Genomic DNA, 454,409 nt, shown 5'->3' with positions numbered 1-454,409 from the left:
GTGGCGTTCGCCATCCTCGTCATCGGCATGATCACAGGACTGGAGGGCTCGGGCTTCGCCGGCCTGCCGCTGACCGGCTCGCTCTCCGGCTCCCTCGGCCCGGCCGCGGACGTCGACCCGGCGACGCTGGCCGCCGTGGGGCAGATGGGCTCGGTGTGGACCGGCGGCGGCGTGCTCATCGCGTGGTCGTCGCTGCTGGCGGTCGCGGGGGTGGCGCGGGTGCCGGTGCAGGAGGTCGTCCGGCACTGCTTCGTGCCGGTCGTCGCCGGCCTCGTGACGGCCACGGCGCTGGCGACCGTCCTCTTCTGACGCCCACCCGCGCCCGTACCCGGCACTGTGCACAGAGATTCCGCACACGCCTGTGCACAAACACCATCCTCGACTCCCCCGCATGCTCCCTACTTTGGTGACACACGGACCGCGGAAAGGACGCAGCAGATGACGGAACTGCTCTCTAGAGACGAATTCCGCAGCGCGCTCGAAGAGGCCATCAAGGGCCGCGAGGCGAAGAACGCCTCCTTCAGCACCGCGTGGGCGGAAGGGCAGCTCAAGCGCGAGCACTTCGCCCGCTGGGCGGAGAACCACTACCACTACGTCGGCCCGTTCGCCGACTACCTGGGGTACATCTACGGAAACACCCCGGACGAATTCACGGGCGCCAAGGACTTCACGCTCCAGAACATGTACGAGGAGGAGCTGGCGGACATCCGCCACACCGACCTCCTCATCCGCTTCGCGGAGGCGTGCGGCACCACCAAGGAGCGCATCGAGGACCCCTCGAACATGAACCCCGTCACCCGCGGCCTGCAGTCCTGGTGCTACGCGGTCGCCATGCGCGAGCACTTCGTGGTCGCCACCGCCGCGCTCGTCGTGGGCCTGGAGTCGCAGGTGCCGAGCATCTACAAGAAGCAGATCGTGCCGCTGCGGGAATCGTACGGATTCACCGAGGACGAGATCGAGTTCTTCGATCTGCACATCACCTCGGACGTGGTGCACGGCGAGCGCGGATACCAGATCGTGCTCGACCACGCCGACACCCCGCGGCTCCAGCAGCGGTGCCTGCAATTCGTCCGCTGGGGCGCGGAGATGCGCTACTCGTACACCCAGGCGCTCTACGACCACTACGTGAGGCCGGACCTGGAGCCGGCCGCGGCCGCCGCCTGAAAGGACCGCGGGCCGGCAGACGGCGGCGGCCGGACGCGACATTCCGGCCGCCGCCGTCTCTTCATATCCGGAGGAGCACAGCACATGTCCGAATGGACGCGGGTCGCCGACCTCACCGACGTGAGCCGGCGCAGAAAGAAGCTGGTGGCGCTCGGCGAGGAGCGGGTCGCGCTCTTCTACGCCGACGGCGAGGTGTTCGCGTTCCGCGACGCCTGCGTGCACAAGGGCAAGTCGCTGGCGCGCGGCACCGTGCTGCACGGCCGGGTCGTCTGCCCGGGGCACCAGTGGGCGTTCGACCTGCGCACCGGGCAGGCGGACGACCGCGAGGAGTGCCAGCCGCGGTACGAGGTACGGGTCGCGGACGGCGGCGTGTGGTTGCGCCCGGCGGCCTTCGCGGGCGCCGCCGCGACCCCCGCCTCCGTACCCGCCGCCGCACCCGCCACGCCGGCGAACTCCGCACCCTCGTCCGCCACTCCGCCGTCCGTCCCGTTCCCGGCCTCACCCACCGCCGCCACCCAGGAGTGACCCATGCCCGACACCCCCAGGAGCGTCGTCGTGATCGGCGCCAGCCAGACCGCGGCCGTCGCCGCGCGCACCCTGCGCCGCCGCGGCTTCGACGGCGGCATCGTCCTCGTCGGAGACGAGCCGCACGCCCCGTACCAGCGCCCCCCGCTCAGCAAGGAACTGCTGGAGGGCGCCGCCGACGACGCCGACGCGGTGCTGCTCTCCGAAGAGTGGTGCCGCGACAACGCCGTCGAACTGCGCCTCGGCACCGCCGCCCGGCGCATCGACACCGCCGCCGGCGCCGTGGAGCTGGCCGACGGCACGGCCGTCCCCGGCGACCGGTTCCTCCTCGCCACCGGCGCGAGCGCCCGGCGGCTGCCGGGCGTGGCGGAGGACGACGAGCGGATCATCCACCTCCGCGGGCTGTGCGACGCGCTGCGGCTGCGCTCGCTGCTGCGCCCCGGCGGCCGGCTGGTGATCGTCGGCGCGGGCTTCGTCGGCTCGGAGGTGGCCTCGACGGCGCTGGCGCGCGGGGTGCGGCCGGTCGTCATCGAGCAGGCCGCGGCGCCGCAGGCGCGGGTCCTGGGCGAGGAGATGGGCCGTTTCTGCGCGGACGTCCAGCGCGCCGCGGGAGTGGAGCTGCACACCGGCGAGACCGTCGCGTCGGTACGGACCGGGCCGCAGGGCGTCGTCGTCACCACGGAGTCCGGGCTGCGCGTGGAGGGGGACGCGGTGGTCGTCGCGGTCGGCGCGGTCCCCAACACGGCGGTCGCGCGGGCCTCGGGGGTCGCGGTGGAGAACGGCGTCCTCGTCGACGAGCACTGCCGCACCAGCGTCCCGGGCATCTTCGCCGCGGGCGACGTGGCCAACCACCGGCACCCGCTGTACGGGCGGTGGGTGCGGGTCGAGCACTTCGACAACGCGAACAAGCAGGGGATGGTGGCCGCGAAGAACATCCTGGGCCGCACGGCGGTGCACGGGGAGCCGCACTGGTTCTGGTCGGACCAGTTCGGCCTCAACCTCCAGCACGCCGGGCACGCGCGGGCGTGGGACCGGCTGGTGGTCCGCGGCTCGGTGGCCGAGCGCGACTTCACGGCGTTCTACCTCGAAGAGGGCGTGCTGCGGGCGGTGTTCGCGGCGGAGCGCGGCGGGGACGTGATGGCGGCGAAGGAGCTGATCGCCCGCGCGGCCGCGCCGGACCCGGCGAAGCTGGCGGACGAGGACGTGGACCTGGCGGAGCTGGCGGAAGAGGCGGCGGCGGAGCCGGCGCTGGCGGGAGGGAACTGACGATGCCCGACACCGGGAACGCGACGTACGTCCGGGTCGCCCGCTCCGGCCAGGTCCCGGAGGGAGTGGTGCGCCGCTTCTTCGTCGGCGACACCGAACTGGCGGTCTCCCGCTTCGAGGGCGAGGTCTACGCGAGCGCCAACTACTGCACGCACCTGGCCTGCCACCTCTCCTCGGGCAAGGTCACGGAGGACGGGCTGCTCTGCTCCTGCCACGGCAGCGTCTTCGACTTCGCCACGGGGGAACCGCTGTCGCCCCCGGCGGTGAAGCCGATCAAGGTGTACGAAGTACGCGAGGAGAACGGGGAGATCCTGGTGGCGGGGCTGGAGTAGGAGGAGCGGCGCCGGTCCGGTCCGGGCGGAGCCGCGGACGCGGGCGGGCCGGAGGCGACCGTGCGCCGCTGTCCGGCCGGCGTGCCGCGGCGCTAGGCCCTGTCTGGCAAATAGCGCCGTCCGCCCTCTGGGCGGGCGTTGCGGCGTCTGGTGCGTGCGATCGCAAGGCGGAGGGTCGACCGCATAGTGGGCCTATTCGGTCGATCCCGACAACGCAGCGAGCGTGCGTGCCAGGCGTCGCGACGCAGGCGGGATTTGTCAGACAGGGCCTAGCGGGCCGACGCGCCGCGGCCCTCCGGGAAGCGGCTGACGTAGCGGCGCTGCCACGGCGTCTCCACGGCACGGCGGTCGTAGTGCTCCCGTACGTACGCCACCGCGCGGCCGGCCGGGACGCCGTCCAGCACCGCGAGGCAGGCCAGCGCCGTTCCCGTACGGCCCACCCCGCCGCCGCAGGCGACCTCCACCCGCTCCCGCTCCGCCCGCTCCCACGCCTCCCGCAGCGCCGCCTCCGCCGCGCCGCGGTCGGCCGGCAGCCGGAAGTCGGGCCACCGGACCCAGCGGCTCTCCCAGGCCGTCTCCGGGGCGGGGCGGCCCAGCAGGTACACCCCCAGGTCCGGATCCGGGCCCGCGGGCGCCGGCTTGCGCAGCCCGCGCCCGCGCACGTACCGGCCGGAGGGCAGCCGCATGACTCCGGCCCCGGTGGGCTCCCACGTCTCGCTCATACCGCCGAGCGTAGCCGCGGGAGCCCGTCCGCCAGGGGCGTACGCCCTACCGGCCGGCCGTTGCCGTCCGGCTCCTTACTGCTGCACGGCGATGCGCGCCGGCGACGGCGGCGCCAGCGGGGCCTCGGGCGCGCTGGCGTTCTGCAGGTGCGTGACGAGGGCGGCGGTGTCCGTCATGTCGCCGCCCTGCCGGTCCGTACCGTCCCTGAACGCCGTGAACCCGTCGCCGCCCTCGCCGAGGAACTCGCTGACGGTGACCCGGTACTCCCGGTCGGCCACGATCGGTTCGCCCGCGACCCGTACGCTCGCCGCGTCGAGCCGTGCCCCGCCCTCGCGGCGCAGGTCCACCGCGTACGACAGCTCCGCCGACGGCTGGAGGAACCGGGGGCTCGACTCGTTGGCGCCGGAGAAGCCGTTCCGCAGCGCCTCGACCACCTGCTCGCCGGTGAGCGTCATCGTCACGATCGCGGACTCGAACGGCGAGACGCGGAACGCCTCCGCGTACGTCACCACCCCGTCGCCCTCGTCGCCGGACGACCCGTACGTGAGGTCCCCGCGGATCCCGCCCGGCTGGATGAAGCCGATCTCCGCGCCGTTGCCGCGGGTGGCTTCCGCCAGCCCGTCGGCGATCACGCCGCCGAGCGGCCGTTCCGGCGCGGACGAGCCGCGGCCCGGCAGGTCGGCGGTGATGTAGCCGACGGGCTTGTTCTCCAGCTCGGCGGAGCGCTCGCGCCAGGTGCCGATGAGCTTCGCCATCGCCGGGTCCTGCGGGGCGGAGGTGAGGACGGGGTGGTTGGCGGCCTCCACGGTGCCGCGGAGCACGTCGCCGGTCCCCGGGTCGAGGGCGAAGCGCAGGTCGGTGTACGTACGGCCGAAGGACGCGGCCTGCGTGACGACGCGCGGATCGCCGGCGGGGTCGGCGACGGTGCACACGTACGGCTCGTGCGAGTGCCCGCTGAGGACCACGTCGACGTCCGGCGTGAACGACTCGGCGAGCTTGCGGATCGGCTGCCCCAGCTTCGCTGCGGGGCCGCCCTCGTCGCAGTCCTCGTTGTACGGGATGCTCCCGCCGTGGTTGCCGCCCTCGTGCAGGACGACGGTCTGGGCGGTGACGCCCATCTCGGTCAGCTCGCGCGAGTAGCGGTCGACGGTCTCGACCTCGTCGTGGAACTCCACGTCGCGGATGCGCGCGGCGGAGATCGCGTCGGGCGCGTTCTCGGTGATCAGCCCGATGAAGCCGATGCGCTGGCCGCCGGGCAGGGTCTTGACCGAGTACGGCGGCAGCAGCGGCTCGGTGCTGCCCTTGCGGGTGACGTTGGCGGCGAGGTACGGGAAGTCCGCGCCGTCGTACGGCTCGTCCGGCACGGCGCAGCCGTCGGCGGGGTGGCAGCCGCCGTGCGCGATGCGGAGGAGTTCCTGGGGGCCCTCGTCGAACTCGTGGTTGCCGACGGACGCGACGTCGAGGCCGAGTTCCTCCAGGGCGTCGATGGTCGGCTCGTCGTGGAAGTTGGCGGAGAGCAGCGGGCTGCCGCCGATGAGGTCGCCTGCGCCCACGGTGAGGGAGTTGGGCTGCCCCTCGCGGGCGTCCTTGAGGAGGGAGGCGAGCCCGGCGACGCCGCCGGCCTGGGTGCGTACCATGTCGCCTGAGTCGGTGACCCGGGAGACGGTGCCGGCGGGGCCGTCGACGGGGTCGAGATTGCCGTGCAGGTCGTTGAGGGCGAGGAGTTGGACGGGCACGGGGGGCTGCTGGGCGGCCGGCTCGGTGGCCGCGGAAGGCCCGGTCCAGGAGAGCAGGGAGAGCCCCAGGACCGCGGCGGCGCCGGCGGCCAGCGTGCGGCGGCGCGGGACCGCCGGGCGGGCTTTCATGATCAACATGGCGCACACCGTAGGGCGGTGCGACGTGCCGGCGGGACCGGTGGGCGGGCTGCCACCCGGGGGAGGGGCGAGCTTCACCCGTTGGGGGGGCGGGTGTTGGGGGGCGGGCCGCGGGCGTGCGCCGGGGGCGCCGGGGGTGATGCGGCTCCGCCCGGCGCCGGGGGTCGTGCGGCCCCGCGCCCGGCGCCGGTGGCGCCCCCGGAGGCAGTCCCCGGCCCGCGCTCACCCCTCCGGCACGCCCAGCTCCACGCCCCGCAGCCGGTCCGCGTCCGCGATGACGTCGATCTCCGTGATCAGCCCGTCCGCCACCGTGAAGCGCAGCAGCAGCCGCATCCGCCCCAGGGGCGCCATGACGAGGCCCACGCCGCCGTCGATCAGCGCGGGACCGGTGAACTGAGCCCGGCCCGCGGCGGCCATCGCACCCTGCGCCACCGGCGTCGCGCCGCGCACCTCGACCGGCTCCGGCGTGGGGATCGCCGCGCGGTCGGCCCGTAGCACCACGTCGGGGTGGAGAAGGGACACGAGCGCCTCGAAGTCCCCGCCGCGCGTCGCGGCCAGGAACGCGTCCACGACCCGCCGCCTGCGCCGCAGGTCCTCCCCCGGCGCGGCGGCGGGCGCCGCCCCGCCCCGTACGCGCCGGCGGGCGCGGCTCGCGAGCTGGCGGGCGGCGGCGGGGGTGCGCTCCAGCATCGGCCCGATCTCGTCGAAGGGGACGGCGAACATGTCGTGCAGCACGAACGCGAGCCGCTCCGCGGGCGCCAGCGTGTCCAGGACGACGAGCAGCGCGACGCCCACGGAGTCGGCGAGCAGCGCCTCCTCCTCGGGGTCGCGGAGCCCGGGGGCGCGGTCGGAGGCGCGGTCCCGGGTTTCCGGGGCGGCGGCGCCGCCCTCGTACCCGTGCTCCAGCGGCTCCTCCCGCCGGAACCTGCGCGACCGCAGCATGTTCAGGCAGATGCGCGACACGACGGTGACGAGCCAGGCGGCCAGGTCCTCGATCGCGTCGGCGTCGGACCGGCTCAGCCGCAGCCAGGTCTCCTGCACGGCGTCGTCGGCCTCCGCGGCCGACCCCAGCATCCGGTACGCCACGGCGCGCAGCCGGCTCCGCTCCGCCTCGAAGCGCTCGGCCAGACGATCGGCCGCACGCCCCTCGGGAAACTTCTGCTCGTCCATCCGTCACATCCCTCACTCGCGGGGGGTCCCTGCAGTAGACCCCATCCGACCTGCGGGTTGTGATCGGGGGGCACGCGTACGACAGCGAACCACCTGGAGTGATCATGACGTCAGCCATTCTGCTCACCGGCGGCACCGGCACCCTCGGCCGGCTCGTCGCACCGCGGCTGCTCGCCTCGGGCGCCGCGCTGCGGATCCTGAGCCGGCAGCCGCAGCCGGCGGGTGCCGCGGCCGGTGGCGTGGCCGGTGAGGGCGTCGAGTACGTCACGGGCGACCTCACCACCGGGGAGGGCGCGGCGGCGGCGGTCGCGGGCGCGGACGTGATCGTCCACTGCGCGGGCACCTCCAAGGGCGACGACGTGAAGACCCGGCACCTGGTCGACGCCGCCGCGGCCGCGGGGAAGGCGCACTTCGTCTACATCTCCGTCGTCGGCGCCGACCGCACCCCGGTCGTCAGCGGCCTCGACCGCGCGATGTTCGGCTACGTGGCCGCGAAGCGGGCCTCCGAGGAGATCGTCGCCGGTTCCGGCCTGCCGTGGACGACGCTGCGCGCCACCCAGTTCCACGAGCTGACGCTGACGACGGCGCGCGCGATGGCCCGTATGCCGGTGCTCCCGGCCCCCTCCGGCTTCCGCATCCAGCCGATCGCCGCGGTGGAGGTCGCCGACCGCCTGGCGGAACTGGCGCTCGCGGAGCCCGCGGGGCTGGTGGCGGAGATGGGCGGCCCGCGCACGTACGACATGAAGGACCTCCTCCGCGGCTACCTGAAGGCCACGGGCAGGCGCCGCCCGGTCATGCCGATGCGCCTGCCGGGGAAGGCGGCGGCGGCGTTCCGCGCGGGCGCCAACCTGACCCCCGATCACGCGGTGGGGCAGCAGACGTGGGAGGAGTTCCTGGCGGCGGGCCGCCGGCCGCCCGGCGCGCCGCAGACGCGCCCTTGAGTAAGCAGAGACAGGTTTCGACACGTCGCCCCCTCCCCGCCCGCCTGCGAGTGTCGGTCGGCGAGGGGCCGGTCCGGGGCCGGACCGACGAATTCTGTTTCGCTTCCGGAGCGTGGGAACCGGCCCCGTCGGCACGGGAGTTGAAGCGGCTGCATACGGCCGCAGGGGTGCGTATGCTGGGAGTGCAGGCGCTCACAAGCGTGATCTTCACTACGCGGTGTGACCGGAAGGTGTTGTATGCCCGTCCGGAGTTTCAGGTGCTCGGCCCGCAGTTCCCCGCGTCCGCCGACCAGCACTGAGCGGATCTCATCGTGACCGGTGGGGGAGACCGAGGCGGCGGCCGGCGGGCCCTGACGAGCCGGGATCAGGCCCTCGTGCTGCTCGTCTTCCTCGCCAAGGGCGACCCGTTCGCCCAGCGCCCGGTCCACGACCTGACCGGTGCCCGCGCCGGCGGCATCGCCGCCGCGGTCACCGACGCCGGCATCGAGACCACCGCCGACTCCGGCTGCCAGGGCGCCGGCGGCACCATCCGCACTCCGGTCAAGCGACCAGCCGGAAAGGGTCACAACGGCTGGGAGAAAGAAGCGAGTACCGCCCGGGCCACGTTGCGCGCCCCCGTGGAACGGGGCTTCGTCGCGCGCAAACGCCGGCGCGTGCTCGACCGAGTCCGCATCAGCCCCAACGGGATCACCCCGCTGCTGCACGCGCTATTCGTCATCCAACGGAAGAAGGCGTCTGTCGCAGAGGCGTAGATGAGATCCGCTCAGTGCACGGTGCTCGGGAAAGGGAGCAGTCATGCCGGATAATTCCGCAGAAACCACCTTCGCCTGGGACGACGTCGACTACGAGTCGATCTACCAGGGCAAGCCACCCGTCGAGGGTTCCGACGTCTCCTTAAAGGCCACGCCGTGGGACATCGGGGAGGCGCAGCCGGCCGTCGTCGAGCTGGAACGGTCGGGGAAGTTCAGCGGCGAGGTCCTCGATGCGGGGTGCGGCCTCGGCGAGAACGCGATGTTCCTCGCCGGCAAGGGATACCGGGTCACCGGGATCGACGCGTCGACGACCGCGCTGGACCAGGCCCGGCAGCGGGCCACCGAGCGCGGCCTCGAGGTGGAGTTCGTCCAGTCCGACGCGACCAGGCTCGAGGAGCTGGCCGACGAGCGCTTCACCACGGTGCTGGACAGCGCGCTCTACCACTGCCTCACCCCGGAACAGCAGCGCACCTACGCCGCGACGCTGCGCCGGGTCGCCAAGCCCGGCGCCCACCTGCACCTGTTCTGCGACTGCGGCCGGGGCGGTTTCCGGCTGCCGCAGTCGATCAGTGAGGAGGACCTGCGCGCGAGGGTGGGACCGCACTGGGACATCCTGGACATCGAGCCCGCGCGTTACGTCACCGCGTTCACCAAGGAGAGCATCGCCGCGATGGACCTGAAGCGGCTCGCCTCCATCGGCCTCACCGTCAAGCCGGACGAGATCGAGGTCGACGAGCGGGGCCGGGCCATCGGGCAGGTGTGGTACCTGCACGCGGTGCGCCGCTGAGCCGGGAGTTCGCCACCTCGGCGAGGTAGCCGAGCGCGTCGGTCGCCGGTTTCGGGCAGGATGCCGCGGGGCGGATCCCGCCGATGCCGCGCCGCGGCCGCACGGCATCAGAGCCGGACACCCCTGATGCCGGCGCCGGCCCCCGGCGGCACCCTCACACCCGCCCCAGGGTATGCGCCCGGTGTGACATGTGGCGGGCAGCAGGCTGCTGAGCTGGTACGTCGTGTCTGTGCGGGCCCGGTGCGGTGAGTTCGTCTCACCGGTCTCATCGCCGCCGGAGCCCGCGCCCGCCTCCGTACGCCGCGATCGGGGACCCGGCGCTCAACCACCCACCCCCGCCAGCGCCATGTCCACCTGCCTCGGTGACAGCGCATGCTCGATCGCCAGAATCCCCGCCCCGATCGCCGCCGCGTTCTCCCCCGTCCTGCTCGGCTCGATCTGCAGCACATGCGTCGCCAGCGGGTGCGACCTCCGGTACACCGCCTCCCTCACCCCGGCCAGCAACTGGTCGTGCACCGCCGCCAGGGCGCCGCCGACCACCACCGTCTCCGGGTTGAAGAAGTTCACGAGACCCGCGAGGACCTCGCCCACCGCGCGGCCCGCCTCGCGGACCATGCGGACCGCCTCGCGGTTGCCCTCCTTCACCAGGCGGACCACGTCCAGGCCCGCCGACGCCTCCAGGCCCAGCTCCCGGAGGCGGACCGCCAGGGCCGCGCCGCCCGCGATGGCCTCCAGGCAGCCCGAGTTGCCGCAGCGGCACAGCTCCTCGCGTTCGCCTACGCGGATGTGGCCGATGTCGCCCGCCGAGCCCTGCGCGCCCCGGTGCAGCCGGCCGTCGGCGATGATGCCGCAGCCGATGCCCGTGCCCACCTTCAGGTAGAGCAGGTACGACGTGTCCGGGAAGGCGCGGCGCTGTTCCGCCAGGGCCATGACGTTCACGTCGTTGTCCACCAGCGCGCGGACGCCGAAGCGCTCGTCGAAGAACTCCGGGATCGGGAACTGGTGCCACCCCGGCATGATCGGCGGGTCCACCGGGCGGCCGGTGGAGAACTCCACCGGGCCCGGCACGCCCGCGCCGATGGAGCGGAGCGTCTTGGGGTCCCGGCCGGCCTCCTCCAGGAGCCGCTGCATCGTCCGTTCGACGTGGCCGAGAACGGCCTCCGGGCCGTCCGCGATCGTCAGCGGGTCCTCGCGGACCGCGAGCAGCGTGCCGCCGATGTCCAGCAGCGCGACCCGGCAGTGCGAGGCGCCCAGGTCGACGCCGGCGACGGCGTGTTCTCGCGTGCGCAGGGAGAGGCGGCGCGGGGGGCGGCCGCCGGTGGAGCCGGCTTCCGCGTCCTCGTCGACGAAGCCGTGCGCGATCAGCGCGTCGACCCGCTGGGAGACGGTGGAGCGGGCGAGGCCCGTGAGCCGGGCTATCTCGGCACGGGTGGCGGCGGCGCCGGAGCTGATCAGCGCCAGCACCTCGCCGGGGGACTGGCCCGCGGGCGGGCTGTACGGCGGGGTGCCGGGCGGGCCCCCGGGCGGCGCTCCAGGCGGCGTCCCGGGCGTGCCGGGGGGCGGCGTGCCGGAGGCCGACGGCCGCGGCGGTGGCGGCATCGGCGAGGAAGACGAAGAAGCGGCTGTCACATCGACCACCTTAGAGACCGCCAAGAGCACCAACAAGACCTTCTTTGTTCGACATTCGGCCAAAGTCTTTGCCAACTCATCAGCGAAAGCCCTTGCTTAGGCTCTTGACAGTCCAAAGAAGCCTGGGGACTCTGCCTTTCATGCTGACGATGCAGGACGTGTCCAAGAGCTTTCTCGGGGTGCGGGTGCTGCACGGGGTGTCGCTCGACCTCGAACCGGGTGAAGTCCACGCCCTGGTGGGGGAGAACGGCGCGGGCAAGTCGACGCTGATGAAGGTGCTCGCCGGGGAGTACGCCCCCGACGAGGGCACCATCACGCTCGACGGCACGGTGCACGCGTTCTCGCACCCCGTACAGGCCCAGGCCGCCGGGATCGGTCTCATCCATCAGGAGTTCGCGCTGCTCCCGCACCGCACCGTCGCGGAGAACGTCTTCCTCGGCCGCGAGCCGGTACACCGCGGGCTCGTCGACCGGCGCGCCATGGAGCGCCGCACCGCCGAGCTCCTCGCCGAGCTGGACGAGACCGGAATCGCCCCCCACACCCAGGTCAAGGACCTCTCGGTGGCCCGCCAGCAGACGGTGGAGATCGTCAAGGCGCTGGCGGCGTCCGATGTCCGTGTGCTTGTCATGGACGAGCCGACCGCACCGCTGGCCGACCACGAGGTCGAACTCCTCTACGCGCTCATCCGCCGCCTCGCCGCCCGCGGCATCGGCATCCTCTACATCAGCCACCGCCTCCGCGAGGTCTTCGACCTCTCCCGCCGCATCACCGTCCTCAAGGACGGCCGCAAGGTCGCCACCCTCACCACCGCGGAGACCACCCCCGACGACGTCGTCCGGGCCATGGTCGGCCGCGAGCTGGGGTCCTACTATCCGCCCCGCGCCCGCGCCGAGGAGATCGGCGAGCCGCTGCTGACCACGGCGGGCGCCGGCAACGAGCGCCTCTCCGGCATCGACCTCACCCTCAGGGCCGGCGAAGTCACCGGTGTCGCCGGGCTCCAGGGTTCGGGCCGGACCTCCCTCGTACGGGCCCTCTTCGGCGCCGCGCCCTTCACCCGCGGCAGCATGACCGTCGCCGGCCGCCCGCTGCGCCCCGGCAGCCCCCGGCAGGCCATCCGCGGCGGCGTCGCGCTGGTCACCGAGGACCGCAAGGGCGAGGGCCTGGTCCTCCACCAGTCCGTACGGGACAACGCCCTCCTCGTCACCCGCGCCGTGCACGGCGGCGGTGTGCAGGCCGGGGAGGTCTCCGGGCTGCTCGACCGCGTCAACCTCCGCTCCCGCGGCCACGACCAGGAGGTCCAGTACCTCTCCGGCGGCAACCAGCAGAAGGTCGTCATCGCCAAGTGGCTCGCCGCCCGGCCCCGGGTGCTGCTCTTCGACGAGCCGACCCGCGGCGTCGACGTCGGCGCCAAGGCCGCCATCCACACCCTCGTCCGCGAACTCGCCCGCGACGGCATGGCCGTCCTCATCGTCTCCTCCGAACTGCCCGAGCTGATCGGCATGAGCGACCGCATCCTCGTCATGGCCGACGGCACCTTCGCCGGCGAACTGCCCGCCGGGGCGGGCGAAGAGGACATCATGCGGCTCGCCACCCGGGACGCGTCGGGCACGGCCCCCGAGGGGAGTGCCGCATGACCGCCGTACGGACCGACGCCCCGGCCCCGGCCGCAGCGCGCCGGCTGCCCGGAGCCGGCCGGCTGAAGGTCACCGACCCCGTCGTCGGCGTCTGGCTGGCCGCCGCCGCGGTCACGCTCATCGGCTGGATCGTCGTCACCATCGACGGCGGCCAGTTCATGACCCAGTCCAACTTCACCGGCATCCTGCAGAACTCGGTCGCCCTCGGCCTGGTCGCCGTCGGCCAGTCCGCGGTGATCCTCACCGGCTCGCTCGACCTCTCCGTCGCGTACCTCATCAGCCTGGGCACGCTGGTGGCCGCCGAGACGATGGAGGGCGGCAGCGTCGTCACGGCGGTGCTCGCCGTGCTCGCGCTCTCCGCCGCGGTCGGGCTCGCCAACGGCCTCATCGTCACGGGCCTGAAGGTCAACGCCTTCATCGCCACCCTCGGCATGGCGTTCATCCTGCGCGGCTACATCGAGGACAACTACACCGGACCCGCGGGCGACGTGCCCGCGTCCTTCCAGCGCCTGGGCTACGACCGGATCGGCTTCATCCCGGTCTCCGTCTTCCTCCTGATCGCCGTGGCCGCCGTGCTCTGGCTGATCACCAAACGCACGCGCCTGGGCCACCACATGTACGCCACCGGCGGCGACGAGCACGCCGCCCGCCTCTCCGGCGTACGCACCAAGCGCACCGTCATCTACGCGCACGTGCTCTGCGCCCTGTGCGTCGGCGCCGCCGCCCTCTTCCTCGCCTCCCGGCTCGGCGCCGGCGCCCCCTGGGCGGGCACCGAGGCGCGCTACGACCTCGACTCCATCGCCGCCGTCGTGCTCGGCGGCACCGCGCTGGCCGGCGGCCGCGGCGGCGTGGCGGGGACCCTCGGCGGAGTGCTGCTGCTCTCCGTGCTGGACAGCATCTTCAACCAGCTCTCCGTCGACCCCTTCTTCAAGAACGTCGTCCGCGGCGTCGTCATCATCGCCGCCGTCGCCCTCTACGCCCGCCCGTTCCGGCGCCGGGCCAAGGAGCGGGACGCGGCGCGGGCCGACGAGAAGGGAGCGCTCGCATGACGACGACCACCCCGTCCGCGACGACGAGCGTGTTCGCCAGCGCCGGCCGCCGCCTCGGCACCGGTGCCCCGGTCTACGTCCTCCTCGCCGTGCTGCTCGCCGCGCTGGCGATCACCGACCCCGGGTTCTACGAGCCCGACTCCTTCCTCGCGTTCGTCAAGCGCGCCGCCCCGCTGGTGATCCTCGCCGCGGGCCAGTACATGGTCATCGTCTCCGGCGGCTTCGACCTCTCCGTCGGCGCGGTGGTCACGGCGGGCGTCGTCGCCGGGGCCGAGTTCTACGGCTCGTACCCGGACGCGCCCTGGCTGCTGGTCACCGCCGGACTGCTGCTCGCCGGAGCGATCGTCGGCCTGGTCAACGGGCTCATCACCACCGTGCTGCTGGTGCCGTCGTTCATCACCACGCTCGGCATGATGCTCATCCTCGAAGGCGCCGTCTTCTACTGGACCGGCGGCTCCCCCCAGGGCGTACTGCCGGAGAGCTTCCGCACCTTCGGCCGCGGCGAGGCCGGGGGCTGGCTGCCGTGGGCGGTGCTCGCGTGCCTCGCGGTCGGTGCGATCGCCGTGTGGCTGATGCGCTCCGACTTCGGCCGTACGCTCCTGGCCACCGGCGACAACGAGCGCGCCGCCGCGCTCGCGGGCGTGCGCGTACCCCGCGCGCGCACCCTCGCGTTCGTGCTCTCCGGCACCGCCGCGGCGCTCGCCGCGGTCCTCGTCGCCGGCTTCTCCGGGGTCTCGGCGCAGGCCGGCCGGGGGCTTGAGTTCGAGGCGATCACCGCCGTCGTGCTCGGCGGGGTCATCCTCGGCGGCGGCCGCGGCTCGGTCGTCGCCGCCATGGCCGGGGCGTTCTCGCTCCAGGCGCTCTTCACGCTCCTCAACCTCCAGGGCGTCTCCGGCGCGCTGGAGTCCACGGTCCAGGGATTCATCGTCATCGCGGCCGTCGGCCTCGGCGCCACCGGTACCTCGGGCTTCTCCCGGCTGCGCCCGCGCCGTACCGCACCACCACCCTCCGCTCCTACCACGCCCTCGGAAGGGAAGTCCTCCTCATGAGCCGTACGCGCCGCACGACCCGCCCCGGCGCTCGCCACCGCTTGGCCGCACCGGCCGCCGCGCTGCTGGCCGCAGCGCTGCTCGCCTCCTGCTCGTCGGACGCGCCGAAGGACGACCTGGCCGACGACCCCGCCGCCTCCGAGCAGGCGGAGGACGGCGGCAAGCAGTCGGAGTTCTTCGACCAGGCGGACTACGACCGGCAGTTGGAGCTCACCAAGGCGACCCCCGAGGGCCCCGAGGGCAAGCCCTGGGAGCAGATGCTCGATCCGCAGTCGGGCGGGATGGTCGACACCTCCGAGTACGCCATGAAGGGCGGCGTCGAGGGGGCGAAGCTGTGCTTCTCCAACGCCGGTGTCTTCAACCCCTGGCGGCAGGTGGGCCTGAAGACGATGAAGGCGGAGGTCGCGCAGCACGACGAGATCGCCGACTTCACCGTCCTGGACGCGCAGGGCAAGGACGACAAGCAGATCTCCGACATCCAGGAGCTGTCGGGGCAGAACTGCGACGCGCTGATCGTCTCGCCGAACACCACCGCCACCCTCACCCCCGCCGTCGAGGAGGCGTGCGGCAAGATCCCGGTGATCGTCTTCGACCGCGGCGTGGAGACCGACTGCGCCGTCACGTTCATCAGCCCCATCGGCGGCTACGCCTACGGCGCCGCCGCCGCGGACTTCCTGGTGGACGAGGTGGACAAGGGCGGCAAGATCGTGGCGCTGCGCATCTCGCCCGGCGTGGACGTGCTGGAGACCCGCTGGTCGGCCGCGGAGATCGCGTTCGAGAAGGCCGGACTCGACGTGGTCGAGGTGAAGTTCACCGACGGCGACCCGTCGAAGGCCAAGTCGATCGTCTCCGACGCCATCGCGCGCCACGGCCAGATCGACGGCGTGTGGATGGACTCCGGCGCCACCTCGGTCGCGGCCGTCGAGGCGTTCGAGGACGCGGGCGAGGACATTCCGCCGATCACCGGCGAGGACCAGCAGGACTTCCTCCAGGCGTGGAAGGACAAGGACCTCACCGCCATCGCGCCCGCGTACCCGACGTTCCAGTGGCGTACGCCCGTGATCGCCGCGCTCAAGATCCTGGCCGGCGAGGAGGTCCCGAAGGAGTGGACCCTGCCGCAGCCGGTGGTCACCGAGGAGAACTTCGACGAGTACTACAAGGAGGGCATGCCCCCGCTGCACTACGGCGCCTGCGGCTGCGAGGACCTGCCCGGCTACCCCGGCGACTGGGGCGGTGAGTGATGCCGGCCGGAAGACGGCTGATCGGCGCCAACCCGTGGATCTGGCACTCCCCGGTGACCGAGCGCGCGCTGGCCGGGGTGCTGCCGCGGCTGGCGGACTGGGGGTTCGACTGCGCGGAGCTGCCGCTGGAGCAGCCGGGTGACTGGCAGCCGGCCGCCGCGGCGAAGCTGCTCGACGGCAACGGCCTGGCCGCGGCCGCGGTGCTCGCCGTGATGCCGCCGGAGCGCGGGCTCGTCCGCGCCGAGCCGCTGGCGGTCCGTAGCACGCAGGACTACCTGCGCCGCTGCGTGGACGCCGCGCGGGAGATCGGCGCCCCGGTGGTCGCCGGGCCGATGTACGCCGCGGTGGGCAGGACCTGGCGGATGGACGCGGACGAGCGGACGGCGGCGTACGCGGAGTGGCGGGACAACATCGCGCCGGTCGTCGCGCACGCCGCGGCCGCCGGGGTGCTGCTGGCCGTCGAGCCGCTCAACCGGTACGAGACGAGCCTGCTCAACACCGTCGCGCAGACCGTGACGGCGCTGGACGGGCTCCCCGGCGAGACGATCGGGGTCGCCCTCGACACGTACCACCAGAACATCGAGGAGCGCTCCCTGCCCGGCGCCGTGCGCGCGGCGGCGGGGCGGATCGCGCACGTCCAGGTGTGCGCCAACGACCGGGGCGCGCCCGGCGCGGACCACCTGGACTGGCCCGGTTTCCTCGGCGCGCTGGACGAGGCGGGCTACCGCGGGCCGCTGTGCATCGAGTCGTTCACGGCGCACAACGCGACCATCGCGGTGGCCGCGTCGGTGTGGCGGGCGCTGGCGCCGAGCCAGGACGCCATCGCCGTCGAAGGACTCGCCTTCCTGCGCCGCGCCTTACGCACCTGACGCACCCGCACCGTCCTTCCTCCCGTACGCGCCCTGACCGCGTACGCACGCACCCCCCGCGCCACAACGCCGCCGGGCCCGGAGCTCCGGGACCCCGATCCGGGCCCGGCGGACCACGCCTGCGCACGCCTGCGCGCCCGGCGCCCCACGAACCCCTCTCACCGACCGGTACGCCCATTCCATTTCCGCACACCGAAGGAGAGGACCGACTCATGAGCTGTCATGCTCGTGACATAGGCAGGTCGTTGGTCACCTTGCTGGCCGCCGTCCTGCTCGCACTCACCGCACTGCCGTCAGCAGCGGCGGAGAAGGCGCCCGCCTTCAAGGCGCTGCTCTTCACCAAGGCCGTGGGCTACGTCCACGGCTCCATCCCCGCGGGCATCCAGATGGTCAAGGAGGAGGCGGAGGAGAACGGGTTCGAGGTCGACCAGACCGACGACTCGACCGTCTTCAACGACGCCGCGCTCGCCGAGTACGACGTGATCATCATGCTGCAGAACTCCGGCATGGTCTGGGACACGGACGAGCAGCGCGCCGCCATGCAGAAGTACGTGCAGTCCGGCGGCGGCGTCGCGGCCATCCACAACACGCTCGACATGGGGATCGAGAACGAGTTCCCGTGGTGGGACGAGCTGATCAACGGCGGCGCCCACATGCCGAGCCACTCGCCCGGCGTGCTCCAGGGCACCGCGAAGGTCGCCGACAAGGTGCACCCCTCGACGAAGGGTCTGCCCGAGCGCTGGGAGCGCCCCGAGGAGTGGTACAACTTCGACGTCAACCCGCGCGGCGACGTGCACGTCCTGGTCACCGCCGACGAGACGACGTACAACCCGGGCGGCGACGCCATGGGCGCCGACCACCCGATCTCCTGGTGCCGTAACGCCGAGGGCGGCAAGGTCTGGGCCACCGCCATGGGCCACGACACCCCCGCGTACAGCGAGGAGGAGTTCCGCGACCACGTCATCGGCGGCGTGAAGTGGGCCGCGGGCGCCGAGCCGGGCGACTGCGGCGGCACGGTCTGGAACGGCTACGAGAAGGTCACCCTCGACGACGACACCGCCGACCCGATGGAGCTGGACGTGGCCAAGGACGGCCGCGTCTACTACGTCCAGCGCGCCGGCGAGGTCCAGGTCTTCGACCCGGCCACCCACCAGACCACCACCGCGGGCAAGCTCGACGTCTACACCGGCGGCGAGGACGGCCTGGTCGGCATGGAGCTGGATCCGGACTTCGCCAAGAACGGCTGGATCTACCTCTACTACGCCCCGGCCGGCAGCGCCGAGGACGTGAACAGGCTGTCGCGCTTCACGCTCAAGAACGGCAAGCTCGACACCGCCAGCGAGAAGAAGCTCCTCGACGTGCCCGCGTACCGGGACCGCACCTTCCCCGAGCCCGGCCACACCGGCGGCGCCGTCGAGTTCGGCCCCGACGGCACGCTGTACCTGGGCACCGGCGACGACGTGCCGCCGAACCTCAGCCCCGACTGGCAGGGGTACGCGCCGATCGACTGGCGCGAGGGCGAGGAGATGCTGGACGCCGCCAGGACCGCGGGCAACACCAACGACCTGCGGGGCAAGATCCTGCGGATCAAGCCCACCAAGGGCGGCACCTACACCATCCCCAAGGGCAACCTCTTCGCGCCGGGTACGTCGAAGACCCGTGCCGAGATCTACGCGATGGGCTTCCGCAACCCGTTCCGCTTCACCGTCGACCAGGAGACGGGCTACGTCCACGCCGCCGACTACGGTCCCGACCGCGGACTGCCGACGACGGACCGCGGGCCGGAGGGCATGGTCGAGTACAACGTCATCAAGAAGCCCGGCAACTTCGGCTGGCCCTTCTGCCACGGTGACAACCAGCCCTACGCCCCGTACAACCCGGACACCGGCGAGGTCGGCGCGAAGTTCGACTGCGACAACCTGACGAACCCCTCGCCGAACAACACCGGCCTGACCGAGCTGCCGAAGGTCCAGAAGCCCGACATCTGGTACGGCTACGGCCCCTCCGAGAACTTCCCCGAGCTGGGCCAGGGCGGCTCCGGTCCCATGGGCGGCCCGGTCTACAACTACGACCCGGACAACCCCTCCGAGACGAAGTTCCCCGAGTACTTCGACGGCGCCGGCTTCCTCTACGAGTGGACCCGCAACTACGTCAAGGAGGTCCGCTGGGACGAGAACGAGGAGCTGCTGAAGATCAACGACTTCCTCTCCTCGGCGAAGTTCAACAAGCCGATGGACATGACCTTCGGCCCCGACGGCTCGCTCTACGTCCTGGAGTGGGGCAGCGCGTTCGGCGGCGGCAACAGCGACTCGGGGCTGTACCGCATCGACTACAGCCAGGGCAAGCGCTCCCCGGTCGCCAAGGCCACCGCCTCGGCGACCAACGGGCCCGTGCCGCTGGCGGTCGACTTCTCCAGCGAGGGTTCCCGGGACCCCGACGGCGACTCGCTCTCCTTCGAGTGGGACTTCGACGGCGACGGCACCTTCGACTCCACCGAGGCCAACCCCAGCCACACCTACGAGAACAAGGGCGACTTCACCGCCCAGCTCAAGGTCACCGACTCCTCCGGCAAGACCGGCTACGCGAACATCCCCATCACCGCGGGCAACACCGCGCCCGAGGTGAAGATCGACACCCCGGTCAACGGCAAGCTGATCGAGTTCGGGGACAAGATCCCGTACAAGGTCACCGTCACCGACCCGGAGGACGGCCAGATCGACTGCTCCAAGGTCTTCGTCAACCCGGCGCTCGGCCACGACGACCACGAGCACTCGACGACCGACCTGCCGGGCTGCGAGGGCACCGTCGACACCGGTGACCTCGGCGGCCACCCGGAGGGCGCGGACCTGACCTATGTGCTGAACGCCCGCTACCAGGACGGCGGCGGCGACGGCGCCTCCTCGCTCACCGGGTACGACAAGGCGGTCCTGCAGCCCAAGCACAAGCAGGCCGAGTACTACGACGACCAGTCCGGCACCCGGATCGTCAGCCAGGCCGGGGCCGAGAACGGCAAGCGCATCGGCGACATCTCCAACGGCGACTGGGTCGCCTTCGAGCCGATGTCCGTCGAGGGCATGAGCCAGGTCTCGTACAAGCTGTCGTCGCCGTACGGCGTGGGCGCGATCGAACTGCGCGCCGACGGCCCGGACGGGCAACTGCTCGCGACGACGCCGGTGCAGAACACCGGGGGCTGGGACAACTACCAGGCCACGGCTGCCGTGCCGGTCGAGGCGCTGGAAGGGTCGCACAAGCTCTATCTGAAGTTCACGTCGCCGCAGAACAACTCGTTCGACGTCGACTCGGTGACCTTCAGCTAGTGATCGGGAGGTGAAAGGGCGGCGGCGCCCCGGGCGATGAGCCCGGGGCGCCGCTGTGTGCGTGCGGGTGTCTCAGATGTCGATGCCGTACTTGGCGAGGTAGGCGACGGGGTCGATGTCCGTGCCGTAGTCGGTGCCCGTGCGCACCTCGAAGTGCAGGTGCGGTCCGGTGGTGTTGCCGGTGTTGCCGGAGTCGCCGATGCGGGTGCCGCCCTCGACGCGGTCGCCCGGGGCGACGGACATCCGGTCGAGGTGGGCGTAGAGGACGTAGTGGTCGTCGGCCATGCGGATCAGGATGTGATTGCCGTACGCGCCCTCGGCGGAGGTGCTGTGGACCTCGCCGGGGCCGACGGAGTACACCGGGGTGCCCGTGGGGACGGCGAGGTCGACGCCGGTGTGGTGGCCGGCGATCCAGGCGTCGCCGGGGAGGCCGTAGGGCGCGGAGATCCGGTATTCGACATCGACCGGGGCGGTCCAGCCGGGCGCGGGCGCGCGCAGGATCTGGCCGGGCCGCAGCAGGTCCGGGTCCGGGCCGATCACGGACCTGTTGACCTCGTACAGCCGGTCCAGCGGCACCCCCAGCCGGCGGGCGATCGCCGTGAGGGTGTCGCCTTCGCGTACGCGGTACGAGGGCGGCGCCGGCTCGGCGGGCGCGGCGCGGGCGGCGGGGGCGTGCCGGGCGTGCGCGGCGGGCGGTCCCGCGGCAGAGGGTCCCGCGGCGGTGGCGAACGCGGCGGACGCGTCGGGCGCGGCGGACACGGAGGGCGCGGCGGACACGGCGCTGGCCGCGCCCGCCGTGCTCGCTCCGGCGAGGGCCGCGAGCAGGGCGGCGAGGACAACGGCGACGGCGGTGCGCCGCTTTCGGGGCGGGAGATAACGTTTAGTTGACACGGCGTCACGCTAGGTGCGTGCCCGCCCCGATTTGGCGACGGCGCGCCGGGATCACTCCACGACGAGCCGTACCGGAATGTTGCCCCGGGTCGCGTTCGAGTACGGGCACACCTGGTGCGTCGCCTCCAGCAGCTCCTTGCCGCGCTCGGCGGGGATGTCGTCCGGCATCTCCACCCGCAGCGTCACCTCCAGCGCGAAGCCGCCCGAGTCGTTCGGGCCGAGTCCGACCTCGGCGGTGGTCGAGACGTCGGAGACGTCGAGGTCCATGCGCTTGGCGACGACGCCCATGGCGCTGGTGAAGCAGGCCGCGTAGCCGACGGCGAAGAGCTGCTCGGGGTTGGTGCCCTCGCCGGTCCCGCCCAGCTCCCGCGGCGGCGCGAGCGTGACGTCGAGCTTGCCGTCGGAGCTGACGCCGCGGCCGTCGCGGCCGTTGGCGGTGCCGACCGCGGTGTAGAGAACGCTCATGGGAGGTGCCTCTCCGGGAGTCCAAATCGAACAGACAGGTCTGTCTGATGGCCCGCTCAGACTAGACAGACCTGTCTGCTACCGTCAACACGTGACCGCACCACCGAAGCCTCCCGCCCGCAGCCGCGTCCTCGACGCCGCGACGCGGCTCTTCTACGCCGAGGGCGTGCACGCGGTGGGCGTGGACCGGATCATCGCCGAGGCCGGGGTGGCGAAGGCGACCTTCTACCACCACTTCCGTACGAAGGACGACCTGGTCGCGGCGTACGTGACCGACCAGTGCCGGCGCCAGCAGGAGGCCGCCGCGGCCCTCGTGGGCACCGCCCCGCGGGCCACGGTGCTGGCCGTCTACGACGTCATCGGCGAGGCCGGCGCGGGCCCCGGGTACCGCGGCTGCCCCTTCATCAACGCCGCCGCGGAATACCCCGACCCGGACCACCCGGTGCGCCGCGCGGTGACGGACTACCGGCGCTGGTTCCGCGGCCTGATGCGGGACCTGCTGGCCGCGGACGGCCACCCGGACGCCGAGCGCACGGCGGACCTCCTGCTGGTGCTGCGCGACGGCCTCGTCGTGGGCAACGACCTGGACGACGCGGCGGCGCTGCGGAAGCTGACGCGGGACGCGGTGGAGCGCGTGCTGACCCCGCGGGCGGCCTGATCGGGGCGCGCAGGCGTACGGGCCGATCCGGGCGCGTCCGCGTACGGACCGGCCGCCCGCCCGCGTACGCGACTCATCGCGACGGGGTCTGCGGCGCCGCCCGCCGCCGGCGGCCGAGCAGCGCCCCCGCGGCCAGCGCTCCGGCGAGGACGAGCGCGGCGTTGACGCCGACCGCGGTCCTGACCCCGTCGAGCACGGCCTCGGGGCCGGTGCCGTCGGCGGCGGTGATGCGGGTGGTGGCGATGGCGCTCATCACCGGGATGCCCATGGTGATGCCGACCTGCTGGGTCATCGTGGCGAGGCCCGTGGCCAGGCCCTGTTCGGAATCGGGCAGCCCCGAGGTGGCGGTGACCATGAAGCCGACGATCATCAGCATGTTGCCGACCCCGCCGGCGAACGTCGCGGCCAGCAGCAGCCAGATCCAGCCGCCCGAGGTGCCGAGCGCGAGCAGCGCCGCGGTGGCGGCGGCCTGGGCCGCGCCGCCGTAGACGATCGCCGCGCGGCTGCCGACGCGGCCGACGACCCGGCCGCCGAGGGTGCCGCCGAGGACGGTGCCCAGGCCCAGGACGCCGAAGGCGAGGCCGGTGGCGAGCGGGGTGTAGCCGAGGACTTCCTGGAGGTAGAGGGTGAGGAGGAAGACCAGGGAGGTCTCGGTGAGGAAGGCGACGAGCCCGGCGGCGTTGCCCCACACGACGGTGGGCCGGCGCAGGATGCGTACCGGCACCAGCGGCTTCTCCGCCCGCTTCTCCACGAACCGGAACGCGGTGAGGAGCGCGGCGCCCGCGCCGAGCGCGGCGAGGGTGACCGGCTCGGTCCAGCCGGCCTCGCCGGCGTGGGTGAGCCCGTAGACGACGGCGAGCAGCCCGCCGGTGACGGTGACCGCGCCGGGGAGGTCGAGCCGGGGCCGGCCCGCGGGCCGGGAGTCGGCGATGACGGCGGGGGCGACGGCGAGGATCGCGGCGGTCACGGGCACGTTGACGAGGAACGCCCAGCGCCAGGAGAGCAGGTCGGTGAGGAGCCCGCCGAGCACGGCGCCCGCGGTGAACCCGGCGGACATCAGGGCCCCGTTGAGCCCGAGCGCGCGCTGCCGCAGCGGGCCCTCGGGGAACGCAGTGGTGAGCAGGGAGAGCCCGGCCGGGGTGACGGCGGCGGTGGCCAGGCCCTGGAGTACCCGGGCGACGAGCAGCATCCCGGGGGAGGTGGCGAGGCCGCCGAGCACGGAGGAGAGGCCGAGGAGGGCCATGCCGCCGAGGAAGAGCCGCTTGCGGCCGAAGAGGTCGGCGATCCGGCCGAAGAGGAGGGTGAAGCCGGCGGCGGCGAGGGCGAAGGCGGTGGCGATCCACTGGAGGTGCGCGAGCGGGAAGCCGAGCCCCGCGCCGATGACGGGGAGGGCGACGTTGAGGATGGAGAAGTCCACCGCGACCATGAACTGGGCGCCGAGGAGAAGGGTGAGCACGAGCTTCTGCCGCCCGGTCATGCGGAGGGCGGGGGCCGGGGGTGCGGCGGCCTTGTCGAGCACGGACATGGAGGTTCCCTTCGGGCGGGCTAACAGGACTCGTGTCCCGTTAAGCTGAAGCCGAAGGTAGCAGAGAATGCGGCACTAATGAAACTGGAGACCCGTTAATGAGTTCCGAGCCCGAGCCGGATCCCGGCACCCTCAGGCCCGGGGGCCGCACCGCCCGGGTCCGCGCGGCGGTCCTCCGGGCCACCGGGGACGCCCTGGCGGAAGAAGGCTTCGCCCACCTCGACCTCGCCGACGTCGCCCGCCGCGCCGAGGTCGGCAAGACCACCGTCTACCGCCGCTGGGGCTCCGCCACCGGGCTCGTCGCCGACCTGCTCGCGGAGATGGCGGAGCAGTCCGTACCGCGTACCGAGACCGGCACCCTCCTCGGCGACCTGCGCGCCAACGCCCGCCTCGTGCTCGGCACCCTCACCGACCCGCGGCAGGGCGCGCTGTTCCGCGCCGTGATCGCGGCGGCCACCTGCGACGGCCGTACGGCGGCGGCCCTGCACCGGTTCTACGCGATCCGCATCGCCGAGTGGGCCCCCTGCGTCGAGCAGGCGGTGGCCCGCGGCGAACTCCCCGCGGGCACCGACCCGCACGAGGTGATCCGCGCCGTCTCCGCCCCCCTGTACTACCGCCTCCTCGCCAGCGGCGACCCCCTCGACCCCGCCGCCGCCGACCGCGCCGCCGAGGCGGCGGCGGTGGCGGCGCGGGAGGGGGCGTACGTCGTGTGAGAGCCGCGGCCCGGCGGGCGGGGCGTCAGGCGTCGTGCTTGCGGAGGAAGGTCTGCAGGCCCGCGAGGTCGTCGGTGTTGATCCAGTCCACGTTCGCGTCGAGCAGCGTGCGCCATATGTTGTCGCGCGCCTCGCCCGCGGCGTCGGGCGTGGCCCAGAAGCGGATGGTCTGGCCCTGCCGGTGGGCGGTGTGGACGATCAGGTTCAGCCAGTCGCGCTCGGCGGCCGGCATCGTGCCGGTGCCCTGCCAGGTGAAGCTGGAGTTCCAGTTGCCGCTGATGAGCGGGATGAACGACGCGGGGACACCGGAGTTGATGTCGTCGTGGCGGCCGTCGTAGAAGGCGTAGCGGAGCCTCTCGGCCTCCATCGGCGCGCGGGCGCCGCGGTCGCCGGAGATGACGGCGGTCACCGCGCGGCGGCGGACCTTGCCGCCGCTGGCGGAGCTGAAGATCGAGCCGTAGCCGCGCAGCACCTCGGAGAGCGCGCGGTACGTGGGGTCGCCTGCGGTCTTGAGGTCGATGAGCAGTTGCAGGGTGAGCTGGTGGCCCTTGTAGACGCGGCCGCCGTTGGCCCGTATGCGGCGGGCCAGCGGGTCGAGGTAGAGCGCCTGGAGCGTACGGGCCGGATCGAGCTGCGCCTCGTCGTGGGCGACGAGGAGCTGCCCGTCGACCAGCCAGATGTCCGACTCGACGCTGGCGAAGCCGTGGTCGAGCGCGTCGAGAAGCGGACGCTCGTGGAGGTAGTCGTTGTGGGCGTGCGCCCGCTTGAGCGGCGCGGGCCCGCGCCCCCGGCCGCCGGCACCGTGCTCGGCGGCCTGGGCGTACGCGGGAAGCCCCCCGGCGAGCGCGCCGCCGGCGACGGCGGCGGACAACGTGGCGACGGCGCGGCGTCTGGAGTAGGCGGACAAGGGTCCCTCCCCTGGTGCGGCGTGCAGGATGGACCGAAGTATCGACCGGCCGCGACGACTTGCACAGGGTGCCCGCGGTGAACGGGAGTTGACCCGCACGGGGCAGGGGGCGGGGGGGGTGCCGTACTCGCCGGGCGGCGGAGTCAGCAGCCGGGACCGATCGGCGGAGACGACGTCAGGGCAAGGGCAGCCTCCCGCAACTGGGCCGCCCACGTCTGCTGGTCAAGCCCCAGGGTGTACTCGATGCAGCAGTCGCATTGCGGGATCAGCGCCACGAACGATCGCTCCGCCTCGGTCTCGGCCTCCGTCTCCCACCAGTCGTCCCTCGCCAGATCAGCGGGAGTCGTCTCTCCATCGACGAGCCTTGCCGCCATCCGGCGCAGAGCGTGGCGTCGTGCCAGGCCCCGATCCGGCAGCCTGATCCCGGACTCGGCAAGTGCGTGCTCGAACGTGTCGCGAATATCGTGGGTATTGGCGTTCCGGGGCCAACCGGCGAGCTCGCACAAGGCCGGGGTGTCCAGTCCGGCTGCGAGCGCCTCGGCAGCGATCATCGGCAGATCCTCCGCGCGTATGTCATCCGCCTGATAACGGCACGCCACCTCACCCAGGGACGTGAACCCGCTCTGCACGGAGGCTTCCGGTTCCGGTGACGTTCCTTCTGCTCTCATGACTCCCACGGTGTCAGCACCGTTTCCCGGGTGCACCCACGATTTCCGTGAACTCGCCGGCCGCACGGGGCTCGGGACATCGGAACGAGAACCGGCGCCAGTCCTCAGGAGGGCTGCGGATAGCCGAGCCGGCGATGGCGGGAAGCAAACGGGCCGCATCGTAGACGGTCACGGACACATTCAATCCGGCCTCTGACATCGTCTGCCCGTTCCCGGGCGTCACGTCGGCGGGGACTCCGGCTCCGTACGGTACGAGCCACGCGGGCGGTGCCCCGTACCGTACGGACCCTCCGCCCCTCAGCTCCTGCCGTATTCGCCGCCCGTCGGGCGGGCCCGCTTGAGGATCGTGTCCGTGTCCGCACCCGGTGGCAGCGTGCCGAACGCCAGGCCGCCGTCGCCGGCGAGGCGGCTCGCGCAGAAGGCGTCCGCCACCGCCGCGTCGCCGTGCCGGTGCAGCAGCGCGCCCTGGAGCACCAGCGCCATCGACTCGACCACCCGCCGTGCCCGGTACTCCACCGCCGTCACGTCCGCCAGGTCCTTCCGCAGCCGCCCGATCGCCGCGTCCAGCCGCGCGTCGGCGCCCGCCGCGGCGCCGACCTCGGCGAAGAACGCCGTCACCGTCTCCGGCCTGCGGGCCATCGCGCGCAGCGCGTCGAGCGCGGCGACGTTGCCCGAGCCCTCCCAGATCGACGGCAGCGGCGCCTCCCGGTACAGCCGCGGCATGCCGGACTCCTCGACGTACCCGTTGCCGCCCAGGCACTCCAGCGCCTCCGCGGCGTGCGCCGGACCGCGCTTGCACACCCAGTACTTGGTGACGGCGAGCCCGATCCGCCGGAACAGGGCCTCCTGCTCGTCGGCCCCGCCCGTCTCGCCGCGGTCGACGGCGCCCGCGAGACGCATCCCCGCCACCGTCGCCGCCTCGGCCTCCACGGCGAGGTCGGCGAGCACGTTCGCCATCAGCGGCTGGTCCGCGAGCCGCGCGCCGAACGCCCGCCTGTGCTCGGCGTGGTGCAGCGCCTGGACGACGCCGAGGCGCATCCCGCCCGCGGTGGCGAGGGCGCAGTCGAGCCGCGTCATGTTGACCATCTTGATGATGGTCTTCACACCCTCCCCTTCCTCGCCGACGAGATGGCCGACCGCCCCTTCGTACTCGATCTCCGCGGAGGCGTTGGAGCGGTTGCCGAGCTTGTCCTTCAGGCGCATGAGTTGGATGGCGTTGCGGGTGCCGTCCGCCAGCACGCGCGGGACGAGGAAGCAGGACAGCCCGCCGGGCGCCTGGGCCAGGGTGAGGAAGACGTCGGACATGGGCGCGGAGGTGAACCACTTGTGCCCGGTGAGCGCGTAGAGCCCGTCGCCGTCGCCGGCCGGCACCGCGCGGGTGGTGTTGGCCCGGACGTCGGAGCCGCCCTGCTTCTCCGTCATCGACATGCCCGCGATGAGGCCGGACTTGGCGGTGGGCGGGCGCAGCCCGAAGTCGTACGCGGCGGAGGTGAGCAGCGGCTCGTACGCGGCGGCGAGGTCCGGCGCGGTGCGCAGCGCGGGCACGGCGGCGTACGTCATGGAGACCGGGCACAGGTGCCCGGCGTCGGTCTGGCCCCAGACGAAGAGCTTCGCGGCGCGCGCGACGTGCGCGCCGGGGGTGCGCTCCCGCCAGGGCGCGGCGTGCAGGCCGTGGCCGACGGCGGTACGCATCAGGTCGTGCCAGTGCGGATGGAACTCGACCTCGTCGATCCGGTGCCCGTAGCGGTCGTGGGTACGCAGCACGGGCGGCTGCTCCTCCACGCTGCGGGCCCATTCCTGGGCCTGCGGCCCGCCCGCGAGGAGCCCGAGTTCGCGCACCTCGTCCTCGGCCCAGGAGGCGCCGTGGGCGCGGAGGGACTCCAGGAGGGCGGGGTAGGCGGAGACGTCGTAGGAGGTGAGGGGCGGGGGCTGGTTGGTGACCTCATGGGTGGTCGGCATGGGGGACTCCCAGGGCTCGCAGGGTGAAGGCGACGAGGTGCGCGGGGGTGTGGGGCCCGGGGGCCTCCGGGCTTTCCGCCTGGCTCCCGGTCGCGCCGGACAGCGGCCCGATGAGGGCTTCCGCACACGCCCCGACGAGACCGGCGGCGGTCAGCAGCGGATCCTGCCGCGGCAGCCGCCCGCTGTCGGTGCCCTCGGCGATACGGGCCGCGAACACGTCGCGGAACGCCCGCCGGAAGACGAGCCGTTCGGCCTCGACGGCGGTGTCGACGGGCTCGGCGAGCAGCGCGTACGCCAGCCGCGGACTGGCCAGCGCCCGGCGCGCGAACGTCTCCACGGCGGCGGCGACCCCCTCGGCGGGGTCCTCGGGCCTGCGGGCCGCGGCGGACACGGCGTCGACCTCGGCGGTGACGACGCTGCGGAACAGCTCGACGGCGAGCACGGACTTGCTGGGGAAGTGCCGGTAGACGCTGCCGGTGGCGATACGGGCCCGCGCGGCGACGGCGGCGACGGTGCACCCGGCGTACCCCTCGTCGGCCAGCAGCGCACGGGCGGCGCCGAGGACGGCGTCCCGCCGGCCGTCCATCCGCGCCTGGACGGCGGGGGTGCGGCGGTAGGGCATAGGAAGGATTGAAGCAGTGATTCATGGCTTCAGCAAGGGCGGGGCGGTGATGTCAGTGGGGGGTGCGAGACTCGGCGGCATGACGGAGAACATCCTGCTGAGAGATGTGGCGGAGGAGGACCTGGAGGTCTTCTTCGCGCACGAGCACGACCCGGAGAACGTGCGCCGGTCCCACTTCCCGCCGCGCGAGCGGGAGCGCTTCATGCCGCACTGGCGGGAGCGGGTGCTGGGGGACCCGACGGGCCTGGTGCAGACGGTGGAGGTCGACGGGAAGGTCGCGGGGAACGTGGTGGCGTGGTGGGACGGCGACCGCCGGTTCCTGGGCTATGTCTTCGGCCGGGAGTTCTGGGGCCGCGGCATAGGCACCCGCGCGGTGGCGGCGTTCCTGGCCCTGGAACCCAACCGCCCCCTGTACGCGGACCCGTACGTGGGCAACGAGGGCTCGGTCCGCTTGCTGAAGCGGCTGGGCTTCCAGCAAACGGGCTCGGAGTGGAACGGGGAGGACGAGCACGTGATGCTGGTCCTGGAGGGCCCGGGCGCGGTGGCGTAACCGTCCGCGGGCGGGGGCCGTTTGCGGGGTAATCGCGGGGTGTCCCGCGGGTACGGTTCTGGTGTCGTCTCAGAACGGGAGTCAGCATGCCCGACCATCCCGAAGAGCACATCGGCGACCGCCTGCGATCGGTACGGAAGCGCCGTGGGCTGACGCAGAAGGAACTCGCCCGAGGAGCAGGTGTCTCGCTGTCGCTCGTCTCGAAACTGGAGCAGGGCGAACTCACCGACACGCGCATGGAGACCGCGCACGCGCTCGCCCGCGCGTTGCGGGTGCCGACGACGTCCCTCCTGGCAGCGCACGAGGAAGCCGAGAAGGCGCCCGCCGCCGCCGAGGACCGGTGGGCGCCGGTGCGGAACGCGCTGTTCGCCCCGGTCGACACGCTGGACGAGCCGCCCACGATCGAGGGCCTGCGGGACGCTCTCACCGCCGCTCAGCCCCTCGTCGTCGGCGGCAAGTTCGCCGAGCTGGGCGCTCTGCTGCCGTCGATGCTGCGCGACGCCGATGCCGTCGCCCAACTCGGCGTCGAGGGCCGCGCGGTGCGGATCCGTGTCCTGCAACTGGCCGGGTGGCTGATGACGCAGACCCGCCAGTTCGACGCCGCGGACATCGCGCTGGAGCGGTCGCTGGACGACGCGAGCGATCGCCTGCAAGCGGTGGCCACGGCCAACGCCCAGTGCTGGCTGCTGCTCCGCCGCGGCCGGCTCGCCGAGGCGCGCGAACTGGCCACGCGGTGGGCCGACGAGATGGAGCCGCGCCTCTCGCGCGCGACCATGACGGAGCTGGCGGCGTGGGGGTGGATGCTCGTCCGCGTCTCGGCGGCCGCCATCCGGGACAACCGCGCAGGCGAAGCCGAGGACGCGCTGCGGCTCGCGCACGCCGCGGCGGTGGCGATGGGCCGGGAGTACGCGCCGAGGATCGACGTCATCCGGACCTTCGGCCCCGTGACGGTGCAGTTGAAGCTGGCGGAGAACGAGTCGATCAGCGACCGGCCGGACCTGGTGCTGAAGCGGGCCGAACGGCTCCCCACGACGGCGTTGCAGGCGGTGACCAAGAGCAACGGCAACCGCCATCTCCTCACCGTCGCGCATGCCCACACCCGGCAGCGTCAGTACGCCGAGGCCGTGGGCGTCCTCTCCGACGTCCGCAAGCAGTCGCCGGAGTGGCTGCCGAACCAGCGCTTCGCCCGCGACATCCTCGGCCAGGTGGTCAAACGGCGCCGCACGCTCACACCGGAGATGCGCGAGCTGGCGGACACCGTTCGACTACCACTCTGATCTGCGGACTTACGAGTTCCGGGCCTCCTCCTGCCGGACTGCCATGGTGACCACACCAGCGGCGCTTCTACGGTCGGTGACGATCTGATCACCGACGACAGGTGAGCGTCATGGACACCCCTGCCCCGGGCACAGCCGCCCGGCCCACACTCGCGTTTCTCTACGACCGGCACGCCACCCTGGCCACCGCCGCTCTGGACGAGCGCATAGCGCGATGCCGCCGGTACGCCGGCGAGCGGGGGTGGGTGGTTGCCGGGGAGTGGGTCGATCGGGGGGATCATGCGCTGACGAACTGGCCGCGGCCGCAGTGGGACGCGATGACCTACGCCATGCGGCAGGCCGCCGCCCGCTCCGTGTGCCTGGTCGACTCGTGGGACCGGATCAGCCGGGACCGGGAGGGCAGCGCCATTCTGCGGCTCGGAGTCCACCAGGCCGGTGGGTACTGCATGACCACCGGTGGCGAGGACGACCGCGAACCCGGCCGCGGGCGGATCACCGTGACCGCGCCGCTGCCGCGGAGGGCGCGGCCGTGAGCGACGGGCCGTGGGCGCGGATGGCGGAGCCGGTGCAACTGCCCGACGCGTGGCCGCTCGTGGAGCCCGAGCCCGTCGCCGGATGCGGGCGGTGTGCCGAGTTGGCCGCGGGGCGGACGGCGGCCCGCGCGTCGGGGGACCTGTCCGCCGTCAGTGACGCCAACGTCCTCCTCCGCCGACACCCCGGGCACTGAACTCCCGCCCCTTGGTCCCCGGTACTCGCGCCAGGGGGCGGGCCCCCGGCCCGTACCGCCCGGGACCGGCCCCGGACATGCGGCGGTACGCTGCGCGCCATGGTCAGCGTCAGCCGGCCCGACATCTGCCCGGCCGCCGCCACGGCGCCGGGCGTGGGGGCGTAGAGGTGGTCCGCGAGCACAAGGACGGCGGGCCGACGCTGACGTTCGACGAGCCTCTTCCGAGTCCGGGGGCAGAGCCGGCCGTGTCCACCCTCGGCCGGCTCGTGCACGGCATCCGGCGCCTCTGGCCGCTGATCCGGCCTCTCAGTGCGGAGGCCATCATCGGCTGCCTCGACCGCGAGGTCGGCTATCCGGACATCGAGGTCAGACCGCAGCGCCCGCACTGGTTCATCCACGAGCGCGCGGCGGCCCGGCCCACCGACCGGCAGGGACTCGACGTCCTCGACCCCTGGCACGTCGACCCGGTCGTCGAGCCGGTCCCGGAGCTCTCCGCCGAGGTGATCGAGTCCTGGCTGGAACGTGCGCAGGCGCAGGCTTCTCCCGCGCCCGGCACCCACGACGTCGGCTGGACGGACCTGTGGTTCAACGCCACGCGCGCCTTGGTCCCCGGCCCGTACGCACCGGATGCGACCGCACATGTCGCCCTGCATGCCGCCGAGGTCCGCGCGGTCGCGAACGTGCCCCTCCGGTGGCGGGAGGGAACCGCCTGGGTCGCCGGGCCGACCCGCGAGATGCGGCAGTTCGGAGCGCGCGCGCCGATCACGCTGCACGCCTCGAACTACGGCCTGGTGGAACTGGCGGTCTCCGCGAACTGGTCACTGTGGAGCGAGGACGGATCGCCGGGACGCACGGCGCTGATCGACGTCGCCCGCGACCTCGTCGCCGACGGGTGGTGCGTCACCTACGGCACGGAGTTCTTTCACGAACTCGCGTAGCCGGGACGTCACCGCGTGGTGAAGGCTCCGCCGTTGACGTGAATGGTCTGGCCGGTGAGGTGCCGTGCGCCCGGGGAGGCAAGGAAGTACGCCGTCTCGGCGATGTCCTCGACTGTGCCGGGGCGTTTGTCGTGTGTCTCCTGCACGAGCGCGTCGTGGCGTTCGTCGGTCATCCGGCCCTGGAAGAAGTTGGTGCCGGCGATATAGCCCGCGGAGATGACATTGCTTGTCACGCCGTGCGGGCCGAGTTCCCTGGAGAGGGCGGCGTTCCAGGCGGCCAGTGCCGCTTTCGCCGCACCGTACGAGCCGCCCCGGCGCTCTGCGCCGATCGAGCCGATGCTGATCACGGAGCTGCCCGAGGTGAGCTTGTCCCGCACCGCGGTGGTGGTCAGGACCGCGCCGAGCAGGTTCTGGGCCAGGCTGGAGTGCCACTGGGCCAGGACCGCCTCCAGGGCGGGTACGCCCTCGGGCGCCGCCTGGGGCAGGCCGCCGGCCGCGTTGACCAGGACGTCCAGTTCGCCGAACCCGGCGGCGAGTGCCGCGACCTGCCCGGGATCGGTCGCATCGCACGTCACGCCGTGCACGCCCAGCTCTTCGGCGGCCCGTGCGACGGTGTCGGGATGGCGTCCGGTGAGGAAGACCCGGTCCTGGTCGGCGGCGAACCGTGCGGCGATGGCGCGGCCGATGCCGCTGGTGCCTCCGGTGACAAGCACGGTGCGCGGGCTACGGGCGGTGCGGGCCAAGGATCCTCCTCACTGGTACGTGATGATCGACGCCCGGCGGGCGGACGTCGGGCGGTCGGGCGGCGGTGCGGCAGGCGCAGGCAGGGCAGGAGCACGCAACCGGGCCTTCCGCGGCCGGCTGACGGCTACGCCGCCCCCTTGCCGCCCCGGACGACGAGCGAGTCCAGGAGCTCCTGCGTCGACGCGGCGATCTCCTCCACCGCCTTGTCGAACGCCTCGGCGTTGTGCGGCGCGGGGTGGCGGAATCCGGAGATCTTCCGTACGTACTGCAGCGCCGCGGCCCGCATGTCGTCGTCCGTGACGGTGTCGGCGTACGGGGGGCGCAGGGTCTTGATGCTTCGGCACATATGTACGACGGTACGCCGTACCACTGACATCCGGACGGGGGTGGGAAGGGCGGAGGGCTACCAGCTCGTGACCAGCAGATGGTTCACCACCAGCGCCACCGCCGCCTGCGCCGTCAGCCACGCCCGGTGGTCGCGGGCCGGGAGCAGGGCGGCGGCCGGCAGCAGCCAGAGCGTGAACGGCAGCCAGATCCGCTCCGTCTCCGCCTTGCTGAGACCGGAGAGATCGGCCGCCACGAGGCAGGCGAGCCCGGCGACCGCCATGACCGCCAGGGCGTACGCCGAGGAGCGCCCGGCGCCGCGCCGCCAGGCGGTGCGTACCGCGCGGCGCGTGCCCGCCACCGCCGCCAGGCCCGCGCTGAGCGCCGCGACCGCCAGGTTCGCCCACACCCAGTAGCCGTACGGGCGCTCTCCGCCGAAGCCCTGGTAGTAGCGCTCGTGCAGCAGGTCGTACCCCTCCCACCACCAGAAGCCCGCCGCCGTGAACGCCACCGCGACCGGCAGCGCGCCCGCCGCCGCCCATCCCGCCGTCCGCAGCACCGCGCCCCGCCGCCCGCCGCGGGCGGCGTACGCCAGCACCGCCGCCACCGGCAGCACCAGCAGGGTCAGCCCGTACGAGAGGTACAGCGCCCACCCCAGCAGCAGCCCCGCGCCCGCCGCCGCCACCGCCGGGCGCCGGGCCGTCCCCGTCGCCGCGAGCGCCAGCAGCGCCAGGCCCCACGCGGCCACGGCCGCGAAGTAGCCGTCCGCCGACACCCCGGCCCAGACCGCCCACGGCCCCAGCACCAGGAACGGCGCCGCGCGCCGCGTACGCTCCTCGCCGCCCAGCGTCCGCAGCGCCACCAGCACCGCGACCGCCGCGGACCCGCCCGCCGTGATGCAGAAGACCGCCGCCCACGCCCCGCCGCCCAGCCCCGCCCGGTCCAGGCCGACGAAGGTGAGGATCGCGGCGGGCGGGTGCCCGGCGATGTGCGCGGGCCAGTTGCCGGGGGTCTGGATGAGGATGTGGTCGGTGAAGGTCCGTACGGCGTGCCCCAGGTCGGCGAAGCGGGCGACGGTCTCCGGCCGGGCGTACTCGTTCGGCGCCGTGAGCTGGTCCGCGACCCCCTCCTGCCAGCCGTCGACCAGCGCCAGCGACCAGATCCACGCCATGCCCGCCGCCCAGGTGGCCAGCAGCAGCCGCCGCCACGGGAGCCGGTCGGCGAGCGGCGGCCCGTACGCGACGACGGCGGCGGCCACGGCGAGCGCCGCGGGGGTGCCGGGCCCGTAGTGCGGCAGCCAGACGGCGGACAGGGGCGGGAAGCGTACGTGGAGGATGTCGTAGCCGTTGAGGGCCCGCCCGATGACCACGGCCGCGGCGATCGCCGCGGCGGCGAGGACGGCGGCGAGGAGGTCCCAGCGGCGCCCTGCGGCGGGGACGGCGGCGGCGGTCCCGGCCCCCGTCCCGGCGCCGGGGGCGGGCACGGCTCCTGCGGCGGGCGGCCGGATGGGCGAGGAGGTCACGCCGTCACGCTAGGCAGCCGCGGGGCACCCGCGCCGGGAACGCGCGGCGACGTCACGCTTTCGTCAGGAGTCGGTGCGGTGATACGGGCGTATCCGCGGCCTACGGTCGGTCCATGCCCGCCGTACGCCCGCCGGCCCCCCGCCCCGGCACCGCCCCGGGGGCCGCCGTGCCCCCGCCAGGACCGTTCCGCCCCGCCTTCTGGCGCAGCCCGCTGCGCGGCCCGTGGTTCACCGCGCTCCTCGGCACGGTCCTCCTCGCCGGGCTGCCCCTCATGCTGCTCACCGGCTTCCTGTCGTACGCCGCCTACAACCCCGGCCTCCCCGGCAACGACACCACCCCCGGCAAGGGCCTCCTCGGCTTCTACCTCTTCTCCTGGCCCACGGACCCGCACTGGCTCTACCGCCTCAACCAGGGCGTCCACGTCACCCTCGGCGTCGCCCTCGTCCCCGTCCTGCTGGCGAAGCTCTGGTCCGTCCTGCCGCGGCTCTTCGCCTGGCCGCCAGTGCGCTCCGCCCGGCACGCGCTGGAGCGCGGCTCGACGCTGCTGCTCGTGGGCAGCGGGCTCTTCGAGTTCGCGACCGGCATCCTCAACATGCAGCTCTTCTACGTCTTCCCCGGCTCCTTCTACACCCTCCACTTCTACGGCGCCTGGGTGTTCCTCGGCGCCCTCGCCGTCCACCTCGCCACCCGCGTCGGCAAGCTCCGCCGCGGGCTGCACGACCGCGGCATGGACGAGCTGCGGGCCACGGAACCCGCGCCGCCGACGATCTCGCGGCGCGGGGCCGCGGCGCTGGTGGGCGCCGGGTCGCTGGGCCTGGTCGCGGTCACCGCGGGGCAGAGCATCGGCGGCCCGCTGCGCCGCACCGCGCTGCTCGCCCCGCACGGCGGCGCGGACCCGGGTGAGGGGCCGAACGGCTTCCAGATCAACAAGACCGCCGCGGACCTCGGCATCGACCCCGCCGACATCGGCGGGCGCTGGCGCCTGGTCGTACGCGCCGGGGACGGCCGCCCCACGGTGCTCACCCGGGCGGACCTGCTGGCGCTGCCGCAGCACACGGCGGCGCTGCCGATCGCGTGCGTGGAGGGCTGGTCGACGGACGACCAACTGTGGCGCGGGGTCCGGCTCGCGGACCTGGCCGCGCTGGCGGGCGCGGGGGAGGGGGACGGGGTGTTCGCGGAGTCGGCGCAGCAGAAGGGGGCGTTCCGCGCGGCGTCGCTCCGGGCCAACCAGGTACGCGATCCGCGGTCGTTGCTGGCGCTCCACGTCAACGGCGCGCCGCTGTCCCGCGATCACGGGTACCCGGCGCGGATCATCGTCCCGGCGAACCCGGGGGTGCACAACACGAAGTGGGTCACGAGGCTGACGTTCGGGGAGCTGCCGTGAGCGCGGGCGGCCGGCCGGAAAACGGAACGGGCGGGCCGGGCGGCACGGGCGGACCGGGCGGGTCGCGTACGGCACGGGCCGCCCCCGGGCCCGTACGCCGTCTGCTCGCGCCCGGGCCGCTCCCCACCCTCGCCCTCCTCCTCGCCTCCTTCGCGCTCACCGGCTACGCCGGCGTCCGCCTCTTCGGCAAGGACCCCTTCGGCGTCGCCCTGTGGCTGGCGGGTGCGGCGGTGCTGCACGACCTGGCGCTGCTGCCCCTGTACTCCCTCGCCGACCGCGGCGCCCAGCGTGTCCTGGGCCCGCGGCTGGTGAACTACGTGCGCTTCCCCGCCGCCGTCTCCGGGCTGCTGCTCCTCGTCTACTTCCCGCTCATCACCCGCCAGGTGGGCCGCTACGAGACCGTCACCGCGCTGCCCGCCGACGCCTTCCTGTACCGCTGGCTGCTCATCACCGCCGCGCTGTTCGCGGCGTCGGCCCTGGTGCTCGCAGCGCGGCGAACCGCCGCCCGCCCGCCGTCCAGCGGTCCTCCTCCCGCCAGCGGCCCGCCGCCGCGTACCTGAGCAGGGCGGGCAGCCCGACCCGGGCCCAGGGGAAGGGGGCGCGCTCGGGGCGGCGGCCCGCGGCGGCGTGAGGGGTGCCGCCGGTGCCGGGGGTGCCGGGGGTTCCGTCCGTGACATGGACGTGCACGCGCTCGTCCACGTCGTCGTCCGCGGCGACCTCAACGACCAGCCGCCCGCGCGGGCGCAGCAGCGCGGCGGCGCGGGCGAGGAGCGCGGCGGGGTCGCCGCCGATGCCGACGTTGCCGTCGACGAGCAGCGCGGTGCCCCAGCGGCCCTCGCCGGGCAGCGGCTCGAACACCGACCGGCGCAGCGCGGCGGCGCCCCGCGACCGGGCGTGCGCGACGGCCTCGGAGCTGACGTCGACGCCGAGCGCGGGCCGCCCCAGCGCGGCCAGCGCGGCGACGAGGCGGCCGGGCCCGCAGCCGATGTCCAGCACGGGCCCGGTGCACCGCCGCAGCACGGTCACGTCACCCCCGTCGGGCACCCCGCACCACCGCTCCACGTCGAGCGGCAGCAGCCACCCGTCGCGCCGCCGGAGGAAGAGCGGCCCGGCGCCGCTGCGCAGGGCACGGGCGTAGGGATCGGCGCGGTCCCAGGCGTCGTCGGTGACGTCGAGGCGGGGCGGGGGAGCCGCGGGGTGGGGCAGGGGCCGGCGGGCGCCGGGGCGGGAGGCCGCGGGGCCCGGCGGGGCGGGGTCGGGTGAGTGGCGGGGTGGGGGCGAGGTCATCCGGCGGCTCGGTCGAGTGCCGCACGGTCCGCCGCCGCGGGGTGCAACGCGGCGCCGTCCGGTGCCGCGGCGCCCGGTGCGGTGGCCGCACGGGCCGCGCGGGTCCAGGCGTCCAGGCGGTGGGCCGTGGCGGCGAAGCGGCTGCCCGGGGCGGAGGCTTCGGCGACCGGCGGGACGTCCGCCGGGGTGTCCACGTCGCGGAGCGGCGGCAACTCCCGTACGCGCAGCCCCGCCTCGCGCAGCCGCCGATGCTGCGCCGCACCCGTGTGCGGCGTCGACATCGGTACGCCCCGCAGCAGTTCCGGGTCCGGCCGGGCCAGCCCCAGCGCCCAGAAGCCGCCGTCCTGCGCCGGGCCGAGGCAGGCGTCGCAGGCCGACCAGGCGTCCCCGGCGAGGGCGGGCGCCAGCAGGGCGGCGGTGAGTTGGGGGGTGTCCATGCCGACGAGCAGCGCGGGGCCCGTACAGCCGCCGAACGCGGCGGCCAGCCGCTCGTCGAGCCCGCCGGTGACCTGCGGTACGACGGTGAAGCCGGGCGGCAGCCAGTCCCCGGGAGCGCCGTCGAGGACGAGCACGCGGCGCCGGACGGGCAGGTCCCGTACGACGGCGAGGGTGTCGGCGAGCGCGGCTTCCGCGAGCCGGGCGGCTTCGGCGGGCGTGTACGCGGGGGTGAGCCGGGTCTTGACCCGGCCGGGGCGCGGCTCCTTCGCGATGACGAGTACGGTGACGCCCCCGCTGCTCACCGCGCGCCCCCCGCACCCCGGTCACCCGCGGCGACACCGCCGCCGGAACGACGTACCGTCCCGCCCGCCCCGGACGCCCGGGTACCGGCGCCGTCGCTCTCCGGACGGCCGGAACCCGACCGGGATCCCGCCCCGGCACCGGAGCCCGCACCCGACCCCGCGGCTACGCCCGCACGCGCGCTTGCGCCGCCGCCACCCGCGCTCTCACCCGGCCCCGTCCCGGCAGCAGTCGTTCCCCCGGTTCCCCCACCCGCCTCCGGACGCACGCCCGCACCGGCTCCGGCCACCGCCTCCGGCCCGGCCGTGCCCCCGTGACCTCCCGGCGCCGTCCGCAGGACATCCGGTGCGGACCGCAGGTCGCGCCGCAGGTCGCCCCGGAGGACGCCGCTCATGTCGTGGACCGCCTGCCAGGTCCCCCGCCACGTCCCCGTCACCTTCGACTTCCCCGTCCGCGGCGCGTACGGCACCGGCAGCTCCGCGATCCGCCACCCCGCGTCCGCGGCCCGTACCACCGTCTCCAGCGGGTACCCGCTGCGCCGGTCGGCCACCCCGAGATCCAGCAGCGCCGCCCGCCGGGCGGCCCGCATCGGGCCCAGGTCGTGCAGCCGTACCCCCGTGCGGCGGTACAGCATGAGGCCCAGCGCCGCGTTGCCCGCCCGCGCGTGCAGGGGCCACGCACCGCGCGCGGTCGGGCGGCGGCGGCCGAGGACGAGGTCCGCCGTGCCGGCCGTGATGCGGTCGGTGAGCAGGGGCAGCAGGCCGGGGTCCAGCGAGCCGTCGCAGTCGCAGAAGCAGACCAGTTCGGCCGTGGCCGCCGCGAGGCCCGCCGCGCAGGCGGCGCCGAAGCCGCGCCGCGGCTCGTGCACGACGGTGGCGCCGAGCGCGCGGGCGAGGTCGCCCGAGCCGTCCGTGGAGCCGTTGTCGACCACGATCGCGCGCCAGCCGGCGGGGATCCGGGCCAGCACCCGGGGCAGCGCCCCGGCTTCGTCCAGACAGGGGAGTACGACGTCGGTCATGGCCACCACCCTACGAGCGCAAAAGCCGCATAGCGGACGAGCGGTTCTTACGAATCACGGACGTCGCCCGCCGCCATCCGTTCGGCCCCCGCCCACCGTCGCCCGGCCGTGCCACGCTGGCGCCATGGACCTCGTCCCGCCCGCCAGGACCCGGCCGCCGGACGGCCCGGCCCGCGTACTCGTCGTCGACGACGACCCCACCGTCGCCGAGGTCGTCGCCGGCTACCTCGACCGCGCCGGCTACGCCGTCGAGCGCGTCGAGGACGGCCCGCAGGCGCTGGCCGCCGCCGCCTCCGCGCGCCCCGACCTCGTCGTGCTCGACCTGATGCTGCCCGGCATGGACGGCCTGGAGGTCTGCGCGAAGCTGCGCGCCGCCGGCCCCGTACCGGTGATCATGCTCACCGCCCGCGGCGACGAGGACGACCGCATCCTCGGCCTCGAACTCGGCGCCGACGACTACGTCACCAAGCCCTTCAGCCCGCGCGAACTGGTGCTGCGCGTGGAGTCCGTGCTCCGCCGCAGCCGCGCCGCGGCACCCCGCGGCGGCGAACTGAGCGGCGCCGGGCTCACCGTGGACCCCGCGGCGCGCCGGGCCGCCAAGCACGGGGCCGAGCTGGCGCTGACCCTGAGGGAGTTCGACCTGCTCGCGCACTTCCTCCGGCACCCGGGGCGGGTGTTCGGGCGGGAGGAGCTGATGCGGGAGGTGTGGGGCTGGGAGTTCGGCGACCTGTCGACGGTCACCGTGCACGTACGGCGGCTGCGCGGCAAGGTCGAGGACGACCCGGCCAGACCCCGGCTGATCACCACGGTCTGGGGCGTCGGGTACCGCTTCGACGCCGCGGTACGGGACGGGGCGTACGACGGCGAGAAGCCCCCGGAGCCCGGCTCCGGCCCCGCCGCCCGCACCGCCACCGCCCCCGAGAACGGCACCGAGGGGGGCGGCCGTCCGTGAACGACATCCTCCTCATGGCCGCCTTCGCGTTCCTCGGCGCAGCCGTCGCCGGCCTCCTCGGCGCCGTCGCCCTGCGCCTGCTGCGCAACCGCTCCCTCGTCGTCTCCGTCTCCGTCGTCGCCGCGACCGCCGTCACAGCGATGCTGCTGGGCACCCTCGCCGTCGCCCGCGAGATGTTCCTCTCCGGGCACGACCTCACCGTCGTCAGCATCGTCTGCCTCATGGCCGCCGTCGTCTCCCTCGCCACCGCCGTCCTCCTCGGCCGCTGGGTCGTCGCCCGCAGCAACGCGCTGGCCGCCGCGACCCGTTCGTTCGGCCACGCCTTCGACGCGGGCGGCTCCTTCGCGCCCCCCGCGGGCGGCGCGACCGCCGAACTGGCCGCGCTCAGCCGGGAACTGGCGGCGACCGCCGAGCGGCTGGCGCAGTCCCGGCAGCGGGAGCGGGCGCTGGACGCCTCCCGGCGCGAACTGGTCGCGTGGATCTCGCACGATCTGCGGACGCCCCTGGCCGGGCTGCGCGCCATGGCGGAGGCGCTGGAGGACGGCATGGCCGCCGACCCGGGCCGCTACCACCGGCAGATCCGCGCCGAGACCGAGCGCCTCGACGCCATGGTCGGCGACCTCTTCGAACTCTCCCGCATCCACGCGGGCGCCCTCGCGCTCACGCCCACCCGGATGTCGGTCCACGACCTCGTCGGCGACGCGCTCGCGGGCGCGGATCCGCTGGCGCGCGAGCGCGGCGTACGGCTCGTCGGCGAGCCGCCGGAGCCGGCGGCGGCGGTGCCGGTGGAGGTCGACGGCAAGGAGATGACCCGGGTGCTGGGCAACCTCCTCGTCAACGCCATCCGCCGCACCCCCGCGGACGGCACGGTCGCGGTCACCGTCGCGGTACGGGAGCGGGAGGGCGCGGCGGTCGTCGTCTCGGTCACCGACCAGTGCGGCGGGATCCCGGAGGAGGACCTGGCGCGGGTCTTCGACACGGGGTGGCGGGGCAACCACGCCCGCACTCCGGTGCCGCCCGCGGGCGCCGGGCTGGGCCTTGCGATCGTGCGCGGGATCGTCGAGGCGCACCGCGGGCGGGCGGAGGTGCGCAACGTGCCGGGCGGCTGCCGCTTCGAGGTCACCCTGCCCGCGGCCACCGGCTGACGATCCGCGGTCGCCCGCCCCGCGGCCGGCGGCGGATGCCTCAGGTCGCCGCTCCCAGCGGGGACTTCGCGAACTCCGTCACGCCCTCCGCGAACCCCACCGCCGGCCGCCACCCCAGCTCCGCCCGCAGCCGCGCCGAGTCCGCCGTGATGTGCCGTACGTCCCCCAGCCGGTATTCGCCCGTGACCCGCGGCGCGGGACCGCCGTACGCCGCGGCCAGCGCCGTCGCCAGCTCGCCGACGGTGTGCACGTCCCCGCTGCCCGCGTTGTACGCCGTGAGCATCCCCGCCGCCGCGCCGTCCCCGTACACCGCCTCCAGCGCCCGGACGTTGGCCTCCGCGACGTCCCGTACGTGGACGAAGTCCCGCCGCTGCGCCCCGTCCTCGTAGACCCGCGGCGCCTCGCCGCGCGCCAGCGCGGAGCGGAAGAAGGAGGCGACGCCCGCGTACGGGGTGTCGCGGGGCATCCCGGGGCCGTAGACGTTGTGGTAGCGCAGCGACACCGCACGCGCGCCCGTGACGCGCGCCCACACGCCCGCGACGTGTTCCTGCGCCAGCTTCGTCGCCGCGTACACGCTCCGCGGGTCCACGGGCGCGTCCTCCGCCACCAGGCCCGGCGCCAACTCCGCGCCGCAGCGCGGGCACCGCGGCTCGAAGCGCCCGCCCGCGAGGTCCGCCGCCGCCCGCGGCCGCGGCCGTACGGGGCCGTGCGCGGCGCAGTCGTAGCGCCCCTCCCCGTACACGACCATCGACCCCGCCAGCACCAGGCGCCGCACTCCCGCGTCGGCCATGGCGGCGAGGAGCACGGCGGTGCCGAGGTCGTTGACGCCGACGTACGCGGGCGCGTCGGCGAAGTCCTCGGTGAGGCCGACCATCGCCGCCTGGTGGCAGACGGCGTCCACGCCGGCGAGGGCCGCCGCGACGGCGTCGCGGTCCCGCACGTCGCCCCGGTGGTACGCGTCGCACGTACGACCGGGCGGCCCTTCGTCCCGTACGTCCAGCACCACCGTCTCGTGCCCCCGCTCGGCGAGGGCGGAGACCACGTGCGATCCGATGAACCCGGCGCCGCCGGTGACGAGTACGCGCATGCCGCGAGCCTAGGGTCGCCGGTGGCGGCGGGCGGCTCCTGCCACGCCCACCGTCATACTCCGGTAAGAGCCAGCCCTATCCAGGAATCAAGACAGATATTCCTACTCTTTCGAGCGATTGCTGCCGCTTTGCGCCGAAGCCTAGCTTCGGTGGCATGACGACCTCGCCAGAAGAAACGTCCGCGTCCGTCGAACTCCCCGCCCGGCTCAGCCTCGACACCGCCGCCGCGCGGAACCTCACGACCACCACCAAGACGCCCCCGCAGATGCAGGGGATCTCCTCCCGATGGCTGCTCAAGGCGCTGCCGTGGACGGAGGTCAAGGGTGGTGCGTACCGGGTGAACCGGCGCCTCACCCACACGCTCGGCGACGGACAGGTCGAGTTCACCTCGGTCGGCGACGAGGTGCGCGTCATCCCGCAGGAGCTGCGCGAGCTGCCGCAGTTGCGCGCGTACGAGGACGAGGAGGTGCTGTCGGCGCTGGCCGACCGGTTCGAGCAGCGGGAGGTCGCGCCGGGGGACGCGGTCGTGTCCGCGGGGTCGGCGGCGGACCAGGTGGTGCTGGTCGCGCACGGGCGGCTGGAGCGGATCGGCACCGGGAAGTACGGGGACGAGACCGTCCTCGGCGTCCTCGCCGACGGCGACTACGTCGGCGGGGAGGTGCTCCTGGAGGCCGACGGGACCTGGCCGTTCACCGTGCGGGCCCAGACCCGCGGCACGGTGCTGGTCCTCGCCCGCTCCGCGCTCGACGATCTGCTGACGCAGGCGGCGGGGCTGCGCGAGCATCTGGCGGCGTTCGGCGCGATCCCGCAGCAGCGGCAGAACAGCAAGGGCGAGGCCGAGATCGAGCTGGCCTCCGGCCACCACGGCGAGGCGGAGCTGCCGGGCACGTTCGTGGACTACGAGCTGACGCCCAGGGAGTACGAGCTGGAGGTCGCGCAGACCGTGCTGCGCGTCCACAGCCGCGTCGCCGATCTCTACAACGACCCGATGAACCAGGTCGAGCAGCAACTGAGGCTGACCGTCGAGGCGCTGCGCGAGCGCCAGGAGCACGAGCTGATCAACAACCGCTCGTTCGGCCTGCTGCACAACGCCGACCTCAAGCAGCGCATCCACCCCCGCTCGGGCCCGCCCACGCCCGACGACCTGGACGAGCTGATCTCCCGCCGCCGGCAGACGCACGTACTGCTGGCGCACCCGCGGGCGATCGCGGCCATCGGCCGGGAGTGGAACAAGCGGGGCATCTACCCGCCGCGCACGGAGTACCTGGGCAGTGAGGTCAACAACTGGCGCGGCATCCCGCTGCTGCCCTGCAACAAGATCCCGGTCACCCAGGAGGGGACCAGCTCGGTGATCGCGATGCGGCTCGGCGAGGCGGACCAGGGCGTGGTGGGGCTGCACCAGACGGGGCTGCCGGACGAGATCCGCCCGGGGATGAACGTCCGGTTCATGGGGATCAGCGACAAGGCGATCATCTCGTACCTGGTGAGCGCCTACTTCTCCGCGGCGGTGCTCGTCCCCGACGCGCTCGGCATCCTGGAGGACGTGCAGATCGGCGCCGGCTGACCGGGGCGCGACGGCTCCCGGCCGGTCCGGCGGAAAGCGCCGCCCCGGCCGGGAGCCGCCTCAGGGACCGCTACGGCCCGGCTCAGCCCGGCCAGGTCCAGTCCGCCACCTCCGGCAGGTCCGTGCCGTGCTCGCGGATCCAGGTGTGGTGCCTGCCGCGTACGTCCGCCATCCGCTGCCGCACCGCCGCCGCCCGCACCGCCAGGCCGGGGACGCGGTCGACGACGTCCATCACCAGCCGGTAGCGGTCGAGGTCGTTGCGTACGACCATGTCGAAGGGCGTGGTCGTGGTGCCCATCTCCTTGTAGCCGCGGACGTGGAACTGGTCGTGTCCCGCGTGCCGGTAGGCCAGCCGGTGGATCAGCCACGGATAGCCGTGGTACGCGAAGATGACCGGGGTGTCGCGGGTGAACACCGAGTCGAACTCCCGGTCCGTCATCCCGTGCGGATGGTCCTCGTGCGGCATCAGCCGGGCGATGTCGACGACGTTGACGACCCGTACCGCCACCTCCGGCAGATGCTCGCGCAGCAGCGCCGCCGCGGCCAGCACCTCCTGCGTCGGCACGTCCCCGGCGCACGCCAGCACCACGTCCGGCGCCTCGCCGGGGCGTTCGGTGCCGGCCCACTCCCAGATGCCGACGCCGCGCAGGCAGTGCGCGCGGGCCTGCTCCAGCGTCAGCCAGTCGAACGACGGCTGCTTGCCGGCGACGACGACGTTGACGACGTCGCGGGTGCGCAGCACGTGGTCGGCCACGCACAGCAGGGTGTTGGCGTCCGGCGGCAGGTAGACCCGTACGACGCCGGGGCTCTTGTTGAGGATGTGGTCGACGAAGCCGGGGTCCTGGTGGCTGAAGCCGTTGTGGTCCTGCCGCCAGACGTGCGAGGTGAGCAGGTAGTTGAGCCCGGCGACCGGCGCCCGCCAGGGCTCCTCGTGCGCGGTCTGGATCCACTTGATGTGCTGCGCGGCCATGCTCGCGACGATGTGCGCGAACGCCTCGTACGACGAGAACAGCCCGTGCCTGCCGGTGAGGACGTACCCCTCCAGCCAGCCCTGGCACAGGTGCTCGGAGAGCACCTCCATGACCCGGCCGTGCGGCCCGTGGTGCTCGTCGGTCCGCTCCGTCTCCGCCTGCCACGCCCGGTCCGTGACCTCGAACAGCTCCTGGAGCCTGTTGGACGCGGTCTCGTCCGGGCCGAAGACGCGGAAGTCGCGGCGCTCCGCGGTGTCCGCCATCACCTGCCGCAGCATGGCGCCGAGCACCCGGGTCGGCTCGTGCATCCGGCCGCCGGGCCGGTCGACGGCGACGGCGTACGTCTCGGGCCCCGGCAGCGGCAGCGCGCGCAGCAGCCGGCCGCCGTTGGCGTGCGGGTTGGCGCCGAGGCGGCGGTCGCCGTGCGGCACGCAGGCGAGCACTTGCGGGCGCGGCCGGCCGTCGGCGCCGAAGAGCTTCTCCGGTTCGTAACTGCGCAGCCACCGCTCCAGCTCCGCCAGGTGCTCGGGGTTCTCGCGCACCTCGGGCAGCGGCACCTGGTGGGAGCGCCAGGTGCCCTCGACGGGGGTGCCGTCGACGTCCTCGGGTCCGGTCCAGCCCTTGGGGGTGCGCAGCACGATCGCCGGCCAGCGGGGGCGCCCGCGCAGCCCGCCGCGGGCGCGGGCGGCCTGCTGGAACTCGGCGATCCGGTCGAGGGCCGTGTCCATCGCGTCGGCCATGTCGCGATGGACGCGCGTGGGGTCATCCCCGCTCACGTGCAGGGGCTCGTGGCCGTAGCCGCGCAGCAGCTCGTCCAGCTCGCGTTCCGGGATGCGGGAGAGCACGGTAGGGCCGGCGATCTTGTAGCCGTTGAGGTGCAGGATGGGCAGCACGGCGCCGTCGTACGCGGGGTCGAGGAACTTGTTCGCGTGCCACGACCCGGCGAGCGGCCCGGTCTCCGCCTCGCCGTCGCCGATGACGCAGGCGGCGACGAGCCCGGGGTTGTCGAAGGCGGCGCCGTAGGCGTGCGCGAGGGAGTAGCCCAGTTCGCCGCCCTCGTGGAAGGAACCGGGGATCACGGGCGCGACGTGGCTCGGCGTCCCGCCGGGGAAGGAGAACTGCCGGAAGAGCCGCGCCATCCCGGCGGCGTCGCGCGAGACGTCGGGGTGCACCTCGCCGTACGAGCCGTCGAGCCACGCGCCGGCGTAGACCGCGGGGCCGCCGTGTCCCGGGCCCCAGACGCAGACGGCGTCGAGGTCGCGGGCGCCGATGACGCGGTTGAGGTGGGTGTAGACGAGGTTGAGGCCCGGGCAGGTGCCCCAGTGGCCGAGCAGCCGCGGCTTGATGTCGGCGGGCGTCAGCGGCTCGGTGAGCAGCGGGTTGCGGGTGAGGTAGATCTGACCCGCGGCCATGTAGTTGAGGGCGCGCCAGTGGGCGTCGAGGTCGGCCAGCTCCTGCTTCTTCATCGTCGTCCCATCGACGAAGGGGGCGGTGGGCGGTACGGCCAAGTCTTACGGCCCGGGGGCGCGCCCACCACCCGGCGGCGCGCGACGCGCGCCCGCCCGCCCCGGACGGGCCCGCTATCACCCGGATGGCGGGCACGGCTCGCACGGAACGGGGGGTACAGGTGGGACAGACTGCCACGTATGTGGACGGCGAACCCGGGGACCGGTGATCAGATGGCCGTGTCGGTGTCGGTCGTGCTGCTGCTCTTGGTGCTGGCCGTGGTGTTTCTGCGCAGCGGTTCCCTGAAGACCTCGCACGCGGTGGTCTGCGTGCTCCTCGGCTTCTATCTCTCCGGCACCACCGTGGCCCCCACGATCCAGTCCGGTCTGGAGGCCACGGCGAACGTGGTGAGCAGCATCCGGCCGTGAATGTGGCCGCGCCGGGAACTATTCGGTACCGCCTTGTGCGTTGAACCCCCCGGGGGATGACCTTGGTGGGTGCCTGATCGGAATCAAGCGCGCACGCTGTGTGCACGTGCATTTGCGCGTGCACCTAGCCGCCAACACAGCTATGATCCCCGACAGTTGACACTGGCAACCACCTTGGAGAAGCGCTGTGGCCCACGCATACAACGGCATTGCGGCCAGAGATCTTCACGGCGCCGCCTGGCAGAAGAGCCGGCACAGCAACTCGCAGGGTTCCTGTGTGGAGTTCGCCAGGCTTCCCGGCGGCGAGATAGCCGTTCGCAATTCCCGATTTCCCGAAGGACCCGCCCTCGTCTACACCCGTGCCGAGGTAGAGGCGATGCTGCTGGGCGTCAAGGACGGAGAGTTCGACCATCTCATAGTTGACTGACACCCCCCTATTCCCGGCTGCACCGCCCGCTTCCGCCATCGGCGGCTAGCGCCGCGGCCGGCTGTCATCCGGATCCCGGCTGAGATATCGCCCACGTAGGCGTTGATCGCGGCACGTCCGTCGATCCGCACGGAATGCGATCGCTTCCTTTCCGTCCGCGAACGGTCCAGGAGCGAGAATCACACCCGGTATCCAGGGCACGGCGAACACCCGCCGCCGCACGGCGGTTCCGTCTCCGGCACGCCCGTAGGTCCACCCGATCCCCGGCGGGGCCCCGCCGCGCCGCAGCGCGCCGCTTCCGTCCGTACCCGGGGCCCGGGAGCGGGCAGGGGCGGCAGCGGGTACGGGGGCGGGTGGCGTACGGGGAGTCCGGCTGCGGGCAGGGCTGTGGGCCGGGCTACGGGCCGTCAGCCCGCCGCCGGCGACGGCAGGTGGAACACGGCCCACACGACCTTGCCGCGCAGCGAGCCGTCCAGCGGGTGCCAGCCCCAGCCGTCGCTGAAGGAGTCGACCAGATAGAGCCCGCGCCCCGACTCGGCGCCCACGTCGGCCACCCCGGCCACCGGACTCGCGGTGCTCGGGTCGCGTACGGCGCACACCAGCCGGGACGCCCAGCGCATCAGGTGCAGCCGCACCGCCGGGTCCTGCCCTTCGCAGCCGGTGAGGGCGTGCCGGAGCGCGTTGGTGACCAGCTCGGAGACGACCAGGGCGACGTCGTCGCTGAGGTCGCTCAGCTCCCAGTGCCGCAACGTGGTGTGCGTAAAGGCGCGCGCGCCGCTCACTGACTCGTGGCTGCCGGATATCGCACAGGAGGCCGCACCGTCGACGGCGCCGGAGTCCAGCGGGGGCAGCCCTCGCCATAAGGGCGCGAGCACGGCTGCTGCTTCGGTCCCCATGCGCGGCACTCCCCAGTCGCGTGCGTGTCTGTCGTCACCGTGCGGATGCCCATGGTTCCGAATGACTTTGGCAGATGCAAGGGCAGATGCACGTGCACGCGCGAGGAATGTCTGGCAACTTACCGGTTCATGGGGATTGCCCGGCAAGATTTTCTCGGTTGGGTAACCGTTCGGGCACGCAATGATACGGAGTGGTGGCAGTATGGGCCGGTGGCGCCGGGGGCGCGCTTGTAGTGCCATGTCCTTTGTAAGTGCCATGTCGCCGAGGTGGGTGGAGGGCTCCGATGGCCGTGGACGGATCAAGCGGATCGGTCGTGCGCCGTATCCTGCTGGGCTCCCAGCTCAGACGGTTGCGGGAAGAACAGGGGATCTCGCGCGACGCCGCCGGATACGCGATCAGGGCCTCGGAATCCAAGATCAGCCGGATGGAGCTGGGCCGGGTGAGTTTCAAGAGCCGAGACGTGGAGGACCTGCTCACGCTGTACGGCGTGACCGATCAGACCGAGCGCGACGCCCTCGTCGGCCTCGTCAGCGAGGCGAACACCGCCGGGTGGTGGCACAGCTACAGCGACGTCCTGCCGGGCTGGTTCCCCACCTATGTGGGACTGGAGTCGGCCGCCGCCGGTATCGACGTGTACGAGGTCCAGTTCGTACACGGCCTGCTGCAGACCGAGGACTACGCGCACGCAGTCGTGACCGCCGGGCTGCCCATCTCGCCCGCCGAGGCGGACAAGCGCGTGGGCGCCCGGCTGGAGCGGCAGAAGCGGCTCTACGCCGAGCACCCCGCCCAGCTCAGGGCGGTGCTCGACGAGGCCGCGCTCAGCCGCCCGTACGGCGGCCGGCAGGTGATGCGCAAGCAGTTGCAGCACCTGCTCGACGCCTCCGAGATGCCGAACGTGTCGCTGCGGATCATCCCGCTGGCGCAGCACGGCCACACCCCCGACTCCGGCGCCTTCACGATCCTGAGCTTCCCGGAGGAGGACCTCTCCGACGTCGTGTACGTGGAGCATCTGACGAGCGCCCTCTACCTGGACAAGCCGGAGGACGTCGCGACGTACACGAAGGCCATGGACCTGCTGCGCGTCGCCGCCCAAGACGAGTCGGAATCAAGGGAGTTGCTGCACAGGCTCATCCGGGAGGTGTAGCGGGGGCGCTTTCGCGCACCAGTACGATGGCGGGTCAGCGGTCACAGCCGTGCCCGCCGTCCGCTGTGCGCAGGGGGGTGCAGCCTCGCTCATGTCTCTCTTCTCCGACCTGGCCCTGCAGTACATCGACGGCAAGTGGTGCCCAGGCGCGGGCTCGTGGGACGTCATCGATCTCGACCCGTACACCGGCGAGCAGCTCGCGGCGGTCACCGTCGCGACCGCCGCCGAGGTGGACGCCGCGTACCGCGCGGCGGAGCGGGCGCAGCGGCCCTGGGCGGAGCGCTCGCCGTACGAGCGGCGGCCGGTCTTCGAACGCGCGCTGCGGCTGGTGGAGGAGCGCGAGGAGGAGATCACCCGCGCGATCGTGGCGGAGCTGGGCGGCACCCGGCTGAAGGCCGCGTTCGAGATCGCCCTCACCAAGGACGTGCTGCGCGAGTCCGTGTCGTACGCGCTGCGCGCCGAGGGCCGGGTGCTGCCGTCGCCGACGCCCGGCAAGGAGAACCGCGTCTACCGGCTGCCCGTGGGCGTCGTCGGCGTCATCGGCTCGTACGACTTCCCGCTCTTCCTGGCCGCGAAGTCCGTGGCGCCCGCGCTCGCGCTCGGCAACGCCGTGGTGCTCAAGCCGCACGACTACTCGCCCGTCGTCGGCGGCACGTTGCTCGCCTGGCTGCTCCAGGACGCCGGGCTGCCGCCCGGGCTGCTGAACGTCGTCATCACCGACACCTCCGAGATCGGCGACGCCTTCCTCGAGCACCCGGTGCCGCGCGTGCTCTCCTTCACCGGCTCCACCGAGTCCGGCCGGCACGTCGCGGGCGTCGCCGCCCGGCACTTCAAGCGCACGGTGCTGGAGATGAGCGGCAACTCGGCCCTCGTCGTGCTCGACGACGCCGACGTCGACTACGCGGTGGACGCCGCCGTCTTCAGCCGCTTCGCCCACCAGGGGCAGGTCTGCATGGCGGCCAACCGGGTGCTGGTGGACCGGGCGCTGCTGCCGGAGTTCGCGGAGAAGTTCGTCGCCAAGGCCGCCGCGCTGAAGACCGGCGACCCGTCGGACCCCGCGACCCAGCTCGGCCCGCTCATCGGTGCCCGCGAGGCGGCCGACCTCGCCGCCCGGGTCGACGCGGCGCTCGCCGCCGGCGCCACCGCGCTGCTGCGCGGGCGCACGGAGGGCACGCTCGTGGAGCCCACGGTGCTCACCGGGCTGCCGGCGGACAGCGAGCTGCTGCGGCGGGAGTTCTACGGTCCCGTCGCGTTCCTGCTGCCGTTCACGGGCGAGGACGAGGCGGTACGGATCGTCAACGACACCCCGTTCGGGCTGAGCGGCGCGGTGCACACCCGGGACCTGGAGCGGGGCGTACGGCTGGCGGGGCGGATCGACTCGGGGATGGTGCACGTCAACGACGGCACGATCCACGACGAGCCGCTGGTGCCGTTCGGCGGCGAGAAGTGCTCGGGGCTGGGGCGGCTGAACGGCGAGTCGACGGTCGACGCCTTCACCACGCTGAAGTGGATCTCCGTACAGCACGGCCGGACGCACTTCCCCTTCTGAGCGCCCGTACGGCCTCCTGCGCGCGACCGTCACCCGTTCGGCGGAGCCCATGTCGCTCACCCGGACGGGGGCCCGGAACATGGCGGTGACGGTACCCCTTCCGTACCCCCTCCGGATCTCAGGACTCACGAACAGGAGCCCACCGCCATGACCGCTCCCACCACCGCACGGACCGCCCGCGACCTCATGCACGAAGGCGCCGAGTGCATCGACTCGACCGAGTCCGTCGCCACCGCCGCCGCGAAGATGCGCTCCATGGACGTCGGCTGCCTGCCCGTGTGCGGCCAGGACGGCAAGCTCGCAGGCATGATCACCGACCGCGACATCGTCGTGGAGTGCGTCGCCAGAGGCCGCGACCTGACCACCTGTATGACCGGTGAGCTGGCGGAGGGCCGCCCGGTCTACATCGAGGCCGGCGCCCCGGTCGACGAGGTGCTGCGCACGATGGAGCAGCACCAGGTCCGCCGCCTCCCGGTCATCGAGGAGCACCGGCTCGTCGGCATGATCAGCGAGGCGGACCTGAGCAGGGCCCTGTCGGACGAGCAGATGGCGGCCTTCTGCCGCAGCGTGTACGCGGGCGGCCACCACTGACCCGTACCGCCACCGGACCGGCGCAGGGCCGGGCTCCCGCGCGGGGAGCCCGGCCCTTCGTCGTGCGCCCCTGCGCACCGCGGCGCGTCCGGCACTCGTGCCGTTCTTCGCGCGGGCCGCTCTCACCGTGCTAGTCAAGGTTGACTACGCTGGGAGGTCACACTTCTCCGCGGAAGGCAAGGGGTCCATTTGTCCGCGACTCGCCTCCTGGTCCTGGGGGCCGTCCGCCGGCACGGCCGGGCGCACGGCTATCAGGTCCGGGCCGACCTGGAGTACTGGGGCGCCCATGAGTGGTCCAACGTCAAGCCGGGGTCGATCTACCACGCGCTCAAGCAGATGGCCAAGCAGGGTCTGCTGATCGCCCACGAGGTGGCGCCCAGCACGGCCGGCGGCCCGCCGCGCACCGAGTACGAGATGACGGCCGAGGGCGACTCCGAGTACTTCCGGCTGCTGCGCGAGGCGCTGCGCCGGCACGACGAGAAGATCGACTTCCTCACGGCGGGCGTCGGCTTCCTCGTCGACCTGCCGCGCGCCGAGGCCATTTCGCTGCTCAAGGAGCGCGTCGCGGCGATGGAGGAGTGGCGCGGCGCGGTGCTCCAGCACTACTCGCCCCAGGACGGCGAGGACTACGGCCACATCGGCGAGATCATGCGGCTCTGGCTGCACACCGCCGAGGCGGGCGCCGAGTGGACCCGCGCCCTGATCGCGCGGCTGGAGGGCGGCGCGTACGTGATGGCCGGCGAGGGCGATCCGTGGGCCGGGGTGGCGACGAGCCCGGAGGGGCCGGCCGCCCGGGACCCCCATTAATCAAGTTTGACTAATGGTCGGGCCGTGGGTACCTTCGCCCCGGTGGTCAAACTTGACTACCCGAGGAGCGGAGGAGGCGTATGACGGCGATCCTCGCCGAAGGACTGCGCAAGACCTACGGGAAGAAGGGCGCCGCCAAAGCGGCGCTCGCGGGCCTGGACCTCGCGGTCCCCGCGGGCACGGTGCACGCCGTGCTCGGCCCGAACGGCGCGGGCAAGACCACGGCCGTACGGATCCTGGCCACCCTGCTGCGCCCCGACGGCGGCACCGTGCGCGTCGCGGGACACGACCCCGTACGGGAGCCGGACGAGGTCCGCTACCGCATCGGGCTGCTCGGGCAGCACGCCGCCGTCGACGAGGTGCTCAGCGGCCGGCAGAACCTGGAGCTGTTCGGCCGGCTCTACCACCTCGGCCGGGCCGGCGCCCGGCGGCGGGCGGCGGAGCTGCTGGCGCGCTTCGGCCTCGACGGCACCGGGGAGAAGCCGGTCGGGCAGTACAGCGGCGGCATGCGGCGCCGGCTCGACCTGGCCGCGAGCCTCCTCATGCGGCCGCAGGTGCTCTTCCTGGACGAGCCGACGACGGGCCTCGACCCCCGCGGCCGTACGGAGGTGTGGCAGGCGGTCCGCTCGCTCGTCGGCGACGGCACCACCGTGCTGCTCACCACCCAGTACCTGGAGGAGGCCGACCAGCTCGCCGACCGGGTCTCGGTCGTGGACCACGGCCGGGCCGTCGCCGAGGGCACGGCCGACGAGCTGAAGGCCCGGCTCGGCGGGGACCGCATCGACGTCGTCGTACGGGACGCGGACCGGCTCACCGCCGCCGCGGCCGTCATCGGCATGGCCGCCCGCGCCGAGGAGGACGACATCGAGGTCGACGCGGACGCCCGGCGGATCAGCGCACCGGTCGCCGACCGGATGGCGGCGCTGGCCGAGACCGTGGCGGGGCTGGGCGCGGCGGGGGTGGCGGCGGAGGACGTGTCGCTGCGCCGGCCGACGCTGGACGAGGTCTTCCTCCACCTCACCGGCCGCAGGCCGGAGCAGGACCGGGAGCCGGACGAGGACCGGGAGCCGGGCCGGGACCGGGCGGACGGCGCCGCCGCCGGCCCGGCGGGCACCGTAGCGGAAGGGAGCACCGTATGACCGCCACCACCCCCCTCGCCGTCCCGCCGCCCGCCCGCACCGCGGGCGCGCGGCTGAAGTGGGCGGTCGCGGACGGGCTGACGATGACCGGCCGCGGCCTCGCGCACTGGGCCCGCCGGCCGGCCCTGGTCGCCGTGAACCTGGCCTTCCCGGTGATGATGCTGGTGGTCTTCACCTACCTGCTCGGCGGCGGCATGGCCGTCGGCGGCGGCGGCAGCTACCGCGAGTACCTGGTGCCCGGCATGTTCGCCCTCTCCATGTCCTTCGGGCTGGAGGCCACGATGGTCTCCCTCACCTCCGACCTCGGCAAGGGCGTCGTCGACCGCTTCCGGACCATGCCGATGGCCCCGTCCGCGGTCCTCGTCGGCCGCGCGCTCACCGACATGGCCGAGTCCGCCGCCGGCCTTGCCGTGATGGCCGGCGCGGGGCTCGCGGTCGGCTGGCGCTGGCACGGTACGTGGGCGGAGGCGCTGGCCGCGTTCGGGCTGCTGCTGCTCCTGCGGTTCGCGATGCTGTGGGCCGGGATCTTCCTCGGTCTGGTGGCGGGCAGGCCGGAGATGGTGCAGGCCGTGCAGATCCTGGTGTGGCCGGTGGCGTTCCTGTCCAGCGCGTTCACCTCGCCGGAGACGATGCCGGGCTGGCTGGGCGCCGTCGCGGAGTGGAACCCGATGTCGGCGACGGCGGGCGCGATCCGCGAGCTCTTCGGCAACCCCGGCTGGACCGGCGGCTCGTGGGCGGCGCAGCACCCGGTGCTGCTGGCGGTGGTGTGGCCGCTGGTGCTGCTCGCGGTCTTCTTCCCGCTGGCGGTGCGGAGGTACCGGGGCCTGGGGCGCTGAGGGCGCGTACGAGCGGGTGGCGGGTGGCGCCCGCGGGCGTGGGCGACGGCGCTCTCGCCGCGGGTGGCGCCCCCGCTGCACACCAGTGGCGCCCCGTTCGTACGACTTGATCCGATGTGCCGCCGTGCCTCCGTACCCTTCCGACCCCCGGGGGCGTTCTTCATGCGGCCGACTTATGCTCGCGGGCGTAAACCTTTCGGCACGTCCGCGGGGGGTGATGGTCCAGTGGGTCAGGAGCCCGAACCGGATAACGGTGAAGAGAAGCCGCAGTCCGACGAGGCGCACAGCGCGTTCACGCCGCCCTTCGGCGTGCCCCTCCCCCCGCCGCCCGAAGACGGGCAGACGACCTCGGAGTTCGCCCTGCCGGCGGGCGTCGGCGAGCACGCGGCCGAGGACCACGGCAACGGCCACTCCGGCTTCCGGCCCCCGAGCGGCGGCCCCGCGGCCGCCGCCGGGGTCGCCCCGCCACCCCCACCCGCTACGGGTCCTCTGTCGCGATCCACGCCGTGGCAGGACCGGATGCGTGTCATGCTCCGTACGCCCATGACGGAACGCCCCACGCCCGAACGGACGCTGTCGCCCACCGAGGAGACCGCGCTGCCGGTCCCTCGCGTCCTCGACCTCACCCTGCGCATCGGCGAACTGCTGCTCGCCGGCGGCGAGGGCGCGGAGGACGTCGAGGCCGCGATGTTCGCCATCGCCCACGCCTTCGGCCTGGACCGCTGCGAGCCGACGGTCACGTTCACCCTCCTGACGGTCACGTACCAGCCGTCCCTGGTCGACGATCCGGTGACGCTCAGCCGCACGGTGCGCCGCCGCGGCACGGACTACAACCGGCTCTCTGCCGTCTACCGCCTCGTCGACGCCATCGTGGACGAGGCGGCTGCTGTGAGCCTGGAGGAGGCGTACCGCGGCCTGGCCGAGATCCGGCGCAACCGGCACCCGTATTCCAAGTGGGCCCTCACCGTCGCCAGCGGCGGCCTGTCGGGCGCGGCGGCGACGCTGGTGGGCGGCGGGCCGCTGGTGTTCTGCGCGGCGGCGATCGGCGCCATGCTCGGCGACCGGCTCGCGTGGCTGGCGGCGGGGCGCGGGCTGCCGGAGTTCTACCAGTTCGTGGCCGCCGCGATGGCCCCCGCGGCGGTCGGCGTCACGCTCAACATCGCCGCCGTCGAGGCCCAGTCCTCCGCCGTCATCACCGGCGGTCTCTTCGCGCTGATCCCCGGACGGGCCCTGGTCGCGGCCGTCCAGGACGGGCTGACCGGCTACTACATCACCGCCTCCGCCCGCCTGCTCGAAGTCCTCTACCTCGTCGTCGGCATCGTCGTCGGGGTCCTGATCGTGCTCTACGTGGGCGTCCAGCTCGGCGCCGAGCTGAGCCCGGACGCCGCGCTGCACCGCCAGGAGCGGCCGATCGTCTCGCTGCTCGCGGCGATGCTGCTGACGCTGGCCTTCGCGGTCCTGCTCCAGCAGGAGCGTTCCACCGTGATCGTCGTGACCCTCAACGGGGGCGTCGCCTGGCTGATCTACGCGGTCATCGCCCACCAGGCGAACAAATCGGCGGTGCTGGCCACCGCGCTGGCCGCGGGCCTCGTCGGGCTCTTCGGCCAGCTCTTCTCGCGCTACCGGTTCATCTCCGCGCTCCCGTACGTCACGGCCGCCATCGGCCCGCTGCTGCCGGGCAGCGCCACGTACTTCGGCCTGCTGGGCTTCGCCCAGGACAACCTGAACGCGGGCGCGCGCTCGCTGCTGACCGCCGCCGCGCTGGCGCTGGCGATCGCGATCGGGGTGAACCTGGGCAGCGAGATGGCCCGCCTCTTCATGAAACGCCCGGGCGAGAAAACGGCCCCCGCCCGCCGAGGCGTCAAACGCACCAGAGGCTTTTAGGAGCCCGCCCCCGGCAAGGCTTTCGCGCCGGCACCTCCCGCGCCGTACCTCCCCGCACAGCCCCCCCGTGCCGGACCACGCCGCCGGCCTCCTCGCGGAGGCCGGCGGCGTGGGACGTACGTCAGTGGCCCGTCAGTGGTGGCCGCCCGAGGCTTCCAGGCGCTTCTTGGACGCCTCGATCTCCGCCTCCGCGTCCTGCCGGCCCACCCAACTGGCGCCCTCCACGGACTTGCCGGGCTCCAGGTCCTTGTACACCTCGAAGAAGTGCTGGATCTCCAGCCGGTCGAACTCCGACACGTGGTGGATGTCCCGCAGGTGCTCCACCCGCGGATCGTGCGCCGGCACGCACAGCACCTTGTCGTCGCCGCCGGCCTCGTCGGTCATGCGGAACATGCCGATCGTGCGGCACGCGATGAGGCATCCGGGGAACGTCGGCTCGTCCAGAAGGACCAGCGCGTCCAGCGGGTCGCCGTCCTCTCCGAGCGTGCCTTCGATGAAGCCGTAGTCTGCCGGGTAGCTGGTCGAGGTGAAGAGCCGCCTGTCCAGGCGGATCCGGCCCGTCTCGTGATCGACTTCGTACTTGTTCCGCGAACCCTTCGGGATCTCGATGGTGACGTCGAACTCCACGGGTGGCTCTCCTTCAAGATCAGCATGGTTCAGATGATTAAGTGTCCCCCACGCAGCGGGGTGGTGGCGAAAGGGGCTGGTCCCTGGTGAGGGTCAGGGTCGCGGTGGCACGGCGGAAGGCCGCCCGCTGGGTACGGCACTGGACCCGGCGGTGGGAAGCGCAGCCCCTGCACACCCGGCGTACGGTGCGGCTGGTGGCCGCGTCCGGCGCGCTGGGCGGCGTCCTCGCCGCCGGCATGATCGCCGCGGCGGGGCCCTGGGACTCGGGTCAGCGTACGGCGGAGAAGGAGACGGCCGCGCGCGCGGATGCCGCCGGAGGCCGTACAGGTGACGCGGATCACGGCTCTTCCGACGGCGTACCTGGCAAAGGCGCCCCCGGAGACGGCCTGCAGGGCGCCGGCGCGGGCGCTCCGCGGGTGCTGACCCCGCTCGGCCCGCAGGACGGCACGAGGCCCGTCGCCGCCCCCCGGCCGACCGGCGCCGGGCTCGCCAAGGAGCTGGCGCCGCTGCTGAAGGACCCCGCGCTCGGCTCGCCGACCACCGCGGCCGTGTGGGACGTGACCACGGGCTGCGAACTGTACGGCGCACACGAGACCACCGGCGTCGTCCCCGCCTCCACGGTCAAGCTGGCCACCGGCGCCGCCGCCCTCGCCGCCCTCGGCCCGGACCACCGCATCCCGACCGCCTCGCTCGCCGAGGGCGGCGAGGTCTTCCTCGTCGGCGGCGGCGACCCCACGCTCTCCGCGAAGCGGCTGAAGGGGCTGGCGCGGGACACGGCGCGGAAGCTGAAGAAGGACGGCGTGCGGAAGGCGGCCGTACGGTACGACGCCACCGCGTACGCCGGAGACGTCCTGCACGAGATCGGGCCGAACGAGAACATCGCCCCCGTCACCCCGCTCATGGTGAACGAGGCCCGCCTCGACGACTCCTGGCACGGCCCGGCGCCCCGCGGCACGGACCCGGCACGGGACGCGGCGGACGCCTTCGCCGGGGAACTGCGCGAGGCGGGCGTACGGGTCGCGGGCGAGCCGCGGGCCGAGCGGGTGCCGGAGAAGGCGGACGAGCTGGCGGCGACGTACTCGGCGCCGCTGGCGGAGCTGACCGAGCGGATGCTGACGTACAGCGACAACGACCTCGGGGAGGCGCTGGCCCGGCAGACGGCGATCGCGGCGGGGCGGGACGCGAGCTTCGCGGGGTCGGGGAAGGCGGTCGCGGGGCAGTTGAAGAAGCTGGGGCTGCCGGTGCGCGGGGCGCGGTTCGCCGACGGCAGCGGCATCAGCCGCGACAACCGGGTCTCGGCGGACCTGCTGGCCCGGCTGCTGGTCACGGCGGCGGACCCGGACCGCCCGGAGCTGCGCCCGCTGCTGACGGGGCTGCCGGTGGCGGGGTTCAACGGCACGCTGCGGGACCGGTACGGGGACGCCGGCGCGGACGGCTCGGACGCGGGGGACACGGCGGCGGCGCGGGGCGTGGTGCGGGCGAAGACGGGGACGCTGACGGGGGTCAACTCGCTGGCGGGGACGGTGGTGGACGCGGACGGGCGGCTGCTGGCGTTCGCGTTCTTCACGATGGGCGCGACGGACCGCACGGGGGCGGGGGACGCGCTGGACCGGATGGCGGCGGCGGTGGCGAGCTGCGGCTGCCGCTGAGGGCGGGCGGCTTCGCGTGCGCACCTCCGGGGACTTCCGAACCTTCCGGAACCTCCGGGGGCCCTCCGAACCCTCCGGAGCCCCCTGAACTCTCTCAACCCCCGGGAGCCCCTGAACCCTCCGATCCCTCCGCGGCCCCGAACGCCCCCCGGAGCCCCCGAAATCCCCCGAACCTCCAGAACCACTCGAACCCCCCCGGCACCTCCCCGAACCACCCCGTGTCCCAGCCGTGTTGCAAGTCCTCATCCGGTTATCCACAGGTCTGTGGATGAGGGCTGCGGGAGTTGCGGCGGATATGGCAGCATCCGAGGCATGTGATCGCGCGGGGCTGGCCAGAGCCCCGGGACGGGCCCGCCGGAAGGAGGGGCCCGCGGACCACGATCGGGGGAGTGGGGGAGACGCATGCGCGGAATCGGGGAGGCGCGGGCGGCCGGAGCGCGCCGGCGCAGGGGCATCGTCCTGGCTTTGACCGGCCTGCTGGCGCTGTTCGTGCCGCTGACCGGGCCGGCCGCCGAGGCGGAGCCGAAGCCGACGGTCGAGGAGGTGCACGCCCGCGTGGAGCGGCTGTACCGCGAGGCGGAGGCCGCCACCGACGCGTACAACGACGCGGAGGAGAAGGCGAAGAAGCAGCGCAAGGAGGTCGAGCGGCTCGACGAGGCCGTGGCCGACGCGAGCGAGCGGCTGGCCGGGCTGAAGGACGAGGCGGGCGCGCTCGCCCGGGCGCAGTATCGCGGCGGCGGGGTGCCGATGGAGGCGCAGTTGCTGCTCAGCGACGATCCGGAGGAGTTCGTCGACGACCTGCGGCTGGCCCGCAAGGGGCAGCACGCGCAGCGGCGGCTGATCACCGAGGTGACCGGCACGCAGCAGCGGCTGGACCGCTATGCGAAGAAGGCCGCCGGGACGTACGAGCGGCTGGAGCGCAGCCGCGAGGCCAAGGCCGGGGCGAAGGAGCGGATAGAGGAGCGCCTCGCCGAGGCGAAGGAGCTGGAGAAGAAGCTCAAGGCCGAGGAGCGGGAGCGGCTGCGCCGGCTGGAGCGGCAGCGTGCCCGCGAGGCGCAGGCGCGCTGGCTGGACTCCGGGATCCTCGACGAGATCGACGCCGAGGCGACGCCCGCCGGCCGGAAGGCCATCGCGTACGCGACGGACCAGCTCGGCAAGGACTACGTGTGGGGCGCGGAGGGGCCGGACACGTTCGACTGCTCGGGGCTGACGATGCGCGCCTGGGAGGCGGCGGGTGTGGGGATCCCGCGGACCTCGCAGACCCAGCTGGCGGGGCTGGCGCGGATCGACGTGAGCGAGATGCGCCCGGGCGACCTCATCATTTATCACTCCGACGCCAGCCACGTCGGCATATATGTCGGTGACGGCGCCATCGTGCACGCGCCGCGGCCCGGCCGGCAGGTGACCGTCGCGGGCGCGGGCAGCATGCCGATCAAGGCCGTGGTGCGTCCCGACGCGTGATCTGCGTCATGTGACCGACCTGACGGATTCGGGGCGGGAGGGCCCGGCGCGGGTGCTCCGAGCAGGGCAAAGGACCGGGGGAGCGGCCGTCTTCCGGGCCGCGTCGCCCGTTCCTGCCGGCGGGTGATCACGCTAGGGTCCCTCCTTGGCGGTTTTGCCGGAGGAACGGCACGAGCCGCCGCTCACGGCCGCGAGCGCACTCGCGCCCGGCCGTCACCCTCGGGGGGAGGGAAGGAAGAGCGATGCCCGTACCCGGGCGTTCCCCGGCCTCCGGATCGTCCGGCGGACCTGACCAGTCCGCCGCAGGTGCCGGGGTGGCCGAGACGCAGGCCGCGACGCGGCGGCGGCACCTGCTGCCGCCGGCCGCGCACGCGCCGTCGCCGCAGCCGCACGCGCCGTTGCCGGCGCAGCGCTCGGGCCACGGCCCGGTGCCCGGGCAGCCGCACGGGCGCCAGCGGGCGGTGCCGGAGGCGCTGACGCTGCTGCTGATAGAGGCGGAGCCGGGCAGCGGTCCCGGCATCGCGCGGATGCTGGAGCAGGCGGGCGCCGGCCGCCACGGCGAGCGGATCCGGGTGCGTACGGCGCGCAACCTCACCGAGGCGGAGCGGCTGCTCGGCCCCGACGTGCACTGCATCCTCCTGGACCTCAGCGTGACCGGTGAGGCGGCTGCCGCGGACGAGGGCGAACCGGCCGAGGAGGGCGACGAGCTGGAGGCGCTGCGCGAGGTGCTGGCCATGGCGCCGCTGCACGCGGTGCTCACGCTCACCGACGAGGACGACGTCGAGCTGGCCGCCGAGGCCGTACGCGTCGGCGCGCAGGACTACCTCTTCCGCGGCGAGCTGGACGGCCGGGTGCTCGGCCGCGCCATCCGGTACGCGGTCGAGCGCAAGCGCGCCGACCTGGCGCAGAGCCGGCTGACGGCCTCGCGGCTGCGGGCGCAGGAGAACGCCCGGCTGGAGCGCGGGCTGCTGCCGACGCCGCTGCTCGCCGGCTCCGGCCTCGGCTTCGCCGCCTGCTACCGCCCCGGCCTGCCGCCGCCCGCCGCCGGCGCCACCCCCACCCGCGCGCTGCTCGGCGGCGACTTCTACGACGCGGTGCGCACCCCCGACGGCGCGGTGCACGCCATGATCGGCGACGTCTGCGGCCACGGCCCGGACGAGGCCGCGCTCGGCGTGGAGCTGCGCATCGCCTGGCGGGCGCTGACGTTCGCCGGCCTGGTCGGCGACGAACTGCTGGCCACGCTCCAGCAGGTGCTGGAGAACGAGCGGGCGGACGACGAGATATTCGCCACGATGTGCACCGTCGACGTCTCCCCGGATGCCCGGCGCGCCGGTCTCTACCTGGCGGGCCACCCGGCGCCGCTGGTCGCCGTCCCGGGCGGCCGGCCGCGGCTGATGCCGCAGGAGCTGGGCGGCCCGGCGCTCGGCCTGCTGCCGCGCGCCCGCTGGCCGCGTCAGCAGGTGGAGCTGGGCGGGGCCTGGAGCCTGATGCTCTACACCGACGGCCTCATCGAGGGCCGTACGGGTCCTGGCCGCGGCCGGCTGGGCCAGGACGGCATGCTCGCGCTGGTCGGCAGGCTGCTCGACCAGGGCCTGGCCGGCGACGATCTGCTCCACGGCGCGGTCACCGAGGCGCGGGCGCTCAACGGCGGCGACCTCACCGACGACGTGGCGGTGCTGCTACTGGATCGGCCCCCGGGCCCTTGCGGACCCGGGGACCGGATGTCGTGAGCGCGGACGCGCGGGTCAGCGCCCGTTGAACGGGCCGTAGGGCCCGTCGGAGCTGCTGCCCCCGCGCCGCCGCCCGCCGCCGACCTGCTTCAGCGCGGGCCGCACGTCCACCATGAAGACGATGGCCGCGATCAGCGCGATGATCGGCAGGAACGACATGATCGGGAAGATGACCATCACGGCGAAGCCGACGCCGAGGATGATCAGCCAGAACTGCTTGGTGTTCTTGTCGGCGGCGCGGTACGCGTCCTCGCGGGCCAGGGCCGCCAGGATCAGGGCCGCCCCGGCGAACACCGTCAAGGCCAGGCTGAGCAGCCCGAGCAACGAGTAGAAGCCAGAGATGAGCACGCGGTCCACCGCCTATTAGTCCGACTCAGTGTTCAGGGATCCGGCGCAGACACCGTACCCGGATAACGCCCCGGGCACGCGAGGGGTGCCCGGGGCGCGAAGCTCAGGAGTCCGCCTTGGGGGTGTTCTTCTTGGCGGCGGACTTCTTCGCCGTGCCGTTGGCGCCGGCCCGGGGGGCGCGCTTGCGGGGGGCGGCCTTCTTGGCGGCGGCCTTCTTCGCGGCGGGCTTGCCGGCGGCGGGAGCGCCGTCAGCGGCGGCGTCCTCGTCGGCACCCTTGTCGGCGACGCCCTCCCCGGCGGTGGTCTTCTCGCCACCGGGCCGGATGATCTCGGTGGTCACCTGCACCGCGTCGGCGGTCTCGCCCCGCCACTCCGCGACGGCACCGCGGCCGCGCTCGGCCAGCTCGTCGTAGGTCTCGCGGGCCTTCACCGCGTACTCGGCGGCGCGGCCGACGCCCTGAAGGGCGAGGTCCTGCGCCGTCTCGCGCAGCTTCTTGATGTCGGTGTCCAGCTCGCCGAGCCGCTCGGCGACCTTCGCCTGCGCCTCCTTGGCCTGCTTCGACACCCGCTCCTGCACCTCACGCGGGTCGGTCTCGCGCACCGCGGAGAGCCGCTCGGGCGCCTCGGCCCGCAGCCGCTCCACCAGCGCGGGCACCTCCCGCAGCTTCTCCAGCGCCAGATCGGCGGTACCCGCGACGGCGTAGAGGGGCGTGGGGTCGCTGAGCGTCTTGCGTACGTCGTCGGTCACGGTCATGGTTTTCTCCTCCGGTCACTGGCGGGCCTCGCGTCGCCCTCACCCCGCCCGCCACCCGGCCGCGGGGCATCCCCTTCCATCTGTCCCTCCTCCACGCCGCCGCCCGCGTCCTCGCGCGCGTTCTCCTTGCGGAAGGAGTCGTAGATCTGCAGCAGCACCTGCTTCTGCCGCTCGCTGATCGCGGGATCGGTGAGTATCGCGGTGTGCACCGCCATCCCGTCGGCCCCGTCACCCCGGCGCTCGTCCAGAATCCCCGCCTGCACATACAGCGTCTCGGCGGAGATCCGCAGCGCCTTCGCGAGCTGCTGCAGAATCTCGGCGCTGGGCTTGCGCAGCCCGCGCTCGATCTGACTGAGGTACGGATTCGACACCCCGGCGGCATCGGCAAGCTGCCGCAGACTGAGCCGCGCACTGCGCCGCTGCTCCCGCAGGAACTCCCCGAGATTGCCGACGTGTATCGAACCCATACTTCGATGCTGCCGCACCCGTGCTAACTATTGCAAGCGCTTTGCTTGCAAGTGTGTCGCACACCACATATCGCGACACTATCGCGAGTCCCGCTGACGTGTCTCGCTGAAGGTGACCCAGTCTCGGTCTATCTGAACCATCTGATCGCGTGTCGCAGTCAACCTTGACTATCTGCCGATCTGTCTCGCTCTTTCTGACCCACCGCTGCATCCGGCTGTCTACGGTCGTTCCACCTGGTCAGCGCCGAGTCGGGGGTGCCTGGTGGAGCCGGAGGACTTCTGGTTGGAGTACGTCGATGCGCGAGGCGAGTCGCTCGGCGGGGCGCTTGAAGTGATGTGGCCTGTCCGGTTCGAGGTGGCCGGACAGGTGCGCGCGTTCCCGTCGTATAGGGGGCAGCGCAATTTCTCGGGCTGGTACTGGGCAGCGACCTGCGCCGAGCTGGTGGGCTACGAGTCGTGGGTAGAGCTCGGGCACCTGATGCGACTCGACGCCGAACCGGACGTGGTGGCAGTGGCCTCACAGCCGTTCCGGCTGTCCTGGCGGTACGGCGGACGGGGCCGGCGGATCAAGCACACGCCGGACTACTTCATACGCCGCCGGGAGGGCACTGCCGTCGTGCTGGACGTGCGTCCTGACGAGCGGATCGAGCCCGGGGACGCGGCGAAGTTCACAGCGACGGCAGAGGCCTGCGCCCGGGTCGGCTGGGGCTACGAACGGGTCGGGGTTCTCGATCCGGTGTTGGCGGCGAATCTGCGGTGGCTGTCGGGCTACCGGCATCCCAGGGTTCGGCAGGAGCCGGTGGCAAGCGCTCTGCTGGCAGCGTTCAGCGAGCCACTGGGGCTGCTGGCCGGGGCTCGCGCGGTCGGGGATCCGCTCGCGGTGCTGCCAGTGCTCTACCACCTGCTCTGGCGCAGCGAGCTGACAGCGGAGACGCGGGCGGAGCGCTTGTCAGCAGCGTCGCTGGTGCGGCCGGCGCCCGCAGCCGTGGGGGAGGTGGGCTGGGATGCCGACGCGTCCACGGCTGCTGTCGCTGGGTGACAGGGTCCGCTTCGACGGGCGGGAGCACACCGTGGCCGCCCTGCACGGCACATCGGTCCGCCTGGTCGACGACGCCCAGGCGGCGAGCGTCGTGCTGCTGGGGCACCTGCTGGCCTCGGAGGGCTTCGCCGTGCTCAGCACCGGTCCTGCGCGCCCGCCGTTGCCGGAGGAGGGCGTGCTGGATGGGCTGCCGGAAGAAGTGGTGGAGCGGGCCCGGTGGTGGCAGCGGCATCTGACCGAGCTGATGACGGGCCGCGTGGATGGTGATCCGCACACCCCCGTGAGGGCCGAGTACGACCCGGAGGTGCGCTCCGTGCGTCAGCGGGAGCTGGCCAAGCTCGCCGAACTGCGGCAGGGCGGCGAGGAGGTGGCGTTGAGCACGCTGCGCCGGATGCGGTCTCGCTTCGAGCGTGAGGGGGTAGCGGGCTTGGTGGACGGGCGGCAGCGCAAGTCGGCCACCGGCACGGGCCGGGCCGATCCGCGAGTGGTGGCCGCGATCGAGAAGGTCGTGAGCAGCCGGACCAACGAGGCGACGGTGTCCGCGCTGGTGCTGCGGCACCAGGTCGAGCGTCTCTTGGCGGATGAGCACGGCGCCGGAGAGGTCCCGATGCCCTCCAGGGCGACGTTCTACCGGCTGCTGGAGGCGGTTTCGACGGGGCGGCACCTGTTGGGCTCGGCTCGCACACGCCGGTCGGTGGGCAAGCAGCCGAAGCGGATGTTCGGGCAGCTGACCGCAGTCCGGCCGGGTGAGGTGGTGGAGATCGACTCCACGCCGCTGGACGTGATGGTCGTCCACGATGACGGGACGGTGGACCGCTGCGAGCTGACCGGGCTGGTGGATCTGGCGACCAGGACGCTGGCGGCGGTGGTGCTGCGGCCGTCGACGAAGGCGGTGGACGCCGCGCTGCTGCTGGCCCGGGCGATGACACCGGAGCCGATGCGGCCTGGCTGGTCGGATGCGTTGCGCATGTCGCGGTCGGTTCTGCCCTATGCCTCGCTGTTGCCGCTGGACGAGCGGCTGGCCAAGGCCGCCGCGAAGCCGGTGCTCGTTCCGGAGACGGTGGTCAGCGACCGCGGCAAGGCGTTCATCTCGGACAACTTCCGCAATGCCTGCCGGCACCTGGGGATCTCGTTCCAGCCCGCACACCCGGACACCCCGACCGACAAGCCGCACATCGAGCGGACGCTGGGGTCGGTGGCGACGATGTTCGCCCAGTACGTGACCGGCTACACCGGCCGCAGTGCGGAGATGCGGGGCAAGGACCCGGCCGCGCAGGCGGCCTGGTCCATCCACGAGCTCCAGGAACTCCTTCAGGAATGGGTCGTCGCCGTCTGGCAGGTCAGGCCGCACGACGGGCTTCGGGACCCGCTGATGCCGGACCGTCCGCTGAGCCCGAACGAGAAGTACGCCGCGTTGGTCTCGGCGGCCGGATACGTGCCGGTCGCGCTCAGCCCGGAGGAGTACATCCAGCTCATGCCGCGCGAGTGGCGTGTCATCGGTCCTGGCGGGGTGCGGATCAACAACCGCACTTATGACGCCCGTGAGCTGGGCCCCTGCCGGCGCCAGCCCTCCGGGGCCGGTCCGGACGGCCGGCTCTGGGAGGTCCACTACGACCCCTACGACATCTCCTGCGTCTGGGTGCGCAACCACCGCGGCGAAGGATGGATCACCGCGACCTGGCGCCACCTGCGGACTTGCCCGGTCCCGATGGGTGAACTGGTCTTCGACCGGGCCCACCAGGTGCTGGCCGAACGCGCTGGCCGTCGGCCGCACGAGGAGGAAGTCGCGCTCGTTGCTGCTGAGTTGCTGGACCGCGCGGCCGACGGTCCCGAGGGCGGGGCCGGGAGGCCCGCCCGCCGCAGCAAGGGCGGGCGCCGAGCGGCCGAGCGGCGCGACCGCAAGGTCGCCGCCCGCACCAGGGCGACCAGCACCCCGGCCTGGCCCCGCCCCGAGCCACCAACGGCCAGCCCGACGCCCCGGCTCGAACCGGACCCGGATCCCAAAGCCGCCGAGGAGATTGAGGAGGTGGCGAAGGTGGTGCCGCTGGGCATCTTCGACGCCCGTGAGGAGGCGAAACGGTGGTGGTGAACACACCTGACGAGCCCAAACAGTCGGCGGACGACGAACGGATCGAACCGCCCACCTCCCTGAGTGGCTGGCGCCGCTTCGTCGAAAAGGACCCCGCGACCTTCGACCTCGCTCCTCTCAAACTCTGGGAGTCCATGGACGACGAAGCGCGCGCCAACTACGACGAGGCTCGCATCGACTACCACTCCGAACTCCAGGTCGTGCGCACTTCTACCGTCAAAGAAGTTGCCCACCAAGGGCGCCTTTTGACCTTGCTGAACCGGCGCGAGCGCGGCGCCCGCCGTGGCCTGATCATCTCCGGGGAGCGCACCACCGGGAAGACCACAGCGCTGCGGCAACTCGGCCGCCTGCACGAGCTTCGCATCCGGCGGCGTTACGGAGACAGCCGGCGCATCCCGGTGGTCTATGTGACGGCCCCACCCAAGGGTTCGGCCCGCAAGCTCGCGCTGGAGTTCGCCCGATTCCTTAAACTTCCGACCATTTCACCCAGGCACAACACCGCCGACATCACCAGTTCCGTCTGCCAAGTACTGACGGAAGCCCGCACCGATCTCGTCTTGGTCGACGAGATCCACCTGATGAACCTCGCCACCATCGCGGGTGAGGAGTTGTCCGACCACCTGAAGTACTTCACCGAGCACCTGCCCGCCACGTTTGTCTACGCAGGCATCGACGTCGAGCATTCCGGGCTATTCACCGGAATCCGGGGTGGCCAGATCGCCGGCCGCTGCACACTCCTGCACACCGCCCCCTTCCCACCAGGACCGGAGTGGGAAGGGCTTGTAGCGACCATGGAGGACACCCTCCGGCTGCATCACCACACTCCCGGCACCCTGGCCAAGCTGCACGTCTACCTCCACCAACGCACCGGCGGCATGATCGGCAGCCTCTCTCACCTGATCCGGGCCGCCGCCATCTCGGCAATCCTCGACGGCAGTGAGCGGATCACCCGTCGCCAGCTGCACACCATTCATGTCGACCACGCCAGCGAGACCGCCTACCGGACATCGGCATGACCCACTCCGCGGACCTCTACGGCCCAGTCTGGCCGCTCCCCTTGGCCACCACCTCCTTCCCGAACGAGACCCTGCGGTCCTACATTGCACGGCTCGCCCTGCTCAATAGGCTTCCGCCCGAACGCGTACTCCGCCGCTTCTACGCAGCAGAATCGCCCATGGACGACGTGAGACTCCTGGCCATACGGAGCGGGCAGACTCCTCATCTGCTGATGCGGCAATTGCCCGAGGTAGCTACTCCAGGCTCGTGGCCCCACGAGCAGCACGAAGGTCTAGCCCGCAGCTGGGCCTGCCATGCCTGCGTCGCGGCCCGCACCGGACGAGACGACTGGAAAGTCGAAATCTGGGTCATCAGTGGGCACCATCACCTCTGCGTAAAACACCGCCGTTGGACGCGCACTCATCACGGGCACTACATGGCCAACTTCGCGGGCGCTGTCGATGGGCAGTTCAACCTCAACCGGGCCCCTGAGATCATCCACGCGCAGCGGAGACTCCATCGACTCTTTCGACAGCGGACACCCCGACGGGTTCTCGCTGCCTACCTGGAATGCGTCGAATTCTGGCGCGAGCTAGCCAAACACGGATATGCCGTCAACAGGACAGAACGCCTTCTCGACCTCATCGCTCCCGACGAGCCCATCGCTCATCGAAGTTACGCAAAGCGCGAAGCCGCTCTCCTGCCAGATCTCGTCGAAGTCCTGGGGCTCTACACATCACCGGTCTGGCGTCACCGAGCTCTCGGCAATTCCCGCGATGTTCAGCTCTTCCACCAAGAGTTCGAGCGTCGGTTGCCCCCAGAACGACAGCTGAGAACGACCGCCATCCCGTGGTTCAGGAGCGAAGCCACGCTTGTCGCGGAGAGAATCAACGAACGGACGGACGAACAGGAACGTCAACTGTTACGGGTCGCATCGGCGGCACCAAGCACCCCAGAGTGGTGGCCTCCGCTCATCATGCGCAGACTCCTGCGCCGCACCCCGTCTTGCGGACGCTGAACAGTTGGAAGCCCTTACAGCCCCAGTCATCCGGGCTCTGGAACTTGATGCGGCGGTCTGCGCCTCGCTCGCGCCACCGGGTCACTATGGCAGGGGAAACATCGCGCGCAGTCTCGGCAGCTTGCGTGCTGCCTCATCCTCGCACCGAACGTCCCACTGCTCACCGCGCGGTCCGGAGTTGTCACCTCCATCACCCTGCTCGGCGTCAACGGCTTCGTAGAAGGCTTCGCCGCACTCGTCGTCCACACCAGCCAGGATCCCGTACGCCTCCATGGCGACGTAGTCGAGCGACTCCCACCCGGGCCAGTCGTCGTTCCATACCTCCCGCGGACGACCCACCAGGGCCTGGACCTCCGGAGTGGCCGCCAGGACATCGGGATCAGCCACCGCCTGAGTGAAGGCTTCCCGGCCGAGTCCCACCATCCAGAGGCCGAAGTAACAGAATCCGTCATCTGAACACCAGCCGCCGAAGATCTGGTCCGCAGCTGCCCACAGATCCCACGTGAACGCTTCGTGTGTCACCTCGTCCAAGCGCACCTGGAACTGCACGACCTCTGCCAGCGACCTCTGCGACAGTGCGCCACGCAGCCACGCGAGCCGTTCGTCCGGCCCCTGTGCCTGCCGTCGGCACTCCTCGATGAGCTCCCAGAAGGAATCGATATCCACGGCGGCACTGTGCCAGGCACCTCTGACAACGCACAGTCCACGGACTATGTTCGAGCGGTGGAAAACCCGGAGATCATCATCAAACTCACCCCGGACGAGGCGCTGGTCCTGTCGGACTGGCTGGAGCGAGTGCAGATGACGGACCTCGGCCGTCTCGTCGACGATGCCGCGGTCTGGGCACCCCTTCACCGCATCGCCGGAACGCTCGATAAGTCGCTACCAGGAATCTTTTCGGCGGACTACGCCGAACGCCTGGAAGCGGCCCGCCGCAGGCTTGGTCCAGCCCTGGACGATGGCTCCGGAGACCACGAGGGGGCGGGCTCATGAAATCCCTCTCGGAAATGACCGAGCGCGAGTACTTCGCCAGCGTCGGCCGACGTCCCGGCATGTTCGTCGGCAAAACCTCCTTCCACATGCTGACCGCGTTCCTGACCGGCTACGACCAGCACGCTCTCCGGCACGATGGGCACGGGCTCACCCGCTGGCACGACTGGCTCATCGCCCGGCGCGGACGCGACTGCAACCACGCCTGGCCCGGCCAGGTCCTTCACATCGCCCTCCCGAACGGCTGGGACGACATCTGGAACCTTCCGCCTGAGGACGAGCAGCACGCGATCAAGGTCCTATTCGAGCTCCTCGACGAGTTCGCCGCCGAGTGCGAAGCAGCCCAGGGCACACGATTCCCTGAGAGGCATAGCCCTGAAAGGGGAGAATCCCGATGACGTCGAACGCGACGCTGGCCTAGCGTTCCGCCCATGACCTCCCCGGACGACGACACCGACGACAAGCCCAGTGTGACCATCCGCTGCCAGAACAACGCGTCCGTCAGCGTGACGTTCTGCGACCGGTTCAGCTTCGACGCAGACTCCGTGCACTATGCCGTCGAACTGCGCGCTCCCGGGTTGACCGCTCGCGTCGACGAGGTCGTCGCCTGGATCTGGGACAGCGACCTCACCGCGTTTCTGGAAGAGCTCGCCACCGACTACCAGGGATGGGACGGCGAACGGAGCTGGCATACCAACGACCGCGACCTGACGGCGTCGGCGGCCTTCCGGTCCGGCGGCTACGTCGGGCTGACCTGGGCCTTGCGGCCGTGGACGCAGGCCGCAGGCGGCTGGGGTGCCTCGGTGACCACCTGGCTGGAGGCCGGCGAGCAGATGGCTTCCCTCGCCGCCGATGTCCGGGCCTTCCTCGCCGAGGAGCACCAGTGACATCCGACATGCGCATCACCTGGACGCTTGCGGGATCCGGCTGGGCCGACTGCACCCTTGAAGATCGCCAGGCGAAAGTCGAGCTCACCGCGTCCTACATCACGAGTGCGCCCGAGGAGCTCCTGACCGCGGTGGCCCGGCTCGTCGCCGGCGAGACAGAGACCCGTGCCCAGTTCGAGGCCGAGCCGACTGCCTATCGGTGGATCTTCTACCGCGAAGGCGAGGACATCTGGATCCGCGTGCTGGAACTGCGCGACGGCAGCGATCACGACAACAGGGGAACCGAGACCTGGTCCAGTCAGCTCGGCATCGACCAGCTCGCCCGCACCGTGATCCGCTGCTTCGACGAGGTCGCGCAGACTTATGGCGAGAGCGGCTATCGAGGCAAGTGGGGCGAACACTTCCCACGAACCGAGCTCGAAGCCCTCAGACGCCTCTGGCACGCCCACCACCGCAGCGAAAACACATAGCCGTGCCAGCCCGTAGCGAAGCAACGGCGGCCCTACTCCAGACTCCAACGGTGCACTCCAGCCGGGCCGCTGAGTTCGCGACGTCCGCCCCCGCACACCCGTGCGCGCCGCCGCCTAAGATCGCACATCAGGACGGAGCACAGTAAGCGGGGAAGGGCCAGGAAAACCGTGCGATTCGGCGTGATTTATGACAACCATCGCTTGGCCGAAGGTGGCGCCATGGCGGAGGATCTTTTCGATGCGCTCCTCGTCCACGACACCTGGGACGACGACGGGTACCGCACCATGTTCACGTTGCGTGTTCATACGAGGGAGGGCTGGGTCGAAGTCGGCACCGTGAAGATCGGCCATGTGGCGACGGACGGCGAGGATTTCGGCAACTACCTGCTCCCGGAGCGCTTCAGCCGCTTGGACAGCTCGCGCTATTTCTCGGTGGGCCAGGATGAAAGCTATTACTACACGCTGAGCGAGATACCCGGCGCCGTCCGGGAGGAAGTACTCACCGCGCTCCGGGACATCGCCTACGACGAGGACTCATTCCGCCTCGCGCGGAACCAGAATGTGACCCGTACTTCGCTACTGCGCTTCGTCAAAATGTCGACTGTGCGCGGCCAGCTGCGACGCATCGCACGCGGTGGAGCGCGCCGGGTAAGTTTCGATATCGCCTACGAGCCGCCGCTGCCACCGGCAATGGCTTCCGTGAGGTTCGAATTCAAGGTCGAACCAGGCTCTCGGCCGGCCAGCAACGTGCACGCCCTGACCGGACGGAACGGCGTGGGGAAGTCATATGTACTTTCCCACTTGGCCCGCGCCGTCGCTGCTGTCGAGCCACAGATAGTGGAGCTCGGGCGGATCACCGAGTATGGCCGCGAGGGCCGCTCCTTCAACAACTTGGTGGCCGTCTCGTTCAGCGCCTTTGACGACTTCCCGCTCGTCGAGGGCGACGAGATGTTCATCGCTTCCTATGTGGGCCTGCGTGTTCAGGGTTCACGATCCCCCAGGTTCAAGACCCCTGGCGGGCTCAGGAAAGACTTTGCGCAGGCAATGAAGGCATGTCTGACGCGCGAGCGCAGCCCACAATGGATCAGGGCATTGCGCACCCTCGACTATCCCGGGAGCGGACTCCTGGAGGAGGGATGGCTGGAGAACTTCGAGAACACCGCCAGCCTGAACAGCCGCGAGAATAAAGCCCGGCAGCTCTTCCGCCGCCTCAGCGCCGGCCACCGACTCGTTCTGCTCACCATGTCCCGGCTCATCGAGCACGTGAGTGAGCGGACCCTCGTCATCATCGATGAGCCGGAAACCCACCTCCATCCGCCCCTGCTGTCCGCGTTCATGCGTGCGCTGTCCGATCTCCTCGCCGAGCGCAACGGGCTGGCCATCGTCGCCACACACTCTCCGGTTGTACTCCAAGAGATTCCTGCCCACTGCGTCTGGAAGCTCTGGCGCTACGGCGGGCAGCTCGGAGCCGCGCAGCCCCGCATCGAGACGTACGGCGAGAACGTCGGCGTGCTGACTCACGAGGTCTTCGGTCTGGAACTCACCGAGGCCGGCTTTCTGCACGAACTACGGCGTCTGGTCGACGTCGGCTACTCCTACGACGCTGTCCTGGAACACTTCAGCGGACGGCTGGGCAGCGAGGCGCAATTGGTGCTCAGCGCCTTGCTCGGCCAGCGCGACGACGTGGAGGGACACGGCTGATGCGGCACATAGACCCTCCGACCTTCAACGCACGCGACGTCTACACCACCTGCATCGCCAACGCCCGCCCAAATAACCGAAAACGGCTGGAATCGTTCACCGACGCGGTGGCCGATGCAGCAAGCGCGTACGAGGCAGCTGCTCAGGGCCAGGCTCTTCACACCCTCACCGGCCTCGCCGCCACTCCTGGCACCCGTCGCGACCGCAAGGCACTGGAGGGGGTCTACACCGACCGGTTGGCCAAGGACCGCGCTCCGGGCCGCCGCATCTACGAGGCGCTCAAAGGTACGACCGACCAAGAAGGCCGTCGACGGGATAACCGGTGTCCACTGTGCGGGGAGGGCCTGGTAACCACACTCGATCACCACCTACCCAAGAACACGTACCCGCTGCTCAGCGTGGTACCGGTTAACCTCATCCCGGCTTGCCGCGACTGCAACACCGGCAAGCGCGCGACAGTCCCCATCAATGCGGGTGACCAGACCCTGCACCCCTACTTCGACGACTTCTCCCACCACCCCTGGCTTCGAGCTCGTCTCAGGAGGCCACGCGGCAATGAGCAGCCGTCGATGAAGTTCTTCGTTTCCCCCCACCCTGATTGGAGCGACACACTCACAGAACGCCTCCAGAAACACCTGAAGGTGTTCGACCTGGACTACCGGTACAGCCTTCTGGTGAGTAGCCACATCGCATCCACCAACCACGACCTCACGATGATGCCCACTAACTCCGTCGCCCCCTGGCTTGAGCACAAGGCCGAGGGCTGGCGCTACCGGGGTAACCCCAACACGATGGGCTATGCCCTGTTCAAGGCCCTGGCGGCCGACAAGTGGTATGTCAACGGCGGCTGGCGCGGCTCAAGCCCGGAGACAAACCTCGACTAATCGGCCCGACAGCCATTCTCCGAGAAGGCCGATTTGAGGACACGCCACGACTTCGGAGAAGAGAGTGCAACAGCTCACTGGGGCTGGACGTGACGCCGCAGTCAGTCCGCCGCGGGACCGACTGATGGCGTGGTCATCGGGTTCGCCGACCGGGCCCCCTTCTGCGGACCCCGGCCAAGTGCAGAGGCCGACGGGCTTGCCGTCGGTTCTCTTTCGTGTCGTGGTTTGGGCGCACCAGACGCGGCACGACTCCGCTCGACGGCAGAGCGGCTGGGTTCGATGTCAACGGACAACTGCTCAGGTTGAGTGAGACAGGCCAGCCATTGCCGTCTCACTCAACCTGAGCCACCCCAGGTCGCCGCCTCACGATGGCCCACTTCCATTGAGACGGGACACCCGCGATCGCGGCGACCCCGGCCGCGCGGTCTCACATCCGGGATCTCAGCACGTCGACCTCGCAGCCGGGTGCGAACGGGTCGAAGCCGTGCTCGACCAGCCAGCGAACCCCCAGCAGGCTGCGCAGCGACCACCACGCGCGGATCGCGTCGACGTCGACGTCGGTGCCGTAGCCGGCGAGGAGGTCGTCGAGGTTCTCTTCGTGCCCGAGCGTCAGGGTGGCGAGGTCGAACAGGGCACTGCCCCGGCCCGCCTCGGACCAGTCGATGATGCCCGTGACCTCGTCTCCGTCGACGAAGACGTGCTCGATCTGCAGGTCGCCGTGCGCGAACACCGGAGTCCACGGCCGGAGCGCGGTCTCGGCGACCTGGCGGTTGCGGGTGACCAGGCCGGCGGGCAGGATGCCGTTCTTCACGAGCAGGTCGCACTCCCGGTCGAGTTCCGCCGCCCACTCGCCGGGGCCCCGGCGGCGCCGGCCGGGCCAGGGCGGCAGCGGCGCGTCGTGCAACCGCCGCACGGCGGCACCCGCCGCGGCCCACGCCGCCGGCGACGCGGCCGAGGGCTCACCGAGCCGGCCGAGCGCCGTCCCCGGGACCGCGGCGATCGCGAGTACGGACGGCTTGCGCCAGAGGATCTCCGGGGTGGGGACCGGCACCAGGGCCATCGCCTCGACCTCGACGTCGATGCGCGCCTGATCGGTGTCCACCTTCAGGAACACCTCACCGACGCGCAGGGTCGCGCGCTCGGAATGGGCGACGACGACGTTGACCTCATCCACGGGCGACGAGTATCCCGGGGACGATCCCCGGCGTCGCCGGGTTTTCGTCCGCGGCCGTCGACGGCCTCGTGCCCGACGCCTCTGACAGCACACGGCCCGCGGACTACCGTCGACCCGTGGAGAACCCCGAGATCGTCGTCAGGCTCACCCCGGACGAGGCGCTGGTCCTGTCGGACTGGCTGGAGCGGGTGCAGATGACGGATCTCGGTCGCCTCGTCGACGATGCCGCGGTCTGGGCGCCCCTTCACCGCATCGCCGGAACCCTCGACAAGTCGCTGCCGCAGATCTACGCGGCGGACTACGCCGAGCGGCTGGAAGCCGCCCGCCGCAGGCTCCGTCCGGCCGAGGACGACGACTCCGGTGATCACCAGGTGACGGACGCGTGACGGCCGCGCCCCCGCGCTTCACTCCGGCGCGGCGGCCCTGACGATGCAGAAGGGGTGCCCCGCCGGGTCGGTGAGGACCCGCCACCTGTCCTCCTGGGGCTGGCCCTGCGGTTTGGCCGCGCCCAGGGAGAGGAGCCGGGCTTCGGCCTCGGCCAGGTCCTCCTCGATCGTGAAGCAGAGGTGGAGCTGCTGCGGTACGGCCTGGGTGGGCCAGGTCGGCGCCCGGTAGCCGTCGACCCGCTGGAAGCCGATGACGAGTTCGCCGGCCCCGGTGAGACCCGCGAAGTCGGCGTCCGACTTCGGGTGGAGCGTGAGGCCGGTGGCCTGCTGGTAGAACGCCGCCAGCAGCGGGGGATCGGGGCAGTCGAGGGTGATCGCGCTCAACTTCATCTGCATGACGGCTCCCGGGGACCGGCCGGCGGACTCACTGTGGACGAGCCTAGAGGTCGCGGTTGACCTTCACCCTGGGGGAAGCCACAGCATCGGCCGTGCCGGGCGGCCGCCCGGCACGAGGAGGGACGGCATGGGGTTGCTCACCATCGGGGCCTTCGCGCGCGCGGCGCGGCTGTCGCCCAAGGCGTTGCGGCTCTACGACGAGCTGGGGCTGTTGACCCCCGCCCGCGTGGACCCGGTGACCGGCTACCGCCTCTACGCCCCCGGGCAACTGGAGCAGGCGCGGCTCGTCGCCTGGCTGCGGCGGCTCGGGATGCCCCTGGCCCGTATCCGGCACGTCTGCTCCCTGGACGCCGGTGCCGCCGCGGCGGAGGTACGGGCGTACTGGGCGCGCGTCGAGGCCGACACCGCCGCGCGGCGCGAGCTGGCCGCCTTCCTCGTCAACCATCTGTCGTGGAAGGAACCCGCCATGCCCCTGGAGATCCGTTACGCCGCCCTGTCCGACACCGGTCTCGTACGGGAGAGCAACCAGGACACCGCCTACGCCGGGGAGCGGCTGCTCGCCGTCGCCGACGGGTACGGGGTGCGGGGCGCGCCCGCGAGTGCCGCCGCCGTCGACGCGCTCAGGCGGCTGGAGACCGACGGCATTCCGGCCGGCGGTCTCCTCAACGTGCTGGAGGACGCGATCGGAGAGGCCGAGCACGCCGTGCGCGCCGTCGCCGCCCCGTCGCCCGCGGACGCCGGGACCACGCTCACCGCGATGCTCTGGACCGGCTCCCAGCTCGCCCTCGTCCACATCGGCGACTCACGCGCGTACCTCCTGCGCGACGGCGAACTGTTCCTCATCACCCACGACCACACCGTCGTGCAGTCGATGGTCGACGAGGGCCGCCTCACCCCCGAGGAGGCGTCCTCCCACCCCGAGCGCTCCCTGCTGCTCCGCGCCCTGGGCCACGACCCGGACGTCACCCCGGACATGCGCCTGCACGACGCCCGTCCTGCCGACCGGTACCTGTTGTGCTCGGACGGGCTGTCGGCCGTCGTACCGCAGGAGGAGATCCGCCGGGTGCTCGCGGAGGGCGGCGACCCCGAGGAGACGGTCCGCGCGCTCGTCGCGCTCGCCAACGGCTCCGGCGGCCCCGACAACGTGAGTTGCGTGGTGGCGGACGTCGTGGAGCGCCGGCAGCAGTAGACGGGTGGACGCCGAGTGGTACCTGACGCGCGCGTACGAACTCCGCCGCCGGGCCGACGCGTACCGGCTCGTCCGGCGCGCCCGGGCGCCCGTCCGCCTCGATGACGAGACCCGCCCCCGCCGCCCGGGGGAGGCGGACACCCCCGGCGGGGGACGTACGGGGCGGGGTGAGGGCCGAGTCTGGTGTTCCTGCCGAGGGAGGGACATCCGGTGGAAGGCTGGGACCGAGTCGGCCGGTGGTCGGGATACGGGGCGGCGCTGGCCCTGGCGCCGTACGCGTTGATCAAGGTGTCGTGGGTGGCCGGCGCGCTGCTGGGCGTGGCGCCGGTCGGCGGCGGCTTCAGCCTGACCGGCTGGCTGCTCCTCAACACGGTGACCATCGGGATGGCGGCGATCGGCATCGCCCTGGGGCTCGCGCTGGTACGGCCCTGGGGCATGCGGATACCGGGGTGGATGGTGGCGTTCTGCGCCTGGGCCGGGTCCGGGTTCCTGGTGTCGATCCTTCCCTACGCGGTGTTCAGCACGCTGTGGGACGGCGGTGGCGGCGGTGGCGGCGGTGGCGGCGGGGACGGCGGCTCGGCGTCCCGCGACGATCCCGCCATGCCCGGCTGGGAAGCCGCCCTGATCCAGTTCAGCTTCGTGTCGATGGGGCTGGGCCTCGCCCTCGCCCTCCCCGCCTATCTGCGGCGGCGCTGGCCGGAGGCGTTCACGGGGCGGGCCGGGGACGGGCCCCGTACCGTGGCGTGCCGGTCCGCCGGCGTCGCCGCCGCCGTCGGCCTGGTGTGGCTCTACTGGGCCGCGGGCGGCACCGCGGGCGTGGCGCACCCGGGCGAACGGAGCACGGACGGGTACCTGCTGACCGGCCTGAGCGCGTTCTGGGCGCTCGCCGGGGCCGCCGCCGTCCGGTCGCTCGCCCAAACACGTCCCGCTCCCGTGCCCCGCCCGCTCCTGCTCGGACTCGGCTGGCTCGGCTCCGGTTCGCTCTTCGCGTGGAGCGGCTGGAAGCTGCCCCTCACGGTGTATGTGGCACTCGCCCGCCCCGCGGACGTCACCCTCCCCGAGAGCCCCGCCGTCGCCGCCGCGCTGCATCTCGCCGCGGTCATGGCGGGGCTCGGCATGCTGGGGATGCTCGTCAGTCCTGCGCGAAGGTGTACGTCGTCCAGTCGGCGAACACGTCGTAGCCGAGGCGCTGGTACAGGGCGTTGCTGGTCGGGTTGGTCGCGTCGGTGAAGAGCACGACCTCCGTGGCGCCCGCGGTGAGCGCCGCGCGGGTCACCGCCGCCGTCACCGCGGCCGCGTAGCCGTGGCCGCGGTGGGCGGACGGGGTGTAGACCGGGTCGACCTGGGCGAGCCCGGCGACGGCCGGGTTGACGCCGGCCATGGAGACGGGAGTGCCGTCCGGGGTCTCCCAGAAGGTGTAGTGCTTGTCGGCGTAGCGGGTCGTGGGCCAGGTGGCGGCGTCGATGGTGACGTCCTCGCGGACGTCGGCCGCGAAGCCGCGGCAGAAGTCCATGAGTTGCTCGTGGTCCGCCTCGCCCGCGGCCCGCGCCCGCCCCGCCGGCGCGGGATCCGGCGGCGTGAGCGTACCGAGGCGGCGCAGCCGGAGGCGGACGGCGGGGGCCGGGGCGGCGCCCGTGTGCCGCTGCCAGGCCGCCGCGAAGGCGGTGGTGGTGTCGTGGTCGCCGCCGACGCCGGGCGGGGTGTGGCCGAGGGCCGCGAGGTGCGCGGCGAGGGAGTCGGTCTCTGCCGCGGTGAGCGGGGTGAGGCCGAGGCTGCGGCCCGGCAGTTGGTGGCAGACGCCGGCCACCGACCCCGCCCGGGACAGCCGGCCGAGCAGCGGGCGCCCGCCGCCGTACGGGCCCGTGCCGCGCGCTTTCAGCCGGGCCGCCCAGGTCAGCGCCATGATGTGCGGTACGGGCCGGTCGCGCAGGAACTCCCCCGCTTCGGCCAGGAATTCGTCGAGGTCTTCGGTGAGGTGCCAGCCGTCCGCGCGCATGCCACATGATCCCCCGCCGGACCAGGCGTGCGGAAGTCCGTGATCAGCGTGCGGACGCCCGTGGTCAGTCCCGGCGGCGTCCGTTGATCAGCGCCTCGATGCCGTCGAGCACGCGCTCCAGGCCGAACGCGAACTCGTCGTAGTCCGAGGGGTTCTGCGGCGCCTCCGCGTCCCCCTCGTCGAAGGCGCCGCCCTCCACCGCCGTACGCAGATGGGGCAGGTGGCCGGCGTCGGAGACGCGGAGCAGGAACCGGCTGTACTCGTTCATCAGCCGCTCCACGTCGGGGCTGCCGCCCATCGCCAGGGCGATCGTCACCTCCGCGCGCACCTGGTTGCTCACCAGCAGCGCCGTGGCCACCTTCTCGAACTCCGTGAGCGGGGTGTCGCGCAGGATGTAGAGGGCCTGGTCGAGCGCCGCGAGCTGGTTCGGCGTGACCGGCGGGCCGCCGCTCGGTACGTGCGCCACGGCCCACGGGTGCGCGAACATCGCCTTGCCGACGGCCTGGTACCAGTGCCGCAGCCCCGCCCGCCAGTCGCGCTCGGCCTCCGCCGGCAGCGGCGGCGGCGGGCCGAAGGCCCCGTCGACCATGAGCGTGACCAGCTCGTCCTTCGTGGCCACGTACCGGTAGAGCGCCATCGTCGAGACGCCCAGCTCCTTGGCCACCCGCCCCATCGACGCGGCCTCCAGCCCCTCCGCGTCCGCGACCGCGACCGCCGCCGCGACGATCCCGTCGAGCGTCAGCCCCCGCTTCGGCCCCTTCTGCGGCCGCGGCCGCAGGCCCCACGCGGCCTCGACACTGGCGGGAACGGCTCCGGCGTCGCGCTTGTCCTCGCCGCGCCGGCCTTCGCCCGCGGCGTCCATGGCGTCCATCTGCTCAGTTTACGCCCTACACAGTGCCGTGTATGCTCTACGCAGTAGTGTGTAAGGCATACGCAGAAGCGGCTCTGCGGAGCTTCTACGGAGAAAGGGGGGAGCTGTGCCCCAGCCCACCCGCCCCGCCGTCGAGGCCGCCGGCCTCACCAAGGCGTACGGCGGCACGAAGGTGCTCGACGGCGTCGGCCTGACCGTCGGGCCCGGCACGGTCTTCGCCCTCCTCGGGCCCAACGGCGCCGGGAAGACCACCACGGTCCGCATCCTCGCGACGCTGCTGCGCGCCGACGCGGGCACGGCGAGCGTCGCCGGGTTCGACGTGGTCGCGGAGCGCGCGCAGGTCCGCCGGGCCATCAGCCTCACCGGGCAGTACGCCGCGCTGGACGAGGAGCTGACCGGCGCCGAGAACCTCCGCATGGTCGCCCGCCTCACCGGCCTCTCCCGCCCCGCCGCCGCCCGCCGCGCGGCCGGGCTGCTGGAGCGGTTCGGCCTCGCGGGCGAGGCCGCCGGGCGCCGCGTCCGCACGTACTCGGGAGGCATGCGCCGCCGTCTCGACCTCGCGGCGGGCCTGGTCGGCGACCCCTCGGTGATCTTCCTCGACGAGCCGACCACGGGCCTCGACCCCCGCAGCCGCCAGGCCGTCTGGGACGAGGTGCGCCGCCTCGCCGACGCCGGCGTCACGGTCTTCCTCACCACGCAGTATCTGGAGGAGGCCGACCGCCTCGCCGACCGCATCGCGCTCCTCGACGGGGGCCGGCTCGTCGCCGAGGGCACGGCGGCGGAGCTGAAGCAGCAGGTCTCCGCCGAGCGGCTGGACCTCACGCTGGCCTCCCCGGAGGCGTACGAGAAGGCGGCCCACGCCCTGGACCACCTCGCCGTGCGCCGCGACCCCGGCACCCGCACCCTGGGCGTCACCACCGACGGCCGCGCCGCCCACATACGCGACCTGCTCGACGCCATCGACCCCGACCGCACCCAGGTCGAGCGCTTCGCCGTGCACTCCGCGACGCTCGACGACGTCTTTCTGAAGGTGACCCGCGATGGCTGACGCCCTCACCCACTCGGCGACGATGGTCGGCCGCTCCGTGCGGCTCAGCTCCCGCAACCCCGACGCCGTGATCACGGCGCTCGCGCTGCCCGTCCTGCTGATGCTCGTCTTCGTCTACCTCTTCGGCGGCGCGATCGACACCGGCGGAGGCTGGCGCTATGTGGACTATGTCGCCCCCGGCGTCCTCGTCCTGTGTGCCGGCTTCGGCGCGGGCACGACGGCGATGAGCGTCGCGGACGACATGAAGGGCGCGGTCATCGACCGCTTCCGCTCCCTCGACGTCGGCGGCACCGCCGTCCTCACCGGCCACGTCGCCGCCAGCGTCGTGCGGAACCTGGCCGCCACGGTGCTGGTCTTCGCGGTCGCCTTCGCGATCGGCTTCCGCCCGGACGCGGGCGTCGGCGGCTGGCTCGCGTCGGCGGGCATCCTGCTGGCGGTGATCACGGCCATATCGTGGGTCGCGGCGGCGGTCGGCCTGCTGGCCAACTCCCCGGAGGCGGCGGGTGGCTTCACGTTCTTCCTGGCCTTCCTGCCGTACCCGTCCAGCGCCTTCGTCCCGGTCGACTCGATGCCGGGCTGGCTCCACGGCTTCGCCGAGCACCAGCCGCTGACACCGGTGATCGAGTCACTGCGGAAACTGCTGCTGGGCCAGCCGGCGGGCAGCAGCCCGTGGGAGGCCCTGGCGTGGTGCGCGGCGCTGACGGTGGGGTCGATGGCGGCAGCGGCGGTGCTGTTCAGGAGGCGGGTGAGGTAAGGGACCCGGGCCTCACACGCCGCCGAAGAGCTCCAGCAGCTCCGTCCTGCCGGCGACCCGCGCGGTCGCGACCGCCGAGGGGGACCCGGCCTGTGGATCCGCCCCGTGCCGCAGCAGCACCCGCACGACGTCGTCGGCCCCGGCCCGCACCGCCGCGGCCAGCGGCGTCGCACCGGCGGCCCCGACCTGATCCGCGTCGGCCCCCCGCTGCAACAGCGCGGCGACGGTCCCGGGATGCCCGTTGACCGCGGCGAGCATCACGAGGGTGTCCCCGTCGTCGTCCCGCAGCCCGGCCGGCACCCCGGCGTCCACATAGGCGGCCAGCGTGTCGGTCTGCCCCTGCCGGGCAAGCTCGAAAGCCTTGGTGGCCAGCTCGAACACGGCGGGGTCGTGCGCGGGCTCGTCGACTCCACTCATGCCGTCACCCTACGATGCGGAAGGCGATCCCCCGGTATTGGCCGCGCCCCGCGGGCGGGGTGTGGCCAGCCACCGCAGCAGCTCGTGCTCGATCTCGCCGGCACCGGCCACCGTGGGCAACGGCAGTGAGTCCGCCGCCCGGTCGAGCGCGGCGTTGATCACCTTGGCCGCCTCGGCGGTCGACGTCTCACCCCGCTCCGTCGAGTACGCCTGCCGGATCACATCCGTGTACACCGACTGGATCCGCTTGAACGCGAGATACCGGGGCAGGTCGGCCTCGATACCTGCGGCGGCCCCGGGCCGGGACTCCTCCGCCACGTCGGCCCAGCGGGCGATGACCTCGCCCTCCTGGCGGGCCGGATAGCGCATCAGATGCAGGTGGGTGGCCAGGTCGTACAGCGGGTCGCCGATCAGGGCCAGCTCCCAGTCGATGGCCCAGAGGGCGCCGTGCTCGTCCACGATGAGGTTCGCGCGGTGCACGTCCCCGTGGAGCAGCCCGAACGGGCGCGGGGTCATGCCCCGGAGCCGGGCCTCCAGGGAGGAGGGGGTGGCGGGGGCGGACCCCGGGTGGATGCCCAGGCTGTGGAAGAGCGCGTCGAAGTGGGGCAGGGACTGCTCGACCACGTCAATGAAGGTGAACTGGACGAGATCCCGGGCGAACTCCGCGCTCCCGCGCTCCGCCGGCAGGGGGGTGTGCAGCGCGAGCAGCGCGGGATCGTAGGGCTCGACGGCCAGCAGCTCCCGGAAGAGCCGGATGATCTGGCCGACGAACGGGGCGGGCACGTCCTCCCCGGGCGGCGCGACCTCGGCCAGCGTGCACCCTTCGATGAAGCCCTGGACGGTGAGGGAGTCGATGTGGCCGACCGCGGGAATGTGGGAGACGCGCCCGGCCAGCGTGGCGAGCAGCTCGTCCTCGGACCCGAAACACCGACGGTCGAACCACAACAACCCGGGCCGCGGATCCCGCAACTTCACCCACCCGGCCGACTGCCCGAACAACCCGGAAGCAGCGCCCAGTCGAACCGCGTACGTCTCGTGGTGGTACCCGGGCAGCGGCCCCACGACCTGCTCCGCCACGGCGAAGATGGTCTGAAAAGGGGATGCTTGGGAGGCCGGCATCGGTCGGAAGTCCTCGACAGTGGCGTGGTGGGTGGTGTGGCAGTGATCAGGGAAGGTTACTCGTCCGCGACCTGCACGGCCCCCTCGACGCTACTGAGAGCCAGTTAATTGTCTGGGGGGCGGACCGCGGCCGGGGCAGCACCGGATATCGCGTCGAGAATCTCCTTCATCGAGTGGACGATGAGCCGTACTCCCGCCTGCTCCAGCGCCTCGGCCTTGTGCGGCGCACGGGCGTAGCCGACGAAGCTCACGCCTGCGTTCTCGGCGGCCTTCCAGTCCGAGGGCGAGTCGCCGATCATGAGGCACTCACCGGGCATGGTGCCCGTCGACTCCAGCGCGCGCCACAGGCAGTCCGGGTCGGGCTTGAGCCGGATCGGGTCCGCCCGGCGGCCGTGGACATGGGGCGAGAAGTAGGGGGCGAGCCCGTGCCGGTCCAGATAGACGCGGATGGCGGCGGCCGAGTTGTTCGACGTGATGGCCAGCACCCGGCCCTGCCCGTACAACTCCTCGATCAGCGCGTGGGCATCCGGGGTGCTGGTGGCGTGACGCGCCGCTCGCTGTTCCTCCTGCGTGAGCTGTTGCTCCGCCGTAGGTATCAACTCGTGGTCAGGCGCCGCGCGGAGGGCGGCCGACAGGATGCCCAGCGGGTCGTGCGGCAGGTACGTCTCCTCCGCCAGCAGGAGGGGCTCCTCGTCGTCCAGCAGATTCAGGAGCCGCCGGGCGATGAGGTCGGCCGGGCGAGCGGAGAACAGCCGGCAGATCGGCCCGTCGAAGTCGAAGAACACGCACTTCGCCGAGTCGAGAGCCGCTGCGAGGGGAGTCATGTTCCTCCCCTTCCCCGTGCGGGGGCCGGCCGGTGGGAATACCGCAAGGGGTCTCCATCCCGTACGCGTCATGGGTGCCGTGACGTTTCTCCGAGTCGGCACCGACCCGGCCCCCACGCCCAGGGGCCAGTGTTCGGACAGCACCGTACAACGGCCGGTCATTTTCAGGCAGTCGACGCTTGGGAGGTGAAGGGGTACGGCTTCGCGATCGTCTTCCACATCGACTCGAACCATGTTCGGGAGTGCTCGACGAAGTCCACGTCGCTCTTGCCGCGGCTGTCGGAGCCCGCGGAGTAGCGGAACAGGTGGGAGTTGAGGCCGAGGACGTCGTAGATGTCCATGTGGTCCTCGCTGAACGGGGCGGGGACGCTGTTGCGGACGACCTCGTAGAAGCCGGTGAGGGCTTCGTTGCCGTTGAGGACATAGAGCTTCGTGGTCGGGGTGAGGGGCACGCCACGGACTTCGACGGAGAGTTCCTCCACGAGGCCGCGTTCGCCGAGGTACTGCATGCCGTGCGCGAAGGCGCGCGTGTGCAGTTCGATGAGGCGGTTGAGGCGCTGAAGGGGGCGGGGGTCCGCCGGGTCGTCGATGAGGAAGGGGAGGGCCAGGTGGGCCTCGGGGCTGGGGACCATGATGCGGCAGGTGACCGAGCGGGGCGCGATGCGGCCGGCCCTGATGGCCATCAGGGTGGGTGCGATGGCGCTGTTGAGTGTCTCGGTGGTCAGACCGAAGACGTCGAGGGTGACGTCGGTGGCCTGAAATGCCACGTCGAGCCGCTCCGCCAACTCCACGTCCGCGGTGAGCGACGAGGCCCCTGCGCGGCGGGCGGTGGGCTCCGCCACCGTCGGGGGTGAGCCTCTGCCGACGTCGGCGAGGCGGTGTTCGCTCTTGAGGAGGGCGAGGGCCTTGCGGACCACGCCGCGTTCGACGGCGAACTCGTCCATCAGGGCTTTCTGCGTCGGCAGGCTGTCGCCCGGGCGGAGTTCGCCGGAGTCGATGCGTGCGCGCAGTGCGTCGGCGACGCGGTCGCGTTCGGCTCGGGCGCTGGTTGCCGAAGGTTGGTCCCTGCTCACCCCGCCAACCTTACAACTTCCGGCCAACCGGCGGGGGTTGTCTCCAGAATGTTTTGAGTTGGTTACCAACTGGGCACAAGTTAAGCAGAGTTGGTCACCAACTCTGCGACCCTGGCGGCAACTGAGAGAAGTTGGCGGTGATGGTCGTCGCCCGGGGCTCGCGCTCTCCCGCTGTCCGAAGGCGCATGGGGGGAGGGGGGACCGCTGCGTAGGCAGAAGGGAGGGACCCACCATGCCGGTCGGAATCACTCTGGCCATGTCCGCGCTGCTCGTCGGCTTCGAGCGCTTCGTCGAATGGCGCTTCGGCGCGGTGGGAGCGATCGGGCTCACCACCCTGCTCGTGGGGCTCAAGGCGCAGAACGTCACGTGCATGACCATCGGCGGCCTCGCGCTCGCCGTGCTGCTGCTCCAGTCCGCCGAGCCCGGCCGCGCCGCGGCCGGGCAGTGAGGCAGAGGAAATCTAGAACATGTCGGGACACCACGGTCGGCGCGAGGTGCGCAGCAGGGTGTCCGCCCGTGCGGCGGCGCCCGGGCGCTCCTCGTCGACCACGCCCAGGGCGGCGAGCCGTACCGCGGACTCGTCGCCCAGGCTGAGCCGCGCGAGCTCCGCCACGCTCAGGGCGAGGTCGGCGGGCCGGTCCGTGGGTACGCAGCCGGTGCCGCCCGGGCCACCGGCGTCCAGCAGGAAGCGGCCGCCGGCCAGGCCGGCCGGGTCGTGTACGTCGAGCACCAGGGAGCCGGAGGCCGCGTACGTGCGGGCCTCCAGAAGTCGCGGGACGTCCAGTGGCCGGAGCCACAGGTAGTCCGCGTGCGTGGTCACCCGGGCCGCCCGAGGGTCACCTAGGTAGAGGGGGAGGAGATCGTCGGGCGCCCGGTGGCCCGTATGGATCGTCGTGATCCAGTCGAAGGAGACCAGATAGCGCCAGAGCGCCCGCTCCGCGGCGGGCGTGACGGCGATCAGGTCGGTCACGGTCAGCTCGTCGTCGGAGAGCTTGCCGGGCCACTCGCCCCACTTGGTGCGGTACGTGACGACGCCCTCCGGCTCGCCCGCCGCCGAGCGGTAGGCCGCGTAGAAGGGCTCGTGCCACGGCTCGTCGACGCTGAAGCGGGCCGCGCCCGTGTGCACCTTCCACTTGTACGCGCTCCGGTTCACCGCGCCGGGGACCAGCGAGCGGAAGCGGTCGTGCAGCGCGGGGGCGATCGCCATCAGCTCGGCACCGTCGAGGAGTTCGACGGTGCCGCCGTCGTCCGGGCCCGCGTAGCGCGGGTCGAGCTGGGCGCGCGGTGTGGTCACGTCGTAGGCGGTCGCCCAGGTGGCGGGGCCGAAGCCGTAGCGGCCGTAGATCGGGTACTCCGCGGCGATCAGGCTGGCGACCACGTCGCCGCGCTCCTTCGCCGCCGCCAGGTCGTCCCGCAGCATCCGGCTGAGCAGCCCGCGCCTGCGGTGCGTCGGCGAGACCGTGACGCTGGACACCGCGCACGAGGGCACCGCCGCCCCGCCCGGCACCGTCAGCTCCTGAGCGAAGCTGCGGTACGTGCCGACCCACCGCCTGCCGTCGTACGCGCCCCGCACCCGGGCCAGGTCCCGCTCCGCGATGAAGAGCGCCACGTCCTCCTCGGTGACGGAGGGGGTGCGGATGAAGCCGGTGTGCAGGGCGCGCATCCAGTCGCCCACGTCGCCTTCGGTGAGCGTACGGATCTCGATGCCGTCGCTCATGACGGCACCCCGTCCGCGGGGTGCAGTGCTGTCCCGGAGTTATCGATCATGCGTCCACGCTAGGCGGCGGGCGTCAGAACGTCGCGCGAATTTCCCCGACGTGCTCCGCGCCGCCCAGCAGCGGCGCCGCCCCGATCCTGGCCAGCACCGGGGACCGTACGCCCAGCAGCGCAAGGCCCCGCGCCAGCACGGGACCGACGGCCCGCAGCGCCCCGTCGTCGACCTTGAACGCCAGCGCCCGCCCGTCCGGCAGCGCCACCGCCTGCACGCCCTCCGCGCCGACCTTCGCCAGCGCCCCCGGCACCCCGCGCATCAGCCAGGTGTCCCACCGCCGGGTGCCCGCGACGTACTCCGGATGCGCCCGCATCGCGTCCGCCACCCGCCGCTCCGGCGTGCCCTCCGCGGCCAGCACCAGCCGCCGGAAGCCGCGCGCCAGCGCCGTCAGCGACAGCGACATCAGCGGCGCGCCGCAGCCGTCGACGCCGACGTGCCGCACCTCCTCGCCCGCCGTCTCCTCCACCACCTGCCGCACCAGCCGCTGCAGCGGGTGCTCGGCGGCGAGGTATGGTGCCCGCGGCCAGCCGTTCGCGACGCACGCCGCGAGCATCGCGGCGTGCTTGCCCGAGCAGTTCATGGCCACCCGGTCCCGCCGCCCGCCGGCGGCCAGGTACGCCTCCCGCTCCTCCGGGTCCAGCGGCAGGTCGGGCGGGGTCCGCAGGTCGTCCTCCGACAGCCCGGTCCCGGCGAGCATCTTGCGTACGAGATACAGGTGGAACCGTTCGCCCGAGTGGCTGGCCGCGGCCAGCGCCAGCCGCTCGCCCGCCAGCGGCCCCGCGTCCGTCCGCGCCCCCGCCCGCAGCACCGCCACCGCCTGGAACGGCTTGTTCGACGACCGCGGGAAGACCTGGCCCGTCACGTTCCCCCAGGCCCGCTCCACCTCGCCGTCCGGGCCCAGCAGCACCAGCGACCCCCGGTGCCGGCCCTCGGCGAAGCCGGAGCGCACCACCTCCGCCAGCACGGGCGCGGCGCCGGCGTACGCGCCCTCCTCGGTGGCCGCGGGACCGGGGACCGGCGGCGGGTGTATCCAGGTGTCGTCGTGCATGCGCGGGCGCCCTCCGTGCCGGGGACGGCCTCGGGGTCTCCGCTCCGTCGCTCGGTCAGAACTCAGGACAGCAGGTCGTCGACCTGCGCCTCCCCTTCACGATAGCGGCGGGCGATCTCGGCGCTGCACTCGTCCGCGGTCCGCTGCAGCCGCTGCCGGCGGCGGGAGATCCGGGCCTCGTAGCCGGCCAGCCGGGCGAGGCCCCGGTGCAGTTCCTCGTCCGTACGGGCCGAGAGGTCGGAGAGCGCGACCTCGGCGAGCATCTCCTCCGCCAGCTCCCGGTACTCCTCGCGCAGCGGCGTGCCCAGGGTGACGTGCCGGGCCGAGGCGGGGCGCGGCGAGGGGCCGTCGGTGAGGATCTCGGGGAGCCGGTCGAGCACCGGCGAGTGCGGGCTCGCGCGGCGGCCCAGCTCGGCGCGGAGGATGTCGATCCGGCCGTGCAGCAGGCGGCGTACGTAGCTGAGGTCGGCCTCCTCCTGCTGGGCGGAGCGGCGCAGCCGGCGCAGCTCGGGCAGGCCCAGCGCGTCGAGCGGCGCGGGCGGGGTGGCGGGCCCCGCGGCGGCGAGCACGGCGGTGGCGCCGCCTGCCGCGGGCGCGGTCGCCGCGGCCCGCGCCGCCTGGGACGCGGGCGCGGGACCGCCGTCCGGGGCGCGCGGCCCCGGCGGGCGGGGCGGGCGGTCGGCGGGCGGGCTGCTGCGCGCGGTCGGTACGGGCGGCGTGGGCCGCCCGGCTCCGGGAGAGCTCATGCGAGTGTCAGTCCCCTTCGTCCGAAGATGCCGCGTCGGCGTGGCGACCTTCCGGACACCGTAGGCAATCGTGCCATTGCGCACGGTCGAATCGCAGGGAGACTGCGCCCGTTCGGCCCCGCGCACGTTGCGGCGCCCGGGGGCACGGCGGCGCACGTGGCGCCCTGGGGATAATGCGATGTATGCGAGCGGTGGTGCAGCGGGCGGACGGCGCGCGGGTCGAGGCCGGCGGCGAGACGGTCGGCGAGGTGATCGGCGAAGGGCTGTGCGTACTCGTGGGCGTCACCCACGACGACACTCCCGCGAAGGCGGCGCAACTGGCCCGCAAGCTGTGGACGCTGCGGGTGCTTGAGGACGAGAAGTCCTGCTCGGACGTGTCGGCGCCACTGCTCGTGATCAGCCAGTTCACCCTCTACGGCGACCCCCGGAAGGGCCGCCGGCCGACGTGGCAGGCGGCGGCGCCGGGGGAGGTCGCGGAGCCGCTGGTCGAGGAGGTCGTGGCGCAACTGCGGGCGCTGGGCGCGCAGGTGGAGACGGGGGCGTTCGGCGCGAAGATGCGGGTGACGCTGACGAACGACGGCCCGTTCACGGTGCTGGTCGAGGTCTGAGCCGTACGGGCCGGAGGCGGGCGGGCGCAGCCGTACGGAGCAAGGCGTACGAACGCGCGGCGCACGCGTGTACGGATCGCGCGGGGCGCGGAGGGGCGTACGCGACATCCGAGGCGCACGGGAGCACGCCCCCGCGCGCGGGGCGCCGCCGCCCCACGGGCTCAGGGCTCGACGACCGTCTCCTGCGCCGCCGCCGTCTCGTCCGCCAGCAGCGCCGCGTCCGCCGGAACGTTCCGTTTCACCAGCGCGAGCGCGATCGGCCCCAGCTCGTGGTGGCGCACCGAGGTCGTGACGAAGCCCAGCTTGCGCCCCTCCTCCTCGGCCGCCAGCCGGATCGCCGCCCCGTGCGGCGGCAGCGTCACCTCACTGCCGTCCAGGTGCAGGAAGACCAGGCGGCGCGGCGGCCGGCCCAGGTTCTGCACCCGCGCGACCGTCTCCTGCCCCCGGTAGCACCCCTTCTCCAGGTGCACGGCGGTGCCTATCCAGCCCACCTCGTGCGGGATCGTGCGGTGGTCGGTCTCCAGGCCGAGCCGCGGCCGGTGCGCCGCCACCCGCAGCGCCTCGTACGCCAGCACCCCGGCGGGCGGGCCCGCGGCGGCGGCGAAGTCCGCCAGCGACGCGCGCGGCAGGAAGAGGTCGCGCCCGTACGCCGTCTCGCGGACGGTCACACCCTCGGGCGCCTCCGTGATGGAGCCGGCCGGCAGATGGACCACGGCGAGGTCGTCCGTACGGTCCGCGATGTCCACCCGGTAGAAGAACTTCATGCTCTCCAGGTACGCGATGAGGTCCTTCTGCGTGCCCGGCTCGACGTGCGCCCACGTCGTCTCGCCGTCGTCGACGAGGTACAGCGCGTGCTCGATGTGCCCGTGGGCGGAGAGCACCAGCGCCTCGGTGGCGTGCCCCGGCGCGAGCGCCTCCACGTGCTGCGTGAGCAGCAGGTGCAGCCAGCTCAGCCGGTCCTGGCCGGAGACCGAGACGATGCCGCGGTGGGAGAGGTCGACGAAGCCCTCGCCGGCGTCCAGCGCGCGCTGCTCCCGGAAGAGATCGCCGTAGTGCGCGGCGACGCCCTCGTCGGGAGCCTCGGCGGCGACCGCCCCGGGCAGGGAGAGGAGGGGGGAAGGCGCGTTCATGCTTCAAGAGTACGTCCGGGTGGCCACCCGCGGTCACGGGCCGGATTCGGCCGCGTTCGGGGCGTCCCGGCGCCGCGGAGCCTCACGCGCCCGGGGGTTCCGGGTGTCTCAGGGGCGGGACGGGGCGGCGGCGTCGGTCGCGCCCGCCTCGGTGCAGGTCGCGCAGCGGCCGAGGATCGCGAAGTGCTGCACGTCGCTCTCGAAGCCGAACCGCTGCCGCAGCGTCTCCGCGAACGGCTCCGCCACCGCGTTCTCCGCCTCGATCACCCGGTCGCAGACGCGGCAGACGAGGTGCAGGTGGTGGTGGCGGTCGGCGATGTGGTACGTCGGCGGGCCGTGGTTGAGGTGCGCGTGGCTGACGAGGCCCAGCTCCTCCAGCAGCTCCAGGGTGCGGTAGACCGTGGAGATGTTCACGCCGGCGGCGGTCTTGCGGACCTCGCTGAGGATGCCGTCGGGCGTCGCGTGCTCCAGGGAGTCGACGGCCTCCAGCACGAGCTGCCGCTGCGGCGTCAGGCGGTAGCCGCGCTCGCGCAGGTCGCGCTTCCAGTCGGTGGTCTCCACGGCTCAAGTGTATGAGCGTCGCGGCGGAACCCCGGCCGGTTGCCGGAAAGCGCCCCCGCCGGGCCCCGGGCGGGGCCGGGCGTCAGCGGAAGAAGGCGATCCCGTCGTCCGGGAGGTCCTTCAGGTCCTTCGCCCACTCCCGCGGGTTCACGACCTTCTTGAGCTGGGCCGACATGTACGGGCGCAGCTCCACCTCCGGGGTGGCCTTCTCGCCGACCCACATCAGGTCGCCGTTCACGTACCCGTACAGCCGCTTGCCGCCCGCGTACGGCGGGGAGGCCGCGCTGCGCGCGACCGCGTCCGTGGCCAGGTCGAGCTGGGGCTTGCCCTCGGCCAGCTCGCCGTACCAGACCTCGGCGACGCCCTGGTCGCGCACCATGACGACGTCGAGCTGCCGGTCCGGCCGGATCCGCCAGTAGCCGGACTCGCTCTCCAGCGGGCGCACCTTCTCGCCGTCCTCGTCGAGCACCCAGGTGTACGAGGTGTACGCCAGGAAGTCCCGGCCGTCGTGGCCGAAGCGCACCTCCTGGCCGAAGTTGCACTTCTCGCTGCCGGGGAAGTCGAAGACGCCCGCACCCTGCCAGTCGCCCAGGAGGAACGCCAGCGGGACCAGGTCCTTGTGCAGGTCGGAGGGGATTTCGATCGGCATCGTCAGCGCTGGCCCTGGTACAGCTTCTTCACGACCAGGCCGGCGAAGGCGAGTGTGCCCACGCAGACCAGCGCGAGCAGGATGTCGAAGGTGACGACAAGCACGGGGGCGCTCCGTAACGGTGAGGGACGTACCGCCAGCGAGTCTAACCGCCGGTCCCGGCACCGGCCCGGCGGGCGCCGGGCGCGGGTGCCGGACGGGGTGCCGGGCGGAGGTCAGCCGAGGAGCTGGTGCTGGAGGACGAGGGTCTGCTGGAACGGGACCAGCTCCGCCTCCCCGGGCGCCTCGACGGTGACGAGGCCCACGGTGTCGCCGGCGACGACGTACGCCTGCCGGACGTGCTCCTTGCCGCGCGGCTTCGCCTCGTCGTACACGTACAGCTCCATCTCCGGCAACTGGTCCTCGTCCGACCAGCGCTCGTCGACCGCCACCTCGGGGGCGCCGGTGAGGTCCCGGGCGGTGGAGATGCCGCCGGCGAGCTGCTCGTCGTAGAAGTGCGCGGCGAGGGAGGCGGTGTTGAACTGCAGCAGGTAGATCCGGGCGCGGGTGCCGTCGGGCATGGTCCAGCCGGTGGCGGCGATATGGCGCACGGCGTCGTCGGTGAGCGCCTGCCGCAGCTCCTCGCGCTCCTCCTTGACGTAGATGGAGGTGAAGCCGGCGGGCGCCAGCCAGCCGTCCTCGGTCTTCAGCTCGTCGTCGTCCTCGGCGCCCGCCGGGGCGGGCAGCAGCAGGTCGCGGAGGTCGGCGTGGTGGATCTCGCCGGCGTTGGCGGGGGCGAAGGGCGGCGGCTTGCCCTCGGGCAGCGCGGGCAGCTCCAGCTCGGGGTAGTCCCAGCGGCCGTCGCTCTCGGTGGCCAGTCCCGGCAGGTCGCCGCGCTCGGCGCCGGTGACGGCGTACGCGGAGCCGAACGCGGCGCCGGCCAGCAGCAGGACGGCGGCGCCCCAGCGCAGGGCGGGGCGCAGCCACCGGCGGGGCGGCCTGGGAGGCGCGGGCGGCGGGGGATGCGGCAGGCCCTGGCCCTGGGCCTGGCCCTGGTACGGGGGCGGGGGCTGCTGGGCGTAGCCGCTCATATGGACTTCCCCGGGGCGTCGATGTGGTCGAGCTGCTTCTCCAGGAGCTGCACCGCCCGCTTGCCGTGCCCGGCGGGCCCGTACGCCGTGACCGTGACCAGCATCTCGCCCTTGGCCGCCGAGCAGGTCATCATCTTCACCGCGTCGCCCTCCGCGCTGAGGGCGGTCTCGGGCACCAGGAAGCACGCGGCGCTCTTGTGCCCGTCGACCTTCGGCCCCTCCTCGAAGAGGTCCATCGTGCGCGTCAGCTCCTCCTGTACGGCCGCGAGCCCCGCCGCCTTTCCCTCGCCCGACAGCTCCGCGAGCTGCACCTCGACGACGAGGTCGGACTCGTCGGCCGCGTAGGACCGCATGGCCATCCCCTTCAGTTCGAGGTCGTCCAGCGCGTCGAGCTGCAACCGCCGCTGGTCGGGCGGCAGTCCGCGCGCGCTCTGCTCGTAGACGGCCTCCGCCTGCTTGGCGGTGAGGACGGTGTCGTTGCCGAACTCGTCGATGTCCGGGCCCGGGTGGTAGCCCGTCGGCATCGGCAGCAGCGCGTCGCCGATCGGGCCACCGGGGGGCGCGGCCACGCCCGGGTCCTTGGCCGCGTCGCCCTCCAGGCCGCGCTCCTCGGGCTTCTGCCACACGTCGGTGCTGCCGGCGCCGCGGTCGGCGTCCTGGACCTTCAGCGCGGTGACGACGACCCCGGTGGCCGCGGCCCCGGCGACGAGCACCGCGGCCAGCACGGCGGGCACGAGCCGCCGCCGCCCGGACCGCGGGGCGGCCGGCGGGGGCGCAGGGGGCGCGGCGGCCGGTGGCGGGACGGGTGCGGGGTAGTGGCCGGTCACAGGCGCTCCAACTGGCGTTCGGCGAGCTTCTTCAGGTCCTTCTGCTCCAGCGGGGAGCTTTCGATCTGGTAGATCTCCATCACGATGTCGCCGCGGCGCGCGAGGGCCATGCCCTGGTAGAGCGGCGGCACTCCGGCCTCCTGGAACGGCTCCTCGGGGAAGTAGGCCATCCCGTCCGCGGAGCCCTTCAGCGACACGGCCGGCACCCGGCCGCCGGGACCGAGGGAGGAGTACAACTGCTGGTTCTCCAGGTAGTCCACGGAGCCCGCGGTGGCGTCGTTGCGGAACTGGTAGAGGTTGATCATGACGACGGACTCGGTGTCCCCCTCGTTGCGCCACGCGGTGAACGCGGTCCGCCGCAGCCCGTTCTCCAGCATGAACGTGAGCACTTCTTCGGGCGCGCCCGTACCGGCCGCCACCTCGTACGGCGCGAGCCAGCCCGCGCCCTCGCCACCGATGTCGATCTCGGCGTCGACCGTCCCGTCCGGCCGGGAGACGAGCAGCTCGCGCAGGTCGCCGTCCGTCTTCACCCGGCGGTCCTGCGCGGCGGACAGCGGCTCCGCCTCGTCGGCGGGCAGCGGCTTGTCGGGGTGGGCGAGGCCGGGCTGGTTGAGCGGGGGGAGCGGGGTCGGGGGGTTGCCGGCCTGCTCGAAGTAGCCGTAGGTGACGCCGCCGAGAGCGCCCGCGAGTACAGCGGCGGCCAGCAGCAGCGCGGTGCGCTTTCCGCGGCGGCGCGTCCTGCCGCCCGCCTCCGGTGCCGGTCCGGCGTCCGCGGCCGTGCCGTACGTCCCCTGTGCCGTGCTCCCGAACGCTCCCTGCGCCGGGCTCCCGAACGTCCCGTACGGCGAGGCCCCCGGGGGCCGGGTGTCGGGTCTGATCGGCGTGAGCCTGGTCGTCGGCGGGTCGTCGGCCGCCTGCGGGCCGCTCGTTCCGTCGGGAAAGGTCACAAGCGCCCCCTGCTCTGGTCCATACCTGTACAGCGCGCGGTGCCGCGAGAATGTCACCCTCGCGGCAGTCCCTACAGTTGGCGCATGGCCAAGAAGCTTGTGATCAAGGTGACCGCGGGTACGGATGCGCCGGAGCGCTGCTCCCAGGCGTTCACGGTGGCGGCCGTCGCCGCCGCCAGCGGGGTGGAGGTGTCGCTCTGGCTGACCGGCGAGTCCGCCTGGTTCGCGCTGCCCGGGCGGGCCGCGGAGTTCGAGCTGCCGCACGCCGCGCCGCTGCCGGAGCTCATCGACGGGGTCCTGGCGAGCGGGCGGATCACGCTGTGCACGCAGTGCGCCGCGCGCCGCGGGATCGAGGAGAAGGACGTGCTGGACGGCGTGCGGATCGCGGGGGCGCAGGTCTTCGTCAGCGAGGCGATGGCGGACGGCAGCCAGGCCCTCGTCTACTGAGTCACCTCTCGTCCCACCACTTGTCGCCCTTCTCCCGCCGGTTGCCGATGATCACCGCCACCGGCACGAGGGCCGCCGCGGCCACGCACATGGCGATCGCGGCGGGTGCGGAGAAGGGGGCGACGACGGCGCCGCCGAGGACGAAGAGCAGCACCGCGATGCCCATCAGCAGGAAGTACCGCCTCCGGCGCCGCGGCTGACTCCGCGGCGCGCGGGGGTCCATCTGGACGCCGGTACGGCGAAAGCCCCGCATACCTCCACGGTACGCCGGGGAGGCGGTGCGGGGCTTCGCGCGGACCGCGCGGTCTCAGACCGCGATCGCGACCTCCGAGAGGCCGCCCTGCCGGGCGACCACGGTGCGGTCGGCGGTGGCGCCGGGCACCAGGGCGCGTACGGTCCAGGTGCCCTCCGCGGCGTAGAACCGGAACTGGCCCGTGGCCGAGGTCGGCACCTCGGCGGTGAACTCGCCGGAGGCGTCCAGCAGCCGCACGTAACCGGTGACGGGCTCGCCGTCGCGGGTCACGGAGCCCTGGATGGTGGTCTCGCCGGCCTTGACGCTGGCGGCGTCGGGGCCGCCTGCCTTGGCTCCGCACATGAAGGGTGGTGTCCTTTCTCGGGGTGTGACCGGGCGGTCAGCGTCAGTCGTTGGCGCCCAGCTCGATCGGCACGCCGACGAGCGAGCCGTACTCGGTCCAGGAGCCGTCGTAGTTCTTGACGTTCTCCTGGCCCAGCAGCTCGTGCAGCACGAACCAGGTGTGCGCCGAGCGCTCGCCGATGCGGCAGTAGGCGATGGTGTCCTTGGACAGGTCCACGCCCTCGCCCTCGTACAGCTCCTTCAGCTCCTCGTCCGACCTGAAGGTGCCGTCGTCGTTGGCCGACTTCGACCACGGGATGTTCCGCGCGGAGGGCACGTGCCCGGGCCGCTGCGACTGCTCCTGCGGCAGGTGCGCCGGGGCGAGCAGCTTGCCGGAGAACTCGTCGGGGGAGCGGACGTCGACGAGGTTGAGGGTGCCGATCGCGGCCACGACGTCGTCGCGGAAGGCGCGGATGGCGGTGTCCTGCGGCTTGGCCTTGTACGCGGTCGCCGCGCGCTGCGGCACCTCGGCGACCAGGTCGCGGGAGTCCAGCTCCCACTTCTTGCGGCCGCCGTCGAGGAGCTTGACGTCCTCGTGGCCGTAGAGCTTGAAGTACCAGTAGGCGTACGCGGCGAACCAGTTGTTGTTGCCGCCGTAGAGGACGACCGTGTCGTCGTTGGCGATGCCGCGCTCGGACAGCAGCTTCTCGAAGCCGGCCTGGTCGACGAAGTCGCGGCGCACCGGGTCCTGGAGGTCGGTCTTCCAGTCGATGCGGACGGCGTTCTTGATGTGGTTCTTGTCGTACGCGGCGGTGTCCTCATCGACCTCGACGAGGACGACCTTCGGGTTGTCGAGGTTGGCCTCGACCCAGTCGGCGTCCACCAGGACGTCACTGCGGCGACTCATCTGCTTCTCTCCTCCGGAGCGCTGAGACAGGGGTACGGGCGGGTGTGCCGCCGGCGCGCGCAGCAGGCAGGGCGGAGCGCCGGGGGCGGAGTGTGCGGACAGCCGGGCGGCCGGTGCGGGGAGGCACGGACCCGGCTGGGGGCGGGAGCTGCGGACCCGGACCCCGGTCAGGCGGTGCGACAGAGCATGGCGGCGACGCGGCAGAGGTCGACGGCGCGCCGCTGGGTCAGGTGATCTGCCTGTCCCCGGGGGCGGGGACCGCTCATCGAGCACAGCATGCGGTCGATCGTACGGAGGGACGTGCGCATGTGTCACCGTTGTGTCGGATGATGAGACGGCTTCGTCCGGGATGCGGGACGAGGCGCGGGGCGGCGGGGTCGCGCGGCCGGGCGGCCGGGGGTGGCGGGGGCGGGGTTTCTGCGGTATGGACGCGGTGGTCTCAGCTTACGGACGGGGGGTGGCTCTCCGCGGCGTACGGCGGCCGTGTCGGCGCCGTGGACCGGCGGGCGGGGGCGGTGCGCCCGCTCACTTCCCGGCCGAGCGCTCGTCGCCCAGTTCCACGTCCGTGCCGCTGCCCGTGACGACGATGCCGTCCTTCCGCACCTCGACGTCCGTCAGGCGTATCCCGGGCGGCAGGTCGTTGATCGTCCAGTTGTAGTTCATGTGGTCGCGGACGTAGTCCTCCAGGCCCGGTACGCCCCCGAGGTTGTCGACTCCGGTCGCGCGCAGCCGGATCGTGTCGCCGTCGACCACGCTCACCTTGCCGAGCAGCGACTCCTCCAGCCGCTGCCCGAGGAAGGACGTGCCGACGGTCGCCTTCACCTTGTTCTCGCCGGCCGCGCCCTTCCCGCCGTACGAGACCTTCACCACCGGCAGCGCCGCGGAGATGTCCTCGTACCTGATCGTCACCTTGCCGTCGGCCTTGTCCGCCGTCGCCCGGTCCCAGTCGTCGCCCGAGATCCGCACCCCTTCCAGCTCGCCGCGCACGCCGTCCAGGCGCAGCGCGCGGCCGCCGCTGCCGGTGGCGTCGATGCCGTCGATCCGTACGTCCACGGCGTCGAACTTGCGCGACATCAACTGGGTGAGGAAGGGGAACCCCTTGATGTCGATCTCGGGCCGCTCGGAGAACCCGTATTCCTTCTCGATGCGCTCGGCCGCGTCCGACTCGGCCATCTTCAGCGCCACGCGGTCGGCGGCGAGCGTGAGCAGGCCGAGCACGACCAGCACCACCGCTGTGATCTTCAACGCGCGCATCGGTTCTCCGCCCCCCGGTCGGTCGTGCCTGAGAGCTTAGACAGGTGTACGGCTCCGTACCCGCAGGTTGGCGGGAGCGGCAGCCTGCGGCCGGGAGTCAGAGCAGCGCCAGGCCGAGCAGGTGGACCGCGGGCACCGAGAGCGTGAGCGGCAGGGAGACCCCGGCCGTCATGTGCACGAACCGCGAGGGGTAGTCGTAGCTGGCCACCCGGACGGCGATGAGCACGCACACCCCGGCCGCCAGCCCCAGCAGCCCGCCGGCCGCGCCCATGTCGGTGCCGAGCCCCGCCGCGAGCCCGCCCGCCCCGGCCGCGGCGACCGCGGCGACGGGCGAGGCGTTCGGCGGCAGCGGCACCGCGCGGCCCATCGTCCCGGCGGCCACCGCGACGGCGCCGACGACGACGGCGTGCCGCTCGGCGGCGAGGTAGCCGGAGGCGAGGACGGCGAGGGTGGCGGCGGCGAGGGCGACGTTGAGCGCGGTGAGGCGCTCCTTGGGCGCGGTGGTGCTGCGCAGTTGGACAAGGCAGATGAGGAGGAACCAGCCGCCGAGGGAGCCGAGCGCGGCGATCGTGGCGTCGTCCTCGTCGACGGCGAGGACGGCGCCGGTCGCGGTGAGCCCGGCGGCCGCGGCCAGCGCGATGCCCTCGCGGGCGGGCCACATGCCGTTGAGCCGGAACCAGCCGGCGGCGGTGACGCCCTGGAGCAGCGCCACGGCGACGGCGAGGCCGGGCCGCACGTCGAGCGCGGCGGCGACGGCGAGGAGCGCGGCGAGCACGGCGGTGAGCGCGGCGGGCTGCGGCCCGGGCGCTATGAGGACGGAGGTGCCCTCCTCGCGGAGCACCTCGGCGGGGGGCTTGGGGCGGCGGAGGGTGGGAGCGCCGTAGAGGGTGCCGGTCTCGGGGCCGCCGGGGCCGGGAAAGCCGGGGTCGGGGGCGCCCGGGCGGCCGTGGGCGCCGGCGGCGGGGACGTCGGGGTGGACGTCGCCGGGGTGGCCGCCTGCGCTGCCGTGGGCCCCTTGCGGGACGCCGGGGCGGCCCGCGGAGCCGGGGTGGCCCGTGCCCGTAGCGGAGGCGCCCGCGCCGCCGCGGTCCCAGCCGTCGGGCCACTGGGCGCCGCCACCGCCCGGGGGCTCGTGTCCGGTGACCGGCGGGAGGTAGGCGGTCTGCTCGGCGGCCGCTCCGGCACCGGTCCCGCCGTAGCCGGGAGGGCCGTCGTCCGTCACCGGGGGCAGATACGCCGTCTCCTCGACCGCCCCCGGCCCCTGCGGCGCCGCCGCCCCGCGGCCGTCGCTCCCGGCCGGGGACGGATAGCCGGTACCCGCGGCGCCGCCGGGGGCGTACGCCTGCGGGTGCCCGCCCGGCCCCGTACCCCCGCCGAGCGAACCGCCGCCGTACGGCGCCGCGGACCCACCGGGCCGCCCCTGGCCGCCCCCTCCGAACGGCGCCGCGTGCCTGCCGGACCGCGCCGCGTCCGCGTGGCCCGTACCACCGCCGTACCCCGGCCCGCCGGTCTGCGCCGCGGCCTGCCCCCCTGCCGGGGAGCCGTGCCCGCCGCCGTACGAGCCGTCGCCGTACCCCGCGCCGCCGGACCGTCCCGCGCCCGCGGCGTCCTGGCCGCCGCCGTACGGCACTCCGTGGCCGCCGTCGCTCCCGCCGGGCCGGCCGCCGCCCCCGTACGAACCCGCGTAGCCGCCCTCGTAGGGGCCCGCGTCCGTCACCGGGGGCAGGTACGACGTCTGCTGGGCCGCCGCCGACTCCTCGTGCAGGGCCATCCCCAACTGCGTCTCCGGGCCCGCGTAGCCGTCGTCGCCCTGGCCCGCTGCCGGCGGGAACTGCGTGTGCCCGCCCGGGGCGCCTGCCTCGGCGCCCTCGCGCGGTTCCTCGTACGGGGCCCAGCCCGCGGGCGCCGGCGGGGCCGCCGGCCACGGCGTGGGGTCGTGTCTCTGGTCGCTCATCGTGCGCCTAGCCTCCCGCGAACGGGGGCAGGACCTCAACCGTCCCCCCGTCCGCCAGCGCCACCCCCGCGTGGTCGCGCTTGCCGACCGCCCGTCCGTCCACCAGGAACGAGCAGCGCGCCAGCACCCGGGTGAACTCCGCCCCGTGCCGCGCACCGGCCGCGGCCAGCGCTTCGGCCAGCGTGTCCGCCGCGTAGGGCTCCTCCGCGGTGCCCGCCGCGGCCTTGGCCGCGGCCCAGTACCGGATGGTGCCGTTCGCCGCCATGGCGTCCCGCCCTTCCCCGTCCGCCGACTTCCGACCCCCATCATGCCCCTGGCGAAATTCTCGTCGCCCCGGGCAACCTTCGACGTACGCTGCGGACGTGCTCGTCCGAATCCTCCGCGCTCACCTGCGCCCCTACCGCCGGGACCTCGGCTGGATCGTCGCGCTGCAGCTCGTCGCGACCGTGACGACGCTCTATCTCCCCACGCTCAACGCCGACATCATCGACCACGGCGTCATCCCCGGCGACAACGGCTACATCCTGCGCACCGGCGGCTGGATGCTCGTCTTCAGCGTGGTGCAGTTCTGCGCGGCCGGCGGCGCCGTGTTCCTCGGCGCCCGTACGGCCACCGCCCTCGGCCGGGACATGCGCGCCTCGGTCTTCGACCGGGTGCAGTCCTTCTCCGCCCGCGAGATGGCCCGCTTCGGCGCCCCGTCGCTCATCACGCGCACCACGAACGACGTGCAGCAGATCCAGATGCTCGCCCTGATGACCTTCACGATGATGGTCGCGGCGCCGATCATGTGCGTCGGCGGCATCGTCATGGCGCTCAACCAGGACGTGCCGCTGACGTCCCTGCTGCTCGTCGTCGTGCCCGCGGTCGGCGTCGTCGTGGCCCTGATCGTGCGCCGCATGCGCCCGCTCTTCCGCAGCATGCAGAAGCGCATCGACGAGGTGAACCGGATCATGCGCGAGCAGATCACCGGCATCCGCGTCATCCGCGCCTTCGTCCGCGACGGGCACGAGCAGCGCCGCTTCGGCAAGGCGAACGCCGACCTGAGGGACGTGGGCGTACGGGCCGGGCGGCTGCTGGCGCTGCTGTTCCCGACCCCGATGCTCGCGGTGAACCTGTCGAGCGTCGCCGTCGTCTGGTTCGCGGCCGGGCGCATCGACAGCGGTGCCATGGACGTCGGGGCGCTCACGGCGTTCCTTTCCTACCTCATGTACATCCTCAGCAGCGTGATGATGGCCACCTTCATGTTCATGATGATCCCGCGCGCGGAGGTCTGCGCCGAGCGGATCCAGGAGGTGCTGGACACCGAGTCGTCGGTCGTCCCGCCCGCCGCCCCGGTGCCCGCGTCGGCCGAGCCGCGCGAGCGCGGCCGGCTCGACCTCCGCGGCGTCGAGTTCCGCTACCCGGGCGCCGAGGAGCCGGTGCTGAAGGACGTCGACCTTCAGGCCCGGCCGGGGCGTACGACGGCGGTCATCGGCAGCACCGGCAGCGGCAAGTCGACGCTGCTGGCGCTCGTGCCGCGGCTCTTCGACGCCACCGGGGGCAGCGTCGCGGTGGGCGGCGTGGACGTACGGGACCTGGATCCGGCGGCGCTGGCGCTGGCCATCGGCTACGTACCGCAGAAGCCGTACCTCTTCAGCGGCACCGTCGCCTCGAACCTCCGCTACGGCAAGCCCGACGCCACCGACGACGAGCTGTGGGACGCGCTGCGCACCGCGCAGGCCGCGGACTTCGTCCGGGAGATGGACGGCGGCCTCGACGCGGCCGTCGCGCAGGGCGGCTCGAACGTCTCGGGCGGCCAGCGGCAGCGCCTCGCGATCGCCCGCGCGCTGGTGCACCGCCCCGACATCTACCTCTTCGACGACTCCTTCTCCGCCCTCGACTACGCCACGGACGCCGCCCTGCGCGCGGCCCTCGTGCGCCGGCTCGGGGACGCGACGGTCGTGATCGTCGCCCAGCGGGTCGCGACGATCCGGGACGCGGACCGGATAGTGGTCCTGGACGCGGGCCGGGTGGCGGGCGCGGGGACGCACACGGAGCTGATGGCGGCGAACGAGACGTACCGCGAGATCGTGCTCTCCCAGCTCACCGAGGAAGAGGCGGCGGCATGAGCGCGCCGCCGAAGGAGGCCGCGGCATGAGCGCGCCGGCGAAGGAACCCGGGAAACGGCAGCCGTCGCCGCCCGGCCCGCGCCCCGGAGGGGGCGGGCCCATGCGCATGTTCAGCGGCCCGCCCGTCGAGCGCTCCCTCGACTTCCGCGGCTCCGCCGTCCGCCTCCTGCGCACCCTGCGCCCCGACCGCACGCTGATCCGCGTCATCCTCGTCCTCGGCGCCGCCGCGGTCGCGCTCACCGTCGCGGGACCGAAGCTCCTCGGCCACGCCACCGACCTCGTCGTCGCCGGCGTCTACGGCAACCGCGTCGACACCGGCTCCGCCCGCGCCAGCGACGGCATCGACTTCGACGCGGTCGGCCGGACGCTGCTGTGGGCGGCCCTGGTGTACGCCGCCGCGTGGGGCCTCGGGCTCGCGCAGGCGCGGCTGACGGCCGTGGTCGTGCAGCGGGCGGTCTTCCGGCTGCGCGAGGAGGTGGAGGCGAAGCTGTCGCGGCTTCCGCTGTCGTACTTCGACCGCCACCAGCGGGGCGAGATCCTCTCCCGTACGACCAACGACATCGACAACGTCGGGCAGTCGCTGCAGCAGACCATGAGCCAGATCGTGACGTCGCTGCTGACGATCGCCGGGGTGCTGGCGGTGATGTTCTGGATCTCGCCGCTGCTGGCGCTGGTCGCGCTGGTGACCGTGCCGCTGTCGATCACGGTGGCGACGCGGGTCGGCAAGCGGGCGCAGCCGCAGTTCGTGGCGCAGTGGGCGTCCACGGGCAAGCTGAACGCGCACATCGAGGAGATGTACACCGGGCACTCGCTGGTGCAGGTCTTCGGTCGCCGGGAGGAGGCGGCGGAGACGTTCCGGAAGGAGAACGACGAGCTCTTCCGGGCGGGCTACCGGGCGCAGTTCATCTCCGGGCTCATCCAGCCGGCGATGATGTGCATAGGCAACCTCAACTACGTCCTCGTCGCCGTCGTCGGCGGCCTGCGGGTCGCCTCGGGGGCGCTGTCGATCGGCGACGTGCAGGCGTTCGTGCAGTACTCGCGGCAGTTCAGCCAGCCGCTGGGGCAGATCGCGTCGATGGCGAACCTGGTGCAGTCGGGCGTCGCGTCGGCGGAGCGGGTCTTCGAGCTGCTGGACGCGGACGAGCAGGAGCCGGACGCCGCCACCCCGGCCCGCCCGGCGGAGCCGGTGCGGGGGGAGGTGGCGTTCGAGGGCGTCTCCTTCTCGTACGACCCGGAGAAACCGCTGATCGAGGAGCTGTCGCTGACGGTCCGCCCGGGCCAGACGGTGGCGATCGTCGGTCCGACGGGGGCGGGGAAGACGACGCTGGTGAACCTGCTGATGCGGTTCTACGAGGTGGCCGGGGGCCGGATCCTGCTCGACGGCGTGGACGTGGCGGAGATGAGCCGCGAGGAGCTGCGGGCGCAGATCGGGATGGTGCTCCAGGACACGTGGCTGTTCGGCGGCACGATCGCGGAGAACATCGCCTACGGGGCACCGGCGGGCACACCGCACGAGAAGATCGTCGCCGCCGCGAAGGCCACCCACGTGGACCGCTTCGTCCGCACCCTCCCGGACGGCTACGACACGGTGATCGACGAGGAGGGCACGGGCGTCTCGGCGGGCGAGAAGCAGCTCGTCACCATCGCCCGCGCGTTCCTCGCGGAACCGGCGATCCTGGTCCTGGACGAGGCGACGAGCTCGGTGGACACCCGCACGGAGGTCCTGATCCAGCACGCGATGGCGGAACTCCGCACGGGCCGCACGAGCTTCGTGATCGCACACCGCCTCTCCACGATCCGCGACGCGGACGTGATCCTGGTGATGGAGTCGGGCACGATCGTGGAACAGGGCACACACGAGGACCTCCTGGCAGCGGAAGGCGCCTACGCCCGCCTGTACCAGGCCCAGTTCGCGGAACCGGCAACAGAAACGATCTAGGTGCCCCGCGAGGGCCGCCGGCCGGCCGCCTCCGTCGCCCACGCGGCGATCCGCTCCAGCAGGTCCTCGCTCGCCGCGTTCTCCGCGTGGGCGAAGTCCTCCTCCAGCCACAGTTCCGCCGTGGCCGGGTCGGCCGCCGTGGCCAGGGACTCGGGGTGGTCCAGGGGGAAGTACGTGTCCTGGGTGCCGTGGACGATCAGGAGCGGGGTCGGGGCGATCAGGGGGGCCGCGGCGGTGGGGGAGAGGGGTTCCGGGTCCCAGCGGCGGTGGTGGATGCGGGTCCTCAGCGCGAGGCGGGAGACCGCGCGGCCCGTACGGCGCTCCACTATCCAGTGCAGCCGCCGCATCGGCGCCGTGCCGCGGTAGTACCAGCGGGCCGGCGAGCTGACGGACACGACGGCGTCCGCGTACGGGACCGTGCCCGCGGGGATCGCACCGGGGCCGAGGGCGTCGGCGCCGAGCGCCACCGAGCCCTCCGTACCCGAGCCGAGCGCCACCGGGCCGTCCGCTCCCGCGCCGTGCGCCGCCGGGCCCCGGGCGCCCCCGCCGGCTCCCGCGGCGGCGTTTCCGTACGCCCCCGTGCGCCCCTCGCGCCCCCCGCGCTCCCATTCGTCACCCCGCGCCTCCGGGCGATACAGCGCGCCGTGGCGCAGCACCACCGAGCCGCCCATCGAGAACCCCACCGTCGCCACCCGGGCGTGCCCCAGCGACCGGGCCCACGCCACCGCCGCCGCCAGGTCCAGCACCTCCCGGTCCCCGACCGTCGACCGCCCGCCGGACCCGCCGTGGCCCCGGAACGAGAACGTCACCACCCCCGCACGCTGCGCGAACACCGCCGCCGCCCGGCGGATCGCCGGCCGCTCCAGCGCGCCCGTGAAACCGTGCGCCACCACGATCGCCGGGGCGCCGGTGCCGGGGCCCGGGGCATACGCCGCCTCGATCGGCACCCTGTCCGCCGCCCGCAGCAGCGCCGTACGGGAAACGGGGGGTACGGGTGCGGCCAAACCGGGCGCGGCGTCTCTTCGGCCGGACGAGGCAGCGGAGGTGGAGCTCATGTGGGCTATTCTGACGTGTGAAGGATCCGGGCAAGGTTGCCCCCGGGTCCTTTCGTGCTTTCATGCCACCTTCTGAGGAGGCCGACCACATGGGCAAACGCAGAGGCAGAGCCGAGACCGAGACGACAGCGACCGGCGTCCCCCACCGGGAGGTGCGCCCGTGAGCTCCCTGCTGCTTCTGACCAACGCCCTGCAGCCCTCCGCCGAGGTGCTCCCCGCGCTCGGGCTGCTGCTCCACAACGTACGCGTGGCCCCCGCCGAGGGCCCCGCCCTGATCGACACCCCCGGCGCCGACGTCATCCTCGTCGACGGCCGCCGCGACCTGCCGCAGGTGCGCAGCCTGTGCCAGTTGCTGCGGTCCACGGGCCCCGGCTGCCCGCTGATCCTCGTCGTGACGGAGGGCGGGCTCGCCGCCGTCACCGCCGAGTGGGGCGTGGACGACGTACTGCTGGACACCGCGGGTCCCGCCGAGGTGGAGGCGCGGCTGCGGCTCGCGCTGGGCCGGCAGCAACTGCCCGCCGACGAGAGCCCCACCGAGATCCGCAACGGCGATCTGACGGTGGACGAGGCCACGTACAGCGCGAAGCTGAAGGGGCGGGTGCTGGACCTGACCTTCAAGGAGTTCGAGCTGCTGAAGTACCTGGCGCAGCATCCGGGTCGGGTGTTCACCCGGGCCCAGTTGCTCCAGGAGGTCTGGGGCTACGACTACTTCGGCGGCACCCGCACCGTCGACGTCCACGTGCGGCGGCTGCGGGCGAAGCTCGGTCCCGAGCACGAGTCGCTGATCGGCACCGTGCGGAACGTGGGATACCGCTTCGTGGTGCCGGAGAAGGGCGAGAAGAAGCCGGAGAACAGGGCCGAGAAGCAGGAGCAGAAGGGCGCCGTGCAGGAGGCGCGGCACCGCGCGTAGGTAAGCCCCCATGCGCCGGCCGGGGCATCACAGAGGCGGGGTAGTGCGGGGAGTCATCACGCGTAGACTTGCGCCGTGGCCAAGGTGACGCGGGACGACGTGGCACGGCTGGCGGGGACCTCGACCGCGGTCGTGAGCTATGTCATCAACAACGGACCCCGGCCGGTCGCCCCGGCCACCCGGGAGCGGGTGCTCGCCGCGATAAAGGAGCTGGGCTACCGCCCGGACCGCGTGGCGCAGGCCATGGCCTCGCGACGCACGGACCTCATCGGCATGATCGTGCCGGACGCGCGCCAGCCGTTCTTCGGCGAGATGGCGCACGCGGTGGAGCAGGCGGCGTCCGAGCGCGGCAAGATGGTGCTCGTCGGCAACTCCGACTATCTCGACGACCGCGAGGTCCACTATCTGCGCGCCTTCCTCGGGATGCGCGTCTCCGGCCTGATCCTCGTCAGCCAGGGCCCGAGCGCGGCCGCGGCGGCGGAGATCGACGCGTGGGACGCGCGGGTGGTGCTCATGCACGAGCGCCGGGACCAGCCGGACGACCTCGTCGTCGTCACCGACGACGTCGGCGGCGCGCGGCTGGCGACGAGCCATCTGCTGGAGCACGGCCACGCGTACGTGGCCTGCCTCGGCGGCGTCGAGACGACCCCGACGACGGGCGACCCGGTCACCGACCACGTGGAGGGCTGGCGCATCGCGATGCGCGCGGCGGGCCGCTCGACGGAGGGCCGGCTCTTCCAGTCCCCGTACAACCGCTACGACTCCTACCAGGTCGGCCTCAAGCTCCTCTCCGGACCCGACCGGCCCCCGGCCATCTTCTGCGCCACCGACGACCAGGCCATCGGCCTTCTCCGCGCGGCCCGCGAACTCCGCATCGACGTCCCCGGCGAGCTCGCCGTGGCGGCCTTCGACAACGTCAAGGAGGCGGGTCTCACGGACCCGCCCCTGACGACGGTCGCCTCGGACCGCCCGGCGATGGCCCGCGCGGCGGTGGACCTGGTCCTGGACGAGACCCCCCTGGCCACGCGCCGCGAGCGCCTGAAGCAGTTCCCGTCCCAGCTCGTCACCCGCCGCTCCTGCGGATGCCCGTAGCAGGTACGGGCCGGCGCCGGGCCGCCCCGGCTTTATATCGGGCAAACGCGGTTTTATTCCGCTTCTTACATCCGTCTCAGACGCCTCTCAGAATCCGCGGGGATCGTCGAGGGCATGACGGAGCAGACATACCGCACCAGCACCCAGCCCGCCTTCGCAGCCGGCCGTGACGGGGTCCTGCCCGCCGACCGGGCCGGCGCGGGCCACCCCCAGACCCTCGCCGGCACGCACGGCGGCGGGTACGCCGGGTTCGGCGCCCCGCCGCCGCCCCCCGCCGGGCCGCCGCGGCGCGGGCGGGCCAGGGGCCCCCTCGGGCTGCTCGCCGCCGCCGCGCTGGTCGCCGCCATCGTCGGGGGCGGCAGCGCCGCCCTCGTCGGGGAGCTGACCGAATCGTCCGGTACGAGCACCAGCGCCTCCAGCCCTGCGAGCGGCACCCAGGTCTCCTCCGGGAACAGCGGCTCCATCGCCGGCGTCGCCGCCGCCGTCAGCCCCAGCGTCGTGGAGATCAAGTCCTCCTCGACCGCCGGGCAGTCGACGGGCTCCGGGGTGATCGTCACCGAGAGCGGCGAGATCCTCACCAACAACCACGTCGTCTCCGGTGCCGAGCAGGTCCAGGTCACCTTCAGCGACGGCTCCACCGCCGCCGCCGACGTCGTCGGCACCGACCCCGACCTCGACATGGCCCTCATCAAGGTGCAGGGCAAGAGCGGCCTCAAGCCCGCCACCCTCGGCGACTCGGACTCCCTGAAGGTCGGCGACGAGGTCGTCGCCATCGGCTCCCCCGAGGGCCTGAGCGGCAGCGTCACCAGCGGCATCGTCTCCGCGCTCGACCGCGACGTGACCGTCGAGAAGGAGCAGCAGCAGCCGCAGAGCGGCGAGCAGTGGCCGTTCGGCTTCGGCGGCGGCCAGTACAACGGGCGGCTCGGGTCGCAGACGACCACGTACCAGGCCATCCAGACCGACGCCTCGCTCAACCCCGGCAACTCCGGCGGCGCGCTCGTCGACATGAACGGCCGGATCGTCGGCATCAACTCGGCGATGTACGCGCCGCAGGACGGCTCCTCCGCGGGCAGCGTCGGCCTCGGCTTCGCCATCCCCATCAACGATGTGAAGCACATCCTCGGCGACCTCAGGAACAATTGAGGCCGTGACCGAGCAGCAGCAGCGCATCCTCATCGTCGACGACGAGCCGGCCGTACGCGAGGCGCTGGAGCGCAGCCTCGCCTTCGAGGGCTACGGAACCGAACTGGCCGTCGACGGTCTCGACGCCCTCGACAAGGCCGCTTCGTACCGGCCGGACCTCGTCGTCCTCGACGTCCTCATGCCCCGCATGGACGGCCTGACCGCCGCCCGCAGGCTCCGGGCCGGCGGCGACCGGGTGCCCATCCTCATGCTCACCGCCCGCGACACCGTCGGCGACCGCGTGACGGGCCTCGACGCGGGCGCCGACGACTACCTCGTCAAGCCGTTCGAGCTGGACGAGCTGTTCGCCCGCATCCGCGCGCTGCTGCGCCGCCGCGCGTACGCGGAGGGCGGCGAGCCGGCCGACACCGCCGAGACGCTGGAGTTCGGCGACCTGCGGATGGACCTCGCCGCCCGCGAGGTCACCCGCGGCGGCCGGCCGGTGGAGCTGACCCGCACCGAGTTCACGCTGCTGGAGCTCTTCCTCAACCACCCGCGGCAGGTGCTCACGCGCGAGCAGATCCTCAAGGCCGTCTGGGGCTTCGACTTCGAGCCGTCGTCCAACTCCCTCGACGTGTACGTCATGTACCTGCGCCGCAAGACCGAGGCCGGCGGCGCCCCCCGGCTGGTGCACACGGTCCGCGGCGTCGGCTACGTCCTGCGCGCCCCGGAGGGCGACGCGAGGAGCGGCGGCAGGGGCGCCGCCAGGTGACGTCCCGCTTCGGCCGCCTGCCCCTGCGCTCGCGGCTGGCCCTGCTCACCGCGGCGGCGGTCGCGGTCGCGGTGACGGCGTGTGCGGTGACCGCCTGGTTCCTCGTGCGCTCGCAGCTCCTGTCGTCGCTCGACGACGAGCTGAACAAGACGCAGCCTGCGGCACGGATCCAGATCGACAACGGCAGGCTCCAGTGCCTCCAGTCGGTGCCGGACGACACCGGCCCGTTCACGACCAGCGGCCCGACGGTGCAGCTCGTGCTGGAAGACGGCCAGCGCTGCTACCAGAACGGCGAGCAGCTCGTCAAAGTCCAGGGGCAGGACACCCGGGTCGCCGGCGGAGAGCTGGACTGGGCGGCGCACAACACCACCGCCGACGACGGCACCGAGTACCGCGTCCTCACCCGCCCGGCCCCCCAGATCCCGGGCGTCGCGTACACCGTCGGCCGTCCCCTCAGCGAGGTCACCGACCCTCTCGACACCCTCGCCCTCGTCCTCACCCTGCTCGCCGCCGGCGGCGTCGTCGCCTCCGGCGTCGCCGGGGTGGCGCTCGCCCGCGCGGGTCTGCGCCCCGTGGAGCGGCTGACGCATACCGTCGAGCACATCGCCCGTACCGAGGACCTCGCCGTCGAGATCCCCGTCGAGGGCGACGACGAGATCGCCCGGCTGTCCCGGTCGTTCAACGCCATGACCGCCGCCCTCGCCACCTCCCAGGAGCGGCAGCAGCAGCTCATCGCCGACGCCGGGCACGAGCTGCGGACGCCGCTCACCTCGCTGCGTACGAACATCGAGTTGCTCGCCCGCAGCGAGGAGTCAGGACGCGAGCTGCCGCCGCGGCAGCGCAGGGAACTGCTGGAGTCCGTCACCGCGCAGATGACCGAGCTGGCCGCGCTCATCGGCGACCTCCAGGAGCTGTCCCGGCCCGACGCGGCACCGGACAAGGCCCAACTGGCGGTCGTCGCGCTGGACGAGATCGCCGAGCGGGCGGTGCGGCGGGTGCGGCTGCGCGCGCCCGAGGTGCGGATCGACGCGGAGCTGGCGCCCTGGTTCGTACGGGCCGAGCCCGCGGCGCTGGAGCGGGCCGTGGTCAATCTGCTGGACAACGCGGTGAAGTTCTCGCCGCCCGGCAGCCGGGTCGAGGTCGGGCTCGGCGGCGACGGGCTGCTGCGGGTGCGCGACCACGGGCCCGGCATCCCGGAGGCGGAGCTGCCGCACGTCTTCGAGCGGTTCTGGCGCTCGCCGTCGGCGCGCAGCCGTCCCGGCAGCGGGCTGGGGCTGTCGATCGTGGCCCGTACGGTGCAGCAGGCCGGCGGCACCGTGGCGCTGCGCCGGGCGGCCGGCGGCGGGACGGAGGCGCTGCTGCGGCTGCCGGGGGCGCCGGAGCCGCCGCCGGGGTCCTTATCCGCGATCCGGGGGCGCGGGCCGCACCGGCCGGCGTAGCGCGGGGCCGGCGGGCGCTGGGCCGTTCGGCCCAGCGCGCCCGGGGCTGCGTCGGCGGCCGCGGGCCCCGTACGGGCGGGGGTAAACGGAATCGAAGGACATGCCTCCTTCGGGTGACGGTACCGCGCGCCGCTGACCGACTGGGGTATCTCTGACGTTCCAGACGCCCGTACGCCCCACGCCCCGCCGAGGAGAGACCCCCATGACCGTCCGGCCCCTCGCCGCCGTCCTGGCCGCCACCGCCACCGCCGTGCTGCTGCCGCTGACCGCCGCCGCCACCGCCTCCGCCGAGCGCCCGCTGCCCGAGCCGTTCGACGCCACGCACCTGCGGCTGACGACGAAGTACGTCAGCGACCGCGCCAAGGGCGGCTTCACGTATCTGGACTGCGACCCCGCCGGGGGCTCGCACCCCGCGGCGGAGTCGGCCTGCACGGACCTCGCGAAGGTCGACGGGCGGTTCGAGGATCTGTCCGACAAGGAGGGCGCGTGCACGATGCAGTACGAGCCCGTGGAGCTGCACGCCACCGGCACCTGGCGCGGCAAGCCCGTCGAGTACGTCTCCGAGGTCTTCCCCAACCCGTGCATGGCGGACCTCGCGACCGGCGGCAACGTCTTCAACTTCTAGCCGTCCCGGCCACCACCGCGGTGGGGCGCGAGCGTCCTACGGCTTGCGTCCCACCGCGCCGTACGCGTCGATCGGCTTCGCCGCGCCCACCTTCGCCGCGGCCGGCCGCCAGCGGGTGATCGGCACCATGCCGGGCTCGATCAGCTCCAGGCCCTCGAAGCAGCGCGCCAGCTCGTCCGGGCTGCGCAGGTGGTACGGGACGCCGCCGGCCTCGATGAGCTTCTCGCCGCCCTCCACGACGGCCTCGCCGGTGTCGGTGCCGTCCCACAGCACCAGGTGGCTGCCCGGCGGCACGGCGTCCATCACCCGGCCCACGATGCGGCGCAGCTCCGCTTCCTCCGGCTCGTACCCCAGCACCCCCATGAACATCACCGCCACCGGCTCGGTGAGGTCCAGGGTGTCCGCCGCGCCGGCGAGGATCCGGTCCGGGTCGTGGTAGTCGGCGTGGACGTAGGCGGTCACGCCCTCGGGGCGGGTTTTGACCAGCAGGGCGCGGGCGTGCGCCAGCACCAGCGGGTCGTTGTCGACGTACACGACGCGGGCCGCGGGGGCGGACCGCTGCGCCACCTCGTGGGTGTTCTCCATCGTGGGCAGGCCGGTGCCGATGTCCAGGAACTGCCGGATCCCCGCCTCCCCCGCCAGGTGGGAGACGACGCGGATGAGGAACTGGCGGGACTGCCGGGCCATCGTGACGATGTCCGGATAGACCTCCGCGACGGCGTCGCCCGCGGCGCGGTCGGACTCGTAGTTGTCCTTGCCGCCCATCCAGTAGTTCCAGATCCGTGCCGCCTGCGGCACGGTGGGGTCGACCGCCGGTGGTGCCGCGTCCTCGTTGCTCATCGTGACCGTCCTGCCGGGAGAGGGCTGCGCCGGAAGGGCCCGTACCGCCGGGAGCCGGGGCGGGACGCGCCGGGTGGACCATCACAGCAGAAGGGGGTGAGCGGCGCAGGCGATTCCGGCCGCCTCGCCGCTCACCCCCCGGGGGTCTCCCCGGCCGGCTACTGCTGCCCGATCACCGTGATCCGGTCGGCGGCCGGCGGTGCCAGCGGGTTGTCCGCGCTGGAGTTCGCCGTCAGGTAGCTCTCCAGGGCGGCCAGGTCGTCCCCGCCGACCAGCGGGTCCGTGCCGTCGGCCAGGGTGGGGAAGCCGTCGCCGCCGCCGGCGAGGAAGGAGTTGACGGCGACCCGGTACGTGGCCGCCGGGTCGAGCGGCTGCCCGTCGAGCCGGACCGAGTCGGCGACGACGCGGTCGGCGCCGGACTTCGTGAGGTCCAGCGTGTACGTCAGCCCCGCGGACGGCTGCAGGATCTTCGGCGCCGCCTCGTTGGCGCCGCTCACCTGCTCGCGGAGCACCTGGAGAAGCTGCTCGCCGGTGAGGCTGGTGAGGTTCACGGTGTTCGAGAACGGCTGGACGGTGAAGCCCTCCCCGTACGTGACGACCCCGTCGCCCTCGTCGCCGGCCGACGCGTACGTGATGCCCGCGCGGATGCCGCCCGGGTTCATCAGTGCCACCCGGGCGCTCTCGTCGAGCGTCCTGGCGTGGGCGAGCTGCGCGTCGGCGATGAGGTCGCCGAGCGGGGACTCGGTGCCCTCGCGCGGGATGTCGCCGGAGACGTAGCCGACGGGCTTGGCGGCGATCGGCGCGGCGAGCGCGTTCCACTCCTCGACCAGCGAGGTCATGTCCGGCGCCCGGCGCTGCTCGCGGTCGACCACGTGGTTCTCGGCGTCCGGCAGCTTGGTCGCGGTGCGCACGATGTCGCCGGTGCGGCGGTCGTACGTGAGCGTGGTGTCGGTGTAGAGCCGGCCGAAGGACGACGCGGAGGTGACGCTGCGCGGGTTGCCCTTCGGGTCGGGGATGGTGCAGGCGTACGGCTGGTGGGTGTGCCCGGTGACGAAGGCGTCGACGCTCGCGGTGGTGCCCTTGGCGATCTCGGCGACGGGACCGGAGATCCCGGCGCCGGGGCCCGGGGTGTCGCAGTCGTAGTTGTACGCGCCGCCCGCCGACGCCGCGGGGTACCCGCCTTCGTGGACGAGGGCGACGATGGACTCCACGCCCTGGCGCCGCAGTTGCTTCGCGTACTTGTCGATCGTCTCGATCTCGTCGTGGAACTTCAGCCCTTTGACGCCCTCCGCGGAGACGATGTCCGGGGTGGCCTCCAGCGTCACGCCGATGAAGCCGATCTTCACGCCCTCCTTTTCCCAGACGTACACCGGGTCGAGGGCCGGCTTGCCGGTCTTCTCGTCGGTGACGTTGGCGGCGAGGTAGGGGAAGTCCGCGCCCCCGTAGGTGCGGCCCTCCCGGTAGCCGCCGTCCTCGGGGTGGTTGCCGCCGTCCTGGAGGCGCCGCAGCTCGGCGATGCCCTCGTCGAACTCGTGGTTGCCGACGCCCGCGACGTCGAGGCCGAGGCCGTTCATGGCCTCCACGGTGGGCTCGTCGTGGAAGAGGCCGGAGACCAGCGGGCTGGCGCCGACGAGGTCGCCCGCGGCGGCGGTGACGGAGTAGCGGTTGCCCTCGCGGGCGTCGCGCAGGGAGGTGGCGAGGTATTCGACGCCGCCTGCCTTGACGGTCTTCTTCGAGCCGTCCGGCTGGAGTTCCGCGACCTCTCCCGACGAGCCCTGCGGGGGTTCGAGGTTGCCGTGGAAGTCGTTGAAGGACAGCAGTTGGACGTCGACGGTACGGCCGCGGTCCTGCTTCTCCGCGCTGTCCGCGCCCGCGGGCTGCGCGGCGGCGAAGAGGCTGCCGGCCACCGCCAGCGCGGCGGCACCGGCCGCGGCCCGGCGCCCCCTTCGTGTCGTACGGAACCTGCCTGACGGCTCTGTTCTCTCAGACCTCACTGCGAACGCCCCCTCGGCGCGACGTGGAAACACCGCTCGGCAGCTTAAGGTCGACGCGCGTAGCGCGTCTCCAACAAGGACTGAACTATTCCCGAAGCTTGTCCCGCGTTCCGCCGGCCTTAGGCTTTCTCCATGACGGAGTCCGGTAAGACCGACACGGGGAAGCCGCGCGGCAGGCGCATCGAGGTGCTCGACGAGCTCACGCCGTCCCAGTCCCACGCCGTGCTCGGCATCATCGACGCCGCCGCCGCGACCGACGGCCGGGAGGCCGTCTCCGAGCAGGGCCGGCTCACCCTCCGCAGAGGCCACCGCGAGGGCGTCAAGCACCTCCTCCTCTACGACGGCACGGAGCCGGCGGGCTACGCGCAGCTCGAGGAGACCGACCCCGTCGAGCCGCCCGCCGCCGAACTCGTCGTCCACCCCGGCCACCGCCGCCGCGGCCACGGCCGGGCGCTGGGCCGCGCGCTGCTCACCGAGTCGGGGCAGCGGATGCGGCTGTGGGCGCACGGCGGCCACCCCGCCGCCCGGCACCTGGCGCAACTGCTCGGCCTCACGCTCTTCCGCGAGCTGCGCCAGATGCGGATGCCGCTCGACGCGTACGCGGGCGAGGACGCGCCCGAGCCGCGGCTGCCCGCGGGGGTGACGGTGCGTACGTTCCGGCCCGGCGAGGACGACGCGGAGTGGCTGGCCCTCAACGCCGCCGCCTTCGCCCACCACCCCGAGCAGGGCTCGCTCACGGAAGCCGACCTGCACGACCGGATGGCGGAGCCGTGGTTCGACCCGCGCGGCTTCTTCCTCGCCGAGCGCGGCGGGAAGCTCGTCGGCTTCCACTGGACGAAGGTGCACAGCGCGGAGCACCTGGGCGAGGTGTACGTGCTGGGGGTGCACCCCGACGCACAGGGCGGCGGGCTCGGCAAGGCGCTGACGACGATCGGGCTGCGCCATCTGGCGTACGACCGCAGCATGCCCACGGGCATGCTCTACGTCGACGCCGACAACACCCCCGCGGTCGTGGTCTACGAGGGCATGGGCTTCAGCACCCACGAGACGGATCTGATGTACCGCACGGAGGGCTGACCAGGGCGGGCGGTCCGTACCGCGCACCGAGGGTTAGCCCCGTCGTTACCCTCGGTTCAACCTCAATTGCGAGCATCGACGGATGCAGCGCTCCGCCGCGAACCTGTCCGCCGTGCCGGGTCAGGCCCGGACACGGGAGAATAGGGGCATGGACGACAGCTCGCCCCTCGTCACGCAGCCCGCGCAGCCGGCCCAGCCGTCGGTGGGCTCGATCGCCGCCCGCCGCCCGCACGCGGTGGCCCCCGCCATGCAGCGCGCGGCCCAGCAGATCGACCCGGACATCGACGCCGACGCCGACGACTACGACGGGCAGGAGGCGGACGAGGAACTGCCCCAGGGCCGCTTCCTGGACCGCGAGCGAAGCTGGCTGGCGTTCAACGAACGGGTGCTGGAGCTGGCCGAGGACCCGGCGACCCCGCTGCTGGAGCGGGCGAACTTCCTGGCGATCTTCGCCAGCAACCTGGACGAGTTCTTCATGGTGCGCGTCGCCGGCCTCAAGCGCCGCATCGCCACCGGCGTCGCCACCCGCTCCGCCTCCGGGCTCCAGCCGCGCGAGGTGCTGGACCTGATCTGGAACCGCTCGCGCGAGCTGATGGCGCGGCACGCGGCCTGCTTCCAGCAGGACGTGCAGCCGGCGCTGGCCGACGAGGGCATCGCCCTGATCCGCTGGGCCGACCTGGGCGAGAAGGAGCAGGCCCGGCTCTTCACCCTCTTCCGGCAGCAGATCTACCCGGTGCTGACGCCGCTGGCGGTCGACCCGGCGCACCCGTTCCCGTACATATCGGGACTGTCCCTGAACCTCGCGGTCGTCGTCCGCAACCCCGTCAGCGGCCACCGGCACTTCGCCCGCGTCAAGGTGCCGCCGCTGCTGCCCCGGTTCCTGGAGACCGCCTCGGTCGGCGGCGCGCAGCGGTTCGTACCGCTGGAGGACGTCATCGCGGCCCACCTCGAAGACCTCTTCCCGGGCATGGAGGTCCTCGCCCACCACACCTTCCGGGTCACGCGCAACGAGGACCTGGAGGTCGAGGAGGACGACGCGGAGAACCTGCTGAAGGCGCTGGAGAAGGAGCTGATGCGGCGCCGCTTCGGGCCGCCGGTGCGGCTGGAGGTGGAGGAGTCCATCGACCCGTACGTGCTGGACCTGCTCGTCCGGGAGCTGAAGATCTCCGAGGCCGAGGTCTATCCGCTGCCGGGACCGCTCGACCTCACCGGGCTCTTCGGCATCGCCGCGCAGGACCGGCCGGAGCTGAAGTACCCGAAGTTCGTCGCGGGCACGCACCGCGACCTCGCCGAGGTCGAGTCGGCGTCCGCGCCGGACATCTTCGCGGCGCTGCGCGAGCGCGACGTGCTGCTGCACCACCCGTACGACTCCTTCTCCACCTCCGTCCAGGCGTTCCTGGAGCAGGCGGCGGCGGACCCGGACGTGCTGGCCATCAAGCAGACGCTGTACCGCACGTCGGGCGACTCGCCGATCGTCGACGCCCTCATCGACGCGGCGGAGAGCGGCAAGCAGGTGCTGGTGCTGGTGGAGCTGAAGGCGCGCTTCGACGAGCAGGCGAACATCAAGTGGGCGCGGAAGCTGGAGGAGGCGGGCTGCCATGTCGTGTACGGGCTCGTCGGGCTGAAGACGCACTGCAAGCTGTCGCTGGTCGTACGGCAGGAGGGCGAGACCCTGCGCCGCTACAGCCACGTCGGCACCGGCAACTACCACCCGAAGACCGCGCGGCTCTACGAGGACCTGGGCCTGCTCACCGCCGACCCGCAGGTGGGCGCGGACCTCTCCGACCTCTTCAACCGGCTCTCGGGCTACTCGCGGCGGGAGAACTACCGCCGGCTGCTGGTCGCGCCGACATCGGTGCGCGAGGGCCTGGTCCACCGGATCCACCGCGAGATCACGCACCACCGGGCCGGGCAGCCCGCGTACGTCCGCATCAAGGTCAACTCGATCGTCGACGAGGCGGTCATCGACGCCTGCTACCGGGCGTCGGCGGCGGGCGTGCCGGTCGACATCTGGGTGCGCGGCATCTGCGCTGTGCGGCCGGGGGTGCCGGGGCTCTCGGAGAACATCCGGGTCCGCAGCGTCCTGGGCCGGTTCCTGGAGCACTCCCGGGTCTTCGCCTTCGGCAACGGGGGCGAGCCGGAGGTGTGGTTCGGCAGCGCGGACATGATGCACCGCAACCTCGACCGGCGCATCGAGGCGCTGGTCCGGGTCGCGGACCCGGCGCACCGCGAGGCGCTGAACCGCCTCCTGGAGACGGGCATGTCGGACACGGTCGACTCCTGGCACCTGGACTCCAACGGCGACTGGACGCGCAACGCGGTGGACGACGCGGGGAACCGGCTGGCGAACGTCCAGGAAATGCTCATCGACGCCCGGAGGCGCCGGCGTGTCATCGCGGCGTGAGACATCCGTGACGGCCACGGCGGCGCCCGGCGGCGGCACGCTCGCCGCGGGCGAGGTGCTGGCCCGGTACCTGAGCACGCAGGCCACCGAGCTGCTCCGCGGCCTGCGGGACCTCCCGGCCCAGGAGGCGGGCGCCGTGCCGGCCGCGGCGGCGGTCGCGGGCGCGGTCCACGGCGCGGCCTTCCGCATCGCGGACACGCTGGGCACCTTCGGCCCCTTACTGGACCCGGAGTGGGCGGAGCGCCTGGAGGGCGAGCTGTACTGGCTGGGCACGACGGTGCTGCGCGAGCACGTGTACGCGGCGCGCCGGGACCGGCTGGTGACGGCGCTGCGGCGGCTGTCGGGCGAGGAGGACACGGCCGACCTCGCGGCCGGCGCGGTGGACCGGGGCCGGGCCGTGGACGCCGCGGCCCGCGGTGCGGCGGGTGGCGGCGCGGATACCGGCAAGGCCGCCGAGGGCAGCGCGCCCGCGAGTCCGGGCGCGGGTGACCCGGCCGGTACGGCCCGCGCCGCCGTAGCGGTGCCGGGGGCGCGGCCCGGGAGCGGCGGCGGAGCCGCGCCCGCGGGCGGCGGCGTGCCCCGGGGTGGACCCGGCGATCTCGACCGGGAGACCGTCACCGGCGACGCAGGCACCGCGGCCACCGCCGCGGCGCGGCGGCCGGGCGGCGCGCTCGCGAGTGCGGCCCGCGGCGGGCCGTCCCGGGACGGGGCCGGGCGACATGCCTCCGAGACCTCCCCTTCCGCCGGTTCCGCCTCCGGCGTCTCCGCGTCCGCGGCCGGTGATCCTTCCTCCGCCGGTTCCGCATCGCGCGCTTCGGGCTCCTCCGGCTCCGGTTCCGGGTGGACGGCTGCCGACGGCGGGCGCCGTACCGGGGTGGCCACCACGGCCGTGCCCGCGGCAGGCGCCCCGCGGAGCGTGGGGGCGGCGCGGGCCGGTGCGCTGCTGGAGCGGCGGCTGGGTCTCGCGCGGAGCCGGGCGCACTCCGAGGCGCTGGACGCGCTGACGTCCGCCCGGTACCACGCGCTCGCCGACGCCGTCGCCCTGCTCGTCTCCGACGCCCCGTTCACCGGCGCCGCCCGGCGGCCCGCCGCCGCACTGCCGGAGCACCACGACGACCTGCGCCGCGTCCTGGCCGTCGCCGTCGCCGCCCTGCCGCTGGCCCGCGCCGGCCGCCCGTACAACGCCGCCGCCCTCGCCCGCGGTCTCGCCGCCCCCCGCGCGCCCGCGGCCGACGACCGCGACGACGCCCCCTGGCGGCACGTGCACGCCCTCGTCCGCCGCGCCCGGCATGCCGCGGAGATCCTCGCGGCGTGCCCGCCCGGCACCGTCCCCGTACGGACCGGGGGCCCGCCGCTGCCCGCGGCCGGCGCCGCGCTCGACCGCGACCGCGAGGCCGTGGAGGCCGCCGCCGCGGCCGCGGCCGCCGCCGCGACGCCGCGGATCGCCCCCGCCACCGCCTACGCCCTCGGCGTACTCCACGCCGACCAGCGCCACGAGGTGGAAGCCGCGCGCTTCACCTTCGGCCGGCTCTGGCAGACGAGAGGGGAGCAGGAGTGAAGGAGCACCCGACCCACCCGACCCCACCGATCCGGGCCGCGGGCTGCGTCCTGTGGCGTACCGCACCCGACGTCCCCGGCGGGGTGGAGATCGCTCTCGTCCACCGCCCCAAGTACGACGACTGGTCCCACCCCAAGGGCAAGCTCAAGAACGGCGAGGAGCCCCTGGCCGCCGCGGTCCGCGAGGTGGCCGAGGAGACCGGCATGGCCTGCGAGCCCGGCGCCCCGCTGCCCACGACCCGCTACCGGGTGGCGGACGGCCGCCCCAAGGAGGTCCGCTACTGGGCCGCGCGGGCGGCCGCGGGCACGTTCGTCCCCAGCCACGAGGTGGACCGCGTCGTCTGGCTCCCACCGGCCGCGGCCCGCCACCGGCTGACCCAGGGCCACGACCGCGCCCTCGTCGACGCCCTCCTGGCGACCCTGCCCTCCGAGGCGGCCTGAGGGATCCCGCCCCCCCCGCGACGCTACCCCGCCGCGTACTGCCCGGCGAACTCGCCCGTCGGCGCGATCGGCGTGATCACGTCGATGAGGATCCCGTTCGGGTCCGCGACGACGAAGTGCCGCTGCCCGAAGTCCTCGCTGCGCAGCTCCAGTTCCGGCCGCAGCCCCTCGCGGACGACGAGCCGCTCCCACTCCGCGTCCACGTCCGCGACCTCGAAGTTGAGCAGCAGTCCCCGCGCGGACGCCCGGTGGCCCTCGGGGACCGTGGGGTGCTCCGGGTCGAGGAGGGCCAGCTCGTACGCCGGGTCGCCGGGGCGGCGCAGGCTCACGTACCAGTCCGCCTCGAAGGTGACCTCGAAGCCCATCAGCCGGACGTAGAAGTCCCGGGATTCGGTCAGCCGGCTCGTGCCGATCACCGGATAGAAACTGGTCAGCTCCATGGCCGACTCCTTTCGCGTACCATCGGTATGTCAAAACCGTAGTTCGCATACCATCGGTACGTCAAACGGGAGGTGCGCATGACCGCGCGCGGCGGAGTGAGGGCGGAGCAGCGGGCGCAGACCAGGCGGGCGCTGCTGCGCGAGAGCCGGCGGCTCTTCGCGGGCCGCGGCTACGGGGCCGTGGGGCTGGCCGAGATCGTGCGCGCGTCGGGCGTGACGAAGGGCGCGCTGTACCACCACTTCGAGGGCAAGGCGGACCTCTTCCGCGCCGTCCTGGAGGAGGTGCAGCAGGAGGTCGGCCGTCGGGTCGCGGCGGCCGCCGGGCGGCACCCGGACCCCTGGGACCAACTGACCGCCGGCTGCCGCGAGTTCCTCACCGCCAGCACCGACCCCGAGCTGCAGCGGATCATGCTCGTGGACGGGCCCGCGGTGCTGGGGTGGAGCGAGTGGCGGGCGATGGACGAGGCGGCGTCGGCGCGGCATCTGACGGAGGCGCTGACGGAGCTGGTCGCGGCGGGGGTGGTGGCACGGCAGCCGGTGGCACCGCTGGCGCACCTGCTGTCGGGCGCGATGAACGAGGCGGCGCTCTGGCTGGCCGCCGACGCCGGTCCCGACGATCTCGCCGCCACCTGGGCGGCGCTGGCGCGGATGCTGGACGCGCTCCGTACTACTCCGGGCGCTCCGGCTGCTCCGGCCGCTCCGGGCGCGTCAGGTGCGTGAACGCCTCCAGGTTGCGCGTCGACTCCCCGCGGCTTGTACGCCACGCGTACTCCTTGCGGATCGCCGTCGCGAACCCCAGCTCCAGCAGCCTGTTGAAGCTGCCGTCCGCCGTCTCCAGCACCGTGCCCAGCACCCGGTCCAGCTCCTCCGGCGTCACCGCGGCCAGCGGCAGCCGCCCGACGAGGTAGATGTCGCCGAGCCGGTCGACCGCGAAACCCACCCCGTACAGCCGGGTGTTCCGCTCCAGCAGCCAGCGGTGGACGCCGGCCTCGTTCTCGTCGGGGTGGCGGATCACGAAGGCGTTCACCGACAGGGAGTGCCTGCCGACGATGAGCTGGCAGGTGGTCGAGAGCTTCCGGGTGCCGGGCAGGGAGACGACGTACGTGCCCGGGGCGGGCGACTCGTACGCGATCCCGGCCTCGCGGAGGGTGTCCTCGACGACCTTGCCCGCGGCGGCCGTGTCCGTGCTCGCCGCCCCGCCGTCCGTGCTCGCTGCCTCAGCCATGCGGCGATGGTAGGCGAGGTGTTACGGCGTGGGGGTACCCGGCGATCGCCGCCGCGTACACGTCGGCCGTCGCGCGGGCGGCGGCGTCCCAGCCGAAGCCCGCCGCGTGCCCGGCCGCCGCGGCGCCCATCCGGCGGGCCAGCGCCGCATCGGCGGCGAGCCGCCCCAGCGCGCCGGCGAAGTCCGCCGGGTCGTGGCCGTCGACCAGCAGCCCCGTGACGCCGTCGCGCACCGCGACCGGCAGCCCGCCGACCGCCGCCGCCACCACCGGCGTCCCGCACGCCTGCGCCTCCAGCGCGACCAGCCCGAACGACTCGCTGTACGACGGCATCACCAGCACAGACGCCGCCCGGAACCAGCGGGCCAGCGCCTGCTGCGCCACCGGCGGCGTGAACCGTACGACGTCGGAGATCCCCAGCTTCGCCGCCAGCTTCTGCAGCGCCGCCGGCCTGGCGAGACCGCTCCCGCTCGGCCCGCCCACCACCGGCACCACCAGCCGCTCGCGCAGCGCGGGATCCCGCTCCAGGAGCAGCGCCACGGCGCGCAGCAGCACGTCGGGTGCCTTGAGCGGCTGTATGCGGCCGGCGAACAGCGGCACGAAGGCGTCCTGCGGCAGCCCGAGCGCGGCGCGGGCCCGGGCGCGGGAGTCGGCGCGTCCTTCCGGACCCCCGGGGCGGAAGACGTCGAGGTTCACGCCGGGGCGCACGATGGCGACGCGGGCGGGGTCGGCGTCGTAGTGGTGGATCAGGTCGTGCGCCTCGTCGTCGGTGTTGGCGATGAGCCGGTCCGCGGCCCGTACGACCTGGCTCTCGCCGATCACGCGGGCGGGCGGCTCGGCGCTGTCGCCGGTGGCGAGGGCGGCGTTCTTCACCTTGGCCATGGTGTGCATCGCGTGCACGAGCGGCACGCCCCAGCGCTCGGCGGCGAGCCAGCCGACCTGGCCGGAGAGCCAGTAGTGGGAGTGCACGAGGTCGTAGTAGCCGGGGCGGTGACCGGCCTCGGCCCGCATCACGCCGTGCGTGAACGCGCAGAGCTGCGCGGGCAGGTCCTCCTTGGCGAGCCCCTCGTACGGGCCGGCGGCCACGTGCCGTACGAGCACCCCGGGCGCAAGCTCGACGGCCGGCGGGAGGGCGGCGGAGGTGGCGCGGGTGAAGACCTCGACCTCGACGCCTATCTCGGCGAGGCGGCGGGCGAGTTCGACGATGTAGACGTTCATGCCCCCGGCGTCGCCGGTACCCGGCTGATGGAGGGGGGAGGTGTGCACGGAGAGCATGGCGACGCGACGCGGCCGCCGGTGCCGCGCGAGCGCGCGGAGCCGGGACAGGTGGTGGCTCACGGCTGCTGTTTCCTCCTCGGAATCGCCGTCCTCCCCGCCGTCCTGAGAGGAACACCGGCGGCGGGCGGCTTCATTCCCGGAGGCTTCGGCGGTGGGCCCGGGCACGCAGAGGTGCGGGTCGGGCTAGGCCGCCCAGCCCCGGGGGCCACCGCCGCCCAGGGGACCGTCAGCTCGCCCTGGCGCCAGCGGCCGGGCCCGTCGGTCAGGGGCCAGTCCGCCGACAGGGCGCTCGCCGTACGGATCCAGCGCTGCCGGGCGCCCAGGGGGGCGTACGGGGCCGCCGCCGACCAGGCGCGGTCGAAGTCCCGGAGGAACGCGTGCACCGGCTCGCCCGGGACGTTGCGGTGGATCAGCGCCTTCGGCAGCCGCTCCGCCAGGTCCGACGGCGCGGCGAGGGTCGCCAGGTGGGCGGCGAAGGTGACGGTACGGGGGCCCTCCGGGCCCAGCGCCACCCACACGTGCCGCCGGCCCGCTTCGTCGCAGGTCCCCTCCACCAGCAGCCCGTCCGCGCCGAGCCGCGCCGTGAGCCGCGCCCACGCCGCCGGGACCTCCTCCTCGCCGTACTGCCGCAGCACGTTGGCCGCCCGGATCAGCGCCGGGCGGGCACCGCCGGGCAGCGGGACCTCGAAGCCGCCGCGCAGGAACGTCAGCCCCTCGCGGGTGTACGGCCGGGCGGCGGCCACCCGCTCCGGGTCGATCTCCACACCCGCGACCTCGGCCCGCGGGCAGGCGGTGCGGAGCCGCGCCAGCAGTTCGACGGCGGTCCAGGGGGCGGCCCCGTACCCGAGGTCGACGGCGACGGCCCGGCCCTCGGCGCGCGCGGTACGCCGCAGGGCGGCGCCGTGGGCGGCGGCGATCCAGCGGTCCATGCGGCGCAGCCGGTTGGGATGGGTCGTCCCCCGCGTCACGGACCCGACGGGCCGCGCGCCACGCCCGAGGGGCACGGCCCGCCAGGACCGCTCCGGGGACACCATGCCTCCAGCCTACGAGCCCCCGCCCGCGCCGCGGCGCGTCAGCGTGGGACCCGGATCCCGGCCGCGCGTAGCTGCGTGATCAGTTCTCTGCGGTGCGGGGTGCGGAGTTGTACCGCCTCGCCCGACCGCAGGTGGACGTCCACGCAGCCCTGCACCGGCCACGTTCCCGGCTGGTCCACCGCGCCCAGCAGCGCCGTCAGCGGGACGTCCAGGGCCGCGCCGTCCGCGCCGCGGAGCAGCAGCGCGGACGGTGTCACCTCCACCGCGCCCGCGCGCTGCGGGCCGCGGTCCCAGGCCGCGGGTTCCGTGGCATACGGCGAGGCGGTGTTCAGCCCGTAGCGGACGGGCAGCGCCCGCCCCGCACCGGCCAGTGCCGCGCACGCCGGTGCCGCGGCCGCCGCGAGGGCGCGGTCCGCCCGGCGGCGTACGAGCAGCGCGCACGGCAGCAGCAGCGCCACCACCCCGGCCCCGATCCCCGCCGCGACCGCGACGTTCGCGACGGCCCCCGGCGCCAGCACCGCCGCCGCGCCGAACGCCGCCACCACCGGCGCGGCCATCGCCACCAGCGCCAGCGCCCTGCGCCCCCGCGGCGCCGCCTCCCCGGGACGCGCAAGCAGCTCCCGCATGAGCAGCCGGTTGCGCGCGACGATCTCCGCCGGGCTCGCCGGGCCGCTACCCCGCGGTCGCGGGCCCATCCTGCGCCTCGTCCACGAAGACCGACCGGCCCGCGATCACCGCCACCAGACCCGCCAGCTCCCCGGCCTGCAGCGGGTTCAGGCTCGTGCCGACGACCAGCAGCCCGAGGCCGCCCCCGGACGGCGTGGCCAGCGCACCCGCGAGGCCCACCTGCACGGGGTCCTCGCCGGCGCCCTCGACGCCCGCCACCGCCGCCCGCGGCAGCGCCGGCTGCGCGACGAAGCCGAACCCCATCCCCATGTCCGTCGCGTACGCCTCCGTGTACGCCGGCGCCGCGCGGTAGTGCTCCGCGAAGACCGACGTCATCAGCTCGCCCAGGTCCAGGTCCGACGGGTTCTCGGGCACCTCCACCACACCCGCGAACACCAGCCACGCCGCCTGCTCCCCGCTGCTCGGCAGCGGCGCCGTGACGATGCCGTTCATCAGCACCCCGTCCGCGTACAGCACGTCGTGCCACGCCAGCAGCGCGTCGGTGAACTGCTCCCGCCGCTCCGCCGCCGTCCGCGGGTACGTCAGCCGCACCAGCTCCGCGCAGCGGGCGCGGGTCGCCGCGCGGTCGCCGCCGTCGGCCATCAGGTCGAACCAGTCGGCCGGGGCGTACAACTGGATCCTGCCGGGGGTCAGCGTGCCCATGGCGCCACCGTCTCCCTGTTGGTCAGCGGGCCGAAGTCCCAGGTGAGGAGGTTCCCGGCGGTCTCGATGGTGTCCTTCGAGCCCTCGGCGGTGAAGGCGTTGCCGGTCCAGGTGGTGAAGTACTGCCCGGTGCGCATGCCGAACTCGCGCACGCTCATGCTGTACGAGGCCCCGCGCGCGAGCTGGAAGTAGCCCTGCGGCAGCTCCATCGCCGGCAGTCGGCCGCCGAGCTGGGCGACCATCCGGGTCGGCTGGTTGCTCGCCCGCGCGGCGGACAGGATCTCGTCGCCGAAGCGGGCGCCGAGCTTGCCGAGGCCGAAGCCGACGGCGTCCATGATGACGTCCTTGGTGGTGAGCGCCTTGAGGAAGCTGCCGGTGGTGCCGACCGCGGAGAGGTAGTGCGCGACGAGCGCGACGCCCGCGAGCGCGAGCGAGGCGGCGCCGAGGAACTGCAGCCCGGGGACGAGCGCGAGGAGCCCGGTGACGGTGCTGAGCAGGCCGGCGATGTCGCCGAGCGTCTTGAAGAGCGGCGCCAGTTCCGCGAGCGTGCCCATCGGGTCCATCACGGCCTGGCCGATGGCCTCCAGCGCCCCGGCGACCGCGTCGCCCAGCTTGTCCCAGAAGCCGGGCTCGTTGGGGGCGATGTCGAGGGCCCGCTGCAGCCGGTCGGCGGCGTCGCGGCCCTCCTGCTCGTAGTCGTCCTGGAGGCTGCGCGCCCGGCGGCGTACGTCGGCGAGGGGATCCTCCTCCGGCTCGGACCCCCCGGACCCCGGCCCCGATCTCGGCCGCGAGCCCGAAGCCCCCTCGCCCCCTCGCCCTCCTCGTCCTTCTCCTCTTCCCTCGCCGCCTCCGCGTCCGCCGCCCGCTTCAGCTCCGCGGCCTCGTCCTCCAGCCGCGCCGCCGCCCGCTGCCGGCGGTCGATGTTCTCGGCCCAGTCGGTGAGGACCGTACGGGCCGTGGAGAAGGCGCTGTACGCGTCCTGCACCTTGGGGCGGAAGTCGTCGGCCAGCAGCGCCCGGAAGGCGTCCGCGGCCTTGCCGCGCCAGTCGCCCTCGCCGGCCCCTTCCAGGACCCGGCATATCTCGCCCAGGGCGTCGGAGGTACGGCGGACGGTGGCCGCCGTGTCCTTGGCCGTCTCGTAGTCGCCGGGGCAGGGCACGAAGCCCAGCGTGGGGTAGTCCGCGGCGGTGGGTGCGCTCACTGCTGCGCCGCCTCGGAGAGCGCGGCGGCCAGGTCCTTGTCGAGGTCGGCGAAGCCCTTCTCGATCTGGTCGAGCGCCTCCACCGCGCCCTTGGCGAATTTACGCAACTGGCCGAACCCGTACGACCATTCGTCGCCGAACTCGTCCATGCGCCGCTCCAGCGCGCTCGCCCCCATGGCCTTGGCGTCCACGTCCGCCATCGCGCGGGCCGGCTTGTCCAGGACTTCCCCGATGTGGGCCAGGTTGTGGCGGACGCGTTTGAGCATCTCGTTGTCGATGTACAGGTCGGACACGGGCGTTCCCCTCGGACCGGAAAGGTGGGCTTTTCCGAGGGGCTGACGCTACCCGTGTGACGCGTGGGGCTGCTACAGCGGTCTGGCGGACGATTCCCCGACGACGTTTCCGGCCGGGCCTCCGACCGCTCCGGTGGCCGGATCCGCCGCCGGTGTACCGCCGTTGGCGGGCTCCGCCCCCGGCTTCCCCGCGGGATCGCCCCCCGGCTTCCCCGCGGGATCGCCCCCCGGCTTCCCCGCCTGCTTCCCCACCGGCTCCACCGCCGGGTCCTCCGTCGGCAGCCCGCGCATCAGCAGCCCGTACCCCGCCGCCGCCACCGTGCCCACCACCGCGCACCCCGCCCACAGCCACTCCGCCCCGGCCGCGTCGATGACCCACCCGCCCAGCAGCGGCGCGGCCAGCGACGCGACGGCCCAGGACGTGGTGTACATGCCCTGGTACCGCCCGCGGCCGTGGACGGGGGAGAGGCGGACGACGATGCTCGTCTGCGTCGGGGCGTTGACGATCTCGCCGAGCGTCCAGACGCAGACGACGAGCGCGTAGACCGCGACGGACCCGGCGAAGACGTTGAGCCCGAACCCGTACCCCGCCAGCAGCGAGGAGACGATCAGCAGCATCCGCGGGTCGCGGTGCTCGATGAACCGGGTCACGGGTATCTGCATGACGACGATCAGCACGCCGTTCACGGCGATGGCGAGCCCGAAGTCCGAGCTGGAGAAGCCCTGGTCGCCCATCGCCACCGGCAGCGACACGTACGCCTGCATGAAGATGAGCGCGATCAGGAACGACAGCCCCACGACCCCATGAACCGCCCGTCGCGCACCACCGTGCCGAGGCTCACGGGGTCCGCCGCCTCGCCCTCGGCGCCGGCGGGGCGCTCCGGCCGGGACTCCGGGAGCTTGACGAAGACGAGGATCGCGCAGACGAGCGTCAGGGCGCCCTCGATGAGGAAGCCGGCCCGGTAGCTGTACTCGGCGATGAAGCCGGCGCCGGCGGAGGAGATCGCGAAGCCCAGGTTGATCGCCCAGTAGTTGAGCGAGAAGGCCCGCACGCGGTCCGCGGGCGGGACGATGTCCGCCATCATCGCCTGCACCGCGGGCCGGGAGGCGTTGGACGCCATGCCCACGGCGAAGGCGACGGCGGGGATGGCCACGGGGTGGCTGGTGAAGCCGAGGACGGCGACGGTCACGGCGGTCGAGGACTGCGCCAGCATCAGCGTGGGGCGGCGCCCGAGGCGGTCGGCGAGCACGCCGCCGCCGAGCGAGGAGATCACGCCGCCGAGCCCGTACAGCGCGGCGACCAGACCGGCGTACGAGGCGGAGTGGCCGCGCTCCTGCGTGAGGTAGAGGGCCATGAAGGTGGCGACGAAGCCGCCGAGCCTGTTGACGAGCGTGGACGTCCACAGCCACCAGAACTCGCGCGGCAGTCCCGAGACGGTCTCGCGGGCGGCACGTCCGATGCGGGTGACGGACACGGCGGGACCCCCCGATGTAAGTGGCGTGATGGACGAGGGGATGTTACGAAGCGGGGTCGCCGTTGCGCCACCGAATTGACGGCTGCCGTCAATCCGGGGCCGCGGGGGAGGGGGCGGGGCACTCGATTAGGCTCGGAGCCATGGCCGACGCACCGTACAAGCTGATCCTCCTCCGCCACGGAGAGAGCGACTGGAACGCCAAGAACCTGTTCACCGGCTGGGTGGACGTGAACCTCACCGACAAGGGCGAGAAGGAGGCGGTGCGCGGCGGGGAACTGCTGCGCGAGGCCGGCTGGCTGCCGGACGTCGTCCACACGTCGCTGCTCAAGCGCGCCATCAGGACCGCGAACATGTCGCTGGCCGCCTGCGACCGGCACTGGATCCCGGTCGCCCGCTCCTGGCGGCTCAACGAGCGGCACTACGGCGCGCTCCAGGGCAAGGACAAGGCGCAGACGCTCGCCGAGTTCGGCGAGGAGCAGTTCATGACCTGGCGCCGCTCGTACGACACGCCCCCGCCGCCGATCTCCGACGACAGCGAGTTCTCGCAGGCGCACGACGCGCGCTACGCACACATCCCCAGCGAGCTGCGGCCGAGGACCGAGTGCCTGAAGGACGTGCTGGAGCGGGCCCTGCCGTACTGGTACGACAGCATCGTGCCGGACCTCCAGGCCGGCCGGACGGTGCTCGTCGCGGCGCACGGCAACAGCCTGCGGGCGCTGGTCAAGCACCTCGACGGCATCTCCGACGAGGAGATCCCGGGCCTGAACATCCCCACCGGCATCCCGCTGGCGTACGAGCTGGACGCCGACCTCCGCCCGGTCGGCAGCGGCGGCAGGTACCTCGACCCGGAGGCGGCGGTCTCGGCCATCAAGGCGGTCGCGAACCAGGGCAAGAAGTAGCGGCCCGCCCCGGGGCGTACGTACACCGCAGCCCCTGCCCGGCGTCGTCAGGGCAGAGGCTGCGGGCGTCTCGTCGCAGGCGTCGTCCGGCGGCTCAGCCGCAGCTCCCGCCGCAGTTGCACGACCCGCCCGACTGGCACCCGCAGGAGCAGCCGGGGCCGCAGGAGCAGGAGCTGAGCTTCGGCAGCGGGGTCATCTTCGGGCGCATCCGCGGCGGCCGTGCCGTGGCGCGCGGGTCGGCACGGGTGCGGGAGGTGAACTCTTCCGGCATGCGGACCTCCTAGCAGGGTGTTCCCTTCCACCAGGAGGCTGCCCCGGCGGCCGGGGCGCACATGCGGGCGCGCGGATGCATCTGCGACCGTCGTACGGCCGTACGCCCCGGAGGCCGCGCCCGGCGCGCGATCCGCCTCCGAGCGCGCCCGGCGCGCGCGGGGGCCGTGCCCCCCGCGCGCTGGTGGCTACGCCCCTACGCTCCTTCGACCGGTGCCGCGCTCAGTTCGTCGGCGTGCTCGCCGGTCACCAGGTAGACCACCCGTCCGGAGCAGGCCACGGCGTGATCGGCGAAGCGCTCGTAGTAGCGGCCGATCAGCGTCACGTCCACCGCGGTCTCGATGCCGTGCTTCCAGCGGTCGTCCATCAGGTGCTGGAAGATCTTGCGGTGCAGGTAGTCCATCCGGTCGTCGTCCTGCTCCAGCTCCAGCGCCAGGTCGACGTTCTTGGTGGTGACGACCTCCGCGGTCTTCGCCATCAGCCGCTGCGCGAGCTGCCCCATCTCCAGGACGGTGGCGTGCAGGTCGTCGGGGATGCAGCGGCCGGGGTAGCGCAGCCGGGCGAGCTTGGCGACGTGCTTGGCCAGGTCGCCGGCGCGCTCCAGGTCGGCGCTCATCCGCAGCGACGTCACCACGATGCGCAGGTCCGTGGCCACCGGCTGCTGCCGGGCGAGGAGCTGGATGGCCCGCGTCTCCAGCTCGCGCTGCAGGTCGTCCACCTTCTCGTCGCCGGCGATCACGCTCTCGGCGAGCTGCAGGTCGGCGTCGAGCAGGGCTGCCGTGGCACGGCCCATGGCGGAGCCGACCAGCCGGGCCATGTCGACCAGTCCCTCGCCGATCGAGTCGAGCTCCTCGTGGTAAGAGTCGCGCATCCCAGTGTCCCGTCCATCCTCTTTGCCGATTTATGCAGCATCCACCATGCAGGGGACGATGCGCCACTTAGTGAATCGAGACCGACCTGAGAGTGAACTCTTGGCGACCAGTGTTCGAGCCGGTACCCGGATGGCTGTGGAAGGGGTGCACGACGTGCCTAACCTGGAGTCATGGACGTGAACGCGGCGGTCGCCGCGGCGGCAGCGATCGCCGGGCTGTGCACCGGCGTGATCGCCGTGCTCGCGTTCCGCTGGAGCGAGCGTGAGCAGGCCAGGCCCACGCGCACCTCGCTGCACACGGACGCGGTGCTGCCGCCCGGCGTGGACACCGTCCTGTCCGTCCTGCGCTCCTCCGCCGTCGTGCTCGACGAGGACGACGCCGTCGTCAAGGCCAGCTCCGCGGCGTACGCCCTGGGACTGGTCCGCGGTGGCCGGCTGGCCGTGGAGCCGATGCTGGCCATGGCCCGCGACACGCGGCGCGACGGCGAGATACGGCAGGTGGAGCTGGACCTGCCCCGGCGCAGCGGCCGCGGCGAGGCGCTGGCGGTCTCCGCCCGCGTCGCCCCGCTCGGCTCCCGGCTCGTCCTGCTGCTCGTCGAGGACATGACCGAGGCGCGGCGCATCGAGGCCGTCCGCCGCGACTTCGTCGCGAACGTGAGCCACGAGCTGAAGACCCCGGTCGGCGCGCTGTCCCTGCTCTCCGAGGCGGTCATGGACGCCGCTGACGACCCCGAGGCCGTGGAGCGGTTCGCCGGCCGGATGCAGGGCGAGGCGACCCGGCTGACCAGCCTCGTGCAGGAGCTGATCGACCTCTCCCGGGTGCAGAACGACGACCCGCTGGAGGACGCCGAGCCGGTACGGGTCGACGAGCTGGTCGGCGAGGCCATCGAGCGGTGCCGGCAGCAGGCCGGCGCCAAGCAGATAACCATCGCCACCGGCGGCACGGCCGGGCTCCACGTCTGGGGCAACCGCGGCCAGCTCGCCGCGGCCCTGGGCAACCTGGTGGAGAACGCCGTGAACTACAGCCCGGCCCGTACCAGGGTCGGCATCGCGGCCCGCCGGCTGCCCGCCCAGGGCGGCGACCTGATCGAGATCGCGGTCACCGACCAGGGCATCGGCATCTCGGAGAAGGACCGCGAGCGGGTCTTCGAGCGCTTCTACCGGGTCGACCCGGCGCGCTCGCGGGCCACCGGCGGGACCGGACTGGGTCTCGCCATCGTCAAGCACGTGGCAGCCTCGCACGGCGGGGAGGTCACGGTATGGAGCGCTGAGGGCCAGGGCTCCACGTTCACCCTGCGGCTACCCGAAGCCGCACGTCCGAAGAGCGGCCGGCCCGACACCGGCCGCAGCGGCGCTCTCATCGGCCCGGAGGACCTCGACGGCGAGGCACGGCTCCGGTTCGACGGGACCGACGCGTCAGACACAGCTCCGGAGGTCATTCCGTGACCCGCGTGCCCACCCCCCGGCGCGGCCCCACCCCCCGCCGCCCCGCCCCTCCCACTTCGTGCTGTCCGTCCCCCTCGGAGGTCAGAGCGTGACCCGGGTTCTCGTCGTCGAGGACGAAGAATCGTTCAGCGACGCACTGTCGTACATGCTCCGCAAGGAGGGCTTCGAGGTGGCCGTGGCCACCACGGGCCCCGAGGCGCTCGACGACTTCGACCGCAACGGCGCCGACCTGGTGCTGCTGGACCTCATGCTGCCGGGCCTGCCCGGCACCGAGGTGTGCCGCCAGTTGCGCGGCAGGTCCAACGTCCCGGTCATCATGGTGACCGCCAAGGACAGCGAGATCGACAAGGTCGTCGGCCTGGAGATAGGAGCCGACGACTACGTGACCAAGCCCTTCTCCTCCCGGGAGCTGGTCGCCCGGATCCGCGCGGTCCTGCGCCGCCGCGGCGAACCGGAGGAGGCGGAACCGGCGGCCCTGGAGGTCGGCCCGGTCCGGATGGACGTCGACCGGCACGTGGTGACGGTCGCCGGTGACAAGGTCGACCTGCCGCTGAAGGAGTTCGACCTGCTGGAGATGCTGCTGCGCAACGCCGGCCGGGTGCTGACCCGGATGCAGCTCATCGACCGGGTCTGGGGGCCGACTACGTCGGCGACACCAAGACCCTCGACGTCCACGTCAAGCGGCTGCGCGCGAAGATCGAGCCCGATCCGGGCGCGCCGCGGTATCTGGTGACGGTCCGCGGCCTGGGCTACAAGTTCGAGCCGTAGGCGGGCCGGTGCGGCGGGTGCGCGTGTGCGTCCGCCGTACGGAACGGAAGGGCACCCGGCCCCGGCGCGCGGCAGCGCCGGGGCGCCGGGGCGTGACCGCGCCGCCGCGCGCCCGGGGCGTACCGCCTACTGCTCGGTGACCGGGCTCTCCGAGGACGTCGCGCCTTCGGCGGCGTCCGTGCCCTGACCGGCGTTCTCCGTGGCATCCGCGTCCGGCGAGGCGCCGTCGGTGGCGTCCGCGCCCTCGGCGCCGCCCTCCGCGCCGTCGGTGGCGTCCGTGCCGGTGCCCGTACCCGCGTCCTCGCCGGGCTCGGCGTCCGGGGAGGACGTCCCGGTCTCCACCGGGGTCGGCGTCGGGGTCGGCGTCGGGGTCGCGGCCCAGGGCGCGTACTCGCCGTCGTCCGCGACGATGAACGCGGCGAGGCGTACCTCGCCCTCCCGGCTGAACTCGAAGGCGAGCTTCTTCGTCGCGCCGTGCCCGGCGTCGTGCCCGTCGGGCAGCACCGCCGAGGCGTGGCCCTCGCCGCCCAGCATCACCGAGCCGCCCGCCGGCACCACCACGTCGCCCCGGCCGTTCGCGCCGGACAGCTCCAGCTCCTGGCCCCCGTCCGCGAGCGTCAGCCGCTCCAGCGTCTGGTCCCGGTCGCCGTTGTTGAAGATCCGCGCGGAGACCGCGGCGGGACCGTCGGCCTCGTCCGCCGGGGTGATGACCACCGCGTTCTGGATCTTGATGCTGCCGGCGGTGACCCGCGCGTTGTCGGGGTTGATCTTCAGGGTCTCGGCGTTGTTGCCCGCCCCGCACGCGGTGAGGGCGGCGAGCGAGAGAGCGAGGGCGGTCGCGGCGAGCGTGCCGCGTCGAATGCTGCTGCTGCTCACGGCGGCGGCATCTCCTTGGACGTGAGGGCCGGTTCGGCTCGGGTGCGGTGACGGTGGTGCTGGGGGGAACAGTACCGACCCCCTTCTGGGGGCACGGACCCGACCCGCCCTCTCGCGTCCCGGCGCCCCTTCGCTCACGTCCTGCGTACGGCCGTGCTAATGCCCGGCAATATCCGCGGGGGAAGGGTGGTGGGAAGAAGGAGCGGAACACCGGCGGAGGGAGAGCGGGGATATCGATCACAGCCCGCGTGATCAATTCATGGAATCCGGCCGGATTCGATCGTGATCGGCCGAACGGAGCAGTACGACTTCACCGGCCGACTCCGACAAATCGGGACGATCGTCGCCCTGTCGAGCCTTCCGGCGGTAGGTAACCTTCGTGTTTCGGGTTTCCGGCAGGAGCGGTCCGACCTGCGGAAACCATGATTCCGGCGGCGGGCGAAGCACGTTCCAGGGTCGATTGTCAAGCCCCGAGACGGGCCCTGACCTGCGAAAACGCCATTCAGAAGCGGCCTGTGCCGTGTTACCCTGGATAGCCACGGAAGGGGTACCTGTCACATGACGTTCAAGGTTGGCGACACCGTGGTCTATCCCCATCACGGGGCCGCGCTGATCGAGGCCATCGAAACTCGCCAGATCAAAGGTGTGGACAAGACCTACTTGGTGCTGAAAGTCGCGCAGGGCGACTTGACGGTGCGCGTGCCGGCGGACAATGCCGAGTTCGTCGGGGTACGCGATGTGGTTGGCCAGGAAGGGTTGGAGCGGGTCTTCGAGGTGCTGCGTGCACCGTATGCGGAAGAGCCCACCAACTGGTCCCGGCGGTACAAGGCGAACCTGGAGAAGCTCGCTTCGGGTGACGTGATCAAGGTCGCGGAGGTCGTCCGGGATCTCTGGCGGCGGGAGCGCGAGCGCGGTCTCTCCGCCGGAGAGAAGCGGATGCTCGCCAAGGCCCGTCAGATCCTGGTGAGCGAGCTGGCGCTGTGTGAGAGCACGAACGAGGACAAGGCGGAAGCGCTGCTCGACGAGGTGCTGGCGTCCTGAACGGCGCCTGACCGCGCCTCACGTCACGTCGGCGGTGCCCGATGGGCGCCGTGGCCGTGACGGCTGCGGCATCGCCCGGTTTCCGGGTGCCGCCGCGGCTGCCCGGTCAGGTGGTCACGGCTCTGTTCGGTGCCTGCTGCGCCGGTGCCGCCGTCTCGGCATCGGTACGGTTGCGGGCTGTCCGGTTCCGGCCGTCGGCGTTCGTCGGTCGCGTGTGTCGTCACACACGCGCATTCCGTCGATCCGCCGGACCCCGGTGCCGATCCGGGTGCCGGGTGCCGGAGTCGCTGCCGTCGCCGGTGTGCAGGCGCTGCCAGGCCACGTCCTACGTGGTCCGTCCGTTTGTCCCCGCTCGTCCTTTCACGTCCGTCCGACGGCTGAAAGCGTGCCGGGTTTCGGGGGGCAGCCGTAGGCTCCCGCGCCGCGCGTGCGTATGCTCGCGTGCGGCGCGCCGGGCCGACGGCTGTCCCGCTTTCTGTGGACAACCGTGCCGGGCCCGGGTAGCTGCTGCGACCATGTGCGTCACGGAAGGGGGTCGTCAGCGAGCTCCGCGGTGGGGGCACGAAGCACGTGCCCGGCACGCTTTTGGCCATACCCATGTCGTCCAAGGACACAAACCTGAACACCGCAATGTCTCCGTCAGGCACGTCCGACTCGCCCGCCGCGTCCGTACGGACCCGGCCCGGCCACTCGGACCCGTCAGCTCCGTACAGATGCGCCGCGGTGATCCCCGCCGCGGGCCGCGGAGTACGGCTCGGCCCGGGCGCGCCCAAGGCCCTGCGCGCCCTCGGCGGTACGCCGATGCTCGTGCACGCCGTCCGCGCCCTGTCGCGCGCCCGTGCGGTGTCCCTCGTGGTCGTCGTCGGCCCGCCCGGTGAGGCGGCACAGGTGCGCACCCTGCTCGACGACCACCTGGAGCACCTCGACTCGACCGAGATCGTCGTCGTCCCCGGCGGTGACACCCGCCAGGACTCCGTACGCCTCGGGCTGGCCGCGCTCCCCGACGACGTCGACGTCGTGCTCGTGCACGACGCCGCCCGCCCGCTGGTGCCGGTGGACACCGTGGAGGCCGTCGCCGCCGCGGTACGGGCCGGGGCACCCGCCGTCGTACCGGCGCTGCCCGTCACCGACACCGTCAAGCAGGTCGTGCCCGGCGGCGAGCCGGGCCGCCCGGAGCCGGTCGTCGCCACCCCCGAGCGGGCCGCGCTGCGCGCGGTGCAGACCCCGCAGGGCTTCGACCGCCGGGTGCTCACCGAGGCCCACGAGAAGGTGCCCGCCGCCGGCGAGGGCGCCACGGACGACGCGGGCATGGTCGAGCGGCTGGGCGTCGAGGTCGTGCTCGTACCCGGGCACGAGGAGGCGTTCAAGGTGACGCGGCCGCTGGACATGGTGCTGGCCGAGGCCGTACTGGCGCGCAGGAGGGCGACGGATGCCTTCTGACGCGAGCGTTCCCGCTGCTGAGGCCGGTGCGGCCGGTCCGTACGGTGTGCTGCCGCGCATCGGCGTCGGCACCGACGTGCACGCCTTCGCGGAGGGGCGCGAGCTCTGGTGCGCCGGCCTGCTCTGGGAGGGCGAGAGCCACGGCCTCGACGGCCACTCCGACGGCGACGTCGCCGCGCACGCCGCCTGCGACGCGCTCTTCTCCGCCGCCGGCCTCGGCGACCTCGGCGCGCACTTCGGCACCGACCGCCCGGAGTGGTCCGGCGCCGCGGGCGTCGCGCTGCTGGGCGAGGCGGCCCGTATCGTGCGCGCCTCCGGCTTCCACGTCGGCAACGTCGCGATCCAGGTGATCGGCGTCCGGCCGAAGATCGGCAAGCGGCGGGCCGAGGCCCAGGAGGCGCTGTCGGCCGCGGCCGGGGCGCCGGTGTCCGTCTCCGGCACGACGACCGACGGCCTCGGGCTCACCGGCCGGGGCGAGGGCCTGGCGGCGATCGCCACCGCGCTCCTCCTGCCGCCGGCCGGGTGACGGACGTTCCGCGCTGCCGCGCGGAAGGTCCGTGGCGGGTTGGTTGTTGGGTACTCAGGTAGTGCCATACGTGCGTGAAACCCGAGGAGTCCCCACCGTGTCAGTCGCCCTCCCCGCCAGCCTCAAGCAGGTCCTCGACGGCCAGGTCTTCATCACCGTCGCCACCGTGCAGCCCGACGGCGCCCCGCAGGCGTCGCCCGTCTGGGTGAAGCGGGACGGCGACGACCTGCTCTTCTCCACCACCGCCGAGCGCGTCAAGGCCCGTAACCTGAGCCGCGATCCGCGGGTCAGCGTCGTCGTGATCGACCCGGCGGCCCCGTACAACTACGCCCAGGTGCGCGGCACGGCCAGCGTCACCACGGAGGGCGGCCGTGAGCTGATCGACGAACTGTCGGTGAAGTACACGGGCAAGGACTACGACACCTTCAGCGGCGGCCGCGCCGGGGAGGGGACGCGGGTGGTCGTGCGCGTCACCCCGGAGAAGATCTCGGGCCAGGGAAACCTGCACTGAGCGACGCCGCCCGCGGCGTGGGGCGGCGGCCCGCCCCACGCCCGGCTGTCGGTGCCGCGGCCTACCCTGGGGCGGGCGTGCGGGGAGGCAGGGGAGGCAGGGGAGGCAGGGTGTGGCCGGGGAGGGGTGTTCGGGGGGAGTCGTGCGGGAGGCCGCCCCGGGGCGGGACTCCGGGGCGTCTATACACGGGCTGCGGCCCTCGGGGCGTCCCGGCCCTACTACCCTTGAGGCGTGACCATTCGCCTGTACGACACCAGCGCCCGGCAGATCCGTGACTTCACCCCGATCGTCCCGGGTTGCGTCTCGATCTACCTGTGCGGTGCCACCGTGCAGGCCGCCCCGCACATCGGCCACATCCGGTCGGGGCTCGACTTCGACATCCTGCGCCGGTGGCTGCTCCACCGCGGCTACGACGTGACGTTCATCCGCAACGTCACCGACATCGACGACAAGATCATCTCCAAGTCCGCGGACCAGGGCCGCCCCTGGTGGGCCATCGGGTACGAGAACGAGCGCGCCTTCAACGACGGCTACGAGGCGCTCGGCTGCCTCCCGCCCACGTACGAGCCGCGGGCCACCGGGCACGTGCCCGAGATGATCGAGATGATGCGCGCGCTCATCGACTCCGGGCACGCCTACGCCGCCGACGGCAACGTGTACTTCGACGTGCGCTCGTACCCCGGCTACCTCGCCCTGTCCAACCAGGAGCTGGACAACCTCCGCCAGCCCGAGGGCGAGGGGGAGACCGGCAAGCGCGACCAGCGGGACTTCGCCATGTGGAAGGCCGCCAAGCCCGGCGAGCCGTCCTGGGAGACCCCCTGGGGCCGCGGCCGGCCCGGCTGGCACCTGGAGTGCTCGGCGATGGCCCACAAGTACCTGGGCTCCCGCTTCGACATCCACGGCGGCGGCATCGACCTCGTCTTCCCGCACCACGAGAACGAGATCGCGCAGTCCAAGACCTTCGGCGACGAGTTCGCCGACTACTGGCTGCACAACGCCTGGGTGACCATCGCCGGCGAAAAGATGGCCAAGTCGCTCGGCAACTCGGTGCTCATCTCCGAGATGGTCAAGCGCTGGCGCCCCATCGTCCTCCGCTACTACCTGGGCACCCCGCACTACCGCTCCACCATCGAGTACAGCGAGGAGGCCCTGCGCGAGGCCGAGTCGGCGTTCGCGCGCATCGAGGGCTTCGTGCAGCGGGTGGTGGAGAAGGCGGGCGGGCCCGTCGCGCCCGCCGCCGACGTGCCGCCCGCGTTCGCCGAGGCGATGGACGACGACCTCGGAGTGCCGCAGGCCCTCGCCGTCGTGCACACCACCGTCCGGCAGGGCAACGCCGCCCTCTCCGCGGACGACAAGGAAGCCGCCGTCGCCCGCCTCGCCGAGGTGCGCGCCATGCTGGGCGTGCTCGGCCTCGACCCGCTCGACCCGCAGTGGACGGGGGCCGGTGACGCCGGCCGCGGCGCGGATCTGCACGGGGCCGTCGACACGCTCGTCCGGCTGGTGCTGGAGCAGCGCGAGGCGGCGCGGGCGCGCAAGGACTACGCCGCCGCGGACGCCATCCGCGACCAGCTCCAGCAGTCGGGCCTCGCCATCGAGGACACCCCGGACGGGCCGCGCTGGACGCTCTGCTGACCGGCGGAGCAGGGCGTACGAGCCCGGCTGTGCCGCCCGGCGGGCCGGGCGGCACACTCATGACGTAGAGAACGACGATCGCAGAAGCAGGTGGAAGCCCCATGGCCGGGAACAGTCAGCGCCGAGGCCGCAGAACGGCGAGCAAGAAGGGCGCGACCAAGGGCAGCGGCGGCAAGGGCCGCCGCTCCCTCCAGGGCAAGGGCCCCACGCCGCCCGCCGAGCAGCGCCCCGGGCACGCCAGGCAGCGCGCCGCCAACGCGCGCTCGAAGAGGGCCGCCGCCGCCCGCCCGGCCGCGAGGCGCCGGGGCGGGAAGGGCAGCAGCGAGCTGGTCGTCGGGCGCAATTCGGTGTACGAGGCGCTGCGCGACGGCGTGCCCGCCACCACGCTCTACGTCCAGCAGTACGTCGACAGCGACGACCGGGTGCGCGCCGCCCTCCAGCTCGCCGGCGACCGCGGCGACGTCCACCTCATGGAGGCGCCGCGCCCCGAGCTGGACCGGATGACGGACGGCCTGAACCACCAGGGCCTGGTGCTCCAGGTCCCGCCCTACGAGTACGCCCACCCCGAGGACCTCCTCGACGCCGCCGCCGAGGACGCCGAGGACCTGCTGGCCGTCGCCCTCGACGGGGTCACCGACCCGCGCAACCTCGGCGCCGTGGTCCGCTCCGTCTCCGCCTTCGGCGGCCACGGCGTCGTCATCCCGGAGCGCCGGGCGGCGGGCATGACCGCGGGCGCGTGGAAGTCCTCCGCGGGCACGGCGGCGCGCACCCCGGTGGCGCGGGCGACGAACCTGACGCGCGCGCTGGAGGCGTACCAGAAGGCCGGCGTGATGGTCGTCGGGCTCGCCGCCGACGGCGAGGTCGAGCTGCCGGACCTGGACCTGCTGGACGGCCCGGTGTGCATCGTGGTCGGCAGCGAGGGCAAGGGCCTGTCGCGGCTGGTGGGGCAGACGTGCGACGTACGGGTGCGGATCCCGATGCCCGGCGGCGCGGAGTCGCTGAACGCGGGCGTCGCGGCCGGTGTGGTGCTGTACGAGGCGGCGCGCCGGAGGGCGTGACCGCCGTACGGGACGGCGTGCGGCGAATCGGAACGAGCCCCTGCGAACGGTGTGTTTGACCGGCCTCCGACACAAAAGGGTTCTGTCAGGCAGTGTCTTCACGGCGCGTCACTCGGTTAGTGGAGCGTGGACACCAGAACACCGCCCACCCCCACGGGTGGTAGCGCCCAGGAGCCCGAGGACACCGGCCGGCTGACGATGGTGCGGGTGCCGAGCGAGCCCACCCGGATCAACGTCGACAACCCCAGTTTCCGGGTCCGGCTCGGACCCTCGTCCCGCCGCACGCTCGCCGCGGCGGGCGCGCCGCTGTACGGGGGCGGCGGGTACGAGCCCGCCCTCGTCGGCGCGGGCGTGGGCGCCGGGGCGGTGGGCGCCGGGACCGTCGGCGCCGCCGGGGCCGGGCGGCGGCGGGTGCCCGTGGTGTGGACGGGGCGCGTGGACGACACCGCTGCCGGGCGGCTGCTCCAGGCCATCCCCCGGGGCGACGCGGGACCGCACCCCGCGGGCGGCGCCGACGCGGCGCCGACGCAGTTCCTGCCCCGCTACGACGGCGCCACGCAGGTGCTCCCGCCCATGGACGACGCCACCCACCGGCTGCCCCGCATCGACGCCTCCGGCATGCCGCCGGGGGCGGCCGCCGACGCGACGCAGGTGCTCCCGCGCATCCCGGAGCCCGCCGGCCCGTACGCGGCCGGCCACCCCGGGGCGTACGGCCCCGGGGACGGCCCGTACGACGACGGGCAGGGCGGCTACGACGCGCCGTACGAGCTCGACGCCGAGCCGGGCGGAGCCGGAGCCGGACCCGGGGACGGCCGCCGCACCCAGCGCCACGGCGCCGACCCCGTGCGGCACGCCTACTACCCCGGGCGCCGGATGAACCTCGGCGTCGTCCTGCTGCCTCTGCGCATCGTCCTCGGCCTCGTCTCCCTCTACGCCGGCATGGGCAAGCTCAGCGACCCGCTCTTCTTCGACGGCGGCGAGCACGGCTCGATGCGGAGCTGGCTGGAGCGGATGGACCCGTGGTTCATCGCCAGGCCGCTCTACGACTTCGGGCTCGCGCACCCCGTCGGCACCGGGCTGACGGTGGCGTTCCTGCAGATCATCGTCGGGGTGCTGACGATCTGCGGGCTGTGGCAGCGGCTCGCCGCTGCCATCGGCGGGCTGCTCGCGCTCGGGCTGCTGGTGACGGTGGCGTGGCAGACGTCCTCCGCGTACGACGCGACGGACGCCCTCTTCCTCGCCGCCTGGTCCCCGCTCGTGATCGCGGGCGCACCCGTGTACTCCCTCGACGCCCGGCTCGCGGGCGAGGCGTGGCGGACGCTGGGGCCGCGCTCGGAACTGTGGGAGCTGCGCCGCCGGGTGCTGCGCCGCGGGACGGTGCTGGCCACGGTGATCGTCGGGCTCGCGCTCCTGGTCGGGTCGATGCTGGGGGCGGCGGTGCGGTCGTCGAGCACGGTACGGGTACCGGGCCCCGACGAGCCGCCGGTCAACCACCTGCCGGGCACCCCGCTGCCCGCCACGCCGGGCGGCAAGGCCCGGGGCGGCGACGCGGGTTCCGCGACCCCGTCGCGGGACGGCTCCGCGGAGCCGGGCGGCGAGGCGTCCTCCCCCGGTGCGGCGGGCGAGCCGGGTACGGAGGAGGCGGGCCCGGCGACGGAGTCGGGCAGCGTTCCCCCGGAGCAGCGGCAGCCGGCGGTGCCCCCGGCGTCGCAGCAGGCGCCGCCCCCGTCCGCCGAGAACCCGGCGCCGCCGCCCTCCCGCACGGGTTCCGGCGCGGACTCCGGCACCGCCCCGGCACCGGGCGCGGGCGCGCCGGAGTCGGGCGCCGACGGCGCGGGGAGCACGGGCGGCGGCGGCTCGACGGGCGGCGGGTCGACGGGCGGCGGCGGTGAGGAGAAGCCGAAGGGCCTGGTCGGCGGACTGCTCGGCTAGCCGCAGACGGTACGGGCCCGGGGCTCCCTCCGCGATACGGAGGGGGCCCCGGCCCGTACGGCCGCCGGCCCCCGCACCTATCCCCGGCGCAGTTCCTTCGCCGCCTCCGTCAGGTCCTTCGCCGTGTCGATGGCCCGCCAGTACGCCCCCTGCGGCAGCGGGAAGCCCGCCAGCCGGCGCTCCCGCGCCAGCCGCGGGAACGTCGTGCGCTCGTGGTCGCCGCGCTCCGGCAGCAGGTCGCGGAAGGCGGCGGAGAAGACGTACACCCCCGCGTTGATGAGATACGGCGACGGCGGCGCCTCGATGAAGTCGATGACGTGCCCGAACTGGTCCGTCTCCACCGCGCCCCACGGCATGTGCGGCCGCGCCAGCGCCAGCGTGGCGTCCGCGCCCCGCTCCTGGTGGAACGCGGCCATCGCGGCCAGCGAGAACCGGGTCCAGATGTCGCCGTTCGTCGCGTACCACGGCTCGTCGGGCCGCGGCAGCGACTCCGCCGCGAACTTCAGCCCGCCGCCGCGCCCCAGCGGCTCCTTCTCGACCACGCAGGTCACCTTCAGCGGCAGCTCCGTGGCGTCCAGCCAGTCCATCAGCACCTCGGCGAGATGCCCGCAGGACACCACCGCATCGGTGACGCCCTCGGCCGCCAGCCACGCCAGTTGGTGCCCGATGATGGGCACGCCGGTGCCGGGGATCTCGACCATCGGCTTGGGGCGGTCGTCGGTGTACGGACGAAGCCGTGACCCCTGCCCCCCGGCAAGGACCACGGCTTGAGTGGGTAGTGCTGCGGCTGCGGTCATACCCCGCACCCTAACCGGCCGGTAGCAAGGCCCCGCGGGTGCGGGGCCCTCTGCTCCCGGCCGGTGGCGGACGCCCTACTGGGCCGCGACGACCCCCGACGCGAACGCGGTGTCGCAGACGGGGCGCGAGAACGACTGCGCGCGGGCGACGCCGTACTTGGCGACCGCCGCCTCGCCCAGCGCGCGGGCGAGGCCGGCGCAGTGCCGCGCGAGCGACGGCCGGGCGTGCACCTCGCGCTGCAACTGCGTGAGCGCGGCACCCGGGTCCTTCTCCTGCAACTCGGCGATCAGCCGCTCCCGTAGCACCTCCTGCGGTGCGCGGGCGCCGGACCTGGCCGTGGCGCTCTCCGCGGAGGCGCTGAGCATCCGGGCGTCGGTCGAGGGCGACGCCCAGGGGACGGTGGCGACCGCGAGCGTACCCGACAGCACGAGTACGACGGGGAGGACGAATGCGATGGTTCTGCCGATACGGCGGGCTGCCTGTTTCACGAGGGCGATCGTAGCGACCGGTAGTGATTTGGCGACATTGAGTCACCCTGACGAGTGCGGTTGGACGGGAAATTCGAATTCCGTGTTGACGTGGACGTCGAACGAAGTGGCGGACTTTCCGACGTACTTGCCGTTACGCGCGGTACCCGGCGGCCGGAAACGCGCAACGGCGCCGCAGCCTTGAGGGGCTGCGGCGCCGTTCCGTGGGAACCGCCCGGCGGTGGCGCTCAGTCAGTCGCTGAGGCGCGCGCCGGTGGAGGTGGAGAACACGTGCGTCTCGCCGGAGCGCGGGACGATGTGGAGCGTGGCGCCCTTGTCCGGCACGGCGCGGCCGGAGACGCGGACGACCAGGTCCTTGTCCTCGCCGCCGACGTTCGCGGAACCGTAGACGTAGGCGTCGGCGCCCAGCTCCTCGACGACGTTCACCGTGACCGGCAGACCGGCGGGGGCGCCGTCCTTCTCCTTCGACAGGGTCTTGTCCGCGGGCGTGTCGCCGTTGGCGATGTCGAAGTGCTCGGGACGGACGCCGACGGTGACGGTGCGGTCGCCCTTGTCGGAGGCGGCGGCCAGGGCCTCGCGGCTGACGGGCACGACGCTGTTGCCGAACTTGACGCCGCCGTCGGTGATCGGCACCTCGACGAGGTTCATCGCGGGGGAGCCGATGAAGCCGGCGACGAACAGGTTCTCCGGCTTGTCGTACATCTCGCGCGGCGTGGCGACCTGCTGGAGCAGGCCGTCCTTGAGCACCGCGACCCGGTCGCCCATGGTCATGGCCTCGACCTGGTCGTGGGTGACGTACACGGTGGTGACGCCGAGGCGGCGCTGGAGGCCGGCGATCTGCGTACGGGTCTGGACGCGGAGCTTGGCGTCGAGGTTCGACAGCGGCTCGTCCATGAGGAACACCTGCGGCTCGCGGACGATCGCGCGGCCCATCGCGACACGCTGCCGCTGACCACCGGAGAGCGCCTTCGGCTTGCGGCCGAGGTACTCGGTGAGGTCGAGGATCTTGGCGGCGTCCTCGACCTTCTGCCGGATCTCGGTCTTCGGCACGCCGGCGATCTTGAGCGCGAAGCCCATGTTGTCGGCGACGGTCATGTGCGGGTAGAGCGCGTAGTTCTGGAACACCATGGCGATGTCCCGGTCCTTCGGGGGCAGGTGGGTGACGTCGCGGTCGCCGATGTGGATGGTGCCGGAGTTCACGTCCTCCAGGCCCGCGAGCATCCGCAGGGAGGTGGACTTGCCGCAGCCGGACGGGCCGACCAGGACGAGGAACTCGCCGTCCTCGATGGAGATCTCCAGCTCGCTGACCGCGGGCTTCTCCGAGCCCGGGTAGACCCGGGTGGCCTTGTCGAACGAAACCGTTGCCATGGTGTTTCCCTTCACCGGCAGGAACGTGCCGGACGATCCGAGTAAAGGATGTGGTCCAGTCCACTGAGTGAACCTTGGCGCTGACCGTACCTGCCGGTCAGGCCCCTTGTCACCACCTGGAAGGTCCCGAAAACGCATCACCGCGCCGCGCGGCGCCCCGGTTACACTTCACGGGCGCGCCTCCTTAGCTCAGCCGGTCAGAGCAACGCTCTTGTAAAGCGTAGGTCGTCGGTTCGAATCCGACAGGGGGCTCCAGAGGGGACCTGACCTGCACGTGTCCGCTCGTCTGCCCGCGGCGAAATGCGGAGGCGGCGGCACCGTCCCGCGTGCGATTCTTGTACGCCGATGAGTTCCGGCGTGCCCGCCGGTCTGTCTTGGTGGAACGACCGAGCCATCCAGTCCGCGGCCCCCGGCTGCGAGGTGACTGTGATCAGGAACCCCAGCGAGGAGCTGTCATGCGAGTGGCGATAACGAAACGTTTCTCCGCAGATGAAGCGGCGGAAGGCCGGACGCCGACCGTGGTGCGGCTGCTGGTGCTGGCGACGTTCGTGGTGATCCTCAACGAGACCATCATGATCAACGCGATCCCGCGGCTGATGGAGTCCATGGACGTCACCGAGCAGGCGGCGCAGTGGGTGTCCACCGCGTTCATGCTCACCATGGCCACCGTGATCCCCGTCACGGGCTGGTTCCTCCAGCGGGTCACCACGCGGCGCGCGTACGCCGTCGCCATGAGCACGTTCCTCGCCGGCACCGTCGTGTCGGCCGTCGCGCCGACCTTCGCCGTGCTGCTGGCCGGCCGGATCGTGCAGGCCGCCGGGACCGCCGTGATGATGCCGCTGCTCATGACCACCCTGATGGCGGTGGTGCCCTCGGAGCACCTCGGCAAGGTGATGGGCCACGTCACCCTGGCGATGTCCACCGCCCCCGCGCTGGGCCCGACCGTGTCCGGGTTGATCCTCCAGGCCGGCTCGTGGCGGCTGCTGTTCGTCGTGGTGCTGCCGATCGCCGCGCTGGTGACCGTCTTCGGGCTGCGCAAGCTGGAGAACATCGGCGAGCCGCAGGTCAGCTCCATCGACTGGGTCAGCGTCGGCGTGGCGACCTTCGGCTTCGGCGGCCTGGTCTACGGGCTGAGCCTCATCGGCGAGCACGACCGCAGGAGCACCGGCATCGGCATCGCCGTGGCCGGCCTCGTGGCCGTCGGCCTCTTCGCCTTCCGCCAGCTCCGGCTCCAGCGCAAGGGCACCCCGCTGATGGACCTGCGCACCCTGCGGTACGGGGCCTTCACCCGGTCGCTGGCCGTCATGTCCGTCGGCTTCCTGGCGATGATGGGCTCGATGATCCTGCTCCCCCTGTACCTGCAGAACGTCCGCGGCCTCAGCCCGCTGGAGACCGGCCTGCTGGTCATGCCGGGCGGTCTGGCGATGGGTCTGCTGGGCCCGACGGTCGGCAAGGTGTTCGACCGCTTCGGCAGCCGGGGTCTGGTGGTGCCGGGCTCGGCCGGTATCGCGGCGGCCCTCTTCGGCTACACGCAGATCTCCATGACGACGCCGTACGGGCTCATCCTCGCGCTGCACGTCATCCTCATGATCAGCCTGGCGGCGACCTTCACCCCGGTCTTCACCCTCGGCATGGGCGCGCTGCCTTCGCACCTCTACTCCTACGGCAGCTCCATCCTCGGCACCCTCCAGCAGGTCGCGGCGGCCTTCGGGACGGCGCTGGTGGTGACGGTGATGTCGTCCCGCGCCACGAGCCTGGTGGACGACGGCATGGCCCCGCTCCCCGCCCAGGTGAGCGGCATGAAGCTGGCCTTCGGCGTGGCGGCGGCCCTGGCCGTGGCGATGATCGCCCTGGCCGCCACCCTCCCGCGCCGGGTGGAGACCCCGCCCGCCGACGACACCGCGGACCCCGCCCCCGAGGCGGACCCGGAGCCCACCCCCGGCGAGCGCGTCACCGCGTAGGTGCGCCGCAGCACCATCGAGCGGTGCATCGCCAAGGCCGGACAATCGCGCGGCCTGGCCGGCCGCTACGACGAAACCGCCACCAGCTACCTCGCCGGAACCCCACCCCGCCGCCATCTTCGTCCGGCCGGAGCACGTCCGGGGCCCCGGCGACGCTCGTGCCCGGTCGCCTAGTCGGTGCCGGGCGGGGCCAGGCAGGCGGCGAGGTCTTCGCGTACGCGGCGCTGTCGCTCCTGCGGCAAGGGCGAGAAGAGCTGCTTCTCGACGGCCCGGACCGCGACGCTGGCCTGGTGCAGTGCCGTCTGCCCGGCCGGGGTGAGTTCCGCCAGCAGCGCGCGGCCGTGGGTCGCGTGGTCGGGTCTGGTGAGCAGATCGCGCTCCTGTAGCCGACGCAGGACGAGGTTCATCGACTGCCGGGTGACGAACGCGCGGCGGGCGAGCTCGGAGTTGGACAGGCCGGGATGCCTGCCGAGCAGTTCGAGGCACGCGTACTGCGGGACGGTCAGGTCCAGGGGCCGCAGGGCCTCGTCCATCGCGGTGCGCAGGGCGGCGTGCACCTGCTTGACGACGTACCCGACCGAGAGTTCCAGCTCCCCGACCGTCTCTGGTTGCTCCATGTCAGCAGTCTGACATACGTTGGATGTCAGTAAGCTGACATAGGAGTACGCATGAGCGGACAGGTCACCTACTTCGAGCTGCCCAGCAGCGACATCGCGGCCACCCGGCAGTTCTGGGGCACGCTGTTCGGCTGGACGTTCCACGAGGGCAACTTTCCGGGTTACTCGATGATCCAGGGGCCAGAGCCGATGGGCGGGGCGCCGCACGACGACGCGTCACGGCACCCGCGGATCTACTTCGCGGTCGACGACATCGAGGCCGCCGTGGCCCGGGTGCGCGAGCTGGGCGGCACGGCGGAGGACCCGGTCACCATCCCGTCCGGCGCGTACGCCCACTGCACCGACGACCAGGGCGTGGAGTTCAGCCTGTCGCAAGAGGCGGGAGGCCGCGCTTGAGCCGGAACGACGCCGGCGAACCGGGGGAGGGGCGGTCCGGCCGGCACGTACGACCGCTGCTCCCTCTGGCGTTGGCCACCTTCGCGGTCGGCACCGACGCGTTCGTGCTGGCGGGACTCCTGCCCGCCATCGCCGGCGACCTGGGCGTGAGCATCCCGGCCGCGGGCCAGTTGGTGACGGTGTTCGCGCTCACGCTCGCCGTCGCGGCGCCGGTGCTGAGCTGGCTGCTGAGTCCGCTGGACCGCCGGAAGGCACTGCAACTGGCCCTGATCGCCTTCGTCGTCGGCAATGTCCTGACCGCGGTCAGCCCGACCTACCTGCTGGCACTCCTCGCCCGGATCGTCACCGCGCTGGGGGCGGCCACCATCACGGCCACCGCGTCGAGCGCGGCCGTCGCGATCACGCCGCCCGAACGCCGGGGACGCGCGATGGCGTTGGTCATCGGCGGTCTGACCCTGTCCACCGCCCTGGGCATGCCCCTGGGCAACCTGCTCGGCAGTGTGGACTGGCGCCTCACGCTGTGGGCGGTGGCCGCCCTGGGCGTCGTGGCGGCGATCGGCGTCTCCGTCGCGCTGCCCTCGCTCATGCTCCCGGCCACGGGTCTCTCCGCCCGCCTGGCTCCGCTGCGCCGGCCCGAGGTGCTCACCATCCTGGCGGCGACGCTGCTGGTGATGGCCGGGCACTACACCGTCTACACCTATATCGGGGCGATGACCGCCGACATCACGGCCGGAGCGTTCTCCCGGGCGCTCACCATGATTCTCTTCGCCTGGGGCGTCGGCGTTCTCGCCGGCAACTTCTTCGCCGGCCACCTCGTGGACAAGCGTCCGATGCTCGGCGTCGCGACCGCCGCGCTCGCCGCCGGCACCGTGCTCCTCGCGATCAGTCCCCTCGCGGTCGAGCACCTGGTCGTCGCGGCCGTCTGGGCGGTCGTCTGGGGCGCGAGCGACGGAATGGCCTCGGTCGTGCAGCAACACCGCCTGGTGACCCTCGCACCCGCCTCGGCGCCGGTCCTCCTCGGACTGAACTCCTCCGCGATCTACATCGGCGTCGCGGTGAGCGGTGGCTTCGGCGGCCTCGCCCAGGACTGGCTGTCGGTCACCCTGCTCGGCCTTCCCGCCGCCGCCCTGGCTCTGGTCGCGACGGCGGTCACCGTCGCCGAGGGGAGAGCGGGCCGAGCGGCGACGGCGCCGCAGGTACCCGAGCGCGAGTACGCCCGGTGACAGAGGCGACGGGCTTTCCCGCCCGGTCCCGCGCCGTTCCGTCGAGGCCGGTTCCTTGGGAGCACGTTGCCGGCCGGATGAAGATGGTGGCGCTTTCGTCGTAGCGGGTGGCCGGGCCGGGCCATGGTGTGAGCCCGGGGAAACGCCCTGGACCCGGTCCGGCGTGCGGCGGCATCCGGGCCTGGGGGCACCCCCGGGCGGCGCCGGCGCTCACCTGGCGTCGTCCGAGAGTGCCCCGTACAGGAAGACCTCCACCAGCTCCCGCGGGGTCAGGTCGGTCTCGTCCGCCGTGCGCGGCTGGGTGAAGAGCAGCCCGAAGAAGAGGGCCGCGATCTGCTCCGGCGGCCGGCGCAGGGCGGCCCTGTCGGGCTCCAGCAACTCCGTGAGGGCCGCGCGGATACGGATCGTCGACTCGTGCCGGCCCGCGCCGCGCACCGTGCCGGGGTGTTTGCCGCCGCGGTGCCCCAGCGAGCCGGCGATCGCGCCCATCCTGGACATGTGCGCCTCCAGCGCCTCGGCGGCCTCCGCGAGCCGGTCGGGCAGCGGTTGGGAGAGGTCGATCGCGTCGAGTTCGCGGACCGCGTGCTCGGGGGAGAGCGCCTCGGCCATGCATGCCTGGAGTAGCTCCTCCTTGTCGGCGAAGACCCGGAAGATCGTGCCCTCGCCGATCCCCGCGGCGCGGGCGATCTTCGCGGTCGTCACCGCGGCGCCGTACTCGGTGATCAGTGGGATGGCGGTCTGGGTGATCATTTCGCGGCGCTGCTCCGGCGACATTGCGGGGGCACGGCGGCGAGCGGTCTGGTTCTCCTTCGGTGAGGTCATGACGCCGAGCGTACGGAGTGAGGACTCACTCCGTCAATGAGTGAGTCCTCACTCCGAAGACTTCCGTACGGCTGGAGTGCCGGGGCGGCCCCGGGAACCCGGCGGGGGCGGTCGGGCGTCAGTCTTCTTGCGGGGCATGGCGTAGCCGGAGATGGGGTGGTCCGGGTGGATCCGGTTTCTGTGGGGCTGCTGGTGGCGCTGGCCGGTGGGGCCGGGGGTGAGATCGGGCGGGATGCCTGGGCCGGTCTGGTGCGGCTGGTGCGGATGCCGTTCCGGCGCGACGGCGGGGGCGACGCCGGCGGCGGCTCCGCCGAGGCGGAGCTGACGCGGCTCGCCGAGGAGCCGGCGGACGAGGCGCGCGCGCAGGCGCTGAGTACGGCGCTGGCCGTACGGGCCGCGCTGGACGGGGAGTTCCGGGCCGCGCTGCGGGCCTGGCACGAGGAACTGCCGCCGCTGCCGGGCGACGGCGCCGACTCGGTGAGCAACAGCGTCAGCGGTCAGGTCTGGAACGGCCCCGTCGTCCAGGGGCGCGACTTCCACGCCGCCCAGGGCATCCACATCGAGTCGGGCCCGCCGCCGGAGCGACCTCAGCGGTAGCAGTACGAGTCCGACGAGGCGTCCCCGCCCTGCAGATGCGTCTGGTGGACGCGGCGGCCCCGGAAGTCCGCCCCGTGCGGGAAGAACCGGTGGTCCACCGTGAGCCCGCCCGCCGCCGGGTCGGTGTCCAGCTTGACGAGCCACGGCTCCACGCCGTCCGGGTAGAACTGGTCGTCCCAGGAGCCGTAGAGGGAGTTCGTCAGGTACACGCGCCGTCCGTCGCGGCTCAGTTCGACCATCTGCGGCCCGCCCGTCAGCGGTGTCTCCGGCGCCGCGGGGTGCGGCGTCCGGGCGGTGATGCCGCCGAGGCGGGCGGAGGCCGTGCGGCGGGGGTGGAACGGGTCGCTCACGTCGTACTGCAGCAACTCGCCCGTGCCCCACGCCGAGACGTACAGCCAGCGGTCGTCGACCGACAGGTTGATGTCCGTCACCAGCGGCGGCACCGCGCCGAACGGCCGCAGCGCGGGCGGCAGTTCCGCCGGGTCCGCGGACTCGGCGGGGATCGTGATGACCTTGCGTACGGTGAACTCCCCGCCGCCCGGCTCGCGGTGCCACAGCCACACCGACGCCGACAGGTCCGCCACGCTCACCACCACCCCGGCGAAGCCCCAGGTTGCCTCCGGGTCGTGCGCCGGGCGCAGCTCCAGCACCATCTGGTGCTCGTCGCCGAGGTCGGCGCGCTGGAGGTGCCGGCCCGTGCCCAGCTCCCAGAAGTGCAGCGCGTGGCCGTACTTCCGGCCCAGCAGCAGCTCCGGGTCGACGCCCTCCTCCACCATCGACGGCGTCCCCCACTCGCTGGTCACCGCCACGTCGTGGTTCAGGTGCCACCACACGTCGTACGCGAGCCGCTGCGGCCCCCGGTCCGTCTCCCAGGCGCGCAGCACGTCGAACGTCTCGTGGTCCAGCAGCGCCACCCCGCCGGGTCCGTCCTCGCCGTTCGCGCCGCCGAGGCAGGAGAGGAACACGCCGTCGGGGCCGCAGTGCAGGGTGTGCGGGCGGGAGTAGCCGGCCTTGGCGGCGAGTTCGTCCGCCTCCACGGTCCTGACCAGCCGGGGGTGCGCCGGGTCGGGGTGGGTGTCGAAGACGTGCAGCCGGGAGGAGCGCAGGCCGGGGGCGAGGAGGTAGCGGCGCTCGGGGCTGTGGTGGCCGGCGTGGGCCAGGGCGCTGGAGCAGGCGTTCCAGCCGAAGTGGTGCAGTTCGTCGCCGAGGGTGGGCAGTTCGGTGACGCCCACGACCGTGCCGTACGCGGCGGAGGCCGGATCGGTGTCGAGGGTGAACAGCGCGTCGGGGCGGCGGGCGCCGCGGTCGAAGCCGACGACGTACGCCAGGCGTTCCGGCGGCGCGGCGGCGGCGTCGGCGGGGGTGCGGTAGAGCGTGGGGTCGCCGGGGTGGTGGCCCCGGTCCCCCTCCCCGTCCTCCTCGTGGTGTGCGTGGGCCTGTGCGGGTGCGTGACCGCCGTGGTCCGTCGTCATGTGCCACTCCGCGTACTCGGGGGTACGCGCACCGTAGCCGCGGCTCCGCGCGGCCCGTAAGGGGCCGGACGGCCCGGCCACACACCCGCAACACGCCCGCAACAGGCGGGCGGCCCCTACGCCTCGCAGATCTCCGGCGCCCGCTCCTTCATCCCCAGCAGGTCGAAGTAGTTCTGCCCGAGCGCGATCCGCCGGAACGCCTCGTCCCCCATCGCCTTGTTGATCCGGCTGGTCACCTCCAGCTCCTCCTTGTAGACCCCGAAGCTCTTGTCCCGCGACGCGACGAAGTCCGTCCCCGGGATCGCCTGCTCCGGATACGCGTCGAAGAGCGCCGCGTACTTCGCCCGCACCCCCGGCTTGCCGAAGTACATGTCCTCCAGCACCCGCCAGCTCAGGTCGAGCGTGAGGTTCGGGTGGCGCTCCAGGAGCCGCGCCATGAGGGCGATGTGCTCGTCCGGGTCCATGGCCGACAGCTCCTTGGAGAGCCCCATGTGCGCCCAGACGATCTTGTTGTGCGGATAGAGCCGCAGCACGCGCTCCATCAGGTGCAGATACCGCGTCGGGTCCTGGTCGTTGCCGAGGTCGGAGTGGATGGTGATCGGCATGTCGCGGCGGCGCAGCTCGGCCATGAACGGCGCCCAGCCGCTGATGTCCGCCTCGTCCGCGGGCTCGTGCTTGTTGGGCAGCAGGGCCTGCTTGATGAGGTTGACCTCGCCCATCCACTGGAACATCCCCGGGAACTCCCTGTCGAGCTGCCGCATCCCGCCCATGACGGTCTCCGGGTGGGCGAGGTCCGGATACGTCATGGACAGGGCCAGGTCGACGTCCTCCTGCTTGTGCTCGACGACGTTCTCGGCGTTGACGAAGTCGTTCTTGATGCTGGGGAGTACGGGCGTGCCGGGGCAGTCCAGGTAGTACGTGCAGGGGGAGTCCACCGGCAGCTTCTGCCCGATGCCGAAGACGCCGGCGTGCCGTACCCCGGTGCGCTTGAGGTAGCCGACCACCTCGCGGAACGGGACGGCCTCGCCGCCGAAGGGCCGGAAGTGCAGGTGCCCGTCGACGACCGAGGTGTACGGCTGGGTGCGGCGGTCGAAGCAGTCCTCCTCGGCCGCGGAGGCGGCGGACCCGGCGGTGGGCCCGAGGACGACGACGGCGGCGAGCCAGGTCGTGGCGGTGACGGCGGTCCTGCGACTCACGTACGGCACGCGGATCCCCTTCGGCGGTGGAGCGGGTGGAGCGACGACGAAGGGATTGTGTGATCACCGGGAGGCGAGCGGGAGCCCGCCCCGCCGCGTGGCGCGGGGGATGACCGAAACGGGCTACGACCGCGGTGCGCGCGGTGCGGGTGGGGCGTACGTACGGGGCCGTGCCGTACGTACGCGCGGGGCCGCGGGCGGCGGGGGCGCGGGGTGCGCGCGGGCCGTACGGAGCGCGGTCCCGCGCGTCACGTACGGCACCCGCAACCGGCCCGCCCGCGCCCCGCCGCCCTCCTCACACCCGCGCCGCCGCGTCCGCCAGGACCCGCCCCGCGCCCCGCGCGGCCTGAAGCGCCTCCTCGTGCTCCCGCGCGGCCTCCTCGCGCAGCGCCTCCATGCCGGGGGTGCTGGCCGCCAGGGTCAACTCGCGCTCGATCACGGTGAGGTCGGCCTGCCACAGGTCGACCAGGACCCGCCGCAGATACGGGGTCGAGTGGTCCCAGCCCGCCCGGGGCGCGCCCGGCTGGTAGCCGCCGCCCTTGCTGGTGACCAGCACGGTGGGCTTCTCCTTGAGTACGGGGGTGGTGGGCCCGGCGGCGTTGATGACCAGGTCGGCCCAGACCTTGAAGTGCTGGGAGACGCCGTAGTTGTAGAGCGGGACGGCGAGCAGGACGGCGTCGGCGCGGTCCAGCTCCGCGGCGAGCGCGGCGGCCAGCTCCATGGCCTGGAGCTGCGCGGGGGTGCGCTCGGGGGCGGGGGTGAAGCCGGCGGTGGTCGCCAGTGCCCAGGCGTCGGCGGGGAGCGGAGCGGTGCCGAGGTGGCGGCGCTCCACGGGGGTGCCGGGGTGGGTGCGGGCCCATTCGGCCTGGACGGTGTCGGCTATCTCGGCCGAGGCGGAGGAGCCGGGGAGGATGCTGGCGTCGATGCGGAAGAGCTTCATAGGGGTTCGTCTCCGTATGCAGGGTTGCGCGTGTTGCGCCGGACTCGCGATCCAGCATAAGCGGACTTTACCCCGGTTATATTCCTGACGATACGGTGGCGACCGTGGACGGTGACCTGATCCCCCTGGGGCGACCCCGCGCGGAGCGCGCGGACGCGGCACGAAACCGCAGGCTGCTGCTGGATACGGCCCGCCGGATGATCGCCGAGGAGGGCGCCGAGAACGTGACGATGGACGGCCTCGCGGAGCGGGCCGGGGTGGGGAAGGGGACGGTCTACCGCCGCTTCCGTACGCGGGCGGGGATCTTCGTCGCGCTCCTGGACGAGGAGGAGCGCGGCTTCCAGCAGCGCGTGCTCTCCGGCCCGCCGCCGCTGGGCCCGGGGGGCGATCCGGTGGACCGGCTGATCGCGTACGGGCAGGGGCGCATCACGTTCCTCCTCGACCACCACGCGGTGGCGCGCGCGGCGCTGGGCAGGAACCGGCCCGTACCGGTGGCGGTGCCGGGGCTGACGCAGATGCACATCCGCCTGCTGCTGGAACAGTCAGGCGTGGCCGCGGACCACCTCGACGCCCTGACCCTGCAACTCACCGGGGCCCTGGAGGGCCCGGTGCTGCTCTACGTCGCGACGCCCGCCCAGGAGGAAGGGGAGGCCACGCGCCACCTCGGGGCGCTGGCGGAGGGCTGGAAAGTCCTGGTCACGCGGGTCTGCCGCCCCTGGGCGGAACCGACCCGCAGCGGCGCGGCCGGTCAGTAGCTGAGGGTGAGGTCGATGTCGATCTCGTACGGGAGCGAGAGCTTCAGCCGGTCCGTGTGGATTCCCGTGAGCATGTAGTTCCGGGTGGCATCGTCCAACTGGTAAACGTGCACGACTGCTTGCTCGCGCTTTCTCTCGACCCGCCAGAAGTGCTGAATGCCCGCCTTCGCGTACTTCAGCGGCTTGGTCTCCCGGTCGCGATCGACGGATTCGGGCGAGACGACCTCGACGGCGAGGAGCACGTCCTGGGCCTGGAAACTGGTCTGCGCAAGTGTCGTCGCCGCGTCCCTCCGGACCACGACGAGGTCGGGCTCGGGCCGCTGCTGCTCGCTGATCACGACCGTCATCTCGCGCAGCACCGCCAGGTCGTCCGGGACTGTACGCCGTAGGCCGTTCTGCAAGAGCCCGACGGTCTCCGAATGGAAAATGCTCTGCGGTGTCCTGAAAACGAGGCTCCCGTCGATCAGCTCCGTGTGCGGAGGCAGGTCGGGGAGCGTGTCCAGGTCGTCGGCCGTATAGCCGCCGGAAGGCGGCATCGGCCATGCCGGGGTCGTGTGCTCCGGCTTCTTCGGCGGCATGCTCATAGCGGGTGCTCCCATGTGCCGGATCCTCGCCCGTACGACCAGCGCACCCCATCGGGAACGCCGATCTTGCCCCTCGAACGAGTGGCCTACCTTCGCCGCCTTGACGCCGACGGGGGCGCCGGTCCCGCCGACCGGCGCCCCCGTGCCGGGCCGCCCCCCTCGGGCCCCCGTGCCCGGCTACCCCCTCCGGCCGCCCCCTCAGGCCGGCGGGGCTGTCAGATGCCGCGGGACGTCAGGATGCGGTCGGCCGCGTTCACCGAGTCGACCAGGGGGTGCAGGGCCACCGCCCGGAGGGCCTTCGCGCGGCTGCTCGTGTCCGCCGCCGCGATCGTGGCGCGCTCCACGTCCTTCAGCGTCAGCATGAGGCCCAACTGGTCCGCCGCCGCCGGGCGCGTCGGGATCGGGTGGGCGCCCTGGGCGTCCACGCGGCAGGGGACCTCGATGACCGCCTCCGCGTCCAGACCCGGGATCGTGGTGCGGTTGGGGACGTTGAGGATCAGGGTGGCGTGCTCGTCGCGGGAGATGGCGCGCATCAGGGCCAGCGCGACCCGGTCGTAGCCGCCGCCGTCGAGGTCGCACGTGTCGCGCTGCCAGCCGCCGGTGCTCTCCCGGCTCTCCGCCATGTACGTCGCCTCGCGCTCCTTGCGCGTGCGCTCCCACACCGCCGCCGCCTCGCCCGGGTCGGCGGCCGCCGCGGCGTAGAACGCCGCCTGCTGCTCGCGCAGGAACTCGCCGCGGGTCGCGGGCGCGTCGCGCAGGGCGGCGATGGCCTCGCGGTTGAAGTAGTAGTAGTGCAGGTACTCGTTGGGCAGCGAGCCCAGCGCCTGCAGCCACTCGGCGCCGAAGAGCTTGCCCTCCTCGAAGGACTCCAGCGTGGCCGGGTCGGCGAGCAGCGCCGGGAGGCGGTCCTCGCCGTCGACGAGGATGCGGCGCAGCCAGCCGAGGTGGTTGAGGCCCACGTAGTCGAGTTCGGTGCGCTCCGGGTCGACGCCGAGGGCGCGGGCGGCGCGGCGGGCCATGCCGACGGGGGAGTCGCAGATGCCGATGACGCGGTCGCCGAGGAGGCGCTGCATGGCCTCGGTGACCATGCCCGCGGGGTTGGTGAAGTTGATGACCCAGGCGTTCGGGGCGACGGCCGCGACCCGCTCGGCGATGTGCATGGCGGCGGGCACGGAGCGCAGCCCGTACAGGACGCCGCCGGCGCCGACGGTCTCCTGGCCGAGCAACCCCTCGGTGAGCGCGGCGCGTTCGTCGCGGCTGCGGCCCTCGAGGCCGCCGGCGCGGATGGCGGAGAAGACGAAGTCGGTGTCGCGCAGGGCGTCGTCGAGATCGGTGGTGGTACGGACCGCCGGCGGCCGGGCGCCTCTGGCCTCCCCGTCCGCCGCGTGCTGCGCGAGGACGGCGGCGATGGCTTCCAGGCGCCGCGGCTCCGTGTCGTACAGGACGAACTCGGTGCACCGCCCCGACTCGTCACCGCTGTCTTCGAGCAGGGCCCGGAACACCAGCGGCACGCGGAACCCGCCGCCGCCCAGCACTGTCAGCCTCATACCGTGATTACCTCCACACCGGCCTCGCCGAAGGCGGCGAGGGTCACCGGGTCCGATGACGTGTTCGTGATGAGCATGTGCACGTCCTCGGGGCCGCAGATGCGGACGAGCCCCGAGTCGCCGGGGAACTTGCCCGCGCTGGCGAGCAGCACCACCTGCCGGGACGCCTTGATCATGGCGCGCTTGACCGGGACCTCGACGTGGGTGCTGTCCAGCACGCTGCCGTCGGGGAGGATCCCGCTGGCGCCGAGGAAGAGGCGGCCGACGTAGAGCTCACGGAGGTTGGACTCGGTGAGTACGCCGACGACCGAGCGGTAGTTCCGCCGGACCTCGCCGCCGAGCAGGATCAGGGTGACCGCGTGGTCGTCGCGGAGTTCCTCGTAGACCGCGAGATTGCTGGTGACGATCGTCACAGGGCGGCCGCGCAGCCGCTGGGCCAGGGCCAGCGTGGTGGTGCCGATGTCGAGCAGCACCACGTCGCCGTCCTCGATCAGCTCGGCGGCGCGGGCGGCGACCGCCTCCCGGCCGCCGGGGTCGTCGTCCGCGACCTCGGCGAAGGGTCTCTCGTCGTCCGCGCGGGCCGCTACGGCGCCGCCGTAGACCCGGGTGAGGCGGCCGGCGCGACCCAGTTCGGTGAGGTCGCGGCGGGCCGTGGCCTCGCTGACGCCGAGCCGCTTGGCGATGTCCCGTACGGGCAGCACGCCCTCGTCGCCGAGGATGCTGAGCAGCTTCTCGTGGCGCGTCTCTCGCAGCATGGACCGCAATGTACTCCACGTGAGCGAGTTTGCGCGAGTGTGAGTGACCTCTTGCAAATTCCGTCGCGGCGGTGCAAGGTGTCGCTCAATGTGAACCACGAGCAGGAAGGACACGCCGTTGAGCACACCCTCGGCGGTCCGCACAGCGATCGACCCGCTGGCGGGCACACGCGCTCCCGGCGATCCTGAGCACGACGTTCTCCTCACCGGCACCGTGTTCATGGACATCGTCTTCACCGGACTCGAAGGCGCGCCCGTGCGCGGCAGCGAGAACTGGGCCCGCGGCATGGGCTCGAGCCCGGGCGGCATCGCGAACATGGCCACCGCGCTCGCCCGCCTCGGGCTGCGCACCACGCTCAGCGCGAGCTTCGGCACCGACCTCTACGGCGACTACTGCTGGGAGAGCCTCTCCGAGAGCGAAGGCGTCGACCTCAGCCCGTCGCGGCGGCTGGCCGGCTGGCACTCGCCGGTCACGGTCTCCATGGCGTACGAGGGCGAGCGCACCATGGTGACGCACGAGCACCCCGCGCCGCCCCCCGTCTGCGCCACGCTCCCGCGCGCCCGCTCCGTCGTGGCGTCGCTGGAGGCGGGCCGGGACGAGGAGTGGGTGCGGCAGGCGCACGAGCAGGGCTCCCGCGTCTTCTCCGACGTCGGCTGGGACGAGACCGGCCGCTGGGACCTGGGCGCGCTGACCGGGCTCCGCTACAGCCACGCCTTCCTGCCCAACGCCGCCGAGGCGATGCAGTACACCCGCACCGAATCCCCGGAGCAGGCGGTACGCGCGCTCGCCGAGCTGGTGCCGATCGCCGTGGTGACCAAGGGCCCCGACGGCGCCGTCGCCGTCGACGGCGTCACCGGCGAGACCGCCGACGTCCCCGGCCTCCTCGTGGACGCCCTCGACCCCACCGGCGCCGGCGACGTGTTCGTCGCCGGCTTCATGACCGGAACACTGGCGGGCTGGCCGCTCGCCGACCGGCTCGCCTTCGCCAACCTCACCGCCGCGCTGTCCGTGCAGCACTTCGGCGGCTCGCTCTCCGCGCCCGACTGGACGGAGGTGGCCGCGTGGTGGATCGAGGCCGCCGCCCGTGCGAAGGCGGGCGACGCGGACGCCGCCGAGGTGGCCCGGCGGTACGACTTCCTGGACGGCCTGGTCCCGGCCCTGGTGCGGCAGCGGCCGCGCCGGCGGGCCATCCCGACCATCGGCTTCCGGGACGAGTAGAACGAAGGAGTTCTGATGGGATTGCGCAACAAGGGCGGCGGTAGAAGGCGGACCAAGGCACTCGTGCCCGCCGCGCTCGCCGCGGGACTTGCCGTGATAGCCGCCGGCTGCGTGCCCGGCACCGACGGCTCCGGCGCCGTCGATGGCGGGGGCGCCGGCGGCGCGGGCGGCGTACCGGACCCGTCCAAGGCGGGGAACGTGACGCTGACCGTATGGGACCAGGAGGTCCGCGGCGGCACCAACGCCGAGCTCGAGCAGCTCAACAAGGAGTTCCAGGAGAAGTACCCGAACGTCAAGATCAAGCGGGTCTCCCGGAGCTTCGACGACCTCAAGACGACGCTGAAGCTCGCCCTGTCGGGCAACAAGCCGCCCGACATCGTCCAGGCCAACCAGGGCTACCCCGACATGGTCGCCTTCGTGCAGGCCGGGCTCCTCATGCCGCTCGACAACTACGCGGGCGTCTACGACTGGAACACGCGCTATCCCAACACCCTGCTGAACCTCAACCGGGTCTCCGCCGACGGCAAGCAGTTCGGCACCGGCAGGCTCTACGGCATCTCCCAGACCGGCGAGTTCATCGGCGTCTACTACAACAAGGAGAAGCTGGCCGACGCGGGCATCGAGCCGCCGAAGACCTGGAAGGAGTTCACGGACAGCCTCGCCACCCTCAAGGACGAGGGCGAACTGCCCATCCAGTTCGGCAACCTCGACCAGTGGCCGGCCATCCACAACTTCGGCGTGCTCCAGGACCAGCACGGCGCCGCCGAGGCGCGCGACACCGTCCTCGGCCGCGGCGACGGCTTCGACAACGCGTACACGAAGGACGCCGCCGCCGAACTCGCCGACTGGATCGACAAGGGCTACCTGCCCAAGGACGCCAACGGCCGCGGCTACGACGACTCCTACAAGCAGTTCGCCGACGGCGAGGGCGGCTACCTGATCGCCGGCACCTGGCTGCAGGCCGACCTGAAGAAGCCCATGGGCGACAACCTCGGCGTCATGGCGCCGCCGCCCGCCAGCGAGGGCGGCAACCCGACCACCACCGGCGGCCAGGGCCTGTCGTGGTCCGTCACGTCCAAGTCCGCGCACCCCGACGTCGCCGCCGCGTACCTCGACTTCATCACCGACGAGCACGCCGCGGACGTGATGACGGAGAACGGCGTCCTGCCGGCCGTACCCGGCAAGGCGGCCGACGAAGTCGACCCCGACAGCCCCGACGGCCAGATGATCGCCGCCTGGAAGCGGCTCAACGCCGACGACGCTCTCGTCCCGTACCTGGACTACTCGACGCCGACGTTCTACGACACCGTCTCCGCGGGACTGCAGGACCTCATCGCCGGCAAGACGTCGCCCGACGGCTTCGCGAAGAAGCTCCAGGACGACTACGGGCCGTTCATGGAGAAGCAGCGCGGCGACGGCGCCGGCTCCGAGCCTGCGGGGTCGTGATGAAGTCCCTCACCGCCGGCTACGGCCGCCGCGCGCCGGGCGAACCACGCGCGGTCGGATACCTGTACGTCCTGCCCGCGCTCGTCATCTACGCGCTCTTCCTGCTCGTCCCCTTCGGGCAGTCCGTCTGGCTGTCGTTCCTGCACTGGGACGGCCTCACCCGGGCCACCTCCGCCGGGTTCTCCAATTACTCCGACATATTCACCGACCCGTCCCTGCGCGCCCCCTTCGGGCACGCGCTCGTGCTGCTGATCTTCTACTCCGCGCTCCCCGTCTGCATCGGCCTGCTGCTCGCGGCCGCCATGTCGCGCATACGCATACGCGGCATGACGTTCTTCCGCACCGTGCTGTTCCTGCCGCAGGTGCTGGCGATGGTCGTCGTCGGCGTCGCGTGGCAGTCCATCCTCGCGCCCGACGGGCTCCTCAACGACGTCCTGCGCGCCGTGGGCCTGGACTCCCTGGCCCGGCCCTGGCTCGGCGACTACGACTGGGCGCTGCCCGCCGTCGGCATCGTCGGCACCTGGGTCATGACCGGTCTCTGTCTCGTCCTCTTCCTCGCGGGTGCCCAGCGCATCCCCAAGGAGCTGTACGAGGCCGCGCGGCTGGACGGCGCGGGCGCGTTCCGCGAGTTCTTCGCCGTCACGCTGCCGGCGCTGCGCGCCGAGATAGCCGTCGCGCTGACCCTGACGATCGTCGCCGGACTGCGCAACTTCGACCTCATCTACGTCATGACGAGCGGCGGGCCCGGCGAGGCCACCTCCGTACCGGCGTACGAGGTCTACCACCGCGCCTTCGAGCTGAACCAGGTCGGTTCCGCCGCCGCCGTGGGCGTCGCGCTCACCGTGCTGATCTTCACCCTGACCGTCACGGTCTCCCGGCTCGTCGAAGGGCGGCGCTCATGAGCACCAAGATCGAACGCACCTTCACGTACGGCATCCTGTCGATCTTCGCCGTCATCTCCCTGACGCCCGTCATCGGCATCCTGTCGACCGCGTTCGGCGAGAAGGGCTCGCTCAACACCGGCTTCTCGCTGCCCGAAGGCGGCCTGAGCTGGAGCAACTTCTCCGACGCCTGGAGCCAGGGCAACTTCGGCAAGTACCTCGGGAACTCGATCCTGGTGGCGGTGGTCGTGGTCACCGTCGCGACCGTCCTGTCGATCCTGGCCGCGTACGCCTTCGGGGTGATGCGCTTCCCCGGCTCCAACGTCCTCTTCTACGTGTTCGTCATCGGCCTCACGCTGCCGCAGGAAGCGCTGGTCGTACCGCTCTACTTCGACCTGCGGCACTACGAGATCACCGACACGTACTGGGCGCTGATCCTGCCGCAGACCGCGCAGTCGCTCGCGTTCGGCGTGTTCTGGATGCGGACCTACTTCCGCAACAGCGCACAATCCGTCATGGAAGCGGCCCGCGTCGACGGCGCGAACAGCTTCACGACGCTGTGGCGGATCCTCGTCCCCATGGGGCGGCCGGCGATCACCACCATGATCGTCATCACCTTCATGTGGACCTGGAACGAGTTCCTCATGGCGCTGGTCATGATCAGTGAAGAAGGACTGCGCACCGTACCGCTGGGACTGGCCTTCTTCCAGGGACAGCAGACCTCCGACACCTCGCTGCTCGCCGCCGCGGCCGTGCTCATCGCACTGCCCGTCGTGGTCGTCTACATAGCGCTGCAGCGGCGGTTCATCGAGGGAATGCTCACCGGAGCAGTGAAGGAGTAAGAGAGTTGGGAGTGGCAGTGCCGAAGCCGAAGCCGTACGACGTGGTGACCATGGGGCGCGTCGGAGTGGACATCTATCCACTCCAGACCGGCGTCGGCCTCGCGGAGGTCAGCACCTTCGGCAAATACCTCGGCGGGAGCGCCACCAACGTCGCCGTCGCCGCCGCCCGCTACGGGCACGGCGCGGCGGTGATCACGAAGACGGGCGCCGACCCCTTCGGCACCTTCATCCGCGACGCGCTGCGCGGATACGGGGTCGGCACCGACTTCGTCGGCACCTCACCGGCACTGCCCACACCCGTCACGTTCTGCGAGATCTTCCCGCCGGACGACTTCCCGCTCTACTTCTACCGCTACCCCAAGGCACCGGACCTGGACCTCGCGGTGGACGAGCTGGACATGGACGCCGTACGGGCCGCCCGTGTCTTCTGGATGACCGGCACCGGACTGAGCGAAGAACCCTCCAGGACCGCGACGCTCGCGGCGCTCGAAGCCCGGGGCCGGACGGCACACACCGTCTTCGACCTCGACTGGCGCCCCATGTTCTGGCCCGAGGGCGCGGGCGCGTCCGCCGACGGACCCGCCCGCGGGCTGTACCGGCAGGCGCTGGCCCACGCCACGGTCGCCGTCGGCAACCTGGAGGAGTGCGCGGTCGCGACGGGGGAGCGGGAACCGCGCGCCGCCGCGCGGGCCCTGCTGGCGACAGGCGTCGAACTCGCCGTCGTCAAACAGGGCCCCCGCGGCGTCCTCGCCGTCCACCGCGACGGCGCGGAAGCGGAAGTACCCCCCGTGCCCGTCGAGGTCGTCAACGGCCTGGGCGCAGGCGACGCCTTCGGCGGCGCCCTCATCCACGGCATGCTGGAAGGCTGGCAACTGGACCGCACCATCGCCTTCGCCAACGCCGCCGGAGCCCACGTGGCGGGCGAGCTCGCGTGCTCCGACGCGATGCCCACGGCGGCACAGGTGGAGGCCAGGCTGCGCGCGGCGGAGATGCGGGCGTGACCCCACCCCCACGCCCCCCACGCCCCGCGCCTCCCTTACGCACCCGCCCCAGGGCAGGCCGCCCCAGTGACAGCACGCGCACGCAGCGCACGCGGCGTACGCGGTCGAGCAGTGCGACGATCGAAGTCCGCACCGCAGCCACGACCGCACCCACCCGCGTACGCGCCCACTCCCCGGAGACCCAGGCATGACCGTTGACAAGACCGGCGACCTCACCGCCACCCGCGTCCACCACCCCGAGGCCATCGCCGCCGCGGCGGCGGCCCGCCGCCCCGCGGCCTCGCCCCTCGGCGACGGCGACCCGGGCCGGGCCATGATCATCGCCGCCGACCACCCGGCCCGCGGCGCCAACGCCGTCGGCGGCGACGCCCACGCCATGGCCGACCGCGGGCTCCTCCTCGAACGGCTCTGCCTCGCCCTCGAACGCCCCGGCGTCACCGGCGTCCTCGCCACCGCCGACATCCTCGAAGACCTCCTCCTCCTCGGCGTCCTCGACGGCAAGTCCGTCTTCGGCTCCATGAACCGCGGCGGTCTCGCCGGCTCCTCCTTCGAGATAGACGACCGCTTCACCGGCTACGACGCGGAGACCATCGCCGCCATGGGCTTCGACGGCGGCAAGATGCTCACCCGCATCGCCCTCGACGACCCCGCCACCGCGGCCACCCTCGAATCCAGCGCCCGCGCCGTCGACGCCCTCGCCGACCGGCGGCTCATCGCCATGGTCGAGCCCTTCCTCTCCCGCTGGCAGGACGGCCGCGTACGCAACGATCTCTCCCCCGACGCCGTCGTCACCTCCGTCTCCATCGCCTCGGGACTCGGCCGGCGCAGCGCCTACACCTGGCTCAAGCTGCCCGTCGTCCCCGACATGGAGCGCGTCGTCGCCGCCACCACCCTGCCCGTGCTCCTCCTCGGCGGCGACACCGGCGGCGCCGAAGGCCAGCGCGCCGTCTTCGACGCCTGGCGCGGCGCGCTGCGGCTGCCCGGCGTGCAGGGGCTCGTCGTGGGCCGCTCGCTGCTCTACCCCGCCGACGGCGACGTCAGCGGGGCCGTCGACCGGGCGGTGAGCCTGCTGTGACCCACACCGACGAGACCGACGACAGGCTGTACGTCCCCGGCGGCGCCGCCGCCTCCGGCCCGTACCGCACCGACATCACCCCCGCGACCGCCGGCTGGGGCTACTCCGGCCTGCGCATCCTCGAACTCGCCCCCGGCCAGAGCCACACCCTCGCCACCGGCGACGCCGAGCACCTCGTCCTCCCCCTGGCCGGCGGCTGCACCGTCGAGGCCGACGGCACGCGCCTCGACCTCACCGGCCGCCCCGGCGTCTTCGGCGACCCCACCGACTTCGCCTACGTCCCCCGCGACACCGAGGTCCGCATCAGCAGCCCCGGCGGCGGCCGCTTCGCGCTGCCTTCCGCCCGCTGCGAACGGCGCCTGCCCGTACGCTACGGGCCGGCCGCCGGCGTACCCGTCGAACTCCGCGGCGCCGGCACCTGCAGCCGCCAGGTCCACAACTACTGCCTCCCCCAGACCTTCGACGCCGACCGGCTCCTCGTCTGCGAGGTCCTCACCCCCGGCGGCAACTGGTCCTCCTACCCGCCGCACAAGCACGACGAGGCGCGCCCCGGCGAGGAGAGCGAGCTGGAGGAGATCTACTACTTCGAGGTCGCCGAAGGCCCCGACGGCGGCCCCGGCATGGCCTACCAGCGCGTCTACGGCACCGCGGACCGCCCGCTGGACGTGCTCGCCGAGGTACGCAGCGGCGACACCGTGCTCATCCCGCACGGCTGGCACGGGCCCTCCATGGCCGTCCCCGGCTACGACCTCTACTACCTGAACGTCATGGCCGGCCCCGGCGCCGAACGGGCCTGGCTCATCTGCGACGACCCGGCACACGGCTGGATCCGCAGCACCTGGGACGACCAGGACACCGACCCGAGGCTGCCGTTCGGAGGAGGGACGCGATGAGCGACGCGACGACCACGGAACACATGGAGACCGTCAGGCTCACCACCGCCCAGGCGCTGGTGCGCTTCCTGGCCGGCCAGTACAGCGAACGCGACGGCGTCGAACGCCGGCTCATCCCCGGCATGTGGGGCATCTTCGGCCACGGCAACGTCGCCGGCGTCGGCCAGGCGCTGCTCCAGGCCGCCCGTACCGGAGAAGCGGACCTCCCGTACCACCTGGCGCGCAACGAGCAGGCCATGGTCCACTCGGCCACCGCCTACGCCAAGATGGCGGGCCGCCTCCAGACCTACGCCTGCACCTCCTCCATCGGCCCCGGCGCCACCAACATGGTCACCGGCGCCGCCCTCGCCACCACCAACCGCCTGCCGGTCCTCCTCCTCCCCGGCGACGTCTTCGCCACCCGCGCCGCCGACCCGGTGCTCCAGCAACTCGAGGACCCCCGCAACGGCGACGTGACCGTCAACGACGCGCTCCGCCCCGTCTCCGCCTACTTCGACCGCGTCGACCGGCCCGAGCAGCTCATCCCCGCCGCGCTCGCCGCGATGCGGGTGCTCACCGACCCCGCCGAGACCGGCGCCGTCACCCTCGCGCTGCCGCAGGACGTGCAGGCCGAGGCGTACGACTGGCCCGTGGCGTTCCTGCGCCGCCGCGTCTGGCACGTGCCCCGCCCCGCACCCGAACCCGCCGCGCTGGCCCGCGCCGTCGCGCTGCTCCGCGGCGCCCGCCGGCCGCTGCTCGTCGCCGGCGGCGGCGCGGTGTACTCCGAGGCGTGGGAGGAACTGCGGGCCTTCGCGCTCCGCACCGGCATCCCCGTCGCCGACACCCACGCCGGCAAGGGCGCCGTGCCCTGGGACCACCCCTGCGCCGTCGGCGCGCTCGGCTCCACCGGCACCGCCGCCGCCAACGCGCTGGCCGCCGAGGCCGACGTGGTCCTCAGCGTCGGCACCCGCTACAGCGACTTCACCACCGCGAGCCGCACCGTCTTCGCCCGCCCCGACGTGGCGTTCGTCAACCTCAACGTCGCCCGCCTCGACGCCGTCAAGCACGCCGCCGAGCCGCTGGTCGCGGACGCCCGCGCGGGCCTCGAAGCGCTCGACGCCGCACTCGCCGACTGGCAGGTGGACGACGCCCACCGGGCGCGCGTACGCGAACTCGCCGACGCCTGGCGGCGCACCACCGACGCCGTCTACCACCCCGAGCGCGGCCACGGCCCGCCGCCCGCGCAGACGGAGATCCTCGGCGCCGTCAACGACCTGGCCGGCGACGGCGACGTCGTCATCAACGCCGCCGGCTCCATGCCCGGCGACCTCCAGGCCCTCTGGCGGGCCCGGGACCCGAAGGCGTACCACGTCGAATACGCCTACTCCACCATGGGCTACGAAATCGCCGCGGGACTCGGCGTGAAGCTCGCCGCCCCCGAGCGCGAGGTCGTCGTCCTCGTCGGCGACGGCTCGTACCTGATGCTCTCCCAGGAGATCGTCACGGCGGTCGCCGAGGGGCTGAAGCTGATCGTCGTCCTCGTCGACAACGGCGGCTTCGCGTCCATCGGCGCGCTGTCGGAGTCGCTCGGCTCGCAGCGCTTCGGCACCCGGTACGCGGGACGCAACCCCGACACCGGCGAGCTGGACGGCGGGCCGCTGCCGGTGGACCTGGCGGCGAACGCGGCGAGCCTCGGCGCGGACGTGCTGCGGGCGACGACGGTGGCGGAGTTCCGGGACGCCTTCGTCCGGGCCAAGGAGGCGGAGCGCACCACGGTGGTGCACGTCGTCACCGACCTGACCGGGCCCAACCCGCCGAGTTCGGCGTGGTGGGACGTGCCGGTCAGCGAGGTCTCCGAGCTGGAGTCCACGCGCAAGGCGTACGAGGAGTACCGCGACGGCAAGCGCGCCCAACGCCCGTACCTCTGACAGCTCAGCAACCCCCGTACTTCCCCGGCAAGTTAAGCGAGACCCTCATGCACACGATCGAGCACTGGATCGCCGGCGGCGCCACCGCGTCCGTTTCGGCCGGCTCCGCCCGCACCGCCCCCGTCTACGACCCCGCCACCGGCCGCGAGCAGGCCCGCGTCCTGCTCGCCGAGGCCGCCGACGTCGACGCCGCGGTGAACGCCGCCGCCAAGGCGTACGACACCTGGCGCGACAGCTCGCTCTCCCAGCGGATGCGCGTCATGTTCGCCTTCCGCGAGCTGCTGGTCCGGCACGAGGACGAGCTGGCCCGCGTCATCTCCGCCCAGCACGGCAAGATCATCTCCGATGCCCGCGGCGAGATCGTCCGCGGCCGGGAGGTAGTCGAGTACGCCTGCGGGATAGCCGACGCCCTCAAGGGCGGCTACTCCGACCAGTACTCGCGCGGCGTCGACGTCCTCTCCTTCCGTGAGCCGCTGGGCGTCTGCGCGGGCATCACCCCGTTCAACTTCCCCGCGATGGTGCCCCTGTGGATGCACCCCATCGCCATCGCCACCGGCAACACCTTCGTGCTCAAGCCCAGCGAGCGCGACCCGTCCGCCTCCAACCTGATCGCCCGGCTCTACGCGGACGCCGGGCTGCCCGACGGCGTCTTCAACGTCGTCCACGGCGACAAGACCGCCGTCGACGCCCTCCTCGACCACCCCGGCATCGCCGCCGTCTCCTTCGTCGGCTCCACGCCCATCGCCACGTACGTGCACGAGCGCGGCACCGCCGCGGGCAAGCGCGTCCAGGCCCTCGGCGGCGCGAAGAACCACGCCGTCGTGCTGCCGGACGCGGACCTGGAGTACGCCTCCGACCAGCTCGTCGCCGCCGCCTACGGCTCCGCGGGCGAGCGCTGCATGGCGATCTCCGTCGCCGTCGCGGTCGGGGACGCGGCCGATCCGCTGGTGGAGGTGCTGGAGCGGAAGGCGCGCGCGGTGCGCGTCGGCCCCGGCGACGACCCGGCCAGCGAGATGGGCCCGCTCGTCACCCGCGCCGCGCAGGAGCGCGTCAGCGGGGCCGTCGCCTCGGCGGCGGCGCAGGGCGCGACGGTCGTGGTCGACGGCCGGGACCTGAAGGTCGCCGGGCACGAGGAGGGGTTCTTCACCGGACCGACGCTGCTGGACCACGTCAGCGCGGCGATGGACGCGTACCGCACAGAGATCTTCGGCCCTGTGCTCGCGGTGATCCGCGTCGCCACCCTGGACGAGGCGATCGCGCTCATCAACGCCAACCCGTACGGCAACGGCACCGCGCTCTTCACCGGCGACGGCGGCGCGGCCCGGCGCTTCCAGCGCGGGGTGCACGTCGGGATGGTCGGCATCAACGTGCCGGTGCCGGTGCCGATGGCCGCGTACTCCTTCGGCGGCTGGAAGGACTCGCTCATCGGCGACAGCCCCGTGCACGGCCCGGAGGGCGTGCGCTTCTACACCCGCCCGAAGGTCGTCACGACCCGCTGGCCGGAAGGCGGCAACCCGGCGGCCAGGGCCGCGGCGTTCGCGTTCCCGACCGCCACCTGACCCGCCCCGCCCGCACCCCCCACCCCCGCAACCCCGTCACGAGCCCCGACCACCGAGAGGCCGCACCCTCATGACCGACGCACCCGGCGCCCCGCGCCCCGCCGCGCGAACCGCCGCCGGCAACCTGTGCCTGGGCTCCGCCCCCTGCTCCTGGGGGGTGTGGTTCCCCGAGGAGGAGCACCAGGTCCCGTACACCCGCTTCCTCGACGAGCTGGCCGGGACCGGCTACAAGTGGCTGGAGCTGGGCCCGTACGGCTATCTGCCCACCGACCCGCAGCGCCTCGCCGGCGAACTCGCCGAGCGCGGCCTCCAGGTCTCCGGTGGCACGATCTTCGGCGCCCTGCACCGCCCCGCCGAGTGGGACGAGACCCTGGCGAACGTCCGCCGCGTCGCCGAGCTGACCGCCGCCACCGGCGCCCACCACCTCGTGCTCATCCCGCCGCTCTACCGCGACGAGAAGACCGGCGACTTCACCGAGCCGCCGGAGCTGACGGCCGCGCAGTGGACGGCGCTCGGCAAGGCCGCCGACGACCTGGGCAGGATCCTCCTGGACGACTACGACGTCCGCCTCGTCGTCCACCCGCACGCCGACAGCCACATCCAGACGCAGCCGGAGATCGAGCGCTTCCTGAACGCCACCGACTCCCGCTACGCCAACCTCTGCCTGGACACCGGCCACGTCGCGTACGGCGGCGGCGACAACCTCGACCTCATCCGCCGCTACGCCGAGCGCATCGGCTACGTCCACATCAAGCAGATGGACCCGGTGATCATCGAGCAGGTCCGGGCCGAGAACCTGTCGTTCAGCGAGGCCGTCAGCCGCGGCGTGGCCGTGGAGCCGCCCGCGGGCGTGCCGAACCCGGGGGACATCGTCGAGGCGCTGTCGGGGCTGGACGCGGAGCTGTTCGTGGTCGTCGAGCAGGACCTGTGGCCGTGCGAGCCCGACGTGCCGCTGCCGATCGCGGTCCGTACCCGCGACTACCTGGCGGGCGTCGGCCTGAGCGGCACGCGCCGCCCCCGCTGAAGCGGCCCGCTGAGAACCAGTACCGAGGAGCAAGAAGTCATGACCGTACGCATCGGAGTCGTCGGCACCGGCGCCATCGGCCGCGAGCACATCGAGCGCATCAGTCGCGTCATCAGCGGTGCCCGCGTGAGCGCCGTCGCCGACATCGACGCGGCGCTGGCCGAGAAGGCCGCGGCGGAGGCGGGCGGTGCGCGGGTCGCCGACGCCGCCGACATCGCGGGGTCGCTGATCGCCGCGGACGACGTGGACGCGGTGCTGGTGTCGTCCTGGCACGCCGCGCACGCCGAGCACGTGCTGGCCGCGATCGCCGCGGGCAAGCCGGTGCTCTGCGAGAAGCCGCTGGCGACCACGGCGGAGGACGCGCTGCGCGTGCTGGCCGCGGAGGAGGCGTTCGGGCGGCGGCTGGTGCAGGTCGGGTTCATGCGCCGCTACGACCCGGGCTACCGGGAGCTGAAGCGCGTCATCGCCGACGGCGGCATCGGCCGGCCGCTGATGATGCACTGCGCGCACCGCAACCGGTCGGCGCCCGAGCGGTACACCACCGAGATGGCGGCGCAGGACACGGGCGTGCACGAGATCGACGCGGCCCGCTGGCTGCTGGACGACGAGATCGTGTCGGCGCAGGTCATCCTCCCACGCGCCACGGAACGCCGGTTCCCGCACCTGCGGGACCCGCAGTTCATGCTCTTCGAGACGGCCGGCGGGGTCCGTATCGACCTGGAGGTCTTCGTCAACTGCCAGTACGGGTACGACATCCAGTGCGAGACGGTCGGCGAGACGGGCCTGATCCGGCTGCCGGACCCGGCGCGCGCCCAGGTGCGCGCGGCGGCGCGGGTGGGCACGGAGATCGACCAGGAGTGGGGCGGGCGCTTCGCGGAGGCGTTCGACGTGGAGGTGCAGGCGTGGGTCGACTCGGTGGCCGCGGGCGCGGCCACCGGCCCGAGCGCCTGGGACGGTTACGCCGCCACGGCGGTCGCGGCGGCGACGGTCGAGGCGCAGCGGACGGGCGCGGTGGTGGACGTGGACCTCGTGGAGCGCCCGGCGTTCTACGCCTGACGGGTACGCCCGCCCGGTTTTCCGGGCCGGGGCACCGCCCCCGGCCCGCCGCGCTTCCCGCGGCCCCGGCCCCCACCGCGGGGGGAGGGGCCGGGCCGCGGGAACCCCGTCTCCGTTCGGCACGTCTCCTTGGGGCAGCAGGTGTGTCCAAAGGGGGATACGGATGTCACTGGGGGAGCCGCCGCTGCTGAGCCGCCCGCCGTGGGTGGGCGTGACGACGACGCTGGGGCGGATGGCGTACGCGCTGGGGGCGTTGCCCGCGGCGTTGATGGCGCTGATGATCCCGCTCTTCCGCGGCGAGCGGGAGTACTGCGGGCCGCCGGACCACACGGGCCCGTGCGACCGCATCCAGGAGATGAGCGCCGCCTCGGCGGCGGGGCTGGGCCTGGGGGTGCTGACGCTCCTGGCGGCGGGCGCCATCGCGCAGTCGGTGGGGCGGCGGCTGGCGGAGACGGGGCGGGAGCGGCGGGGGGTGGCGCTGGTGCTGGGGATGCTGGCGGTGCCGGCGGTGACGTACGCGATGCTGGCCTACGGGTACACGACGGCCTGACGCGGCGGCCCGCGGGGGCGCTTCCCGGCCGCGTACGCCCGCCGCGCAGGGCGGGAAGGCGGTCGATGCCCGCCGTCAGGCGTCGTCGCCGGCGAGGACGTCGTCCGCGTCCACGATCCGGTACGCGTACCCCTGCTCGGCGAGGAACCGCTGCCGGTGGGCGGCGAAGTCCTGGTCGATGGTGTCGCGGGCGACGAGCGAGTAGAACCGCGCCTCGTGACCGTCCTCCTTGGGCCGCAGCACGCGGCCGAGCCGCTGCGCCTCCTCCTGCCGGGAGCCGAAGGTGCCCGAGACCTGGATGGCGACCGTCGCCTCCGGCAGGTCGACGGAGAAGTTCGCGACCTTCGACACCACGAGGACGCTTATCTCGCCGCTGCGGAAGGCGTCGAAGAGCTTCTCCCGCCGGGCGTTGGTGGTCTCGCCCTTGATGACGGGCGCGTCCAGGTGCTCGCCCAGCTCGTCGAGCTGGTCGATGTACTGGCCGATGACGAGCGTCTGTTCGCCCGTGTGCCGGGCGACGAGCGCTTCGGCGATCTTGCGCTTGGTGTCGGTCGTGGCGCAGAAGCGGTACTTCTCCTCGGCCTCCGCGGTGGCGTAGGCGAGCCGTTCGGCGTCGGTGAGGTTCACCCGCACCTCGACGCAGTCGGCGGGCGCGATGTAACCCTGCGCCTCGATCTCCTTCCACGGGGCGTCGAAGCGCTTGGGGCCGATGAGCGAGAAGACGTCGGACTCGCGGCCGTCCTCGCGTACGAGCGTGGCCGTGAGCCCGAGCCGGCGGCGGGCCTGGAGGTCGGCGGTGAACTTGAAGACGGGCGCGGGCAGCAGGTGCACCTCGTCGTAGACGATGAGGCCCCAGTCGCGGGAGTCGAAGAGCTCCAGATGCGGGTAGACGCCTTTGCGGCGGGTGGTCAGCACCTGGTACGTGGCGATCGTGACGGGCCGGATCTCCTTGCGGGCGCCGCTGTACTCGCCGATCTCGTGGTCGGTGAGCGACGTGCGGCGCAGCAGTTCGCTCTTCCACTGCCGGGCGGCGACGGTGTTCGTGACGAGGATCAGCGTGGTGGCCTTCGCCTCGGCCATGGCCCCGGCGCCGACGAGGGTCTTGCCGGCCCCGCAGGGCAGCACGACGACGCCGGAGCCGCCGTGCCAGAAGCCCTCGACGGCCTGTTTCTGGTACGGGCGCAGCCCCCAGCCCTCCTCGACCAGCGCGATGGGGTGGGCTTCCCCGTCCACGTACCCCGCGAGGTCCTCGGCGGGCCAGCCGAGCTTCAGCAGCGCCTGCTTGATCTGCCCGCGCTCGGAGGGGTGGACGGCGACGGTGTCGTCGTCGAGCCGGGCGCCGACCAGGGGCTGGATCCGCTTGGACCGCAGGATCTCCTCCAGCACCGGCCGGTCGGTGGTGGAGAGCACGAGGCCGTGGGCGGGGTCCTTGGTGAGGGTGAGCCGCCCGTAGCGCGCCATGGTCTCGGCGACGTCGACGAGGAGCGCGTGCGGCACGGGGTAGCGGGAGTAGGTGACGAGGGCGTCGACGACCTGCTCAGCGTCGTGTCCCGCGGCGCGCGCGTTCCACAGGCCGAGGGGCGTGACGCGGTAGGTGTGGATGTGCTCGGGGGCGCGCTCCAGCTCGGCGAAGGGCGCGATGGCGCGCCGGCACTCCTCCGCCAGCTCGTGGTCCACTTCCAGCAGGAGCGTCTTGTCCGACTGCACGATCAGGCAGGACATGCGGACCTCCTCCCACTGCTGCCGCTGCTGCCGCGCCCGGTCCGGGGACCCCCGGGGCCCGGGGGATACGCGGGAAACAGGGAAGTCTACCTCGCGGCGGCGACAGCGTGCGGCGCGCCGGCGGCCTGTGCCGCGGGCCGCGGGCGGCCGGACGGGGCGGGCGGCCCGGGCCTCAGCTCATCGCCTTCTTCACCAGTTCGGTGACCGTCTTCTCGTGGGCGGGCGTCAGCTCGGTGAGGGCGAAGGAGGTGGGCCACATGGTGCCGTCGTCGAGGTGGGCGGCGTCGTTGAAGCCGAGGGTGAGGTAGCGCGAGCCGAACTTCTCCGCGGCCTGCACGAAGCAGACGATCTTTCCGCCCTTGCCGTTCCTGGCGCCGGCGGCGTACGCGGGCATCCCGTACCAGAGCCGCGGCGACAGCTCGGGCGCCGCTTCGGTGATGAGGGTGTGCAGCCTCCCGGCGAGGACCCGGTCGGACTCGGGCATCTCGGCGATCTTCTCCAGCAGCTCCGCCACCGGATCGGCCTTGGGGCCGCCGCGCCTGGTCTTCCTGATCTCCTTGGCGCGCTCCTTCATGGCCGCGAGCTCCGCCTCGGTGAAGCCTTCGCCGGACTCGCCGCCGTCGGCCGTGGCTGCCTTCTTCGCGTCCGCCATAGCAGTACCTTTCTCGGGTCCGACCTGGTCCTGATCTCAGCCTACGGAGAATCGGCGGCGACGCCTCCGCCGTGACCGGCCACGCGGACGACCGCCGGGACGACGCCGAAGGAGGCCGGCCGTGGCACGCAGCCGCCGTCTGATTCTGACCCCGCCCGAGCGGGTCTGGGACCTGCTGAGCGACGGCTACCGCTACGGGGAGTGGGTCACCGGCACCCGGCAGGTCCTCTCCGCCGACCCGCACTGGCCCGCGGTGGGCGCCCGGCTGCGGGTGCGCGTCGGCGCCGGCCCGCTGGCGCTCGACGACACCTGCGTCGTCCGCGTCTGCGAACCGCTTGCGCGGCTGGAGCTGGAGGCGAAGGCCGACCCGTTCGGGGCGGCCCGGATCGCGATGCGGCTGGAGCCGTGGGGCGGGAACACGCTCTTCTTCCTGGACTGGCACCCGCTGCGCGGACCGGGGACGAGGCTGCACGGGCTGCCGGTGGACTACCTGGTCGCGGTCCGCAACGGGATGATGCTGACGAAGCTGGCGCGGATCGCGGTACGGGAGTACGGGGCGGCGCGCGGCCCGGACGGGGTGGGGCCCCGTCCGGGCGGGGCGGGTGCCGGGCCGGCGGGCGTCAGGCGGGGGTGACCGGTTCCTGGAGTTCGGTGACCCAGTCGGCGCGGGAGTCGGGGACTTCGAGGTACAGCTCGCGGGCGTAGCCGGTGGAGCGGTAGCCGTTCTCGTCGATCCAGGCGGCGAGGGCCTGGACGGTCGGCAGCACGGCGTCCATGTCGCCGTGGTGGACGACGGTGGCCGCGGTGGAGAGCGGCGGGAGGTCGGTGACCGTGAAGTCGTACGCCGGTGACGGCTCGACGCCGACCTGGAGCCCCGCGTGGACGGTGAGGGTGCCGTCGGGCGCGTCCTCGTACCAGGCGACGCCGGGGCCCGTGACCGCGACGCCCGCGGCGTCGAGGCGGCGGCACAGCTCGTCGTAGAGCGGCTGGATCACCGGGCCGATGTCGGCGGGCTCGAAGCTCGCGGCGCTGCCGCTCAGCTCGGCGACCCGGACGGCGGGGACGGACTTCAGGACGACGTCGGTGGCGGACATGCGGCCCTCGCTCTCGATCGTACGGAGCCGCGCCTCCACCCCGGCGAGCCGTCGCACCGCGTCCGCGGCGGCGGTCTCCAGCTCCGCGCGGCGCAGCCGCAGCATGCCGCGCAGCTCCTCGGCGGTCGGCTTCTCGTCCAGTATCGAACCGATCTGGCCGAGGCTGAAGCCGAGGTCCCTGAGGGCGACGATGCGGTTGAGGCGGCTGAGCTGGGCGGCCTCGTAGCTGCGGTAGCCGCTGTGCGGGTCGACGCGGGCGGGGCGCAGCAGGCCGAGGGCGTCGTAGTGGCGGAGCATGCGGACCGAGACGCGGCCGTGGCGGGCGAACTCTCCGATGGTGAACATGACGTACTCCAGTGCAGGGGCTGACACGGTGTGAGGGTCAAGGCACGCCCGGGTGCTGCCGCGCGGCGCTTCAGGTGGTGTCGTCGGCGAGCTCCGCGGCGCCGGTGATGCGGTGGAGGGGGTAGGTGCGTACCTCGTCGGCGGTGTGGTCGTACGCGGTGACGTAGCCGCCTTCGACGCGGACGGGGGCGATGACGCGCTGGCTGGCGGCGCCGTCGGCGTTGACGTAGCCGATCCAGACGGCGGCGTTGCCGAGGACGGCGGCCTGGAGGACGGCGAGGGTCTCGGCGGCGGGGGTGCGGGGGAGGCCGCCGGGGGCCTGCGTCTGGGGTGCGTCCGGGGCCCGCGGGGTTTCCGCGGCCCGGGGGTCCTGCGGGGTCTGGGGGGCGCGGAGGGGGCGGTGGCGGCGCGGTCTCCGGCCCGTACGGCGCGGACGGCCGCCGCGAGGAGGGCGGTGTCCGGGGCGGGCGGGCCGTCGGGGACGGGCGCGGGCGGCGTACGGGGCGGGGTGCGGTGGGCGGCGGACCGGGCGACGAGGACGGCGCCGTCGGGCGACTCGGCGGCGGGGGCGTAACCCATCTCGCGGAGCCGGGCCAGCAGCACGTCGGGCGGGGTGGGGGAGACGAGGACGGTGGGCGCGAGGTGGCGCAGCCGCAGTTCCGCGGCGCGCCGGTCGGCGACGATCTCGGCGAGGAGCGCGTCGTCGTCGCAGCGCAGATACGCGCCGGCGGCGCCGATCCGCAGCCGGCCGTGCTTGCGGGCGACGTCGTCGATGAGGTAGCTGAGCGGCTGCGGCACGGGGGTGCGGGAGTGGGCGGTGAGGAAGTCGTGCAGCTCGGCGGCAGACCGGCCGGCGTCGAGGGCGCGGCGTACGGAGCTCTGCGTGAAGCGGTAGACGGTGGCGCCGCCCTTGGACTCGACCTCGGCGAGCACGCCGAGCACGGCGGCGAGTTCGCGCTTGAGGGGGCCGGGGGCGATGGCGGTGAGGTCGGCCTGGAGCAGCACGTGGTCGACGGGCGGGGGAGGAGCGGCGCGAGCGCGTGGGCGGCCCGGAGGGCGGCGGCGCGGGCTTCCGCGGGGGTGGCGGGGGCGGGGTGCCGCGGGGCTCCGGTGGGGAGTCCGGCGGCGGGCGTGGCGCCGGTGGCGGGTGTGGCGGGGGCGTCGGTGCTGGTGGCGAGGGGTGGAGCGGGGTGATTGTCGGAGGGGCGGCCTACCCTTGGGCGGGTGCGTGGGGGAGGCGGGGGTGCGGCGTCGGCGGTGTCCGCTTCGGGCGCGGCCGGCGGTGGGCTCTCCTCCTCCGGGGGGCTCAGCAGGGCGCGGCCGTGGGTGGCCAGGGCGCCGCGGCCCGTGACGCCCAGGAGTTCGGCCTCCTCCAGCGTCCAGCGGGCCAGCCGCGTGCGCAGGTCCTCCTCCTCGCCCTCCGCCGCGGGTCCGCCGCGCGGGGGGCGTTCCCAGCGGAGGCGGGCCACCACCGAGTCGGGCGTCGCCGCCGTGCCCTCCGGGAGGACCGCGAGCAGCCCCAGCACCGCGCGGCGCACCTCCGGTGCCGCGCCGCGGTCCAGGCCCTCGCCGAGCGCCGACAGCGCCCGGCCCTTGCCGTCCCGGCCGCCGACCAGCCCCGGCGTCCGCGTCGCCGCCAGCCACGCCGCCGTCAGCTCCGCCCACCGCTCGGCCGCCGGCAGCGCCAGCCACTCGTCGTACGCGGGCGTCGGCGCGTACCGCTCGTCGGTCTCCCCGTCCGAGGCCAGCAGCCCGGCCCCGTAGGCCAGTTCCACCCAGAACGCCGCCTGCGGCTCCGCGACGTCCAGCGCGGTCGCCGTCCGCTTCAGGTCCCGTACGGCCAGGCCGCCGGCCCGCAGCACCGGCGGGCTCGCCGTCGCCCACTGGCCGAGCAGCTCCTCCACCGTCTCGACGGCCACCGCCGCCTGGCCGGCTGCCGTCGCGTCGACGACCCGCATCCCGTACGTCCCGGCCGCCACCGGCTCCGGCGGCACCGCCGCCACGCTGCGGTGCGCCCGCCCGTCGCGCAGGTGCAGCGCCACCTCGCGCGGCAGCAGCACGCTGCCCGGCGCGGTCGGCAGCAGCAGCCCCCGGTCCAGCAGCCACCGCACGTGCGCCGGCGGCTGCGCCGACACCGTGCCGTACGGCGGGCCCCATGTCAGCCGCCCCAGCACCGTCACGGCCTCCGGCGGCGCCTGGTCCAGCAGGTCCGCCATCCGCCGGGGGTCGGAGAAGAGCGCGGTCAGCGACTCCGCGGCCGAGACGGGGTCGTGTGTCGCCGGCAGCCCCGCGTTCGCCAGTACCTGCTGCAGTCGCCCCGGCGACATCCCCGTCGCCACCTCCGCGGCGGCGGGCCCCAGTCCCGTGGCCGACCCGGACGCCTGCGGCGTCAGCAGCTCCCGCGCCGTACGCACCAGCCGCAGCCGCTGTTCGTCCCCCCACACCAGCGCCTGCGCCCGCAGTTCGGCGACGGCGCGCGGCAGCGCGGCCACGGTGTCGGGTTCGTCGCCCATCAGCCCGGCCAGCACGTCGTACGGGCACGGGTCGGGCGCGACCGCGAGCGCCTGGGCGGTCTGCTGCGTGAACCGGTCGAGCCGTTCCAGCGCGCGGACGACGGAGGCGCGGGTGCCGGCGCGGGTGGCGAGCTGGGTCAGGTCGCCCGGTACGGGGGTGAGCAGATCGGGCCGGGCGCGGAGCAGCCCGGCCAGCGCGGTGTCCGGTCGGCCGCGGAGCTCCTCGGCGAGGGTCCGGGCGGGGTTGCCGGTCGTCATCCGCTCCACAGTAGTCCTCGCCGGGCGTACGGCACCGGACGGAGGCGGGGTTGGCGGTGCGCGGCACCGCCTCCGGCGGGAGGCGGCGACCGTACGGCGGGGGTCGGGCAGCCCCTAGGTCGGGTCCGCGCCCATCGTGTCCAGCACCGGCGGTGCCGGTTCGATCGGCTTCGGCATCACCGCCGCCTCCGAGTGGGCGCCGCAGCCGTACGCGAGCGACACGACGTGGCCGTCCGCCGGGGAGAACTCGTTCGCGCACACGCCGAAGGCGCGGCGCAGCGAGCCCGCGATCGGCATGAGGAAGCCGCAGCTCACGCAGGACGCGGGCGCGGCCTGCGCCATCGGCGTCTTGGGGCCGTACTCGTCCTCCCAGCGGTCCGCGGCGGTGTGCAGCCCGTAGCGGGAGAGCACCCGGTGGCGGGTCATGCCGAGTTCGTCGGCGAGGGCGCCGATCTCCGCGCGCCGCGGTACGCCGCCGGGCGGCGCCGCCGCGGCGACCGGGCGTGCCTCCATCCCGGCGCCTTCCGCGCCCTCCGCGGCGGCCTCGCCTTCGGGCTCCGCGGCTCCGGCCCGCTCCTCGGCCTCGGCCGGCTCCAGTTCCTCGTCGCCCACCGCGAGGCCCGGCTCCAGCCGCAGGTCCTGGTCCTCCGTCGGCAGCAGGTCGCCGGGGCCCAGGTCGCCGGGGCGCAGCCGCTCGTGCCACGGCACCCACTCCGGCGCCAGCAGCGCGTCAGGGCCCGGCAGCAGCACCGTTTCGTCGAGCGTGACCGTCCGCGCGCGGGACGCCCGCGCGACGGTCACCGCCCAGCGCCAGCCGCGGTAGCCGGGCAGCCGGCACTCGAAGAGGTGGGTCACCACACGCGTATCGTCGGCGGTGACGCCGATGTGCTCGCCGACCTGCTCCGCGCCCGCGGCCTCCTCGGCCGCCGCACGGGCGAGGTCGACGGCGTCGGCGCACTGCTGGTCGGGGGTGACGCGGCTGCGCACCGCGGCACCGCGCACGGCGGTCGTCTTGGCGGGGCTGTTCGCAGGGCTCATCTGGCTCACAGTCTTTCGGTACGGACGGCCGGGCGGGCGCGGGAGCCGAGGGAGCGGACAGGGGGCCGCGTCAACGCTCGTATCCTCACGACACACAGAGGCGCGTCGTTCACCCTACCTGGCGCCGCGCCGGGTCCGTACGCCCACCGGCGCCATGGGCCCCCGCCGCGCCCCTGCGCCCCCCGCCGGCCTGCCCCGTGCCCCGTACGGACCACCCGCGGCACCCCGGATGACCGCATGCGCCCCCGCGGGGTTCTCGCCCTACGGTCCCGCATGCGGGCACTATGGCGAGGTGGTCGAAGACCGGACGGCTCCCGTGGCCGGCCCGCTGCAGCAGGCGGGCCGGGCGGTCGGCCGTGCCGTGCGGCGGCCGGTGGTCGGCGCGGGGCGGCGGATCCGGCGGGCCACGGACGCGCAGGGGGCGGGGGAGTCGGGCCTCGGGCGGCTGATGGAACTGCACATGGTGAACGCCGCCGGGGACATGATGATCACCATCGCGCTGGCGTCGACGGTGTTCTTCTCCGTGCCCACGGACGAGGCCCGCGGCCGGGTCGCGCTCTACCTGGCCATAACGATGGCGCCCTTCGCCGTGCTCGCCCCCGTCGTCGGCCCGCTGCTGGACCGCATCCCGCACGGCCGCCGCGCCGCGATGGCCGGCACGATGCTGGCGCGGCTGCTGCTGGCGCTGGTGCTGTCGGGAGCGGTCAAGACCGGCGACCTGAGCCTCTATCCGGCGGCCCTCGGGGTGCTGGTGTGCTCCAAGTCGTACGGGGTGGTGCGCTCGGCCGTCGTGCCGCGGCTGCTGCCGCGGCGCATCTCGCTGGTGAAGGCCAACAGCCGGGTGACGCTCGCCGGGCTGCTCGCCACCGGCATCGCCGCACCGCTCGGCGGGCTGCTGCACTTCATCGGCCCCGGCTTCCCGCTCTACGGGGCGATGGTCATCTTCGGCTTCGGCGTCTTCCTGGCGTTCCGGATGCCGCACGCGGTGGACTCGGCGCGCGGCGAGGGCAAGGCGCAGTTGGCGTCGGGCGAGGAGGGCCGGCTGCGGACGCCGCAGAAGCCGGGGCTGCGCTCCGTGGGGCCCTCGGTGCTGCACGCGCTCCAGGCCAACTCCGCGCTGCGGGTGCTGTCGGGGCTGATGACGCTCTTCCTGGCGTTCCTCCTGCGCGACAACCCGCCCGGCGGGCTGCGCCCGGAGCTGACGCTCGGCATGGCGGCGGTCGCCGCCGGCACGGGCAACGCGCTGGGCTCGGTCATCGGCTCCTGGCTGCGCTCGCGCGGACCGGAGAAGCTGATCGCCCTGCTGCTCACCCTCGCCCTGACGACGACGGTGCTGGCGGCGGTCTTCTACTCGCTGCCGCTGCTGATCTGCGTCGCGGCGATGGCGGGGTTCGCGCAGTCGCTGGCGAAGCTGTCGCTGGACGCGCTCATCCAGCGGGACGTACCGGAGTACGTGCGCACGTCGGCGTTCGCGCGCTCCGAGACGGTGATCCAGTTGTCGTGGGTCGTGGGCGGCGCGATCGGCATCCTGCTGCCGCTGAACGGGGTCGGCGGCATGGCCGCGGGCGCGGCCGTCGTCGCGGTCGGGCTTGCCGCGACCGTGCGAGGGCTGCTCACCGCGGCCCGGCACGGCACGCCGCACCCGCGCGTGGCCTGACCGGGGCCGGCAGGTAGCCTGCCCGCATGACCAAAGCGCCCGCCACCACCGTGTTCTCCCGTGCCCGCGGCCTTCGCAGCCGCCGCGGCGCGGCGGCTCTCGGTGCCGTCGTCGTCTCCGCCTTCGCCCTGTCCGCGTGCGAGAAGCCGACGCCGGTGGCGCAGATCACGGTGGACGACCGGACGGCGAGCGCGGAGGCGCAGTGCTACGACGACGGCAAGGACATCTCCAACGAGGAGCTGGAGTCCTGCATCTCGGAGCGCGCGGAGAAGTCGATCACGGTGGACAGCGGCGACCGGGTGAGGATCGGCGTGGAGCCGGAGATCGCGGACAACGGGTGGGTGCTCTTCGTGGACGGCCGGCCGGTCACGTCGCAGCCGAGCAAGCACACGTATGTGACGTACAGCGGGGACCAGTTCTTCGACGCGCAGTCGCAGCCGGGGCAGCCGCCGGTGCAGAGCGACAAGGCGAAGGTCGGGATCGTGGAGATCGACGACGAGGGCAACTACAAGGGCGCGTGGAGCTTCGACCTGAAGCGGAAGCAGTACTGACGGCCGGGCGGCGGTGATGCCCGGCGGCGGCGCGGGGGAGCCCGGCGGCGGACGTGCTCTGTCGGCGGGGCGGCCTACCCTTGGGCGGGTGCGTGGGAGTGGTGCGGTGCCGGGCGGAGACGCGGTGTCCGGTGCGCGGGTGCTGGTGGTGGTCGCCGTTGCCGCCGAGGCCGAGGCCGTCGAGCGGGCCGGGCGGGGGTACGACGTCGTGATCGGCGGCGTGGGGCCCGCTGCCGCCGCCGCGGGGGCCGCCGGCGCGCTGGCCGCGGCGCCCGTTCCGTACGACCTCGTCATCGCCGCCGGGATCGGCGGCGGCTTCGCGGGCGTCGCGCCCGTGGGCGGGGTGGTCGTGGCGGACGAGATCGTGGCCGCCGACCTCGGCGCGGAGACGCCGGACGGGTTCGTGCCCGTCACCGAGCTGGGCTTCGGCGCCGTCGCCCACCGGCCGCCGCCGGCCGCGGCGCGGGCCGCGGCGGAGGCGGCCGGCGCGGTGCTGGGTACGGTGCTGACCGTGTCCACCGTCACCGGCTCCGCCGGGCGCGCCGCCGAGCTGCGCCGCCGCCATCCGCGCGCCGCGGCCGAGGCGATGGAGGGCTTCGGCGTCGCCGAGGCCGCCGCCCGGCACGGCGTCCCGGTCCTGGAGATCCGCGCGGTGTCCAACGCCGTGGGCCCCCGCGACCGCGCCGCCTGGCGCATCCCGGACGCGCTGAACGCCCTCACGGCCGCCGTCGCGGCCCTCCCCGCCTTCGGCGAACTCCCGGACGTCGCCGCCGTGCCCGACCTCGCGGCCCGGCCCGACCTCGCCGAGGGCGACGCACCGGCCGCCGACGTGGCCCCCGCCGATCCCGCCGCCGACCCGGCCGCCCACCCCGCCCCGCCCGACGGAGAGGAGCCCCGATGACCTCGCCGGGCACCCCGAGCGACCAGCCGCTCCGGATCGCCTACTCCCCTTGCCCCAACGACACCTTCGTCTTCCACGCCTGGGCCCACGGACTCGTCCCCGGCGCCCCGCCCCTCGACGTCACCTTCGCCGACATCCACCTCACCAACGGCATGGCCGAGCGCGGCGAGTCCGACATCCTCAAGGTCTCCTACGCCGTCCTCCCGTACGTCCTCGACCGCTACGCCCTCCTGCCCTGCGGCGGCGCCCTCGGCCGGGCCTGCGGGCCCCTGGTGCTCACCGCCGGCGCGCAGCGCCCCGCCGACCTCGCCGGCCGCACCGTCGCCGTGCCCAGCGAGCGGTCGACGGCCTACCTGCTCTTCCGGCTCTGGGCCGCGGCGGAAGTGCCGGGCGGGGTCGGCGAGGTCGTCGTCATGCCGTTCCACGAGATCATGCCCGCCGTCCGCGACGGCAAGGTCGACGCCGGGCTCGTGATTCACGAGGCCCGCTTCACCTATCAGGGTTACGGCCTCCACTGCCTCGCCGACATGGGCGAGCACTGGGAGGCCACCACCGGCCTGCCCATCCCCCTCGGCGCCATCGTCGCCCGCCGCGCCCTCGGCGCGGAGACGCTGCACGCGCTCGCCGCCGCCGCCCGCACCTCGGTGCGGATGGCGTGGGACGACCCGGAGGCGTCGCGGGCGTACGTGCGGGAGCACGCGCAGGAGCTGGACCCCGCGGTGGCGGACCAGCACATCGGCCTGTACGTCAACGAGTTCACCGCCGACCTCGGCGAGGACGGCTACGCGGCCGTGCGCGGACTGCTCACCCGGGCGGCCGCGGAGGGCCTGGTGCCGCCCGTCGCCCCGGACGCGCTGGCGTTCCCGTAGCAGCCGCTACGGGCCGAAGGCGCCGGCGCGTCCGTCCCCGCCGCCCCCTCAGACGTCCAGTTGATCGGCGACGGCCCGGAGCATCCCGGCGATCTTGCGGCCGTGTGCCTTGTCCGGGTACCGGCCGCGTTCGAGCTGCTGCGTCACGCTCTCCAGCAGCGTCGTCAGATCCTGCACGATCGACGCCAGCTCGTCCGGCTTGCGCCGCTGCGCGGCCGCGACCGACGGGGTGGGGTCCAGCAGCGTCACGGACAGCGCCTGGTCGCCGCGCTGCCCGGCCACCACGCCGAACTCGACGCGCTGACCCGGCCGGAGCGTCTCCACCCCGTCCGGCAGCACCGACGAGTGCACGAAGACGTCACCGCCGTCGTCGCGGGAGAGGAAGCCGAAGCCCTTCTCGCTGTTGAACCACTTGACTTTGCCGGTAGGCACGTGTCGTCGCCCTGTCTTCGTTTTCGTACTCGCTGCCGTGAAAGAGCAGGAGAGCGGGTCCAGTGACCCGCCACCTCAAGGCTAATGGTCCCCCGCCCGGTGACAAGATGTCGCCGGGTGCTTCCTCAGCGCACAATCCGGCCTCCGGGCGCGCCGCCTACCCTGGTTGCGTGAACACCGGAACCTCCCGCCCCGGGGATCTCCTCGTCCGCGCCGGGGCGATCGTCTTCCTCGTCGGCGCCCTCGGCACCTTCGTCACTTTCGTCCCGTTCTTCATCGGGGCGGATCCGCTGCCGACAGCCGCGTATCTCGTGTCGATGCTGATGGGCGTCGGCTTCGGGCTCGCGCTTGCCGGGCTCTTCCGCTCCGCGTCGGCGTCCCGGCGCGAGGCCCGGCAGGCGGCGCCGTAGCGCGGACCCTGCCGCGGCGCCGCGGCGGCGCAGACATCCGGCGGACGGCGCAGAGGCGCGCGGCCCGTCGCGTACGGGCGCCTCAGCCGCCCGCCGCCCCCGCCCGGTGCTCCGCCAGCCACCCCGGGAACGCCGTCAGGTCCGGCAGCACGACATCCGCCCCCGCCGCCCGCAGCTCCGCCGCCGGGCACGGACCCGTGGCCACCGCCACCGACAGCACCCGCGCCGCCCGCGCCCCCGCGACGTCGCCGACGTGGTCGCCGACGTACGCCGACGCCCCGTACTCGGTGAGCGCCTCCGCCTTCGCGTCCGCCCACAGCCCGCCGACCACCGCGTCCGGGGCCAGTCCCAGGTGGTCGATGTGCAGCTTCGCCAGCGGCCGGCTCTTGGCGGTGACCACGAGCGCCCGGCCGCCCGCCGCCTGCACCGCCGCGATCGCCGCGGCGGCGCCGGGCAGCGCGGCGGTGGGGGCGATGCCGTGGTCGGGGTAGAGGGCGCGGTAGCGGTCGCCGAGGGCGGCCACGCGGTCGGCGGGGAACCAGTTCGCCAGCTCGCTCTCCACCGGCGGGCCGAGGCGGGAGGTCACGAGGTCGGTGTCGACGTACACGCCGGTCTCGGCGACGATCGCCTCGTACACCGCCTTGATCCCGGGCCGGGAGTCGATGAGGGTCATGTCCAGGTCGAAGCCGACCGTGAAAGACGGCGGCGGGGAGTGAGTACGCACCCCTCGATTCTGCCTGCCGCCGATTCCGTCAGGACAGGCGGATGGCCCGCCGTTCGCCGGGGAACGCGCCCACGGCAGCGGCGCTCTCCCCGGGGCCCCACGCCCGCAGGCGTCCCCTCCGTTCCGTACGCGCGGCTCTACTTCCGCAGCCGCCGGCGCGCCCGCCACAGGAGGAAGAGCGTCGAGGCGACCGCCGCGAACCGGACCAGCGTGGGCAGCATGTCCGAGAACTCCTGCCCCAGCGTCCCCTCCTTCAGCGGCTCGCCCCACCGCTCCTGAGTCCGCCCCCACAGCCACACCAGCCCGGCGGCCCCCACGGTGCCCGGCACCCCGAGCGCGGCCCACTTCTTCTCCGTCATCGACAGCCGCCGCGAGGTGTAGATCAGGGCCCAGCCGACGACCGACGCCATCCACTGGTCGAGCGCGGCGCCGCCCAGCAGCGCGCCCATCGCCAGCACCTCCATCAGCCCGGCGCTGCGCAGGAGTTCGCGGGTGGCGGTGGAGCGGCGGCTCGGGGGCGAGGGTTCCTCGTCCTCGTACGCCTCCTCTTCCCCGGCCTCCGCGGCCTCCCGCCGGGCCTGCTTGGCCTTGGCGGCGCGGGCCGCGCGCGCGGCGTTCGCCTCCCTGGCGGCCTTCGCGGCGCGGGCGGCCCGGCCCATGGCGCCGGTGCCGCCGCCCTTCTGCGCGCCCTTCTCCTCCTCGTCGCCGTCCTGCTGGTCCGGCCGCTGGAAGAGCTCCGGGAGTTCGATGCCGCCGGTGAACCCCGGCACGTTGTCGGCGCCGCTGCCGGCGCCGGGCATCGGTCCTGCGAACGGCGCGGGCTCCACGCGCCACCAGTCGGGGTCGGCGTGCGTGGGGTCGAGTTCGTCCTCGCCCGCGAGGTGCGGCGGGGCGGCGGCGGTGGGCGGCGGCTCGGCGGGCGGGGTGAAGTCCCCGGGCGCCGTCCCGGGCACCTCGGGCGCGGCCCGCTTCGGCTCCCGGCCGCCCGGCCTGCCGCCCGCCTCGCCGCCGCCGGCACGCGGCCGGGGCAGCCGCCCCAGCCACCGCTCGGACCCGCCGACCCGCGGCCGCGGCAGCCGCGACGTCAGCCCGCCGCCACCGCCCGGCGGCTCCCCGGGCTCCACCGCGACCTCCGGCACCGCGGAGGCGGGGTCCCGCTTGGCGGCCTCGACGATGTCGCCCGGACTGCCGAACCGGGCGAGCACCTGCTTCACCGCGGACACGCTGTGCGCGCCCTCGGCGGCGCGCACCTTGTCGATGCTGGCCCGCAGTTCGTTGACCAGCCGCATGCGCTGCCCGGAGGGCAGGGCACGCTGCTGGGCGATGTCGCCGACGCGGCTCAGGTAGTCGTATACGAGCTGGTCGCTCTCGATGCCCACCGAATCCCCTACGGCCGTGCGCTGTTGACCAGTCGACCGTACCGCGCGCACGGCCGCCCCTCGCCCCGCGCACACCGCCCGGAGCACCGCCGTGGGGCGCGGCGGCCGGTGCGGCGCGCGGACGCGGCGGGGGACCGAATACGCTGCGGCGGACCGGCACCTCCCGCGACAAGGAGCCTCAGTGGACCCCGTGGACCCCCTGGACCCCGTGGCCGACCCGACCGCCCGGCTGCGTACCGCGGCGCTCGACGCCTGGGCGGCCTCGGCCGCGCGCTTCCGGGAGGACGCCAACGCGGAGGAGGACCTGGCGCTCGGCGGCTACCGCGACCGCCTGGTGGTCGAGCTGGCCCAGAACGCGGCGGACGCCGCCGCCCGCAAAGGCGCGGCGGGCCGCCTGAGGCTGACGCTGACGGAGGCCGCCTCCGGCGGCGGTCCCGGAGGCGTTCCCGGCGGGCCGGCCGAAGACGCCGGAGGAGCGCGGCCCGTTGACGGGGGCGCCGGCCCGGAATGGGTGCTGACCGTCGTCAACACCGGGGCGCCCCTCGACGCCGCCGGGATCGAGTCGTTGTCGACGCTGCGGGCCTCCGCCAAGCGCGGCGAGGACACCGAGGAGGCCGTCGGGCGGTTCGGCGTGGGCTTCTCCGCCGTGCTGGCCGTCAGCGACGCGCCCGCCGTCGTCTCCCGCGGCGGCGCCCGCGTGCGGTGGTCGCTGACGGAGGCGCGGGAACTGGTCCGTACGACCGCCGAGCGCAACCCCGCGCTCGCCGAAGAAGCCGCCCGCCGCGACGGCCACGTCCCCCTGCTCCGCCTCCCCCTGCCCCTCGCGGAGGCCGACGCCCCGGCCGTACCCGAGGGGTACGACACCGCCGTCCGCCTGCCGCTGCGCGACGCGGCCGCCGCCGCCCTGGCCCGCCGGCTGCTCGGCGGCATCGACGACGCCCTGCTGCTGGCCCTGCCGGGCCTCGCCGAGGTCGTCGTGGAGACGCCCGAGGGCGTACGCACGCTGCGCCGCCGCGAGGACGGCCCGTACACGGTCGTCGAGGACACCGGCCGTACGGACGGGGACACCGCGGCCGGACCCGCGACCGCCCCCCGCCCCGCCGCCACCCGCTACCGCACCCGCACCGCCGCGGGCCGCCTCGACCCCCACCTCCTCGCGGACCGCCCCGTGGAGGAACGCCTCCGCCCCACCTGGACCGTCACCTGGGCCGTCCCCGTGGACGGCGACGGCGCGCCCGCCGCGCCCGTCACCGCCCCCGTGCTCCACGCCCCCACCCCCACCGACGAACCCCTCGGCGTCCCCGCCCTGCTCATCGCCTCCTTCCCGCTCGAACCCACCCGGCGCCACCTCGCCCCGGGGCCGCTCACCGACTTCCTCGTCGACCGCGCCGCCGACGCCTACGCCGGACTCCTCGCCGACTGGGCCCCGCTGAGCCCCGGCACCATCGACCTCGTCCCCGGCCCCCTCGGCCGCGGCGAACTGGACGGCGCCCTGCGCGCCGGCATCCTGCGGCTCCTGCCCGGCGTCGCGTTCCTGCCCCCCGCCGCACCCGAGGAGGGCGCCACACCGCAGCCGCTCCGCCCCCGCGACGCGCTCCTCGCCGAGGGCGCGGGCGCCGAGACGGTGCGCCGGCTCGGCGACGTCTTCCCGCACCTGCTGCCCGCCGGTCTGGAGCGCCGCGGCGAACTGCGCACCCTCGGCGTCTCCCGCGTCCCGCTGGGCGAACTGGTCGAGCGGCTGGCGCGCGTGGAGCGCCCCGCCGCCTGGTGGCACGGCCTCTACGGCTCCCTCGCCGGCACCGATCCGGAGGAGCTGGGCGGCCTGCCGGTGCCCCTCGCCGACGGCCGCGTCGTCGTCGGCCCGCGGCAGGTGCTGCTGCCCGCCGGCGACACCGGCGGCATGGGGGAGAGCGGCTCCGGCGGGCGGTCCGCCCGGCTCGCCCGGCTCGGGCTGCGCGTCGCCGACCCGGTCGCCGCCCACCCCGTGCTGGAACAGCTCGGCGCCGTCCCCGCCACGCCGCGTGCCGTGCTGACGACGCCGCAGGTGCGGGCGGCGGTGGCGGGGTCGCTGGACGCGGGGGAGGTGTGGTTCGACGAGGGGCCCGAGCAGGGCGCGCCGGGTCCGGAGGAGCTGGCGGACATCGTCCTCGGGCTGGTCCGCGACGCGCACCTGGCGCCGGGCGACGAACCGTGGCTGGCCGCCCTCGCGCTGCCCGACGAGGACGGCGACCCCGCCCCCGCCGGGGAACTCGTCTACCCCGGCAGCCCGTTCGCCGCCGTCATCCGACCGGGTGAACTGGCGTACTGCGCCGCGGACCTGGTCGAGCGGTGGGGGGAGGAGCCGTTGACGGCGGTGGGGGTGCAGGCGGACTTCGTGCTCGTACGCGCCGAGGACGTCGTCCTCGACCCCGACGAGCTGGAGCCCCGGGACACCCCCTACCCCGAAGCGGACGACGCCGGGCTGCTCGACGCGGTCGACGTGTGGTGCGAGGACGTCCTCGACCAACTCCCGGAGACGCCCGTGCCGCCGGTGCTCACCGAACTGGTGGGCGTACGGGACCTGGACCTGGTGGACGACGCGCACTGGCCGCAGGCCCTCGCGCTGCTCTCCCGCCCGCCGCTGCGCGAGGCGCTGACGCGTTCGGCGCGCGTCCTGCTGCCGAACGGCGAGGCGTATCCCGTACGCCCGTACACCGCCTGGTGGCTGCGCGGCAACCCCGTCCTCGACGGCCGCCCGCCCGCGGGACTCCGCGCAGCGGGCGGCGACCCGCTGCTCACCGGGCTGTACGAGGCGGCCGACGCCTCCGCCGTCGGCGACGAACAGGTCCTGCGCGCCCTGGGCGTACGCACCTCCGTCGCCGCGCTCCTCGACGAACCGGGCGGCGCCGCGGAACTCCTCGCCCGCCTCGCCGACCCCGCCCACGACGTCGCCCCGGGGCAACTCCACGCCCTGTACACACTCCTCGCCGATCTCGACCCCGCGGACGTCACCCTCCCGGACGACCTCCGCGCGGTCCGCGACGGCACCACGGAGGTGGTACCGGCCGGCGAAGCCCTCGTCGCGGACGCTCCCGACCTGGTGCCGCTGGCTACCGCCCGCCCGCTGCTCCCGGTCGCCCCGGGGCAGGCGGCGGCGCTGGGTGAACTGCTCCAGGTGCGGCGGCTGACGGAGGCGTACGAGGCCCCGGTGGAGACGGCGGGCGAGACCCGCGAGGTCCCGCGGCCCGTCCGGGACCTGCTCGGTCCGGACACCCCGGCGACGTACGAGGAACACGGGCACCTGACCGCCGGCGGCACCGAACTCGACTGGCGCCGCACCCCGGACGGCACCGTCCACGCGGCGACGATGGAGGGCCTGGCGGCCGGTCTGGCGTGGGCGACGGGCCAGTGGCAGCGGCGGTTCGAGGCGGCGGCGCTGCTGGAGGACCCGACGCGGACGCGGGAGCTGGCGGAGGCCCGCTGGTTCGACTGAGGAGGGGCGGCACGCGGCGAAAGGGGCCGCGTGCACGGAACAGGGGCCGGGCGAACGAACGAGCAGTCACCCGGCCCCGGAGAACCCCTGCCGTGCCTACGCCGCCGGAGCCAGCTCCTCCGCCCGCTGCGACGGCACGAACGCGACGTGCTTGCGCCCCCGCCGCAGGTCTATCCGCAGCCGCAGCCCGCCGACGCGGGCCAGCACCAGACCCACCGTGACGGCCGCGAGCACGGATATCACCCCGCAGGTCAGGAAGCCGATCCGGGCGCCGAACGTGTCCGTCGCCCAGCCGACGAGCGGCCCGCCGATCGGCGTGCCGCCGACGAACACCATGACGAACAGGCTCATCACCCGGCCGCGCATGGCCTCGTCCGTGGCGAGCTGGACGTTGGCGTTCGCGGTCGTGTTGAAGAACAGCCCGGCCGCGCCCACCGGCACCAGCAGCGCCGCGAAGAGCCAGAACGCCGGCGACACCGCCGCGACGATCTCCAGCACGCCGAACGCCAGCGCCGCGAGCACCGTCAGCCGCATCCTGCTGACCCCGCGCCGCGCCGCGAAGAGCGCGCCGCCGAGGGAGCCGGCGGCCATCAGCGAGTTCAGCAGCCCGTACGTGCCGGCGTCGCCGTGGAAGACCTCGTCCACGTACGCCGTGAGCCAGATCGGGAAGTTGTAGCCGAACGTGCCGATGAAGCCGACCAGGACGATCGGCCACAGCAGCTCGGGCCGCCCGGCGACGTACTTCAGGCCCTCGCGCAACTGCCCCTTGCCGCGCGGCGCGCGCTCGACGCGGTGCAGCTCCGCGGTGCGCATGAGCAGCAGCCCGGTGATGGGGGCGAGGAAGGAGAGCCCGTTCAGCAGGAACGCCCAGCCGCTGCCCACGGCGGTGATGAGGATGCCGGCGACGGCGGGCCCGAGGAGGCGGGCCGTCTGGAAGTTGGCGGCGTTGAGGCTGACGGCGTTCTGCATCTGCTCCTTGCCGACGAGTTCGGCGACGAACACCTGCCGCGCCGGGTTGTCGACGACGGTGGCGAGGCCGAGCAGGAACGCCATGAGGTAGACGTGCCAGACCGTCACGGCTCCGCTCAGCGTGAGCGCCGCGAGCGCGAGGCCGATGAGGCCCATGGCCGCCTGGGTGGCGAGGAGCAGCTTGCGCTTCGGCAGCCGGTCGGCGAGGACGCCGCCGTAGAGGCCGAAGAGCAGCATGGGCAGGAACTGCAGCGCGGTCGTGATGCCGACGGCGGTGGCGGACCCGGTGAGGCTGAGCACCAGCCAGTCCTGGGCGATGCGCTGCATCCAGGTACCGGTGTTGGAGACCACCTGGCCGCCGGCGAAGAGCCGGTAGTTGCGGATCCTCAGCGAGCTGAAGGTGCCGCGTCTGCTGCTCTCCTCTTCTTCTTCGTAGTCATCGGGCGTGGGTGCGGGTGCGGAGTCTGCTCCGGGTCCCGTACTCAAGGCGTTCTCCTCCGGTCATCGTCCTTCGTCAGCGTGGTGCGGCCTCCGGCATCGGCAGGTGGGCGAGCTTTTCGAGCACCGGTGCGGCGTCGCGCAGGGTGGCCCACTCCTCCTCGGAGAGACCGCCGGCCAGCTCGGCCAGCCAGGCGTTGCGCTTGCGGCGGCTCTCCTCGAGCATCGCCTCGGCCTGCTCGGTCTGGCTGACGACCTTCTGCCGCCGGTCCTCCGGGTGCGGCTCCAGCCGGACCAGCCCCTTGGTCTCCAGCATGGCCACGATGCGCGTCATCGACGGCGGCTGGACGTGCTCCTTGCGCGCCAGCTCACCGGGGCCGAGCGGACCGCAGCGGAAGAGCGTGCCGAGCACCGACATCTCGGTCGGGCTCAGCGACTCGTCCACGCGCTGGTGCCGCAGGCGGCGGGTGAGCCGCATGATCGCGGAGCGGAGTGAGTTCACCGCGGCGGCGTTCTCCTCCTGGGACAGGTCAGGCATGGTCATTAGCGTACCTCATTACTTTAGCTAAGTAAAGTTCGGAAGCCGAGACAGAGGAGGTTACGGCCTGGTCGTGCGGCCCACCCGAAAGGATGACCGCGTACGGGAAAGCCCGCCCCCGGTATACGCGAAGGGCGACCCTGAGCGGCATGGGGACACACGTGCTGAGTCTGCGAATAGACGGCAACCTCCTCGACCGCCTCCGCACCCACGCGGCGAAGCGGGACATGCCGGTGCAGGACTACGTGCTGCAACTGCTGCAGCGCAACGACTTCGACGAACGCGTCCAGACCGCGGAAGCCGAATCCGCCCGCCTCACCCACTGGCCGGCCACCGCGACCCCCGCCGCCACGACCACGACGGCGCCGCACGGTCAGTTGAGGCCCAGCCAGCGTTCGATGGGTTCCAGGGCGAAGTAGACGACGAACACCGCCGACGTCACCCACAGCGCCGGGCGGACGCTCGCCGGGCGGCCCACCGCCGCGCGGAGAAGGGTGTGGGCCAGGAAGCCCATGCCGATGCCGACCGTGATGCTGTAGCTGAAGGGCATCAGGACGATGGTGAGGAAGGCGGGGGCCGCGATCGTCGTGTCGGACCAGTCGATGCTGCGGATGTTGGCCGACAGGATGAGGAAGCCGACCACCACCAGCGCCGGGGTCGCCGCCTGCGAGGGGACGATCGTCACCAGCGGGGTGAAGACCAGCGCCAGCAGGAACAGGCCGCCCGTGACGAGGTTCGCGAGGCCCGTACGCGCGCCCTCGCCGACGCCCGCGGTGGACTCGGCGAAGGCCGTGCTCGCCGAGGCGGAGGCGGCGCCGCCCAGGGCGACGGCGGCGCCGTCGGCCATGAGGACCCGGTTCATCTCCGGGAGGCGGCCGTGTTCGTCGAGGAGGCGGGCCTCCTCCGTGACGCCGAGGATCGTGCCCATCGCGTCGAAGAAGCCGGAGAGCAGCACGGTGAAGACGAAGAGGCAGCCCGTCAGGATCCCCGCCTCGCGGAAGCCGCCGAAGAGGCTCGCCTCGCCGAGCAGGCCGAAGTGGGGGGCCTCGACGACGTGGTCGGGGAGCACCGGGGCGGTGAGGCCCCACTCCTTCTCCGGGAGGTCGGCGACCGCGTGGATGATCACGGCGAGGACCGTCATCGTGACGATGCTGACCAGGATCGCGCCGCGGAAGCGGCGGGCCAGCAGCACGAAGGTCAGCCCGAGGCCCAGGAGGAAGACCAGGACGGGCCACCCTTTCAGGTGACCCGCCGTGCCCAGGGTGAGGGGGACGGTGGTCTGCGCGGAGTCCGGGTTGCGGGTGACGAAGCCCGCGTCGACCAGGCCGACGAGGGCGATGAACAGGCCGATGCCGATCGCGATGGCCTTGCGCAGGCCGTCCGGGATCGCGGACATCACCCGTTCCCGTAGCCCGGTGGCCACCAGCAGCATGATGATCAGCCCCGCGAGCACCACCATGCCCATCGCGTCCGCCCACGACATTTCCGGCGCGAGCTGGAGCGACACCACGGCGTTGATGCCGAGGCCCGCGGCACAGGCGACGGGGACGTTGCCGAGGACGCCCATGAGGAGCGTGGTCACCGCCGCGACCAGCACGGTGGCCGTGACCAGTTCGCCGTGGTCCAGCTTGTGGCCGAACTTGTCCTTCGCCGAGCCCAGGATGATCGGGTTCAGCACGATGATGTACGCCATGGCGAAGAACGTCGCCAGCCCGCCCCGCAGCTCCTGCGTGACGGACGAGCCGCGCCGCGAGATGTGGAAGTAGGCGTCGAGCGGGGAGGAGGGCCGGGGCGGCGGTCCGTCCCCGGGGGCCGTGCCGGTGGTCTTCGCGTCGGGGGGCATGCGTGACCTTCGTGCGGAACAGCGGCCGGACTTCGGCGCCCACTCAGTATGCCGCCGCGATCGGCCCCGTACCCTGGTCGACATGGGCAAGAAGGCGTACAGGCACCCGGCGCCGGAGCCGTTCGAGGGCGACATCACGGCGGTGACGGTCGGCGGCACCGTGCTGTGGCTGGTGCTCTTCGTGGTCCAGTTGCCGTTCCTCGGCTGGCTGGACGACCACGACCGCATGTGGTGGCTGTGGACCTGCCTGGCGGGCGCCGGTCTCGGTGTCCTGGGCCTCTGGTACGTACGCCGCCGCGAGGCCGCGCTCGCGCGGGGCGGCGACGCGGGCGCCCGGTCGAACACGTAACGTCGTACGCATGACGCAGCGGGTCGAGACGGCCGCCGACGGCGGCGAGGGGCCGGAGCCCGGCGGCGGGCCGGGCGGGGCGGGCGGGAAACCTGACGGAGCCGGCGGGACGGCGGGCGGAGACCCTGGCGGTCGGCCCGGTGGGACCGGCGGTCAGCCGGACCGGGCCGGGGCGAACGGGGCGGGCGGGACCGCCGTCGCGCTGCGGCACGGCGGACTCACCGCCGCCGAGGTCGCCGAGCGCGTCGCCCGCGGCGAGGTCAACGACGTTCCCGTACGCTCCTCCCGCTCCACCGCCGACATCGTCCGCGCCAACGTCTTCACCCGCTTCAACGCCATCATCGGCGTCCTGTGGGTCATCATGCTCGTCGTCGCGCCCATCCAGGACAGCCTCTTCGGCTTCGTGATCCTCGCGAACACCGGCATCGGCATCATCCAGGAGCTGCGCGCCAAGAAGACCCTCGACAACCTCGCCGTCATCGGCGAGGCCAGGCCGCAGGTGCGCCGCGACGGCCGCACCGCCGAGATCCCCACCGCCGAGATCGTCCTCGGCGACCTCGTCGAGCTGGGCCCGGGCGACAAGGTCGTCGTCGACGGCGAGGTGCTGGAGTCCGACAGCCTGGAGGTCGACGAGTCGCTGCTCACCGGCGAGGCCGACCCCGTCATCAAGCAGCCCGGCGACAAGGTGCTCTCCGGCAGCTTCGTCGTCGCCGGCGGCGGCGCGTTCACGGCGACGAAGGTGGGGCGCGAGGCGTACGCCGTGCAGCTGGCGGAGGAGGCGTCGCGCTTCACGCTCGTCCACTCCGAGCTGCGCAGCGGCATCAGCACGATCCTCAAGTACGTGACGTACATGATGATCCCGGCCGCCATCGGCCTGGTCATCAGCCAGCTCGTGGTCGAGAACAACAGCCCGCAGGACGCCATCCGCCGCATGGTCGGCGGCATCGTGCCGATGGTGCCCGAGGGCCTTGTGCTGCTGACCTCGGTCGCGTTCGCCATAGGGGTCATCCGGCTCGGCCGCAAGCAGTGCCTCGTACAGGAGCTGCCCGCGATCGAGGGGCTCGCGCGCGTCGACGTCGTCTGTCTCGACAAGACCGGCACCCTCACCGAGGGCGGCATGGACGTCACCGAGCTGCGGCCGCTGGGCGGCGCGGCGGAGGCGGACGTGCGGCGGGTGCTGGGCGCGCTCGGCTCGTCCGACCCGCGGCCGAACGCCAGCCTCCAGGCCCTCATCGAGGCGTACCCGGACACCGAGGAGCTGCGCTGCACGGGGGCGCTGCCGTTCTCCTCGGCGCGCAAGTACAGCGGGGCGGCGTTCAGCGGGGACGGCGCCGGTGCGGGTACGTGGCTGCTGGGCGCCCCCGACGTGCTGCTGCCCGCCGGCGACCCCTCCCTCGCCGAGATCGACGACCTCAACGCCCAGGGCCTGCGCGTGCTGCTGCTCGCCCGCGCCCAACGGGAGCTGGACGACCCGGAGGTGGCGCGCGGTGTCGAGCCGGCGGCGCTGGTCGTCCTGGAGCAGCGGCTGCGCCCGGACGCCGCCGACACCCTCGGCTACTTCGCGGAGGAGCGCGTCGAGACGAAGATCATCTCGGGTGACAACGCGGTCTCCGTGGGTGCGGTGGCCGCGAAGCTCGGCATGGCGCGCGCGGACCGTACGGTCGACGCGCGCACCCTGCCGGCCGACCGCGACGAGATGGCCGAGGTCCTCGACGACAACGCGGTCTTCGGCCGCGTCAACCCGCAGCAGAAGCGCGACATGGTCGCCGCGCTCAAGTCCCGCGGCCACGACGTGGCGATGACGGGCGACGGCGTCAACGACGTGCTGGCGCTGAAGGACGCGGACATCGGCGTGTCCATGGGCTCGGGCTCGGAGGCGTCGAAGGCCGTCGCGCAGATCGTCCTGCTCAACAACAGCTTCTCCACCCTCCCCTCGGTGGTCGCCGAGGGCCGCCGGGTCATCGGCAACATCGAGCGGGTCGCGAACCTCTTCCTGGTCAAGACCGTCTACTCGGTGCTGCTGGCGCTGCTCGTCGTCGCCACGCAGGTGCCGTACCCCTTCCTGCCGCGGCATCTGACGCTGCTGTCGACGCTGACAATCGGCGTGCCGGCGTTCTTCCTGGCGCTGGCGCCGAACAAGGAGCGGGCGCGGCCGCACTTCGTGCGCCGGGTGATGCGGTACGCGATCCCGGCGGGGCTGATCGCCGGCACGGCGACGTTCGTGACGTACATGCTGGCGCGGGCCCACTACTCGGGGCATGGGGCGCTGGACGCGGAGACGTCGGCGGCGACGCTGACGCTGTTCCTGATCGCGATGTGGGTGCTGGTGATCATCGCGCGGCCGTACACCTGGTGGCGGGTGGGGCTGGTCGGGACGATGGCGCTGGGGTTCGTGATCGTGCTGGTCACGCCGTGGCTGCAGAAGTTCTTCGCGCTGAAGCTGGTGGGCACGGAGATGCCGTGGACGGCGGTGGGGATCGCGGTCGCGTCGGCGGTGCTGCTGGAGTTCGCGTGGCGGTGGGTGACGCGCCGGTTCCCGGACTGAGGCGGGCGTGACGGCCGGCGGTACGGGCGCGGGGGTGCCCGGTGCGGACGGGCCACCTCCGGGTGAGCCGGGTGCCGGGGGCCGGATGCCGGCGGGCCGGGCGCCGGCGGGCCGGGCGCCGGCGGGCCGGGTGCGATGAGGCTGTTCGCCGCGGTGGTCCCGCCCGCGGAGGTGCTGGGGGAGCTGGCGGAGGCGGTGCGCCGGCTGCGGCGGCTCCCCGGCGCGGAGCGGCTGCGCTGGGTGCCGCGGGAGGGGTGGCACCTCACGGTGGCGTTCTACGGGGAGGTGCCGGCCGGTTCCGTCGCGGAGCTGGAGGAGCGGCTGGCCCGCGCGGCGCGGCGCCGGGGGCCGGTCGGGCTGCGGCTGGCGGGGGGCGGGCGGTTCTCCGACACGGTGCTGTGGGCGGGGGCGGCGGGCGACGTCGAGGAGCTGGGCCGGCTCGCGGCGGGCGCCGCGGCGGCGGGACACCGTACGGCGGGGGTGCCGCTGGCGGCGAAGCGGGGCGGGGGCGCGGCCCGGGGGCGGGAGCGCCGCTACCGCCCGCACCTGACGCTGGCCCGCCAGCGCCACCGAGCGGGCACGGACCTGACCCCGTTCACGGAGTCGCTACGGGACTTCACCACCCCCCACCGCAACCTGACCACCCTCACCCTGATCCAGAGCCACCCCCGCCCCCGGGCCACCCCGGCGCCCAGCCCCACTACGAACCCGTAGCGACCTGGCCGCTGGGGGCGTAGCCCTTCAGTCCCGGGGGAAGTCGCCGGTCGTCAGCTTGAGCCCGACGGGGGTCTCGGTGAGATCGATGTCCATCCCGAAGTCGAGGGTCGTCTCTACGCGGTACTCCCCGTCCTTGGGCATCAGGTGCAGGTGGCACTTGCCGGTGTACGGGTCGACGATCAGGTAGACCGGCACCTCTGCGGTGGCGTATACGGCCTTCTTCGGCCCGTAGTCGTTGGCAGCGGTGCTCTTGGAGATCACCTCGCCCACGAACTCCACGTCCTGCGGGCGCCAGCGTCCCTTGTCGTCGGGTTGGGCGCCCTTCTCCATTGCGGCGATATCGCAGGCGAAGCCGTTGAGATGACCGGGGAAATCGATGCGCACGTCGGATGCGGTCCGCGTGACAGGGTACTGTGCCCGAAGCTGATCGTAGATGAGCGCAATGATCACCCAGTGCTTCTGCCGCTGCGGCGACATGTAGATGTTCCCCTCGACGATCTCAACCTTGTATCCCTCGGGGACAGGCATCCGCTCCAGCCACTCGAACAACTTGTCGAGGGTGAGCTCGTCGCTCTCGTCGGCCATCTCGATCCTGTCGGTTTCGACGACGGTCATCGTGGCGCTCCTCCCCGCTGCTGCTTGATCGCATGCAGCCGCGCAGTACAACGATACTCACGGTGAGTCGTCACGGCCCGCTACCACCGGCCCGGGCCCGCCGCCCCGCCGGGGGCGGCGGGCCCGTAAGCTCGTACGCGTGAACGCCAAGACCCGCATCCGCGTCGTCAGCGCCACGCTCGTGCTGATCTTCGCCGTCGTCGCCATCGCCGCTGCCTTCGGCGGCTGACGCGCCCGCCTACGGAACGCTCACCACGCGAACGCCTCCGGGGACGGACCCGGGCCCGGGAAGATCTCGTCGAGCGATGCCAGCAGCCCGTCCGGCAGCGTCAGGTCCAGCGCCGGCAGCGCCGACGTGAGCTGCTCGACGGTGCGCGGGCCCACGATCGGGCCCGTCACGCCCGGCCGCGTCAGCAGCCACGCCAGGGCCACCTCCGCCGGGTCCAGGCCGTGCTCGGCGACCAGGTCCTCGTACGCCTGCACCTGCTCGCGCACCGCGCCGCGCGACAGCGCCGCCGACGACCGCGCGCCGCCGCCCTCGCGCTCCTTGCGCAGCGCGCCGCCCAGCAGACCGCCGCCCAGCGGGGACCACGGGATGACGCCGAGGCCGTAGCTCTCGGCGGCCGGGATGACCTCCATCTCGGCGCGCCGCTCGTAGAGGTTGTAGAGGCACTGCTCGCTCACCAGACCCAGCGAGTGCCGTCGCCGCGCGGCCTCGTTGGCCTGCGCGATGTGCCAGCCCGCGTGGTTGGACGAGCCGACGTAGAGGATCTTGCCCTGCTGTACGAGGACGTCGACGGCCTGCCAGATCTCGTCCCAGGGCGTGTGCCGGTCGACGTGGTGGAACTGGTAGAGGTCGATGTGGTCCGTCTGCAGCCGCTTGAGGCTGGCGTCGACCGCGCGGCGGATGTTGAGCGCCGAGAGCCGGTCGTGGTTGGGCCAGGTGGTGCCATTGCCGGCGTCCATCGAGCCGTAGACCTTGGTGGCGAGCACGACCTTGTCGCGGCGGCCGCCGCCCTGCGCGAGCCAGGTGCCGACGATCTCCTCGGTACGGCCCTTGTTCTCGCCCCAGCCGTAGACGTTGGCGGTGTCGAAGAAGTTGACGCCCGCGTCGAGGGCGGCGTCCATCATGGCGTGGCTCGCGGCCTCGTCGGCGTGCGGCCCGAAGTTCATGGTGCCGAGCACGAGCCGGCTGACCTTGAGTCCCGTACGTCCCAACTGCGTATACCTCATGAGGATCAAGCCAACTCCTTCGAGCGCGCTCGAAGCAAGCACCACGCGCGCGCATCCGGCCCCCGTACCGCCGCGGGCGCATGGCAGGCTTGGCGCCATGCGCGCCCACCGCCTGCCGACCGCCGCCGCCCTCCTCACCGCGGCGGCGGTGGTGACCTCCGCCGCGTACGCCCCGCCCGCCGCGGCGCAGGACGACGTGATCCTCACCGACCCGCGGATCACCGAGTCCAGCGGCCTGGCCGCCAGCCGGCAGCACGAGAACGTGTACTGGACGCACAACGACTCCGACGACGGCCCGTACGTCTACGCCGTCGACGGCGAGACCGGCGAGACGCTGGCGACGATCACGCTGCGGGGCATAGGGGAGCCGCGCGACGTGGAGGCCGTCTCGCTCGGGCCCGGCAACCAGCTCTACGTCGGCGACATCGGCGACAACATGGACGGCTCCTGGTCGTACGTGTGGATCTACCGCTTCCCCGAGCCGAAGCGACTCCAGGACGCGACCGTGGACGCGGTGCAGTACGAGGCACAGTACGAGGACGGGCCGCGGGACGCGGAGGCGCTGATGGTGCACCCGAAGACGGGGCGGGTGTACGTCGTGAGCAAGAAGCAGAACGGGGGCGCGGCGCTGTACGCGGGACCCGAGGAGCTGTCGACGGGCTCGATGAACATCTTCGAGCGGGTCGCGCCGGTCAACCTGTGGGTGACGGACGGGGCGTTCTCGCCCGACGGCACGCGGCTGGCGCTGCGCAGCTACGTCGGCGGGCGGATGTACCGCTTCGAGAACGGCAAGCCGGAGGAGGACGGGCGTCTCGACGTGCCGCTGCAGCGGCAGGGGGAGTCGATGACGTACACGGCGGACGGGTCGGCGATCGTCTTCGGGAGCGAGGGCGAGCAGAGCGACCTGATCCGGCGGGAGGTCGAGGGGGGCGGCTCGTCGTCGGAGCCGGGCGGGCCGGGTGACGGCTCCGGTGACGACTCCGGGGACGGCGCGAGTGGTGCGGGGGACGACGAGGACCGCGACCCGGTGAAGACGGTGCTGCTGGTGGGCGGGGGCATCGGCGCGGTGCTGCTGCTGCGCCGCGTGCTGTCGAAGCGCCCGCGGCCGGACTGAGGGCGACCTGAGCGGGACCGGAGCACAAGCGGAGCGGGACCGGAGCGCGACCTAAGCGGGACCGGAGCGCGACCGGAGCGGGGGCGCGGGCCGGGCGGGCCCGCCCGGCTCAGACCGTCTCCTCCTCGCGGCACTCCTCGCCGAAGGCCGCCCCCCGGGGCGGCGGTGTCCAGCCCGTCTTGCGGCGGTGCTCGATCAGCACCTCCAGGCCGTCGAGCATCCGGTCCATCGCGAACGTGAACGTCTCCTCGTCCAGCGCGGAGAAGGAGTCGTCCGCGAGCGAGGCGATCCGCGGATAGCGCCCGGACTCCATGGCCGATTCCAGCGCGGGGGACTGCGCCTCCCAGAACTCCTGGTCGCTGATCCCCGTCCGCGCCTCCGCCTGCTTGGCGTTGACGTGCACCCGGGCGAGGCCGGCGGCGGTGGAGTCGAGCGAGGTGATGAATCCGACCTTCTCCTGGTCGGTGAGGAGCAGCCCGTCGAAGACGCTGAGAGCCAGCTCGAAGGAGTCCAGACCGTTGGGGCCGAGGACGGGCCGGCCCTGGTCGACGTGGAGCAGCCAGGGGTGTGCGAGGTAGTGCTCCCAGAACGAGTGGGCCAGCTCCCGCATCCGGTCCCGCCAGGTCGGCTGGCTGCGGAGGTGCTCGACGTCCTCCGGCTCGATCGAGCCGACCCCGTCGAGCATCAGGTCCAGCAGCTCGGCCTTCCCCGGCACGTGCCGGTAGAGCGACATGGTGCCCACGCCCAGATGCCCGGCGATCTTGCGCATCGAGACCGCCTCCAGCCCTTCGGCGTCCGCGATGCCGATCGCGGTGAAGACGATCCGGTCCACTGAGATGCCGGGCTTCGGACCGCGCTTGGCGCGCTCGTCGATGCCCCAGAGCAGGGCCATGCTGCGGCTGAGGTCGCCGCTGCCGCTGTGTTCCGTTGCCGCCATGCGGCCGAGTCTAGCTGCGGACTTGCCTTCTGCGTACACCGTATGCGTAAATGAGTACGGCGTACTCAGATAGGGGAGGAAGAGCGTGAAGGCAAGCTCGGCCGACGCCGTCGTGGCGGACGGCGTGCAGAAGCGCTACGGAGAGAAGCGGGCCCTCGACGGCTTCGACCTGACCGTGCCGTACGGCACCGTCTACGGCCTGCTCGGCCCCAACGGCGCCGGCAAGACGACGGCGGTGCGGATCCTGTCCACCCTCATCCGCCTCGACGGCGGACAGGCACTCGTCGGCGGGCACGATGTGATGAAGGAGCCGGTCAAGGTGCGCCGGCGGATCGGCCTCGCCGGGCAGTACGCGGCGGTGGACGAGGTGCTGACCGGCCGGCAGAACCTGGAGATGTTCGCCCGGCTGTTCCACCTCGGCTCCCGCCGCGCCCGCGAGCGCGCGGCGGAACTGCTGGAGCAGTTCGGGCTCACCGAGGCCGCGGACAAGGGCGCGAAGGAATACAGCGGCGGCATGCGCCGCCGGCTCGACCTGGCGTCGAGCATGATCCTCGCGCCGGACGTGCTCTTCATGGACGAGCCGACGACCGGCCTCGACCCGCGCAGCCGGGGCGAGGTCTGGGAGGCGGTGCGGGACCTGGTCGCCGGCGGCACGACGGTGCTGCTGACGACGCAGTATCTGGACGAGGCCGACAAGCTCGCCGACCGTATCGCCGTCATCGACGACGGCCGGACGATCGCGGACGACACCCCGGCCGCGCTGAAGAACACGGTCGGCGGGGACCGTATCGAGGTCGTCGTCGGCTCGGCGGAGGAGATCCCGGACGCGGTGCGGGCCGTCGCCCGGGTCTCGGGCGCCGACCCGGCCATCGACCTGGAGGAGCTGCGGGTGCACGGGGCGGTGACCGACCGGGTCGCGGCGCTGACGGAGGTGGCGCGCACGCTGCAGGACGAGGGGGTGGCGGTGGACGACATAGCGCTGCGGCGGCCCACGCTCGACGACGTGTTCCTCAGCCTGACGGGGCACACCGCGGCGGAGAAGGAGCCGGCGGAGGCGGACAAGAAGGACTCGGACAAGAAGGACTCGGAGAAGAAGAAGGCCGACAAGAAGAAGGCCGGCAGGAAAGAGGAGGCCACGGTCGCATGAGCACCGTCACCGACACCGCGGCGGCGGAGAAGCGCCCCCGGCCCTCCGCCCGCGAGCAGGCCCCCGGCGGGGCGGTGAAGTGGGCGATCGCCGACTGCTGGACGGTCGTGCGCCGCGGCCTGCTGCACTACCGCCGGCAGCCGTCGAACATCGCCTGGCAGCTCGGCTTCCCGGTCGTCTCCGTGCTGCTCTTCGTCTACGTCTTCGGCAGCGCGATGGAGGGCGGCGCGGACGCCTACAAGTCGTACGCGATGCCCGGCATGTTCGCGATGACCATGGCCTTCGGGTTCATGAACACGGCCATGCTGATCGCCATCGACAAGGAGCACGGGATCACCGACCGCTTCCGCTCCATGCCGATGTCCCCGTCGGCCGTGGTGAGCGGCCGGGGCGTCTCCGACCTCATCGGCGCCGCGCTGGACCTGGCGGTGATGGCGTCGATCGCCCTGGTCATCGGCTGGCGCTCGGACGGCTCGGTACTGGAGACCGCGGCGGCGTTCGCGCTGCTGCTGTGGCTGCGCTTCGCCCTGATCTGGGTCGGGGTGGTGCTCGGTCTGCTGACGCCCAACCAGGAGGCGGCGGGCAACCTCTTCGCGGTCGCGTTCCCGTTCGGCATGGTCTCCAGCGTCTTCGCCTCACCGGCGGACATGCCGGGCTGGCTGGGCGCGATAGCGATGTGGAACCCGGTGTCCTCCACGGCCAACGCGGTGCGCGAGCTGTTCGGCAACCCGGGGCGGCTGGGCGACTCGTGGATCGAGCAGCACGCGATGCTGATGGCGCTGGTGTGGCCGGTCGTGATCACGGCGGTGTTCCTGCCGCTGGCGGTGCGGAAGTACCAGCGGCTGTCGCACTGAGCGGGCGGCGGCTGTCGCCCTGAGGCGCGCACGCGCACGGGCCCGGCACGCGGAAGCGCGCCGGGCCCGCAGCGGTGCGAGCGAAGCTCAGATCCGCTCGATCACGTAGTCGATGCAGCGGGTCAGGGCCTCGACGTCGACGGGGTCGACCGCGGGGTACATCGCGATCCGGAGCTGGTTGCGCCCCAGCTTGCGGTACGGCTCGGTGTCCACGATGCCGTTGGCGCGCAGCGTCTTGGCGACGGCGGCGGCGTCCACGTCGTCGGAGAAGTCGATCGTGCCCACGACCGCGGACCGCTGCGCCGGGTCGGCGACGAACGGAGTGGCGGCCTTCGCCTCCTCGGCCCAGGTGTAGAGCGTGCGGGCGGAGGCGGCGGTGCGGCGTACGGCCCAGTCCAGACCGCCCTGGCCGTTGATCCAGTCGAGCTGCTCGGCGAGGAGGAAGAGGGTGGTGAGGGCGGGGGTGTTGTACGTCTGGTTCTTGCGGGAGTTGTCGATCGCCGTGGGCAGCGAGAAGAACTCCGGCACGTGCCGCCCGGAGGCGTGGACGCGCGCGGCCCGCTCGAGGGCGGCGGGGGAGAACGCGGCGATCCACAGCCCGCCGTCGGAGGCGAAGGACTTCTGCGGCGCGAAGTAGTACACGTCGGTCTCCGCCACGTCCACCGGCAGCCCGCCGGCCCCGGACGTCGCGTCGACGAGCACGAGCGCCCCGTCGTCGGCCCCCTCGACGCGGCGCAGCGGCATGGCGACACCGGTGGAGGTCTCGTTGTGCGTCAGCGCGTACACGTCGACCCCGGCCTCGGCCCGCGCCTCCGGGTGCGTACCGGGCTCGGACGAGACGACGGTCGGCTCGTCCAGCCACGGGGCGAGCCTGGCGGCCTTGGCGAACTTCGAGGAGAACTCGCCGAAGGACAGGTGCTGCGACTTGCGCTCGATCAGCCCGTGGGTGGCGACGTCCCAGAACGCGGTGGCCCCGCCGTTCCCGAGGACCACCTCGTACCCCTCGGGCAACGAGAACAGCGCACGCACCCCGTCACGCACCCGCCCGACGAGGTCCCGCACGGGAGCCTGCCGGTGAGACGTACCGAGAAGAGAGGAACCGGTGGCGGCCAGCGCCTCGAGCGCCTCGGTGCGCACCTTGGACGGGCCCGACCCGAAGCGTCCGTCGGCGGGCTTGATGTCATCAGGAATCACGATCTCAGCCACCCCCGAAGCCTACGACCCGATCACCCCGCCACGACGCTCCCGTCCACCCTCTGAGACAAGAACACCCACGTACTGGGCCACCCGCCGGGCGCCGGCCCCGGTGCATCTTCACACCGGTGAGTGACGGTCGCTAACTTTGTGCAGGCAGGAGGTGGGAGCGATGGGGAGTCGCCCGACGGACTGGCACGTACTCGACCTCGACGAGGATCCGGTACCTGGCGACCCGGCTCGCGTCCGGCAACTGGCACGGGAGTTACATGACTTCGCCGACGACGTCGGCGGGGCTCTCCGCGACATCAAGGCGATGGCGGGCGAGGACGCGATCCTGCGGTGGGCGGGAAAGACGGCGCAGGCGTTCCAGGGCGAATTCGAGGACGTTCCGAAGAACCTGAAGAAGCTCCAGCGCTCGTACGATCTGGCGGGCGACGCACTTGCGGCGTACTGGCCGAAACTGGAGCGGGCGCAGTCCCTGGCGGACAAGGCGCTGGCCCGGGGGCGCGAGGCCCGCAGCGAGTTGTCGTCGGCGACCGGCCGCCTGGATTCGGCGAATTCGTGGGTGGAGCGGGCGACGAAGAAGACCGAGGAGTACGACGGGAAGCAGGGCAAGGAAAAGCCCGACGAGTCCGAGGTACGCGCCGCGACCCGCAACGCCACCGACGCCAAGTCCGCCCGCGCCTCCGCGCAGACCGCCGTCGACAACGCCGAATCCGGTCTCGAAGCCGCGAAGAAGATGGCCGCGGACGCCAAGAAGATGCGTGAGGACGCCGCCTCCGAGGCGAAGGACAAGCTCGAAGAGGCGTCGGATGCCGGTATTCAGAACCGGAAGTGGTGGGAGAAGGCGGTCGACTGGGTCAAGGACAACTGGGACACGATCGTCAACGTCTGCAAGGTCATCGTCGCCGTCCTCGGCATCGTCGTCCTCATCATCGGCGGCCCCCTCGCCTGGGTGGTTCTCGCCGCTGCCCTCGTGGTGCTGGCCGACACCCTCTACAAGTACATGAACGGCCAGGCCAGTCTCTGGGACGTCGCCTTCGCCGCGCTGGACTGCATCCCCGGCATGAAGGGCCTCACCACTCTCGGTGGCCTGGCCAGGGGCCTCAAGGGCGGGCTGGCCGCGGTCAAGGGCGGCATGAAGGCCATGGCGGGCCGCCTCCGCGGCTCCCTCGACAACCTGGCAACCGCGCTGAAGCGGCGCCCCGAGCGCCGTCCCCGTATCGGTCCTCCGATGCGGATGACCATGGACAGCGTGCGTCACATCTCCGCGCGCTACCAGGTGGATCTGACGGGAATCCGCATCAATATCAATCGAAACGTGTCCGGGGTGTGCGGAACGACTCCCACCGCGAATCGGATCAATCTCTATCGTGACGCCTTCTACGACGAACAGACCCTGGCTCGTACGCTGGCCCACGAGAGGTTCCACGTCGACCAGATCAGGAACGGCCGCAGGGTGCCCGAGGACCCGGCCGAGCTGGCCCGGTGGGAGGACGAAGCGTACGCCTTCGAGGAGGAGTGGTGGCAGAATCACCCGCTGAACCAGCCCTCGGGAGGCGGTGACTGATCATGGCGAACACCTGGGACGACTGGCTGCGTGCCTACGAGGCCGCCTACCGCTCCCCGACGCCTCCGCTGCAACTCCCGTGCCCCAACTGCGGCGCGCGTGCGCTGTCGCTCCTGTTCCGGGAGAAGACCTCCGACGGTGTCGGCCACGTGTTCTTCTGGTGCGGGTCGTGCAGGTTCGGAATTCATCTTTCCCGTGTCGACGTTCCGGATGGCGCCGCGTTCATCCCGTACGACGCACCCGCGGACGAGCAGCCACTTCCGCCCAGTTACACCCTCGTTCATCCGGAGGACTCGGAGGATGAGGGCGAAGACGTCGAATCCGAGGTCTTCTGACCTCCGCGGGGGCGGTTCGGCGGACGCGCAGTCCGCCGGGGGCCACCTGCGTGCGGTGTCCCCCGGCGGACCGGGGCGGGGTCAGCCCAGGGTGAGGGTGGGTGGGGTGGGGTTGGTGGTGGTCCAGGTGCCGTTGAAGCCGAAGGTGACCGAGCCGCCGTCCGGGACGGTGCCGTTGTAGGGGGCGTTCGTGCAGGTGACCCTCGTGCCGGACTGCTGGCAGGTGGCGTTCCAGGCGTTGGTCACCCGCTGGCCCGCCGTGTAGTCCCAGGAGACCGACCAGCCGGAGAGCGAGTCGCCGTCGCAGCTCACCGTCACCGCCGCGGTGAAGCCGCCGTTCCACTGCTGGGGTACGGCGTAGCTCGCGCTGCAGCCGTCACCGGGGCCCGGTCCCGGGCCCGGGTCGCCGCCGAGGGCTTCCGCCACCGCGTTGTACGCCTGTTTCGGCTGGTAGCTGTCGTTCCAGAGGGTCGCCGAGCCCTCGCCGTCGAAGACGCCGGGGACCCAGGAGTACTTGTCGGGGAAGCCCCACACCGTCACGCCCTTGCAGCGGGTGACCGCCAGGCAGGCGTCGACGACGTTCGTGTAGTACTGCGACTGGGTGGCTTCCTTCTGCGCGCTGACCGGGAGCTGCATCCGTACGTCCAGCTCCGTGATCGCCACGTCGACGCCCAGGTCGGCGAAGCGCTGCATGTTCTGCCGCAGGTCGCTCGGGAAGCCGTACTGGATCGCCAGGTGGCCCTGGATGCCGACGCAGTCGATCGGGACGCCCTGGGCCTTCAGGTCGCGTACGAGGTTGTACATCGCGGTGCTCTTCGCGTTGATGCCCTCGATGTTGTAGTCGTTGATGCACAGCTTCGCGCCCGGGTCCGCCGCCTTCGCGGCGCGCAGCGCGTGGGCGACGAAGTCGCGGCCCATGGCGTTGTAGAAGGGGCTGGAGCGGAAGGTGCCGTCCTCGTTGAACGGTTCGTTGACGACGTCCCAGGCGTCGATGTCGCCCGCGTAGTGCCCGGCGACCTGCGTGACGTGGTTCTCCATCACCGTACGGACCTCGCCGCTCGGCAGGCCCGAGACCCAGCCGGGGAGCTGGCTGTGCCAGACGAGGGTGTGGCCGCGTACGGACTGGCCGTTCTGCTGCGCGAAGTCGACGACCCGGTCGCCCGGGGCGTAGTTGAACTGGCCGCGGGACGGCTGCACGGTGTCCCACTTCATCTCGTTCTCCGCCGTGACCTGGCCGAACTCGCTGCGCAGGATCCCGGTGTACTGGGTGTCGGAGAAGTGCGCCGTCGCGGCGGCGGAGCCGATGAACTTGCCGTGCGCCTGCGCGAGCTGGTTCAGCGAGGCGGCGGCGGTCGCGGGCGGGCCGGCGGCGCCGGCGGTAGCGGCGGCTTCGGCGGGGGCGGCCGCCTGCGCGGGGGCGGCGGTGCCGAGGCCGTACAGGCAGAGGGCGCCGGCGAGGGCGGCCAGCAGGGCCCTGGGCCTGCTGCGGAGTCTTCGCATGTTCCCCTTCTTCCCCCGCGGGCGGGCGCGGGCGGTGGTGGAGTGGGTGGCGCCGGATCCGTGCGTGCGGGTGGTGGGACGACGGGATCGAAACATTCGGGACTGGTTTCGAATCTTTCTGGGGTCGGACGTTAGAGGCGGGAGTGGGGCACGTCAATACGCGCGACGGGGCGGGGGCGTCCGGCACGCTGGAGCCATGGATACGGAGACGGGCGCGGACGCGGGTACGGACGCCGGGGTGGATGTCGTGGCGCTGGAGCGCCGGCTGCGGGACGCCGTCGGCGGCGAGGTCGGGTTCGGGACCCGGGACCGGGCCCTCGTCACGATGGACGCCTCCAACTACCGGAGCGTCCCCCTCGGCGTCGTCGCCCCCCGCGACGCCGACGACGTCGCCGCCGCGCTCGCCGTCTGCCGGGAGTACGGTGCGCCCGTCGTCGCCCGCGGCGGCGGTACGTCCATCGCGGGCAACGCCGTCGGCGCCGGCGTCGTCCTCGACTTCACCCGGCACCTGAACCGGCTCGTCGACCTCGACCCCGGGGCGCGTACCGCCGTCGTCCAGCCCGGGCTCGTGCTCGACCGGCTGCGCGGCGCGGCGGCGCCGCACGGGCTGACGTTCGGGCCCGATCCGTCGACGCACAGCCGGTGCACGCTCGGCGGGATGGTCGGCAACAACTCCTGCGGCCCGCACAGCGTCGCGTGGGGGACCATGGCGGACAACGTACGGGCGCTCGACGTGGTGACGTACCGGGGGCGGGCGCTGCGGCTGGAGCGGGACCTGGGGGTGCTGCCGGGGCTGCGGGAGTTCGTCGAAGGGCATCTGGCGACGCTGCGGACGGGCGGGCGCGCGGTGGGGCGCGCGGTGGGGCGCGCGGGTGGTCAGGCGCCCGGGCATGCGGGTGGTCTCCGCGACGAAGGCGGCGCCCCCGCCGCGGACGCCGGCGCCCCCGCCCCGTACCCCCGCGACCTCCCCGGCTGGCCCGACCTCCCCCGCCGCATCTCCGGCTACGCCCTCGACGCCCTCCTCCCCGAGCGCGGCGGCGACCTCGCCCGCGCCTTCACCGGCAGCGAAGGCACCCTCGCCGTCCTCACCCAGGCCACCGTCCGCCTCGTCGAGGCGCCCCCCGCCCGCGCCCTCGCCGTCCTCGGGTACGCCGACGAGTCCGCCGCCGCGGAAGCCGCCCCCGGGCTGCTGCCGCTGCGCCCGCTGACCGTCGAGGGCATGGCCGCCGACCTCGTGCCCGACGCGCACGCGCTGCCCCGGGGCGGTGCCTGGCTCTTCGTCGAGACCGGCGGCGACACCCCCGCCGCCGCGCGGGCCGCCGCCGAGGAGGTCTGCCGCGCCGCCGACGCCGTCGACCACACCGTCGTCGCGGAGCCCGCCGAGCAGCGCACCCTGTGGCGTATCCGCGAGGACGCCTCCGGCACCGCCACCCGCATGCCCGACGGCAGCGAGGCGTGGCCCGGCTGGGAGGACTGCGCGGTGCCGCCCGCGCGGCTCGGGGCGTACCTGCGCGAGTTCCGGGCGCTGCTCGCCGCGCACGGGCTGCGCGGGCTGCCGTACGGGCACTTCGGCGACGGCTGCATCCACGTCCGGATCGACTTCGATCTGCTGACCCCGCCCGGCATCGGCCGCTTCCGGGAGTTCTCGGCGGAGATGGCGGACCTCGTCGTCGCGCACGGCGGCTCGCTCTCCGGGGAGCACGGCGACGGGCGGGCGCGCTCGGAGCTGCTGCCCGCGATGTACGGGGACGAACTCGTCGGCCTCTTCGGCGGCTTCAAGGACCTCTGGGACCCCGACGGCGCCCTCAACCCCGGCGTGATCGCCCGCCCCGCCCCCCTCGACGCCGACCTGCGCTTCGCGCCGCTGCCGCGGGTGCCGGTGCCGGTGGCCTTCGGCTATCCGCACGACGGTCCCGCGGGCGGCGACTTCGCGGCGGCGGTGCGGCGGTGCGTCGGGGTCGCCAAGTGCCGCAACCCGGCGGGGAGTCCGGGGGTCATGTGCCCGTCGTACCGGGCCACGGGCGAGGAACGGCACTCCACGCGCGGGCGCGCGCGTCTGCTGCACGAGATGCTGGCGGGGGAGGTCATCACCGACGGCTGGCGCTCGGAGGAGGTGCGCGAGGCGCTCGACCTGTGCCTGTCGTGCAAGGGGTGCCGCAGCGACTGCCCGGTGGACGTCGACATGGCCACGTACAAGGCCGAGTTCCTGCACCACCACTACGCCGGGCGGCGGCGGCCGATGGCGCACTACGCGATGGGGCGGCTGCCGCAGTGGCTGAAGCTGACGGCGGCGCTGCGGGCGGCGGGCGTGGCGAACGCGCTGGCCGCGGTGGGGCCGCTGGCGGCGGTGGCGAAGCGGGCGGCGGGGCTCGCGGGGGAGCGGGCGATCCCGCCGATCGCGCGGGTGCCGCTGACGCGGTCGCTGCGGCGGGACGCCGACGCGGATCCGGACGTGCTGCTGTGGCCGGACACGTTCACGAACTACCTGTCGCCTGAGGCGGGTACGGCGGCGGTCCGGGTGCTGCGCGCGGCGGGGCTGCGGGTGGGCCTGCCGCGGGAGGCGGGGAAGGTGTGCTGCGGGCTGACGTACGTCTCCACGGGCCAACTCGACCAGGCCCGCGAGGCGATGCGGCGCACGCTGGACGCGCTGGAGCCGGCGGCCGGCGGGGGCGACGACGCGGACGAGGCGGCCGGCCCGCCCCTCGTCGTCCTCGAACCGCCCTGCGCCGCCGCGCTCAAGACCGACCTCGTCGAGCTGCTGCCCGACGACGAGCGCGCCCCGCGCCTCGCCGCCCGCGTCCGCACCCTCGCGGAAGCCCTCGAAACCGCCGCCCCCGACTGGATCCCGCCCCGCCTCGACCGCCCGGTCACCGGCCAGACGCACTGCCACCAGCACGCCGTCCTCGGCGACGGCGCCGAGCGCCGCCTGATGGCGAAGGCGGGTCTGGAGGGCCGACTCGCCTCGGGATGCTGCGGCCTGGCGGGCAACTTCGGCTTCGAGCGCGGCCATTACGAGGTCTCCGCGGCCTGCGCGGAAGACCAGCTCCTCCCGGCCGTACGCAACGCCCCCAAGGACGCGGCGGTCGTGGCGGACGGCTACTCGTGCCGCACCCAACTCGCCCAGCTCGCCGGCGTCCGCGCCCGCCACCTGGCGGAATTCCTCGCGGAGGGCCTGCCGGAGGAGGGCGAGCGCGGCGGGCGGAGCTGACGTACCCCGGGGCCGAATCCGGCAAGCACGCTTGCTTGTTTTCCGGTCCGCTGCCACCCTACTGCGCAGTAGTCACGAGGGGAGCGCGGCATGGCGGGCCCGGAGATCATCACCCTGCTCGACGACCTCCGCGACGAGAGCGCCGCGCTGGACGCCCTCGTCGCCGGGCTGCCGCCCGAGCGGTGGGCGCTCGGGACGCCCGCCGCCGGGTGGACCGTCGCGCACCAGATCGCCCACCTCGCGTGGACCGATCGCGCCGCGCTCGCCGCCGCCCGTGATCCCGGCGAGTTCCGGGGGATGCTGACGCACGCCCGGGAGGCGCCGTTCGGCTTCGTCGACGAGGCTGCCGAGCGCGGGGCCGCGCAGCCGCCCGGGGAGCTGCTGGAGCGATGGCGGCAGGGGCGCGAGGAGTTGCGGCGGGTGCTGCTGGCGCAGCCGGCGGGGGTGCGGATGCCGTGGTTCGGGCCGCCGATGAGCGTCGGGGGCGTCGCCTCGGGGCGGTTGATGGAGACCTGGGCGCACGGGCAGGACGTCGCCGACGCGCTGGGCGTACGGCGTGCGCCCACCGCCCGGCTGCGGCACGTGGCCCGTATCGGGGTACGGACACGGGACTTCGCGTACGCTGTGCACCGGCTCGCGCCGCCCGCCGAGGAGTTCCGCGTCGAGCTGACCGCGCCCGGCGGTGGCGGCGAGGTGTGGGCGTACGGCCCCGAGGACGCCGCCGAGCGCGTCACCGGGCCCGCGCTCGACTTCTGCCTGCTGGTCACCCAGCGCGTGCACCGCGCCGACACCGCGCTCGTCGCCGAGGGCGCGGAGGCGGAGCGCTGGCTGGGCATCGCCCAGGCGTTCGCGGGCCCGCCGGGCGCGGGGCGGGACCCGGCACCGGACGGCACGGCCCGTACCGGCGGCCGGGCCGCCCGGGGGGAGCGCCCGTGACCCTCCGCATCGGCAACGCCTCCGGCTTCTACGGCGACCGGTTCGCCGCCGTCCGCGAGATGCTCACCGGCGGCGAACTCGACGTCCTCACCGGCGACTACCTCGCCGAGCTGACCATGCTCATCCTCGCCCGCGACCGCCTCAAGGACCCCGGCGCCGGCTACGCCAGGACCTTCCTCCGCCAGCTCGAAGACGGCCTCGGCCTCGCCCGCGACCGCGGCGTCACGCTCGTCGTCAACGCCGGCGGCCTCAACCCCGCGGGCCTCGCCGCCGCCGTCCGCGAGCTGGCCGAACGCGTCGGCGTGCCCGCCCGCGTCGCGCACGTCGAGGGCGACGACCTCACCGCCCGCGGCACATGGCCCGGCGCCCTCGCCGCCCACGCCTACCTCGGCGGCGCCGGCATCGCCGCCTGCCTGCGCGCGGGCGCCGACGTCGTCGTCACCGGCCGCGTCACCGACGCCGCCCTCGTCACGGGCGCCGCCCAGGCCCACTACGGCTGGACCCCGGCCACCGCCGACGACCCGGACGACTCCGGCCCAGACGACCCCGCCCTGCACGCCCTCGCCGGCGCCGTCGTCGCCGGCCACGTGCTGGAGTGCGGCACCCAGGCCACCGGCGGCAACTACGCCTTCTTCACCGAGCACGACGTCCGCCACCCCGGCTTCCCCCTCGCCGAGATCGAGCCCGACGGCAGCTCCGTCATCACCAAGCACCCCGGCACCGGCGGCGCCGTGACCGTCGGGACCGTCACCGCCCAGCTCCTCTACGAGACCGCGGGACCCCGCTACGCGGGACCCGACGTCACCGCCCGCCTCGACTCCGTACGCCTCGCCCAGGACGGACCCGACCGCGTCCGCATCACCGGCGTACGCGGCGAGCCACCGCCCCCCGACGTCAAGGTCGGCCTCTCCCGCCTCGGCGGCCACCGCAACGAGGTCGTCTTCGTCCTCACCGGCCTCGACATCGACGCCAAGGCCACCCTCGTACGCGACCAGATGGCCCCCGTCCTCAAGGGCGTCGCCGACGTCCGCTGGACCCTCGCCCGCACCGACCGCCCCGACGCCGGCGTGCAGGAGGAGGCATCCGCCCTGCTCCGCCTCGCCGTCAGGGACCCCGACGAGGCCGCCGTCGGCCGCGCCGTCAGCGGCGCCGCCGTCGAACTGGCCCTCGCCAGCATCCCCGGCTTCCACGTCACCGCCCCGCCCGGCAGGGCGCAGCCGTACGGCGTCTTCGAGGCCGCGTACGTCCCCGCCGCCGACGTCCCCCACACCGCCGTGCTCCCCGACGGCACCCGCGTCCCCGTCGCCCCGCCGCCGCGCACCCGGGCGCTGGAGCCCGTACCGGAACCGCCCCTGCCGCCGCCCCCGCCGCCGGGACCGACCCGCCGCGCCCCCCTCGGCACCGTGGCCGGCGCGCGCAGCGGCGACAAGGGCGGCATGGCCAACCTCGGCGTCTGGGCCAGATCCGGCGCCGCCTGGCCGTGGCTGGCCCACACCCTCACCGTCGACCGCCTCCGCGAACTCCTCCCGGAGACCGCCCCCTTCCCCGTCGTACGCCACGTCCTGCCGCACCTCCGCGCGCTCAACTTCACCGTCGAAGGACTCCTCGGCGAAGGCGTCGCCTCCCAGGCCCGCTTCGACCCACAGGCCAAGGCGCTCGGCGAGTGGCTGCGCGCCCGGCACGCCGACATCCCCGAGGAGCTGCTGTGACCGTGCTCGCCTCGTCGCTGGACACCGCGGGCCCCGACTACGCCGCCCACCGGGCCGCGATGCTCGACAAGCTCGCCGCGCTCGACGAGGAGCACGCCAAGGCGGTGGCGGGCGGCGGCGAGGAGTACGTGGCCCGGCACCGCGCCCGCGGCAAGCTGCTCGTCCGCGAGCGGGTCGAGCTGCTGCTCGACCCCGACACCCCGTTCCTGGAGCTGAGCCCGCTGGCCGGCTGGGGTTCCGATTACGCGGTGGGCGCCTCGCTCGTCACCGGCATCGGCGTCGTCTCCGGCGTGGAGTGCCTGATCACGGCCAACGACCCGACCGTACGCGGCGGCGCGTCCAACCCCTGGACGCTGAAGAAGGCGTTCCGCGCCCACGAGATCAGCCTCGCCAACCGGCTGCCGTCGATCCACCTCGTGGAGTCCGGCGGCGCCGACCTGCCGTCGCAGAAGGAGATCTTCATCCCGGGCGGCGCGCTCTTCAAGTTCCTCACCCGCTCGTCGGCGGCCGGCATCCCGACGGTCGCCGTCGTCTTCGGCAACTCGACGGCGGGCGGGGCGTACGTGCCGGGCATGAGCGACCACGTGATCATGGTCAAGGAGCGCGCGAAGGTCTTCCTCGGCGGCCCGCCGCTGGTGAAGATGGCCACCGGCGAGGAGAGCGACGACGAGTCGCTGGGCGGCGCCGACATGCACGCCCGTACCTCGGGACTCGCCGACTACTTCGCCGTCGACGAGCCGGACGCCCTGCACACCGCCCGCCGCGTCGTCGCCCGCCTCGCCTGGCGCAAGGCGCACCCCGACCCGCCGCCGGCCGCCCCGCCCGCGTACTCGGAGGACGAGCTGCTGGGCATCGTGCCGGGCGACCTGAAGATCCCGTTCGACCCGCGGGAGGTGATCGCGCGGGTGGTGGACGGCTCGGACTTCGACGAGTTCAAGCCGCTGTACGGGACGAGCCTGGCCACCGGCTGGGCGCGGCTGCACGGCTATCCCGTCGGGATCCTCGCCAACGCGCGCGGGGTGCTGTTCAGCGAGGAGTCGCAGAAGGCCGCGCAGTTCATCCAGCTCGCCAACCAGCGCGACATCCCGCTGGTCTTCCTCCACAACACCACCGGCTACATGGTCGGCAAGGACTATGAGCAGGGCGGCATCATCAAGCATGGCGCCCAGATGATCAACGCGGTCTCCAACTCCCGCGTCCCGCACCTGTCGGTGCTCATGGGGGCCAGCTACGGCGCCGGCCACTACGGCATGTGCGGCCGCGCGTACGACCCCCGGTTCCTCTTCGCCTGGCCGAGCGCCAAGTCGGCGGTCATGGGGCCGCAGCAGCTCGCGGGCGTGCTGTCGATCGTCGCGCGGGCGTCGGCGGAGGCGAAGGGGATGCCGTACGACGAGGAGGGCGACGCGGCGCTGCGCGCGATGGTGGAGCAGCAGATCGAGGCGGAGTCGCTGCCGGTCTTCCTGTCCGGGCGGCTGTACGACGACGGGGTCATCGACCCGCGGGACACGCGGACGGTGCTGGGGATCTGCCTGTCGGCGATCCACACGGCGCCGTACGCGGGCGTGCACGACGGGTACGGGGTGTTCCGGCTGTGACCGCACGACCGGCATCCGCAGGGCGACCGGCAGCCACACCGCGACCGGCATCCACAGGGGAGCACCGATGATCCGTACCCTCCTCGTCGCCAACCGCGGCGAGATCGCCTGCCGCGTCTTCCGCACCTGCGCGGAGCTGGGCATCACGCCCGTCGCCGTGCACTCCGACGCGGACGCGGGCGCGCTGCACGTACGCGCCGCGCTGGACGCCGGCGGGCCGGCGGTCCGGCTGCCGGGGCGGGCGGCTTCGGACACGTACCTGCGGGCGGATCTGCTGGTCGCGGCGGCGCTCGCGGCCGGCGCGGACGCGGTGCACCCGGGCTACGGGTTCCTCTCCGAGAGCGCGGAGTTCGCGCGGGCGGTGTCCGCGGCGGGGCTGACGTGGGTCGGGCCCCCGCCGGAGGCGATCGAGGCGATGGCGTCCAAGACGCGCGCGAAGGAACTGATGGGCCTCGCGCCCTTCGACCCGTCGAAGGCGGTGGAGTCCGACCTGCCGCTGCTGGTCAAGGCGGCGGCGGGCGGTGGCGGCCGCGGCATGCGGGTCGTCCGCGAACTGGCCGCGCTGGACGCCGGACTGGCGTCGGCGTCGGCGGAGGCCGCGGCGGCGTTCGGGGACGGCGAGGTGTTCGTCGAGCCGTACGTCGAGGGCGGACGGCACGTGGAGGTGCAGGTGCTCGCGGACGCGCACGGGGCCGTGTGGGCGCTGGGCACGCGCGACTGCTCGCTGCAGCGGCGGCACCAGAAGGTGGTGGAGGAGGCCCCGGCACCGGGCCTCGCGGCGGGTGTGGCGGCGGAGCTGGCGGAGACGGCGGTACGGGCGGCGCGGGCGATCGGGTACGTGGGCGCCGGCACGGTGGAGTTCCTGCTGGCGCCGGACGGGCGGGCGCAGTTCCTGGAGATGAACACGCGGCTGCAGGTGGAGCACCCGGTGACGGAGGCGGTGTACGGGGTCGACCTGGTGGCCGCGCAGGTGAGGATCGCGGAGGGCGCGCACTTGCCGCCGTCGGCACCGCAGCCGAGGGGCCACGCGGTGGAGGCCCGTCTGTACGCGGAGAATCCGGCGTCGGACTTCGCCCCCCAGACGGGCCGGGTCCACCGCCTGGAGGTCGGGGGCACCGCGGGGGGCGAGCCGTTCCGGACCGCCGGGGACGACGGGATGCCGTATGCCGCAGGGGAGTTGGGGCGCAGCCCCAATGGGGCCCCGGGCGAAGCCCCGGGTGCGCCCGCCGGGGACGACCGTGCGCTGTACACGGCGGGGGGTCCGGGGCGCAGCCCCGAGGGGGTCCGGGGCGGAGCCCCGGTTCCGGGAAGGGGCGGGATCGGGGAACCCCCCACCCTCCGCCTCGACACCGGCTACACCGCCGGCGACACCGTCACCCCGTACTACGACGCCCTGCTCGCCAAGGTGATCGTCCACGCCCCCACCCGCGCCGAGGCAATCCGCCACCTGACGGCCGCGCTGCGGCGGGCACGGATCCACGGCCCGGTGACGAACCGGGACCTGCTGGTCCGGTCGCTGGAACACGAGGAGTTCACCGGCGCGCGGATGACCACCTCGTTCTACGACGCCCACCTGCCGGCGCTGACCCGCCCCGCGGACGAGGCCGCCGAGCCCGGCGCCCACCTCCGGCTCGCCGCCCTCGCCGCCGCGCTCGCCGACGCCGCCGCGCGGCAGCAGGCAGGCGACGCCGCGTTGCCCGCGCGCTTCGGGGGGTGGCGCAACGTGCCGTCGCAGCCGCAGGCGAAGGGGTACCGGGCCGAGCCCGGCGGCGCCGAGGTCGAGGTTCGCTACCGCCTCACCCGCGACGGCATACGGGCCGACGGCCTGCCCGGCGTGCGCGTGCTCGCCGCCGCCCCCGGGCGCGTGGTGCTCGAAGTCGCCGGTGTCGCCCGTGCCTTCGACGTCGCCGTCTACGACGGCCCGGCGGGAGGCCGCCCCGCGCCGGCCACCTACGTCGACACCCCCCACGGCTCGTACGCCCTCCGCCCCCTCTCCCGCTTTCCCGCCCCCCGCGCCGACACCCCGCCCGGATCCCTCCTCGCCCCCATGCCCGGCACGGTCGTCCGCCTCGCCGACGGGATCGCCCCCGGGCAGGCCGTCCGGCAGGGACAGCCGCTCCTCTGGCTGGAGGCGATGAAGATGGAGCACAAGGTCGCCGCCCCCGCCTCCGGCGTGCTCACCGCCCTGCACGCCGTTCCCGGCGGCCAGGTCGAGGTCGGCGCCCTCCTGGCCGTAGTAGAAGCGGCGGAAGACGCCGCCGCACATGCCGCCCCACCCCGCGATCAGGAAGGCCGACAGCCATGACGAGCGCCATCCTCGAACCCCAGGAGCACCGCGACCTCCGCGCCGCCGTCGCCGCGCTCGGTACCCGCTACGGCCGCGACTACTTCACCGCCGCCGTCCGCGACGGCCGGCACACCGACGAGCTGTGGGCCGAGGCCGGCAAGGCCGGTTACCTCGGCGTCAACCTCCCCGAGGCGTACGGCGGCGGAGGCGGCGGCATCGCGGAGCTGGCGATCGTGCTGGAGGAACTCGGCGCGGCTGGCTGCCCGCTGCTCATGCTCGTCGTGTCGCCCGCGATATGCGGCACGGTCATCGCCCGCTTCGGCACCGAGGAGCAGAAGCGGCAGTGGCTCCCCGGACTCGCCGACGGCACCCGCAAGATGGCCTTCGGCATCACCGAGCCCGACGCCGGCTCCAACTCGCACCGCATCACCACCACCGCCCGCCGCGACGGCGACGACTGGGTGCTGTCCGGCCGCAAGGTGTTCATCTCGGGCGTCGACATCGCCGACGCCACGCTCATCGTCGGCCGCACCGAGGACGCGCGTACCGGCAAGCTCAAGCCCTGCCTGTTCATCGTCCCGCGCGACGCCGAGGGCTTCCGGCGCTCCCCCATACCCATGGAACTGCACGCTCCGGAGAAGCAGTTCGAGCTGGTCCTCGACGACGTGCGGCTGCCCGCGGACGCCCTCGTCGGCGACGAGGACGCCGGTCTCCTCCAGCTCTTCGCGGGGCTCAACCCCGAGCGCATCATGACCGCCGCGTTCGCGCTGGGCCTGGGGCGGCAGGCGGTGGCGCGGGCCGTCGAGTACGCCCGTACGCGCCAGGTGTGGAAGGGCGGCGCCATCGGCGTGCACCAGGCGATCGCGCATCCGCTGGCGCAGGCGCACATCGAGTTGGAGCTGGCCCGGCTGATGACGCAGAAGGCGGCGGCGCTGTACGACGCCGGTGATGACGCCGGTGCGGGCGAGGCGGCGAACATGGCGAAGTACGCGGCCGCCGAGGCGGCGGCGAAGGCCGTCGACCAGGCCGTGCACACCCTCGGCGGCAACGGGCTCAGCACCGAGTACGGTCTTGCGCAGATGCTCACCGCGTCCCGCGTGGCCAGGATCGCCCCGGTCAGCCGGGAGATGATCCTCAACTACGTGTCGCACCAGACGCTGGGCCTGCCCAAGTCGTACTGACGCCGCCTACGTACCGAAGGAGCACCTCCCCGCCATGACCGACGCACCCGCAGAACCGGCCGCCGCCGACGCGCCCCTCGTCCGGACCGCGCGCGACGACCGCGGCGTCACGACCCTCACGCTCGACTCGCCCCACAACCGCAACGCGCTCTCCACCCGCCTCATGGCCGAACTCGACCTGGGTCTGGCCGCCGCCGCGGAGGACGACGACGTACGGGCCGTCCTGCTCACCCACACCGGCAACACCTTCTGCGCCGGCGCCGACCTCGGCGAGGCCACGGCCGCCGCCGCGGTCACGGACGGGCCGCTGGCGCTGTCGCGGCTGCTGCGGGCGGTCGTGGAGTGCCCGAAGCCCGTCGTCGCGCGGGTGACCGGGCACGTACGGGCCGGGGGCCTCGGGCTGCTCGGCGCGTGCGACATCGCGGCGGCGGGGACGGGGGCGACGTTCGCGTTCACCGAGGCGCGGCTCGGGCTCGCGCCCGCGGTGATCTCGATGCCGCTGCTGCCGCGGCTCGACGCCCGCGCGGCGGCGCGCTACTACCTCACGGGCGAGCGCTTCGGCCCGGAGGAGGCGGCGAGGATCGGCCTGGTGACGCTGGCGGGGGACGACGTGGACGCGCTGCTGACGCCGGTGCTCGACGGGCTGCGGGCGGCGTCGCCGCAGGGCCTTGCGGCGTCGAAGCGGCTGGTCACCGGGGAGGTGCTGCGGGCGTTCGACCGGGACACGGAGCCGTTCGCGGAGCTGTCGGCGTCGCTGTTCGCGTCCCCGGAGGCCAGGGAGGGCATGACGGCGTTCCTGGAGCGCCGGGAGCCGAAGTGGTTCCGCTGACGGACGCCCCGCGCCAGCCACGGGGCCGGGGCCCGCAGCAGGACCGCAGCCGGGCGACCCGGCAGCGGCTGCTGGAGGCGGCGGTCGCGTGCCTGGCGGAACTGGGCTGGGGCGGGAGCACGGTCAGCGTGGTCGCGGAGCGGGCGGGCGTCTCGCGGGGCGCGGCGCAGCACCACTTCCCGACCAGGGAGGACCTGTTCACGGCGGCGGTGGAACACGTGGCGGCGGAGCGCTCGGCGGCCCTGCGCGCGCTGCTGCCGGCGGCGGGGGCGGCGGATGCGGGACGAGCCGAGGGAGCCGGCCCGGTACGAGCCGCCGCAACGGGCGGTGCGGGAGCCGACGCAGAAAAGGCCGCCGGGGGGAGGGCCCCCGCAGGGACGGAAGCCACCGCCGGAGGCGCCGCCGCGGCCACGCCCCTTGCCGACGCGGCCACTGCCGCCGTCGTGCGCGGGGTCGTCGACCTCTACACCGGGCCCCTCTTCCGCGCCGCGCTCCAGCTCTGGGTCGCCGCCGCGAACGAGGAACAGCTACGTCCCCGCGTCGCCGCCCTGGAGGCCCGCGTCGGCCGCGAGGCGCACCGGATGACGGTGGCGCTGCTCGGCGCCGACGAGTCGGTGCCGGGCGTACGGGAGACGGTGCAGGGCTTCCTCGACATGGCCCGCGGCCTGGGCCTGGCGACCCTGCTCACGGACGACAGCGCCCGCCGCGACCGCGTCGTGACGCAGTGGTCGCACCTGCTGACGACCGCCCTCTCGAACCCCCACCCCCGCTGAGCCCACCCCACATCCCCCGCACACCCGCCCAAGGGTAGGCCGCTCCACCGACAACGAAGGGGCGGTCGCCCTGCGGGGCCCACCCCCAGCCGCCGCGGACCCAACCGCCCCGGCAGACCCGGCTCGGGCCGATCCGTGGCTGACTCATCGCGGCCCAGCCGGCGCAAGCCGATTCACTTCAGGCCGCCCACGCGTCGGCGCGACCCGCGCCTCACGCCGACCCGCGCCTCACGCCGACCCGCGCGCGTCACGCGGCACCCCGCCTCACGCCGAGCCGCCCGCCTCCGCGTAGCCCTCGATCTCCTGCGGCGACCGCGTCCCCGGCCCCACGTACCGCGCCGACGGCCGCACCAGCCGCCCCGTCCGCTTCTGCTCCAGGATGTGCGCCGACCACCCCGCCGTCCGCGCGCACGTGAACATCGACGTGAACATGTGCGCCGGCACCTCCGCGAAGTCCAGCACGATCGCCGCCCAGAACTCGACGTTCGTCTCCAGCACCCGGTCGGGACGCCGCGCCCGCAGCTCCGCCAGCGCCGCCTTCTCCAGCGCCTCCGCGACCTCGTACCGCGGCGCGCCGAGCTGCTTCGCCGTGCGCCGCAGCACCCGCGCCCGCGGGTCCTCCGCGCGGTAGACGCGGTGGCCGAAGCCCATCAGCCGCTCGCCGTTGTCCAGCGCCCGCTTCACGTAGCCCTCGGCGTCGCCCGTGCGCTCGATCTCCTCGATCATCCCGAGCACCCGCGACGGCGCGCCCCCGTGCAGCGGCCCGGACATCGCACCGACCGCGCCGGAGAGCGCCGCCGCGACGTCGGCGCCGGTGGAGGCGATGACGCGGGCGGTGAAGGTGGAGGCGTTCATGCCGTGTTCTGCGGCGGAGGTCCAGTAGGCGTCGACGGCGGCGACGTGCTTGGGGTCGGGCTCGCCGCGCCAGCGGATCATGAACCGCTCGACGACCGTACGGGCCTTGTCGATCTCCCGCTGCGGCACCATCGGCCGCCCCTGACCGCGGGCGGACTGGGCGACGTACGACAGCGCCATGACGGCGGCCCGCGCCAGGTCCTCGCGGGCGCGCGCCTCGTCGATGTCGAGCAGCGGCCGCAGCCCCCAGACGGGCGCGAGCATGGCGAGCGCGGACTGCACGTCGACGCGGATGTCGCCGGAGTGCACGGGGATGGGGAAGGGCTCGGCGGGCGGCAGACCGGGTTTGAAGGCGCCGTCGACCAGAAGACCCCAGACGTTGCCGAACGAGACGTGGCCCACCAGGTCCTCGATGTCCACACCGCGATAACGGAGCGCGCCGCCCTCCTTGTCGGGTTCGGCGATCTCCGTCTCGAAGGCGACGACTCCCTCAAGCCCGGGTACGAAATCGGACATCAGGCGGCTCCCTCATGTGTGGCGTGCGCTGCGGGGGGTGTGCAGCGACGGGCGGGTGTCGGCCCCAGGGCGTGGAGTGGTGCGGGGGGTGTACCTGCTGGCCAGGCTCCGCGGCGCCATCGCTCGCGGTCCGGGGCGTGCATTCCGGGCCACCATAGCCGGGGCTGTCGAGTTTCCACAGTGGTCGGGCGGCGGATCTGTCGGGTCGCCTACCTGCGAGGTGACGTGAGATCGGGCACACTCCACCGATCCCGCCCCGGAGGGTTACGGGGTGCGCCGAGCGGGCAGACTCCCGCCCGCAACGGCCGCTCATACTGCAAGATATGTAGGTGCGCCACGTTGACGTTGACACCGAACGCTCCCTCGATCCGGCCGCCATGCGCGCGCACTACCGCGCCGCGGGACTGTCGGAGGACTCCCTCGCCGCCGATCCCTTCGAGCAGTTCGGCCGCTGGTTCCGGCAGGCCGCGGCGAGCGGACTGCACGAGCCCAACGCGATGGTCGTCTCCACCGCGGACGCCGAGGGCCGGCCCAGCTCCCGCACCGTGCTGCTGAAGCACGTGGACGAGCGGGGGTTCGTCTTCTACACCAACTACGGTTCGCGCAAGGGCCGCGAGCTGGCCGCCAACCCGCATGTGTCGCTGCTCTTCCCCTGGCACCCCGTCGCCCGCCAGGTGATCATCGCGGGGGCGGCGGAGCGTACGGGCCGGGACGAGACGGTGGCGTACTTCCGTACCAGGCCGCACGGCTCGCAGTTGGGCGCGTGGGCGAGCGAGCAGTCGTCGGCGGTGGCGTCGCGGGCGGAGCTGGACCGGATGTACGAGGAGCTGGCGGACCGCTATCCGGAGGGCGAGCAGGTGCCGGCGCCGCCGGAGTGGGGCGGCTTCCGGGTCAGGCCGCGGACGGTGGAGTTCTGGCAGGGCCGCGAGAACCGGCTGCACGACCGCCTGCGGTACGTACGCACCGAGGGTGCGGCGGGCGGCGGCTGGACGGTGGAGCGCCTCTGCCCGTAGCGCCACGGGACGAGGACGAGGACGAGGACGAGGACGACGGCGGCGACGGCGCGCGCGGGGGTCCAGGGGGCTGAGCCCCCGCCGCGGACGAAGGCCGGGAAGGACCGGGAAGAACGGCCTCCGCGCAGCAGACGACCCGCGGCCCATTCCCCTGGAGGGGAGCCGGTCGGACGTACCGGCGGACCGCGGGTCGGGTGAACTGCCTGGGATAAGGGCCGGCTGGGTGCGTCCTAGGCACCCGGGTCCGGCATTGCGCTCAAGCGCGACGGCGGACCACTAGCCCGCAGTCACCTCACGCGTCCGGTACTTCATCATCTGCCGAACCACCTCCCTTCTCGTGTGCCTCACACACTAGGCACGCCCCTCGGCCCCCTCAAGTGATTTCTCGGCGGGCCGAACGACGCCCGCCCGCGCGGATCCGGCCGCCCGCCGCGTACGGCCGGAATCCGCTGGTCCACGGCGGTCCCGGGGCGCTGCCAGCGGGTTCCCCGCCCGCACCCCCTCCCGGTGGACCCCCTCCGCGTGCAACGATTTCGACGGAATGGGGTGTGTGCTGCGTCACGTTCGAGTTGAATGATCCGGGTGCACCACACCACGCACACGACGCCGCGGCGAGCAGGGGGTGCCTGATGAGCGCGACCCGGCGTACCAACCGGGACCGCAGGAACGCCTCCGGCGAGCAGGCCGCGGACGCTCCGGACACGGGAGACGACGCCGCCGGGTCACCGCCCGCGGCGGCGGACGCGGCGGCCGGGGACGCGCCGCCGCGGGATCGCCGCGAAGCGGCCCCCGATCTGCTGGTGGCGCTCCTCGACGGCATGGACGCCGCCCTGTGCGCCTTCGACGCCGAGGGCGTCGTCACCCACTGGAACCGTGAGGCCGAGCGGCTGCTCGGCTGGACCGCCGCGGAGGCCGTCGGCCGCCACGGGCTGGCCGGCTGGGCCGTCCGCGCCGATGACGCCGCCGAGGTGGAGGCGCGCCTGATGGGCGCGATGGATGTGCCGGGGCGGCAGGTGCAGGAGTTCGCGCTGCTGCGCAAGGACGGCGGCCGGGTGCTCGTACGCACCCAGACCTCCGCCGTCCGTCCGGGCGGAGCCGAGACGGGCGGGGTCGCGGTCGGGGTCTACTGCGCGTTCAGCGAGGTCCACGCGCAGATGGACCTGGAGCGGTCCATCGCCTTCAGCGAGGCGCTCTGCGAGGACGCCGCCTGGGGCGTGCTCCTCGTGGACGCGGACCTGCGTCCCGCGCTGGCCAACGGCCAGGCGGCGCGCGTGCTGCGCGCCCGGCGCTCGGGGCTGCTCGGGCGCCCCTTCGGCGAGCTGCTGGAGCAGGGCGCGGAGGAGGTCGAGAGCGCCCTCCAGCACGTACTGGCGCAGGGCAGCACCGCGGTCCCCGCCGACGTGTGGGTGACGGTGCGCGGCGAGACCGGCGGCGATCCGGCGGTACGGCGCCGGTGCCTGCGCGGCGCGTTCGTACGGCTCGCCTCGCCGCTCGCCGAGCACCCGGTGCCCCTCGGGGTCGGCTGGCTCTTCCAGGACGTCACCGAGGCGAAGCTCGCCGAGGACGCGGCCTCGGTGCTGCGCTTCCGGGACCACCAGTTGCACCGCGCCTCGCGCGCCGCGGCCGAGTGCGAGGACCCGATGGAGGCCGCGACGGTCTATCTGGACTTCGCGCTCGCCGGCTTCGCCGACCACGCGCTGGTCGACCTGGCCGCCGCCCCCGCGGACCCCGGCTCCCCGCCGGGGCCCGCCGCCCCGCACGACGCGGGTGCGCCGCCGGGCCCGGTGCAGCTCACCCGGGCCGCGGCGACGCCCGCCGAGGGGCCTGGCCCCTGCCTGCCGGCCGGGCCGCACGGCTTCCCCGTCCGCTACCCCGCCGGGCACCCCGCGCTCCAGGCGGTGGAGCGCGGCGGCACGGTGCGCGCGGGCTGCGGGGGCGTGGACCCGGAAGTCGCGGAGGGCTGGTCGGTGGCGCGGAAATGGCCGCCTGGCACGATGCACGCGCTCTGTACGGTGCTGCGCAGCCGCGGCCGGACGCTGGGCGTCGTGACGTTCCTGCGCGGCGGCGGCCGTAAGGGCTTCACCCGGCAGGATGCGGCGTACGCGGAGGACGTGGCCGTACGGGTCGCGGCCTCGCTGGACCTGGCGGAGCTGCTGGGTTAGTACCTGCCCGGCGGGGTCCGTGACCAGGACCCGGGAGACCGGGCGCGGATCGCCTTTTTCCCGTAGATCGGCGGCGAAATTCAGGCGAAAGGAACGCGGCAGGTCCGGTTGTCACCGTGATGCGTCAGAATTGGTGCAGGGCCACCGCACGAGAAATCTAGGGGCACGCATGTCCGGACTGATCGACACAACGGAGATGTATCTCCGCACCATCCTCGAACTCGAAGAGGAGGGCGTCGTCCCCATGCGCGCGAGAATCGCGGAGCGGCTCGACCAGAGCGGCCCCACGGTGAGCCAGACCGTCGCCCGCATGGAGCGGGACGGGCTGGTGCGCGTGGCCGGCGACAGGCATCTGGAGCTGACGGAAGAGGGCCGCATGCTCGCGACCCGGGTGATGCGCAAGCACCGCCTGGCGGAGTGCCTGCTGGTCGACGTGATCGGCCTGGAGTGGGAGCACGTGCACGCGGAGGCGTGCCGCTGGGAGCACGTGATGAGCGAGGCCGTTGAGCGCCGCGTGCTGGCGCTGCTGAAGCACCCGACGGAGTCGCCGTACGGGAACCCCATCCCCGGCCTTGAGGAACTGGGCGAGAAGGCCGAGGCGGACCCGTTCCTGGACGAGGGCATGGTGAGCCTGTCGGCGCTGGGCCCCGACGCCGGGACGGTGATCATCCGCCGGATCGGGGAGCCGATCCAGACCGACTCCCAGCTCATGTACACGCTGCGGCGGGCCGGTGTGCAGCCGGGCGCGGTGGTGAGCGTGACGGACTCGGCGGGCGGTGTGCTCGTCGGCAGCGGCGGCGAGGCCGCCGAGCTGGACGCGGAGGTCGCTTCGCACGTCTTCGTGGCCAAGCGCTAGATCCGTTCGGGCCAGGCTGGTGGCGGGTTTGCGCCGTTGTCGCGATTGGCGTTAAGCGGACCGCGGGATTCCTGTCCGAACGGCAGCGCACCGGGACCGGGCGTGCCACGCTGTCGCTGACGGCATCTGGGAGGGGTGGGCCATGCCGCTGACATATCCGGACCCCCGCGCACCTGCGGGTGGCGCGACGAGGGCCCCGGCGCCTGGCTCGCCGGGGCCCCGCCTCCCCGCACCGACCCGGAGCCCCGAGCTCCCAGGGTCGCCTCCCCTTGGACCCGTTGTCCCCGATGCGGGTCCGCCTCCCGGTCTCTGTCTCCCCGCGACGACCGCGGCCAATCCCCGGCCGTGGTCACTCGAACGAGGGGTGTTGGGCTCTGTACCGCGGTGTTCGAATAGATATTCGATAGCGTGAGCTTGCCGAACGGATTGGGGGTGTCGGCACACATGGTGCGTCGTATCAACGTGCCGGGGGCGGGCGGGCTGCGTCTCGCCGCCTGGGAGTACGGAGATCCGCCGAAGCGCGGTGCCGACGGCATCGCGGCGCGCGGCCGGTCCGCCGCCGGCCCGGCCGGCGGCCCGCCGGGCCCGGCGCCGCAGGACCGCCCCGGCGTGCTCTTATTGCACGGCCTGATGGGCCGCGGGTCCCATTGGGCGACCACCGCCCGCTGGCTCTCCGCCCGCTCCCGCGCCATCGCGCTCGACCAGCGCGGACACGGGCGCAGTGACAAACCGGGGGACGGCCCGTTCGACCGCGAGGCGTACATCGCGGACGCGGAAGCCGTCATCGAGCAGTTGGACCTCGCGCCGGTGGTCCTCGTGGGCCACTCGATGGGAGCGCTCACCGCCTGGCAGTTGGCCGCCCGCCGCCCCGACCTGGTGCGCGGGCTGGTGATCTGCGACATGCGGGCCTCGGCGCTCGGCGCGGCCTCGCAGCGCGAGTGGGAGGAGTGGTTCCGCTCCTGGCCGACGCCGTTCGCCACGCTCGCCGACGTCCGCAAGTGGTTCGGCGAGGACGATCCCATCCTGGAGCGCCCCCGCCCCGCGCGCGGCGAGTTCTTCGCCGAGGTGATGGCCGAGCGCGCGGACGGCTGGCGCCCGGTGTTCTCCCGCCGGCAGATGCTGCGGGCCCGCGAGACCTGGGTGCACGACGCGCACTGGGAGGAGCTGGCCCTCGTGCAGTGCCCGGCCCTGGTGATCCGCGGCATCGACGGCGAGCTGGGCCGGGCGGAGGCCCAGGAGATGGTCCGCGTCCTGCCCCGCGGCGAGTACGCGGAGCTGGAGGCCGGCCATCTGCTGCACCTGGAGGACCCGGAGGCGTTCCACCGGGCGATAGAGCCGTTCCTGGAGAACGTGCTCACCCCGAAGTGAACCGACGCGCGCCGAACCGACGTGGGAGCGGGGCGGGTTGCGGGCTGTACGGTACGAAGGCGCCCGCGGGGCCGACGCGTACGCCGCGGCAGCCGTCCCCCCGGCGCTACTCGCCGACGAACCGGAACGTCGATGTGATCGCGTCGAACACGTCGAAGAACGAGTCCGCCAGATCCAGCACCTGACTGCTCCCCGCCACCAGCGCCACCTTGCCCTCCTGCCCGGGCACCGGGATGAAGGTCTGCATCAGCACGGCGCGGATCGTGCGGTCGTCGCCGGGGATCTTGACGTCCTCGACGCCCTGCGTGCGGGCGGCCGTGCCGATCCCCTCGATCTCGACGGTCGAGACCTTCCGCCAGGCGTCGCCCTCCTTCTTCGGCCGGATCTGCTTGATCTGGCCGACGATCAGCGCCGGGTCGGTCGGCAGCAGCTCGCCGCTCTCGGTGCGGGCGCCGATGAGGGAGACGGTGATCGAGCCGGTCACCGGCACGTCGCCGCCGAAGCTCTCCGCCATGCAGCCGCAGTACAGCGCGCCCGAAGCCCAGGCGTCCTTGGCGGCCTTGCGCAGGAACGCCTCCAGCACGCCGCGCTGCTCGGCCAGTTCGGGATTGCGGCGGACCCGGTCGTTGACCATCTGCCGGATGCCGTCGTCCCGGGACTCGGGCCGTACGTCGAACTCCCACCACGACTCCGGCACCCGGATCCGGAAGCCTCCGCGCTCGATCGTGAGCGCCTCCATCCAGCGGCTCATGCCCTGCCCCCTTTTGTCGCACGTACGGTCGTCTCCCGCACCGCGTCCCGGCCGCGGCGGCGCGGTTATCCACACGTAGTTATCCACAATCCCGGATACGCGCTGTCCCCGCGAAGCCCGGGGCGGATATCGTTTCGTAGACCCTAGTGTCCGAGCTGAACGCATTTCCGCGGGGGGAAAGCCGGGGAACAGCCGGGGACGTTCGAGGAGGATCAGCGTGCGCCTCACCCTGACCGTCGTCGATCCGCTCGGGGGCGACCGTGCCGATGTCGTCCTCGACGCCGAGGCGGAATCGTCCGTAGGCGATGTCGCCCGCGTCCTGGCCGGCCAGCTCGACTCACCGCCGCCCGCCGCGGTGCCGCACGGCGCGCCGCAGGCGGCCCAGGTGCCGGCCTCGCACGCGCAACAGGCCCAGCACGCCCACGCCCAGGCCGCGCCCGCGCAGATGCCCGGCGGCTGGGCCACGGCGGGCGCGCCGCCGGCCGCCCCGCCCGGAGCGCCCCCGGCGGCCGTCCCCTTCGGCGCGCCCGGCGCCCCGCCGCAGCAGCCCGCCGAGGCCGCGCCGCCGCCCGTCTTCGTCGACGGCTTCGCCGTCGACCCCCGCCTGCCCGTCGCCCAGTCGCCGCTGCGCGAGGGCACGGTCGTCAGCCTCTACGACCCGGTGGGCTGCCCGCCCCGCGAGGTCACGGGCCTGGTCGAGCTGCGCGTCGTCGGCGGCCCCATGGCCGGCGCGGTGCACCGTCTGGGCCTGGGCCGCGTCGACGTCGGCAGCGGCAACGCGACGCATATCCGCGTCTCCGACCCGGAGTTGCCCGAGCGCGCCTTCAGCCTCACCGTCTCCGCCGACGGCACGTGCAAGGTCCACGTCCACGGCGACCAGGAGAAGGCCACCCTCGACGGCACGACGTTCGCCGAGCTGGCCAAGCCCAAGGAGAAGTCGGACGACGACGACACCCGCAGGGCCCGCAGGCGCCGCCGCCGCGAGGCCCGCCGGGAGGAGCGCCGCCGGCGGCGCGCCGGCGAGCCGGCGCCCCCGCCGCTGCCGCAGGAGCCGCCGCGGAGCAAGGACGCCTGGCCGTACGGGGCCCAGGTCGCCATGGGCAACTCGCTCTTCGAGCTGGTCCGTTACACCCCGCCGGACGCCGCCGTCGCCACCTCGGAGGACGGCGCCGGCCTCGACTACAACCGCCCGCCGCGCCTGCTCCCGCCCGACCGCGAGACCCGCTTCAAGCTGCCCGCGCCGCCGAAGGAGGGCCAGGCCAGGCCGCTGCCGTGGCTGATGGCGCTGATGCCCGCCGTCATGGGCGTGACCATGTGCCTCGTCATGGGCCGCTGGTATTACCTGCTGATGGCGTTCATGAGCCCGATCATCATGATCGGCAACTACTTCATGGACAAGAAGCACGGCCGCAAGTCCCATGTGAAGGCCGTCGCCGAGTACAAGGAACACAAGGCCAGGATCGAGAAGGACGCCCGCGACGCCCTCGTCGCCGAGCGCAACGAGCGGCGGCTGGGCGGCCCCGACCCCGCCCTGCTGCTGTCCACCGCCACCGGCCCGCGGACCCGGCTCTGGGAGCGGCGCCGTACCGACGCCGACCATCTGCTGATCCGCTTCGGCACCGCCGAGCTGGACTCCGAAGTGCTGCTGGAGGACCCCGAGCAGGACGAGCACCGCCGCCAGGTGCTGTGGAAGATCCAGGACGCGCCCGTCACCGTGCCGCTGCGGCAGATCGGCGTCCTCGGCATCGCCGGCGCCGGCGACACCCCGCGCTCCCTCGGCCGCTGGGCCGTCGCCCAGTCCGCCGTGCTGCACAGCCCGCTCGACGTCCAGTTCTACGTGCTGACCGAGCCCGGCGGGCAGGCCGGCTGGGACTGGATGCGCTGGCTGCCGCACGCCCGCCCGGCCGGGGAGTACGACACCAACGCGCTGATCGGCACCGACACCGAGACCGTCGCCGCCCGCATCGCCGAGCTGACCCAACTGCTCGACGCACGCCAGAAGGCCGCCAAGGACCAGCGGTCCAGCGGGCCGACGTCCTTCAAGGACCCCGACATCGTCATCGTCTTCGACGGCTCGCGCCGGCTGCGTTCGCTGCCGGGCGTGGTGCGGCTGCTGCGCGAGGGCCCGGCGGTGTCGATGTTCGCCATCTGCCTCGACTCCGAGGACCGCTTCCTGCCCGGTGAGTGCCAGGCGATCGTCGTCGCCGAGCCCAAGCCGGAGGAACACGACCCGCGGGCCGCCGCCGCGCAGGGCATCCCCCTGCAGCAGGTGGCCGGGGCCGGCGGGCCCGGCGGCCCCGGGGGCTACCCGCCGTTCCAGGTCGGCGCCTGGGGCACGGGCCAATCACAGGACGCCGCGCAGCGCGCCGCCGCCGCCGACGGCACCGGCCCGATCCGGCTCCGCGTCGAGCAGGCCGGTTCCGAGCGGCGCCGCGGGGTGCGCCCGGACTTCGTCTCGCCGGCGTGGTGCGCGCTGGTGGCGCGCGGTCTGTCGCCCGTGCGCGACATCAGCGGCGAAGCGGAGGACGCGGCCATCCCCTCGTCCAGCCGGCTGCTCGACGTGGTGGAGCTGGAGCCCCCGACCGGGGACGCCATCGCCGCCCGCTGGCAGATCGGCGGTCAGTCGACGACGGCGGTCATCGGCGAGTCCTACGACGGCCCGTTCGCCATCGACATCCGCAAGGACGGCCCGCACGGCCTCATCGCCGGCACCACCGGATCCGGCAAATCCGAGCTGCTGCAGACGATCGTCGCGGCGCTCGCGGTGTCGAACACCCCGGAGAACATGACGTTCGTCCTCATCGACTACAAGGGCGGATCCGCGTTCAAGGACTGCGTGAAGCTGCCGCACACCGTCGGCATGGTCACCGACCTCGACAACCACCTCGTCACCCGCGCCCTGGAATCGCTCCGCGCCGAGCTGCACCGCCGCGAGCACATCCTCGCCGACGCCGAGGCCAAGGACATCGAGGACTTCCAGGACCTGCTGCGCCGCGAGCCCGGCAGGTACGCGCCGCTGCCCCGGCTGCTGCTCGTCATCGACGAGTTCGCCGCCATGGTCCGCGAGCTGCCCGACTTCGTCACCGGCCTGGTCGACATCGCCGCCCGAGGCCGTTCACTCGGCATCCACCTGATGCTCGCCACCCAGCGCCCCAGCGGCGTGGTCTCCCCGGAGATCCGCGCGAACACCAACCTCCGCATCGCGCTGCGCGTCACCGACGGCGGCGAGTCCGCGGACGTCATCGACGCCCCCGACGCCGGGTTCATCGCCAAGTCCATGCCCGGCCGCGCCTATGTGCGCCTGGGCCACGCCTCCCTCGTCCCCTTCCAGTCCGGCCGCGTCGGCGGCCGCCGCCCCGGCGCCGCCGACCCGGCGACGGCCCAGCCCTGGGCCGGCCGCCTCGGCTGGGCCGAGCTGGGCCGGGGCGCGCTGAAGCGCCCGGCGGGAGCACAGCAGGAGGAGGACGAGATCACCGACCTGAAGGTGCTCGTCGACGCGGTCAACGAGGCCAACGAGCGCCTGGGCATCCCCGAGCAGCACAGCCCGTGGCTGCCCGCGCTGCCCGACAGCATCGAACTCGACGCGCTGCCCGCGCCGCAGGGCGCGGGGCCCCTGCCCCCCGCCCCGTACGGCATCGAGGACCTGCCCGCGCAGCAGGCCCGGCGCACCGTCGCCATCGACTTCGCCGACTTCGGGCACCTCATCGTCGGCGGCGCGCCGCGCAGCGGGCGTTCGCAGATGCTCCGGACGATCGCCGCCTCCCTGGCCCGTACGCACTCGGTCGCCGACCTGCACCTGTTCGGCATCGACTGCGGCAACGGCGCGCTCAACGCGCTGACCCGGCTGCCGCACTGCGGCGCCGTCGTCAGCCGCAACCAGACGGAGCGCGCGGTGCGCCTCATCGGCCGGCTCAAGCAGGAGCTGGGCCGCCGCCAGGAGTTGCTCGCCGCCGACGGCTTCGCCGACATCGCCGAGCAGCGGGCCGCGGCGTCGGATCCGGAGCAGAAGCTGCCGTACACCGTGGTGCTGCTCGACCGCTGGGAGGGCTGGCTGCCCACCCTCGGCGAGATCAACCACGGCGATCTGACCGACGAGATCTACGGGCTGCTGCGCGAGGGCGCGAGCGTCGGCATCCACATGATCATCACCGGCGACCGCAGCGTGCTCACCGGCCGGATCAGCACGCTGACGGAGGACAAGTTCGCCTTCCGGCTGCCCGACCGCTCCGACTTCTCCATGATCAGCCTCAACGCCCGCAACATTCCCGAGGACATCGCGCCCGGCCGGATGTTCCGCGCGGAGAGCGGTCTGGAGACCCAGATAGCCGTCCTCTCCGACGACCTGTCCGGCGCCGCGCAGGCCGCCGCCGTCGCCGCCATCGGCGAGGCGGCGACGGCGCGGGACGCCGCGGTGCCGCGCTCGCTGCGCCCGTTCCGCGTCGACGTGCTGCCCAGCCGCCTCGGCTTCGAAGAGGCCTGGGAGATGCGCGACGTCCAGGCGCAGGAGGCTTCCAAGCTGTGGGCGCTGGTCGGCGTCGGCGGCGACGAGCTGATGGGCTTCGGCCCCGACCTGGCGGACGGCATCCCTGCGTTCATCATCGGCGGCCCGGCCAAGTCGGGCCGCAGCACGGTGCTGAAGTCGATGGCGCTCACCTTCCTCCAGCAGGGCGTACGCCTGGTCATCGCCGCGCCGCGGCCGTCGCCGATGCGCGATCTGGCGGACCGCGAGGGCGTGTTGCAGGTCTTCACCGAGGACGACATCGACGAGGACGAGGTGCACGACCTGCTCAAGCAGGCGTCGCCGGACGAGCCGATCGTCGTCCTCGTGGACGACGCCGAGATGCTGACGAACTGCGACGCGGGCGACGAGTTCAAGGCCATCGCCCGCCGCGGCGCGGAGCGCGGCTGGGCACTGGTCCTCGCGGGCGACGAGGAGGAGGTCGCCTCGGGCTTCTCCGGCTGGCAGGTGGAGGCCAAGAAGGCCCGCCGCGGCGTCGCCCTGTCCCCGCAGGACCCGTCGGCGGGCGACCTCATCGGCATCCGGCTGAACCGCGGTTCGGTCGGCGACCAGGTGCAGCCGGGCAAGGGCCTGCTGCACCTGGGCGACGGCGAGCCGTTCGCGGTGACGACACCGCTGACGTAACGGCCGTCGGCGTAACGGCTGCCGGCGCAGGTGCCACCGTCGTGGGCGCCACCGTCGTGTGCGCCCTTGGCGCAACCGCCACTGGTGCGACCGCCGTTGCGGCGTGTGGCATGACCCTGCAACCGCGGGGGCGGGCGACTGCGTCTACGGTTGCAAGATACGAACGATGCATGACTGACGTCTCGGGGACGGCCCTCGCGACGGTTGAGACAAACGGGAGGGTAGCTGCCATGGGCAAGGCCGATGTCGATGTTACATATCAGGACATGCGGGATGCCGCCAAGCGACTCAAGGACGAGCGGCAGGACATCGACCGCAAGCTGGATGACCTGCGCAAGTACATCCAGAGCCTGGTGAGCGACGGCTACGTGACCGGTCGGTCCTCGAAGCAGTTCGACCAGTCCTTCGACGAGTTCACCACCGGTGCGAAGAAGACCATCGAGGGCCTCGAGGGAATGGGCGACTTCCTGAAGTCCGCCGCCGAGGCCTTCGAGAACCTGGACTCCGAGCTGGAGAAGGGCCTCAAGGGCTGACCTTCGCGATTCGGTTCGGTTCGTTTCGCTTGGCCGGGGCGCCGTGGCATCGTATTCGGTGCGGCGGCGCCCCGCTTTCGTAGTGACTGGGGGAGAGGCTCATGGGCAACGACGGCGACAGGCTGGCGATTCCGCTCAGCGAGCTCGACGGCTTCGGCGGCCGGCTGCGCAGCATCAAGAACCGGATGAACCGCACGAAGGCCACCTTCGAGTCGTACCGCGACGACATCGGCGACAGCGGCGTGGTCGACAAGCTGGAGGACTTCGAGTCGGGCTGGAAGGACGGCCGGGGCGACATCGACGACCAGTTGACGAGCCTGGCGGAGATGTCGGACACGGTGGTGCGCGAGGCCCACAAGGTGGACGTGGACCTGGAGAACGAGCTGAAGAAGGGCACGAAGAAGGAGGAAAGCCAGGTAGGCGGCGGCAACCAGTAGCGCCCGGCTCCCGGCCCCCCTTCTTCTCCCTATGCCACGTCGCCGCCCGCGGGCACGTCGAAGCCGAAGGTGCGGCCGACGTGGGCGAGCCGCATGCAGTAGGAGTCCAGCAGGAAGACGGACGGCGTGGCAATCGTGACGTACGCGCAGTAGCCGCGTGGCGCCGGCACGATCAACTGCAGCGACGCAAAGGGGATCACCGGCGCCGGAGTCTCCGCGTCGCCTCCGGGCAGGGTGAGCGACCGCAGCGACGCCGACATCACCCCGGGCCCGCCGGGGAGTTTCACCGCCAGCAGCATGTCCTGCGTGCCCTGGAGCCCCTTGCCCAACTCGTAGTCCAGTTCCCGGGGCTCCTTCTCCCCGGCGAAGAACTTCTGCTCCTTGGCGCGGTAGATGCCCTCGGCCGCCATGAGCTGGTCGTCGTGGTCGCTGGCCTGGGCGGACACGGCGAGGAGCCCCATGGAGAGCCGTTCGTCGCCGTCCACCTCCTCGGTGCCGACGCACATCGCGGTCAGGACGGTCGTCTCGCCGCCCTCGGACAGCAGCGGCAGGAACCGCCGCATCTGGAGCCCGGCGGCCGCGAGTCGCTCCTCGTCCGCGTCCGGCATCAGCCGCCCCAGCGCCTCGTCCCAGCCCGCCAGGGTGTCGGCCTCGGGGAGGCGCACGAACTCGTCCGGCACGCGGTAGCTGAACGCGTACGGGATCTTGCGGGCGCCCTCGGCCACCGTCATGCCGCCGTCCCCATCTGCGAGGGGCTGAGCCCGCGGGTGAAGCTGTCGCCCGCCGACGCCAGCATCGCGGGCGGGTCGACCCGGGGCGGCAGCGGACCGGGCGCGACGACGTCGGGCTCCGGCGGCCGGTACTCGGTCAGCGCCGAGATCGGCCCGATGACCGGGATATCGGCCATGTTCCAGTTGCCGTCGGTCCACCGTCCGGGGTTCATGTTGGAGCCGATGGCGAAGCCCGCGCCGGCGATGGTGGCCGACCAGTCGACGAGATTGCCCGCGGCCACGTTCATCCACCCCTGGCCCGACATGGCGAAGCCCCGCAGCGAGTTGGCCATCCCGCTGGGGAGGCGGGCGAGGTTGCCCCAGTTGCCCGGGCCGACCCGGCCGAGCGCGGCGGCGAATCCCTCGGTGGCGCGCAGGTTCCGCCCGGCCTGGACCAGGGCGCGGCCGGACTGCGCGAGCCGCGCCCCGGCGAGGCCGATGCCGCCGGCCAGCACCCCGGCCGCGTCCCAGGCGAGCGTCTGCCAGGTCATGCCCTCGGCGCCGCCGGCCAGCGCGATGGCGTGCGCCGCGAAGGCGCCCGCGCCGACCCACAGGCCGATCAGGGCCAGTCCCGCGATGCCGCCGAACGGCATGGCGAGGAGGCAGATGACCCCGATGACCATGGCGACGTCGGCGAGGATGTCGCCGATGAGCTTCCAGAAGTTGGGGTCGGTGATCGTGTCCCAGGCGGCTTCGAGGAGGTTCCCGAGGTCGTCGAGACGCCGTTCGAACCAGTTGGGCTCCGGCGGCGCGTCGTCCGCCGCGTTCTTGATCTGCCGCGCGGCCGTCTCGGCGTCGCCGTTGAACTCCGCGTGCAGGGCGCGCGCCCGGCCCCGTATCGCCTCCAGCTCGGCCGAGGCGGTGTCGAGCGACGCGGTCTTGCCCTTCTTGTCCTTCTTGTGCTCTTCCTTCTCCTTGTCCGTCATCCCTTCGGTGTCGCCCGGCAACCCGTCCAGGGCCCGCTGCGCCGACCCGACGCGCGCGGCTGCGGCCTCGGCCTCGCGCTCCAGCTTGCGGGCGCGGTCCTGGTAGCCGGTCAGGCCGGTCTCCCACGCAGAGAGCGCGCGGTGGGCGGCGTCGAGGGAGGTGAGGGCCTTCTCCAGGTACGGGGGGATCTCGGACACGGATTCGCTGAAGGCGTCGGCGGCCTTGCCGACCCAGAGGCCGTCCGTCTCGCCGATCCGCTTGAGCTGGGACTGCGCCGTCCCGCTCTGGCCGGTGACCGTGCCGATGGCGGTGACGAGGCGGCGTACGGTGTCCGGATCGCCGGGCGCGGGGTCGAAGCCGAGGTTCGGGAAATCCTCGGGGCGCGTCATTTCTTCCCCGCCTTCTGCAGCTCGTCGTGGAGCTTCTTGTCCAGCTTCTCCAGTTCGTCGGCCGCTGTGACGACGAACTCCGAGACGCCCTTGGTCAGCTTGGAGAGCTGGCCGAAGCCGTAGTCCCAGGAGTCCGCGAAGTCGTCGCACGCCGAACGCAGCTCGTCGTGGCCGACGAGGCTCGCGTCGGTGCCGGCGATCTTCTTCGAGGACTCCTTCATACGGTCCCCGCTGAACTCGAGGGTCCTGGCCATCGCCATGACGTCGTCATGGAAGAACCTCAGGAATGACACGAATTCCCCCGGAAGCCGAAGTGGTTACCCCGCGGAACGATCCCCCGCCGCATGATAGGAAGCGGAATACCGCGTGCACGGTTCCACTCGAAGGACGGCGATGTCACCACGGCCGCAACTCCGGTCCCGGCTCCGGTCGCTGCTGAAGGCGGGCGAGCAGGGCGCCGAGACGTACACGACGATCAACCCGTGGAACTCGCGGCGTACGTTCGCGGCCTTCGCCTACCTCGCGGAGCAGTACGGATACCGCTACGCCGGCCTCTCTCCGGAGCACGGCGTGAGCCGCGCACACCCGGTCTTCGCCTTCCGCCGCCTCCCGGACGCCGGGGAACGCGCGACCCGCACGCGCGCCCACTACCCGGACGCACCGCTGGGTGGGCCGCTCCCGGGGTTGTCCGGCGGCAGCAGGCCGGTGCCGCTGCCGGAGGCGCGGCAGGAGGTGGAGTTGCTGCACGCCCGGATCATGGTGGACCTCTACGGTACGTCGCGCCGCGGCCGCCTCCGGATGCTGGCGGCGGCGGTCCCCCTGGGCATCCTGCTGGCTCTCGCGGCCAACGGCTCGTTGCACGCGGGTCCGTTGGCCGCGGCGGGCGGGATCACGGTGGGGTGGTGGCTGTACCTGTGGCTGGCATCGGCGCTCATGCGCCGCCGGCGACGCGGGTACGAGCGGATGCTGGAGCAGGCGGGAGCCGAGTGGCCGCCCTAGGGGACCCCGGGCTGATCCCGCCTCTCTCGGCGCCCAGGCACCGTGCGGGCGCGGGGGTGTCAGTCCCGGGTGCGGGTGAAGTCGCCCCGCGCCACGCGGGGGGCCAGGGGGTCCCGGGTCAGGGAGCCGTAGCCCGTGGCCGCCCAGATGCTGGATTCCGCCGGGACCTCGAAGTACGGGACCTCGCGGCCCTCCGTCGTGTCCGTCAGGACCTCCGGGGCGCGGCGTTCGCGGAGTGCCTTCGTGCAGGTGTCGCAGGTGGCGACGGGGAGTTGGCGGCGGCTGCCCAGGGGGCGCCAGCGGGTGCGGTGCGTGGCGCGGCCGTGGAGGGGGTTGAAGAAACACAGGGGGAGCGGGGTGGTGCGGCGGGGGCGTGTGGTGCGGGCGGCTTCCAGGGCGTCGCGGCCCTCCGCCACCAGGGCCAGCACGCCCGCCAGGTCGGCCCGGCTCCCGGCGCCGTCGAGGACCGTGCCCGCCGCGGCGTACGCGTCCAGCGCGGCGTGGACGTGGGTGGCCCGGTCGGGGGTGTCCGTCTCCGCTTCCCGTACCGCCTCGCCCAGGGCCACGACCTCCTCCTCCGCCCGGCGCCGCAGCTCCGCCTCGTCCGCCGCACGGGCCGCCGCGAACACCGCCTGCGGCGTCGCGAACGGCGCTGTCACCGCGCGGGATCCGGTCCTGAAAGCCCATCCGGGATCCCGTCCGGCCGCGGCGGACGTACCACAGCAGCCCGGCGAGCACGGCGACGCCCGCCGCCGCGGCGGCCGGCGTCAGCGGCAGGGCCGAGCCGCCCCCGGACTCCTTCTCCCCGGCGTCTCCGGCGTCCCCGTCCCCGGCGTCCGCGCCGGTCCCGGGCGGTGAGTCCGTGCCCAGGTCCGCCACCGCCTCCTCGTACACCTCCGTGCCGTTGCCCGCGTCGATCAGCTCCACCGCCTTCTCCACCCGCGCCGCGAGCCCCGCCTCGTTCATCTCGTCCAGGTGCCCCACCGCGCCCACCGCGTCCCGCGCCTGGTGGGCGTCGCCCGGCCACTCGAACCCCTGCAGCCAGTCGGCCTGTTCGCTGGTCGTGACGAGGATCAGGTCCCCGTCGCCGAGCCGTCCGCGCACCACCTCCGCGAGCGTCCCCGGGTCGCCGGCGAAGTCGTCGCCCTTCGCGAGCGGTACGAGCACCACCTTGATCGGCAGCCCCGTCTCCTCGATCCGCGCGGCGATCGCGCGCTGCCGCGCCTCGTCCACGGCCCCGGTGTAGGCGTCGTGTACGTAGACGGGGGAGTCCCGGAGACGGTCGGCGATCTCCTCCCCGGGGCTCGGCGCCGCCCAGGCGGCCGGGGTGGGGAGGAGGACCAGCAGCAGCGCCGCCAGGGCGGCGAGCGGCGCCACCCGGACGAACCGCGCCGGGCCACGGGCCGACCCGGCGGGCAGCCGCCGCCCGGCCGCCTCCGCGATTTCCCGCCCCTGCTCAGTCGTGGACACCGGCGGCCTCCTGTACCTCGCGGATCAGTCGGGGCACCCCCTCGCCCGCCGTGCGCAGCGGGCCAGGGGTCGTGTCGTACGGGATACGGGCCTCCCCGCGCGGCGACGGGAGCGTGAGGCGCCGGCGGTGTGCCGTGGCCGGGTCCGACCTCGCCGCCCTGCGGCAGCCCGCGCAGAGCGGGACCGCGCGGGCGGGGGCGCCCGGGGCCGGGCGGAGGCGCTGCCTGCCGTGGGCGGGGCCGTGCATCGGGTTCAGGGTGCACAGGCGGGCCGGGGTGCCCGGGGCGGCGAGCGTCGCGCGGGCCGCGCGGATCAGCGTGATCGCCGTCGCCAGCGACTCCGGGGTCGCGTCCGGGTCGATCCGGCCGTCCTCTTCCACGTCGACCAGCAACTGCGCCGCGTCCAGGCAGTCCCACACCCGGACACGCACGGCGCCCGCCGGGTCCGCCGTCTCGAACGCCCTCGCCAGCGCCTCCAGTTCCGCGTGCGCCGTCCGCCGGAGGTACGCCTCCGAGGGGTCCGGCGGCGCCTCGTACGACCGTTCGCCGGCCGCGACCGCCGCGGTCCTCGCCGGCCGCACCCTGCCGAAGATCCGCACCGTCCCCGCCACCAGCCCGAACGCCAGCCCCGCCGCCAGCGTCCCGACGAACAGCCCCGGAGCGAAGTCCGCCGCGAACACCGACGGCAGCGCGTCCTCCGCCACCGGGTCCGGCGGGTCCATGGGCGACGGTGCCCTCCCCCGATCGCCGCCCGGCCGGGCTCCGTCCAGCTCCTCGACCAGCATCCCCACCCGCTCGCCCAGCCGCAGGTCGTCGTCGTCCACGTCGCGCGGCGGGTACCCGATCGCCTCCGGCAGCAGATACAGGTCGACGTCCAGCCCGATCCCGTAGTCGACGGCGTTCACATAGCCGCTCCGCGGATCGGCCAGTACGTAGATGCCCTCCCCGCCGGCCGTCCGGCCCAGCGCCTTCAGGAACGTGTCCGCCTGCCCGCCGGACTCGTCCTCCGGCGCCATCGGCACCGAGGCCACGTACACCGGCACGTCGAGGCCGCCGATCTTCCTGCGCAGCCCGGCGAGTTCCGCCGAGTCGATCTGCGCGGGCGACTCCGGGTCCACGTACACCGGGTCCTTCGCGAGCCCCGCCGACACCCGGTCCAGCCGGGCGTCCATGTCCGCCCGCGTCGGCGGCGGGCCCGGGTCCGTCGTCTCGTCGTCGTACAGCACCGCGGCGCCGAGCGCGATGGACCCGGCCAGCACCGCCGCCGTCGCGACCGCCGCGAGCAGCCCGCGCCCGCCGACGCCCGCGAAGCAGCGGCCCGTCGGCTTGGCACCCGCCCGAGCGGCGCGCCTCCGCAGCACGTAGAGCACGAGCAGCAGCGTCAGCAGCGGCACCCCGGCCAGCAGGATGCCCGTCAGGAACGACTGGTTCGCGCGGTCCGTGCGCGTGATGTGCAGCCTGTCCGGCTCCTCCTCCGGCGCGCGGCCCGCGTCGCTGCCGTACTTCTCCCGCGCCGCCTCCGCACGCCCCGCCGGGTCGTCGTCGGTCAGCGCCTCCACGAAGCGCTCGAACGTGAGCAGCGGCCCGGCGTCGTACGGCAGTTCATACAGGGCCACGGTCGTCGCCGACTCGGCCGGCACGTCGACGCCGAAGGGCACGGCGGTGATGCCGATGCCGCTGCTGTCCAGCAAGACGTACAGCCCGTCCCGGCGCAGCCTGTCGTGCACGGCGCCGAGCAGCCGCTCGTCGAACGGGTTGCGCTCGGGCAGCAGCACGACGTACGTCGGCACCCCCGTCCGCTTCGCGGCCTTCGCGAACTCCCCGGCGGCCGACCGCGGTATCTCGCGCGGGGCCTGGTCCGTCACGTACACCGGTTCCGCGCGCAGCCGCTCCGCCAGATACGCCGCCTGCCCGCCCCCGCCGCCGTCCCCCTCCGCCCGGCCCGCCGCGACCGCGTCCCCTGCCGGCACCCCGGCCGCCAACAGGCTCGCCAGAAGCAGCAGCAGGCCGACGGTGAGCAAGGCGCGCACCGACGCCCCCGCGCCCCTCACGAACTTCACCATCCCCCCGGATCCCCCGAGTCCGCCGCACACCCGCTGCCGCACCGGCCGTCGCACGTGTATCCCCTTTCCCACCGGATCGTAGCGACGACCACCGACATCCGTAATCGCGCCCCGACTCCCGTGGAATTCCGTTCATTCGGCGAGTTGGCGACTGCACATATCCGGATTCGCCAATACCCGGTCCACAGTTCTGTCACAGCGTGCACCGCCAACGGCGCGGCCGCCCCCGCTCCCGGCGCGCGCGTGGACACGTACGCCCGCGGGAACCGGCCCCATCCGCCCCCGCAAGCTGGTCGTTTGCGGTCCGGACAAGGTTGTCGTCTCAGCCATCGGAACTGTCGATGGGCTGTGACGCTCTCGTTGCCCGACGCGGGTTGAGGGGGGTTTAGGCTACTGCTACGGTTCGATGGCTTGACAACCTGTTGCGGCGTTCTCGGCCGATCAGGTAGGGGAATTTCGGCCAGGAAACGGCGAGTTACGGGGTGATTCCGTGAAGACCAGGGAACGCACGGCAGCCGCGGGCGGCAGGTCGGCCGCCCCTGTTCCGCAGTCCGGCGACAGACTGCCGTTTGCTCCTCGCGAACGCAAACCCGCGCTGGCGGCGCTGGCGGTGCTGCTCATCCTCGCGGGCGCGTTGGGCACCGCCGTGCTCGTGCTGCGCGCCGGCAACCAGGTGGCCGCCGTGCAGATCTCCGAGCGCGTCCCCGCCGGCGAGGGCATCTCCGACGAGGACATCGAGCAGGTGATGATGCCGGAGGACAGCGACATCCCCTACATCCGCTGGGACCTGCGGGGCGACCTCGACAAGTTCTACGCCACCACCGATCTCGTCCCCGGCAGCGTCCTGGTGAGCGAGATGATCCAGAAGGGCAAGGGGCTGGAGGAGGGCCAGACCGTGGTCGGCGTGACCATGGAGTCCGGCCAGATGCCCGGCGGCCTGGTCGACGGCGCCCGCGTCGACGCCTACTTCGTCGGCGACAGTCCCAGTTCGTCTGGCAGCAGCGAGGACGGCAGCACGGGCTCCACCGGCACCGTCACGACCGGCGACGTGCTCGCCGAGGGCGTCAAGGTGCAGAGCATCAGCCGCGGCGACGAGGGCACGGTCACCAGTGGAACCGTGACCGTCAATCTCCTCGTCGACAAGACACAGGCGGGCCCTCTCGTGGCGGCGGCGTCCGAGAAGGAAGTCGGCCTGACTCTCGTATCCAGCGGTAGCTGACGTCGTCTAGCGGGTCTTCACGGGAGCGAGGGAACTCACCATGGCGCTGATCGCAGTCGCGGCCGACAAGGGCGCGCCCGGTGTGACGACGACCGCCGTCGCGCTGGCCGCCGTCTGGCCCCGGCGTGCGCTGCTCGCCGAGGCGGACCCGGCGGGCGGCGACCTCGTCTACCGCTCGGTCGGGCAGAACGGCAACTCACTCGACCCGAACACCGGCATGCTGTCGCTGGCCGCCACCGCCCGCCGCGGGATCGCCGCGGAGCAGTTGTGGGACCACGCGCAGCCGATGTCCGGCGGGCTCGACGTCATCGTCGGCCTCGGCAACTCCGACCAGTCCGCCGGGCTCACCCGGCTCTGGCCCACGCTGGGCCGCGCGTTCGCCGCGCTCGCCGAGTCGCCCCACGGCGGCGCGGACGTGATCGCGGACTGCGGCCGCGTCGGCGTGGAGTCCGGCACCCTGGAACTGTTCTCGCACGCCTCGCTGGTGCTGCTGGTGGCCCGCGCGCTGCCCGAGCAGATCGCGCGGGTACGGGACCGGGCGTCCTCCCTGTCCGCCAGGCTGCACGGCACGCAGCGCGGCGCCGCCGCGCTGGGCACGCCGCTGATCGGCGTGCTGCTGGTCACCGAGCCGTCCGGCGCCGCGAAGGTCGCCGCGCAGGTGAACGACATGCTCACGGCGTCGCAGTCGGGCGCCCGCGTGCTCGGGGTGATCGCGGACGACGTCGCGGGCGCCGAGCAGTTGGCGGGCCGGCGGCGCGGGCGTGCGGAGAAGTCGATGCTCGTACGGTCCATCCGCAAGGTCGCCAGCGATCTGCACCAGCACTTCGGCAGCTCGCTGCTGGCCGAGCCGGCGTCCGCGGGCGCACCCCAGGCGCCGTACGGCGGCGGGGCCCCGCAGGCACCGTACGGCGGCGCCCCGGGCCAGGGCGCCCCGCAGCAGCCCGGCCACGCGGCCCCGCAGCACGCCCAGCAGCCCCAGGCCCCGGGCCGGCAGGGCCGGCCCGCCGCGCCCGGCGCCCCCGCCGCACCCGCGGCCCCCGGTCAGCCCGGAGCGCCCGGCCAGCCGGCCCAGCCCGGCCCGCCCGCCGCCCCCGGCCAGCACCCCGCCTACGGCGCCCCCGGCGCCACGCCCGGCCAGGGCCCCGCGCAGGGCCCCGGCCCCCGCCATGGAGCCGCCCGATGAGCAGCGGACCCGCAGTAGACCACAGCCTCGTCAAACGCTTCCGCCAGGAAGCCGGCGACCGCATCGCCCGGCAGCGCCACGAGGACCAGCTCGCCGGCGTCACCCCCATGTCCGCCGAGGACGAGCGGCACTTCGCCCGCGCCGTCATCGCGCAGATCCTGGAGGACTACGCCCGCTCCGAGATCAACTACGGCCGCACGCCCCTCGACGCCGAGACGGAGGAGGCGTACGCCGCGGCCGTGCACGCCGCCCTCTTCGGCGTCGGCCGGCTGCAGCCGCTGCTGGACGACCCCGAGGTCGAGAACATCGACATCAACGGCTTCGACCACGTCTTCGTGGGCTACGCCGACGGCCGCGAGGCCAAGGTCGACCCGGTGGCCGAGAGCGACGAGGAACTCGTCGAGCTGATCCAGATCCTCGGCGCCTACTCCGGCCTCTCCTCGCGCCCCTTCGACTCCGCCAACCCGCAGCTCGACCTGCGCCTGCCCGACGGCTCCCGGCTCTCCGCGGTCATGGACGTCACCCGCCGCCCGGCGCTGTCCATCCGCCGCGCCCGCCTCGGCAAGGTCTTCCTGCCCGACCTCATCGGCAACGCGACGATCACCGCGGAGCTGGGCTCCTTCCTCACCTGCGCGGTGCGGGCCCGTAAGAACATCATGATCGCGGGCGCCACCAACGCCGGGAAGACGACGCTGCTGCGCGCGCTGGCCAACGAGATCCCCGCCGCCGAGCGCCTGATCACCGTGGAGCGCGCGCTGGAGCTGGGCCTGGACCAGTTCCCCGAACTGCACCCCAACGTGGTCGCGTTCGAGGAGCGGCTGCCCAACTCCGAGGGCCACGGCGCCATCACGATGGCCGAGCTGGTCCGCAGGTCGCTGCGTATGAACCCGTCCCGCGTCATCGTCGGCGAGGTGCTCGGCGACGAGATCGTCACCATGCTCAACGCGATGTCGCAGGGCAACGACGGCTCGCTCTCCACGATCCACGCCAACAGCTCCTCCGAGGTGTTCAACCGCATCTCGACGTACGCCCTCCAGGCCAGCGAGCGGCTGCCGGTGGAGGCCAGCCAGATGCTGGTCGCCGGCGCCATCGACTTCGTCGTCTTCATCGAGCGGCGCAACCTCTACCACCAGGGCGGCGGCCTCCAGCGCATGGTCACCTCGGTGCGCGAGGTGAACGGCGTGGACGGCCGCGTGATGTCGTCCGAGGTCTTCAAGGAGGGCCCGGACGGCCTGCTGCACCCGCACGCGCCGATCCACTGCATCGACGAGCTCATTCCGTTCGGTTACCAGCCCAGCGGGGATTGGAGGTAGCGGCAGATGAACGGATCCATCTTCTCCGCCACCATGGGCTACGGGCTGCTCGCCGGCGCGGTGATCGGCGGCGGCATCGCGCTGCTCATCGTCGCGCTCCGCGGGCTGCCGGCGAAGCCGGAGCACGAGAAGGAGCAGCAGGGCGAACGGGCCGCGGAGCTGGTCCGGTTCGCCAGCCAGCGGGCGACGCTCGCGGCGGTCGCCGGGCTGCTCGTGCTGCTGCTGACCCGCTGGCCGGTCGCCGGTCTGGCGACGGGCGTGCTGGTGGCGTTCTGGGACAAGCTCTTCGGCGGCGCGGCGGCCGAGCGGATGGCGATGAAGCGGGTCGAGGCGCTGGCCCAGTGGACGGAGTCGCTGCGCGACACGATCGCCGGCGCGGTCGGCCTGGAGCAGGCCATACCGGCGTCCGCCAGGGCCGCGGCGCCCGCGCTGCGGCCGCATCTGGACGCGATGGTCGACCGGTTGCGGTCCCGTACGCCCCTGCCGGACGCCCTTCAGCACCTCGCCGACGACCTCGACGACGCCTCCGCGGACCTGATCATCGCCGCCCTGATCCTCAACGCCCGGCTGCGCGGCCCCGGTCTGCGCGAGGTGCTGGGCGCGCTGGCGAAGTCGGCGCGCGAGGAGGTCGACATGCGCCAGCGCGTGATGGCGCAGCGCGCGTCGACGCGGCGCAGCGTGCAGATCGTCGTCAGCGTCTCGGTGGCGTTCGTGCTCGGCCTGTCGGTCTTCAACCGCGGCTTCGTCGAGCCCTACGGCTCGCCCGTCGGCCAGGCGGTCCTGGCCTGCGTCTGCGGGCTCTTCGCGGCCGGCTTCTGGTGGCTGCGCAAGCTGTCGACGATCGAGACGCCGGAGCGCTTCCTGGCCGGCGCGAAGCAGCAGCCGCAGCAGGTCGCCTTCGTCCGGCCGCGTGAGGAGGTCTCCTGATGGAGTTCCAGGGTGCGGACACGCTGACGTACTCCGTCGTCATCGGCGCGGTGATGGGCCTGGGCATCTATCTGCTCGTACGGGCCATCGCGCCCGGCCGCCGCGGCGCGGTCGCGACGGTCGCCCGGGTCGACGCGCTGCGCGCCCGCGGCTCGGGCCGGACGGTGACCTCCTCGCCGCAGCAGCAGGAGGAGGGGCGCTTCGGCGGCCTGCGCGCGCAGGTCGGGGAGCGGGCCGCGGAGTTCTATCTGCGGCAGGGCTGGGAGCAGCGTTCGCTCCGCTCCGACCTGGCGGTGCTCGACCGCTCCTGGGAGAGCTTCCTGGCCACGAAGGTGCTGCTCTCCGCGGTGGGGCTGGTCTTCGGCCCCGGCGTGTACGCGCTGATCTCGGTGGCCGGCTTCGGCCTGAACCCCGTCATCCCGGTCTGGCTCGCGCTGGTCGCCGCGCTGCTCTTCTTCCTCCTGCCCGACCTGGAGGTACGCAGGGACGCCGCCGACAAGCGCAAGGACCTGCGCCGCGTGGTCGGCGCGTACCTGGACCTGGTGGCGATGAACCTCGCGGGCGGGCGCGGCCTGCCCGAGGCCCTGATGGCCGCGGCCGACATCAGCGACGGCTGGGCCCTGCGCAGGGTGCGCAACGCACTTGCCGACGCCCGCATCACCGGCACCAGCCAGTGGCAGGCGCTGGGCAATCTCGGCGACGAGCTGGGGATCGAAGAGCTGAAGGACCTGTCGGCGTCGCTGGCGCTGGTCTCCGACGACGGCGCGAAGGTGCGCGAGTCGCTGGCGGCCAGGGCGGAGACCATGAGGCACCGCGAGCTTGCCGAAATCGAGGGGGCGGCAGGCGAGAAGTCGCAGTCCATGCTCGTCGCACAACTACTGCTGTGCGCCGGGTTCCTGGTCTTCCTGGTCTATCCCGCGGCGATCCGCGTGTTGCAGGTCTGAGTCATCCCCCCACTACGCAGAGAGGACGTAACGACGTCATGAAGAACCGCTTCACCACCAGCACCGGACACCCGGCCATCGACTTCCTGGTCACCTTCCTGCGCGGCCGCGTGGAGCGCGCCCGCTCGGGCGAACTGGACCGCGGCGCCTCCGCCGTGGAGTGGGTGATCATCTCCGCCATCGTGGTCGCGATCGTCAGCGCGGTCGCGGTCATCATCAACCAGGCGCTGTCCGACGGCGCGAACGACGTCAAGGACTGCATCAGCAACGCCGGCGCGGACGGCTGCTGAGCCGCCGGCTGACGGGGCGGGCTGACGATCATGGCGACAAGGGCACAGGCACCGGCGTGGCTGCGGCGCAGGCTGGACGCCTGCCGCGGCGACGGCGGCGGCGGTGACACGGGGCCGGGGGCGGGCGGCACGGCGTAAGCGGAGGCGACCGCGGCATGTCCGCAGTCGAGTTCGTGCTGCTCACCCCGGTGCTCTACTTCATGATCTTCGCCACCGTGCAGTTCGGGCTCTACTTCTTCGCGGACCATGTCGCGCAGGCGACCGCGCAGCACGGGGCGCGCGAGGCGCGCAGGACGGCCGAGTCGAACCCGGGCGGCTGGCAGGGCCTGGCCCGGCAGGCGGCGCGGGAGCGGCTGAACACGGTCGGCCCGAAGCTGCTCACCAGCCCGGACATCCGGGTGTACGAGGCCGCGGACGACCGGGTCGGGGTGGCGGTGGAGGGCGGCGTGGTCAACGTCTTCCCCTTCATCGACCTCAAGGCGCGGGCGGAGTCGGAGGGGCCGATCGAGCGGTTCGTACCGGATCTGGGATGACGACGGGGGACGGGGACGCATGGCTGTGAGCGCGGCGGGCAGGGCGCGCGGCGACCGGGGGAGCAGGGGGCCCGGGAGCCGGGGGAGCGCCGGGACCTCGGGTCCGACCGGGGGGTGACGACCATCGAGGTGGTGATCCTCGCCCCGGTGATGTTCCTGTTCATCCTCGTCCTCGTCGCCTTCGGCCAGTTGGTCGACGGCCGCGGCGGGGTCGACGGCGCGGCGCGCGACGCGGTACGGGCCGCGTCCCTGCAGCGCACCGTGGGCGAGGCGCAGCGGGCCGCGCAGCGGGCGGCGGAGTCGCAGCTGGAGGGCGACGTGTGCACGGGCCCGGTCGACGTGGACCTGTCGGGGGACTTCTCCCCGCCGGAGCCGGGTGCCGCCAGCAACATCATCACCGTGGAGGTGACCTGCGAGGTGAAGGGCCTGGGGATGCTGGGCCTGGACATCGACCCGCGGATGACGGGCTCGTCGTCCGCGCCGCTCGACCCGTACCGGAGGGCGGCATGACGCGGGTGCGGGTGGCGGCCGCGCGGCTGCGCGCGGGCCTGGCCGGGCGGGTGCGGAAGCTGGACGACCGGGGTTCCGGCGCGGGCGCGGTCATCATCTTCGCGTTCCTGTTCATGGCGCTGGCGGCGTTCGTGGTCGACGGCGGGCTGGCGATCTCGCAGCGCGAGCGGGCGGCGGACATCGCGGAGCAGGCGGCGCGGTACGCGGCGCAGGACACGGACAAGGAAGCGCTGTACGAGGGCCAGACGGACCTGGAGGCGCCGATCCGGTTCGAGAACTGCGACAGCCGGGTGCAGGAGTTCATGTCGCACGTCACGGTCCACAACGGCGACGTCGAGGCCGCGACGTGCACGAGCGCGGCGGCCGACCACGTCGAGGTCGAGATCGTCCTCAGTTACCGCCCGCTGCTGACGGGCCTGGCCCTCAGCGGCCCCCTGGAGGCCACCGGCAGGGCCCGCGCCGAGCCCCGCACCGAGGTCGGCGAGCCCTAGGCCCTGTCTGACAAATCCCGCCTGCGTCCCGACGCCTGGCACGCACGCTCGCTGCGTTGTCGGGATCGACCGAATAGGCCCACTATGCGGTCGACCCTCCGCCTTGCGATCGCACGCACCAGACGCCGCAACGCCCGCCCACAGGGCGGACGGCGCTATTTGCCAGACAGGGCCTAGGCGGGCCCGTCCGGAGCGGGGGATGTGGGCCGTACGCGGGAGGCGGTCCTGCCAATCGGGGGAAATGGGCCTTCTTCGGCGAGCTAGACCCCAGACATCGGTCAGATAGTCATACAAACCGGACCGAGGCGACCGCCTCACTCCGATCGACCGTCAAGGGGCATCTGTGCTGAAGAGAAAGAAGACCGCCGTCGCGCTCGCCACGGGAGCCATGGCGCTGGGGCTGCTGGGCGCGGCCCCGGTGGCGGCCACCACGGCGACGGGCCACGCGCCCGCCATGAAGACCTGGGAAGACGACTGGAAGGCCACGCAGCGCGGCGTGGTGATCGCCAAGCCCGGCGTCCTGATCCGCTCGCAGCCCACCACCGCCTCGCACGAGAAGGGGTTCATCCCCCGCGGCGAGATCGTCTGGATCGACTGCAAGGTCGAGGGCCAGGACGTGTTCGGCAACTCCCTCTGGTACAAGATCGGCTCCCACAACGGCTTCATCGCCGCGCGCTGGGTGAAGAACGTGGACCACATCCCGTTCTGCTGACCGCCCGCGGGCGCGCTGCCCGTACCGCAGGCCGCCGGGCCGCACCGCCGCACGCGGGGCGGAACCGGCGGCCTCGCCGTGCGCCGGCCGGGGCGGGGCGGGACGCTCGGGGGCGGACCGCGGGCGGCCGAGGGTGGCACGGTGCCGTACGCTGCACGGCCGCGGTGACGAGGTCGTGACGATGCAGTCACCTGTCTGGGCTCGACCCCCAAATCGGCCTTCGGTAACGTCAGGTGGGCAAGTACGGGGACGCCGCCCAGCGGCCGGCGCGCGCAGCGCGCGCACGAGGGGGCCGCGGTCCGCGCCGCGCTTACCGGGAGGGCTCAGGACCAGCGATGGCACGCAGCAGCGCGAACAGGACTCCGGTACCGGTACGCATCCGGCGCAGGACCTTCGGCGACGTCGTCAGGGCGTTCTTCGCCTTTCTCGCGCTCGTCGTCCTCGTCGTCGGCGTGCCGGGCGCGCTCGCCTACTTCATCGGCTGGCCGCTGCCCGACTCCGCGCCCTCCCTCAGCATGCTCAACGAGGACATCACCGCCGACGTCTTCCTGAAGGTCTTCGCGGTCGTCGTCTGGCTGGCCTGGGCGCAGTTCGCCGCCTGCGTGCTCGTCGAGGCCAAGGCCGCCGTCTCCGGGATGGGCATGCCCGGCCGGGTGCCGGGCTCCGGCGCCAGCCAGGCGCTCGCCCGCCAGCTCGTCGCCGCCGTGCTGCTGCTCACCGCCGGCGCCGCCAGCTTCGCGCCCGGACTCTCCCAGCTCGGCCAGCAACTCGACCAGCACAAGCCGCCGCCGGTCGCCGCCGCGCAGCAGACCCCGGGCCAGCAGGTCGACACCGCCAGGCCCGCCGTGGACGTCGAGACCCCGCGCGGCCAGGGCGCCGGCGGCGAGGTGCAGAAGGACACCCGCGAACAGGCCGAGCGGGACACGAAGTTCTACCGCATCCAGCCACCCGAGGGCCGCCACCACGACTCGCTCTGGGAGATCGCGGAACGGCACCTCGGCGACGGCCGCCGCTACGGCGAGATCTACCAGCTCAACAAGGACCGCATCCAGCCCGACGGCTCCAAGCTCAGCCAGGCCAGCCTCATCCGCCCCGGCTGGATCATGGAGATGCCCGCCGACGCGCACGGCGGCGACCTGGTCGAGATGCCCGACGAGCGCAACGAGGTGTCCAAGTCCGAGGCCGAGCAGATCAGCGAGTACGACAAGTCCAGCCCCACCCTCGACGAGCGCGGCCCGGGCGGCGACGACCGGCAGGCCACCTCCGGCCGCGGTGAGCGCCTCGTGCCCGACACTCCCGCCGTCGACCGCGACTCCGGCGACCGCGGCGGCGAGCAGTCGGTCCAGCAGATCCCGACCCGCGAGAGCGACGGCGGCGACACCGGCTCGGACCGCGGCGACCAGGCCGTCCCCGAGGTGCAGAGCGACGGCGGCGGCATCGGCCTGCCCGAGGTGCTCATCGCCGCGCCGCTGCTCGCCGCCGGCGTGCTCGGCGCGCTGAGCCGGCGGCGCCGGCAGGCGCTGTGGCAGGCGGCGTTCCAGTCCGGCGGCGCGGGCCGCACGGGCGCGGAGCCCACCGGGCGCGCCGCGCTCGCCCGAGACGCGCTGCTGGTGGGCGCCGACCCCGGCGGCGTACGGTTCCTCGACCGCGCGCTGCGCGGGCTGTCCGCCTCGCTCACCGAGGCCGCCCGCCCGCTGCCCACGATCTACGCGGCCTGGCTGACCGACGCCGACCTGTACCTGCAACTGGCGGGCGTGGCCGGCGAGCCGCCCGCCCCGTGGCGTACCGGGCAGGACCAGACGTTCTGGCGCATCGACCGCGCCGACATCGAGAGCTACCCGCAGCCCGACGAGGCCGACGACGCGGCGGCCCCGTACCCGGGCCTCGCCAGCCTCGGCACCCGCGAGGAGGCCCGGCTGCTGCTCAACCTGGAGGCCGTCCCCGGCATCGCCGCCGTCAAGGGCGCGCCCGCGGACCGGCTCGCGGTGCTGTCGTCGATCGCCGCGGAGCTGGCCACGAACGGGTGGTCGGACCGGATGTCGGTGACCGTCGTCGGCTTCGGCGAGCGGCTGACGGAGCTGGCGCCGACGCGCGTGCGCTACCTGGAGGACGTGCCGGCGCTCATCGAGGTCATGGAGGCCGAGTCCGCGCAGCGCGCCAACGCGCTGGGCAACGCCGGCCACGACAGCGTGCTCACCGGCCGCGCCGGGCAGGCGGGCCGGACCCAGTGGGCGCCGCACCTCGTCATCGTCGCCACCGAGCCCACCGCCGCCGAGGCCGACCGGCTCGCGCACCTCGCGGGCGGCTCCTCGCGCCTGGGCATCGGCTACCTCGTCGGTACGGGCCAGGAGGAACTGGCCGGCGCGTCCTGGGAGTTCGAGATCACCCGCGACGGCAGGCTGCGCGCCCCGCTGCTGGGCCTGGAGCTGGCCGCGCAGCGGCTGCCGCAGGAGCAGCACGAGGCGCTGGTCGAGCTCTTCTCGCAGGTGGAGGTCGAGGGGGCGGCGACCAGCGGCACGGAAGGGCGCGGGATCTCGGTCACGCGCGCGGCGGGCGAGGTCGGCTTCACCGTGGACCTGTCCGAGCAGGGGCGGCCCGCGGTGTACGCGCGGCTGCTCGGCTCGTACGAGATCATGGGCCTGGCCGAGCCGGACGGCGAGCGCAGCCCGCTGCTGCGGGAGGCGCTGGCGCTGCTGCTCTTCCACCGCGAGGGCGTGCACCCGCAGGTGCTCGCGGCGGCGCTCTGGCCGCGCGGCGTGACGGACGACGTGCGCGACGCCTTCGTGGAGCGGCTGGTCACCTGGCTGGGCCGGGACCCCTCGGGCGCGGCGCGGCTCGCGCCGGACGCGGACGGGCGGCTCGCGCTGTCCACGTCGGTCGTCTCCGACTGGGACGTGCTGCGCACGCTGCACCTCGAAGCGACCGACCCCACGCGGCAGTCGAGCCCGCAGGCGCGCGAGCGGCTGCTGAACGACGCGCTGGCGCTGGCCGCGGGCCCGCTGCTCGCGGACCGGCCGCAGGGCCGGTACGGCTGGCTGGCGAACGAGATCGTGGAGGCCCAGCTCCCGCTGCTCGTCGCCGACGCGGGCCTGGCGCTGTCCGCGCTGCGCCGCGAGTCGGGGCAGGCGGACGGCGCGGTGGCGGCGGTGCAGGCGGCGCTGGTCGTCGCCCCGGCGGACGAGCGCCTGTGGAACGAACTCCTCCGCGCGGTCCACGCCACCGGGGAGACCCACCGCCTGGAGGCCACCGCCTCCGACCTCCTGGACCGCTCCGCGGCCCTCCACGGCGCCCGCGGCCTGCCGCCCCGCACCGAAGCCCTGCTGGACGAACTCCTCCCGGGCTGGCGCACCCAGGCCGGCTCCGCGGGGGCGGCCAGCTGACTGCCCGCCGCCCACGGCGGACGAGGACGGTCAGGGGCGCGGACGCGGTACGGAAGCCCGCCCGGCCGGCGCTCCCGCTCCGGCGCCCCCTGCCCTCTCTTGCCCCGGCACGTACGGTCGGCGGGCCGGCGGCGGGCTGCGGTACGCGGCCGTCGTCCCCGCGCTTGCGCCGCCGGGAGTTCTGCCCTCCGTCGTCGGCCGTGCGGCCTCCGCGCGGGGTGCCTGAAGTCCCCTGAACCGCGGCTCCCCGCTCCGCCCCCCTGCCCCCTCTCTCGCCCCGGCGCACTACGCGCCCCGGCGTGCTCCTACGCGCTCGCGGCCGCAGGCGTACGCCAGCGTGCTGATCAGCTCCGCCACGTCCGGCAGGTAGGCGTTCGACACCGTCGGCCGCCGGATCCACTGCACGGGACCGCTCGTCGCGAACCGCGTCGGCGGGGCCGCCGCCCAGTCGCCCTCGGCGCGTACCGCCAGGTCAAGGGCGACCGACGAGGCGTAACCCAGCTCGTGCAGGCCGTCGATCACCTTCGGGGTGGCACCCGGGAGGACGAAGAAGAACATCCGCCGGTCCGGCGTCGCCGCCACCGGGCCCAGCTCCGTGCGCCCCCGCTCCAGCCGGGCCAGTGCCAGGCAGCCCGCGCTCTCCGCCACGTCCACCACGTCGAACGCCCGCCCGGTGGGCAGCAGTACGGCCGCCCGCGGGTGCTTCGACCACATGCGGCGCAGGGTGGTGGCGCTGGCCGTTGCGGCTGCCTTCCAGTCGCGCCGCGCGGGGTGCGCGCCCGGCGCGTGGCACGCCGTGTCGCCGCAGGAGCACCGCGGTGCGCCGGTCCCGTCGTCGGTCTCCATCCATGTGCCCGGCACCACGTCCCAGTGCCGGTCCTCCGCGTACTGCAGCGCTGCGGACAGCAGTTCTTCGCTCTGCTCACGCGGGTTCTCTTGCCGGGGTACGTGCGTCGCCTCTGCTCCCAGGGTCTCCTTCACGGACGGCTCAACTCCAGCCGTGAGCAGGGGTTACGGGCCCTTCAAGGGTTCTCCCGAAGCAACGTTACGGCAGCGGGGCGCACGGATGCGCGGGGAGGGAGCATGGCGTTTTCCGGTTATTTCGCGGGAAATGATCGTCCTGTCGGTTCTGCCAGGAACCGGCCGCGCACGGCCCCCTGAGGGAGGACTACCCATGGCCGCCAGGCCAATCGAGGCACGCACGCCGAACGTACGACTTCAGGTGGTGATCGAAGAGGCAGGCTGCTCCAACGCGGGGCTGGCCCGCCGCGTCAACATGTGCGGCCGCGAACACGGCCTCGACCTGCGCTACGACAAGACCTCCGTGGCCCGCTGGCTGCGCGGTCAGCGCCCCCGCGGGCAGGCGCCCGCGATGATCGCCGAGGCACTGGGCCGCAAGCTCGGCCGCGCGGTCACCCTGGACGAGGTCGGCATGGCCGACTCCCGGCACTCCGGCACCGCCCTGGGGCTCATCTACGCCCCGACCGTCACCGCCGCCATCGAGCAGGTCTGCGAGCTGTGGCGGGCCGACGTGGGCCGGCGCGAGGTGCTGACCCGCGCGACCCCGGTGGCCTCCGCGCTCGTCGAGCCCAGCCGCGACTGGCTGATCAGCGCGCCGGGCCCGCCGCTGGCCCGTACCTCGGGCAGGGCCGTGACCCGTACCGACGTGATCGCCGTACGGGAGACCACCGCCACCCTCGCCACCCTCGACCGCCGGTACGGCAGCGGCCACTACCGCCCGGTGACGGTGCACTACCTCAACTCCGTGGTCTCCGGCCTGCTCGCCGGCCGCTACGACGACGCGCTGGGCCGCGAACTCCTCGCCGCCGCCGCCCGGATGACCGAACTGGCCGGCGGCATGGCCGCCGACACCGGCCTGCCGGGCGTCGCCCAGCGCTACTACGTCCAGGCCCTGCGCCTCGCCGACGCCGCGGGCGACCGCGCCTTCGGTGGCTACGTCCTGGCCGCCGGCATGAGCCGGCTGGCCGCGGCGCTGGGCAACCACCGGGAGGTGGTGCAGTTGGCCCGTACCGCCCGCGAGGGCACCCGCGACCGCGTGCCGCCGCGCGCCGAGGCGCTCTTCAGCGCCGCCGAGGCGCGCGGCGCGGCGGGGCTGGGCGACGAGGCGGCGTTCCGGGAGGCGGCGGGACGGGCGCGGGCCGCGATGGAGCAGGCGGAGTCGGGCGGAACCCGTGCGCCGGGCGCGGCGGGCGGTGCCGGTGGTGCGACCGGAGCGCCGGGTGCCGCGAGCGGGACGGGAGCCACGGGCGCGGCCGGCGCCGCGGCCGGCGTGCGGGATCCCGCGCGCGACCCGGCGCGCGGGCGCGAACCCGCCTGGCTGGCGCGCTTCGGCCGCCCCGCCCTCGCCTACGAACTGGCCTGCGCCCTCCTCGAACTCGGCCGCTACGAGGCCGCGCAGCGGCGCGCGGAGGAGGCGCTCGCCGGGCTGCCGGAGTCCTCCGCGCGGCTGCGCTGCCTGGCGCTCGCCGCGCTGGCCAGGGCGCAGTGCGGGCGGCGGGAGCCCGCGCAGGCGTGCCGTACGGGCGCGCGGGCGCTGCGGCTGCTCGACGGGCTGGCCTCCGGCAGGGCGGCGGCCGAACTGGCGCGGCTGGCGCGGAGCCTGGAGCCGTACGAGGCCGAGCCGGCGGTGCGGGAGTTCACCGCCCGGTGCCATGGGCTGGGCTCTTGGCTCACCGCGGCACCGAGCAGGTAGTGTCCGGACGGTCAGAGTCCGTACCCATGAGGAGTCCCGTTGACCCACGACGGACACGGCAGCGAGCCCCGGCGCGAGGAGCGCGCGGGAGCGGTGCCCCCCGCGTCGGACGGCGCCGGGCCGCCCCCGGGCGGCGAGCCGTGGTGGGCCCAGGACCCGTCCCCGGCCGCGGCAGCCGCCGAGAGCGAGGACGAGTCGACGCAGCAGATACGTCACCTCGGCAACCGTCCGGAGCGCCCGCAGCCGCCGGGCGCCCCGTCGGCCGGCGGGCAGCCCTGGCCGCTGCCGGCCTCCCCGGGGACGCCGGGCGCGCCGGGCGCCCCCGCGGGCCCCGGCGCCCTCGGCGGCCCGGAGGCCGCCGCCGCCACGGGCCACCCCGGTGCCGCGCCCCAGCCGCCGTACGGCGGGCCACCGCAGCAGCCGCCCGCCGGACCGCCGCCGGGCGCCGCGGACGACGCGGCCGCGACGCAGCTCATACCCCCGATCGCCCCGGCACCGCAGCAGAGACCCGGGGACGACTCCGACGCCACCCAGCTCATCCCCTCGCTCCCGGGGCCGTACGAGAACCCCCGGCCCGGCGCCTACGACCCGCCCGCCGCCTCCGAGCCGCCCCCGCAGCCCGGCGCCCCGCCCGCGCAGCCCCCGGACCGGCCGCCGTTCGCGCCGCCGGCCTTCGACGAGGACTCCCCGCGCTCGCGCCGCCACGCGGCACCGGTGCACACGCAGTTCGAGGGCCTGTTCCGCGACGGCCCCGGTGGCCCCGGCGCCCCCGCCGGCGACCCCGGCGCCACGCAGCGGCTCCCCCCGGTCCGCCCCGGCGCCGCCCCCGCGGTCGGCCCCCAGCCCCCGTACGGCGCCCAGCAGCCCGGCGCCCACCCCGCGGGACCGCCCCCCGGCCCGTACGGCAACGGCGGGCCCGGCGGCCCCGGCGGCCCGTACTACGACGATGACGACGACCGCCGCGGCGGCATCCCCCGCTGGGCCGCCATCGCCATCGGCACCGCCGCCTGCGCCGCCGTCGGCATCACCGCGGGCTGGCTCCTCAGCAGCGGCGACGGCGACGGCGACTCCGCCGGCGGCGCCACCCCGAGCGCCAGCGCCGACCAGGACCCGGGCGGCGAGGACGACGGCGGGAAGGACGACGGCGGCGAGAAGCCGGTCAAGGACGACCCCGCCGAGGCGCAGGCCGAGGAGCTGGACGCGCTGCTCGCCGAGAGCAACGACAGCCGCGACGCGGTGATCAGCTCGGTCGCGAACATCCGCGAGTGCAAGGCGCTCGGCAAGGCCGCCAAGGACCTGCGCGACGCGGCGGGCCAGCGCCGCGACCTCGTCGCCCGGCTCTCGGACCTGAGCGTCGACAAGCTCCCCTCGCACGAGGACCTGACGCGCTCGCTCACCGACGCCTGGAACGCCAGCGCCTCCGCCGACGACCACTACGCCGCCTGGGCCGACGCCGCCAAGCGCGGCAAGGGCTGCGGCGGCGGCGGGAACCACCTGTCGGCGGGCAACAGCGCCAGCGGCGAGGCCACCGCCGCCAAGGAGGAGGCGGCCGGGCTCTGGAACCCGATCGCCGACAAGTACGGCCTCACGCAGCGCCAGGCGACGCAACTGTGAGCCCCGCGAAGGGCAGCGGGAAGGACGCCGGCGGTCCCGTCGGTGAAAGGGCTTCACGCCGCGACCGCCGTTACTCCACCATGGTGCCCATGCCCATCAACGACATGCCGTGGTGGCGCTGGCGCGCCAATGTGCGCTCCGCGCTGCACATGCTCTCCGACCCGGATTTCCAGCGGGAGTACTGGGCGGCGGGGACGGCGGGGTACGGGGACGTCACCGACGCCGTCTACCGCCTCGTCGAGGACACCTGGCTGGACAACTGGTCGGCGGAGAAGTACGTCGGGACGATCTTCCGCGACTCCCGCGAGGCCGCGCTCGTCGACGTCGCCGTGCTCCGCGTGCTGCGCATCATGCACCAGGTCGGCGCGGACTCGCCGGTCTCCGCGTACATGGAGAACCACGCGTGGCCCGAGGCCGTGCGCGCGGCGCGCGAGGCGCACGTGCGGCTCGCGGAGAACGACGGTGACGACCCGGACGCCCCGCCGCGCTCCCTCGAAGTGCTGGCGATCATGACGGGCGCCGCCTGACGGGTGTGGGATCGTAGGCCCATGAGCGAGTACGTACTGACGCTGTCCTGCCCGGACAAAAAGGGCATCGTGCATGCGGTCTCCAGTTATCTCTTCATGACGGACTGCAACATCGAGGACAGCCAGCAGTACGGCGACCCCACCACCGGCCTGTTCTTCATGCGGGTGCACTTCTCCGCCGAGCCGCAGGCGAACGTGGACAAGCTGCGGGCCAGCTTCGCGGCGGTGGCGGAGTCGTGGGCGATGGACTGGCAGATCCACGAGCAGGGCGCGAAGATGCGGGTGCTGCTCATGGTGAGCAAGTTCGGGCACTGCCTGAACGACCTGCTGTTCCGCGCCCGCATCGGCGCGCTGCCGGTGGAGATCGCGGCCGTGGTCTCCAACCACACCGACTTCCGGGAACTGGTCGGCTCCTACGGCATCCCCTTCCACCACGTGCCGGTCACCAAGGACACCAAGGCGGAGGCGGAGCAGAAGCTGCTGGAGCTGGTCCGGGCCGAGGACGTCGAGCTGGTGGTGCTCGCGCGCTACATGCAGGTGATCTCCGACGACCTGTGCAAGCAGTTGGAGGGGCGGATCATCAACATCCACCACTCCTTCCTGCCGAGCTTCAAGGGCGCGAAGCCGTATCACCAGGCGCACGCGCGCGGGGTGAAGCTGATCGGCGCCACCGCGCACTACGTGACGGCGGACCTGGACGAGGGCCCGATCATCGAGCAGGAGGTCGAGCGGGTCGGGCACGAGGTGACGCCGGAGCAGTTGGTGGCGGTCGGCCGGGACGTGGAGTGCCAGGCGCTGGCGCGGGCGGTGAAGTGGCACAGCGAGCACCGGGTGCTGCTGAACGGCACGCGCACGGTGGTCTTCGCGTAGCCCCCTACGGCCGCGGCAGCTACAGCCGCGACAGCGACGCCGTCGCGTAGAGGAAGTCCTCCACCGCCTCGCGCTCCCCGTCGCTCCCCACCGCCGCCTCCGCGGGCGACACGTGCCCCGCCGCCAGCCGGCAGAACTCCAGGCCCTCCAGCGCCACATGGGCCACCGCCCGCTCGGGGCCCGCGACCGCCGCCGGCGAGTCCAGCGGGAGATACCAGTTCCCGCCGCCCTTGCCCTCGATCTCCAGGTGCAGGGTGCGCCCCGGCGTCCCCGCGGCCACCAGCGTCCGCGGCGGCGCGGCGCGCCCCGAGCGGCGCCGGTCGGCCAGCGTCTGCGGCAGCAGCCGCGCCGCCAGGTCGATCATGAGGTGCATGTGCTCGGGCGTCGGCGGTACGTACGGGTAGTCCACGGCCTCCGCGATGTCCCAGGCGTGCATCCAGCACTCGAAGGCCCGGTCCAGGAAGGCGTCGCGCAGCGGCAGCGCCGCCCCGCCGCCGTACGGCACCTGCACGTCGGCGACACCGCTGCCGGCGAACCCCGCGGTCCGTATCAGCGTGTACGTCTGGTCGCGCCACTCGCTGCGCATCTTGCTCGCGTGCTTGCGCCGGAACTCCCGGGCGAGCGACTGCTGTTCCGCGTACGACGAGCCGGCCACCCGCCACAGCGCCTCGGTGCGCTCGGCGGGGGAGGCGACCGTGCGCGGGTGGGTGCCGGCGGCGGGTGCGTCCGCGGCGAGCGGGTCGGGGAGGCCGAGCGCGAGGGCCAGCAGCCCGTCCACGGCCAGGAGATGGCCGATGACACCGGCCACCGACGTCTCGCGGACCGCGGGGCGGTCGTCGTCGTACCAGGCGAGCTGGACCGGAGCGCCCCAGTCCGCCTCGTTCATGTCCGCCAGCAGCGCGTCGAGCCGGGCCGCCTCCGCGTCGTACGGGACGGACCAGCCCGGCATCGGGATCCCGGGCATCCGCCGCGTCAGGCACAGCTCCAGCACCCGGCTGCGCAGCGCGGGATCCATGTCGAGGTTGTCGTGCGGGTGCAGGAGGCGTACGGCGTCGCGCAGCCGGAGCGCTTCGTCCGCGCAGGGCGCGCAGTCGGTCAAGTGCGCCTCTACGGCGGCGGTCTCCTCGGGTGCGCAGGCCGCCAGCGCCCACGCGCCGAGGAGGGACTTCAGCCGGCCGTGGTCGTAGGGGCCCATGATCATGAAGGCCGCCCGGCCTCGGTGTGCGCGGTGGCGAGCATCTGCAGCCCGAGGCGCAGCCGGCGGCGGGCCTCGTCGGGCGAGACGCCGAGTTCCTCGGCCGTCTGGCGGTAGTCGCGGCGCTTGAAGTACGCCAGCTCCAGCGCGGCGCGCTGCGGTTCCGGCATGGACGTGACGATGTAGTCGGCGCGGGCGGCGGCGGAGACGGCGCGGATGCGCTCCTCGCTGTCCTCGATCTCCCCGGCCGCACCCGCCTGGATCACCGCCCAGCGCAGCCGCCGTACGGCGTGCTTGTGCGCAAGACCCGCCAGGAAGGAGCGCAGTTGGCCGCGCTTCGGGTCGTACGCGTCCGGGTGCTGCCAGACGTACGAGAACACCTCGGCCAGCACGCCGTTCGCCTCCTCCTCGTTCTCCAGCACGCGCTGTGCGAGGCCGTAGACGAGGGGCGCGAAGCGGTCGTACAGCTCGCTCAGCGCCGCGGCCTCGCCGCGCGCGAGCCGCTGCTGCATCTTGCGGTTCCAGCGCGGCGGGACGGCGCCCTGTCCGGTGCCGTGCGGTCCGGTGCCGTGCGCCATGCGCTCCCCATCCGTCGCCCGCCCCCTGGTTACCGGTGTCAACGAATGTAGCGCCGGAGAGTGGGGGCGCACGCCCCAGGAGCGTTATCCGTACCGGATGACGCGCAACAGAAGGCAACGAATTGCCAACGGTTATCCGGTGCTGACCGGAATGCGGGGGACGTGTGGGGCGATTGCGCATAGGGTCGGTGTTTCATCTTGTGTGCTGCGGGCACAGCAGGTGACACGTGCAACACAGCGGATTGCGGATGAACGAAACGGGCAGGCGAGCAGGCACGACAAGCTGACAGGCGACGGAAGGACAGCGACCGGGTGTCTTTGCTGCAGGTGACCACCGACAACCGAGGCGACTGGTACGTCCTGTGGGTCTGCGGTGAACTGGACCTGGTCACCTCGCCCCGGGTGCGGCAGCACGTGCACGACGCCGTCGCCGAGGGCCGCCGCCGTCTCGTCCTCGACCTCTCCGCGGTCCGCTTCTGCGACTCCAGCGGCGTCGGCGTGCTCATCGCCGCGCGCCGCTTGCTGAGTTCCTGCGGCGGCGACTTCCGCCTGATCCTGCCGGCGGACGGCGGGGTGGGCGCGTCCGGGGGCGTCTCGGGGACCGCGGTGTCCGGCGGGGCGCATGTGAACCGGGTGCTGGCGGCGCTGGGCGTACGGCGGCTGTTCGCGGTCTACGCGGACGTGGACGACGCGACGAGCGGCACGGCGGAACCCCTGTCCGCGTAGCCGACGGGGGAGTTGGTCCTACCCGGCCTCCTCGGGGGCCTCGTCCGCGGGTTCGTCCGCGGGTTCGTCGCGCGCCTGGAGCCCCGCGACCCACAGCGGCATCAGCCACACCACCACCACCGCGTACACCAGCACCCACACCGCCGGCACCGCCGGCAGCCCGTCCGCGCCCACCGCCTCGGCGAGCACGAACATCCCCGCCGCCACGGCCAGCAGCACCGTCGCCGCCCGGTGCGCCACGGCCCCCGCGCGGTCGCGGTCGGCGAGCTGCCGCTCGTCCAGCATCCGGGTGCGCAGCTCCAGCAGGCCGCGCGTGCCGCCGTTCAGCACGCCGGTGGCGATCACCCACAGCGGCAGCAGGGCCGCCAACGGCGCGATGAGCCAGGCGTCGTCGAGGCGGTACAGCAGGGTGAGGCACGCCAGGGTCGCCCCCGTGAGCGCCACGTGCGCCCCCACGGCGGCGCGGCGCCGCCCCGCGGTGGCGAACACCGGGCGCGCGGCGGGGTCGTTCATGATGCGGAACATCGCGCGGTCGTACGTCGTGGCCTGCCGTGCGCCCCCGCGGGGCCGCTCGGTCGTGGGCTGGGTCATCGTGCTCCCCTGTCTGCGCTGTCGTGCTCGCTGTCGTTCCCGTCCGCCTTCCCCGGCCCGTACAGCTCGTCGCTGAGCGGGCGGAACGGCCGGAGGGCGAAGAGCACTTCCACCGGCAGTTCGAAGTACTCCGCTATGCGCAGAGCGAGGTCGAGGCTCGGGTTGTACTGCCCGCGCTCGATGTGCCCGATCGTCTGGTAGTGCGCCCCCACAGCCTCGGCCAACTGCTTCCGCGACACACTCCGCTCCGCGCGGATCACCGCCAGCCTGTTGTGGACCCGCTCGCTCATGTATAAGAAGTTATACATCGAGGGTGAGCGACGCAAGAGGAGATTCGGCGATTCGACTACGGAGAGTGCCGAAACTGGGCAGAGCGCCAACACGCATGGGGGAACTCTGCCGTTACGCAACGAAGTCGGCCCCGACTCCACTACCCTTCATCGGGTGCGAGTTGTCATGCGGCGACACGGACCCGCGGCCCGCGAATCGGTGGCCGGGGCGGTGCGGAATTGCCGGACTCGTGCAAGGTCACAGCAGCATGAGTGGTCGACGCCGGACCGGCGTTCGGCCGTCGGCCGCGAGCGTCGCACAGTATGCCGCACGCGCACTCTTTCGCGCTGGGATATGCCCGAAGCGCTTGCCGCTGTGACGCTACGTCAATCATCCTGGACGGCAGAGAGATCACGCAGCGTGATCCCGAGGATGGTGTGAGCGGTGCAGACCCTGCAGGTACAGCTCAAGGTGTGGCCCGACCCCGTCGAGGTCGGCCGGGCCAGGCGGTGGACGCGGGCGCGGCTGGCGTGGACCGGGGTGACGGCCGACGAGCCGTACGCCGAGTCGCTGGTGATGCTCGTCTCCGAGCTGGTCACCAACGCCGTCGTGCACACCGACCGCCCCGCCGAGCTCCGCCTCGCCCTCCCCGCGTCGGCCGCGGACTGCGGCCCGTACCGGGTGGAGGTCGTCGACACCTGCGCCGCCCCGCCGCGGCAGCGGCGCGCGCACGAGTACGAGACGCACGGGCGGGGGCTGGAGCTGGTCGACGCCATCGCCGACCGCTGGGGCTGGCAGGCGGAAGGATTCGGCAAGGTCATTTGGTGCGAGATCGACCGCGCCTGCGCCTTCGCCCCGCCGCCGGGGGAGCGCGCGGACGGCGCGGACGGCGCGCTCTTCGCGGGCGCACACGAACACGCACGCGCCGGCACGAACAGCACGTGACACGTCCGGTACGGAACAGGTGTTGACGAGTCGTACGGGCCTGATCACCCTTGTGGGCAGCGATTCGTCGTGAGGGGACGCCGAGGGTTGCCGGCCGGTCGGACGCCCTTGGCGAAGGCGGGTCGCGCATCCGGCGCAAGTCCCCATCCGCCGATGCCGGGTGGCGGTTCGCCGTGCAGGGCTCGGGGTTGCACGGGCGCGCCGCCACTCGACCCTCTCCCGGGCCTGTGGCGCGATCCTTGCGAATGATGGCGATACGGCTCTCGTCCCCGGCCCGTAGCGGCGCGAAGCTCGAAGCATGAACGTCCTCTGGCTCTTCGCCCACCCGGAACACCGCTCCCTCAACGCCGCACTCCGCGACGACGGCATCCGCGCGCTGCGCGCCGCTGGGCACGAGGTCCGGCAGAGCGATCTGTACGCCATGGGCTTCAAGGCCGTCCTCGACGCCGGCGACTACGCGGGCGGCGACGCGGACCGTCTCCTGGTCGGCGACGCCCAGGAGGACGCCTGGCGCGCGGGGAGGGTGAGCCCCGACATCGCGGCCGAGCACGAGAAGCTGGCATGGGCGGACGCACTGGTCGTGCACTTCCCGCTCTGGTGGTTCGGGCCGCCGGCGATCCTCAAGGGGTGGTTCGACCGGGTACTGGTGCAGGGGCTGGCGTCGAAGGTGAAGGACGCGGCGGGCAGGACGCGGCGGTACGGGGACGGGGGCCTGGCGGGCAGGCGCGCGCTGGTGGTCACGTCGGTCGGCGCGCGCGAGGCGAGCTTCGGCCCGCGGGGCATCCACGGGCACGTCGACGAGGTGCTCTGGCCGCTGCACCACGGCACCTTCTTCTACACGGGGATGGCGCCGCTCCCGCCGTTCGTCGTCTACGGCGCGGACCGGCTGACACGGGAGGAGTACCCGCGGGTGGCGGCGGGTCTCGCGGAGCGGCTGCGGGACCTGTGGACGACCGCGCCGCTGCCGTACCGCCCGGAGCGGAGCGGGGACTACGACGAGGAGCTGACGCTGAGGCCGGAACTGGCGGCGGGCGAAACGGGCTTGACCATCCACCGCGACCAGCGGCCAGGCACCCCCCCCACATCCCCCCACAACCCCGCACACCCACCCCAGGGTAGGCGCCCCCTCTGACAATCCCGCGACTCCGCCGCAGGCGCCCACGGTCCCGGCCGGGCCCCCCGTCCCGGACGCCGCTCGCTCTTCAGACGCAGCCGGCCGACCGGCGCCGGGCGATCGCCCCGCCTCAGGCGACGGCGCCCTCGGACTCCGCGCGGAAGGTGCGGCGGTACGCGCTCGGTGAGACGCCCAGCGCCGCCTGCATGTGCTGCCGCAGCGACGCCGCAGTGCCGAAGCCCGCATCCGTCGCGATCCGGTCCACCGGCAGGTCCGTGTCCTCCAGCAACTGCCGTGCCCGCTCCACCCGCTGCACCGTCAGCCACTGCCCCGGGCTCATCCCCACCTCGTCCCGGAACCGCCGCGTGAACGTCCGCACCGACATCGACTCGCACGCCGCCAAGTCCCGCAGCGCCAGCGGCTCGTGCAGCCGCGCCAGCGCCCACGCCCGCGCCTTCGCCGTCGTCGACACCGCCGGCTCCGGCACGGGACGCCGCACGAACTGCGCCTGGCCGCCGTCCCGGTGCGGCGGGACGACCGTGCGCCGCGCCACGTCGTTGGCCACGGCGGAGCCGTGGTCGTGCCGGATCATGTGCAGGCACAGGTCGACCCCGGAGGCCACGCCCGCGGACGTCAGCACGTCACCGTCGTCCACGTACAGCACGTCGGGGTCGAAGCGCACCTTCGGGAACAGCGCCCGGAACCGGTCCCCCGACGCCCAGTGCGTCGTCGCCGGCCGCCCGTCGAGCAGCCCGGCGGAGGCGAGCACGAACGCCCCGGTGCAGATCGACGCCAGCCGCGTCTCCGGCCGCACGTACGCCAGCGCGCCCGCCAGCTCCGCGGGCAGCCGCCCGCGCGTGTACGCCTCGTCCGCCTCGTGCGACGCGGGCACGATCACGGTACGGGCCTGGGCCAGCGCCTCCGGCCCGTACCGCACGTTGATCGTCACGTCCGCGTCCGTACGCACCTCACCCGGCGCGACCGTGCAGGTCACGACCTCGTACAGCGGATCCCCCGCCGCACTCCTGGCCCGCCCGAAGAGCCGGTGCACGATCCCCAGCTCGATGGGCAGCATCCCGTGCCGTACGAAGACGGCGACGGGATGCCGCTGCGGATGCCGGAACACGGGCACCGGGACCGCCTCCTGCACCACCGCCTCCTGCACCACGGCGGGCCGCTGCACACTTCCCATGGCCCAATCCTGACACACCCCGGCCTCCGGGCCAGAGGCGCCGGAGACCGGGGTGCCGGGGCGCCGGGGGCCGGGATGTCGGGGTGCCGAGGGCCGGGTCAGTCGAGGGTGTTCAGCATCGCCTCTTCCACGTGGTCGGCGGCGTTGCGGTGGCCGAGGGCGTTGGGGTGCACGAAGGAAAGCTGGTCGGGCAGGGTGACGAAGCCTTCGACCCACTTGGTGTCGTCACAGACGCTGTGGTTCTGGGAGGAGGCGGAGAGGTCGACGAAGCTCGCGGATTCCTGCGTGCCGGTCGACTTCTCGATGGTCCTGTTGAGGGGGTCCAGGACGTCCTGGCGCAGCCAGTTCAGGTCGCCCTGGGTGATCGTGCCGAATTTGGTCAGGTCGCCGTAGCCGCACTTGGCGGTGGACTGGGGGACGATCGTGGGGTAGCCGACGGCCAGGATCTTCGCGCCCGGGGCGCGCTCGTGGAGCACGGCGAGCATCCGGTCGTACTCCTGGCTCACCTTGTCCAGCCGGGCCTGGATGCCGGCGCCCAGGGCGTCCTTGCACGGGGTGCCCGCGCCGTCGTTCTCGCCGCCCACCCGCATGCACGTGGTGAGGATTTCGGCGAAGCCGAGGGTGTTGCCGCCCACGCCGACGGTGATGACGTCGGTATCGGGGCCCACCGCTTCGGACTGGGGCGGCACCGCGGGGAAGGGGTAGTCCGGGTCCTCGGAGAAGGGCGGCAGGTGCCGGCCGATCGGCTCCTGGGGCGTGTCGGTGACGTTCTCGATGGTGGCGGCGCCGCAACTGACGTTGGTCAGGTCGAAGAGGCCGCCGAGGTCGCGGTCGATGACCTGGGGGTAGGACCGGCCGGTGCGCTCGCAGCCGTCGCGCGGGTACTCGAAGGCATCGCCCGCGGCCCGGATGACCCCCGCGGTGTAGGAGTCGCCCAGGGCGACCCACTGCTGGTCCTCGGCCGCGGCGGCGGGGTGCGCCCCGGCGAACTGGCCGGGGACGACCGCGCCGGCGGCGAGGGCCGCGGCCGAGCCGAGCAGGGCCAGACGAGTGCGAAGACGGGCCACGAATCCTCCAGGGAGACGTCGTTGATGTCGCTCCGACCCTAGAGAAGTCACTACTCAGTGCACTAGATCCCATACGGACAGTGATGGCAGAGGGGTGGGGGTGCGTCTTTGTGGGTGAGGGTGCGCGGTGTGTCGACCGGATTCCGTCGGTTGGTGACCGCTCTGGTGCGGCACTTGCGCAGCGTGGGAGGCTGCTTGATCGTCTGAGGGTTCACGGCCGGACGTGTGTCCTCTGGGTGGCTGTCCGGTTCTCGATCCCGGCCGCGATGCTTGGCCCGATCCTTGCACACCTTGGCCCTCGGGCCACTCGTGCGGACGTGGTACCCGGGCCATCCTCGACAGGTGACGCAGCCATCGACGCCCTCCGCACGAATCGAGACCGAGGCCGAGACCGAGGCCGGGGCCCGGCCTGAGAACGGGGCCCGGCCTGTGGCCGGGGCCCGGGCCGACACCGGCGCTGCCGCGCCGGTGAAGCCTCCCGCCAAGTGGCGTGTGCACCGTGCCTGGTTCGTCGCGGCGGTGACCTTCGTGACCGTCGTGGCCGCCGCCTCCTTCGTCGCGCTCCCCGGGCTGCTCATCGGCCCTCTGCACGACGAGTTCGGCTGGTCCCGCGGAACCATCGGCCTCGCGGCCTCCGTCAACCTGACGCTGTACGGCGTCACCGCCCCCTTCGCCGCTGCCCTCATGGACCGTTTCGGCATACGCCGCGTGGTGGCGTTCGCGCTCCTGATGATCGCCACCGGCGCCCTGCTCAGCCACTGGATGACCGCGAGCTGGCAACTGATCCTCTACTGGGGCCTGCTCATCGGCCTCGGCACCGGCTCCATGGCCCTCGCCTTCTCCGCCACCGTCACCAACCGCTGGTTCGTCAAGCACAAGGGCCTCGTCACCGGCCTCCTCACCGCCGCCACCGCCTCGGGCCAGCTCGTCTTCCTGCCCCTGCTGTCCTGGGTCGTGGAAACCCACGGCTGGCGGCCGGCGACCGTCACCGTCGCCCTCGTCTCCGCCGCCGCCGTCCCCTTCGTCTGGCTCCTCCTCCGCGACCACCCGGCCGACGTCGGCCTCGCCCCCTACGGCTCCGACGAGTTCGTCCCCAAGCCCCCGCCCCAGCGCGGCGCGGCGGGCCGAGCCCTGCGCGTCCTGCGCGACGCCTCCCGCAGCGGTACGTTCTGGCTCCTCTGCGGTGCGTTCGCCATCTGCGGCGCGTCCACCAACGGCATCATCCGCACCCACTTCGTGCCCTCCGCCCACGACCACGGCATGGCCATGACCGCCGCCGCCTCGCTCCTCGCGCTCGTCGGCATCTTCGACATCATCGGCACCATCGCCAGCGGCTGGCTCACCGACCGCTACGACGCCCGCCGGCTGCTCGCCGTCTACTACGGACTCCGCGGCCTCAGCCTCATGTTCCTGCCGCTGCTCCTCGGCCCGTCGATCCACCCGCCGATGATCTTCTTCATCGTCTTCTACGGCCTCGACTGGGTCGCCACCGTCCCGCCCACCCTCGCGCTCTGCCGCGAGCACTTCGGCGAGGACAGCGCCATCGTCTTCGGCTGGGTCCTCGCCTCCCACCAGATCGGCGCCGCCCTCGTCGCCTGGCTCGGCGGCGTGGCCCGCGACGTCACGGGTTCGTACGACATGGTGTGGCTGGCGTCGGGCGGCCTGTGCGCGCTGGCGGCGATGATGTCGCTGGTGGTGAGGCAAGGACGAAAGGACGAGCCGGCGGGGGCCACGGCGTAGGGGGCGGGGCGTAGGGGCCGCCGGGCCGTTGCTCGGGGACTGGCTGCTCGTGAGCGGGCCGTTCGTGATCGGCGTGTTCGTGCCCTCACGCCCGCCCAGGCGGCTGGGTGCTCGTGGTCGGTCCGCTGGGTCGGTCGGCCTGCTCGTGCTCGGCCCGCTCGTGCCCTCACGCCCGCCCAAGGGTATGCGCCCGGACTGACAACCCGGGGGGCAGTAGGGCGTTGAGCTGGTACGTCGTGTCTGTGTGGGCCGGGTGCGGGGGTACGGTGCCGGGCGGGTGGTGCTTCGTCAGGGGTGCAGGCGTACGGGGGAGCGGCGAGGGGAGTAGCCGTGTCGTCAAGGCTCCCCCGGGCCACCCCGCTTGTGAGTGTGCGGGCCTCCGCCCGGTGTCAAGGGCGTCCCCTCCGCTTCGCTGCGGGAACGTCGCTGCGCGATGGGGCTTCGCCCCACCCTTGACACCGGACTCCGGCCCGAAAGGCGGGCGGCTATGGGTGGCCCGGAGGGAGCGGGCACCCTTGAAGCCACCTACGGACCGGTCGTCCCGTGACGGGGCCGGCCACCGGAGGCGGGCTTGCCCTGTGCGCGGGCGGGACCGGCGTCGGTGGCGGATGACGCCGGGGCCGGGGTCGGTCTGCCTGCGTGTCGGGGCTGTCGGCGGGGTGGTTCGGCTGGGCCGAAAGTCGGGCTGGGCGGGTATTTTGCCCGGGTTTCCGGCTGCTGTTGCGGCGACTTTGTGGCGGTGGGGCGCATTCCGGGTGGCCTGAGGGCGAATCTGGCGGCTGCCGGGTGGGTGGGTGCGTCTGGAGGGGCGAAAGTCGGCGCTGGAGGGCTGATTCGGCGCGGATCGGGGGGTGTTACCGCGAGTTACGGCCCAATTTCTCCGCCCCCCGAGCGCGAGGGCCGCGTGGGGTGGGCGTCAGGTATCAAGCTCGCACCGCACGATCTTTCCCACGGCCTGCCGCTCCGCCACCCCCCACCGGTCGGCCATCGCCTCGACGAGCAGCAACCCCCGCCCGCGCTCGCCCTCCACGTCGTACCGTCGCTCCAGCACCGGCACGCGCTCGCGCCGCGCGTCGGCCACCTCGATGCGCAGCACGCCGTCGACGCGGAGCCGCATCGCCAGGTGGAAGTCCCGGCCGGGCACCCGCCCGTGCAGCACGGCGTTCGCGCACAACTCCGCGACCACCGTCTCGACGGTCAGCGACACCTCGCCGTTGCGGGGGAAATCGTTGGGGGATTCATGGATCCCCACGGTGCCGCTGAGGCGAACACCCTGGCCAGGCACACAGCTCCTACGGAGAGTGCTGTACCGGACACGTATCGCGAGTGGGGAGGCGATCCAGTATGGCGGAATCCAAGCGTCCACCCCGACGGCCCCGTGCTCACCTTCCCCGCCGACGCCTGGCAGGCGTTCACCGACTTCGCCCGCGGGCTCGGCGCAGGGCGGTAGCCGCCACGTGCCTCGCGGTGTAGGCGCTGCCGTACGCCGTGCCGCGGCTCCGTAGGGCCAGGTCGCGGAGCAATCCGCGGGGGCGGGGGCGTTCCGTCAGTTCCGTGAAGATCGCCTCGTGGCGGGCGGCGATCCGGGTCGGGTCGAAGCGTTCGGAGGCGGCGCGGGCCGCCGCCCCCGTGCGGCGGCGGAGGGCGTCGTCCTGGATCAGCTCGAGGAGCGCGTCCGCCACGGCGTTCGCGTCGCCGACCGGGACCAGGCGGCCGTCCACGCCGTCCTCGATGATCTCGCCCGGCCCGTGCGGGCAGTCCGTGGAGACGACCGGCAGCGCGCAGCGCATCGCCTCCACGATCGTCATGCCGAACGACTCCTTGCTCGAGGTGACCGCCGCGATGGAGCCTTTGACCCACTCCCGCTCCATGGGGCTCGCATTGCCCATGAGGAAGACGTGCTCCGTGAGCCGGAGGTCGGCGATCTGCGCCCGCAGGGCGTCGCGTTCGTTGCCCGTGCGGTCGCCGCTGCCGTAGATCCGTAACGTCCAGTCGGGGCGGGCCGCGGCGACCTTGGCGAACGCCTCGATCAGGAGGTCGTAGCGCTTGACCCGGGTCAGCCGGCCGGCGGCGACGACCACTTTGGCGGTGCCGTCGGCGGGGGCGACGGCCGGTGCCGGCACGCTGTTGGGGACGGCCTCGATGCGGACCCCGGGGAGGTTGAGGCGGGTGCGGTAGGCGTGGGCGTCGGCTTCGGTGACGGTGGTCACCGCGTCGAGGAGGCCGTAGCGGATGCCGAGTTCGCGACGGAGACGCCCGCCGTGGCCGTCGAGCGTGAGGTGTTCCTGCGCGACGCGGACCGGGCCGCGGCGGGTCTGGCGGGCGATGTGGACGTTGAGCCCGGGGCGGGTGCCGACGACGACGTCGGCGTCCACGGTGCGCAGATAGGCGCCGATGCGGTCGTCGGTGAGCTTGCTGTATTGGTTGTGCCGGCCGTCGCCGCGTGGGAAGACGCGGGCGGGTTTGCGGTGGTCCGGCAGGTCGCCCGCGTAGTCCGGGCTCCGCCGGCGCAGGTCGACGAGCGTGCGGATGGGTATGCCGAGCGGGGCTTCCATCATGGGCTCGTCGCGGTGCCGGAAGACGGAGACCAGCTCCACGTCGTGGCGCTCCGCGAGGGCCTGGGCGAGGGTGAAGGTCGTACGGATGGTGCCCCCGATTCCGTACGTATTGTGCAGCAGGAAGGAAATGCGCATGCGTGGTCCGTGCCCCCCAGAAGTAGTCGAATCCGACTCTAGTTCTTCGCCGCAGATGCGCCCTCTGTTCTCCCGGTGGCGGGAGGGGCGCGTGGGACGTAGCGTCGGATGGGGGACTACGGCATCGGAGGAGTACGAAGATGCTGGAGAACATCGCGCGCAACAAGCGCTACGTCGTCGGCTCCGTCCTCGTCCTCGCCGGTGTGGTGGGCGTGGTCTGGAGTGTCTGGCGGCCCTGGTACAACGGGCGGGACGGTCGCTTCTACGCGCTCGGCAGCGTCTTCGACGGGATCTCCGATACCCGGGCGCAGCTCTTCGGCTCGATCTTCCTGCCCTTTGCGTTCGCCGCGCTGGTGGCCATCTACGGGACTTTGACGCGCTCGCGCCGTCTCGTCATCCTCGCCGCGCTCCTGGTGCTCTTCATCACCGCGCTGTGGATGCTCCGGCAGAGCCAGTTGGTCGGCGGGCTGAAGGTCAGCACCGACGGCACCGGGTTGGACGTCGGGACGGCGAACGCCGTGATCGGCGCCGCGCTGATGCTGGTCGGCGTGGGCGTCTGGGGCAAGCAGCAGCGCCGCCCCCTCACCCCGCCCGCGGAGGAACCCGAGCCGGGACCCCGCCTCCGCTCCGTCTCCACCACCGGCAAGCCCGGCCGGTCCGGGCGCCCCGGTGAGGCGGAAGCCCCCGAGGAGCGCCCCGAGGAGCGCCCCGAGGAGCCGCCCCGCGCCGCCTAGCGGCCGGCCCGGCAGCCGTGCGTCCGAAGGGATACTGGCCCGGAACCGGACGCACGACTGAGGGGTACGGCACGTGACCGTCGACAACCGTGTGGGACCGCCCCGCCTGGGCAGCGAACGCGACACGCTGCGGGCCTGTCTCGACTACCACCGCGCCACTCTCGCCAGGAAATGCGAGGGGCTGAGCGACGAGGAACTGCGGCGGCGGTCGATGCCGCCGTCCACGCTCTCGCTGCTCGGTCTGGTGCGGCACATGGCGGAGGTGGAACGGGCCTGGTTCCGGCGCGTGTTCGAGGACCACGACGCGCCGATGGTCTGGTCCGACCGGATCGACTTCCAGGCGGCGTACGACGCGAGCGGGTCGACCAGGGCCGAGGCGTTCGGCGCCTGGGAGGCGGAGGTCGGGCGGTCGCGCCGGATCGAGCGGGAGGCGGAGTCCCTGGACCTGGTCGGCTACCAGCCGAGGTGGGACGAGGACGTGTCGCTGCGGATGGTGATGGTGCACGTACTTCTGGAGTACGGGCGGCACAACGGGCACGCGGACTTCCTGCGCGAGGGCATCGACGGGACCGTGGGCGCCTGAGCCCCCGCCGACCGGAAGCCCGCGGTACGGAAGCGGGGCCCGGCCCGATGCCGGGCCCCGCCTCTCCTCCTACTCCTTCAGGTCCGCCGGGTGGAAGTTGACGCGTTCCCGTACGACGGGATAGCCGGCCTTCGCGAAGTTCGCGGCCATCGGGAAGTTCCCCCGGTCCGTCGCGGCGCTGACGAACTCCGCGCCCCGCTCGACGAGGAAGTGCGTGCATTCCGCGAGGAGGTCGTAGGAATAGCCGTGGCCGCGATGTTCGGGGAGGACGCCGATGAAGCCGACGATCGGGCCCGAGGGGTTGTGGGCGGGGATGTGGATGCCCGCCAGTTCGCCCTCCGGCGTGTACGCGGTCTGCCACCACTCCCGCGGGGAGGGGCACCAGTGGAAGAAGTCGATCTCTTCCTGTGCCGCCTGGTCCAGGCCGCCTTCCCCGATCGCCTTGAGCGCGTGGGCGTCCAGGGTGGCGGAGTGGATGCGGCGCAGGGCGTCGAAGAACACGCCGTCGTCGGGTTCGGCCCTGAAGCGCAGCCGGCCGGGCCGCTCGGGGAGGCCGCCCTCGGGGGTCCAGCGGTAGAGGAACCGCTCGACGAGGAGTTCGTACCCGGCGGCGCGGGCGGCGGCGAAGCGGGTGTCGGCGGCGGCGCGCAGGGCGGGGTCTTCGCGCCAGCCGCCGGGCAGGTTGATTTCGAGTTCGACCCGCCAGGGCACGGAGAGCAGGAGTCGGGTCCCCGCCTCCTCCTCGCCTTCTGCCACGTCGAACCAGTTGACGCTGAGGGGCTCGGCGTCGTCGGGGCCGCCCCACCAGGCGCCGCGGGCGACGACCCGGCCGTCGCGGAGGGCGACGTGCTTCCACTCCGTACGGAACCGCGTGTTGCGGTGGCCCTCACGGGCGCCGAGGGGGTCGGGCAGGGTGTCGAAGAGAGGGGCGTCGCTCTCGGTGAGCGCACGGATGATGACCGGATCGGTCATGGATTCCTCCGGGATAACGGCTGTGCGGCGCGCTCCCGTCAGGACTGATGAACCACGCCGGACTGCGGACGAGGGGAGCGCTGGGTAAGGGTGGACTTCACGGCACTCGCCTCCTTCCGACCGTCTCAGGGCGTGCCGTCACACAGTAGGTGATCGCCCGCGCGGCCGTCCACGGATTTACGGCCCGGGAAATCCCTTGAGGCGCACCGACCGGCGCCCGTACGGTGCCCGGGACCGAGTCGTCGAGGCAAGGGCGTGCCGTTGTACACCGTGTGAGACCTCCCAAGCGCTGATTGGTCGCGCGTCGTGCGCCGCTTCGTGCGGGCGCCGTCGCGCTGCATTTTGCTGCGGTTTTCTCACACGGATACCGGTGTACTTCTGTGCTCACAGACTGGTTGGTCATGCCCACCTGCCTGCCGCTCGTCCGCCGCCGCTGTTATGCGTGCGCGTCCGGGCGCTTCCGGGCGAACGGCAAGTTCCGCGTCAACGCCCACCACAAGCTCCTCGACGTCTGGCTCCTCGCGCTCTGCACGGGCTGCGGGGTGACGGCGAAGCTCACGGTCCTGGAGCGGGTGAACGTACGCTCCGTACGCCCCGAACTCCTGGCCCGGCTCCACCACGACGACATCCACCTGGCCGCCACCCTGCTCCAGGACCCGGCCTTCCAGCGCCGCAACCGCGTCGCGCTCGACTGGACCGGCGCCTGGCGCCTCGACACGGGCGGCACGGACCATCTCCACCGCGAGGTCATCGACGTCACGGTGCGCTTCGCGGCCCGGATCCCGGTCCGCCCGGTGCGGCTGATCGCCGACGGCTGCGCCCTCACGCGGGCCGAGGCGGAGCGCCTGATCGACGAGGGGAGGCTCATCTCCGCGGTCCGCCTCAACGCCAGACTGACCGGCGACTTCACGTTCACCCTCAAACGCTGAACCCGCACCCGGGAAACCCGGGGCCCGGTCGGCGCGCTCCGCCGGCCGGGCCCCGGGTACGCGCTACGCGACGGCGGTGGCCTCCAGTTCGACCAGCAGGGTGGGGATCGCCAGGCGGGTGACGCCGAGCATCGTCGTCGCCGGGGCCGCCTTCGCCGCGGCGAGGCGGGCGGCCAGTTCGCCGTAGTGCGGGAAGAGGGCGTCGACGTCGGTGGTGTAGACGTTGAGGCGGACGAGGTTCTCCAGGGACATGTCCGCCCCGGCGAGGACCGCCTCCAGGTTGTCGAGGCTGAGGGCGAGCTGTGCGGCCATGTCGTCCGGGTGCTGCGGCCGGCCCTCGGGGCTCATGGCGGTCTGGCCCGAGACGAAGAGCGTGCGGGTGTGGCCGGAGGCCAGTTCGCCCTGGTTGAAGCCCATGTCCGTCGACCAGGTGACCGGGTTTATCGCTGTGCGTTCCATGGGCGTCAGCCTCGCAACGAATGACGACATCCTGTGTCGTATATCCTGCTAGATTTTTTCGTATGCGCGCCGATCGCCTGGTCTCGCTGGTCCTGCTCCTCCGCCAGCGCGGCCGGCTCTCCGCGGCCACGCTCGCGCGCGAGCTGGAGGTCTCCACCCGCACCGTGCTGCGCGACATCGAGGCCCTGTCCGCGGCCGGCGTGCCGGTGCACTCCGAGCGCGGCCGGCACGGCGGGTTCGCGCTGCTGCCCGGGTTCCGTACGGAGCTCACCGGGCTCAACCACGACGAGGCCCTCGCCCTCCTCATCGCCGGATCACGGCGCGGTGCGCAGGCGTTCGGGCTCGGCTCGGCGCTCGCGTCGGCGATGCTCAAGGTGGTCGACGCGCTGCCGCCCGGCTACCGCGACACCGCCGCGGGGGTCGCGGAACGGCTCCTCGTCGACCCCGAGACCGACCTCCTCGCCCGCCCGCTCACCGCCGACGAGGTACCGGACGACGTGATAGCCGCCATCCGCGGCGCCGTCTTCGCCGGGCGGAAGCTGCGGATCCGCTACGCCCCGGAGGGGCGGGCCGCGGCGTGGCGCACGGTGGACCCGATCGGCCTGGTGACCGTACGGGACAAGGGCTACCTGCTCGCCGCCCGCGACGGCGCCGACCGCACCTACCGCCTCTCGCGGGTCCGCGCCGCCGAGGAACTCCCCGAACCCGCGCAGCGCCCCGAGCGCGTCGACCTCGACCGGGCCTGGCAGGAGCGGAGCGCCCGCTTCCGTAGCGGCGGGGACCAGGTCGCCGTGACGGTACGGATCACGCCGCGGCGCCGCGAGGAGCTGGTGGGCACCGCCCTCGCCGTACTCGCCGAGGACGTGGAAGCGGACGGGCGACTGCGGCTGGAGGTGGCGTTCCAGGATGCGCGGCACGCCGAATGGGCGGTGTGGCAACTCGCGACGGACGCCGAGGCATTGACCCCGGAGTGGCTGCGAACGGCACTGCGCGACCGCGCCGCGGCCCTCGCCGCCCACTACGCGTCGCCGTCCTGAACCCGCCACGGGACCGCCCGCCCTGATGCCGTTCGGTGCCGGAACCGGGCGATCTGCAACGTGCCCGTGGCGGTCCGCTACGGCGGCGGGGTCAGGCTGATCGTGAACTCTTCCTCCGCCCCACCCGAGCAGCGGGCCCGCGCGATCTCGGCGCCGGGGCCGGTGTCCTCGTCGCGCGGTGCCAGGCACTCGCCGGTGTCCGGGCGGATGCGGAAGCGCCTCTCCGCTCCCTCGCCGGCCGCTTCGAGACGGAAGCGCTGCGCCGGGTCGTCGTCGGCGCACGCATCGCGCGGTTCGAGCAGGCCGCGGCCGGGGCCTTCGCGCATGGCGGTCAGGCAGCCGACGCCGTGCTCCGGGTGGTGCCACTGGATCTGTACGGCGCCGTCGCCGACCGGTTCGAGGTAGACCCGCGGCAGGGCCGATCGCGCGCAGGGCTGCTGGGCCGCGACCGCCGAGCCGTAGCGGCCCGTACGGTCCGTACCCTCCGTGACGCACAGCTCGGGGCTGCGGGCCGGACGGATCTCCGCCCAACTGCCCACGGCCTGGAGGTCGAGTCCGGGCACCGCAAGGTTGCCGACCGCCGCGCGCTGCTCGCCGGGCCCGGAGCCGTCCGGGAGCAGCGCCTGTACGCCCAGCGTGCCCCCGGCGCCGATCCCCACCGCGGCGAGCAGCCCGGCCGCCCACCGCCACCGCGGGGCGGGCCCCGGCGGGGGCGGGGCCGGCTCGCGGTCGTCGTCCTTCCCGGGCGGCGGGGGCGCGTGTTCGCGGGTGGCGATGCGGCGGCGCGCCTCCAGCCACGGGCCGACGTCCTGTTCGGCCAGGCCGCAGGCGCGGGTGAAGGCGTCGACGAAGCGCTCCCGGGGGAGCGTGGTCCGGCCGAGGGTGGTGGCGATGGTGCTGGCCGGGAGGGAGTCGGCGTGCGTGCCGGCCTTGGCCTCCAGCTCGCGGTACGTCAGCCCGGACCAGGTGCGCAACTCCCGCAGCGCGGCAAGGTACTCGGCGCGGGTACGGAGCTGCTCCGGCCGGGGCGCCCGTGCGGGCTCCGGCGGCTCCGGCCGCGGCCCCGGTGAGCCGTCCTCCTCGTGGATCACGACCCCAGCATGGCGGCACGGGCGGTCGCCCGCGACCATGAAACCGGCCTTGTTCACGGGACGTTCGCGGGGCGCTCGCGGGCGTTCGGAACAGGTGAGCCCTGTTCCGAACGTACGCGAACGCCTATCCGCCTTGTCAGGTCCGCGCCGCGGCACACATTCTCGGTCCACGTCGCCGCAACCGCTCGGCGGCGGGGCCGGTCACGGGGGACGGCCGCGCTCCACCGGGCGCACGGTGGGCCGGCCCCGGCCCCGGGACCGGTACGGGCCGGGGCCGTCGCGGGGGAAGACCGCGGCGGCCCCGTCCTCGACGCAGGCGGTGAGCGCCGTCAGGGGCCCCGTACGGGGGGCGGGGCCCCGTAACGCCCCAGGCCGCGGCCCGGATCCGGGCGCACGGACCCTCCGCGGCTCTCACGGTCCTTCGGCACGGGGGCGGGTGAAGGCGTGGAGGACGTCGATCTCGGTGAAGCCCGCGCGGCCGTAGAGCGCGGCCGCGGCCGTACGGTCCCGGATGTCCTGGGCCGTGGCGTCGGTGTCGTCGTCGTCCAGCAGGAGGATGACCTGCGTCGCACGGAGGTCGTCCGTGAGCGTCGCGAGCGCGGAGCCGAGGAGGCGGCGGGCGAGGCCGCGGCCCCGGGCGTGCTCCTCGACGCCGATCCACCACAGGGCGCCGTAGCCGCCGTGGGCGCCGACGAGGGCTTCGGCGACGACGGCCTCGCCCCGCTCGTCCCGTACGGTCAACTGCCGCTTCCGCGGGTCGCCGTCGGGGCCGGGACCGACGAGGAGTCCCGGGACGCGGGGGAGTTCCGCGGCGGGAAGCCCGCGGCGGAGGTAGCGCCAGCGGCGGTGGTCGGCGAAGCCGGCGCGGACGAGGGTGGCGCGCGTGGCGGGCCGGTGGCGGACGGGCAGGCACTCCAGGCCCAGGGTGAGGGCGGAGGTGAGGTGGAAGGCGTCGACGGCGCGGGGTGCGAGGGCGGCGACGGCGTGGTCGATCAGCACGCGGGCGACGGGGGCCTGTTCGCGGCAGTGGGCCCAGAGGATCAGCCCGGTGTCGTCCTGGGGGCGGAGCGCGTACGACACGACGCCCTGGACGCCGCCGCCGGGGGTCTCGGCGACGGCGGTGACGGGCGGGTCCAGTTCGGCCCACCAGTCGGCGTCCGCGCGCGACCGCCCGGCGAGGGCGTCGGCGAGCATGGCGGGGGTGGCGGGCGGCTGGCCGGGGAGCCGGTCGGCGTTGACGAGCCGGAGGACGGCGGGCTCGTCGGCGGGCGCGTAGGGCCGGACGGTGAGACGGGCGGGGGAGGGCGGGGCGAGGGGGCGACGACGCATCTACCGGGCCTGCCGGTCGCCGCCGCGGGCAGGAGCGGGGGCGGGGACGGGCACGCGGACGGCCGCCGCCCCGGGGGCCGGCGCGCGGCCGGTGAGCGGGCCGGGGCGCTGCGCGCCGGGGACCGGCACGGCATCGGAAGCCCGCCCGTCGGTGCCCCTGCCGTCGAAGGCCTCGCCGACGGGCGCTTCCGCACCGGCGGCCCGTGCCGCGGCGACGCGCTCCCGGCCCCACTCCGCCAGCGGCACCAGCGCGGCGTTCAGCCGGGTGCCGGAGGCCGTCAGGGAGTACTCGACGCGGGGCGGCACCTCCTCGTACGACACCCGCCGGACGATCCCGTCCGCCTCCATCTCGCGCAGATGGGAGGCGAGGACCTTCTCCGTGATGCCGGGCAGGAGGCGGCGGAGTTCGCCGAAGCGGCGGGCGGGGCGGTCGTCGAGCGCCCAGAGGATCAGCACCTTCCACTTGCCGCCGATGATCTCCATCGCGGCGTCGATGCCGCAGACGTGGCCGTCGGGTGCCCCCGGCCGGTTCAGCGTGGTCATCTCTCCCCTCCCGCTTCCGCACCTCCGGACCCCCGCCGAGGTGCTCGCTCACCCCAGGGTAACCACCCACTCCGAAGTGCGTACTTGATCGTCAACGGGCCTGTGACCAGCCTTGTCGTCATGACTCCGCACAGCGAAGACAAGACCCCCGTGACCCTTCTCGGCCTCGGCGCGATGGGCACCGCGCTGGCCCGCGCCTGGCTCGCCGCCGGCCACCCGACGACCGTCTGGAACCGCACCCCCGCCCGCGCCGGCGCACTGGCCGCCGGGGGCGCCCGCAGGGCGGACGGCCCGGCGGAGGCGGTCGCGGCGAGCACCCTCGTCGTCGTCTGCCTGCTGGACGACGTGTCCGTCGGCGAGGTCCTGGCCGGCACGGACCTCTCCGGCAAGGACGTGGTCAACCTGACCACGTCGACCCCCGCCCAGGCCCGTGCGCGCGCGGCGTGGGCGAGCGACCGGGGCGCGCGGTACCTGGACGGCGGGATCATGGCCGTACCGCCGATGATCGGCGTCCCGGAGAGCGGCGGCTACGTGCTCTACAGCGGCCCGCGCGACGTCTTCGACCGCCACCGCGACACCCTGGCGGTCCCGGCGGGCACCACCTACGCCGGCGAGGACCCGGGCTTCGCGGCCTTGCAGGATGTGGCGCTACTGAGCGCGATGTACGGCATGTTCGCCGGGACGACGCACGCCTTCGCGCTGATCCGCAGGGAGAACCTGGACCCGGCGGCGTTCGCCGGACTGCTGACCGGCTGGCTCACGGCGATGGCGCCGGCCGCACACGCCGTCGCCGCGGGACTCACCGCGGACGCGGCCCCCGAGGAGGAGGTCTCCAGCCTCGCCATGCAGGTGGCGGGCACGCCCACGTTCCTCGACACGGCCCGCCAGCAGGGGGTGAGCCCCGAACTCCTGGCCCCCTACTTCGAACTGATGCGCCGCGGCCTGACGGAGCGGAACGAGGCGAAGAACCCCAAGGGCCTGGTCGACCTCCTCCTGCGCTGAGGCCGCCCCGGCGGCGGGGATCAGCGGCGGGCCGTGCCCTTTGCGGCGTCGAGGGCGTAGACGCAGCGGTCCTTGCTGCAGGCGTAGACGACGCCGTTGGCGACGACGGGGGAGCCGGTGATCTCGCCGTCCGTGGCGAGTTTCCAGCGGAGCTGGCCGCCTACGGCGTCGACGGCGTAGATGCAGTGGTCCGCGGAGCCGAAGTGGACGCGGCCGTCGGCGGCGACCGGGGCGCCGATCAGGTCGCCGCGGGTGGCGAAGCGCCACATCGGGGTGCCGGCGACGGCGTCGAGGGTGTAGAGGGCGGCGCCGCTGCCGACGTGGACGTGGTTGTCGGCGACGAGGACGGGTTCGATGGACTGGCGGGCCTCGGTGGCGATGCGCCAGCGTTCGCGGCCGTCGGCGGCGTCGAGGGCGTAGACCGTGCCGAGGTGGTCGGCGACGAAGACGCCGCCGCCGGTGAGGGCCGCGCCCGGGGCGTACGCGGGCGGGCTGAGGATCACCGCGGGGGCCTCGAACGTCCAGCGCAGCGTGCCGTACGCGGCGTCCAGGGCGAGGACCCGCTTGCCCGCGGACGCGAAGACCGTGGGGCCCGCGGCCGCACCGGCGGTGGCATCCACCGGGAGCAGCCGCACCGGGACGCCGCCGCAGGCGGCGGCGTCGCCGATGGGGTACGACCAGCGTTCGGCGCCGGAGCGGATGTCCAGGGCGCGGAGGCGGCCGTCGCCCCAGACGTAGACCGTGCCGTCGTGGGCCAGCGGCCCGGCTTCCTGGGTCTCGAACTCCGTCTGCGCGCCGCTGTGTTCCCACAGCGGCTCGCCGGTGGCGGCGTGCCGGGCCTGGAGGCCGCCGCCGCGGGTGCCGGTGACCACGGTGCCGGCGGCGACCTGGAGCGAGTACACCCAGCCGCCGGTGCCCTGGCGCCAGTGCTCGCGGCCGTCGGCGGCGTCGAGGGCGTACAGGCTGGGGCCGTCCGAGGCGTGGATCAGGCCCTCGGCCAGCGCCATGGACCAGGCGACCTCGCGGGTCTTGAACTGCCGCCTGCCGCTGGTCACGTCGAGCGCGTGGACCTCGAAGGAGGTGACGTAGAGCAGGTTTCCGGAGACGACGGGCTTGCCCCACACGTCGTTGGACATCCGGAACCGCCACGGCCGCCACCGCGCCGGCTCCTGCGGCGCCGCCTCGGCCGGGGGCGCGGGCGCGGTGGTGGGCGGGGAGGCGGCGGGCGCGTGGCCGCCGGAGTGCGCGGCGGGCGCCTGCTGGGAGCCGGGCGCCGCGGCCGAGCCGCGGGGCCTGGCCCAGCCCAGGTCGAGCCCGCCGTCCGCGGCGGCGCGGGCGCGGGCGGCGCGGGCGTCCACGACGCGGGGCCCCGGGCCGATCGGCACGGCGGCGCCGGCCAACTGGACATCGGCGCCGGGGGCCTGCGGCGGCGCGGCGGCCGACTGCGGGGGCACGCGCTCCGGCGGCGCCGCGGGGGGTGCGGCCTGCGCACCGCCGGGCGCAGCATGGGCGGGCCCCGCGCCGGGGCCGAGGGCGGGGCCCGGCCCGGGTGGCCCGGCGTGCCGCCCGGGAGCGGAGTGCGGCGCGGACTGCGGTGCGGAGTGCGGTGCCGACTGGGGTACGGAGTGGGGTGCCGACTGCGGCGGCGCCTGCGGTGCGCCCCCCGGGCCCGCCGACGGCGGGTGCGCGGGCCGCGGCGGCATCGACCGGCGCGAGGCGGAGGACCCCCGCGACCCCCCGTGCCGCCCGGAGGAGCCCCCGTGCGCCCCGGCCCCGCCGAGCGTGGCCGCGGCCCCCCGGCGCGTCTCGATCATCCGGATCGCCGTACGCGGCAGCCACGCCGACGCCGTACCGCTGTCGTCGCCCCCGGCGCCGAAGAGGTGCGGCGCCAGATCGGACTGGAGCGCCTCGGGCGAGGGCCGCTGGTCGGCGGTCATCTGCATGCACGCCTCGATGAGCGGCCGCAGCTCGCCCGGCAGCCCCTCCAGGTCCGGCCCCTCGCGCAGCAGCATGAACACGGTCTCGACGGGGTTCGCGCCGTGGAACGGCGCGTGGCCCGTCGCGGCGAAGACGAGGGTGGAGCCGAGCGAGAAGACGTCGCTGGCGCCGGTCACGCTCCGCGAGTCGCGCGCCTGTTCCGGCGACATGTACGCGGGCGTGCCGACGGCGACGTTGGTCATGGTCAGCCGGGTGTTGGAGACGCCGGACGCGATGCCGAAGTCGATCACGCGCGGCCCGTCCTCCAGGACCAGCACGTTGGACGGCTTGAGGTCGCGGTGGACCAGCCCGGCGCCGTGGATGGACTGCAGCGCCTCCGCGACGCCCGCGGCGATCCACCGCACGGCCTGCGGCGGCAGCGGCCCGCAGTCGTTGACCATCTCCTCCAGCGAGGGCGCGGGCATGTACGCGGTGGCGAGCCACGGCACGGCCGCCCGCGGGTCGGCGTCGACGACGGGGGCGGTGTAGAAGCCGCTGACGGCCCGGGCGGCCTCGACCTCGCGGGTGAAGCGCACGCGGAAGAGCTGGTCCTCGGCCAGCTCGGTGCGGACAGTCTTGATCGCTACGCGGCGGCCGGACGCCGACCGCGCGAGATAGACGAGACCCATTCCGCCGGCGCCCAGCCTGCCGAGCACCTCGAAAGGACCGATCCGCCGCGGGTCGTGCTGCGCAAGCTGCTCGACCACGTAACCATCCACCTCCCCGTGGGGGGCTCCCGGAACCGGGCCCCCCTGCAGCCTCTCACCGCAGGCGTACGGCCGTCAGTCCCGAAAGTACGCCTGCCGATTCTCCACTCCGGAACGCACCGGGGCTAACCCGGGGGGCGGCTCCGGACACCGCCGCCCCTGGAACCGCCGGGTCCGGTGGAGCCCCGCGGGCCGCGCGGGGCGCGGGGCGCAGGACAGCACCGGGTCAGGTCCCGTCGGCGCTGGTGGCGGGGGCGGAGGGCGGCTCCGCCTCGCCTCGCGCCGACTCGGCCCCGGCCGGCTCGCCGTCCGCGGCCGACGCCCCGTCCATCACCGCGAACGCCGCCCCCTGGTTGTCCACCACCACCGCGAACGTCGCCCCCGGGATCTCCTGCCGGTCCACGAGCACCCGCCCGCCGCCGCGCCGTACCGTCCGCAGCGCGTCGCCGACGTCGCCGACCCGGAAGTAGACGAGGAAGTGCGGCGGCATCTCCGGCGGCAGCACGTCGCCGACGATCGCCCGCCCGGCCACCTGGCGGCCGGACTCCGGCAGCGTCCACGCCTTGAAGTCGCCCGCGTCGAACGGGGGTGCCTGCAACTCGTAGCCGAAAACCGCCGGGTAGAAGGCGTCGGCCGCGTCCGCGTTCCGTACGTAGACCTCGGTCCAGCAGAAGGAGCCCGGCACGTCCGTGACGCCGAAGCCCGGCCGCTCGCCCGCCTGCCAGACGGAGAACACCGCGCCGTCCGGGTCCGCGACCGTCGCCGACCGGCCGGCGTCCGAGGCCGCCACCGGCCCGGTGAGCACGGTGCCGCCGGCCCCGCGGACCTTCTCCACGGTGGCGGCGAGGTCGGGGGTGGCCAGGTGGATGCCCCAGACGGTGGGCATCCGGCCGTCGCGCTTGGCGACGAGCGCGGCGATCGGCCTGCCGTCGAGGTACGCCCGGGAGTGCCGGGGGAAGCCGGGGCCGGCGTCCGTGCCCTCGCCGCCCTCCGTGAACGTCCAGCCGAACAGCTCACCGTAGAAGCGCTCACCGGCGCGGAGGTCGGGCAGGGTGGCGTCGGCCCAGCAGGGTGAGCCCTCGGCGAATGCGGCCATGACCGTCGTCGTCCTTCCATGGGACCGTGAGGGAGTGGCGTGATGGGGGACAAGCGGGACGGGGATCGCGCGATGGGTCGCATCGCCAACGTATCCGGTGCGGACATGGGCTCTTGCGAAAATACCCCGAACGTCACGTCAATTCTGTTCGAGAGTGACAATTCGCGCACTTCCGACCGTGTGACCTCCCCGTTTGCCCTCGTCAGATCGCGGTTCGATCACGCGTCGGTAAGCTGACGGCATGACAGGTCAAGTTCGGACGGTCGACGGCCGTGTCGCCGGCCGGCGCGGCCAGGCGACCCGCACCAAGTTGCTCGCATGCCTCGGCGAGATGCTCGACTCCTCGCCGTACCGGGACGTGAAGGTGATCGACGTCGCCCGCAGGGCGGGCACCTCACCAGCGACTTTCTACCAGTACTTCCCCGATGTCGAGGGCGCGGTCCTGGAGCTGGCGGAGCAGATGGCGAAGGAGGGCGCCGGCCTGACCGGGCTCGTGGCGGGCCGCTCCTGGACGGGCAAGTCCGGGGCCCAGGCCGCGGAGGAGCTGGTCGACGGGTTCCTCGGGTTCTGGCGGCGGAACGAGGCGATCCTGCGCGTCGTCGACCTCGGGGCCGCCGAGGGCGACAAGCGGTTCTACAAGATCCGGATGAAGATCCTCAACTCCGTCACCAAGTCCCTCACCGAGTCGGTCAGGGAGCTCCAGGCGAAGGGCAAGGTGGACGAGGCCGTGCACCCGGCGGCGGTGGCCGGGTCGCTGGTGGTGATGCTCGCCGGGGTGGCGGCACACCAGAAGGCGTTCCAGACGTGGGGCGTGAAGCAGGCGGACCTGAAGCCGTCGCTGGCGCTGCTGGTGCACCTCGGGGTGACGGGGCGCAAGCCGCCGAAGCAGGTGTGAGCGCGCAGCGTAGCGGCTGCTGAATCGTTAGTGCAGGGAGCCGGGCAAGCCGCCGGACGGCGGCCCTCGCGGCACTACGCTCAGCCGCATGTCTCATGACCGTGTCCCTTCAGAGCGCGGACGGCAGCAAGGCGGGCGGCAGCCGGATGGCCGGGACGAGCGTCCCGTGCTCGTCGTCGGCGGCGGCCCCGCCGGGCTCGCGACGGCGGCGGCGCTGCGGGCGGCCGGGGTCCGGGCCGTCGTCCTGGAGCGGGGCGCCCGGGTGGGCGACTCCTGGCGCCGGCACTACGACGGGCTGCGGCTGCACACGCCGCGGCGGATGTCGGGGCTGCCGGGCATGCCACTCCCGCGCCGGTACGGGCGGTGGGTGGGCCGGGACCAGCTCGCGCACTACCTGGAGGAGTACGCGGAGGCCCACGAGCTGGAGATCGTGTACAACGTGGAGGCGGCGCGGGTCGACCGCGCGGGCCCGGGGTCCGCTTCCGCTTCCGGTTCCGGTTCCGGTTCCGGCTGGACGGTGGCCGCGACCGGGGGCCGCGTCCTCGACGGCCGCCGGGTCGTCATCGCCACCGGCTACTGCCACACCCCGTACGTACCGGACTGGCCGGGCCGCGACACGTACCGCGGCGAACTGCTGCACGCCGCGCACTACCGCAACCCCGCCCCGTACGAGGGCAAGGACGTCCTCGTCGTCGGCGGGGGCAACACGGGCACGGAGATAGCCGTGGAGCTGGCGGCCGGCGGCGCGAAGCGGGTGCGGCTGGCGGTACGGACGCTGCCGCACGTCGTCCGCAGACCGGCCGCGGGCTGGTGCGCGGTGGCGGGCAGGCGGCTGAGCGGCGCGCTGCCGGCCGGGACGGTGGACCGGCTGGCGGGCAGGATCAGCCGGATCGGGGTCCCGGACCTCGGCGCGTACGGCCTGCCGCGCCCGGCGAGCGGCCTCTACACCCGGCTGCGGGAGGGCGCGGTCCCGGTCGTCGACACGGGCCTGGTCGCGGCGGTACGCGACCGCCGGGTCCTGCCGGTCCCGGCGGTGGCGGCGCTGGACGGCGACGGCGTCATCCTGGCGGACGGCGACCGCGCGGAACCGGACGCGGTGATCGCGGCGACGGGCTGGCGGCGAGGGCTGGAGGAACTGGTCGGCCACCTCGACGTCCTGGACCCCCGCGGCCTGCCCCGAGCACGGGGCCGCCGGTCGCCGGAGGGGGCGCGGGGGCTGCACTTCGTGGGGTTCACGGGGCCGGCGAGCGGAAGCCTGCGGGAAATCGGGGCGGAGGCGGAGGAGCTGGCGCGAAAGGTGGCGAAGGAGGACTGAGGCGGGGCAGCGAGCCCACCGCGCCCGCCGGAGCCGCGCGGGAGGGCGGCGGCCGGACTGCCCCCGCCCACCTCACGCCGGGCACTTCACGCCGGTCGCCGGAACAGGGCCGTCCACAGGAACGCCTCGCCGAAGTACGCCGACTCCGCCCCCTCGTCCCGCATCCGCCGCAGCTCGACCTCCTCCCACCCCAGCGCCCCGAAGATCCACCGCAGCGACTCCGCCGTGTACGCCAGCCCGCCGTGCAGCCGCCCGTCCCCGTACAACTCGGCGTCGGGCAGCTCGGAGCCCATCCCGCCGGCGCCGGCCGCGAAGCAGGCGAGGCCGAAGTGCCCGCCGGGGGCGACGTGCGCGCGCAGGAGGGCGAGGTAGCTGACGCGGCGGTGCGGGGGGAGGTGGTGGAAGCAGCCGGAGTCGTAGACGAGGTCGTACGGGCCGCGCGGCGGCCCGGCGCGATCGGCGTCCGCGCGTGCGGGACCGGGCTCTTCGCGTACGGGTCCCGCATCGGCACGGACGGCGTGGGGCTCGGCGCGTACCCGGTCGAAGGCGTCGCCGCAGTGGAACCGCACCCCCACCCCCGCCTCCCGCGCCCGCTCCTCGCCCCATGCGACGGCCGTGGCGGAGAGGTCGACGGCCTCGACGTCGAAGCCGCGCCCGGCGAGGAAGACCGCGTTGCGCCCGGGGCCGCTGCCGAGGTCGAGGGCCCGGCCGGGGGCGACGAGGCCGCGGTCGAGGTACGCGGCGAGGTTCTCGTCGGGCTTGGCGGCGAAGAACGGGACCTCCCGCTCGCGGTTCGCGTAGAAGGCGTCCCACCAGCCGCCGCCCCGGTCGCTCCACCGGTCCGCGCCGGCCTCGAACATCCCGTCCAGCAGCCGCAGTACGTCCTCCACGGACCGTACGTCCCGCTCCATGTGCGTCGCCCCTTCCCGCCCGAGGAGCCCGACCGTACGTGACCGCGTCCGGAAACGAGGACGGTGCCCGTCCGACGACTTCCCCTGATGGTCATCGGACGGGCACCGTGTGGGCCGCTCACCTCATCGGTGTAGAAAGCGGCCGACCGCTCGGCCCGGCTTTTCCCCCTGTTGCGGGCCTGAGAAGAGAATGGCAGGGCCCGATCAACGTTTGGTTAATGCCCACGTCAAGCTTTCGTTCAGCGCCCCCAGGGGCCGGCGCGCGGGCGGGGCGGACGTGGCGTACGGGGCGCCGCCGCAAGGGAGTTGCGGGGACATTGGCGAGTAATCGCCAGCATTGCGCGGGGACGTCCTGATTCCTTGACCCGCCTCCGGCCGCCGGAATACTTTCGCGGCTGCCATGCCACTGCGAATCGGGGGGCTGGGAGGACTGACTGTCGTGGGCCAGAGGAGGACGAGCCTGTGCGAGGCCGCCACGGAAGGGCGTTTACGGGCTCCGGGGGACCCGGACGGCATCCCGCTTCTGACCGGGCGTGAGCGGCAGACGCTCTTTCTCGTCGGTACGGGCGCGGGGAACCGGCTCATCGCGCGCCGGCTGGGGATCTCGGAACGGACGGTACGGGCGCATCTCAGCAACGCCGTACGCAAGATAGGGGTCCGCTCGCGCGCGGAGGCGGCGGTCTTCGCGTTCGCCTATCTGGACCTCGTCGACATCCCGGCGGCCGCGGAACCGAGGTGAGGGGCGTCCCGATGCCACCGAAGCCACTGCGCCCGCCGCCGGACCACCCGGGCCTGACGCTCACCGTCTACCACGTCTCGCGGTCCGGCCGCCGCGGCCCCGTGAGCCGTACGCGCTACCGGCCCTCGGACGGGGACCCGGTGCCGCTGCCGGGGCGCTGGCCGCCGTGCCGCTGCGCGCGCTGCGGGGGCAGGGCCGCCCGTAGCTGAAACGGCACGGGAGACGGCGCACGCGGAAACGGCACGGGAGACGGCGAACCGCGAATCCGCCGCCGCCCCCTCACCCTCCCTCCGCCGTACCGGCGAGGCATGCCCCGACGAGCCACCCCCGCCGCACCGCCTGCGCCCCGCCCTGGAACCTGCTCTCCGCGCCCAGGCACTCCAGCAGTTCCGCCACCCGCCTGCTGTACGTGCGCGGGGACATGTGCAGATTGCGGCAGGCGACCGTGTCGGGCGTACCGCGCGACAACTCGGCCAGCACCGGCACCAGATGAGGAGGCGGCGGAGCGGGGAGCTGCCGTACGGGCCGCGGGTCGACCAGCTCGTCCGGGAACGCGCCGACGACGAGACGGAGACCGTGTGCGTGCGATTCTTTCCGGGGAGTCGAGTCGCTCATGCCGTCCAGCGAACCGGATGCCCATGGACATGCTGTGGACGGTGCGTCGGAGGCCGTCAATCCGCTGTCAATCGGCCCGGCCGGCTGTCGGAAAGGGGCCGGTGACGGGGGTGCCCGGGGTGCGGCAGACTGTGTGCGCGGGACTGGAGTGGGGGTGGCGATGTCCGAGGGTGAGCGCGCGGAGTTATCCGGAGAGGGCCCGGCGGAGGGCGCGCCGGTGCGCTTCGCCCTGCTGGGACCCGTGCGGGTCGCACGGGCCGGACGGCCCCTGACGATGGGCTCGCCGCAGCAGCGGGCCGTGCTCGCCGTGCTGTTGCTGCGGGGCGGCCGGCACGTGGCCGTGGACGAGCTGGTCGACGCGGTGTGGGGCGAGGACCCGCCGCGGGACGCGACCGGCACGATACGCACCTACGTCTCCCGCCTGCGCCGCGCCCTCGGCCCCGACGCGGACCTGCTGCGCGGCGAGGCGGGCGGCTACGCCGTACACCTGCGCGCGGGCGCGGAACTGGACGTCGAGACGGCCACCCGGCTCGCGGCCGACGCGGACGCCGCCCGGGCCGCGGGCGACGTCGAACGGGCCCGGGAGCTGCGCCGCGGCGCACTGGACCTCTGGGACGGCGAACCGCTCGCCGGGCTCCCGGGACCGTACGCGGAACGGCAGCGGACGCGGCTGGCGGAGTGGCGGCTGACGCTGCTGGAAGGGCAGTTGGAGCTGGACGTCGAGACCGGGCGGCGGGCGGAGGCGATCTCGGAGCTGACGGCGCTGACGGCGGCGCATCCGCTGCGCGAGCGGTTCCGGGAGCTGCTGATGCTGGCGCTCTACCGGAGCGGGCGGCAGGCGGAGGCGCTGGCGGTCTACACGGACACGCGGCGCCAGCTCACGGACGAACTGGGCGTGGAACCGGGCCGGGAGCTGGCCGCGCTCCAGCAGCGGATCCTCCGCGGCATGGACCAGCCGGCCCCCGCACCGGTCACCGCGTCGGTCGCCCCGGCGCAACTCCCCGCGACCCTGCCGGACTTCACAGGCCGGGGCCACGAGGTGGAGGAACTGGGCAAGCAGTTGGTGCAGGCGCCCCAGATGGTGATGGCGGTGTCGTCGGTCTCGGGCATCGGCGGGGTGGGCAAGACGACGCTGGCGGTGCACGTCGCGCACGCGGCGCGGGAGTCCTTCCCCGACGGCCAGTTGTACGTCGACCTCCAGGGCTGGGGCCCGTCCCCGGTCGACCCGGCGGGCGTCCTCGGCTCGTTCCTGCGCGCCCTGAACGTCCCCGACGCCGACATCCCCGAGACGCTCACCGAGCGCGCCGCGCTCTACCGCTCGGTACTGGCGGGCCGCCGCGTCCTGGCCCTCCTCGACAACGCCCGCGACGCCGCCCAGGTACGCCCCCTCCTTCCCGGCACGGAGGGCTGCGCGGCGCTCATCACCTCCCGCGCCCGCATGGCCCACCTCGTCGGCGCGCACCACGTCGACCTCGACGTGATGGACCCGGACGAGGCCCTGCTGCTCTTCACCCGCATCGTCGGCGCCGACCGCGTGGACCCGTACCGCCCCGCGGCGATGGACGTGGTCGCGGCGTGCGGCTTCCTGCCCCTGGCGATCCGCATCGCCGCCTCCCGGCTGACGGCGCGCCGTACGTGGACGGTGGCGGTGCTGGCCCGCAAGCTGTCGGACGAACACCGCCGCCTGGACGAACTCCAGGTCGGCGACCTGGCGGTGAAGGCCACGTTCGAACTCGGCTACGGCCAGCTCGAACCGGAACAGGCCCGCGCGTTCCGGCTCCTGGGCCTGGTCGACGGCCCGGACATCTCGCTGAGCGCGGCGGCGGCGATCCTGGACCGTACGGAAGAGGACACGGAAGACCTCCTGGAAACCCTGGTGGACACCAGTCTCCTGGAGTCGGCAGCCCCGGGCCGCTACCGCTACCACGACCTCCTCCGCCTCTTCGCCCGCACATGCGCACACCGCGACGAACCGCACGCGGACCGCGAGGCGGCCGTGTCGCGCCTCCTGGACTTCTACCTGGCCACGGCGGCGAGGGTGTACGAGCTGGGCCGCCCGGGCGACACCCTGATCAGGCACCTGGCCCCGGTGGCCCACGCCGGGCTCGACTTCGACGACCAGCACACGGCACGGGACTGGCTCTTCACCGAGGTGGAGTGCCTGCTCGCCGCCGCCCGCCAGTTCGCCCACGGCGACTCGCTTCCGCGCACCGTGGACCTGCTGCTCACGGCCAAGGACCTCGCGGAGTCCGGCCTGTACTCCCCGCGGTTCCTGCGCCTGGCCACGGCCCTGCTGGAGGCGGCGGAAGAGGCGGGCGACGTACGGAGCCTGGCCCGGGCGCATGTCGTAGTGACGGCTGCCAGGCAGTTCACGGGACGGTTCGAGTTGGCGTATGAGCACGCTGGTCATGCCCACCGGCTGGCCGGGGACGACATATGGGTACGCGGCGAAGCGGCGAACGACCTCGGGATGATGGCCTCCCTTCTGGGAGACCTGGAGAACGCCCGGCACTATCTGGACCAGGCCCTGGCCGAGTACCGCGAGGACGGGAACCTGGACGGGCAGTCCTGCGCGCTGAGCAACCTCGCGCGCCTCCACATCGACGCGGGCGCGACGGCCACCGCGATCGAGCTGGCCGAGCAGACCGTGGAGATCGACAGGCGGGCCGGCGCGCCGCTCCGCATGGCGTGCAGCAGGTACGCCTTGGCCATCGCGCTGAACCAGGCCGAGCGGCACACGGACGCCCTCGCCCAACTGGACCTGGCCGTCACGGCTTTCCGCGAGGACCGCATGGGCCTGTGGGAAGGGCTGGCCCACTTCCGTATCGCGCAGGTCCACCTCTCCATGGGGCAGCCGGCCGAGGCCGCTTCGTACGCCGAGAAGGCCCTCTCCCAGCTCCGCGGCATCGGCGGTGACTGGCACCGGGGCAGCGTGCTGACGGTACTGGGCCGGGCCCTCGACGAACTCGGCCAGGCGGACCGGGCGCGGGCGTGTCTGTCGGAGGCGCGCGACCTCCAGGAATCAGGATCGACGCAGGCACCGCAGGGCTGAGGGACAGCCGCAGAGCTGAGGGCGACATGAGGTGACGGCCGTCCTGCATGCCGGCCCGTCGCCTGCGGAGGTCGGACCGTCGTGAGGGCTTCTCAGCCCGGCGGGATGGACGCCAGCAGCGCGCTGACCTCGGCGGCCTCCGCGGAATCCGCCCTCTCCAGCAGACCGACCGCCTCGGCCCAGCAGGCCCGCGCGCGCCCCTGCTGTCCCATCGCCAGCAGCGTACGGCCCAGAAGGGTCAGCACCACCCCGCGATGCCAGTCACCCCCGATGCCCTGCAACCGCCCGAGCGCCTGCTCGGCGAGCACGGCGGCCTGCGAGTGCCGCCCGGCGGCGAGGGCCGCTTCGGCCATGCGGAAGTGGGTCATGCCGTCCCAGAGGTGCATGCGGTTCTCGCGGAAGATGCTGAGGGCCTGGGTGTGCTGGATCAGCGCGTCGTCGTGCCGGCCGGCGGCGGTGAGGGCGATGCCGAGGGCGTACATGCTGTTCGCCATCCGGAAGCTCGTACCGAGTTGGCGATGGAGCGTCATCGACTGCTCGGCCAGCTCGACGGCGATCGAGATCCGGCCAGCGCCGCAGTGCATGCGGGAGAGATTGCTGAGGACGGAGGCCTCGCCGAGCAGATTGCCGTCGGCGCGGTACTCGGCCAGCGCCAGTACGAGGTGGTCACCGGCATCGTCGTAGCGTCCCTGAATATCGGCGATGATCCCGCGGTTGCTGTGTGCGTGGCCGAGCACGAGCGGATCCGGGTCGCGCCGGGCCAACTCGTAGGCGCATTGCGCATGCAGGTCCGCCGCCTCGAAGCATCCGGCGTCGATGTGGACCCCGGCCAGTACGTCGTGTGCACGGGCCTGGGTGCGGCTGTCGCCCGCCTGTCGGGAGGCATCCAGGAGGTGGTCCGCCGCCAGGATGAACGGTTGGGAGTAAATGCCGGACTCAGCGAGATCCTTCGTCACCCAGAGGAGGTCGACGGCGCGGGACAGGGAGTCGCCGTGGGCGAATTGCTGTGCGGTGGCGAGCAGGCATTGGGCCTCGCGGAAAAGCCAGTCCTGTGCGGCTTCGCGACAGTCGAAGGCAAGACCCTCGTATGACACGGCGGGGAGGTGCTTGGTCAGGGTGTCGCCCGGGCGGCCCAGCTCATAGACACGTGCCGATGTGGCCAGGTAGAAGTCCAGCAGGCGGATCTCGGCTGCCTGGCGCTCCGCCTGCGGTTCCTCGCGGTGTGCGCAGGCGCGGGCGAAGAGGCGGAGGAGGTCGTGGTAGCGGTAGCGGCCCGGGGCTGCGGATTCCAGGAGGCTGGTGTCCACCAGGGTTTCCAGGAGGTCTTCCGCGTCGTCCTCCGTACGGTCCAGGATCGCCGCCGCCGCGCTCAGCGAGATGTCCGGGCCGTCGACCAGGCCCAGGAGGCGGAAGGCCCGGGCCTGTTCCGGTTCGAGCTGGCCGTAGCCCAGCTCGAACGTGGCCTTCACCGCCAGGTCGCCGACGCGGAGTTCGTCCAGGCGGCGGTGTTCGTCCGACAGCTTGCTGGCCAGGACGGAGACCGTCCACGTGCGGCGGGCGGCCAGCCGGGAGGCGGCGATGCGTATCGCCAGGGGCAGGAAGCCGCAGGCCGCGACGACGTCCATCGCCGCGTTGCGCTCCGGGGTGACGCGGTGGGCGCCGACGATGCGCGTGAAGAGCAGCAGCGCCTCGTCCGGGGCCATCACGTCGAGGTCCACGTGGTGGGCGCCTGCCAGGTCCGTCATGCGGGCGCGGGAGGTGATCACCGCGGCGCAGCCCTCCGTGCCGGGCAGGAGGGGGCGTACCTGGGCGGCGTCGCGGGCGTTGTCGAGCAGGGTCAGGACGCGGCGGCCGGCGAGCATCGACCGGAAGAGCGCGGCGCGTTCCTCCAGCGGCTCGGGGATCTCGGAGTCCGGGGTGCCCAGCGAACGGAGGAATGAGCCGAGGACGGCGGCCGGTTCCGCCGGTGACGCACCTGCGCCCTGGAGGTCCGCGTACAACTGCCCGTCCGGGAACGAATCCCGTACCGCATGCCCCACGTGCACGGCCAGCGTCGTCTTGCCGACGCCGCCGATGCCCGAGACCGACGACACCGCCATCACCATGCCGGACGCCTGCTCCAACTGCTTGCCCAGCTCGTCGACGAACGCGTCGCGGCCCGTGAAGTCCGCCAGTCTCGCCGGCAACTGAGCAGGCGACAACCGCGCGGTCGCGGTGGCCGCTGGTGCCACGGGCTGCTCACCTCCCCGGAGGATCCGCTGCTGCAGTTCCGCCAACCTCGGGCCGGGCTCGACGCCCAGCTCATCGATGAAAAGCCGCCGGCTGTCCGTGTAGACCGCCAGCGCCTCGGCCTGCCGGCCGCTGCGGGAGAGCGCGAGCATCAGCAGCTCCCGGAACCGCTCCCGCAGCGGGTACGCCGCCGTCAGCGCCGTCAGCTCCGAGATCGCCTCGGCGTAGTCGTGCGACTCGATGTCGAGGGCGAGCCGGCGCTCCAGCAGCGACAGCCGCCACTCGGTGAGCCGCGCGCGCTCGGTCTCGGCGAACGTCCCGGGCAGACCGGCGAGCGGCTCGCCGTCCCAGAGGCCGAGGGCCTCGCGGAGCAGCGACCGGGCCCGTTCGGCGTCGCCGTCGTGCGTTGCCGCGTCGGCCAGGGCGACGGCCTGTTCGGCGATCGCCACGTCCGACACGGCGCCGGCTCCGGGCCGCAGGACGTAGCCGCCGGCCTGGCCGGTGATGAGGTCGGCGTCCGGGCCGAGTGCCTTGCGGAGCCGGGAGACGTACGTACGTACCGTCCCGACGGCGTCGCGCGGCGGGTCCTCGCCCCAGAGGGCGTCGACGAGTTCGTGGGTGGTGGCGTGGTGGCCGGAGCCGATGAGCAGGGCGGCGAGGACGGTGCGCTGCTGCGGGGGCCCGACGTTGACGGGCGCGGCACCACGCCACGCCGCGACGGGCCCGAGCACCGCGAAGTACACCACCCCACCCCGCGCGACGGCCCGCCCCTCAGCCATACCCCACCCCCTCCGGTACACCGAGTCCCGGTTCGACAGTCTGCCGCGGGGCGCGGCGCCGTGTCAGCAGCGTCGGCTCGCACGGCCAGATGTCGACGGGTGAGCAGGGTTTGTGGAGTCTCCACCCGGCGGAGTGGAGACGCGGACGTGGTGCGATCGTGCCGTGCGGAATCCCTTGTGGAGCAGTCGAGTCTCGGTTGGCAGAAGAGGGAAGGCCCGGCCGCAGCAGTCCCCATCTTGCTGCCGCGACCGGGCCGTCTGGCCCCCCCTCGGGCCGTCATTGAAGTCGTCAGGGCTTGGTGTTACCAAGCGGCTTGAGATCGCCCGACGGGTCGTCCTCGTCCTTGGCAGGATCGGTTGCTTTCGTCCCCGGCTTGCGGACGATCTTGTCGTCCTCAGGCGGGGTCGGCTTGGTGTTGCCGAGAGTGGTGACCTCGGGCTCCTTCTCCTCCGGCACTTTTAACCCCCTAGTTTGGTGACGTACTTTGTGCGGTCGCCCGCCCGGCAACTCCCCCGCGGATCGCCGGACGGACGCCGCGTGGCCGCTCACCGGTTGCGGTGTTTGGACTGCGGCCTACCCGGCCCGCTACTCCCCCGAGCTAACGAGCCGTTGACTAGGAGAATGGCGGGTCGTGATAAACGTTCGATGAACGGCTCTGTTCAGCCGATTATGACGCGGCCGCGACGGTCATCAGTTCCCGCACCTCGGCGGCTTCGTTGGATCCCGCCTGATCGTGGAGTGCCAGCGCTTCCGCCCAGCACGCCTGCGCACGACCGGGCTGACCCAACTGGTGAAGGGCTCGGCCCAGCACGGTGAGGGCGTTGGCGCGATGCCAGTCGCCGCCGATGCCCTGCAACCGGGCCAGAGCCTGCTCGGCCTGGGTCGCTGACTGAGGAGCCTGGTCGGCGGCCAGATGGACCTGCGCGATCCGGAACAGGGTCAGACCGTCCCAGAGCCGCATCCGGTGGGCGCGAAATATGTCGAGAGCCCGGGTGAGCTGGCTTATGGCGTCTTCGTAGCGGCCGACCCCGGTCAGCGCGATGCCCAGCGTGTACATGCTGCTGGCCATCCCGAGTGGAGCGTTCGCCTTTCGGAAGATCTCCAGCGCCTGCTCCGCCAGGTTGACCGCCGTTGCCATGGCCCCGGTCTCGGTGTGCCCCCGCGAGAGGTTGTTGAGCGCGCTGGCAGCGCCGTCGAGGTTGCCGTCAGAACGGTAGGCGGCGAGCGCCTGCTCCAGGTAGCCGCTTGACTCCTCGGTACGCCCGAGGAAAGAGGCGAGCAGGCCACGGTCGTTCGCTGCCTCGCCGCACACCCAGACGTCACCGCAGGCCTGCCCCAGCAGCATGGCGTGCGTCGCATGCTGGTCGGCGCGCTCGAAGCGGCCCGTGAAGATGTGGGCGGAGGACAGCGCAGTGTGCGCCCGTCCCTGACTCGCGATGTCCTCGGCTTCCTGCGCCGCCGTCAGCGCCGTCGTGGCGGCACGGACGAACTGTACGGAGTACGCGCCGGACTCGGCGAGGTCTTTGGCGGCGAGCAGCGTATCGGCCGTACGGGCAAGGGTGTTGCCGGCGGAGAGCTGGAGGACTACGGCCAGGACGCAGGCAGCTTCGGTGAACAGCCAGTCCTGTGCTGCCTCGCGGTCGTCGAACATCAACCCCTGGTGCGCCACGGAATTCAGGTGCTTGGTCAACGTGTCGCCCGGGCGGCCCAGTTCGTACACGCGCGCTGCCGTAGCGAGGTAGAAGTCCAGCACTCGGGACAGCGCCGCCTCGCGGTCTGCCGCTGGCTCTTCCCGCTCGGCGCAGTCGCGGGCGAACAGGCGGACGAGGTCGTGGTAGCGGTAACGGCCGGGGGCCGCTGATTCCAGCAGGCTGGCATCGACCAGGACTTCGAGGACCTCCTCGGTCCTCTCTATGGGGCGGTCGATGACGGCTGCGGCGGCACTGAGGGAGATGTCCGGGCCGTCGGCCAGGCCCAGGAGGCGGAACGCGCGGGCCTGTTCCGGTTCGAGCTGGCCGTAGCCGAGTTCGAACGTGGCCTTCACCGCCAGGTCGCCCACCCGGAGTTCGTCCAGGCGGCGGTGTTCGTCCGACAGTTTGCGGGCCAGTACCGACACCGTCCACGTGCGGCGCGCCGCCAGGCGGGAGGCCGCGATGCGGATGGCCAGGGGGAGGAAGCCGCAGGCGGCTACCACGTCCATGGCGGCGTCGCGTTCCGGGTCGACGCGTTCGGCGCCCACGATGCGGGTGAAGAGCAGCAGCGCCTCGTCCGGGGCCATCACGTCCAGGTCGACGTGGTGCGCGCCGGCCAGGTCCGTCATCCTCGTGCGGGACGTGATCAGCGCCGCGCAGCCCTCCGTGCCGGGGAGCAGGGGGCGGATCTGGGCGGCGTCGCGGGCGTTGTCGAGGAGGGTCAGTATGCGGCGGCCCGCGAGCACCGAGCGGTAGAGCGCGGCGCGTTCGTCGACCGGCTCGGGGATGTCCGCGTCCGGGGTGCCCAGGGCGCGGAGGAACGCGCCGAGGACGGCGGCCGGTTCGGCCGGGGACGGGCCCGAGCCCTGGAGGTCCGCGTAGAGCTGGCCGTCGGGGAAGGACTCCCGCGCCGCGTGCGCGACGTGCACGGCCAGCGTCGTCTTGCCCACCCCGCCGATGCCCGAGACCGACGACACCGCCATCACCGTGTCCGGCGCGTTCGCCAGCTCCTTGCCCAGTTCCTCCACGACGCCGTCGCGGCCGGTGAAGTCCGAGACCGTCGCCGGCAGTTGCGCCGGGCGTACGACGCGGAACGGGGCGTCACCCGCGAGGGGTTCGGCCTTCGGGGCGGCCAGATCCTCGTCGGCCTGGAGGATGCGCTGCTGGAGTTCGGCCAGCTCCGGGCGGGGGTCGACGCCGAGTTCGTCCTGGAGCAGGCGGCGGGTGTCCGCGTAGACGGCCAGGGCCTCGGCCTGCCGGCCGCTGCGGTAGAGCGCGAGCATCAGCAGTTCGCGGAACCGTTCCCGCAAAGGGTGGCCCGCGGTCAGCGCCGTCAGCTCCGAGACCGCCTCCGCGTGCCGGGCGGCATCCAGGTCCAGCTCGATGCGGCGCTCCAGCAGGGACAGGCGCAGCTCTTCGAGGCGGTCGCGGTGCCAGTCGGCGTACGGGCCCGGCACGCCGCCGAGCGGTTCGCCGGTGAACTGGGCGAGCGCGCCCGCGTACAGCTCGCGGGCCTTGGCGAAGTCGCCCGCCGCGGCGGCGGTTTCGGCGGCGCGGGCCAGCTCCTCCGCGGTGGCGACGTCGACCTCGGTGCCGTGGGCCCGGATCGCGTAGCCGCCGGCCTCGCTCACCAGGGCGTCGGCGCCGAGGGTCCGGCGGAGCCTGGACGCGTACGTCCGCAGGGCGGACACCGCGCGCGGCGGCGGCTCCTCGCCCCAGATACCGTCGACCAGCTCCTGGGCCGTGGCCGTACGACCGCCGCGCAGCAGCAGCGCCGCGAGCATCGCGCGCTGCTGCGGCGTACCGACCGGGAGGGACTCCTCGCCGCGCCAGGCACGGACGGGACCGAGCACGGCGAAGCGCAGCGCACTCGTCTCGTCTTCGTGGGCCATGGCCGCCCCCTCCCCGGTCCCGGTGATTCCAGATAGCCAAGTCTGCCCTGCCGGGGGTGTTTTAGTCAGCAACGACAGCGCTCTGGCCGGGCCAATGGCCCAGTAAGTGGACGTTTTTCGGCCTTCGGGAGCACACCCAGCGCGAAGGCGCGGCGTGTGATCCTCGCCGTGCGCCCCCGGCCACGCACCGCGCGTGAGCTGACGCCTCGTCAGGAGTGCGTTCCGGTGTGCTCCCGCCGACCACCTTGGCGAAGACGATCACTTCGGACGACCACAGAGGCCAAACCTGTCGCACGCGGCAGTTCGGCTGGATTCTATATGTCCTGAAGAGGCCGTGCCTCTTCGGGCAGAGCCGAAACCGGGGTGTCCGAAATCGGAAGGCGTGCTACGGGGACTGCGGTAGCGGCCCCGTTCTCCATCTCCGGTCGTCCCGGCTTTTCGGGAACGGGGGCCGGTCAGCCCGCCGGGGGTCGCTTGTCAGAGGGGCGGCCTACCCTGGGGCGGGAGTGCGGGGGACGTGATCCCCGCACTCCCGGCCGGCCCCGAGCGGCAGCGGCGTCCCTCCGGGATTCCGCCACCGGAGGTGCGCCGCTGCCCGGCCGGAGCGTCTGCCGCTACGCCCCGGCCCTGCCCCGCGCTCCGGCCTCAGCGGCCCAGCCAGATCGGGTTCGTCATCGCCGCCATCGCCCCCGGCAGCCCGCTCGCCCCGCCGTCCGCCGCCGGGTGGCGGACCTCCGCGCGGACGAACGCCGCGTACGACGGCGTCGTCTGCCACTCCACCGTCCCCGCGCCGTCCGCCAGCGTCGTCGCGTACAACTGGCCCTCGTCCGTCATGAAACGGACCTGCGCCTTCGCCGGGCCGCCGGTGACCTTCAGCCGTACCGTCACCTTTCCGTCCGCCGCCGCCCGCAGCCGCTCCCCGATGCCCGCGTGCTCGCCCCGCGGGCCCGACGCCGTGAACTCCAGGTCCACGTCCGCCGACTCCGCCAGCCAGCTCCGCCCCGCCCGCAGGCCCGCCAGCAGCGCCTGCCGGGACAGGTCGTCGGCCAGCACCACCGTCTGCGGCAGGCCCACGACCTGGCCGTCACGGTGCGCGTCGCTGTTGCCCACCGCCGGCAGCCAGTCCATCGGGCCGCCGCCCTCGCGGCCCGCCGTCAGGGCGTTGTCCCAGGCCGCCACCGCCAGCTCGTCGTCCGTCGTCCACGGGCCGTTCCACACCTCGACCGCGTCGGCGCCCTCGTAGCCGAACTTCCACTGGCAGCCGACGAACGGGCAGTTGGGGTGCGCCGGCACGACCAGCCCGCCGGCCGCGTGGATCTGCCGCACGTAGCGCGGGTACGCGTCGTCCCGCGCCCGGTAGCGCCAGTCGACGAAGACGCCCGGGTCGGTGCCGACCGCCAGGTAGTGCCCATTGCGCGTCGTCACCTCCTCGCCGCAGAGCACCAGCAGGTCGTCGCCCCACAGCCCGTCCCACGCGGCGTGCCCGGAGGACGTGTTGTGCTCGGTCGTCGTGAGGAAGTCGAGCTTCGCCGCCCGCGCCGCCGCCGCGGTCTCCGCGGGCGTACGGGCGCCGTCCGAGTGCACCGTGTGCAGGTGGCAGTCCCCGCGGTACCACGCCCGGCCCCGGCCCTTGGCGCGCTCCGGCGGGAACCGCGGCGGTGCGGTCTCGCCCGCCGGACCGTAGCGCAGGGTGATCGTCACCTCGTAGTCGAGACCCCGCGGGGCGATCGTGTACGGGCCGAGCACCACGTGCCAGCGGCCCGCCCGCACCGGCCCCGGCAGATACGCGGGCGTCGTCGCCGCCCGGTCCGCGCTGATCGCGAACTCCGTGCGGAAGCCGCCCGACCAGCCGCGGAAGCCCCGGCCGCCGTCGTGGGTGCCGCGCTCGTCGAAGATGCCGATGTCCAGGGCGTTGCCCGTCGTGCCCGCGGGCACCTGGGGGCGGTCGTAGCGGTACGCGACGTGGATCTCGCGCACCCCGCGCGGCACGTCGACGGGCAGGTAGACGAAGTCCGGTGCGCCCGGCTCCAGATGGCCGGTGACGGTCCGGCTGTCCTCTTCGCCGTCGGCGCCGGCGTCCGCGCCGTCCGCGCCGTCCGCCGCGCCGGCGAAGCTCACGGGGGCGAGCGTCATCACTCCGGCGGTGGCCGCCGAGAGCTTCAACAGGTCGCGTCTGTCCACGGGTGCGGTCCCTTCGCGTCGGTTCATCGCTGAGACGGTGCTACACGGGTCCTATACGCGGGTGACGCGGAAGGGAACACTGCGGGACGCGTGGGTCGTGAGCGAAGGGGAGGTACGGCCGGGACCGCCGTCAGCGCCCGCGGCGGCGGCGTACGGTGCCCGCCGCGGCGCCGATCAGGCGCATCCCCCGGCCGGCGAGGAAGTAGACCAGGAACACGCCGCCGAGGACGAGCAGCACCGGACGCCAGCCGACATCGCCGTCGCCGGTCGTCGTCCCCGTGCCGCCCGACGTGGTGGTGAACCCCGTGGCGGTCCCCGTACTCGCCGGGAACCCACCGGAGACCGTCGTCGTCGCGCCCATGGAGGCGCCCGCGTTCATGCCCGGGTCGATGTACCGGCCCGCGGCGCCGCTCGCCGAGCCGACCCCGCCCGACGACTGCGCCGAGGCGACCGCCGGCAGGAAGAGCACGTATAACGCGGCGGCGCACAGGACCGCCACCACAAGAGAGGACAGACGACGCGGCCGGAGAGACATGACGGGCCTCCCGTCTCACGGCGGGAATCGCCGCGGGGGTTGTTCCCAGCGTACGCCGCCCGCTGGATACTGCGCGGATGCGTATCTCCGTGACCGTCTTCCTCACCGACGAGACCGTCCGCCCCCCGGCCCTCGCGCGTGAGCTGGAAGAACGCGGCTTCCACGGGCTCTATCTCCCCGAGCACACGCACATCCCCGTCAGCCGCGACACCCCCGCCCCGATGGGCGAACCGCTGCCCCGCGAGTACGGGCGCACGCTCGACCCCTTCGTCGCCCTCGGTCAGGCCGCCGCCGTCACCGAGCGGCTGGCGCTCGGCACCGGCATCACGCTCGTGGCCCAGCACGACCCGATCGTGCTGGCGAAGCAGGTCGCGACGCTCGACTTCCTCTCCGGCGGCCGGTTCACGCTCGGCGTCGGCTTCGGGTGGAACGAGGAGGAGGCCGACGACCACGGCGTCGACTGGCGCGGGCGGCGGGAGCTGGGGCGGCGCCGGATGGGGCTGATGAACGCGCTCTGGGCGCCGGAGCCGACGGCGTACGACGGGGAGGCGGAGGCGCAGGAGGCGGCGGACGCGGCGGACGCGGCCGGTGCGGCGGGGGAGGGGGACGCGGCGGGCGGCTCCGCGCCGCGTACCGCCGTACGGGCGTCCGAGGCGCACCCCAAGCCCGTCCAGGCCCCCCGCCCCCGCAAGGGCGCGCCCCCGCTGCACGGCCCGCGCACGCTGCTCGGCGGCCGGCCGGGGCCGAAGCTCTTCGCGCACGTCGCCGAGTACGCCGACGGCTGGATGCCCATCGGCGGCGGCGGGCTCACCGACAGCATCCCGCGGCTGCGCCAGGTCTGGGAGGACGCCGGGCGCGATCCGGCGGCGCTGGAGGTGGTGCCGTACGCCGTGCGGCCGAGCGAGGGCAAGCTCGCGTACTTCGCCGCGCAGGGCGTACGGGAGACCGTCGTCCAACTGCCGCCCGCCGGCGAGACGGAGGTCCTGCGCGCACTCGACGCGTACGCGCAGTTCCTCTGATCCACGAGCCCTGCGTCCTGCGTCGTATGCTCGGAAAGTTGGCCTCTTCTCCGTCGTGAACGAGGGAGAGTCCTACGGCTTACGCCGCGGGGTTTTCTGCTTCGTCGCTGACTGCCCCGTCCGGGAGGACTCCCGTTGAGGTCTTACACCAGCTCCACAGACTGACACGGCCAGCCCGGCCGCCAGAAGGTTCTTCGCTGCGTTCACGTCCCGGTCGTGGGTCGCGCCGCAGTCGCACGTCCAGGTGCGGACGTTCAGCGACATCTTCGATGCGAGGGTGCCGCAGGCGGAACACAACCTGGAGGAGGGAAAGAAGCGGTCCACGACCACCAGCCTCCTGCCGTACCAGGCTGCCTTGTATTCCAGCATGGACCGCAGTTCGGTCCAACTCGCGTCCGAGATGGCTCGGGCGAGTGTGTGGTTCTTCACCATATGGCGCACGGTCAGATCCTCGATCACGAGCGTTTGGTTGTCGCGCACGAGTCGAGTGGTCAGCTTGTGCAGACCGTCGCGTCGCCTGTCGGCGATCTTGGCGTGGATCTTCGCGACACGGAGCCGGGCCCTGGCCCGGTTCGCCGAACCCCTGGTCTTCTTCGCCAGAGCGCGCTGGGCGCGGGCCAGACGGGTCCGGTCGCGGCGTTCGTGGCGGGGGTTGGCGATCTTCTCTCCGGTGGAGAGGGTCACCAGGTGGCTCAGTCCGGCGTCGATGCCGACGGCTTCCGCGGTGGCGGGCATCGAGGCGGGGGTGTCGTCGCAGAGCAGGGAGACGAACCAGCGGCCCGCAGCGTCACGGGAGACGGTCACCGTGGACGGCGACGACGCCCCCTCGGGCAGGGGCCGGGACCAGCGGACGTCCAGTGGGTCCGTCATCTTCGCCAGCGTCAGCTTCCCGTCCCGGAACGTGAATCCCGAGGTGGTGTACTCCGCGCTGGCACGGGACTTCCTCTTGGACTTGAAGCGGGGGTACTTGGCTCGCTTGGCGAAGAAGTTGGTGAACGCCCTCTGCAGATGCCGAAGGCACTGCTGGAGCGGAACCGACGACACCTCGTTGAGAAAGGCCAGTTCCTCGGTCTTCTTCCACGCGGTCAACATCGCCGAGGTGGCGTTGTAGTCGACCCGCTCCTGCCGCAGCGTCCACGCCTCCGTACGGGCCGCGAGCGCCATGTTGTAGACCTTGCGCACGCACCCGAAAGTGCGCGACAGATCCGCTGCCTGCGCATCGGTCGGGTAGAAGCGGTACTTGAACGCCCGCTTCACGCGAATGCCCATCACTCACAAATTATCACGTCAGATTGTGGGTCCCCGTAGCCCCTGGGCGGTGCACGATGAATCACCCAGCGATGATTCGTCTACCCTTGCCCCATTCCGCAGGGACCCCGATTCCACCCCTCCTGAAGGTGGGGGTATCCACGCAGGAGGCTCGATGACGAAGCTGCCGCCCGCCCCCACCGCCAACGCCATGCGCCGCGCCCTCAAGCGCGCCCGCGACGGCGTCGCCCTCGATGTGTCCGAGGCCGCCGTGCTCCTCCGGGCGCGCGGCGCCGACCTGACCGACCTTTCCGCCTCCGCCGCCCGGGTGCGTGACGCCGGTCTGGCGGCGGCCGGCCGGCCCGGCGTCATCACGTACTCCCGCAGCGTCTTCCTGCCGCTCACCCGGCTCTGCCGCGACCGCTGCCACTACTGCACGTTCGTCACCGTCCCCGGCAAGCTCCGCCGGGAGGGGCACGGGATGTTCATGTCGCCCGACGAGGTGCTGGACATCGCCCGCCGCGGCGCGGCGCTCGGCTGCAAGGAGGCGCTGTTCACGCTCGGGGACCGGCCCGAGGACCGCTGGCCCGAGGCGCGCGAGTGGCTGGAGGCGCACGGGTACGACGACACGCAGGCGTACGTGCGCGCGATGGCCGTCCGCGTGCTGGAGGAGACCGGCCTCCTGCCGCACCTCAACCCGGGCGTGGTGACCTGGGCCGGGTTCCAGCGGCTCAAGCCCGTGGCCGCGTCCATGGGGATGATGCTGGAGACCACCGCGGAGCGGCTGTGGAGCGAGCCCGGCGGGCCGCACTACGGTTCGCCCGACAAGGAGCCGGCCGTACGGCTGCGGGTGCTGGAGGACGCGGGGCGCTCCTCCGTGCCGTTCACCAGCGGGCTGCTCATCGGCATCGGCGAGACGCCGGAGGAGCGCGCCGAGTCGCTCTTCGCGCTGCGAAGGGTGCAGCGGGCGTACCAGGGCCTCCAGGAGGTCATCGTGCAGAACTTCCGCGCCAAGCCGGACACGGCGATGCGCGGCATGCCGGACGCCGAGCTGGACGATCTCGCCGCCACCGTCGCCGTCACCCGGCTCATCCTGGGCCCGGCGATCGGGGTGCAGGCGCCGCCGAACCTGGTGGACGCGGAGTACGGCAAGCTCATCGCGGCCGGCATCGACGACTGGGGCGGGGTCTCGCCGCTCACCCCGGACCACGTCAACCCGGAGCGGCCCTGGCCGCAGGTGGAGGAGCTGGCGGCGCGTTCCGCGGCGGCCGGGTTCGAGCTGCGCGAACGGCTCGCGGTCTACCCGGAGTTCGTGCGCCGCGGCGAGCCGTGGCTCGACCCGCGGGTGCTGCCGCACGTCAGCGCGCTGGCCGACCCGGAGACGGGCCTCGCCCGTGACGTACGCCCGCGGGGGCTGCCCTGGCAGGAGCCGGACGGCGGCTTCGCCGCCGGGGGGCGTACGGACCTGCACCGCACGATCGACACCGAGGGGCGCACGGGCGACCGGCGGGGTGACTTCGACGCGGTGTACGGGGACTGGGAGGCGCTGCGCGAGACGGCCAGGGAGCTGTCCGGCGACCCCGCCGCACCCCCGGCGGCGACCGCGGCGACCGCGGCGACCGCGGCGACCGCGGCGACCGCGGCGACCGCGGAGACCGACGGCCCCGCCGCCGAAGACTCCGACCGCCCCGCCGCCGACGGCCGCGCCCCCGGCCGGCTCGACCCCGACGTGCGCGCCGCCCTCGCCCGCGCCGCCGACGACCCCACCCGGCTCACCGACGCCCAGGCCCTCGCCCTGCTGCACGCCGAAGGACCCGCCCTCGACGCCCTCTGCGGCATCGCCGACGACCTGCGCCGCGCCACGGTCGGTGACGACGTCACGTACGTCGTCACCCGGAACATCAACTTCACCAACGTCTGCTACACCGGCTGCCGCTTCTGCGCCTTCGCCCAGCGCCGCACCGACGCCGACGCCTACACGCTCTCCGTCGAGCAGGTCGCCGACCGCGCCCAGCAGGCGTGGGACGTGGGCGCCGTCGAGGTCTGCATGCAGGGCGGCATCCACCCCGACCTGCCCGGCACGGCTTATTTCGACATCGCCCGCGCCGTCAAGGAGCGGGTGCCGGGCATCCACGTGCACGCGTTCTCGCCCATGGAGGTCATGAACGGCGCGGCGCGCACCGGCCTTTCCGTGCGCGACTGGCTGACCGCCGCCAAGGAGGCGGGCCTCGGCTCCATCCCCGGCACGGCCGCCGAGATCCTGGACGACGAGGTGCGCTGGATCCTCACCAAGGGCAAGCTGCCCGCGGCCGACTGGATCGAGGTCGTCACCACGGCGCACGACCTGGGCCTGAGGTCGTCGTCCACGATGATGTACGGGCACGTGGACCAGCCCCGGCACTGGCTGGGCCACCTGCGGCTGCTCGCGGAGCTCCAGCAGCGCACGGGCGGCTTCACGGAGTTCGTCACGCTGCCGTTCATCCACACCAACGCGCCGGTCTACCTGGCGGGGATCGCCCGGCCGGGACCGACGATGCGTGACAACCGGGCGGTCACCGCCATGGCCCGGCTGCTGCTCCACCCGCACCTCACCAACATCCAGACGAGCTGGGTGAAGCTCGGCGCGGACGGCGCCGCGCAGATGCTCCGCTCCGGCGCCAACGACCTGGGTGGCACGCTGATGGAGGAGACGATCTCGCGGATGGCCGGCTCGTCGTACGGGTCGTACCGCTCGGTGAAGGACCTCGTCGCCATCGCCGCCGCCGCGGGCCGCCCGGCCCGGCCGCGGACGACGACGTACGGACAGGTGCCGGAGGAGCGGCTGCGCGCGGCGGAGGCTGCGGACGGCCGGCTGCCGGAACTGCTGCCGGTGCTGGGGCAGTAGCGGGCCGCGGTACGGAGGGGGCGAACGGCGCGTACGGGAGGGGGCGCCCGGCGCGTACGGGAGGGGGCGCGCGGCGCGTACGGAACGGGACGCCCGGCGCGTACGGAACGGCGCGCGCGGCGCACCGGGCGGCTGCCCGGAGGGTGCCGGGCGGGAGCCCCGGGCCGGACCCGTCCGGCCCGCCCCCTCCGCCGCCCCGAGGCTCTAAGCTCGCCCCCGGGGGAGGTGGCGCCGTGCCCGAAGTGCGTCCGTCCATGCAGGACTTGATCCGCGACCGCCGCCGGTCGGGATTCGTCGGCAGGCAGCGCGAGATCACCGCGTACCGGGACAACTTCCGCTGCCCCCCGAGGATCCGGCGCACCGCTTCCTCTTCCACTTCCACGGCGTCGCCGGCGTCGGCAAGACGTCGCTGCTGCGCCGCCTCCTCCAGCTCGCCGCGGAGCAGGGCGCGCTCACCGCGCAGGTCGACGAGTCCGCGGCCAGCGTGCCCGAGGCGATGGAGGCGATCAGCACCCAACTCGCCCGCCAGGGCCACCCGCTGAAGGGCTTCGACCGGCTGCTCCAGCGCTACCGCCAGCGGCGCCACGAGGCGGACGCCGTCGTCGCCACCCTCGACGGCGCGCCCGGCCAGCCCGGCGCCGGTGCGCCCGGTGTGCCGCACCCGGCGGGCCCCGTGGACGCCTCGGGGCCCGTGCCCGCCGCCCAGGCGCCCGCCGCCGCCTCGCCCGCGGCCGGCATCGCCGCCCAGGCGGGCCTGGCGGGACTCGGCCTCGTGCCGGGACTCGGGGCCGTCGCCGGCGCCATGGACCCGCAGCAGGTCGCGCAGAGCCTCGACCGCTGGCGCGCCGCGCTCTCCACCCGGCTGCGCAGCCACGACGACGTGCAGCTCGTCCTCTCCCCGCTCCAGGCCCTCACCCCCGCCTTCCTGGAGGACCTGCGCGGCGTCGCCACCGCCGTCCCGTGGCTCGCCCTCTTCTTCGACACGTACGAGCGCACGGGACCCGTCCTCGACGCCTGGCTGTGCGACGTCATGACCAGCGACCGCTACGGCGCGCTGCCCGCCAACGTCGTGGTGACCCGCGCCGGGCAGCAGCGGCTCGACCCGGCGCGCTGGCCGGCCGGCGACTTCGCCGCCGAGCTGGAGCTGGAGCTCTTCACCGAGGAGGAGGCCCGCGCGCTCATCGCCGCCAGGGGCATCGCCGACGCCCGGGTCGTGGACGAGATCCTGCACCTGTCCGGGCGGCTGCCGGTGCTCACCTCGATGCTCGCCGAGACGCCGCCGGTCCGCCCCGGCGGCGCGGACCCGAGCGGCACGGCGGTGGAGCGGTTCCTGAAGTGGGTGGCGGACCCGGTGCAGAAGGCCGCGGCGCAGGCCGCCGCGCTGCCGCCGTCCCTGGACGAGGACGTGTTCCGGGTCGCCGTCGCGCCCGCGGCCGCCGGGCTGTACGGGTGGCTGCGCGCCCTGCCGTTCGTCAGCGACGAGGCGGGCCGGGTGCAGTACCACGGCGTGGTGCGCTCGGCGATGCTGCGGGTGCAGCGCGCGCAGTCGCCGCAGCGCTGGCGCGAGCAGCACCGCGCGCTCGCGGCGGCGCACGCCGGCTGGTGCGCGGAGCTGGAGGCGTCCCTGCCGGCCGGGAACGACGTGCGGGAGGAGCGCTGGCTGGACGAGCGGTGGTTCGGCCACCGCCGGAACGAGACGTACCACCTGCTGTGCGCCGATCCCCAGGGCGCCCTGCCCCGCGCCCGCCGCGACGCCCTCCAGGCCGCCGACGTCGGCCCGGCCGAGACCCGCCGGTGGGCGCAGACCATGGAGCAGGCGGGCACGGACGCCGACAGCGAGCCCGTACGGGACTGGGGCCGGCGGCTGCTGGCGGTGCTGGGGGAGGGCCCGCGCGGCGTCGTCGAGGTGTGCACGTTCCTGCTGCGGGAGGCGGAGCTGACGGAACCCGAGCGGGTGCTCGCGTACACGCTCCGCGGGCGGGAGCGCCGCAACGCCGACGAACTCGACGCCAGCGTCGCGGACTTCGACCGGGCGCTGGAACTCGACCCGGCCTTCACCCGCGCGTACGCGGGCCGCGGCCAGGCGTACGTGCTCCTCGACCGCTACGCCGAGGCCGACGCGGACTTCACCCGCTGCGTCGAGGCCGACTCCGACCGCGCCTGGTCGCTCACCCACCGCGGCCGGGCCCGGCTCTACCTGGAGCGCTACGACGACGCGAAGGCCGACCTGGACCAGGCGGTGGAGCTGGACCCGTCCCCGATGAGCTGGGCGATGCGCGGCGAGGTGCGGCGGGTCGCCGGGGACCCGGAACGGGCGATCCCCGACTTCGACCGGGCCGTGGAGGCGGCGGAGGGCGACTACGCCTACGCGTACGCCAGCCGCGCCCAGTGCCACGCCGCGCTCGGCCGCCCCGAGGAGGCGCAGGCGGACCTGGACCGGGCGCTGGCGGTCGACCCGCAGTGGGAATGGTGCTGGGTCGAACGCGGCCGGCTGCACCAGGACGCCGAGCGGTTCGAGGCGGCCGCCGCCGACTACACCCGCGCGCTGGAGCTGTCGCCCGACTACGCCTGGGCGTACGCCAACCGGGGCGAGTCCTACCGGCGGCTGAACCGCCTGGACGAGGCGCTGGCGGATGTGGACCGGGCGCTGGAGCTGAAGCCGGAGTGGTCGTGGTGCTGGGGCGAGCGCGGGGAGGTGCACCGGCTCGCCGGGCGGATCGACGAGGCGCTGGCGTGCTTCGACCGGGCCGTGGAGCTGGAGCACGACTACGCCTGGGCGATCGCCGGCCGGGGGCAGTGCCTGGCGGCGCAGCGGCAAGTCGACGCGGCGATCGCCGAGTTCACCCGGGCGCTGGAGATCGATCCGCAGCTCACGTGGGTGCTGGAGACGCGGGGCACCTTCCACCGGATGGCCGACCGCTTCGACGACTCGCTGGCGGACTACGCGCGCGCCCTGGAGATCGACGCCACGCGCAGGTGGGCGCGGATCGGCCGGGCCCGCACCCTCGGCCACCTCGGGCGGACGGCCGAGGCGTACGCGGAGGTCGAGGCGGTCCTCGCGGAGTGGCCGGACCACGCCGACGGGCTGAGCCTGAAGGGACAGCTGCTCTCCCTGGAGGGGCGGCACGAGGAGGCCCTCGCGGCGCTCGACGCGGCGTTCGCGGCGGATCCCGGCGACCATTCGCTGCACGGCGACAAGGCCGAGACCCTCATGGGACTCGGCCGGTACGAGGAGGCGCGACCGCACGTCGCGGCGGCGCTCGCTGCCGGTCCGGGGGACGGCTACGCCCGGTTCGACGACCTCCTGCTGGCGCGGCTGACGGGGGCCTCGCCGACCGCCGGGCGCTGGGCGGAGGCGGAGGCGGCGATGCTGGCGGACGGCGTCACCGACGCGGACCGGGTGCAGGCCCGGCTGATGTGCCGCGCCGCCGCCGGGGACTGGGCCGCCGCGGACGCGGCGCTGGCCGAACTGGCGTCCGCGCAGACGTACTGGCTGCTGCTCAAGGACGTACGCGCGCTCTTCTCCATGCTGGCCGCCACGCCCGCCACGGCGGCGGCGGACCTGCCCCGGATCGAGGGATATCTGCGCACAATCGATGACTTGCTCCGCGAACTGCCGGGCGGGTGACGCGGATACACCCGCTGGCCTCTCGGTTTCGCTCGATTACAGTGCTGGGCCGGAGCACGTGCGCACAGAGCGAGACCAGACAGCGAGACCTGACCGCGAGAGACCGAACGTCCGGACTGAGGTGGCCGAGTGACGACCGCACGCCGCACCTGGGGCCGCGCCGAGCAGCAGGACTTCCGCAGCAGAGTGCGCGGCTGCCTGCTCGGCGGCGCGATAGGCGACGCCCTGGGCGCCGGCATCGCGGCCGCCTCCCTGGCGGAGATACGGGCCGAGCACGGACCGCAGGGCGCCGTCGACTTCGCCCCGGCCTACGGCCGCCGCGGCGCGGTCACCGACGACACCCAGATGACGCTCTTCACCGTCGACGGCCTCATCCGCGCCCAGGTGCGCCGCGACGGCGGCCGGTGGCACCCGCCGACCGACGTGCACACCGCGTACCGCCGCTGGTACGCCACGCAGAAGGACTGGGGCCCCGACGAGCGCAAGGCGGAGGACGGCTGGCTCGCCCGCGAGGAGTGGCTGTACTCGCAGCGCGGCGCCCCCCGTGCCAGCCTGCGCGGCCTGGCCGACGACCGCATGGGCACCCTCCAGCAGCCCCGCAACCCGGAGGCGAAGGACCCGGGGGCCGTGGTGCGCTCCGCGCCGTTCGGGCTGCTGGTGGGCTGGGAGCCGCAGTTGGTCTTCCAGCTCGCGGCCGAGTGCGCCACGCAGACCCACGGCCACCCGACCGGCTATCTGGCGGCGGGCGCGTACGCGGTCGTGGTGCACGGGCTCGCCCGCGGCGACGCGCCGGAGGAGGCGGTGGCAAGGGCCCTGGAGATCCTCGCGGGGCGCCCGGGGCACGAGGAGACCGCGGCCGCGCTGCGCGCGGCGCTCGACGCCCGCGAGGGCCCGGAGCCGGGTCCGGAGCAGGTGGAGGGGCTGGGCACCGGCGAGAGCGCGGCGGAGGCCGTCGCCCTCGCCCTGTACTGCGCGCTGGCGGCCACCGACGTACGCCACGGCCTGCTCCTCGCCGTCAACCACGGCGGCGCCTCCGACGCCACCGGCTCGCTCTGCGGCAGCCTGCTCGGCGCGCAGCACGGCGAGACGGCGCTGCCCCCGGCGTGGGTGGCGGAGGTCGAGGGCCGCGGCACGATCCTCCAACTGGCCGACGACTTCGCCTTGGAGATGACCCTCGGCCCGGCACTGCACGGCGAGAGCGCCCCCAACGACGCATGGCTCCTGCGCTACCCCCGCTGACGCCGCTCGGCCCGCTCCTGCGCCACCAGCACCCCGTCGCCGTGTTCCCGCGACCACGCGGCGAGCGCCCACAGCGGCCCGAGAAGCGACTGCCCGCTCTCCGTGAGCCGGTACTCGACGCGCGGCGGCGCCTCGGCGTAGCGACGGTGCTCCACCAGCCCGTAGCCCTCCAGCCGCCGCAGCGTCTGGTTGAGGACCTTCGGGCTGATGCCCCCGATGGCCTTCCGCATCTCGGCGGGGCGCCGCGGCCCCTCGCTCAGCGCGAAGATCACGATGCCGTTCCAGGCGTGCGCGAGCACGTCGATGCCCACGCGCGCGCGGCAGTCCGCGAGAAAGGGGCTGGTGTGCACCGGGACGGCCGGCAGCGTCTCGCTCATTCGGCTCCTCCTCTTCCTCCTGCTTGCTGCTCCAGTCGTCCTTCTAGCGCATCCGTTACGCACCGATCGGTGCCTTTCGGACTTCCTAGTGTCGCCGAGGACACCGCGAAGCGATGGAGGAGCGACGATGCGTATCGGAGTGCTGGGCACCGGGGCGATGGCGGAGGCGCTGGCCGGCTCGTGGGCACGTGCGGGGCACGAGTTGCTGGCCGGCGGGCGGAGCGCGGCGAAGGCGGCGGAGCTGGCGGAGCGGGTCGGCGGACGGGCCGGGAGCCTGCGTGAGGCGGCCGGGTTCGGCGCCGTCGTGCTGCTGGCCGTGCCGTACGCGGCGCTGGCGGACGTGTTGCGGCAGGCGGGCGCGGGGGAGGGGGTGTTGCGGGGACGTGCCGTCGTCGACTGCACCAACGCCCTCGACCTGGCGACCATGGAGCCCGACCCGGACCTGCTGGCCGGGGGGCCCGGCGCCGCCCGGCGGATCGCCGGTCTCGCCGAAGGGGCCCGAGTCGTCAAGGGCTTCAACCTCGCGCCCGCCGACGTCTGGCGGCGCAGCCCGCCCGGCCCCGGTGAGGCGCGGGTCGCCGTGCCGCTGTGCGGGGACGACGAGGCCGCACTGACGGCGGTGCGGACGCTCGTACGGGACGCGGGGGGCGAGCCGGTGGACGTCGGCGGGCTGGAGCGGGCCGGGCTGCTGGAGGCGGCCGCGGTCTTCGCGGCGGGGGTGTGGCGCCAGGGCCGGCAGCCGGCCGAAGTCTTCGGCCCCGTCGCAAGCCCGGGCGCAAGCCCGGCGGCGGGGTAGGCGGCGGGACGGGGCGGAAAGGCCGGGCCCTCTCGGCCGGGACGGCGAGCCAGTCGAGAGGGCGTTCGGACATGCGGTTGTGCAGATTCCGGTCAGCTCACGGATTCACCGCCGGTCAGACCGTACGGAAAGCCCCGCCGGCCGCCTCGGCCACGAATGCGGCCCAGGATTCGGGGGTGAAGTCCAGGACCGGCCCGTCCGGGACCTTCGAGTCGCGTACGGATACCAGCCCGGGAGCGGTCGAACGCACCTCGATGCACTCGCCGTTGCCCGCGGAGTAGGTTGATTTGGTCCAGGCGCCGGTGGCGCCGAGTTCGATTGCCATGTTCTTCTCCGGTCACTGAGGAACTCAATTTCTTCCTGCCCGTTCCAGGCCGGAGTGTTGTCGACGCCCCGGCCCGACGCCGAGACGCTACCGCTCAACAACCCACCGGTCAGGGGGCTTTCACTCAACCGGATGGCGAAAGGCCGCTGCGCTTCCGGAGCGTCCGGCCACGGGTGTACCGTGCCTCCGTTCTGGGGTACCCGGTCGCGCCCCCGACTATCAGCGGGCGTACTTCTTGGCCGTATCCGCGATGAATTTCCGGGTCTGTTCTGGATTGAGCGCCTGTGCCCGCAAATGCTCGTACATCACGCTGTAGTTGTGGACGTCGTCGCTCTTCTCCAGGTAGAGATCGCTGGTGACGCCCTCCAGATAGATCACGCTGGAGTCGGACTCCTCGGGGAACTCCAGAATCGCGTACTGCCCCGTGACCCCCGGGTGCGCGCCCGTCTCGAACGGCAGCACCTGCACCGTGACGTGCGGCAACCGCGACACCTCGATCAGGTGCTCCAACTGCTCGCGCATGACCTGCGGGCCGCCCACCACACGCTGGAGCGCGGCCTCGTCGAAGACCGCCCAGAGCCGCAGCGGCTGCTCCGTCCCCTTTATCCGGTCCTGCCGCCGCATCCGTACGTTCACCCGCTTGTCCACGTCCGCCGCGCTCACCTCGGGCGAACTGCCGGCGATGACGGCCGCCGCATACTCGCGGGTCTGCAGCAGCCCCGGCACGACGAGCGACTGATAGATGCGCAGTGAGGCGGCGGCGGTCTCGAAGCCGATGTAGACGCTGTACGGCACGTCCCCGAAGGCGTTCCACCAGCCCTGCTGGCGGGATTCCTTCGCCATCTGCATCAGGGAGTTGACGATCCGCTCGTCTTCCACCTCGTACACCCCGCACAGGTCGCGGACGTCGCGCTGGCTGATGCTGCGGCGGCCGTTCTCCAGCCGGCTGATCTTCGACTGCGAGACCAGCAGCCGGTCGGCGACCTGTTCCGCGGTCATGTTCTTCTGCTCGCGCAGCCTGCGCAGCTCCTGGCCGAGGCGGCGCCGCCTGACCGTGGGGTTGACGTTGGACGCCAAGGGAGTTGCACCTCCGGGTGCGTAATCCGCGTGCGGACGTATCTCATTACTGGGTGCAGCCTGCCACCGACGGAGTGTGCGCCGCTGCGATCGTCGGGAAATCGCCGCAGCGGGCGAAGGTTTGGCCCACAATGTGCCCGGCACGGGACGGCGGGCGCCGGAGCGGCCGCGGCCGGGCGCGTGCGGAACGCAGGGCAGGGCCCCGGCCCGTCGAGTGGTCTCGACGCGCCGGGGCCCTGCGTTGCGGCTCCCGTTCCCGGCCCGGCGCACCGCCGACGCCACGCCTCGCCCGTACGCGGATGCGTGCGTACGGACGCGGCGTCGCGCGCGGCGACCGCCGGGCGGGCTCAGCGCACCGCGGCCGTCCGGATCATCCCCGCGCGGCGGGACCCCGCGGGAACTCCGGCAGGCTGCGCGACAGCCGGCGGGCGGGCCGCGGGACGGCCGCCTCCGGGGGTGCGCCGCGGCTGAGCGGTGACGCCGTTCTGCACGTCCATCACGGCGTGCGCCACCAGACCGCCCATCGGGTCGTGCCTGATCAGATCCCGGAGCCGGGAGCGCGCGGAGCGCCCCTCGTTCCCGGGGTAGAGATGCTTGCCGAGTCCGACCGCGTGGGCCAGTGCGGCAAGCGCCGCGGTCCGCGGGTCCGGCGGGACGCCGGTGCGGATCGCACTGTCCAGCCGGGCACGGATCTCCCGGCTGATGGCGGTGTCGGTTGCCTGATATCGAGTGGTGGGGAGTACCCCGCACATTTGGCTCTCCACGGCATGCACCATGCCGCAGCGCTCCAGATGAGCGAGATACGTCTGGCGCAACCCCAGACGTGGCCCACCTATCCAGTTCACCGCGCGCACGGGACTGCCCCGGCGACGCAGCAACTCCAGCGCTGTGTCCAAAGTGGGGTCCCCGGTCGGACGCGGAAGTATCACGGCGATACGATCCCCGTCCGGGGCTATTCGCCCGGCCAGAGCGAGCTCGACGAGCTGTGCTCCTGCCAGGCCGAGGTCGAGCGACTGCGGCTGTGCAGTGGTACCCGTGGCCGGGTCCAGTGCCAGCAGCAGAAGCTCCTCCGGAAGTGTTCTGCGGCTCCTGCCCATCCATGCCTCCCCGCGTGGATGAATGACAGGGTGACGCCTCTCACATTGGTCTGTCGAGAGTGCGTGGGCGCTTTGATCGGGAACCTGTAGGTATGTCGTTCTCGTCTCTCAGATGCGGGCGAGAGACGGCTGCGTCCCCTTAGGGTGGGTGGCCACGCCATGGTTGACGCGGTTGTGCGGTTGTGACGCAGGAGGAGGAAGTCGGTGGCGGTCGAGTCCCCCGGGAGGCCCGAGGAGCAGCAACCGTCGGGGTCGGCGACCGTGGACGAACGCGAACCTCGCGATCCGGACGGCGGACGTGACCCACGTCTGGCGTTCACGTCCTCCACCGACAACGCCCCCGCCTCCGCGGCGGTTCCCGCGCAGGGCGGCGAGGAGCGAACTGCCCCCGGGGCGGCGGCGGATGACAACGCGGCCGCGGCGGGCGGCGAGCCCGGTCCCGGCGCCGAGCCGGAGTCCGGGTCCGGGTCCGGGAAGGCGAAGTCGCGACCGAAGCCCGCGAGCAGGAACGGCAAGGCGCCGGCACGCGGCGAGGGTTCCGGCGCGAAGCCGAAGAGCGCGGCGGCGGCGAAGCCGGCGGACGAGGACGGCAAGGCGCCGGCTGCGGAAGGGGGACCGGAGTCGGGGTCGGGATCGTCGTCCGAGTCGAAGTCCAAGCCCGCGGCGAGTGCGAAGCGCACGGCCGGCGGCGGCAAGGCGGCGAAGTCGGCGGAGTCGGCGAGCGCCGAGGGCTCGGCGGTACGGAACGGCTCCCGCCCGAAGGCGGACAAAACACCCGCTGGAGCAGAGGGCGGGGCGGAGAAGCCCGCGAGCGACGACGGCAAGACGTCCGGTTCGTCGCCGAAGCCGAAAGGCTCCGGCGAGAAGACGGCGCCCGGCCCGAAGCCGAAGGCCGCGCCCAAGGCGAAGGCCGCGCCCAAGGCGAAGAGCGAGCCGGCACCGAAGAGCGGCAAGTCGCCGGAGCGGACCCCGGGCGCCGAACCCCCGGCCAAGCGCCCCGCCGCGGCGCCTGCCCCGAAGCCCGCCGAACCGGCCGACGCAGGTCCGGCACCGACGTCGCGGCCCAAGCCCGAGGGCGATCGGGCCGAGGCGGACGGTTCCGACGACCGGTCCGCGTCCCGGCCGGAGGCCGGTGCCGGGGCGTCGGCGGATGCCGGCGGTTCCGCCGCGCGGTCCGCGTCCGGGGCGGAGGCCGCGGGCGCGGCGGGTGACGGCGCCACGACGGCCGGCAAGCCCCACTCGGCCTCCGGCGCCTCTGGCGCCACGGGAGACTCCGCGACCGCCGCGTTCCGGATCGGGGACATCGCCCCCGGTGACGGTGGCTCGGGTACGTCGGGCTCGGCCCGGCCGGAGGGCGAGGGCGGCGGGACCGCCGCCCGCGGTGCGGCCTCCGTGCCCGGGGCCCGGGCCGGGAAGGGCTCTGAGGGGGCTCTGGGCGGCTCTCGTGGCGGCCGTGAGGGCTCGGGTGGCTCCGCGGGCTCTGAGGCCGCTGAGGCGCGTGTGGAGGGCGATCTCGCCCCCGGGCGGGCCCGGGAGGCCGCGGGTGCCGGCTCCGGCGCCCCCGAGGACACCGCGGACTCCGGTCCCGGCTCCGGCTCCGGCCTCTCCGACGACGCCCCGGACTCCGGCTCCGGCCTCGGTTCCGGCACCGGGTCCTCCGAGGGGTCCCCGGCGCGCTCCCGCGCCAAGGACTCCGCCACCGCCAGCTTCCGGCTCGTCGCCGAGGCCGACGCAGCCAAGGTCAGCGGCGACGACAGGCTGCGGGCCGCCGTCGCCGCCTGGGTGACGAAGACCGGCGACGACGAGCCCGCCGATGCCGTGGCCGGTGACGTCGAAGACGTGTCCGTGGCGGACGAGCCCGCCGACGCCGTGCCCGACGCGGGCGGCGACGGCGACCCCGCCGACACCCCGCCCGTCGGGAAGCTCGCCGGGCCCCCCGGCAGCACCTTCGTGCCGCTCAAGACCGACGCCGACCTGCCCCCCAAGCCCACCGCCGCCCCGCCGCCGCCCCCCGCGGCGCCTCCGGCGGTCCCCAGCGCGCCTCCGGCCGTCCCCGCGGCCCCCACGGCGCCCCCGGCGGTCCCCGCGCCCGCCGCGGCCCCCGACTCCGCGCCGCCCAAGCCTCCCGCCGGGCCCGACTCGCCGCCCGGGTGGGAGCGCACGCAGCAGCAGCCCCTCCCGCCGTACGAGGAGAAGCGGCCGCTCGACCTGCTCGCCGAGCTGACCAACACCCCGCCGCCGCCCGAGACCTTCACCCGTACGCTCGTACGGCGCGTGAAGATCTGGACGCCGCTGGTCATCCTGCTCGCGATCGTCCTCGGCGTGGTCCAGATGCTCCGCCCGCTGCCCGCCCCCGCGCTCACCCTCACCGCCGCCTCCAGCTACTCCTTCGAGGGCGGCACCCCCGAGATGCCGTGGCCCAGCGAGGGGCAGGCGTCGATAGACGTGGCGGGGCTCGGCAGCCTCGGTTCGTACGGGAAGCAGAAGTCCGTGCCGATCGGCAGCGTCGCCAAGGTCATGACCGCCTACATCATCCTGCGCGACCACCCGATGAAGCCCGGCGGCGACGGCGCGAGCATCCCCGTCGACGACACCGCCGTCGAGGAGGCCGCCCTCAGCTCCGAGGGGGAGACGACCGTCGAGCTGGACCCGGACTCCGAGCTCAGCCAGAAGGAAGCCCTCCAGGCCCTGCTCATCGCCTCCGCCAACAACGTCGCCCGGCTGCTCGCCCGCTGGCACTCGGACGGCGACATGCAGGCGTTCGTGGACGAGATGAACAGGACCGCCGAAGAGCTGGGCATGGACGGCACCACGTACAGCGACCCCAGCGGCCTGAAGGAGTCCACCGTCTCCACCGCCGAGGACCAGGTGATCATCGGCAAGGCGGCGATGAAGGACCCGCTGTTCAAGCAGATCGTCGCCATGCCCGTCTACACCGACAGCCGCGGCGACGACCACGACAACAGCAACAAGATGGTTCCGCTCCACGGCATCGGCATCAAGGTCGGCTCGACCACCAAGGCCGGCGGCAACTTCCTCTTCGCGACCGAGAAGAAGGTCGCGGGCGAGGAGCAGTTGATCGTCGGCGCGGTCCTCGGGCAGTACGCGGTGCCGCAGCTTCCGACCGCCATGGAGTTCGGCCGCCAGTTGATGGCGGCGGGCGAGAAGGCGCTCACGGACATGACCGTCGTGAAGAAGGGCGAGGTCGTCGGCGAGGTCGACGACGGCCTCGGCGGTACGACGCCGGTGGTGGCGACCGAGGACGTCGTGGCGCCCGGCTGGGGCGGCCTGAAGGTGGGCCTGGAACTCGGCCCCGACCGCACCGGAGAGGTGCCGCACGAGGGTGCGAAGGGTGACCGGGTCGGGGTGCTGACGATGGGCTCCGGCCAGGGAGAAGTGCGGGTGCCGGTGGCGCTGGCGGAGGACTTGGCGGAGCCTGGCATGGGGGCGAAGCTCAGCAGGCTCGGTTAGCGCCCGGGGGCGTCGTACGCCCGTGCTAGCGTCGCTGGCACCGCCCCCGGGGACGTCAAGGGAAGACGGGGAGTCGTCGCAGTGACCACCGTGCAGCCGGACCGCGAAGCCGCGTCCGGCGGCCGATCAGCAGATGGAGCCGCCGCAGGAGCCGACGGGGGCCGGCCCGCGCCTGCGTCCGCGGGCTCCGGCGATCCGGCGGATCCCGCGGGGCAGAGCACGGCGGACGAGAGCGGCGACGGTACGGCCGCGGGCGGGGGCGACGCGGCCCCGTCCGGTGCCGCCGGGGCGGGTGGCGATGCTGCCCGTACGGACGTGAAGCACGGCGGCGCTCCCGAGGGCGGCACCCTCCGTACGGAAGCCGCCGCCCCCCGCGCACCCTCCGCCGCCCGGCTGCGCTTCACCCCGCCCGAGCGCTTCCGCCCGCATCTGCGCTGGCTCGCCCAGCGCCCCGTGCTCACCACCCTCGTCGCCGCCGGCATCCTGCACATCCTGTGGCTGCTGCTCCTCGCCAACGAGGGCGGCGACCTGGCGGCGCAGGACGCCTGGGCCGAGTTCGCCGGCCGGCATCCCTCCACGGCGTACAACTTCGCCTGGTACGGGGGCATGCACCCGGTCTCGTACAGCGTCGTCTCGCCCTACCTGATGGCCGTGCTCGGCGTGCGGACGACCATGGTGCTCGCCGGCACGCTCTCCGCGGGCGTGCTCGCGCTGATCCTCGCCCGCTGCCGGTACGTGCCGCGGCCGCTGGTGCCGTCGCTCTTCGGCGCCGTGGCGCTGGTGGGGAACGCGGCCTCCGGCCGCGTGACCTTCGCGCTGGGGCTGCTCTTCGCGCTGGTCGCGATCGCGCTGGTCTTCCGCGACGACCGCGACGGCGACGAGGATGACGAGGACGATGAAGGCGAGGAGGCCGGGAAGGGCCGGCGGCCGGTGGGCGGCTGGCGGGGCACCGCGATCGTGCTCACCAGCATGCTGGCGACGGCCGCGAGCCCGGTGGCCGGGCTCTTCGCCGGGGTGGTCGCCACCGGGCTGTTCCTGCAGAAGCGGCGCACCGAGGCGTATCTGCTCGGGGCGGCGCCGCCGGTGGTCGTCGCGCTGTCGAGCTGGCTCTTCCCGTTCCAGGGGAACATGCCGATGCCGTGGATCTCCGCGGTCGCGCCGATGATCACCGCCGCGCTGATCTGGCTGATGGCGCCGGAGTCGTGGCGTACGGTCCGGATCGTCGCGGCGATCTACTTCCTCGGCACGCTCGGCGCCTGGGTCATCCCCTCGCCGGTTGGCAGCAACATCGAGCGGCTCGCGCTGATCTTCGGCGGCACGGTGCTGCTGGTCATCGCGCAGACGGGGACCCGGCAGGCGGCGCCGCGGCTGATGCGTTCGGTGGGGGCGGCGTATCTGGCGTTCGCGGCCATCACCGTGTGGGTGGTCGTCAAGCCCGTGGTCGACCTCGTGCTCACCAGCCCGACCGCGGCCTGGACGCGCGAGCTGGCGCCGCTGGTGGACCAGTTGCAGCAGGTGGACGCGGAGGCGGGGCGGGTCGAGGTCGTGCCCGTACGCAGCCACCGCGAGGCGTCCGCGCTGCAGCCGTACGTGAGCCTGGCGCGCGGCTGGAACCGGCAGGCGGACCTCGACCGGCACGAGATCTTCTACGACGGCAGCCTGACCCCGAAGACGTACCACGCCTGGCTGAAGACCTGGGCCGTGCGGTACGTGGTGCTGCCGGTGGAGGACCGGCCGGACACCGGGGCGCACGAGGAGGCGAAGATCGTCGCCGAGGGCCAGCCGTACCTGACGGAGATCTGGGCGGACGCGAACTGGCGGCTCTTCCGGGTCAACGACCCCACGCCGCTGGTCGAGGCGCCCGCGGAGGTGCGGCGGGCGGACGAGGGCGAGCTGGTCATCGACGTGAAGTACGCGGGTCCTGTGCTGGTGCGGGTGCCGTTCTCGCCGTGGCTCGGGCTGGTCGACGAGGACGGCGAGGGCGTCGAGGCGCCGCAGGTGCTGGAGGGCGACGGCTCGGACGGGGCGGACGTCGACGGGGTCCGGGAGTGGTCGGAGAGCGGGCAGCTCTACGTCAACCTGGAGGGCTGCGTCACGAAGGCCGGCGAGTGGACCCGGCTGCACGCCCCGCGCCCCGGCACGTACCGCATCTCGGCCCCGTACCAACTGCCGCGCGGGACGCACTGCCCGGACTGACGGACACCGCGGGCCGGGGCCCGCGTCGAACATGAGGCGGTGGAGGTCGGGGCTCTCGGCCGCGTTGACCGGGTACGCGGCCCGCAGCGCGACCGCGCGCGGGATCAGCCGCAGGCGGTCCGGCGGGGGGCGCGTGCGGCGCAGTGCCGGTTGGGTACGGGCGGTCTGGGCCGCGTGGCGCAGCGCCTCGGCGCCGGCGTGCGCCAGTAGTGCCTGGTCTTGCATCGGCGGGAGTTCCACGAGCCACATGCCATCGGCGACCACCTCCTCGGCCCGCGCCGCTGCCCCGTGCGCCGACCGTGCTCCCAGTGTGAGGGGGCGGGCGGGGGCGCGGGCCGATTCCGCGGGAAACGGCCGCGTGGGGGTGGGGCTGGTGGTAAAGGGCGGTCGGCTGGGTGCCGTGTGGGGGGATTGCGGACGGAACCTGACCTGAAGTGGTCCTACGGTCGGTGGCGTCCGGGTCGGCGGCGGCGAGGAGAGACGGCGGATGGGTATGCGGACGATGACGTGGGCGCAGGCCAGCGCGCGCCGGCTGGAGCGCAGCGGGCTGGCGGCGGGGGAGGGTGCCGCGGGGGCGGCGGGGAAGGGGGTCGGCGAGGGCTTCGCGGGCAGCGGTCCCGCGGGCTCCGCCTCCGCCGGCGACGTACCCGCCGGCACCCCCGCCGCCGTACTCCGTGCCCTCTGCGGGGCGCAGGCCCAGGTGCTCTCCGCCGCCGAACTCTCCGTCGGCATGCGCCTCGCCGACGCCACCCGCGCCGACGTACGCCGCGCGCTGTGGGAGGACCGCACCGTGGTCAAGACGTTCGGACCCCGCGGCACCATCCACCTCCTCCCCGCCGCCGACCTGCCCCTGTGGACCGGCGCGCTCGGCGCGCTCCCTGCCGGCTCAGGCAACGGGGGCGGGACCCTCGGCCTGCTCACCCCCGGCCAGGCCGACGCCGTCGTCGCCGCCGCGGCCGACGCCCTCGCCGACGCGGAGCTGACCGTCGACGAGCTGACAGACGCCCTCGCCGAGCGGGCCGGGTCGTGGGCGGCGGACCCGGTGATGGACGCGTTCCAGACGAAGTGGCCGCGCTGGCGGGCCGCCACCGCGCTGGCCGCGCACCGCGGCGCGCTGTGCTTCGGGCCCAACCGCGGCCGGAAGGTCACGTACACGAGCCCGCAGCGCTGGCTGCCGGGCTTCGCCCCCGCGCCCCCGGAGGAGGCGCTGAGCGCGCTCCTGCGCCGCTATCTGCACGCCTACGGACCGGCCACCCCGCAGGACTTCGCCCGCTGGCTCGCGGCCCCCGCCGGCTGGGCCCGGGACCTCTTCGCGGCGCGGGCGAAGGCGGCCGAGATCGAGCCTGTGGAGCTGGCGGGGGTGCCGTCGTGGGTGGTGGCGGGTGACGCGGCGGCGCCCGCGGAGGAGCCGCGCGGGGTACGGCTGCTGCCGTACTTCGACGCGTACGCCATCGCCTGCCGCCCCCGCGAACTCCTCTTCCCCGGGCGGGCCTACGAACGCGCCCTCGCGGGCGGCCAGGCGGGCAACTTCCCGGTGCTGCTCATCGACGGCCAGGCCGCGGGCGTCTGGCACCAGCGCCGCTCGGGCCGCCGGATCACGGTCACGGTCGAACCCCTCGACCGCCTCCCGGCCCGGCGGAGCCGGGCGCTGGAGGGGGAGGTGGAACGGCTGGGCCGGATCATGGAGGGCCGGGCGGAGCTGACGGTGGGCCGGGTGGACGTGGGCCCCCACGCGTAGCGCGCCCCCGGGGCGCCCTGTCTCCGTGCCGCCCCCGCATGCCCTCGCGCGGCCCCGCCCCGCACCCCCCGGCGGGGGTCAGCTCCGTACCGCCGCGCCGATCAGCTCCCGCTGCACCGGCGCCAGACTGCGGAGCCTGCGGGTGTCCGAGAGGCCCAGCTTCGTCATCAGCTTCGCAGTCTGCGCGGGGCCCACCCCCGGCAGCGCCAGCAGGAAGTCCTTCGCCAGCATGTCCCCGGCCAGGGCGTCCCGCGCCGCGCGCTCCAGCGCCTGGACGCAGTCGACCTCCCCGTTCTTGATCGCCCGGACCAGCGCGGTCCGGGCTCGCTGGGCCTCCAGTGCCTGGTCCAAGGCGCGCGCACACTCCACCGGACTGCGCTGTCCCGGGATCTTCTTCATCGGCCCCATCCGCCCTACTCCCCTCTAGCTGCTGCGACTTGAGGAGAACAGTAGCCGGAGTATCCGGATTTGATCCGCCATTTGAGTGTGTGCCGCTAAAGTCAGTTGTGCAGAAAAGTAACCGACTTGGGCGCTTAGTCGCGATGTCGGACGGTCTGCTGGGCGTATCCACGGCTCCGCAGTTCTCCTGCTTGCGTTGGTAATTCTGGAGGTTTAATATCCAGAATCATGAGGATGAGCGAGGGCGTCGAGTGGGCGCTGCACAGTTGCCTGAACCTGGCGTGGGCCGGCCCCGACCGCCCGGTCACGGCAGCCCGCCTCGCGGCGTACCACGAGCTCCCCGCCCCGTATCTCAACAAGCAGCTCCAGGCCCTCGTCCGGGCCGGCATCGTCGTCTCCACCTCCGGACCGCGCGGCGGCTTCCGGCTCGCCCGGCCGCTGGCGCGGATCACGCTGATGGACGTCGTCGCCGCGGTCGAGGGCCCCGACGAGGCGTTCCGCTGCGCGGAGATCCGGCAGCAGGGGCCCGGCGGCGGGGCGCCCGCGAGTTACCGGCTGCCGTGCGCCTTCGCGCACGCGATGGCGCGCGCCGAGCTGGCGTGGCGCCGGGAGCTGGCCGGGCAGACGCTGGAGGACGTACGGGAGCAGGCGGAGGCGCAGGCGCCCGCCGCGCCCGAGCGGCTGCGGCGCTGGCTCGCGAACGGCTGACGGACCTTTCCGATACGGACCGGCCGGTGCCGGAGCAGGGAGCGATTCTGGATGTCGAATATCCAGGATATCCCATCACGGCCGGGGCCCCCGCGGAGCCGCCGGCGCCCGCGCGCTCCGCCGTTCGTGGCCGGCTCGCGGTCGCGGCGGTCACGCTCGGGATCTTCACCGTGATGACCGCCGAGCTGCTGCCCTTCGGCCTGCTCACCCCCGTCGGCCGCGACCTGCCGGAGCGCGAGGTGCCGCGGGCGACCGCCGTCATCTTCGGCGGCGTCTCGGCCGCCTCCGTGCTCGGCGTCCCGGCCGGCACGCTCACCGGCGAACTCGGCGGCTGGCGCGTCGCCTTCGCCGTCCTCGGCGCGCTCGCGCCGGCGGCGGGGGCGGTCCTCACCCTCGCGGCGGTAGTCCTGTGCACCCGTACGACACGCATACCGCCCGCCGCCGCCCGTACCGCCGCGCCCGCCGAGACGCCGTGAGCCCACCCGGCGCCACCCCGAACACCCCCGCCCCCGTTCCGGATTCACCCGAAAGGACACACCGGCCATGACCCGCACGCTCCAAAACCCCCCACAGCTCCACGACCCGACCGGATACGGCTACAGCCACGTCGCCACCGCCCCCGGCCGGCCGGTCTTCATCGCCGGCCAGTACGCCTCCGATAAGACCGGAGCCGTCGTCTCCGCCGACTTCGCCACTCAGGTCGAGCGGTCCTTCGCCAACCTCCGCACCGCGCTGGCGGCCGCCGGGCTCGGCGTCGAGGACGTGGTGCGCCTCGGCACGTACGTCGTCGGCCACGACCGCGAGCGGCTGGAGACCGTCCTCGCCGCGCTGCACCGGGTGTGGGGCGGCTCGCCGCCCGCGCAGACGCTCGTCGGAGTGGCGTCGCTGGCGCTGCCGGAGATGCTCTTCGAGGTCGACGCGGTGGCCGTACGAGCCGTGCCGGCTGCGGGGACCGGCGCCCCCGTCCCGGCCTCCGGTCCCCGCTGACGCGGCACGTCCGCTCCCCCGGCGCCCGGGACGGGAGGCCGTCCGTGTTCAATGGAGGGTGCGGCGTCGCTCCGCCACGGACGCCGGGAAGGAGCACGCACATGCCCACCGCAGCCAGCGGCAGCCGGACCGACCTCGTCGAGGGCCTGATGGCCCGCTTCCCGCACGTGCCCAGAGAGGCCGTGATCAAGGAAGACCTGCTGCGCGGGGGGATGGCCTTCGACGACTCCGCGCTCAGCGGCGCGGGCGAGGACGGCTCCGGCGAGGTGAAGCCGAAGTCGTACTTCATCTTCTCCTTCGACCACGGCACGCTCCCCGAGCTGGGCGCCGCCGCGCTCAACCGCCCGCCGGAGGAGGTCGTCCTCACCGGCGGCCCGTACGACCTGCGCCGCACGGTCGTCTCCGTACGGGTCAACCCCTCGTCCCCGTACCGCGTGAAGCCCGGCGACGACGGGGCCCTCGGGCTCTACCTCGACGGCGTGCGCATCGCCGACGTCGGGCTGCCGCCGATGCCGGACTACTACCGGCACAAGCTCGCCAACGGGAAGTCCGTCATGGAGGTCGCGCCCACCATCCAGTGGGGCTACCTGATCTACCTCACGGTCTTCCGCGTCTGCCAGTACTTCGGCGCCAAGGAGGAGTGCCAGTACTGCGACATCAACCACAACTGGCGCCAGCACAAGGCCGCGGGCCGCCCGTACACAGGCGTGAAGCCGGTGGAGGAGGTGCTGGAGGCGCTGGAGATCATCGACCGGTACGACACCGCGAAGACCTCCACCGCGTACACCCTCACCGGCGGCGCCGTCACCTCCCACATCGGCGGCAAGGACGAGGCCGACTTCTACGGCCAGTACGCCAAGGCCATCGAGGAGCGCTTCCCCGGCCGCTGGATCGGCAAGGTCGTCGCCCAGGCCCTGCCCAAGGCCGACGTGCAGCGCTTCCGCGACTACGGCGCGCAGATCTACCACCCCAACTTCGAGGTGTGGGACCGGCGGCTCTTCGAGCTGTACTGCCCCGGCAAGGAGCGCTACGTCGGCCGCGACGAGTGGCACCGCCGCATCCTCGACTCCGCGGAGGTCTTCGGCCCCTCGAACGTCATCCCCAACTTCGTCGCGGGCGTGGAGATGGCCGAGCCGTTCGGCTTCACGACGGTCGACGAGGCCATCGCGTCCACGCGCGAGGGGCTGGACTTCTTCATGTCGCACGGCGTCGTGCCGCGGTTCACCACCTGGTGCCCGGAGCCGACGACGCCGCTGGGCAAGGCCAACCCCGAGGGCGCGCCGCTGGAGTACCACATCCGGCTGCTGGAGACGTACCAGGACGCGCTGGACACCCACGGTCTCTCGTCCCCTCCGGGGTACGGGCCGCCGGGGGCGGGGCGCGCGGTGTTCTCGGTCAGCTCCTTCATGGACTCGATGCCGCTGCCGGACGACGCCTCGGAGGCCGCGGTTCCGGCACGGACGTGACGGTGCGGACGTGACGGTGCGGACGTGACGCCGCCGAGGTGACTCCGCGCCGACGTGACGGTGCCGACGACCGCGCGGGCGCGAGGCGCGAGGGCGCCGGCGTGACCGCGCGCTCGTGGTGGGATGCTGTGCCCCATGGCGCGCGCGGGAGACCACGACAGGACCCGGACCAGCTACGACACCGTGGCGGAGACCTATCTCGGCACCGTCGGCGGTGAGCTGGCGCACAAGCCGCTGGACCGGGCGCTGCTCGCGGCGGTCCTGGAGCAGGCAGGGGACGGCGCCCCGGTCGCCGACCTGGGCTGCGGCCCCGGGCACGTCACGGGGTGGCTGGCGGCGCACGGGGCGCGGGCCGTCGGGATCGACCTGTCGCCCGGCATGGTCGCGCTCGCCCGGCGCGAGCACCCGGCGGCGGAGTTCCGCGAGGGCGACCTGCTGCGGCTGCCCGCGGCGGACGGCGAGTTCGGCGCGGCGGTCGCGCTGTACTCGGTCATCCACCTCGCACCGGAGGAGCTGGCGCCCGCGTTCGCGGAGGCCCGCCGGGTGCTGCGGCCCGGCGGGCGGCTGCTGGTCTCGTTCCACGTCGGCACCGAGGTGCGGCACCTGGACGACTGGTGGGGGCACCCGGTCGACGTGGACTTCCGCTTCCTGGAGCCGGCGGCGGTGGCCGCCCTGCTCGGGGCCGCCGGCTTCGAGGTCGAGGCCACGCTGGAGCGCGCCCACTACCCCCAGGAGCCCGAGACGACGCGCGCCTACGTCCTGGCCCGCCGGCCGGAAGCGTAGGGTCCCGCGCTTGTCCTGACGTCGGCGTCAACGTCTAACGTCGGCCGTATGCGCATCGGGGAACTCGCCGAGAGAGCCGGGGTCAGCACGCGGACCCTGCGCTACTACGAGTCGCGCGGGCTGCTGCCCGCCGCCGACCGCGGCGCCAACGGCCACCGCGTGTACGGCGACGACGCGCTGCGGCTCGTCGCGCAGATCCGCACGCTGCAGGACTTCGGCTTCGAGCTGGAGGACACGCGCCCGTTCGTGGAGTGCCTGCGCGCCGGCCATCCGGCGGGCGACTCGTGCCCCGACGCGCGCGCGATGTACCGCAGGAAGATCGCCGAGCTGGACGGGCTGATGGCCGAACTGCGGGCGGCGCGCGACCACCTGACCGCGCAGTTGGCGCGCGCCGAGGCGCTGCCGGCGCCGTGCGGCGCGGCCGGGACCGACGGAGACGTGCCGCTGTGCGGCGGCTGACGGGAGAGGACGCATGACGACCACACCGGGGACGACACCGCAGACGACCACCCAGGGCGTTCCGTACGTCACGGACGAGACCTTCGCCGAGGAGGTGCTGCGCGCGGACGTGCCGGTGCTGGTGCAGTTCACCGCCGAGTGGTGCCCGTCGTGCAAGCAGCTCACCCCGGTCATCGGCGCGCTCGCCGCCGAACTGGGCGACCGGGTCAGGGCCGTACGCCTCGACGTCGACCACAATCCGCGGACGACCGTCGCGCACGGCGTCCTCGCGGTGCCGACGCTGCTCGTCTTCCGGGGCGGCGAGCCCGTACGGTCCGTGGTCGGCGCCCGCTCCAGGGCCCGCCTCCTGCGGGACCTCGACGGCGTGATCTGACCCGGGGGGCCGCAGGGGAGGCACGGCGGTGGGCGGGGCATCCGCCGGGCGGGGGCGTCGCCGGTGCGCCTCCGGGACCGTACACGTACACGGGGCAAAACTCCGCGTATGTCTGTATACGTTCCCCATGGCGCGTACCGGCTACGGCGCGCCCTCCTGCTCCTCTTCGCGCCCCTCCTCACCGCCGCCGCCCTGCTCGCGGGCCCGGCCGCGGATCCCGCCGCCGCCTGCCCGTCCGGGGCCTGCGGCTCCGTCATCACCGCCCCGCTCGCACCGCCCGCCCCGGCCGCCGAGCCCTGCCCCAGCCCCGATCCCGTCGTGTGCCGGATCCGGGTGCTGCCGTGGGACGAGAAGGCCGAGGCCCAGCAGACCCGGATGCGCTACCACGGGCTGCTGGAGGACATGCGCCGCACAGAGGCCCGGATGCGGGCGGACGGCGCGTCCGACGAGGAGGTCGCCAGGAAGCTGGTCGACATGCGCAACCAGGCCAAGGAGATCACCCGCGCCGGGATGTCGCCGGAAGAGGTGCGCGTCCTGGAGGAGCGCAACCAGGCCAAGTACGGCAACCCCCTCGGCCCGACGGCCGACCAGCTCTACGCCAAGTACGGCTCCTGGCCGGAGGTCATCGCCGCCTCCACCCGCACCAGCACGGCCGTCGACGAGGCGCTGAGTCTGCACTACCACCCCTGCCCCGTGTAACGCCCGGGACTGCCGGGGCTCTCGGGGTTCTCGGGGCCGTAGAGAAATGCGTGGCGCGCGGGGCCCGGTCCTTGCGAGGGTCGTAGGTGCCCGATCCCCGCGCAGAAGGAGTTGCCCGTGCCCCGTGCCGTCACGCTCATCCGCTCCGACTCCCTGTCGGACGTCGCCGAGTACGCCTACGCCGCCACGGCGCCCGCCGAGGCCCGGCTGATCTTCCTCGCGGGCGCCTGCCCGCTGAACGCGGACGGCTCCACCGCCGCGGTCGGGGACTTCGCCGGGCAGGCGGCCAAGTCCGTCGAGAACCTGCGCACCGCGCTCGCGGACGCGGGCGCCGCGCTGCCGGACGTGATCAGCACCCGCGTCCTCGTCGCCTCCACCCGCCAGGAGGATCTGGTGAAGGCGTGGGGGGTGGTACGGGACGCCTTCGGCGAACACGACGTGCCCAGCACGCTGATGGGCGTCACCGTCCTCGGCTACCACGACCAGCTCGTGGAGATCGAGGCCGTCGCCGCAGTGGTGGACTAGGCCGTTTCCGCGGCGGCGGACCGCCGTCCTCCGACCGCGAGACTGGTCAGAAACGTGATCGAGAAGAAACGGCCTAGCGCCGCGGTGTTGACTCGCCGGCCGAACTGACACTAGCTTGGTTGCGGTTCGGTCGGCGGTGCGCGCCGGCCAGGAAGGGGGCGTGGTGGGGGTCAGCAGCCGGAGCGCGGTCGCGATTCACGCGCTGACGATGCTGGCACGCTGGGACGGTCGCACGCTGACCTCCGGCGAGATCGCCGACAGCCTGTCGAGCAACCCGGTCCTGGTGCGGCGGATCCTCGGCAGTCTGCGGGGCGCCGACCTGGTCTGGTCGACCGAGGGGCGCAACGGCGGTTGGTCGCTCGCCCGCCCCGCGCGCGAGATCTCGCTCTACGACGCGTACGCCGCCGTCGAGGCCGGCCCCGTGCTGTCGCGGCATCCGCATCCGCCGAGTGAGGCGTGCGCGGTGGGGCGCAATATGCAGCGGCTGCTCGATGTCGAGTTCCGGAGTGCGGAGCGGGCCATGGAGGAGCGTCTCGGCCGGACGACCATCGCCCAGTTGGCCCAGCGGGTGGTGGACATCGAGCGCGAGGCCGCGCGACAGGAGCACTGACCGATCGAACGGCGGAGGTCCGGCCTCCGCCTTTCTTCGGCCCAAAATGTAACCATCATGGTGGCGGTTCGAGCTGCCCCAAGCCCTAAGGACGTGCCGAATGACCCCCACGGCGACCACGGCCGAACACACCGACCGAGGGCTCCCCCTGCTGGCGGTGCTGATGTCGGCGATCCTCGTCACGGTCACCGCCAGCGACATGGTCAACCTGATGCTCCCCACCATCGGCGCCGACTTCGGGGCCTCCGAGGCCGAACTCGCCTGGGTGGTCACCGGGTTCCTGCTGATGTTCTCGGTCGGGATCCCCCTCTACGGCCGCGTGTCCGACCGGGTCGGCCTGCGGCGGCTCTTCGCGTTCGCGCTGCTGACCTACGCCGTCGGCAGCCTGATCTGTGCGGTCGCCCCGAGCCTGCTCGTGCTCGTGACCGGAAGGATCGTGACGGGCGTCGGCGCGGCCGCGATCCCGGTCCTCTCGATCATCGCCGTGACCAGGCTGCTCCCCGCCGAGCGGCACGGCGTCGGGATCGGCGTCGTCTCCGCGGGCGCCGGCGTCGGCACCGCCGCGGGGCCCGCGGTGGGCGGCGGGGTCGGCGAATGGCTCGGCTGGCCCGCGCTGTTCTGGATCATGCTGGTGCTCTCGCTGCTGCTGCTCCCCGCCGTGCTGCGGGTGCTCCCTGACGAGTCACCGGCCGGCGCGGGACCGCTCGACCTGCCTGGCGGCGCCCTGCTCGGCCTCGGCGCGGGGCTCGTCCTGTTCGGCATGACCCGGGCCCAGGTGGCCGGCTTCGGCTCGGCGCTGTCCTGGGGCAGCCTCGTCGTCGCCCTCGTGGCCCTCGCGCTCTTCGGGTGGCGCACCGTCCGCGTCGCCCAACCGTTCGTGCCGCCCGCGCTGTTCGGCAACCGCGGCTACCGGACGGGCCTGCTCGTCGCGTTCCTGGCCATGACCGTCAACCTCGGCGGGCTGGTGTTCGTCCCGCTGCTGCTCGTCGAGGTGAACGGCCTCACCCCCGGCCAGGGCGCGCTCGTCATGATCCCGGCCGGGGTCGTCGTCGCACTGCTCTCGCCGTCGATCGGCCGCCTCGCGAGCCGCGCCACCCCGCGGCCCCCGGTGCTCGCCGGGCTCGCGCTGATCGGTCTTTCGGCGCTGTGGCTCTCGACGTTCACCGGCGGCTCGTCCGTGATCCCCGCCGGAGTCGGGATCCTCGGACTGAGCATCGGCTTCATGCTCGTGATGACCACCATCATCGGCGCTGCGGCGGCCGAACTGCCGGCCGAACAGGCCGGCGTGGGCCTGGGCATCCTGCAGGGCGCCCAGTTCCTCGGCGCCGGCACCGGACCCGCCGTGTTCGGCGTGCTGGCGTCCGCCCGGCAGGAGGGCGGCGGCGACGCCGTCAACCCCTTCTACCCGGGCGACGAAGGCGCCGCCTACTCCGACGTCTTCCTGTCCATGGCCGCGGTCGTCGTCCTCACCCTGCTCGTCGCGACACGGCTGCGCCCCCGGGCCGCCTAGTGTTATTGATCACGAGCGTTAACAACGCTCGTGATCAATACACCTAGCCCTTCCCGCCCCTTGGTCCTCCCGGCCTCTGGTCCTCGCCGGTCCGCAGGCTGTGCGCGAGCACGGCACGGATCCGGCGGACGTCCGGGCGGGCGTCGGTGAGCAGGATGTCCGCGCACAGCCCGTCGGTCGCGGCCACGAGCGCGTCGACCGCCCGCGGGTCGGTGGAGTGCCGCTCGCCGATCTGCGCCACCGCCTCCCGCCACCGCCGCGCGACCGGCCGCAGGGCGGGGCGGCGGGCGGCCATCGTGGACAACTCGCGCTCGGCGAGCGCGCGGCGGCGGCCCTCGCCGCCCGCGGAGGCGACGAGGGCGGCGAGTCCTTCGAGGTCGTCGGTGTCGCTCTCGATGATCTCGTGCAGCCGGCGGGTGTACTCGTCGGCGACCGTGGACAGCGCCGCCACCAGCAGGTCGTCGAGGGTGGCGAAGTAGTACGCGGTGAGGCTGGTGGTGACCTCCGCCTCGCGGGCCACGGTGCGGTGCGTGACGCCGCCGGCGCCGTCGCGCTGGACGACGCGGAGCGTGGCCTCGATGATCTCCGCCCGGCGGCGCGCGCCGCGGGCGCGGCGGCCGTCGGTGACGGGCTCGGCCTTGCGGCGCGTCACGCCGTGCTCCACGATGCGGGCCTCCCGTCGGGGTGGTGGGTGGGACCAGGGTAGTCGGGGGCGGGGCGGCCGGCGGGCCCGTACGGGCCGGAGGAGGGGCCCGTACGATGCGGATCGCGGAGCCGTACGAGGCAGGAGGCCCCGGCGCTCCGGGCCGCGCACCCCCCCAACCGGCCACCGCGCTCAGCCGCCTTCCTCCTCCCCCCGGGTCGGCCCCACTCCCCGCAGCGCCACCGCCGCCACCACCGCGAGCGCCGCCACCGCGACCCCCATGATCCCCGTGGCCACGTTCAGCCCCGAGACGAACGCCTCCTCCGACCGCCGCAGCACCTGCGCCGGCAACTCCGCCCCCGCGGCGGCCGGGAGGCTGTCGCCCGCCGCCTCGCGCGCGCCGTCCGGCAGTCCGGCCGGGATCCACCCCTCCATCCGGGCGCGGTACACCACCGTCGTGACGCTCCCCAGCACCGCGACCCCCACCGCGAGCCCCAGTTCCTGCACCGTCTCCGACAGCGCGGACGCGGAGCCCGCCTTCGCCGGCGGCGCCGAGCCGACGACCAGGTCCGTACCGAGCGCGGCGAGGGCGCCGAGCCCGAGATAGACGAGCGCGAAGCCGGTGACGACCGGGGCCGCGCCGTCCGCGCGGTCGACGGTGGCGAGCAGCCCGTACCCGATCGTGGACGCGCCGAGCGTCGCCCCGACGACGTACCCCGGACGGACCTTCCGCGCCAGCAGCGGCGCCCCGATCGCGGCGACGAACATCATCAGCGCCGGCGGGCCCATCCACACCCCCGCGGCCAGCGGCGTCATGCCCTCGACCAACTGCAGGTGCTGCGTGACCAGATACATCACCCCGCCGACACCGACGAGCCCGACCAGCAGCAGCCCGAGCGCCACCCCGAAGGTCCGCTCGGCGAAGAGCCGCAGGTCCAGCAGCGGCGCGGCGAGCGTGCGCTGCCGCCGTACGAACCACACCCCCGCGGCCGCCCCGGCGGCCAGCGCCGGCACCGTGATCCCGCCCAGGCCGCCGGTCCCCTCGGCGGCGACGTGCTTGACCGCGTAGACCACGGGCAGGATCGCGGCGAGTGACAACGCGACGCTGGGGAGGTCGAAGGGCCCGTCCTGGCGCGCCCGGTACTCGGGCAGCAGGAACGGCGCCGCGACCAGCACCACCGCGATCATCGGCACGGCGACGAGGAACGCCGAGCCCCACCAGAAGCGCTCCAGCAGCGCCCCGCCGACGAGCGGCCCGGCGGCCATGCCCAGCGCGAACATCGTCGCCCAGATGCCGATGGCCAGCGCGCGCTGGCGGGCGTCCGCGAACATGTTGCTGATCAGCGCGAGCGTCGACGGCATCAGCGTCGCCCCGGCGACCCCGAGCGCCGCGCGGGCGGCGATGAGCGCCTGGGCGCTGGGCGCGTACGCGGCGGCGACCGACGCGGCGGCGAAGGCGGCGGCGCCGACGAGCAGCAGCCGGCGGCGGCCGAAGCGGTCGCCCAGCGTGCCCATGGTGACGAGGAATCCGGCGATCAGGAAGCCGTACGCGTCCATGATCCACAGGGATTGGGTGCCGCTGGGGCGCAGCTCGGCGGCGAGCGCGGGGAGTGCGAGGTAGAGGACGGTGACGTCCAGGCCGAGCAGCACGGTCGGCACGGCGAGCACGGCGAGCCCCGCCCACTCCCGGGGACCTGCGCGGCGGGTGACGGACGTGGTCATACGGGGTCCCCTCGACGGTGTGGACGACTGGCTCCTTTCTTGAACGATAGTTCTAGTTGTTGTTGTGTTCAAATTGTTGGGCGGGCGTCGGTGAGGGAGTGGGGTGGGGCGGACTCAGACGGCCCGGCCGGCCTCGGCGAGGAGTCCGTCGACGATGATCCGCACCACCTGCGGATACAGGTCGACGGCCGAGCGCTCCGGCCACAGGTCGCCGATGGCCGCCAACTGCGGCTGGCGGGACGGGTCGAGGCGGCGCAGACCGAACGCCAGGTCGGCGGAGCCGACGTCGGCGCGGCGGCGGTCGGAGCGGGCGCGGACGAGGACTTCGCCGACGGTGTAGTACCAGATGCTCCGGAAGACGTCGACGGCCTGCTCCTGCGTGGCCCCGGCGGCCACCGCGCCGGCGACGATCGTCTCCACGATCCACAGGGCGGAGTCGCCGAGCCGCCCGATGAAGCCGTCCGCGGTCAGCGCCTCCGCCGCCCAGGGCCAGTTGGTGAGCGCGTCGTGCATGGTCGTGGCGGCGACGACGATGCGCTCGCGCGGGTCGTCGGGCAGCTCGGGGCGCGCGAGCTGGTCGAGGTGCTGGTTGACCAGCTCGACCACGAGGTCGTCCTTGTTGTGCACGTGGTGGTAGAGCGTCGTCGTCCCGACGCCGATCTCGGCGGCCAGGCGGCGGACGGTCAGCGTCTCCCAGCCGTCCTGGTCGATGACCCGGCGGGCCGCCGCGAGGATCTCGGCGCGCGACGTCGAGCGCGGCCGGCCGGTGCGGCCGGTGCGGTCCGTGCGGTCGGTGCGGGCCGGGCGGTCCGTGCGGTCGGCGGGTGTCGCGGCGGGCTGTCGGCGGTCTCGTTGTCCGGGCACCGTCCCATCATGCTGCCCCGGGGGTTGCCGGGGAAATCGACGCTGGTCAGGTGGCGTCCCCGGGGTGCTGTCCGAGGGGTGGTGTACTTTAGGAACGTGTTCCGGAACATGTTCCGGAAGTCGGGTGGACCACGGGAGGGATCATGACGGGGGAGCGGGCCGGGACGGCGGACCGGGGAGCGGCGCCGGGCCGGGAGGGGCCGGCGGAGGGCTCCGGGGGCGCGGGGCGGGCGGGGCTCGCGCTGGCCACGGCGGCGGTGGCGCAGTTCCTGGTCTCGCTGGACCTGTCGGTGGTGAACGTCGGGCTCCCGGAGATCGGCGCCGCCCTCGGCTTCGGCGAGGTGGGCCTCACGTGGGTCATCCACGCGTACGCGCTCACGTTCGGCGGGCTGCTCCTGCTGGGCGGCAAGGCCGCCGACCGCTACGGGCAGAAGCGGATGCTGCTCGTCGGCCTCGGCCTGTTCGGCGCCGCCTCGCTCCTCGGCGGCTTCGCCACCGAGCCCGGGCACCTGGTCGCGGCGCGGGCGGCGCAGGGCGTCGGCGCCGCGGCCCTCGCCCCGGCGGGGCTGGCGCTGCTGACGGCGACGTTCCCGGGAGGGCGGGCGCGGGTCCGGGCGTTCGGCATCTGGAGCGCGATGAACGCCGCGGGCGGCGCGCTGGGGGTGCTGATCGGGGGAGTGCTCACGGAGTACGCGGGCTGGCGCTGGGTGATGTTCGTGAACGTGCCGATGGCGCTGGTCGCGCTGGCGATGACCTGGCGCGGCGTCGCGACCGACGGGCCACGGGGGCTCGTCGTCGGCGGCGGCGGCGGGGGCGGGGGCGTGGAGCGGGGCCGGGAGCGGGGCCGTCCGGACGTGCTCGGGGGAGTGCTGGCGACGGGCGGCATGTCGCTGCTGGTGTTCGGCATCGTCCGTACGGACCGGCACGCCTGGACCTCCGCCGTCACGGTCACGACGCTCGCCGTCGCCCTCGCGCTGCTGACGGCGTTCGTCGTGGTCGAACGGACCACCGGCCGGGACCCGCTGGTCCGCCTCGGCCTGCTCGCGAACCGCGCGGTGCTCGGCGCGATCACGTACACGCTGGTGATCGGCGCCGCGATGGCCTCGTCGTTCTACTTCATGTCGCTCTACCTCCAGCGGGTCCTGGGCAACGGCCCGGCCGAGACCGGCCTGCAGTTCCTGCCGTTCGCCCTCGGGGTGGTCGCCGGCTCGGTGCTCGCGGTGAAGCTCGGCTACCGGTACGCGCCGAGGCTCCTGCTCGCCGGCGGCGGGCTCCTGACGGCGGCCGGCTTCGCCTGGTTCGGGCTCATGGACGCGGACGGGACGTACGCGGTGGACGTGCTCGGGCCCTCGATCCTGGCCAGCGTCGGCTTCGGCCTCGTCCTCGGCCCGCTGGTCAGTGTCGCCACCGGCGGCGTGGCGGCCCACGAGGCGGGCATGGCGTCCGGCCTGCTCAACAGCGCCCGCCAACTGGGCGCCGCCCTGGGCCTGGCGGCCCTCGGCACCGCGGCCCACCACCGGACGGGGGAGTCCCCGGGCGCGGCGGACCTCAACGACGGATACGCACTGGGCCTGACGCTCTGCGCGGCGCTGCTGGTGGTGGCGGTCCTGATCGCCACGACGGTGCTACCGCGCCGCGCGGAGGAGGACCCGCCGCGGCCGGATGCCGCCGACGGGACGCGGCCGGAGGCCGACGCGGTACGCGCAGAAGCCGCCCCGGTGCCGCCGGATGCCGAGGCGCCGTCCGCGGACGCCGGCGCGGTGCCGGCGCCCCCGCACGCGGCCGGCACGCAGGCTGACCCGGCGCGGACTCCGCCCACATCGCCGCACGCGGACGCCCACCCCGCCGCGGAACGCCCCGGGCCCGCGCCGCCCGCGCCCTCCCGTACCGTCACCGGGCTGCTCCGCCCGCACCTCCGCGGGTTCGCCGCCGTCGTCCTCCTCCAGGTCGTCGGGGCCCTCGCGGGACTCGTGCCGCTGCTCGCCGTCGTCGAGCTGGGCCGCACGCTGCTGGCCCCCGGCCCCGTCGAGCGCGACCGGGTCTGGGCCGTCGTCGCGGTGGGCGCCGCGGGGCTGGCTGTGCGGCTGCTCTTCACGGCGGCGTCGTCCGGCGTCGGGCATCTCCTCGACGGCCGGGTGCAGTTGGCGTTCCGGCGCCGGCTGGCCGCCCGCCTGGGCCGCGTGCCCCTCGGCTGGTTCTCCCGCCGCCGTACCGGCGAACTCGCCAAGGTGGTGGGGGAGGACGTGGCGGCGATGCACCCGCTCATCGCCCACGCGCCCAGCGAGCTGATCTCCGCCTTCGTCGTACCGGCCGCGTCGCTGGCCTACCTCTTCACCGTCGACTGGCGGCTCACCCTCATCACGCTCATCCCGGTGGCCGTCGCGCTCGCGCACGTGCCGCTCTTCATGGCCCCCGCGCGGGTGCGCGACCAGGAGGAGTTCGACGCGGCCATGGGCCGGATCTCCAGCGCCTCCGTCGAGTTCGCGCAGGGGATCGCCGAGGTGAAGGCGTTCGGCGGCGGCGAGCGCGCGCACCGTGCGTTCCGTACCGCCGCCGACGACTTCGCCGACACCTTTAAGCGGATGGTCCACGGCCTCTCCCCGATCGGCGCGGGCATGCAGGTGGCGCTGTCGCCGCCGTTCGTGCTGCTCGTCGTGCTCGTCGGCGGCACCTCCATGATCACGGCCGGGGCGCTCGCCCCCGCCGACCTGCTGCCCTTCCTGCTCCTCGGCCTCGGCCTCACCGCGCCCGTCGCCGCCCTCGGCCACGGCTTCGACGACCTGCAAGGCGCCCGCCGCGCCGTGGGCCGCATCAGGGACGTGCTCGACGTCGATCCGCTGCCGCAGCCCGCGCGCCCGCGCACGCCGCGGGGCCACCGCGTCGAGCTGCGCGGCGTCCGGTTCGGCTACGACGCGGAGCGCGAGGTGCTCCGGGGGATCGACCTGGTCCTCGAACCGGGCACCGTCACCGCGGTCGTCGGCCCGTCGGGCAGCGGGAAGTCGACCCTGGTCCAGTTGCTGCCGCGGTTCTTCGACCCCGACCGGGGCGCGGCCCTCCTCGGCGGCGTCGACCTGCGCGACATGGCGGGCCCCGACCTCTGCCGCGCGGTCTCGTTCGTCTTCCAGGACGTCCGCCTGCTGCGCGCCTCCGTCGCCGACAACATCGCCCTCGCCGTACCCGAGGCCGGCAGGGAGGACGTCATCCGCGCCGCCCGCCGGGCGCACATCCACGACCGGATCCTCGAACTGCCCCGCGACTACCACACGGTGATCGGCGAGGAGGCCGAGCTGTCCGGCGGCGAGGCCCAGCGCCTCTCCCTCGCCCGCGCCCTGCTCGCCGCGGCCCCCGTGCTCGTCCTCGACGAGGCGACCTCCTTCGCCGATCCGCAGACCGAGCTGGCGGTGCGCCGCACCCTCGCGGCACCGGCCGGCGGCGACCGCACGACGCTGATCATCGCCCACCGCCTGGAGACCGTCGCCGAAGCCGACACCGTCGTGATGCTGGCGGACGGGGTCATCGCCGAACAGGGCAGTCCGGCGGAACTCCTGGCCCGCGGCGGCAGGTTCGCCGACTTCTGGCACGCGCACCGGTCCGCGACGGCACACGACTCCGGGCGGCCCCCCGCCGCGGCAACGGAAGCAACGGGCCCGGGAACGAGCCGGCCGCCGGCGACGCACCACCCGCCTCACCCGCCACCGCCCCCCGGCCGCACCTCGTGACCCCCGCCCCCGACCCCGTACCCGGCCCCGCCCGCACGGCGAAAGCCCCCGGCAGTGCGCTGCAAGGAGACGAGCCCCGATGATCCGCACCCTCCTGCGGGTGCTGGGACACCAGCACGCCCGCCCCCTGCGCCGCACCGTCGCTCTCATGCTGGCGACGGCGGTCGTCGAGGGACTCTCCTACGCGCTGCTCGTCCCCGTCCTGCGCGCTCTGTTCGGCAGTTCGCCCGAGGACGCCTGGCCCTGGCTCATCGCCTTCGCCGCCGTCTTCGCGCTCTACGGCGCGCTGCGGTTCACCAGCGACCTCGCCGGCTTCCGCGTCGGCGTCGAGCTGCTGCGCGGGCTCTACCACCGGCTCGGCGACCACCTCGCCCGGCTGCCCGTCGGCTGGTACGGCGCGGGCCGCGTCGGCGAGCTCTCCGCCCTCGCGGGACAGGGCGTGCTCCAGGCCATGAGCGTCATCGCGCACCTGCTGGCCCCGTCCCTCTCCGCCGCCGTGACCCCGCTGACGATCGTCGCCGTCATGCTCGTCTTCAACTGGCAGTTGGGGCTGGCCGCGCTGGCCGCCGTCCCGGTGGTCGCCGCCGTGCAGGTCTGGACGAGCCGGTCGATGGCCGCCGCCGACGAGGAGCGCGCCGCACGCGACCACGAGGCCGCCGGCCGCGTCGTCGAGTACCTCCAGGCCCAGCCCGTGCTGCGCGCCGGCGGCCGGTCCGCCGAGCGGTTCCGGTTGCTGGACGACTCCCTGCACGACGTGCAGCGCGCCTCCCGGCGCACCACGCTGTCCGTCCTGCCGGGCGCGCTGGGCCTCACGCTCACCGTGCAGGCGCTCTTCACCACGCTCCTCGCCCTCGGCGCCTACCTCGCCCTCGAAGGCGACATCGGTGCGGCCGAGGTGCTGGCGACCCTCGTCCTCGCCGCCCGCTGCGCCGACCCGCTGCTCTCCCTGTCGGACGTGGCGGGCAAGTTCCGCGCCGCCCGCACCGTGGTGACGAAGCTCGACACGGTGCTGCGCACGGAACCCCTCCCCGAAGCCGCCGACCCGGTCGAGCCGGCGGGCCACCGGCTGGAGTTCGACGCGGTGACCTTCCGCCACGGCGACCGCACCGTCCTCGACGGCGTCTCCCTCACGGTCGCCGAAGGCGAACGCCTCGCGGTCGTCGGCCCGTCCGGCGCCGGCAAGAGCACCCTGCTGCACCTGCTCACCCGCTTCCACGACGTCGACGCGGGCGCCGTCCGCGTCGGCGGCCAGGACGTCCGGGCGATCAGCACCGAGACCCTGATGTCCAAGATCGCCATCGTCTTCCAGCACGTCTACCTCTTCGCCGGCACCATCGAGGACAACGTCCGCCTCGGCCGCCCCGACGCCACCGGCGCCGAGGTCCGCGCCGCCGCCACCGCCGCCCGGCTCGACGAGGTGATCGACCGCCTCCCCGGCGGCTGGGCCACCGACGTCGGCGAAGGAGGCACCGCACTCTCCGGCGGCGAACGGCAACGGGTGGCGATAGCCCGCGCGCTGCTGAAGGACGCCCCGATCGTCCTGCTGGACGAAGTCACCTCCGCCCTGGACCCGGTGAACGAGGCGGCCGTCCACCAGGGCATCGAACGCCTCATGGCCGGCCGCACGGTCGTCATTGTGGCCCACCGCATGCGCACGGTCCGCCGCGCGGACCGCATCGTCTTCCTCGACGCGGGCCGCATCACCGAAGAGGGCACCCACGACGCCCTCCTGTCCCGCAACGGCCCCTACACCGCCTTCCACCACGCCACCCACACCCCAGCCCCCACCACCGCCCCCTGACGATTGGCGCAGGCGCAGTCTCGACAGCCGAGGAGGCCCGTTCGTTCACTCTCCGTATGGGAAACGGGAAACAGCCACATTCGCCTTGTTCCACCCGAGTCCGCTGCCGCACGCTGACTGGTGCCGGCGACCGAAGGCCGCGACAGCGGCCCGGTCGGGGGAGGCCGGATGCCTGAGCCCACGTACGGGTTCGGGCCCGAACTCCGCAGGCGGCGCCTGGCGGCGGGGCTCACGCTCGATCGTCTCGCCGCGCTGGTGCACTACAGCAAGAGCCATCTGAGCAAGGTCGAGACCGGGCAGAAGAGCCCCACGCCGGAGCTCGCCCGATGGTGCGACACCGCGCTCGGCGCGGGCGGCACGCTCGCCGCCCTCGTACCCGAGCGTGCCGCGCCCGCCCGGCGTTCTCCTGCGAGCCATGACGGTGAGGTGTGGACGTTGCGCATGCACAAAGACGGTACGAGCCGGTTCGAGTCGACGGCGGCCCGGCACACCGCCGCGGCCGGCACCGGCCCCGGCACCGCCCCGGTCTTCGCGCTCGACACCGGTGGCAGCGCACGTTCCGACACAGGTCGCGACGCCGGCGACGGTCTCGCACTCGGCGCAGGTGGCCTGCGCGCGGCCGCCAACGCCGGGGGGACGACGCTGATCGAGGCGTCCCGCGCGGTGTTCGCCCAGTTCCGCCGCCTCGGCCAGACGGCCGACCCCGCGCTGCTGCTGCCCGCGCTGATCGCCCAGACGCACACCACGGAGCAACTCGCCCTGCGCTCCGGCCCGCGCACCCGGCGCGAACTGCTGGTGCTGGCCGCCAGGTTCGCCGAGTACACCGGCTGGATGGCCCAGGAATCCGGCAACGACGAGGCCGCCCTGTGGTGGACCGACCGGGCCGTGGAGCTGGCGGAGGCCGGCGACGACCGCACCCTGGCGGCGTACGGCCTGGTCCGGCGCGCTCTCGTCAGCCTGCTCCGCGGCGACGTGGCGTACGCCGTCGGCCTCGCCGGGCACGCCCGCGACGGCGACGCCCCACCCCGTATCCGCGGCCTCGCCGCCCAGCACGAAGCCCAGGGACACGCGCTCGACGGCAACTACAGCGCGTCCATGCACAGCCTCGACCGGGCCCGCGAACTCCTCGCCCTCGACCGGCCGGACCCCGGGGAGCCGGTCATCGGCGCTTCCCACGTCCCCGACGTGGTGTCGCTCTACACCGGCTGGTGTCTGTACCACCTCGGCCGCCCCCAGCGCGCCGCCGACTACCTCGCCCGGGAGACGGACCGCATGCCACCCCACGCGTTACGCAGCCGCACCCGCTCCGGCGTCCGCCTCGCCCTCGCGCACGCCGCGTCCGGCCAGGTCGAGCACGCCTGCGACCTCCTGCGCCCCCTCCTCGGCCACACCGCCCTCGTCCACTCCGCCACCATCGGCGCCGACCTGCGCCGCACGGCCCGCATCCTCGGCCGCCACCCGCGCAACGCCGCCGTACGGGACCTGAGCCCCGACCTCACCGCGGCCCTCACCGCCACCGCGCCACGCACCACCGCCCGCTGACCGACCGCCCCGCACCACCACAACCGCACGAAAGGATGCTCCGCCATGCCCGAAATCTTCATCAACTACCGCACCAGCGACGGCAAGGACGCTGCCTACGCGCTCTACCACGAGCTCACCCGCCGCTTCGGCGACCGCATGGTCTTCCTCGCCGCTCAGTCCATCCCCGCGGGCGAGAACTACAACGACGCGCTCACCAAGGGCGTGCGCCGCTGCAGCGTCCTGCTCGCGCTGATCGGCCACGGCTGGACCGACACCGTCCACCCCGCCCGGCCGGGCACCAGGGCGCTCGACCACGAGGACGACTGGGTGCGCCGCGAGATCGAGGAGGCATTCGCGCACGGCGTCGCCGTGATGCCCGTCCTCATCGGCCGCAACACCGAACAGCTCGACCCCCGGCGGCTGCCCGAGAGCATCGTGGCGCTGGCGGACTGCCAGTACATGCGCTTCACGTTACGGACGGCCCGCCACGACCTCGCGGTCATCGGCGACCAACTCGCCAAGCAGGTACCCGAACTCGCCGCCGTCGACCGCGGCCCGGACCCGGCCGCCGCGGCGGAGCCGCCCGCCGAACCCGGGCCCGGTGCCGACGACACGGCCACAGGGATGCACAACACCGGCCAGAGCGGCGGCATCGGCAACATCAGCGGCCGCATCGGCACCGTCGTCGGTGAGGCGAACGCTCCCTTCCACACCGGCTCCGGCGATCTGGTGAGCGGCGACCGTATCGACGGCGACCAGATCAACGGCCCCCAGGTCACCGGCGACGGCAACATCGTCGGCGGCAGCGACCACGGCGGCATCGACCAGAACTTCGGCCCCGCGCGCCGACGCCGGGAGAACGACCGATGAGGGACTTCGGCACGTTCGTCGGCGAGGCCCGGGGGCCGGTCCACACCGGACCCGGGGATCAGTACGTCTACATCGCCGCGATGGCCGAGGCGTCTCAGCGCCTCGGCAACCGGGGCAAGGACCCGCGGGCCGTCGCCAAGGAGCAACTCGCCTTCGTCCACCGGCGTTTCGTCCCGCCCCGCCACCTGGGCGAGGCCCGTCGTCTGCTGTGCGAGCACCGCACCGCCGTCCTCTGCGGGCCTTCGGGTTCCGGCCGGCACACCGCCGCGCAGATGCTGCTGTACGAAACGGCCGCCGGCACGGGCATCCACGAGGTCGACCCGGAGGACGGCGAGGACGGCCGGGCGAAGCTCGACCGGCGGGCCGTGGGCGACGGTGACCGCCTGCTGCTCGACCTGTCCGGCTGCGGGGCGGCCCGCTTCACCGGGCTTCAGGGAGAGCTGTCCGACTTCCGGTCCGTCCTGGAGGAGCGCGATGCCCGCCTGGTCGTCGTGCTCTCTCCGCACCTGCGTGACTCCCTCCCGGCGGAGCTGCACCGGCTGATGGTGCACGTGGACCGTCCCCCGGCGGACCAGGTACTCATGCGCTACCTCCGTCGGGAGCAACTCACCCCACCCCTGGCCGCACTCGCGGTGCCCGACCTGGACGGCTTTCTGGCCGACGCCCCGATGCGCGACGTGGCGCGGCTCGCCGAGGGCATCCGCCGTGCCCGGGACGCAGCGCCCGAGGGGTCGTTCGGCGAGTGGTGGCCGGGCCCGCTGGCGCAGCTCCGGGAGGACGATCCGGGGGGTGCCCAGTGGGTCGACCAGCTCACCGATGGACGGCAGCGGGCGCTTGCACTGACCGTCGCGATGCTCCAGGGCGCCACGCCGGAGACCGTCCACGCCGCCGTGACGGCTCTGCTGGACGAGGCCGGCCATCCCGAGGACGAACGGCCCCGGCTGGATCGGACCGATCTCCACACCGAGCTGAGCAAGCTCGGTTGCCCCACCGGACCGGACGGCCGGGTGCGCTACGCGAGGCCCCGCCGCGCCCGGACCGTGCTCACGCACTTCTGGTCCTACTTCCCCGGCCTGCGGCCCGAGTTCCATGCCTGGGTCGCCCGGTGCGTACGGGACCTGAGGCTGGACCGCGAGGAACGGGATCGATTCATCGAGCACTTCGCCGAGCAGGCGCTCCGCACCGGCCACCCTGAAGAACTGCGCTCGCTGGCCCGCAAGTGGACGGACCGCGGCGGACACAGGCTCATGCCCGACGCCGCCAAGGTGCTGGCCGCCGGGGTGAACCACGACGTGCACGGCCGCACCGTACGGCAGCAGATCCTCGACGACGCACGGCAACGCGGCGATCAGTCCCGGGCGTACCGGCTGGCCCTGACCGTGGTCTGCGCCCAAGTGATGGCCGTGAACCACCCCGACCAGGCCCTCGTACGGCTGCACCACCTGGCCCGGGAGGAAGACGGCGACCGCCGCCCCGCGCTCGACTCCCTGCTGAGCCTCGCGACGAGCGACCGCCGCCTCTACGCGCTGCTCCTCTCCCGGCTCACCACCTCCGGCCTCGGTCCGACCGGCTTCCGCTGGCCGGGCGATACCCGCGTCTTCCTCGCCCTCGCCGAGGCCGTCGCCGGGCGACCGGACCTGTGCACCGGGCCAGCCGCCACCGCGCGGCTGACCGAGTGCTTGGCCGCCGTGTTCGCGCACCGGCCGCACGAGGAGTGGGCGCCTCACGTCCCCGCCTGGCTGACCGCCGCCCAGGCCGCCCGTGCCCCCGCCCACCGCGACGCGCTCCTCGCGACGCTCGCCGCCGCCGCGGCCCCGTACCCCGCGGCGGCAGGCCGCACCTACGTCCTCTCGCAGCAGTGGGTCAGGGCCTGCGGCTCCGACCGCGCGCAGCGCCGTGACGTGGCGGAGCGCTACCGCCGCCGCCTCGACACCGCCCAGGGCCTCGGCCGCACGCACCCGGAACCCGGACACCCCGATTCCGACACCCCTCCGGAGGCCCCTCGATGAGTTCCGGCCATCGCACCCTGACGGTCTTCGTCACCGTCATCTGCCTGCTCGTGCTCACCATCGCGGGCCTCGCCGCCGACTGGCCGCGCTGGTTCTGGCCCGCCCTCGGCGCCGTCGCGCTGACCGGCACCGTCGCCGCCGCCCGCGCGGGCGCGTACCGCGGCGGCCGGATCCCGCCGGAGACCACCCTGGAGCCCGACCTCCCGATCCCGCCCCCGCCGCGCCAGGAGCACCGGGTCACGAACGTCCCTCTGCCCAGCGCCATGCCCGACTACGACTTCCTCTTCTCCGCCACCGTGCGCTGGATCCCCGAGGACTGCGAGAGCCCGCACTTCGACCCCTGCGGCCTTGCCGTGCACGCCGTCCTGCTGCGCGCCCGGGAGTTCGCCGCCCGGCAGTCGCCGCGGTCGCCCGCGATGGCGCAGCACCAGCTCAACGGCGTGCTGAGCGTCATGGAGCCGGACGCCTCCGGCCGGGTGCTGGCCATGGCGAAGGACGTGGGCCTGGCGCTGTCGGACTCCGACCGGGAGCGGCTGCGTAAGCTGTCGAACGTACGGAAGGACGAGGACGTCTGGGAGCACGAGCGCAACTACGAGCGGAACAAGCGCATGTACCTCTCCGACGACGTGCTCAAGGACCCCGGCAGCGCCGTCGTCTGGTGGCTCGCGCGCAACGACGAGCAGGTGGAGGGCACGGTGGAGCGCATCGGGCTCCTCGCCCGGCTCTCCGCCGCGGCGAACAACAGCGAGGTAGCCCCGCCCTTCCGCGACCTGCTGTACGCACCGGAACCGGAGCCCGAGCCGGAGTACGAGCCTGAGTACGAGCCGGAGCCGGAGGGGGGCGTGCCGCCGGAGGAGTACGTCGCCGAGCAGTTGATGAGCTGGCTCGGGTTCGACAGCGACGACCCCGAGATGGTGCACTTGGCGGCGCGAATGGCCGAGGACGTACGGGCGACGGGCCGGAAGGACGAGGCCGAGAAGTTCCTCCGCTTCTTCGGCTTTCCCGAGGATCCGCCGCCGTACGCGGACGGCCAACCTCCCGGCGAGGATGGCCCGTTCGCGGACGCGGGCTGAATAGACTCGGGCCCATGGCGGACAGGGGTGGGGAGAGCGCCGGTGCGGTGCTGGTGACCGTGGTCGGTGGGGCGGACGTCGACGACGAGGAACTGGACTCGCTCACCGGGCAGTTGCGGCAGGCGTTGCTGGAGCTGGAGGTCGGCGACGTACGGGCCGGGCGGGCCGGTGGCGCGGTGCCCGCGGGGGCGAAGTCCGGGGAGGGCCTCGCCCTCGGGGTGCTTGCGGTGACGGTGGCGCCGGTCGTGCTGCGGTCCGTCGTGCGGCTGGTGGAGGCGTGGTTGCAGAACCGGCCCGTCCGGTCCGTACGGCTGGAGCTGGACGGCCGCAGTCTCGAACTCGGCGATGCCACCGACGCCGAGAAGCAGCGCCTCATCGAGGCGTTCCTCGACGCCCGGGAGTAGCCGTGGCCGGTCCCGGCTCCGGCCGCCGTGACGCGCTGCTCATCGCCACCGACACGTACGATGACAGCGCCTTCAGCCCGCTCCGTTCGCCCGGTCAGGACTGCGCCGGCCTCGCCCGGGCGCTGGCCGACCCGGCGATCGGGGGCTTCCGGACCGAGCAGGTGAAGGACGCGCCCGCGCACCGGGTGATGCGTGCCGTCGAGCGCTTCTTCCGCGACCGCAGCCGCGACGACCTCCTGCTTCTCCATCTCTCCTGCCACGGCATCAAAGACGACGACGGACACCTCCACTTCGCCGCCCGCGACACCGACCGCGACCTGCCCGCCTCGACCGCCATGCCCGCCGCGTTCCTGCGCAGCCAGTTGGAGCGCTGCCGGGCGCGCACGGTCGTCGTGCTGCTCGACTGCTGCTACAGCGGCGCGTTCCTCACCGGTGCCAAGGGCGACGACCAGGTGCATCTACGGGAGGAACTCGCCGGCTCCGGACGGGTGGTGCTCACCGCGACCAGCCGCACCGAGTACGCCTGGGAGGGCGAACGCCTGGAGACCGCCTCCCCGCAGCCGTCCCGCTTCACCGGGGCGCTCATCGAGGGTCTCGCCACGGGCGCGGCGGACCTCGACGGCGACGGCCGGATCACGGTGACGGAGCTGTACGACTACGTCTACGAGTCGCTGCACCGCGCCGGCGTACGGCAGCGGCCCCGGATGTGGGCGGACGTGGAGTACCAGGTGGTCGTCGCCCGGGTGCCGCGGGCGGAGGCTGCGGACGACGGGCCAGGGCCGGCGGCTGGCGACGGCATGATCAACTACCGCGACATGATGGACGCCTTCTTCGGGGCGGCGGGCGCTCCGCCGAGGCCGGGCCGCGTCCGCCGGGGCACCGACGCGGTGCTCCCGCTCGCCATGGACCTGGAGGACATGGCCCGGGGCACGGTCGAGGAGTTCGAGATCGACACCGCGGTACTCTGCCCAACCTGCTCCGGCAGCCTCACGGAGCCGGGGACCATGAGGGACTTCTGCACGCCGTGCCGCGGCCTGGGCCGGCTGGGAGGCGCGGAGTGCAGCCGATGCGGTGGCCTGGGCAGCTTGCTGCCGCACCCGTGCCCCACGTGCGACGGCGACGGCCGGGTACGCACCCGCCGCACGCTCCACGTCAGGATCCCGGCGGGCATCGCCCACGGCATGCGCATCAAGCGCGAGGGCGAGGGCGAGATCGGCCCGGGCGGCGGCCTCGCGGCGGACCTCTACGTCGAGGTGGCCCAGCGGGCGCACCCCCGTTTCACCCGCGACGGCGACGACCTCCACGTCCGCGTCTCGCTGCCCCAGGAGCAGGTGGCCGGGGGCACCACCGCCCTCGTACCGACCCTGATCGACGGTGAGAAGCACGTCCGCATCCCGGCCGCCATCCGCGACGGCCAGGCACTCCGCCTGCGCGGGCTGGGCATGCCCCGCGTCGGGGAAGACATCCGCGGCGATCTCCTCGTCCACGTCGACCTCGACGGCTGACGCCCGGCCCGCGGCCGGTCAGCGGCGCGCGTGCCGTACCGTCAGCCGGCCGAAGCCCATGACCCCGGAGATCCGGATCGTCGGCCCGCCGGCCGCGGGCCTGCGCGGGGGCTTGTAGACGGAGTCCTTCATGCCGGTCTGCACGCCGTCGAGGTCGACCACGGCGTCGTGCGGAACGGTGATCGAGGCCCTGCCGGTGCCGACGTTGAGCACGATGTCGACCACCGGGTGCTCGATGACCGCCCGCGACAGGTCCAGCCGTACCCGTCCCAGCGCCGACTCCACCTTCAGCGTCCGCGGCACCCGCCACGCGCCGCTCCGCTTCACCCGCCCGGTCGCGGCCCCGATCGCGACCGACGCGCCCGGGTCCTCCGCGGGCAACGACGCCAGGGCCTCGGCCAGTTCGCCGCGGGTGGTGGCGGTGAGCACGCGGTCGAGGCGCGCGTCCATGTCCTCGCGGGTCAGCCGCCCTTCGGCGTACGCGTCCCGCAACCGCCGGGCGCCGTCGTCCCGTTCGCCGTCGCCGACCAGCGTCGATGCGTCGTCCGGAGGGGAGGTCACGCGCTCACTCTAGCGCCGCCCGCGTACGCCGCCGTCCGGCCCGGTGCGCCCGCGCCGCGATACGCGTCGTGCGATCCCGGTCCCGGGCCTGAAAGATCGGGGGATTTGCGCCGGTTGCTTCTACAACCCTGCCCGGGCGTCACGGGTCTTACCGGGTATCCGGGGCATGAGCCGTATGCTTCTGAAATCCCTCTGTGTCCAGAAAAGGGAGTACAGCTATGCGTTCCACCCGTATCAGGAAGTTCGCTCTGGCGGCCGCGGCCACCGTGCTGGTCCTCACCCCCGCCGGCGCCGCCTACGCGGGCAGCGGGCCCGCGCCGGCGCCCTCGGGCAAGAGCGACCGGGCGGCGGCCACCGCGCCCACCGCCCAGGGCAACCCCGAGAGCAAGCGGGCCCAGGCCGCCGGGGTCTGTGACGACGCGTACCAGATCGGGGCGACCGGCTACATCAAGCGGAGCGGCGCGACCGTCGCGTCGGTGAAGCAGTTCTATTCGCCGTCGTGCAAGGAGAACTACGGCTACCTGTGGGTGTGGGACAGCTTCCACACCGGCGCGAAGCCGTACGACGTGACGCTCGGGGTGTTCAGCTACGACCGGGACGCCGTGGTCGGCAAGCTCACCCGCAACGACACCACGCAGCAGGAGTTCTGGACGCAGGGCACGGACACCGCGAACGAGTGCACGGCCGCGGTCGGCACGCTGCGCGTCGAGGGGGCGCCGCTGGCCAACCAGGGCGCGTCCGAGAAGCGCTGCTGACCGCCCCGCGCCGCAGGCCGGTCGGCGTCCACGCCGGCCGGCCGTTCGCCGGCGGTACGCCGGCGGGCCCGCTTCCGCGTCGCGGGCCCGTCCGCGTACCGGCGGGGTCGAGCCGGGCCGCGCGGTAGATGTCGACGTGGTCGGTGCCGAGCCGTTGCCCGGATCCCGCCCGGCCGGACGCCGCTCCCGCCCGGCTGGGCGCCGCTCAAGCCCGGCTCGACGCCGCCCCGAAGGCTTCGACGCCCGTCAGCTCCGCCGACAGCGCCCACAGCCGGGCGGCCTGGTCCGGGTCGGTGGCGTAGTCCCGTACGCCCGCGCGCAGTTCCCCCTCGCCGCCGGCGCCCGCCCGCTCGGCGATGTCGCAGTCCTCGCAGTACACGCCGCCCAGGCCCGCCAGGTGCGGCGAGGTCGCCGCCCAGACCTGGGTGGCGGCGCCCTGCTCGGCGGTCTTGAAGGCGCTGCTGACCTTGCCGTCCTCGTCGATCCAGCCCTGCGCGATCTGCTCCTCGCGGGGGATGTGGCGGGCGAGTTCGGTGAGGATCGCCCCGGGGTGCACGCTGAACGCCCGGACGCCCGCGTCCCGGCCGAGGGCGTCGAGGTGGACGGCGAAGAGCGCGTTCGCGGTCTTCGACTGGCCGTACGCCAGCCACTTGTCGTACGGCTCCGCGCGGAACTGCGGGTCGTCCCAGCGGATGCCGGAGAGGTGGTGGCCGCGGGAGGAGAGCGCGACGACACGGGCGCCGCCGTCGCGGACGAGGGCAGGGCGGAGATGGTTGGCGAGGGCGTAGTGGCCGAGGTGGTTGACGGCGAACTGCCCCTCCCAGCCGGCCGGGCCGACGCGGGTCTCGGGGCTGGCCATGACCCCGGCGTTGTTGACGAGGAGGTCGAGGGAGCGGCCGGAGGCGAGGAACCGGTCGGCGAAGCCGCGGACGCTGTCCAGGTCGGCGAGGTCCATCTCGTCGACCTCGGCGGCGCCGGGGCCCTCGCCCGCCAGGCCGCCGAGCGCCTCCTCGGCGGCGTCGCGCCGCCTGGCCGGGACGACGACGCGGGCTCCGGCCCGTACGAACGCGCGGGTCGTCTCCAGCCCCAGACCGACGTAGCCGCCGGTGACGACGGCGAGCCGGCCGCTCAGGTCGACGCCGCGCAGGACGTCGGCGGTGGTGCTCCTGGGGCCGAAGCCGGAGCCCGTGTGCTGCTGCGGAGTGGTCGTGTGGGTCATGCCGGGGACGCTACGACTTGGAGGGCGCTCTATCGCAAATCCGACACGGGCGAGTTGCCGGGGCGCCGCGGGCCCCGGCGCCGGCCGTGCTCCGGCGGCGCGCTCCGCCGGTCGTCCGGGTGCGCGCCCGGCGGTGCGTGGCGGACCCGGTCCCCTGTTCCGGGCCCGCCGGCACCGACGGTGGGGAACGGCCGGGGAACGACCGTTCTCCGCTCAGAGGGTAATGTCGAGAACGGTCGTTCTCAAGCGGCGGACGACGCCGCGACGTGATCGGGACAGGGCCGGTACGTTGAGGGCGGCGCAGCGGGACGTGACGGCGGGGACGCGGGCGGGGACGGGAGCAGCGGACATGGACGACGCGGAGAACGAGGCCGCCAGGGAGCGCGTACTGGCAGCCGCCGACCGGCTCTTCTACGGCCACGGCATCCGCGCGGTCGGCATGGACCGGATCCGCGACGCCGCCGGCGTCTCCCTCAAGCGCCTCTACCGCTGCTTCGCCTCCAAGGACGAGCTGGTCGAGGCGTACCTCAGGCGGCGCGACCGGTGGGTGCGCGGGGAACTGGCGGAGTTCGTCGCCAAGGAACCCACGGGACTGCCGCGGGAGCGGGTGCTGGCCGTCTTCGACTGGCTGGAGTGGTGGTTCGGCAGACCGGACTTCCGTGGCTGCCCGTTCACCAACGCCTTCAACGAGATCGGCGCGGACAGCGCCCGCGCCGCCGCCGCGGTCCGCGACCACCAGCTCGCCGTCAGCGCGTACCTCCGCGGCCTCATCGCCGCCACCGGGGTCCCCGACCCGGACGCGGTCACGAACCGCTTCGTGATCCTCTACTCCGGCTCCCTCACCTTCGCCGCCATCTCCCGCAGCACCGAGCCCGCGCGGTACGCCCGCGAGACCGCGGCGGCGATCCTGCGGCCGGACGCGGCGGGCGGCTGACGGGCTGGGATCGAGCCGCCACGGGAGACCGTTGACGCTGAGATCACGCCGTGTCACACTTCCGGCAAGTCTCCCCTGTCCGAAAATCAGTTATGCGGAGGGTGAGATTCCCCCCTCTCCGGGATGACGGCCATCGCCGTCACCCGTCAGCGCTCTCCGGCGCTCCGCGATTCCGCAGGGTTTTCGGCTCTCAGGCCCTCCTCCGGAACGCCTGAGACCGCCTGTCCTTTCCCGTAGCACCCGGCAACTCCGCCACCCGGTCCGCTGTTTCAGCGGGCCGGGTCTTTTGCCTTTCCGAAAGGAAGTCCTTGATGACTGATCGACTGGTTGGTTCCGCGGCCGACGCCGTTTCGCAGCCCGTGGCAGGGGGCTCCGGGGGGCAGCGGCCCGGGGCGCGGGAGGTACGGCGTCGTGTCGCGCGGCATCTGGCGGTGCAGGTGGACGGCGAGGGCGCGCTGAGAGACCGGTGCGCCGGCAGAATCATCGAGTCCGCGCTGCTGTTGCTGCTGCTGCGCAAGGAGCGGGCGCTGCCGCGGGTGCAGAAGGAGCTGCAGGAGTACCTGCAGCGGGCCCGGCCGAAGGTCACGCTGGAGCGGGTGGTCGTGGACGCGCTCTCCGGCCGGGCGTGCGAGGCGGACGAGCTGCTCGCGGGGCTGAGCGGGGCCCGGCACGGCTCCGGGATGCGGAAACGGCTGCTGCTGGAGACGATTCTCGTGCTGTGCGGACTGCTGCCGGACGGCAAGCGCCCCGATCCGCGGGAGATCGCTCCGCGGCCGCAGGCGGTGTGGACGGAGCTGACGCTGTACGCGGCGACGATCCTGTACGTGCACGACAACGCGGGTGCGGACGCGGGCGAGTCCGGGGAGGAGCTGGCGGATTACCAGGAGCTGCTCGTACGGCGGCTGGCGGCCTTCCCGGCGAGGCGGGTGTGGGAGGGGAACGCCCTGTGCCACCTGGTGGCGCTGCACGCCCTCCACACCTTCCGGCCCGGTTCCGAGCTGATGCGGGAGGGGATCGAGGCGCTGTCGCGGCTGCGCGGCCCGGACGGCGGGGTGCCGTTCATCGACGGGCAGGAGATCTTCGTGACGTCTCTCGCCGGGCTGGCGCTGGCGTCCGCGCCGGGGCACGAGCGGCTGGCGGCGCGGATGGGGCAGTACCTCGCCTCGCGGCAGCACTGCGACGGCGGCTGGGGTTACAACGAGGCGACCACGCAGACGGACGTCGACGACACCGTCCGGTGCGTGGAACTCCTGCGGTTGCTCGACGCGCGGCGGTACCGCCACGGCATCGCGGCGGGGGAGGAGTACCTCTGCTCGCGGACCAACGAGGCCGGCGGCTTCCCCACGTATCTGCGGGGCCACACCTCGGATCTGGACATGACGGCCGGCGCGGTGATCGCCCTGCCCTGGAGCCGCTACGGGGCCGTGCTGGCTCCCGCGGTCGGCGTCCTCATCGACGCCCAGCAGCAGGACGGCAGCTTCGAGCCGAGCTGGACGCTGAGCAGGTCCAGCGCCATCCTGCGCATCCTGGACGCCCTGGCCTGCGTACCGGCCGAGGAGACGGCACTGCACCGGCGTGCGGGCGAAGCCACCGCGAAGGCCGTGGCGTTCCTGGACGAGAGCCGCGGCAGCGACGGCGGCTGGGGGCACGTACCGGGCGAGGACAGCGACGTGCTCTCCACCGCCCAGGCCCTGGCCACGCTCGCGCGGCACGCGCCCGGGACCGATCTCGCCAAGCCGCTGGCGTACCTCACGGACCAGCAGCACGACGACGGCGGTTTCCGCTCGATAGCCGACCAGGCGGGTCCGCGTCCGCTGCCCTTCGACTTCCCCGTCCTGGCCGACGTCCAGGTCCTCACCGCACTCAACCGCCTCATCGCCTACAACGCCGCCTGACCGGCAACCGCACTCCGGCGCCACGGGCCGGTGCCGCCGGCCACCGGGCGGTCCGGCCTCCGGCGAACGGAGTGCGGCCGGAACGCCGCCCGGGGCGCCGGCGGCGATCGAGGGCCGCACCGGCGGTGAGGCCCTCGACGTCGCGCCCCGGCACGACCACGGCGGAACGGATCCGGATCTCCACCCGCCGCTCGCACGCCGCTCGTACGTCAGCTCCCGCGGCGTACCCGGTCGTGCGCGGCCGTGGCCAACTGGTAGTAGGTCGCGAGCTTGAAGTACTCCCCGTCGGCCGTCAGCGCGCCGGCGAAGACGAGCTTGCGGTCGCCCTCGTAGGTGTACGGCGCCTTGGCGGCGAGCACGCCGAGCTTCGGTTCGACGTGCGAGGGGAGCGCCGCCGGGTCGGTCGTACGGGTGGAGAAGCTGACCCGCTCGATCTCCGCGGCGTCCCAGCCGAAGGTCGGGTACAGGGCGGACGAGGTCGCGGCGAAGTCCAGCAACTGTCCGCTCGGCTCCGGCAGCCCGAAGTCCCGCAGCATCGCCTGGACGGTGGCGCGCTCGAAGTGCTCCGGGGACAGCCCGTTGAAATACACGTTCCACGTCCGGTTCGCATGGTCGATGGCCACGGTCGACACCTTGCCGTCCAGGCCGTACTCGACGAGCACGTCCATCCACTTGGAGAGCGCGGTGGACATGGCGGGGACGGCGGCGAGCGGGCCCAGTTCCTGCAGCCGGCCCATCGGGAAGACGGCGTAGCTCTTGTTGAAGCCGCTGTTGACGCCGTAGTCGACGCCGTAGCAGTCGACCGGGAGCGCGGTGAGCAGGTCGGCGAACATGCCGCGGACCGGATGGTCCGTCTCCTCGGCGAGGCCGTGTTCCAGGGCCCGCTCATAGGGATTGCCCTCGGCCAGCGGCACCGTGAAGTCGAAGGACATGTCCCGGATGCTGCCTCCCTTGTTCACCGCGTTGAACACGACGGTGGAGTCGGTGACGACGTTCGGGAACGCCGCCAGCAACGACGTCATCTTCTCGGGCGGGCAGTCCACGCCCACCAGCCCGGCCGCTTCTTCCGCAGCCGCACACAAACGCTCGATCCCAGGATTTGCGCTCATTGCTCCCCCATAGGGCGATGTGAAAAGGACCTGCCCGCTGCTCGTTCCAGCAGGACGTCGGACAGCGGAACGCCGGCGGCCGACCGCGCCGGTCCCGGCCGTGGCCGAGAGCAGGACCGTGCGGCTTGCGGGGCGCGGGGCCGGATGCGTAAGTCCCCCACCGGCAGCGGCTCTTCCGTTCTACGGGCCGGCCGCGTTGCCGTGATTCTCGGGGGAATCCCACCCTCCGCAATTCCTCGTCCGGGCAGGGGTGACGTGCCCAAAGTGTGACACGGCCTCGACCTCCACGCCAGCGAAGCCGGCGGCGCACCGGACCGTACGGACCGCGCACGTGCCCACGGCAAGCCACCGGCAAGTCACCCTCAAGCCGGGCAGGTCAGCCTGGAGCCGGCGACCGGGACAACGGGCGCCGGGCGGGTGTGTGCGAACCGGCCGACTGCCGCAGTCGGTGCGGGTCCCTCGGGGGCAGCGGTTTTCGAGGCGATGGGTCAGACGGAGGGGCTTCGATGCCGTTTCATCCCTGTACGCGAGGTCATGCGCAGAGAACCAGCGCTGCTGCCCCCTCTCTCCTGTGCGACCCCTGCATCAGGCAGGTCGGGCGTCATCTGCGGGAGCTGGCCGGCCTGCACCGGGAGTGCCTGTACCAGGCGTCGCCGACGGTGGCGACCCGGTGGAGCAATCCGACGAAGGTCTCCACGAGCCGCCGCCTCGACTACCCCGACATCTCCGTGCTGGACACGCGGCAGCGCATCTCCTCCCTGCTGGAGTCCTGGTCGCGGACGGTCGCGGAGAAGCGGACGGCCGCCGCGCCGAAGCGGAGTGTCCCGCACCTGGCGGTGTTCCTCGCCGGGCAGTTGGACTGGATCAGCGCCCAGCCGGCGGCGGCGGACTTCGCCGACGAGGTCGAGGCCCTGGTCAAGGAGCTACGGCAGACCATCGATCCCGAACTGGGCGGGCACTTCACCTTCGTCGGGGAGTGCGTCCAGGACGGCTGCGGCGGGACCATCACCGCTTCGCTGAGGCCCGGCGAGCCGGTGCCCGTGCGGAGCGTCGCGTGCTCGGCGGGACACACCTGGGCGCCGCACGAATGGCTCCTGCTCAAGCAGCTCATGGAACGGCAGCGAAAGGGCAGCGAGGCGTGAGCAGACCACCGCACCACAGACTCGTTCCGACCAAGGTGGCCGCGCTGGCCATGGGGGTGTCGGAGGCGACGATCCGGAAATGGGTGAGCCGGGGGAAGCTCACCCGCTACGGCGCGCCCAACCGGCGCTCGCACTTCGACATCGAGGAACTCGCCGCGCTCTCCGCGCAACGCCGGCCTTGAGCCCACCGCTTCGGTGGGCTCCGGTATTCCCCTCTCGCGCAGCATCGAGGCAGGGTGCCGGCGGGCCGGTGCGGTCGCACCGGCCCGCCGGCAGGGGTCGGGTATCAGCGGTGCCTGGCTCGCCGATGACGGCTGACCAGGACGACTGCCGCGCCCGCACCGAGCAGCAGGGCGGCGAGGGCGAGAAGCTCACCCAGGCCGGACGAGCCGGTGCCGGCGAGTGAACCACCCGGTTTCCGGTCGCCCGCCGGTGCCGGGGTGTGGGGCGCCGCGGGCGTCGGGGGCTCCGGTGCCGGTGCCGGCGGCTCGGTTGCCGGCGGGGTGGGTGTGGGCGGAGTCGGCGTCGGCGGCGTGGGTGTCGGCGGTGCCTCCTTCGGGACGTACACACCGGCGTCGATCATGTGATCGACACCGCCCGGCCTGGCCGGCGCGGTGACCGGGGCGTACCCGTTGCACAGCCGGCCGTTGTCCGGCGGGGTCACGTTGGAGTCGTGTACGCGGTCGTCGCCGGCCCGCGGCAGGGTGAACCGCAGGTCGTCGGCGGCCGGCCGGCCCGGCACCTCGCCGGTGTCCGCCGTGCACACATCGAACTGCACGGTGTACTCGGCGCCCGGCGTCAGCTCGTACTCCGCTCCGGCACCGCCGAAGTAGTACTCACCGGCGGCGTCGGTCGTGGTCGTGGCGACCTTCTCGCCGTCGGCGTCCAGCAGGTTGACCGTCGCGTCCGGCAGCAGTACGTGCCCGGCGTCCTGGACGCCGTTGTGATCGCCGTCGAACCAGACCACGTTGCCGATCTGGATCGGTGCGTTCGCCGCGGCGTACGCGATGTCGCCGAGGCCGCCGGCCTTGCCGAACCCGTTCTGGTTCGGGCCGACGAACTGGTAGGCGTTGGCGGCCGGATCGTTGCCGGGGCCGAGGCCGGTTCCGACGTCGTAGTAGCCGGTTCCGCTGGTGATGACCTGGCCGGTCGGGTCCATCTGCGTACTGACGGCCCACTGCTGCTGCGGGATGTAGGCGACCGATCCGAGGGAGGACTCCTGGTGCGGACCGGGTTGGGTCGCGGAGCCGCCGTTCGGGAAGAAGTCACCCGGGAAGTACTCGACGACGCCGCCGGGCTGGGCCCCGTCGAGGGTCGGGTCCGTGGCGTGGTCGGGGCAGCTTCCGGTGCCCTCCCACTCGAACCCGCCGGTGGGCGTGGCGCAGGCCATGTTGATGTCGCCGCCGGACATGCCGTTCTGCGGGGTGTCGTTGCCCGGCCTCGGGTCCAGCCCGCCCCAGCTCACGACGTCCATGAACCGGTCGCGGAAGCCGAGGATCAGCGAGCCGTCGCGGGTGAAGGCCATACTGGCCAGCTCCGGCTGCGGATCGATCATCGGGCCGTTCACGTTGCGGTCGTCCCAGTCCTCCAGGTCGGTGTTCCACGGGTTCCAGTGGTTGACCTGGTCGCGCCCGGAGTTGCCGGTCAGCACGGCTCCGCGCTCGAAGTCCAGCGGCTGGGAGAGCACGGTGGTGAAGTCCTCGCCGTCGTAGGTGGCGACGACGGCCGTCAGGTCCGCGCGGTCCTGGGTGCTCTCCGCGCTGCACACGCCCCCGACGTAGAGGGTGCCGTTGTGGGTGGCCACGCTGAACGGGCGCCAGTCGTCCGGCGACGCGCAGCCCGGGTCGGGGATCGGCACGGTCGCCTCGGGCGCCGAGGCCGTGGGCTCGGTCGCGTCGAAGCTGACGAGGCTGCGGGTGAGCAGGTTCACCGCGTACAGGGTCGAGCCGTCGTCCGACAGGTCCAGGCTGCCGATGCTCTCCTTGCCCGGTGCGTCGGTGAAGCCGGCGTCCTTGATCAGGTTGCCGGTGTCGTGCGGCGTCTCCGTGGCGTCCGGCACCTCCGCGAAGAGCTTCGGGGCGCCGCCGTGGGCCGGCACGGTGTAGATCGCGTCACCGCCGTCCGGCCCGTACTCGGTGTACCGCCGGGCGAACGACGACTGGAAGAGCTGGTCGCGGTGTCTGTCGTAGGCCAGCCCGTAAGTCGTGCCCACCTGCTCCTGGGTGGTGAGCACCTCCGGGCACGGCTCCTGGTCGGGGCAGTTGCCGCGGGCGTCCGTCCCGAACGCCACCAGCGCCCGGGTCTCCGTCCCGCCGGCGCCGCTCTGGATCGGCACGAAATAGCGGGAGTCGGGCAGTGCGTAGTCGGCCGGGTCCCAGACCCCGGTGACGACCGAGTCGTCCTTGCCGTCCGAGACGTCCACGAAGGTGGTGAAGCTGTCGAAGTGGTTCGGCGCGGTCGAGGCGGGCGCCGGCCGCAGATAGTCGCTGTAGGGTGCCGGGACGGTGACGTCGACGCGGTAGCGGCCGCCGGTCAGCTCGCTCGTCGGCGGCACGACGACCTTTCCGGTGGCGTCCGTGACGCCGCTGACGCGATGGCCGGCCGGGTCGGTGACGTCGACCTTCATTCCCCGTTGCGGCACGTCCATGGTCGAGTTGATCACGCCGGTGCCGAAGAAGTCCCGCAGTACCTGAACGGTGAGGCTGCCGTCGGAGGCCGAAGCACCGGCCTGCCCGGCGCCGGTCAAGAGTGTGCCTGTGCTGCCGCCCACCAATAAGAGGCCGGACAGCCCTAAACGCACCACTCCACGTAATGGCATGGCATTCCTTCATTTGTTCGACGCCGACGCTAAATCGGCATATTCCAGGGTGAGTTTAAGGGTTACGGAGGGTCATGTCTTTCGAACACAGTGTTCTCCCCTGCCTCCGTGGGACCTGTTACAGTCGCGCCGCGTGCGGAGTATCGGAACGCGGAGCATCGACACCAAGCGGGGTCCCAGGGGGCACGAGGCGGGGCGACGCCGGTGGCCGAGGTCGCGCTGGGTGGCAGCAGCCGCCCTGGGCATCACGGCCGCCGCCGTCACCGCCTTCGCCCTCCTCGGCGACAGCGGCGGGCCCACCGCCCCACGGGCGTTGACCTCGGAGGAGGCGAACCGGCTGGCGGTCACGCGGTTCCTCAACTACCAGGCGGGAGGCCGGGCGGTGACGATCACGGTGCCGAACGCCGCCGGCGGGCTGGTGATCACCGCCTCCGTCGACTACCGCACCCACACCGGTTACGGGGTGGTGCGCGGCACCGGGCGCGACACCTCCAGCGACGGGCTGATCCAGTGGACGGCCACCACCGTTCTCGTCCACCCCATGGCAGACCCCCCGGCGGTCGCACCGGCGTCGCCGCCCGCGTCCGGCTGGCACAGTCGTCCGCTGCAGACGTCCGGCATGGCCCTGGACACCTCGCTGGGCATCGCGCTCGGCCTCGGCAGCGACCGGCCGGAGAACGCCGCGCTGCTGGGGCAGAACGGTGCGGCATGGGTCGGGCGGGACGAGGTGCGCGGCCATCGGACGGACGTCATGAACGGGCCGGACGCCGGCACCGGGTCGTCCGGTAAGGCCGGGTCGTCCGACAGGGCCGGTGGGTCGGCCGGCGGGACCGGCGGGTCCGACGAGGCCGGTACGTCACCCACCGTGCGCTACTGGATCGGCTCGGACGGCACCATGTACCGGGTCCAGGCCGGCGTCGCCTCCGAGCCGGAGCCGGTGGTCTTCGACTTCGACGACCGGACGTACGTCCCCGTCAAGCCGGTACCCGGCCTCACACCGGCCCCGTAGCCGCCGCTCACGAGGCTCGTACCCGCGCACGGTCGGCGAGCAGCGACTCCGGCGGCAGCGCCGTGTCCGCGACGTCCGGCAGCGCCGGAACGTCCGGCACGACGGTGGCGCCCGCGGTGGCGGCGCGCGGGAACTCCGGCTGCGGGCCCGGCGCGGCCACGTCGGTGAACGGAATGCCCGCGGGCCCCTTCCCGCTCGGCCAACTGCCCGACGGAGTGGGCGACGTGGCGGGGACCGGGCAGGACGCGGTGTCCGCGAGCCCGGCGGGCACGGTCTTGCGCAGCGCGTTCCCCCGCAGGCAGTTGCCCTGTCCACGGGTGGCGGTGGGGAACGTCGCGCCGACGTCGATGCCGTTGCCGGTGAAGGTGTTGTCCGTGATCCTGTTGCGGTCCGCGGTCAGGTCGGCGGTCGCGGTGATCACGAGTCCGGCGTTGGTGTTGCCGCTGATGCGGTTGCGGAGGAACCGGTTGCCGCTGCCGCCGTCGACGCCGACACCGATGCCCCAGCCGCCGTCGGCCTGTTCGGGCGTCCGCGGGTGCTGATTGTCCGCGATCAGGTTGCCGGCGACGACGGCGTCGCGCTGGGGGAGCAGCTTCTCCTGGTGGTCGGAGCTGGTGGTCAGTCCGACGCGGTTGCCGGCCAGACGGTTGCCGACCACGTACATCTCGCCGCTGGCGTTGGTGCCTTCGTAGCCGACCGCGTTGAGTTCGGAGACGTTGTCCCGTACCACGATCCGGCACGGCTTGCACTGGCCGACGTAGATCCCCGAATCGGCTCCGCCCGAGGCGTAGGAGTGCTCGATGGCACCGTTCTGCGCGGAGAACGCGTAGATGCCGTACAGGCCGTTGCGGGTCGCGGTCACATGCGAGACCAGGAACGACTTCAGGAGCGTGACGGGTTCCTCGCCGGTGTCGTAACCGCCGCTGCCCGGCAGCCCGTCGACCGCCGCCGCCGAACCGGTGACCAGCACCCCGTTCTGCGTGTTCCTCCGCACGGTCAGGTTCTCCACGGCCACGCCGGGTGCGGTGACGACCACCCCGTTCGGCCGCCGCAGCTCGCCGTCGATCACGACCTCGGCCCGGGACTCGCCCCGTAGCGTGATACGAGCCGTGTCGAGCTTCACCGCCTCGCGGTACACCCCCGGAGCCACCAGCACCAGGTCACCGGGCCGGGCCAGGGCCACGCCCGCCGAGATCGTCGGGGCGTCGCCGGGCACGCGGATCGTCACCCGCGCACCGTCCGGCCGCCGGCCCTTGTCCGATCCGCCGTCGTCGCCACCGCTGCCGCAGCCGGCCAAGAAAGTCAGTGCGCCCAGTAACGCCGCCATCACACGAAGTGCCGATCGAGACATGGGGGAGAGTCTGGCACGAGGACGAATTCACCGCCGGAACACGTCGGTTGAGCGGCAGACCTGAGGCCCGGTGTGGCACTCTGCACCCCATGGACCGCGTCCAACGCCCTCCGTCACGCCGCGCGTTCCTCGATGTCACCGGTGCCGCGGTGGCCGCCGGTCTCGTCGCCGGATGCTCAGGGGACTCCGCCGAACCGGCCCGGCCCGCCCCGTCCGCGGCGGCCGGTCCCGCGCCGGTGCCGGCGACGGGCCGGCACCAGGCGGGCATCACCTCTCCCCGGTCCGCCCAGCGCAACCTGCTGGCCGTGGTGGCCGACCTCGGCGACGCGGTGCCGCCCGGCCCGTTGCTGGCCGAACTCGGCGAGACGATCCGCACCCTCACCGCCGGGTCCGACCCGCGGCTGCTGGGCCTGCCTCCGGGAGACCTGACCGTGACCGTGGGCCTGGGCCCGCGGCTGGTACGGACGGCGGGCGCTTCACTGCCCGGCGCGGTCGACCTCCCCCGGTTCTCCCGCGAGCGGATCGCTCCCCGGGCACGCGGCGGTGACCTGCTGATGCAGATCTGCGCCGACGACGCACTGCTCCTCCCGGTCGTCGCCGCCGCGCTCCTGGACCAGGCCGGCGACCGCGTCCGCGAACGGTGGCGGCAGTCCGGACGCCGCGGTACGGACGTGCCGGTCGCCAAAGGCCGCACCGCGCCGCGCAACCTGCTCGGTTTCATCGACGGCATCGTGGGCCCGCACACGAAGACCGAGCAGGAACGCGACCTGTGGCTGGCCGGGCCCCCCGCGGTCGCCGGCGGCACCCTGGCCGTCCTGCGGCGCATGGAACTCGCCCTCACACGCTTCGCCGCCCTCTCCGTCGCCGAACAGGAGGCGGTCTTCGGCCGCCGCCGCGCCAGCGGCGCACCCCTCTCCGGCGGCACCGTCGCCGCCGCCCCGGAACTGGGCGCCAAGACACCCGACGGCCGCTACCTCGTCCCCGCGGACGCCCACGTCCGCAGGGCGAACCCCACCGCGGCCGGCGTCGGCCACATGCTGCGCCGCTCCTACAGCACCGACGAGCCGGCTCCGGGCCTGCTCTTCATCAGCTTCCAGAACGACCTGCGCACCTTCACGGCCACGCTCACCCGCATGGACACCTCAGACGCCTTGCTGCCCTTCACCACGACGACGGCAGGCGCGACGTTCCTGATCCTCCCGGGCTTCGACCGCCAACACCCCCTCGGTTCCACGCTGTTCCGCTGACGGACTCCCGCCCGCGGACTTCGGCGGCTGCGCGCTCGATGGCGGTCGGAGGGCCGGGCTGGAACGCACGTCGGTGCCGTGGGCCTTCTCGAAGGCGGGTAGGCCCCGGCGGGTGAGTCGAAGGTCGGCGGCCTGACGACGGTGGTCCTCGCCCCGGAGCCGCACGCTCTTGCCGACGTGCAGGCTGGGTGCAGGGGCATATGACCCGGGCCCATGCCCCCATCAGGAGGAAAAGCGAACTATTCGGTCTAATCATCCTTGCGGCTTCTGAGTAGCCCGTGCGTTGCTTGTCACTCCGTGAAAAGCGTTGCCGGAGGAGACTGGCATGGGCGTGGTCCAAGACAAGGGGCTGAAGCAGCTCTCCGACCCCGCCACGCTCACCTCGCTGCTCACCCCGCACGCGCAGCTCCTCATCGAGCGCACGCACACGCTGGAATACGAGCGCGTCGTCTCCGTCAAGCAGCTCCGGGTTATGCGGAGAACCCTCGGCGAACCGTTATTCGCGCCCCGCCGCCGGCAGGGCGCCTGGAACCAGGTGACGCCCGCCCCCACGCGTACCGAGTTCTCCTGGGAGGGCGAGGCCGCCGCGCCGGTGTGGATCGACGCGTCCGTCGACCTGGAGATCGACGTGGTCGCGGAGACCGACCCGGGCGGAATCGACTCGGTGGTCACCCGCGCCGTGGACTCGTACCGGACGCTGGACGAGTTCCGCGCCCAGTTCTCGTACCTGAACCTGGACGAGTTCATGGCGAGCCACGGGCTGAAGACCGTCGAGGACCTCAGGGAAGCCGGCGAGTATCTGCGGACTGAGGTGCGGCTGCGCCGGCCGCCGCCCTTCGACCCGGCCGACCCGCACAACGTCCGTACCGTGCCCGTCACCGCCGCGGTGCTCCTCGCGGACCCCACCGATGTGCTCGCTGCCCTTCGATCCGCCCGTCGCGTGGCGGCGGCGGCCCGCGACCGGCCCCTGCCGCCGAGCACCTTCGGCGTACGCAGTGCGCCCTATGCCCTCGCCGCCGCCTTCACCACCCACCCCCAGCCACCGGATCAGGCGCTCTCCAAAGCGGAGATCACCTCTCTCTTCGGTGGTGCCGGCATCACCCCGCTCTTCCTCACCTGATTCCGGAAGGAAGCACGCTCCATGGCCACCCCCAGCCCCGTCCGCTACATCCGCGTCCAAGCCAAGCCCAACTTCTTCTCGCCCGCCGTCCGGCCCACCGGCGACATCGCGATCATCGGTGCCGTGACGCCCCCGGCAGGGGCGACCGGCCTCATCCCGGCGAACGAACCCAAGGTGATCTTGGATCCCGACGAAGCCCTGGAGAAGGCTCCCGGGCCGCTCGGCAAGGCCGTCGCGCTCGCCCTGCAGCAGGAGCCCGGCCCCGGGAACGTCTACGCGGTGCGCCTGGCCGACCAGCCGGACGTCGCGGACACCCTCTCCAAGATCAAGACCCTGCCGGTCCAACTGGTGGTCATCGCGGACACCCCCCTGGAGGTGCCCGCCGGAGGGCAGCCGACCGACGCCATCGTGAAGCTGGCCGAGCACGTCAAGGGGCCGTTCGGCGAGGGCCTGGAACGCATGGGCGTGGCCATGCTCGGCAAGGGCGACCACGATCCCTTGATCATCACCGGCACGCTCAACACCGATCGCATGGTCTACGTGGCGCACAAGAGCGACGAGGACGTGGCGGCCGCGGTCGCCGGCACCATCGGGGGGTACGACCCCCACGTCTCCATGCTCCTCAAGAAGGTCGGCGTGTCGTCCGGGGAGTTCACCGCCGACGAGCTGATCAAGATCAACGGGAGCGAGGACGACGACTCGCCGCCGGCGGGCAACAACCTCAACTGGCTGGTGAACCCCGCGCTCATCCCGGGGCAGGGCGTCTATCTCGGCGAGGGGTACACCGGCGCCAACGGCACCACGGACAAGAAGTACATCGACATCGTCCGGATGCTCGACGACCTCACGTTCCGGCTCAAGGCATCGCTCATCACCACCATCGGCGAACTGCGGATCAGCCGGACAGGGCTGCGGGCGCTCGCCGGCCAGATGGAGGGGGTGCTCGAACCGCTGCGCAGGAGCGAGGTGATCGAGGACTACGAGGTCGTCATCCCGGTGCTCCAGTTGTTCGACAAGCCGCAGCCCACCCCCGAGGAGGAGAAGATCATGGCCGACGCCCGCCGTGACCGGCTCGCCGAGGCCATGATCAAGATCACCTACGCCGGCGCCATCCACCGGCTCAGCATCAAGCTGACCTTCAAGTAGGGAGCGTCTCATGTCCGACTGGAACACCCGCCTCGAGGTGAAGCTGGACGGCCGTACCATCACCCCGATCACCAACTTCTCCCCGTCCTTCAACGTGCCGCACACGGTGCTGCACAGCCTGGAGGCCGACGGCGTCGGCTACGTGCGCCAGCCGTTCACGTTCACCTTCACGATGACCGTGCCCGCGGTGGCGTCGGCCGTCGCCGACCTCACCGAACTCGCCGCCTCCGGCAAGGAGTTCGCCGTTGCGGTCGCCGAGAAGCAGGGCAACGACTGGGCCTTCTCCGCCCTGAAGTTCGGCCGCTGCGTGGTCAGCGCCGTGCAGCCCAGCACGGTCACCGTGGACGGCGTGCCCCAGGCCAACTTCACCTGCATGGCGCTCAACGTGGGCGTGGAGGAGTGACGTGGACGGCGACGACGAGGAGTTCGCGCACGTCGGCAGCTTCGCCGCGGGCGGCCGGGTCGACCGGACCGGCCTCGCGCTCGTACACGAGGGCGAGCACATCGTGCCCGCGGCAGGCAGCGAGGCGGTCGTCACCCGGCACGGTGCGGCCGGGGCCGTGATCCATTACCACTTCCCGGTCGAGGTCGAGGTGGTCGGCGAACTCGGCGACCACCACGTCCGGCGGATCGCGGACCACGTCTTCGCCGAATTCGACCGCGAACTCGGCAGCCGGGGGTGAGCCGTGTCGGAGAAGGTGCTCGTCGGCACGGTCCACCTGCTCTACGTGCAGAGCGTCACCATGACCGAGGGGTACCGGGTCGAGCGGATTCTGGGCAGCCGCTTCTCCCAGGCCACCCAGCCGTCGACGAAGACGATCGTCATCGAGGCGGTCCTCCTCGGCCCGGACCGGCACGCGACCAAGAAGACCCTGGAGATCATGGCGCTCACCTCCCGGGCACTGCTCGCCGCGGCGGCGCCGCAGCTCGCCGTCACCGGGATTCCGGTCGTCTGCGGTCTCACCCTCAGCCTCGACATGCAGATCACCGATCTGCGGTTCACCCAGAGCGTGCAGAAGCGGGACGCCTTCGACCTGTCCCTGACCCTCCAGCACGTGCCCCGTTCCAGCCTCACGGCCCTGCTCGGCGAGATCGCGGACCTCGCCATGAGCGCGGGCAGCGCGGGCGTGCCGAGTCTGCCCGTCCCCGGCCCCGTACCCCGGTCACCCCTGTAGAGGATGCGCGATGCCGCTGCTGCCCGTCGACGCCGACGAGGGATTCCCGCAGAGCTTCCGGCTGCGCTTCGGCCCGCACGTGTACCGCGTCGGGCTGTACGTCAACGCCGACGAACGGACCGTCGCACAGGGCGGGGTGCTCGACCTCCTGGGCACCGGGCCGTTCCTGGTCGTGGTCGTGGACCGCGAGGACCCGGACGGGATCGTCCCGCTGGTGCGCCGCAAGGCCGTACGGGAACTGCCCTGCCCGGCGGGCCGGCTGCGGCTCGTGTTCCGGGAGGCCCTGGTGCACGTACGGAACCTGAACGGCGCGGGCAGCCACGGGTCCCGGGTCGTGGTGGAGGTGTCCGCGTGAGCCTCGTGATCCGCTACAGCGTGACCGTGGACGAGGACAAGCCGCCGGAGGAATCGCCGTTCGGCGCCGTCGCGGGCGCGGTGGCGGGCGCCGCCGCCTCCCTGATCGGTCTCACCGGTCTGCCGCTCACCGTCTCCAACCACGTCTTCGGCGGCTCGCTGGTCCTCGACGCGGAGATCACCGTCACGATGACCGAGGGGGCGGTCGCGGGCACCTTCGACGTGCTGCTCGTCAACGTCCCCCGCGACACCGTCACGATGCTCCGCGCGAAGATCGCCGATGTCCCGCTCAAGGCCGTCGTACGGCTCGGCTACTTCGACGAACCCGGCAGCGTCGACAAGCCCGTGATGCAGGGGCGGATTCTCAAGATCAGCTCCTGGGTGGGCGAGGACGGCCTCGGCCGGGTGCGCCTGACCGGCCAGGACACGGCCGGATTCGTGCTGCGGAAGATGCTGGTCGAGGAGCACCGCGCGAACTCCTGCGACGCGCTGGAGTTCGTGGAGAGGATCGCGAAGGAAGCCAAGCTCACCCTCGCCAAGGGCTCGAAGCTGGCGGCCGACCTCACCGACCACACGGTGCGCGGCCCGACCGCGCTCGGCGTGCTGCGGGACCTCGCCCGGACCGTGCCCGCCCCGGTGGTCATCCGGGACGAGGAGATCCGGACCGGGCCCGCGGTCGGCGCGAAGGACGATCCGGCCCCCGTCCCCTTCGACCCCGCACTCAACCTCGTCTCGTGCGGGGACTCCCAGGGCGACGACACCGACGCCGTCGCCCCGGGAGAGGAGCGCCCGCCGCCGCGCACCTCACTCGACCTGGTCGTCCTCGGCCACCCAGGGCTGCGGGTCGGTCAGGTGGCGACCGTCAAGGGCATCGACGCGCCACCCGGTCCGCTGCGCCTCACCCGCGTCTTGCATCGCTTCGGCGGACGCACCGGCTACGTCTGCGAGGTCCAGGTCGTGGCCGTACCCGCCGGCGCGGTCGCCGAGGTCCTCGACGGCGGCGTGCGCGGCATGGTCGACCGCTTCGACGCGCGCGCCGAGCGCGAGCGGCTGGCCCGGCCGTCGGTCGACGTGGGCCAGGTCACCGGCTACCGGGGCAAGGGCCATCAGGTCTCGCTCGCGTACGGGCAGAACCCGCCGCCGTCCATGGGCGCACCGAGTGTCCAGGGGGAGATCGGCGATGCCTCCCTGCTCGACAAGCCCGTCGCCGCCCCGTTCGCCTTCGGGCGGTGCGGTCTGATGACACCGGTCTACCCGGGGATGCGGGCGCTCCTCGCGCACAACCGCGACCTCGTCAACGACGCCGCCGTGGTGGGGTACCTGTGGCCCCGTACGAGCGGCGCGAAAGCCCCCGAACCGCACCCCGGCGACTACTGGCTCTCCCTGCCGACGAAGCTCGGTCTCGACGGCACCCCCGACGGACCGGGCGTCAACGACCTCACCGACGCGACCGGCGGCCGGATCATCCAGGCGCGCGGTCTGCGCATCCACGTCGGCACCGGGAAGCTCCCGAACGTGGGCACCCGCCCCACCCCGCCCCCCGACGACACCCTGACGATCGAGCACCACACCGGCACCACGATCAAGGTGGACACGGCCGGCGCGGTCACCGTCAGTACGCCAGGAAGGAAGATCATGCTCACCAACGGGACCGTGAGTCTGTCCCTGGACGGCACCTCGGTGCAGGTGACCTGATGCCCGAGGTCCTCACCAGCGCCGCCGACATCCGGTGCGACCACGGCGCCCCGGTCGTGGTGGTGCCCACGCAGAACTCCCTGACCGTGGCAGGGAATCCGGTCCTGCTCGTCAGCGATCTGCTCGCCGCGACGGTCCCCGCCTGCCCCAACCAGCCCACACCGGCCGCGCCGAATCTGGTGCCGTGCGGCAAGGTCACCTCCCTGATCGAGGGGGCCGGCACGGGCCTGTCCGTCCGGGGCACCCCGGTCGCCCTGTCCACGGCCCGCGGCCTGACCCTCGCCTTCCCCGTCAAACCCGTGCTGTGGAAGGTCGCGTCGCCCGGCCAGAACGTCCTGAAGGCGAGGTGACCGGCGTGACGGAGCATTCCGCGGCGACCGCACGGACGAAGGTGCCCGACCCCCTGGGACACAACCTGCGCCTCGACGACGGCGACCTCGTCCTACGGGACGGAAGCCTGGCGGAGGTGCGGGGACTCGCCAGCCTCGTCCAGGCGCTGACCCTCTCCCTGCTCACGCCCTACGGCTCCGACCGCTTCGCCGGCCGGTACGGGCTGAGCGTCGGGCAGGCGTTCGGCGGGCCCGGCGGCATGGCCGCGGTGCGGGAGCTGCTGCGCCTGGAGATCGTGCGCACCCTCGCCGCCGATCCGCGGGTGAACGAGGTCACGGAGGTGACCTTCACCCACCTCCCGGACGACCGCCGGACGTGGACCGTGGAGGTCGTCGTGGAGGCCGTGGACGGCCGGACCACCGCCGTCCTGGCGGAGCTGGAGGTGTGAGTCATGACGTACGGCGTGACGGACGAGGGATTCGTCCTCAAGGGAATCGACCAGCTTCTCGCCGAGAGCCGGGCGCGGGCCAAGACCGTCTTCGGCGACGACGTCGACCTCGGGCCCGCCGGGCCGCTCGGCAAGATCCTGGAGGTCGTCGCGGCGGAGGACTCCGAGCTGTGGAAACGGCTGGAGGACCTCTTCTACGCCCAGTTCCCGGCCACCGCGACCGGCGCCGCGCTCGACCTGCTCGGCGACGACGCCGGGCTGCCCCGCCGGGACGGCCGGCGGACCGGCCAGGTCGTCCTCACCCTGGGCAACGCGGCGCCGAACCGCCCCTACGTGGTCCCCGAGGGGACCCTGCTGCTCACCGCCGCACCGCCCGCCGGGTCCCCGCCCGCCCGGGCGTTCGCCACCGAACAGCCCGCCGTCCTCACCCTCGCCGCCCCGAAGGCGACCGTGAACGTGCGTGCGGTGGAGGCCGGCGAGGACGCCGTGGCGGCCGAGGCGATCACCCGGATTCATCCCGAGCACGCGCGCGAGTACCTGGCGGACTGGGACGGGGCGCTGCTCACGCTCTCCAACCCGGCGCCGTTCTCGGGGCCCCTGCCGCGCGAGGACGACGCCGCGTACCGGTCCCGGCTGATCGCCCTGCCCCACGCCCTGTGGACCACGGACAGCGTCAGACAGGCCGCGCTGCGCATCGAGGACGTCGTCGACGCGCGGGTGACGGATGAACTGGGCGGCCTGGACGTGTCGCAGGTCTTCTTCGACGGATTCGACTTCGGGGAGCGGGTGTTCAGCGCCGAACGGCGCATCGGCGAGCCCTACTTCGCCGAGGTCGCGGTGGCCCACCGGGGCCCGCGACCGTGGCTGTCGACCTCGGGACCGGATGCGGTCGTCGGGGTCCGTGACCTGGTGGCGGCGGCCGTCGAACGGGTCCGGCCCATCGGCGTGCACGTGAACGTGGTGGAGGCCGACCACATCGAGGTCGCGGTCCGGGCCGAGATCGTCGTCGACCCCCGGTTCGCCCCGGCGGCGGTGGAGACCGGCATCCGGGCCCGGCTCGCCCACGACATCGGCCGGCTGCGGCTCGGCGACGACGTCCTGTACGCCCGGGTGATGTGCGCGCTCGTGGCCGAGCCGGGCGTCACGGACGTACGCAACCTCCATCTGCGGCGCTGCCCGCCCGCGTTCGGCCGGTTCGGCTTCGGCACCGTCCCGTACCAGACGGAGGTCCTGGAAGCCGCCGTCGGCGAGAGCCTGGCCATGGGGCTGACCGAGATGGCGCTGTTCACCCGCGACTCGGACCTCACCGGCATCGAGGTGGTGACCTGATGGCTCCCTCGCCCGCCACCCGGGTCGTGCCGCCGCCGCTGGCCGGCACCGACATGGCACAGCGGCTCACCGCCCCCTTCGCCCGGGGCGCCGACCACCTGGATCTCGTCGTACGCGGCCGGACGGTCGAGCGGTACGACTTCTCGGTCCACGCGGCGGTGTTCGGGCACACCCCCGACCCGCTGTACGTCCTCCAGGCCAGGAAGGACATCGCCCCCGGTACGACCGTCACGTTCACCGTGCACCCGGGCGGGACTCCCGGCACGTTCGACGTGCTGCTGCCGGACGGACTGCTCGCCGGCACAACGGCGCCCCTGCCCCGGTTCACCGGCTGGCTGAGCGGCATCGAGACGACGGCCCCCGCCGGCGGGTCCGGCACGCCCGGCAACGAGGAGAAACGGTGGCGGCTGACGGCCCTGCTCGGCACGATGGGCAAGCTGCTGTGGGCCGTCGGCTGGGAACGGGACCATCTGCGCGCCCAGGCCCGGCGCACGTCCGCCGTCCGCTCGCCCCGGGCCCGGGAGGTCCGGGCGCGCGTCCTCGACCTGCACGGGGCGAGCCTCGGCGTGGACCGGTCGAGCGGCGAGAGCGACACGGCGTACCGCAGGCGCGTGGAACTCGCCCGCCGCTGGACGCTGCCGACACCGGCCGGCTTCGCCGCCGCGCTCAACGCGGGCGTCGGACCCATCGCCGGCACGGCCGAGCCCCTCCTCGTGGACGACACCAACGGCCCGCTGCGGCGCGGGCTGCTGCGGCTGCGGGTGGTGCCGGCCACGCTGCTCCCCGGCCAGTGGATCGACCCGCTGGGCCGCACCGGCACCGGCCCCGCCGTGCCGCTGCCGGAGGGCTACTTCGATCCGTACTACCTGGCGGATCTGACGGCCCTCCAGCCGCCGCTCGTGGACGTCGCGCCCCCGCGCCCCGGCCCGTACCCGCCGGGACAACCGCCGCCCGCTCCCGGCCGGGTCCAGCCGGCGGTGGTGGCGGCGCTGCGCCGGCTGGCCCCGCTGCTCACCGGCCGCGCCCGCGTGACCTCGGGGTTCGACCCGGAAGCGGCCGACGGGCGGGCAACGGGCCGGGCCGTGCTCCTCACCCATCCCACCACCGGCGCGGGCCGGCTTGCCGCGCTCGCCCACCGCGCCGGCTTCGACGTGGTCGCTCACCGGACCGACGGCACGGTCTACGCGGAGTGCGCGCCGGGCGAGCTGTTCGTGGTGAACGCCGGGCCGGGGGTGGTGACCCGGGGACAGCAGCTCACGCTGAGCGTGACGCCCGTTCCGCCGCCGGGTGCGACGGTCCGCTGGCGCACGGTCCACTGCGGCCCCGGCCGGGGCACCCTGGCCGGGGCCGCGGACGGGCCGGCGGCCGTCCTCACCGGGCAGGAGGCGGGCCGGGTCGTCGTCACGGCGGAGGTGCGCGACGGACCGCACACGCTGACCGCGTCCCGGGAGGTCACGGTCCTTCCGCAACCCCTCGCCGACGGCGCGGCTATCGGTGCGGACGGCACCGTCGGCCCCGCCGATCCCGCGGCCGGGGTGCCCCTCGACCCGGTGTTCCTGGCCCGCCACGACGACCCGGCGCACGTCGACTACGGCGCCGACCCGAACCACCACCGGATGCGGCGCGAGGTGGCACGGCTTCTCGACGGGCTCGTCGCCCTGCTGGGAGCCGGCGGCGTGACCGGCAAGCTGGTCGTCAAGGCGGCCTACGAACCGTCCGGCACCCCGCTCGCCAAGGAGGGCCGGGAACTGCTGCTGGCCCATCCGGGGCTCGCACCGGGCGCGTTGGCGGTCTGGGCGCACCGCGCGGGGTTCACGCGGGTCGGCGTGGCCGGTGCGGTGGTGACGGTGCGTCAGGACGTCGGCGACCTCCCGGTCCAGGTGGGCGCAACGGGGCTGACCGACGGTGTCCTGGAGGTCGGTGCGGTGGTGAAGCTGACCGTCTCGCCCGCCGAGCCGGATGTCGGCGCGCGAGGCGTGCTCGTCTGGTCGACCGGCGACGGCTCGACCTCCCTCCTGACCACCGCCCCCGCCGAGATGTCGGTACGGGGCGAACACCCGGGCCCCGCCTGGGTGCAGGCCGCCTACCGCCCGGCCACAGGGCCGGGCGCGTACCAGATGACCGTCCGGCTCCACCCCGACCTGGCCGGACACGTCCTCACCCGCTCGGAGCGGGGCCGCATCATGCACCTCCTCGCCCAACTGCGTCCGCTGGGCGTGGAGGTGGTCACCACGGAACTGACCGGAGGGTCGCCATGACCGACATCGCCTTCACGCCGACGTTCAAGCACACGCCCTGGGTGGACAACCGCGACCGGGTGTCCGCCAGCGGCCCGAACGGCTTCAACACCCGCTTCGACACGCTCCAGAAGGACCTGGAGAGCCTCTCGGGGGTGGTGAAGACCATCGACACGGCGATCAAGGCGACGGGACAGGTGCCCTCCGTGGAGCGGAAGCTGACGCTGGCTCCCGCCTTCGTCGCCGTACCGCCCAGCAAGCCGTGGTCCCTGGACCGGTTCGGTGCCGCGGTCCGCCCCTCGGCGGAGACGGATCTCACCGGCATGCTGACCATCGCCCCGCCGGACGGCGCCAAGCTGCTGAAGTTCCGCGCCGCCGGGAACAACACCGGCTCGGGCACCCTGCGCATCAGCCTCTTCCGCGCGCCGTTCGCCGACGCCTCGACGGTGCAGCTCGTGGCCCGGGTGTCGGGCGCCGGCGCCTACGACGCCACCCAGCCGGTCGACCCCACGATGGACCGGGTCGACATGAATGCCTTCCGCTACTTCGTCGTCGGCGCGCTGTCGGGCGCCGCCGTCACGGACACGGTCACGGTCACGAGCATCCAGCTCACCTACCTCACCTGAAAGCGAGCCTCATCCCATGGCAGAAAACCTCTATCTCGCCATCGACTTCGGACGCAACGGCGGCAGCGGGGAGGACAGGGGGACCGAGCGTCCGTGGAACCGGACGGACCCGCCCTTCTGGGCCAGTTCGAGCATCTGGGTGGACCCGGGAGGCACCGAGGCCCACACCGGCGAACCCACCGTGGTCAAGGTGCGGGTCTCCAACCGCAGCAACCAGACCGTCAAGGACGTGGCCGTCCAGGCATGGGCGTTCGTGCCACAGGTCGGAGTGATCAACACTCCGGGGAACGCCAAGGTGTCGTTCCGCAGCCCGACGCGAGACGTGGCGCCCGGCTCCGGCACCCTCAGCAACAGCGACCCCCACGTGTTCACCTGTCTTCCCGAGTGGACCCCCACTGAGGCAGACCTCCCCGCGGGTGAGACCGAGCTGCACATGTGCATCATGGCCAATGCGTTCCAGGACCCGGCCGTTGCCGACCCGCCGCCCCCGGGCGAGAAACTTGACGGCAAGGAATGGCCCAGTGGCGACGAGGTGCTGCCGAACGGCGACGGGCACGTGGGCCAGCGGAACATCACCCTGAAGAAAGTGCCCAGGGCCGCCGCCTCCGAGCCCGTGCACGTGCCGTACCACACGTACCCGCCGCAACCGCCGCCGCACGGCCCGTTCCTCCGCGAGTTCCTGGTCACCACCACGACCGTCACGCCGCGCGATGTCCTGGGGCCCGACGAGTACTTCGTCCTCGCTGGAGTCCCGGAGATCGGGGCACCCGAGCGGGGGAAGGAACAGGAGCAGGCGCAGCCCGAGCTGATGCTCAGGACCTCCTACGGCACGGAACCGGTCCGCCCCGGTGACGGTCGCCTGTCCTTCGAGCTCCAGGCCGAGGGTATCCCCGGGCTGGACAGGAACTTCGTGCCGCCGGAGTCACCGGCCCAGTCCGAGTACGGGGAGAAGGGCATCCCGAGCGAACTCCTCGTCACCCTCGAATCCGACCCCGTCGTCGGGAGCGTGCACAGCTTCGACGTCACCCTCAATGACGCCGAGGAGGGCACGGTCATCGGCGCCGGCCTGCGCGTCATGGTCCTGATCACCGAATAGCGCGGAGCGGCGGCCATGGGTGAGGTGCACGTCCGGGTGCCGATCCGGATCACCCTCGTCGGTGAGCCCGGGCCGGAGGAACTGGCCGCGGTGCGGCGGCAGCTCACCTCGTCCGTCGCTGCGCGGCTGGTCCGGGCCGAGCGGATGCTGCCCCGGTACGGGGCCGGTCCCGGCCCGGGCGCGGGCCCGGCCGGGGAGCGGTTCGACGGCGGGCGGGACGGGGGCGGCGGGTACGCGGTGCCGTCGTATGACGGTGGGGGCCGCCCGGCCCGCATCCCCGTGCGGGGCAGGGCACCGGCCCAGCCGTGGACCGTCGTGCGCACGGTGCGGACGCGGATGGCCGTCGACCGGTTCCTCGCCTTCGTCGCCGAGACCCTGGGCCATCCGCTGCCGTTCGCGGTGCTCTACGAGGCGCAGGCGGGCGTCGAGTTCCCGCTGGAGGTCTCGCTCGTACGGGTCGACGCCCCAGCCCTGCCGGCGGACCTGGGCGAGGCGCTGCTCCGTACGGCGGCGGGCGCCGCACGGCCGGCGCCGGGGGTAGCGCAGGCCGCCCCGGCGCGTACCGAGCCCGCCTGGGTGCTGACCGCCTCGTCCGCCGCGCTGCGCGCCCTGCACGCGCTCGACCGGGGCGGCCCCGTCCCCGCCCGCATCCCGGCGCTGCAGTCCGGCCACGTCCTGTTCGCGTCCATGGCGCTGCCGAGGATCGACGTCAAAGACGTCGCCGCCCTCGGCCCGGGCCTCGGCTTCACCGTGCCCGTGCGCGAGGCCGGGTTCTGCGTCGACCCGGTCCACTTCCAGCAGCGCACGGGCGTGGCCTGGGACCGGTACGCGCAGGAGTTCGGCGCGGAGGAGATCACGGTGTGGCTCCAGCCCGCCGTGGTCCGCCCGTCCTTTGGCCCGGCGCGCGGCGCCGACGGCCGGGTCCGGGAGGACGTCATGTTCGAGCTTCTCGACCGGCACGCGAGCGGCGGCGGCGCCCAGCACCGGGACCCCACCGCGCGGCTGTTCACCCAGGAGGGAGAGGGCTTCCCGGGGCTGCCCGACGCGGTGCGGCGGCGCGCGGAGTGGCCGGACGAGCCGGGGACCCGGGTCCTGTTCGCCCGTGCCCACCCCGACCTGGCGCCCGAGCGGCTCGACGCCGCGTACTTCCGGCCGGTGGCCCGGCAACTCGTCCGGCAGTTCCTGGACCGGCTCCGCGCGAAGGGCGACGCGGGCCGGGCCGTGGACGCGCTGCTTGACGAGGTGGTGGCGCCCCAGCACCGGGGGCGGCCCGGCAGCCTCTTCGGCCATGTCCTGGCCGAACTGGAGCGGGAGGGCGCCCTCGACGAGGTCTTCGACGCCCTGGAGGGCACGGGCCGGTTCGCGCTGCGGGCCGAGTGGCTGCGGAACTGCAGCGTCACCCCGTACGCCCGCCACCCCCGGGTCCAGCGGCTGCGCACGGCGCTCGCGGCGGAGCGGACCACGACGGCCGCGCACGGCTACGTCCCGGGCGGCGAGGGGCAGGGCGCGATCCTGCTCGAACACCAGGAGCGCAAGAAGGTGGTCGCCGGCCACGTGCTCGCCGAAGGCGACGGGATCTACTCCCGGCGGGTGCCCGGGATGCGGCCCAAGTCCGGTAAGGCGGAGGCGTTCCGCGGGAATCTGCTGCGGGAGCGGCACCGGCTGGCCGAGGAGATCCTCACCGGGCGCGACACGGGCGTGTACGACGCGAAGGAGTTCTCCGCCACCGCCCTGGCCCGGGCGGCGAAGGCGGCGGGGCTCACGGAGGACGACTTCGAGAAGATCGTCGTCGAGTACACGATCCGGCTCCTCGACGTGATCGCGGCGGAGCGGGATGGGCTGCCCTCGTACGACGTGCGGTTCGAGATCGTCTCGCGGACGGCTGGCAGCGGCGAGGAGTGGCAGAGCAGAGCGGGGCCGCTGGTCGAGCCGTTCGGCGAGTTCGAGGCGCGCCTCGTGCAGTGGGGGGCGCTGCGCTCCGGCGAGGCGATCCAGGTGGTGAACCTGATCGTGGTCGGCACCGGCGCGCTGGTCGTGGGCTGGTCGGTCGGGATCGTCGGCATCCTGATCCAGTTGGGCGGCGGTCTGAAAACGGTCGCGAGCAGCATCCTGCTCTCGGAGGTGATCTACGCCCTGAAGATCGTATTCGGTGACGAGCACCTGACGGCCGAAGGATTCGCGATGGCGGCGGTCGAGGGCTATCTCAACGCCGTGGGCTTCCGCTTCGGCTCGGGGCTGGGCGGCTGGGCTGGCAAGCTCGGCACCCGCGCGCTGCGCAGCGCGAAGGCCGGCGAGGTGGCGTCGAAGCTGGTCACGGGCTCCGTGTCCGGTGCGTCCGCGGCCGCGCTCGATCAGTTCGCCCGCGATCTGGTCGACGTCACCCTGCACGACGGCGCCGGCTCCGACACCGAGACCTACGTCCGGGGCATGGGGATCGGCGCGGCCTTCGGGGTCTTCTTCTCCTTCGTCGGAGACCCCGCCCTGCACGCCGCCTACCAGGCGGTCACCAAGCGGCTCGGTCCCACGGTGGCGAAGGTGGCGATCGTCGCGCAGCTCTTCGCCGCCGAGGGGGTGACGGCCCGGCAGTGGGGGACCGCCACGGCGACGGGGCAGCAGCGGATGGAGCAGACACTCGCCGGGACGCTGCGCGAGACGGAGGCGGCGGCCTGGGCGAAGTCGTTGGGGCTGCGCATGGACGAGGTGGGCGAGGAGCTGGCCCGGATCGCCCCCGGGCGCGGCGGCGCGCCGGAGACGGGCGCCAAGGCGGCCGGGCCGCGGGCCGGGGCGCGGCCCGTCGATCCGCACGCGGCGCAGTCGCCGGCGCCGCCCGGGACGCCGTCTCCCGCTCTGCCGCCGGGGCAGCCCGGCACGCCGAAGCCGGTGCTGCCGCGCCCCGGCCCGCCGCTGCGCTGGCTGACCCGGAAGGAACTGGAGGACGCCGCCAGGGGCGGCGACCGGGAGGCCATGCAGGATCTGAACTGGTACGAGACCGCCTCGTACGAGCAACTGCGGGCGCGCGAGGCCGTGGACCCCGTGGCCCGGCAGATCATCGACTCGCGCTACGGCGGTGTGCGGCGCCCGTACGCCCCCGACCTGAAGACGTCCTCGCCGGCCATGCAGGCCCGGCTGGCCCGGGACCTGGTCGAGGTACGGAGGCAGGTCGAGGCGGAGCGCGCCCAACTGCCCCCGGACGACCCGCGGAACGTGCCGCGCAAGGAGCCGCGCGGCTGGCAGAGCAAGCGCACCTGGGGGAGCGGGGACGAACCGGAGCTGGTCCCGCCGACCGCCAAGGCGGCGGCCGGCTACCAGGGGACGATCGCCGTCGCCCGCTCGGACGTCCCCGCCCTGGCTGCGCAGCGCTTCGACGGGGGCTCCTACCTGGCGCTCGGTGAGTACAGCCGGACACACGAGATCCGGCCCGGTGCGAAGGTCACGAACATCAAGGCGCACGGCCACGCCGAGCAGGCGCTGGGCCAGCAGCTCAGCGACCGTATGAAGACCCTCACCCCCGCCGAGCTGGCGGGTGCCCGCGGTCGCACGGTCTGGATCCGGGTCGACCAGGAGGTGTGCTCGGCCTGCGCCGCCGGGATCGTGCGGCGGGTGACGGATGCGGGGGTGCTCCGCAAACTCAGCGAGGTCCACCCGGACATCGTCTTCGAGATCACCGCCGACGACACCAGCAAGGTGTACCGGCTGGTCGGCGGGAGGTTGATCGAATGACGCCGGAGCGGCACCACCACCTGCCCGAGCCGCCGCCCCGCCCCGAAGGGCTCTCCCCCGAGGCCGCGCGGCAACTGGAGCAGGTGGTGCGCGAGGCGGTGGTGGCGGCGATCCGGCTCGCCACCCCGGACGGAGGCGGCGCACGGGTCGTCACCGGGCCCCCGCGCGAGCCGTACGCACCGGACCGGGCCGGGCCGGAGGGCTACCAGGTGCCCGGCTTCGACGGCGAGGGCCGCCCGGTCGCCCTGCCGGTGCGAGGCACGAGTACGGGCGTGCGCACCGGCGGGCGGGCGGGATGGCCGGTGGGCGGGCTGGGGCCGGGGAGCCGGTCCGGCTCCGGGGCGCTGAACCTGGGCGGGCGCGCGGGGCGGCAGCGGCCCGACCCGTCGGCCGTCGGGAGCGCCGCCTCGATGGCCGCGCTCGCGGCCGTACGGGACCGGATGGGCCCCGACTTCCGCGCCGCGCCGCTCGGCCGGATCACCGTCAACACCCTGTACTTCGGCGAGACTTCGGCACACCTGATGCCGGCGGCCGGCGGCGGTGCCCCGCCGGGGCCCGCGACGGTGTCGGCCCGGCTGGGTCCCGGGACGTTCTATCTGCAGCCGGTGCCTCGCGAACGGCTCGGCATCCTGGCGGTCACCGCCCCCGGCGCCGCGTACGCCGTCCAGCGGGTCGCGGCGGACGGAGGCCGGCAGGACACGGGCACCCTCGTCCTCACCCGGGACGTCGAGCCGGTGCGGGCAGGGATCGTCGCGTACACGACGGACATCGGCGCGGCCCCGCCCCCCGCCCCCGCCCCCGCCGGGCGGAAGCCGGGAGACCCGAAGCAGGCGGTGGCCCTGATCGTCGCCGCGCTCCCGCATCTGGGCCCGACGGCTCCGGCGAGCGTCGCGACGGGGCTGCTCACGGCGTACCTGCGCGATCTCGACCACGACGGGCTCATGGCGGCCCTGGAGGAGCTGCGCCGGCTCGGCCATCTCGGCACGGTGCTCGCCTGGGCCCGGGCGCGCGAGTTCCGCCGCTTCCTGAGCGAGCGCGGTGTGCCGCGGGCGTACGTCCTGAAGCACTCCGTGCTGGACGCCGCCGACGTCGCCGCGCTCGTCGGCGGGATCGTGTGGGGTGCCGGCGAGAGCTACTACCAGATCGTCGAGATCATCGGCATTCTCGCGGGCTCCGCCGCCTCGGAGCGGCTCGCGCAGGAACGGCACCAGCTCTGGCAGGGAATCGTGCTCTTCGTCGAGAATCCGCTGGTCACCGGCGTGTTGGGGGTGAGCTTGCTCGTCGCCACGATGATGGAGAAGTTCGAGGAGCGGGAGTTCTTCGACCTCGGCCGGATCGTCGGGCAGATCGTGGTCTTCGTGTGGACCACGTGGCAGGCTCTGAAGTCGCTGCCGGCCGTCGCCCGGCGGGTGGTGCAGGTGAGCGTCACTGTGACCCGGATCGGGGTGGCCGCCCTGGAGGAGATCGGGCTGAGCTTCTTCAAGGTCCTGCGGTTCACCGTATCCAGGAAGCGGGTCTTGAACGCGCCGGGCGGGATCACCCTCATGGCGGTCGGTGAGGACATCGCCATCTCCAGTCCCAAGGTCAAGGGCACCTCCTCGCTGGCCAGGGACGAGATCGTCAAGGCTCTCGGGACGGACAAGGCGCCGCTGACCGACGCCGAACTCGACGAGGTCTTCCGGATGCTGACCGACGCCGAGAAGAAGGCGGCGACGGCCCCCGAGCCGGAAGCCGGCGCCGCGGCGGCGGCCGGTGCCACCACGGTGACGCCGCAGAACCTGGAACCCCTCGTGGTCCAGGCCCTCACCAAGGTCGAGGGCATGCCGGGCAGTGCGGCCTTCTCTCCGCGGGTGCGGGGCACGCACATGCACAAGGCGCTCAGCGATCTGGTCAAGGAGAGGTTTCCGGCCGCCGTCTTCGAGGTCTTCAGCGAGCAGCCGCTGCGGACGTTCACGAAGCTCCCCCGGTCGCTCCTGGACACGCCCATCGAGACCTTCGTGGCCAACACCCCGGAGGTGGCCGACTACGCGAGCAACCTGAAGTCCCTGTTCCGGTCGAAGGAGTCGGGGGCCGTCCGGCTGCTCGGCGACCTGGAGCCGGATCTCGTCACGCGCGGGCCGAACGGACTGATCGTCTGGGACCTCGTCCCCGTCCAGCGCCAGGACCATCTCGCCAAGACCCTGCTCTACCGGGCGATCCTCCGCCGGGGCGGCGAGTCCGTCGAGGCGGCCGAGGTCTACTACAGCCACTTCGGGAAGTCCGCCGAGGAGATCGGGAAACTCCCCGCCTACCAATCGGCCGTCCGCAGGGCGGCGAAGCAGCGTGCCATCGCCAAGGCCATCGCGGAGAGCCACGGCCTGGGCCGATCGCAGTGAGGCGGGGGTAGGGAACGCGCGGGGCCGGAGCGGGGGAGGCGGGGCGAAACGAGATCACCAACCGTGCGTTCCGCCGGGGAGACGCAGGGTTGGCTGCCGGGTACGGTCTGTCCCCGCCGCGAAGGGTGGTTGCCGGTGCTATCCGGCGGGTTCGGGTGAGGAGCGATGCGGGGCGGGAAAGGCGGCGCCGGCGTAGCCCTGTTCCATCGAGAGTGCGCGGGCGGCCCGCAATGCGGTCTCGGTGGCGCGGGTGCGGGCCAGCGGGTCCCGCATGCGCTGGCCCGCGGCAGCGAGGGTGATGCTGGACGTGGCCTGGCCGGTGGACCTGAACACGGGGGCGGACACTGCCCAGACGTCGTCGTCCAGTTCGTTCTCGCACACGTCGAAGCCCTGCAGCCGAACCTGGGCGAGATGGGCGGTCACCTGCTCCTCCGTGTGCGGGGTGTCTGCGGTGTAGGCCGTCAGCTCCTGTGCCCGCAGCACCATGGCGACGGTCTCGGGTGTCTGGTACGCGAGGATGCTGCGTGCCGAGGCTGCCGCGTGCGGTGGCATGACCTGGCCCACCCGGACGAAGAGGCGGAGCGGGTGCACGCCCTCGACCAGGGCCACGCAGAGCAGGCGGGTGCCGGTGAGTTCGGTGAGGAACACGGTCTCGCCGCATTCCCTGGCGGCGTCTTGCATGGGGCGCGGCGGGCTCACCGCCGTACCCTGGGAGGCGATGGCGATCGTGGACAACTCGGTGAAGGCCGGTCCGAGGAAGTAGCGGCGGTTGCTGGGGGAGCGGGTGACGTAGCGTTCTTCGACGAGCGCGGCCATCACCCGGTGCAGGCTGCCTATCGGGATGCCCAGCTCTTCGTGTAGCTGTTGCAACGACATACCGCGCACGTGGGCCGCGATGACTCGCAGGACGCGCAGCGCTCTGGTGTAACTGTCGGTACTCAGCGGTCTGTCCGTTCGTCGAGCCTCAAGGACTGCCGGGCGGGGACAGTGGGATCGTACTGATGCGCTGTCAACCTGTTCACGTCGTGACCGCGGTGCCCGCCTGGGGGGAGTCGTCGTCCGAGAGTAGCGCCGCGGCGCGCACCGCCACCCGCAGCATGGCGAGTTGGGCGGGACGGTAGTCCTCCAGCCAGTCGTCGGTGGCGCGGTTGGCGTGCGCGACCAGAACGGCGCCTGCTCGTACGCCGAGGGCACCGGCCACGGCCAGCACCGTCTCGGTCTCCATCTCCAGTCCGTCGACGCCCAGTCCGCGCAGGACGGCCATCCTCGCGGCCGCGCGTTCTTCGTGTCCGGGAAGCGGTCGTCCCTGCCCGAGGTAGTACGAGTCGACCGTGGCCAGGGTGATCTCGGTGAGCGGTTCGTCCAGGTCGCGTGCCGCACGCCGGAGGGCGGTCAGGACGGCCGGATGGGCCGCTGGTCCGGCCGTGTCCGCGGGATAGTACGAGGCGGCGCCGCTGCCCGGCACCGCCCGGGTGGCCGCGCAGACGGTGCCGGGGGCTATGCGGCTGGTCAGGGCGGCCATGCCGCCGGTGCGCAGCACGCTCCTGACTCCGAGCCGGGCGAGTTCGACGACGGCGATCTCGGTGGAAGGGCCGCCGATGCCGGTCGAGCAGACCGCGATGCGCCGACCGCCGGGTGCGCGGCCGGTACCGATCCTGAACTCCCGGTTCTGGCCGAGGACGTGGAAGTCGTCGAGCACCTCGGCGGCCAGGTCGACTCGCGCGGGGTCTCCCGGGAGCAGACAGACCGGTGGGAGGGCTTCTGCGGCGCCGACCGGGAGATGGGGCGGTGCCCCCCTGTGCCATGGATCCTGCGCGCTTCTCGCCATCGGCGACAACCTCCGTATGAGTCCTCAGCTTCCATATATGGAAGCGATGAGTCGCGGGTGCGTAACTTTTTGGCCATCCAGGTTGCGGCTCGCGCAGCCGTCCGTGCCGCGAGAGATCGAGTTCACGTCACGGTATACACCGAATTGCCGACCAGATCTAGGGCTTGACTGTGGCCGAGAAAGAGTCCAACCTCTGAACAACATTCGTGGAGGCATATTTTCCAGATACGGAAGTTGTGGTGCGATGCCGTGCCGGTGGTCCGGAACGACCCCGCTGAGCTCCGTACGGACACCGAGCCGCCGTGACTATTGAGGAGATCTTCATGCCACACCGCTCCATACACGCCGATCACGGGCGTCACCGTGGCGCGCGCGCCCCGGGCCCGGGACGCGCGACTTCGGGAGTGAGGTCCGCATGAACCCCCTTCTGTCGGTGCGAGACGTCCACAAGGCCTACACCGCTGCCAAGCGCTCGAAGGTGGTGGCTCTGGAGGACGTCGACCTGGATGTGGGCGAGGGCGAGATCGTCGCGCTCATCGGCCCCTCGGGGTGCGGCAAGTCGACTCTGCTGAGGATGATGGCCGGCCTGGACACGGACTTCGATGGAGACCTGACCTGGAGCGTCCAACCGCGTCCGGGCAAGGACATCGGCTTCGTCTTCCAGGAGCCCGCGCTGCTTCCGTGGCGCACCGTGAGGCGCAACGTCTCCCTGGGGCTGGAGGCGCAGCGCGACACCTCGCAGCAGGGGCGCGATCGGGTGTCGGAGCTGCTCGACCTGGTCGGTCTCACCGACTTCGCCGAGTCGTTCCCCAAGGAGCTGTCCGGGGGGATGCGCCAGCGCACCGCCATCGCCCGGGCGTTGGCCTACAGCCCCCGGATCCTCCTCATGGACGAGCCCTTCGGGGCGCTGGACGCGATCACCAGGGACCGGCTCCACGACGACCTGTTGCGTATCTGGGAATCGACCCACAAGACCATCGTGCTGGTCACCCACAGTGTCGAGGAGGCCACCTACCTCGCCGACCGCGTGGCCGTGATGTCGGCACGGCCGGGGCGTATCAAGGCCGTGCACACCGTGCCTCTGGGGCGTGAGCGCACCCCCGAGACGAGGCAGCACCCCGAATTCGCGAAGTTCGCCGGCATGCTCCGTCGGGAGCTGGTGTGAGCAAGGACACACTCACGCGCCGGGGCCGCCCCGAGCGAGCCGTGAAGCGTCCCGCCGCGTCCGGCCTCCGCGACAGCGCCGCCCTCACCAGGGTCGTACGCGTCCTGACACCCCTCGCCTACGTGGCAGCCGTGCTGGCCGCCTGGAGCGCCTATGTCGCGCTGGCCGACGTACCGTCCTATCTGCTGCCCGCTCCCGGCGAGGTGCTGGACGGGGGGCTGAACCTGGTACGGGACGGCACGCTGTGGCCCCACCTCACTTACACCCTGCGCAACATCGTGCTGGGCTTCGTCGGCGGGTCACTGATCGGGATCGCCCTGGGCTGGGTCCTGTGGGCCTCCCGCACCGTCCGGGAGATCCTCGCGCCCTACATGGTGCTGCTCCAGGCGGCTCCCAAGATCGCCGTCGCACCGCTGCTGGTGCTGTGGTTCGGGCTCAGCACGACGTCGCAGTACGGGCTCATCCTGCTGCTGGTCTTCTTCCCGATGGCCATGGCCACGATGCTCGGGCTGAAGGATGTGCCCGCGGACATCAGCTCATTGGGCCGGCTGCTGCACCTGTCCCGGTGGCAGTACCTGCGGAAGATCCAGCTCCCCGCGGCCCTGCCGGCGCTGCTGGCAGGTGCCAAGATCGCCGTCATCGACGCGATGACCGGCGCGTTCCTGGCGGAGTACCTCGCCTCCGAACGCGGCCTGGGCTACCTCATGGTGCTCGGCAACACCTCTAGTGACACCCCCCTGCTGATAGCCGCAGTCCTCATCACCGTCGCGGTCGGACTCCTCGGTTTCGGCCTCGTCTCCCTGGCCGAACGCAGGCTCCTGCGCGGACGCCGCTGAGTTTTCACTCCCCCTTCGCCCTAAGGAAAGATCATGAACAGAAGGCCCCTGAAGCTGGTCGGTATCCCCGCCATCGTGGCCGCCGCCGCTCTTCTCGCCGCCTGTAGCCCCGGCTCCTCCGATTCGGCGAAGACGTCGTCCGACGGCAGCAAGAAGGTCACCATCCAGATCGACGGCGCCGCGGTGCCGTACTACGCCCCGCTGTACGCGGCCAAGGAGCAGGGCTACTTCGCCGACGCGGGCCTGGACGTCGAATTCACCTACGCCCAGGGCTCCGACATCGTGAAGAACGTGGCATCGGGCAACGTCGACTTCGGCTTCCCGAACGGCGACTCGGTCGTCACCGCGTACGGCAAGGGCATCAAGACCAAGGTCGTGCACACCACGTACCAGGAGGGCATCGGCGCCCTGCTGTCGCAGCCTTCGGCGAACATCGAGTCCCCGGCCGACCTGAAGGGCAAGACCGTGGCCGTCACCGACCTCGGCAGCCCGAACTACATCCAGCTCCAGGCGATGCTGGAGGACGCCGGACTGGAGGTGTCCGACGTGAAGGTCCGCACCCTGGGCACCGGCGTCATCGTGGACGCGCTGAAGAACGGTCAGGTCGACGCGATCGTCTTCTCGCGCCTGCGCTACTACGCGCTCCAGTCCGCCGGGGTCGAGGTGGACCAGATCCTCAGCGACAAGTACCTGCCCTCCTTCGGCAACGTGGTCATCGCCGGCGAGGACAAGGTGAAGGACGACCCGGACACGGTCAAGGCGTTCGACAAGGCGCTGAACAGCGGCATCGAGTACACGGTCAAGAACCCGCGCGCCGCGGTCGACATGTCGGTGAAGAAGTACGCCTCATCCTTCAAGGGCCAGGAGGACGAGATCACCACCATCGTCGAGGACCTCTTCGCCAAGAGCCTGTGGCAGTCGGACAACACCGAGAAGAACGGCCTGGGCTCCCCGGACCTCGTGCGCTGGCAGCAGGCCATCGACTCCCAGGAGCAGTTCGGACTCCTCGACGAGTCCTTCGACGCGGGTGATCTGGTGGTGAAGCCGAATGACCTCGGCTGAGACGGCCGCTCGCCCCGGCCGGACGGCCGACGCCGTCCGGCCGGTGCTGATCGGCACGTTGTCCCTGCTGGCCGGCGTCGCGCTCTGGTGGCTGGTCGCGGCAGCTTTCGGCATACCGGCCTACAAGCTGCCGAGCCCGGCCGCGGTAGCCGGTCACGCCTGGCAGCTGGCCGGGGACGACGTGCTCACGGTGCACATCCAGCAGACGCTGGCCGAGGTGGTCCAGGGTGTGCTGATCGGCGCGGTGGCAGGGATCGTCCTGGCGATCCTCTTCACCCGCTTGCCGCTTGCCGAACGACTGCTGATGCCCCTCGTCATCGTGGCGCAGGTGACCCCGAAGATCTCGATCGCCCCCTTGATCGTGCTCTGGCTGGGGCTCGGTGTCGGCTCCAAGATCGCCCTCGTGGCCCTGGTGTCGTTCTACCCCGTCATGATCAACATGGTGACGCGGCTACGGTCCGTGCCCAAGGGGGTCGACGACCTGGCCCGTCTGCTGCGCATCGGGCCGGTCGCCCGAGCCCTCAAGATCGACCTGCCGTACAGCCTGCCGGCCATCGCCGTGGGTCTGCGCCTGGGGGTTCTGCAGGCGGTGACGGCAGCGGTCATCGGCGAGTTCATCGGAGCGCAGTCAGGGCTCGGCTACCTGGAAAAGCAGGCCCAGGACAACGACGACATCAAGCTGGTGATCATCTGCCTCGGGCTGCTCTGCCTCATGGCATGGGTCATGTACGCCCTCGTCGGCTGGGTCGAGCGCAGGCTCACCGAACGATTCGGCGGCTGACACCCCGCGGCCCGCGATCCCCGCTCTGTCGTCCCGCACGCCGGCCGGCTCGGCGCCCTTCCGCCCACTCTCCCCCGATCTCCTGACGCAGAAGGCAGGCACCATGACGGAGGTTCAAGACCACGATCCCGCGACGTTCGACGACCGGGACCGGCATTTCGCGGACCACCCCGCGTTCCGGACCGACCTCGCGGTCTCGCTCGGCCCCCTGCGTCTGGCCAACCCCGTGATGCCCGCGTCGGGTTGCTTCGGCCCCGAACTCGCCGCTCTCCTGCCCGTACACGAGCTGGGCGCCGTGGTCACCAAGACCCTCTTCTCGCAACGGCGTTCCGGTAACCCCTCGCACCGGCTCACCGAGAGCGCGCAGGGCATGCTGAACAGCGTGGGAATCCCCAGCCCCGGCTCGGCGGAGTTCATCCGCACGGTGCTGCCCCGCTACCGGTCGTTCGGGGTACCCGTCGTGGTGAGTGTCGGGGGCCTCGCCCCGGATGAGTACCTGCGGATCACCGAGGAACTCGCCGACGCTCCCTGCGAGGCACTGGAGGTGAACGTCTCCTGCCCGAACCTCGAGCACGGCGGGCTCACCATCGGAACGGACGCGTCGACCGTGGAGCGTGTCGTCTCCGGCGTCGTGGCGCGTACCTCGCTGCCCGTCATCGTCAAACTGACCCCGAACGTGACATCGATCGGGGACATCGCGCGCGCCTCAGAACAGGCGGGCGCCACCGCCGTGACCGTCGCCAACACCTTCCCCGGCATGGCCATCGACCTGAACGGGCGGAGCGCGGTGCTGGGCAACGGGGTGGGAGGACTCTCCGGACCCGCCGTCCGGCCCATGGTGCTGCGCCTGGTGTGGCAGGCCGCCGCGGCCGTCGCCATACCCGTCGTCGGGTGCGGCGGCATCAGCACCGCGCGGGACGTCCTGGAGTTCGTCCTGGCCGGAGCCACCGCCGTGCAGATGGGTACCGCGACGTTCACCCGCCCGTACGCCATGACCCAGGTCTTGCGGGACCTTGAGGCCCTCTGCCGCGAACTCGGCATCACCCGTCTCGCCGACGAACGCGGCACCGTGCGGACCTGACTCTCCGGCACGGCCGGACCACACCCCCCGGCGACCCGCTGGCCTCGCACGGTCCCCGAAGACCGTCCCATCCACGGAGCCCACATGAACCTCGACCAAGTCCTCCACACGGCACCCGACACCCCCCGCGCCTTCCAGAGCGCCGGGCAACGAAGCGCCGAGTTGTACGCCGACATACTCGCGGTGGCGCCCATCGGCGACGGCCGGGTCGACATCGAAGCCGTCCAGTGCCGGCCGTCCATCCTGCGCCGCACCGCGGCGCTGCTGGCCGAGGTGCTCCCGCACGGGACCGACCGGTTGGTGTGCGCCACCCCCCAGGGCATCGCCACCACCACCGCCCTGGCCCTGCACACAGGGCTGCCGTTCGCGACGGTGACCGGTACCGGGGACGACGCCCGTCTGACCGGCGAGGCCCACGCGGGTGAACACACCGTCGTCGTCGTGCCGCTGACGGCCACGGCGCAGGACGCCGCGCCGCCGGTGCACGCCGCCCTGCAAGCGGGGATGCGGGTCTCCTCCGTACTGAGCGTGCTCGATCTCGGTGACGGCAGCGTGGTGGACACGCTCCGGGAGCGGTACGGAGTACGGTTCCATGCGCTCTTCCCCGCCACCCCCTCGCCGGCCCCGCCCAGGTCCGCGACCGACACGAAAGAGGAGGATCCCCGATGACCGAAAGCACCTCCGCGATCCTTTCCGGCGTCCGCGAACTCGGCGCGGACACCGACACCTACGGGCTCACCCTGAACACGCAGGTGTCCCCGGCCGCGACCGACCTCATCGGCCGCGCCCTCGCCGACGCCGTGCGACACCTGGAGCCGGACCGCATCTCGGTGTGGGAGAGCAGCGACGAAGCCGTGCTCGCCCACATCGTGGCTCTGGCGACGGACGCGACCGTCCTGCGGGTCACCGACGAGTCCGGAATCACCTCCGTCAGCCCGGCGATCACCCCCGGCGACCGAGTCGTACCGCTGGCGACGGCCTGGGAGCCGCAACCCCTCCAGGTGATGCTCGGCCTGCTGCGCGGCGCCGCCGCCGAAGTGACGGGGGTGGCCGCTGTCCTGCACACGCCGACGCTCGCAGCCGTGGATTCCCCACCCGTGGTGTCGCTGCTCTCCGAGGCGGAAGCCTCGTCGGCCGGTCTCCGATGACCGCACCGACGCTCGCCGCTCTCCGTCACGCCGACGCGGACCGGCTCCGAACGCACCTGGACACCTTCGCCGGAATGTCGGAGCCCGGCAGGGGCCCGGGCATCACCCGGCTGGCCTACACCCCGCTGGAGCGCCAGGCCCACGACGTCTTCGGGGCGCACATGCGTGCGCTCGGCCTGGACGTACGTACGGACACGGCCGGCAACACGCTCGCCGAACTGCCCGGCACGACCCCCGGGCTGCCGGGTCTGGGCACCGGCTCCCATCTCGACAGCGTGCCGGGCGCCGGCGCGTACGACGGCATAGCCGGTGTGGTCGCGGCGATGGAGGTGGCACGGCTGTTCGTCTCGGCGGGGATCCGGCTCACCCGGCCGGTCCGCTTCGTGGCGTTCGCCGCCGAGGAGGGAGCCCGCTTCGGACAGGCCTGCACGGGCAGCCGGATCGCCGCGGGCCTGACCGGCCCGGCCGACCTGAAGACCAAGCAGGACGCCGAGGGCGTATCGCTGGCGCAGGCCATGACAGCCGTCGGCCTCGACCCGAACGACACCGAGACGGCCCGCTGGCGCGGAGAGGACTGGGCCGCCTTCCTGGAACTCCACATCGAGCAGGGCTCCCTGCTGGAGTCCGAGTCCGTTCCCGTCGGACTCGTCGACCTGATCTCGGGCAGTACCCGGCTCCGCCTCGATCTCACCGGACGGGCCTCGCACACCGGGGGAACCCCGATGCGGATGAGGGCCGACGCGATGGCCGCGGCGGCGGAGATCATCCTGATGATCGAGACCCTCGCCAACGACAGCCGTCATCACGGCACCCGCGCGACCGTCGGACGCATGGATGTCTCCCCCGGGTCCCTCACCACGATCGCCGGGAGCACCGAGGTGTACGTCGACGTCCGGGACGTCGACAACGACCGGCAGCGGCTGACCGCGGCGGAGATCGTCGAAAGCGCACAGCACATCTGCTCCCGGCGCGGGATCGGGTGCGAATCCCGGCTGCTGGCCGACGCCTCTCCCGTCATCCTCCCCAGATGGCTCCGCGACACCGTCGCCGAGGCCGCGGCGGAGGCCGGGATCACGCACCGGGTGATGCCCAGCGGGGCCAGCCACGACGCACAGATGATCAACCGCGTGGTGCCCACCGGCATGATCTTCGTCCCCAGCCACAACGGCGGGGTCAGCCACAGTCCCGAGGAGCTGACCTTCCCGGCCGAACTCGCGGTCGGCACCGACATCCTGGCTTCGGGTCTCCTGCGGCTCGATGCCCGGCTGTCCGCACAGGAGGCCGCAGCCGCATGAACACCCTCGACACGGACGCCGTCATACCGGTCACGGACAGCGTGACACCGCTGCCCGGGTCCGGGACCGGCCGGCCCGCCGCGACCTGGCACCGCGCCCAGGTCCTCGCCTCCACGCCGCACGGACGAGGCCACCACTTCCTGCGCCTGGAAGCACCGAGTATCGCCCGGACGTGCCAGGCAGGACAGTTCGTGATGCTGACCGCCGCCCGGGACGAGGACACGGGTCCCGTCCTGCCCCGCCCCATGGCCGTATACGCCCGGAACCCGCAGGCCGGCACCATCGACATCCTTCTCGGAGTGGTCGGTGACGGCACCCGTCGCCTTGCCTCCTTCCGGCCGGGCGAGCGCATGCTGGTCGTAGGACCGCTGGGCCAGGGATTCCGGATCACCCGGGGAACGCGGCGCGTCCTTCTGGCCGGACGAGGCATCGGCACCTGTTCGCTGACCACCGTCGCCCAGGAATGCGCGGGCACCGAGGTCGAGATCGTCGCCGTGGCCAGCGGCAGAAGCGCGGACAGAGTCGTAGGGGCAGACGTCTACCGGGCCGCCGGTGTGACACGACTGCACGAAGTCACCGACGACACCGGCAGCAGCGAGGTGACCCGGCTCCGGGACATGCTGATCGCAGAGCTCGATCAGGCCCCTCCGCAGCAGATCATGACGTGCGGTTCGGAGCGGCTGGCCCGGCTCTGCGAGCAACTCGGCCGACGCTGGGCGGCCGACGTCCAGGTGTCGCTGGAAGCCCACATGGCCTGCGGCCTCGGCTACTGCCACGGCTGCGCCACCGGCACCAGAAGCGGCCCCGAGGAGTCCCCGCTCATCTGCGCGGACGGACCGGTCTTCCGCCTCGCCCACCCGGACACGGACAGGTGAACGGTCCTCGGGCCGCCGGCTCAGCGGGCACGACGATCCTGCGGGGGGTCCGCCCCCTCGGCGGCGCATCCCGGGACGTGACCGTACGGGGCGGCCGGATCGCCGCCGTGACGGCCCCGGGGAAGGGGGACGGCGCCGGCGCCGCGCACGTGACGGCAGCCGACTGCGACGGGCTGATCATGCTGCCGGCCCTGGTGGACCTCCATACCCACCTGCGCGAGCCCGGTGACACCGCCGCGGAGACCATCGCCAGCGGCACAAGGGCGGCAGCGCACGGCGGGTACTCCGACGTGCTCGCCATGGCCAATTGCGTGCCGGTGACCGACACCCCCGGGCGGGTACGGCACATCATCGAGCGGGCGACGCGAACGGCATCCTGCCGGGTGCACCCGGTGGGAGCCGTCACCGACGGGCTCGCCGGCCGCCGGCTCGCACCCCTCGACGCCATGGCGGCGGCCGGTGCCCTGATGTTCTCCGACGACGGCGTATGCGTCGACGACCCCGGGCTCCTGCTGCGGGCACTGGAGGCGGCCCGCCGCACCGGAACCCTCGTCGCCCAACATGCCCAGTGCCCCCGTCTCGTGCAGCGAGGCCAGGTCAACGCCGGCGCGGCGGCACAGGCCACAGCCCTGCCGCCCTGGCCGGCGACGGGCGAGGAAACGATCGTCGCGCGTGACGTGGTACTCGCCGGGGCGACCGGCGGACGCTTGCACATCTGTCACGTCTCCACGGCGGGGACCGTCGAAATCGTCAGGTGGGCCAAGTCGCGCGGCTGGCCCGTCACAGCCGAAGTGACCCCCCACCATCTGCTGCTCACCGATCTCATGACCCGCGAGGCCGACCCCCTGCACAAGGTGAACCCGCCCCTGCGCAGCGCCGAGGACGTGGCCGCGCTGCGCGCGGCGCTGCGTGACGGAACCATCGACGCCGTCGCCACCGACCACGCTCCGCACACCGCGTCGAGCAAGGACAACCACTGGTGCGAGGCGCCCTTCGGCATGCTGGGCCTGGAGACCGCGCTCCCCGTGGTCGCGGAGGCCCTGGGCGCCGGGGGCGACCCGGACTGGGGCCTCGTGGCCACGGTGATGTCCACACGTCCCGCCCGTATCGCGGGGCTCGCCGACGTGGCGGGCCGCCCGCCGGCCGCGGGGGAGCCCGCGACGTTCACCCTGGTGGACCCCCGGGCCGACTGGCGGGTGGACCGGACCGAGTCGGTCAGCGCGTCGGACAACACCCCGTTTCACGGCATGACGTTTCGCCATCGCGTCGTCGCCACCATGGTCGAGGGCCACGTCACCGCCGACATCGACCACAGACTGCCCTCCCCCACGGCCACGAACCACAGCCCACCGGCACCGGGGCGCACCGGCTGAGCGGCGACCGGGCCCGGCTCAGCGACGCGGCCGGCCCGGCGATGTGGAGACGGTCGCCGCGGCCTGTACTGACTACCACCGCAGCCCTTTCACAGGCAGTGGCCCCGGCTGCCGGGCCTCGTTCCTGCTCTCCCATGTTCTGGGTGCCCCCGGCAGGGCACGACACAGATGGGAACGGTCGTAGGCCCTGGTCACCGGGCGCACGGATCACCATCGAGTCCACCTTGCCCATCTGGGGCTCCAGCGTTGTTCGCAGACGGGCCGGGAGATCCCAGGCGTCGACCCGCGACCGTCCAATGGGACGCCGCCCGCGACCACTCGCCCTGCGACACCCGCCCGCCGCCTCGGGTGCCCCCGCGGCGCGAAGTCCGCCGCCCCCTCCCTCGCTGCCCGCCGCGCCGAGGAGATCGCCGCCCGCCTCGCCGACGGAGACAGCCCCACCACCGCGTAGATCATGGTCGACTACCAGGTCACCTAGCGATCCGCCCAGCGCCTTCTGGCCAGTGCCCGCAGGATGAGCGAGTCAGCCCGATGGTAGGCGGGTACCAGCAGGCGAGAAGCCGACGATCGGGAACCGGACGCAGCACTCCGAGCACACCCTTCAGCACACCCTGGAGCAGACCTACGCGTAGGCTTTCAGGGCTGCAGCGGCTCGTCGCGGGGAGCGAGCTCGATCCCGCCCGCGGCGATCAGGAGAATGCTCCCGCCAAGTCCCATGAGGCTGGCCTCCGTTCATGGCGATGCGTGCGTTGCTGCCGCGGCCGGGTACCCGCGCGGGAGCGGGCCGTGCACCTCCGCCGGGCGCTACGGCGCCTCGACGGGCAGCACCGATCCCTGGTACTCCTCCTCGATGAACGTCGTCACCTCGTCCGAGGCGAGGAGCTTAGCGAGCTTCTGCACCCTCGGGTCGTCCTCGTTGCCCTCCTTGACGGCCAGGAAGTTGGCGTACGGGTTGTCCTTGGCGGACTCCAGGACCAGCGCGTCCTCGGCCGGCTTCAGGTCGGCCTCAAGGGCGTAGTTGCCGTTGATCACTGCAGCGTCGACGTCCTCCAGGGAGCGCGGCAGCTGGGCCGCCTCCAGTTCCTTGAACGTGTAGTCCCCGGGGTTCTCCGCGATGTCGCCGGGAGTCGCCTCGTTGCCCACACCGTCCTTGAGCGTGATGATGCCGTTGGCGTCCAGCAGTTGCAGGGCCCGGGCCTCGTTCACGGTGTCGTTGGGTATGGCGATGGTGGCACCGCTCTCCAGGGCGTCGGCGTCCTCGACCGAGCTGGAGTACAGGCCGAGGGGCTCCAGGTGCACCGTGACGACCGGCACGATGGTGGTGTTGTTCTTCTTGTTGAAGTCGTCGAGATAGGGCTGGTTCTGGAAGTAGTTGGCGTCGACCGAGCCGTCCTGGGTGGCCGTGTTGGGCGCGACGTAGTCGGTGAACTCCTTGACCTCCAGGTCGAGACCCGCGCCCTGCGCCAGGTTGTCCTTGACGTAGGTGAGGATCTCGGCATGCGGTACCGGGCTGGCGGCGACGACGAGCGGGGCGCCGGCGCCGGACCCGCCGGAGTCCGAACCGGAGTCCGCGTCCTCCCCGCAGCCGGACAGCCCGAGGGTGAGGGCTCCGGCGGCGAGGGCGGCGACGGTGGTCTTGGCGAGGTTACGCACGAGGGATGTCCTTCTCACGAGAGTCCGACCCCGTCGCGGGTTGCTGACGGGGTTCGTTTCCGGAGGTCTTGGTGGGGGCCGAGGGGGCGGCGGGCGTGGTGGGGGCCGCCGGCCTGGGCGCGGGTACGGCCGTCCGCAGCAGCCTGAGCCGGGGGGCCGTGCCGGAGGAGCGCCGCCGCCGGTGCAGCGCCCGCGCCGTGACGTCGCCCGCGAACTGGATGGCGGAGATGACCACGGCCAGCACGGCCACGATGATCCACATCAGCTCGGTCTCGAAGCGCTGGTAGCCGTAGCGGACCGCGAGGTCGCCGAGACCGCCGGCGCCGACTGTGCCGGCCATGGCCGAGTAGCCGATGAGCGCGACGACCGTGGTCGTGGCGCCGGCGACGAGGGAGGGCAGCGCCTCCGGGATCAGCACCTTCCGTACGACGGTCCAGGTGGAGCCGCCCATGGACTGCACGGCCTCGACGAGCCCCCCGTCCACCTCCCTGACCGACGTCTCCACCAGCCGCGCGAAGAAGGGGATCGCGCCGATGGCGAGCGGCACGATGGCCGCCTCCCGGCCGATGCTGGTGCCGGTGACCCAGCGGGTGAAGGACATCAGCGCGACCATGAGGATGATGAACGGCATCGAGCGCGTGACGTTCACGATCTGCCCGATGAGCTTGTTCGCCGGGGAGTTCTGCGCCAGCCCGCCGCGCTCGGTGAGGACCAGCAGGACGCCGATCGGCAGGCCGCCGGCGAGGGCGATGAGGGTGGACCAGCCGACCATGTAGAGCGTGTCCCAGCAGGCCTGCTCCAGCAGCGGCCGCATCTCGGACCAGGTCATACGGCGCTCTCCTCCGCGGGGGCGGGCCCGTCGGCCGGCTCGCGGCCGGGCAGGCCGACGTGGACGCCCTGGTCGCGCAGGAAGCCGAGGGGCGGGGCGTTGTCCTCGACGCGGCCGGGCAGCTCGATGCGCATCCGGCCCGCCTGACGGCCGTCGGCGGTGTCGATCGTGGCGCTGAGGATCGTGACGTCGATGCCGTACGCGCGCGACAGCCGGCTGATCGTCGGCTGGACGGTCGTCCCCGCCCGGAAGGTGAGATCGACCAGGGTGCGGTCCGCGTCCGACGCCTCGCCGCTGACCGGGTAGAGCGCCTCGGCGAACGCCGAGCCCGGGGTGGCGAGCAGCTCGCCGACGGTGCCGGACTCGACGATTCGGCCCTCCTTCATCAGGGCGGCGGAGTCGCAGACGGCCTTGACCACGTCCATCTCGTGGGTGATGAGCAGCACGGTCAGGCCGAGTTGCCGGTTGAGGTCGCGCAGCAGCCGGAGGATGGAGCGCGTGGTCTCGGGGTCCAGGGAGCTGGTGGCCTCGTCGGAGAGCAGCACCTTGGGGTCGCCGGCCAGGGCCCGGGCGATGCCGACGCGCTGCTTCTGCCCGCCGGACAGGTGCGCGGGGTAGGCCTTCGCCTGGTCGGCCAGGCCGACGAGGTCCAGCAGGTCCAGGGCCTTGCGGGCGCGTTCGGTCCGGCCGGTGCCGAGGATCTCCAGCGGGAGTTCCACGTTCTGCCGCACGGTGCGCGAGGAGAGCAGGTTGAAGTGCTGGAAGACCATGCCGATACGGCTGCGTGCCTCGCGCAGCGCCTTCCTGGCCCGGGGCCCGCGGTCGGCCAGGGCGGTGAGGTCCTGGCCGTCGACCGTGACCGTGCCGGCGGTGGGCCGCTCCAGCAGGTTGACGCAGCGGATGAGCGAGGACTTCCCGGCGCCGCTCTGCCCGATGACGCCGTAGACCTCGCTCTCGGTGACGTGGAGGTCGACGCCGTCGAGGGCGGTGACCTCGCGGCCGTGCGAGTGGTAGACCTTGGTCAGTGCCGTTGTCGTGATCACAGGGGCTTCCGTCTGTGTGGAGCGCACGGCATCGTGCCGCCGGGCACGGGCCGGTACGGGGCAGGGTGTCGAGGACCGCCGCCACGGCCGTACGGGCGCGGTCCGCTGCCGCGGACGGGCGGGGGCCGGGGTGCGGGTGAGGTGGTGTTCCGGACGGGGAACGCGGAGCGGCGGATCCTCAGAGGTCGCGGAGGCGACACAGACAACGGGCGCCGGGCGTCAGGGTTGCCTCGGTCGCGGTGCGGCAGCGGATGCCCGTCGTGGTCATGCGTTCAGTTAAACAGGTGGGAGGTGTGCTCGATCAAGTCCGTTGTGGTGCGGACGGGCCCGGGGCGGCTGATTTCACGGGCGCTTCACACGCCGTGCATGACCGGGCAATACGTGCCCGCGCACGATCACGGACGTGTCACCCGCCGTCCGGGGCCCGCGAGCGCGGCGAGTGCGGCCACGGCGAGTGCGGCGGCCGACATGACGAAGGCGGTCGTGTAGCCGGACTCGGCGGGGATTCCGGTGCCGGGCACGGTCTCCGCGGCGACGACGGAGGCGGCGATCTGGGCGCCGAGGGAGCCGCCGATGGTGCGCATGATGGTGTTGATGCCCGTGGCCTCGCCGGTCCGGTCCGGGCCGACCGCGCCGACGACGAGGTTGACCAGAGCGGCGAAGGCGAAGCCGACTCCGACGCCGAGCACCGCCGAGCCCGCGTACACCGCCCACTCGGTGTCGTGCGCGGCGGCGTAGACGGCGAACCCTGCCATGCCGACCAGGCAGGCGAGCACCAGCGGGAGCCTGAAGCCGACCGCGGCCCCGAGCCGGCCCGCGAGCGGGCTGGCGATCAGCATGGTGGCCGCCATGGGCACCATGAACAGGCCCGACCCGGTCACGGAGGCGTCGAAGCCGTAGCCGGCGCGCGACGGGGTCTGCGCCAGCAGCGGCACCAGGGTGAAGGCGCCGTACATTCCGAACCCGATGATGAGCGCGGCCACATGGGAGGTCGCCACCGCGCGGCGGCGCAGCAACTCGATGTCGATCAGCGGCTCACGGGTGCGCTGCTCCACAGCCACGAAGACGGCGAGCAGCACCACGGCAGCGGCGAACAGCCCGACGACGGCGGCCGAGCCCCAACCCCAGGACGTGCCCTGGCTGATGGCCAGCAGCAGCGCGGTCACGCCGGCGCTGAACAGCGCGGCGCCGGCCCAGTCGATCCGGCCCGGCGAGCGGACCCGCGACTCGTCGGTGAACGCGGCGACGGCGGCGATGCCCAGGACGATCACGATCAGCCCGAACCAGAAGATCCACTGCCAGCCGAGGGCGTCGACGATCGGCCCCGGGATGACGAGCCCGACGCCGAAGCCGATGCCGAAGGTGGAGCTGATCAGCCCGATGGCGACGGGCACCCGCTCCCGCGGGAACTGCTCGCGCACGATGCCGAAGGCGAGCGGGAACGCGGCGGAGCCGACACCCTGCACCGCCCGGGCGGCGATGAGCATCCCCACGGAGTCGGAGAGGGCGGCGAACAGGGTGCCGGCGGCGAACACGGTGAGGCTGGCCAGGAGCACCCGGCGCTTGCCGAACATGTCGCCGACCCGGCCGAGCAGGGCGGTGGCCACGGAGGCCGTGAGCAGGAAGGCGCTGAGGACCCAGGAGACGGCGGTGGTACCGGCGGCGAACTCCCGCTGCAGGTCGGGCAGCGCCGGCACCACCATCGTCTGCATCAGCGAGAAGGAGAGCACCGCGATGAGCAGGGCGGCGAACGGTGCGGCGATCCCGGGCGACCGCTGTGCGGCGGTCGCCGGGGCCGGTGAGGTCTTCGAGTCGGTCATGGACGGTCCTCCGAGGGCCGGGCGGCGCGGCGCGGTCCCGCCGCCGGCCGCCGCCGAGTATTGTGTCTGCATGACATCATTACATGGCGACATTATTCCGTGGGGAGACCTCCGGCTAGGCTGGGACGCATGAGCGACGCCGATCCGCCAGGCCCCGGCCGCCCCGGAGAAGAGGACACCGCGGGCCGCCCGCCGAGCCTCCTCGCCCTGCCCACCTACCTGGCCGGCCACGTCGCCCGGATCGGTCACGACAGGCTGGTCGCCGACATAGCCGCGTACGGGCTGAGGCTCCCGCACTTCGCGACGCTGACCGCGCTCGCCGACTTCGGCCCGCTGCCGCAGCACGCCCTCGCCGACCACCTGGGGTTCAACCGCAGCCACCTGGTCGGCTATCTCGACACCGTCGAGGAGCGCGGCCTCGTCGGCCGCACCCGCGACCCCGCCGACCGCCGCAGGCAGTTGGTCGCCCTCACCGCCGAAGGCCGGCGGCTGCAGCGGCGGTTGCTGAAGGTGGCCGAGCGCGCGCAGGAGGAGTTCCTCCGGGAGCTGTCCGCGACCGAACGCGAGACGCTCGCCGCCCTCCTCCGGCGCATCGTGGCCGCCGGCGACCGGCGTACGGCCCGGACCGACGACTGACGCTGCCCACTCGGCCTGCCCCTCAGTCGCCCCGCGGCGGCCCGGGCGGCGTGCCCGCGAGCTGCTTCCCGGCGAGCGCCGCGCGCTCCTCCCGGCGCGCGGCGCGCCGCAGCGCTGCCTCCGCCGGGTCGAGCACCGGGACGGCGGCCAGGAGCGCCTTGGTGTACGGGTCCTGGGGCGCGTCGTACACCTCGTCCGCCGTGCCCTCCTCGACCACGGCGCCGTGCCGCATGACCGCGACGCGGTCGCTGGCCTGGCGGACGACCGCCAGGTCGTGGGCGATCAGCACCAGCGCGAGGCCCAGCTCGCGCTGGAGCCGGGCGAGCAGCCGGAGGATCTGCGCCTGCGTGGTGACGTCGAGCGCGGAGACGGGCTCGTCGCACACGATGAGCCGGGGGCGCGGCGCGAGCGCACGCGCGATGCCGACGCGCTGGCGCTGGCCGCCGCTGAACTCGTGCGGATACCGGTGATACCAGCGCGGATCCAGGCCCACCTGCTCCAGCAGCTCGGCGACGCGCCGGCGGATCTCGGCGTCGGTGAGCGAGCCGGCCGCACGCAGCGGGTCGGCGACGGACTCGCCGACGGTGCGGCGGGGGTTGAGGGAGGAGACCGGATCCTGGAAGACCATCTGCAGGTCGCCGCGGACGCCGGCCAGGGGGCGTCCGCGGTAGTGCACCGACCCCGCGCTGGGCTCCAGCAGGCCGACCAGCATGCGGCCGAGCGTGGTCTTGCCGCTGCCGGACTCCCCGACGATCCCCACCGTCTCGCCTTCGGCGACCGTCAGGGAGACGGACCGTACGGCGACGGTGAGGTCCTTCCGGCGCCCGAACTCCCGGCCCAGGTCCACCGTCTGAAGCAGGCCATCGCCGCCGGAGCGGGCCGTCGCCGTCGTGGGCTTCGGTTTCCGGGCGACGTCGACGCGCGGCACGGCGGACAGCAGGGCGCGGGTGTACGGCTCCACCGGCGCGCTCAGCACCCGGCCCACCGCGCCGTGCTCCACCGCGCGGCCGTCCTTCATCACCAGTACGTCGTCCACACTGCCCGCGACCACGCCGAGGTCGTGGGAGACCAGGACCAGACCCATGCCGGTCTCCGAGCGCAGCTCGTCCAGCAGGTCGAGGATCTGCGCCTGCACCGTCACGTCGAGGGCCGTGGTGGGCTCGTCCGCCACCAGCACCCGCGGTTCGCAGGCGAGCGCCATGGCGATCAGGGCCCGCTGCCGCATGCCCCCGCTGAACTCGTGCGGCCGGGCCCGGGAGCGGCGGGCCGCGTCCGCGATGCCCACTCTGCCGAGCACCGCCGTCGCGCGCTCGCGCGCCGCGCGCCGGGAGACGCCCGGGGAGTGCACCCGGTGCACCTCGGCTATCTGGTCGCCGACGGCGAGGTACGGATCGAGGGACGACAGCGGGTCCTGGAAGATCATCGCGGCCGTCCCGCCGCGCAGCCGCCGCAGCTCCCGCGGTGCTGCCTCCGCCACGTCGACGCCGCCGACCCGCACGGTGCCGCCGACCCGCGCCCCCGTACCCCGGTGGAGCCCCAGCAGCGCCGCGGCGACCGTGCTCTTGCCGGAGCCGGACTCGCCCACGATGCCGAGCGCCTGCCCCGCGGCCAGCCGGAAGGAGAGGCCGTCGACGGCCCGTACCTCCTCCCCGGCCACGGGGAAGACGACGGTCAGCTCCGCGACGTCGACCACCGGCTCGCCGCCGGGTGCGCTCACGACAGCACCACCCGGCGGTCGGCCAGCGCGTACAGCACGTCCGCGACGGCGTTGGCCACGACGACGGCCGTGCCGATGACGAGGACGACCCCGACGACCACCGGCAGGTCGACGTCGCGCACGCTCTCGATGAGCAGTCGGCCCAGCCCGGGCAGCCCGAAGAGCGACTCGGTGATCACCGCTCCGCCGAGCATCGTCCCCAGGTCCACCGCGTTCAGGGCGATGACCGGGGGCAGCGCTCCGCGCAGGGCGTGCCGCGCCGTGATGGCCCGTTCGCTCACCCCGTACGCGCGGAACGTCCGGATGTGGTCCTCGGCGAGGACCTCCAGGGTCGACGAGCGGGTGAGCCGCGCGTACTTCGCGCTTTCGAACAGCCCGAGCGTCAGCCACGGCAGCAGCATGTTCCAGGCCCACTGCTCGGGATCCTCGGACAGCGGCACGTAGGACGGGAAGGGCAGCCACTGCAGATAGGCGCAGACGGCCATGAGCAGCAGCAGCCCCAGGATGAAGACCGGCGTGCCGCTGCCGACGAGGGTGAGGACGGTCAGGATCCGTTCGGTCACGCCGCCCCGGCGCAGCGCGGACGCCAGCCCCGTGCCGACGCCCAGCAGCAGCCACACCGCCATCGCGCCGAGCGCCAGGGACGCGGTCGCCGGCAGTCCGTCGAGGATGAGCGAGGTGACCGGCTCGTCGTTCTGGTGGGACAGACCGAGGCACGGCGCGGCGCAGTGCTCCTCGAAGCCGCCCGCCGCGAAGTCCCGCCCGGCGACGATGCCCTGGAGGAAGCGGAGGTACTGCACGTGGCCCGGCTCGTCCAGCCCGAGGCGGTCGTGCACCTGCGCGACCTGATCGGTGCTGCAGCGCTCGCCGCAGGCCAGCCGGGCGGGATCGCCGGGCACCAGGTAGAACAGCGCGTACAGGGCGACCGAGAGCACCAGAAGCACCAGCACCGCGCCCGCCAGGCGCTTCGCCGCGAACCGGACGATCCTCACGAGGCCGACTCCTTCCGGGTGCCGACGCGCAGACGGCTCGCCTCCCGCGGGTCGAGCGCGACGCGCACCGCCTCGCCGAGCACGGTGAAGGCGAGAACGGTGAGGAACAGCAGGGCGGACGGCAGCAGTACGTACGCCGGGTCGGCGCGGAACCAGGTGGTCGCCGTCGAGAGCATCTGGCCCCAGGAGGGCGTGGGCGGCTTCACGCCGATGCCGAGGAAGGAGAGCGACGCCTCCAGCACGATGTTCGTCGGCAGCAGGATCGCCGCATAGGTGATCACCGGGGCGGCGAGGGACGGCAGCAGCTCCCGCCGGGCCACGCGCAGCGGCCCCGAACCGCCCAGCCGGGCCGCGGCGACGAAGTCCAGACGGCGCAGGGTCAGCGTCTGCGCCCGTACGACACGGGAGGCGGGACCCCAGCCGAGACCCCCCATGACCAGGACGAGCAGCAGCGGACGCGGGAACCCGGCTGGCACCACGGTGGTGAGCGCGATGGCGAGGATCAGCATCGGCAGGGCGACCATCACGTCCGTGGCCCGGCTGAGCAACTGGTCGGCCCACCGGCCGCCGAGGGCGGCGGCGAGGCCGACGGCCAGCCCGATCGTGATCTGCAGCACCGTCGCCCCGGCAGCCACCAGCAGCGAGACGCGCGCTCCGTACAGCAGCCGGGCGAACAGGTCGCGCCCGGTGCCCGGTTCGACGCCGAGCCAGTGCTCACCGCCGGCGCCGCCGAACGCGCCCTCGGGCGCGCCGCCGCCAGCGGAGTCGAGCAGGTCGTCGTGGTACGTGTACGGGTCCTGGCCGCTGAGCGCTGTCAGCAGCGGCGCGGCGAGCGCCGCCAGCACGAGCAGGGCCAGCCCGGCGCCCGCGGCGACGGCGGCCGGCCGCCTGAGCAGCCGGCGCCATACGCCGCGGGCGCCGGCCGCCGGGCCCGGTACGGTCCCCTCCGGCGTCGCCGGACCCGGCGGGTCCTGCAGGGCCGTCACCCGACCGCGACCTGCGAGATGTCAAGGACGCCGGTCCAGTCGCTGATGACGACGTTCTTGACGTCCTTGCCGACAAGGCGCTGGTAGACCGGGTGGAAGAGCGGCACGGCCAGCGCCCGGGAGCCGATCTCCTCGTCCAGCTCACCCCACCTCTTCGCCGCCGCGTCCAGGTCGGTCAGCCGGCTGATCTCGTCGAACTCCTTGTTGATCGCGGGGTCGTCGAGCTGGGCGTGGTTGAAGTTCGCGCCGTTCTCGACGATCTGGCGGCCGTCGAAGATCGGCGCGAGGAAGGGGTATCCGGCTGGCCAGTCCGCGCCCCACCGGGTGAGGAAGAAGCCCGGGGTGTTACCGGTGTCCCACCGCCGCTCGTCGTACGCGTTGGGCTCCAGTCCCTCCAGCTTCACCTCGAAACCGGCCTTCTGCAGCGACTGCTGCACGGCGGAGGCGATCTTCGGCCCCATCTCGCCCTCTTCGGTGGAGTGGGTGAGGGTGATCGTCGGGCCTTCGTCGTAGCCCGCGTCCTTCAGCACTTCCCTGGCCTTGTCCGGGTCGCCGTTCTCCCCGGCGGGAAAGTGGTCGTAGGGCTTGTAGCCGAGGGCCTTCTGGTTCGGCAGGAAGGTGGTGGCGGGCTCGGCGAGCGCGGAGCCCCCGGCGGCGTTGACGACGCTGCTGCGCCCGATCGCGTAGGAGACGGCCTCGCGCACCTCGGCCCTGTCGAAGGGCTTCACCCTGGGGTTGAAGGCGAGGTAGTTGGTGTAGCCGAAGTGCCCGACGCCGACGCGCTCCTTGAGTGCCTTGTCCTGCCCGATCTGGGCCAGCTCCGCGGGGCCCAGGTTGGTGTCGGTGGTGACGGCCTTCGAGTCCGCGCCGGAACTCGTGGACAGGCGCTGGTTGATGACGGCCGGGTCGAGTCCGGAGCGCACGTCGATGGCGTCCGGATACGCGTGGCGCTGGTCGTCGGTCTTCTCCGACCAGTGCGTGTTGCGCTCCAGCCGCAGCCGCTCGCCGTCACGCGTGTTCTCGACGACTTTGTACGGACCGGAGGAGAGCGGGTGCTTCTCGTACTCCGTCCCGGTGTCCTTGTCCTGGGGGACGGGAGTGAACTGGGTCTGCGTGGCCAGGTAGGGGAAGTCCCCGACGGGCTTCTTCAGGCGGAAGACGATGGTGCGCTCGTCCGGGGTCTCGATCGAGTCGAGCGTCGTCTCGCCCCCGCCGAAGGGGCCCGCGTAGCTGTCCCCGCCGATGAGCCAGTCCCGCAGATACGGGGCGCCGCCGGACAGTTCGGCGGCGAAGGACCGCTCCACGCCGTACTTGATGTCGGCGGAGGTGATGGGACTGCCGTCCTCGTACTTCAGCCCCTTCTTCAGTGTGTACGTCCACACCGTCGCGTTCTCGCTGGGCCGGCCGAGGTCGGTGGCGAGGTCGGGGACGACCTTCGTGCCCGCGGCGCCGTCCGCGCGGTTGCGGGTCGTCAGCGTGCGGAAGACGAGGGAGGGGACGTTACCGCCGCCGGAGGTGTAGAGGCGGGCGGGGTCGAAGTTCTCCTGCGGTTCGGTGTTGAGCACAGTGAGCGTGCCCCCCTCGGCGGGAGCGTCGCCACCGCCGGCACCGTCGTCCTCCGGCCCGGAGCAGGCCGCCGCGCCCGCGAGAAGTGCGAGGCCGACGGCGGCCACGACCAGGCGCCGGGGTGTCGATCTGCGGTCAAGCATGAGAACGGATGCCTTTCACCAGGGGATTGCGGGGGGGGGGAGGGGGAGGAGTGCACCGGGACACGCGGAACGCCCCGGCGGGTAACGAGGGCGCGGGTCTCCCGGGGCGGACGACGGTCGTCCGGGGGAGCCGAGGAGGGAGCGGGCGGGCGACGCGGGGCGTCGCGGGGTCGGACCGTCGCCCTAGCTGGTGCGGCAAGCGGCACTGGCCACGTGGCAGAAGTCCACGTGACGACGGCGAACCAGCAGCGCCTGCTTCCTGGGCATGCGCACCATCGTGCGGGGCCCTCTGGCCTGCGTCAACCATTTTCCTATTAATTCGATAGGATAACTAGGGAAGAGGTTCGGAACCGGCCCGCAACTCCCCGCAAGGCGCCCGCGTGCACGCCTCGTCGCGGGCCCCGTGGCCGCCGCCACGCGCCGGGCGCGGGGCGGCGGTGGACGGCCCGAAGGATGCGAGAGGACGTGGCACCGTGACGACCCTGCCCGCCGAGATAGGGGCGACCGCCCTGGAGACCCGCACGGTGATCGACGTCCGGACGCCGGCGGAGTACGCCGCGGGGCACGTCCCCGGTTCGTACAACATCCCGCTCGACCGCATCGGCGACGCCCTCCCGGCACTCCGCGAAGCGGCCGGACGGCACGAGGTGGCACTGATCTGCGCCACCGGCAGCCGCTCGCTGAACGCCTCCGCCCAACTGGCGAAGGCAGACGTCACCGCGCCCTCGGTCACCGGCGGCCTCGCGGCGTGGCCGGGCGAGCTGGCGCGTACGGAAGGCGCGCGGCCCCGCGCCCCGTGGGCGATGGACCGCCAGGTGTCCGGCTGGCCGCGGGATCGCTGGTGCTCCTGGGTATCGCCCTGGACTTCGTCCTGCCGGGAGCCCGCTACCTCTCGGCCGCGATCGGCGCCGGCCTGGTCTTCTCGGCCCTGACGAACACCTGCGGGATCGCGGCGGTCCTCGCCCGCCTGCCCTACAACCGCCCCCGGGACACGGCCGACGAACTGCGGCGCACCTTGCAACGGCTGCGCGAGGAGATTCACCCGACGTAACGAAGCACTACTAGGACTTGTCCGGCCGATCACGTGCGGAGCCAGATGGTGAGGGCTGCGGCGGTTGCGGTGCCGAGGTAGACGTAGCCGCGCTTGTCGTAGCGGGTGGCGACGGCCCGGGACTGTTTCAGGCGGTTGATCGCCCGCTCGACGGTGTTGGGCTTCTTGTAGCGGTCCTCGTCGAAGCTGGGCGGCCGTCCGCCTCGTAAGCCTTTGCGCAGGCGAGCGGCCTGGCTGTCGGTCTTCTCCGGGATGGTGTGACGGATTCCCCGCCATCGCAGGTACTCGCGGATGGGGCCGTTGCTGTAAGCCTTGTCGGCTGCGAGGCTGTCAGGCTTCATGCGTGGCCGTCCCGGACCGGGTCTGGACACCCGGATCTTCTCCAGGACCGGCTTGAACTGGGTGCAGTCCGCACGCTGACCTGGAGTGACGATCAGGGACAGTGGACGGCAGCGGCCATCCGCGCTCAGGTGGTGGTGGTGAACCCTCCGCGCGAGCGGCCCAGGCCCTCGCCTCCAGCACCACCTCCACCAGGCAGGCGACGAGACTCTGCCACGGCGTCTCGTCCTGGTGTTCCATCCCTTCGGCCCCCTTTGGCTCCGGGACAGGAGGCGAGTCAGTGCGCGCGCCGGCTGCATGCTGATGCGCACGGACGATGGTGGAGTCGACGGAGATGTCCCATTCGATCTCACTCGCCGCATCTGCTGCAGCCTGGACCTGCTGGAGCAGTCGTTCCCAGGTTCCGTCGGCCGACCACAGGCGGTGACGTTCGTAGACGGTCTTCCACGGACCGAATCTCTCGGGCAGGTCACGCCACTGCACCCCGGTCCGCACCGGGTGCAGAATCCCGTCGATCACCTGCCGGTGGTTCCGCCACCTGCCACAACGCCCGTTGCTGACCGGCAGGAACGGCCGCAGCCGTTCCCACTCGTCATCACTCAGATCACCCCGCCCCATGGCAGGAAGAACGACCTCGACAGACGGCAGTCACAAGATCGCACGAACCCTGATCCCTACTCCGTGACGAAGGGTGCGTATCCGACCGGGACCTCGGTCACCTGAAGGTCCGAGAAGAGCAAGGTCACGTTGTGCGCGTTGGTTTCGATGCGCACCTCGTGAAAGTCGATTCCGAGGGCCGTCGACCAGCTGCGGGTCGCCTCGGACTCAGGAAGGAGTCTGGCTCCCGGGTACAGAGCGTGCCACTTCACACCCCAGATGTATCCGTCGAGGTCGACACCGGTTTCCTGGTCGATGAGCCGGTCGTCCAAGGAGACCCGCCAGGTCTTGGCCGGCACTGACGTCTCACACCGGGCCTCAACGCAGTACCGGAAGAGATACCGGAGGTGGGACGGCGCGATGCCGGTACGGGGATCAGCCGTCGCGTAGACGATGACCTCGTAGTCGCGCATGTAGTTGGTGTATCCGTGGTGCACGACAGCGTGATCGAAGGTCTCGTCCAGCATCTGCTCAAGAACGGCGGTATCCATGCCGCCCTTTTACCTCACTCGGCAAGCCCTTCGATAACGAGATTCACGGGTGCTAGGCGCCGCTGCCCTCAGAGATCGCCCGGACAAGCCCTAGGCGCGATTGTGGCCCGTGCCCGCCGCGGGTGCGGTGGGGCACGGGCCGGTGAGAGAGCGGGTCAGCGGCTGTTGTTGTCCGTGGTGTCGGTCAGCCGGTAGCGGCGGAGGGTGTCGGTTACCGGCTCAGCAAGTCCCTTGGTGGTCAGGGTGACTAGGGCGTTTGCGATTGCCCCGGAGCTTCTTTCGATCCCTCGGCTGATCTGTGTGGCCGTGAATGGCTCAGTGGGGTGTGCTTGGAGGTGCCTGAGTACCTGCTCGCGTAGGGCTCCGGGGGCCAGCCGACCGGCAGGGGATGCAGGTGTGTGCGGCGTGTCCGGCTTCGGGGGCGGCAGTTGGCCTGCTGGGTGTCGGCGGAGTTTCCGGAGCGTCGTCGGCGTGAGGGCGAGTCTCGTCCGGCGTGGGGTGGCTGGTGTGCGTGGTGCTGTGGCCGTCCGTGGCCGCAGCAGCCGTGTTCTCGACGGGGTGCGCGGTGTGGGCGAGGGGTGTGTCGGCCTTGTCCTGCTCTGTGTTCTCCGGGGCGAGCGTGGGGCTGGGGTCCGGCTCGGCGGAGGTCTCGGTGTGTTCCGTGGCGTCAGGTTGGGTTGCTTGTTCGTGGGCGGGCTTCCAGCGGTCGGGGGTGCGGCGGCCGCCTTCGAGCTGACCCCGGGTACGTACGGCGAGACCGCGCTGTTCCAGGTATGCCAGCGCTCTGGTGGCGGTGGAGCGGCCCAGGCCGGTGGCGCGGGCCAGATCCGCGGCGGTGCAGTCGGTCTTGCCCGTCAGTGCGGTGAACACGTCGACGGTGGAGCCGGTCAGTACGATCTCGTCTCCGGTTTCGGAATCGGGGCTGGGGCCGTGGCGGGGGTGTCTTCTTCGTCATGGGGTCTCCCGTGGTGGTTCGGTGGGTGGACCCCGGCCGGGGCGCGGCCGCCACTCGGTGGCCGCGTAGGACGCCCGGTGCGTGCGCATCGCGGGTGATTCCGGTCGTCCCGCGACCATGAACGCTCGACTCTTGTGTGTTCGTCAAGCGCCGCATCGCCCCTGGTCAAAGAGCTGTTGGGGTGCGGTGTCGGGAGCGGGTGCACCCGCCGGGTGCGCGTTGTCGAGACGGGTGCGCAAGGTGCGGGCGCGTTTCTGTCCGAGGTGCAGTTGGCGACGTAGTTGGCGGATGGAGACCGGCTGGCCTGTTCGTGCCTGAGTGAACTGTCGCCTACTCCGCGAGGCACAAACTGCGCCGGTGACCCTGTTACGCAATCAGTTGGCTGGATGTACTTTGTTCGCATTGGCCGTAGTTGTCGGAAAAATGCCTGTGTACGGAGAGGTCGGACCATGAGCGGGACTCCAGAGCGGCGGAGACCGCTCACGGTGACTTGGGAGATCGAGATCGTCGACGGGGAGGAGGCGGCTGCGCTGGCTCGCCACCAGGCACGAACCGTACTTGAGGTTCTGTCATGGATTGCCGAGCAGCGGCGCCAGGAGGACGGCTCGGCCCTATCGGAGACGAGTTGACTGCGTGTGTTTCCCTTCGGGCGCAGCCCCTCGTAGGGTACGAACCTGCGACCAGGAATGGGTCGATGCCGTCTGGTTGCGCATATGCCTGACCTGGTCTTTTATCGCGTACTTAAAGGACCTGACGTGACCTTGGGTTGTCACCCATATGAGCCGTCGGCAGTGACGCTGAGTGTGCGCAACCGTGCTGGCCTGCGGGTTCATGCGTCACAGGCTGGTGCCCCCGGAGGGCACGACACAGATGGGAACGGTCGTAGGCCCTGGTCACCGGGCGCACGGATCACCATCGAGTCCCCTTTGCCCCTCTGAAGCTCCAGCGTTGTTCGCAGTCGCCGACGGGACTCTGTGACACCTGAGTGAGGAGTGGGATCGAAACTCTGCCGGGTATGGCCGGAGTCTCCCGCGTGGAGCTGCTGCACCTGGCCAGCGCCACGCTGCCGCGTGCTTGGTCCTGGCCGTTGACACCCCGCGCCGGATACAGCGCGGGCTGGCCCTTTAGCTAGACACGGCCCGCCTGCCGATCCGGGGGCCTGAGCGGCTGACAGGGTGTCCCAGCGAGGGGTGGCCGTCGAGGGGATCGCACGCGTATGCCCGCATCTCTTCAGAAGTGTCCTGACTTGAATGCTCTTTAGTTCATATCCGCTGTGCTTTGTTGAAGTACCTATGCCTGAAGGGGCAATTGGTGTGATGTAAGTCACGAGGGGCGCGGGTGAATTACCGGTTTTGCCCGTTAAGAAGGTCTAGTCCACTCGGGCTCATCTCGTTAGGTTAGCGCGACGTTACGTTCCGTTGTCTCAGGGGTGGGGCTCTGTGGTGATGCGTGCGCGATGGCGGCGATATCGGGCTTGGCTGACAGCGGGGTTGGGCGCGGCGTTGCTCCTCGGGATGGCGCCCGTCGTGGAGGCGAGTGTGGTTCCGGGCAGCACGCGTGCACCCTCGGCGGCGTCGGATGCCAAGGCTGGTGCGGCGGCTGCGGACGCCCGGGCCGCGGGCACCGAGGAAGAGGCGGCGGCGCAGGCGGAACGTACCGGTGAGCCGGTGGAGATCGCCTCGCTGCGCGGCGAGTCGAGTGACGTGTTCGCCACCCCCGGGGGGAATTTGGAGGCGCGCGAGTACCTGCGGCCCGTCCGGACCCGCGTGGACGGTCAGTGGAAGGCGATCGACACGGGACTCGCCCCGGTTGACGGCGGCATGGTGGCGCCCGGTGCGACCACGGTGGGGCTGGAGTTCTCCGGCGGCGGTACGGCGCCGTTGGTGCGGATGGCCAAGGCGGGGCGGGAGTTGTCTCTGTCGTGGCCGGGTGAGTTGCCACAGCCGCGGCTGGAGGGGGATGCGGCCGTCTACCCGGAGGTGCTGCCGGGAGTCGACTTGCGCATGGGGGTGCAGGCCGATGGCTTCACCCAGCTGCTGGTGGTCAAGTCCGCCGAGGCCGCGCAGAATCCGGAACTGGCCCAACTCCGGCTGCACCTGGATGCAACCGGGATGTCCGTGCGCGAAACGGCGGCCGGTGGCCTCGAAGCGGTCGATGCCGGTGCCGGGGGCGCGGTGTTCGAGGCACCGCAGCCGGTCATGTGGGACTCCAGCGGCGGAGGCACATCCGGCGCCCGAAGCGCGGCCGCCGGCGATCCGGCGGATGAGCCGGCGGCGGGCGAGTCCGGCAAGCTGGCGCCGGTCGACGTCCAGGTCGCCCAAGCACCCGACCAACTGGTGCTCACGCCGGACGCTCAGGTGCTGAAAGGCGCGGACACGGTCTACCCGGTGTTCATCGACCCGCAGTGGTACTCGCCGCGGGCGTCGGCGTGGACCTTCGCCTCGAAGTACTGGGCGTCGTCGCCGCAGTGGAAGTTCAACGGCGAGGACAACGCCGGAATGGGCTACTGCGGCTGGGACTACTGCGCCCCGCACGACACCAAGCGCGTCTTCTACCGCATCCCGACCTCCCGCTTCGCGGGCAAGTCGATCCTGTCGGCGGAGTTCGTCGTACGGAACAACTGGTCCGCCTCCTGCTCCGATCGGAGCGTGGAGCTGTGGCGGACCAAGGACATCAGCTCGTCCACCACCTGGAACAGCCAGGACGCAGGTTCCGGTTTCTGGCTCGACAAGCTGGACACGAGATCGTTCGCCTACGGCTACGACGGATGCGCCTCGAAGGACGCCGAGTTCGGAATCAAGGCCGCGGTGCAGCAGGCGGCCAACAACAAGTGGTCGACGATGACCTTCGGGCTGCGTGCGGCCAACGAGGACGACAAGTACGCCTGGAAGCGGTTCTCGGACAAGGCGTTCCTGCGGGTGAAGTACAACCGCCCGCCGCCGCAGATCAAGATGGCGCAACTCACCATGGAGTACGGCGGGGTGTGCAAGCGGCCCGGTGAGAAGGCCCGTATCCACTCGTTGGGCAAGATCTCCGCCAACGAGATCCGAGACCCGGACGGCGACCACGTCGCGGTGCAGTTCCAGGCCCAGTGGACCGACGCGAGCGGTGCAACTCATAGGTGGAGCCCGTCCCGGACTCCGTTCGAGCCGTCCGGATCCAGCTTCACGGTCTCACTGCCGAAGACAGGTACCAACCCCATCCCGAAGAACGAAAACGTGCACTGGTACGCGCGCGCCTATGACGGGGCGCAGTGGTCGCCGTGGTCGTACTCGGGCGATACGAAGACCGCCTGCTACTTCGTCTGGGATACGAACGAGCCCGCGGCGCCCACCATCACCTCAGGTGAGTATCCGGAATCCGATCCGGCGAACCCGAACGATCCGTGGCTGGACGGGGTGGGCCAGTACGGGACCTTCACCCTCGACTCGCCCGCCGCGGATGCGACCCGATATCTGTACGGCATCAACGGCGACCCCTTGCCCGGCAACCAAATCTCCACCTCCGGCGGCGCCGCCAGGGATGTGAAGATCCTCCCGACCAGGCCGGGGCTGAACTTCATCACCGCCCAGTCCTTCGACACGGCCGGGAACAACAGCGAGATCCGCACCTACCAGTTCCGGGTGAAGGCAGGCCAGCCGGACCGCGCGACGTGGCAACTCGACGAGCCGGCCGGTGCCACGCAGGCCGAGGGCTCCACGCCGGCGCGGACCCTTGCTCTCAAGGGCGGGGCGAGCACCGGCGCCGCCGGGGCCGAGGGCACGGCGCTCGGGCTCAACGGCACCGACGCCTACGCGGCCACCGACCTGTCGCCCGTCAACAACACCGGCGGTTTCACGGTCTCAGCCTGGGTGAAGCTGGACGCCAAACCGACGACCGGCGCGGCGGTGGTCGCCTCGCAGCCCGGCAACGAGCGGATGGGTTTCGCGCTGCACTACGCGGCCGCTCACGACCGCTGGATCTTCAACGGCTTCTCCGCCGACACCCCCGACGCCACCGTCCACCGGGCCATGGCACCCAACCCCGGCGGCGTCCAGACCGGCAGTTGGACCCACCTCGTCGGCTCGTACGACTCCGTCGAGGACAAACTGCGGCTCTTCGTCAACGGCACCCTCGTCGGCGAGACCCCCTTCGTCAGCACCTGGAACGCCCGCCGCGGCCTGCAACTCGGCGCCGGCGCGGCGGCCAGGGTGGCCAAGGACTTCTTCCCCGGCACCATCGACAAGGTCCAGATCTTCGACAAGCGGATCGCCCAGGACGAGGTCGACAAGCTCTACGCCAAGCAGACCATCGGCGACCCCGGCCGCCCCGCCATCGCCGTCTTCGAACTCGACGAGCCCGCTGGCGCGACCGAGGTCTCCGGCCGCGGCGGTGTCCTGCCTGCGCGCTACCACGGCGGCGTGACCACCGGCGTGCCCGGCGTGGCGGGCAAGGCCACGAAGTTCAACGGCACCGACGGCTACGCCCGTATCGGCCAAACCTCCGGACCGCACATCAACAGCGAACGGTCCTTCGCCGTCTCCGCCTGGGCGAAGCTCGACGCCAAACCGGACCGCCAGGCGACCGTCGTGGCACAGGCAGGCGAGTTCGCGCTGGGCTTCGAGCTCTACTACTCCGCTGCCTACGACCGCTGGGTCTTCAACCAGTACGCATCGGACACCCCCGGCGCACCGATCATCCGGGCCATGGCAGACCAGCCAGGAGATGCCTACGCGGGCACGTGGGCGCACCTGGTCGGCGTGCACGACACCACGGCCAACACCCTCACCCTGTACATCAACGGCAAGAAAGCCGGCTCCACCACCCTGGTCGACGCCTTCTACGCCTCCGGTTCCATGTACGTCGGCGCCGTCTCCGTCAACAACACCCTCAAGAGCCACTTCCCCGGCACCATCGACGACGTCCGCCTCTTCGACCGGCCCATCTCACCGGCCGAGGTCCAGCAGCTCTACAAGCAGCGTGCCTTCGTCAAGGGCCGGTGGCTGTTCGAGGAGACGTCGGGCAGCGCCCCGGCCACCTCCCCGGACGCCAGCGGGGAGGGCAGGCCCATGGCCCTGGAGGGCGGAGCGAAACTGGGGCCGGGCTGGATCGACTTCTCCGGTCTGCAGCTCGACGGCGTGGACGATCACGCCGCGGCGAGCATGCCGGTGGACACCTCAGGCAGTTTCACCCTCACAGGCTGGGCCCAGGCCGCGGCCATGCCCGGCGGCGCGGTGACGGTGGCCAGCGCCGAAGGCGGCGCCACCAACGCCTTCTCCGTCCGGTATCTACCGGACACCGGGGATCCGAACGCGCCGGGAAGATGGCAGGTCGTGCTCCCGTCATCCGATGCAGGCGACGCGCCGGTGGTACGCGCGGACAACGCGAACTTCTACGACGTACGCGAGTGGAACCACCTGGCACTGGTCTACGACGGCTTCGCCCGCGAGCTGAAGCTGTACGTCAACGGCGTGCTGGAAGAGACCGTCTGCGCCGACAGCGATGGTGACGGTGAGCCTGACCAGGCCGGATGCAAGGACCTGGTGCCGTGGGCGGAGCACGCGCAGTCGTTCAAGGCCACCGGTGAACTGCAGATCGGCCGTGCGAAGACCGCCGGCGGCTTCGATGAGTACTTCCCCGGCACGATCGACGATGTCTGGGCCTTCCAGGGCCCGCTGAGCGAAGACCAGGTCGCCTGGCTCGCCTCCCAGTGGTTCGACGTACCCACCCAGGTACCACCGGGCGACTGACGCACCGCCGAATTTCGCCAGCCAGTCTTTGACTTTCTCTTCTGGTGCCCGCTGCTCTTGGGCGGCCGGCGCCGCGCCCGGGAGGGGCAAGCATGAGCATGATCAGATCGCGCGTGCACATCGGCGCCGGGCTGCGCCGGAAGGTGGCTCTCATGGCGGCGGCGGTGATGAGCGCTACGCTGCTGCAGGCCGCGGCGCTACCGGCAGCTACCGCCGACAGCGACGCATTGCCCCAAGCGCCCTCGCCCGGCGAGGCGGTTCCCGGCACGGTGGGCAAAGTCAAGCCCCGGCCTCAGAGCGACGGCCCCCGCACACCGGTACGAGCCCCCAGGGCGGCATGGCCCGAACCGGGGAGCACGACCGTCGAGATACCAGCCGCGGGCGCCCGCAAGGCGGATTCGGCCGGCGGGACGCCCGTCAGGCTGATCGCGGCGAACGCCGGTTTGAAGGGTGCCAAGCGGCTCGCGACCGGCCGAGCCGAGATCACGACCTTGGACCGCACGACTGCGGAGAAGACCGGCGCCAACGGGCCCGTTTTCAGCATCACCGGCAAGGACGGTACGCAGGGCCGTGCCGGCGTCGAACTGGACTACAGCAGCTTCGCGGAGGCATATGGCGGCGGCCACGCTTCCCGGCTCGCGCTGGTCCAGTTGCCCGCCTGTGCACTCACCACCCCGGCGAAGTTCGCCTGCCGCACGACCATGCCCGTCGCGACGACCAACGACACCGAGAACCAGACTCTGACCGGCAACGTGGTCGCGCTCCGTGCCGGCGAGCCGACGGTCCTGGCTGTCACTACTGCGGCGGAAGGTGACCAGGGTGACTTCAAGGCCACCCAGTTGTCTCCCTCTGCCACCTGGAACACCAACCTGAACACGGGCGACTTCACCTGGGAGTACGACATCCCTGTTCCGGAGGTGCCAGGCGAGCTGACTCCGAAGGTCGGCCTGTCGTACTCCTCCGGTGGCGTCGATGGCCGCACGGGCGGCACCAACAACCAGTCCTCGTGGGTCGGCGACGGATTCGAGATGTGGCCCGGGTTCATCGAGCGCCGGTACAAGCCGTGCGCGGACGACGGGGTCGAGCACCCCGACGGCAACAAGCCGGCCGACCTGTGCTGGGGCTACGACAACGCGTTCATCTCCTTCAACGGCCAAGCCGGTGAACTCGTCCCGGCCGGCGCCGACGAGTGGAAGCTGAAGAAGGACGACGGCACCCGCATCAAGCGCCTTGCCTCAGCAGACCGCGGCAACGGCGACAACGACGGCGAGTACTGGCGGCTGACCGACCCCAACGGCGTCCGCTACTACTTCGGCTACAACCGCCTGCCCGGCTGGGCCAGCGGCAAGGAGACCACGGGCTCGGCCTGGAAGGTCCCGGTGTTCGGTGACGACTCCGGCGAGCCGTGCCATGACGCCGCCGGCTTCGGCTCGTCCTGGTGCCAGCAGGCCTGGCGCTGGAACCTCGACTACGTCGTCGACCCGCACGGCAACGCCATCTCCTACTACTACCACCAGGAGGAGAACTCCTACGGTCGCAACCTGAAGGCGGACAACAACACCCGCTACACCCGCGGCGGCAGCCTGGACCGTATCGAGTACGGGCTGAAGCACTCCTCGGTGTACGACACGAAGCCCCTGGCCAAGGTCGACTTCAGCAGCGGCGAGCGGTGCCTGCCGAACGCGCAGACGACCTGCTCCTCGATCAGCACCGACTCCGCCTACTGGTATGACACGCCCTGGGACCTGAACTGCGGCGAAACGGCCACCTGCGACCAGGGCAGACTTGCGCCCAGCTTCTGGACCCGCAAGCGCCTGACCGAAGTGACCACCGAGGTCCTCAAGAGCGACGGGACCTACGGCCCGGTCGACTCCTGGAAGCTGGAACACCGCTGGGGCCAGGCCGACATCGACTACCAGCTCCTGCTCGACTCGATCCAGCGCACCGGCCACACCGCCACCCCGACGATCACTCTGCCGAAGACCACCTTCGCCTACACCCAACTGGCCAACCGCCTGGACAAGACCGGCGACGGCTACGCGCCCTTCATCAAAGCCCGGCTGGAGAGCATCTCCGACGAATACGGCGGCAAGGTCACCGCCAACTACTCGGAACCGGCCTGTAACTGGAACGACCTGCCCACCCCGCAGACCAACACCACCCGCTGCTTCCCCCAGTACATCGGCGGCAGTGCCACCGCAGACCCGGAGCGGCAGTGGTTCAACAAGTACGTCACCACCTCCGTGGCCAGCACCGACCGCACCGGGGGTGCTGCCGGCTCGATGACCCGCTACGAGTACCTGGGCGGGGCGGCCTGGCACTACGACGATGACGACGGGCTGACGAGGGAGAAGTTCAAGACCTGGTCGCAATGGCGAGGCTACGGCCAGGTGCGGGTCAAAGCCGGCGGGCTGCTCGGCGACGAGGCGATGAAGTCGCAGTCCGACACCTACTTCCTGCGCGGAATGCACGGCGACCGCGAGAGCCCGACCGGCGGCACCAAGAACGTGTCCGTCAGCCTCGGCAGCGGCGAGGGCGACCCGCTCACCGACCATGAGTCGGCCGCCGGCTTCGCGTACAAGACAGTCGAATTCTCCGGCCCCGGCGGCAAGGTACTGAACAAGGCCGTCAGCCGGCCCTGGCACCACCAGACGGCGAAGAAGGAACGCAACTGGGGCACCGTCACCGCCAACTTCACGGGCGCCGCGCAGCGCAAGACCTTCACCTCCCTGGACAACGGCGCCGGCACCGACTGGCGCACCACCCAGATCAGCAACACCTACGACACCATCGCCGGGCGCGTCACCCACGTCGACGACTTCGGCGACACCTCCACCGCGGCCGACAACCGCTGCACCCGCACCACGTACGCGACCAACGCGGACGACAACATCCTCACCCTGCCCGCCCGGGTCGAGACGGTCGCCAAGGGATGCGACGGGACGGTGGACCGCACCAAGGACGTGATCTCCGATACCCGCACCGCCTACGACGGCGACGCCATCACCGCTGCCCCGGGCAAGCCGACGAAGGGCGACGCCACCGCCACCGCCGTACTGAAGTCCCACACCGCCTCCGAGGCGGTGTACCTGGAAGCCGGCGCAACCTACGACGCCTACGGCCGCGAGACCAGCAGCACCGACCTGACCGCGAACCTGGTGTTCGACGCGGCCGGTAAGTTCGTCTCACGGACCCAGCGGGACGACGGCCGCACCGACAAGACCCAGTACAAGCCGGCCACCGGTCTCGTCACGCAGGTCGTCACGACGAGCCCGCCGGCCAAGGCAGGAGATGCCACCACCGCGCAAACCACGACGACCGACGTGGCCACGTTGCGCGCCCTGCCGCTCAGGGAAACCGACACCAACGGAAAGGCCACCGAGTTCGCCTACGACGCCCTCGGCCGCACCACCAAAGTCTGGCTCCCCGACCGCAAGACCAGCCAACTGCCCACCCACGAGTTCGACTACCAGGTCACCGAGGGCAAGCCGGTCGCGGTATCCACCAAGACGCTCACCGAGGGCGGCGGCGGACAGCTCACTTCCTACTTGCTCTACGACGGCTTCCTGCGCGAGCGCCAGACCCAATCCCCTGGGCCCGATGGGGGGCGGCTGGTCAACGACGTCTTCTACGACGAGCGCGGCCTGAGGGAGAAGATCTTCTCCCAGTACTACACCACCGGCGCCCCGGCTGCGGCCCTGTTCAAGCCTGCCGACGCGGAGAGCGTAGAGACCCAGACCTGGTTCGGCTACGACGGTCTCGGCCGCGTCATCAAGGAGGAGCAGGTCTCCGGCATCGGCGAAGGCAACCCCCGCCGGGTCCTCGCCACCACGACCACCAGCTACCACGGCGACCGCACTACCGTCATCCCGCCGCAAGGCGGCACCGCCACCACCACGCTGACCGACGCCCGCGGTCAGACCACCGAACTGCGCCAGCACCACGCCCGCGCGGCCGAGGCCGCCTACGACACCACCCACTACGCCTACACCCCCCGCGGGGAGCTGGCCAAGTTCACCGACCCCGCTGGCAACGAATGGTCCTACCGCTACGACCAGCTCGGCCGGCAGATCACGGCGAACGACCCCGACAAGGGGACCACCACCTCCACGTACGACGACCGCGGCCAGCTCACCACCACCACCGACGCCCGCGGAGTGAAGCTCGCCCACGTCTACGACGGCCTGGGCCGCAAAACCGAGCTGCGTAACGACTCACCGACCGGAACCCTGCGGTCCCAGTGGGTCTACGACACGATCGCCGGCGCCAAGGGCCAGCTCGCCGCCTCCACCCGGTACGAAGACGGCGCCGCCTACACCTCCCGGGTCACCGCCTACGACCAGCTCTACCGGCCGTTCAGAACCGCCGTCACCATCCCCGCCAAGGAAGGAGCGCTGGCCGGCACCTACCAGGACGGCACCTCGTACAAGGCCAACGGCCTGGTCGCCGGGGAAACCTACTCCGCGGCCGGGTCCCTGCCCGGCGGCGGCATCACCTTCGCGTACGACGACATCTTGCGGCCCACCAAGGCGTACGGAGCCTGGGGCAGCTCGTCCGTCATCGCCTACCGCAACACCGGCCAGCCGCTGCAGTACGACCTGGACGCCAGCGATGGCAGCCGGCGCGCGAGGATCACCAACACCTACGAGTGGGGCACCCAGCGGCTCAAGAACTCCCGCGTGGACCGGGAGAACGTCCCCGGTGTCGATAAGTACGCCACCTACGCCTACGACGAGACCGGCAACATCACCTCGGTCTCCGACGTCAACCGCACCGGCACCGACAACCAGTGCTTCACCTACGACTACCTGCGCCGCATGACCGAAGCCTGGACCGAAGCCGACGAGAACTGCGAGACCGCACCGTCCCCAGGCATCGTGGGCGGCCCGGCGGCGTACTGGCAGTCCTTCACCTACGACAAGGCCGGCAACCGCACCACCCACACCGACCACACCGCACCCGGCGGCGCCGCACAGGACACCAAGTACACCTACAGCTACCCCACCCCCGGCCAGCCGCAGCCCCACGCCCTCACCGACGTGACCAGCACCGGCCCCACAGGCACCAGCACCGACAGCTACACCTACGACGAAGCCGGCAACACGAAGACCCGCACCCTGGCCGGCAGCACCCAGAACCTGACCTGGGACGCGGAGGGCCATCTGGCTTCGGTCTCCGAACCGGACGGCGCCGGCGGCACGAAGAGCACCTCATACCTCTACGACGCCGACGGCAACCGCCTCATCGGCCGCACCTCCAGCGAGACCACCCTCTACCTCGGCCACACCGAGGTCACCCTCCCCAAGGGCGCCACGAAGGCCCAGGCCACCCGCTACTTCGACCTCGGCGACGGCCACCAGGCCGTCCAGGAAGACGACGGCAGCGTCTGGTTCACCATCGCCGACCACCACGCCACCGGCCAACTCGCCATCAACGCCGCCAACACAGACCTCCAGCGCCGCCGCGAACTGCCCTTCGGTAGCCCTCGCGGCCAGGAACCGGCCGACTGGCCCGGCAGCAAGGGCTTCGTCGGCGGCACCACCGACACCACCACCGGCCTGACCCACCTCGGCGCACGCGAATACGACCCGACAACCGGAAGATTCATCTCCGTCGACCCACTGATGGATCTCACCGACCCCCAGCAGTGGCAGGGATACGCCTACGCCAACAACAACCCGATCACCCACGCCGACCCTACCGGCCTGTTCTGGAACGGCATCATCGACTTCATCCAGGAGACGGTAGAACGCGTCGTCACACACCAGAACTCCAGCCGAAGCTCCTCCAGCGGGGGCGGCGGAGGTGGCGGAGGCGGCACCTCGGCTACCCAGGCAACCTGGACAGCCGCCCCGGCCTGTGCGAGTCCTACCTGCATACCTAACGTACTTCCCGATTTCGGCCATTTCTTGGAGCCGCCCGTACGTGAGTTGTCCGACATCATCATGCCGGATTGGGAATCTGTAAAGCAGTGTCTTGGAAACCTTGGGTTCAGCATGGATTGCGGGGTCACTGTCCTGGAGGCCCTAGGGGCGAAGGGCGCCAAGGCCGTACTCAAGTTCGGCAAGAGGATAACCGACAAGATTCGGGACGCTAAAAAGGCCAGGAAAGCCGAAGAGGCGGATCCCAAAGCAGAATCCAAGTCTCCTTCATGTGAAAGCAACAGCTTCACTGCCGGCACGCCGGTTCTGATGGCTGACGGTTCCACGAAACCCATTGAAGACGTGAAGGTCGGCGACAAGGTGCTCGCCACCGACCCCGAAACCGGCAAAACCAGCGTCGAAACCGTCACGGCAGAGATCGTCGGCACCGGATCAAAGAACCTGGTCGAGATCACCATCGACCTCGACGGCAAACAGGGGAAGAAAACCGCCACCGTCACCGCCACCGACGGCCACCCCTTCTGGGTCCCCGAACTCGGTGAATGGATCGACGCCACCGACCTCCAGACCAGCCAGTGGCTCCAAACCAGCGCCGGCACCCACATCCAGATCACCGCTATCAAACGATGGACCACCCAGACCACCGTCTACAACCTCACCGTCACCCACAAGCACACGTACTATGTGCTGGCGGGCGAGACGCCGGTCCTCGTTCACAACTCAAACTGCCAGTTCTGGACGCGGACCGACTACAACGGCCAGCGTATTTATCAGCGGGATGATCTGGTGAATCCGAGCTTTGTTTCGCCTGCGGACAAGTACGGTCGAAGCAATCTCAAGAGAATGAAGCAAGGCCTCGCCCCGATGGGCCCTGACGGCAAGCCGATGAACCTCCATCACATGCTCCAGACGCACGATGGGCCGATTGCCGAGGTGACACACTCGATGCACTTCGGGAACTATAATCAGCTGCACTGGAAGGCGGGCACCGAGATCCCCAGCGGAATCGATCGAGATGCCTTCAACGCCTGGAAATCCCAGTACTGGAAGGACCGAGCGGCAGGATTTGGTGGATGATGAACGCTGTCGAGGCGAGTGAGCGACTGATCGAGCTGGTTCGCGGGAACGATGACATATCGAACCACGCCGACGGCTGTGACGCAGGTAGGATGGCCGCTGCCGAGAATGATCTGGGTGTGGTTTTCCCTCCCTCGTACCGCCGTCTGATCGAAGAGTTCGGAACCTGGGATATCGCTGGGGAAGAATTTCTTGGCGTATATCAGACGCCCGCCATGGGGCAGAAACTATTGGGCTCCGTAGCGGAAACCTTGGATGCTCGCAGTCAGTACGGAATGCCATCCGATCTGATTGTTGCGATGTTTGACGGAATGGGTGGATTGGTTGTCCTCGATTCTTCTCAAGTGAATCAGGAAGGCGAGTATCCCGTCCTCGTTTGGAACCCCGGAGTTGTGGACCGCGAGAGCTTGGAGAGGCTCGGGGATGACTTCGGGTCCTTCGCGTTCGCGCTGTGCCAGCGCGCCGTAACGCGCTGGCGAGAGTCCGACTGAAGCTGAAAATCAGGAGAAAAGCGAGAAGCATCGCCCGATGTTCCTGGCGAGGCTTCTGCGGTTCTTGACGGCAACGCTGACGGCAACGTCAGCGGACGACGGCTGCGGCGGGCGGGTCTTCGGGTTCGTCGTCGTCCTGGTCGAGGGCGTGGCCAAGGGTGTCGATGGCTTGGCGCTGGAGGCGGAGTCTGACGTTGGCGTAGACGCCGGCGGTGACGCCGATGTGGGCGTGGCCGAGGAGTTCCTTGATGACGACGTGGTCGACGCCCTGTTCCAAGAGCAGGGTCGCGGTCGCGTGCCGGAGATCGTGAAAGCGGATGCGGCGGAGCCCCGCCCGGCCGAGGAGGATACCTGCCGTAAGTGCCAAATTGGAGTTGATGACGGGAACCTGGGGTTCAGGCCCTTTCGACAGCGACGCAGCTGAGGATTTTCTCGATGAGCTGGAAGGGCGGTCTGCTCCGCAGAGGCTAGCTGCCGTGGAACGTACCCTCCGTTCCGCTATCGAAGGAGACGGGAGTTCATCCTCTTCGGTGCTACCGGAGGAAGTAATGGCTGCCGCTGCAGTAGTTGCTGCAAACATTCCTGCAGGGAATTCGCTGGCTTGGAACGAGGAAGTTGCGGGCATTACTGAGTGGCTGGTGAAGCCTGTTGAGCCTGCTCTGGCAGCATCTGCCGCCCAGGCGCTGGACGTGGCACTGCCTCCAGACGGATGGTTCTGGCGAAGCTGGGTGGACATGGAGGAGCGATCTGAGGCACAGGCTGCCATCGATCGACTGCAGTCAATTTTGCGTCCCGCTGGTCCAGCAGATTCTCGATGAATAGGCTGGAGTCCTGAGGCTCAGTTTACGTCCAGCTAGAAAGTTCGACTGGAAGCAGTTTCCGTCAGGCTCTTTAGCTCTTGACGGCAACTTCAAAGACCACGGCAGGAAGACGAGTGAGGACTGTCACAGCAGACGCCCCGAGGTGATCAACTCAGGGTGTCTGCTGTTATGGCGAGTTGTTGCAGATTCCGCTTATTGATCCGAAGCTCAAAGGGTGCTATTCAAGGATGTAGCGGACGTGCGGGCCGGCGAAGTGGACGCGGATAATGTGCTGCTGACGTTGGCGGCGGTGGAAGAACCTGCGGGATTCGGCAGCGAGCTGGGTGTGGTCACACGCACGGCTGTTTATGGGCAGACTCAGGTTGAGGTCGGCGTTTATCAGCTCGTCGGGGTTCAGCTCGGGCGCGTAGGACGGCAGGAAGTGCAGCTCGATCCGGTCAGGATGGTCGGCGAGCCAGTGGCAGACCTCGCGGGAGCGGTGGGTGCAGTGTCGTCCAGGACGCCTTGTGGGCGAAGTGGCCCGGAAGGCGGTCCAGGAAGCGGCACATGACGTCGGCGTCGAAGGTTTCGGTGAAGACCATGAAGTGTATGCGGCCCTTCGTGCTGATCGCGGACATCACGTTCGCGGAGAAATCGCCGCCCGCGACTGGCTCACCGTCTTCCAACTCCCGCCCTACGCACCCGACCCCAACCCCGTCGAGGGCCTGTGGTCCGTACTGCGGCGCACCACTGGCCAACCGAGCCTTCGCCAACGCCGACGACTGATCACCACCGTCCGCCAAGGACTACGCAAGCTCCAATACCGCCCCGACGTCCTCGACGGCTGCCTCACCGGTACAGGACTCCGACCCGCACCACCATGACGACATCACTCATTCAAAGTCAGTAGCTTCGTGCGGCCCGGTTTTAGCTTCATCACCGTCAGCCGCGAAGCGGATGTCGATACCCCTGTCGATGTCCTCCCGCAACCTGACCAGCTCCCCGTTCGCGCCCACCGCCCGGTCGATCGCGGCCACGACGTGAAGCGTCGGCAGTTGCTCGCCGCGCTCGGCTCTCCCCAGGTAGGTGCTGTCGTACTGCACCTGGGGGGCCAGCTTCGCCAGAGACCGACCGGCTTGCCGGCTCACCGTGACTCGGGGATCGAGATCGTCGATGGCGAGGAGGCGGCTGCGCTGGCTCGCCACCAGACACAAGCGGTACTTGAGGTTCTGTCATGGATTGCCGGGCAGCGGCGTCGGCAGGACAGCTCGACCGCGTCGGCGATGAGTTGACGGCGCGTGTTTCCCTTCGCAGGCATAGTCCCTCGCAGGGTTCGAACCTGCGACCAGGAGTGGGTCGGTGCTTTCTGGTGACGCATACGTCTGACCTGGGCTTTTATCGTGTATCTCGAGGGCGTGACGTGACCTCGGGCGTCACCCGTATGCGCCGCAGGCAGTGTCACTCACGTGTGCGGAGCTGTACTGACCTGCGGATTCACGCGTCGCAGGCTGGTGCCCCCGGCAGGATTCGAACCTGCGACACCCGCTTTAGGAGAAGACGTAAAGCGATCATGAGGCTTGACCGGTCTCGACTAGGCTCAAACAGCCTGGTCAAGGCGCGCGAAGACCCTCGAATGCCAGCCTCACCAAGCGTCGCCCAGGATCCCCAAGGGGGTTTCGTGGACTCCGTGTGGACTCGGCCCGTCACACGGCCCGCAACATTCGAACACCCGGCTCCCGCCCAGGTGCCATGAGCGCCAGCACCTGAGCCGCCACATCCTCCGGCGAGTGCTGGTAGATCCACGTGACCTTCGAGCCACGATCGTGCCCCATGACCGTCTGTACCTCCTTCTCCGGCACCCCCAAGTCCTTCAACCACGTGGCGAAGACATGCCGCAGATCATGAACCCGAGGCCACCACTCCGTCCGTTTGGTCTCGGGGTTCACCACCTTCCGTGCCAGGCCAGCGTCTTGAATCGCTGGTACCCACGTGCGGCGGAAGTTGTGCCGCGTCAGCACGCCGCCCTGCGGCCCGCGGAAGACGAGTTCCTCGGGGACGAGATCGTAGGGATCTGAGATGGGGCTCGCCGTCTCCCGAGGCCGCCATCGGTCCACCATCACGCGAACGGCGTCCGCCGCCTCCGGAGTCAGCGGAACGGTGCGGAAGCCGGCCCCGCTCTTCGGCGCAGGCTTCCGAAACAGCCGCCCGTTGTCCTCACTGAGCACTTCCTTCACCTTGAGGTGCTGAGCCTCGAGGTCGATGCTTTCCCAACGGAGCCCGGTCGCCTCCCCCCACCGAAGACCCGTCTGCTCCAGGAACACGAGCATCGGCCGGTAGTACGCGGGTGTGTGCTGGCGGATGAGCGCGCACTGCTCGCGAGTGGGCGGCCGCAACTCGTCGGCGTGCTTCTTCGGTGTGGCCTCAAGCTCAAGCTCGGCGGCCGGGTTGAAGGGAATGCGCTGCCCGTCGCGGACGGCGTCGCGGAGCATGCCGCGTAGCAGCTCCAGCACCTTCTTGCGGGTGTGGTGCCCTGGCACGCCGTTCGTGAGCCAGTGCTGCAACTCCATGTACTCCAGGTCGCACAGCCGCCACTTGCCCCACTTGGGCTCGATGTGGGTGGACCAGTTGGACAGCTTCCTGTTCCGCGTTGTCACAGCCTTCTTCGGCTGCGCCGGCCACCACAGGTCCCACCAGGCGGCGAGAGTGATCTCACCGCGTTTCGGGTCGTTGTACGTACGCCGGCGGACGCGGGTCCGGACGTCGTCGAGGAAGTCCTCTGCCTCCTTCTTCCTCGGGAAGTTCTTGGAGCACTGCTTCCCGGACGGGTCGCGGTAGCGGGCCTGCCAACTGCCGATGCAGTCGCGCCTGCGCCTGCGCTCACCGTGCTTCTCGGGCGGGTACTTCTCCATGCAGAGCATGCAGCCGCAGGACTTCGTTCTGATCTGTCTGGGGTTGTTCGTGGGCCTAGGCGCCACGAGTCACCACCTCCGTCGAGCGTCGCTGGTTGGGAACACGGGGCTCGTCCGTGGAGACCGCCACGGGCTGCCCGCACCAGCAGACTGCACCGAAGGTGGGTTGCTCGACACCGAGTTCTGCGAGAACGCCGCGTACGGCGCGTAGGGTGCGCTCAGCGTCGAGGAGCGCCGGGACGGTGATCGTTCGCGTCTCTGGGACCCAGGGCGCGGTTACGAGGGCGGAACGTAGGACGCGGACGCACATCTATCCCCCAGGGCAGGCGGACTCACTGTGGCCGGAGGGGGAGGACTCCGGGGACGTGGGGTCGAAGGTAACCCGCGCAGGCGGTCGCTGTAGATAGTTGCGCCGATACTTTCTGCTCAGTAACTTCCGCGATTGTCTACAGAGAGTGACATCACACCTCCGTTTAGACTCCCTGCGCCCCAGAACGGTTGTGCTGTACCAGTGCTTCCATCTCGAGCACCTTCGCCTCTTGCTGCTCGGCGGTCAGCTCGCGGTACAGGAAGAGGATGCGCTCTTCGGCGTCTTTGGAGAGCGGGCCCGGCGTACGGCGGCCGGCGGCCTTGAACACCCGGTCCTCCGGGATGCCGTACTCCGACGCGAGCCCCCGGAGCTTCTCGCGGTTGGGCCCTCTTCCTGTTCCGCGCTTCCGGTGTACCCAGGCGTTGACGGTGGCGGGGGCAACGCCGATGCGGCGGGCGATGGCGCTCTCGTTGTCGCCCGTCGCCTGCTTGATCCACTGGATCAGATCCGCGAGATCCTCGCTGTGCTCCCGGCCGCTCGTCACAGTGCCAGACTGCCCGCACTGTTCTACTTTTCGCAAGTGAAAGTAGAAGGCGCGGCGCAATCTGACCCACGCTAGAACGTGTGTTCGCATTCCGCAACCCCGCCCGAGACTGGGGATTACTTGGCGACACTCCCTTGCGCTGGTCGCTACTCACACTGTAGAAATGTGTCAGCGCGCCAGTCGGGCCGCACCATCACCAACCGGCACGAGGTCAACATGCACAAACTCCTCCGCAAGGGCTCGGGTCAGCCACTGCGCGACGCCATGACGGCGGCGGGAGTGACCGGACCTCAACTCGCGGAGGCCACGCGACGAGTCGACACCGCCGGGCGCGGAATCAGCCCGGCGACGGTCGGCAAGCTGACCGGCGTCGGAAAGACCGCTACGGACTCCTGCCGGCTGCGCACGGCCTGGCTCATCGCCGAGGCCCTGGATCAGCCGCTCCACAGGCTCTTTTTTTTGCCCTCAGTTTCAACAGACACAGTTGAAAGGTCAAACCCCATGGCCAGGAAGACGCTCGCCGAGCGCCGCAAGGCCCTCCCGAACGGTCTGCAGCCGCTGCTCAAGCAGGCGGAGTTGGAGGCGTACTACGGCGTCTCGAACTGGACGGTCGACCAGTGGGTCAAGCGCGGGTGCCCCGTCGAGGACACCCCGTTCCGCGGGCGCCGCTTCGACCTCGACCGCGTGAAGCAGTGGATCGCCCAGGACCAGCAGTCCGCCGCGGACAACGCGGCCAGCGCCTGAAGGTCCCCGCCCCCACCAAGCCGACGGGGCCGCCGGCTGGACCCGACGACCCCCACGGATCAGCACCTCCCCACCTGAGAAAGCGAGGCTCCCCGTGAGCACTCAGACTACCGAGCGGGCCGTACAGCCGCTCACCCCCAGCGCCCAGCTCGGGCCCGCGTTGGCGCTCGTCGAGCTGCTGAAGCAGTTCCCGGGACTGCCGGCCGCCGAGTGGTGTGTCGACCAGTACACCGGCGAGTTGAGCGGCCACCTGTACCGCTCCACCTTCGACAAGCTCACCGCCTTCGCCGAGGTGTTGGGCGGAGAGATCGCGCCCGGCCGCGACTACGAGTTCCGCGGCGAGATGCTCCGGCCGCACCGGCTCCGGTCGGTCTGGCAGGACGTGCGCGTCGTCATCACCGCCACGATGCCCGCGCCGGTGGCGAAGGCGGTCGCGGCGTGAACGCCCCGACGCGCGCGGTGTCCGCGCTGGCGGACGTGATCCTGCGGGCGCAGGAGAACGGCCGGCGGACGCCGATGGGGATCGCGTTCGCGATCGACGCGGCGCGGATGGTGATGTCGCCGGAGACGGCGGCCGATCTGGACCGGCTGCGGAGGCTGGAGGCGACCGCCTCCAGTGACCTCACGCGTGAGCTTCGGGTCGCGTTGACCGAGTGCCTCGGCGACGCGAAGCCCGCGACAGGCGCGCTGCTCGTGCAGCTCGGCGGGTCGGTCCGGAACCGGCTTGCGCACGACCGCTCCACGCAGCGCGAGGACTGGTACTGCATGAACCTCGCCGCCTTCATGGGTGAGCGGATGGGTCCGGTGCTTCGGCGACTGCTGGACGCAGAGATCGAATGTGCGCGGCTGCGGGGCCGGGTGGCGGAGCTGGAGCAGGTCGAGGCCGCGCTCCGGGCGCTGCTGCCGACCGAGCCGTGCCCGCAGGAGGGCACGCCGGTCGAGCTGGCGCAGGAGCGGGCGTGGCACGCGGTGTGGGAGCTGGTCGCCGAGCACCTCGGCGTGACGCTGCCGTACTCGCCGACGACCGAGGCCGGGAAGGTCACCCGCGGCGACGCGGGCGGGATCACCCAGGCCAACGCGGCGCCCACGGTCGAGGTGTTCCGCGCCGAGTACGAGCACGAGATCACCCCGATGGAGAGCTACACCACCCGCGCCGTCGCCCGCGAGCACTGCGAGACCGAGGCCCGAGAGGTGGAGCCCCGCCCGTGCGAAGTGTTCGAGCTGGAGTGGCGGCCCGACCCGGATGACGAGCGGACCGAGGAACTGTGGGTCGTCGGCACCACCCCGGGCGACGAGGAGCGCACCGGATACAGCGTCACCGCCGTCGCCATCGCCACCGAGTACGACCGGGAGGCCGACCGGTGAGCGCCGCCGAAGACCGCGCGCCCGCCGCGGACTTGCCCGCCATCCGCGTCGCCTGCCCCCTCTGCGGGTCCCCCGCCGGCGCGCCGTGCACCTCGCACGGCGGCACCCGCGAGCGCCGTCACGACGTCCACCGCGCGCGCACTGCCGCATGGACCGCGCAACAGAGCGGCGGTGACCGCTCGTGAACTGGATCGTCGTCATCTTCGTCGGTGTGGCTGTCGTCGGCCTGGCCCTCGTCTGGTACGCGGGGCTCGACGACGGCGGCCAGCACCGCCAGCCGCGCCGCCGGTTCTTCCGCCAGGGCGGTGGACGGCTGTGAAGGACATGAACGCCAACTTCGGCGACTGGCTACGCCGCGCGCGTCGTGATGCCGGCCTCAGCCAGAAGCAACTCTGCCACGCGCTGATCCCCGCGGGGCTGCGCCTCATGCAGTCCCAGATCACCAAGACCGAGCGCGGCGAGCGCCCCGTGAAGCTCAACGAGGCCGTGGCCATGGCGCAGATGTTCGGGACCACGCTCGACGTAGCACTCGGTCTACAGCCAGGCCCGAGCGGTATCGCCGCTGAAGAGGCTGAGCGGCGTGCGGTCCTGCTGAAGCAAGCCGCCCGTCGCACTGCGCTCTTGAACCAGCTTCGCGACCAGATCGATGCCGAGCTGGGCGGTGATGCCGGATGACGATCGCCGCGCAGGCCGGGGCTTCGGCCCCGGCCGCCGGCCGGAGGGTCACCCCCACCGGCCGCCTCATCCTCCCCGCCGACGCCGACCGCGCGGACTGGCTCGCCGCCCGCCGCCACGGCATCGGTTCTTCCGACGTTCCCGCGATCCTCGGCGTGGTCAAGGAGCGCACCCCGCTGCACGTCTACCTCGACAAGCGCGGCGAGTTGGACGACGACGCCGGAGAGCCCGCGTTCTGGGGCAACCAGCACGAGGAGACCGTCGCCCGCGTCTGGGCGATGCGGAACCGCTCGGTGATCCGCCGTATCGGCCTCGTCGCGCATGCCGACCGGCCGCACTGGATGACGACGCTCGACCGGCGGGTGACCGAGTGCCCGCTCGCCGAGGACCGCCGCCCGTGCGCGCTGGAGGTCAAGACCCGCAGCGCGTTCAAGGCGGCGCAGTGGCACGCCGGGCCTCCGGACGACGTCCTCGCGCAGATGCTCTGGCAGATCGTCGTCAACGGCTACGAGCACATGCACTACGCCGTGCTCATCGGCGGCAACGAGTACCACCAGGGCACCGTGCGGGCCGACCAGCACGGCGAGGTGATGGCGGACATCACCACGGCCGTTGACCGGTTCTGGGCCGAGCACGTCCAGGCCGAGGTGCCGCCGCCGGCCACCGGCGACGGCGAAGTCCTCGCCAAGCTGTACCGCCGACTGCACCCCGAGCGCTCCGGCACGGTCGACGTCGACCGCCACGAGGACGCCCTCGACGCCCTCGACGACTACGAGCGCGAGCGGCTGGCCGAGTCCGCCGCGAAGAAGCGCAAGAACGCCGCCAAGGCCCGGATGCTCGCCGCCCTCGGCGGCGCCCAGTCCGCGCTCGTCGGCGGCAAGCGCGCCTACTCCATCGAACCGACCGCCGGACGCCCCGCGGTCGACCTGGAGCAGCTCGCCGAGCGCTGGCCCGACGCCTACGAAGCGGTCGTGAGCTGCGCGCCGGGCGAGCGCCTCGACATCTCCAACGACTTCCGCCACACCAAGGGGGACGCCTGACATGGGCCTGCGAGAGAACGCCGCAGCCGCCGCCGGCCGCCAACTCGACGACCAGCACGACCGGCCGGCCGACGCCGACAGCCCGCCGCTGCCCGACCCGATGGCCGACTACGAGCCCGGCGACGACGACCCCGAGATGGTGCCCGTGCACCTCGCGTGGCTGCGCGTGCGCCGCGAGATCCGCGCCATCGGCAAGGACTCGGAGTACGACGACCACCGCAACACCCGGTACAACTACCGCGCCGCGGACACCGTCGTGCAGTACTTCGGCCCGGTCACCCTCAAGCACGGCGTGAACGTCATCCCGGTCAGGACCGACACGTCGTACAGCACGAAGAACACCAAGAGCGGCAGCACCATGCGCGAGTGCTCCGTGACCGTCACCTGGCACATCATGGGCCCGACGGGCGATGTCATCGAGGCCCAGACCGCCGGCGAGGCCCTGGACACCTCCGACAAGGCCACGACGAAGGCGCAGACCGTCGCACTGCGCAACCTCCTCCTCAACGGCGGCCTCATCCCCACCGGCGAGCGGGACCCCGACGCCGACCGCATCGAGCGCGGTGTCGAGGCCCCGGCCCGCACGCCGGAGTCGTACCGCGACGAGATCCTCGAACGCGGCACCTCGCCCGGGCGGTTGCAGCAGATCAGCTACGAGCTGGCCAACCTGCGCATGCTCGGCCGGAAGGTGCAGAACGAGGTCGGCGAGCCGGAGACGCTCGACGACCTCGGCCGCCGCATCTACGCCGAGCGCACCGGCGGCGGTGACGCCTGATGTGGCACGCCGACCGTCTCGCCGGTTTCGACCTGGAGACCACCGCCCCGGACCCCGAGACCGCGCGCATCGTCTCCGCCTGCGTCATCCAGTGCGGCGGCGGCCAGCCCACCGCATCCGCCGTGTGGCTGTCCGACGTCGACGGCGAGACCATCCCCCGCGAGGCCGAGAAGATCCACGGCATCACCACCGGCATCGCCCACACCCAAGGCCAGCCGCTCGCCGAGGTCGTGCAGGAGATCCTCGCCGCCCTGACGCAGGTCACCCTCTCCGGCATCCCCGTCGTGGCCATGAACGCCCGCTACGACTTCACCGTCCTCGACCGCGAGGCCCGCCGCTTCGGGCACCCGCCGCTCACGGACACCGCCGGCGGCATGGCCGTCGTCGACCCGTTCGTCCTCGACAAGCACGTCGACACCTACCGCCGCGGCTCCCGCAAGCTGACCGCCCTCTGCGCCCACTACGACGTGCCCATCGGTGACGCGCACTCCGCGGACGCCGACGCCATCGCCGCGTGCCGCGTCGCCTGGCGGATCGGCAAGCGGAACCCGCGGCTGGCCGCGATGACGCCCGAGGAGCTGCACACGGCGCAGGTGGGATGGGCCGCGGAGCAAGCGGCCTCGCTTCAGGAGCACTTCCGCAAGAAGGACCCGGCCGCGGTCGTGGAGCCCGCGTGGCCGCTCGTGCCCGCCGCGGGGGTGGGCACGCCGTGACCGCGTTCACCGGTACTGCGCTCGCCGCCGTCTTCGCCGTCGTGGTGTGGGCCCTCGCCGCCCGCCTCGACAAGGCCATCGGCCGCCGCGGCACCGTCCCGGTCCCCCGTACGCCTGCTGCCGCGGACGACACGTACGCGGCCCGCGGCAGCAGCGCCCCCGCCCCGCCCGCACCGGCGCCGCTGATCAACCCGAACGCGCTGGTACGGCTGCGAGCCGAGGCCGACCCTGACCCGCTGGCCACGTGCCGCGCGATCTGGGACACCGAGGCCCCCGGGGGCGGTCGTGGCTGACGCGCTCCCGCTGCCCGCTCAGGTCCCCGCCCCGGCCTCCCGGCCGGGCGCGGGGCCCGCGGCCCCGTACGTCATCGCGCTGCCCGCAGGGCTGGAGCTGATCAACTCCAACGAGAGCCAGCACCGCGCGCGCCGCGCCCGCATCGTCAAGAAGATCCGCGGCGCCGCGATGGAGGCCGTCAGCGAGTGCCCGGCGCTCATGGACGCCCTCGCCGCCGCCAAGCCCGGCCCGCTGTTCCAGCGCGCGCACATCCTCGGCATCCTCCACCCGCCCAAGGCCGGCCGCCGTGACCCAGCGAACTGGTACCCCAGCTTCAAGGCCGCCGTGGACGGCATCGTCGACGCCGGCCTCCTGGACGACGACGACCACACGCGGGTCGTCGGCCCGGACATGCGCCTCGGCCGGAAGGTGGCGCGCGGGCAGCTCGTCCTCGTCGTCCGCGGCCTGGCCCCCGGCGACGACCCGCTCGGCACTACGGCGGTGGCCCGGTGATGCCCCGCATCGGTTCCCTCTGCACCGGCTACGGCGGACTCGACATGGCCGTCACGGACATGTTCGGCGGCGAACTCGCCTGGGCGTCCGACATCGACCCCGCGGCCTGCCAGATCATCGCCCACCGCATGCCCGGCGTGGCGAACATCGGCGACCTCACCGCCGCCAACTGGGCCGCAGTCGAGCCCGTCGACGTCGTCACCGGGGGCTATCCGTGCCAGCCGTTCTCTATCGCCGGCAAGAGGAAGGGGACCGCGGATGAGCGGCACCTCTGGCCCTACATCGCCCGTGCCCTTGGGGTTCTACGACCCCGAGTCGCGTTCTTTGAGAACGTCGCGAATCACCTTCGAATCGGGTTCGACACCGTCCTCGCCGACCTTGCCGCCCTCGGGTTCGATGCGGAGTGGTGTGTTGTACGCGCGGACGAGGTCCGCGCTCCCCACCGACGTGAACGGCTCTTCGTCTACGCCACACGACGAGGCGCCGGCGCCTCTGCTGCCTACCCCCTCCGCGAGCGCCCACGACGACGGGAAGGACCCGGCGACCTGGAGGGCGCGGCGGGAGCGGATGCGGGCGGCGCATGGCTGCGGGATCGGCACCCCGCCGCTGCCGGTGCTGGTCACTCTGCTGCCGACGCCAACGGCCACGGACGCGAAGTCGTCGAGCGGAGCGAACCCGGCATGGGGCCACGGCGAGACGCTGGCGGACGCAGCCCGCAGCGTTGGGGCCGGTTCTCCCCGGCGGTCGCGCGGTGGGAGGCGATCACGGGCCGTCGTGCCCCTGGGGCAACTGACCATCGAGGCCGACTGAGCCCCGCGTTCGTGGAATGGATGATGGGCCTGCCCGCCGGCTGGGTCACCGACGTCCCGGGGCTCAGCCGCGCGGCCATGCTCCGCGTCCTCGGCGCTGGCGCCGTGCCCGCGCAGGGCGCCGCCGCGTGCCGCATCCTCCACGCCCGCGCCGTCGAGGCGGGGAGCTGACGTGCCCGCCCGCGGCCGTCGGCACCGCCGCGCTGCCCCCGCCCCGAGGCCCGCCGGGCAGCCTCTCGTCCTCGACTGGCGCGGCCTGGAGCACTGGTCATGGACGGACCGGCCCTGCCGGTACTGCGGCTTCGACACCCCCCTCCGCGACAGCAAGGGCAAGCCCGCGCACAAGGTCTGCGCCGAATTCGCCGTGCAGAAACAGGCCGCCGAGGCGGCCGAAGCCTATGGGAAAGAGCGACTCCATTGAGCACCCGCCCGTACACCACCGCCGACCTCCGCGCCGAGGCCGCCGGCCAGCACGCGACCGCCACCGCGGACCCCGACTTCATGGGCATCGGTGAGCAGATGCTCGGCGCCCTCATCCCGTCCACCGTCACCGACCCCGACGCCTCGGCCACCAGCCGCGACGGCGGACGTACCTGGGACATGCTCGCCCGCGACGACTTCGAGGCCGCGCTGTCCACCGAGCAGCGCCGCGGCCTGTTCGAGCAGCCGGGCCGCGTCGTCGTCGCCATCGTCGAACTGACCTCGAAGCAGTACACCGGCCACGCCGACGGCGAGGAAAAGGCCCCCGAGGTCAAGCTCCGCGTCACCGGCTGCGAGGTCGGCCGCAGCGACGACGAGGCCGCCTCCCTGCTGGACGCCAAGCGCGCCATGTGGCGCGCCCGCCGCATGGACGGCACCCTCGACGAGATCGGCCAGGGCACGCGTGACGCCGAAGCCGTCCTCGACGGCGCGTTCGGCGGCTACCCGACCGAGGCCGAGTACAAGAAGCACGCGCGCGAGCAGGAGGAGCGGCGCCGGGCGGAGTTCGTCCGTTGACGACCCGCCAGGCCGGAGACGGGGCGCGCCGCGGCACCTGCGGCTGCGGCGCGCCCCTGCTCCGGCAGCTCGTCGGCCGCGTCGCCGCGCTGTCGGTCGTGGCCGACGCCCGGCCGCTGCCGCTCGCCCGCGCCCTGGCCGCCGTCGAGCCGAACCGTCTCGCCTGGTGCCTGATCAATGGAGAGCACGTGGAGCCCCGGCTGCGCTGGATCAACCGCGGGACGCACCCTGCTACGTGCCCGCACGCGCACGTGCTTGACCACCGCTGCAACGGACCCCCGCGCGGTCGCCGCCCGTGAGCCCGCACCCCATCGGACAGAGAACGAGGTCCCGTGAGCAGCAGCCCCCGCCAGCAGACCGTCCGCAACGCCTGGATCAACCTGATCCGGGACGAGGCGTTGCGGGCGCGTCGGCCCGAGGTGTGCAAGGCCGCCGGCGTCGGGGTCTGGATCGCGACGTATGCCGACGCCGACGGGTCGAATGCGTTTCCGTCTGCTGAGACGCTCTCCAAGATCGTCGGGTGCACGGACGAGACGGTCACCCGCTGCGTACGGCTCCTGATCGCCGTGGGGCTCCTCCAGCGCAAGCGCCGCCCGAACCAGTCCGCCGTGTACCAGCTCGTCATGCCGTTCGAGCGGCCGGATTGGGACGCGCACATGCACGTCTGGGGGGAGTCTCGCCAGGCGCGCGCTCGACGTCTGCAGAAAGAGCGCGAGATGGCCGAGTTCCTCGCGGAGCGGCAGCCCCGGAACCCGTCCGCGGACGGTAACCGGAACCCGTCCGCGGACGGGGGTCAGGATCCCTCGGAACCCGTCCCCGGCGGGGGTCCGGAACCCGTCCGCGGCGGGAAACCAACCCCACCCGGAACCCGTCCGCGGACGCCCCCGGAGCCCGTCCCCGGACGGGTTCCGGACACCGTCCCCGGCGGGGGGGACCAGTACCCCCTACCTAAAGGTAGGGACCCACAACTTGACCACGACGTGCCTGGCTTCCCAACGCAACCAGACTCCCGCGCGGGCGCGCGCGAGGCGAACGACGATCCCCCCGGCCAACACGAGCCGCCTGCCGCGGCCCCCGCCGCCGTCGCCCGCTGCGCCGCATGCGGCCACCCGCTGCTCCCCGACCCCCGCCGCCCCGGCCGCGACCGACACACCCACTGCACCGCCCAGGCCGCAGGAGGCGACGCCGCATGACCGCGTACGAGCAGCTCCTCGCCGAGACCGTCCCCGACGGCACGTTCGGCGGCCCCCGACCCCAAACGCCCGAGCCCCCGAAGCCCCCGGTCCACGTCGAGCCCACCAGCCCCGAAGACCAAGCCCGACACCGCGCCGAACTCGCCGCCGCCATCGCCACACACCGAGTCGGCCAGCCCAAGCCCCAGCCCCGCCGCCACCTCCGCGCACTCCCCAACGCCGCATGAAGGAGCAACCCATGCACGGCCTCGACCGCGCGCACCCGGTTCCCGCCGGCCCCGCGTATACGCACCCCGACGTGATCACCGACGAGCCCGACCCGGGACCGACCGGACCCGATGCCGCGGCGTGGGCCGCCGGTCTCCTCCTGGACGCCGGGAAGCACGTGCACCTCGCCGCGTCCGGGCAGTCCGTGTGCCTCTCCGGCGCCTGCGGGTTCGTGGGGGTGCCGCAGTGAGCGGGGAGGGCCGCGCGCCCCGCGACACCGACGCGCCCGCAAAGCCCTTCTCGCCGTCCGCGGCCGGGCTCGCCGCCGGCGCCAGCGCAGTGCCCGGCTTCATTGCCGGCATGAAGCGCGGCCAGCGCGTCATCGAGGCGGCCGGGCTGTGGCGCCAGCTCGTCTCCTACCAGCCTGGGGTCGCCGCCGCCCTCGTCGCGCAGATCAGCGCCCTGCCGCAGGACTGGCCGCTCCGGCTGTTCCACGTCGGCCGGCAGGACGCCGCTGTTGCGCTGCCGCCCGACGAGGAGCCCGAGGAGACCGCGCTGCTGATCGACGTCGCCCCGGTGAACGAGTTCGAGGCCGTCGCCCGGTGCCGGGCGTGCTCGTCACAGGACGTCGGGGACTGCCGGTGGCACCGCGGGTACGCGGCCGGGAGCATGGCGCTGTACCGGGCGGTCGTGGAGGCGCTGAAGGCGCAGCCGCGGCTGACGGATGCGGCGCTGCTGGAGTGGTTGGACGTGGCCGCGACGACGGTGGGTCTCGGCGAGCCGGTGCCGGAGCCGCCCGCGTCGGCCGAGGCCGCGGACCGCGGTGAGCCCGCGCCGCCGCTGGCCCCGGCCCGCGCGGAGGCCCACCCGCCGCGTACCGAGTGGCTGCCGGAGACGCGCACCGAGCCCCGCGGCGCCTGGTACCGCGCGACGTACCCGCGCCCGACCCGGGAGGCGGCAGAGGCGTACATCGCCTACGAGCGCGCAGCGCGCATCGAACCCGGCAGAGCGGAATACCGGGTCGTAGAGGCGACCACGACGTACCGCGTCGCCGATCCCGCTCCGCAGCAGCCTGCGGCAGAGCCGCCCTACCTACCGTCGGTCACTTGGGTCGTGCAGACGCACCTCCGCGGCACGTGGAAAGTGTGGAGCAGCGAGGACGACGACCGAGACGCGGTGCGCGAGGACTTCGAGCGGAGCGTGGCGCACGACGGCGGCAGGCACGGCTATCGGATCGTGCGGTCGACCACGACGTACGCGGTCGAGGCCGAGCACACCCCAGCGCCGGACGAGGCGGGCCGGATCGTGGCGTACCGGTCCGCGGCCGAGTCGGCGCTCCGGTGCCTCCGCCACGCTCCGACTCAGGACGCCATCGACCGCGGCTTCTTCCACCCGGTCACGGCCGACGACCTCCCGGACGGCGGCACCTGCACCTGCCACGTGCAGCCGGGGGAGCCCTGCGGCGTGAACGTGCTGATCCCCCAGGACGGTGCGCGGTGAGCGCCCGGCGCCGCATGGTGTGCGGCAACGACCCCACCGTCCAGCTCTCGGCCGGCGACCGCGAGGCCGTCGACGACTTCACGGCGTGGCTCAAGGCCCGGCAGGACGGCACCCTCGACGAGCAGATGCACGCCGCGGCCGACAAGCTGCGCCCTTCCTCGCCCGCCGTCGCTGCGCACACCGTCGCCGTACGGATCAGCCCGGCCGCGGCGGACGCCGTCGCCGATCTCCTCGACTGGTGCGCCCGCGCGCCCGCCGGCGGCGTCGCGATTCCGTACGAGGCGCACGTCCTCGCCCGTCGTCTCCTCGAAGTGCCAGCCGCGGGTGAGCAGAAGTGACCGATCACCTTGAGGGCCTACTCGCCCGGAGGCCCAAGCACCATTCTGGCCTGCCCGACAAAGAGGCTTCGGGCCTCCTCCAACACGCCAGATGCCTCCGCGAACTTGATGACGCGCGTGTCACTGCTGAGCATCGGCACCCGTTCGGTGTTGGCCCTCGCCACCGCCGCGTCGTAGATCCTCTGGGCGAGATTCGCAATGTCTTCCGTGCCCGTGATCGCGACGGTTGTCACCGCTCGCTGGAGCGCCCGCAGTGCCCTATTTTCCTCTCGCCACAGGTCTCGGATCTCGCTCTCTCCGTGCTCTCGGGGATCAATGCGGATGCGCATGATGGGTTCGAGGGCCTGACCCGCTTCCTCCAGCCGGTCGAGCACCGCGGCATATGCCACTTGACGTTCTTCGCGCAGGCGGTGCCGGACGTCCACGGCTTCCTGATCTCGCACCTGTCTCTGAGACGCGCGGCTCTGCAGCCACGTCGTGCCGAGCGACGCGAACAGCGTGCCGGCAATACCCATGCCTGCCACCAACAGCGAGATGTCGCCCTGGTCCATGTGGGCGATTCTCCCGCGAACCGGAGGCACAGATGAGTCCTTGTTGGCTGTTCGCCTCCCCGCCGCTAGTCGTCAGCCTCTTCGTCACCGTCGCCGGGCTGATCGGCAACGCCAACTCCCGCCGCCGCCACCCGCCCGACGACTGGCCGGCCCCGCCCGCCCGCGACGAACACGACCTCGGCGCATGACCAGCGTCCTCGAGGGCCTCACCGCGTTCGCGACCCTCATCGCCCTCGTCTCCCGCATGACCACCGGCTACGGCCGCAACCCGTTCACAGGAAGGCCCCTTGATGGACATCACGACCGCGCTCGCCGCGCCCGACCCCGACGAGCCCGAACGGCCCGACGCCCCGTACCCTCCTGGGCCGTCCAGCCGCGCCGAGACGTTCGCCGAAGAGCAACTGCGCGCCCTCGGCCAGCGCATAGAGGAAGCCAAGCAGAAGCAGCGGCGTTCCGAGCTGGAGCCCGTCGTCGCCTCTCTCGTCGGCATGACGACCGAGCTGCAGCGGATCGCTGACTCCCTGGAGCGCACCGAGCTGGAGCCCGTCGAGCGCACCGCCGAGCCCACACGGCTGCGCCTGGACATCGCCGGCGACTTCCGCGAGCAGATGCGCCGATGGGCCCGCACAGACCCCACCGGATTCGGCAGCGCCGTACGCCGCATGGCGCGCATCGACGACACCCTGCCGGCCGACGTCCTCCCCGACGACACTGCGGGGGACATCACCACCGCCGTACGCCAGCGGAAGGCCGCCGAGGATCGCGCCCGCCGCGCCGAGGCCACGATCGAGCGGATGAAGCGCACCAACCGCATGGTCAACCACGGTGTCCGTATGGAGCGCGAGCGCGCCGAGCGGGCCGAGGCCACCGTCGCCCGCGTCCGCACCTTTGCCGCCTGCATGCGCGCTCGGACGTTGCCCCGCAGCGAGGCCGCGGAGTACGCCGCCCGCCTCCTCGCCGTCCTCGAGGAGCCGTCGGCGTGCACCTGCACGCACGCCGAGCGCTTCGCCACCTGCCGCGCCACCGACACCCCGAAGGACCCGACGTGACCAACTCGACCACCACCGACCTCCGCCGCGAGCTGGCGAAAGCCCACGAAGCCCTCGCCGCAGCCGAGATCCACCTCGCCCGCCACGCCGAGGCCAACGCCGCACTCCACTGCGCCAGCACGGTCATGTACTCCCCGCTGCACGCCAAGGTCCAGGCGGCCCGCGTCGGCATCGAACACGCCCTACGGCGCACCCCTACCGACGCCCCGAAGGAGTCCTGACCCATGCCCCAGCACAACCCGCGCGCCGTGCACTTCGCCCGCACCGGAGCAGCACAAGCCGCCGGGCGCCACGCCGCGACCATCCGCAAGCAGCGCGACGAACTCCGCGCAGCGCTGGACGAGATCCTCGACCGGTTCACCGGGACCAGCGACGGCCAGTACACCGCGGCCGCCACCGCCGAAGACCTGGAGCGCTGGCGCAAGGCCGGCACCTCGAAGGGGACCGACACGTGCAGCGCCACCTTCAACCGGCCGAACTCCCCCGACGAACCCGTTCACTGCATCGTCGATGCCGGACACCCCGGTCCGCACATCAGCCGCGACGGGGATTACTGGGGGCACCCGCAATGACGATCCGTCGCCTCACCCCCGGGCAGGCCCGCGCCGTCGGCCGCGCCCTGGCCCGCGCCGCCGAGCTGTTCGCGCAGTTCGTCCGCGCGGTCCGCGAGATCGGCCGGCGCCTCCTCACCGCCGTCGACGAGGCGCGCTGGCTCGCCCGGCAGGTGCAGACCGTCCTCGTCCGCGCGGACCGGCCCGCCTGGGCCAGCCCGTACGGACCACCTGCCCCGGCGACACCGCGCCTGAACACGCAGCAGGGGCGCGCCCTCTGTCCGGGAAGACCCGGGCGCGCCCCGCAGGTGGAGATCACGATACGCCCCGAGCACCACAGGAGCACGCGATGACCACCACCCCCGCACCGCAGCAGCACCCCCTCCAGCACATCGCCGAACACTGGCCCCGCCTACGCGACATGCTCGACACCCACCACGGCGCACCGTGGCCCCCGGCCGGCCGCATGGCCGACTACCTCGCCCAGCTCGACGCCGCCGACCGCGAAGCCGTACGCGCCGCCCGCGCCGCCCAGCGCGCCGCCGAGCGCTCCCCGGACCAGCTCGGCGACCGCCCCGTCCCGGTCAGGCTCGACATCCTCGACACCATGCGCGCCCTCGACGCCGTACTCCTGCAGCTCGCCGACCAGATCGCCGCCGAGATCCAGCGCCCCGCATACGGCACCCCGCGGCGCTCCGCCGGCCCGCTCGACGAGCTGGGGCAGCGCATGCGCCTCGTCCAGGCCGCCGACGAGGCCGACGCACGCCGCTGGCACTGGAACGGGCCCGGCCGCGACTCCGGCGCCGCCGCGGCGTGGCTCCACGCCCGGATCGAGAACCAGCCCGGCCCCTTCGCCGCGCTCGACGCCGCCAACCGCGAGCGGATCGAACGCCTCGCCGCTGAGGCCGCCGAGCGCCTGGACGCCGCGCTCGACCTCGTACGCCGCGCGCAGACCCTCGACCGGCCGTGCCCGTACTGCCGCGGCGAGTTGCACATGCACTCCGGGGACGGACAGCCGCCGGCGGTCATCTGCGCGAGCTGCGGGCGTACGTGGCGGGAAACCGAGCCGGAAAAAGTCGCCTGACGATGCTGTCTGGCCGCGGACGAGCCTGGGCAAGGGTTGGAGGCGGTATTCCCGCCGTCTCCAGCACTTCAACTGCGGAGGCCAGAATGCCAAACTCGACGCCGATCACCGTTCTCTGCCCGCGCTGCCTGAAGCCCATGCCGGGCGTGCCGCACCGGCCCAATGAGGAGCCGAAGCTGCCGCCGCGGCACAGCGACGGGACGCCGATCTGCCGCTGAGTCGACGCCCGGTCTGGGATGCCCCTGGACCGGCCCGTCCGTCGAACTCCCCGCGGTAGCCTGGTAGCTCGCACAGCGGAGCCCTCCCCGATCCTTTCGGGGAGGGCTCGCGTTGTGTCTGGTCGCCGTTCAGACCCCGGGCTGCGGATAGGCGGTGCAGGACAGCGGAGGGGGCGCGCCGACCACGACGCGCCCCCTCCAGGTCAAGGTCCCTACTCGTCTTCAGGGTCCGGGACCCCATCAAGGAACAGGCCGGCCTCCTCATCAACCGACGCCCCGCCCATGGCCACGGCCGTGCTCAGGGCCCGCAACTCAGGCAGCTTGAGGCGCCGCACCTGCTCAAGCGTGAGCGGCTCCTCGATCTCGCCGTACGCCTCAAACAGCCAGTACGAGTACTGCTCGACCTCGGCCTCTGCCGCACGCTTGTCGCACAGCGTCTGCGCCAACTGCTCGAGGACCGGCACGTCGTCCTCACCAACGCCCGTCAACGTTGCGAGGAGCGACCGCAGGTGCTCGGGCACCTTGTCGTCCGGCCGCACCCCGCACCACTGCTCGGCAACCATCTCCGCTACCCGGCGCTCGGGGACCTGAAGTGCCTTCGCCAGATGCGGGTAAAGCCGCTGCTCTGGCGGGGTGTCGACCTCCCACCATCGCACCTTGTTCCACCAGGTCACGGACCGCTTGAAGCCGCAGTCTGCTGCCATCTCTTGGTACGTCTTGCCTCTGTGGTTGAGGTAGGCCACTTGATCGCTAAATGGGTATCTCATGGCAAGAGAGCATCAACTCAAAAACACAGACTGTCAATTCCTGTTGATGCGTGGACAGTTGCAGCGACCGGCGCCAAGCACAGGGAGGGGCGCGCAGGGACCAAGACGTGCCCCTCCTCCGTGGTCCGACTACACGCCCGCGACGTGGCCGGGCCGCCGTCTCCTTCCCCCGGAGCAGGCCCGTCTCATTCACGCCCACTCCAGCCCACGCCCGCGACAGGATGCCCTCATGCCCGATACCAACAGCCCCGCCCGGCAACGGCCGCCGCCGACCTCACCAGCGCTCTGCACGCCGCGGGCTTCGCCGAGGCCGACGCCGCGGTCTTCTTCAACACCGAGGTCTACGAGGTCTATGTCCGCCTCAACCACGACGACACCGAGGCCCTCCGTAGCCTGCTTGACCTGGGCGCTAACGCCCTGGCGATGGCCCTGCACCCTCTGGGCATCCAGCCGCGCGGCGGGGCAGACATGCCCGATCACGTCTCGCTGTACCTCACGCCCGGAAACGCCCTACGCCTCGCCGAGCACGTGCGGCAAGCGGTGGAATGAGGCTCAACACGTCTGAGAAGTGACCGCCCGTCGCGTCCCCGCTGGGACTCGGCGGGGTCGCTGGCATTCCCGCGTCAGTCGCCGCCGGGCAGCCTGCGCGCGATCCTGCCGGCGACATCCCGCGCTGCCCACCCCACCGCGCCCTCGCTGTCCGCGAGCTGCTGGAGCAGGAGCACCACCGCCCGCGCCTCCCCGACTGTCACCAGCGGCACACGGTCATCCGGCACGTCGACACCGAGCCACTCACCCAGCCGAGCCTCGTCGTTCTCGCTGATCGTCACACCGGAGCAACGCGCCCCAAGCGGGAAGGTCACTCACGCATCCAGCCCGAGCGATTACGGGACGTCAAGCGCGACCGGTTCGTCCTGCCCGTCCCAACGCGCCCATACCTCCGTCGCCCTGTCGGTCTGCCAGGAACCCAGGAGGAGGAACTCGTGGCCCTGACCTGGCTCCAGGGTGACGTCGACCGGCAGCCGCCTCGCGAGACCGGCGGGACCTGCGTCAGTGATCGTCACGCCGGTGGCCCGCCCCGTGCCCCGGTTCCGCAGGACATATCTGTCGTCCTGCTCCGGACGCTCTACACGAAGATCGGGCTTCGGGCGCGCCGCTTCCGCTTCCGCGTCCCGGCGCTCCTGCGCCTCTCGACGCTGCTCGGCGAGAGCGGCCTCGTCCGCGGTAGCTGATCGCTCCGCGGCGTCCGCTGAGCGCTTCGCGTCTACCCGCGCCCGCCAACTGACGATCCCCGAGGCCACCGCGACGACCAGGGCGACCAGCGCGATTACGTCTGCCGTTTCCATGGCCGGAACGTAGCCCAGAGGCGCCGCGAGGCGGCATCGATCGTTCGCCTCATTGACACCCGAGGTGCGCGCGGCTACGCCTCGGCGGCCGGCGCTCCGTCGCTCTTCCGGGGCCGGTTCTTCCCCGACCCCGAGTAGCCGCGCTCGATGTCCTGCACCGTGCCGAGCGAGATACCAAGCATCGCGGCGATCTTCCGGTACGACACGGGCGGCGTCTGCGCGCGCAGATCGAGCACGAAGGCGCGGCGCATCTGCCGCCACTCCTTGCCCCGCTCCGTCTGGTGGGCGAGCACCTCGCTGATCGCCTTCGCGCGCTGCCCGGGATCGGGCATCGCCTCTACCGCGTTCATGGCGTCGATCACCCGCTGAGCCTCCTCGGTCACACCCGATCCCTTCTCCGGGCGGGCCGCTTGCCTCAAGTGTATGGGGTCCCATACGCTCAAGGAAGGCAGCCCACGCTGCCGTGCACAAAGCGCCCCCGGACCGCTGAGTTGGCGCTCCGGTCCGGGGGCGGACCCACCTACAAACGACAGAAAGAGGCAGGTCCGTGACGGATCGTACCGACCAGCCGCAGCCGAGCGGCACCCCCGCGGAGGGCTTGCAGCCCAACCGGATCATCAGCGAACCGGCCACGCCGGAGCGCTGCGCCGAGGACTACGAGCAGGGCGCCGCCGAGCGCCACAGCTCCGAGCAGCGCCACCCCGGCGCGTAGCCACCCCCTGTCCGGCCGGGCCCGCGCTCCCCCACCGCGGGCCCGGCCCCCCTCCTGGAGACCTCCATGCGCTTCGTCTACCTGCTCGGCATGTTCGCGCCGTTCATCGTCCTCGCCGTCGTCGTCCTCGCCCGCTGAGGGAGCCCACCATGAGCCGCCGCCACCGCCGGCCCGTGCTCGCCGTCCCACTCGCCCGCTGGGGCTTCACCGCCCTGGCCGTACTCGCGGTCCTCGTCGGCCAGCTCGAGGCCGCCGTCGTCGTCGGCGCCCTCGCCGCCGCGGCGTGGAACGTACGGGGGCGGCGATGAGGACCCGCACCGTGAGGCGCTCCCGTCTCGCCCCCCACACCATCGACGGCGAGACCGAACTCGTCCTCATCCACGAGGACATCGAGGTCCCCCGCCCGCCTCGGGACTGGGACCGCACCGTGCGCAGCGGCATCACCGTCGCCGCGGTCGCCCTCGTCGTCGTCTCCCTCGTCTGGTCCACCGCTTCCATCGGCGACCTTCTCGCCGCCGCCGTCGTTGCGCCTGCCGCGTACGGGGCCGCCGCCGCGTTCGACCTCGCGTGGGTCCTGTGCATGGCTGCCGAGTGGCTGTGCCGCTATGACCGCCGCCGCGGGCGCCTCCCGCGCTGGGCCGGCCATCTGGCGCTGCTCGTCGCGATGGGCGCGATCTACGCCCACGGCCACGCCCTCGGGCTGCCCGTCGTCGGCGTCGTCGGCGCGGTCGTCTCCGGTATCGCGAAGGGCGCGTGGACCGTCGTCATGATCGTGCAGGCGCGGCCCCTCGATGCCCGTACACAGCAGTGGTACGAGCAGCGGCGCGCCAAGCTCGACGGCCGCCTCGCGATGATCCCCCTTCAGCGGGAGCTGCAGCGCGGTGAGGCGCTCATCGAGGCGGAGGCCGCCGCGCTCAGCGCCAACAGCGAGAGCGGCGGCGCATCAACGGCGCATCATGATGCGCACCCTGACGCATCAGGCGCATCAGGGGATGCGGATGATGCGCCGGGCGATGCGGAGAACGTCGTGTCGATCCCGAGGGACGTCACGAAGACGGCCGCGATCATGGCCGCCGACTCGGCACTTGGCGGTGATGCGCCGCCCGCGAAGATCGCGCATCTCCTCGCGCAGCAGGGCCTCGCGGTCGACACGGCGTACGTCCGCACCGTGCAGTCCCGCGAAGCGCGGAAGACCGCGCGCGGGAGCGGAGGTACGTGATGCTCCTCGGCTTCATCGTCTGCCCCCTGATCGCGGCCCTCGCCGCCATGGCGCTCGTCGTCGCCGCGCCGCGCCACGACCCCGGCGCCTACCTCCTTCCCGCCGCTCGGATCGTCGCCGCCGTCACCCTCATCGTGGTGGCGATCGCCGCGGCGGCCCACGCCCTTTCGTGAGGCCCTCATGCCCAAGCCCAACACGCCGCCGCCCTCGGCGCCCGAGCCACCGTTCGCCCCGCCGGCAGCGTGGCCGCCCCCGCCCGCGGCCCCGGCCGCCGAGCCGAGCGGGCCCCGGTTCCAACTGCCCAGCCTGCGCCTCGGCTACAACGTCCTTTGCGCCGGTCTCGCCCTGTTCCCCCTGTTCGGCGGCTACTCCCTCTCCTCCGGCTGGGGCATGCTGCTCGCCGAGTGCCGCGCCGAGGCGGGAGTTCAGCCGGGATGGATCCTCGCCACCGCCGCGCTGCTCGTCGCCGGCGGCCTGGACCGCCGCCGCAGCGCCTGGTGGACGCGCACCGCAACCTGGGCCGCGGGGCTCGGCATCCTGCACATGGCCGAGTTGTTCGACGCCGTCACCCTGCTCACGGGGGTGACCCGGTGATCCCCGCATCGCTGACCGTCGGCGGCCTCGGCGTCGGCCTGGCCATCCTCGGCGTCAACCTCTGGAAGTGGTGGAAGAGCCCCGGGAGAGACCCCAAGGCGCTCCTGCCGTTCGCGGCCGGGCTGTCCCTCGGTGCCCTCGCCACCCTGTGCGCCGGCGGCCTCCTCGGCGTCCTCGCCGGATGGACCGCCGGCCTGAACAACAAGGCCGGCGAAGTCGCCGTCCCCGGCGCCACCGGCACCAGCTCCGGCGCGGTCGCGCGCGGCTCCATGGGCGCGCTCACCTCGGGGGGTGCGTTGCTGGTGTTCCTCTTGGCCGTCGCGTACGTCGTCGCCTGGCGCGCCGCGAACAAGGAGCTGAAGCGGAAGCTGCTCGGCGGCTGGTGGTCCGGGGCCACCCTCAGCCTGTCCGCCGGCGCCGCCGGGATCCTCGCCTCCACGCTGGTGCCGCTGGTCAACGACGCCGGCGGCGAGGTCCTCGCGTTCTTCGAGGGCGGCGGGTTCCTGTGAGTGCGCGCCGCCGCGCCGCGGACCGGCTGTGGTCAGGCTCCGTGGCGTTCGCTCGCGCGCGGGCCGCGGCGCTCGCCGGGTGGGTGCGCGCGGCCGACAGCCGCGGCGGCTCCGCGCTGCGCCTCGGGCTGCTCCTCGCCGTCGGCTGGCTGGCGTGGCGGCTGATCCACCGCGTCCCCGTGCTGCTGTGGGCGCTCGTGTCCGCGTGGGGCATAGCCGCCTGGCGCACCGCGCCCGCCACCGTGCCGTCGGCGCCTCAGGAGACCACCGCGGCGGCCCCCGCCGATGAAACGGACCAGGCAGCGGCCGAGGCCGCGTTCCGGCAGCTCCTCGCCGGCGCCGTCGGCGACCGCAACGGGGTCCACCTCAAGACCGTCGTCGCGCTGCTCCACGAGCACGGTCTGCTGACCGACTGGGGGGTGTCCGAAGTGCGCGCCCAGTGCGAGGCCCTGGGCATCCCCGTACGGCGCTCCCTGAAGATCAGCGGGCAGGTGCAGATGGGCGTCCACCGCGACGACCTCCCGGCCCCTCTCGCCGCCCCTTCCCCGTTCCCGCTGGACGAGCCGCCCGCGAGCACGTCTACCGCCGCGTGACCTGCACGTCTACCCCCGATCTACCCGCCCATCTACCCGCGGTCTACCCGCCCTGACACGCCCCCGCGGGGGAGGGCGGGGCCCGCGCCTCAAGCCCCGGGACGGCCGTCATCCGCCAAGACATCCGGCCGCCCCGGTCCCATCCCGACGACACGAGACAGGAGCCCACATCGTGGCACTGCGCCCCATGCCCACACGCCAGGACGCCCGCCCCGGCACCAGCGACAGTCGAGCCGGCACCGAGTACGACTCTGCCCGTGGCGGCTACTACCCCTCGGCGCCGGACAAGGGTGGCGATCAGCCGGACGAGGGTACGAGCAAGCCGGAGAGCTGAAGGCGGCTGCGCCCCTCGGCTGCCCTACGGAGAGGTGTTCGCCGTCGCGCTTCCGTGCGGTTTAACAACATCGCACTTGCATCATCGAACGGTGTAAGTGAAAGTGGGCGGCGGACTAGCAATCCATTCGACGAATATTCGTTCGATGGTGCAGTGTCTCGTCCCGACATACAGGTGACTCCTGCATGTTGCGAGGTGCTGGATGCCTCCTCGACGGCTGCCACCGCCGAGGAGGCTGAGGAAGCGTGCTGTCGCTACTCCTGGTCGGTGCCGCCGTCCTCACTGAGGACGGCGCGCACCCCTTGACGGGCTACTTCGCCGATTGCGGCGGCCACGGCCACCGCTCCCAACTGTTTCGCCCACCGCCGCCAACCCCTCGGCTGCTCGGCTGGAGCCTGCTCGTTCGCTTCCGGTGGTGGTGCTCCCATACCTGCCTCTCTGGATGCTCCTATCCCAGGTCCCCGGACGGGGCTGGATATCCGTGTCCCGTACGGGAGTTGGGACCAGAGGCCGTATCGGCTGCGCCACCGAGGGTCACCCTAAGGCTTACGCTCGCGGGTAGATAATCGTGTGAGGCATGCCACAGTGGAAGGGAGGGGCATTGAGGCTGAGCACCGTGCTACCTGCCTGTTGAAACGCTGCCGAGAGATCACGGATCTGCTCCCTCGCGAAGTTGATCAGCACGCAAACCCCAACGGGTCCCGCCGCCTCTGCCTCCGGGCCCGTGCGACCCTGGCGACTCGTCCTGATCGAAGGGCTGGACGGTAACGCCCTCTCGTGCGGTGCCGCATGGCCTTCCCCGCGCCCGGCGTCGCCAGCACCGTGTATGGACCGTTCGGCCCACCCTCTGCAACCACCCACGCCGCTACGCTCCCGGCGACGCCCACGCCTCCGGGGGGAACCATGCGCGTCCGCATCCTCACCACCACTCTCGCCGCTGCGTTCCTGCTCGCTGGTACCGGCTGCTCGGACGAGCCCAGCTACGAGGAGATCGCCGAGCGATGCGCGCAGGCCCTGGCGGATCGGGCACCCGGCGTGAAGGGCAAGCCAGCCGACTGCGAGGGACTGAGCGAGGAGGACTACGGGGCGCTCCTCGGATCGCAGATTCTGAAGGACGAGAGCTTGGCGCCGTAGCCCTCCATCTTCCGCGACCTGGTTCCGGGTAGCGAGACGTCCGACGCAGACCCGAACACCGCCTGGCCGACGCACGGCGCGCGCTCCCACGCGCCGACAACCTGGGCCGAATGGCCCATTCCGCCCGGGAGTTTCCCGACCTACAGTCCCGTCTCCACACGAACCAGGGGGGATCACCACATGACGCACCCGCCGCAGCCCGGAAGACCCGAACAGCCCGGCTACGGGTACCCACATCAGCCCACGCCGGCGTACGGACACCAGCCGTACCCGCCGCAGGGCTACGCCCCGCCGCCTCCGCCGAAGCGCGACAAGGGGAAGGTCATCGGCTTCGGCTGCCTCGGTGTCGTCGCCCTGATCGTCGTCATCAGCGTCATCTCCGCAGCCCTGAGCGGAGGAGGCACCGATGACGACAAGCCCGCCGCCGCCGACACCTCCACCACCGCGCCGGCCGCGCCCGAAAAGGCCGACAAGCCGAAGACGGAGAAGGCCGAAGCCCCCGCCGAGGACAAGCCCAAGGAGCAGCCGGAGGAGGACAAGCCCGAGCCGGAACCGAAGCCGGAGCCCGAGAGCAAGGCCAAGTTCAAGGTCTGGGGCGACGCCCCGGCCGGCATCTCCATCACCTACGGCTCCGACAACGACTCCCGCTCGGGCACGTGGTCAGGATCTTTCGAGACCACTCTGCCCCTCGATGACGACGCCTTGTACTTCCACGTATACGCGCAACTGCAGGGCGGAGGAGACATCTACTGCTCGGTCACTGTCGAGGGGGAGACGGACAAGGCGCACGCGAGCGGGGACTACAACATCTGCATCGCGCAGCTCAACTCCGACTTTCTCGGTGGCTGGAGCTGACCCACGCTCCCCGCGGGCCCCGCCGCGCCGCCGGCGCCGACGGGGCCCACGCACCAATCTCCGGCCCACAATAGGGCTGGTGCCCAGGGCCTCCCTAACTACGGCTGGTCGTCGTCGATGTCAGCCAACTCGATGCCACGCCGCTTTTTCAGCCAACTGGAGAGCCATACCAGTCCGGCTGCAAGACCGACGGGGGACTGCCAGTCGACGGCGATCACCTGCCCGAGCCCCGCAGTGTGGCTGAGATAGATGATGTGCGCACCTACCGCGAGCGCGATTAGGGTATTTGTGCGTTCCTGTGTGGACAGAACCCAGTCCACGGGCCGCCACCATGTGCCCGCAAACCCATGAAGACGGAGCTTGACGGCCGCCACCACTATGCCGAGAGCGTGGTGCAGCCGCTCACCTCTTCCCAGTACGGTGCCTTCCTCCGGCACGTCCACCAGGTCGGCGCGCCAGGCGTCCTGAAGACCAGCGGCCCGCGAGCCGCCGAGCAGAAGTGCCAGGGTTATGAGTCCGTCGGCGAGGGTTGCGTCGGGCCGGCCTCCGAGACGAGCGAGGATGCGCCTGTGGGGGAGACGACGTTGCATCTGATCCACGATGGCGGAGGCGGTGGCCACATCCGCCGCCGCGCGGGTTGCGAAGTTGGTGAGGGCCTCCAGTCGCCGAAACGCTCGCTCTGCCTCCGGCAACGACGCCTGCACCTCGGCCTCAGACTGGGCAGCCGTTAGACGAGCAGCGATGGAGAGGGCGGCTTCACCGCATCTGCGAGCGGCGAGGGCGGCGGCCTGGGCCTGCTGTCTCTTTGCCCGCTCCTCCTGAACAGCACCCAGGAATGCGATGGCCGGCTTCCTATAGACGATCGCCCACATCAGGGGGGCTGTAGAGAGCACAAGCCCAGCAACCCCGAACGCCGTGGCTCCTTCCTGGGCCAGAGCTCTCACTTGGAAGCAGTTAACACCGAGGCCGAGCGGGATAATGAGACGGCAGTTCCAGCGGAAAAACTGAACCGGTTCGATTCCCCTGAACCACCGTATACAGGCTCTCACTTCGCGCTACCTCCGGCGAGGCGCAGTATTCGTCGTTGACGAGCCTTCCGTGCTTCGAGTGCCGCGCGGGCGTTGGCACGCCCCGTGTTCGTCAATTCGTAGAAGAGTCGGGGCGGCCGACCGGGGTGTGGGGCGCTCTCATCGCGGGCCGTCACCCAGCCCCGTTCCTGCAGCCGGGCGAGGATGGGGTAGACGGTGCCCGAGCCCAAGTCGGCATCGCGGCAGATCCGCAGCCCCCATGGGGGATCGTCTGTCGAGGCGTCGAGCAGGACCTCGAGCACGCTGATAGTCGGCTTCGTCAGCCGGGGAGGTGACATGCCCATCAGTAGAGCATGTGTCGAGTACGAGATACAAGCCGCGCTGGACAGCTTCACTTCAGGGTCACCTGGGACCACGCTCAACGCGGTTACCACTCCGCTGGCCAGCGACCAACCATCGCGATGGCTGCGCACACGCCGGCGAGGAGACGGCCGGTACCGTGTATGGGCACGCCGCCGCGGCCGCCGCCCCCGCCGGGTGGCGGGCAGGGCCGAACGGTCTTCTAGCCGGAATCCGCTCACGGTGGCACCCTCGCCGACCCCTCCCGCCGTACGGCAGCTCGCCTTCATCCGCTTCCTCTGCGTCGGGTGAGTTGCCCACAGCCGACGGCCTTCCCTACATCCTCCGAAGCCGTTCTGACATTCCACGATGCGGTTGAGCCACACGGCCCATACCCGCAACCAACCGCGTGACGGACACTGCCCCCACCCCCACTCACTTCACCCCGGGGAGACAGTGTGCCCAGCTACAGCGACGTGCAGAAGGCCGTCCGAGTCGAGAAGTTCAAGATCTGGTTCGCCTGGTTTAGCGGCGGCTGGATCGTCCTCGGCACCGCCCTCGCCACCCAGAACGTCCACATCGTCAGCGTCATCACCCAGGCCCTGCTGGTCGTGTACGCCCTCCTCGCCACCGTCGCCGCCGTCACCATGACCAACCGCCTCAACCGCAAGGCCGACGCCGCACGCCGGGAAGTCCTCGGCGACTACTGACCAGAGGCATCGGCGCCTCGACGGCGAGCCGGAGTCCGTCGAGAACCGCGAGGACGGCTTACCCGTCGCGGTAGTTGCGCGCACAGCCGATCATGTCGCACACTGACCCCACGTCCGGTGTGCCCGGACCCAGCTCCTCCGCAGGTACCCCGAAGCCACGCACGGACCGGTAGCGTTCGTAAGCCTGTGGGCCACTCCTTCGGGTGAAAAGTGGTCGGCGATTCCCAGGTACCGCTTGGTGCGCTGTCAGATACCGGTATGCCCCCTCCAACGACCGGTCGCCCGCGGCTGCGTCGTCGCCGCACCACCCGGGGCGGTCGCCGAGGCGGGACCGGGGCCGCGTCCCGGTTCACGCGAAGTCGGCCCTCCCGTCGGCGCAGGCAGGGCCTGGATTGGGCCCGACGGATCGAATTGGGCTCGGTCCTCCTCGCGTCTCTCGCGGCCGTTGGCGGGCTGTGGTACTCCAACCTCCAAACGCGGCAAGCGAACGAGCAGGCTCGCCAGGAGCGACTGCTGATCAAGGAGGGACAGATCACTGACCGCTACACCGCGGCGGTGGAAAACCTCGGAGACGCCAACCGAGACGTACGACTGGGCGGCATCTATGCCCTGCAACGCATCATGCAGGACTCTCACCGCGACCAGCCCACCATTGCCAACGTGCTGGCCACCTACGTCCGCAGCCACGCCAGCAAGCGCCCTCCGATGGGTGAGGATGTCCCCGCGGACGTCGACGCTGCCCTCACCGTGCTCGCCACCCGCGAATCCGATTACGACGCAGCCTTCATGCTCGACCTGACCGGCGTCCAGCTTCCGCGGTTCAGTCTCGTCCTGACGCCACGAACTTACTTCAGCAAGCCTGGGGACCGTGAAACGGGGGAACCGGCAAGCGCTGCATTCAACGACGCGAACCTGTGCGGCGCGGTCCTGACCAGCGCCGACCTCACCGATGCCGACCTCAGCGGTTCGCACCTTTGTGAAACGAACCTGGGAGGCGCGCTGCTGACGGGCGCGGACCTCCGTGGCGCAGTCCTCGACGCGACAACCCTTCGCTCTGCCGACCTTGTCGAGGCCGACCTGGGATTGGCAACGATGCGTGGCGCCGACCTGCGTCACGCACGATTGGATGGGGCAAGACTCGACGACACGACCATGACCAACGTGGACTTGCGGCACGCCCACCTGGACGACGTGAATCTCCGTTACAGCAGCATGACGGACGTAGACCTGCGCGATGCAGACCTGGACGGGCTAGACCTGACCGGTGCCACGTTGCAGGACATCGATTTTCGAGGCGCAGACCTCACACAGGTGAAGCTGACTGCGAACCAACTTGATGGCGCCCGCATCGATGCGGATACAAAGCTGCCCCCTCATCTCTCCTAGACCCCGCGTCCGCGCGACGAGGGGGATCGGCATGCCTCGGGAGGCGACCTGTGAACCCTAAGCAGCGCCCGGTCACCGACGAGACCCGCGAGCAGGTCCGCCAACTCCACGCACAGAAGCTGTCCCGCAACGAGATCGCGCGCCGTCTGCAGCGCTCCGGCCGCACCATCTCGCTCATCGCGATGGACCTCGGCCTGAGCTTCGATCGGACCGCCACCGAGGAAGCCACCCGCGCGCGGCGGGCCGACCTCGAGGACAAGCGCGTCATCCTCGCCGAGGCCCTCACCGACGACGCGCTGCGCCTGTCCGCACAAGTGCACGAGGGCGGCGTGATCTACAACTTCGGCGGCCGGGACAATACGTACAACGAGAAGGTGGTCAACAGCCTCCCGGCCGGTGACAAGCGGGCGCTGATGGGTGCCGCGAGCATGGCGATCGACCGCTCCCTGCGCCTGGTTCCTACCGGCAGCGACGGCGGCGCCGAGGAGGCCCGCTCCATGGTCGGCCAGCTCATGACCGGTCTCGCCGAGGTCTACCGCCAGCAACGCGACCAGGAGCAGCCCGCAGACGAGGGGGACGGTGATGCTCCGTGACCTCGCCCTGCCGCTGTCCCGCAAGCAGATTACGAGCATCGTCGAGACGCAGGACGCCCCGATAGCGCTGTGGTCCGGCGCGGTCTCCTCCGGCAAGACGATCGCCTCGCTGATTGCCTTCCTGATCCGGCTGACCGTCGCCCCGGATCACGGGCTCGTCGTCATCGTCGGCCGCACCCTGCAGACCATCGAGCGCAACGTCCTCGACCCGCTGCAGTCGAGGCACCTATTCGGGCCGTTCGCCGCGCACGTCCACCACACCACCGGCTCGACGACCGCGACGATCCTTGGCCGCACCGTGCACCTCGTGGGTGCTGCCGACGCACGGGCGGAAGGCCGGATCCGCGGCGCGACGATCGCCCTGGCGTACGTCGACGAGGCGACGCTGCTGCCGCGCCCGTTCTGGATGATGCTCCTCTCCCGCCTCCGTGTCGGGAACGAGTCGCGGCTGCTCGCGACGACCAACCCCGACGGGCCGTTCCACTGGCTGAGGAAGGACTTCATCCTCAAGGCCGCCGAGGTCGGCCTCACTTCGTGGCATTTCACACTCGATGACAACCCGTCGCTCGCGCCGCAGTTCGTTGCCAGGCTGAAGAAGCAGTACGTCGGCCTGTGGTACCGACGCTTCATCCTCGGCGACTGGTGCCTCGCTTCCGGCGCCGTCTACGACATGTTCGACGAGGCCCGACACGTGGTCGACCCCCTGCCGGCCATGCGCCGCTGGATCGCGGTCGGCATCGACTACGGCACCGTGAACCCGTTCTCCGCCGTGCTACTCGGCCTCGGGGAAGACGACGGGCTGTACGCGGTCAGCGAGTACCGGTACAGCTCGGCGGAGGCCCTGCGGCAGATGACCGACGCGCAGTACAGCCACGGGCTGCGGCAGTGGCTCGCGAACGTGCGGCGGCCTGGAGAGAAGGCCACCGCGCGGGGCGTCACCCCGGAATGGATCTTCGTGGATCCGTCCGCCGCCTCGTTCATGAACCAGCTCTGGACGGAGCGGGTCCCAAACATCGCGCCGGCGGTCAACGACGTCCTCGACGGCATCCGCAGCGTCAGCGTCGCGCTCGGCTCGGGGCTGCTTCGCATCCACCGCTCGTGCACGGGACTGCTGGGCGAACTCCCCGGCTACGCCTGGGACGAAGCGGCGGCCGAGCGCGGGGAGGACAAGCCGCTCAAGCAAGACGACCACTCGGCGGACGCACTGCGCTACGCCGTGCACTCCACAGCGCATGAGTGGCGCGGCCTCACCGAGCAGCAGGAGGAAGCGGCATGACGTGCAGAGTGAAGGTCGGCCGGTGATGGCCAGCGCGGCGAGTCTGCCCGTGTTCATGCGCCTTGGCCTGTCCTGGGAGCCGGTTCAGATCGGATCGGTAGAGCTTCCGGTGAGCGGCGACGGGCGGATGACGTTCGAACGCGCCGCCGTGGCTGAGATGCTGCGCGCCGCAGCCGACGAGATCGAGCATCCCACCGAGGACGACGAGGGGGCCGCAGACGATGCCCCTGCCTGAGAAGGGCGCCGCGTGGCCGCCGATCGACCCCGCGATCCGCGCCGACCTTGAGGACTGGTCCGCCTGGTTCTCCGCGAACCCGGATCGTCTGTCGTACCGGTACCGCAACCGCACGGACGGCGGCAGGTTCGGCCACCCGCAGAACCGTCCGTCGCAGTACCGCGGCGGCATGGTCGGGAGGCTGGCCCGCTGGTTCTGGGGCGAGCCCACCCCGCTCGGTGAGAAGCGCGCCAAGCTGCACATGCCGCTCGCCGCGGACATCGCACGCACAAGCAGTGATCTGCTGTTCTCCGAGCCGCCGACGCTGAAGGCGGAGAACACGAAGACACAGGAGCGGCTCGAAGAGCTGATGGACCTCGGGCTGAAGCGCACGCTCATCGCCGGCGGTGAGGTATGCGCGGCGCTGGGCGGCGAGTATCTGCGCATCGTCTGGGACGACGAGGTGTCCGACCGGCCGTGGATCTCGCTGGTGCACGCGGACGGCGCGCACCCCACGTTCGCGCACGGCGACCGGCTGCGCGCGGTCACATTCTGGACTGTGCTGTCGATCGACGGTGAGAAGGTTGTGCGCCACGTCGAGCGGCACGAGCCCGGCGTGATCCTCCACGAGGTGTACGAAGGCACCCCCGACAACCTCGGCAAGCCCATCGGCATGGAAGCGTTCGAGCAGACGAAGGGGCTCGTGGCTGAGCAGGAACTGCCGATCGGGAAGCGGCTCGCCGCGGCGTACATCCCGAACTCGATGATTGCGCGGGACTGGCGGGACATCCCCGGCGCCGCTGGCCTCGGGGCCTCGGACTTCCAGGGCACGGAGGGGTTCCTCAGCGCGATCGACGAGACGTACACGAGCTGGATGCGCGACGTACGGCTCGCGCGGGCCCGGATCATCGTCCCGTCCGGGTACCTGACGAGCAACGGGCCGGGGCAGGGTGTGAGCTTCGAGGACCGCGAGGTCTTCGCGGAGATGAACATCCCGCCCACCGGCGACAAGGGCATCACCCTCAACCAGTTCGCCATCCGCCACGAGGAGCACCGGGCCACGATCGAGGAACTGGTCGGGAAGGTCGTCCGGACCGCCGGCTACTCCGGCGGCACCTTCGGCGACGACTCCGAGGGCCCGGCTGCGACCGCGACGGAGATCAAGGCCCGCAACGCCCGCTCCATGAGCACCCGGGCGAGGAAGGCGGAGCTGCAGGCCGTCGGCATCGCGGACATCACTGAGGCGCTGCTCCTGCTGGAAGCGAGCGACCTGTTCCCGGGTATCCAGGCCGTCGAGCCCGAGCGGCCCGACGTGCAGTTCCAGGACTCCGTCCAGGACGACATCAAGACCCTCGCCGAGACCGCCGACCTCCTCAACAGGGCCGAGTCCGCCTCGACGAAGGTACGGGTCGCGCTGCTGAACCCGGACATGGACGAGACGTGGCAGAAGCAGGAGGTCGCCCGGATCCTCAAGGAGTCCGGCCGGGCAACGGCGGACCCGTTCGAGACCGGTAACGAGAAGCCGCCCCCCGGGCTTGAGGGGGCGGGCGCGGAGGAGTAGCCGATGCCGGTCTCTCCCGAGGACGCCGCGGACCTTGCCGCCGCCGTACGGGCGCTCTATGACGACGCCGAGATCGCGCTTCTCGACCGGCTCCGACGCGCCCTCGCGGAAGGCATCGAGTCCCCGCTGTGGGCGGAGATCAAACTCCGCTCGATCGGAGACCTTCGCGCCGCTGTCGAGCGCATCGCCGCCGCGCTCCAGCAGGACGCGGACGGCGCCGTCGCCCGCGCTCTGACGGAGGCGTACGACCGGGGCCGGCAGGCGGCGGTCGCCGAACTCGGCGGCCTGGACGTCGGCCGGGAGCTTCAGGCGCGGCGGGTGCTTCCCGGGGCGCCGGCGGTGGACCGGCTCGCCGCCTCATGGGCATCGGACAGCCGCCCGCTGTACGCGCGGATCACCAGGGTGATCACCGATGTGTTCCGGGACGTGGTCACGCGCGTGGCCGCGGGGCCGCTCCTCGGTACTGAGACACGGCGGCAGGCGTCGCAGCGCGCACTCAACCGGCTGGCCGCCCGCGGGATCACCGGGTTCACGGACCGCGCCGATCGCTCGTGGGACATGGCGTCGTACGCGGAGATGGCCGTCCGTTCCGTCACCGCACGGGCCGGGGTGGAGGGCCACATCGACGCACTCGCGGAGATCGGTGTCGGCCTCGTCGTCGTCTCGGATGCCCCGCTGGAGTGCCCGCTGTGCCGCCCGTGGGAAGGCGAGATCCTGGCGCTGTCCGGACTGCCGGGGCCTCGTACAGTGCGCGAGCCGCACGCCGCCGACGCAGGTGGGCTGTACCGCCGGCGGCCGACCGTGCCCGTGCACGTCGTCGGCACGCTGGCTGAGGCCCGCGCCGCGGGGCTCTTCCATCCCAACTGCCGGCACAGCTTGAGCGCGTACCTGCCGGGCGTGACGCGCCGGCCCCAAGCGCCGCCGACGCCGGGCACGACGTACGAGGACGTCCAGCGGCAACGGGCGATCGAGCGGCACATCCGCCGGTGGAAGCGCCAGCATGCCGCCGCGCTGACCGACCCGGAGCGGCGCGCGGCTAGCGCGAAGGTCCGCTACTGGCAGGCGGAGATGCGCGCGCACGTGGCCGCGCACGAGCACCTGCGGCGCTCGCCGCGGAGAGAACAGACCCGCGCAGCGCGCTAACGGCCGCCCTGCTCACGTTCGAACTGCTGCAGCTCCTGGAGCGAGCACGACAGGCACCGCGGCTCATCGACCTTCTTCCAAGGGCTCGTTCCCCCGCCCCAGCCGAGGCTTCGCCGCTCGTATCGCTGGCACTTCGGCTCTTCGCAGCGCGGGCATTTCTCGGGAGTTTCCTCATCACGGCTCTCGATGCTCATCCCTCGAAGGTACTGGCCCCCGCCGACACACCTGGCCCGTCTCTTCGGCATCCAGGAGGACTTCATGGCCGCGCTCGGCACCGGTTCCCGCTTCCGCCAGCTCTCCGTGAAGCTCGCCGCCCGCGGCGCCCGCGACCCTGACGCGCTCGCCGCCTGGATCGGCCGCCGCAAGCACGGCAAGGCCCGGTTCCAGAAGCTCTCTGCCGCCGGCCGCGACAAGAGCTGACCCACAGCTTCGGCCCGCTGGGCGCGGGCCGGGACTCACGGGCGCGCCAGGCGCGCGCCCACCTGTTCACCGCGGCACGGCCGGGCGCCGGCCGCCCCCTTCGACGCGCACCAGGAGTGCACGCATGCCCAAGAACACCCTCCCGCGCCACGCCGGCAGGACCCGGCGCGCAGCGCTTTCCGCCACCTTCGCGCCCGGGTGGGCGCACCCCTACGGACACGGCCCTTTCAGCCCGGCCCTCTACGCGGATGGCGGGGACGAGGGCGGCGACGGCTCCGGATCCAGCGGCGGCGGTGACGCCGGCGGAGACGAAGACGGATCCGAGGGTGGCGACGGAGGCGGCGACGGCGGAGAGGACCGCGGCGGAAAGCCGAAGCCCACCCCGCGCCGTGCTGGCGGGGATGACGCCGACGCCACGATCAAGCGGCTGGAGAAGGACCTCGCCGACGCCCGCCGGGAGGCCGGGAAGAGCCGTACCGAGGCGAAGAAGCAGGCCGCCCAGGAGGCGGAGAGCGCCCTCGTGAAGAAGCTCGGCGTCGCTCTCGGCCTGGTCAAGGACGAGGACGAGGAGCCCGACCCGGCGAAGCTGCTGGAGCAGCTCAAGGAGTCGCAGGGCACCACCACGGCAGCCCAGGAGGACGCTGCGAGCGCCCGCATCGAGCTGACCGTCATCCGCACCGCCTACGGCATGGGTGTCGATGGCGACAAGCTCCTCGACTCCCGCAGGTTCTGCGACGAGGTCGACAACCTCGACCCGTCCGACCCGAAGGCGTTCAAGGCCGCGCTGAAGAAGGCCATCACCGACGCCGCGGAGAAGAACCCGGCGCTGCGCTACGGCGGGGGCAAGGCCGGCCGGTCCGGCGGCGACCTGTCCGGCGGCAGCGGCGAAGGCGGCGTGAAGCGCCGCAGCGGCTCGCTCGCGGGAGCGATCCGCGATCACTACCAGACCTGATCAGGAGAACCTCATGCCCGTGACGCTCGCTCAGGCGCAGCTCAACACGCAGGCGGACATCGATTACGCGGTGATCGACAACCTGCGCCGCAACTCGTGGCTGCTCAACAACATGGTGTGGGACGACACCGCGACGCCGGGCACCGGCGGCGGGGCGCTGACCTACGGCTACACCCGGCTTCTCACCCCCAGCGCCGCGGCGTTCCGCCGCTTCAACGAGGAGTACGCGCCGAACGAGGCGTCCCGTGAGCGCAAGACGGTCGATCTGCACCCGCTCGGCGGCGCGTTCAACATCGACCGCAAGCTGGCGCGCCTCGGCCCGGCGGCCACCAACGAGATCATGTTCCAGATGTCGCAGAAGCTGACGTCCGTGCGGACGCGGTTTCAGCAGGAGCTGATCCTCGGGGACCTCGCGGTCGACGACACCGGCTTCGACGGTCTCGACAAGGCGTTGGTGGGCCAGTCGACGGAGTATCTGCCGATCAACGAGGGCATCAGCTCCGGGTTCCTGGACTGGTCGCCGGCGACGGTGAACTCCGAGGACCTCGCGATGAGCGCCTTCGACGCCTTCGACGACTTCCTGTCTCGGATCATGGGCTCGCAGACCGGGTCCGGGGACAGCGGAGCCGACGGCAGCATCCCCGCGGGCACGAAGGCGATCCTCGGCAACACCAAGTCGATCAGCCGCATCAAGGCACTGGCGCGGAGGGCCGCGCAGTTCACCTCCGAGCGCAACAGCCTGGGCGTCCTCGTCGAGCGGTACGGGGACTTCGTCCTCGTCGATCTCGGCGACCGCGCCGACGGCTCCGCCCCGATCATCCCCATCCGCTCCGCCGACGTGGACGGCGGCGGCGCAGGCGGCGTCATCACGGGCCTGACCGACATCTACGCCGTGAGCATCGGTCTGGACGCCTTCCACGGCGCGAGCATGGCCGGCTCGCCGCTGGTCGAGACGTGGCTGCCGGACTTCACCCAGTCCGGAGCCGTCAAGACCGGTGAGGTCGAGATGGGGCCGATCGCCGCCGTGCTCCGCAACACCAAGGCGTGCGGCGTCCTGCGCAACGTGAAGGTGCGGTGACCGACGTGACGAAGTACCAGATCGAGGCGCCTGTACGGACCTTCACGGGCGAGTCCGTGGGCGTCCGCTTCGACAAGGGCACCGGCTACGTTGACGACTCCACGAAGGAGGGCCGAGCGGCCATCGAGTACTTCCGCCGCCACGGCTACGGCGTCGCCCCGGCCCCCGACAAGACCGAGGCCGAGCGCGTGCAGGAGCTGGTCACCGGCACCCCGACGCAGCGCGGCCCGCTCGAGGAAGGCGAGTTCGACCCGAGCGGCCACCAGGCCCCGGACGTTCTCGCCTACCTCCAGCGCGACGACGTCGACGAGACCGAGGCCCGCCGCGTCCTGGACGCCGAGGCCGCGAGCAAGGACCGCAAGACGGTCACCAAGGAGCGCGAGGCCATCCTCGCCACCAAGCAGTCCACCGATGACCCCGCCGCCGGCCAGGCCGACGACGACACGAAGGGAGCCGGGCTGTGACCCTCCTCGGCCAGTACCGCGGCAACCCCCGCGATGACCTCGGCTGGCTCAACACCGCCGGCCGCCCCAGCGTGTTCCACCGGGCGAACCTCCCGCGCGTCGGCCTCGACGACGTCGCCGCGCTCACCTCCGGCGTGATGACGTTGGCCGCGCTGTGGCTGAACGACGGCGACACGGTCACCAACCTGTCCGTGATCTCCGGCGCAACGGCCGCGGCCACCCCGACGAACTACTGGGCGGCGCTCTACAGCCCGACCGGCGCGCTCATGGCCCAGTCCGCGGACCAGACGAGCACCGCCTGGTCGGCGGACACCGTCAAGACGCTGGCCCTGGCCACCCCGCAGAAGGTCACCCGCAGCGGGGTCTACTACGTCGGCGTGATGGTCGCCGCGGGCACCGTGCCGACGCTGGTGGGGTCCTCCGGCGCGCGGCCGGTCCTGACCGGCGAGGGCAACCTGTCCCAGACCTCGGGCAGCTCGCTGACCGCGACGGCGCCGGCGACGATCGCGTCCCCGGCGTTCAAGCGGCAGGTGCCGCTCGTCATCGCGAGCTGAAAGGGGAGGTCGCACGCATGACTGTCTCCAGCACGCTCAGCATGGCCGCGACGGTCCAGCAGACGAAGACGCTGGACCTCACCACAACGCAGGACGAGCTGAACTTCCGGCGCGCGGTACAGCTCAGCTCGGGCACCGCCGCCGGGCAGGCCGACAAGGTCTTCCACGACCGGCGCACGCTGACCGCGTCGGCGACGGAGGATCTCGACCTCGCGGGCGTCCTGCTGGACGCCTTCGGCGGCACCATCACCTTCGTCAAGATCAAAGGGCTGTTCGTCGCCGCGGCGGCCGGCAACACCAACAGCGTCGTCATCGGCGCCGCTGCCGCGACCCCGTGGGCAGCCCTCCTCAACTCCACCGGCACCCTCACCCTCCGGCCCGGCGCGTCCTTCGGGGCCTTCGCTGGGGCCGCGGACGCCGCGGGGTACGCGGTCGGTGCAGGCACCGCCGACCTGCTGAAGGTCGCCAACAGCGGCGCCGGGTCGTCTGTGACGTACGACGTCGTCATCGTCGGCACCTCGGCCTGAAAGGAGGTGGCCGGGATGAGGGTCTACGCGCAGCCCGGCGACCTCACCGCCTACACCGGCCAGCCGGCGCCGGCGGACGCCGAGCGGCTCCTGCGGGACGCCTCCCGCATGCTCGACGCGGAGGTGCTCCGGTACTGCTGGTACGACGTTGACCCGGACGGCTACCCCAGCAACAGCACGGTGCGCGAGTCAGTCCGGGACGCGGTGTGCGCTCAGGTCGCATGGTGGGGCGAGCTGGGCGACTCCACGGGGGCCGCCGCGGCGGGGTGGGGCTCGGTGTCGATCGGGTCGGTGTCCCTGTCGGGTGGGGCTGGCGGCGCCGGGGGCGGTGGGCAGCGGCCCCCGGCGCGGCAAGTCGCCCCGCAAGCTGGGGACGTGCTCCGCAGCCCGGACCTGACGCCGAGCATCTTCGTCCTGGGGGTGGTGACCTCGTGCTGATCCCCGGATGGCTGCTGCAGCACACGATCACGGTGGAGGCGTGGCTCGGCGAAGGCCCGACCGGGCCGCGCTTCGCGGCGCCGGCGGAGGTGCGGTGCTTCGTGGACGAGCAGACACGGCTCGTCCGCAGCCCGAACGACGACGAGGTGACATCGTCCTCGACGGCGTACTGCCGCCCGGACACCGAGTGCCCGGCGAAGTCCCGCGTACGGCTGCCCACGGGCCGGACGACGACCGTCATCGCGGCGCTCCGCCGTGACGGGGGCCGGCTCCCGACGCCGGATCACCTCGAGGTGCAGATGCGGTAGACCGGGGGCTGACGTGTCGCAGTACACCCGCTTCACCTTCAACGGCGACCGGCTGTGGACCACGCGCGGTCGGCGGCTGCAGTCGGAAGGGCTGCGCCGCGGCCTGGAGCACGTCCTCGCCGAGTCCCGGAAACTGGTGCCGCTGGAGGAGGGCACGCTCGAACGGTCCTCGTGGGTGGACGTCGATGGGCTCAACGGCATCGTCACGTACGACACGGTGTACGCCGCGCGGCAGCACGAGGAGCTGACGTGGCGGCACCTGCCGGGCCGCTCCGCGAAGTACCTGGAGCTGCCGATGAACTCGGAGCGCGACGTCGTGCTGCGCCTGATCGCGGTGCCGCTGCGCCGCTGGCTCCGCGGCTGACCCCCACCCCCATCCCCCCGCTCCTCCCGGCCCGGTCTACGGGCCCACGTCGCGCACGGGGAGGTGACCGGTGGGCTACACCAGCGACCTCCTCCGGGGCCTCGCCGCGCTCATCGCCGACGCCGGACACGGCGTGTACGACCCGGACGGGACGTACGGCCCCGACCAGACCGGCATCACGATCGCCGTCGTCCCCGACAGCCCCGACAAGATCATCTGCCTGACCCCGTACCCGGTGGAGGACACCGGCCAGACGGACGTCATCACCGCCGTGCAGATCCGCCTGCGCGCCGGCCGCGACCCGACCGTCCTCGAGGACCTCGCCGACGAGATCCGCGACCTCCTCCACGGCCGCGAGCACTACCAGCTCGGCGGCGTCCGCGTCGCCCTGTCCTGGCGCGCCTCGCAGGTGCCAATCGGCCAGGACACCCACGGCCGGACCGAGCTGACCGCGAACTATTACCTCCGGGCCACGCGGCCCGGCCCGAACCTGACCGACTAGGAGGGCCGCGTCATGACGACGCCGACCGAGACCGCGCTCGCCCGCCGCTGGCGCCTGGAAATCAACATGGGGACGGCGGAGGCGCCGTCCTGGGCACTCTGCCCCGGGGTGACCGAGTTCCAGTGGACCGCCGAGCCCAACATCGAGGACTCCACGTCGTACGACACGGACGGCTGGACGGAGAACACCAAGACGGCCCAGGCGTGGGAGGTGAGCACCACCTTCA

General features: G+C 72.9%; 423 protein-coding genes, 1 tRNA gene and 12 pseudogenes (2 of these 436 cut by a window edge). 276 read left to right on the top strand and 160 right to left on the bottom strand.

What is annotated here, in order from left to right; genetic code table 11:
• The 5 genes from DMB38_RS14925 to DMB38_RS14905 all read left to right on the top strand — a co-directional run.
• Window positions 1-309, top strand: partial view of a hypothetical protein gene (locus DMB38_RS14925; protein WP_125935607.1) — the 3' end only. Its footprint begins 1,317 nt before the window's first position; 309 of the gene's 1,626 nt are visible here — the last part of the coding sequence; its start codon lies beyond the left edge, outside the window; it ends in the stop codon at window positions 307-309.
• 129 nt (window positions 310-438) lie between these two features.
• Window positions 439-1,164, top strand: coding sequence for an iron-containing redox enzyme family protein (locus DMB38_RS14920; protein WP_125935606.1), 726 nt, complete (start codon window positions 439-441; stop codon window positions 1,162-1,164).
• Window positions 1,165-1,248: 84 nt separating this feature from the next.
• Window positions 1,249-1,689 (top strand): Rieske 2Fe-2S domain-containing protein, encoded by a 441-nt coding sequence (locus DMB38_RS14915; RefSeq protein ID WP_125935605.1) that lies wholly within the window; start codon window positions 1,249-1,251, stop codon window positions 1,687-1,689.
• Window positions 1,690-1,692: 3 nt separating this feature from the next.
• The gene (locus DMB38_RS14910) at window positions 1,693-2,955 is read left to right on the top strand and encodes an FAD-dependent oxidoreductase (protein ID WP_125935604.1); all 1,263 of its coding nucleotides are present in this window, start codon (window positions 1,693-1,695) and stop codon (window positions 2,953-2,955) included.
• Window positions 2,956-2,957: 2 nt separating this feature from the next.
• A complete protein-coding gene (locus tag DMB38_RS14905; protein ID WP_125935603.1) occupies window positions 2,958-3,287 on the top strand; it encodes a non-heme iron oxygenase ferredoxin subunit in 330 nt (109 codons plus the stop codon).
• 269 nt (window positions 3,288-3,556) lie between these two features.
• On the opposite strand, the gene DMB38_RS14895 is transcribed toward DMB38_RS14905, so the two are convergent.
• The 3 genes from DMB38_RS14895 to DMB38_RS14885 form a co-directional block, all read right to left on the bottom strand.
• Window positions 3,557-4,009 carry a protein-tyrosine phosphatase family protein gene (locus tag DMB38_RS14895; protein ID WP_125935601.1) on the bottom strand — a complete coding sequence of 151 codons (453 nt, stop codon included), beginning with the start codon at window positions 4,007-4,009 and terminating at the stop codon, window positions 3,557-3,559.
• A 75-nt stretch (window positions 4,010-4,084) separates the two neighbouring features.
• Complete coding sequence (locus tag DMB38_RS14890; RefSeq protein ID WP_125935600.1) at window positions 4,085-5,884, bottom strand: bifunctional metallophosphatase/5'-nucleotidase; 1,800 nt, start codon at window positions 5,882-5,884, stop codon at window positions 4,085-4,087.
• Window positions 5,885-6,106: 222 nt separating this feature from the next.
• Window positions 6,107-7,054, bottom strand: coding sequence for a sigma-70 family RNA polymerase sigma factor (locus DMB38_RS14885; RefSeq protein ID WP_125935599.1), 948 nt, complete (start codon window positions 7,052-7,054; stop codon window positions 6,107-6,109).
• 104 nt (window positions 7,055-7,158) lie between these two features.
• On the opposite strand from DMB38_RS14885, the gene DMB38_RS14880 reads away from it, so the two are divergent.
• The 3 genes from DMB38_RS14880 to DMB38_RS14870 all read left to right on the top strand — a co-directional run bounded on the left by DMB38_RS14880 (window position 7,159) and on the right by DMB38_RS14870 (window position 9,534).
• Window positions 7,159-7,995 carry an NAD(P)H-binding protein gene (locus DMB38_RS14880; RefSeq protein ID WP_125935598.1) on the top strand — a complete coding sequence of 279 codons (837 nt, stop codon included), beginning with the start codon at window positions 7,159-7,161 and terminating at the stop codon, window positions 7,993-7,995.
• Between the two features lie 374 nt (window positions 7,996-8,369).
• A complete protein-coding gene (locus DMB38_RS14875; protein ID WP_125935597.1) occupies window positions 8,370-8,747 on the top strand; it encodes a hypothetical protein in 378 nt (125 codons plus the stop codon).
• Between the two features lie 43 nt (window positions 8,748-8,790).
• Window positions 8,791-9,534 carry a class I SAM-dependent methyltransferase gene (locus DMB38_RS14870; protein ID WP_125935596.1) on the top strand — a complete coding sequence of 248 codons (744 nt, stop codon included), beginning with the start codon at window positions 8,791-8,793 and terminating at the stop codon, window positions 9,532-9,534.
• 321 nt (window positions 9,535-9,855) lie between these two features.
• Here the strand turns inward: DMB38_RS14870 and DMB38_RS14865 are convergent, their stop codons facing one another.
• Window positions 9,856-11,133 carry an ROK family transcriptional regulator gene (locus DMB38_RS14865; RefSeq protein ID WP_125939043.1) on the bottom strand — a complete coding sequence of 426 codons (1,278 nt, stop codon included), beginning with the start codon at window positions 11,131-11,133 and terminating at the stop codon, window positions 9,856-9,858.
• 170 nt (window positions 11,134-11,303) lie between these two features.
• On the opposite strand from DMB38_RS14865, the gene DMB38_RS14860 reads away from it, so the two are divergent.
• From DMB38_RS14860 to DMB38_RS14835, 6 genes are all read left to right on the top strand, one after another.
• Window positions 11,304-12,797 carry a sugar ABC transporter ATP-binding protein gene (locus tag DMB38_RS14860; protein WP_125935595.1) on the top strand — a complete coding sequence of 498 codons (1,494 nt, stop codon included), beginning with the start codon at window positions 11,304-11,306 and terminating at the stop codon, window positions 12,795-12,797.
• Window positions 12,794-13,846, top strand: a complete 1,053-nt coding sequence (locus DMB38_RS14855; RefSeq protein WP_125935594.1) for an ABC transporter permease — start codon at window positions 12,794-12,796, stop codon at window positions 13,844-13,846. The genes DMB38_RS14860 and DMB38_RS14855 overlap by 4 nt, the downstream gene beginning before the upstream one ends.
• The gene (locus DMB38_RS14850; RefSeq protein WP_125935593.1) at window positions 13,843-14,895 is read left to right on the top strand and encodes an ABC transporter permease; all 1,053 of its coding nucleotides are present in this window, start codon (window positions 13,843-13,845) and stop codon (window positions 14,893-14,895) included. The genes DMB38_RS14855 and DMB38_RS14850 overlap by 4 nt, the downstream gene beginning before the upstream one ends.
• On the top strand, window positions 14,892-16,136 hold the full coding sequence (locus DMB38_RS14845; protein WP_125935592.1) for a substrate-binding domain-containing protein: 1,245 nt from the start codon (window positions 14,892-14,894) through the stop codon (window positions 16,134-16,136). Before DMB38_RS14850 ends, DMB38_RS14845 begins: the two co-directional genes overlap by 4 nt.
• Complete coding sequence (locus tag DMB38_RS14840) at window positions 16,136-17,005, top strand: sugar phosphate isomerase/epimerase (RefSeq protein WP_206337695.1); 870 nt, start codon at window positions 16,136-16,138, stop codon at window positions 17,003-17,005. Before DMB38_RS14845 ends, DMB38_RS14840 begins: the two co-directional genes overlap by 1 nt.
• 212 nt (window positions 17,006-17,217) lie before the next feature.
• The gene (locus DMB38_RS14835; RefSeq protein ID WP_164716000.1) at window positions 17,218-20,322 is read left to right on the top strand and encodes a ThuA domain-containing protein; all 3,105 of its coding nucleotides are present in this window, start codon (window positions 17,218-17,220) and stop codon (window positions 20,320-20,322) included.
• A 72-nt stretch (window positions 20,323-20,394) separates the two neighbouring features.
• Here the strand turns inward: DMB38_RS14835 and DMB38_RS14830 are convergent, their stop codons facing one another.
• Window positions 20,395-21,213, bottom strand: a complete 819-nt coding sequence (locus tag DMB38_RS14830) for a peptidoglycan DD-metalloendopeptidase family protein (protein ID WP_240662238.1) — start codon at window positions 21,211-21,213, stop codon at window positions 20,395-20,397.
• Window positions 21,214-21,264: 51 nt separating this feature from the next.
• Window positions 21,265-21,678, bottom strand: coding sequence for an organic hydroperoxide resistance protein (locus tag DMB38_RS14825; protein ID WP_125935590.1), 414 nt, complete (start codon window positions 21,676-21,678; stop codon window positions 21,265-21,267).
• A 91-nt stretch (window positions 21,679-21,769) separates the two neighbouring features.
• On the opposite strand from DMB38_RS14825, the gene DMB38_RS14820 reads away from it, so the two are divergent.
• The gene (locus tag DMB38_RS14820; protein WP_125935589.1) at window positions 21,770-22,336 is read left to right on the top strand and encodes a TetR/AcrR family transcriptional regulator; all 567 of its coding nucleotides are present in this window, start codon (window positions 21,770-21,772) and stop codon (window positions 22,334-22,336) included.
• A 73-nt stretch (window positions 22,337-22,409) separates the two neighbouring features.
• Here the strand turns inward: DMB38_RS14820 and DMB38_RS14815 are convergent, their stop codons facing one another.
• Window positions 22,410-23,861 (bottom strand): MFS transporter, encoded by a 1,452-nt coding sequence (locus tag DMB38_RS14815; protein ID WP_125935588.1) that lies wholly within the window; start codon window positions 23,859-23,861, stop codon window positions 22,410-22,412.
• A gap of 98 nt (window positions 23,862-23,959) precedes the next feature.
• Between DMB38_RS14815 and DMB38_RS14810 the strand changes: the two genes are divergently transcribed.
• The gene (locus DMB38_RS14810) at window positions 23,960-24,574 is read left to right on the top strand and encodes a TetR/AcrR family transcriptional regulator (RefSeq protein WP_125935587.1); all 615 of its coding nucleotides are present in this window, start codon (window positions 23,960-23,962) and stop codon (window positions 24,572-24,574) included.
• A 25-nt stretch (window positions 24,575-24,599) separates the two neighbouring features.
• Here DMB38_RS14810 and DMB38_RS14805 read toward each other — a convergent pair whose 3' ends face one another.
• The 4 genes from DMB38_RS14805 to DMB38_RS14790 form a co-directional block, all read right to left on the bottom strand.
• Window positions 24,600-25,481: a phosphatidylinositol-specific phospholipase C/glycerophosphodiester phosphodiesterase family protein gene (locus DMB38_RS14805; protein WP_125935586.1), complete on the bottom strand. Its 882-nt coding sequence runs from the start codon at window positions 25,479-25,481 to the stop codon at window positions 24,600-24,602.
• A 143-nt stretch (window positions 25,482-25,624) separates the two neighbouring features.
• The gene (locus DMB38_RS14800; RefSeq protein WP_125935585.1) at window positions 25,625-26,149 is read right to left on the bottom strand and encodes a hypothetical protein; all 525 of its coding nucleotides are present in this window, start codon (window positions 26,147-26,149) and stop codon (window positions 25,625-25,627) included.
• A 297-nt stretch (window positions 26,150-26,446) separates the two neighbouring features.
• Window positions 26,447-28,108 (bottom strand): acyl-CoA dehydrogenase family protein, encoded by a 1,662-nt coding sequence (locus DMB38_RS14795; protein WP_125935584.1) that lies wholly within the window; start codon window positions 28,106-28,108, stop codon window positions 26,447-26,449.
• On the bottom strand, window positions 28,092-28,730 hold the full coding sequence (locus DMB38_RS14790; RefSeq protein ID WP_125935583.1) for a TetR/AcrR family transcriptional regulator: 639 nt from the start codon (window positions 28,728-28,730) through the stop codon (window positions 28,092-28,094). The genes DMB38_RS14795 and DMB38_RS14790 overlap by 17 nt, the downstream gene beginning before the upstream one ends.
• A 79-nt stretch (window positions 28,731-28,809) precedes the next feature.
• Between DMB38_RS14790 and DMB38_RS14785 the strand changes: the two genes are divergently transcribed.
• From DMB38_RS14785 to DMB38_RS14765, 5 genes are all read left to right on the top strand, one after another.
• Window positions 28,810-29,280: a GNAT family N-acetyltransferase gene (locus DMB38_RS14785; RefSeq protein WP_206337694.1), complete on the top strand. Its 471-nt coding sequence runs from the start codon at window positions 28,810-28,812 to the stop codon at window positions 29,278-29,280.
• Window positions 29,281-29,366: 86 nt separating this feature from the next.
• Entirely contained in the window at window positions 29,367-30,557 is a 1,191-nt protein-coding gene (locus DMB38_RS14780; RefSeq protein WP_125935582.1) for a helix-turn-helix transcriptional regulator, read from the top strand.
• A gap of 110 nt (window positions 30,558-30,667) precedes the next feature.
• Window positions 30,668-31,090, top strand: a complete 423-nt coding sequence (locus DMB38_RS14775; protein ID WP_125935581.1) for a recombinase family protein — start codon at window positions 30,668-30,670, stop codon at window positions 31,088-31,090.
• The gene (locus DMB38_RS14770; protein ID WP_125935580.1) at window positions 31,087-31,284 is read left to right on the top strand and encodes a hypothetical protein; all 198 of its coding nucleotides are present in this window, start codon (window positions 31,087-31,089) and stop codon (window positions 31,282-31,284) included. Before DMB38_RS14775 ends, DMB38_RS14770 begins: the two co-directional genes overlap by 4 nt.
• A gap of 167 nt (window positions 31,285-31,451) precedes the next feature.
• Entirely contained in the window at window positions 31,452-32,222 is a 771-nt protein-coding gene (locus tag DMB38_RS14765) for a hypothetical protein (protein ID WP_125935579.1), read from the top strand.
• 8 nt (window positions 32,223-32,230) lie between these two features.
• Here the strand turns inward: DMB38_RS14765 and DMB38_RS14760 are convergent, their stop codons facing one another.
• From DMB38_RS14760 to DMB38_RS14750, 3 genes are all read right to left on the bottom strand, one after another.
• A complete protein-coding gene (locus tag DMB38_RS14760; protein ID WP_240662237.1) occupies window positions 32,231-32,935 on the bottom strand; it encodes an SDR family oxidoreductase in 705 nt (234 codons plus the stop codon).
• Between the two features lie 155 nt (window positions 32,936-33,090).
• On the bottom strand, window positions 33,091-33,312 hold the full coding sequence (locus tag DMB38_RS14755; RefSeq protein ID WP_027773651.1) for a DUF2277 domain-containing protein: 222 nt from the start codon (window positions 33,310-33,312) through the stop codon (window positions 33,091-33,093).
• 57 nt (window positions 33,313-33,369) lie between these two features.
• Window positions 33,370-34,773: a hypothetical protein gene (locus tag DMB38_RS14750; protein WP_125939039.1), complete on the bottom strand. Its 1,404-nt coding sequence runs from the start codon at window positions 34,771-34,773 to the stop codon at window positions 33,370-33,372.
• A 152-nt stretch (window positions 34,774-34,925) separates the two neighbouring features.
• Between DMB38_RS14750 and DMB38_RS14745 the strand changes: the two genes are divergently transcribed.
• Together DMB38_RS14745 and DMB38_RS14740 are read left to right on the top strand one after the other, a co-directional pair.
• Window positions 34,926-36,197 (top strand): molybdopterin-dependent oxidoreductase, encoded by a 1,272-nt coding sequence (locus DMB38_RS14745; RefSeq protein ID WP_125935577.1) that lies wholly within the window; start codon window positions 34,926-34,928, stop codon window positions 36,195-36,197.
• Entirely contained in the window at window positions 36,194-36,757 is a 564-nt protein-coding gene (locus tag DMB38_RS14740; protein ID WP_125935576.1) for a hypothetical protein, read from the top strand. Before DMB38_RS14745 ends, DMB38_RS14740 begins: the two co-directional genes overlap by 4 nt.
• Here DMB38_RS14740 and DMB38_RS14735 read toward each other — a convergent pair.
• The 3 genes and pseudogenes from DMB38_RS14735 to DMB38_RS14725 all read right to left on the bottom strand — a co-directional run.
• Complete coding sequence (locus DMB38_RS14735) at window positions 36,645-37,484, bottom strand: class I SAM-dependent methyltransferase (RefSeq protein WP_125935575.1); 840 nt, start codon at window positions 37,482-37,484, stop codon at window positions 36,645-36,647. The two genes, DMB38_RS14740 and DMB38_RS14735, sit on opposite strands and share 113 nt — an antisense overlap.
• Window positions 37,481-38,224 carry a DUF2064 domain-containing protein gene (locus DMB38_RS14730; protein ID WP_125935574.1) on the bottom strand — a complete coding sequence of 248 codons (744 nt, stop codon included), beginning with the start codon at window positions 38,222-38,224 and terminating at the stop codon, window positions 37,481-37,483. Before DMB38_RS14730 ends, DMB38_RS14735 begins: the two co-directional genes overlap by 4 nt.
• A 377-nt stretch (window positions 38,225-38,601) precedes the next feature.
• Window positions 38,602-39,240: pseudogene (locus tag DMB38_RS14725) on the bottom strand (glycosyltransferase family 2 protein); the annotation flags it as partial.
• Window positions 39,241-39,364: 124 nt separating this feature from the next.
• On the opposite strand from DMB38_RS14725, the gene DMB38_RS14720 reads away from it, so the two are divergent.
• A complete protein-coding gene (locus tag DMB38_RS14720) occupies window positions 39,365-40,192 on the top strand; it encodes a response regulator transcription factor (protein WP_125935573.1) in 828 nt (275 codons plus the stop codon).
• Window positions 40,189-41,337: a HAMP domain-containing sensor histidine kinase gene (locus tag DMB38_RS14715; protein ID WP_125935572.1), complete on the top strand. Its 1,149-nt coding sequence runs from the start codon at window positions 40,189-40,191 to the stop codon at window positions 41,335-41,337. Before DMB38_RS14720 ends, DMB38_RS14715 begins: the two co-directional genes overlap by 4 nt.
• A gap of 40 nt (window positions 41,338-41,377) precedes the next feature.
• Here DMB38_RS14715 and DMB38_RS14710 read toward each other — a convergent pair whose 3' ends face one another.
• On the bottom strand, window positions 41,378-42,424 hold the full coding sequence (locus DMB38_RS14710; RefSeq protein ID WP_125935571.1) for an NAD-dependent epimerase/dehydratase family protein: 1,047 nt from the start codon (window positions 42,422-42,424) through the stop codon (window positions 41,378-41,380).
• A gap of 155 nt (window positions 42,425-42,579) precedes the next feature.
• Here DMB38_RS14710 and DMB38_RS14705 point away from each other — a divergent pair, with 155 nt between their 5' ends.
• Window positions 42,580-43,989: a family 2B encapsulin nanocompartment shell protein gene (locus tag DMB38_RS14705; protein WP_125935570.1), complete on the top strand. Its 1,410-nt coding sequence runs from the start codon at window positions 42,580-42,582 to the stop codon at window positions 43,987-43,989.
• Between the two features lie 82 nt (window positions 43,990-44,071).
• Here the strand turns inward: DMB38_RS14705 and DMB38_RS14700 are convergent, their stop codons facing one another.
• A complete protein-coding gene (locus tag DMB38_RS14700) occupies window positions 44,072-46,468 on the bottom strand; it encodes a phosphoketolase family protein (protein WP_276314959.1) in 2,397 nt (798 codons plus the stop codon).
• A 171-nt stretch (window positions 46,469-46,639) separates the two neighbouring features.
• Here DMB38_RS14700 and DMB38_RS14695 point away from each other — a divergent pair, with 171 nt between their 5' ends.
• Window positions 46,640-46,834, top strand: coding sequence for a hypothetical protein (locus tag DMB38_RS14695; protein WP_027753143.1), 195 nt, complete (start codon window positions 46,640-46,642; stop codon window positions 46,832-46,834).
• Window positions 46,835-47,021: 187 nt separating this feature from the next.
• Window positions 47,022-47,261: a DUF397 domain-containing protein gene (locus DMB38_RS14690; protein ID WP_018835984.1), complete on the top strand. Its 240-nt coding sequence runs from the start codon at window positions 47,022-47,024 to the stop codon at window positions 47,259-47,261.
• A 407-nt stretch (window positions 47,262-47,668) separates the two neighbouring features.
• Here the strand turns inward: DMB38_RS14690 and DMB38_RS14685 are convergent, their stop codons facing one another.
• Entirely contained in the window at window positions 47,669-48,157 is a 489-nt protein-coding gene (locus tag DMB38_RS14685) for an ATP-binding protein (RefSeq protein ID WP_125935568.1), read from the bottom strand.
• A gap of 284 nt (window positions 48,158-48,441) precedes the next feature.
• Between DMB38_RS14685 and DMB38_RS14680 the strand changes: the two genes are divergently transcribed.
• The 7 genes from DMB38_RS14680 (at window position 48,442) to DMB38_RS14650 (ending at window position 56,108) form a co-directional block, all read left to right on the top strand.
• The gene (locus tag DMB38_RS14680; RefSeq protein WP_125935567.1) at window positions 48,442-49,302 is read left to right on the top strand and encodes a helix-turn-helix transcriptional regulator; all 861 of its coding nucleotides are present in this window, start codon (window positions 48,442-48,444) and stop codon (window positions 49,300-49,302) included.
• Window positions 49,303-49,393: 91 nt separating this feature from the next.
• Window positions 49,394-50,851, top strand: coding sequence for an aldehyde dehydrogenase family protein (locus DMB38_RS14675; RefSeq protein WP_125935566.1), 1,458 nt, complete (start codon window positions 49,394-49,396; stop codon window positions 50,849-50,851).
• A 147-nt stretch (window positions 50,852-50,998) separates the two neighbouring features.
• On the top strand, window positions 50,999-51,442 hold the full coding sequence (locus DMB38_RS14670; protein WP_125935565.1) for a CBS domain-containing protein: 444 nt from the start codon (window positions 50,999-51,001) through the stop codon (window positions 51,440-51,442).
• A gap of 189 nt (window positions 51,443-51,631) precedes the next feature.
• Window positions 51,632-52,249: a PadR family transcriptional regulator gene (locus tag DMB38_RS14665; RefSeq protein WP_125935564.1), complete on the top strand. Its 618-nt coding sequence runs from the start codon at window positions 51,632-51,634 to the stop codon at window positions 52,247-52,249.
• An 80-nt stretch (window positions 52,250-52,329) separates the two neighbouring features.
• Window positions 52,330-53,388 (top strand): ATP-binding cassette domain-containing protein, encoded by a 1,059-nt coding sequence (locus DMB38_RS14660; RefSeq protein ID WP_125935563.1) that lies wholly within the window; start codon window positions 52,330-52,332, stop codon window positions 53,386-53,388.
• Window positions 53,385-54,224: an ABC transporter permease gene (locus DMB38_RS14655; RefSeq protein ID WP_125935562.1), complete on the top strand. Its 840-nt coding sequence runs from the start codon at window positions 53,385-53,387 to the stop codon at window positions 54,222-54,224. Before DMB38_RS14660 ends, DMB38_RS14655 begins: the two co-directional genes overlap by 4 nt.
• Before the next feature lie 225 nt (window positions 54,225-54,449).
• A complete protein-coding gene (locus DMB38_RS14650) occupies window positions 54,450-56,108 on the top strand; it encodes a threonine/serine exporter family protein (RefSeq protein WP_125935561.1) in 1,659 nt (552 codons plus the stop codon).
• A gap of 132 nt (window positions 56,109-56,240) precedes the next feature.
• Here DMB38_RS14650 and DMB38_RS14645 read toward each other — a convergent pair whose 3' ends face one another.
• Window positions 56,241-56,735 carry an inorganic diphosphatase gene (locus DMB38_RS14645; protein ID WP_047016456.1) on the bottom strand — a complete coding sequence of 165 codons (495 nt, stop codon included), beginning with the start codon at window positions 56,733-56,735 and terminating at the stop codon, window positions 56,241-56,243.
• 86 nt (window positions 56,736-56,821) lie between these two features.
• On the opposite strand from DMB38_RS14645, the gene dacB reads away from it, so the two are divergent.
• The 3 genes from dacB (at window position 56,822) to DMB38_RS14630 (ending at window position 61,575) form a co-directional block, all read left to right on the top strand.
• Window positions 56,822-58,384, top strand: a complete 1,563-nt coding sequence (gene dacB, locus DMB38_RS14640) for a D-alanyl-D-alanine carboxypeptidase/D-alanyl-D-alanine-endopeptidase (protein ID WP_125935560.1) — start codon at window positions 56,822-56,824, stop codon at window positions 58,382-58,384.
• A 402-nt stretch (window positions 58,385-58,786) separates the two neighbouring features.
• Entirely contained in the window at window positions 58,787-59,845 is a 1,059-nt protein-coding gene (locus tag DMB38_RS14635) for a C40 family peptidase (protein WP_125935559.1), read from the top strand.
• Between the two features lie 314 nt (window positions 59,846-60,159).
• Entirely contained in the window at window positions 60,160-61,575 is a 1,416-nt protein-coding gene (locus DMB38_RS14630; protein WP_125935558.1) for a response regulator, read from the top strand.
• Between the two features lie 15 nt (window positions 61,576-61,590).
• Here DMB38_RS14630 and DMB38_RS14625 read toward each other — a convergent pair whose 3' ends face one another.
• From DMB38_RS14625 to DMB38_RS14615, 3 genes are all read right to left on the bottom strand, one after another.
• The gene (locus DMB38_RS14625; RefSeq protein WP_047020032.1) at window positions 61,591-61,923 is read right to left on the bottom strand and encodes a DUF2516 family protein; all 333 of its coding nucleotides are present in this window, start codon (window positions 61,921-61,923) and stop codon (window positions 61,591-61,593) included.
• 103 nt (window positions 61,924-62,026) lie between these two features.
• The gene (locus tag DMB38_RS14620; RefSeq protein WP_125935557.1) at window positions 62,027-62,677 is read right to left on the bottom strand and encodes a hypothetical protein; all 651 of its coding nucleotides are present in this window, start codon (window positions 62,675-62,677) and stop codon (window positions 62,027-62,029) included.
• The gene (locus DMB38_RS14615; protein ID WP_125935556.1) at window positions 62,674-63,144 is read right to left on the bottom strand and encodes a helix-turn-helix transcriptional regulator; all 471 of its coding nucleotides are present in this window, start codon (window positions 63,142-63,144) and stop codon (window positions 62,674-62,676) included. Before DMB38_RS14615 ends, DMB38_RS14620 begins: the two co-directional genes overlap by 4 nt.
• A gap of 262 nt (window positions 63,145-63,406) precedes the next feature.
• Here DMB38_RS14615 and DMB38_RS14610 point away from each other — a divergent pair, with 262 nt between their 5' ends.
• Genes DMB38_RS14610 through DMB38_RS14600 form a run of 3 tightly spaced genes read left to right on the top strand, consistent with a single transcriptional unit; the run spans window position 63,407 to window position 67,288 of the window.
• The gene (locus tag DMB38_RS14610) at window positions 63,407-64,183 is read left to right on the top strand and encodes a TnsA-like heteromeric transposase endonuclease subunit (protein ID WP_125935555.1); all 777 of its coding nucleotides are present in this window, start codon (window positions 63,407-63,409) and stop codon (window positions 64,181-64,183) included.
• Window positions 64,149-66,272, top strand: coding sequence for a Mu transposase C-terminal domain-containing protein (locus DMB38_RS14605; RefSeq protein ID WP_125935554.1), 2,124 nt, complete (start codon window positions 64,149-64,151; stop codon window positions 66,270-66,272). The genes DMB38_RS14610 and DMB38_RS14605 overlap by 35 nt, the downstream gene beginning before the upstream one ends.
• Window positions 66,263-67,288 (top strand): ATP-binding protein, encoded by a 1,026-nt coding sequence (locus DMB38_RS14600; protein WP_125935553.1) that lies wholly within the window; start codon window positions 66,263-66,265, stop codon window positions 67,286-67,288. The genes DMB38_RS14605 and DMB38_RS14600 overlap by 10 nt, the downstream gene beginning before the upstream one ends.
• Window positions 67,289-68,370: 1,082 nt before the next feature.
• Here DMB38_RS14600 and DMB38_RS14595 read toward each other — a convergent pair.
• Window positions 68,371-68,952 (bottom strand): DUF4240 domain-containing protein, encoded by a 582-nt coding sequence (locus tag DMB38_RS14595; protein WP_125935552.1) that lies wholly within the window; start codon window positions 68,950-68,952, stop codon window positions 68,371-68,373.
• A gap of 57 nt (window positions 68,953-69,009) precedes the next feature.
• Here DMB38_RS14595 and DMB38_RS14590 point away from each other — a divergent pair, with 57 nt between their 5' ends.
• The 6 genes from DMB38_RS14590 to DMB38_RS14565 all read left to right on the top strand — a co-directional run bounded on the left by DMB38_RS14590 (window position 69,010) and on the right by DMB38_RS14565 (window position 73,218).
• Complete coding sequence (locus tag DMB38_RS14590; RefSeq protein ID WP_125935551.1) at window positions 69,010-69,279, top strand: hypothetical protein; 270 nt, start codon at window positions 69,010-69,012, stop codon at window positions 69,277-69,279.
• Window positions 69,276-69,674 carry a hypothetical protein gene (locus DMB38_RS14585; protein ID WP_125935550.1) on the top strand — a complete coding sequence of 133 codons (399 nt, stop codon included), beginning with the start codon at window positions 69,276-69,278 and terminating at the stop codon, window positions 69,672-69,674. The genes DMB38_RS14590 and DMB38_RS14585 overlap by 4 nt, the downstream gene beginning before the upstream one ends.
• A gap of 33 nt (window positions 69,675-69,707) precedes the next feature.
• Window positions 69,708-70,163 (top strand): DUF6228 family protein, encoded by a 456-nt coding sequence (locus DMB38_RS14580; protein WP_164715998.1) that lies wholly within the window; start codon window positions 69,708-69,710, stop codon window positions 70,161-70,163.
• On the top strand, window positions 70,160-70,633 hold the full coding sequence (locus DMB38_RS14575; RefSeq protein WP_206337693.1) for a hypothetical protein: 474 nt from the start codon (window positions 70,160-70,162) through the stop codon (window positions 70,631-70,633). The genes DMB38_RS14580 and DMB38_RS14575 overlap by 4 nt, the downstream gene beginning before the upstream one ends.
• 168 nt (window positions 70,634-70,801) lie before the next feature.
• On the top strand, window positions 70,802-72,334 hold the full coding sequence (locus DMB38_RS14570) for an AAA family ATPase (protein ID WP_240662235.1): 1,533 nt from the start codon (window positions 70,802-70,804) through the stop codon (window positions 72,332-72,334).
• Window positions 72,334-73,218, top strand: a complete 885-nt coding sequence (locus tag DMB38_RS14565; protein WP_125935549.1) for a hypothetical protein — start codon at window positions 72,334-72,336, stop codon at window positions 73,216-73,218. Before DMB38_RS14570 ends, DMB38_RS14565 begins: the two co-directional genes overlap by 1 nt.
• Window positions 73,219-73,645: 427 nt before the next feature.
• Here DMB38_RS14565 and DMB38_RS14560 read toward each other — a convergent pair whose 3' ends face one another.
• Window positions 73,646-74,392, bottom strand: coding sequence for a phosphotransferase (locus DMB38_RS14560; RefSeq protein ID WP_125935548.1), 747 nt, complete (start codon window positions 74,390-74,392; stop codon window positions 73,646-73,648).
• A gap of 116 nt (window positions 74,393-74,508) precedes the next feature.
• On the opposite strand from DMB38_RS14560, the gene DMB38_RS14555 reads away from it, so the two are divergent.
• On the top strand, window positions 74,509-74,778 hold the full coding sequence (locus DMB38_RS14555) for a hypothetical protein (RefSeq protein ID WP_125935547.1): 270 nt from the start codon (window positions 74,509-74,511) through the stop codon (window positions 74,776-74,778).
• A gap of 18 nt (window positions 74,779-74,796) precedes the next feature.
• Here DMB38_RS14555 and DMB38_RS14550 read toward each other — a convergent pair whose 3' ends face one another.
• Window positions 74,797-75,174, bottom strand: a complete 378-nt coding sequence (locus DMB38_RS14550) for a VOC family protein (protein ID WP_240662233.1) — start codon at window positions 75,172-75,174, stop codon at window positions 74,797-74,799.
• Window positions 75,175-75,301: 127 nt separating this feature from the next.
• On the opposite strand from DMB38_RS14550, the gene DMB38_RS14545 reads away from it, so the two are divergent.
• Complete coding sequence (locus tag DMB38_RS14545; protein WP_125935546.1) at window positions 75,302-76,363, top strand: MerR family transcriptional regulator; 1,062 nt, start codon at window positions 75,302-75,304, stop codon at window positions 76,361-76,363.
• 210 nt (window positions 76,364-76,573) lie between these two features.
• Window positions 76,574-77,593, top strand: a complete 1,020-nt coding sequence (locus DMB38_RS14540; protein WP_125935545.1) for a hypothetical protein — start codon at window positions 76,574-76,576, stop codon at window positions 77,591-77,593.
• Here the strand turns inward: DMB38_RS14540 and DMB38_RS14535 are convergent.
• Both DMB38_RS14535 and DMB38_RS14530 read right to left on the bottom strand, forming a co-directional pair.
• A complete protein-coding gene (locus DMB38_RS14535; protein WP_125935544.1) occupies window positions 77,496-78,359 on the bottom strand; it encodes a GNAT family N-acetyltransferase in 864 nt (287 codons plus the stop codon). The genes DMB38_RS14540 and DMB38_RS14535 overlap by 98 nt on opposite strands.
• 64 nt (window positions 78,360-78,423) lie before the next feature.
• Complete coding sequence (locus DMB38_RS14530; protein ID WP_125935543.1) at window positions 78,424-79,230, bottom strand: TetR/AcrR family transcriptional regulator; 807 nt, start codon at window positions 79,228-79,230, stop codon at window positions 78,424-78,426.
• 106 nt (window positions 79,231-79,336) lie between these two features.
• Between DMB38_RS14530 and DMB38_RS14525 the strand changes: the two genes are divergently transcribed.
• Entirely contained in the window at window positions 79,337-80,278 is a 942-nt protein-coding gene (locus DMB38_RS14525) for an ATP-binding cassette domain-containing protein (protein WP_125935542.1), read from the top strand.
• Window positions 80,271-81,032 (top strand): ABC transporter permease, encoded by a 762-nt coding sequence (locus tag DMB38_RS14520; protein ID WP_125935541.1) that lies wholly within the window; start codon window positions 80,271-80,273, stop codon window positions 81,030-81,032. Before DMB38_RS14525 ends, DMB38_RS14520 begins: the two co-directional genes overlap by 8 nt.
• Window positions 81,033-81,044: 12 nt before the next feature.
• Here DMB38_RS14520 and DMB38_RS14515 read toward each other — a convergent pair whose 3' ends face one another.
• The 4 genes from DMB38_RS14515 to DMB38_RS14500 all read right to left on the bottom strand — a co-directional run bounded on the left by DMB38_RS14515 (window position 81,045) and on the right by DMB38_RS14500 (window position 84,465).
• The gene (locus DMB38_RS14515; protein WP_125935540.1) at window positions 81,045-81,449 is read right to left on the bottom strand and encodes an ankyrin repeat domain-containing protein; all 405 of its coding nucleotides are present in this window, start codon (window positions 81,447-81,449) and stop codon (window positions 81,045-81,047) included.
• Window positions 81,450-81,458: 9 nt separating this feature from the next.
• On the bottom strand, window positions 81,459-82,526 hold the full coding sequence (locus tag DMB38_RS14510; RefSeq protein WP_164715997.1) for a phosphotransferase: 1,068 nt from the start codon (window positions 82,524-82,526) through the stop codon (window positions 81,459-81,461).
• A 146-nt stretch (window positions 82,527-82,672) separates the two neighbouring features.
• The gene (locus tag DMB38_RS14505) at window positions 82,673-83,392 is read right to left on the bottom strand and encodes an HAD family hydrolase (protein ID WP_164715995.1); all 720 of its coding nucleotides are present in this window, start codon (window positions 83,390-83,392) and stop codon (window positions 82,673-82,675) included.
• Between the two features lie 164 nt (window positions 83,393-83,556).
• Complete coding sequence (locus DMB38_RS14500; RefSeq protein ID WP_125935537.1) at window positions 83,557-84,465, bottom strand: GntR family transcriptional regulator; 909 nt, start codon at window positions 84,463-84,465, stop codon at window positions 83,557-83,559.
• Between the two features lie 232 nt (window positions 84,466-84,697).
• On the opposite strand from DMB38_RS14500, the gene DMB38_RS14495 reads away from it, so the two are divergent.
• A complete protein-coding gene (locus tag DMB38_RS14495) occupies window positions 84,698-84,913 on the top strand; it encodes a hypothetical protein (RefSeq protein WP_027772341.1) in 216 nt (71 codons plus the stop codon).
• Window positions 84,914-84,925: 12 nt separating this feature from the next.
• Here the strand turns inward: DMB38_RS14495 and DMB38_RS14490 are convergent, their stop codons facing one another.
• From DMB38_RS14490 to DMB38_RS14480, 3 genes are all read right to left on the bottom strand, one after another.
• Window positions 84,926-86,182 carry a GNAT family N-acetyltransferase gene (locus tag DMB38_RS14490; protein ID WP_125935536.1) on the bottom strand — a complete coding sequence of 419 codons (1,257 nt, stop codon included), beginning with the start codon at window positions 86,180-86,182 and terminating at the stop codon, window positions 84,926-84,928.
• A 73-nt stretch (window positions 86,183-86,255) separates the two neighbouring features.
• Window positions 86,256-87,284 (bottom strand): asparaginase, encoded by a 1,029-nt coding sequence (locus DMB38_RS14485; protein WP_125935535.1) that lies wholly within the window; start codon window positions 87,282-87,284, stop codon window positions 86,256-86,258.
• Between the two features lie 62 nt (window positions 87,285-87,346).
• A complete protein-coding gene (locus DMB38_RS14480) occupies window positions 87,347-88,030 on the bottom strand; it encodes an ABC transporter substrate-binding protein (RefSeq protein ID WP_125935534.1) in 684 nt (227 codons plus the stop codon).
• Between the two features lie 182 nt (window positions 88,031-88,212).
• Between DMB38_RS14480 and dtd the strand changes: the two genes are divergently transcribed.
• A complete protein-coding gene (gene dtd / locus DMB38_RS14475) occupies window positions 88,213-88,638 on the top strand; it encodes a D-aminoacyl-tRNA deacylase (protein WP_125935533.1) in 426 nt (141 codons plus the stop codon).
• A gap of 161 nt (window positions 88,639-88,799) precedes the next feature.
• On the opposite strand, the gene DMB38_RS14470 is transcribed toward dtd, so the two are convergent.
• The 6 genes from DMB38_RS14470 to DMB38_RS14440 form a co-directional block, all read right to left on the bottom strand.
• Window positions 88,800-89,768: a glycine cleavage T C-terminal barrel domain-containing protein gene (locus DMB38_RS14470; RefSeq protein ID WP_047016440.1), complete on the bottom strand. Its 969-nt coding sequence runs from the start codon at window positions 89,766-89,768 to the stop codon at window positions 88,800-88,802.
• A gap of 108 nt (window positions 89,769-89,876) precedes the next feature.
• Entirely contained in the window at window positions 89,877-90,329 is a 453-nt protein-coding gene (locus DMB38_RS14465; protein ID WP_047016439.1) for a transcriptional repressor, read from the bottom strand.
• A gap of 82 nt (window positions 90,330-90,411) precedes the next feature.
• Window positions 90,412-90,978: an FABP family protein gene (locus DMB38_RS14460; protein WP_125935532.1), complete on the bottom strand. Its 567-nt coding sequence runs from the start codon at window positions 90,976-90,978 to the stop codon at window positions 90,412-90,414.
• A gap of 215 nt (window positions 90,979-91,193) precedes the next feature.
• Window positions 91,194-92,048: a hypothetical protein gene (locus tag DMB38_RS14450; RefSeq protein ID WP_240662230.1), complete on the bottom strand. Its 855-nt coding sequence runs from the start codon at window positions 92,046-92,048 to the stop codon at window positions 91,194-91,196.
• A complete protein-coding gene (locus DMB38_RS14445) occupies window positions 92,045-92,875 on the bottom strand; it encodes a hypothetical protein (protein WP_240662228.1) in 831 nt (276 codons plus the stop codon). The genes DMB38_RS14450 and DMB38_RS14445 overlap by 4 nt, the downstream gene beginning before the upstream one ends.
• Window positions 92,872-93,822, bottom strand: coding sequence for a hypothetical protein (locus tag DMB38_RS14440; RefSeq protein WP_125935531.1), 951 nt, complete (start codon window positions 93,820-93,822; stop codon window positions 92,872-92,874). The genes DMB38_RS14445 and DMB38_RS14440 overlap by 4 nt, the downstream gene beginning before the upstream one ends.
• Window positions 93,823-93,906: 84 nt before the next feature.
• Between DMB38_RS14440 and DMB38_RS14435 the strand changes: the two genes are divergently transcribed.
• The gene (locus tag DMB38_RS14435) at window positions 93,907-94,269 is read left to right on the top strand and encodes a DsrE family protein (protein ID WP_125935530.1); all 363 of its coding nucleotides are present in this window, start codon (window positions 93,907-93,909) and stop codon (window positions 94,267-94,269) included.
• A gap of 1 nt (window position 94,270) precedes the next feature.
• Here the strand turns inward: DMB38_RS14435 and DMB38_RS14430 are convergent, their stop codons facing one another.
• The 6 genes from DMB38_RS14430 to DMB38_RS14405 form a co-directional block, all read right to left on the bottom strand.
• Window positions 94,271-94,522, bottom strand: a complete 252-nt coding sequence (locus tag DMB38_RS14430) for a DUF3099 domain-containing protein (protein ID WP_240662226.1) — start codon at window positions 94,520-94,522, stop codon at window positions 94,271-94,273.
• 54 nt (window positions 94,523-94,576) lie between these two features.
• Window positions 94,577-94,864: a DUF1416 domain-containing protein gene (locus tag DMB38_RS14425; RefSeq protein ID WP_047016433.1), complete on the bottom strand. Its 288-nt coding sequence runs from the start codon at window positions 94,862-94,864 to the stop codon at window positions 94,577-94,579.
• A 43-nt stretch (window positions 94,865-94,907) separates the two neighbouring features.
• The gene (locus DMB38_RS14420) at window positions 94,908-95,750 is read right to left on the bottom strand and encodes a sulfurtransferase (RefSeq protein ID WP_125935529.1); all 843 of its coding nucleotides are present in this window, start codon (window positions 95,748-95,750) and stop codon (window positions 94,908-94,910) included.
• A 525-nt stretch (window positions 95,751-96,275) separates the two neighbouring features.
• Window positions 96,276-97,004, bottom strand: a complete 729-nt coding sequence (locus DMB38_RS14415; RefSeq protein ID WP_125935528.1) for a DUF2993 domain-containing protein — start codon at window positions 97,002-97,004, stop codon at window positions 96,276-96,278.
• 97 nt (window positions 97,005-97,101) lie between these two features.
• Window positions 97,102-98,958, bottom strand: a complete 1,857-nt coding sequence (locus DMB38_RS14410) for a hypothetical protein (protein WP_125935527.1) — start codon at window positions 98,956-98,958, stop codon at window positions 97,102-97,104.
• Window positions 98,959-98,965: 7 nt separating this feature from the next.
• On the bottom strand, window positions 98,966-99,223 hold the full coding sequence (locus tag DMB38_RS14405) for a MoaD/ThiS family protein (RefSeq protein WP_125935526.1): 258 nt from the start codon (window positions 99,221-99,223) through the stop codon (window positions 98,966-98,968).
• 97 nt (window positions 99,224-99,320) lie between these two features.
• Here DMB38_RS14405 and DMB38_RS14400 point away from each other — a divergent pair, with 97 nt between their 5' ends.
• Together DMB38_RS14400 and DMB38_RS14395 are read left to right on the top strand one after the other, a co-directional pair.
• Window positions 99,321-101,066 carry an ABC transporter ATP-binding protein gene (locus DMB38_RS14400; RefSeq protein WP_125935525.1) on the top strand — a complete coding sequence of 582 codons (1,746 nt, stop codon included), beginning with the start codon at window positions 99,321-99,323 and terminating at the stop codon, window positions 101,064-101,066.
• A 100-nt stretch (window positions 101,067-101,166) separates the two neighbouring features.
• Window positions 101,167-103,005, top strand: a complete 1,839-nt coding sequence (locus DMB38_RS14395; protein WP_125935524.1) for an ABC transporter ATP-binding protein — start codon at window positions 101,167-101,169, stop codon at window positions 103,003-103,005.
• Here DMB38_RS14395 and DMB38_RS14390 read toward each other — a convergent pair.
• Window positions 103,002-104,060 (bottom strand): alpha/beta fold hydrolase, encoded by a 1,059-nt coding sequence (locus tag DMB38_RS14390; RefSeq protein ID WP_125935523.1) that lies wholly within the window; start codon window positions 104,058-104,060, stop codon window positions 103,002-103,004. The genes DMB38_RS14395 and DMB38_RS14390 overlap by 4 nt on opposite strands.
• A 160-nt stretch (window positions 104,061-104,220) precedes the next feature.
• Here DMB38_RS14390 and DMB38_RS14385 point away from each other — a divergent pair, with 160 nt between their 5' ends.
• From DMB38_RS14385 to DMB38_RS14360, 6 genes are all read left to right on the top strand, one after another.
• Window positions 104,221-104,970 (top strand): response regulator transcription factor, encoded by a 750-nt coding sequence (locus DMB38_RS14385; protein ID WP_125935522.1) that lies wholly within the window; start codon window positions 104,221-104,223, stop codon window positions 104,968-104,970.
• A gap of 75 nt (window positions 104,971-105,045) precedes the next feature.
• Window positions 105,046-106,062, top strand: a complete 1,017-nt coding sequence (locus tag DMB38_RS14380) for a LacI family DNA-binding transcriptional regulator (protein WP_125935521.1) — start codon at window positions 105,046-105,048, stop codon at window positions 106,060-106,062.
• A gap of 114 nt (window positions 106,063-106,176) precedes the next feature.
• Window positions 106,177-107,205, top strand: a complete 1,029-nt coding sequence (locus tag DMB38_RS14375; protein WP_240662224.1) for a trypsin-like peptidase domain-containing protein — start codon at window positions 106,177-106,179, stop codon at window positions 107,203-107,205.
• 4 nt (window positions 107,206-107,209) lie between these two features.
• Entirely contained in the window at window positions 107,210-107,956 is a 747-nt protein-coding gene (locus DMB38_RS14370; RefSeq protein WP_125935520.1) for a response regulator transcription factor, read from the top strand.
• Window positions 107,953-109,395 carry a HAMP domain-containing sensor histidine kinase gene (locus tag DMB38_RS14365; protein WP_125935519.1) on the top strand — a complete coding sequence of 481 codons (1,443 nt, stop codon included), beginning with the start codon at window positions 107,953-107,955 and terminating at the stop codon, window positions 109,393-109,395. The genes DMB38_RS14370 and DMB38_RS14365 overlap by 4 nt, the downstream gene beginning before the upstream one ends.
• Before the next feature lie 202 nt (window positions 109,396-109,597).
• Window positions 109,598-110,020, top strand: a complete 423-nt coding sequence (locus tag DMB38_RS14360; protein WP_125935518.1) for an SSI family serine proteinase inhibitor — start codon at window positions 109,598-109,600, stop codon at window positions 110,018-110,020.
• Between the two features lie 36 nt (window positions 110,021-110,056).
• Here the strand turns inward: DMB38_RS14360 and DMB38_RS14355 are convergent, their stop codons facing one another.
• Entirely contained in the window at window positions 110,057-110,860 is an 804-nt protein-coding gene (locus DMB38_RS14355; protein ID WP_125935517.1) for an SAM-dependent methyltransferase, read from the bottom strand.
• A gap of 158 nt (window positions 110,861-111,018) precedes the next feature.
• Window positions 111,019-112,767 carry a bifunctional metallophosphatase/5'-nucleotidase gene (locus tag DMB38_RS14350; RefSeq protein WP_240662702.1) on the bottom strand — a complete coding sequence of 583 codons (1,749 nt, stop codon included), beginning with the start codon at window positions 112,765-112,767 and terminating at the stop codon, window positions 111,019-111,021.
• Window positions 112,768-112,986: 219 nt separating this feature from the next.
• Here DMB38_RS14350 and mshD point away from each other — a divergent pair, with 219 nt between their 5' ends.
• From mshD to DMB38_RS14330, 4 genes are all read left to right on the top strand, one after another.
• Window positions 112,987-113,931 (top strand): mycothiol synthase, encoded by a 945-nt coding sequence (mshD, locus tag DMB38_RS14345; protein ID WP_125935516.1) that lies wholly within the window; start codon window positions 112,987-112,989, stop codon window positions 113,929-113,931.
• A 148-nt stretch (window positions 113,932-114,079) separates the two neighbouring features.
• The gene (locus tag DMB38_RS14340) at window positions 114,080-116,335 is read left to right on the top strand and encodes an RNA degradosome polyphosphate kinase (RefSeq protein ID WP_125935515.1); all 2,256 of its coding nucleotides are present in this window, start codon (window positions 114,080-114,082) and stop codon (window positions 116,333-116,335) included.
• A 7-nt stretch (window positions 116,336-116,342) separates the two neighbouring features.
• Window positions 116,343-117,893 carry a hypothetical protein gene (locus tag DMB38_RS14335; RefSeq protein ID WP_125935514.1) on the top strand — a complete coding sequence of 517 codons (1,551 nt, stop codon included), beginning with the start codon at window positions 116,343-116,345 and terminating at the stop codon, window positions 117,891-117,893.
• Window positions 117,890-118,333, top strand: coding sequence for an NUDIX hydrolase (locus DMB38_RS14330; RefSeq protein ID WP_125935513.1), 444 nt, complete (start codon window positions 117,890-117,892; stop codon window positions 118,331-118,333). Before DMB38_RS14335 ends, DMB38_RS14330 begins: the two co-directional genes overlap by 4 nt.
• A gap of 23 nt (window positions 118,334-118,356) precedes the next feature.
• Here DMB38_RS14330 and DMB38_RS14325 read toward each other — a convergent pair whose 3' ends face one another.
• Window positions 118,357-118,773 (bottom strand): VOC family protein, encoded by a 417-nt coding sequence (locus DMB38_RS14325; RefSeq protein ID WP_125935512.1) that lies wholly within the window; start codon window positions 118,771-118,773, stop codon window positions 118,357-118,359.
• Between the two features lie 78 nt (window positions 118,774-118,851).
• On the opposite strand from DMB38_RS14325, the gene DMB38_RS14320 reads away from it, so the two are divergent.
• Entirely contained in the window at window positions 118,852-119,493 is a 642-nt protein-coding gene (locus DMB38_RS14320) for a TetR/AcrR family transcriptional regulator (protein ID WP_125935511.1), read from the top strand.
• On the opposite strand, the gene DMB38_RS14315 is transcribed toward DMB38_RS14320, so the two are convergent.
• From DMB38_RS14315 to DMB38_RS14280, 9 genes and pseudogenes are all read right to left on the bottom strand, one after another.
• Window positions 119,441-119,998, bottom strand: coding sequence for a YbjN domain-containing protein (locus DMB38_RS14315; RefSeq protein ID WP_125935510.1), 558 nt, complete (start codon window positions 119,996-119,998; stop codon window positions 119,441-119,443). The genes DMB38_RS14320 and DMB38_RS14315 overlap by 53 nt on opposite strands.
• A complete protein-coding gene (gene mshA / locus DMB38_RS14310) occupies window positions 119,991-121,334 on the bottom strand; it encodes a D-inositol-3-phosphate glycosyltransferase (protein ID WP_125935509.1) in 1,344 nt (447 codons plus the stop codon). Before mshA ends, DMB38_RS14315 begins: the two co-directional genes overlap by 8 nt.
• Before the next feature lie 140 nt (window positions 121,335-121,474).
• Window positions 121,475-122,308 (bottom strand): annotated as a pseudogene (locus DMB38_RS14305) (class I SAM-dependent methyltransferase); the annotation flags it as partial.
• A 38-nt stretch (window positions 122,309-122,346) separates the two neighbouring features.
• On the bottom strand, window positions 122,347-123,003 hold the full coding sequence (locus tag DMB38_RS14300; RefSeq protein ID WP_125935508.1) for a hypothetical protein: 657 nt from the start codon (window positions 123,001-123,003) through the stop codon (window positions 122,347-122,349).
• Window positions 122,981-123,637 carry a hypothetical protein gene (locus DMB38_RS14295; RefSeq protein ID WP_125935507.1) on the bottom strand — a complete coding sequence of 219 codons (657 nt, stop codon included), beginning with the start codon at window positions 123,635-123,637 and terminating at the stop codon, window positions 122,981-122,983. The genes DMB38_RS14300 and DMB38_RS14295 overlap by 23 nt, the downstream gene beginning before the upstream one ends.
• Window positions 123,625-124,191 (bottom strand): hypothetical protein, encoded by a 567-nt coding sequence (locus tag DMB38_RS36855; protein ID WP_240662222.1) that lies wholly within the window; start codon window positions 124,189-124,191, stop codon window positions 123,625-123,627. Before DMB38_RS36855 ends, DMB38_RS14295 begins: the two co-directional genes overlap by 13 nt.
• Before the next feature lie 8 nt (window positions 124,192-124,199).
• Entirely contained in the window at window positions 124,200-124,838 is a 639-nt protein-coding gene (locus DMB38_RS36850) for a putative T7SS-secreted protein (protein WP_240662220.1), read from the bottom strand.
• Complete coding sequence (locus tag DMB38_RS14285; protein ID WP_125935506.1) at window positions 124,835-125,131, bottom strand: hypothetical protein; 297 nt, start codon at window positions 125,129-125,131, stop codon at window positions 124,835-124,837. Before DMB38_RS14285 ends, DMB38_RS36850 begins: the two co-directional genes overlap by 4 nt.
• 72 nt (window positions 125,132-125,203) lie before the next feature.
• Window positions 125,204-126,606, bottom strand: a pseudogene (locus DMB38_RS14280) (MFS transporter).
• A gap of 140 nt (window positions 126,607-126,746) precedes the next feature.
• Between DMB38_RS14280 and DMB38_RS14275 the strand changes: the two are divergent.
• The gene (locus DMB38_RS14275) at window positions 126,747-127,505 is read left to right on the top strand and encodes a phosphoglyceromutase (protein ID WP_125935505.1); all 759 of its coding nucleotides are present in this window, start codon (window positions 126,747-126,749) and stop codon (window positions 127,503-127,505) included.
• Between the two features lie 94 nt (window positions 127,506-127,599).
• On the opposite strand, the gene DMB38_RS36115 is transcribed toward DMB38_RS14275, so the two are convergent.
• A complete protein-coding gene (locus tag DMB38_RS36115) occupies window positions 127,600-127,776 on the bottom strand; it encodes a hypothetical protein (RefSeq protein ID WP_164715891.1) in 177 nt (58 codons plus the stop codon).
• A 195-nt stretch (window positions 127,777-127,971) separates the two neighbouring features.
• Window positions 127,972-128,646, bottom strand: coding sequence for a phosphate signaling complex protein PhoU (phoU, locus tag DMB38_RS14270; RefSeq protein ID WP_047016406.1), 675 nt, complete (start codon window positions 128,644-128,646; stop codon window positions 127,972-127,974).
• 171 nt (window positions 128,647-128,817) lie between these two features.
• On the opposite strand from phoU, the gene DMB38_RS14265 reads away from it, so the two are divergent.
• Window positions 128,818-130,092, top strand: a complete 1,275-nt coding sequence (locus DMB38_RS14265) for an ATP-binding protein (RefSeq protein ID WP_125935504.1) — start codon at window positions 128,818-128,820, stop codon at window positions 130,090-130,092.
• 88 nt (window positions 130,093-130,180) lie between these two features.
• A pseudogene (locus DMB38_RS14260) lies at window positions 130,181-130,860 on the top strand (response regulator transcription factor).
• Window positions 130,861-130,986: 126 nt separating this feature from the next.
• Here DMB38_RS14260 and DMB38_RS14255 read toward each other — a convergent pair.
• Window positions 130,987-131,736 (bottom strand): hypothetical protein, encoded by a 750-nt coding sequence (locus DMB38_RS14255; RefSeq protein ID WP_125935503.1) that lies wholly within the window; start codon window positions 131,734-131,736, stop codon window positions 130,987-130,989.
• Between the two features lie 558 nt (window positions 131,737-132,294).
• On the opposite strand from DMB38_RS14255, the gene DMB38_RS14245 reads away from it, so the two are divergent.
• From DMB38_RS14245 to DMB38_RS14215, 7 genes are all read left to right on the top strand, one after another.
• Window positions 132,295-132,777: a CarD family transcriptional regulator gene (locus DMB38_RS14245; RefSeq protein ID WP_018836077.1), complete on the top strand. Its 483-nt coding sequence runs from the start codon at window positions 132,295-132,297 to the stop codon at window positions 132,775-132,777.
• Window positions 132,778-133,407: 630 nt separating this feature from the next.
• Window positions 133,408-134,217 carry a 2-C-methyl-D-erythritol 4-phosphate cytidylyltransferase gene (ispD, locus tag DMB38_RS14240; RefSeq protein WP_125935501.1) on the top strand — a complete coding sequence of 270 codons (810 nt, stop codon included), beginning with the start codon at window positions 133,408-133,410 and terminating at the stop codon, window positions 134,215-134,217.
• A complete protein-coding gene (ispF, locus tag DMB38_RS14235; protein ID WP_125935500.1) occupies window positions 134,207-134,743 on the top strand; it encodes a 2-C-methyl-D-erythritol 2,4-cyclodiphosphate synthase in 537 nt (178 codons plus the stop codon). The genes ispD and ispF overlap by 11 nt, the downstream gene beginning before the upstream one ends.
• A gap of 97 nt (window positions 134,744-134,840) precedes the next feature.
• Entirely contained in the window at window positions 134,841-135,254 is a 414-nt protein-coding gene (locus tag DMB38_RS14230; RefSeq protein WP_047016400.1) for a PPOX class F420-dependent oxidoreductase, read from the top strand.
• A gap of 231 nt (window positions 135,255-135,485) precedes the next feature.
• The gene (gene cysS / locus DMB38_RS14225; RefSeq protein WP_125935499.1) at window positions 135,486-136,886 is read left to right on the top strand and encodes a cysteine--tRNA ligase; all 1,401 of its coding nucleotides are present in this window, start codon (window positions 135,486-135,488) and stop codon (window positions 136,884-136,886) included.
• A gap of 101 nt (window positions 136,887-136,987) precedes the next feature.
• The gene (gene rlmB / locus DMB38_RS14220; protein WP_125935498.1) at window positions 136,988-137,944 is read left to right on the top strand and encodes a 23S rRNA (guanosine(2251)-2'-O)-methyltransferase RlmB; all 957 of its coding nucleotides are present in this window, start codon (window positions 136,988-136,990) and stop codon (window positions 137,942-137,944) included.
• A 198-nt stretch (window positions 137,945-138,142) separates the two neighbouring features.
• Window positions 138,143-139,876, top strand: a complete 1,734-nt coding sequence (locus DMB38_RS14215; RefSeq protein WP_125939030.1) for a DoxX family membrane protein — start codon at window positions 138,143-138,145, stop codon at window positions 139,874-139,876.
• A gap of 77 nt (window positions 139,877-139,953) precedes the next feature.
• Here DMB38_RS14215 and DMB38_RS14210 read toward each other — a convergent pair whose 3' ends face one another.
• The 3 genes from DMB38_RS14210 to ugpC all read right to left on the bottom strand — a co-directional run bounded on the left by DMB38_RS14210 (window position 139,954) and on the right by ugpC (window position 142,530).
• Window positions 139,954-140,673, bottom strand: a complete 720-nt coding sequence (locus DMB38_RS14210) for a nucleotidyltransferase family protein (RefSeq protein WP_125935497.1) — start codon at window positions 140,671-140,673, stop codon at window positions 139,954-139,956.
• A gap of 75 nt (window positions 140,674-140,748) precedes the next feature.
• On the bottom strand, window positions 140,749-141,162 hold the full coding sequence (locus DMB38_RS14205; protein WP_125935496.1) for a hypothetical protein: 414 nt from the start codon (window positions 141,160-141,162) through the stop codon (window positions 140,749-140,751).
• Between the two features lie 231 nt (window positions 141,163-141,393).
• A complete protein-coding gene (gene ugpC, locus DMB38_RS14200; protein WP_125935495.1) occupies window positions 141,394-142,530 on the bottom strand; it encodes a sn-glycerol-3-phosphate ABC transporter ATP-binding protein UgpC in 1,137 nt (378 codons plus the stop codon).
• A 178-nt stretch (window positions 142,531-142,708) separates the two neighbouring features.
• Here ugpC and DMB38_RS14195 point away from each other — a divergent pair.
• Window positions 142,709-142,785, top strand: a tRNA-Thr gene (locus DMB38_RS14195).
• A 200-nt stretch (window positions 142,786-142,985) separates the two neighbouring features.
• Entirely contained in the window at window positions 142,986-144,491 is a 1,506-nt protein-coding gene (locus DMB38_RS14190) for an MDR family MFS transporter (RefSeq protein ID WP_125935494.1), read from the top strand.
• Between the two features lie 170 nt (window positions 144,492-144,661).
• Here DMB38_RS14190 and DMB38_RS14185 read toward each other — a convergent pair whose 3' ends face one another.
• Entirely contained in the window at window positions 144,662-145,108 is a 447-nt protein-coding gene (locus DMB38_RS14185) for a MarR family transcriptional regulator (RefSeq protein ID WP_125935493.1), read from the bottom strand.
• 51 nt (window positions 145,109-145,159) lie between these two features.
• On the opposite strand from DMB38_RS14185, the gene DMB38_RS14180 reads away from it, so the two are divergent.
• Both DMB38_RS14180 and DMB38_RS14175 read left to right on the top strand, forming a co-directional pair.
• A complete protein-coding gene (locus DMB38_RS14180; RefSeq protein WP_125935492.1) occupies window positions 145,160-145,504 on the top strand; it encodes a VOC family protein in 345 nt (114 codons plus the stop codon).
• Complete coding sequence (locus DMB38_RS14175) at window positions 145,501-146,727, top strand: MFS transporter (RefSeq protein ID WP_240662218.1); 1,227 nt, start codon at window positions 145,501-145,503, stop codon at window positions 146,725-146,727. The genes DMB38_RS14180 and DMB38_RS14175 overlap by 4 nt, the downstream gene beginning before the upstream one ends.
• 210 nt (window positions 146,728-146,937) lie before the next feature.
• Here DMB38_RS14175 and DMB38_RS14170 read toward each other — a convergent pair whose 3' ends face one another.
• Window positions 146,938-147,549, bottom strand: a complete 612-nt coding sequence (locus DMB38_RS14170) for a TetR/AcrR family transcriptional regulator (protein WP_125935491.1) — start codon at window positions 147,547-147,549, stop codon at window positions 146,938-146,940.
• Between the two features lie 165 nt (window positions 147,550-147,714).
• Between DMB38_RS14170 and DMB38_RS14165 the strand changes: the two genes are divergently transcribed.
• Entirely contained in the window at window positions 147,715-148,146 is a 432-nt protein-coding gene (locus tag DMB38_RS14165; protein ID WP_240662216.1) for a hypothetical protein, read from the top strand.
• On the opposite strand, the gene DMB38_RS14160 is transcribed toward DMB38_RS14165, so the two are convergent.
• The 3 genes from DMB38_RS14160 to DMB38_RS14145 form a co-directional block, all read right to left on the bottom strand.
• Window positions 148,137-149,618: a selenium-binding protein SBP56-related protein gene (locus tag DMB38_RS14160; RefSeq protein ID WP_125935490.1), complete on the bottom strand. Its 1,482-nt coding sequence runs from the start codon at window positions 149,616-149,618 to the stop codon at window positions 148,137-148,139. The genes DMB38_RS14165 and DMB38_RS14160 overlap by 10 nt on opposite strands.
• Window positions 149,619-149,734: 116 nt before the next feature.
• Window positions 149,735-150,823 carry an amidohydrolase family protein gene (locus DMB38_RS14155; RefSeq protein WP_125935489.1) on the bottom strand — a complete coding sequence of 363 codons (1,089 nt, stop codon included), beginning with the start codon at window positions 150,821-150,823 and terminating at the stop codon, window positions 149,735-149,737.
• 286 nt (window positions 150,824-151,109) lie between these two features.
• A complete protein-coding gene (locus DMB38_RS14145; protein ID WP_125935488.1) occupies window positions 151,110-151,754 on the bottom strand; it encodes an NAD(P)H-dependent oxidoreductase in 645 nt (214 codons plus the stop codon).
• A gap of 95 nt (window positions 151,755-151,849) precedes the next feature.
• Between DMB38_RS14145 and DMB38_RS14140 the strand changes: the two genes are divergently transcribed.
• The gene (locus DMB38_RS14140) at window positions 151,850-152,509 is read left to right on the top strand and encodes a TetR/AcrR family transcriptional regulator (protein WP_125935487.1); all 660 of its coding nucleotides are present in this window, start codon (window positions 151,850-151,852) and stop codon (window positions 152,507-152,509) included.
• Here the strand turns inward: DMB38_RS14140 and DMB38_RS14135 are convergent.
• From DMB38_RS14135 to DMB38_RS14125, 3 genes are all read right to left on the bottom strand, one after another.
• Window positions 152,503-153,093: a Uma2 family endonuclease gene (locus tag DMB38_RS14135; RefSeq protein ID WP_125939027.1), complete on the bottom strand. Its 591-nt coding sequence runs from the start codon at window positions 153,091-153,093 to the stop codon at window positions 152,503-152,505. The two genes, DMB38_RS14140 and DMB38_RS14135, sit on opposite strands and share 7 nt — an antisense overlap.
• A 215-nt stretch (window positions 153,094-153,308) precedes the next feature.
• On the bottom strand, window positions 153,309-154,640 hold the full coding sequence (locus tag DMB38_RS14130) for a 6-phospho-beta-glucosidase (RefSeq protein WP_206337692.1): 1,332 nt from the start codon (window positions 154,638-154,640) through the stop codon (window positions 153,309-153,311).
• On the bottom strand, window positions 154,637-155,395 hold the full coding sequence (locus DMB38_RS14125) for a DeoR/GlpR family DNA-binding transcription regulator (protein WP_125935486.1): 759 nt from the start codon (window positions 155,393-155,395) through the stop codon (window positions 154,637-154,639). Before DMB38_RS14125 ends, DMB38_RS14130 begins: the two co-directional genes overlap by 4 nt.
• Before the next feature lie 118 nt (window positions 155,396-155,513).
• On the opposite strand from DMB38_RS14125, the gene DMB38_RS14120 reads away from it, so the two are divergent.
• The 12 genes from DMB38_RS14120 to DMB38_RS14065 all read left to right on the top strand — a co-directional run bounded on the left by DMB38_RS14120 (window position 155,514) and on the right by DMB38_RS14065 (window position 168,848).
• Window positions 155,514-156,614, top strand: coding sequence for a carbohydrate kinase family protein (locus tag DMB38_RS14120; RefSeq protein ID WP_125935485.1), 1,101 nt, complete (start codon window positions 155,514-155,516; stop codon window positions 156,612-156,614).
• 63 nt (window positions 156,615-156,677) lie between these two features.
• Window positions 156,678-158,060 carry an extracellular solute-binding protein gene (locus DMB38_RS14115; RefSeq protein WP_125939025.1) on the top strand — a complete coding sequence of 461 codons (1,383 nt, stop codon included), beginning with the start codon at window positions 156,678-156,680 and terminating at the stop codon, window positions 158,058-158,060.
• Window positions 158,060-158,962 carry a sugar ABC transporter permease gene (locus tag DMB38_RS14110; RefSeq protein ID WP_125935484.1) on the top strand — a complete coding sequence of 301 codons (903 nt, stop codon included), beginning with the start codon at window positions 158,060-158,062 and terminating at the stop codon, window positions 158,960-158,962. The genes DMB38_RS14115 and DMB38_RS14110 overlap by 1 nt, the downstream gene beginning before the upstream one ends.
• A complete protein-coding gene (locus DMB38_RS14105; RefSeq protein WP_125935483.1) occupies window positions 158,959-159,783 on the top strand; it encodes a carbohydrate ABC transporter permease in 825 nt (274 codons plus the stop codon). The genes DMB38_RS14110 and DMB38_RS14105 overlap by 4 nt, the downstream gene beginning before the upstream one ends.
• Window positions 159,784-159,800: 17 nt before the next feature.
• On the top strand, window positions 159,801-160,784 hold the full coding sequence (gene iolC, locus DMB38_RS14100; protein ID WP_276314958.1) for a 5-dehydro-2-deoxygluconokinase: 984 nt from the start codon (window positions 159,801-159,803) through the stop codon (window positions 160,782-160,784).
• Window positions 160,785-160,971: 187 nt separating this feature from the next.
• Window positions 160,972-161,859 (top strand): aldolase, encoded by an 888-nt coding sequence (locus DMB38_RS14095; protein WP_125935482.1) that lies wholly within the window; start codon window positions 160,972-160,974, stop codon window positions 161,857-161,859.
• Window positions 161,856-162,752 (top strand): 5-deoxy-glucuronate isomerase, encoded by an 897-nt coding sequence (gene iolB, locus DMB38_RS14090; protein ID WP_125935481.1) that lies wholly within the window; start codon window positions 161,856-161,858, stop codon window positions 162,750-162,752. The genes DMB38_RS14095 and iolB overlap by 4 nt, the downstream gene beginning before the upstream one ends.
• A 23-nt stretch (window positions 162,753-162,775) precedes the next feature.
• Window positions 162,776-164,659, top strand: coding sequence for a 3D-(3,5/4)-trihydroxycyclohexane-1,2-dione acylhydrolase (decyclizing) (iolD, locus tag DMB38_RS14085; protein ID WP_125939023.1), 1,884 nt, complete (start codon window positions 162,776-162,778; stop codon window positions 164,657-164,659).
• A gap of 47 nt (window positions 164,660-164,706) precedes the next feature.
• On the top strand, window positions 164,707-166,218 hold the full coding sequence (locus tag DMB38_RS14080) for a CoA-acylating methylmalonate-semialdehyde dehydrogenase (protein WP_125935480.1): 1,512 nt from the start codon (window positions 164,707-164,709) through the stop codon (window positions 166,216-166,218).
• A 70-nt stretch (window positions 166,219-166,288) separates the two neighbouring features.
• Window positions 166,289-167,242, top strand: coding sequence for a TIM barrel protein (locus DMB38_RS14075; RefSeq protein ID WP_125935479.1), 954 nt, complete (start codon window positions 166,289-166,291; stop codon window positions 167,240-167,242).
• Between the two features lie 39 nt (window positions 167,243-167,281).
• A complete protein-coding gene (locus DMB38_RS14070; RefSeq protein ID WP_125935478.1) occupies window positions 167,282-168,298 on the top strand; it encodes a Gfo/Idh/MocA family oxidoreductase in 1,017 nt (338 codons plus the stop codon).
• A gap of 163 nt (window positions 168,299-168,461) precedes the next feature.
• On the top strand, window positions 168,462-168,848 hold the full coding sequence (locus DMB38_RS14065) for a hypothetical protein (protein ID WP_125935477.1): 387 nt from the start codon (window positions 168,462-168,464) through the stop codon (window positions 168,846-168,848).
• 75 nt (window positions 168,849-168,923) lie between these two features.
• On the opposite strand, the gene DMB38_RS14060 is transcribed toward DMB38_RS14065, so the two are convergent.
• Together DMB38_RS14060 and DMB38_RS14055 are read right to left on the bottom strand one after the other, a co-directional pair.
• Complete coding sequence (locus DMB38_RS14060; protein ID WP_125935476.1) at window positions 168,924-170,570, bottom strand: DNA repair helicase XPB; 1,647 nt, start codon at window positions 170,568-170,570, stop codon at window positions 168,924-168,926.
• A 172-nt stretch (window positions 170,571-170,742) separates the two neighbouring features.
• Complete coding sequence (locus tag DMB38_RS14055) at window positions 170,743-171,222, bottom strand: DUF1801 domain-containing protein (protein WP_125935475.1); 480 nt, start codon at window positions 171,220-171,222, stop codon at window positions 170,743-170,745.
• A 121-nt stretch (window positions 171,223-171,343) separates the two neighbouring features.
• Between DMB38_RS14055 and DMB38_RS14050 the strand changes: the two genes are divergently transcribed.
• Complete coding sequence (locus DMB38_RS14050) at window positions 171,344-171,856, top strand: SRPBCC family protein (RefSeq protein WP_240662214.1); 513 nt, start codon at window positions 171,344-171,346, stop codon at window positions 171,854-171,856.
• On the opposite strand, the gene DMB38_RS14045 is transcribed toward DMB38_RS14050, so the two are convergent.
• The 3 genes and pseudogenes from DMB38_RS14045 to DMB38_RS14035 all read right to left on the bottom strand — a co-directional run bounded on the left by DMB38_RS14045 (window position 171,843) and on the right by DMB38_RS14035 (window position 176,470).
• A complete protein-coding gene (locus tag DMB38_RS14045) occupies window positions 171,843-172,661 on the bottom strand; it encodes a MerR family transcriptional regulator (RefSeq protein ID WP_125939022.1) in 819 nt (272 codons plus the stop codon). The genes DMB38_RS14050 and DMB38_RS14045 overlap by 14 nt on opposite strands.
• Window positions 172,662-172,731: 70 nt before the next feature.
• Window positions 172,732-175,432, bottom strand: a pseudogene (locus DMB38_RS14040) (helicase C-terminal domain-containing protein).
• A gap of 114 nt (window positions 175,433-175,546) precedes the next feature.
• Window positions 175,547-176,470, bottom strand: a complete 924-nt coding sequence (locus DMB38_RS14035) for a DUF3027 domain-containing protein (protein ID WP_125935474.1) — start codon at window positions 176,468-176,470, stop codon at window positions 175,547-175,549.
• 292 nt (window positions 176,471-176,762) lie between these two features.
• On the opposite strand from DMB38_RS14035, the gene DMB38_RS14030 reads away from it, so the two are divergent.
• From DMB38_RS14030 to DMB38_RS14015, 4 genes are all read left to right on the top strand, one after another.
• The gene (locus DMB38_RS14030; RefSeq protein WP_125935473.1) at window positions 176,763-178,127 is read left to right on the top strand and encodes an MFS transporter; all 1,365 of its coding nucleotides are present in this window, start codon (window positions 176,763-176,765) and stop codon (window positions 178,125-178,127) included.
• Window positions 178,128-178,153: 26 nt separating this feature from the next.
• Window positions 178,154-178,678, top strand: a complete 525-nt coding sequence (locus DMB38_RS14025) for a hypothetical protein (protein WP_125935472.1) — start codon at window positions 178,154-178,156, stop codon at window positions 178,676-178,678.
• Between the two features lie 88 nt (window positions 178,679-178,766).
• Entirely contained in the window at window positions 178,767-179,579 is an 813-nt protein-coding gene (locus tag DMB38_RS14020; RefSeq protein ID WP_240662212.1) for a futalosine hydrolase, read from the top strand.
• Complete coding sequence (locus DMB38_RS14015) at window positions 179,576-180,448, top strand: 1,4-dihydroxy-6-naphthoate synthase (RefSeq protein WP_125935470.1); 873 nt, start codon at window positions 179,576-179,578, stop codon at window positions 180,446-180,448. Before DMB38_RS14020 ends, DMB38_RS14015 begins: the two co-directional genes overlap by 4 nt.
• Before the next feature lie 48 nt (window positions 180,449-180,496).
• Here DMB38_RS14015 and DMB38_RS37480 read toward each other — a convergent pair whose 3' ends face one another.
• Window positions 180,497-180,880 (bottom strand): cold-shock protein, encoded by a 384-nt coding sequence (locus DMB38_RS37480; RefSeq protein ID WP_018836124.1) that lies wholly within the window; start codon window positions 180,878-180,880, stop codon window positions 180,497-180,499.
• 170 nt (window positions 180,881-181,050) lie between these two features.
• Here DMB38_RS37480 and DMB38_RS14005 point away from each other — a divergent pair, with 170 nt between their 5' ends.
• Window positions 181,051-181,290, top strand: coding sequence for a hypothetical protein (locus DMB38_RS14005; protein WP_125935469.1), 240 nt, complete (start codon window positions 181,051-181,053; stop codon window positions 181,288-181,290).
• Window positions 181,291-181,372: 82 nt separating this feature from the next.
• Here DMB38_RS14005 and DMB38_RS14000 read toward each other — a convergent pair whose 3' ends face one another.
• Window positions 181,373-182,014, bottom strand: coding sequence for a haloacid dehalogenase-like hydrolase (locus DMB38_RS14000; protein WP_276314957.1), 642 nt, complete (start codon window positions 182,012-182,014; stop codon window positions 181,373-181,375).
• A gap of 137 nt (window positions 182,015-182,151) precedes the next feature.
• Entirely contained in the window at window positions 182,152-183,393 is a 1,242-nt protein-coding gene (locus DMB38_RS13995; RefSeq protein WP_125935468.1) for a hypothetical protein, read from the bottom strand.
• A gap of 181 nt (window positions 183,394-183,574) precedes the next feature.
• Between DMB38_RS13995 and DMB38_RS13990 the strand changes: the two genes are divergently transcribed.
• Entirely contained in the window at window positions 183,575-186,865 is a 3,291-nt protein-coding gene (locus DMB38_RS13990) for a molecular chaperone Hsp90 (protein ID WP_125935467.1), read from the top strand.
• 96 nt (window positions 186,866-186,961) lie between these two features.
• Here the strand turns inward: DMB38_RS13990 and DMB38_RS13985 are convergent, their stop codons facing one another.
• On the bottom strand, window positions 186,962-188,320 hold the full coding sequence (locus tag DMB38_RS13985) for an MFS transporter (RefSeq protein ID WP_125935466.1): 1,359 nt from the start codon (window positions 188,318-188,320) through the stop codon (window positions 186,962-186,964).
• 28 nt (window positions 188,321-188,348) lie between these two features.
• A complete protein-coding gene (locus DMB38_RS13980; protein ID WP_101426513.1) occupies window positions 188,349-188,810 on the bottom strand; it encodes a MarR family transcriptional regulator in 462 nt (153 codons plus the stop codon).
• A gap of 149 nt (window positions 188,811-188,959) precedes the next feature.
• Between DMB38_RS13980 and DMB38_RS36840 the strand changes: the two genes are divergently transcribed.
• Window positions 188,960-189,229: a BrnA antitoxin family protein gene (locus DMB38_RS36840; RefSeq protein WP_240662210.1), complete on the top strand. Its 270-nt coding sequence runs from the start codon at window positions 188,960-188,962 to the stop codon at window positions 189,227-189,229.
• On the opposite strand, the gene DMB38_RS13970 is transcribed toward DMB38_RS36840, so the two are convergent.
• Window positions 189,184-190,653: an NCS2 family permease gene (locus DMB38_RS13970; RefSeq protein ID WP_125935465.1), complete on the bottom strand. Its 1,470-nt coding sequence runs from the start codon at window positions 190,651-190,653 to the stop codon at window positions 189,184-189,186. The genes DMB38_RS36840 and DMB38_RS13970 overlap by 46 nt on opposite strands.
• Window positions 190,654-190,735: 82 nt before the next feature.
• Between DMB38_RS13970 and DMB38_RS13965 the strand changes: the two genes are divergently transcribed.
• The 3 genes and pseudogenes from DMB38_RS13965 (at window position 190,736) to thpR (ending at window position 194,284) form a co-directional block, all read left to right on the top strand.
• Window positions 190,736-191,002 carry a DUF2530 domain-containing protein gene (locus DMB38_RS13965; protein ID WP_047016363.1) on the top strand — a complete coding sequence of 89 codons (267 nt, stop codon included), beginning with the start codon at window positions 190,736-190,738 and terminating at the stop codon, window positions 191,000-191,002.
• 10 nt (window positions 191,003-191,012) lie between these two features.
• Window positions 191,013-193,547 carry a cation-translocating P-type ATPase gene (locus DMB38_RS13960; RefSeq protein WP_125935464.1) on the top strand — a complete coding sequence of 845 codons (2,535 nt, stop codon included), beginning with the start codon at window positions 191,013-191,015 and terminating at the stop codon, window positions 193,545-193,547.
• A gap of 135 nt (window positions 193,548-193,682) precedes the next feature.
• Window positions 193,683-194,284 (top strand): annotated as a pseudogene (gene thpR / locus DMB38_RS13955) (RNA 2',3'-cyclic phosphodiesterase).
• A gap of 4 nt (window positions 194,285-194,288) precedes the next feature.
• Here thpR and DMB38_RS13950 read toward each other — a convergent pair.
• Together DMB38_RS13950 and DMB38_RS13945 are read right to left on the bottom strand one after the other, a co-directional pair.
• Complete coding sequence (locus tag DMB38_RS13950) at window positions 194,289-194,879, bottom strand: Uma2 family endonuclease (protein WP_206337691.1); 591 nt, start codon at window positions 194,877-194,879, stop codon at window positions 194,289-194,291.
• Window positions 194,880-195,128: 249 nt separating this feature from the next.
• Window positions 195,129-196,112, bottom strand: a complete 984-nt coding sequence (locus DMB38_RS13945; protein ID WP_125939019.1) for an aldo/keto reductase — start codon at window positions 196,110-196,112, stop codon at window positions 195,129-195,131.
• Window positions 196,113-196,209: 97 nt separating this feature from the next.
• On the opposite strand from DMB38_RS13945, the gene DMB38_RS13940 reads away from it, so the two are divergent.
• Window positions 196,210-197,226, top strand: a complete 1,017-nt coding sequence (locus DMB38_RS13940; RefSeq protein ID WP_125935463.1) for a WD40 repeat domain-containing protein — start codon at window positions 196,210-196,212, stop codon at window positions 197,224-197,226.
• A gap of 109 nt (window positions 197,227-197,335) precedes the next feature.
• On the opposite strand, the gene DMB38_RS13935 is transcribed toward DMB38_RS13940, so the two are convergent.
• A complete protein-coding gene (locus DMB38_RS13935) occupies window positions 197,336-198,163 on the bottom strand; it encodes a TetR/AcrR family transcriptional regulator (protein ID WP_240662208.1) in 828 nt (275 codons plus the stop codon).
• An 85-nt stretch (window positions 198,164-198,248) separates the two neighbouring features.
• Between DMB38_RS13935 and DMB38_RS13930 the strand changes: the two genes are divergently transcribed.
• Window positions 198,249-199,310, top strand: a complete 1,062-nt coding sequence (locus DMB38_RS13930) for an ATP-binding cassette domain-containing protein (RefSeq protein ID WP_125935462.1) — start codon at window positions 198,249-198,251, stop codon at window positions 199,308-199,310.
• Window positions 199,307-200,164: an ABC transporter permease gene (locus tag DMB38_RS13925; protein ID WP_125935461.1), complete on the top strand. Its 858-nt coding sequence runs from the start codon at window positions 199,307-199,309 to the stop codon at window positions 200,162-200,164. The genes DMB38_RS13930 and DMB38_RS13925 overlap by 4 nt, the downstream gene beginning before the upstream one ends.
• Window positions 200,165-200,251: 87 nt before the next feature.
• On the opposite strand, the gene serC is transcribed toward DMB38_RS13925, so the two are convergent.
• On the bottom strand, window positions 200,252-201,370 hold the full coding sequence (gene serC, locus DMB38_RS13920; RefSeq protein ID WP_125935460.1) for a phosphoserine transaminase: 1,119 nt from the start codon (window positions 201,368-201,370) through the stop codon (window positions 200,252-200,254).
• A 160-nt stretch (window positions 201,371-201,530) separates the two neighbouring features.
• On the opposite strand from serC, the pseudogene DMB38_RS13915 reads away from it, so the two are divergent.
• A pseudogene (locus DMB38_RS13915) lies at window positions 201,531-202,505 on the top strand (putative T7SS-secreted protein); the annotation flags it as partial.
• A 428-nt stretch (window positions 202,506-202,933) separates the two neighbouring features.
• Window positions 202,934-203,266: a hypothetical protein gene (locus tag DMB38_RS13910; protein ID WP_125935459.1), complete on the top strand. Its 333-nt coding sequence runs from the start codon at window positions 202,934-202,936 to the stop codon at window positions 203,264-203,266.
• Between the two features lie 81 nt (window positions 203,267-203,347).
• Here DMB38_RS13910 and DMB38_RS13905 read toward each other — a convergent pair whose 3' ends face one another.
• Complete coding sequence (locus tag DMB38_RS13905; protein ID WP_125935458.1) at window positions 203,348-204,766, bottom strand: endo-1,4-beta-xylanase; 1,419 nt, start codon at window positions 204,764-204,766, stop codon at window positions 203,348-203,350.
• 196 nt (window positions 204,767-204,962) lie between these two features.
• On the opposite strand from DMB38_RS13905, the gene DMB38_RS13900 reads away from it, so the two are divergent.
• The 8 genes from DMB38_RS13900 (at window position 204,963) to DMB38_RS13865 (ending at window position 217,284) form a co-directional block, all read left to right on the top strand.
• Entirely contained in the window at window positions 204,963-207,974 is a 3,012-nt protein-coding gene (locus DMB38_RS13900) for an FAD-binding and (Fe-S)-binding domain-containing protein (protein WP_125935457.1), read from the top strand.
• A 90-nt stretch (window positions 207,975-208,064) separates the two neighbouring features.
• On the top strand, window positions 208,065-208,910 hold the full coding sequence (locus DMB38_RS13895) for a TIGR03084 family metal-binding protein (RefSeq protein ID WP_125935456.1): 846 nt from the start codon (window positions 208,065-208,067) through the stop codon (window positions 208,908-208,910).
• Complete coding sequence (locus DMB38_RS13890; RefSeq protein ID WP_125935455.1) at window positions 208,907-210,619, top strand: acyclic terpene utilization AtuA family protein; 1,713 nt, start codon at window positions 208,907-208,909, stop codon at window positions 210,617-210,619. Before DMB38_RS13895 ends, DMB38_RS13890 begins: the two co-directional genes overlap by 4 nt.
• Entirely contained in the window at window positions 210,616-212,214 is a 1,599-nt protein-coding gene (locus tag DMB38_RS13885; protein WP_125935454.1) for a carboxyl transferase domain-containing protein, read from the top strand. The genes DMB38_RS13890 and DMB38_RS13885 overlap by 4 nt, the downstream gene beginning before the upstream one ends.
• A gap of 67 nt (window positions 212,215-212,281) precedes the next feature.
• Window positions 212,282-214,519 (top strand): biotin carboxylase N-terminal domain-containing protein, encoded by a 2,238-nt coding sequence (locus DMB38_RS13880; RefSeq protein ID WP_125935453.1) that lies wholly within the window; start codon window positions 212,282-212,284, stop codon window positions 214,517-214,519.
• On the top strand, window positions 214,516-215,682 hold the full coding sequence (locus tag DMB38_RS13875; protein ID WP_125935452.1) for an acyl-CoA dehydrogenase: 1,167 nt from the start codon (window positions 214,516-214,518) through the stop codon (window positions 215,680-215,682). Before DMB38_RS13880 ends, DMB38_RS13875 begins: the two co-directional genes overlap by 4 nt.
• A 34-nt stretch (window positions 215,683-215,716) precedes the next feature.
• Window positions 215,717-216,511 (top strand): enoyl-CoA hydratase family protein, encoded by a 795-nt coding sequence (locus DMB38_RS13870; protein ID WP_125935451.1) that lies wholly within the window; start codon window positions 215,717-215,719, stop codon window positions 216,509-216,511.
• On the top strand, window positions 216,499-217,284 hold the full coding sequence (locus tag DMB38_RS13865) for a TetR/AcrR family transcriptional regulator (protein ID WP_125935450.1): 786 nt from the start codon (window positions 216,499-216,501) through the stop codon (window positions 217,282-217,284). The genes DMB38_RS13870 and DMB38_RS13865 overlap by 13 nt, the downstream gene beginning before the upstream one ends.
• 264 nt (window positions 217,285-217,548) lie before the next feature.
• Here the strand turns inward: DMB38_RS13865 and DMB38_RS13860 are convergent, their stop codons facing one another.
• Window positions 217,549-218,655 (bottom strand): citrate synthase 2, encoded by a 1,107-nt coding sequence (locus DMB38_RS13860; protein ID WP_047016346.1) that lies wholly within the window; start codon window positions 218,653-218,655, stop codon window positions 217,549-217,551.
• Between the two features lie 377 nt (window positions 218,656-219,032).
• Between DMB38_RS13860 and pdxH the strand changes: the two genes are divergently transcribed.
• From pdxH to DMB38_RS13840, 4 genes are all read left to right on the top strand, one after another.
• Window positions 219,033-219,668, top strand: coding sequence for a pyridoxamine 5'-phosphate oxidase (gene pdxH, locus DMB38_RS13855; protein ID WP_125939017.1), 636 nt, complete (start codon window positions 219,033-219,035; stop codon window positions 219,666-219,668).
• A gap of 629 nt (window positions 219,669-220,297) precedes the next feature.
• Entirely contained in the window at window positions 220,298-221,830 is a 1,533-nt protein-coding gene (locus DMB38_RS13850; RefSeq protein WP_125935449.1) for a PAS domain-containing protein, read from the top strand.
• A 169-nt stretch (window positions 221,831-221,999) separates the two neighbouring features.
• On the top strand, window positions 222,000-222,686 hold the full coding sequence (locus DMB38_RS13845; protein WP_047016343.1) for a metal-dependent transcriptional regulator: 687 nt from the start codon (window positions 222,000-222,002) through the stop codon (window positions 222,684-222,686).
• A 444-nt stretch (window positions 222,687-223,130) separates the two neighbouring features.
• Window positions 223,131-224,054 carry an alpha/beta hydrolase gene (locus DMB38_RS13840; RefSeq protein ID WP_125935448.1) on the top strand — a complete coding sequence of 308 codons (924 nt, stop codon included), beginning with the start codon at window positions 223,131-223,133 and terminating at the stop codon, window positions 224,052-224,054.
• Window positions 224,055-224,160: 106 nt separating this feature from the next.
• Here DMB38_RS13840 and DMB38_RS13835 read toward each other — a convergent pair whose 3' ends face one another.
• On the bottom strand, window positions 224,161-224,805 hold the full coding sequence (locus tag DMB38_RS13835) for a hypothetical protein (RefSeq protein WP_047016341.1): 645 nt from the start codon (window positions 224,803-224,805) through the stop codon (window positions 224,161-224,163).
• 217 nt (window positions 224,806-225,022) lie between these two features.
• Here DMB38_RS13835 and DMB38_RS13830 point away from each other — a divergent pair, with 217 nt between their 5' ends.
• The 3 genes from DMB38_RS13830 to DMB38_RS13820 all read left to right on the top strand — a co-directional run bounded on the left by DMB38_RS13830 (window position 225,023) and on the right by DMB38_RS13820 (window position 230,918).
• Window positions 225,023-229,948, top strand: coding sequence for an FtsK/SpoIIIE domain-containing protein (locus DMB38_RS13830; protein ID WP_125935447.1), 4,926 nt, complete (start codon window positions 225,023-225,025; stop codon window positions 229,946-229,948).
• Window positions 229,949-230,178: 230 nt separating this feature from the next.
• Window positions 230,179-230,481 carry a WXG100 family type VII secretion target gene (locus DMB38_RS13825; protein ID WP_026276583.1) on the top strand — a complete coding sequence of 101 codons (303 nt, stop codon included), beginning with the start codon at window positions 230,179-230,181 and terminating at the stop codon, window positions 230,479-230,481.
• A gap of 101 nt (window positions 230,482-230,582) precedes the next feature.
• Window positions 230,583-230,918 (top strand): hypothetical protein, encoded by a 336-nt coding sequence (locus DMB38_RS13820; RefSeq protein ID WP_047016339.1) that lies wholly within the window; start codon window positions 230,583-230,585, stop codon window positions 230,916-230,918.
• Window positions 230,919-230,947: 29 nt separating this feature from the next.
• On the opposite strand, the gene DMB38_RS13815 is transcribed toward DMB38_RS13820, so the two are convergent.
• Genes DMB38_RS13815 through DMB38_RS13805 form a run of 3 tightly spaced genes read right to left on the bottom strand, consistent with a single transcriptional unit; the run spans window position 230,948 to window position 233,297 of the window.
• Window positions 230,948-231,649 carry a hypothetical protein gene (locus tag DMB38_RS13815; protein WP_125935446.1) on the bottom strand — a complete coding sequence of 234 codons (702 nt, stop codon included), beginning with the start codon at window positions 231,647-231,649 and terminating at the stop codon, window positions 230,948-230,950.
• A complete protein-coding gene (locus DMB38_RS13810; protein ID WP_125935445.1) occupies window positions 231,646-233,004 on the bottom strand; it encodes a putative T7SS-secreted protein in 1,359 nt (452 codons plus the stop codon). The genes DMB38_RS13815 and DMB38_RS13810 overlap by 4 nt, the downstream gene beginning before the upstream one ends.
• Window positions 233,001-233,297, bottom strand: coding sequence for a hypothetical protein (locus DMB38_RS13805; protein ID WP_240662206.1), 297 nt, complete (start codon window positions 233,295-233,297; stop codon window positions 233,001-233,003). Before DMB38_RS13805 ends, DMB38_RS13810 begins: the two co-directional genes overlap by 4 nt.
• 100 nt (window positions 233,298-233,397) lie before the next feature.
• Between DMB38_RS13805 and DMB38_RS13800 the strand changes: the two genes are divergently transcribed.
• Window positions 233,398-234,003, top strand: a complete 606-nt coding sequence (locus DMB38_RS13800) for a hypothetical protein (protein ID WP_125935444.1) — start codon at window positions 233,398-233,400, stop codon at window positions 234,001-234,003.
• A gap of 59 nt (window positions 234,004-234,062) precedes the next feature.
• Here DMB38_RS13800 and DMB38_RS36835 read toward each other — a convergent pair whose 3' ends face one another.
• Window positions 234,063-234,662, bottom strand: coding sequence for a hypothetical protein (locus DMB38_RS36835; protein ID WP_240662204.1), 600 nt, complete (start codon window positions 234,660-234,662; stop codon window positions 234,063-234,065).
• A gap of 203 nt (window positions 234,663-234,865) precedes the next feature.
• On the opposite strand from DMB38_RS36835, the gene DMB38_RS36830 reads away from it, so the two are divergent.
• Window positions 234,866-235,249 carry a hypothetical protein gene (locus DMB38_RS36830; RefSeq protein WP_240662203.1) on the top strand — a complete coding sequence of 128 codons (384 nt, stop codon included), beginning with the start codon at window positions 234,866-234,868 and terminating at the stop codon, window positions 235,247-235,249.
• Between the two features lie 210 nt (window positions 235,250-235,459).
• Here the strand turns inward: DMB38_RS36830 and DMB38_RS13790 are convergent, their stop codons facing one another.
• Window positions 235,460-237,535: a hypothetical protein gene (locus DMB38_RS13790; RefSeq protein WP_125935443.1), complete on the bottom strand. Its 2,076-nt coding sequence runs from the start codon at window positions 237,533-237,535 to the stop codon at window positions 235,460-235,462.
• Between the two features lie 490 nt (window positions 237,536-238,025).
• Here DMB38_RS13790 and DMB38_RS13785 point away from each other — a divergent pair, with 490 nt between their 5' ends.
• From DMB38_RS13785 to DMB38_RS13730, 11 genes are all read left to right on the top strand, one after another.
• Window positions 238,026-238,754, top strand: coding sequence for a hypothetical protein (locus DMB38_RS13785; RefSeq protein WP_240662201.1), 729 nt, complete (start codon window positions 238,026-238,028; stop codon window positions 238,752-238,754).
• Between the two features lie 40 nt (window positions 238,755-238,794).
• Window positions 238,795-239,937 carry a hypothetical protein gene (locus tag DMB38_RS13780; RefSeq protein ID WP_125935442.1) on the top strand — a complete coding sequence of 381 codons (1,143 nt, stop codon included), beginning with the start codon at window positions 238,795-238,797 and terminating at the stop codon, window positions 239,935-239,937.
• Entirely contained in the window at window positions 239,934-241,250 is a 1,317-nt protein-coding gene (locus DMB38_RS13775; RefSeq protein ID WP_125935441.1) for an ATPase, T2SS/T4P/T4SS family, read from the top strand. Before DMB38_RS13780 ends, DMB38_RS13775 begins: the two co-directional genes overlap by 4 nt.
• A 6-nt stretch (window positions 241,251-241,256) precedes the next feature.
• On the top strand, window positions 241,257-242,177 hold the full coding sequence (locus tag DMB38_RS13770; protein ID WP_125935440.1) for a type II secretion system F family protein: 921 nt from the start codon (window positions 241,257-241,259) through the stop codon (window positions 242,175-242,177).
• Complete coding sequence (locus DMB38_RS13765) at window positions 242,177-243,121, top strand: type II secretion system F family protein (protein ID WP_047016329.1); 945 nt, start codon at window positions 242,177-242,179, stop codon at window positions 243,119-243,121. Before DMB38_RS13770 ends, DMB38_RS13765 begins: the two co-directional genes overlap by 1 nt.
• Window positions 243,122-243,159: 38 nt before the next feature.
• Window positions 243,160-243,411 (top strand): hypothetical protein, encoded by a 252-nt coding sequence (locus tag DMB38_RS13760; RefSeq protein ID WP_125935439.1) that lies wholly within the window; start codon window positions 243,160-243,162, stop codon window positions 243,409-243,411.
• Between the two features lie 155 nt (window positions 243,412-243,566).
• Window positions 243,567-243,944, top strand: a complete 378-nt coding sequence (locus tag DMB38_RS13755; RefSeq protein ID WP_125935438.1) for a TadE family protein — start codon at window positions 243,567-243,569, stop codon at window positions 243,942-243,944.
• A 114-nt stretch (window positions 243,945-244,058) separates the two neighbouring features.
• On the top strand, window positions 244,059-244,454 hold the full coding sequence (locus DMB38_RS13750; protein WP_047020013.1) for a TadE family protein: 396 nt from the start codon (window positions 244,059-244,061) through the stop codon (window positions 244,452-244,454).
• A complete protein-coding gene (locus DMB38_RS13745) occupies window positions 244,451-244,945 on the top strand; it encodes a Tad domain-containing protein (protein WP_125935437.1) in 495 nt (164 codons plus the stop codon). The genes DMB38_RS13750 and DMB38_RS13745 overlap by 4 nt, the downstream gene beginning before the upstream one ends.
• 343 nt (window positions 244,946-245,288) lie before the next feature.
• Window positions 245,289-245,657 carry an SH3 domain-containing protein gene (locus DMB38_RS13735; RefSeq protein WP_125935435.1) on the top strand — a complete coding sequence of 123 codons (369 nt, stop codon included), beginning with the start codon at window positions 245,289-245,291 and terminating at the stop codon, window positions 245,655-245,657.
• Window positions 245,658-245,992: 335 nt separating this feature from the next.
• On the top strand, window positions 245,993-249,037 hold the full coding sequence (locus tag DMB38_RS13730; protein ID WP_125935434.1) for a BTAD domain-containing putative transcriptional regulator: 3,045 nt from the start codon (window positions 245,993-245,995) through the stop codon (window positions 249,035-249,037).
• A 285-nt stretch (window positions 249,038-249,322) separates the two neighbouring features.
• Here DMB38_RS13730 and DMB38_RS13725 read toward each other — a convergent pair whose 3' ends face one another.
• Window positions 249,323-250,018, bottom strand: a complete 696-nt coding sequence (locus DMB38_RS13725) for a bifunctional DNA primase/polymerase (RefSeq protein ID WP_125935433.1) — start codon at window positions 250,016-250,018, stop codon at window positions 249,323-249,325.
• Between the two features lie 193 nt (window positions 250,019-250,211).
• Here DMB38_RS13725 and DMB38_RS13720 point away from each other — a divergent pair, with 193 nt between their 5' ends.
• The 4 genes from DMB38_RS13720 (at window position 250,212) to purU (ending at window position 254,761) form a co-directional block, all read left to right on the top strand.
• Window positions 250,212-251,750 (top strand): transcriptional regulator, encoded by a 1,539-nt coding sequence (locus DMB38_RS13720; protein WP_164715992.1) that lies wholly within the window; start codon window positions 250,212-250,214, stop codon window positions 251,748-251,750.
• Between the two features lie 39 nt (window positions 251,751-251,789).
• A complete protein-coding gene (locus tag DMB38_RS13715) occupies window positions 251,790-253,364 on the top strand; it encodes a hypothetical protein (RefSeq protein WP_125935432.1) in 1,575 nt (524 codons plus the stop codon).
• Between the two features lie 89 nt (window positions 253,365-253,453).
• Window positions 253,454-253,891 carry a hypothetical protein gene (locus DMB38_RS13710; protein WP_240662199.1) on the top strand — a complete coding sequence of 146 codons (438 nt, stop codon included), beginning with the start codon at window positions 253,454-253,456 and terminating at the stop codon, window positions 253,889-253,891.
• Between the two features lie 21 nt (window positions 253,892-253,912).
• Window positions 253,913-254,761, top strand: coding sequence for a formyltetrahydrofolate deformylase (gene purU, locus DMB38_RS13705; protein ID WP_125935431.1), 849 nt, complete (start codon window positions 253,913-253,915; stop codon window positions 254,759-254,761).
• 19 nt (window positions 254,762-254,780) lie between these two features.
• Here purU and DMB38_RS13700 read toward each other — a convergent pair whose 3' ends face one another.
• Together DMB38_RS13700 and DMB38_RS13695 are read right to left on the bottom strand one after the other, a co-directional pair.
• Window positions 254,781-255,962 (bottom strand): zf-HC2 domain-containing protein, encoded by a 1,182-nt coding sequence (locus DMB38_RS13700; protein WP_125935430.1) that lies wholly within the window; start codon window positions 255,960-255,962, stop codon window positions 254,781-254,783.
• Window positions 255,959-256,534 (bottom strand): sigma-70 family RNA polymerase sigma factor, encoded by a 576-nt coding sequence (locus tag DMB38_RS13695; RefSeq protein WP_125935429.1) that lies wholly within the window; start codon window positions 256,532-256,534, stop codon window positions 255,959-255,961. The genes DMB38_RS13700 and DMB38_RS13695 overlap by 4 nt, the downstream gene beginning before the upstream one ends.
• A gap of 318 nt (window positions 256,535-256,852) precedes the next feature.
• Between DMB38_RS13695 and DMB38_RS13690 the strand changes: the two genes are divergently transcribed.
• Complete coding sequence (locus DMB38_RS13690; RefSeq protein ID WP_125939013.1) at window positions 256,853-257,260, top strand: STAS domain-containing protein; 408 nt, start codon at window positions 256,853-256,855, stop codon at window positions 257,258-257,260.
• 18 nt (window positions 257,261-257,278) lie between these two features.
• Here the strand turns inward: DMB38_RS13690 and DMB38_RS13685 are convergent, their stop codons facing one another.
• Window positions 257,279-257,851 (bottom strand): hypothetical protein, encoded by a 573-nt coding sequence (locus tag DMB38_RS13685; protein WP_125935428.1) that lies wholly within the window; start codon window positions 257,849-257,851, stop codon window positions 257,279-257,281.
• The gene (locus tag DMB38_RS13680; RefSeq protein ID WP_164715991.1) at window positions 257,848-258,141 is read right to left on the bottom strand and encodes a helix-turn-helix transcriptional regulator; all 294 of its coding nucleotides are present in this window, start codon (window positions 258,139-258,141) and stop codon (window positions 257,848-257,850) included. The genes DMB38_RS13685 and DMB38_RS13680 overlap by 4 nt, the downstream gene beginning before the upstream one ends.
• 424 nt (window positions 258,142-258,565) lie before the next feature.
• Here DMB38_RS13680 and DMB38_RS13675 point away from each other — a divergent pair, with 424 nt between their 5' ends.
• Window positions 258,566-259,066, top strand: a complete 501-nt coding sequence (locus tag DMB38_RS13675; RefSeq protein WP_125935426.1) for an ATP-binding protein — start codon at window positions 258,566-258,568, stop codon at window positions 259,064-259,066.
• 298 nt (window positions 259,067-259,364) lie between these two features.
• Entirely contained in the window at window positions 259,365-260,198 is an 834-nt protein-coding gene (locus tag DMB38_RS13670) for an NAD(P)H-dependent oxidoreductase (protein ID WP_125935425.1), read from the top strand.
• Window positions 260,199-260,310: 112 nt separating this feature from the next.
• Here the strand turns inward: DMB38_RS13670 and DMB38_RS13665 are convergent, their stop codons facing one another.
• The gene (locus DMB38_RS13665; RefSeq protein WP_125935424.1) at window positions 260,311-261,372 is read right to left on the bottom strand and encodes a helix-turn-helix domain-containing protein; all 1,062 of its coding nucleotides are present in this window, start codon (window positions 261,370-261,372) and stop codon (window positions 260,311-260,313) included.
• A 98-nt stretch (window positions 261,373-261,470) separates the two neighbouring features.
• Window positions 261,471-262,439, bottom strand: coding sequence for an SGNH/GDSL hydrolase family protein (locus DMB38_RS13660; protein ID WP_125935423.1), 969 nt, complete (start codon window positions 262,437-262,439; stop codon window positions 261,471-261,473).
• Window positions 262,440-262,868: 429 nt separating this feature from the next.
• Between DMB38_RS13660 and DMB38_RS13655 the strand changes: the two genes are divergently transcribed.
• Entirely contained in the window at window positions 262,869-264,179 is a 1,311-nt protein-coding gene (locus DMB38_RS13655; RefSeq protein WP_125939012.1) for an MFS transporter, read from the top strand.
• A 916-nt stretch (window positions 264,180-265,095) separates the two neighbouring features.
• Here the strand turns inward: DMB38_RS13655 and DMB38_RS13650 are convergent.
• Complete coding sequence (locus DMB38_RS13650) at window positions 265,096-265,431, bottom strand: ATP-binding protein (protein ID WP_240662197.1); 336 nt, start codon at window positions 265,429-265,431, stop codon at window positions 265,096-265,098.
• A gap of 160 nt (window positions 265,432-265,591) precedes the next feature.
• Window positions 265,592-266,872, bottom strand: a complete 1,281-nt coding sequence (locus tag DMB38_RS13640; RefSeq protein WP_125935421.1) for a glycosyltransferase family 4 protein — start codon at window positions 266,870-266,872, stop codon at window positions 265,592-265,594.
• Window positions 266,873-267,012: 140 nt separating this feature from the next.
• Here DMB38_RS13640 and DMB38_RS13635 point away from each other — a divergent pair, with 140 nt between their 5' ends.
• On the top strand, window positions 267,013-267,606 hold the full coding sequence (locus tag DMB38_RS13635) for a hypothetical protein (protein ID WP_125935420.1): 594 nt from the start codon (window positions 267,013-267,015) through the stop codon (window positions 267,604-267,606).
• Between the two features lie 73 nt (window positions 267,607-267,679).
• Window positions 267,680-268,189 carry a DinB family protein gene (locus tag DMB38_RS13630; protein ID WP_125935419.1) on the top strand — a complete coding sequence of 170 codons (510 nt, stop codon included), beginning with the start codon at window positions 267,680-267,682 and terminating at the stop codon, window positions 268,187-268,189.
• 69 nt (window positions 268,190-268,258) lie between these two features.
• Here DMB38_RS13630 and DMB38_RS13625 read toward each other — a convergent pair whose 3' ends face one another.
• Window positions 268,259-269,161 (bottom strand): GNAT family N-acetyltransferase, encoded by a 903-nt coding sequence (locus tag DMB38_RS13625; RefSeq protein WP_125935418.1) that lies wholly within the window; start codon window positions 269,159-269,161, stop codon window positions 268,259-268,261.
• Window positions 269,162-269,562: 401 nt separating this feature from the next.
• On the opposite strand from DMB38_RS13625, the gene DMB38_RS13620 reads away from it, so the two are divergent.
• Window positions 269,563-270,090 carry a DUF1062 domain-containing protein gene (locus DMB38_RS13620; protein ID WP_164715989.1) on the top strand — a complete coding sequence of 176 codons (528 nt, stop codon included), beginning with the start codon at window positions 269,563-269,565 and terminating at the stop codon, window positions 270,088-270,090.
• Between the two features lie 63 nt (window positions 270,091-270,153).
• Here DMB38_RS13620 and DMB38_RS13615 read toward each other — a convergent pair whose 3' ends face one another.
• The gene (locus DMB38_RS13615; RefSeq protein ID WP_125935416.1) at window positions 270,154-270,549 is read right to left on the bottom strand and encodes a RidA family protein; all 396 of its coding nucleotides are present in this window, start codon (window positions 270,547-270,549) and stop codon (window positions 270,154-270,156) included.
• Window positions 270,550-270,611: 62 nt separating this feature from the next.
• Here DMB38_RS13615 and DMB38_RS13610 point away from each other — a divergent pair, with 62 nt between their 5' ends.
• A complete protein-coding gene (locus DMB38_RS13610) occupies window positions 270,612-271,586 on the top strand; it encodes a WYL domain-containing protein (protein ID WP_125935415.1) in 975 nt (324 codons plus the stop codon).
• A gap of 77 nt (window positions 271,587-271,663) precedes the next feature.
• Here the strand turns inward: DMB38_RS13610 and DMB38_RS13605 are convergent, their stop codons facing one another.
• The 3 genes from DMB38_RS13605 to DMB38_RS36825 all read right to left on the bottom strand — a co-directional run bounded on the left by DMB38_RS13605 (window position 271,664) and on the right by DMB38_RS36825 (window position 274,549).
• Window positions 271,664-272,677: a helix-turn-helix domain-containing protein gene (locus DMB38_RS13605; RefSeq protein WP_240662195.1), complete on the bottom strand. Its 1,014-nt coding sequence runs from the start codon at window positions 272,675-272,677 to the stop codon at window positions 271,664-271,666.
• Window positions 272,678-273,088: 411 nt separating this feature from the next.
• Window positions 273,089-274,006 (bottom strand): GNAT family N-acetyltransferase, encoded by a 918-nt coding sequence (locus tag DMB38_RS13600; RefSeq protein WP_125935414.1) that lies wholly within the window; start codon window positions 274,004-274,006, stop codon window positions 273,089-273,091.
• Complete coding sequence (locus tag DMB38_RS36825) at window positions 274,007-274,549, bottom strand: helix-turn-helix domain-containing protein (protein WP_240662194.1); 543 nt, start codon at window positions 274,547-274,549, stop codon at window positions 274,007-274,009.
• 120 nt (window positions 274,550-274,669) lie between these two features.
• Here DMB38_RS36825 and DMB38_RS13590 point away from each other — a divergent pair, with 120 nt between their 5' ends.
• Window positions 274,670-275,551 (top strand): NAD(P)-binding domain-containing protein, encoded by an 882-nt coding sequence (locus DMB38_RS13590; protein ID WP_125935413.1) that lies wholly within the window; start codon window positions 274,670-274,672, stop codon window positions 275,549-275,551.
• Between the two features lie 20 nt (window positions 275,552-275,571).
• On the opposite strand, the gene DMB38_RS13585 is transcribed toward DMB38_RS13590, so the two are convergent.
• Window positions 275,572-278,235: a serine/threonine-protein kinase gene (locus tag DMB38_RS13585; RefSeq protein ID WP_125935412.1), complete on the bottom strand. Its 2,664-nt coding sequence runs from the start codon at window positions 278,233-278,235 to the stop codon at window positions 275,572-275,574.
• A 226-nt stretch (window positions 278,236-278,461) separates the two neighbouring features.
• Window positions 278,462-279,331, bottom strand: coding sequence for a VOC family protein (locus tag DMB38_RS13580; RefSeq protein WP_125935411.1), 870 nt, complete (start codon window positions 279,329-279,331; stop codon window positions 278,462-278,464).
• 241 nt (window positions 279,332-279,572) lie between these two features.
• Between DMB38_RS13580 and DMB38_RS13575 the strand changes: the two genes are divergently transcribed.
• Together DMB38_RS13575 and DMB38_RS13570 are read left to right on the top strand one after the other, a co-directional pair.
• A complete protein-coding gene (locus tag DMB38_RS13575; protein WP_125935410.1) occupies window positions 279,573-280,226 on the top strand; it encodes a TetR family transcriptional regulator in 654 nt (217 codons plus the stop codon).
• A 166-nt stretch (window positions 280,227-280,392) separates the two neighbouring features.
• Window positions 280,393-281,541: an NAD(P)/FAD-dependent oxidoreductase gene (locus DMB38_RS13570; RefSeq protein ID WP_240662700.1), complete on the top strand. Its 1,149-nt coding sequence runs from the start codon at window positions 280,393-280,395 to the stop codon at window positions 281,539-281,541.
• 86 nt (window positions 281,542-281,627) lie between these two features.
• On the opposite strand, the gene DMB38_RS13565 is transcribed toward DMB38_RS13570, so the two are convergent.
• On the bottom strand, window positions 281,628-282,452 hold the full coding sequence (locus DMB38_RS13565; protein ID WP_125935408.1) for a class I SAM-dependent methyltransferase: 825 nt from the start codon (window positions 282,450-282,452) through the stop codon (window positions 281,628-281,630).
• A gap of 439 nt (window positions 282,453-282,891) precedes the next feature.
• Here DMB38_RS13565 and DMB38_RS13560 point away from each other — a divergent pair, with 439 nt between their 5' ends.
• Both DMB38_RS13560 and DMB38_RS13555 read left to right on the top strand, forming a co-directional pair.
• A complete protein-coding gene (locus tag DMB38_RS13560) occupies window positions 282,892-283,191 on the top strand; it encodes a helix-turn-helix transcriptional regulator (protein WP_240662192.1) in 300 nt (99 codons plus the stop codon).
• Window positions 283,192-283,202: 11 nt separating this feature from the next.
• Entirely contained in the window at window positions 283,203-283,400 is a 198-nt protein-coding gene (locus DMB38_RS13555; protein WP_125935407.1) for a hypothetical protein, read from the top strand.
• 70 nt (window positions 283,401-283,470) lie between these two features.
• On the opposite strand, the gene DMB38_RS36820 is transcribed toward DMB38_RS13555, so the two are convergent.
• A complete protein-coding gene (locus tag DMB38_RS36820; RefSeq protein ID WP_240662190.1) occupies window positions 283,471-283,806 on the bottom strand; it encodes a hypothetical protein in 336 nt (111 codons plus the stop codon).
• Between the two features lie 160 nt (window positions 283,807-283,966).
• Between DMB38_RS36820 and DMB38_RS13545 the strand changes: the two genes are divergently transcribed.
• A complete protein-coding gene (locus DMB38_RS13545; protein ID WP_125935406.1) occupies window positions 283,967-286,858 on the top strand; it encodes a BTAD domain-containing putative transcriptional regulator in 2,892 nt (963 codons plus the stop codon).
• 92 nt (window positions 286,859-286,950) lie between these two features.
• Here the strand turns inward: DMB38_RS13545 and DMB38_RS13540 are convergent, their stop codons facing one another.
• The 5 genes from DMB38_RS13540 to DMB38_RS13525 form a co-directional block, all read right to left on the bottom strand.
• Entirely contained in the window at window positions 286,951-289,866 is a 2,916-nt protein-coding gene (locus tag DMB38_RS13540) for an AfsR/SARP family transcriptional regulator (RefSeq protein WP_125935405.1), read from the bottom strand.
• Window positions 289,867-290,155: 289 nt separating this feature from the next.
• On the bottom strand, window positions 290,156-290,323 hold the full coding sequence (locus DMB38_RS36110; protein WP_164715987.1) for a hypothetical protein: 168 nt from the start codon (window positions 290,321-290,323) through the stop codon (window positions 290,156-290,158).
• A gap of 211 nt (window positions 290,324-290,534) precedes the next feature.
• A complete protein-coding gene (locus DMB38_RS13535; protein WP_125935404.1) occupies window positions 290,535-293,450 on the bottom strand; it encodes a BTAD domain-containing putative transcriptional regulator in 2,916 nt (971 codons plus the stop codon).
• Window positions 293,451-294,095: 645 nt separating this feature from the next.
• Window positions 294,096-295,583 (bottom strand): CehA/McbA family metallohydrolase, encoded by a 1,488-nt coding sequence (locus DMB38_RS13530; protein ID WP_164716196.1) that lies wholly within the window; start codon window positions 295,581-295,583, stop codon window positions 294,096-294,098.
• Window positions 295,584-295,761: 178 nt separating this feature from the next.
• Window positions 295,762-296,130: a hypothetical protein gene (locus DMB38_RS13525; protein ID WP_240662188.1), complete on the bottom strand. Its 369-nt coding sequence runs from the start codon at window positions 296,128-296,130 to the stop codon at window positions 295,762-295,764.
• A 113-nt stretch (window positions 296,131-296,243) separates the two neighbouring features.
• Here DMB38_RS13525 and DMB38_RS13520 point away from each other — a divergent pair, with 113 nt between their 5' ends.
• Window positions 296,244-297,185 (top strand): LLM class flavin-dependent oxidoreductase, encoded by a 942-nt coding sequence (locus DMB38_RS13520; RefSeq protein ID WP_125935402.1) that lies wholly within the window; start codon window positions 296,244-296,246, stop codon window positions 297,183-297,185.
• Between the two features lie 72 nt (window positions 297,186-297,257).
• On the opposite strand, the gene DMB38_RS13515 is transcribed toward DMB38_RS13520, so the two are convergent.
• Window positions 297,258-298,454: an RNA-guided endonuclease TnpB family protein gene (locus DMB38_RS13515; RefSeq protein WP_125935401.1), complete on the bottom strand. Its 1,197-nt coding sequence runs from the start codon at window positions 298,452-298,454 to the stop codon at window positions 297,258-297,260.
• 154 nt (window positions 298,455-298,608) lie between these two features.
• On the opposite strand from DMB38_RS13515, the gene DMB38_RS13510 reads away from it, so the two are divergent.
• The 3 genes from DMB38_RS13510 (at window position 298,609) to DMB38_RS13500 (ending at window position 306,184) form a co-directional block, all read left to right on the top strand.
• Window positions 298,609-301,317: a bifunctional FO biosynthesis protein CofGH gene (locus DMB38_RS13510; protein ID WP_125935400.1), complete on the top strand. Its 2,709-nt coding sequence runs from the start codon at window positions 298,609-298,611 to the stop codon at window positions 301,315-301,317.
• A 484-nt stretch (window positions 301,318-301,801) separates the two neighbouring features.
• Window positions 301,802-304,945, top strand: coding sequence for a tetratricopeptide repeat protein (locus tag DMB38_RS13505; RefSeq protein ID WP_240662186.1), 3,144 nt, complete (start codon window positions 301,802-301,804; stop codon window positions 304,943-304,945).
• A gap of 129 nt (window positions 304,946-305,074) precedes the next feature.
• Window positions 305,075-306,184: an ADP-ribosylglycohydrolase family protein gene (locus tag DMB38_RS13500; RefSeq protein WP_125935399.1), complete on the top strand. Its 1,110-nt coding sequence runs from the start codon at window positions 305,075-305,077 to the stop codon at window positions 306,182-306,184.
• Here the strand turns inward: DMB38_RS13500 and DMB38_RS13495 are convergent.
• Window positions 306,172-306,561 carry a helix-turn-helix domain-containing protein gene (locus tag DMB38_RS13495; RefSeq protein ID WP_125935398.1) on the bottom strand — a complete coding sequence of 130 codons (390 nt, stop codon included), beginning with the start codon at window positions 306,559-306,561 and terminating at the stop codon, window positions 306,172-306,174. The two genes, DMB38_RS13500 and DMB38_RS13495, sit on opposite strands and share 13 nt — an antisense overlap.
• Before the next feature lie 127 nt (window positions 306,562-306,688).
• Here DMB38_RS13495 and DMB38_RS13490 point away from each other — a divergent pair, with 127 nt between their 5' ends.
• On the top strand, window positions 306,689-307,357 hold the full coding sequence (locus DMB38_RS13490) for an NAD(P)-binding domain-containing protein (protein ID WP_125935397.1): 669 nt from the start codon (window positions 306,689-306,691) through the stop codon (window positions 307,355-307,357).
• Between the two features lie 115 nt (window positions 307,358-307,472).
• On the opposite strand, the gene DMB38_RS13485 is transcribed toward DMB38_RS13490, so the two are convergent.
• The 3 genes from DMB38_RS13485 to DMB38_RS13475 form a co-directional block, all read right to left on the bottom strand.
• Entirely contained in the window at window positions 307,473-307,682 is a 210-nt protein-coding gene (locus DMB38_RS13485; RefSeq protein WP_047016289.1) for a DUF397 domain-containing protein, read from the bottom strand.
• 219 nt (window positions 307,683-307,901) lie between these two features.
• Window positions 307,902-308,759, bottom strand: coding sequence for a helix-turn-helix transcriptional regulator (locus DMB38_RS13480; RefSeq protein WP_125935396.1), 858 nt, complete (start codon window positions 308,757-308,759; stop codon window positions 307,902-307,904).
• Window positions 308,760-309,106: 347 nt separating this feature from the next.
• Complete coding sequence (locus tag DMB38_RS13475; protein WP_027770634.1) at window positions 309,107-309,856, bottom strand: GPP34 family phosphoprotein; 750 nt, start codon at window positions 309,854-309,856, stop codon at window positions 309,107-309,109.
• A 204-nt stretch (window positions 309,857-310,060) separates the two neighbouring features.
• Between DMB38_RS13475 and DMB38_RS13470 the strand changes: the two genes are divergently transcribed.
• From DMB38_RS13470 to DMB38_RS13460, 3 genes are all read left to right on the top strand, one after another.
• Complete coding sequence (locus DMB38_RS13470) at window positions 310,061-313,327, top strand: D-alanyl-D-alanine carboxypeptidase (RefSeq protein ID WP_125935395.1); 3,267 nt, start codon at window positions 310,061-310,063, stop codon at window positions 313,325-313,327.
• A gap of 81 nt (window positions 313,328-313,408) precedes the next feature.
• On the top strand, window positions 313,409-315,523 hold the full coding sequence (locus DMB38_RS13465; RefSeq protein ID WP_125935394.1) for an MFS transporter: 2,115 nt from the start codon (window positions 313,409-313,411) through the stop codon (window positions 315,521-315,523).
• Between the two features lie 487 nt (window positions 315,524-316,010).
• The gene (locus DMB38_RS13460) at window positions 316,011-317,261 is read left to right on the top strand and encodes a winged helix DNA-binding domain-containing protein (RefSeq protein WP_125935393.1); all 1,251 of its coding nucleotides are present in this window, start codon (window positions 316,011-316,013) and stop codon (window positions 317,259-317,261) included.
• A gap of 78 nt (window positions 317,262-317,339) precedes the next feature.
• On the opposite strand, the gene mihF is transcribed toward DMB38_RS13460, so the two are convergent.
• Window positions 317,340-317,669, bottom strand: coding sequence for an integration host factor, actinobacterial type (gene mihF / locus DMB38_RS13455; protein ID WP_047016286.1), 330 nt, complete (start codon window positions 317,667-317,669; stop codon window positions 317,340-317,342).
• Between the two features lie 225 nt (window positions 317,670-317,894).
• On the opposite strand from mihF, the gene DMB38_RS13450 reads away from it, so the two are divergent.
• The 11 genes and pseudogenes from DMB38_RS13450 to DMB38_RS13400 all read left to right on the top strand — a co-directional run bounded on the left by DMB38_RS13450 (window position 317,895) and on the right by DMB38_RS13400 (window position 325,780).
• Window positions 317,895-318,368: an Rrf2 family transcriptional regulator gene (locus DMB38_RS13450; RefSeq protein WP_125939006.1), complete on the top strand. Its 474-nt coding sequence runs from the start codon at window positions 317,895-317,897 to the stop codon at window positions 318,366-318,368.
• Between the two features lie 51 nt (window positions 318,369-318,419).
• Window positions 318,420-318,778: pseudogene (locus DMB38_RS13445) on the top strand (MFS transporter); the annotation flags it as partial.
• 133 nt (window positions 318,779-318,911) lie between these two features.
• Complete coding sequence (locus DMB38_RS13440) at window positions 318,912-319,355, top strand: RidA family protein (RefSeq protein ID WP_125935392.1); 444 nt, start codon at window positions 318,912-318,914, stop codon at window positions 319,353-319,355.
• Between the two features lie 101 nt (window positions 319,356-319,456).
• On the top strand, window positions 319,457-320,821 hold the full coding sequence (locus DMB38_RS13435) for a radical SAM protein (RefSeq protein WP_047016282.1): 1,365 nt from the start codon (window positions 319,457-319,459) through the stop codon (window positions 320,819-320,821).
• 135 nt (window positions 320,822-320,956) lie between these two features.
• Window positions 320,957-321,604 (top strand): class I SAM-dependent methyltransferase, encoded by a 648-nt coding sequence (locus DMB38_RS13430; RefSeq protein ID WP_047016281.1) that lies wholly within the window; start codon window positions 320,957-320,959, stop codon window positions 321,602-321,604.
• A gap of 48 nt (window positions 321,605-321,652) precedes the next feature.
• Window positions 321,653-322,063, top strand: coding sequence for a MerR family transcriptional regulator (locus DMB38_RS13425; RefSeq protein WP_125935391.1), 411 nt, complete (start codon window positions 321,653-321,655; stop codon window positions 322,061-322,063).
• A gap of 13 nt (window positions 322,064-322,076) precedes the next feature.
• Window positions 322,077-322,436, top strand: coding sequence for a thioredoxin domain-containing protein (locus DMB38_RS13420; RefSeq protein ID WP_125935390.1), 360 nt, complete (start codon window positions 322,077-322,079; stop codon window positions 322,434-322,436).
• A gap of 108 nt (window positions 322,437-322,544) precedes the next feature.
• On the top strand, window positions 322,545-323,135 hold the full coding sequence (locus DMB38_RS13415; protein WP_125935389.1) for a hypothetical protein: 591 nt from the start codon (window positions 322,545-322,547) through the stop codon (window positions 323,133-323,135).
• Window positions 323,136-323,252: 117 nt separating this feature from the next.
• A complete protein-coding gene (locus DMB38_RS13410; RefSeq protein WP_047016277.1) occupies window positions 323,253-323,660 on the top strand; it encodes a RidA family protein in 408 nt (135 codons plus the stop codon).
• Between the two features lie 163 nt (window positions 323,661-323,823).
• Window positions 323,824-324,270, top strand: a complete 447-nt coding sequence (locus tag DMB38_RS13405; RefSeq protein ID WP_240662185.1) for an Rrf2 family transcriptional regulator — start codon at window positions 323,824-323,826, stop codon at window positions 324,268-324,270.
• Between the two features lie 100 nt (window positions 324,271-324,370).
• Complete coding sequence (locus DMB38_RS13400) at window positions 324,371-325,780, top strand: MFS transporter (RefSeq protein ID WP_125935387.1); 1,410 nt, start codon at window positions 324,371-324,373, stop codon at window positions 325,778-325,780.
• A gap of 43 nt (window positions 325,781-325,823) precedes the next feature.
• Here the strand turns inward: DMB38_RS13400 and DMB38_RS13395 are convergent, their stop codons facing one another.
• From DMB38_RS13395 to DMB38_RS13385, 3 genes are all read right to left on the bottom strand, one after another.
• The gene (locus DMB38_RS13395; RefSeq protein WP_240662183.1) at window positions 325,824-326,432 is read right to left on the bottom strand and encodes a TetR family transcriptional regulator; all 609 of its coding nucleotides are present in this window, start codon (window positions 326,430-326,432) and stop codon (window positions 325,824-325,826) included.
• A gap of 183 nt (window positions 326,433-326,615) precedes the next feature.
• Window positions 326,616-328,145 (bottom strand): MFS transporter, encoded by a 1,530-nt coding sequence (locus tag DMB38_RS13390; RefSeq protein WP_125935385.1) that lies wholly within the window; start codon window positions 328,143-328,145, stop codon window positions 326,616-326,618.
• A 114-nt stretch (window positions 328,146-328,259) separates the two neighbouring features.
• Window positions 328,260-329,009: a TetR/AcrR family transcriptional regulator gene (locus DMB38_RS13385; protein ID WP_125935384.1), complete on the bottom strand. Its 750-nt coding sequence runs from the start codon at window positions 329,007-329,009 to the stop codon at window positions 328,260-328,262.
• 143 nt (window positions 329,010-329,152) lie between these two features.
• On the opposite strand from DMB38_RS13385, the gene DMB38_RS13380 reads away from it, so the two are divergent.
• From DMB38_RS13380 to DMB38_RS13345, 8 genes are all read left to right on the top strand, one after another.
• Complete coding sequence (locus DMB38_RS13380; protein ID WP_240662180.1) at window positions 329,153-332,728, top strand: MFS transporter; 3,576 nt, start codon at window positions 329,153-329,155, stop codon at window positions 332,726-332,728.
• A gap of 79 nt (window positions 332,729-332,807) precedes the next feature.
• Window positions 332,808-334,529, top strand: coding sequence for an ABC transporter ATP-binding protein (locus DMB38_RS13375; protein WP_125935383.1), 1,722 nt, complete (start codon window positions 332,808-332,810; stop codon window positions 334,527-334,529).
• A gap of 168 nt (window positions 334,530-334,697) precedes the next feature.
• Window positions 334,698-336,071 carry a helix-turn-helix transcriptional regulator gene (locus tag DMB38_RS13370; RefSeq protein WP_125935382.1) on the top strand — a complete coding sequence of 458 codons (1,374 nt, stop codon included), beginning with the start codon at window positions 334,698-334,700 and terminating at the stop codon, window positions 336,069-336,071.
• Between the two features lie 45 nt (window positions 336,072-336,116).
• Window positions 336,117-336,923 carry a toll/interleukin-1 receptor domain-containing protein gene (locus DMB38_RS13365; protein ID WP_125935381.1) on the top strand — a complete coding sequence of 269 codons (807 nt, stop codon included), beginning with the start codon at window positions 336,117-336,119 and terminating at the stop codon, window positions 336,921-336,923.
• Complete coding sequence (locus tag DMB38_RS13360; protein ID WP_125935380.1) at window positions 336,920-338,932, top strand: ABC transporter substrate-binding protein; 2,013 nt, start codon at window positions 336,920-336,922, stop codon at window positions 338,930-338,932. Before DMB38_RS13365 ends, DMB38_RS13360 begins: the two co-directional genes overlap by 4 nt.
• Complete coding sequence (locus tag DMB38_RS13355) at window positions 338,929-340,005, top strand: hypothetical protein (protein WP_125935379.1); 1,077 nt, start codon at window positions 338,929-338,931, stop codon at window positions 340,003-340,005. The genes DMB38_RS13360 and DMB38_RS13355 overlap by 4 nt, the downstream gene beginning before the upstream one ends.
• A 14-nt stretch (window positions 340,006-340,019) precedes the next feature.
• Window positions 340,020-340,409 (top strand): hypothetical protein, encoded by a 390-nt coding sequence (locus tag DMB38_RS13350; protein WP_240662178.1) that lies wholly within the window; start codon window positions 340,020-340,022, stop codon window positions 340,407-340,409.
• A 2-nt stretch (window positions 340,410-340,411) separates the two neighbouring features.
• Complete coding sequence (locus DMB38_RS13345) at window positions 340,412-341,914, top strand: DnaJ C-terminal domain-containing protein (protein WP_125935378.1); 1,503 nt, start codon at window positions 340,412-340,414, stop codon at window positions 341,912-341,914.
• An 18-nt stretch (window positions 341,915-341,932) separates the two neighbouring features.
• Here the strand turns inward: DMB38_RS13345 and DMB38_RS13340 are convergent, their stop codons facing one another.
• Entirely contained in the window at window positions 341,933-342,475 is a 543-nt protein-coding gene (locus DMB38_RS13340; protein WP_125935377.1) for a DUF1707 domain-containing protein, read from the bottom strand.
• A 266-nt stretch (window positions 342,476-342,741) separates the two neighbouring features.
• Here DMB38_RS13340 and DMB38_RS13335 point away from each other — a divergent pair, with 266 nt between their 5' ends.
• Window positions 342,742-343,230, top strand: coding sequence for a hypothetical protein (locus tag DMB38_RS13335; RefSeq protein WP_125939004.1), 489 nt, complete (start codon window positions 342,742-342,744; stop codon window positions 343,228-343,230).
• 205 nt (window positions 343,231-343,435) lie between these two features.
• On the opposite strand, the gene DMB38_RS13330 is transcribed toward DMB38_RS13335, so the two are convergent.
• Window positions 343,436-344,449, bottom strand: coding sequence for an SDR family NAD(P)-dependent oxidoreductase (locus DMB38_RS13330; protein ID WP_125935376.1), 1,014 nt, complete (start codon window positions 344,447-344,449; stop codon window positions 343,436-343,438).
• Between the two features lie 349 nt (window positions 344,450-344,798).
• On the opposite strand from DMB38_RS13330, the gene DMB38_RS13325 reads away from it, so the two are divergent.
• Together DMB38_RS13325 and DMB38_RS13320 are read left to right on the top strand one after the other, a co-directional pair.
• Window positions 344,799-345,383, top strand: a complete 585-nt coding sequence (locus DMB38_RS13325; RefSeq protein ID WP_125935375.1) for a TetR/AcrR family transcriptional regulator — start codon at window positions 344,799-344,801, stop codon at window positions 345,381-345,383.
• A gap of 311 nt (window positions 345,384-345,694) precedes the next feature.
• Window positions 345,695-347,278: a prenyltransferase/squalene oxidase repeat-containing protein gene (locus DMB38_RS13320; protein ID WP_125935374.1), complete on the top strand. Its 1,584-nt coding sequence runs from the start codon at window positions 345,695-345,697 to the stop codon at window positions 347,276-347,278.
• A gap of 209 nt (window positions 347,279-347,487) precedes the next feature.
• Here the strand turns inward: DMB38_RS13320 and DMB38_RS13315 are convergent, their stop codons facing one another.
• Window positions 347,488-348,387, bottom strand: a complete 900-nt coding sequence (locus DMB38_RS13315) for an aromatic prenyltransferase (protein ID WP_125935373.1) — start codon at window positions 348,385-348,387, stop codon at window positions 347,488-347,490.
• 659 nt (window positions 348,388-349,046) lie between these two features.
• On the opposite strand from DMB38_RS13315, the gene DMB38_RS13310 reads away from it, so the two are divergent.
• Together DMB38_RS13310 and DMB38_RS13305 are read left to right on the top strand one after the other, a co-directional pair.
• Window positions 349,047-349,529, top strand: coding sequence for a hypothetical protein (locus DMB38_RS13310; RefSeq protein ID WP_240662176.1), 483 nt, complete (start codon window positions 349,047-349,049; stop codon window positions 349,527-349,529).
• The gene (locus tag DMB38_RS13305; RefSeq protein ID WP_125935371.1) at window positions 349,526-349,711 is read left to right on the top strand and encodes a hypothetical protein; all 186 of its coding nucleotides are present in this window, start codon (window positions 349,526-349,528) and stop codon (window positions 349,709-349,711) included. Before DMB38_RS13310 ends, DMB38_RS13305 begins: the two co-directional genes overlap by 4 nt.
• Window positions 349,712-349,815: 104 nt before the next feature.
• Here DMB38_RS13305 and DMB38_RS13300 read toward each other — a convergent pair whose 3' ends face one another.
• A complete protein-coding gene (locus DMB38_RS13300; protein WP_125935370.1) occupies window positions 349,816-352,347 on the bottom strand; it encodes an SdrD B-like domain-containing protein in 2,532 nt (843 codons plus the stop codon).
• A 244-nt stretch (window positions 352,348-352,591) separates the two neighbouring features.
• Here DMB38_RS13300 and DMB38_RS13295 point away from each other — a divergent pair, with 244 nt between their 5' ends.
• Entirely contained in the window at window positions 352,592-353,356 is a 765-nt protein-coding gene (locus tag DMB38_RS13295) for a hypothetical protein (RefSeq protein WP_240662699.1), read from the top strand.
• Window positions 353,357-353,363: 7 nt separating this feature from the next.
• On the opposite strand, the gene DMB38_RS13290 is transcribed toward DMB38_RS13295, so the two are convergent.
• A complete protein-coding gene (locus DMB38_RS13290; protein WP_125935369.1) occupies window positions 353,364-354,707 on the bottom strand; it encodes a right-handed parallel beta-helix repeat-containing protein in 1,344 nt (447 codons plus the stop codon).
• Between the two features lie 89 nt (window positions 354,708-354,796).
• Here DMB38_RS13290 and DMB38_RS13285 point away from each other — a divergent pair, with 89 nt between their 5' ends.
• The 16 genes from DMB38_RS13285 to DMB38_RS13210 all read left to right on the top strand — a co-directional run bounded on the left by DMB38_RS13285 (window position 354,797) and on the right by DMB38_RS13210 (window position 373,605).
• The gene (locus DMB38_RS13285) at window positions 354,797-355,954 is read left to right on the top strand and encodes a Dyp-type peroxidase (RefSeq protein ID WP_125935368.1); all 1,158 of its coding nucleotides are present in this window, start codon (window positions 354,797-354,799) and stop codon (window positions 355,952-355,954) included.
• Between the two features lie 325 nt (window positions 355,955-356,279).
• On the top strand, window positions 356,280-357,074 hold the full coding sequence (locus DMB38_RS13280) for a hypothetical protein (protein ID WP_125935367.1): 795 nt from the start codon (window positions 356,280-356,282) through the stop codon (window positions 357,072-357,074).
• Window positions 357,075-357,095: 21 nt separating this feature from the next.
• Window positions 357,096-358,220, top strand: coding sequence for a hypothetical protein (locus tag DMB38_RS13275; protein WP_206337690.1), 1,125 nt, complete (start codon window positions 357,096-357,098; stop codon window positions 358,218-358,220).
• A gap of 10 nt (window positions 358,221-358,230) precedes the next feature.
• Window positions 358,231-358,623, top strand: a complete 393-nt coding sequence (locus DMB38_RS13270) for a hypothetical protein (protein ID WP_125935366.1) — start codon at window positions 358,231-358,233, stop codon at window positions 358,621-358,623.
• 1 nt (window position 358,624) lies between these two features.
• Complete coding sequence (locus DMB38_RS13265) at window positions 358,625-358,903, top strand: hypothetical protein (protein ID WP_125935365.1); 279 nt, start codon at window positions 358,625-358,627, stop codon at window positions 358,901-358,903.
• A gap of 3 nt (window positions 358,904-358,906) precedes the next feature.
• On the top strand, window positions 358,907-359,395 hold the full coding sequence (locus DMB38_RS13260) for a hypothetical protein (protein ID WP_125935364.1): 489 nt from the start codon (window positions 358,907-358,909) through the stop codon (window positions 359,393-359,395).
• A 10-nt stretch (window positions 359,396-359,405) separates the two neighbouring features.
• Window positions 359,406-359,750 (top strand): hypothetical protein, encoded by a 345-nt coding sequence (locus DMB38_RS13255; protein WP_125935363.1) that lies wholly within the window; start codon window positions 359,406-359,408, stop codon window positions 359,748-359,750.
• On the top strand, window positions 359,747-361,444 hold the full coding sequence (locus tag DMB38_RS13250; RefSeq protein ID WP_125935362.1) for a hypothetical protein: 1,698 nt from the start codon (window positions 359,747-359,749) through the stop codon (window positions 361,442-361,444). Before DMB38_RS13255 ends, DMB38_RS13250 begins: the two co-directional genes overlap by 4 nt.
• On the top strand, window positions 361,444-361,794 hold the full coding sequence (locus tag DMB38_RS13245; protein ID WP_125935361.1) for a hypothetical protein: 351 nt from the start codon (window positions 361,444-361,446) through the stop codon (window positions 361,792-361,794). The genes DMB38_RS13250 and DMB38_RS13245 overlap by 1 nt, the downstream gene beginning before the upstream one ends.
• Window positions 361,795-361,799: 5 nt before the next feature.
• On the top strand, window positions 361,800-362,222 hold the full coding sequence (locus DMB38_RS13240) for a DUF2634 domain-containing protein (RefSeq protein ID WP_125935360.1): 423 nt from the start codon (window positions 361,800-361,802) through the stop codon (window positions 362,220-362,222).
• A gap of 3 nt (window positions 362,223-362,225) precedes the next feature.
• A complete protein-coding gene (locus DMB38_RS13235; protein ID WP_125935359.1) occupies window positions 362,226-363,551 on the top strand; it encodes a baseplate J/gp47 family protein in 1,326 nt (441 codons plus the stop codon).
• On the top strand, window positions 363,551-365,809 hold the full coding sequence (locus DMB38_RS13230; protein ID WP_125935358.1) for a hypothetical protein: 2,259 nt from the start codon (window positions 363,551-363,553) through the stop codon (window positions 365,807-365,809). Before DMB38_RS13235 ends, DMB38_RS13230 begins: the two co-directional genes overlap by 1 nt.
• Window positions 365,806-366,414 (top strand): hypothetical protein, encoded by a 609-nt coding sequence (locus DMB38_RS13225; RefSeq protein WP_125935357.1) that lies wholly within the window; start codon window positions 365,806-365,808, stop codon window positions 366,412-366,414. Before DMB38_RS13230 ends, DMB38_RS13225 begins: the two co-directional genes overlap by 4 nt.
• A 16-nt stretch (window positions 366,415-366,430) precedes the next feature.
• Entirely contained in the window at window positions 366,431-367,510 is a 1,080-nt protein-coding gene (locus DMB38_RS13220) for a hypothetical protein (protein ID WP_125935356.1), read from the top strand.
• Between the two features lie 15 nt (window positions 367,511-367,525).
• Window positions 367,526-371,230, top strand: coding sequence for a hypothetical protein (locus tag DMB38_RS13215; RefSeq protein ID WP_125935355.1), 3,705 nt, complete (start codon window positions 367,526-367,528; stop codon window positions 371,228-371,230).
• A complete protein-coding gene (locus DMB38_RS13210) occupies window positions 371,227-373,605 on the top strand; it encodes a hypothetical protein (protein WP_125935354.1) in 2,379 nt (792 codons plus the stop codon). The genes DMB38_RS13215 and DMB38_RS13210 overlap by 4 nt, the downstream gene beginning before the upstream one ends.
• 138 nt (window positions 373,606-373,743) lie before the next feature.
• Here the strand turns inward: DMB38_RS13210 and DMB38_RS13205 are convergent, their stop codons facing one another.
• Window positions 373,744-374,520: an IclR family transcriptional regulator gene (locus DMB38_RS13205; RefSeq protein WP_276314991.1), complete on the bottom strand. Its 777-nt coding sequence runs from the start codon at window positions 374,518-374,520 to the stop codon at window positions 373,744-373,746.
• Window positions 374,521-374,623: 103 nt separating this feature from the next.
• Window positions 374,624-375,433: a nucleoside phosphorylase gene (locus DMB38_RS13200; RefSeq protein ID WP_240662169.1), complete on the bottom strand. Its 810-nt coding sequence runs from the start codon at window positions 375,431-375,433 to the stop codon at window positions 374,624-374,626.
• A 415-nt stretch (window positions 375,434-375,848) separates the two neighbouring features.
• Here DMB38_RS13200 and DMB38_RS13195 point away from each other — a divergent pair, with 415 nt between their 5' ends.
• The 10 genes from DMB38_RS13195 to DMB38_RS13150 all read left to right on the top strand — a co-directional run bounded on the left by DMB38_RS13195 (window position 375,849) and on the right by DMB38_RS13150 (window position 385,049).
• Window positions 375,849-376,598 carry an ABC transporter ATP-binding protein gene (locus DMB38_RS13195; protein WP_125935353.1) on the top strand — a complete coding sequence of 250 codons (750 nt, stop codon included), beginning with the start codon at window positions 375,849-375,851 and terminating at the stop codon, window positions 376,596-376,598.
• Window positions 376,595-377,434, top strand: coding sequence for an ABC transporter permease (locus DMB38_RS13190; protein ID WP_125935352.1), 840 nt, complete (start codon window positions 376,595-376,597; stop codon window positions 377,432-377,434). Before DMB38_RS13195 ends, DMB38_RS13190 begins: the two co-directional genes overlap by 4 nt.
• 33 nt (window positions 377,435-377,467) lie before the next feature.
• Window positions 377,468-378,496: an ABC transporter substrate-binding protein gene (locus DMB38_RS13185; protein WP_125935351.1), complete on the top strand. Its 1,029-nt coding sequence runs from the start codon at window positions 377,468-377,470 to the stop codon at window positions 378,494-378,496.
• Window positions 378,483-379,277: an ABC transporter permease gene (locus DMB38_RS13180; RefSeq protein ID WP_125935350.1), complete on the top strand. Its 795-nt coding sequence runs from the start codon at window positions 378,483-378,485 to the stop codon at window positions 379,275-379,277. Before DMB38_RS13185 ends, DMB38_RS13180 begins: the two co-directional genes overlap by 14 nt.
• Before the next feature lie 103 nt (window positions 379,278-379,380).
• Complete coding sequence (locus tag DMB38_RS13175) at window positions 379,381-380,358, top strand: dihydroorotate dehydrogenase (RefSeq protein WP_125935349.1); 978 nt, start codon at window positions 379,381-379,383, stop codon at window positions 380,356-380,358.
• 84 nt (window positions 380,359-380,442) lie between these two features.
• Window positions 380,443-381,027, top strand: coding sequence for a hypothetical protein (locus tag DMB38_RS13170; protein WP_125935348.1), 585 nt, complete (start codon window positions 380,443-380,445; stop codon window positions 381,025-381,027).
• Window positions 381,024-381,506, top strand: coding sequence for a hypothetical protein (locus DMB38_RS13165; protein WP_125935347.1), 483 nt, complete (start codon window positions 381,024-381,026; stop codon window positions 381,504-381,506). Before DMB38_RS13170 ends, DMB38_RS13165 begins: the two co-directional genes overlap by 4 nt.
• A complete protein-coding gene (locus tag DMB38_RS13160) occupies window positions 381,503-382,801 on the top strand; it encodes a Zn-dependent hydrolase (RefSeq protein ID WP_125935346.1) in 1,299 nt (432 codons plus the stop codon). The genes DMB38_RS13165 and DMB38_RS13160 overlap by 4 nt, the downstream gene beginning before the upstream one ends.
• Complete coding sequence (locus tag DMB38_RS13155) at window positions 382,798-383,676, top strand: dihydroorotate oxidase electron transfer subunit (RefSeq protein WP_125935345.1); 879 nt, start codon at window positions 382,798-382,800, stop codon at window positions 383,674-383,676. Before DMB38_RS13160 ends, DMB38_RS13155 begins: the two co-directional genes overlap by 4 nt.
• Window positions 383,673-385,049 (top strand): dihydroorotase, encoded by a 1,377-nt coding sequence (locus DMB38_RS13150; protein ID WP_125935344.1) that lies wholly within the window; start codon window positions 383,673-383,675, stop codon window positions 385,047-385,049. Before DMB38_RS13155 ends, DMB38_RS13150 begins: the two co-directional genes overlap by 4 nt.
• Before the next feature lie 804 nt (window positions 385,050-385,853).
• On the opposite strand, the gene DMB38_RS13145 is transcribed toward DMB38_RS13150, so the two are convergent.
• From DMB38_RS13145 to DMB38_RS13130, 4 genes are all read right to left on the bottom strand, one after another.
• Window positions 385,854-386,702 (bottom strand): MetQ/NlpA family ABC transporter substrate-binding protein, encoded by an 849-nt coding sequence (locus tag DMB38_RS13145; protein ID WP_125935343.1) that lies wholly within the window; start codon window positions 386,700-386,702, stop codon window positions 385,854-385,856.
• A complete protein-coding gene (locus DMB38_RS13140) occupies window positions 386,695-387,531 on the bottom strand; it encodes a methionine ABC transporter permease (RefSeq protein ID WP_125935342.1) in 837 nt (278 codons plus the stop codon). Before DMB38_RS13140 ends, DMB38_RS13145 begins: the two co-directional genes overlap by 8 nt.
• A complete protein-coding gene (locus tag DMB38_RS13135) occupies window positions 387,528-388,574 on the bottom strand; it encodes an ATP-binding cassette domain-containing protein (RefSeq protein ID WP_125935341.1) in 1,047 nt (348 codons plus the stop codon). Before DMB38_RS13135 ends, DMB38_RS13140 begins: the two co-directional genes overlap by 4 nt.
• 395 nt (window positions 388,575-388,969) lie before the next feature.
• Window positions 388,970-390,394: an MFS transporter gene (locus DMB38_RS13130; protein ID WP_125935340.1), complete on the bottom strand. Its 1,425-nt coding sequence runs from the start codon at window positions 390,392-390,394 to the stop codon at window positions 388,970-388,972.
• 129 nt (window positions 390,395-390,523) lie between these two features.
• Here DMB38_RS13130 and DMB38_RS13125 point away from each other — a divergent pair, with 129 nt between their 5' ends.
• On the top strand, window positions 390,524-391,030 hold the full coding sequence (locus DMB38_RS13125; protein ID WP_125935339.1) for a MarR family transcriptional regulator: 507 nt from the start codon (window positions 390,524-390,526) through the stop codon (window positions 391,028-391,030).
• Between the two features lie 22 nt (window positions 391,031-391,052).
• Here DMB38_RS13125 and DMB38_RS13120 read toward each other — a convergent pair whose 3' ends face one another.
• Genes DMB38_RS13120 through DMB38_RS13105 form a run of 4 tightly spaced genes read right to left on the bottom strand, consistent with a single transcriptional unit; the run spans window position 391,053 to window position 396,434 of the window.
• A complete protein-coding gene (locus DMB38_RS13120) occupies window positions 391,053-392,747 on the bottom strand; it encodes an ABC transporter ATP-binding protein (protein ID WP_125935338.1) in 1,695 nt (564 codons plus the stop codon).
• A complete protein-coding gene (locus tag DMB38_RS13115; protein ID WP_125938999.1) occupies window positions 392,744-393,733 on the bottom strand; it encodes an ABC transporter permease in 990 nt (329 codons plus the stop codon). Before DMB38_RS13115 ends, DMB38_RS13120 begins: the two co-directional genes overlap by 4 nt.
• A 2-nt stretch (window positions 393,734-393,735) precedes the next feature.
• Window positions 393,736-394,716: an ABC transporter permease gene (locus DMB38_RS13110; RefSeq protein ID WP_125938998.1), complete on the bottom strand. Its 981-nt coding sequence runs from the start codon at window positions 394,714-394,716 to the stop codon at window positions 393,736-393,738.
• Window positions 394,717-394,721: 5 nt separating this feature from the next.
• A complete protein-coding gene (locus DMB38_RS13105; RefSeq protein ID WP_125935337.1) occupies window positions 394,722-396,434 on the bottom strand; it encodes an ABC transporter substrate-binding protein in 1,713 nt (570 codons plus the stop codon).
• Between the two features lie 473 nt (window positions 396,435-396,907).
• Here DMB38_RS13105 and DMB38_RS13100 point away from each other — a divergent pair.
• A pseudogene (locus DMB38_RS13100) lies at window positions 396,908-397,485 on the top strand (rhodanese-like domain-containing protein).
• Between the two features lie 29 nt (window positions 397,486-397,514).
• Here the strand turns inward: DMB38_RS13100 and DMB38_RS13095 are convergent.
• Window positions 397,515-398,442 (bottom strand): annotated as a pseudogene (locus DMB38_RS13095) (IS5 family transposase).
• Between the two features lie 56 nt (window positions 398,443-398,498).
• On the bottom strand, window positions 398,499-398,972 hold the full coding sequence (locus DMB38_RS13090) for a hypothetical protein (RefSeq protein WP_125935336.1): 474 nt from the start codon (window positions 398,970-398,972) through the stop codon (window positions 398,499-398,501).
• Between the two features lie 2,400 nt (window positions 398,973-401,372).
• On the opposite strand from DMB38_RS13090, the gene DMB38_RS13075 reads away from it, so the two are divergent.
• From DMB38_RS13075 to DMB38_RS13065, 3 genes are all read left to right on the top strand, one after another.
• Window positions 401,373-405,656 (top strand): LamG-like jellyroll fold domain-containing protein, encoded by a 4,284-nt coding sequence (locus tag DMB38_RS13075; protein ID WP_125938996.1) that lies wholly within the window; start codon window positions 401,373-401,375, stop codon window positions 405,654-405,656.
• 92 nt (window positions 405,657-405,748) lie between these two features.
• Entirely contained in the window at window positions 405,749-412,615 is a 6,867-nt protein-coding gene (locus DMB38_RS13070; protein WP_125935334.1) for an HNH/ENDO VII family nuclease, read from the top strand.
• A complete protein-coding gene (locus tag DMB38_RS13065) occupies window positions 412,612-413,106 on the top strand; it encodes an SMI1/KNR4 family protein (protein WP_125935333.1) in 495 nt (164 codons plus the stop codon). The genes DMB38_RS13070 and DMB38_RS13065 overlap by 4 nt, the downstream gene beginning before the upstream one ends.
• Window positions 413,107-413,194: 88 nt before the next feature.
• On the opposite strand, the pseudogene DMB38_RS13060 reads toward DMB38_RS13065, so the two are convergent.
• Window positions 413,195-413,452, bottom strand: a pseudogene (locus tag DMB38_RS13060) (tyrosine-type recombinase/integrase); the annotation flags it as partial.
• A 31-nt stretch (window positions 413,453-413,483) separates the two neighbouring features.
• Here DMB38_RS13060 and DMB38_RS13055 point away from each other — a divergent pair.
• A complete protein-coding gene (locus DMB38_RS13055) occupies window positions 413,484-413,924 on the top strand; it encodes a DUF4259 domain-containing protein (RefSeq protein ID WP_164715981.1) in 441 nt (146 codons plus the stop codon).
• Window positions 413,925-414,144: 220 nt separating this feature from the next.
• On the opposite strand, the pseudogene DMB38_RS13050 reads toward DMB38_RS13055, so the two are convergent.
• A pseudogene (locus DMB38_RS13050) lies at window positions 414,145-414,559 on the bottom strand (transposase); the annotation flags it as partial.
• Between DMB38_RS13050 and DMB38_RS37675 the strand changes: the two are divergent.
• Window positions 414,443-414,790 carry a transposase gene (locus tag DMB38_RS37675; protein ID WP_346429506.1) on the top strand — a complete coding sequence of 116 codons (348 nt, stop codon included), beginning with the start codon at window positions 414,443-414,445 and terminating at the stop codon, window positions 414,788-414,790. The pseudogene DMB38_RS13050 and the gene DMB38_RS37675 sit on opposite strands and share 117 nt — an antisense overlap.
• Before the next feature lie 9 nt (window positions 414,791-414,799).
• Here the strand turns inward: DMB38_RS37675 and DMB38_RS13040 are convergent, their stop codons facing one another.
• The 3 genes from DMB38_RS13040 to DMB38_RS13025 all read right to left on the bottom strand — a co-directional run bounded on the left by DMB38_RS13040 (window position 414,800) and on the right by DMB38_RS13025 (window position 417,669).
• Window positions 414,800-415,111, bottom strand: coding sequence for a helix-turn-helix transcriptional regulator (locus tag DMB38_RS13040; protein ID WP_164715979.1), 312 nt, complete (start codon window positions 415,109-415,111; stop codon window positions 414,800-414,802).
• Between the two features lie 498 nt (window positions 415,112-415,609).
• On the bottom strand, window positions 415,610-416,815 hold the full coding sequence (locus tag DMB38_RS13035; RefSeq protein WP_125935330.1) for a site-specific integrase: 1,206 nt from the start codon (window positions 416,813-416,815) through the stop codon (window positions 415,610-415,612).
• A gap of 473 nt (window positions 416,816-417,288) precedes the next feature.
• Window positions 417,289-417,669 (bottom strand): hypothetical protein, encoded by a 381-nt coding sequence (locus DMB38_RS13025; RefSeq protein ID WP_206337687.1) that lies wholly within the window; start codon window positions 417,667-417,669, stop codon window positions 417,289-417,291.
• A gap of 165 nt (window positions 417,670-417,834) precedes the next feature.
• On the opposite strand from DMB38_RS13025, the gene DMB38_RS36815 reads away from it, so the two are divergent.
• The 17 genes from DMB38_RS36815 (at window position 417,835) to DMB38_RS12925 (ending at window position 428,810) form a co-directional block, all read left to right on the top strand.
• Window positions 417,835-418,413 (top strand): hypothetical protein, encoded by a 579-nt coding sequence (locus tag DMB38_RS36815; RefSeq protein WP_240662166.1) that lies wholly within the window; start codon window positions 417,835-417,837, stop codon window positions 418,411-418,413.
• Between the two features lie 94 nt (window positions 418,414-418,507).
• The gene (locus DMB38_RS13010; protein WP_125935328.1) at window positions 418,508-418,855 is read left to right on the top strand and encodes a hypothetical protein; all 348 of its coding nucleotides are present in this window, start codon (window positions 418,508-418,510) and stop codon (window positions 418,853-418,855) included.
• Window positions 418,852-419,778: a hypothetical protein gene (locus tag DMB38_RS13005; RefSeq protein ID WP_125935327.1), complete on the top strand. Its 927-nt coding sequence runs from the start codon at window positions 418,852-418,854 to the stop codon at window positions 419,776-419,778. The genes DMB38_RS13010 and DMB38_RS13005 overlap by 4 nt, the downstream gene beginning before the upstream one ends.
• Window positions 419,779-419,959: 181 nt before the next feature.
• Window positions 419,960-420,097 (top strand): hypothetical protein, encoded by a 138-nt coding sequence (locus tag DMB38_RS36105; protein WP_164715977.1) that lies wholly within the window; start codon window positions 419,960-419,962, stop codon window positions 420,095-420,097.
• A 5-nt stretch (window positions 420,098-420,102) separates the two neighbouring features.
• The gene (locus tag DMB38_RS12995) at window positions 420,103-420,453 is read left to right on the top strand and encodes a helix-turn-helix transcriptional regulator (protein WP_240662698.1); all 351 of its coding nucleotides are present in this window, start codon (window positions 420,103-420,105) and stop codon (window positions 420,451-420,453) included.
• Window positions 420,450-421,493 (top strand): YqaJ viral recombinase family protein, encoded by a 1,044-nt coding sequence (locus DMB38_RS12990; RefSeq protein WP_125935324.1) that lies wholly within the window; start codon window positions 420,450-420,452, stop codon window positions 421,491-421,493. The genes DMB38_RS12995 and DMB38_RS12990 overlap by 4 nt, the downstream gene beginning before the upstream one ends.
• A gap of 1 nt (window position 421,494) precedes the next feature.
• Window positions 421,495-422,268: an ERF family protein gene (locus tag DMB38_RS12985; protein ID WP_240662164.1), complete on the top strand. Its 774-nt coding sequence runs from the start codon at window positions 421,495-421,497 to the stop codon at window positions 422,266-422,268.
• Window positions 422,268-422,981, top strand: coding sequence for an exonuclease domain-containing protein (locus DMB38_RS12980; RefSeq protein ID WP_125935323.1), 714 nt, complete (start codon window positions 422,268-422,270; stop codon window positions 422,979-422,981). Before DMB38_RS12985 ends, DMB38_RS12980 begins: the two co-directional genes overlap by 1 nt.
• The gene (locus tag DMB38_RS12975) at window positions 422,978-423,274 is read left to right on the top strand and encodes a hypothetical protein (RefSeq protein ID WP_125935322.1); all 297 of its coding nucleotides are present in this window, start codon (window positions 422,978-422,980) and stop codon (window positions 423,272-423,274) included. The genes DMB38_RS12980 and DMB38_RS12975 overlap by 4 nt, the downstream gene beginning before the upstream one ends.
• Window positions 423,267-423,767, top strand: a complete 501-nt coding sequence (locus DMB38_RS12970; RefSeq protein ID WP_125935321.1) for a hypothetical protein — start codon at window positions 423,267-423,269, stop codon at window positions 423,765-423,767. Before DMB38_RS12975 ends, DMB38_RS12970 begins: the two co-directional genes overlap by 8 nt.
• Complete coding sequence (locus DMB38_RS12965; RefSeq protein ID WP_125938992.1) at window positions 423,767-424,747, top strand: DNA cytosine methyltransferase; 981 nt, start codon at window positions 423,767-423,769, stop codon at window positions 424,745-424,747. Before DMB38_RS12970 ends, DMB38_RS12965 begins: the two co-directional genes overlap by 1 nt.
• Before the next feature lie 246 nt (window positions 424,748-424,993).
• Entirely contained in the window at window positions 424,994-425,572 is a 579-nt protein-coding gene (locus DMB38_RS12955; RefSeq protein ID WP_125935319.1) for a hypothetical protein, read from the top strand.
• The gene (locus tag DMB38_RS12950) at window positions 425,569-425,871 is read left to right on the top strand and encodes a hypothetical protein (RefSeq protein ID WP_125935318.1); all 303 of its coding nucleotides are present in this window, start codon (window positions 425,569-425,571) and stop codon (window positions 425,869-425,871) included. The genes DMB38_RS12955 and DMB38_RS12950 overlap by 4 nt, the downstream gene beginning before the upstream one ends.
• 890 nt (window positions 425,872-426,761) lie before the next feature.
• Window positions 426,762-426,992, top strand: a complete 231-nt coding sequence (locus DMB38_RS12940) for a hypothetical protein (protein ID WP_125935316.1) — start codon at window positions 426,762-426,764, stop codon at window positions 426,990-426,992.
• Between the two features lie 11 nt (window positions 426,993-427,003).
• Complete coding sequence (locus DMB38_RS12935; RefSeq protein ID WP_125935315.1) at window positions 427,004-427,222, top strand: hypothetical protein; 219 nt, start codon at window positions 427,004-427,006, stop codon at window positions 427,220-427,222.
• Window positions 427,219-428,472 carry a hypothetical protein gene (locus DMB38_RS12930; RefSeq protein WP_125935314.1) on the top strand — a complete coding sequence of 418 codons (1,254 nt, stop codon included), beginning with the start codon at window positions 427,219-427,221 and terminating at the stop codon, window positions 428,470-428,472. Before DMB38_RS12935 ends, DMB38_RS12930 begins: the two co-directional genes overlap by 4 nt.
• On the top strand, window positions 428,469-428,810 hold the full coding sequence (locus DMB38_RS12925; RefSeq protein WP_125935313.1) for a hypothetical protein: 342 nt from the start codon (window positions 428,469-428,471) through the stop codon (window positions 428,808-428,810). Before DMB38_RS12930 ends, DMB38_RS12925 begins: the two co-directional genes overlap by 4 nt.
• A gap of 17 nt (window positions 428,811-428,827) precedes the next feature.
• Here DMB38_RS12925 and DMB38_RS12920 read toward each other — a convergent pair whose 3' ends face one another.
• Window positions 428,828-429,361, bottom strand: a complete 534-nt coding sequence (locus DMB38_RS12920; RefSeq protein ID WP_125935312.1) for a hypothetical protein — start codon at window positions 429,359-429,361, stop codon at window positions 428,828-428,830.
• 32 nt (window positions 429,362-429,393) lie between these two features.
• Between DMB38_RS12920 and DMB38_RS36100 the strand changes: the two genes are divergently transcribed.
• From DMB38_RS36100 to DMB38_RS12895, 6 genes are all read left to right on the top strand, one after another.
• On the top strand, window positions 429,394-429,549 hold the full coding sequence (locus DMB38_RS36100) for a hypothetical protein (RefSeq protein ID WP_164715975.1): 156 nt from the start codon (window positions 429,394-429,396) through the stop codon (window positions 429,547-429,549).
• Window positions 429,550-429,651: 102 nt separating this feature from the next.
• A complete protein-coding gene (locus tag DMB38_RS12915; protein ID WP_125935311.1) occupies window positions 429,652-430,410 on the top strand; it encodes a hypothetical protein in 759 nt (252 codons plus the stop codon).
• Window positions 430,407-430,631 carry a hypothetical protein gene (locus DMB38_RS12910; protein ID WP_125935310.1) on the top strand — a complete coding sequence of 75 codons (225 nt, stop codon included), beginning with the start codon at window positions 430,407-430,409 and terminating at the stop codon, window positions 430,629-430,631. The genes DMB38_RS12915 and DMB38_RS12910 overlap by 4 nt, the downstream gene beginning before the upstream one ends.
• A 3-nt stretch (window positions 430,632-430,634) precedes the next feature.
• Window positions 430,635-430,982, top strand: a complete 348-nt coding sequence (locus DMB38_RS12905) for a hypothetical protein (protein WP_125935309.1) — start codon at window positions 430,635-430,637, stop codon at window positions 430,980-430,982.
• Window positions 430,979-431,314 (top strand): hypothetical protein, encoded by a 336-nt coding sequence (locus tag DMB38_RS12900; protein WP_125935308.1) that lies wholly within the window; start codon window positions 430,979-430,981, stop codon window positions 431,312-431,314. Before DMB38_RS12905 ends, DMB38_RS12900 begins: the two co-directional genes overlap by 4 nt.
• Window positions 431,311-432,045 (top strand): hypothetical protein, encoded by a 735-nt coding sequence (locus tag DMB38_RS12895; RefSeq protein ID WP_125935307.1) that lies wholly within the window; start codon window positions 431,311-431,313, stop codon window positions 432,043-432,045. Before DMB38_RS12900 ends, DMB38_RS12895 begins: the two co-directional genes overlap by 4 nt.
• Window positions 432,046-432,475: 430 nt before the next feature.
• Here DMB38_RS12895 and DMB38_RS12890 read toward each other — a convergent pair whose 3' ends face one another.
• Window positions 432,476-432,937 (bottom strand): hypothetical protein, encoded by a 462-nt coding sequence (locus DMB38_RS12890; RefSeq protein ID WP_125935306.1) that lies wholly within the window; start codon window positions 432,935-432,937, stop codon window positions 432,476-432,478.
• Between the two features lie 237 nt (window positions 432,938-433,174).
• Between DMB38_RS12890 and DMB38_RS12885 the strand changes: the two genes are divergently transcribed.
• Window positions 433,175-433,579: a hypothetical protein gene (locus tag DMB38_RS12885; protein WP_125935305.1), complete on the top strand. Its 405-nt coding sequence runs from the start codon at window positions 433,175-433,177 to the stop codon at window positions 433,577-433,579.
• 74 nt (window positions 433,580-433,653) lie between these two features.
• Here the strand turns inward: DMB38_RS12885 and DMB38_RS12880 are convergent, their stop codons facing one another.
• From DMB38_RS12880 to DMB38_RS12870, 3 genes are all read right to left on the bottom strand, one after another.
• Window positions 433,654-433,893 carry a hypothetical protein gene (locus tag DMB38_RS12880; RefSeq protein ID WP_125935304.1) on the bottom strand — a complete coding sequence of 80 codons (240 nt, stop codon included), beginning with the start codon at window positions 433,891-433,893 and terminating at the stop codon, window positions 433,654-433,656.
• Between the two features lie 21 nt (window positions 433,894-433,914).
• Window positions 433,915-434,376 (bottom strand): hypothetical protein, encoded by a 462-nt coding sequence (locus tag DMB38_RS12875; RefSeq protein WP_125935303.1) that lies wholly within the window; start codon window positions 434,374-434,376, stop codon window positions 433,915-433,917.
• A gap of 74 nt (window positions 434,377-434,450) precedes the next feature.
• Window positions 434,451-434,759: a hypothetical protein gene (locus DMB38_RS12870; RefSeq protein ID WP_240662160.1), complete on the bottom strand. Its 309-nt coding sequence runs from the start codon at window positions 434,757-434,759 to the stop codon at window positions 434,451-434,453.
• A gap of 164 nt (window positions 434,760-434,923) precedes the next feature.
• Here DMB38_RS12870 and DMB38_RS36095 point away from each other — a divergent pair, with 164 nt between their 5' ends.
• The 10 genes from DMB38_RS36095 (at window position 434,924) to DMB38_RS36810 (ending at window position 440,326) form a co-directional block, all read left to right on the top strand.
• The gene (locus DMB38_RS36095; RefSeq protein WP_164715972.1) at window positions 434,924-435,088 is read left to right on the top strand and encodes a hypothetical protein; all 165 of its coding nucleotides are present in this window, start codon (window positions 434,924-434,926) and stop codon (window positions 435,086-435,088) included.
• 149 nt (window positions 435,089-435,237) lie between these two features.
• Entirely contained in the window at window positions 435,238-435,396 is a 159-nt protein-coding gene (locus DMB38_RS36090; RefSeq protein ID WP_164715971.1) for a hypothetical protein, read from the top strand.
• A gap of 11 nt (window positions 435,397-435,407) precedes the next feature.
• A complete protein-coding gene (locus DMB38_RS12865) occupies window positions 435,408-436,307 on the top strand; it encodes a protein transporter Sec31 (RefSeq protein WP_125935302.1) in 900 nt (299 codons plus the stop codon).
• On the top strand, window positions 436,307-436,480 hold the full coding sequence (locus DMB38_RS36085) for a hypothetical protein (RefSeq protein ID WP_164715970.1): 174 nt from the start codon (window positions 436,307-436,309) through the stop codon (window positions 436,478-436,480). Before DMB38_RS12865 ends, DMB38_RS36085 begins: the two co-directional genes overlap by 1 nt.
• A gap of 7 nt (window positions 436,481-436,487) precedes the next feature.
• Window positions 436,488-436,901, top strand: coding sequence for a hypothetical protein (locus DMB38_RS12860; RefSeq protein WP_125935301.1), 414 nt, complete (start codon window positions 436,488-436,490; stop codon window positions 436,899-436,901).
• Entirely contained in the window at window positions 436,898-437,410 is a 513-nt protein-coding gene (locus DMB38_RS12855; protein ID WP_125935300.1) for a hypothetical protein, read from the top strand. The genes DMB38_RS12860 and DMB38_RS12855 overlap by 4 nt, the downstream gene beginning before the upstream one ends.
• Before the next feature lie 41 nt (window positions 437,411-437,451).
• Complete coding sequence (locus tag DMB38_RS12850; protein WP_125935299.1) at window positions 437,452-438,003, top strand: hypothetical protein; 552 nt, start codon at window positions 437,452-437,454, stop codon at window positions 438,001-438,003.
• Window positions 438,004-438,175: 172 nt separating this feature from the next.
• Window positions 438,176-438,337, top strand: a complete 162-nt coding sequence (locus DMB38_RS36080) for a hypothetical protein (protein ID WP_164715969.1) — start codon at window positions 438,176-438,178, stop codon at window positions 438,335-438,337.
• A gap of 903 nt (window positions 438,338-439,240) precedes the next feature.
• The gene (locus tag DMB38_RS12845) at window positions 439,241-439,471 is read left to right on the top strand and encodes a hypothetical protein (protein ID WP_125935298.1); all 231 of its coding nucleotides are present in this window, start codon (window positions 439,241-439,243) and stop codon (window positions 439,469-439,471) included.
• A 180-nt stretch (window positions 439,472-439,651) separates the two neighbouring features.
• Window positions 439,652-440,326 carry a hypothetical protein gene (locus DMB38_RS36810; RefSeq protein WP_240662158.1) on the top strand — a complete coding sequence of 225 codons (675 nt, stop codon included), beginning with the start codon at window positions 439,652-439,654 and terminating at the stop codon, window positions 440,324-440,326.
• 98 nt (window positions 440,327-440,424) lie between these two features.
• Here DMB38_RS36810 and DMB38_RS12835 read toward each other — a convergent pair whose 3' ends face one another.
• Window positions 440,425-441,198, bottom strand: coding sequence for a hypothetical protein (locus tag DMB38_RS12835; protein WP_125935297.1), 774 nt, complete (start codon window positions 441,196-441,198; stop codon window positions 440,425-440,427).
• A gap of 173 nt (window positions 441,199-441,371) precedes the next feature.
• Entirely contained in the window at window positions 441,372-441,692 is a 321-nt protein-coding gene (locus DMB38_RS12830; protein WP_125938989.1) for a helix-turn-helix transcriptional regulator, read from the bottom strand.
• A 459-nt stretch (window positions 441,693-442,151) separates the two neighbouring features.
• Here DMB38_RS12830 and DMB38_RS12825 point away from each other — a divergent pair, with 459 nt between their 5' ends.
• The 7 genes from DMB38_RS12825 to DMB38_RS12795 all read left to right on the top strand — a co-directional run bounded on the left by DMB38_RS12825 (window position 442,152) and on the right by DMB38_RS12795 (window position 448,576).
• Window positions 442,152-442,403 carry a hypothetical protein gene (locus tag DMB38_RS12825; protein ID WP_125935296.1) on the top strand — a complete coding sequence of 84 codons (252 nt, stop codon included), beginning with the start codon at window positions 442,152-442,154 and terminating at the stop codon, window positions 442,401-442,403.
• Window positions 442,404-442,814: 411 nt separating this feature from the next.
• Window positions 442,815-443,789 carry a pentapeptide repeat-containing protein gene (locus DMB38_RS12820; protein WP_164715968.1) on the top strand — a complete coding sequence of 325 codons (975 nt, stop codon included), beginning with the start codon at window positions 442,815-442,817 and terminating at the stop codon, window positions 443,787-443,789.
• Between the two features lie 50 nt (window positions 443,790-443,839).
• Complete coding sequence (locus DMB38_RS12815) at window positions 443,840-444,382, top strand: helix-turn-helix domain-containing protein (RefSeq protein ID WP_125935294.1); 543 nt, start codon at window positions 443,840-443,842, stop codon at window positions 444,380-444,382.
• Complete coding sequence (locus DMB38_RS12810; RefSeq protein ID WP_125935293.1) at window positions 444,372-445,658, top strand: PBSX family phage terminase large subunit; 1,287 nt, start codon at window positions 444,372-444,374, stop codon at window positions 445,656-445,658. The genes DMB38_RS12815 and DMB38_RS12810 overlap by 11 nt, the downstream gene beginning before the upstream one ends.
• 25 nt (window positions 445,659-445,683) lie before the next feature.
• Window positions 445,684-445,893: a hypothetical protein gene (locus tag DMB38_RS12805; protein ID WP_125935292.1), complete on the top strand. Its 210-nt coding sequence runs from the start codon at window positions 445,684-445,686 to the stop codon at window positions 445,891-445,893.
• Window positions 445,880-447,433 (top strand): phage portal protein, encoded by a 1,554-nt coding sequence (locus DMB38_RS12800; protein WP_125935291.1) that lies wholly within the window; start codon window positions 445,880-445,882, stop codon window positions 447,431-447,433. The genes DMB38_RS12805 and DMB38_RS12800 overlap by 14 nt, the downstream gene beginning before the upstream one ends.
• A gap of 3 nt (window positions 447,434-447,436) precedes the next feature.
• On the top strand, window positions 447,437-448,576 hold the full coding sequence (locus DMB38_RS12795) for a phage minor capsid protein (protein ID WP_125935290.1): 1,140 nt from the start codon (window positions 447,437-447,439) through the stop codon (window positions 448,574-448,576).
• Here the strand turns inward: DMB38_RS12795 and DMB38_RS12790 are convergent.
• Window positions 448,573-448,770, bottom strand: coding sequence for a hypothetical protein (locus DMB38_RS12790; RefSeq protein WP_125935289.1), 198 nt, complete (start codon window positions 448,768-448,770; stop codon window positions 448,573-448,575). The two genes, DMB38_RS12795 and DMB38_RS12790, sit on opposite strands and share 4 nt — an antisense overlap.
• Between DMB38_RS12790 and DMB38_RS12785 the strand changes: the two genes are divergently transcribed.
• From DMB38_RS12785 to DMB38_RS12735, 11 genes are all read left to right on the top strand, one after another.
• Window positions 448,763-448,996, top strand: coding sequence for a hypothetical protein (locus tag DMB38_RS12785; protein ID WP_125935288.1), 234 nt, complete (start codon window positions 448,763-448,765; stop codon window positions 448,994-448,996). The genes DMB38_RS12790 and DMB38_RS12785 overlap by 8 nt on opposite strands.
• A gap of 124 nt (window positions 448,997-449,120) precedes the next feature.
• On the top strand, window positions 449,121-449,948 hold the full coding sequence (locus tag DMB38_RS12780; RefSeq protein WP_125935287.1) for a hypothetical protein: 828 nt from the start codon (window positions 449,121-449,123) through the stop codon (window positions 449,946-449,948).
• 13 nt (window positions 449,949-449,961) lie between these two features.
• Entirely contained in the window at window positions 449,962-451,026 is a 1,065-nt protein-coding gene (locus tag DMB38_RS12775) for a major capsid protein (RefSeq protein WP_125935286.1), read from the top strand.
• Window positions 451,023-451,490, top strand: coding sequence for a hypothetical protein (locus DMB38_RS12770; protein ID WP_125935285.1), 468 nt, complete (start codon window positions 451,023-451,025; stop codon window positions 451,488-451,490). The genes DMB38_RS12775 and DMB38_RS12770 overlap by 4 nt, the downstream gene beginning before the upstream one ends.
• Complete coding sequence (locus tag DMB38_RS12765) at window positions 451,487-452,044, top strand: hypothetical protein (RefSeq protein WP_125935284.1); 558 nt, start codon at window positions 451,487-451,489, stop codon at window positions 452,042-452,044. Before DMB38_RS12770 ends, DMB38_RS12765 begins: the two co-directional genes overlap by 4 nt.
• A gap of 17 nt (window positions 452,045-452,061) precedes the next feature.
• Complete coding sequence (locus tag DMB38_RS12760) at window positions 452,062-452,571, top strand: hypothetical protein (RefSeq protein WP_125935283.1); 510 nt, start codon at window positions 452,062-452,064, stop codon at window positions 452,569-452,571.
• A 15-nt stretch (window positions 452,572-452,586) separates the two neighbouring features.
• The gene (locus DMB38_RS12755; protein WP_125935282.1) at window positions 452,587-453,009 is read left to right on the top strand and encodes a hypothetical protein; all 423 of its coding nucleotides are present in this window, start codon (window positions 452,587-452,589) and stop codon (window positions 453,007-453,009) included.
• Window positions 453,003-453,317 (top strand): hypothetical protein, encoded by a 315-nt coding sequence (locus DMB38_RS12750; RefSeq protein ID WP_125935281.1) that lies wholly within the window; start codon window positions 453,003-453,005, stop codon window positions 453,315-453,317. Before DMB38_RS12755 ends, DMB38_RS12750 begins: the two co-directional genes overlap by 7 nt.
• Before the next feature lie 13 nt (window positions 453,318-453,330).
• Window positions 453,331-453,681 (top strand): hypothetical protein, encoded by a 351-nt coding sequence (locus DMB38_RS12745; RefSeq protein WP_206337686.1) that lies wholly within the window; start codon window positions 453,331-453,333, stop codon window positions 453,679-453,681.
• A 70-nt stretch (window positions 453,682-453,751) separates the two neighbouring features.
• A complete protein-coding gene (locus DMB38_RS12740; protein WP_125935280.1) occupies window positions 453,752-454,183 on the top strand; it encodes a minor capsid protein in 432 nt (143 codons plus the stop codon).
• Window positions 454,184-454,195: 12 nt separating this feature from the next.
• On the top strand, window positions 454,196-454,409 hold the 5' portion of the coding sequence (locus DMB38_RS12735) for a phage tail tube protein (RefSeq protein ID WP_125935279.1). Its footprint extends 257 nt past the window's final position; only the first 214 of its 471 coding nucleotides appear in the window; it begins with the start codon at window positions 454,196-454,198; its stop codon lies off the right edge, out of view.

Source organism: Streptomyces sp. WAC 06738, from assembly GCF_003945505.1.
In the GTDB taxonomy this organism is placed as follows: Bacteria; Actinomycetota; Actinomycetes; order Streptomycetales; family Streptomycetaceae; genus Streptomyces.
Note: the sequence above shows the minus strand (reverse complement) of the source record. Positions and strands in the feature narration are given on the sequence as shown.

Bases quoted from the DNA above. Each gene is read 5' to 3' on its own strand.
- DMB38_RS13055 (WP_164715981.1), top strand. From the start codon at position 413,484: ATGACGGGAACCTGGGGTTCAGGCCCTTTCGACAGCGACGCAGCTGAG.
- DMB38_RS13935 (WP_240662208.1), bottom strand. From the start codon at position 198,163: ATGGCGGCAACGGAACACAGCGGCAGCGGCGACCTCAGCCGCAGCATG.
- DMB38_RS13180 (WP_125935350.1), top strand. From the start codon at position 378,483: ATGACCTCGGCTGAGACGGCCGCTCGCCCCGGCCGGACGGCCGACGCC.
- DMB38_RS14275 (WP_125935505.1), top strand. From the start codon at position 126,747: ATGGCCGACGCACCGTACAAGCTGATCCTCCTCCGCCACGGAGAGAGC.
- DMB38_RS13435 (WP_047016282.1), top strand. From the start codon at position 319,457: ATGCCCACCGCAGCCAGCGGCAGCCGGACCGACCTCGTCGAGGGCCTG.
- DMB38_RS14920 (WP_125935606.1), top strand. From the start codon at position 439: ATGACGGAACTGCTCTCTAGAGACGAATTCCGCAGCGCGCTCGAAGAG.
- dtd (WP_125935533.1), top strand. From the start codon at position 88,213: ATGCGAGCGGTGGTGCAGCGGGCGGACGGCGCGCGGGTCGAGGCCGGC.
- DMB38_RS13280 (WP_125935367.1), top strand. From the start codon at position 356,280: ATGGGCGTGGTCCAAGACAAGGGGCTGAAGCAGCTCTCCGACCCCGCC.
- DMB38_RS13875 (WP_125935452.1), top strand. From the start codon at position 214,516: ATGACGAGCGCCATCCTCGAACCCCAGGAGCACCGCGACCTCCGCGCC.
- DMB38_RS13575 (WP_125935410.1), top strand. From the start codon at position 279,573: ATGACAGGTCAAGTTCGGACGGTCGACGGCCGTGTCGCCGGCCGGCGC.
- DMB38_RS13090 (WP_125935336.1), bottom strand. From the start codon at position 398,972: ATGGATACCGCCGTTCTTGAGCAGATGCTGGACGAGACCTTCGATCAC.
- DMB38_RS14080 (WP_125935480.1), top strand. From the start codon at position 164,707: ATGCACACGATCGAGCACTGGATCGCCGGCGGCGCCACCGCGTCCGTT.
- DMB38_RS13220 (WP_125935356.1), top strand. From the start codon at position 366,431: ATGGCAGAAAACCTCTATCTCGCCATCGACTTCGGACGCAACGGCGGC.
- DMB38_RS13460 (WP_125935393.1), top strand. From the start codon at position 316,011: ATGGGTATGCGGACGATGACGTGGGCGCAGGCCAGCGCGCGCCGGCTG.
- DMB38_RS14135 (WP_125939027.1), bottom strand. From the start codon at position 153,093: ATGAGCATGCCGCCGAAGAAGCCGGAGCACACGACCCCGGCATGGCCG.
- DMB38_RS14535 (WP_125935544.1), bottom strand. From the start codon at position 78,359: ATGCGCGCGGACGGCTGGCACCTCACCGAAGACCTCGACGAATTCCTG.
- DMB38_RS14895 (WP_125935601.1), bottom strand. From the start codon at position 4,009: ATGAGCGAGACGTGGGAGCCCACCGGGGCCGGAGTCATGCGGCTGCCC.
- DMB38_RS14035 (WP_125935474.1), bottom strand. From the start codon at position 176,470: ATGAGCCCTGCGAACAGCCCCGCCAAGACGACCGCCGTGCGCGGTGCC.
- rlmB (WP_125935498.1), top strand. From the start codon at position 136,988: ATGGCCGGGAACAGTCAGCGCCGAGGCCGCAGAACGGCGAGCAAGAAG.
- DMB38_RS14435 (WP_125935530.1), top strand. From the start codon at position 93,907: ATGGCCAAGAAGCTTGTGATCAAGGTGACCGCGGGTACGGATGCGCCG.
- DMB38_RS14825 (WP_125935590.1), bottom strand. From the start codon at position 21,678: ATGAGCGTTCTCTACACCGCGGTCGGCACCGCCAACGGCCGCGACGGC.
- DMB38_RS14885 (WP_125935599.1), bottom strand. From the start codon at position 7,054: ATGGACGAGCAGAAGTTTCCCGAGGGGCGTGCGGCCGATCGTCTGGCC.
- DMB38_RS14810 (WP_125935587.1), top strand. From the start codon at position 23,960: ATGAGTTCCGAGCCCGAGCCGGATCCCGGCACCCTCAGGCCCGGGGGC.
- DMB38_RS14915 (WP_125935605.1), top strand. From the start codon at position 1,249: ATGTCCGAATGGACGCGGGTCGCCGACCTCACCGACGTGAGCCGGCGC.
- DMB38_RS14695 (WP_027753143.1), top strand. From the start codon at position 46,640: ATGGCCGTGTCGGTGTCGGTCGTGCTGCTGCTCTTGGTGCTGGCCGTG.
- DMB38_RS14795 (WP_125935584.1), bottom strand. From the start codon at position 28,108: ATGCCGACCACCCATGAGGTCACCAACCAGCCCCCGCCCCTCACCTCC.
- DMB38_RS13730 (WP_125935434.1), top strand. From the start codon at position 245,993: ATGGCACGCAGCAGCGCGAACAGGACTCCGGTACCGGTACGCATCCGG.
- DMB38_RS13600 (WP_125935414.1), bottom strand. From the start codon at position 274,006: ATGCGTCGTCGCCCCCTCGCCCCGCCCTCCCCCGCCCGTCTCACCGTC.
- DMB38_RS14450 (WP_240662230.1), bottom strand. From the start codon at position 92,048: ATGAGCGGCTACGCCCAGCAGCCCCCGCCCCCGTACCAGGGCCAGGCC.
- DMB38_RS36810 (WP_240662158.1), top strand. From the start codon at position 439,652: ATGACGCACCCGCCGCAGCCCGGAAGACCCGAACAGCCCGGCTACGGG.
- DMB38_RS12760 (WP_125935283.1), top strand. From the start codon at position 452,062: ATGACTGTCTCCAGCACGCTCAGCATGGCCGCGACGGTCCAGCAGACG.
- DMB38_RS13475 (WP_027770634.1), bottom strand. From the start codon at position 309,856: ATGGGCAGGAGCCGCAGAACACTTCCGGAGGAGCTTCTGCTGCTGGCA.
- DMB38_RS13815 (WP_125935446.1), bottom strand. From the start codon at position 231,649: ATGACGGTGGCCGAGGGCGCCCGCAAGATCCCGTACGCGTTCAGCTAC.
- DMB38_RS13350 (WP_240662178.1), top strand. From the start codon at position 340,020: ATGGCGGACAGGGGTGGGGAGAGCGCCGGTGCGGTGCTGGTGACCGTG.
- DMB38_RS13075 (WP_125938996.1), top strand. From the start codon at position 401,373: ATGCGTGCGCGATGGCGGCGATATCGGGCTTGGCTGACAGCGGGGTTG.
- DMB38_RS13980 (WP_101426513.1), bottom strand. From the start codon at position 188,810: ATGCCTGACCTGTCCCAGGAGGAGAACGCCGCCGCGGTGAACTCACTC.
- DMB38_RS13880 (WP_125935453.1), top strand. From the start codon at position 212,282: ATGATCCGTACCCTCCTCGTCGCCAACCGCGGCGAGATCGCCTGCCGC.
- DMB38_RS13835 (WP_047016341.1), bottom strand. From the start codon at position 224,805: ATGAGCCGCTGGATGGAGGCGCTCACGATCGAGCGCGGAGGCTTCCGG.
- DMB38_RS14655 (WP_125935562.1), top strand. From the start codon at position 53,385: ATGACCGCCACCACCCCCCTCGCCGTCCCGCCGCCCGCCCGCACCGCG.
- DMB38_RS14605 (WP_125935554.1), top strand. From the start codon at position 64,149: ATGCCGACGCGTCCACGGCTGCTGTCGCTGGGTGACAGGGTCCGCTTC.
- DMB38_RS14680 (WP_125935567.1), top strand. From the start codon at position 48,442: ATGGCCGTGGACGGATCAAGCGGATCGGTCGTGCGCCGTATCCTGCTG.
- DMB38_RS14070 (WP_125935478.1), top strand. From the start codon at position 167,282: ATGACCGTACGCATCGGAGTCGTCGGCACCGGCGCCATCGGCCGCGAG.
- DMB38_RS14430 (WP_240662226.1), bottom strand. From the start codon at position 94,522: ATGCGGGGCTTTCGCCGTACCGGCGTCCAGATGGACCCCCGCGCGCCG.
- DMB38_RS13390 (WP_125935385.1), bottom strand. From the start codon at position 328,145: ATGACCACGTCCGTCACCCGCCGCGCAGGTCCCCGGGAGTGGGCGGGG.
- DMB38_RS13520 (WP_125935402.1), top strand. From the start codon at position 296,244: ATGCGTATCTCCGTGACCGTCTTCCTCACCGACGAGACCGTCCGCCCC.
- DMB38_RS14775 (WP_125935581.1), top strand. From the start codon at position 30,668: ATGGACACCCCTGCCCCGGGCACAGCCGCCCGGCCCACACTCGCGTTT.
- DMB38_RS14055 (WP_125935475.1), bottom strand. From the start codon at position 171,222: ATGGCGGACGCGAAGAAGGCAGCCACGGCCGACGGCGGCGAGTCCGGC.
- DMB38_RS13495 (WP_125935398.1), bottom strand. From the start codon at position 306,561: ATGAGCGAGACGCTGCCGGCCGTCCCGGTGCACACCAGCCCCTTTCTC.
- DMB38_RS14755 (WP_027773651.1), bottom strand. From the start codon at position 33,312: ATGTGCCGAAGCATCAAGACCCTGCGCCCCCCGTACGCCGACACCGTC.
- DMB38_RS13745 (WP_125935437.1), top strand. From the start codon at position 244,451: ATGACGCGGGTGCGGGTGGCGGCCGCGCGGCTGCGCGCGGGCCTGGCC.
- DMB38_RS36820 (WP_240662190.1), bottom strand. From the start codon at position 283,806: ATGAGCGACTCGACTCCCCGGAAAGAATCGCACGCACACGGTCTCCGT.
- DMB38_RS14785 (WP_206337694.1), top strand. From the start codon at position 28,810: ATGACGGAGAACATCCTGCTGAGAGATGTGGCGGAGGAGGACCTGGAG.
- DMB38_RS13590 (WP_125935413.1), top strand. From the start codon at position 274,670: ATGACTCCGCACAGCGAAGACAAGACCCCCGTGACCCTTCTCGGCCTC.
- DMB38_RS14425 (WP_047016433.1), bottom strand. From the start codon at position 94,864: ATGTGCGGAGCCAAGGCAGGCGGCCCCGACGCCGCCAGCGTCAAGGCC.
- DMB38_RS14415 (WP_125935528.1), bottom strand. From the start codon at position 97,004: ATGCGCGCGTTGAAGATCACAGCGGTGGTGCTGGTCGTGCTCGGCCTG.
- DMB38_RS13185 (WP_125935351.1), top strand. From the start codon at position 377,468: ATGAACAGAAGGCCCCTGAAGCTGGTCGGTATCCCCGCCATCGTGGCC.
- DMB38_RS13810 (WP_125935445.1), bottom strand. From the start codon at position 233,004: ATGACGCGCCCCGAGGATTTCCCGAACCTCGGCTTCGACCCCGCGCCC.
- DMB38_RS13710 (WP_240662199.1), top strand. From the start codon at position 253,454: ATGCCCATCAACGACATGCCGTGGTGGCGCTGGCGCGCCAATGTGCGC.
- DMB38_RS14190 (WP_125935494.1), top strand. From the start codon at position 142,986: ATGCGAGTGGCGATAACGAAACGTTTCTCCGCAGATGAAGCGGCGGAA.
- DMB38_RS14580 (WP_164715998.1), top strand. From the start codon at position 69,708: ATGACCTCCCCGGACGACGACACCGACGACAAGCCCAGTGTGACCATC.
- DMB38_RS12895 (WP_125935307.1), top strand. From the start codon at position 431,311: ATGACCACCACCCCCGCACCGCAGCAGCACCCCCTCCAGCACATCGCC.
- DMB38_RS14060 (WP_125935476.1), bottom strand. From the start codon at position 170,570: ATGTCCTGCCTGATCGTGCAGTCGGACAAGACGCTCCTGCTGGAAGTG.
- DMB38_RS14460 (WP_125935532.1), bottom strand. From the start codon at position 90,978: ATGCCGATCGAAATCCCCTCCGACCTGCACAAGGACCTGGTCCCGCTG.
- DMB38_RS14545 (WP_125935546.1), top strand. From the start codon at position 75,302: ATGGGGTTGCTCACCATCGGGGCCTTCGCGCGCGCGGCGCGGCTGTCG.
- DMB38_RS14495 (WP_027772341.1), top strand. From the start codon at position 84,698: ATGCCGGTCGGAATCACTCTGGCCATGTCCGCGCTGCTCGTCGGCTTC.
- DMB38_RS14855 (WP_125935594.1), top strand. From the start codon at position 12,794: ATGACCGCCGTACGGACCGACGCCCCGGCCCCGGCCGCAGCGCGCCGG.
- DMB38_RS14300 (WP_125935508.1), bottom strand. From the start codon at position 123,003: ATGGGCCCGCGACCGCGGGGTAGCGGCCCGGCGAGCCCGGCGGAGATC.
- DMB38_RS13300 (WP_125935370.1), bottom strand. From the start codon at position 352,347: ATGCCATTACGTGGAGTGGTGCGTTTAGGGCTGTCCGGCCTCTTATTG.
- DMB38_RS14015 (WP_125935470.1), top strand. From the start codon at position 179,576: ATGACCTCGCCGGGCACCCCGAGCGACCAGCCGCTCCGGATCGCCTAC.
- DMB38_RS36825 (WP_240662194.1), bottom strand. From the start codon at position 274,549: ATGACCACGCTGAACCGGCCGGGGGCACCCGACGGCCACGTCTGCGGC.
- DMB38_RS14565 (WP_125935549.1), top strand. From the start codon at position 72,334: ATGCGGCACATAGACCCTCCGACCTTCAACGCACGCGACGTCTACACC.
- DMB38_RS13440 (WP_125935392.1), top strand. From the start codon at position 318,912: ATGACCCGCACGCTCCAAAACCCCCCACAGCTCCACGACCCGACCGGA.
- DMB38_RS14845 (WP_125935592.1), top strand. From the start codon at position 14,892: ATGAGCCGTACGCGCCGCACGACCCGCCCCGGCGCTCGCCACCGCTTG.
- DMB38_RS14635 (WP_125935559.1), top strand. From the start codon at position 58,787: ATGCGCGGAATCGGGGAGGCGCGGGCGGCCGGAGCGCGCCGGCGCAGG.
- DMB38_RS14420 (WP_125935529.1), bottom strand. From the start codon at position 95,750: ATGAGTCGCCGCAGTGACGTCCTGGTGGACGCCGACTGGGTCGAGGCC.
- DMB38_RS14185 (WP_125935493.1), bottom strand. From the start codon at position 145,108: ATGGAGCAACCAGAGACGGTCGGGGAGCTGGAACTCTCGGTCGGGTAC.
- DMB38_RS13230 (WP_125935358.1), top strand. From the start codon at position 363,551: ATGGCTCCCTCGCCCGCCACCCGGGTCGTGCCGCCGCCGCTGGCCGGC.
- DMB38_RS13155 (WP_125935345.1), top strand. From the start codon at position 382,798: ATGAACACCCTCGACACGGACGCCGTCATACCGGTCACGGACAGCGTG.
- DMB38_RS14065 (WP_125935477.1), top strand. From the start codon at position 168,462: ATGTCACTGGGGGAGCCGCCGCTGCTGAGCCGCCCGCCGTGGGTGGGC.
- DMB38_RS12805 (WP_125935292.1), top strand. From the start codon at position 445,684: ATGGCCAGCGCGGCGAGTCTGCCCGTGTTCATGCGCCTTGGCCTGTCC.
- DMB38_RS13765 (WP_047016329.1), top strand. From the start codon at position 242,177: ATGGAGTTCCAGGGTGCGGACACGCTGACGTACTCCGTCGTCATCGGC.
- DMB38_RS14470 (WP_047016440.1), bottom strand. From the start codon at position 89,768: ATGAACGCGCCTTCCCCCCTCCTCTCCCTGCCCGGGGCGGTCGCCGCC.
- DMB38_RS14850 (WP_125935593.1), top strand. From the start codon at position 13,843: ATGACGACGACCACCCCGTCCGCGACGACGAGCGTGTTCGCCAGCGCC.
- DMB38_RS13490 (WP_125935397.1), top strand. From the start codon at position 306,689: ATGCGTATCGGAGTGCTGGGCACCGGGGCGATGGCGGAGGCGCTGGCC.
- DMB38_RS14360 (WP_125935518.1), top strand. From the start codon at position 109,598: ATGACCGTCCGGCCCCTCGCCGCCGTCCTGGCCGCCACCGCCACCGCC.
- DMB38_RS13140 (WP_125935342.1), bottom strand. From the start codon at position 387,531: ATGACCTGGTCCGAGATGCGGCCGCTGCTGGAGCAGGCCTGCTGGGAC.
- DMB38_RS13515 (WP_125935401.1), bottom strand. From the start codon at position 298,454: ATGGGCATTCGCGTGAAGCGGGCGTTCAAGTACCGCTTCTACCCGACC.
- DMB38_RS36090 (WP_164715971.1), top strand. From the start codon at position 435,238: ATGAGCCGCCGCCACCGCCGGCCCGTGCTCGCCGTCCCACTCGCCCGC.
- DMB38_RS13925 (WP_125935461.1), top strand. From the start codon at position 199,307: ATGAGCACCGTCACCGACACCGCGGCGGCGGAGAAGCGCCCCCGGCCC.
- DMB38_RS14130 (WP_206337692.1), bottom strand. From the start codon at position 154,640: ATGAGGCTGACAGTGCTGGGCGGCGGCGGGTTCCGCGTGCCGCTGGTG.
- DMB38_RS13415 (WP_125935389.1), top strand. From the start codon at position 322,545: ATGTCTGTATACGTTCCCCATGGCGCGTACCGGCTACGGCGCGCCCTC.
- DMB38_RS13165 (WP_125935347.1), top strand. From the start codon at position 381,024: ATGACCGAAAGCACCTCCGCGATCCTTTCCGGCGTCCGCGAACTCGGC.
- DMB38_RS14815 (WP_125935588.1), bottom strand. From the start codon at position 23,861: ATGTCCGTGCTCGACAAGGCCGCCGCACCCCCGGCCCCCGCCCTCCGC.
- DMB38_RS14720 (WP_125935573.1), top strand. From the start codon at position 39,365: ATGGACCTCGTCCCGCCCGCCAGGACCCGGCCGCCGGACGGCCCGGCC.
- DMB38_RS13320 (WP_125935374.1), top strand. From the start codon at position 345,695: ATGACTGATCGACTGGTTGGTTCCGCGGCCGACGCCGTTTCGCAGCCC.
- ispF (WP_125935500.1), top strand. From the start codon at position 134,207: ATGCCTTCTGACGCGAGCGTTCCCGCTGCTGAGGCCGGTGCGGCCGGT.
- DMB38_RS13565 (WP_125935408.1), bottom strand. From the start codon at position 282,452: ATGGAGCGGGACGTACGGTCCGTGGAGGACGTACTGCGGCTGCTGGAC.
- DMB38_RS12965 (WP_125938992.1), top strand. From the start codon at position 423,767: ATGCCCCGCATCGGTTCCCTCTGCACCGGCTACGGCGGACTCGACATG.
- DMB38_RS14615 (WP_125935556.1), bottom strand. From the start codon at position 63,144: ATGGGTTCGATACACGTCGGCAATCTCGGGGAGTTCCTGCGGGAGCAG.
- DMB38_RS14800 (WP_125935585.1), bottom strand. From the start codon at position 26,149: ATGAGAGCAGAAGGAACGTCACCGGAACCGGAAGCCTCCGTGCAGAGC.
- DMB38_RS13670 (WP_125935425.1), top strand. From the start codon at position 259,365: ATGAACGTCCTCTGGCTCTTCGCCCACCCGGAACACCGCTCCCTCAAC.
- DMB38_RS14505 (WP_164715995.1), bottom strand. From the start codon at position 83,392: ATGACTCCCCTCGCAGCGGCTCTCGACTCGGCGAAGTGCGTGTTCTTC.
- DMB38_RS13960 (WP_125935464.1), top strand. From the start codon at position 191,013: ATGACGCAGCGGGTCGAGACGGCCGCCGACGGCGGCGAGGGGCCGGAG.
- DMB38_RS14515 (WP_125935540.1), bottom strand. From the start codon at position 81,449: ATGAGTGGAGTCGACGAGCCCGCGCACGACCCCGCCGTGTTCGAGCTG.
- DMB38_RS14880 (WP_125935598.1), top strand. From the start codon at position 7,159: ATGACGTCAGCCATTCTGCTCACCGGCGGCACCGGCACCCTCGGCCGG.
- DMB38_RS14840 (WP_206337695.1), top strand. From the start codon at position 16,136: ATGCCGGCCGGAAGACGGCTGATCGGCGCCAACCCGTGGATCTGGCAC.
- DMB38_RS13635 (WP_125935420.1), top strand. From the start codon at position 267,013: ATGCTGGAGAACATCGCGCGCAACAAGCGCTACGTCGTCGGCTCCGTC.
- DMB38_RS13680 (WP_164715991.1), bottom strand. From the start codon at position 258,141: ATGAGCGAGCGGGTCCACAACAGGCTGGCGGTGATCCGCGCGGAGCGG.
- DMB38_RS12830 (WP_125938989.1), bottom strand. From the start codon at position 441,692: ATGTCACCTCCCCGGCTGACGAAGCCGACTATCAGCGTGCTCGAGGTC.
- DMB38_RS12775 (WP_125935286.1), top strand. From the start codon at position 449,962: ATGCCCGTGACGCTCGCTCAGGCGCAGCTCAACACGCAGGCGGACATC.
- DMB38_RS12790 (WP_125935289.1), bottom strand. From the start codon at position 448,770: ATGAGCATCGAGAGCCGTGATGAGGAAACTCCCGAGAAATGCCCGCGC.
- DMB38_RS14295 (WP_125935507.1), bottom strand. From the start codon at position 123,637: ATGGGCACGCTGACCCCCGGCAGGATCCAGTTGTACGCCCCGGCCGAC.
- DMB38_RS14315 (WP_125935510.1), bottom strand. From the start codon at position 119,998: ATGGCTGAGGCAGCGAGCACGGACGGCGGGGCGGCGAGCACGGACACG.
- DMB38_RS14105 (WP_125935483.1), top strand. From the start codon at position 158,959: ATGAGCACCAAGATCGAACGCACCTTCACGTACGGCATCCTGTCGATC.
- DMB38_RS12900 (WP_125935308.1), top strand. From the start codon at position 430,979: ATGACGATCCGTCGCCTCACCCCCGGGCAGGCCCGCGCCGTCGGCCGC.
- DMB38_RS14550 (WP_240662233.1), bottom strand. From the start codon at position 75,174: ATGCAGATGAAGTTGAGCGCGATCACCCTCGACTGCCCCGATCCCCCG.
- DMB38_RS14145 (WP_125935488.1), bottom strand. From the start codon at position 151,754: ATGAAGCTCTTCCGCATCGACGCCAGCATCCTCCCCGGCTCCTCCGCC.
- DMB38_RS13275 (WP_206337690.1), top strand. From the start codon at position 357,096: ATGGCCACCCCCAGCCCCGTCCGCTACATCCGCGTCCAAGCCAAGCCC.
- DMB38_RS14485 (WP_125935535.1), bottom strand. From the start codon at position 87,284: ATGCACGACGACACCTGGATACACCCGCCGCCGGTCCCCGGTCCCGCG.
- DMB38_RS13620 (WP_164715989.1), top strand. From the start codon at position 269,563: ATGCCCACCTGCCTGCCGCTCGTCCGCCGCCGCTGTTATGCGTGCGCG.
- DMB38_RS13860 (WP_047016346.1), bottom strand. From the start codon at position 218,655: ATGTCCGATTTCGTACCCGGGCTTGAGGGAGTCGTCGCCTTCGAGACG.
- DMB38_RS14245 (WP_018836077.1), top strand. From the start codon at position 132,295: ATGACGTTCAAGGTTGGCGACACCGTGGTCTATCCCCATCACGGGGCC.
- DMB38_RS13375 (WP_125935383.1), top strand. From the start codon at position 332,808: ATGATCCGCACCCTCCTGCGGGTGCTGGGACACCAGCACGCCCGCCCC.
- DMB38_RS14025 (WP_125935472.1), top strand. From the start codon at position 178,154: ATGACCAAAGCGCCCGCCACCACCGTGTTCTCCCGTGCCCGCGGCCTT.
- DMB38_RS14390 (WP_125935523.1), bottom strand. From the start codon at position 104,060: ATGAGCTCCACCTCCGCTGCCTCGTCCGGCCGAAGAGACGCCGCGCCC.
- DMB38_RS13775 (WP_125935441.1), top strand. From the start codon at position 239,934: ATGAGCAGCGGACCCGCAGTAGACCACAGCCTCGTCAAACGCTTCCGC.
- DMB38_RS14170 (WP_125935491.1), bottom strand. From the start codon at position 147,549: ATGACCTCACCGAAGGAGAACCAGACCGCTCGCCGCCGTGCCCCCGCA.
- DMB38_RS13720 (WP_164715992.1), top strand. From the start codon at position 250,212: ATGGCCGCCAGGCCAATCGAGGCACGCACGCCGAACGTACGACTTCAG.
- DMB38_RS13900 (WP_125935457.1), top strand. From the start codon at position 204,963: ATGGATACGGAGACGGGCGCGGACGCGGGTACGGACGCCGGGGTGGAT.
- DMB38_RS12990 (WP_125935324.1), top strand. From the start codon at position 420,450: ATGACGATCGCCGCGCAGGCCGGGGCTTCGGCCCCGGCCGCCGGCCGG.
- DMB38_RS36855 (WP_240662222.1), bottom strand. From the start codon at position 124,191: ATGGGCACGCTCGCGGAACTGGCGCCGCTCTTCAAGACGCTCGGCGAC.
- DMB38_RS12920 (WP_125935312.1), bottom strand. From the start codon at position 429,361: ATGGACCAGGGCGACATCTCGCTGTTGGTGGCAGGCATGGGTATTGCC.
- DMB38_RS14870 (WP_125935596.1), top strand. From the start codon at position 8,791: ATGCCGGATAATTCCGCAGAAACCACCTTCGCCTGGGACGACGTCGAC.
- DMB38_RS14660 (WP_125935563.1), top strand. From the start codon at position 52,330: ATGACGGCGATCCTCGCCGAAGGACTGCGCAAGACCTACGGGAAGAAG.
- DMB38_RS13420 (WP_125935390.1), top strand. From the start codon at position 322,077: ATGACGACCACACCGGGGACGACACCGCAGACGACCACCCAGGGCGTT.
- DMB38_RS13160 (WP_125935346.1), top strand. From the start codon at position 381,503: ATGACCGCACCGACGCTCGCCGCTCTCCGTCACGCCGACGCGGACCGG.
- DMB38_RS13580 (WP_125935411.1), bottom strand. From the start codon at position 279,331: ATGGCCGCATTCGCCGAGGGCTCACCCTGCTGGGCCGACGCCACCCTG.
- DMB38_RS14905 (WP_125935603.1), top strand. From the start codon at position 2,958: ATGCCCGACACCGGGAACGCGACGTACGTCCGGGTCGCCCGCTCCGGC.
- DMB38_RS13850 (WP_125935449.1), top strand. From the start codon at position 220,298: ATGAGCGCGACCCGGCGTACCAACCGGGACCGCAGGAACGCCTCCGGC.
- DMB38_RS13695 (WP_125935429.1), bottom strand. From the start codon at position 256,534: ATGGCGCACGGCACCGGACCGCACGGCACCGGACAGGGCGCCGTCCCG.
- DMB38_RS13790 (WP_125935443.1), bottom strand. From the start codon at position 237,535: ATGGTGAAGTTCGTGAGGGGCGCGGGGGCGTCGGTGCGCGCCTTGCTC.
- DMB38_RS14405 (WP_125935526.1), bottom strand. From the start codon at position 99,223: ATGGCGGCGAACGGCACCATCCGGTACTGGGCCGCGGCCAAGGCCGCG.
- DMB38_RS13540 (WP_125935405.1), bottom strand. From the start codon at position 289,866: ATGGCTGAGGGGCGGGCCGTCGCGCGGGGTGGGGTGGTGTACTTCGCG.
- DMB38_RS13755 (WP_125935438.1), top strand. From the start codon at position 243,567: ATGTCCGCAGTCGAGTTCGTGCTGCTCACCCCGGTGCTCTACTTCATG.
- DMB38_RS36100 (WP_164715975.1), top strand. From the start codon at position 429,394: ATGAGTCCTTGTTGGCTGTTCGCCTCCCCGCCGCTAGTCGTCAGCCTC.
- pdxH (WP_125939017.1), top strand. From the start codon at position 219,033: ATGCGCGCGCACTACCGCGCCGCGGGACTGTCGGAGGACTCCCTCGCC.
- DMB38_RS13685 (WP_125935428.1), bottom strand. From the start codon at position 257,851: ATGACCCAGCCCACGACCGAGCGGCCCCGCGGGGGCGCACGGCAGGCC.
- DMB38_RS12940 (WP_125935316.1), top strand. From the start codon at position 426,762: ATGACCGCGTACGAGCAGCTCCTCGCCGAGACCGTCCCCGACGGCACG.
- DMB38_RS13285 (WP_125935368.1), top strand. From the start codon at position 354,797: ATGGACCGCGTCCAACGCCCTCCGTCACGCCGCGCGTTCCTCGATGTC.
- DMB38_RS13255 (WP_125935363.1), top strand. From the start codon at position 359,406: ATGCCGCTGCTGCCCGTCGACGCCGACGAGGGATTCCCGCAGAGCTTC.
- DMB38_RS12905 (WP_125935309.1), top strand. From the start codon at position 430,635: ATGCCCCAGCACAACCCGCGCGCCGTGCACTTCGCCCGCACCGGAGCA.
- DMB38_RS13800 (WP_125935444.1), top strand. From the start codon at position 233,398: ATGTCACCACGGCCGCAACTCCGGTCCCGGCTCCGGTCGCTGCTGAAG.
- DMB38_RS13210 (WP_125935354.1), top strand. From the start codon at position 371,227: ATGACGCCGGAGCGGCACCACCACCTGCCCGAGCCGCCGCCCCGCCCC.
- DMB38_RS13825 (WP_026276583.1), top strand. From the start codon at position 230,179: ATGGGCAAGGCCGATGTCGATGTTACATATCAGGACATGCGGGATGCC.
- DMB38_RS13325 (WP_125935375.1), top strand. From the start codon at position 344,799: ATGGACGACGCGGAGAACGAGGCCGCCAGGGAGCGCGTACTGGCAGCC.
- DMB38_RS13065 (WP_125935333.1), top strand. From the start codon at position 412,612: ATGATGAACGCTGTCGAGGCGAGTGAGCGACTGATCGAGCTGGTTCGC.
- DMB38_RS14745 (WP_125935577.1), top strand. From the start codon at position 34,926: ATGCCCGCCGTACGCCCGCCGGCCCCCCGCCCCGGCACCGCCCCGGGG.
- DMB38_RS13170 (WP_125935348.1), top strand. From the start codon at position 380,443: ATGAACCTCGACCAAGTCCTCCACACGGCACCCGACACCCCCCGCGCC.
- DMB38_RS13770 (WP_125935440.1), top strand. From the start codon at position 241,257: ATGAACGGATCCATCTTCTCCGCCACCATGGGCTACGGGCTGCTCGCC.
- DMB38_RS13760 (WP_125935439.1), top strand. From the start codon at position 243,160: ATGAAGAACCGCTTCACCACCAGCACCGGACACCCGGCCATCGACTTC.
- phoU (WP_047016406.1), bottom strand. From the start codon at position 128,646: ATGCGCGACTCTTACCACGAGGAGCTCGACTCGATCGGCGAGGGACTG.
- DMB38_RS12875 (WP_125935303.1), bottom strand. From the start codon at position 434,376: ATGGAAACGGCAGACGTAATCGCGCTGGTCGCCCTGGTCGTCGCGGTG.
- DMB38_RS13450 (WP_125939006.1), top strand. From the start codon at position 317,895: ATGAGCGAGGGCGTCGAGTGGGCGCTGCACAGTTGCCTGAACCTGGCG.
- DMB38_RS13360 (WP_125935380.1), top strand. From the start codon at position 336,920: ATGAGGGACTTCGGCACGTTCGTCGGCGAGGCCCGGGGGCCGGTCCAC.
- DMB38_RS13215 (WP_125935355.1), top strand. From the start codon at position 367,526: ATGGGTGAGGTGCACGTCCGGGTGCCGATCCGGATCACCCTCGTCGGT.
- DMB38_RS36840 (WP_240662210.1), top strand. From the start codon at position 188,960: ATGGGGACACACGTGCTGAGTCTGCGAATAGACGGCAACCTCCTCGAC.
- DMB38_RS14520 (WP_125935541.1), top strand. From the start codon at position 80,271: ATGGCTGACGCCCTCACCCACTCGGCGACGATGGTCGGCCGCTCCGTG.
- DMB38_RS12795 (WP_125935290.1), top strand. From the start codon at position 447,437: ATGCCGGTCTCTCCCGAGGACGCCGCGGACCTTGCCGCCGCCGTACGG.
- DMB38_RS12980 (WP_125935323.1), top strand. From the start codon at position 422,268: ATGTGGCACGCCGACCGTCTCGCCGGTTTCGACCTGGAGACCACCGCC.
- DMB38_RS14210 (WP_125935497.1), bottom strand. From the start codon at position 140,673: ATGACCGCAGCCGCAGCACTACCCACTCAAGCCGTGGTCCTTGCCGGG.
- DMB38_RS14125 (WP_125935486.1), bottom strand. From the start codon at position 155,395: ATGCTGCGAGAGACGCGCCACGAGAAGCTGCTCAGCATCCTCGGCGAC.
- DMB38_RS13070 (WP_125935334.1), top strand. From the start codon at position 405,749: ATGAGCATGATCAGATCGCGCGTGCACATCGGCGCCGGGCTGCGCCGG.
- DMB38_RS13290 (WP_125935369.1), bottom strand. From the start codon at position 354,707: ATGTCTCGATCGGCACTTCGTGTGATGGCGGCGTTACTGGGCGCACTG.
- DMB38_RS13400 (WP_125935387.1), top strand. From the start codon at position 324,371: ATGACCCCCACGGCGACCACGGCCGAACACACCGACCGAGGGCTCCCC.
- DMB38_RS12860 (WP_125935301.1), top strand. From the start codon at position 436,488: ATGCCCAAGCCCAACACGCCGCCGCCCTCGGCGCCCGAGCCACCGTTC.
- DMB38_RS13270 (WP_125935366.1), top strand. From the start codon at position 358,231: ATGTCCGACTGGAACACCCGCCTCGAGGTGAAGCTGGACGGCCGTACC.
- DMB38_RS12800 (WP_125935291.1), top strand. From the start codon at position 445,880: ATGCCCCTGCCTGAGAAGGGCGCCGCGTGGCCGCCGATCGACCCCGCG.
- DMB38_RS13485 (WP_047016289.1), bottom strand. From the start codon at position 307,682: ATGGCAATCGAACTCGGCGCCACCGGCGCCTGGACCAAATCAACCTAC.
- DMB38_RS13625 (WP_125935418.1), bottom strand. From the start codon at position 269,161: ATGACCGATCCGGTCATCATCCGTGCGCTCACCGAGAGCGACGCCCCT.
- DMB38_RS12935 (WP_125935315.1), top strand. From the start codon at position 427,004: ATGCACGGCCTCGACCGCGCGCACCCGGTTCCCGCCGGCCCCGCGTAT.
- DMB38_RS14265 (WP_125935504.1), top strand. From the start codon at position 128,818: ATGGACGTGAACGCGGCGGTCGCCGCGGCGGCAGCGATCGCCGGGCTG.
- DMB38_RS14340 (WP_125935515.1), top strand. From the start codon at position 114,080: ATGGACGACAGCTCGCCCCTCGTCACGCAGCCCGCGCAGCCGGCCCAG.
- ispD (WP_125935501.1), top strand. From the start codon at position 133,408: ATGTCTCCGTCAGGCACGTCCGACTCGCCCGCCGCGTCCGTACGGACC.
- DMB38_RS14320 (WP_125935511.1), top strand. From the start codon at position 118,852: ATGACCGCGCGCGGCGGAGTGAGGGCGGAGCAGCGGGCGCAGACCAGG.
- iolD (WP_125939023.1), top strand. From the start codon at position 162,776: ATGGAGACCGTCAGGCTCACCACCGCCCAGGCGCTGGTGCGCTTCCTG.
- DMB38_RS13910 (WP_125935459.1), top strand. From the start codon at position 202,934: ATGGCGAACACCTGGGACGACTGGCTGCGTGCCTACGAGGCCGCCTAC.
- mihF (WP_047016286.1), bottom strand. From the start codon at position 317,669: ATGGGGCCGATGAAGAAGATCCCGGGACAGCGCAGTCCGGTGGAGTGT.
- DMB38_RS13950 (WP_206337691.1), bottom strand. From the start codon at position 194,879: ATGACCGTCGTCGAAACCGACAGGATCGAGATGGCCGACGAGAGCGAC.
- DMB38_RS13535 (WP_125935404.1), bottom strand. From the start codon at position 293,450: ATGGCCCACGAAGACGAGACGAGTGCGCTGCGCTTCGCCGTGCTCGGT.
- DMB38_RS14075 (WP_125935479.1), top strand. From the start codon at position 166,289: ATGACCGACGCACCCGGCGCCCCGCGCCCCGCCGCGCGAACCGCCGCC.
- DMB38_RS13510 (WP_125935400.1), top strand. From the start codon at position 298,609: ATGACGAAGCTGCCGCCCGCCCCCACCGCCAACGCCATGCGCCGCGCC.
- DMB38_RS12810 (WP_125935293.1), top strand. From the start codon at position 444,372: ATGCTCCGTGACCTCGCCCTGCCGCTGTCCCGCAAGCAGATTACGAGC.
- DMB38_RS13840 (WP_125935448.1), top strand. From the start codon at position 223,131: ATGGTGCGTCGTATCAACGTGCCGGGGGCGGGCGGGCTGCGTCTCGCC.
- DMB38_RS12995 (WP_240662698.1), top strand. From the start codon at position 420,103: ATGAACGCCAACTTCGGCGACTGGCTACGCCGCGCGCGTCGTGATGCC.
- DMB38_RS13940 (WP_125935463.1), top strand. From the start codon at position 196,210: ATGCGCGCCCACCGCCTGCCGACCGCCGCCGCCCTCCTCACCGCGGCG.
- DMB38_RS14160 (WP_125935490.1), bottom strand. From the start codon at position 149,618: ATGACGACGGACCACGGCGGTCACGCACCCGCACAGGCCCACGCACAC.
- DMB38_RS13530 (WP_164716196.1), bottom strand. From the start codon at position 295,583: ATGACGCTCGCCCCCGTGAGCTTCGCCGGCGCGGCGGACGGCGCGGAC.
- DMB38_RS14325 (WP_125935512.1), bottom strand. From the start codon at position 118,773: ATGGAGCTGACCAGTTTCTATCCGGTGATCGGCACGAGCCGGCTGACC.
- DMB38_RS14180 (WP_125935492.1), top strand. From the start codon at position 145,160: ATGAGCGGACAGGTCACCTACTTCGAGCTGCCCAGCAGCGACATCGCG.
- DMB38_RS13365 (WP_125935381.1), top strand. From the start codon at position 336,117: ATGCCCGAAATCTTCATCAACTACCGCACCAGCGACGGCAAGGACGCT.
- DMB38_RS13820 (WP_047016339.1), top strand. From the start codon at position 230,583: ATGGGCAACGACGGCGACAGGCTGGCGATTCCGCTCAGCGAGCTCGAC.
- DMB38_RS13970 (WP_125935465.1), bottom strand. From the start codon at position 190,653: ATGCCCCCCGACGCGAAGACCACCGGCACGGCCCCCGGGGACGGACCG.
- DMB38_RS13870 (WP_125935451.1), top strand. From the start codon at position 215,717: ATGACCGACGCACCCGCAGAACCGGCCGCCGCCGACGCGCCCCTCGTC.
- DMB38_RS13425 (WP_125935391.1), top strand. From the start codon at position 321,653: ATGCGCATCGGGGAACTCGCCGAGAGAGCCGGGGTCAGCACGCGGACC.
- DMB38_RS13545 (WP_125935406.1), top strand. From the start codon at position 283,967: ATGTCCGAGGGTGAGCGCGCGGAGTTATCCGGAGAGGGCCCGGCGGAG.
- DMB38_RS13330 (WP_125935376.1), bottom strand. From the start codon at position 344,449: ATGACCCACACGACCACTCCGCAGCAGCACACGGGCTCCGGCTTCGGC.
- DMB38_RS12845 (WP_125935298.1), top strand. From the start codon at position 439,241: ATGCGCGTCCGCATCCTCACCACCACTCTCGCCGCTGCGTTCCTGCTC.
- DMB38_RS13615 (WP_125935416.1), bottom strand. From the start codon at position 270,549: ATGGAACGCACAGCGATAAACCCGGTCACCTGGTCGACGGACATGGGC.
- DMB38_RS14675 (WP_125935566.1), top strand. From the start codon at position 49,394: ATGTCTCTCTTCTCCGACCTGGCCCTGCAGTACATCGACGGCAAGTGG.
- DMB38_RS12785 (WP_125935288.1), top strand. From the start codon at position 448,763: ATGCTCATCCCTCGAAGGTACTGGCCCCCGCCGACACACCTGGCCCGT.
- DMB38_RS12835 (WP_125935297.1), bottom strand. From the start codon at position 441,198: ATGTGGGCGATCGTCTATAGGAAGCCGGCCATCGCATTCCTGGGTGCT.
- DMB38_RS13845 (WP_047016343.1), top strand. From the start codon at position 222,000: ATGTCCGGACTGATCGACACAACGGAGATGTATCTCCGCACCATCCTC.
- DMB38_RS13965 (WP_047016363.1), top strand. From the start codon at position 190,736: ATGGGCAAGAAGGCGTACAGGCACCCGGCGCCGGAGCCGTTCGAGGGC.
- DMB38_RS14480 (WP_125935534.1), bottom strand. From the start codon at position 88,030: ATGAGCTCTCCCGGAGCCGGGCGGCCCACGCCGCCCGTACCGACCGCG.
- DMB38_RS14710 (WP_125935571.1), bottom strand. From the start codon at position 42,424: ATGCGCGTACTCGTCACCGGCGGCGCCGGGTTCATCGGATCGCACGTG.
- DMB38_RS14585 (WP_125935550.1), top strand. From the start codon at position 69,276: ATGAAATCCCTCTCGGAAATGACCGAGCGCGAGTACTTCGCCAGCGTC.
- DMB38_RS14705 (WP_125935570.1), top strand. From the start codon at position 42,580: ATGACGACCTCGCCAGAAGAAACGTCCGCGTCCGTCGAACTCCCCGCC.
- DMB38_RS13895 (WP_125935456.1), top strand. From the start codon at position 208,065: ATGGCGGGCCCGGAGATCATCACCCTGCTCGACGACCTCCGCGACGAG.
- DMB38_RS13610 (WP_125935415.1), top strand. From the start codon at position 270,612: ATGCGCGCCGATCGCCTGGTCTCGCTGGTCCTGCTCCTCCGCCAGCGC.
- DMB38_RS13105 (WP_125935337.1), bottom strand. From the start codon at position 396,434: ATGCTTGACCGCAGATCGACACCCCGGCGCCTGGTCGTGGCCGCCGTC.
- DMB38_RS36085 (WP_164715970.1), top strand. From the start codon at position 436,307: ATGCTCCTCGGCTTCATCGTCTGCCCCCTGATCGCGGCCCTCGCCGCC.
- DMB38_RS13355 (WP_125935379.1), top strand. From the start codon at position 338,929: ATGAGTTCCGGCCATCGCACCCTGACGGTCTTCGTCACCGTCATCTGC.
- DMB38_RS13780 (WP_125935442.1), top strand. From the start codon at position 238,795: ATGGCGCTGATCGCAGTCGCGGCCGACAAGGGCGCGCCCGGTGTGACG.
- DMB38_RS14910 (WP_125935604.1), top strand. From the start codon at position 1,693: ATGCCCGACACCCCCAGGAGCGTCGTCGTGATCGGCGCCAGCCAGACC.
- DMB38_RS13370 (WP_125935382.1), top strand. From the start codon at position 334,698: ATGCCTGAGCCCACGTACGGGTTCGGGCCCGAACTCCGCAGGCGGCGC.
- DMB38_RS36115 (WP_164715891.1), bottom strand. From the start codon at position 127,776: ATGCCGGAAGAGTTCACCTCCCGCACCCGTGCCGACCCGCGCGCCACG.
- DMB38_RS13700 (WP_125935430.1), bottom strand. From the start codon at position 255,962: ATGATCATGGGCCCCTACGACCACGGCCGGCTGAAGTCCCTCCTCGGC.
- DMB38_RS12985 (WP_240662164.1), top strand. From the start codon at position 421,495: ATGGGCCTGCGAGAGAACGCCGCAGCCGCCGCCGGCCGCCAACTCGAC.
- DMB38_RS13640 (WP_125935421.1), bottom strand. From the start codon at position 266,872: ATGCGCATTTCCTTCCTGCTGCACAATACGTACGGAATCGGGGGCACC.
- DMB38_RS14860 (WP_125935595.1), top strand. From the start codon at position 11,304: ATGCTGACGATGCAGGACGTGTCCAAGAGCTTTCTCGGGGTGCGGGTG.
- DMB38_RS14890 (WP_125935600.1), bottom strand. From the start codon at position 5,884: ATGTTGATCATGAAAGCCCGCCCGGCGGTCCCGCGCCGCCGCACGCTG.
- DMB38_RS13315 (WP_125935373.1), bottom strand. From the start codon at position 348,387: ATGAGCGCAAATCCTGGGATCGAGCGTTTGTGTGCGGCTGCGGAAGAA.
- DMB38_RS13225 (WP_125935357.1), top strand. From the start codon at position 365,806: ATGACCGACATCGCCTTCACGCCGACGTTCAAGCACACGCCCTGGGTG.
- DMB38_RS14790 (WP_125935583.1), bottom strand. From the start codon at position 28,730: ATGCCCTACCGCCGCACCCCCGCCGTCCAGGCGCGGATGGACGGCCGG.
- DMB38_RS14865 (WP_125939043.1), bottom strand. From the start codon at position 11,133: ATGCCGCCACCGCCGCGGCCGTCGGCCTCCGGCACGCCGCCCCCCGGC.
- DMB38_RS14215 (WP_125939030.1), top strand. From the start codon at position 138,143: ATGGTGCGGGTGCCGAGCGAGCCCACCCGGATCAACGTCGACAACCCC.
- DMB38_RS13380 (WP_240662180.1), top strand. From the start codon at position 329,153: ATGACGGGGGAGCGGGCCGGGACGGCGGACCGGGGAGCGGCGCCGGGC.
- DMB38_RS14045 (WP_125939022.1), bottom strand. From the start codon at position 172,661: ATGTTCACCATCGGAGAGTTCGCCCGCCACGGCCGCGTCTCGGTCCGC.
- DMB38_RS13125 (WP_125935339.1), top strand. From the start codon at position 390,524: ATGAGCGACGCCGATCCGCCAGGCCCCGGCCGCCCCGGAGAAGAGGAC.
- DMB38_RS13130 (WP_125935340.1), bottom strand. From the start codon at position 390,394: ATGACCGACTCGAAGACCTCACCGGCCCCGGCGACCGCCGCACAGCGG.
- DMB38_RS14620 (WP_125935557.1), bottom strand. From the start codon at position 62,677: ATGACCGTGACCGACGACGTACGCAAGACGCTCAGCGACCCCACGCCC.
- DMB38_RS12780 (WP_125935287.1), top strand. From the start codon at position 449,121: ATGCCCAAGAACACCCTCCCGCGCCACGCCGGCAGGACCCGGCGCGCA.
- DMB38_RS13195 (WP_125935353.1), top strand. From the start codon at position 375,849: ATGAACCCCCTTCTGTCGGTGCGAGACGTCCACAAGGCCTACACCGCT.
- DMB38_RS14670 (WP_125935565.1), top strand. From the start codon at position 50,999: ATGACCGCTCCCACCACCGCACGGACCGCCCGCGACCTCATGCACGAA.
- DMB38_RS13665 (WP_125935424.1), bottom strand. From the start codon at position 261,372: ATGGGAAGTGTGCAGCGGCCCGCCGTGGTGCAGGAGGCGGTGGTGCAG.
- DMB38_RS14490 (WP_125935536.1), bottom strand. From the start codon at position 86,182: ATGAGCGACGGCATCGAGATCCGTACGCTCACCGAAGGCGACGTGGGC.
- DMB38_RS14530 (WP_125935543.1), bottom strand. From the start codon at position 79,230: ATGGACGCCATGGACGCCGCGGGCGAAGGCCGGCGCGGCGAGGACAAG.
- DMB38_RS13235 (WP_125935359.1), top strand. From the start codon at position 362,226: ATGACGTACGGCGTGACGGACGAGGGATTCGTCCTCAAGGGAATCGAC.
- DMB38_RS13555 (WP_125935407.1), top strand. From the start codon at position 283,203: ATGCCACCGAAGCCACTGCGCCCGCCGCCGGACCACCCGGGCCTGACG.
- DMB38_RS12755 (WP_125935282.1), top strand. From the start codon at position 452,587: ATGAGGGTCTACGCGCAGCCCGGCGACCTCACCGCCTACACCGGCCAG.
- DMB38_RS12915 (WP_125935311.1), top strand. From the start codon at position 429,652: ATGGACATCACGACCGCGCTCGCCGCGCCCGACCCCGACGAGCCCGAA.
- DMB38_RS14355 (WP_125935517.1), bottom strand. From the start codon at position 110,860: ATGAGCAACGAGGACGCGGCACCACCGGCGGTCGACCCCACCGTGCCG.
- DMB38_RS13945 (WP_125939019.1), bottom strand. From the start codon at position 196,112: ATGAGGTATACGCAGTTGGGACGTACGGGACTCAAGGTCAGCCGGCTC.
- DMB38_RS14735 (WP_125935575.1), bottom strand. From the start codon at position 37,484: ATGACCTCGCCCCCACCCCGCCACTCACCCGACCCCGCCCCGCCGGGC.
- DMB38_RS13245 (WP_125935361.1), top strand. From the start codon at position 361,444: ATGCCCGAGGTCCTCACCAGCGCCGCCGACATCCGGTGCGACCACGGC.
- ugpC (WP_125935495.1), bottom strand. From the start codon at position 142,530: ATGGCAACGGTTTCGTTCGACAAGGCCACCCGGGTCTACCCGGGCTCG.
- mshD (WP_125935516.1), top strand. From the start codon at position 112,987: ATGACGGAGTCCGGTAAGACCGACACGGGGAAGCCGCGCGGCAGGCGC.
- DMB38_RS14375 (WP_240662224.1), top strand. From the start codon at position 106,177: ATGACGGAGCAGACATACCGCACCAGCACCCAGCCCGCCTTCGCAGCC.
- DMB38_RS14835 (WP_164716000.1), top strand. From the start codon at position 17,218: ATGAGCTGTCATGCTCGTGACATAGGCAGGTCGTTGGTCACCTTGCTG.
- DMB38_RS13905 (WP_125935458.1), bottom strand. From the start codon at position 204,766: ATGCGAAGACTCCGCAGCAGGCCCAGGGCCCTGCTGGCCGCCCTCGCC.
- DMB38_RS13175 (WP_125935349.1), top strand. From the start codon at position 379,381: ATGACGGAGGTTCAAGACCACGATCCCGCGACGTTCGACGACCGGGAC.
- DMB38_RS14410 (WP_125935527.1), bottom strand. From the start codon at position 98,958: ATGAGCGACCAGAGACACGACCCCACGCCGTGGCCGGCGGCCCCGCCG.
- DMB38_RS13035 (WP_125935330.1), bottom strand. From the start codon at position 416,815: ATGGAGAAGTACCCGCCCGAGAAGCACGGTGAGCGCAGGCGCAGGCGC.
- purU (WP_125935431.1), top strand. From the start codon at position 253,913: ATGAGCGAGTACGTACTGACGCTGTCCTGCCCGGACAAAAAGGGCATC.
- DMB38_RS14685 (WP_125935568.1), bottom strand. From the start codon at position 48,157: ATGGGGACCGAAGCAGCAGCCGTGCTCGCGCCCTTATGGCGAGGGCTG.
- DMB38_RS14780 (WP_125935582.1), top strand. From the start codon at position 29,367: ATGCCCGACCATCCCGAAGAGCACATCGGCGACCGCCTGCGATCGGTA.
- DMB38_RS14395 (WP_125935524.1), top strand. From the start codon at position 101,167: ATGCGCATGTTCAGCGGCCCGCCCGTCGAGCGCTCCCTCGACTTCCGC.
- DMB38_RS14110 (WP_125935484.1), top strand. From the start codon at position 158,060: ATGAAGTCCCTCACCGCCGGCTACGGCCGCCGCGCGCCGGGCGAACCA.
- DMB38_RS13200 (WP_240662169.1), bottom strand. From the start codon at position 375,433: ATGGCGAGAAGCGCGCAGGATCCATGGCACAGGGGGGCACCGCCCCAT.
- DMB38_RS14095 (WP_125935482.1), top strand. From the start codon at position 160,972: ATGACCGTTGACAAGACCGGCGACCTCACCGCCACCCGCGTCCACCAC.
- DMB38_RS13430 (WP_047016281.1), top strand. From the start codon at position 320,957: ATGGCGCGCGCGGGAGACCACGACAGGACCCGGACCAGCTACGACACC.